Source organism: Chryseobacterium sp. VAUSW3 (genome assembly GCF_002205795.1).
In the GTDB taxonomy this organism is placed as follows: Bacteria; Bacteroidota; Bacteroidia; order Flavobacteriales; family Weeksellaceae; genus Kaistella; species Kaistella yananensis.
Genome location: NZ_NIUY01000002.1, coordinates 346029 through 807401, shown reverse-complemented (window position 1 = coordinate 807401; position 461373 = coordinate 346029). Strand labels below are relative to the sequence as shown.

427 protein-coding genes, 4 tRNA genes, 1 other RNA gene, 3 pseudogenes and 1 riboswitch (2 of these 436 running past the window's edge) are annotated in these 461373 nt (G+C 39.0%); of the genes and pseudogenes, 215 read left to right on the top strand and 220 right to left on the bottom strand.

Annotated elements, in window-relative coordinates:
• Positions 1-863, top strand: the 3' end of a protein-coding gene (locus tag CDW55_RS08995; protein ID WP_088469400.1) for an adenosylcobalamin-dependent ribonucleoside-diphosphate reductase. It extends 1690 nt beyond the left edge of the window; 863 of the gene's 2553 nt are visible here — the last part of the coding sequence; its start codon lies off the left edge, out of view; its stop codon occupies positions 861-863.
• A gap of 144 nt (positions 864-1007) precedes the next feature.
• Positions 1008-2411, top strand: a complete 1404-nt coding sequence (gene lpdA / locus CDW55_RS08990) for a dihydrolipoyl dehydrogenase (protein ID WP_088469399.1) — start codon at positions 1008-1010, stop codon at positions 2409-2411.
• Positions 2412-2561: 150 nt separating this feature from the next.
• On the opposite strand, the gene CDW55_RS12530 is transcribed toward lpdA, so the two are convergent.
• The gene (locus CDW55_RS12530) at positions 2562-2738 is read right to left on the bottom strand and encodes a hypothetical protein (RefSeq protein WP_228399629.1); all 177 of its coding nucleotides are present in this window, start codon (positions 2736-2738) and stop codon (positions 2562-2564) included.
• 42 nt (positions 2739-2780) lie between these two features.
• A complete protein-coding gene (locus CDW55_RS08985) occupies positions 2781-2984 on the bottom strand; it encodes a KTSC domain-containing protein (protein WP_088469398.1) in 204 nt (67 codons plus the stop codon).
• Between the two features lie 71 nt (positions 2985-3055).
• Between CDW55_RS08985 and CDW55_RS08980 the strand changes: the two genes are divergently transcribed.
• Positions 3056-3892, top strand: coding sequence for a S1 RNA-binding domain-containing protein (locus tag CDW55_RS08980; RefSeq protein ID WP_088469397.1), 837 nt, complete (start codon positions 3056-3058; stop codon positions 3890-3892).
• Between the two features lie 115 nt (positions 3893-4007).
• On the opposite strand, the gene CDW55_RS08975 is transcribed toward CDW55_RS08980, so the two are convergent.
• From CDW55_RS08975 to CDW55_RS08965, 3 genes are all read right to left on the bottom strand, one after another.
• Positions 4008-4081, bottom strand: a tRNA-Pro gene (locus CDW55_RS08975).
• A gap of 54 nt (positions 4082-4135) precedes the next feature.
• Complete coding sequence (locus CDW55_RS08970) at positions 4136-8221, bottom strand: T9SS type B sorting domain-containing protein (RefSeq protein WP_179285926.1); 4086 nt, start codon at positions 8219-8221, stop codon at positions 4136-4138.
• Positions 8222-8246: 25 nt separating this feature from the next.
• Positions 8247-8594, bottom strand: a complete 348-nt coding sequence (locus CDW55_RS08965; protein ID WP_088469569.1) for a hypothetical protein — start codon at positions 8592-8594, stop codon at positions 8247-8249.
• 307 nt (positions 8595-8901) lie between these two features.
• Between CDW55_RS08965 and hisG the strand changes: the two genes are divergently transcribed.
• The 8 genes from hisG to hisIE are packed head-to-tail and all read left to right on the top strand — an operon-like array spanning position 8902 to position 15800.
• Complete coding sequence (gene hisG / locus CDW55_RS08960) at positions 8902-9759, top strand: ATP phosphoribosyltransferase (RefSeq protein ID WP_088469395.1); 858 nt, start codon at positions 8902-8904, stop codon at positions 9757-9759.
• A 19-nt stretch (positions 9760-9778) separates the two neighbouring features.
• Positions 9779-11071: a histidinol dehydrogenase gene (gene hisD / locus CDW55_RS08955; RefSeq protein WP_088469394.1), complete on the top strand. Its 1293-nt coding sequence runs from the start codon at positions 9779-9781 to the stop codon at positions 11069-11071.
• A complete protein-coding gene (gene hisC, locus CDW55_RS08950; RefSeq protein WP_088469393.1) occupies positions 11061-12098 on the top strand; it encodes a histidinol-phosphate transaminase in 1038 nt (345 codons plus the stop codon). The genes hisD and hisC overlap by 11 nt, the downstream gene beginning before the upstream one ends.
• Positions 12091-13182: a bifunctional histidinol-phosphatase/imidazoleglycerol-phosphate dehydratase HisB gene (gene hisB / locus CDW55_RS08945; protein ID WP_088469392.1), complete on the top strand. Its 1092-nt coding sequence runs from the start codon at positions 12091-12093 to the stop codon at positions 13180-13182. The genes hisC and hisB overlap by 8 nt, the downstream gene beginning before the upstream one ends.
• On the top strand, positions 13179-13757 hold the full coding sequence (gene hisH / locus CDW55_RS08940) for an imidazole glycerol phosphate synthase subunit HisH (protein ID WP_088469391.1): 579 nt from the start codon (positions 13179-13181) through the stop codon (positions 13755-13757). Before hisB ends, hisH begins: the two co-directional genes overlap by 4 nt.
• A complete protein-coding gene (gene hisA / locus CDW55_RS08935; RefSeq protein ID WP_088469390.1) occupies positions 13754-14467 on the top strand; it encodes a 1-(5-phosphoribosyl)-5-[(5-phosphoribosylamino)methylideneamino]imidazole-4-carboxamide isomerase in 714 nt (237 codons plus the stop codon). The genes hisH and hisA overlap by 4 nt, the downstream gene beginning before the upstream one ends.
• The gene (gene hisF / locus CDW55_RS08930) at positions 14461-15216 is read left to right on the top strand and encodes an imidazole glycerol phosphate synthase subunit HisF (protein WP_088469389.1); all 756 of its coding nucleotides are present in this window, start codon (positions 14461-14463) and stop codon (positions 15214-15216) included. Before hisA ends, hisF begins: the two co-directional genes overlap by 7 nt.
• Positions 15213-15800 (top strand): bifunctional phosphoribosyl-AMP cyclohydrolase/phosphoribosyl-ATP diphosphatase HisIE, encoded by a 588-nt coding sequence (gene hisIE, locus CDW55_RS08925; RefSeq protein ID WP_088469388.1) that lies wholly within the window; start codon positions 15213-15215, stop codon positions 15798-15800. Before hisF ends, hisIE begins: the two co-directional genes overlap by 4 nt.
• A 67-nt stretch (positions 15801-15867) precedes the next feature.
• Here the strand turns inward: hisIE and CDW55_RS08920 are convergent, their stop codons facing one another.
• The 3 genes from CDW55_RS08920 to CDW55_RS08910 all read right to left on the bottom strand — a co-directional run bounded on the left by CDW55_RS08920 (position 15868) and on the right by CDW55_RS08910 (position 20045).
• Positions 15868-16413, bottom strand: coding sequence for a DUF892 family protein (locus CDW55_RS08920; protein ID WP_088469387.1), 546 nt, complete (start codon positions 16411-16413; stop codon positions 15868-15870).
• Between the two features lie 164 nt (positions 16414-16577).
• Entirely contained in the window at positions 16578-18113 is a 1536-nt protein-coding gene (locus tag CDW55_RS08915; RefSeq protein ID WP_088469386.1) for a SulP family inorganic anion transporter, read from the bottom strand.
• 153 nt (positions 18114-18266) lie between these two features.
• Positions 18267-20045, bottom strand: a complete 1779-nt coding sequence (locus tag CDW55_RS08910) for an AMP-dependent synthetase/ligase (RefSeq protein ID WP_088469385.1) — start codon at positions 20043-20045, stop codon at positions 18267-18269.
• A gap of 249 nt (positions 20046-20294) precedes the next feature.
• Between CDW55_RS08910 and CDW55_RS08905 the strand changes: the two genes are divergently transcribed.
• Positions 20295-21434, top strand: coding sequence for an acyl-CoA dehydrogenase (locus CDW55_RS08905; RefSeq protein WP_088469384.1), 1140 nt, complete (start codon positions 20295-20297; stop codon positions 21432-21434).
• A gap of 23 nt (positions 21435-21457) precedes the next feature.
• The gene (locus CDW55_RS08900; protein WP_088469383.1) at positions 21458-21823 is read left to right on the top strand and encodes a hypothetical protein; all 366 of its coding nucleotides are present in this window, start codon (positions 21458-21460) and stop codon (positions 21821-21823) included.
• 142 nt (positions 21824-21965) lie between these two features.
• Here CDW55_RS08900 and CDW55_RS08895 read toward each other — a convergent pair whose 3' ends face one another.
• Both CDW55_RS08895 and CDW55_RS08890 read right to left on the bottom strand, forming a co-directional pair.
• Positions 21966-23117, bottom strand: a complete 1152-nt coding sequence (locus CDW55_RS08895; RefSeq protein ID WP_088469382.1) for a DUF4349 domain-containing protein — start codon at positions 23115-23117, stop codon at positions 21966-21968.
• Positions 23118-23276: 159 nt separating this feature from the next.
• Positions 23277-24875, bottom strand: a complete 1599-nt coding sequence (locus CDW55_RS08890) for a peptide chain release factor 3 (RefSeq protein ID WP_088469381.1) — start codon at positions 24873-24875, stop codon at positions 23277-23279.
• Between the two features lie 116 nt (positions 24876-24991).
• Here CDW55_RS08890 and CDW55_RS08885 point away from each other — a divergent pair, with 116 nt between their 5' ends.
• The 3 genes from CDW55_RS08885 (at position 24992) to pheS (ending at position 27536) form a co-directional block, all read left to right on the top strand.
• A complete protein-coding gene (locus tag CDW55_RS08885) occupies positions 24992-25825 on the top strand; it encodes a CPBP family intramembrane glutamic endopeptidase (RefSeq protein WP_088469380.1) in 834 nt (277 codons plus the stop codon).
• Between the two features lie 19 nt (positions 25826-25844).
• Positions 25845-26420, top strand: coding sequence for an RdgB/HAM1 family non-canonical purine NTP pyrophosphatase (gene rdgB / locus CDW55_RS08880; protein ID WP_088469379.1), 576 nt, complete (start codon positions 25845-25847; stop codon positions 26418-26420).
• A 105-nt stretch (positions 26421-26525) separates the two neighbouring features.
• On the top strand, positions 26526-27536 hold the full coding sequence (pheS, locus tag CDW55_RS08875; protein WP_088469378.1) for a phenylalanine--tRNA ligase subunit alpha: 1011 nt from the start codon (positions 26526-26528) through the stop codon (positions 27534-27536).
• Positions 27537-27589: 53 nt separating this feature from the next.
• On the opposite strand, the gene CDW55_RS08870 is transcribed toward pheS, so the two are convergent.
• Positions 27590-30016, bottom strand: a complete 2427-nt coding sequence (locus tag CDW55_RS08870; protein WP_088469377.1) for a DUF5916 domain-containing protein — start codon at positions 30014-30016, stop codon at positions 27590-27592.
• Positions 30017-30124: 108 nt separating this feature from the next.
• Positions 30125-30892: a DUF3108 domain-containing protein gene (locus CDW55_RS08865; RefSeq protein ID WP_088469376.1), complete on the bottom strand. Its 768-nt coding sequence runs from the start codon at positions 30890-30892 to the stop codon at positions 30125-30127.
• 143 nt (positions 30893-31035) lie between these two features.
• Here CDW55_RS08865 and CDW55_RS08860 point away from each other — a divergent pair, with 143 nt between their 5' ends.
• Both CDW55_RS08860 and CDW55_RS08855 read left to right on the top strand, forming a co-directional pair.
• On the top strand, positions 31036-32088 hold the full coding sequence (locus CDW55_RS08860; protein WP_088469375.1) for an NAD(P)/FAD-dependent oxidoreductase: 1053 nt from the start codon (positions 31036-31038) through the stop codon (positions 32086-32088).
• Positions 32089-32094: 6 nt separating this feature from the next.
• A complete protein-coding gene (locus tag CDW55_RS08855) occupies positions 32095-32427 on the top strand; it encodes a 2Fe-2S iron-sulfur cluster-binding protein (RefSeq protein ID WP_088469374.1) in 333 nt (110 codons plus the stop codon).
• Between the two features lie 167 nt (positions 32428-32594).
• On the opposite strand, the gene CDW55_RS08850 is transcribed toward CDW55_RS08855, so the two are convergent.
• The 4 genes from CDW55_RS08850 to CDW55_RS08835 all read right to left on the bottom strand — a co-directional run bounded on the left by CDW55_RS08850 (position 32595) and on the right by CDW55_RS08835 (position 35896).
• Complete coding sequence (locus tag CDW55_RS08850; RefSeq protein ID WP_088469373.1) at positions 32595-33146, bottom strand: DUF4256 domain-containing protein; 552 nt, start codon at positions 33144-33146, stop codon at positions 32595-32597.
• Positions 33147-33247: 101 nt separating this feature from the next.
• Positions 33248-34690 carry an aminoacyl-histidine dipeptidase gene (locus CDW55_RS08845; RefSeq protein ID WP_088469372.1) on the bottom strand — a complete coding sequence of 481 codons (1443 nt, stop codon included), beginning with the start codon at positions 34688-34690 and terminating at the stop codon, positions 33248-33250.
• 83 nt (positions 34691-34773) lie between these two features.
• A complete protein-coding gene (locus CDW55_RS08840) occupies positions 34774-35274 on the bottom strand; it encodes a hypothetical protein (protein ID WP_088469371.1) in 501 nt (166 codons plus the stop codon).
• A 16-nt stretch (positions 35275-35290) separates the two neighbouring features.
• Positions 35291-35896, bottom strand: coding sequence for a hypothetical protein (locus CDW55_RS08835; protein WP_088469370.1), 606 nt, complete (start codon positions 35894-35896; stop codon positions 35291-35293).
• A gap of 73 nt (positions 35897-35969) precedes the next feature.
• Between CDW55_RS08835 and recR the strand changes: the two genes are divergently transcribed.
• The 5 genes from recR to CDW55_RS08810 are packed head-to-tail and all read left to right on the top strand — an operon-like array spanning position 35970 to position 40146.
• Positions 35970-36581 (top strand): recombination mediator RecR, encoded by a 612-nt coding sequence (gene recR, locus CDW55_RS08830; protein WP_088469369.1) that lies wholly within the window; start codon positions 35970-35972, stop codon positions 36579-36581.
• Positions 36582-36635: 54 nt separating this feature from the next.
• Complete coding sequence (locus CDW55_RS08825) at positions 36636-37433, top strand: glycosyltransferase family 2 protein (RefSeq protein WP_088469368.1); 798 nt, start codon at positions 36636-36638, stop codon at positions 37431-37433.
• Positions 37426-37977 (top strand): DapH/DapD/GlmU-related protein, encoded by a 552-nt coding sequence (locus CDW55_RS08820; protein ID WP_088469367.1) that lies wholly within the window; start codon positions 37426-37428, stop codon positions 37975-37977. Before CDW55_RS08825 ends, CDW55_RS08820 begins: the two co-directional genes overlap by 8 nt.
• Before the next feature lies 1 nt (position 37978).
• Positions 37979-39115: an SDR family NAD(P)-dependent oxidoreductase gene (locus CDW55_RS08815; RefSeq protein ID WP_228399628.1), complete on the top strand. Its 1137-nt coding sequence runs from the start codon at positions 37979-37981 to the stop codon at positions 39113-39115.
• Positions 39112-40146 carry a lipopolysaccharide biosynthesis protein gene (locus tag CDW55_RS08810; protein WP_088469365.1) on the top strand — a complete coding sequence of 345 codons (1035 nt, stop codon included), beginning with the start codon at positions 39112-39114 and terminating at the stop codon, positions 40144-40146. Before CDW55_RS08815 ends, CDW55_RS08810 begins: the two co-directional genes overlap by 4 nt.
• 67 nt (positions 40147-40213) lie before the next feature.
• Here CDW55_RS08810 and secG read toward each other — a convergent pair whose 3' ends face one another.
• Positions 40214-40561, bottom strand: a complete 348-nt coding sequence (gene secG / locus CDW55_RS08805; protein ID WP_088469364.1) for a preprotein translocase subunit SecG — start codon at positions 40559-40561, stop codon at positions 40214-40216.
• 199 nt (positions 40562-40760) lie between these two features.
• Here secG and CDW55_RS08800 point away from each other — a divergent pair, with 199 nt between their 5' ends.
• Both CDW55_RS08800 and CDW55_RS08795 read left to right on the top strand, forming a co-directional pair.
• Positions 40761-42614, top strand: coding sequence for a PAS domain-containing sensor histidine kinase (locus CDW55_RS08800; protein WP_088469363.1), 1854 nt, complete (start codon positions 40761-40763; stop codon positions 42612-42614).
• Between the two features lie 4 nt (positions 42615-42618).
• Positions 42619-42984: a PleD family two-component system response regulator gene (locus CDW55_RS08795; RefSeq protein WP_088469362.1), complete on the top strand. Its 366-nt coding sequence runs from the start codon at positions 42619-42621 to the stop codon at positions 42982-42984.
• Between the two features lie 78 nt (positions 42985-43062).
• On the opposite strand, the gene CDW55_RS08790 is transcribed toward CDW55_RS08795, so the two are convergent.
• The 3 genes from CDW55_RS08790 to CDW55_RS08780 all read right to left on the bottom strand — a co-directional run bounded on the left by CDW55_RS08790 (position 43063) and on the right by CDW55_RS08780 (position 46839).
• Positions 43063-43317 (bottom strand): hypothetical protein, encoded by a 255-nt coding sequence (locus CDW55_RS08790; RefSeq protein WP_088469361.1) that lies wholly within the window; start codon positions 43315-43317, stop codon positions 43063-43065.
• A 159-nt stretch (positions 43318-43476) separates the two neighbouring features.
• A complete protein-coding gene (locus tag CDW55_RS08785) occupies positions 43477-45522 on the bottom strand; it encodes a M16 family metallopeptidase (protein WP_088469360.1) in 2046 nt (681 codons plus the stop codon).
• Between the two features lie 3 nt (positions 45523-45525).
• Entirely contained in the window at positions 45526-46839 is a 1314-nt protein-coding gene (locus CDW55_RS08780; protein ID WP_088469359.1) for a M16 family metallopeptidase, read from the bottom strand.
• 366 nt (positions 46840-47205) lie between these two features.
• Here CDW55_RS08780 and CDW55_RS08775 point away from each other — a divergent pair, with 366 nt between their 5' ends.
• The 3 genes from CDW55_RS08775 to CDW55_RS08765 all read left to right on the top strand — a co-directional run bounded on the left by CDW55_RS08775 (position 47206) and on the right by CDW55_RS08765 (position 50337).
• Positions 47206-47640 (top strand): cold shock domain-containing protein, encoded by a 435-nt coding sequence (locus CDW55_RS08775; protein ID WP_088469358.1) that lies wholly within the window; start codon positions 47206-47208, stop codon positions 47638-47640.
• Between the two features lie 22 nt (positions 47641-47662).
• Positions 47663-47854 carry a cold-shock protein gene (locus CDW55_RS08770; RefSeq protein WP_088469357.1) on the top strand — a complete coding sequence of 64 codons (192 nt, stop codon included), beginning with the start codon at positions 47663-47665 and terminating at the stop codon, positions 47852-47854.
• A 155-nt stretch (positions 47855-48009) separates the two neighbouring features.
• Positions 48010-50337, top strand: a complete 2328-nt coding sequence (locus CDW55_RS08765; RefSeq protein WP_088469356.1) for an ATP-dependent helicase — start codon at positions 48010-48012, stop codon at positions 50335-50337.
• Positions 50338-50584: 247 nt separating this feature from the next.
• Here CDW55_RS08765 and CDW55_RS08760 read toward each other — a convergent pair whose 3' ends face one another.
• From CDW55_RS08760 to CDW55_RS08745, 4 genes are read right to left on the bottom strand one after another with little or no spacing between them, the layout of a single operon-like run.
• Positions 50585-51214 (bottom strand): hypothetical protein, encoded by a 630-nt coding sequence (locus tag CDW55_RS08760; protein ID WP_143332950.1) that lies wholly within the window; start codon positions 51212-51214, stop codon positions 50585-50587.
• A 7-nt stretch (positions 51215-51221) separates the two neighbouring features.
• Positions 51222-51605, bottom strand: a complete 384-nt coding sequence (locus tag CDW55_RS08755; RefSeq protein WP_088469354.1) for a DUF3037 domain-containing protein — start codon at positions 51603-51605, stop codon at positions 51222-51224.
• Positions 51592-52374 carry a HipA family kinase gene (locus CDW55_RS08750; RefSeq protein ID WP_088469353.1) on the bottom strand — a complete coding sequence of 261 codons (783 nt, stop codon included), beginning with the start codon at positions 52372-52374 and terminating at the stop codon, positions 51592-51594. The genes CDW55_RS08755 and CDW55_RS08750 overlap by 14 nt, the downstream gene beginning before the upstream one ends.
• Positions 52375-52434: 60 nt before the next feature.
• Positions 52435-52908, bottom strand: a complete 474-nt coding sequence (locus tag CDW55_RS08745; RefSeq protein ID WP_088469352.1) for a 23S rRNA (pseudouridine(1915)-N(3))-methyltransferase RlmH — start codon at positions 52906-52908, stop codon at positions 52435-52437.
• 30 nt (positions 52909-52938) lie between these two features.
• Between CDW55_RS08745 and CDW55_RS08740 the strand changes: the two genes are divergently transcribed.
• The gene (locus tag CDW55_RS08740; protein ID WP_088469351.1) at positions 52939-53934 is read left to right on the top strand and encodes a YihY/virulence factor BrkB family protein; all 996 of its coding nucleotides are present in this window, start codon (positions 52939-52941) and stop codon (positions 53932-53934) included.
• Between the two features lie 6 nt (positions 53935-53940).
• Here the strand turns inward: CDW55_RS08740 and nhaA are convergent, their stop codons facing one another.
• Both nhaA and CDW55_RS08730 read right to left on the bottom strand, forming a co-directional pair.
• Positions 53941-55113 carry a Na+/H+ antiporter NhaA gene (gene nhaA, locus CDW55_RS08735; protein WP_088469350.1) on the bottom strand — a complete coding sequence of 391 codons (1173 nt, stop codon included), beginning with the start codon at positions 55111-55113 and terminating at the stop codon, positions 53941-53943.
• 15 nt (positions 55114-55128) lie between these two features.
• Positions 55129-57333, bottom strand: a complete 2205-nt coding sequence (locus CDW55_RS08730; RefSeq protein WP_088469349.1) for a RelA/SpoT family protein — start codon at positions 57331-57333, stop codon at positions 55129-55131.
• Between the two features lie 175 nt (positions 57334-57508).
• Between CDW55_RS08730 and dacB the strand changes: the two genes are divergently transcribed.
• The 3 genes from dacB to CDW55_RS08715 all read left to right on the top strand — a co-directional run bounded on the left by dacB (position 57509) and on the right by CDW55_RS08715 (position 61081).
• The gene (gene dacB, locus CDW55_RS08725) at positions 57509-58882 is read left to right on the top strand and encodes a D-alanyl-D-alanine carboxypeptidase/D-alanyl-D-alanine-endopeptidase (RefSeq protein ID WP_088469348.1); all 1374 of its coding nucleotides are present in this window, start codon (positions 57509-57511) and stop codon (positions 58880-58882) included.
• A gap of 14 nt (positions 58883-58896) precedes the next feature.
• Positions 58897-60066, top strand: a complete 1170-nt coding sequence (locus CDW55_RS08720) for a sensor histidine kinase (protein ID WP_088469347.1) — start codon at positions 58897-58899, stop codon at positions 60064-60066.
• Positions 60067-60145: 79 nt separating this feature from the next.
• Entirely contained in the window at positions 60146-61081 is a 936-nt protein-coding gene (locus CDW55_RS08715) for a hypothetical protein (RefSeq protein ID WP_143332949.1), read from the top strand.
• 87 nt (positions 61082-61168) lie between these two features.
• On the opposite strand, the gene CDW55_RS08710 is transcribed toward CDW55_RS08715, so the two are convergent.
• Positions 61169-62782: a M1 family metallopeptidase gene (locus CDW55_RS08710; RefSeq protein WP_088469345.1), complete on the bottom strand. Its 1614-nt coding sequence runs from the start codon at positions 62780-62782 to the stop codon at positions 61169-61171.
• Between the two features lie 153 nt (positions 62783-62935).
• Between CDW55_RS08710 and CDW55_RS08705 the strand changes: the two genes are divergently transcribed.
• From CDW55_RS08705 to CDW55_RS08690, 4 genes are all read left to right on the top strand, one after another.
• Complete coding sequence (locus CDW55_RS08705; RefSeq protein ID WP_088469568.1) at positions 62936-63958, top strand: glutaminyl-peptide cyclotransferase; 1023 nt, start codon at positions 62936-62938, stop codon at positions 63956-63958.
• Positions 63959-64030: 72 nt separating this feature from the next.
• Positions 64031-64795 carry a hypothetical protein gene (locus CDW55_RS08700; RefSeq protein ID WP_088469567.1) on the top strand — a complete coding sequence of 255 codons (765 nt, stop codon included), beginning with the start codon at positions 64031-64033 and terminating at the stop codon, positions 64793-64795.
• A 60-nt stretch (positions 64796-64855) separates the two neighbouring features.
• A complete protein-coding gene (locus CDW55_RS08695; RefSeq protein WP_088469344.1) occupies positions 64856-65470 on the top strand; it encodes a deoxynucleoside kinase in 615 nt (204 codons plus the stop codon).
• 53 nt (positions 65471-65523) lie between these two features.
• Entirely contained in the window at positions 65524-65871 is a 348-nt protein-coding gene (locus tag CDW55_RS08690; protein WP_088469343.1) for an ArsC/Spx/MgsR family protein, read from the top strand.
• Between the two features lie 6 nt (positions 65872-65877).
• Here the strand turns inward: CDW55_RS08690 and CDW55_RS08685 are convergent, their stop codons facing one another.
• From CDW55_RS08685 to CDW55_RS08675, 3 genes are all read right to left on the bottom strand, one after another.
• The gene (locus CDW55_RS08685; protein WP_088469342.1) at positions 65878-66777 is read right to left on the bottom strand and encodes a TIGR01777 family oxidoreductase; all 900 of its coding nucleotides are present in this window, start codon (positions 66775-66777) and stop codon (positions 65878-65880) included.
• Positions 66778-66786: 9 nt separating this feature from the next.
• Positions 66787-67095, bottom strand: coding sequence for a DUF493 domain-containing protein (locus CDW55_RS08680; RefSeq protein WP_179285925.1), 309 nt, complete (start codon positions 67093-67095; stop codon positions 66787-66789).
• A gap of 67 nt (positions 67096-67162) precedes the next feature.
• Positions 67163-67846 (bottom strand): DUF4197 family protein, encoded by a 684-nt coding sequence (locus tag CDW55_RS08675; RefSeq protein WP_088469341.1) that lies wholly within the window; start codon positions 67844-67846, stop codon positions 67163-67165.
• 198 nt (positions 67847-68044) lie between these two features.
• Between CDW55_RS08675 and CDW55_RS08670 the strand changes: the two genes are divergently transcribed.
• The 8 genes from CDW55_RS08670 (at position 68045) to CDW55_RS08635 (ending at position 80661) form a co-directional block, all read left to right on the top strand.
• Positions 68045-70867 carry a SusC/RagA family TonB-linked outer membrane protein gene (locus tag CDW55_RS08670; RefSeq protein ID WP_088469340.1) on the top strand — a complete coding sequence of 941 codons (2823 nt, stop codon included), beginning with the start codon at positions 68045-68047 and terminating at the stop codon, positions 70865-70867.
• Positions 70868-70877: 10 nt separating this feature from the next.
• Positions 70878-72356 carry a RagB/SusD family nutrient uptake outer membrane protein gene (locus tag CDW55_RS08665; protein ID WP_088469565.1) on the top strand — a complete coding sequence of 493 codons (1479 nt, stop codon included), beginning with the start codon at positions 70878-70880 and terminating at the stop codon, positions 72354-72356.
• An 11-nt stretch (positions 72357-72367) separates the two neighbouring features.
• Complete coding sequence (locus CDW55_RS08660) at positions 72368-73210, top strand: LamG domain-containing protein (protein WP_088469339.1); 843 nt, start codon at positions 72368-72370, stop codon at positions 73208-73210.
• A complete protein-coding gene (locus CDW55_RS08655) occupies positions 73211-74602 on the top strand; it encodes a glucoamylase family protein (protein ID WP_088469338.1) in 1392 nt (463 codons plus the stop codon).
• Between the two features lie 15 nt (positions 74603-74617).
• Positions 74618-75988, top strand: coding sequence for a glucoamylase family protein (locus CDW55_RS08650; protein ID WP_088469337.1), 1371 nt, complete (start codon positions 74618-74620; stop codon positions 75986-75988).
• Positions 75988-76704: a prolyl oligopeptidase family serine peptidase gene (locus CDW55_RS08645; protein WP_088469336.1), complete on the top strand. Its 717-nt coding sequence runs from the start codon at positions 75988-75990 to the stop codon at positions 76702-76704. The genes CDW55_RS08650 and CDW55_RS08645 overlap by 1 nt, the downstream gene beginning before the upstream one ends.
• A gap of 6 nt (positions 76705-76710) precedes the next feature.
• Positions 76711-79038 (top strand): beta-glucosidase BglX, encoded by a 2328-nt coding sequence (gene bglX, locus CDW55_RS08640; protein WP_088469335.1) that lies wholly within the window; start codon positions 76711-76713, stop codon positions 79036-79038.
• Between the two features lie 102 nt (positions 79039-79140).
• Entirely contained in the window at positions 79141-80661 is a 1521-nt protein-coding gene (locus CDW55_RS08635; RefSeq protein WP_088469564.1) for an FMN-binding glutamate synthase family protein, read from the top strand.
• 47 nt (positions 80662-80708) lie between these two features.
• Here the strand turns inward: CDW55_RS08635 and CDW55_RS08630 are convergent, their stop codons facing one another.
• The 7 genes from CDW55_RS08630 to CDW55_RS08600 form a co-directional block, all read right to left on the bottom strand.
• On the bottom strand, positions 80709-82064 hold the full coding sequence (locus tag CDW55_RS08630) for a chloride channel protein (protein ID WP_088469334.1): 1356 nt from the start codon (positions 82062-82064) through the stop codon (positions 80709-80711).
• A 106-nt stretch (positions 82065-82170) separates the two neighbouring features.
• The gene (rplI, locus tag CDW55_RS08625) at positions 82171-82692 is read right to left on the bottom strand and encodes a 50S ribosomal protein L9 (RefSeq protein ID WP_088469333.1); all 522 of its coding nucleotides are present in this window, start codon (positions 82690-82692) and stop codon (positions 82171-82173) included.
• Between the two features lie 70 nt (positions 82693-82762).
• Positions 82763-83065: a 30S ribosomal protein S18 gene (rpsR, locus tag CDW55_RS08620; RefSeq protein WP_031503984.1), complete on the bottom strand. Its 303-nt coding sequence runs from the start codon at positions 83063-83065 to the stop codon at positions 82763-82765.
• Positions 83066-83091: 26 nt separating this feature from the next.
• On the bottom strand, positions 83092-83433 hold the full coding sequence (gene rpsF, locus CDW55_RS08615; RefSeq protein ID WP_088469332.1) for a 30S ribosomal protein S6: 342 nt from the start codon (positions 83431-83433) through the stop codon (positions 83092-83094).
• Positions 83434-83569: 136 nt separating this feature from the next.
• The gene (locus CDW55_RS08610; RefSeq protein WP_088469331.1) at positions 83570-85171 is read right to left on the bottom strand and encodes a T9SS-dependent choice-of-anchor J family protein; all 1602 of its coding nucleotides are present in this window, start codon (positions 85169-85171) and stop codon (positions 83570-83572) included.
• A gap of 158 nt (positions 85172-85329) precedes the next feature.
• Positions 85330-86082: a polysaccharide deacetylase gene (locus tag CDW55_RS08605; protein ID WP_088469330.1), complete on the bottom strand. Its 753-nt coding sequence runs from the start codon at positions 86080-86082 to the stop codon at positions 85330-85332.
• Positions 86083-86088: 6 nt separating this feature from the next.
• Positions 86089-87051: an NAD-dependent epimerase/dehydratase family protein gene (locus CDW55_RS08600; protein WP_088469329.1), complete on the bottom strand. Its 963-nt coding sequence runs from the start codon at positions 87049-87051 to the stop codon at positions 86089-86091.
• 223 nt (positions 87052-87274) lie between these two features.
• Here CDW55_RS08600 and ggt point away from each other — a divergent pair, with 223 nt between their 5' ends.
• Positions 87275-88960 carry a gamma-glutamyltransferase gene (ggt, locus tag CDW55_RS08595; protein ID WP_088469328.1) on the top strand — a complete coding sequence of 562 codons (1686 nt, stop codon included), beginning with the start codon at positions 87275-87277 and terminating at the stop codon, positions 88958-88960.
• Position 88961: 1 nt separating this feature from the next.
• On the opposite strand, the gene CDW55_RS08590 is transcribed toward ggt, so the two are convergent.
• Genes CDW55_RS08590 through CDW55_RS08560 form a run of 7 tightly spaced genes read right to left on the bottom strand, consistent with a single transcriptional unit; the run spans position 88962 to position 94868 of the window.
• Entirely contained in the window at positions 88962-90389 is a 1428-nt protein-coding gene (locus CDW55_RS08590) for an SDR family oxidoreductase (RefSeq protein ID WP_088469327.1), read from the bottom strand.
• A complete protein-coding gene (locus CDW55_RS08585; RefSeq protein WP_088469563.1) occupies positions 90389-90871 on the bottom strand; it encodes an SRPBCC family protein in 483 nt (160 codons plus the stop codon). The genes CDW55_RS08590 and CDW55_RS08585 overlap by 1 nt, the downstream gene beginning before the upstream one ends.
• Positions 90861-91586, bottom strand: a complete 726-nt coding sequence (locus CDW55_RS08580) for a lycopene cyclase domain-containing protein (RefSeq protein ID WP_088469326.1) — start codon at positions 91584-91586, stop codon at positions 90861-90863. The genes CDW55_RS08585 and CDW55_RS08580 overlap by 11 nt, the downstream gene beginning before the upstream one ends.
• A gap of 11 nt (positions 91587-91597) precedes the next feature.
• Positions 91598-92065, bottom strand: a complete 468-nt coding sequence (locus CDW55_RS08575; RefSeq protein WP_088469325.1) for a sterol desaturase family protein — start codon at positions 92063-92065, stop codon at positions 91598-91600.
• Positions 92066-92071: 6 nt separating this feature from the next.
• Positions 92072-92530: a hypothetical protein gene (locus tag CDW55_RS08570; protein WP_088469324.1), complete on the bottom strand. Its 459-nt coding sequence runs from the start codon at positions 92528-92530 to the stop codon at positions 92072-92074.
• Between the two features lie 11 nt (positions 92531-92541).
• Positions 92542-93387 carry a phytoene/squalene synthase family protein gene (locus tag CDW55_RS08565; RefSeq protein ID WP_088469323.1) on the bottom strand — a complete coding sequence of 282 codons (846 nt, stop codon included), beginning with the start codon at positions 93385-93387 and terminating at the stop codon, positions 92542-92544.
• Positions 93388-93398: 11 nt separating this feature from the next.
• Positions 93399-94868 carry a phytoene desaturase family protein gene (locus tag CDW55_RS08560; RefSeq protein ID WP_088469322.1) on the bottom strand — a complete coding sequence of 490 codons (1470 nt, stop codon included), beginning with the start codon at positions 94866-94868 and terminating at the stop codon, positions 93399-93401.
• 242 nt (positions 94869-95110) lie between these two features.
• Here CDW55_RS08560 and CDW55_RS08555 point away from each other — a divergent pair, with 242 nt between their 5' ends.
• The gene (locus CDW55_RS08555; protein WP_088469321.1) at positions 95111-96415 is read left to right on the top strand and encodes a cryptochrome/photolyase family protein; all 1305 of its coding nucleotides are present in this window, start codon (positions 95111-95113) and stop codon (positions 96413-96415) included.
• On the opposite strand, the gene CDW55_RS08550 is transcribed toward CDW55_RS08555, so the two are convergent.
• From CDW55_RS08550 to CDW55_RS12495, 5 genes are all read right to left on the bottom strand, one after another.
• Positions 96407-97258, bottom strand: coding sequence for a diacylglycerol/lipid kinase family protein (locus CDW55_RS08550; RefSeq protein ID WP_088469562.1), 852 nt, complete (start codon positions 97256-97258; stop codon positions 96407-96409). The two genes, CDW55_RS08555 and CDW55_RS08550, sit on opposite strands and share 9 nt — an antisense overlap.
• Positions 97259-97286: 28 nt before the next feature.
• Positions 97287-98099, bottom strand: a complete 813-nt coding sequence (locus CDW55_RS08545) for an RsiV family protein (protein ID WP_088469320.1) — start codon at positions 98097-98099, stop codon at positions 97287-97289.
• A gap of 77 nt (positions 98100-98176) precedes the next feature.
• Positions 98177-100111 (bottom strand): DNA topoisomerase (ATP-hydrolyzing) subunit B, encoded by a 1935-nt coding sequence (gene gyrB / locus CDW55_RS08540; RefSeq protein WP_088469319.1) that lies wholly within the window; start codon positions 100109-100111, stop codon positions 98177-98179.
• Between the two features lie 210 nt (positions 100112-100321).
• Positions 100322-102019, bottom strand: a complete 1698-nt coding sequence (gene lysS, locus CDW55_RS08535; RefSeq protein ID WP_088469318.1) for a lysine--tRNA ligase — start codon at positions 102017-102019, stop codon at positions 100322-100324.
• A 101-nt stretch (positions 102020-102120) separates the two neighbouring features.
• On the bottom strand, positions 102121-102291 hold the full coding sequence (locus CDW55_RS12495) for a hypothetical protein (RefSeq protein WP_179285924.1): 171 nt from the start codon (positions 102289-102291) through the stop codon (positions 102121-102123).
• Between the two features lie 234 nt (positions 102292-102525).
• Here CDW55_RS12495 and CDW55_RS08530 point away from each other — a divergent pair, with 234 nt between their 5' ends.
• The 13 genes and pseudogenes from CDW55_RS08530 to lipB all read left to right on the top strand — a co-directional run bounded on the left by CDW55_RS08530 (position 102526) and on the right by lipB (position 117293).
• Positions 102526-102834 carry a hypothetical protein gene (locus CDW55_RS08530; RefSeq protein ID WP_143332948.1) on the top strand — a complete coding sequence of 103 codons (309 nt, stop codon included), beginning with the start codon at positions 102526-102528 and terminating at the stop codon, positions 102832-102834.
• A 92-nt stretch (positions 102835-102926) separates the two neighbouring features.
• Positions 102927-103418: a hypothetical protein gene (locus CDW55_RS08525; RefSeq protein ID WP_088469316.1), complete on the top strand. Its 492-nt coding sequence runs from the start codon at positions 102927-102929 to the stop codon at positions 103416-103418.
• 108 nt (positions 103419-103526) lie between these two features.
• A pseudogene (locus CDW55_RS08520) lies at positions 103527-107898 on the top strand (CusA/CzcA family heavy metal efflux RND transporter).
• 60 nt (positions 107899-107958) lie between these two features.
• Positions 107959-108525, top strand: a complete 567-nt coding sequence (locus tag CDW55_RS08510) for a cytochrome b/b6 domain-containing protein (RefSeq protein WP_088469314.1) — start codon at positions 107959-107961, stop codon at positions 108523-108525.
• Positions 108526-108541: 16 nt separating this feature from the next.
• The gene (locus tag CDW55_RS08505) at positions 108542-109672 is read left to right on the top strand and encodes an efflux RND transporter periplasmic adaptor subunit (RefSeq protein WP_088469313.1); all 1131 of its coding nucleotides are present in this window, start codon (positions 108542-108544) and stop codon (positions 109670-109672) included.
• A gap of 208 nt (positions 109673-109880) precedes the next feature.
• Positions 109881-111302, top strand: coding sequence for an anthranilate synthase component I family protein (locus CDW55_RS08500; protein WP_088469312.1), 1422 nt, complete (start codon positions 109881-109883; stop codon positions 111300-111302).
• A gap of 8 nt (positions 111303-111310) precedes the next feature.
• The gene (locus CDW55_RS08495; protein WP_088469311.1) at positions 111311-111877 is read left to right on the top strand and encodes an anthranilate synthase component II; all 567 of its coding nucleotides are present in this window, start codon (positions 111311-111313) and stop codon (positions 111875-111877) included.
• 10 nt (positions 111878-111887) lie between these two features.
• Entirely contained in the window at positions 111888-112874 is a 987-nt protein-coding gene (trpD, locus tag CDW55_RS08490) for an anthranilate phosphoribosyltransferase (RefSeq protein WP_088469310.1), read from the top strand.
• A gap of 9 nt (positions 112875-112883) precedes the next feature.
• On the top strand, positions 112884-113657 hold the full coding sequence (gene trpC / locus CDW55_RS08485) for an indole-3-glycerol phosphate synthase TrpC (RefSeq protein WP_088469309.1): 774 nt from the start codon (positions 112884-112886) through the stop codon (positions 113655-113657).
• 2 nt (positions 113658-113659) lie between these two features.
• Positions 113660-114286: a phosphoribosylanthranilate isomerase gene (locus CDW55_RS08480; protein WP_088469308.1), complete on the top strand. Its 627-nt coding sequence runs from the start codon at positions 113660-113662 to the stop codon at positions 114284-114286.
• Positions 114273-115454 carry a tryptophan synthase subunit beta gene (trpB, locus tag CDW55_RS08475; RefSeq protein ID WP_088469307.1) on the top strand — a complete coding sequence of 394 codons (1182 nt, stop codon included), beginning with the start codon at positions 114273-114275 and terminating at the stop codon, positions 115452-115454. The genes CDW55_RS08480 and trpB overlap by 14 nt, the downstream gene beginning before the upstream one ends.
• Positions 115455-115587: 133 nt before the next feature.
• Positions 115588-116391, top strand: coding sequence for a tryptophan synthase subunit alpha (trpA, locus tag CDW55_RS08470; RefSeq protein WP_088469306.1), 804 nt, complete (start codon positions 115588-115590; stop codon positions 116389-116391).
• A gap of 179 nt (positions 116392-116570) precedes the next feature.
• Entirely contained in the window at positions 116571-117293 is a 723-nt protein-coding gene (lipB, locus tag CDW55_RS08465) for a lipoyl(octanoyl) transferase LipB (RefSeq protein ID WP_088469305.1), read from the top strand.
• 23 nt (positions 117294-117316) lie between these two features.
• Here lipB and CDW55_RS08460 read toward each other — a convergent pair whose 3' ends face one another.
• Together CDW55_RS08460 and CDW55_RS08455 are read right to left on the bottom strand one after the other, a co-directional pair.
• Positions 117317-117934 (bottom strand): peptide deformylase, encoded by a 618-nt coding sequence (locus CDW55_RS08460; RefSeq protein ID WP_088469304.1) that lies wholly within the window; start codon positions 117932-117934, stop codon positions 117317-117319.
• A gap of 2 nt (positions 117935-117936) precedes the next feature.
• Positions 117937-118230: a putative quinol monooxygenase gene (locus CDW55_RS08455; RefSeq protein ID WP_088469303.1), complete on the bottom strand. Its 294-nt coding sequence runs from the start codon at positions 118228-118230 to the stop codon at positions 117937-117939.
• Between the two features lie 180 nt (positions 118231-118410).
• On the opposite strand from CDW55_RS08455, the gene CDW55_RS08450 reads away from it, so the two are divergent.
• Both CDW55_RS08450 and CDW55_RS08445 read left to right on the top strand, forming a co-directional pair.
• Complete coding sequence (locus CDW55_RS08450; RefSeq protein ID WP_088469302.1) at positions 118411-119748, top strand: dihydrolipoamide acetyltransferase family protein; 1338 nt, start codon at positions 118411-118413, stop codon at positions 119746-119748.
• Positions 119749-119970: 222 nt separating this feature from the next.
• Complete coding sequence (locus CDW55_RS08445; protein WP_088469301.1) at positions 119971-120444, top strand: GNAT family N-acetyltransferase; 474 nt, start codon at positions 119971-119973, stop codon at positions 120442-120444.
• A 72-nt stretch (positions 120445-120516) separates the two neighbouring features.
• On the opposite strand, the gene CDW55_RS08440 is transcribed toward CDW55_RS08445, so the two are convergent.
• The 4 genes from CDW55_RS08440 to CDW55_RS08420 all read right to left on the bottom strand — a co-directional run bounded on the left by CDW55_RS08440 (position 120517) and on the right by CDW55_RS08420 (position 124438).
• Positions 120517-120966 (bottom strand): GAF domain-containing protein, encoded by a 450-nt coding sequence (locus CDW55_RS08440; RefSeq protein WP_088469300.1) that lies wholly within the window; start codon positions 120964-120966, stop codon positions 120517-120519.
• Between the two features lie 14 nt (positions 120967-120980).
• The gene (locus CDW55_RS08435) at positions 120981-122408 is read right to left on the bottom strand and encodes a nicotinate-nucleotide adenylyltransferase (RefSeq protein ID WP_088469560.1); all 1428 of its coding nucleotides are present in this window, start codon (positions 122406-122408) and stop codon (positions 120981-120983) included.
• Between the two features lie 451 nt (positions 122409-122859).
• Positions 122860-123141, bottom strand: coding sequence for a hypothetical protein (locus tag CDW55_RS08425; protein ID WP_088469298.1), 282 nt, complete (start codon positions 123139-123141; stop codon positions 122860-122862).
• A 655-nt stretch (positions 123142-123796) separates the two neighbouring features.
• Positions 123797-124438 (bottom strand): DUF6266 family protein, encoded by a 642-nt coding sequence (locus tag CDW55_RS08420; RefSeq protein WP_088469297.1) that lies wholly within the window; start codon positions 124436-124438, stop codon positions 123797-123799.
• Between the two features lie 467 nt (positions 124439-124905).
• On the opposite strand from CDW55_RS08420, the gene CDW55_RS08410 reads away from it, so the two are divergent.
• The 14 genes from CDW55_RS08410 to CDW55_RS08340 all read left to right on the top strand — a co-directional run bounded on the left by CDW55_RS08410 (position 124906) and on the right by CDW55_RS08340 (position 140344).
• Positions 124906-126471: a type I restriction-modification system subunit M gene (locus tag CDW55_RS08410; RefSeq protein WP_088469295.1), complete on the top strand. Its 1566-nt coding sequence runs from the start codon at positions 124906-124908 to the stop codon at positions 126469-126471.
• The gene (locus tag CDW55_RS08405) at positions 126461-127702 is read left to right on the top strand and encodes a restriction endonuclease subunit S (RefSeq protein WP_088469294.1); all 1242 of its coding nucleotides are present in this window, start codon (positions 126461-126463) and stop codon (positions 127700-127702) included. The genes CDW55_RS08410 and CDW55_RS08405 overlap by 11 nt, the downstream gene beginning before the upstream one ends.
• 37 nt (positions 127703-127739) lie before the next feature.
• Positions 127740-128900, top strand: coding sequence for a toll/interleukin-1 receptor domain-containing protein (locus CDW55_RS08400; protein ID WP_088469293.1), 1161 nt, complete (start codon positions 127740-127742; stop codon positions 128898-128900).
• Between the two features lie 9 nt (positions 128901-128909).
• Positions 128910-129569, top strand: coding sequence for a hypothetical protein (locus CDW55_RS08395; RefSeq protein ID WP_088469292.1), 660 nt, complete (start codon positions 128910-128912; stop codon positions 129567-129569).
• Positions 129570-129574: 5 nt separating this feature from the next.
• Positions 129575-130039: a TIR domain-containing protein gene (locus tag CDW55_RS08390; protein WP_088469291.1), complete on the top strand. Its 465-nt coding sequence runs from the start codon at positions 129575-129577 to the stop codon at positions 130037-130039.
• Positions 130040-130043: 4 nt separating this feature from the next.
• Positions 130044-130652, top strand: a complete 609-nt coding sequence (locus CDW55_RS08385; RefSeq protein WP_088469290.1) for a TIR domain-containing protein — start codon at positions 130044-130046, stop codon at positions 130650-130652.
• A 1-nt stretch (position 130653) separates the two neighbouring features.
• The gene (locus CDW55_RS08380; RefSeq protein ID WP_088469289.1) at positions 130654-131238 is read left to right on the top strand and encodes a toll/interleukin-1 receptor domain-containing protein; all 585 of its coding nucleotides are present in this window, start codon (positions 130654-130656) and stop codon (positions 131236-131238) included.
• A gap of 34 nt (positions 131239-131272) precedes the next feature.
• The gene (locus CDW55_RS08375) at positions 131273-131959 is read left to right on the top strand and encodes a hypothetical protein (protein ID WP_088469288.1); all 687 of its coding nucleotides are present in this window, start codon (positions 131273-131275) and stop codon (positions 131957-131959) included.
• A gap of 15 nt (positions 131960-131974) precedes the next feature.
• Complete coding sequence (locus CDW55_RS08370; protein ID WP_088469287.1) at positions 131975-135118, top strand: type I restriction endonuclease subunit R; 3144 nt, start codon at positions 131975-131977, stop codon at positions 135116-135118.
• Between the two features lie 1397 nt (positions 135119-136515).
• On the top strand, positions 136516-137280 hold the full coding sequence (locus CDW55_RS08360) for an MBL fold metallo-hydrolase (RefSeq protein WP_088469285.1): 765 nt from the start codon (positions 136516-136518) through the stop codon (positions 137278-137280).
• Between the two features lie 112 nt (positions 137281-137392).
• Positions 137393-137474: transfer RNA gene (locus CDW55_RS08355), tRNA-Leu, on the top strand.
• A gap of 402 nt (positions 137475-137876) precedes the next feature.
• Positions 137877-138410: a YceI family protein gene (locus tag CDW55_RS08350; protein ID WP_088469284.1), complete on the top strand. Its 534-nt coding sequence runs from the start codon at positions 137877-137879 to the stop codon at positions 138408-138410.
• A gap of 37 nt (positions 138411-138447) precedes the next feature.
• Positions 138448-139776 carry a hypothetical protein gene (locus tag CDW55_RS08345; RefSeq protein WP_088469283.1) on the top strand — a complete coding sequence of 443 codons (1329 nt, stop codon included), beginning with the start codon at positions 138448-138450 and terminating at the stop codon, positions 139774-139776.
• Positions 139777-139834: 58 nt separating this feature from the next.
• A complete protein-coding gene (locus CDW55_RS08340; protein WP_088469282.1) occupies positions 139835-140344 on the top strand; it encodes a YceI family protein in 510 nt (169 codons plus the stop codon).
• A gap of 83 nt (positions 140345-140427) precedes the next feature.
• On the opposite strand, the gene CDW55_RS08335 is transcribed toward CDW55_RS08340, so the two are convergent.
• Together CDW55_RS08335 and queG are read right to left on the bottom strand one after the other, a co-directional pair.
• Positions 140428-141105, bottom strand: coding sequence for a TIGR02117 family protein (locus CDW55_RS08335; protein WP_088469281.1), 678 nt, complete (start codon positions 141103-141105; stop codon positions 140428-140430).
• A gap of 314 nt (positions 141106-141419) precedes the next feature.
• Complete coding sequence (gene queG / locus CDW55_RS08330; protein ID WP_088469280.1) at positions 141420-142349, bottom strand: tRNA epoxyqueuosine(34) reductase QueG; 930 nt, start codon at positions 142347-142349, stop codon at positions 141420-141422.
• 101 nt (positions 142350-142450) lie between these two features.
• Between queG and CDW55_RS08325 the strand changes: the two genes are divergently transcribed.
• The 5 genes from CDW55_RS08325 (at position 142451) to CDW55_RS08305 (ending at position 146157) form a co-directional block, all read left to right on the top strand.
• Positions 142451-142741 carry a rhodanese-like domain-containing protein gene (locus CDW55_RS08325; protein ID WP_088469279.1) on the top strand — a complete coding sequence of 97 codons (291 nt, stop codon included), beginning with the start codon at positions 142451-142453 and terminating at the stop codon, positions 142739-142741.
• A gap of 249 nt (positions 142742-142990) precedes the next feature.
• Positions 142991-143554 carry a hypothetical protein gene (locus tag CDW55_RS08320; RefSeq protein ID WP_088469278.1) on the top strand — a complete coding sequence of 188 codons (564 nt, stop codon included), beginning with the start codon at positions 142991-142993 and terminating at the stop codon, positions 143552-143554.
• Between the two features lie 110 nt (positions 143555-143664).
• A complete protein-coding gene (locus CDW55_RS08315) occupies positions 143665-144714 on the top strand; it encodes a glucokinase (protein WP_088469277.1) in 1050 nt (349 codons plus the stop codon).
• A gap of 175 nt (positions 144715-144889) precedes the next feature.
• The gene (locus tag CDW55_RS08310) at positions 144890-145456 is read left to right on the top strand and encodes a YceI family protein (protein ID WP_088469276.1); all 567 of its coding nucleotides are present in this window, start codon (positions 144890-144892) and stop codon (positions 145454-145456) included.
• Positions 145457-145515: 59 nt separating this feature from the next.
• A complete protein-coding gene (locus CDW55_RS08305; RefSeq protein WP_088469275.1) occupies positions 145516-146157 on the top strand; it encodes an alpha/beta hydrolase in 642 nt (213 codons plus the stop codon).
• Here the strand turns inward: CDW55_RS08305 and CDW55_RS08300 are convergent, their stop codons facing one another.
• On the bottom strand, positions 146158-147822 hold the full coding sequence (locus tag CDW55_RS08300; RefSeq protein ID WP_088469274.1) for an ABC1 kinase family protein: 1665 nt from the start codon (positions 147820-147822) through the stop codon (positions 146158-146160). It lies immediately after the preceding gene.
• A 302-nt stretch (positions 147823-148124) separates the two neighbouring features.
• Between CDW55_RS08300 and CDW55_RS08295 the strand changes: the two genes are divergently transcribed.
• A complete protein-coding gene (locus CDW55_RS08295; RefSeq protein ID WP_088469273.1) occupies positions 148125-149543 on the top strand; it encodes an L-serine ammonia-lyase in 1419 nt (472 codons plus the stop codon).
• 10 nt (positions 149544-149553) lie between these two features.
• Here the strand turns inward: CDW55_RS08295 and CDW55_RS08290 are convergent, their stop codons facing one another.
• The 5 genes from CDW55_RS08290 to CDW55_RS08270 form a co-directional block, all read right to left on the bottom strand.
• Positions 149554-150399 (bottom strand): prephenate dehydrogenase, encoded by an 846-nt coding sequence (locus CDW55_RS08290; RefSeq protein ID WP_088469272.1) that lies wholly within the window; start codon positions 150397-150399, stop codon positions 149554-149556.
• Positions 150400-150435: 36 nt separating this feature from the next.
• Positions 150436-150807 (bottom strand): hypothetical protein, encoded by a 372-nt coding sequence (locus tag CDW55_RS08285; RefSeq protein ID WP_088469271.1) that lies wholly within the window; start codon positions 150805-150807, stop codon positions 150436-150438.
• Positions 150808-152001: an alanine dehydrogenase gene (locus CDW55_RS08280; protein ID WP_088469270.1), complete on the bottom strand. Its 1194-nt coding sequence runs from the start codon at positions 151999-152001 to the stop codon at positions 150808-150810.
• Positions 152002-152093: 92 nt separating this feature from the next.
• Complete coding sequence (gene tsaE, locus CDW55_RS08275; RefSeq protein ID WP_088469269.1) at positions 152094-152501, bottom strand: tRNA (adenosine(37)-N6)-threonylcarbamoyltransferase complex ATPase subunit type 1 TsaE; 408 nt, start codon at positions 152499-152501, stop codon at positions 152094-152096.
• A gap of 11 nt (positions 152502-152512) precedes the next feature.
• Positions 152513-153514, bottom strand: coding sequence for an isoaspartyl peptidase/L-asparaginase family protein (locus tag CDW55_RS08270; protein ID WP_088469559.1), 1002 nt, complete (start codon positions 153512-153514; stop codon positions 152513-152515).
• Between the two features lie 241 nt (positions 153515-153755).
• On the opposite strand from CDW55_RS08270, the gene dnaG reads away from it, so the two are divergent.
• On the top strand, positions 153756-155732 hold the full coding sequence (gene dnaG, locus CDW55_RS08265; protein WP_088469558.1) for a DNA primase: 1977 nt from the start codon (positions 153756-153758) through the stop codon (positions 155730-155732).
• A 30-nt stretch (positions 155733-155762) separates the two neighbouring features.
• Positions 155763-156446, top strand: coding sequence for an ATP-dependent Clp endopeptidase proteolytic subunit ClpP (clpP, locus tag CDW55_RS08260; RefSeq protein ID WP_088469268.1), 684 nt, complete (start codon positions 155763-155765; stop codon positions 156444-156446).
• A gap of 72 nt (positions 156447-156518) precedes the next feature.
• Here clpP and CDW55_RS08255 read toward each other — a convergent pair whose 3' ends face one another.
• The 6 genes from CDW55_RS08255 to CDW55_RS08230 all read right to left on the bottom strand — a co-directional run bounded on the left by CDW55_RS08255 (position 156519) and on the right by CDW55_RS08230 (position 162232).
• Positions 156519-157184 carry a hypothetical protein gene (locus tag CDW55_RS08255; protein ID WP_143332947.1) on the bottom strand — a complete coding sequence of 222 codons (666 nt, stop codon included), beginning with the start codon at positions 157182-157184 and terminating at the stop codon, positions 156519-156521.
• Between the two features lie 7 nt (positions 157185-157191).
• On the bottom strand, positions 157192-157953 hold the full coding sequence (gene tpiA, locus CDW55_RS08250; protein ID WP_088469557.1) for a triose-phosphate isomerase: 762 nt from the start codon (positions 157951-157953) through the stop codon (positions 157192-157194).
• A 95-nt stretch (positions 157954-158048) separates the two neighbouring features.
• Positions 158049-160175, bottom strand: a complete 2127-nt coding sequence (locus CDW55_RS08245) for a S9 family peptidase (RefSeq protein ID WP_088469266.1) — start codon at positions 160173-160175, stop codon at positions 158049-158051.
• A 30-nt stretch (positions 160176-160205) separates the two neighbouring features.
• Positions 160206-160556, bottom strand: coding sequence for a TerB family tellurite resistance protein (locus tag CDW55_RS08240; protein WP_088469265.1), 351 nt, complete (start codon positions 160554-160556; stop codon positions 160206-160208).
• A gap of 22 nt (positions 160557-160578) precedes the next feature.
• Entirely contained in the window at positions 160579-161664 is a 1086-nt protein-coding gene (locus tag CDW55_RS08235; RefSeq protein ID WP_088469264.1) for a BT_3928 family protein, read from the bottom strand.
• A gap of 1 nt (position 161665) precedes the next feature.
• Positions 161666-162232: a DUF1599 domain-containing protein gene (locus CDW55_RS08230; protein ID WP_088469556.1), complete on the bottom strand. Its 567-nt coding sequence runs from the start codon at positions 162230-162232 to the stop codon at positions 161666-161668.
• Between the two features lie 94 nt (positions 162233-162326).
• Here CDW55_RS08230 and folP point away from each other — a divergent pair, with 94 nt between their 5' ends.
• Entirely contained in the window at positions 162327-163184 is an 858-nt protein-coding gene (gene folP / locus CDW55_RS08225; protein ID WP_228399627.1) for a dihydropteroate synthase, read from the top strand.
• Here the strand turns inward: folP and CDW55_RS08220 are convergent.
• Both CDW55_RS08220 and CDW55_RS08215 read right to left on the bottom strand, forming a co-directional pair.
• Entirely contained in the window at positions 163177-163413 is a 237-nt protein-coding gene (locus CDW55_RS08220; protein ID WP_088469263.1) for a hypothetical protein, read from the bottom strand. The two genes, folP and CDW55_RS08220, sit on opposite strands and share 8 nt — an antisense overlap.
• Before the next feature lie 176 nt (positions 163414-163589).
• On the bottom strand, positions 163590-166031 hold the full coding sequence (locus CDW55_RS08215; RefSeq protein ID WP_088469262.1) for a DUF5686 family protein: 2442 nt from the start codon (positions 166029-166031) through the stop codon (positions 163590-163592).
• Between the two features lie 107 nt (positions 166032-166138).
• Between CDW55_RS08215 and CDW55_RS08210 the strand changes: the two genes are divergently transcribed.
• Positions 166139-166840 (top strand): hypothetical protein, encoded by a 702-nt coding sequence (locus tag CDW55_RS08210; RefSeq protein ID WP_088469261.1) that lies wholly within the window; start codon positions 166139-166141, stop codon positions 166838-166840.
• Positions 166841-166843: 3 nt separating this feature from the next.
• On the opposite strand, the gene recG is transcribed toward CDW55_RS08210, so the two are convergent.
• The 6 genes from recG to CDW55_RS08180 all read right to left on the bottom strand — a co-directional run bounded on the left by recG (position 166844) and on the right by CDW55_RS08180 (position 176657).
• Positions 166844-168934 carry an ATP-dependent DNA helicase RecG gene (recG, locus tag CDW55_RS08205; protein ID WP_088469260.1) on the bottom strand — a complete coding sequence of 697 codons (2091 nt, stop codon included), beginning with the start codon at positions 168932-168934 and terminating at the stop codon, positions 166844-166846.
• Between the two features lie 114 nt (positions 168935-169048).
• The gene (locus CDW55_RS08200) at positions 169049-169582 is read right to left on the bottom strand and encodes a thioredoxin family protein (RefSeq protein ID WP_088469259.1); all 534 of its coding nucleotides are present in this window, start codon (positions 169580-169582) and stop codon (positions 169049-169051) included.
• A gap of 38 nt (positions 169583-169620) precedes the next feature.
• Complete coding sequence (locus CDW55_RS08195; protein ID WP_088469258.1) at positions 169621-171132, bottom strand: peptide MFS transporter; 1512 nt, start codon at positions 171130-171132, stop codon at positions 169621-169623.
• A 76-nt stretch (positions 171133-171208) separates the two neighbouring features.
• Positions 171209-172714: a peptide MFS transporter gene (locus CDW55_RS08190; protein ID WP_088469257.1), complete on the bottom strand. Its 1506-nt coding sequence runs from the start codon at positions 172712-172714 to the stop codon at positions 171209-171211.
• A gap of 134 nt (positions 172715-172848) precedes the next feature.
• Positions 172849-174513 (bottom strand): peptide MFS transporter, encoded by a 1665-nt coding sequence (locus CDW55_RS08185; RefSeq protein WP_088469256.1) that lies wholly within the window; start codon positions 174511-174513, stop codon positions 172849-172851.
• 17 nt (positions 174514-174530) lie between these two features.
• On the bottom strand, positions 174531-176657 hold the full coding sequence (locus CDW55_RS08180; protein ID WP_088469255.1) for a S9 family peptidase: 2127 nt from the start codon (positions 176655-176657) through the stop codon (positions 174531-174533).
• A 119-nt stretch (positions 176658-176776) separates the two neighbouring features.
• On the opposite strand from CDW55_RS08180, the gene CDW55_RS08175 reads away from it, so the two are divergent.
• Positions 176777-177247, top strand: a complete 471-nt coding sequence (locus CDW55_RS08175; protein ID WP_088469554.1) for a hypothetical protein — start codon at positions 176777-176779, stop codon at positions 177245-177247.
• Positions 177248-177291: 44 nt separating this feature from the next.
• Here the strand turns inward: CDW55_RS08175 and CDW55_RS08170 are convergent, their stop codons facing one another.
• The 3 genes from CDW55_RS08170 to CDW55_RS08160 form a co-directional block, all read right to left on the bottom strand.
• On the bottom strand, positions 177292-178647 hold the full coding sequence (locus CDW55_RS08170) for an AAA family ATPase (RefSeq protein ID WP_088469254.1): 1356 nt from the start codon (positions 178645-178647) through the stop codon (positions 177292-177294).
• 93 nt (positions 178648-178740) lie between these two features.
• Positions 178741-179253, bottom strand: coding sequence for a helix-turn-helix transcriptional regulator (locus tag CDW55_RS08165; RefSeq protein ID WP_088469253.1), 513 nt, complete (start codon positions 179251-179253; stop codon positions 178741-178743).
• Positions 179254-179387: 134 nt separating this feature from the next.
• Complete coding sequence (locus CDW55_RS08160; RefSeq protein ID WP_088469553.1) at positions 179388-180479, bottom strand: TerC/Alx family metal homeostasis membrane protein; 1092 nt, start codon at positions 180477-180479, stop codon at positions 179388-179390.
• A 350-nt stretch (positions 180480-180829) separates the two neighbouring features.
• On the opposite strand from CDW55_RS08160, the gene CDW55_RS08155 reads away from it, so the two are divergent.
• The gene (locus tag CDW55_RS08155) at positions 180830-181936 is read left to right on the top strand and encodes a M14 family zinc carboxypeptidase (RefSeq protein ID WP_088469252.1); all 1107 of its coding nucleotides are present in this window, start codon (positions 180830-180832) and stop codon (positions 181934-181936) included.
• A 50-nt stretch (positions 181937-181986) separates the two neighbouring features.
• Here the strand turns inward: CDW55_RS08155 and CDW55_RS08150 are convergent, their stop codons facing one another.
• Positions 181987-182490 (bottom strand): DUF4920 domain-containing protein, encoded by a 504-nt coding sequence (locus CDW55_RS08150; protein WP_088469251.1) that lies wholly within the window; start codon positions 182488-182490, stop codon positions 181987-181989.
• Positions 182491-182694: 204 nt separating this feature from the next.
• Here CDW55_RS08150 and CDW55_RS08145 point away from each other — a divergent pair, with 204 nt between their 5' ends.
• From CDW55_RS08145 to CDW55_RS08125, 5 genes are all read left to right on the top strand, one after another.
• Positions 182695-184104 (top strand): APC family permease, encoded by a 1410-nt coding sequence (locus CDW55_RS08145; RefSeq protein WP_088469250.1) that lies wholly within the window; start codon positions 182695-182697, stop codon positions 184102-184104.
• A gap of 197 nt (positions 184105-184301) precedes the next feature.
• Positions 184302-184526, top strand: coding sequence for a putative signal transducing protein (locus tag CDW55_RS08140; protein ID WP_088469249.1), 225 nt, complete (start codon positions 184302-184304; stop codon positions 184524-184526).
• Between the two features lie 146 nt (positions 184527-184672).
• Positions 184673-185509 carry a 1,4-dihydroxy-2-naphthoyl-CoA synthase gene (locus CDW55_RS08135; protein ID WP_088469248.1) on the top strand — a complete coding sequence of 279 codons (837 nt, stop codon included), beginning with the start codon at positions 184673-184675 and terminating at the stop codon, positions 185507-185509.
• A gap of 80 nt (positions 185510-185589) precedes the next feature.
• A complete protein-coding gene (gene menA / locus CDW55_RS08130; protein ID WP_088469247.1) occupies positions 185590-186522 on the top strand; it encodes a 1,4-dihydroxy-2-naphthoate octaprenyltransferase in 933 nt (310 codons plus the stop codon).
• 12 nt (positions 186523-186534) lie between these two features.
• Positions 186535-187221 carry a metal-dependent hydrolase gene (locus tag CDW55_RS08125; RefSeq protein WP_088469246.1) on the top strand — a complete coding sequence of 229 codons (687 nt, stop codon included), beginning with the start codon at positions 186535-186537 and terminating at the stop codon, positions 187219-187221.
• Between the two features lie 2 nt (positions 187222-187223).
• Here the strand turns inward: CDW55_RS08125 and ffs are convergent.
• Positions 187224-187321, bottom strand: an RNA gene (ffs, locus tag CDW55_RS08120) — signal recognition particle sRNA small type.
• A 72-nt stretch (positions 187322-187393) separates the two neighbouring features.
• Here ffs and CDW55_RS08115 point away from each other — a divergent pair.
• The 8 genes from CDW55_RS08115 to CDW55_RS08080 are packed head-to-tail and all read left to right on the top strand — an operon-like array spanning position 187394 to position 194776.
• The gene (locus CDW55_RS08115; protein ID WP_088469245.1) at positions 187394-187969 is read left to right on the top strand and encodes a DUF4199 family protein; all 576 of its coding nucleotides are present in this window, start codon (positions 187394-187396) and stop codon (positions 187967-187969) included.
• Positions 187970-188018: 49 nt separating this feature from the next.
• Entirely contained in the window at positions 188019-188969 is a 951-nt protein-coding gene (locus CDW55_RS08110; protein WP_088469244.1) for a glycosyltransferase family 2 protein, read from the top strand.
• 4 nt (positions 188970-188973) lie between these two features.
• Positions 188974-189675: a GIN domain-containing protein gene (locus CDW55_RS08105; RefSeq protein ID WP_088469243.1), complete on the top strand. Its 702-nt coding sequence runs from the start codon at positions 188974-188976 to the stop codon at positions 189673-189675.
• Positions 189676-189716: 41 nt separating this feature from the next.
• A complete protein-coding gene (locus CDW55_RS08100) occupies positions 189717-191435 on the top strand; it encodes a phospho-sugar mutase (protein ID WP_088469242.1) in 1719 nt (572 codons plus the stop codon).
• Positions 191436-191471: 36 nt separating this feature from the next.
• The gene (locus CDW55_RS08095) at positions 191472-192725 is read left to right on the top strand and encodes a pyridoxal phosphate-dependent aminotransferase (protein ID WP_088469241.1); all 1254 of its coding nucleotides are present in this window, start codon (positions 191472-191474) and stop codon (positions 192723-192725) included.
• Positions 192726-192728: 3 nt separating this feature from the next.
• On the top strand, positions 192729-193463 hold the full coding sequence (kdsB, locus tag CDW55_RS08090; protein ID WP_088469240.1) for a 3-deoxy-manno-octulosonate cytidylyltransferase: 735 nt from the start codon (positions 192729-192731) through the stop codon (positions 193461-193463).
• Between the two features lie 57 nt (positions 193464-193520).
• Positions 193521-194183, top strand: coding sequence for a histidine kinase (locus tag CDW55_RS08085; protein WP_088469239.1), 663 nt, complete (start codon positions 193521-193523; stop codon positions 194181-194183).
• 23 nt (positions 194184-194206) lie between these two features.
• Positions 194207-194776, top strand: coding sequence for a glutathione peroxidase (locus tag CDW55_RS08080; RefSeq protein WP_088469238.1), 570 nt, complete (start codon positions 194207-194209; stop codon positions 194774-194776).
• Between the two features lie 42 nt (positions 194777-194818).
• On the opposite strand, the gene CDW55_RS08075 is transcribed toward CDW55_RS08080, so the two are convergent.
• The 3 genes from CDW55_RS08075 to CDW55_RS08065 form a co-directional block, all read right to left on the bottom strand.
• Positions 194819-196273 (bottom strand): LptF/LptG family permease, encoded by a 1455-nt coding sequence (locus CDW55_RS08075; protein WP_088469237.1) that lies wholly within the window; start codon positions 196271-196273, stop codon positions 194819-194821.
• A gap of 100 nt (positions 196274-196373) precedes the next feature.
• Positions 196374-197021, bottom strand: a complete 648-nt coding sequence (locus CDW55_RS08070; RefSeq protein WP_088469236.1) for a LolA family protein — start codon at positions 197019-197021, stop codon at positions 196374-196376.
• Positions 197022-197084: 63 nt separating this feature from the next.
• Positions 197085-199583 (bottom strand): FtsK/SpoIIIE family DNA translocase, encoded by a 2499-nt coding sequence (locus CDW55_RS08065; RefSeq protein ID WP_088469235.1) that lies wholly within the window; start codon positions 199581-199583, stop codon positions 197085-197087.
• Between the two features lie 184 nt (positions 199584-199767).
• Between CDW55_RS08065 and CDW55_RS08060 the strand changes: the two genes are divergently transcribed.
• The 5 genes from CDW55_RS08060 (at position 199768) to CDW55_RS08040 (ending at position 206048) form a co-directional block, all read left to right on the top strand.
• Entirely contained in the window at positions 199768-200025 is a 258-nt protein-coding gene (locus tag CDW55_RS08060) for a hypothetical protein (RefSeq protein ID WP_088469234.1), read from the top strand.
• A gap of 37 nt (positions 200026-200062) precedes the next feature.
• Complete coding sequence (locus tag CDW55_RS08055) at positions 200063-200356, top strand: hypothetical protein (protein ID WP_088469233.1); 294 nt, start codon at positions 200063-200065, stop codon at positions 200354-200356.
• A gap of 121 nt (positions 200357-200477) precedes the next feature.
• Positions 200478-202466, top strand: coding sequence for a urocanate hydratase (locus tag CDW55_RS08050; RefSeq protein ID WP_088469232.1), 1989 nt, complete (start codon positions 200478-200480; stop codon positions 202464-202466).
• A 150-nt stretch (positions 202467-202616) separates the two neighbouring features.
• On the top strand, positions 202617-203567 hold the full coding sequence (locus CDW55_RS08045) for a fasciclin domain-containing protein (RefSeq protein WP_179285922.1): 951 nt from the start codon (positions 202617-202619) through the stop codon (positions 203565-203567).
• An 87-nt stretch (positions 203568-203654) separates the two neighbouring features.
• A complete protein-coding gene (locus CDW55_RS08040; RefSeq protein ID WP_088469230.1) occupies positions 203655-206048 on the top strand; it encodes a TonB-dependent receptor in 2394 nt (797 codons plus the stop codon).
• A 12-nt stretch (positions 206049-206060) separates the two neighbouring features.
• Here the strand turns inward: CDW55_RS08040 and CDW55_RS08035 are convergent, their stop codons facing one another.
• Both CDW55_RS08035 and pncA read right to left on the bottom strand, forming a co-directional pair.
• Positions 206061-207602 (bottom strand): S41 family peptidase, encoded by a 1542-nt coding sequence (locus CDW55_RS08035; RefSeq protein ID WP_088469229.1) that lies wholly within the window; start codon positions 207600-207602, stop codon positions 206061-206063.
• Positions 207603-207713: 111 nt separating this feature from the next.
• Positions 207714-208319 (bottom strand): bifunctional nicotinamidase/pyrazinamidase, encoded by a 606-nt coding sequence (pncA, locus tag CDW55_RS08030; protein ID WP_088469228.1) that lies wholly within the window; start codon positions 208317-208319, stop codon positions 207714-207716.
• Positions 208320-208530: 211 nt separating this feature from the next.
• Between pncA and CDW55_RS08025 the strand changes: the two genes are divergently transcribed.
• Genes CDW55_RS08025 through CDW55_RS08015 form a run of 3 tightly spaced genes read left to right on the top strand, consistent with a single transcriptional unit; the run spans position 208531 to position 209965 of the window.
• On the top strand, positions 208531-208989 hold the full coding sequence (locus tag CDW55_RS08025; RefSeq protein ID WP_088469227.1) for a DUF1569 domain-containing protein: 459 nt from the start codon (positions 208531-208533) through the stop codon (positions 208987-208989).
• Positions 208986-209360, top strand: coding sequence for a bacillithiol system redox-active protein YtxJ (gene ytxJ / locus CDW55_RS08020; RefSeq protein WP_088469226.1), 375 nt, complete (start codon positions 208986-208988; stop codon positions 209358-209360). Before CDW55_RS08025 ends, ytxJ begins: the two co-directional genes overlap by 4 nt.
• A gap of 14 nt (positions 209361-209374) precedes the next feature.
• Positions 209375-209965 (top strand): Crp/Fnr family transcriptional regulator, encoded by a 591-nt coding sequence (locus CDW55_RS08015; RefSeq protein ID WP_088469225.1) that lies wholly within the window; start codon positions 209375-209377, stop codon positions 209963-209965.
• A 42-nt stretch (positions 209966-210007) separates the two neighbouring features.
• Here the strand turns inward: CDW55_RS08015 and CDW55_RS08010 are convergent, their stop codons facing one another.
• The 3 genes from CDW55_RS08010 to CDW55_RS08000 all read right to left on the bottom strand — a co-directional run bounded on the left by CDW55_RS08010 (position 210008) and on the right by CDW55_RS08000 (position 212983).
• Complete coding sequence (locus CDW55_RS08010) at positions 210008-210874, bottom strand: RNA polymerase sigma factor RpoD/SigA (RefSeq protein WP_039354162.1); 867 nt, start codon at positions 210872-210874, stop codon at positions 210008-210010.
• A gap of 142 nt (positions 210875-211016) precedes the next feature.
• On the bottom strand, positions 211017-211430 hold the full coding sequence (locus CDW55_RS08005) for a DUF6157 family protein (protein ID WP_088469224.1): 414 nt from the start codon (positions 211428-211430) through the stop codon (positions 211017-211019).
• A gap of 89 nt (positions 211431-211519) precedes the next feature.
• Positions 211520-212983: a T9SS type A sorting domain-containing protein gene (locus tag CDW55_RS08000; protein ID WP_088469223.1), complete on the bottom strand. Its 1464-nt coding sequence runs from the start codon at positions 212981-212983 to the stop codon at positions 211520-211522.
• A 93-nt stretch (positions 212984-213076) separates the two neighbouring features.
• Here CDW55_RS08000 and CDW55_RS07995 point away from each other — a divergent pair, with 93 nt between their 5' ends.
• Together CDW55_RS07995 and CDW55_RS07990 are read left to right on the top strand one after the other, a co-directional pair.
• Positions 213077-213940 (top strand): aldo/keto reductase family oxidoreductase, encoded by an 864-nt coding sequence (locus CDW55_RS07995; RefSeq protein WP_088469222.1) that lies wholly within the window; start codon positions 213077-213079, stop codon positions 213938-213940.
• Positions 213941-214081: 141 nt separating this feature from the next.
• On the top strand, positions 214082-214426 hold the full coding sequence (locus CDW55_RS07990) for an RNA recognition motif domain-containing protein (protein WP_055043157.1): 345 nt from the start codon (positions 214082-214084) through the stop codon (positions 214424-214426).
• A 70-nt stretch (positions 214427-214496) separates the two neighbouring features.
• Here the strand turns inward: CDW55_RS07990 and CDW55_RS07985 are convergent, their stop codons facing one another.
• The 3 genes from CDW55_RS07985 to CDW55_RS07975 are packed head-to-tail and all read right to left on the bottom strand — an operon-like array spanning position 214497 to position 217376.
• Positions 214497-216272, bottom strand: a complete 1776-nt coding sequence (locus CDW55_RS07985; RefSeq protein ID WP_088469221.1) for a DUF4153 domain-containing protein — start codon at positions 216270-216272, stop codon at positions 214497-214499.
• Positions 216273-216295: 23 nt separating this feature from the next.
• Complete coding sequence (locus tag CDW55_RS07980) at positions 216296-216769, bottom strand: BlaI/MecI/CopY family transcriptional regulator (protein WP_088469220.1); 474 nt, start codon at positions 216767-216769, stop codon at positions 216296-216298.
• A 4-nt stretch (positions 216770-216773) separates the two neighbouring features.
• On the bottom strand, positions 216774-217376 hold the full coding sequence (locus tag CDW55_RS07975; protein ID WP_088469219.1) for a phosphatase PAP2 family protein: 603 nt from the start codon (positions 217374-217376) through the stop codon (positions 216774-216776).
• 120 nt (positions 217377-217496) lie between these two features.
• Here CDW55_RS07975 and pdhA point away from each other — a divergent pair, with 120 nt between their 5' ends.
• From pdhA to CDW55_RS07935, 8 genes are all read left to right on the top strand, one after another.
• Entirely contained in the window at positions 217497-218501 is a 1005-nt protein-coding gene (gene pdhA / locus CDW55_RS07970; protein ID WP_088469218.1) for a pyruvate dehydrogenase (acetyl-transferring) E1 component subunit alpha, read from the top strand.
• 77 nt (positions 218502-218578) lie between these two features.
• Positions 218579-220231 carry a pyruvate dehydrogenase complex dihydrolipoamide acetyltransferase gene (locus CDW55_RS07965; RefSeq protein ID WP_088469217.1) on the top strand — a complete coding sequence of 551 codons (1653 nt, stop codon included), beginning with the start codon at positions 218579-218581 and terminating at the stop codon, positions 220229-220231.
• 90 nt (positions 220232-220321) lie between these two features.
• On the top strand, positions 220322-220990 hold the full coding sequence (locus tag CDW55_RS07960; protein WP_088469216.1) for an ABC transporter ATP-binding protein: 669 nt from the start codon (positions 220322-220324) through the stop codon (positions 220988-220990).
• A 72-nt stretch (positions 220991-221062) separates the two neighbouring features.
• The gene (gene radC, locus CDW55_RS07955) at positions 221063-221740 is read left to right on the top strand and encodes a RadC family protein (RefSeq protein ID WP_088469215.1); all 678 of its coding nucleotides are present in this window, start codon (positions 221063-221065) and stop codon (positions 221738-221740) included.
• On the top strand, positions 221737-222630 hold the full coding sequence (locus tag CDW55_RS07950) for a hypothetical protein (RefSeq protein ID WP_088469214.1): 894 nt from the start codon (positions 221737-221739) through the stop codon (positions 222628-222630). Before radC ends, CDW55_RS07950 begins: the two co-directional genes overlap by 4 nt.
• 35 nt (positions 222631-222665) lie before the next feature.
• Positions 222666-223175, top strand: coding sequence for a hypothetical protein (locus CDW55_RS07945; protein WP_088469213.1), 510 nt, complete (start codon positions 222666-222668; stop codon positions 223173-223175).
• Between the two features lie 9 nt (positions 223176-223184).
• Positions 223185-223796, top strand: a complete 612-nt coding sequence (locus CDW55_RS07940; protein WP_088469212.1) for an inorganic pyrophosphatase — start codon at positions 223185-223187, stop codon at positions 223794-223796.
• 146 nt (positions 223797-223942) lie between these two features.
• The gene (locus CDW55_RS07935) at positions 223943-226681 is read left to right on the top strand and encodes a sodium-translocating pyrophosphatase (RefSeq protein ID WP_088469211.1); all 2739 of its coding nucleotides are present in this window, start codon (positions 223943-223945) and stop codon (positions 226679-226681) included.
• Between the two features lie 77 nt (positions 226682-226758).
• Here the strand turns inward: CDW55_RS07935 and CDW55_RS07930 are convergent, their stop codons facing one another.
• Positions 226759-227661 (bottom strand): CorA family divalent cation transporter, encoded by a 903-nt coding sequence (locus CDW55_RS07930; protein ID WP_088469210.1) that lies wholly within the window; start codon positions 227659-227661, stop codon positions 226759-226761.
• A gap of 89 nt (positions 227662-227750) precedes the next feature.
• Here CDW55_RS07930 and CDW55_RS07925 point away from each other — a divergent pair, with 89 nt between their 5' ends.
• Positions 227751-228773, top strand: a complete 1023-nt coding sequence (locus CDW55_RS07925; RefSeq protein ID WP_088469209.1) for a 3-oxoacyl-ACP synthase III family protein — start codon at positions 227751-227753, stop codon at positions 228771-228773.
• A gap of 31 nt (positions 228774-228804) precedes the next feature.
• Here the strand turns inward: CDW55_RS07925 and CDW55_RS07920 are convergent, their stop codons facing one another.
• Positions 228805-228987, bottom strand: a complete 183-nt coding sequence (locus CDW55_RS07920; RefSeq protein WP_088469208.1) for a hypothetical protein — start codon at positions 228985-228987, stop codon at positions 228805-228807.
• 200 nt (positions 228988-229187) lie between these two features.
• On the opposite strand from CDW55_RS07920, the gene ppdK reads away from it, so the two are divergent.
• On the top strand, positions 229188-232028 hold the full coding sequence (ppdK, locus tag CDW55_RS07915; RefSeq protein WP_088469207.1) for a pyruvate, phosphate dikinase: 2841 nt from the start codon (positions 229188-229190) through the stop codon (positions 232026-232028).
• Positions 232029-232091: 63 nt separating this feature from the next.
• Here the strand turns inward: ppdK and CDW55_RS07910 are convergent, their stop codons facing one another.
• Positions 232092-232934, bottom strand: a complete 843-nt coding sequence (locus CDW55_RS07910; protein ID WP_088469206.1) for an isoaspartyl peptidase/L-asparaginase — start codon at positions 232932-232934, stop codon at positions 232092-232094.
• A 74-nt stretch (positions 232935-233008) separates the two neighbouring features.
• Positions 233009-233896, bottom strand: coding sequence for a cyanophycinase (locus tag CDW55_RS07905; protein ID WP_088469205.1), 888 nt, complete (start codon positions 233894-233896; stop codon positions 233009-233011).
• A gap of 188 nt (positions 233897-234084) precedes the next feature.
• Here CDW55_RS07905 and cphA point away from each other — a divergent pair, with 188 nt between their 5' ends.
• On the top strand, positions 234085-236715 hold the full coding sequence (gene cphA, locus CDW55_RS07900; protein ID WP_088469204.1) for a cyanophycin synthetase: 2631 nt from the start codon (positions 234085-234087) through the stop codon (positions 236713-236715).
• Positions 236716-236786: 71 nt separating this feature from the next.
• Here the strand turns inward: cphA and CDW55_RS07895 are convergent, their stop codons facing one another.
• The 5 genes from CDW55_RS07895 to CDW55_RS07870 form a co-directional block, all read right to left on the bottom strand.
• Positions 236787-237425, bottom strand: a complete 639-nt coding sequence (locus CDW55_RS07895) for a hypothetical protein (protein WP_088469203.1) — start codon at positions 237423-237425, stop codon at positions 236787-236789.
• A gap of 22 nt (positions 237426-237447) precedes the next feature.
• Positions 237448-237858: a hypothetical protein gene (locus CDW55_RS07890; protein ID WP_088469202.1), complete on the bottom strand. Its 411-nt coding sequence runs from the start codon at positions 237856-237858 to the stop codon at positions 237448-237450.
• A 944-nt stretch (positions 237859-238802) separates the two neighbouring features.
• Positions 238803-239282 (bottom strand): hypothetical protein, encoded by a 480-nt coding sequence (locus tag CDW55_RS07880; RefSeq protein WP_088469200.1) that lies wholly within the window; start codon positions 239280-239282, stop codon positions 238803-238805.
• A gap of 165 nt (positions 239283-239447) precedes the next feature.
• Positions 239448-240029 carry a peptide deformylase gene (gene def, locus CDW55_RS07875; protein WP_073582486.1) on the bottom strand — a complete coding sequence of 194 codons (582 nt, stop codon included), beginning with the start codon at positions 240027-240029 and terminating at the stop codon, positions 239448-239450.
• Positions 240030-240087: 58 nt separating this feature from the next.
• Entirely contained in the window at positions 240088-240654 is a 567-nt protein-coding gene (locus CDW55_RS07870) for a Crp/Fnr family transcriptional regulator (RefSeq protein ID WP_073583490.1), read from the bottom strand.
• 829 nt (positions 240655-241483) lie between these two features.
• Here CDW55_RS07870 and dnaX point away from each other — a divergent pair.
• From dnaX to CDW55_RS07840, 6 genes are all read left to right on the top strand, one after another.
• Positions 241484-242569, top strand: coding sequence for a DNA polymerase III subunit gamma/tau (gene dnaX, locus CDW55_RS07865; RefSeq protein WP_088469199.1), 1086 nt, complete (start codon positions 241484-241486; stop codon positions 242567-242569).
• A gap of 167 nt (positions 242570-242736) precedes the next feature.
• On the top strand, positions 242737-243162 hold the full coding sequence (locus CDW55_RS07860; RefSeq protein WP_228399626.1) for a hypothetical protein: 426 nt from the start codon (positions 242737-242739) through the stop codon (positions 243160-243162).
• 44 nt (positions 243163-243206) lie between these two features.
• Entirely contained in the window at positions 243207-244274 is a 1068-nt protein-coding gene (locus CDW55_RS07855; protein WP_088469198.1) for a chorismate mutase, read from the top strand.
• A 3-nt stretch (positions 244275-244277) separates the two neighbouring features.
• A complete protein-coding gene (locus CDW55_RS12420; RefSeq protein ID WP_143332945.1) occupies positions 244278-244457 on the top strand; it encodes a hypothetical protein in 180 nt (59 codons plus the stop codon).
• A gap of 162 nt (positions 244458-244619) precedes the next feature.
• Complete coding sequence (gene rsgA, locus CDW55_RS07845) at positions 244620-245546, top strand: ribosome small subunit-dependent GTPase A (RefSeq protein ID WP_088469196.1); 927 nt, start codon at positions 244620-244622, stop codon at positions 245544-245546.
• 175 nt (positions 245547-245721) lie between these two features.
• Complete coding sequence (locus tag CDW55_RS07840; RefSeq protein ID WP_088469195.1) at positions 245722-246141, top strand: nucleoside-diphosphate kinase; 420 nt, start codon at positions 245722-245724, stop codon at positions 246139-246141.
• Positions 246142-246220: 79 nt separating this feature from the next.
• On the opposite strand, the gene rpe is transcribed toward CDW55_RS07840, so the two are convergent.
• Positions 246221-246871 (bottom strand): ribulose-phosphate 3-epimerase, encoded by a 651-nt coding sequence (rpe, locus tag CDW55_RS07835; RefSeq protein WP_088469194.1) that lies wholly within the window; start codon positions 246869-246871, stop codon positions 246221-246223.
• A gap of 74 nt (positions 246872-246945) precedes the next feature.
• Positions 246946-248022, bottom strand: coding sequence for a M42 family metallopeptidase (locus tag CDW55_RS07830; RefSeq protein WP_088469193.1), 1077 nt, complete (start codon positions 248020-248022; stop codon positions 246946-246948).
• A 57-nt stretch (positions 248023-248079) separates the two neighbouring features.
• Between CDW55_RS07830 and CDW55_RS07825 the strand changes: the two genes are divergently transcribed.
• Together CDW55_RS07825 and CDW55_RS07820 are read left to right on the top strand one after the other, a co-directional pair.
• On the top strand, positions 248080-248787 hold the full coding sequence (locus tag CDW55_RS07825; protein ID WP_088469192.1) for a DUF4294 domain-containing protein: 708 nt from the start codon (positions 248080-248082) through the stop codon (positions 248785-248787).
• Between the two features lie 60 nt (positions 248788-248847).
• Entirely contained in the window at positions 248848-249582 is a 735-nt protein-coding gene (locus tag CDW55_RS07820; protein WP_410492777.1) for a S1/P1 nuclease, read from the top strand.
• On the opposite strand, the gene CDW55_RS07815 is transcribed toward CDW55_RS07820, so the two are convergent.
• Both CDW55_RS07815 and mnmD read right to left on the bottom strand, forming a co-directional pair.
• Entirely contained in the window at positions 249577-249993 is a 417-nt protein-coding gene (locus tag CDW55_RS07815) for an NUDIX domain-containing protein (RefSeq protein ID WP_088469190.1), read from the bottom strand. The genes CDW55_RS07820 and CDW55_RS07815 overlap by 6 nt on opposite strands.
• A 44-nt stretch (positions 249994-250037) precedes the next feature.
• Positions 250038-250727: a tRNA (5-methylaminomethyl-2-thiouridine)(34)-methyltransferase MnmD gene (mnmD, locus tag CDW55_RS07810; RefSeq protein WP_088469551.1), complete on the bottom strand. Its 690-nt coding sequence runs from the start codon at positions 250725-250727 to the stop codon at positions 250038-250040.
• An 84-nt stretch (positions 250728-250811) separates the two neighbouring features.
• Between mnmD and CDW55_RS07805 the strand changes: the two genes are divergently transcribed.
• From CDW55_RS07805 to CDW55_RS07790, 4 genes are all read left to right on the top strand, one after another.
• Entirely contained in the window at positions 250812-251885 is a 1074-nt protein-coding gene (locus CDW55_RS07805) for a branched-chain amino acid aminotransferase (protein ID WP_088469189.1), read from the top strand.
• 97 nt (positions 251886-251982) lie between these two features.
• Positions 251983-252492, top strand: coding sequence for an FKBP-type peptidyl-prolyl cis-trans isomerase (locus CDW55_RS07800; RefSeq protein ID WP_088469550.1), 510 nt, complete (start codon positions 251983-251985; stop codon positions 252490-252492).
• An 82-nt stretch (positions 252493-252574) separates the two neighbouring features.
• Entirely contained in the window at positions 252575-253627 is a 1053-nt protein-coding gene (locus CDW55_RS07795; protein ID WP_228399625.1) for a peptidylprolyl isomerase, read from the top strand.
• 327 nt (positions 253628-253954) lie between these two features.
• The gene (locus CDW55_RS07790) at positions 253955-254890 is read left to right on the top strand and encodes a hypothetical protein (RefSeq protein WP_088469187.1); all 936 of its coding nucleotides are present in this window, start codon (positions 253955-253957) and stop codon (positions 254888-254890) included.
• Positions 254891-255003: 113 nt separating this feature from the next.
• Here the strand turns inward: CDW55_RS07790 and CDW55_RS07785 are convergent, their stop codons facing one another.
• A complete protein-coding gene (locus tag CDW55_RS07785; RefSeq protein ID WP_088469186.1) occupies positions 255004-255831 on the bottom strand; it encodes an ion transporter in 828 nt (275 codons plus the stop codon).
• 60 nt (positions 255832-255891) lie between these two features.
• Here CDW55_RS07785 and CDW55_RS07780 point away from each other — a divergent pair, with 60 nt between their 5' ends.
• Positions 255892-256989 carry a Nif3-like dinuclear metal center hexameric protein gene (locus CDW55_RS07780; RefSeq protein WP_088469549.1) on the top strand — a complete coding sequence of 366 codons (1098 nt, stop codon included), beginning with the start codon at positions 255892-255894 and terminating at the stop codon, positions 256987-256989.
• Between the two features lie 4 nt (positions 256990-256993).
• Positions 256994-257773: a zinc ribbon domain-containing protein gene (locus CDW55_RS07775; RefSeq protein WP_088469185.1), complete on the top strand. Its 780-nt coding sequence runs from the start codon at positions 256994-256996 to the stop codon at positions 257771-257773.
• 71 nt (positions 257774-257844) lie between these two features.
• Here the strand turns inward: CDW55_RS07775 and CDW55_RS07770 are convergent, their stop codons facing one another.
• Positions 257845-259044 carry a pyridoxal phosphate-dependent aminotransferase gene (locus CDW55_RS07770; RefSeq protein ID WP_088469548.1) on the bottom strand — a complete coding sequence of 400 codons (1200 nt, stop codon included), beginning with the start codon at positions 259042-259044 and terminating at the stop codon, positions 257845-257847.
• Positions 259045-259127: 83 nt separating this feature from the next.
• Between CDW55_RS07770 and rsmG the strand changes: the two genes are divergently transcribed.
• From rsmG to CDW55_RS07755, 3 genes are all read left to right on the top strand, one after another.
• Positions 259128-259763, top strand: coding sequence for a 16S rRNA (guanine(527)-N(7))-methyltransferase RsmG (gene rsmG, locus CDW55_RS07765; protein ID WP_088469184.1), 636 nt, complete (start codon positions 259128-259130; stop codon positions 259761-259763).
• Between the two features lie 53 nt (positions 259764-259816).
• Positions 259817-260233 carry a hypothetical protein gene (locus tag CDW55_RS07760; RefSeq protein ID WP_088469183.1) on the top strand — a complete coding sequence of 139 codons (417 nt, stop codon included), beginning with the start codon at positions 259817-259819 and terminating at the stop codon, positions 260231-260233.
• Between the two features lie 92 nt (positions 260234-260325).
• Positions 260326-263058, top strand: a complete 2733-nt coding sequence (locus CDW55_RS07755; protein ID WP_088469182.1) for a PD-(D/E)XK nuclease family protein — start codon at positions 260326-260328, stop codon at positions 263056-263058.
• Positions 263059-263110: 52 nt separating this feature from the next.
• Here the strand turns inward: CDW55_RS07755 and CDW55_RS07750 are convergent, their stop codons facing one another.
• The 3 genes from CDW55_RS07750 to CDW55_RS07740 all read right to left on the bottom strand — a co-directional run bounded on the left by CDW55_RS07750 (position 263111) and on the right by CDW55_RS07740 (position 266318).
• On the bottom strand, positions 263111-264292 hold the full coding sequence (locus tag CDW55_RS07750; RefSeq protein ID WP_088469181.1) for an acyl-CoA dehydrogenase family protein: 1182 nt from the start codon (positions 264290-264292) through the stop codon (positions 263111-263113).
• Between the two features lie 77 nt (positions 264293-264369).
• On the bottom strand, positions 264370-265113 hold the full coding sequence (locus tag CDW55_RS07745; RefSeq protein ID WP_088469180.1) for an NUDIX hydrolase: 744 nt from the start codon (positions 265111-265113) through the stop codon (positions 264370-264372).
• A gap of 11 nt (positions 265114-265124) precedes the next feature.
• A complete protein-coding gene (locus CDW55_RS07740) occupies positions 265125-266318 on the bottom strand; it encodes an MFS transporter (RefSeq protein ID WP_088469179.1) in 1194 nt (397 codons plus the stop codon).
• A 202-nt stretch (positions 266319-266520) separates the two neighbouring features.
• Here CDW55_RS07740 and CDW55_RS07735 point away from each other — a divergent pair, with 202 nt between their 5' ends.
• Genes CDW55_RS07735 through CDW55_RS07715 form a run of 5 tightly spaced genes read left to right on the top strand, consistent with a single transcriptional unit; the run spans position 266521 to position 275614 of the window.
• Positions 266521-269283 (top strand): SusC/RagA family TonB-linked outer membrane protein, encoded by a 2763-nt coding sequence (locus CDW55_RS07735; protein WP_088469178.1) that lies wholly within the window; start codon positions 266521-266523, stop codon positions 269281-269283.
• Positions 269284-269300: 17 nt separating this feature from the next.
• Positions 269301-270752: a RagB/SusD family nutrient uptake outer membrane protein gene (locus tag CDW55_RS07730; RefSeq protein ID WP_088469177.1), complete on the top strand. Its 1452-nt coding sequence runs from the start codon at positions 269301-269303 to the stop codon at positions 270750-270752.
• Positions 270752-272197 (top strand): glycoside hydrolase family 30 protein, encoded by a 1446-nt coding sequence (locus tag CDW55_RS07725; protein WP_228399624.1) that lies wholly within the window; start codon positions 270752-270754, stop codon positions 272195-272197. The genes CDW55_RS07730 and CDW55_RS07725 overlap by 1 nt, the downstream gene beginning before the upstream one ends.
• A gap of 12 nt (positions 272198-272209) precedes the next feature.
• Positions 272210-274138 carry a sialate O-acetylesterase gene (locus CDW55_RS07720; RefSeq protein WP_088469176.1) on the top strand — a complete coding sequence of 643 codons (1929 nt, stop codon included), beginning with the start codon at positions 272210-272212 and terminating at the stop codon, positions 274136-274138.
• Between the two features lie 36 nt (positions 274139-274174).
• The gene (locus tag CDW55_RS07715; RefSeq protein WP_088469546.1) at positions 274175-275614 is read left to right on the top strand and encodes a glycoside hydrolase family 30 protein; all 1440 of its coding nucleotides are present in this window, start codon (positions 274175-274177) and stop codon (positions 275612-275614) included.
• A 75-nt stretch (positions 275615-275689) separates the two neighbouring features.
• Here CDW55_RS07715 and CDW55_RS07710 read toward each other — a convergent pair whose 3' ends face one another.
• The 10 genes from CDW55_RS07710 to gpmI form a co-directional block, all read right to left on the bottom strand.
• Positions 275690-276202, bottom strand: a complete 513-nt coding sequence (locus CDW55_RS07710) for a hypothetical protein (RefSeq protein WP_088469175.1) — start codon at positions 276200-276202, stop codon at positions 275690-275692.
• A gap of 66 nt (positions 276203-276268) precedes the next feature.
• Positions 276269-276727 carry a hypothetical protein gene (locus tag CDW55_RS07705; protein WP_143332944.1) on the bottom strand — a complete coding sequence of 153 codons (459 nt, stop codon included), beginning with the start codon at positions 276725-276727 and terminating at the stop codon, positions 276269-276271.
• A gap of 288 nt (positions 276728-277015) precedes the next feature.
• Positions 277016-279418, bottom strand: coding sequence for an alpha/beta hydrolase family protein (locus CDW55_RS07700; protein WP_088469173.1), 2403 nt, complete (start codon positions 279416-279418; stop codon positions 277016-277018).
• 76 nt (positions 279419-279494) lie between these two features.
• Positions 279495-279923 (bottom strand): DoxX family protein, encoded by a 429-nt coding sequence (locus CDW55_RS07695; RefSeq protein WP_088469172.1) that lies wholly within the window; start codon positions 279921-279923, stop codon positions 279495-279497.
• A 61-nt stretch (positions 279924-279984) separates the two neighbouring features.
• Entirely contained in the window at positions 279985-280860 is an 876-nt protein-coding gene (era, locus tag CDW55_RS07690; RefSeq protein ID WP_088469171.1) for a GTPase Era, read from the bottom strand.
• 96 nt (positions 280861-280956) lie between these two features.
• Positions 280957-281721, bottom strand: a complete 765-nt coding sequence (locus CDW55_RS07685) for a class I SAM-dependent methyltransferase (protein ID WP_088469170.1) — start codon at positions 281719-281721, stop codon at positions 280957-280959.
• On the bottom strand, positions 281721-282530 hold the full coding sequence (gene map / locus CDW55_RS07680) for a type I methionyl aminopeptidase (protein WP_088469169.1): 810 nt from the start codon (positions 282528-282530) through the stop codon (positions 281721-281723). The genes CDW55_RS07685 and map overlap by 1 nt, the downstream gene beginning before the upstream one ends.
• A 12-nt stretch (positions 282531-282542) precedes the next feature.
• On the bottom strand, positions 282543-282974 hold the full coding sequence (locus tag CDW55_RS07675; RefSeq protein ID WP_088469168.1) for a BT0820 family HAD-type phosphatase: 432 nt from the start codon (positions 282972-282974) through the stop codon (positions 282543-282545).
• A gap of 87 nt (positions 282975-283061) precedes the next feature.
• Entirely contained in the window at positions 283062-284039 is a 978-nt protein-coding gene (locus tag CDW55_RS07670) for an acyl-ACP desaturase (protein WP_088469167.1), read from the bottom strand.
• A 110-nt stretch (positions 284040-284149) separates the two neighbouring features.
• A complete protein-coding gene (gene gpmI / locus CDW55_RS07665) occupies positions 284150-285679 on the bottom strand; it encodes a 2,3-bisphosphoglycerate-independent phosphoglycerate mutase (protein ID WP_088469166.1) in 1530 nt (509 codons plus the stop codon).
• 121 nt (positions 285680-285800) lie between these two features.
• On the opposite strand from gpmI, the gene CDW55_RS07660 reads away from it, so the two are divergent.
• Positions 285801-286487, top strand: a complete 687-nt coding sequence (locus tag CDW55_RS07660) for an SIR2 family NAD-dependent protein deacylase (RefSeq protein ID WP_088469165.1) — start codon at positions 285801-285803, stop codon at positions 286485-286487.
• A 166-nt stretch (positions 286488-286653) separates the two neighbouring features.
• Here the strand turns inward: CDW55_RS07660 and CDW55_RS07655 are convergent, their stop codons facing one another.
• The 3 genes from CDW55_RS07655 to CDW55_RS07640 form a co-directional block, all read right to left on the bottom strand.
• Entirely contained in the window at positions 286654-287298 is a 645-nt protein-coding gene (locus CDW55_RS07655; protein WP_088469164.1) for a response regulator transcription factor, read from the bottom strand.
• Between the two features lie 5 nt (positions 287299-287303).
• Entirely contained in the window at positions 287304-288029 is a 726-nt protein-coding gene (locus CDW55_RS07650; RefSeq protein ID WP_143332943.1) for a sensor histidine kinase, read from the bottom strand.
• A gap of 728 nt (positions 288030-288757) precedes the next feature.
• Positions 288758-289312 (bottom strand): hypothetical protein, encoded by a 555-nt coding sequence (locus CDW55_RS07640; RefSeq protein ID WP_143332942.1) that lies wholly within the window; start codon positions 289310-289312, stop codon positions 288758-288760.
• 86 nt (positions 289313-289398) lie between these two features.
• Here CDW55_RS07640 and CDW55_RS07635 point away from each other — a divergent pair, with 86 nt between their 5' ends.
• The 3 genes from CDW55_RS07635 to CDW55_RS07625 all read left to right on the top strand — a co-directional run bounded on the left by CDW55_RS07635 (position 289399) and on the right by CDW55_RS07625 (position 292748).
• Positions 289399-290067, top strand: coding sequence for a YggS family pyridoxal phosphate-dependent enzyme (locus CDW55_RS07635; RefSeq protein ID WP_088469160.1), 669 nt, complete (start codon positions 289399-289401; stop codon positions 290065-290067).
• 78 nt (positions 290068-290145) lie between these two features.
• Positions 290146-291330, top strand: a complete 1185-nt coding sequence (locus CDW55_RS07630) for a sigma-54-dependent transcriptional regulator (RefSeq protein ID WP_088469159.1) — start codon at positions 290146-290148, stop codon at positions 291328-291330.
• Positions 291331-291386: 56 nt separating this feature from the next.
• Positions 291387-292748, top strand: a complete 1362-nt coding sequence (locus tag CDW55_RS07625) for an MATE family efflux transporter (protein ID WP_088469158.1) — start codon at positions 291387-291389, stop codon at positions 292746-292748.
• A gap of 70 nt (positions 292749-292818) precedes the next feature.
• On the opposite strand, the gene CDW55_RS07620 is transcribed toward CDW55_RS07625, so the two are convergent.
• The 4 genes from CDW55_RS07620 to CDW55_RS07605 are packed head-to-tail and all read right to left on the bottom strand — an operon-like array spanning position 292819 to position 298993.
• Positions 292819-295974 (bottom strand): efflux RND transporter permease subunit, encoded by a 3156-nt coding sequence (locus tag CDW55_RS07620; protein WP_088469157.1) that lies wholly within the window; start codon positions 295972-295974, stop codon positions 292819-292821.
• 20 nt (positions 295975-295994) lie between these two features.
• Positions 295995-297050: an efflux RND transporter periplasmic adaptor subunit gene (locus CDW55_RS07615; protein ID WP_088469156.1), complete on the bottom strand. Its 1056-nt coding sequence runs from the start codon at positions 297048-297050 to the stop codon at positions 295995-295997.
• Between the two features lie 6 nt (positions 297051-297056).
• Positions 297057-298394 (bottom strand): TolC family protein, encoded by a 1338-nt coding sequence (locus CDW55_RS07610; protein WP_088469155.1) that lies wholly within the window; start codon positions 298392-298394, stop codon positions 297057-297059.
• A complete protein-coding gene (locus CDW55_RS07605) occupies positions 298394-298993 on the bottom strand; it encodes a TetR/AcrR family transcriptional regulator (RefSeq protein WP_088469154.1) in 600 nt (199 codons plus the stop codon). Before CDW55_RS07605 ends, CDW55_RS07610 begins: the two co-directional genes overlap by 1 nt.
• Before the next feature lie 236 nt (positions 298994-299229).
• Between CDW55_RS07605 and CDW55_RS07600 the strand changes: the two genes are divergently transcribed.
• The 6 genes from CDW55_RS07600 to CDW55_RS07575 all read left to right on the top strand — a co-directional run bounded on the left by CDW55_RS07600 (position 299230) and on the right by CDW55_RS07575 (position 304763).
• On the top strand, positions 299230-300114 hold the full coding sequence (locus CDW55_RS07600) for a hypothetical protein (RefSeq protein WP_088469153.1): 885 nt from the start codon (positions 299230-299232) through the stop codon (positions 300112-300114).
• 183 nt (positions 300115-300297) lie between these two features.
• Positions 300298-300711, top strand: coding sequence for a hypothetical protein (locus CDW55_RS07595; RefSeq protein ID WP_088469152.1), 414 nt, complete (start codon positions 300298-300300; stop codon positions 300709-300711).
• Positions 300712-300720: 9 nt separating this feature from the next.
• Positions 300721-301452 carry a curli production assembly/transport protein CsgE gene (locus tag CDW55_RS07590; protein WP_228399623.1) on the top strand — a complete coding sequence of 244 codons (732 nt, stop codon included), beginning with the start codon at positions 300721-300723 and terminating at the stop codon, positions 301450-301452.
• Between the two features lie 11 nt (positions 301453-301463).
• On the top strand, positions 301464-301874 hold the full coding sequence (locus CDW55_RS07585; protein ID WP_088469151.1) for a curli production assembly/transport component CsgF: 411 nt from the start codon (positions 301464-301466) through the stop codon (positions 301872-301874).
• A gap of 9 nt (positions 301875-301883) precedes the next feature.
• A complete protein-coding gene (locus CDW55_RS07580) occupies positions 301884-303257 on the top strand; it encodes a CsgG/HfaB family protein (RefSeq protein WP_088469150.1) in 1374 nt (457 codons plus the stop codon).
• Between the two features lie 12 nt (positions 303258-303269).
• Complete coding sequence (locus CDW55_RS07575; protein WP_088469149.1) at positions 303270-304763, top strand: carboxypeptidase regulatory-like domain-containing protein; 1494 nt, start codon at positions 303270-303272, stop codon at positions 304761-304763.
• A gap of 109 nt (positions 304764-304872) precedes the next feature.
• On the opposite strand, the gene CDW55_RS07570 is transcribed toward CDW55_RS07575, so the two are convergent.
• Complete coding sequence (locus CDW55_RS07570) at positions 304873-305991, bottom strand: ATP-binding protein (RefSeq protein WP_088469148.1); 1119 nt, start codon at positions 305989-305991, stop codon at positions 304873-304875.
• 225 nt (positions 305992-306216) lie between these two features.
• Between CDW55_RS07570 and CDW55_RS07565 the strand changes: the two genes are divergently transcribed.
• The 4 genes from CDW55_RS07565 to CDW55_RS07550 are packed head-to-tail and all read left to right on the top strand — an operon-like array spanning position 306217 to position 310712.
• Positions 306217-307491: a hypothetical protein gene (locus CDW55_RS07565; protein WP_088469147.1), complete on the top strand. Its 1275-nt coding sequence runs from the start codon at positions 306217-306219 to the stop codon at positions 307489-307491.
• Positions 307492-307494: 3 nt separating this feature from the next.
• A complete protein-coding gene (gene lptC / locus CDW55_RS07560; RefSeq protein ID WP_088469146.1) occupies positions 307495-308085 on the top strand; it encodes an LPS export ABC transporter periplasmic protein LptC in 591 nt (196 codons plus the stop codon).
• Positions 308086-308114: 29 nt separating this feature from the next.
• On the top strand, positions 308115-309161 hold the full coding sequence (locus CDW55_RS07555) for an anhydro-N-acetylmuramic acid kinase (RefSeq protein WP_088469145.1): 1047 nt from the start codon (positions 308115-308117) through the stop codon (positions 309159-309161).
• A gap of 33 nt (positions 309162-309194) precedes the next feature.
• Entirely contained in the window at positions 309195-310712 is a 1518-nt protein-coding gene (locus CDW55_RS07550; protein ID WP_088469144.1) for a carbon-nitrogen hydrolase family protein, read from the top strand.
• 56 nt (positions 310713-310768) lie between these two features.
• On the opposite strand, the gene CDW55_RS07545 is transcribed toward CDW55_RS07550, so the two are convergent.
• From CDW55_RS07545 to CDW55_RS07530, 4 genes are all read right to left on the bottom strand, one after another.
• Positions 310769-312946: a TonB-dependent receptor plug domain-containing protein gene (locus CDW55_RS07545; protein WP_088469544.1), complete on the bottom strand. Its 2178-nt coding sequence runs from the start codon at positions 312944-312946 to the stop codon at positions 310769-310771.
• A 285-nt stretch (positions 312947-313231) separates the two neighbouring features.
• The gene (gene kdsA / locus CDW55_RS07540) at positions 313232-314041 is read right to left on the bottom strand and encodes a 3-deoxy-8-phosphooctulonate synthase (protein WP_088469143.1); all 810 of its coding nucleotides are present in this window, start codon (positions 314039-314041) and stop codon (positions 313232-313234) included.
• Positions 314042-314163: 122 nt separating this feature from the next.
• The gene (locus CDW55_RS07535) at positions 314164-314688 is read right to left on the bottom strand and encodes a DUF1697 domain-containing protein (RefSeq protein ID WP_088469142.1); all 525 of its coding nucleotides are present in this window, start codon (positions 314686-314688) and stop codon (positions 314164-314166) included.
• An 8-nt stretch (positions 314689-314696) separates the two neighbouring features.
• Entirely contained in the window at positions 314697-318182 is a 3486-nt protein-coding gene (locus CDW55_RS07530; protein WP_088469141.1) for a DUF2723 domain-containing protein, read from the bottom strand.
• Positions 318183-318384: 202 nt separating this feature from the next.
• Here CDW55_RS07530 and CDW55_RS07525 point away from each other — a divergent pair, with 202 nt between their 5' ends.
• From CDW55_RS07525 to CDW55_RS07510, 4 genes are all read left to right on the top strand, one after another.
• A complete protein-coding gene (locus CDW55_RS07525; RefSeq protein ID WP_088469140.1) occupies positions 318385-319422 on the top strand; it encodes a PLP-dependent cysteine synthase family protein in 1038 nt (345 codons plus the stop codon).
• Positions 319423-319534: 112 nt separating this feature from the next.
• A complete protein-coding gene (locus CDW55_RS07520; RefSeq protein WP_088469139.1) occupies positions 319535-320809 on the top strand; it encodes an aminotransferase class I/II-fold pyridoxal phosphate-dependent enzyme in 1275 nt (424 codons plus the stop codon).
• 143 nt (positions 320810-320952) lie between these two features.
• Positions 320953-321363, top strand: a complete 411-nt coding sequence (gene rnk, locus CDW55_RS07515) for a nucleoside diphosphate kinase regulator (RefSeq protein ID WP_088469138.1) — start codon at positions 320953-320955, stop codon at positions 321361-321363.
• A 107-nt stretch (positions 321364-321470) separates the two neighbouring features.
• A complete protein-coding gene (locus tag CDW55_RS07510; protein WP_088469137.1) occupies positions 321471-323660 on the top strand; it encodes a B12-binding domain-containing radical SAM protein in 2190 nt (729 codons plus the stop codon).
• 71 nt (positions 323661-323731) lie between these two features.
• Here CDW55_RS07510 and CDW55_RS07505 read toward each other — a convergent pair whose 3' ends face one another.
• Both CDW55_RS07505 and atpD read right to left on the bottom strand, forming a co-directional pair.
• The gene (locus CDW55_RS07505; protein WP_088469136.1) at positions 323732-324013 is read right to left on the bottom strand and encodes a FoF1 ATP synthase subunit delta/epsilon; all 282 of its coding nucleotides are present in this window, start codon (positions 324011-324013) and stop codon (positions 323732-323734) included.
• Positions 324014-324068: 55 nt separating this feature from the next.
• Positions 324069-325580 carry a F0F1 ATP synthase subunit beta gene (atpD, locus tag CDW55_RS07500; RefSeq protein ID WP_088469135.1) on the bottom strand — a complete coding sequence of 504 codons (1512 nt, stop codon included), beginning with the start codon at positions 325578-325580 and terminating at the stop codon, positions 324069-324071.
• Positions 325581-325681: 101 nt separating this feature from the next.
• Between atpD and CDW55_RS07495 the strand changes: the two genes are divergently transcribed.
• The gene (locus tag CDW55_RS07495) at positions 325682-326602 is read left to right on the top strand and encodes a bifunctional riboflavin kinase/FAD synthetase (RefSeq protein ID WP_088469134.1); all 921 of its coding nucleotides are present in this window, start codon (positions 325682-325684) and stop codon (positions 326600-326602) included.
• On the opposite strand, the gene CDW55_RS07490 is transcribed toward CDW55_RS07495, so the two are convergent.
• Positions 326599-326952 (bottom strand): MmcQ/YjbR family DNA-binding protein, encoded by a 354-nt coding sequence (locus CDW55_RS07490; protein ID WP_088469133.1) that lies wholly within the window; start codon positions 326950-326952, stop codon positions 326599-326601. The two genes, CDW55_RS07495 and CDW55_RS07490, sit on opposite strands and share 4 nt — an antisense overlap.
• Positions 326953-327041: 89 nt before the next feature.
• Between CDW55_RS07490 and CDW55_RS07485 the strand changes: the two genes are divergently transcribed.
• Together CDW55_RS07485 and CDW55_RS07480 are read left to right on the top strand one after the other, a co-directional pair.
• On the top strand, positions 327042-327695 hold the full coding sequence (locus CDW55_RS07485; protein WP_088469132.1) for an NAD(P)H-binding protein: 654 nt from the start codon (positions 327042-327044) through the stop codon (positions 327693-327695).
• A 65-nt stretch (positions 327696-327760) separates the two neighbouring features.
• On the top strand, positions 327761-328930 hold the full coding sequence (locus tag CDW55_RS07480; protein ID WP_143332941.1) for a T9SS type A sorting domain-containing protein: 1170 nt from the start codon (positions 327761-327763) through the stop codon (positions 328928-328930).
• A 63-nt stretch (positions 328931-328993) separates the two neighbouring features.
• Here the strand turns inward: CDW55_RS07480 and frr are convergent, their stop codons facing one another.
• The gene (frr, locus tag CDW55_RS07475; RefSeq protein ID WP_088469130.1) at positions 328994-329548 is read right to left on the bottom strand and encodes a ribosome recycling factor; all 555 of its coding nucleotides are present in this window, start codon (positions 329546-329548) and stop codon (positions 328994-328996) included.
• Between the two features lie 83 nt (positions 329549-329631).
• Positions 329632-330339, bottom strand: coding sequence for a UMP kinase (gene pyrH / locus CDW55_RS07470; protein WP_088469129.1), 708 nt, complete (start codon positions 330337-330339; stop codon positions 329632-329634).
• Positions 330340-330472: 133 nt separating this feature from the next.
• Between pyrH and porQ the strand changes: the two genes are divergently transcribed.
• From porQ to CDW55_RS07445, 5 genes are all read left to right on the top strand, one after another.
• Entirely contained in the window at positions 330473-331471 is a 999-nt protein-coding gene (gene porQ, locus CDW55_RS07465; RefSeq protein WP_088469128.1) for a type IX secretion system protein PorQ, read from the top strand.
• Positions 331472-331543: 72 nt separating this feature from the next.
• On the top strand, positions 331544-332218 hold the full coding sequence (gene cmk, locus CDW55_RS07460; protein ID WP_088469127.1) for a (d)CMP kinase: 675 nt from the start codon (positions 331544-331546) through the stop codon (positions 332216-332218).
• 107 nt (positions 332219-332325) lie between these two features.
• Positions 332326-332709 carry a YtxH domain-containing protein gene (locus CDW55_RS07455; RefSeq protein WP_088469126.1) on the top strand — a complete coding sequence of 128 codons (384 nt, stop codon included), beginning with the start codon at positions 332326-332328 and terminating at the stop codon, positions 332707-332709.
• A gap of 83 nt (positions 332710-332792) precedes the next feature.
• Positions 332793-333101 carry a phage holin family protein gene (locus CDW55_RS07450; protein ID WP_088469125.1) on the top strand — a complete coding sequence of 103 codons (309 nt, stop codon included), beginning with the start codon at positions 332793-332795 and terminating at the stop codon, positions 333099-333101.
• A gap of 3 nt (positions 333102-333104) precedes the next feature.
• Positions 333105-333602 (top strand): phosphoribosyl-ATP pyrophosphatase, encoded by a 498-nt coding sequence (locus CDW55_RS07445; protein WP_088469124.1) that lies wholly within the window; start codon positions 333105-333107, stop codon positions 333600-333602.
• A 21-nt stretch (positions 333603-333623) separates the two neighbouring features.
• Here CDW55_RS07445 and CDW55_RS07440 read toward each other — a convergent pair whose 3' ends face one another.
• The gene (locus CDW55_RS07440; protein ID WP_088469123.1) at positions 333624-334352 is read right to left on the bottom strand and encodes an RNA methyltransferase; all 729 of its coding nucleotides are present in this window, start codon (positions 334350-334352) and stop codon (positions 333624-333626) included.
• Here CDW55_RS07440 and CDW55_RS07435 point away from each other — a divergent pair.
• The 3 genes from CDW55_RS07435 to CDW55_RS07425 all read left to right on the top strand — a co-directional run bounded on the left by CDW55_RS07435 (position 334338) and on the right by CDW55_RS07425 (position 339997).
• Positions 334338-336899 (top strand): BamA/TamA family outer membrane protein, encoded by a 2562-nt coding sequence (locus CDW55_RS07435; RefSeq protein ID WP_088469122.1) that lies wholly within the window; start codon positions 334338-334340, stop codon positions 336897-336899. The two genes, CDW55_RS07440 and CDW55_RS07435, sit on opposite strands and share 15 nt — an antisense overlap.
• Positions 336900-337274: 375 nt before the next feature.
• Positions 337275-337682: a hypothetical protein gene (locus CDW55_RS07430; RefSeq protein WP_143332940.1), complete on the top strand. Its 408-nt coding sequence runs from the start codon at positions 337275-337277 to the stop codon at positions 337680-337682.
• A gap of 89 nt (positions 337683-337771) precedes the next feature.
• On the top strand, positions 337772-339997 hold the full coding sequence (locus CDW55_RS07425; protein WP_088469120.1) for a M20/M25/M40 family metallo-hydrolase: 2226 nt from the start codon (positions 337772-337774) through the stop codon (positions 339995-339997).
• A 60-nt stretch (positions 339998-340057) separates the two neighbouring features.
• On the opposite strand, the gene CDW55_RS07420 is transcribed toward CDW55_RS07425, so the two are convergent.
• The 6 genes from CDW55_RS07420 to ychF form a co-directional block, all read right to left on the bottom strand.
• The gene (locus CDW55_RS07420; protein ID WP_088469543.1) at positions 340058-342664 is read right to left on the bottom strand and encodes a DNA gyrase/topoisomerase IV subunit A; all 2607 of its coding nucleotides are present in this window, start codon (positions 342662-342664) and stop codon (positions 340058-340060) included.
• A 4-nt stretch (positions 342665-342668) separates the two neighbouring features.
• Positions 342669-343151 carry a hypothetical protein gene (locus CDW55_RS07415; RefSeq protein ID WP_088469119.1) on the bottom strand — a complete coding sequence of 161 codons (483 nt, stop codon included), beginning with the start codon at positions 343149-343151 and terminating at the stop codon, positions 342669-342671.
• An 18-nt stretch (positions 343152-343169) separates the two neighbouring features.
• On the bottom strand, positions 343170-345053 hold the full coding sequence (locus tag CDW55_RS07410; RefSeq protein WP_088469118.1) for a DNA topoisomerase IV subunit B: 1884 nt from the start codon (positions 345051-345053) through the stop codon (positions 343170-343172).
• A gap of 179 nt (positions 345054-345232) precedes the next feature.
• Positions 345233-346327 (bottom strand): AI-2E family transporter, encoded by a 1095-nt coding sequence (locus tag CDW55_RS07405; protein WP_088469117.1) that lies wholly within the window; start codon positions 346325-346327, stop codon positions 345233-345235.
• A 65-nt stretch (positions 346328-346392) separates the two neighbouring features.
• Complete coding sequence (locus CDW55_RS07400) at positions 346393-349044, bottom strand: cation-translocating P-type ATPase (RefSeq protein ID WP_088469542.1); 2652 nt, start codon at positions 349042-349044, stop codon at positions 346393-346395.
• A gap of 166 nt (positions 349045-349210) precedes the next feature.
• Positions 349211-350302, bottom strand: coding sequence for a redox-regulated ATPase YchF (gene ychF, locus CDW55_RS07395; protein WP_088469116.1), 1092 nt, complete (start codon positions 350300-350302; stop codon positions 349211-349213).
• A 233-nt stretch (positions 350303-350535) separates the two neighbouring features.
• Here ychF and CDW55_RS07390 point away from each other — a divergent pair, with 233 nt between their 5' ends.
• The 4 genes from CDW55_RS07390 to typA all read left to right on the top strand — a co-directional run bounded on the left by CDW55_RS07390 (position 350536) and on the right by typA (position 355055).
• Positions 350536-350895, top strand: coding sequence for a BlaI/MecI/CopY family transcriptional regulator (locus CDW55_RS07390; protein WP_088469115.1), 360 nt, complete (start codon positions 350536-350538; stop codon positions 350893-350895).
• A 5-nt stretch (positions 350896-350900) separates the two neighbouring features.
• Complete coding sequence (locus CDW55_RS07385; RefSeq protein WP_088469114.1) at positions 350901-352646, top strand: M56 family metallopeptidase; 1746 nt, start codon at positions 350901-350903, stop codon at positions 352644-352646.
• A 141-nt stretch (positions 352647-352787) separates the two neighbouring features.
• Entirely contained in the window at positions 352788-353024 is a 237-nt protein-coding gene (locus CDW55_RS07380; RefSeq protein ID WP_088469541.1) for a YdcH family protein, read from the top strand.
• 225 nt (positions 353025-353249) lie between these two features.
• On the top strand, positions 353250-355055 hold the full coding sequence (gene typA / locus CDW55_RS07375) for a translational GTPase TypA (protein ID WP_088469113.1): 1806 nt from the start codon (positions 353250-353252) through the stop codon (positions 355053-355055).
• Positions 355056-355361: 306 nt separating this feature from the next.
• On the opposite strand, the gene CDW55_RS07370 is transcribed toward typA, so the two are convergent.
• From CDW55_RS07370 to CDW55_RS07305, 14 genes are all read right to left on the bottom strand, one after another.
• Positions 355362-355829 (bottom strand): cytidylate kinase family protein, encoded by a 468-nt coding sequence (locus tag CDW55_RS07370; RefSeq protein WP_088469112.1) that lies wholly within the window; start codon positions 355827-355829, stop codon positions 355362-355364.
• A 19-nt stretch (positions 355830-355848) separates the two neighbouring features.
• Positions 355849-356727: a viperin family antiviral radical SAM protein gene (locus tag CDW55_RS07365; protein ID WP_088469111.1), complete on the bottom strand. Its 879-nt coding sequence runs from the start codon at positions 356725-356727 to the stop codon at positions 355849-355851.
• A 131-nt stretch (positions 356728-356858) separates the two neighbouring features.
• Positions 356859-357620 carry a LytR/AlgR family response regulator transcription factor gene (locus tag CDW55_RS07360; RefSeq protein ID WP_088469110.1) on the bottom strand — a complete coding sequence of 254 codons (762 nt, stop codon included), beginning with the start codon at positions 357618-357620 and terminating at the stop codon, positions 356859-356861.
• Positions 357621-357719: 99 nt separating this feature from the next.
• A complete protein-coding gene (locus CDW55_RS07355) occupies positions 357720-357995 on the bottom strand; it encodes a hypothetical protein (protein WP_143332939.1) in 276 nt (91 codons plus the stop codon).
• A gap of 105 nt (positions 357996-358100) precedes the next feature.
• Positions 358101-358682 (bottom strand): hypothetical protein, encoded by a 582-nt coding sequence (locus tag CDW55_RS07350; protein ID WP_088469108.1) that lies wholly within the window; start codon positions 358680-358682, stop codon positions 358101-358103.
• 206 nt (positions 358683-358888) lie between these two features.
• Positions 358889-359464 (bottom strand): hypothetical protein, encoded by a 576-nt coding sequence (locus CDW55_RS07345; protein ID WP_088469107.1) that lies wholly within the window; start codon positions 359462-359464, stop codon positions 358889-358891.
• Between the two features lie 242 nt (positions 359465-359706).
• On the bottom strand, positions 359707-360180 hold the full coding sequence (locus CDW55_RS07340) for a hypothetical protein (RefSeq protein WP_088469106.1): 474 nt from the start codon (positions 360178-360180) through the stop codon (positions 359707-359709).
• Between the two features lie 166 nt (positions 360181-360346).
• On the bottom strand, positions 360347-360871 hold the full coding sequence (locus tag CDW55_RS07335) for a hypothetical protein (RefSeq protein WP_088469105.1): 525 nt from the start codon (positions 360869-360871) through the stop codon (positions 360347-360349).
• A 210-nt stretch (positions 360872-361081) separates the two neighbouring features.
• The gene (locus tag CDW55_RS07330) at positions 361082-361807 is read right to left on the bottom strand and encodes a DUF4375 domain-containing protein (protein WP_088469104.1); all 726 of its coding nucleotides are present in this window, start codon (positions 361805-361807) and stop codon (positions 361082-361084) included.
• A 324-nt stretch (positions 361808-362131) separates the two neighbouring features.
• The gene (locus CDW55_RS07325) at positions 362132-362443 is read right to left on the bottom strand and encodes a hypothetical protein (RefSeq protein WP_088469103.1); all 312 of its coding nucleotides are present in this window, start codon (positions 362441-362443) and stop codon (positions 362132-362134) included.
• Between the two features lie 396 nt (positions 362444-362839).
• Positions 362840-363469 carry a hypothetical protein gene (locus tag CDW55_RS07320; RefSeq protein ID WP_228399622.1) on the bottom strand — a complete coding sequence of 210 codons (630 nt, stop codon included), beginning with the start codon at positions 363467-363469 and terminating at the stop codon, positions 362840-362842.
• A gap of 176 nt (positions 363470-363645) precedes the next feature.
• On the bottom strand, positions 363646-364197 hold the full coding sequence (locus CDW55_RS07315; protein ID WP_088469101.1) for a DUF7010 family protein: 552 nt from the start codon (positions 364195-364197) through the stop codon (positions 363646-363648).
• Between the two features lie 164 nt (positions 364198-364361).
• Positions 364362-365156 carry a DUF3667 domain-containing protein gene (locus CDW55_RS07310; RefSeq protein ID WP_088469100.1) on the bottom strand — a complete coding sequence of 265 codons (795 nt, stop codon included), beginning with the start codon at positions 365154-365156 and terminating at the stop codon, positions 364362-364364.
• Positions 365157-365158: 2 nt separating this feature from the next.
• Complete coding sequence (locus CDW55_RS07305) at positions 365159-365419, bottom strand: hypothetical protein (protein WP_088469099.1); 261 nt, start codon at positions 365417-365419, stop codon at positions 365159-365161.
• Between the two features lie 615 nt (positions 365420-366034).
• Here CDW55_RS07305 and CDW55_RS07300 point away from each other — a divergent pair.
• Positions 366035-366583: a transposase gene (locus CDW55_RS07300; protein ID WP_228399621.1), complete on the top strand. Its 549-nt coding sequence runs from the start codon at positions 366035-366037 to the stop codon at positions 366581-366583.
• A 187-nt stretch (positions 366584-366770) separates the two neighbouring features.
• Here the strand turns inward: CDW55_RS07300 and thrC are convergent, their stop codons facing one another.
• The 6 genes from thrC to CDW55_RS07275 form a co-directional block, all read right to left on the bottom strand.
• Positions 366771-368069, bottom strand: coding sequence for a threonine synthase (gene thrC, locus CDW55_RS07295; protein ID WP_088469098.1), 1299 nt, complete (start codon positions 368067-368069; stop codon positions 366771-366773).
• A gap of 165 nt (positions 368070-368234) precedes the next feature.
• Complete coding sequence (locus CDW55_RS07290) at positions 368235-369155, bottom strand: homoserine kinase (protein ID WP_088469097.1); 921 nt, start codon at positions 369153-369155, stop codon at positions 368235-368237.
• A gap of 195 nt (positions 369156-369350) precedes the next feature.
• Complete coding sequence (gene thrA / locus CDW55_RS07285; RefSeq protein WP_088469096.1) at positions 369351-371792, bottom strand: bifunctional aspartate kinase/homoserine dehydrogenase I; 2442 nt, start codon at positions 371790-371792, stop codon at positions 369351-369353.
• 183 nt (positions 371793-371975) lie between these two features.
• A complete protein-coding gene (locus CDW55_RS07280) occupies positions 371976-372569 on the bottom strand; it encodes a nucleosidase (RefSeq protein WP_088469095.1) in 594 nt (197 codons plus the stop codon).
• Positions 372566-372820, bottom strand: coding sequence for a hypothetical protein (locus CDW55_RS12485; RefSeq protein WP_179285921.1), 255 nt, complete (start codon positions 372818-372820; stop codon positions 372566-372568). Before CDW55_RS12485 ends, CDW55_RS07280 begins: the two co-directional genes overlap by 4 nt.
• A gap of 231 nt (positions 372821-373051) precedes the next feature.
• On the bottom strand, positions 373052-373834 hold the full coding sequence (locus tag CDW55_RS07275) for a DUF5694 domain-containing protein (RefSeq protein ID WP_088469094.1): 783 nt from the start codon (positions 373832-373834) through the stop codon (positions 373052-373054).
• 268 nt (positions 373835-374102) lie between these two features.
• On the opposite strand from CDW55_RS07275, the gene CDW55_RS07270 reads away from it, so the two are divergent.
• Positions 374103-374369, top strand: a complete 267-nt coding sequence (locus tag CDW55_RS07270) for a helix-turn-helix domain-containing protein (RefSeq protein WP_088469093.1) — start codon at positions 374103-374105, stop codon at positions 374367-374369.
• 155 nt (positions 374370-374524) lie between these two features.
• Here the strand turns inward: CDW55_RS07270 and CDW55_RS07265 are convergent, their stop codons facing one another.
• From CDW55_RS07265 to CDW55_RS07225, 9 genes are all read right to left on the bottom strand, one after another.
• Complete coding sequence (locus tag CDW55_RS07265; RefSeq protein WP_143332938.1) at positions 374525-376033, bottom strand: hypothetical protein; 1509 nt, start codon at positions 376031-376033, stop codon at positions 374525-374527.
• A gap of 300 nt (positions 376034-376333) precedes the next feature.
• Positions 376334-376960: a chloramphenicol acetyltransferase gene (locus CDW55_RS07260; protein ID WP_088469091.1), complete on the bottom strand. Its 627-nt coding sequence runs from the start codon at positions 376958-376960 to the stop codon at positions 376334-376336.
• A gap of 309 nt (positions 376961-377269) precedes the next feature.
• Positions 377270-378061, bottom strand: a complete 792-nt coding sequence (locus CDW55_RS07255) for a hypothetical protein (RefSeq protein ID WP_088469090.1) — start codon at positions 378059-378061, stop codon at positions 377270-377272.
• A gap of 163 nt (positions 378062-378224) precedes the next feature.
• The gene (locus CDW55_RS07250) at positions 378225-378785 is read right to left on the bottom strand and encodes a hypothetical protein (RefSeq protein ID WP_088469540.1); all 561 of its coding nucleotides are present in this window, start codon (positions 378783-378785) and stop codon (positions 378225-378227) included.
• 195 nt (positions 378786-378980) lie between these two features.
• Positions 378981-379538 carry a hypothetical protein gene (locus CDW55_RS07245; RefSeq protein WP_143332937.1) on the bottom strand — a complete coding sequence of 186 codons (558 nt, stop codon included), beginning with the start codon at positions 379536-379538 and terminating at the stop codon, positions 378981-378983.
• Positions 379539-379560: 22 nt separating this feature from the next.
• Positions 379561-380568 (bottom strand): hypothetical protein, encoded by a 1008-nt coding sequence (locus tag CDW55_RS07240; RefSeq protein ID WP_088469088.1) that lies wholly within the window; start codon positions 380566-380568, stop codon positions 379561-379563.
• A 618-nt stretch (positions 380569-381186) separates the two neighbouring features.
• Complete coding sequence (locus CDW55_RS07235) at positions 381187-381711, bottom strand: hypothetical protein (RefSeq protein ID WP_088469087.1); 525 nt, start codon at positions 381709-381711, stop codon at positions 381187-381189.
• A gap of 245 nt (positions 381712-381956) precedes the next feature.
• Positions 381957-382388 (bottom strand): hypothetical protein, encoded by a 432-nt coding sequence (locus tag CDW55_RS07230; protein WP_088469086.1) that lies wholly within the window; start codon positions 382386-382388, stop codon positions 381957-381959.
• A 274-nt stretch (positions 382389-382662) separates the two neighbouring features.
• Positions 382663-383553: a DMT family transporter gene (locus CDW55_RS07225; protein ID WP_088469085.1), complete on the bottom strand. Its 891-nt coding sequence runs from the start codon at positions 383551-383553 to the stop codon at positions 382663-382665.
• A gap of 57 nt (positions 383554-383610) precedes the next feature.
• On the opposite strand from CDW55_RS07225, the gene CDW55_RS07220 reads away from it, so the two are divergent.
• From CDW55_RS07220 to CDW55_RS07205, 3 genes are all read left to right on the top strand, one after another.
• Positions 383611-384135, top strand: a complete 525-nt coding sequence (locus tag CDW55_RS07220; RefSeq protein ID WP_228399620.1) for an Lrp/AsnC family transcriptional regulator — start codon at positions 383611-383613, stop codon at positions 384133-384135.
• A gap of 814 nt (positions 384136-384949) precedes the next feature.
• Positions 384950-385588 (top strand): DUF6266 family protein, encoded by a 639-nt coding sequence (locus CDW55_RS07215; protein WP_088469083.1) that lies wholly within the window; start codon positions 384950-384952, stop codon positions 385586-385588.
• A gap of 329 nt (positions 385589-385917) precedes the next feature.
• Entirely contained in the window at positions 385918-387504 is a 1587-nt protein-coding gene (locus tag CDW55_RS07205; RefSeq protein ID WP_088469081.1) for a glycoside hydrolase family 10 protein, read from the top strand.
• Here CDW55_RS07205 and CDW55_RS07200 read toward each other — a convergent pair.
• Positions 387501-388328, bottom strand: coding sequence for a class I SAM-dependent methyltransferase (locus tag CDW55_RS07200; protein ID WP_228399619.1), 828 nt, complete (start codon positions 388326-388328; stop codon positions 387501-387503). The genes CDW55_RS07205 and CDW55_RS07200 overlap by 4 nt on opposite strands.
• 122 nt (positions 388329-388450) lie before the next feature.
• On the opposite strand from CDW55_RS07200, the gene CDW55_RS07195 reads away from it, so the two are divergent.
• A complete protein-coding gene (locus CDW55_RS07195; protein ID WP_088469080.1) occupies positions 388451-389830 on the top strand; it encodes a serine hydrolase in 1380 nt (459 codons plus the stop codon).
• A gap of 139 nt (positions 389831-389969) precedes the next feature.
• On the opposite strand, the gene CDW55_RS07190 is transcribed toward CDW55_RS07195, so the two are convergent.
• Positions 389970-390042, bottom strand: a tRNA-Met gene (locus CDW55_RS07190).
• A gap of 89 nt (positions 390043-390131) precedes the next feature.
• Between CDW55_RS07190 and CDW55_RS07185 the strand changes: the two genes are divergently transcribed.
• The 9 genes from CDW55_RS07185 to CDW55_RS07145 all read left to right on the top strand — a co-directional run bounded on the left by CDW55_RS07185 (position 390132) and on the right by CDW55_RS07145 (position 397877).
• Complete coding sequence (locus tag CDW55_RS07185) at positions 390132-390743, top strand: L-threonylcarbamoyladenylate synthase (RefSeq protein WP_088469079.1); 612 nt, start codon at positions 390132-390134, stop codon at positions 390741-390743.
• Between the two features lie 108 nt (positions 390744-390851).
• Entirely contained in the window at positions 390852-391610 is a 759-nt protein-coding gene (gene yaaA / locus CDW55_RS07180) for a peroxide stress protein YaaA (protein ID WP_088469078.1), read from the top strand.
• Between the two features lie 28 nt (positions 391611-391638).
• Positions 391639-392034: an acyl-CoA thioesterase gene (locus tag CDW55_RS07175; RefSeq protein WP_088469077.1), complete on the top strand. Its 396-nt coding sequence runs from the start codon at positions 391639-391641 to the stop codon at positions 392032-392034.
• Positions 392031-392591: a helix-turn-helix domain-containing protein gene (locus CDW55_RS07170; protein WP_088469076.1), complete on the top strand. Its 561-nt coding sequence runs from the start codon at positions 392031-392033 to the stop codon at positions 392589-392591. Before CDW55_RS07175 ends, CDW55_RS07170 begins: the two co-directional genes overlap by 4 nt.
• Positions 392592-392666: 75 nt before the next feature.
• Positions 392667-395312 carry a copper-transporting P-type ATPase gene (locus CDW55_RS07165; protein WP_088469075.1) on the top strand — a complete coding sequence of 882 codons (2646 nt, stop codon included), beginning with the start codon at positions 392667-392669 and terminating at the stop codon, positions 395310-395312.
• Between the two features lie 87 nt (positions 395313-395399).
• The gene (locus tag CDW55_RS07160) at positions 395400-395933 is read left to right on the top strand and encodes a ferritin-like domain-containing protein (RefSeq protein ID WP_088469074.1); all 534 of its coding nucleotides are present in this window, start codon (positions 395400-395402) and stop codon (positions 395931-395933) included.
• 71 nt (positions 395934-396004) lie between these two features.
• Complete coding sequence (locus CDW55_RS07155) at positions 396005-396544, top strand: type 1 glutamine amidotransferase domain-containing protein (RefSeq protein ID WP_088469073.1); 540 nt, start codon at positions 396005-396007, stop codon at positions 396542-396544.
• Between the two features lie 15 nt (positions 396545-396559).
• Positions 396560-397162 (top strand): hypothetical protein, encoded by a 603-nt coding sequence (locus tag CDW55_RS07150; RefSeq protein WP_088469072.1) that lies wholly within the window; start codon positions 396560-396562, stop codon positions 397160-397162.
• On the top strand, positions 397152-397877 hold the full coding sequence (locus tag CDW55_RS07145; protein WP_088469071.1) for a DUF72 domain-containing protein: 726 nt from the start codon (positions 397152-397154) through the stop codon (positions 397875-397877). The genes CDW55_RS07150 and CDW55_RS07145 overlap by 11 nt, the downstream gene beginning before the upstream one ends.
• Positions 397878-397879: 2 nt before the next feature.
• Here the strand turns inward: CDW55_RS07145 and CDW55_RS07140 are convergent, their stop codons facing one another.
• The 8 genes and pseudogenes from CDW55_RS07140 to CDW55_RS07110 all read right to left on the bottom strand — a co-directional run bounded on the left by CDW55_RS07140 (position 397880) and on the right by CDW55_RS07110 (position 405741).
• Positions 397880-398857, bottom strand: coding sequence for a polyprenyl synthetase family protein (locus CDW55_RS07140; RefSeq protein WP_088469070.1), 978 nt, complete (start codon positions 398855-398857; stop codon positions 397880-397882).
• A gap of 121 nt (positions 398858-398978) precedes the next feature.
• Positions 398979-399854, bottom strand: a complete 876-nt coding sequence (locus CDW55_RS07135) for a hypothetical protein (protein WP_088469069.1) — start codon at positions 399852-399854, stop codon at positions 398979-398981.
• A gap of 92 nt (positions 399855-399946) precedes the next feature.
• Positions 399947-401116: a hypothetical protein gene (locus CDW55_RS07130; protein WP_088469068.1), complete on the bottom strand. Its 1170-nt coding sequence runs from the start codon at positions 401114-401116 to the stop codon at positions 399947-399949.
• A gap of 11 nt (positions 401117-401127) precedes the next feature.
• A complete protein-coding gene (locus CDW55_RS07125; RefSeq protein ID WP_410492776.1) occupies positions 401128-402105 on the bottom strand; it encodes a T9SS type A sorting domain-containing protein in 978 nt (325 codons plus the stop codon).
• A 120-nt stretch (positions 402106-402225) separates the two neighbouring features.
• Positions 402226-402420 (bottom strand): annotated as a pseudogene (locus CDW55_RS12655) (hypothetical protein); the annotation flags it as partial.
• An 11-nt stretch (positions 402421-402431) separates the two neighbouring features.
• The gene (locus CDW55_RS07120; RefSeq protein ID WP_088469066.1) at positions 402432-404303 is read right to left on the bottom strand and encodes a TolB family protein; all 1872 of its coding nucleotides are present in this window, start codon (positions 404301-404303) and stop codon (positions 402432-402434) included.
• 13 nt (positions 404304-404316) lie between these two features.
• Positions 404317-405270 (bottom strand): hypothetical protein, encoded by a 954-nt coding sequence (locus CDW55_RS07115; RefSeq protein WP_088469065.1) that lies wholly within the window; start codon positions 405268-405270, stop codon positions 404317-404319.
• Positions 405271-405303: 33 nt separating this feature from the next.
• The gene (locus CDW55_RS07110) at positions 405304-405741 is read right to left on the bottom strand and encodes a hypothetical protein (RefSeq protein ID WP_088469064.1); all 438 of its coding nucleotides are present in this window, start codon (positions 405739-405741) and stop codon (positions 405304-405306) included.
• Between the two features lie 248 nt (positions 405742-405989).
• Here CDW55_RS07110 and CDW55_RS07105 point away from each other — a divergent pair, with 248 nt between their 5' ends.
• On the top strand, positions 405990-407900 hold the full coding sequence (locus CDW55_RS07105; protein ID WP_179285920.1) for a sensor histidine kinase: 1911 nt from the start codon (positions 405990-405992) through the stop codon (positions 407898-407900).
• 88 nt (positions 407901-407988) lie between these two features.
• The gene (locus CDW55_RS07100) at positions 407989-408618 is read left to right on the top strand and encodes a response regulator (RefSeq protein WP_088469062.1); all 630 of its coding nucleotides are present in this window, start codon (positions 407989-407991) and stop codon (positions 408616-408618) included.
• Between the two features lie 12 nt (positions 408619-408630).
• On the opposite strand, the gene rlmN is transcribed toward CDW55_RS07100, so the two are convergent.
• From rlmN to CDW55_RS07080, 4 genes are all read right to left on the bottom strand, one after another.
• A complete protein-coding gene (rlmN, locus tag CDW55_RS07095; RefSeq protein ID WP_088469061.1) occupies positions 408631-409665 on the bottom strand; it encodes a 23S rRNA (adenine(2503)-C(2))-methyltransferase RlmN in 1035 nt (344 codons plus the stop codon).
• 156 nt (positions 409666-409821) lie between these two features.
• The gene (queA, locus tag CDW55_RS07090; RefSeq protein ID WP_088469060.1) at positions 409822-410871 is read right to left on the bottom strand and encodes a tRNA preQ1(34) S-adenosylmethionine ribosyltransferase-isomerase QueA; all 1050 of its coding nucleotides are present in this window, start codon (positions 410869-410871) and stop codon (positions 409822-409824) included.
• A gap of 100 nt (positions 410872-410971) precedes the next feature.
• On the bottom strand, positions 410972-411619 hold the full coding sequence (locus CDW55_RS07085) for a hypothetical protein (RefSeq protein ID WP_143332934.1): 648 nt from the start codon (positions 411617-411619) through the stop codon (positions 410972-410974).
• Entirely contained in the window at positions 411616-412104 is a 489-nt protein-coding gene (locus CDW55_RS07080; RefSeq protein WP_088469538.1) for a DNA-deoxyinosine glycosylase, read from the bottom strand. Before CDW55_RS07080 ends, CDW55_RS07085 begins: the two co-directional genes overlap by 4 nt.
• 73 nt (positions 412105-412177) lie before the next feature.
• On the opposite strand from CDW55_RS07080, the gene CDW55_RS07075 reads away from it, so the two are divergent.
• Positions 412178-412726, top strand: coding sequence for a hypothetical protein (locus tag CDW55_RS07075; RefSeq protein WP_143332933.1), 549 nt, complete (start codon positions 412178-412180; stop codon positions 412724-412726).
• Between the two features lie 62 nt (positions 412727-412788).
• Here CDW55_RS07075 and CDW55_RS07070 read toward each other — a convergent pair whose 3' ends face one another.
• The 3 genes from CDW55_RS07070 to CDW55_RS07060 all read right to left on the bottom strand — a co-directional run bounded on the left by CDW55_RS07070 (position 412789) and on the right by CDW55_RS07060 (position 415731).
• Positions 412789-414783 (bottom strand): S9 family peptidase, encoded by a 1995-nt coding sequence (locus CDW55_RS07070; protein ID WP_088469057.1) that lies wholly within the window; start codon positions 414781-414783, stop codon positions 412789-412791.
• A gap of 110 nt (positions 414784-414893) precedes the next feature.
• The gene (locus CDW55_RS07065; RefSeq protein WP_088469056.1) at positions 414894-415238 is read right to left on the bottom strand and encodes a phage holin family protein; all 345 of its coding nucleotides are present in this window, start codon (positions 415236-415238) and stop codon (positions 414894-414896) included.
• A gap of 25 nt (positions 415239-415263) precedes the next feature.
• Positions 415264-415731: a DUF2147 domain-containing protein gene (locus tag CDW55_RS07060; protein ID WP_088469055.1), complete on the bottom strand. Its 468-nt coding sequence runs from the start codon at positions 415729-415731 to the stop codon at positions 415264-415266.
• A gap of 149 nt (positions 415732-415880) precedes the next feature.
• Between CDW55_RS07060 and CDW55_RS07055 the strand changes: the two genes are divergently transcribed.
• Positions 415881-417431, top strand: coding sequence for a M20/M25/M40 family metallo-hydrolase (locus CDW55_RS07055; protein ID WP_088469054.1), 1551 nt, complete (start codon positions 415881-415883; stop codon positions 417429-417431).
• A 59-nt stretch (positions 417432-417490) separates the two neighbouring features.
• On the opposite strand, the gene xth is transcribed toward CDW55_RS07055, so the two are convergent.
• Positions 417491-418261 carry an exodeoxyribonuclease III gene (gene xth / locus CDW55_RS07050; RefSeq protein ID WP_088469053.1) on the bottom strand — a complete coding sequence of 257 codons (771 nt, stop codon included), beginning with the start codon at positions 418259-418261 and terminating at the stop codon, positions 417491-417493.
• 122 nt (positions 418262-418383) lie between these two features.
• On the opposite strand from xth, the gene CDW55_RS07045 reads away from it, so the two are divergent.
• The 7 genes from CDW55_RS07045 (at position 418384) to CDW55_RS07015 (ending at position 424753) form a co-directional block, all read left to right on the top strand.
• Complete coding sequence (locus tag CDW55_RS07045; protein WP_088469052.1) at positions 418384-419163, top strand: Ku protein; 780 nt, start codon at positions 418384-418386, stop codon at positions 419161-419163.
• A 24-nt stretch (positions 419164-419187) separates the two neighbouring features.
• Entirely contained in the window at positions 419188-421731 is a 2544-nt protein-coding gene (gene ligD / locus CDW55_RS07040) for a DNA ligase D (protein WP_088469051.1), read from the top strand.
• A gap of 78 nt (positions 421732-421809) precedes the next feature.
• Complete coding sequence (locus CDW55_RS07035) at positions 421810-422247, top strand: DUF6526 family protein (protein WP_088469050.1); 438 nt, start codon at positions 421810-421812, stop codon at positions 422245-422247.
• Positions 422248-422296: 49 nt separating this feature from the next.
• Positions 422297-422461 carry a phosphatidate cytidylyltransferase gene (locus tag CDW55_RS07030; RefSeq protein ID WP_088469049.1) on the top strand — a complete coding sequence of 55 codons (165 nt, stop codon included), beginning with the start codon at positions 422297-422299 and terminating at the stop codon, positions 422459-422461.
• A gap of 20 nt (positions 422462-422481) precedes the next feature.
• A complete protein-coding gene (locus CDW55_RS07025) occupies positions 422482-423339 on the top strand; it encodes an SDR family oxidoreductase (protein WP_088469048.1) in 858 nt (285 codons plus the stop codon).
• Between the two features lie 16 nt (positions 423340-423355).
• Positions 423356-424459, top strand: a complete 1104-nt coding sequence (locus CDW55_RS07020) for a DNA topoisomerase IB (protein WP_088469047.1) — start codon at positions 423356-423358, stop codon at positions 424457-424459.
• Positions 424460-424492: 33 nt separating this feature from the next.
• Entirely contained in the window at positions 424493-424753 is a 261-nt protein-coding gene (locus CDW55_RS07015) for a hypothetical protein (protein ID WP_088469046.1), read from the top strand.
• Positions 424754-424781: 28 nt separating this feature from the next.
• Here CDW55_RS07015 and CDW55_RS07010 read toward each other — a convergent pair whose 3' ends face one another.
• Together CDW55_RS07010 and CDW55_RS07005 are read right to left on the bottom strand one after the other, a co-directional pair.
• Positions 424782-425228, bottom strand: coding sequence for a DUF6691 family protein (locus CDW55_RS07010; RefSeq protein WP_410492775.1), 447 nt, complete (start codon positions 425226-425228; stop codon positions 424782-424784).
• Positions 425229-425292: 64 nt separating this feature from the next.
• Positions 425293-425856, bottom strand: coding sequence for a YeeE/YedE family protein (locus CDW55_RS07005; protein WP_088469045.1), 564 nt, complete (start codon positions 425854-425856; stop codon positions 425293-425295).
• 378 nt (positions 425857-426234) lie between these two features.
• Between CDW55_RS07005 and CDW55_RS07000 the strand changes: the two genes are divergently transcribed.
• Together CDW55_RS07000 and CDW55_RS06995 are read left to right on the top strand one after the other, a co-directional pair.
• The gene (locus tag CDW55_RS07000; protein WP_088469536.1) at positions 426235-428352 is read left to right on the top strand and encodes a type IA DNA topoisomerase; all 2118 of its coding nucleotides are present in this window, start codon (positions 426235-426237) and stop codon (positions 428350-428352) included.
• 111 nt (positions 428353-428463) lie between these two features.
• Positions 428464-428964 carry a peptidylprolyl isomerase gene (locus CDW55_RS06995; RefSeq protein WP_088469044.1) on the top strand — a complete coding sequence of 167 codons (501 nt, stop codon included), beginning with the start codon at positions 428464-428466 and terminating at the stop codon, positions 428962-428964.
• Between the two features lie 72 nt (positions 428965-429036).
• Here CDW55_RS06995 and CDW55_RS06990 read toward each other — a convergent pair whose 3' ends face one another.
• Together CDW55_RS06990 and CDW55_RS06980 are read right to left on the bottom strand one after the other, a co-directional pair.
• Positions 429037-429576 carry a hypothetical protein gene (locus CDW55_RS06990; RefSeq protein WP_088469043.1) on the bottom strand — a complete coding sequence of 180 codons (540 nt, stop codon included), beginning with the start codon at positions 429574-429576 and terminating at the stop codon, positions 429037-429039.
• Between the two features lie 308 nt (positions 429577-429884).
• The gene (locus CDW55_RS06980; RefSeq protein ID WP_088469041.1) at positions 429885-430598 is read right to left on the bottom strand and encodes a 3-ketoacyl-ACP reductase; all 714 of its coding nucleotides are present in this window, start codon (positions 430596-430598) and stop codon (positions 429885-429887) included.
• Positions 430599-430796: 198 nt separating this feature from the next.
• On the opposite strand from CDW55_RS06980, the gene CDW55_RS06975 reads away from it, so the two are divergent.
• Positions 430797-430878 (top strand) — tRNA-Leu (locus CDW55_RS06975).
• Positions 430879-430937: 59 nt separating this feature from the next.
• Here the strand turns inward: CDW55_RS06975 and CDW55_RS06970 are convergent.
• Positions 430938-431615 (bottom strand): DedA family protein, encoded by a 678-nt coding sequence (locus CDW55_RS06970; protein ID WP_088469040.1) that lies wholly within the window; start codon positions 431613-431615, stop codon positions 430938-430940.
• A gap of 175 nt (positions 431616-431790) precedes the next feature.
• Between CDW55_RS06970 and CDW55_RS06965 the strand changes: the two genes are divergently transcribed.
• On the top strand, positions 431791-432774 hold the full coding sequence (locus CDW55_RS06965) for a hypothetical protein (protein ID WP_088469039.1): 984 nt from the start codon (positions 431791-431793) through the stop codon (positions 432772-432774).
• Between the two features lie 42 nt (positions 432775-432816).
• Positions 432817-433575 carry an HNH endonuclease gene (locus CDW55_RS06960; protein WP_088469038.1) on the top strand — a complete coding sequence of 253 codons (759 nt, stop codon included), beginning with the start codon at positions 432817-432819 and terminating at the stop codon, positions 433573-433575.
• Positions 433576-433822: 247 nt separating this feature from the next.
• On the opposite strand, the gene CDW55_RS06955 is transcribed toward CDW55_RS06960, so the two are convergent.
• From CDW55_RS06955 to CDW55_RS06945, 3 genes are all read right to left on the bottom strand, one after another.
• Positions 433823-435568 carry an endonuclease gene (locus tag CDW55_RS06955; RefSeq protein WP_088469037.1) on the bottom strand — a complete coding sequence of 582 codons (1746 nt, stop codon included), beginning with the start codon at positions 435566-435568 and terminating at the stop codon, positions 433823-433825.
• Positions 435569-435570: 2 nt separating this feature from the next.
• Positions 435571-436128: a tRNA methyl transferase PRC-barrel domain-containing protein gene (locus CDW55_RS06950; protein ID WP_088469036.1), complete on the bottom strand. Its 558-nt coding sequence runs from the start codon at positions 436126-436128 to the stop codon at positions 435571-435573.
• Positions 436129-436449: 321 nt separating this feature from the next.
• Positions 436450-437652, bottom strand: coding sequence for an aminotransferase class I/II-fold pyridoxal phosphate-dependent enzyme (locus CDW55_RS06945; protein ID WP_088469035.1), 1203 nt, complete (start codon positions 437650-437652; stop codon positions 436450-436452).
• Between the two features lie 156 nt (positions 437653-437808).
• On the opposite strand from CDW55_RS06945, the gene CDW55_RS06940 reads away from it, so the two are divergent.
• Positions 437809-438270, top strand: coding sequence for an Lrp/AsnC family transcriptional regulator (locus CDW55_RS06940; protein ID WP_088469034.1), 462 nt, complete (start codon positions 437809-437811; stop codon positions 438268-438270).
• Positions 438271-438281: 11 nt separating this feature from the next.
• Here CDW55_RS06940 and arsB read toward each other — a convergent pair whose 3' ends face one another.
• Genes arsB through CDW55_RS06920 form a run of 4 tightly spaced genes read right to left on the bottom strand, consistent with a single transcriptional unit; the run spans position 438282 to position 440855 of the window.
• Positions 438282-439346, bottom strand: coding sequence for an ACR3 family arsenite efflux transporter (arsB, locus tag CDW55_RS06935; protein ID WP_088469033.1), 1065 nt, complete (start codon positions 439344-439346; stop codon positions 438282-438284).
• Positions 439346-439975, bottom strand: a complete 630-nt coding sequence (locus tag CDW55_RS06930; RefSeq protein WP_088469032.1) for a low molecular weight phosphatase family protein — start codon at positions 439973-439975, stop codon at positions 439346-439348. The genes arsB and CDW55_RS06930 overlap by 1 nt, the downstream gene beginning before the upstream one ends.
• A 56-nt stretch (positions 439976-440031) precedes the next feature.
• Positions 440032-440496: a DUF6428 family protein gene (locus CDW55_RS06925; protein ID WP_088469031.1), complete on the bottom strand. Its 465-nt coding sequence runs from the start codon at positions 440494-440496 to the stop codon at positions 440032-440034.
• Positions 440497-440522: 26 nt separating this feature from the next.
• Positions 440523-440855, bottom strand: coding sequence for an ArsR/SmtB family transcription factor (locus tag CDW55_RS06920; RefSeq protein ID WP_088469030.1), 333 nt, complete (start codon positions 440853-440855; stop codon positions 440523-440525).
• A gap of 312 nt (positions 440856-441167) precedes the next feature.
• On the opposite strand from CDW55_RS06920, the gene CDW55_RS06915 reads away from it, so the two are divergent.
• Together CDW55_RS06915 and CDW55_RS06910 are read left to right on the top strand one after the other, a co-directional pair.
• Positions 441168-442082 carry a universal stress protein gene (locus CDW55_RS06915; RefSeq protein ID WP_179285919.1) on the top strand — a complete coding sequence of 305 codons (915 nt, stop codon included), beginning with the start codon at positions 441168-441170 and terminating at the stop codon, positions 442080-442082.
• 396 nt (positions 442083-442478) lie between these two features.
• Positions 442479-444683 (top strand): T9SS-dependent choice-of-anchor J family protein, encoded by a 2205-nt coding sequence (locus CDW55_RS06910; protein ID WP_088469028.1) that lies wholly within the window; start codon positions 442479-442481, stop codon positions 444681-444683.
• A gap of 376 nt (positions 444684-445059) precedes the next feature.
• On the opposite strand, the gene CDW55_RS06905 is transcribed toward CDW55_RS06910, so the two are convergent.
• Entirely contained in the window at positions 445060-445449 is a 390-nt protein-coding gene (locus tag CDW55_RS06905; RefSeq protein ID WP_088469027.1) for an acyl-CoA thioesterase, read from the bottom strand.
• A gap of 20 nt (positions 445450-445469) precedes the next feature.
• Positions 445470-445614, bottom strand: a riboswitch (adenosylcobalamin-variant (AdoCbl-variant) riboswitch).
• Positions 445615-445767: 153 nt separating this feature from the next.
• Here CDW55_RS06905 and CDW55_RS06900 point away from each other — a divergent pair.
• Positions 445768-446271 carry a LuxR C-terminal-related transcriptional regulator gene (locus tag CDW55_RS06900; RefSeq protein WP_088469026.1) on the top strand — a complete coding sequence of 168 codons (504 nt, stop codon included), beginning with the start codon at positions 445768-445770 and terminating at the stop codon, positions 446269-446271.
• 56 nt (positions 446272-446327) lie between these two features.
• Here CDW55_RS06900 and CDW55_RS06895 read toward each other — a convergent pair whose 3' ends face one another.
• The 7 genes from CDW55_RS06895 to CDW55_RS06865 form a co-directional block, all read right to left on the bottom strand.
• Positions 446328-447611 carry a TIGR00341 family protein gene (locus CDW55_RS06895; RefSeq protein ID WP_088469025.1) on the bottom strand — a complete coding sequence of 428 codons (1284 nt, stop codon included), beginning with the start codon at positions 447609-447611 and terminating at the stop codon, positions 446328-446330.
• 32 nt (positions 447612-447643) lie between these two features.
• On the bottom strand, positions 447644-448489 hold the full coding sequence (locus CDW55_RS06890) for a mechanosensitive ion channel family protein (protein WP_088469024.1): 846 nt from the start codon (positions 448487-448489) through the stop codon (positions 447644-447646).
• A 202-nt stretch (positions 448490-448691) separates the two neighbouring features.
• Positions 448692-448898 (bottom strand): hypothetical protein, encoded by a 207-nt coding sequence (locus CDW55_RS06885; protein WP_088469023.1) that lies wholly within the window; start codon positions 448896-448898, stop codon positions 448692-448694.
• A gap of 11 nt (positions 448899-448909) precedes the next feature.
• Positions 448910-449794 (bottom strand): helix-turn-helix domain-containing protein, encoded by an 885-nt coding sequence (locus CDW55_RS06880; protein WP_179285918.1) that lies wholly within the window; start codon positions 449792-449794, stop codon positions 448910-448912.
• A gap of 131 nt (positions 449795-449925) precedes the next feature.
• Positions 449926-451026, bottom strand: a complete 1101-nt coding sequence (locus CDW55_RS06875; RefSeq protein WP_088469021.1) for an alanine racemase — start codon at positions 451024-451026, stop codon at positions 449926-449928.
• A gap of 5 nt (positions 451027-451031) precedes the next feature.
• Entirely contained in the window at positions 451032-451466 is a 435-nt protein-coding gene (locus CDW55_RS06870) for a GNAT family N-acetyltransferase (RefSeq protein ID WP_088469020.1), read from the bottom strand.
• Positions 451467-451480: 14 nt separating this feature from the next.
• Positions 451481-452392: a universal stress protein gene (locus CDW55_RS06865; protein ID WP_088469019.1), complete on the bottom strand. Its 912-nt coding sequence runs from the start codon at positions 452390-452392 to the stop codon at positions 451481-451483.
• A gap of 304 nt (positions 452393-452696) precedes the next feature.
• Here CDW55_RS06865 and CDW55_RS06860 point away from each other — a divergent pair, with 304 nt between their 5' ends.
• From CDW55_RS06860 to uraH, 4 genes are all read left to right on the top strand, one after another.
• A complete protein-coding gene (locus tag CDW55_RS06860; protein ID WP_228399618.1) occupies positions 452697-452894 on the top strand; it encodes a hypothetical protein in 198 nt (65 codons plus the stop codon).
• Entirely contained in the window at positions 452894-453544 is a 651-nt protein-coding gene (locus CDW55_RS06855) for a Crp/Fnr family transcriptional regulator (protein WP_228399617.1), read from the top strand. The genes CDW55_RS06860 and CDW55_RS06855 overlap by 1 nt, the downstream gene beginning before the upstream one ends.
• 94 nt (positions 453545-453638) lie before the next feature.
• Complete coding sequence (locus tag CDW55_RS06850; RefSeq protein ID WP_228399616.1) at positions 453639-454130, top strand: heme-binding protein; 492 nt, start codon at positions 453639-453641, stop codon at positions 454128-454130.
• Positions 454131-454147: 17 nt separating this feature from the next.
• Positions 454148-454555, top strand: coding sequence for a hydroxyisourate hydrolase (gene uraH / locus CDW55_RS06845; RefSeq protein WP_088469017.1), 408 nt, complete (start codon positions 454148-454150; stop codon positions 454553-454555).
• Positions 454556-454841: 286 nt separating this feature from the next.
• Here the strand turns inward: uraH and CDW55_RS06840 are convergent.
• The 8 genes and pseudogenes from CDW55_RS06840 to CDW55_RS06810 all read right to left on the bottom strand — a co-directional run.
• Positions 454842-455045 (bottom strand): annotated as a pseudogene (locus CDW55_RS06840) (YetF domain-containing protein); the annotation flags it as partial.
• Between the two features lie 39 nt (positions 455046-455084).
• Positions 455085-455342: a hypothetical protein gene (locus CDW55_RS12410; protein ID WP_143332932.1), complete on the bottom strand. Its 258-nt coding sequence runs from the start codon at positions 455340-455342 to the stop codon at positions 455085-455087.
• A gap of 105 nt (positions 455343-455447) precedes the next feature.
• A complete protein-coding gene (locus tag CDW55_RS06835) occupies positions 455448-456395 on the bottom strand; it encodes an aldo/keto reductase (protein WP_088469015.1) in 948 nt (315 codons plus the stop codon).
• 18 nt (positions 456396-456413) lie between these two features.
• The gene (locus CDW55_RS06830; RefSeq protein WP_088469014.1) at positions 456414-457061 is read right to left on the bottom strand and encodes an NAD(P)-dependent oxidoreductase; all 648 of its coding nucleotides are present in this window, start codon (positions 457059-457061) and stop codon (positions 456414-456416) included.
• A 54-nt stretch (positions 457062-457115) separates the two neighbouring features.
• Positions 457116-457526 (bottom strand): Rrf2 family transcriptional regulator, encoded by a 411-nt coding sequence (locus tag CDW55_RS06825; protein ID WP_088469013.1) that lies wholly within the window; start codon positions 457524-457526, stop codon positions 457116-457118.
• Positions 457527-457653: 127 nt separating this feature from the next.
• A complete protein-coding gene (gene mnmE / locus CDW55_RS06820) occupies positions 457654-459036 on the bottom strand; it encodes a tRNA uridine-5-carboxymethylaminomethyl(34) synthesis GTPase MnmE (RefSeq protein WP_088469012.1) in 1383 nt (460 codons plus the stop codon).
• 256 nt (positions 459037-459292) lie between these two features.
• Positions 459293-461065, bottom strand: coding sequence for an aminopeptidase P family protein (locus CDW55_RS06815; RefSeq protein WP_088469011.1), 1773 nt, complete (start codon positions 461063-461065; stop codon positions 459293-459295).
• Positions 461066-461234: 169 nt separating this feature from the next.
• On the bottom strand, positions 461235-461373 hold the end of the coding sequence (locus CDW55_RS06810) for a tetratricopeptide repeat protein (RefSeq protein WP_088469010.1). The gene runs 1253 nt beyond the window's last position; the window shows 139 of its 1392 coding nt (coding positions 1254-1392); its start codon lies off the right edge, out of view; its stop codon occupies positions 461235-461237.

Here is a 461373-nt window from a genome sequence, read left to right as displayed (position 1 = left end):
CCGATAAAAAATACACTCAGGAAGAAATTAATAAAATCATCGAAGTTTCGCCTTATTACAAAGCCACTTCCAATGATGTGGACTGGCTGAGTAAGGTTGAAATGCAGGGCGCCATCCAGAAATGGGTAGATCATTCGATTTCGGTGACGATTAATGTTCCGAATGATGCTACTGAAGAACTGGTGAATCAGTTGTACATCAAAGCCTGGGAAGTGGGTTGCAAAGGTGTAACCGTTTACCGTGATGGTTCCCGTTCCGGAGTTTTGATTTCGAATGACGAGAAAAAAGAAGAAAAAACTGAAATCCTGCAACCTGCTTTTCCAACAAAAAGACCGCAAGTGCTGGAAGCTGATGTGGTACGTTTCCAGAATAATAAAGACAAATGGATTGCCTTTGTTGGTCTCATAGACAAAAAACCTTACGAAATATTCACCGGTTTGGCCGATGATGAAGAAGGTATTGCCCTTCCGCGCTGGGTAAACGAAGGACTGATTATTAAAAACCGCGATGCAGACGGTAAATCCCGTTACGACTTCCAATTTACTAATCTTCGCGGCTACAAAACAACCATTGAAGGGCTTTCGCATAAATTCAATCCTGAATTCTGGAATTATGCAAAACTTATTTCCGGGACTTTAAGACATGGAATGCCGATTGAAAATGTGGTAGAACTGATTAACCGTCTCGAACTCGATTCTGAATCCATCAACAACTGGAAAGCCGGTGTTGCACGGGCCTTGAAACGCTATATCGCCGACGGAACTGAAGCTTCGGGCAAATGTTCGAACTGCGGATCGGATCAGGTGGTGTATCAGGAAGGCTGCCTGATTTGTAAGAATTGTGGAAGCTCGAAGTGTGGATAATTTAACGATGAATTTGATTAACATTTTTTCGTGTGAAAACTCATTAAATCTGAAGTCGATTTTCAGGATTTCCGTGCCGCGAATGCACAAAAAATCCGTAAATTTGTGCACCTTTAATTTTTAATCAATCAAATAAAAATAAAAATGAGTCAATTCGATGTTACCGTTATCGGTTCCGGTCCTGGTGGTTATGTTGCGGCAATCCGTTGCGCACAGTTAGGTTTGAAAACTGCAATTATAGAGAAATATCCTACCATGGGCGGTACATGTCTGAATGTTGGATGTATCCCTTCAAAAGCTTTGCTCGACAGTTCTGAACATTTCGAAAACGCAAAACATAATTTCGCCAACCACGGCATTATCATCGACGAGCCCAAAGCGGATCTCGCAAGAATGATTGCCAGAAAAAACGAAGTGGTAGACCAAACAACCAAAGGAATCACCTTCCTGATGGATAAAAACAAAATCACTGTTTATGAGGGTGTGGGAAGTTTTGAATCTTCAACTCAGGTAAAAGTAACCAAAAACGACGGTTCATCTGAAATCATCGACTCCAAATATATCATCATCGCGACAGGTTCCAAACCAAGTTCGCTGCCTTTCATTACTTTAGATAAGGAAAGAGTCATTACTTCTACCGAAGCTTTAGAACTTAAAGAAATTCCGAAACATCTTGTCGTAATCGGTGGCGGTGTAATCGGTTTGGAATTAGGTTCTGTTTACAAAAGATTAGGTTCTGAAGTTACCGTTGTTGAATTTATGGATAAAATCATCCCAACAATGGACGGTGCTTTATCGAAAGAACTCAACAAAGTTTTAAGAAAACAGGGCATGAAATTCATGCTTTCTACCGCGGTTCAGGCTGTCGAAAGAAACGGCGACATCGTAAAAGTTACTGCCAAAGACAAAAAAGGCGAAGAAGTAGTGGTAGAAGGCGACTATGTATTGGTTTCTGTAGGGAGAAAGCCTTACACAGACGGACTTGCCATAGAAAAAGCAGGTGTAGATTTAGATGAAAGAGGAAGAGTGAAAACAAACGAACATCTTCAGACCAATGTTTCCAATATCTACGCAATTGGTGATGTAGTTGCCGGAGCTATGTTGGCACACAAAGCTTCTGAAGAAGGAGTTTTGGTTGCGGAACAGCTTGCGGGACAAAAACCACACATCAATTACAATCTAATTCCAGGTGTTGTTTATACTTGGCCGGAAGTTGCTGCAGTGGGTAAAACAGAAGAGCAATTGAAAGCAGAAGGCGTTGCCATAAAAGTAGGAAATTTCCCCATGAGAGCTTTGGGAAGAAGCCGTGCTTCCGGTGATTTAGATGGTTTCATCAAGATCATTGCAGACGAAAAAACTGATGAGGTTTTAGGCGTGCACATGATTGGTGCGAGAGCTGCTGATATGATTGCCGCTGCGGTAACCGCGATGGAATTCCGTGCAAGTGCCGAAGATATCGCAAGAATGTCGCATGCACACCCAACTTTTGCAGAAGCGATTAAAGAAGCAGCTTTGGATGCAACCGGAAAAATTGCACTTCATATGTAAAGAGAAGAATCTAAATTGTAGATATTTTAAAGAGAAGTTTCGGCTTCTCTTTTTTTTGTGATTAATCTTACCATTACGAGGGATTCGTAAATTTTTCGGATAATCATTGATCAGAAAAAAAATCAAGTGTTTGCTTTATTAATTTAATAATTAAAACATAATTTTAATAGTAAATTTTGTAAAATGGTGTGTAATATTTGAATGATCATCCGCAGAAATCGTTCCGCAATGTTGTTTTATCATTTCTGTACGTTGCGGAGCCATTTCTGTAGGTTGCATAACCATTTCTGTACGTTGCGGAGCCTTTTCTGTACGTTGCGGAATCATTTCTGATGCCTGCTGCTCCGTTTTGTGCGGAGATGATTTTGTTTAAATATCACTCACTTTTTTGTACTTAAAGAACGGTTTTATCTTTTTGTTGAGATAAGTTCCCTTAGAAAATGCCGCCCGGAAGTCATCAAAAACTACCTGCGGAACGTCGAGATAGTTGTATACGGCTCCAGTCACATAAACGATAGTCAGGATCTGGAGTTCCGGCTTATAAAAATATTTTCTGATGACTGATGAGGGCATAATTCCATTTCATCAATATCCGTTCCTTTAGTTTTCTTACCTTTGCAGTCAATTATTTATCACGCTAACCTATGGATCTCGGCAAAACTCAGTTACTAAAAATCGCAGAAAAAAATTATTCAGGTTTATTCCTGGAAGATGAAAACGGAGAAAGAGCATTTCTTCCTAAAATTTTCGCTAGCGAAGATGCTGAAATTGGCGATGAAATGGAGGTTTTCGTTTATCAGGATGATGACAGACTGAAGGCAACCACCGAAAAACCAAACGCCGAAGTAGGAGAGTTTGCCGTAATGACCTGCGTACAGAGCTTGCCCAGCGGCGCTTTCATGGATTGGGGAATCATCAAAGATTTGTTCGTTCCCTACAAACAGCAGAAACAGAAAATTGTCGAAGGCAAAAGATATCTGGTGCATGTTTATATTGATGAATTTTTAGGATTAATCACCGGTACAACACGGTTCAAGAGAAATCCGCAATACGAAGATCTGCCTTTCCGAAAGGGCGATAAGGTAAATCTGATTTTGATGGGCGAGGGCGAACTGGGCTGGAATGTGATCGTGAATAAAAAGTATATCGGATTGATTTACGCTTCGGATGTTTACAAAAAACTGTTTCCGCTTTCTGAAGAAATCGGTTACATAAAATCCATCCGCGAAGACGGTAAAATCGATGTTTCCCTTCAGCCGGAAGGCTACGAAAACAACGACGAATTCCAGCAGATTATTCTCGATAAACTGAAGGATAACTACGGTTTGCTCTATCTTTCCGATAAGTCTGAGCCGGAAGAAATCAAGCAGGAACTGCAGATGAGTAAAAAGAATTTTAAGAAAGCCATCGGCGGATTGTACCGGGATAAAAAAATTGAAATTTTAGAAGATAAAATCCGCCTTTTGGAAGAAGGAGAATAATAGGAAAATGAATGGGAGCGGGCTTTAGCCCGCTTTATTTATTAAAAACCAAGACGGCTTTAGCCAAAATATAAAAAAAGAGCAGAATCCAATGTTGGAATTGCTCTTTTTATTGTCGGGATGACTGGATTCGAACCAGCGACCCCTTGCACCCCATGCAAGTACGCTACCGGGCTGCGCTACATCCCGCACGCAGGTGCAAAAATAAGGAATCGCAGGTGATTTTCAAAATGAATTTCATCTCTAATTCCTGTTTTTTATCAATAGCCAACCGTTTAAAATACGCCCGTCAGAAACTTTAATGATATACCAATAACTTCCGGTTGGAAGGGCACGGGAATCAAATTTCCCGTCCCATTCAAAAGTTCCGGCGGTTATTTTTGACAGGACCAGTTTTCCGTTTCTGTCGTAAACTTTAATGTCAGAATTCGGGTAAATTTCCATTCCGTCTATTTTCCATGTATCATTAATGCCGTCAGAATTAGGAGTGAAACTGTTCGGAACATTGAAAATCGTGAAATTCATCTGCCCAATCACGCAGTTTCCGGAGGTTTTTACAAATATCGTATGACTTCCGTTGGACAGATTGCTAAATATATTTGACGTTTGCCAAACAGCATTGTCCAAAGAATAGAGAAAATCCCCAGAATTCGACATAATGACTGTTGCTGTATTATTTACGATCTGAACTCCCGTAATCGTTCCGAAAGATGATTTCGTTACCATAACAGAAGATGTATTTTCGCATCCAAAAATATTTCTAACTTTTACCGTGTATTTTCCGACCTCAGAAACCGAAAGCGTCTGTTTTGTCGAGATTACAGTTGGATTGCTGTCTTTCGTCCATTCGTAAGAAGAAAATCCGCTTCCTGCATCTAAATTCACTGATTGTCCTGAGCAAAATTCCGCGCTCGCAGGGAGATTCAGTGTTGGTTTTGGATGTAAAGTTAAATCCAGTTTTACGTAGACAAAACAGCCAAGTGTGTTAGAAATTTTCACATCAAACACATTTGCTCCGATGTTCAGTTTTTGGTTTGCCGGATTAGTAATTGATTGATTCGCGGAATCAAAGAATTCGAAATTTAAACCTGCTGTATTGGCAATAAGACTTGTTCTGTAATTATTAAGATCTACAATCTTGGTAGTTGCTGTAGTATCATTACAGAAAGCGGTTGCATAATTATTTGCCGGAATTCCGCCATTCGCAACAGCAACTTTTACCGCCAGTTTGGTTGTACTTTCGCAGCCGTTTACAGATTGGGTTGCATAGTAAGTTTTACCATCCGAAAGAGGAGTAGAAGCTGTCAGTATCGTGCCTGTTGAATCATACCAAATTATATTCTGACCTGTTACCGTCAAATTAGAAATAGTAGGGTTCTGGGCGGAACAGAAATCCTGCTGAGTACTTCCTGTCGGTGCCGTGGGATCATTGAGCGTTACCGTAATTTCTGTTTTGGCACTTTCGCAGCCATTCAGCGTCTGGCTTGCATAATATTTTGTACCGTCAGTTAAATTGGTGTTTGAACTTAAAGCATTTCCTGCAGCATCATACCATTTTATGGAGGTTCCCGTAATCTGAAGATTGGAAATCTTTGGAGAGGTAATTTTGCAGAAACTTTGTGCTGCATTCGCAACTGGTAAAGGCTCACTTGTTATCGTTACGTTCTGGTTTTGAGTGGAAATATTTCCGTTTCCGTCATTATATGTCCAGGTAATCACATAATTTCCCGGCAGTGAATATTGCAGCGGATCGGTAGTTGTTCCGATAATATTACCCATACAGACATCTGTTGCTGTTGGAATGGTGGTAATGATTGTTTTACAATTTCCGGTTACTAAAGGAAGATTCACAATATGAGGAACGGGAGCTGTTTTGTCTTCCACTTTAACAGTGACAGAATATGTACCGTCGCAATCTCCGGTACCGGTTATGATGCAGGTATAAGTTCCGGTGTGAATTGCCGTTGCATTAGGAATTGTTGGATTTTGCTGGGCAGAGCTGAATCCGTTAGGACCGCTCCAGGAATAGGAGGTGCCTCCCGAGGCGGAGAGATTGATGTCTGAATAAGGACATATTTGCGAATTTGCAGAGACATGTGGATTAGATGAACAGATTCCGAATTTCGCAACAAATTTTCCGCCAAACGCTGCGGTTGCACCGGTCTGCTGGTAAGAACCCGGTGTTGCATAATAGTACGGATGATCTCCGATACCAGATATAAAAATATTATCCTCATTTACATCTATTTTTCGGATTTCACTTACAGAACGTGAAAAATACGCATTATATAAAAACGCATAATCAATAGTTCCGTCATTTCTAAACTTGGTAATAAATCCTCCAGCCCGGGCGTTGGGAACATCAAGAGGAGGAATCATTGCGATATAATTCCATGTTCTTCCCGTCAAATATATGTCACCATCTTTGTTTATTTTAGCATCATTAATAAAATCGTCATAATCCGTATCCGCACCATAATAAGTACCCCAAATTCGTTGGCCAGATGGGTTCAGTTTTGCTATAAAAATGTCACACCCACTTCCAAGAGTAACTTCCTTGAATGAGCCCGGCGTGGAAATATTATCCATCGCAGTGGTGTTACCTACAATATATACATTAAAATCTGTATCAGTGCCGATTTTTATAAGGTCATTTAGTCTTCCGTAAATTGACCCGTTCTTAAAATTTTTTCCACCGTAAAAAGTTCCCCACTTTTTATTATAATTATGGTCATATTTAATAACGAATGCATTTTCTAATCCTATTAAATTTTCCTGATGAACGCCTGGCGTCGTGAATTTTGGGATATTTATGTTATTTCGGTATTGTCCTCCGATGTATATATTATTTGAAGAGTCATTTTTAATTTGTGCCACTGGAGCGTAAAAATATGTACTGTAAAGTAACTGTCCACTCTGGTTCATTTTTCCCCAGAAGCCCACATAATTATTGACAATTGAAAACGAAGGTATCTCGGCATCAAACGTTGAAATGTTGTTTATACTTTGGGTTTTACCCCCAAAAATTATATTTTGGTTTGTATCAATATCAACACATAGTATTTCATCTGGCAGGCTGCCTCCAAAATAAGTACCCCAAATCCGCTGTCCAGAGGGGTTTAATTTTAAGATAAACCCTTCTCTGTCATTGGCAGAGCCATTCTGCATGAATGTACCGGGAGTTGTTATAGGATTGGACGTTGTCGATTTGTTCCATACTGAACCAGCTACATACAGGTTGTCATTTTCGTCAATCACACCGTCCCAGATCTTACTGCGATTGTTATTGTTATATGTTGTAGGGTAACTGGTGCCAATAAATGTTCCCCATATCTTTATACCATTATCGCCGAACTTGATTACATAGCCATATTCAATTCCTAAAATGGTATTTATAATGAATGCACCGGATGTTGCAAGATTTTTGGCGTTAGTAATTTGTGAAGATTCATATACAAACTCCGAGTTTTTAGTTGATTTTATAAAATTTTCCACACTACCACCTGTGGTATGATTATTAAATGTACTCCAGATTCTTGTCGGAACAGGATCGATAATTACCGTTTTGCTGAAAGTATCCTGAGTGGTTTTAAAACCGTAAGTGGCATCTCCTAAATCCGTATATTCCACCGTAAGGTCTTCTTTCTTGCCGTTCATCTCGGTCCACGAATGGGGAATATTTTCCTGCATTTCGCCGAACCGCAGATCCATTGATATTTTTCCGTCTTTTAAATGGGTTTGTGCTCCTTTAAATTGCAGTTTTATATCGGAAATTTTACCGCCTGGATGAATGATGAAATTGTATTCTACCGGTTTCAGCGTGTCCGTCGGCTTGAAAAAAAACAAATCGATATTGGAGTATAAATTTTTATAGATAACTTTTTCGAATCGGTGAACATTTACCACCCCTGATGGGCGATGAGGAAGATTGTAATAATTATCATAGTCAGCCGATTTGCCTTCAGCAATAATTGTAGGATTTTTATTTGCACCCACAAACGTGATATCAACACGGTGAAACTGCTGTTCGATATCATATTCCGGATTTTTTTTCGTTCTTTTTACCGGCTCTTTTTCAAATTTCATTGAGCCAGTCTTTAAAGTTCTCTTAGCTTCGTAGACATCGTAAGAAAAACCATCGGTTTTGATCTGAACATTTAATCCACCAACATTTAAAAGATATTTTACGTTCGGATTCGCATTACCGTTCTGATCAATAATCTGGCCCTTGTTCTCATAGAAAAAAGCGTCAGAATCTGTTTTGTGTTTTTGACTAAAAAATGTAGCAGAAAGAAAAAAGAAAAAGGCGAGAAGTAGAGGTTTTTTCATTAAAAAAATTATGCTCAAATATAACTTATTCCTTCCGCACCAGCAAAATCCAGTCTTCCTCCAGTAATTTATAACCAATATCATAAACGAAACGATATTCTGCACCATTTCTATAGACTTTAAGGCTGGTGAAATATTCAAAATCGAAGCCTTCTGCAGCGAGTTTGTTGCGGGTTGTTTTCGCCTTACCTTCAATAAATTTCTGTTCACTCAGGATGCGGTGGTTTTTGCGCAGTTTGTTGTTGATGTTGCGCATCAGGTTTGTAGAATCTTTATTGTGTTTGTTGTTGAAGGCATTTCTGCAGCCATCGTTGCAGAATTTCTTGTCGCTTCTTCCGATAATTTTATCGCCACATTCCAGACAGTTTTCCATACTTAAAGTTTTGATAATCAAATATAAAGAATTATCCGTTTGTAACCGGATATATTTTAAATTCAAATATTTTTTATTTTTTTACAGTGTAAATAAAAAATAGTTCCTACATTTGTCCTCACAAAACAAACAGAATGTTCAAGCAGTTACATCATCATCATTTTCATACTTGCACTCTCGCGAGCTGATTATGATATGTTGTAGATCACCAATATTTAATCCCGCCTGAGTAAATCAGTCGGGATTTTCTTTTTTCAAGTTCTTTTTTTTCCCTTCGATTTACTCATGCATTTTTAAAACAAATTATATGAGTAAACTCAAAATTGCCATCCAGAAAAGTGGCCGGCTCAGTGAAAAATCGATTGCGCTTTTAGAAGAATGCGGTCTTAAATTTCCCAACGGAGGCGGAAAACTCATCACCGAATCCAGTAATTTTCCTGTGGAAATTCTGTTTCTACGCGATGATGATATTCCGCAGTACGTGGAGCAGAATGTCGCCCACATCGGCATCATTGGTGAAAATGTGTTTCTCGAAAGCGAAAAAAAAATCACCATCGTTGAAAAACTGAATTTTTCGGCCTGCCGTTTAAGTTTAGCGGTTCCAAAGGAAACTGATTATGAAGGGCTGACATTCTTTAATAATAAAAAAGTAGCCACTTCTTATCCGAATATTCTGGGAAATTATTTCCGAGAAAATGGCATTAGCGCAACGGTAGAAGTAATTTCCGGAAGTGTAGAAATCGCACCGGGAATTGGTTTGGCCGACGGAATCTGCGATATTGTAAGCAGTGGATCTACTTTGCTTTCCAATGGATTGAAAGAAGTGGAAACCGTTCTTAAAAGCCAGGCGGTTTTGGTATCGAATCAAAATCTGGATGAAGAAATACAGTCTGTTTTAAATAAATTACTTTTCCGGATCCGTTCCGTTCAAAAGGCCAGAGAAAACAAATATATTCTTCTCAATACGCCGAATAATCAGCTCGAAAAAATTATCGGGATTCTTCCGGGAATGAACAGTCCCACGATACTTCCATTGGCAAAAGAAGGGTGGAGCAGCCTGCATTCCGTCATCAGTGAAGAGAAGTTCTGGGATATTATCGACGAACTCAAAGAAGCTGGTGCCGAAGGAATTCTGGTAGTCCCAATTGAAAAAATGATTCTTTAAAACACGTAAATTTAATCCAATGAAAACCATTATTAATCCACCATATACCGATTGGGCTGAATACTGTGAACGGCCTTCTTTTCCTGCCGAAGACCTGGAGGAAAAAGTTGCTGCTGTTTTAGAGGAAGTACGTCTGGAAGGCGATAAGGCATTGAAAAAACTGACTTTGGCTTTCGATAAAGTAGAGGTAGAAAATATAAAAGTTTCCGCGATGGAGATTGAAAAAGCAGGGTCCGAAGTTTCTGACGATCTGAAAGAAGCTATTGCGGTAGCGGCCGGCAATATCCGTATTTTTCATTCCGCTCAGCAAGTGAAAGAACCCTCCGTGGAAACCATGACCGGAATAAAATGCTGGAGAAAAAGTGTTGCCATTGAAAAGGTCGGTCTGTACATTCCCGGCGGTTCTGCACCTTTGTTTTCAACGGTTTTAATGTTAGGAATTCCCGCCATGATTGCCGGATGCGGGAAAATTGTATTGTGTACTCCTCCCGACAAAAACGGCAACATTAATCCTGCAGTTTTGTATACCGCTTCTTTTCTTGGCATTAACGAAATTTATAAAGTTGGCGGTGCGCAGGCGGTTGCAGCTTTGGCTTTCGGTACAAAAACAGTTCCTAAAGTTGACAAAATTTTCGGGCCCGGAAATCAGTATGTTACCAAAGCCAAAGAATTGGTTCAGAAAAACGGCATCGCGATTGATCTTCCCGCCGGACCCAGTGAAGTTCTGGTAATTGCAGATTCCACTGCTGATGCTGATTTCGTAGCTTCAGATTTGCTTTCTCAGGCAGAACACGGACCAGACAGTCAGGTTGTTTTGGTTTCAGATTCTGTGGAACTGGTAGAGAAAGTGAAAATTGCTTTGAATGAGCAGCTGAGCGTTTTACCCAGAGCATCTGTTGCTGAAAAAGCACTCGAAAACAGTTTTTCTGTGGTGTTAAATTCCATCACCGAATGTATAGATTTCAGTAATCTATATGCGCCGGAACATTTAATCCTTGCCATTGAAAAGGCTGAAGAATTTGCTGACCAAATTCAGAATGCCGGTTCGGTTTTTCTCGGAAATTATTCCTGCGAAAGTGCAGGCGATTATGCAAGCGGAACCAATCACACCCTTCCTACAAACGGCTATGCTAGAAATTACAGCGGCGTTTCTTTAGACAGTTTCGTGAAAAAAATTACTTTCCAGAATATCAGTAAATCTGGGTTGCAGAAGATTGGCAGATCAATTGAGGTGATGGCAGAAGCAGAACAGCTTTTGGCACACAAAAACGCGGTTTCCATAAGACTAAAAAAAATACAGGATGAAAAATAAAATTCAGGCGCTCGTCAGAAAAAACATTCAGGCTTTGGCTCCGTACTCCAGCGCGAGAGATGAATATTCGGGAAAAGAAGGCATTTTTATGGATGCCAACGAAAACCCGTTCGGGATCTACAACCGTTATCCCGATCCTTATCAGCCGGCTTTAAAAGAAAAATTGGCGGAACTCAAAAACATTTCGACTAAGCAGATTTTTATCGGGAACGGAAGTGATGAGGCAATCGATCTGGCATTCAGGATTTTTTGTGAACCCGGCAAAGATAAAGCGCTGACTTTTGTTCCGACGTATGGAATGTATGAAGTTTCGGCAAATATCAACAATGTGGAACTTATTAAACTTCCTTTGGATGAGGATTTTCAGATGGACAGAAATCTTTTACAGCCTTATTTTTCGGATCCAAACCTAAAACTGATTTTTATCTGTTCGCCGAATAATCCTACCGGAAATTTATTGCGAACCGATGATATTGAGTTTATCCTTAAAAACTTTAACGGAATTGTACTCATCGATGAAGCGTATATTGATTTCTGCGATCAGCCTTCTTTCATTCAGAAAATCAACGAATATCCCAATTTAATCGTGATTCAAACCTTAAGCAAAGCGTGGGGATTAGCCGGAATCCGTCTCGGAATCGGTTACATGAATGAAGAAATTCTTTCCTATTTCAACCGCGTTAAAGCACCTTACAACATCAGCACAGTCAATCAGCATACAGCCCTGGAAATTTTAGGTAAAGAATCGGAATTTAATCAGAAAGTAAAGAATATTTTAATTGAAAAAAAACAGCTCATTCAAAATCTTTCCGGTTTAAAAATCATCAGAAAAATTTATCCTTCCGATGCCAATTTTCTTCTGGTAGAAGTAGAAAATGCTGATGAACTCTATGAAAAGCTTATTGAAAGAAAAATTATCATCAGAAACCGCAATTCTGTCATCAAAAACTGTATGCGTATTTCTGTAGGAACGGCGGAGGAAAATCAAGAATTATTAAATGCATTAAAAGAATTCAGCAATGACTAAGAAAGTTTTATTTATAGACCGCGACGGAACCATCATCCGTGAACCTGAAGATTTTCAGATCGACAGTTTCGAAAAACTCGAATTTCTTCCTAATGTCTTCAGCAGTCTTTCAAAAATTGCCAGAGAACTCAATTATGAATTGGTGATGGTAAGCAATCAGGACGGTTTGGGAACAGATTCTTTTCCGGAAGATACATTTTGGCCGGTGCACAATTTCATCATCAATACTTTAAAAAATGAGGGCGTAAATTTTGCAGAAATCTTTATTGATCGGTCTTTTGAGCACGAAAATAAACCCACCAGAAAACCCGGAACCGCAATGCTCAGCAAATATATTTACGGAAATTACGATCTTGAAAATTCCTTCGTCATTGGCGACCGGAAAACCGATATCAAACTTGCGGAAAATTTAGGCTCAAAATCCATATTCATCGGTGAAGAAGAAAATACGCTGGCAACTTTTGTCACCCAAGACTGGAACGAAATTTATCAGTACTTGAAATCGGTCCCAAGAATCGGAAAAGTGAAAAGGGAAACCCTGGAAACTTCCATCAATATTGAAGTGAATCTCGATGGCAGCGGCGTTTCAGAAATAAATACGGGTTTGCCTTTTTTCGATCATATGTTGCAGCAGATTTCCAGACACGGCAGCCTCGATCTGAAAGTTCAGGTAAAAGGCGACCTCGAAATTGATGAACATCACACGGTTGAAGACACTGCGATCGCTTTGGGCGACGCTTTTCTACAGGCGCTCGGAAACAAGAAAGCGATTTCGCGGTACGGCTTTTTATTGCCGATGGATGACTGCCTGGCTCAGGTTGCCGTGGATTTCGGTGGAAGACCCTGGCTGGTTTGGGAAGCGGAATTTAAAAGAGAGAAAATCGGAGATGTTCCCACCGAACTGTTTTTCCATTTCTTTAAATCGTTCAGCGATCAGGCAAGATGTAACCTCAATATTAAAGCTGAAGGCGACAATGAACACCACAAAATCGAGGCAACCTTCAAAGCTTTTGCAAAAGCAGTGAAAATGGCGGTGAGCAAAACCGAAAACTATAACATCCCTAGCACCAAAGGAATTTTATGATCGCAATATTGAAATACAATGCAGGAAATGCGCTTTCCGTGGAAAATGCGGTGAAGCGGCTCGGCTACGAAACAGTTATTACGGATGACCCGGAAGTACTGAAAAGTGCTGAAAAAGTAATTCTTCCGGGAGTTGGAGAAGCAGCTTCTGCCATGAATTATCTGAAAGAAAAGGGACTCGATAAAGTAATTAAATCCCTGAAACAGCCGGTTCTCGGAATATGTCTCGGGATGCAGCTGCTTTGTGAGTCTTCGGAAGAAGGTGAAACTGAAACTTTAGGAATTTTTAAAACAAAAGTAAAAAAGTTTCCCCCCGAAGATCTTGTGCCTCACACCGGCTGGAATAATTTCACTTCAGTAAAAGGAAAATTGTTCGAAGATGTTGACATCGAAGAAAACTGCTATTTTGTTCACAGTTATTACGCGGAAATCAGTGATGAAACCATGGCGGTAACGGATTATATCCTCTCTTTCAGCGCGGCTCTACAGAAAGATAACTTCTACGCTACCCAGTTTCACCCCGAAAAATCTGCGCCAACAGGAATACAGATTTTAAAAAACTTTTTAAACTTATGAGAATTATACCGGCCATCGACATCATCGGTGGAAAATGTGTGAGATTAACCAAAGGCGATTACTCCACCCAAAAAATATACAGTGAAAACCCGTTGCATATGGCTAAAATATTTGAAGATGCAGGCATCCAATATCTACATGTTGTGGACCTTGATGGTGCAAAAGCCAAACAGATTGTCAATTATAAAATATTGGAAGTTTTGGCTTCCCAAACGAATTTGAATGTGGATTTCGGCGGTGGTATTAAATCCGAAAACGATATTAAAACTGCTTTTGAATGTGGTGCAAAGCAGATTACTGTGGGAAGTATTGCCGCCCAAAATCAGGATTTGATGTTGGAATGGCTCATGAAATACGGGGCTGAGAAAATTATTCTGGGCGCCGACTGTAAAAACAGGAGGATTGCCACCAATGGCTGGCTCGAAAACAGTAATCTTGATGTGATTTCTTTTATTAAAGACTACGAGAACAAAGGTGCAAAATACAGTATCGTGACCGATATCGATAAAGACGGAATGCTTTCGGGACCGGCTTTTGAACTGTATGAAGAGATTTTGACAGACACCACCATCAGTCTCATTGCAAGTGGTGGAATCACCACGATAGAAGATGTTCAGAAGTTGAAAAATATTGGCTGCGAAGGCGCGATTATCGGCAAAGCAATTTATGAAGGCACCATTAACCTCAAAGGATTATCCGAATTATGCTGAAAAAAAGAATCATCCCGTGTTTAGACATTAAAAACGGAAGAACGGTAAAAGGAATCAATTTTCTGGACATCAGAGATGCGGGCGATCCTGTGGAACTGGCCAAAAGATATGCACATGAAGGTGCGGACGAACTCGTTTTTCTCGACATTACCGCAACGCTCGAAAACCGGAAAACACTCACGGAACTTGTAACCCGAATTGCTTCGGAAATCAATATTCCGTTTACGGTCGGCGGAGGCATTAATACTTTAGAAGATGCAAAAAAAATAATCGATTCCGGTGCGGATAAAATCAGTTTGAATTCTGCAGCAATCCTAAGACCAGAACTGATTACCGAGATCGCGCGTGAATTTGGAAACCAGTGCGTCGTTTTGGCGGTCGATACAAAATTTGTGAATGATGAGTGGAAGGTTTTCCGCAGTGGCGGGACAGTTTCTACAGAATTAAAAACCGTTGATTGGGCAAAAAAAGGCGCCGAACTTGGAGCTGGTGAAATCCTCCTAACTTCGATGAATAACGACGGCACAAAGAACGGTTTCGCCATAGACATCAGCAAAGCAGTCTCTGAAGCCGTTACCATTCCGGTGATTGCATCTGGAGGAGCGGGAACGATGGAACATTTTGCGGAGGTTTTCAACAGAACGAATGTCACGGCGGCTTTGGCTGCAAGTGTTTTTCATTTCGGACAAATCCCGATTCCTGAACTTAAAAAGTATTTACAAACTCAAAATATCCCTGTAAGAATATGAAACCCAATTTTAAAAAATCAAATGGCCTGATTCCCGTAATTATTCAGGATGAGGTGAGCCTGCAAGTGCTGATGCAGGGATATATGAACGAAGAAGCGTTCGAAAAAACGATGAAAGAGCAGAAAGTAACTTTCTTCAGCCGAAGCAAAAACCGCCTCTGGACAAAAGGCGAAACTTCCGGAAACTTTCTTTGGGTGAAAGACATCAGGCTCGATTGTGATGACGACACTTTACTCATTCTCGCGCAAGCGGACGGGCCGACCTGTCATAAAGGAACGGTTTCCTGTTTCCGTACAGAAACTGCAAAAGGATTTTTGTATCAGCTGGAGCAAACCATTCATCAAAGAATTGATCAGGATGTGGAAAATTCCTACACCAATCAACTGTACAAAAGAGGAATTAATAAAATCGCCCAGAAAGTAGGCGAGGAGGCCGTGGAACTTGTGATAGAAGCAAAAGACGACAATGCAGAACTTTTTAAAAACGAAGCAGCGGATTTATTGTATCATTATTTAATTCTGTTGAAAGCGAAAGGGTTTTCTTTAGCAGAAATTGAGTCGATTTTAAAAGAACGGGAGAAATAACACCTGCTTTTTTCAATAATTTTTGGAAAAACGGATGCGGATTTGCGGTGAGTTAAACTAATGTTTTTTACGGCCGGTAAGGCTTCAGGAATTCGTAGGTAATATCATTCAAATATCGTTCAATAAATTCCTCTTCTTCCTGAACATCTATTGCAAGAAGCGTGGCAGCAGCATGATCATTCAGATTTATTGCCAGGTGGGCAGCAGATCCATAGGCGGCTATTTTGTAATGTGCGAGTTTACGGGAAGTAAGGATGAGGGCAATTTCCCAGTTTACAATGTCATCTGAAAATATGGTAAAATGTTGCTTTGCCTCATTCAGCAAAGCAATAATGGCTGCACACTCTTTCGATTTAAGAGATTCATTCTGCATTTGAAAAATTTTTTCCAGCCGCTCTTTGTGCTTTAGATGGATTATCAAATGATTCTTTAAGATAAATTTAAGCTTTTCTGATTTGATTTTATGGCTGATTTTTCCGAATTCAGTAAAAATAATATTTTCGGAGAAATACAGTTCTTTTAGGCTTTCAGAAAAAAATCTGCGTAATGTTTTTCTGGAGTTTAACGGTGAACGGTTAAAATTATAGCCGTCGTTTTGAAGTGGATTTTCCATGATTCCAGGATTTTATCAGAATAGAAACGTAAAGTAGCCATTAACGACACAAAATGTTTTTTATGGATAGCATGGCATCCAATTTTGTGCCGATAAATGGCAGACAGTAAAATAATTATGCCGTTTTCCTTTCCAGCTATTTTTCCTGCTTCTATTGACAGCAATTAAGTTTTTTCAGTCACAAGGTACATGGGATCTTCGAGAATATTCACCTCAATAATGGCTTCGGCATTCTTCAGAAGCGTGCGGCAATCCGGACTTAAATGTTGAAGACGGACTGTTTTTCCGGCTTTGTGATAACGGTGGGTGATCGCATTTAATGCTTCAATAGCCGACATATCCACGACACGGCTTTCAGCGAAGTCGATGATGATTTCCTGCGGATCGTTTGCTACATCAAACTTTTCCGCGAAACCGGTAACTGAACCGAAAAACAGAGGGCCGTAAATTTCATAATGCTTCACACCGTTTTCATCGGTATGTTTTCGGGCACGGATCCTTTTGGCATTATCCCAGGCAAAAACCAGTGCAGAAATAATTACTCCGATTAAAACTGCCAATGCCAGATTATGAAGGAATATTGTAATTAAAGTCACCACAATCATCACAAAAATATCGGATTTTGGCATGCGTCTGAAAATCCTCAGACTTGCCCATTCGAACGTACCGATAGCGACCATGATCATGACTCCAGTTAGCGCAGCCATTGGTAGTTTCCCGATTACAGGTGCGCCTACTAAAATAATAAGTAAAATGGTTAAAGCTGCTACAATCCCAGAAAGTCTGGCGCGGGAACCCGCAGAAAGATTTACAAGCGTTTGGGCAATCATAGTGCAGCCGCCCATTCCGTAGAAAAAACCGTTCAGGATATTGGCGCCGCCCTGTGCGATACATTCGCGGTTGCTGTTGCCTTTGGTTCCGGTAATTTCGTCTACCAGATTAAGGGTTAAAAGCCCTTCCGTTAAACCTACTGCGGCCATAATCAATGCGTATGGAAAAATAACTTTTAAAGTTTCCAGATCGAACGGAATATTGGGAATATGAAAAGGCGGTAAACTTCCGCTTACAGAAGCAATGTCTTCCACTTTTTTAGTCTCGATTCCAAAGATCATCACGATGGCGAAAACGATCATAATTGCTGCCAGGGAAGCAGGAATTTTCTTTGTGAATTTTGGCAAAAGAATGACGATGCCGATCGTAAGCGCTACCAGCCCTGCCATGATAAGAAAAGGCGTGCCGCTGAGCCATTCGGTCTGACCGTTGGTGGTTATTTTGAACTGTTCGAGTTGAGACATGAAAATGACAATCGCCAGCCCATTTACAAAACCAAACATCACGGGTTGCGGAACCAGCCGTATAAATTTACCCAGTTTTAAAAGTCCTACAAAAATCTGAATAATACCCGCCAGGGCAATTGCTCCGAAGACATATTCCAAACCGTGAGACTTCATCAGTGCGATCAATACAATTACGGTAGCACCTGCACCGCCGGAAATCAGTCCAGGCCTTCCGCCGAAGATTGCCGTAACAAGTCCCATAATAAATGCGCCGTAAAGCCCAACCAGTGGCGGGAATCCGGCGAGAATCGCGAAAGAAAGCGACTCGGGAATCATGGTCATTGCCACGGTAAGTCCGGCCAGGATTTCGGTGCGGTAGTTTATTTTCTGGGAAAAATTGAACAAGTTCAGAGCAGCTTTCATCGGTAAATTAATGCTGCAAAAATAGTTGTTTGAGAAAGAAACGACAACTCTCGCAGTTTTCCGCTTTGATATACTTTTATAATAGTTGCAATCTTGGTAGGAGAGCTCACGGAAAATAAAAAAGCACGGCCATACAAACCGTGCTTTTAAAGTTTAGGCCTCGTGGCCGTACATTTTATTGTAGAGTTTTATATAACGTTCTTTCACCGCTTTACGCTTCAGTTTAAGCGTTGGTGTGAGGACGCCGGAATCGATGGTCCAAACTTCCGGGGTGAGCTCGAAACGTTTAATTTGTTCCCAGCTGCCTAATTTAGTGTTGAGATAGTCGATTTCCTTACCAATTCTTTCTTTAAGTTCAGGACTGTTGGCCATTTCTTCCGGAGTTGTTCCCACGTTGATCTGCTTACGTTCTGCCCAGTGCTGCACGAAATTGAAATCGGGCTGAATCAATGCGCAAGGCATCTTCTCGCCATCACCCACCACCATGATCTGCTCGATGAATTTCGAAGCCTTTGCCTGATTCTCGATGACCTGAGGCGCAACATATTTTCCGCCTGAAGTTTTGAACATTTCTTTTTTACGGTCGGTGATATGCAGATAACCTTCATCATCGATATGTCCGATGTCGCCGGTTTTAAAATAGCCGTCCTCTGTGAAAACTTCTTTGGTCATTTCTTCATTCTTGAAATATCCTTTAAATACAGAAGGTCCTTTTACGGTAATTTCGCCGTCTTCCTGAATTTTTACATCAAGATTTTCAAGCACATGACCTACGGTTCCGATTTTAATTTTGCCGAAACTGTTTACTGAAATTACCGGGGAGGTTTCAGTTAAACCATATCCTTCTAAAATTGGGATTCCCGCGTTCTGGAACATTTTGTTAAGTCGTGGCTGCAGTGCTGCCGAACCGGAGACTAATGTGATGATGTTTCCACCCAAACCTTCTCTCCATTTAGAGAATACCAGTTTATCCGCAATCATCTCCATTAATCCGGATGGTTTACCAATATTCTGCTTGGCCTTGTTTACTCCAAGAGCCCAAAGGAAGATTTTAGATTTCAGGCCGCCGGCGCTGGTTCCTTTATCGTAAATCTTGTCGTAAACTTTCTCGATCAGTCTTGGTACTACAGACATGATGTGCGGTTTCACCTCTTTAATGTTGTCGCCCATTTTATCAATGCTTTCAGCAAAATACACAGAATAGCCATTATACTGATAAAGATAGAAGAGCATTCTCTCGAAAATATGACAGATCGGGAGGAAACTTAAAATTCTGATCTCGGTATTCTGAAGACCTTTAACCCGTGGAATTCTGGGGTCTGAAGCCAGTACATTCGCCACAATATTGTGGTGGGTAAGCATTACGCCTTTTGGTTTTCCGGTAGTTCCGGACGTATAGATAATCGTTGCCAGATCTTCAGTATTGATGCTGTTGCTGAGATCAGCCACCTCGCTTTGTGTTGCTTCATCGCTGCCCAAATCCAAAATTTCATTCCAGTTGGCTGCACCATCTACCTGATCAAATGTAAAAACACCTTTCAATGAAGACACATTGGGTTTAATTTTATTCACTTTATCCAGCAGTTCGCGGTCTGACACAAAACAGTACTGTACATCTGCATTATTAAAAATAAATTCGTAATCTTCGGGCGAAATCGTAGGATAAACCGGCACCGAGACTGCCCCGATCTGAGAAATTCCGAAATCCATTACTGCCCATTCTGTACGGGTTGCTGTCGTAATGAGGGCGATTTTGTCACTTGGTTTAATTCCCAGTTTCAGTAATCCGCGGGATATTTTATTTCCCTGGTCAACAAATTCTTTTGTTGAAATTTTTTGCCATTCCCCATGGTATTTTGTGATAAACATATCGTCCTGAGGATAGTTTTCCAAAGCATGGCGCGCAAAATCGAAAATCCTTTTTATTGTCATATTTTTTTTGTTTAATGAGTATTTCTGGTAATGTTACAGATAAATAATATTGATTATCGTAAAAATATCATTTTTATTTCAAACAGACAATATTCTGTTAATTGTTACAAGTTTTCTACAAAATAAACATTATTCCCGGCATAGAGAATTGTAATCTCATTTATTCATGAATAATTTAAACCACGGGATTTTAGTTTTTTTAATTTTTAGAAAAATTGTAGATTTACAGGCAAACAATTTATATACTTTATGGACTTTAATTTATCTGAAGAACAGTTAATGATTCAGCAGGCTGCAAGAGATTTTGCCAACACAGAACTTTTGCCCGGCGTAATAGAAAGAGATAATGAACAGAAGTTTCCTCACGAACAGGTGAAGAAAATGGGAGAACTGGGCTTTCTGGGTATGATGGTGGATCCCAAATACGGCGGTGCCGGGATGGACAGTGTGTCTTACGTTTTAGCCATGGAAGAAATTGCTAAAGTTGATGCTTCTGCAGCCGTAGTAATGTCGGTAAACAATTCGCTGGTATGCGCCGGACTGGAGAAATACTGTAACGAGGAGCAGAAAATGAAATACCTGAAACCGCTGGCAAGTGGTGAAGTGATAGGTGCTTTCGCTCTTTCTGAGCCTGAAGCAGGTTCTGATGCGACATCACAAAAAACCACAGCTGTAGATATGGGCGACCATTATTTGCTGAATGGGACTAAAAACTGGATTACCAACGGTGGAAACGCAACATACTATATTGTAATCGCACAGACAGATCCTGAGAAAAAACATAAAGGTATCAACGCGTTTATCGTAGAAAGAGGTTGGGCAGGTTTCGAAATCGGGCCGAAAGAAGACAAACTGGGAATCCGCGGAAGTGATACGCATTCTTTGCTCTTTACCGACGTTAAAGTTCCGAAAGAAAACAGAATCGGTGAAGACGGATTCGGGTTCAATTTCGCAATGGCGGTATTGAATGGCGGTAGAATCGGGATTGCATCCCAGGCTTTAGGAATTGCTTCCGGAGCTTATGAACTGGCCCTTAAATATGCAAAAACCAGAAAAGCTTTCAGAACCGAAATCATCAATCACCAGGCGATTGCATTCAAATTAGCTGATATGGCAACGCAGATTACGGCTGCAAGAATGCTGTGCTACAAAGCTGCTGTTGAAAAAGATGAAGGTAAAGACATTTCCGAAATCGGTGCAATGGCAAAACTTTATGCATCACAAGTTGCAATGGATACTACAGTTGAAGCAGTACAAATCCACGGTGGTTACGGTTATGTGAAAGAATATCATGTAGAAAGAATGATGCGTGATGCGAAGATTACCCAGATTTATGAAGGAACTTCAGAAATCCAGAAGATTGTAATTTCCCGCAGCATTGCCAAATAATTTTTAATCACTAAAATCCAGTCATGAAATATCTGTGGATTACTCTTATTGCGGTGGTTTTACTGCTGAGTGGCGTCGTTTATTACCGGTATTATTTTGTTTTCGGGGAAGGTGTAAAATCCGGAATTCTGAATTACGCGGTTAAAAAGGGGAATATCTTTAAAACCTACGAAGGCAAACTTATACAGCAGGGATTCGGAACCAATGCGCGTACCGGAAGTTTAATGAGTTATGAATTCGAATTTTCAATTGAAGATGAAGAAATATTCAGACAGCTCGAAATCAACAACGGTAAAACGTTTGATCTCCATTATAAAGAATACCACGGGGCGCTGCCATGGCGCGGAAACACTACCTATGTGGTAGATCGTATAGTGAATATGAAATAAAAGAAAGCCTTCCGGATTTGGAAGGCTTTTTTAATTGCTATCTTCAGATTATGGGATTGTTCTCGCAGATTCAGAAATTTTGGCAGATCAAATCTTAAATGAGATGAGCGTTATTAACTCAATCAGCGAGCGTATTTCAACTTTAATTCTTCGGAAGATATTTGGAATAATCTGTGTCCGGAGTTTCTGCAGGTTTATCTTCCTGAACAGGCTCGGTAGAAGTTTGGTTCTGGGTTGGATAAGCCGTTGCGTTCTGCTGATTCAGAATTTGCTGTCTTTCGAATTCTTCCTGCGCTTTTTTCTTTTTATTGCGGCTGATGAAATACCAAACCAATCCGCCAATTAAAAACAGTGGCCAAAAAGGAAGCAAAAAGAGCATCGCATCGCCCAAAACTTTAAAACCTTTCATAAAAGCCCCGCTGAAACTGTCGGGATTTTCTTCTTTTTCATCTTTTGTTAAAGCGGTATCTGCAATGTTTTCGTTCTGGAGCAGCGTGATTTCAATGTCGCACATTTGCGAAGCGATATAATCTTTGCCCTCAGAATCCGTGCTTTTCGATTTCACATCGCCGAGCTGTCCGGAAAGATTAGAAAGCAGCTGATCAAAATTCTGAAGCGGGACTTTAGCGGTAATATATTCTTTTTGGATGCCTTCGTTCTGACTGAAATTTTCAGTTACCAAATCTGCATTGTTTTCCCGGATTTTCTGTTTCAAAAGAGCTTTTGCAGTATTAAGATTATCGACCTGAATTTCAAGTCGGGCAGTTTTTACTATCGGATCTTTTTCTACCACAGGCGGCACAGTCACAGGATTATTCTGTTCCTCGGGAGTTGCACGTTTTTCATTTGCTGAATTTTCTGCGGTTGGATTCTGGTTTTTGGTTTGCTTCAGAATTTTATCAGCGGTTCTTGTGAGGACTTTTATCGTGCTTTCACCATTTTTTAAAGATTCATTGGCAGAGTCTAAAGTCTTTACAACTTCAGTTCCTACCACCACATTTTTCGTGATTTTTTCAATTTGTTTGTTGATCGAATCGATTCGCCAGCCGCCTGATTTTATGGTGCTGTCGATGGATTTTTTTTGTTTTTCAATTTCCGGAATGATTACTTTTTTGGTAATCCCATCAGAATCTGTAATGGTTTTTGAGATGGAATCCAAAGTCTTAATTCCATCGTTGGCTTTGGTAAAAAGACTGTCGGCCCGTTTGATATTATCCGTTGTTTGCTGAATCGTACTTTTGTCGCATGAGATTAAGGCAACAGTGGCAAGTATGATAAAAAATAAGTTCTTCATGAATCGATTTTATTGGTAAACGCCGGAAAAGAATCAAAATGTATTCCTCAAAACACCAGATTTTGATGAGTATTCCGGTAAATATCTGTAAATAAATGAATTGCAAATCAATTTACAAAATATTTACAAAAAAATCTCCGGACGAACCGGAGATTAAATTTACTGTTTATTTCGGAATTCACTGATGAAGTGCAGTTTCACATTCGGAAATTTTTCTTGCGTCATGTGAATGGTAAATGATGAATCTGCTAAAAATACCAATTGTCCGTACTTGTCTCTCGCCATAAATCGCTGCTTCAATCTCGCAAATTCTTTGAACTCTTCGGATTTTTCGTCAGCTTCAATCCAACAAGCTTTGTGGATCGAAAGTGGTTCGTAGGTACATTTCGCGCCATATTCGTGCTCCAGACGGTATTGGATTACTTCATATTGCAGTGCTCCCACTGTTCCGATAATTTTTCGGTTGTTCATTTCCAGGGTGAAAAGTTGCGCCACACCTTCGTCCATTAATTGATCAATTCCTTTTGCGAGTTGTTTTGCCTTTAATGGATCATCATTGTTGATATATCGGAAATGTTCCGGTGAAAAACTTGGGATTCCCTTGAAGTTTATTTTTTCTCCAGCAGTTAAAGTATCGCCAATTCTGAAATTTCCGGTATCGTGAAGTCCCACAATGTCGCCCGGGAAACTTTCGTCAACCACTTCTTTTTTATCAGCAAAGAAGGCGTTAGGCGAAGAAAATTTCATTTTTTTATTGTCTCTTACCAAAAGGTAATTTTCATTTCTTTTGAAGGTTCCGGAAACAATCTTCACAAAAGCCAGTCTGTCTCGGTGTTTCGGGTCCATATTCGCGTGGATTTTAAAGACAAATCCAGTGAAATCTTTTTCTTCAGGTTTTACCAAACGGGTTTCGCTTTCTTTAGGTTGCGGTTTCGGCGCGATATCGATGAAGGCGTCCAATAGTTCACGAACCCCGAAATTATTCAATGCAGAACCAAAGAAAACCGGCTGCAAATCGCCCTTAAGATAATCTTCGCGGCTAAATTCCGGATAAACCGATTGAACCAGTTCCAGCTCTTCCCGTAAAGTTGCTGCAGCTTTTGCACCGATGACTTCATCGATTTTGGTGTCGTTAATATCATCAAATTTAATTGCTTCGCCAACTTTCTGTTTTTTCTCCTCTAAAAATAACTGGATATTATTTTCCCAAATATTATAAATTCCCTGAAAGTCCGTCCCCATACCGATCGGCAAAGAAAGCGGACAAACGGTTAAGCCAAGTTTCTGTTCCACTTCATCCAAAAGATCGAAAGCGTCTTTACCTTCCCGGTCTAACTTATTAATGAAAACAAACATCGGGATATTTCTCATACGGCATACCTGAACAAGTTTTTCGGTCTGTTCCTCAACTCCTTTTGCCACGTCGATCACAACAATAACAGAATCTACAGCGGTTAACGTACGGTAAGTATCTTCCGCGAAATCTTTGTGACCGGGCGTATCGAGAATGTTGATTTTATGATTTCGGTATTCAAAAGCCAAAACCGAAGTCGCTACAGAAATCCCTCTTTGTCTCTCGATTTCCATAAAATCGGAAGTGGCTCCTTTTTTAATTTTGTTCGATTTTACCGCACCGGCTTCCTGAATTGCACCACCGAAAAGCAGGAGCTTTTCTGTAAGCGTAGTTTTTCCGGCATCGGGATGCGAGATAATTCCGAAGGTTTTTCTTCTTTCTATTTCTTTAATGAGTTCAGACATAATGATATTTGAGTTTGCAAAAATCGTGTTTTTTTATGGAAAATGAAAACGGAGTTTTTGTCGTACCGAAATTCGCTTTTTTATGTTTTTGATTTATCTTTGTTGAAACAAAATTTATGGCAGAAAATTCTCCGGAAAAAAAATATATTTTCGACTGGAAGGGCGCTTTTGCGCTTATCGGCGGAATGATTGTCGCTACCAGCCTCGTTTCACTGCTCAATGTGATCTCCCTTTTCATTTTTAATGTCAATCTTCAGTACACGGATTTCTATCTAGTGATCGCAAATGCAGCGGGTTTTCTGGGTGCGATTTTCGCCTTTGATTATTTTATTGCAAGACCGCAGACCGGCAAAAATCTCAACTTTAATTTTTCTCCTACGAATGGCGGAACGTATCTTTTGATTTTTCCCATGATGCTGGGAATGATGTTTATTGCTGAATTTATTACCGGACAAATTCCTATTACCGGACCTTTTTTCGGGAAGTATTATGAATTTTTCTCGCGTCTGATGGAGCAAATGACAAATGATAAAGCTACGATGATTGTTCTGGCTGTTATTATGGCCCCAATTTTTGAGGAGATTGTATTCCGTGGAATTATTCAGAAAGGTTTAATAAACAAAGGGATGAATCCTGCAAACGCGATCATCATCTCATCAGTAGTTTTCGGGTTGGTTCACGGTAATCCGTGGCAGTTTGTGGGTGCGGTTTTGCTCGGATGCGTTTTAGGACTTGTTTATCATAAGACAAAATCAATGCTGCTACCTGTTTTGCTGCATGCCTTTAATAATCTGTGTTCCTCGATTTTAATTTTTTACGGCGATACCGAAAGTTTCGCTGAGGTATTCAATATTTCCGAATGGATTGTTCTTGGAATCGGAATTCTGCTTTTTACAGTGTTCTACTACCTTTTTACACGCAAATACCGCGTACATTACTCTGAAAAATAAATTACTATTACTCAATAATATGGCCAAAGAAATCCTCATCGCGACCCACAATCAGCACAAGAAAGAAGAAATTCAGCAGATTTTGGGCGATGATTTTAAAGTAACTTCCTTAACGGATTACGATATTCACGACGAAATTGTGGAAGACGGAACTTCCTTTCACGAAAACGCACTCATCAAAGCAAAATACTGTTTCGAAAGAACCGGAAAACCAAGTCTGGGCGATGATTCTGGTTTGGTAGTGGAAAGTCTGGGCGGCAGACCCGGTATTTATTCCGCACGGTATGCTGGCAACCACGATTTTGGTAAAAATATGGCCAAAGTTTTAGAGGAAATGCAAAACGAAGAAAACCGCAAAGCCTATTTTGTAACCGTAATGTGTCTTGTGGACCAAACCGGTGAATATTATTTTGAAGGCAGGGTTTACGGGAATTTAATTCACGAAATTCGCGGGGAAAAAGGCTTCGGTTATGATCCTATTTTTGTTCCGGAAAACCATGAAATTACTTTTGCAGAAATGAAAGCCGAGGATAAAAACAAGATCAGTCACCGCAAACAGGCGATCGAAAAGTTCCTGAATTTCCTCAATACCTAAAAACCAAAGCAGAAAAAAACCTGCTGATTTAAAATTTTAAGACTGAAATTACCGCCGAAATTTTCAGTTAAAAATTGTATTTTTGCAGTTCAATAAATATTAAAGATGTTAGAAAAGATTGATGAATTATTGGTTGAGGTAGGCAATTTCAGCTCAGGAAATAAAGATGAGATTGAGCAATTCCGAATCAAATTCAGCGGAAAAAAAGGAATTCTGAACGATATTTTCTCCAAATTCAAGGAAGTTCCGAATGAACAGAAAAAAGAATTCGGACAGAAGATCAATACCCTGAAACAGGCTGTAGAGACCAAACTCGACGAATTAAAAAACGCAACCTTTTCTAACCTTATCCTGGAAAAAGAAGATTTAACCCGTCCGGGATTTTCTTCTGAACTGGGAACCCGCCATCCGATCAATCTGGTAAAAAACAGAATTATTGAAATCTTTAAATCCATTGGTTTTGCAGTTGCTGACGGACCGGAAATTGAAGACGACTGGCATAATTTTACCGCCCTTAATCTCCCTGAATATCATCCGGCGAGGGATATGCAGGATACTTTTTTCATCGAAACCAATCCGGATATTCTTTTAAGGACACACACTTCTTCGGTACAGATAAGGTACATGGAAGAACACCAGCCGCCAATGCGGATTCTGTCTCCAGGAAGAGTTTTTCGTAACGAGGCAATTTCTTCGCGTTCGCACTGTATTTTCCACCAGATCGAAGGACTTTATATTGATGAAAACGTAAGTTTTGCAGATTTGAAACAGACGATTCAGTTTTTTACAACAGAACTTTTCGGAAAATCTAAAATCCGACTCAGACCATCTTATTTCCCGTTCACCGAACCAAGTGCAGAAGTGGATGTGTATTGGGGATTGAATTCTGAAACCGATTACAGAATCACCAAAGGAACCGGCTGGCTCGAAATTATGGGTTGCGGAATGGTGGATCCTGCAGTTTTAAAGAACGTTAACATCGATGCGGATAAATATTCGGGTTATGCGTTCGGGATGGGAATCGAAAGAATCGTGATGCTGCTTTATCAAATGAGCGACATCCGAATGTTCTTCGAAAACGATAAAAGAATGCTCGAACAGTTTAAATCGCTGTAAAAAATCAAGATAAAAAAAGACCATTTCAATATCGAAATGGTCTTTTTTGTTTTTTAGCCTTTATGCTTCAGCCAGTTTTTTGCCTGATTATAGTCGATGTAGTACGTAAGTTTCAGCGAAATATTATCAACCATTGGTTCATTAAACAGTCTGGTGAAATTTTCTTTGATGCCGATTCGGGATTCTTCCAGATAACTTCCAACAGCATTTCTGTATAGCAAAGTGAGTTGACTTCCGGGGGCGAACCACCAGGAATATCTTAAATCTACATTCCATGAATTGAAAGTTCCGTCGCGATTTTCTGTGAAAATGCTGGTGTCTTTTACACTTCCGTCGGCATTTAAAGTTGAAAATCCTTTGTACGTAACTTCTGAGAAATAGTGGCGGAACGAAAGATTTAGCGCCATTTTGTTGTTGAAAGTGTACTGGGATGAAATTCCGTTTTCTACGGTGAAGCGGTTTCGGGTTCCCATAAAAATGTCATTAGCATCTTTACCGACAAATCCGCGGTCGTGATTCTGGTAATTGAAGTTCGCATCATAATAAAGACGCAGTTTATCGGAAAATTTATAGCTCGGATTTAGCTGATAAATCAACTGGTAACGTCCTTTTTCGTCGAAAGCATAGTAGTCGATATAGGTATTGATGCGGAATTTCTTCCGGTTATCGGTGTTTATGAAAATCCATGGGTTAATCATCGCGGGAACATCCAGATGTCTTCCGGCAGTTCTGGGTTCGTAAATGTCGTTTTCACCCAGTGGCCAAATCATAAGTCCGCCACCGAAATTAAAGAAATTTTTCGTCTGCATTTCGATGCTGTTGTGAATTACAAACTGTGTAAATAAATCCTCATCCAGCCTTCGGTTATGTGAAATATTTAGATTGTAATTCAAAACATTCAAACCACCTTTTGGCTGAAGATAGCGGTAGGAATAATTGGTATTGATGCTGTGGAAGTTTGTGCGGTCGTAATAACCCAAATCGCCAATATCGTAATCCCTGGTTCTCATAAAATAATTGGCGCCAAAACGGTGTACGCCGGAAACTTTATTAAATCCTGCAGAAGATTCGTTGCCGTACTTTGTTTCGCCGTTCATTACAAGACTTTCTTTTGTGCTTCCAAAGTAACGGTACGTATTTTTTTTATTTCTCACATCGAAAAGCAAAGCCGTAACATTGGCGTCGCGAAAATTACCATCCCGTGTAACATTGGTGTTCACAAGTGAAACCGAGGAATTTCCCCCAAAACGCTGATCCAGCACCAAAACATTATAATTTGCCCACGGTTCGATGACTTCTTTGCGGATTTCGCCGGTATTGATATTACGGATTTCCGCGTTCATCTTTTCTGTAACAGCATTGAAAAAGCCAATTCCCAGACCTTTATTCGTTCTTCCTGATACTTTCACAGCATTGAATAATTTTACTTTGTCAGGATTCTCCACAAATTCTTCATCGGTATTTAAAGAGGGGCTAAGGGAAGGATGGCCGCCAATTCTTCGGGAGTAAAAGAGGTTTCCTTTGCTGAAAAGCTCTGTACCTTCAGTGAAAAACGGACGCTGCTCCTGAAACTGAACTTCGAAAGGTGAAAGATTTAAAACCGATTTGTCAAATGAAGTCTGCCCAAAATCCGGAATTAAAGTTAAATCCAGCGTAAAGGCATCATTAATCCCGTATTTTAAATCCATCCCGCCGTTGACGTTTGTGTCGGTCGTGCCATTGAAACTGTTCAGGTAGGTTGAAAAGTAGGGGAGAAATGAAAGTCTTGTGGGCGGATTAATGTTTTCAATTCCGTTTAGCACTCCGTCATAGAGCATGTAACTGCCTTTCTTGTTATCAACAAAATTCCAGTCGTAGGTGGTGCTGGTTCTGTTAACCAACCTCACAATATTGATTCCCCATTCCTGTATCTGTTTCTTCGGGAACCTCAGTTCAGAATATGGAATTTTCATCTCAACAACCCAGCCGGTTTCTGTTATTTTTACCGCAGAAAACCAAACGGCATTCCAGCTGAAATCTTCACCGAAATCGTTGGTGAGTTTCGCATCCGCCTGAACTCCCGCTGGGGTAACAAGGAATTCCAGACTTTGCTGGTGGTCATTATAACCGTTTAAAGTGACACCAAAAATATCATCATTTTCTATATTGTCGCGTTCAGTAAGTTCTTTAGCGATTTTTGAAGGTTCGTTGTCGAAAAGTACAGCCCCGAAATAAATTCCGGTGTCATCATAAAGAATTTTTACTTCTGACTTTAAGGATTCAACGGCAGGTTTTCCGTTGTTTGGGCGGCGCTCGATAAAATTCGCTGCTGAAGGTGCGTTTTGCCACACTTCTTCATCCAGAATTCCGTCGATTTTGGGTGAATGGTTGATTTTTACGGCCGTTGCTTTTTTTCTCGAAATACTGTCGGCAGCGGTATTTTGTGAGAGAATCAGTCCGCTAGTAAGTATCAGAAAGGCGCTGAGAAATGGAGTTTTCATGGTGTTTTAGTTGTTTTGTAATAAGACAACGAAAACAGAAATTTTGTTACATCAAAAAGCAAAAAAAAAAAACCGGATTTCTCCGGTTTTATTATGTAGTTATGAAGTCTATTTTGTAAAGTTGAGCGGGTATTTTACATTTCTGAAAGAATCAATACTTGCCTTAAGCGAACCTACGACCAGCTCCGCTTTAATAGCTATTGGAACATAGTTTCGGTCGTTACTTACCCATAGGGTTACCCCCTCTTTGTCTTTAAAAACCCGGCCACTCATTACTTGAGGAACAATTTTCAGCGTGTTGATGGTTCCGAATTTGGTTTTTATGTTTTCTGTGCCCACCACTTTAATCTGGAAAGGGAACATTTCATCATCAATCCAAACATTAAGTTTTTTTACGCTCCCAACTCGCAGATCGGTGGAATCCAGACTTCTCAAATAATAAAAAGCAGACAGCATGTCCTGAACTCCTTTCACAGATTTTAGACTCCGTGAGGTGTTCTTTTCCTTGTCCGTAAGTAAAACGGTGTAATTATTATGATTAAACAGTGCTTCGAGGTGTTGGGTATAACCGCCTTCCTGTACATTTCTTACATAAAAACTTGGGAGTCCTGTATTGTAATTGATATAGCTTTCGTAGCGGTCTTCTACCTTAAAGAATGCACGAACTGCCCCATTGGTGCGTCCATATCCTTTTACATGGAAATGGGGCTGGCCTTTGTATGTAGTTTTTAAAGTGCTTAATGTAGCGGTACCAGCATTGAGTAATCCATAATGTATGCGATAATTTAAGACTTCGCCGGACTGTATGTTATCGAGTTTTTGGGAGAAACCCAATACAAAAAATAAGAGTGAGAATACACTTAAAATCTTTTTCATGCGGATAGTTTTGCAAAAAATTTGCCACAAATATAAAACATTGATTTCAATAGCTTTTAAACTGACATTTCTCACTCTTATGCAACCCGCTGTTCTTTTATTTTTCTTAAATTTGCCAAATTAATTTTTTTAAAAAATCATCAATGATTACAAGCGATATATTGATTATAGGAGCGGGACCTACAGGGCTTTTTGCTGTTTTTGAAGCAGGTTTACTTAAAATGAAATGTCATTTAATCGACGCGTTGCCACAACCGGGCGGTCAGTTAACCGAGCTTTATCCTAAAAAACCTATTTTCGATATTCCGGGATTTCCATCAATTAATGCCGGTGATCTTGTAGATAATCTGATGGAGCAGATCAAGCAGTTTCAGCCGGGATTCACTTTAGGAGAAACTGCGCAGACTTTAACAAAACTGGAAGACGGAACTTTTGAAGTTGTAACCAACAAAGGAACGGTACACCGTGCGAAAGCCGTAGCGATTGCTGGCGGATTGGGAACTTTCGAACCTAGAAAACCTAACATCAACAATATTGGTGATTATGAAGAGAAAGGGGTTGAATATTTTGTAAAGGAACCTGAACATTTCCGAAATAAAAAAGTGGTGATTGCTGGAGGCGGAGATTCTGCGCTGGACTGGAGTATCTTTCTCGCCAATGTTGCAAGCGAAGTTACCTTGATTCATAGAAGAAATGAGTTCCGAGGTGCGCTGGATTCTGTTGAAAAAGTTCAGGCACTAAAAGATCAGGGTAAAATCCGATTGGTAACTCCAGCCGAAGTGACCGGAATTAAAGGTGAAGGCCAGGTTTCTGCGATTACTGTTGAAAAAGAAGGAGAAACTTTTGATATCGAAACCGATTATTTCATTCCACTTTTCGGTCTTACGCCAAAACTTGGAGATTTGGCCAACTGGGGATTAGAAATCGAAAAAAATGCAATCGTGGTGAACAACGCACTAGATTATCAGACGAATATTCCCGGCGTTTACGCGATTGGTGACATCAACACCTATCCCGGAAAACTCAAGCTTATTTTATGTGGTTTCCATGAGGCGACTTTGATGTGCCAAAGTGTTTACAATATGCTGAATCCAGGTAAAAAATACGTATTGAAATATACAACGGTAAGTGGAGTAGACGGTTTTGACGGAAGCCGTAAAGAAGCTGAAAAAGCTGTTGTTAAAAAAATCGATTAAGAAACCATGCAGGATATCAATTTGAAAATTACGGACCGAAACGGCGAAACGCATGAGGTGGTGGCGCCTACGGATATGTCGATGAACCTCATGGAAGTCATCCGGTCTTATGAACTCGCAGAAGAAGGAACCATTGGTGTGTGCGGTGGAATGGCCATGTGCGCATCTTGTCAGGTTTATGTTTTGGAAGGTTCAGAAAAACTGGTGGAAATGGGTGATGAAGAAGATGCAATGCTTTCTGAGGCTTTTCATGTTCAGGACAATTCCAGACTGGGCTGCCAGATTCATATTACAGAAGAAATTGATGGTCTTGAGGTGGCAATTGCGCCTTATCCATAATGTTTTTCAATAACAGATATAAAAAAATCCCGGAAACAGTTTCCGGGATTTTTTTGGCTCGTGGATTATGGATTATTTTATTGCTGCTCTCGCTGATTTCACAGATTTTTTCTCTTTAAAAATCTGCCAATCTGAACAATCAGCGAAAATCCTTAATTAAGAATTTCCTAAACTTTTAGTTTTCCGCGGAATCCTCTCGCTGCATAATAGGATTCTGCGCCGTTGTGGTAAATGAAAACTGTTCCGTAACGGAAATCACCGAAAATCGCTCCGCCAAGTTTGCGTATGTCTTCCGGAGTTTTCAGCCAGCTGGAGGTTTTGGTATCGAAGCTGCCTACAGTCTGTAAATATCTATAATCTTCTTCAGTCAGCATTTCGATTCCCATCTCAGCAGCTTTGTCGAGTGCGTTGTTTTTAGGTTTGTTTTCCTTCCTTTTTTCGAGCGCGTCACGGTCGTAGCAGAAACTTCTTCGTTCTTTAGGACTTTCCGCAGCACAGTCGAAAAATATATATTCGCCAGACTTCTCATCAAAATCTACCACATCCGGTTCGCCCCCGGTTTCTTCCATCTTCTGAAGAACAGCCAACTTTTTAGGATTGCCTTCGAGTTTATGATGAATTTTCTGCCAGTCCAGATCCGTGTGGCGGTGCATATGTTCAAGGAAACGTTTTTGTAAAGTAGAGAGCATTTCTTGGGAAGTAATTTTCAAAGTGGCCATCGGTTTAATTTTGAATTAAAGTTAGCAAAATCTGAATTTAAAATTTTCTATTCTAAAAAAATATCCAAAACACTTTCGCATTTTGGATATTAAGTTCCAGTTTATTTTTTCGGAATTTCTGCAAGGATTTCTTTTAAAAACTTCCAGAATTTTTGTGTTGAAGGAATATTTGCTCTTTCATCCGGGGAATGTGCCCCGCGGATGGTTGGGCCAAAACTTACCATTTCCATTTCTGGGTAATTGGCACCGATAATCCCACACTCCAATCCTGCATGGCAGGCGACCACCTGCGGTTTTGAGCCGAAATCTTTTTCGTAGATTTTTTCCATGAGCTTCACGATTTCTGAACCCGGTTTTGGTTTCCAGCCTGGATAAGAACCGCTGAATTCAACATTCATTCCGGCCAGTTCAAATACAGATTTCAACTGTTCTGCTACAGCGTATTTCGTAGATTCCACTGAAGAACGGGAAAGATTAAGGATTTTAAGCTCGCCTTGTTTTAGCTCTACACGAGCGATATTGTTAGAAGATTCAACCAAATCTTTAACATCCGGACTCATTCGGTATACCCCATTATGTGCGGATTTTAAAGCTAAAATAATTTTCCTGGAATCTTCTTCGGAAAGAGCTTTTTCAGCAGATGAAAACGTTTCGATATTGAGGTGTAAATCTTTTTCTACGCTCGCAAATTCGTCCAGAATTTCTTTTTTCAAAGCGGTAACCTGATCGATAAACTCTACGGAATGACGAACGGATAAAACTGCGCTAGCTTCCCGTGGAATTGCATTTCTCAATCCGCCACCGTCAATGGAAATCAGCTGGATATTTTGGTTATAAAGTCCTGTATACAGAAGTCTGCCCAAAATTACATTTGAATTCCCAAGACCTTTAATAATATCCATTCCTGAATGGCCGCCCTGTAAACCTTTTACCTCAATTTTTACAATTTGTCCTTTTGCTTCCTCCAAACCGTAAGTTTGGGTTGCGGTTACATCAATTCCTCCGGCACAGCCGATATCGATTTCATCATCTTCTTCAGTGTCGAGGTTCAAGAGTATTTCGCCATGAAGCTGTCCCGCTTTCAGTCCCATTGCGCCGGTCATTCCGGTTTCTTCATCAATGGTAAAAAGTGCTTCCAGAGCGGGATGCGGAATATCATTGCTTTCCAGGATGCTCATGATTGCGGCAACGCCCAAGCCGTTGTCAGCACCTAAAGTAGTTCCTTTGGCTTTCACCCAATCACCGTCAACTTCCATATCGATGCCCATCGTCTCGAAATCGAAATTTACATCGTTATTTTTCTGATGAACCATATCGAGGTGAGACTGCAGAACGACAGATTTGCGGTCTTCCATGCCTGGTGTTGCCGGTTTTTTGATGATGACGTTGCCAACTTCGTCTACAGTAGTTTCCAGACCAAGATTTTCGCCAAAATTTTTAATGAATGCTATTACTTTTTCTTCTTTTTTTGAAGGTCTTGGAACCGCATTTAACGCTGAAAAATTTTTCCAGATCAACTGAGGTTCCAGTTGTGAAAGTGTCATATCGTATAATTTTTCTCAAATTTACTAATAAAAAAACGCTCCCAAAATTTTTGTAAGCGTGAATCTCACGTTTTATAGATTTTTTAACAGCCACACTCGCCATAAATTGGGGAAATTGATTTTTCACCGGTTTTTACATTTTCCACCGTCATTGATCCCTGGAACATCATGGTTTCATCCATTTCATTTATTTTTCTGCCGGTAATGGAGACTTTATAATCGGCATTTTCAAAATTTTTGCTGAAATTTTCAGGTTCAAAACCGTCTTCTTTTATGGGGATCTTAATCATTTTTCCACCCAGTTTGAAGTAAGCGTTTTTACCATAATCATCCACATATACATAGTTTTCATTTTCAAACTGTTCTTTGTTTTCGCCAAAGTAACACGAGCAGCCCTCGACTTCAGCCGGCATCGGAAATGACTCGGGTTTTAATCCTGAATCAATCTTTATTGTATCACTGGCAGTTTCGGGAACTGCTACGGTGGCATCTAAAGTGGTGTTTTCACTTAAGTTTACGCTTTCTTTTTTACAGGACTGAAAGATTAAAGTGGAGAGTGCAAAAAATAGAATATGTTTTTTCATTTCATAAAATTATAAGTTAACCGCGGTCTCTTTCCAACAACACCATCATCAGAAAACTGAGAACTACAAGGGATTCGTCTTCATCGTCGATATCGATAATCCGTTCGAGCTGAAATTTCCTGCCAAAAAGTGAAGGCATTTTTTTAAGTTTAAAATATTCTTTCCCGGCATTGTCTTTTACAGTGTACGAAGGGTTCAGGAAGTATCCCGTAAGCATTCCCACCAAAGGAATTTCGCCGATAAGTCCGTCAAAAACTTTAATCCAGCCGTTGTCTTCGTTAATTTGGTATCTTGTTGCGCCGGTTTCGTCGGCAATGTCGTACTGGGATTTCCACAAAGAGCGCATGCCTCTTCTGGCAAGATTTCCGAAATTTTGTCCGGACTGCACATCGGTGATGGCATAAGAAGCGTTAAAATCGATCCATTGGTTTGCTTTTATTCTGAAAAGTTCCTGAGATTTGGTTTCGTTATTGAAAACGATAACATCTTCTTTCAGTTTAAACATTTTTTGACGCACATAGGCGACGTAGTTTCCGTTTCTGTCGGTGATATTGAAATCGCTGGAAAGTGTGGTGATTTTAAAGGTGAAATTGAGAGGATAATTTAAGTTTTTCAGAACCATTAATTTAATTTTCCCAAAGATAATAAAAGGGGCGAAACTTGCATCTTGAGGGATTAAATTTTATTTTTGTGGAATGGACTATCCGAGTAAAGTTTTGGCGAAAGCTGTAGAAGAGATTTCCGGGCTGCCGGGAATTGGTAAAAAATCTGCGTTGAGGCTTGCTTTGCATCTTCTGAAACAGCCGGAAAGTCAGGCGATCGCACTCGGAGATTCACTGAAAAAGTTAGTCACCGACATCAAATACTGCAAAGAATGCCATAATTTTTCAGATTCTGAAATTTGTGAGATTTGCGCCAATCCAAAGCGCAATGAGGAAATTATATGCGTTGTGGAAGATGTACGTGATGTGATGGCGATTGAAAATACCGGCAAATACAGGGGCAAATATTTGGTTTTGGGCGGAAAAATTTCTCCGATGGAAGGAATCGGTCCGAATCATCTTAATATTTCTTCTATTGAAAAAAAGCTGGAGAACGGTGTCACCAAAGAGCTTATTTTCGCGCTCAGCGCAACCATGGAAGGGGATACCACGGCATATTATATTTATAAGAAATTCAAAAATTCTGAAGTAAATTTCTCAACCATCGCCCGCGGGATTTCTGTGGGTGATGAACTGGAGTACGCCGATGAAATTTCGCTAGGCCGGTCGATACAGAACAGGCTGCCGTATAATGAGAAAGAATAATTTTAGTTTGTCATACCTGCATTTAGATCATATTTATCTTTAATAATTTCAAACGTGATTTCCATAATTATCCCCATTTACAATGCCGAAAAAACTATTGGCAAAGCACTGGATTCTGTTAAAAATCAGACTTGGAATGGCGAGTTTGAAATTATTGCTGTAAATGACGGATCTACGGACAGAAGCCAGGAAATTGTAGAAATTTACCGTCAGAAAAATCCAGAAATGAACATCATCCTCATCAATCAGGAAAATGCAGGTGTTTCTAAAGCAAGAAATAGTGCCTTGAGGACTTCAAAAGGAGAATTTATCGCGCTTCTGGATGCTGATGATGAATGGCTGCCGGAAAAAACGACAAGACAGATGAAGATTCTTATGGATGCCCAGTTGAATGCTGACTTTGTGGCGTCGTTATGGAATGATGAAAAAGTTGGTTTTCCTTATGCTGTTAATCCAGAAAACCAATTAGTTGAAATCACTCTTAAAAGATTATTGATAAAAATTACCGGACAAACTTCAACGGCAATTTTTAAAAGAAAGATTCTGGAAAATACTGGATACTTTGATGAAAGCCAAAGATATTCAGAAGATGCCAATTTCTGGATGAGAATTTCAAAGCATAACAGAATGTACTTACTCCCTCAGCGATGTGTTTATGCTGGTGGCGGAAAAAAATCATTTGGATTCTCCGGACTTTCAGCCAATTTAAAGGAGATGGAAAAAGGAATTCAAAAAAATATCAGGGAAATGTACCTAACCAACCGGATAAACTTTCCCGAATATCTTTTTTATTTTGTATTTTCAAAGCTGAAATATTTTATCAGGCCATTTAGAGCTAAATTTAATGGATAAACTAATTTGGGGATTTAGAGCATTATGCTATTCGGCTTTTTTCGGAAAATTTGGGTTGCCATCTTATCTTGGGAAACCCATCTTTCTGAAAGGGATCCGCTATGTTTTTATCGGGAAAAAAGTGAGGATTTTTCCTCACCTCCGAATGGAAACTTTAGCTGGAGGAAGCATTCACATCAAAGATGATGTCGTGATTTCGCAGAATGTACATATTACTTCTGCCGGAACTCTCGAAATAGGGAAAAGCTCCCTTATTTTGGCGAATGTTTTCATTACCAATATCGATCACGATTATACAGAAATTGGCGCACATGTAGTAAAACAGAAAATATTGGTAAAAGAAACCAAAATTGGGGACAATTGTTTTATAGGAATGGGTGCTGCGATTATGGCTGGAACCATTCTGGGGAAACAGTGTATTGTGGGTGCAAATTCTGTGGTAAGGGGAGTTTTTCCCGATTATTGTGTGATTGTTGGATCGCCTGCGGAAATTGTAAAAAGATATAATCCCCAAACTCAGGTTTGGGAAAAAACAGGTAAATAAGTTGAAAAAGATAATGATTACCGGTGGTGCAGGTTTTATCGGAAGCCGGCTGGCGTTACGGTTGTTAAAAGAGGGCTGCTCGGTGACGGTTCTCGATAATCTCTCACCCCAGATTCATGGCGAAAATCCGGAGATCGATTCGCCGCTTTACCAAAGTATTTCGGGAAAAGTGGATTTCATTAAAGGCGACATTACCAACCGAAATGATGTTGAAACAGCTCTTGAAAACGCCGATGCAGTAATTCACTTTGCGGCTGAAACCGGTACGGGCCAATCCATGTATGAGATCGAAAAATACAATCGTGTGAATGTTTCCGGTACTGCTTTGCTGCTTGATGTCCTGGTGAATAAGACCCACAATGTAAAGAAATTTGTCCTTGCATCTTCACGTGCCGTTTATGGTGAAGGGAGATATCGGAATGCTGATAACGAAACGGTGTATCCCGAAAACCGAACTTTAACTTTAATGGAGCAGGGATTTTATGAGATGACAGATGATAAAGGTCGGTCGTTGACGCCTGTTGCTACCGATGAATCATCAACACTACACCCAACTTCTTATTACGGATTAACCAAACTCCAGCAGGAGGAAATGGTAAAACTGGTTTGCTCTTCAGTTGCGCTTCCCTTTGTGATTCTTCGGTATCAGAATGTTTATGGCGTGGGGCAGTCTTTACTTAATCCCTACACCGGAATTTTATCTATATTTTCAACACAGATCTTGAGTGGGAAAGAGATAAATGTTTTCGAAGATGGTCTGCCAAGCCGTGATTTTATCAACATTGAAGACACGGTAGAAGCTACTTTCAGAAGTTTAAAAAATGATCTCGCCAGCAACGAAATTATAAATGTGGGAACCGGAAAGCCAACCTCGGTACTTTCCGTAGCGAAAATGTTGGCGAAAATGTATGGGAAACAAGAGAAAATCAATGTCTCGGGGGATTTCAGAATTGGAGATATACGACATAACTTCGCGGATCTCTCGAAGATGAAAAGAATCCTGAATTTTGAACCGACAGTGAGTTTCGAGGAGGGAATTTCTGATTTTACAGATTGGGTGTTAAAACAGCCGGTTCATGAAAATAATTTTCAAAATTCCCTTATTGAAATGAAGCAAAAAGGATTTCTGAAATCATGAATTTTAGCCAGAAGAAAATATTATTGATCTCGGCCAACTTTTTCGGTTACGAAGCTGCAATCTGCAACCGGTTGCGTGAACTGGGAGCCGAGGTAGATTTCTATAACGAAAGACCCTCAGATTCTGTCTTCACCAAAGGGATGATCAGGGTGAAAAGCAGATTGTTCCAAAAGAAAGTAAACCGGTATTATGAAAAACTTTGGCAACAGATTAAAGGAACGAAATACGATTATTTTCTTTTGATTAAAGGTGAATCTGTACCCCTGTTTTTTTTGAAGAAATTCGCAGACACAAATCCCGAGACAGAAAAGATTTTTTATTCTTACGATGCAGTGACAGAATATCCCAAATTTCTGAAGCTTTTTCCTTTTTTTGATCATAATTTTACCTTCGAACCTGCAGATTCAAAAAAGTATAATGTGCATTTCCGGCCGCTCTTTTTTTTAAATGAATACAAAAAGCAAAACCAAAATCCCAAACCCGAATTTGATCTCGTTTTTATCGGCAGTGCCCATACAGACCGCTATTTAATAGGCGAAAAAATAAGGGAACAATGTACAAATCTAAAGCTGAAAACTTTTTTTTATTACTATGCTCCCGGCAGAGTTGCTTTTATGCTTAAAAAGATTTTCGATAAAAATATGATGAATTTCGATATGGAAAAGCTCAGTTTCAAAAAACTGTCACATACTGAAATTAGCGGAATTTATGATCAAGCTTTTGCGGTACTTGATATTAACAAGCCATTTCAAAATGGGCTTACCATGAGGACTTTCGAGGCTTTGGCAGCCGGTAAAAAATTAATTACAACCAATTGCGATATCAAGAACTATCCTTTTTATAACGAAGAAAACATTCTTATACTTAACCGGAATGCTCTGAATGTCGAAAAACAGTTTTTCAATACTGAATTCAAAAAAATAGATAATGATGTTATCGAGAAGATATCCCTGGATTCATGGATTCACTGCCTTTTTGTTCAGCACCAGGATGAGTTTTGGGGAATTGCGGAGAAGGACTTTAATTCTTAAATATTTTCCACAAAAAAAAATCGGTTAAGAAATTTCTTAACCGATTTTTTATATTGTTATGCTGATGTTATTTTCCTGCCGGAGCCGGAACAGGCAATGTAGTTGTACTGTTAGTACCAGGAGCAGTTTGCGGAGCCGGAGCTTCAGTTCTCGCAGGAACCTGTTGCATTGAAGGGGTAGGCTTCGCTGTTAAAATTACGCTTAACAGAATTAGGAACACAATAGCACCACCAAGAATCCATGTCGCTCTCTCCATAAAATCATTTGTTCTCTGAACACCGAACTGTGCGGAAGATGTACCCCCGAAAGTTCCTGAAAGACCACCTCCCTTCGGATTTTGGGCCATAATGATGATGATTAGTAAAATACTTAAAATCATGATCAGGATCATGAATAAGGTAAATATTGTGCTCATTTTATTTTTAAGTTTAAGAAGTGCAAATATAGTTAATATTTTCAAATAAAAAGTATAAATTTATATAGTTCTTACCCGTATTGATTCAATTTTTTTTTGAGATTTTCTGAGGGAAAAGACGTTTCGGCAGAAATAAAAAAATAACTATTTAGTTTAAAGAATTTTATCCATGAACTAAATTTTTTTTTAAATTGCAGCAATGAAAAATTTTCTCCTTAATAATGTGAGTTTAGACTCTTTAACCACGCTTTTAAGTCAGGCTCCTGTTGCTTTGGCAATGTTGATGGGCGAGGACCAGGTGGTTGAAATTGCCAATAAACAGATTTTAGATTTATGGGGAAAAGATACAAACGTTATCGGGCTTCCGATTCTTGAGGCAATTCCGGAAATCCGTGATCAGGAGTTTCCACGGATATTAAAGAATGTTTATAACACAGGTATTGCCTATAAAGGCAACAGCGTTTTGGCAATGCTGATGAAAGACGGTGTGCTTACCGACAGTTACTTTGATTTTATTTATTCACCGGTTTTTTTTGAAGGTAAAATAACAGGAGTGAGCGTTGTAGCCACCGATGTTACCGATAAAGTACTTTCTGAAAAAAAGCTTCAGGAAAGCGAAATTCGCTTCAAGGAACTGATGGAGATTTCAGATTATTCAACTGCTATTTATCTTGGTGAAGACCTAATCATCGATTTTGCTAATGATCAGATGATAAAAACTTGGGGTAAAGACCGGTCTGTAATTGGCAAAAAACTTGAAGAAGCGTTGCCGGAACTGAAAGGCCAGCCATTTATTGATATTTTAAAAAATATATTCGCAACAGGCATTCCATATACCGCCAAAGAAGATAAAGTAGATCTTGTTGTCGATGGCGTGCTGCAGACTTTTTATTATAACTTTTCTTACAAACCGCTCTACGACGCACAGGGAAAAATTTATGCGATCATGAATGTGGCGGTAGATGTTACCGAATTAGTGAATGCCAAAAACCTTAGCCAGGCAAAAGAAGACGAATACCGAAATCTTGCCGAAGCAATGCCACAAATGGTTTGGAAAACAGATGCAGAAGGTAAGGTGGAGTATTGTAATGAACAGATGCTCAATTTGCTCACTCCGGAAGAAAAGCGAGATCAAGATTTCAGTTTTATGAAGATTATTCATCCCGAAGATGCTTTTAAATTATCTAAAGTATGGAACGAGAGCTGTGTAAACCAAAAAGGTTTCGAAATTGAATACCGTATTTTCGATGCTGGAAAGCAGGAATACCGTTGGTTTTTAACCCGTGCGTTACCGGTACTAAAAAACGGCGAAGTTTTAAAATGGATCGGAACTAGTACCGATATCAACGAATTCAAGAATCTGGTTACTCAGAAAGATACTTTCCTCGGTATTGCTAGCCATGAACTGAAAACTCCTTTAACTTCACTGAAACTCTATGCGCAGGTTTTAGAAAGAATGCTGAAGAAAACAGGGGACGAAAAAAACGCTGAATTTGCCAAAAAAATGGATCTTCAGGTGGTGAAGCTTACTTCTTTAGTCGGCGATTTGCTGGATGTTACTAAAATTAACTCAGGAAAAATACACCTTAATGAGAGCGACTTCGATTTTGAGAAACTCGTGCTGGAGAATGCTGAAGAACTGCAGATGTCGACCCTCCATAAAATAAAACTTAACACTGAAAATGTAGGAGCAGTATTTGCTGACAGGGAACGTATAAGTCAGGTAATCACCAATTTAATTTCAAACGCAATCAAATATTCTCCTGATGCCGTAGAAATTCTGGTAGATATAAAAAATGACGGCAATTTTGCCATTTTTACTGTGCAGGATTTTGGGATCGGGATGCCGGAAGATAAAAAAGCAAGAGTTTTTGAACAGTATTACCGCGTAAGTGGGGATGAACAGAATACTTTCCCCGGACTGGGATTAGGGCTTTACATTGCAGCGCAAATTGTGGAGCGCTCGAACGGAAAAATTTGGGTGGAAAGTACCTTAGGAAAAGGCTCCACATTCTGTTTCTCGCTTCCTCTTGTAGACCGTAAAATTAATTAAGAAAATGAATTCAAAAAAAATAATAATTGTTGATGATGATGTTTCGATTCTGGATTCTTTAGGAATTATGCTCGATTTCGAAGGCTTCGAAGTCAACGCATTCGAACGCGGTTCCGAGATTTTCAGTTATGTAGAATCAATTTCGAAGCCCGATATCATTCTTCTGGATATGTGGCTTTCCGGTGAAGACGGAAGAGATATCTGCAAAAAGTTAAAAGAAAATGAAATCACGAAGAATATTCCCGTAGTCATGATGTCGGCCAGCCGAGGGTTAGAGCATACCGCAATACAGTCTGGTGCCAACGCTTTTATCGCAAAACCATTCGAAATAGATGAAGTGGTGGATAAACTCCATCAGTTGACTGAATAAATTTTTTATTTGAAGCTAGAAATGTAAAAGACAAACCCTGAAGTTTGTCTTTTTTGTGTGTTATATGAAAGTGATAGTTTAAACGCGAACTACATCGAAATTAAAAGAACTTGTAAAATTCATCTGGAAATTAGAATTTAATCTGTACTTCAGTTTTTTCGAAATTTCATTTAAAAGGTTGAAATGATCGGTTTTCGAAAGATCATCATTAAGAAGATCCTGATTGTTAATTTTAATTCCGGCATCATCAAATCTGATAAATTCTAGGCCGTAATGAGAATGAAGTTTTTCCAAAAATTTCAGATCTTCTAAAGAAAGTATATTTTCTGACATGGCTTTTTATTTTTTTTGATTGATGTAAAAATATTTACAATTATTGTGCCTTTTGAAATAACTGTCGTTGATAACGTTCTGATTTCCTTAAAAGATGACGATTTTTAATACAAAAAACGGCAACTCCCGCTGCCGTTTTTATAAATAATTAAATTAAAGTTATTTGAAGTCTGAATCTTTGGACTGGTTGATCTGGTAAGACTTCACGGTGAAATCTACCGGCATTCCGCCCATATTCTGCGACATTTTGTACGGAAGTTTTACACCTGAAACTACTTTGTAATCACCGAAAACAGTAGGCACTGCCATTTCTCCCTGAGGGCCTTTCTGCATTTTGGTTTCGCCAAGTTTCAGACCTGTTTTCACGCTGTAGTAATACGTATTTTTATCTTTTTTTACAACGTAAGCATCTTCATTCTCGAATTTTTCAATTCCTGTAAGCTTGTAATCTGCAGATTTAGCAAAACCAAGCTCCGGGAAAAGCTCTGTAGAAGCGGCAAGTTCCTTCTTAGCTTCTTCCGGCATGGGTGTCTTCTGTCCCTGCATCTCCATGAAACCATCTTTACCATCGAAAACAATTTTCTGGAAGGTGTTGCCCATCATTTTGATTTCCATTTTCATTTTAGCGCCTTTTGCCTGAATCATGTTCATGTCGAGATCCATTCCCTGTACTTTTGCCGAAGCATCAGTGGTAATGGAATTTATTTTCTCAACCGCTGCTGAACCACCGATGGCAGAAATATATTTTTCTGCAACCGTAGATAAAGTCACGCTTGCATCCATCTTCTGCGAGGAAGGTTTTGCGGTTGGATTGGCTTCATTATCATAATATTTAACCGGATAACCCAATTTTTCAAGACCTTCAGAAATATCTGCAGCTTTACCTGCTACGAAAATACGGCTTTGGTTTGGCAAAATTGTGGCTTTCACTGCTGCTGAAACATCTGCTGCAGTTACTTTATCGATTGATTTCAGATAGTTTGTATAGAAATCTGCAGGCAAATTCTGTACTTTTTCATTAAGCGCAAATCTTGCGATGGTTTCCGGTCTTTCCAAAGAACGGATGAAGTCTCCTTTCAGTTTTGCTTTGGCGTTCGCAAGCTCTTCTGGAGTTACTTTAGAAATTGCGTTCAGTTCGTTCATAAATTCTTTTACCGCTTTGTCGGTCACTTCGTTTCTTACACTTGAATTTGCAGAAAAACTTGGCGAATATTTACTTGCAGTAAGCGATGAGTAAGCGCCATACGTAAATCCGTTTTTCTCACGAAGATTCATGAAAAGTCTGGCTTCACCGCCGCCTCCTAAAATGTAATTGGCAATCATCGACGAGAAATAGTTAGGATCACTCATCTTTAGATTATTGATGTTTCCAACAGAAACTACCGACTGAACAGCAGTAGGTACATCAACTACATTAATTTCCGTCGCTGCAACGTTTGCTGCAGGTTCCAATGCGGCGAAAGTGGTGTTCGATTTTTTCCAGCCTGAAAATGCCTTTTCAATCATTTTTTTGGCGTCGTTGTATTTCACATCACCAACTACAACCAAATATGCATTGTTGGGTGTGTAATACTTATTGTACATATTCTGCACATCAGCCAGCTGAATGTTTTTGATGCTTTCCTCTGTTTCAAACTCACCTCTGGCAGTGTTTTTTCCGTACGTAAGCGCGGTGGAAACACGGTTCGCAATTGAACTTGCGTTTTTCTCGTCGGCTTTCAAACCTTCGATCATTCTGTCTTTTGAGTTTTTTACTTCTGTTTCAGAAAATTTAGGGTTTACAATCGCATCCGCCATCAAACCTAAAACCTGAGGGAAATATTTCGAAAGCGTGTTGGCATTTGCACCGGCTGAAGAGAAGTTTAAATTTGCCCCAAGAAAATCAATTTTCTTGTTGAAATCTTCTTTGCTCATCGACGTTGTTCCGCTACCGAGCTGATCTGCCATAATCTGGCTTACCCCAACAATTTTACCTTCGTAAACCGGCGGCCTGTCTATAGAAAGGCTCATGTTTACCCTTGGTAATTTATTGTTTTCAACCACCATTACGGTAAGTCCGTTTTTCAGGGTGAAAGTTTTCGGTTTCGTTATGTTGATTGTAGGAGTAGGGCCTGGTTTAGGCATTTCGTCCTTATTGATTTTTTGTGCAGACAGCATTCCTGAAATTAAAAATGCGGCCGCGATATATTTAAAGTTGTATTTCATGGATTATTTTTTTTCAGGTAAGTAATTGATGATGATTCTTTGGTTTGGGTTAAGGTATTTTTTTGCGGCATTCATAATATCTTGTCTTGATACAGAACGGTAAATGTCCAGTTCTTTATTGATGAGATTGGTGTCGCCCATCAATACGTGGTTGGTCGCCAAAGAACTTGCGATTCCCTGAATTGAAGAGTTTGAGTTTACAAACTGATTTTCGAACTGGTTCTGAAGTTTCTGGTAATCTTCCTCAGAAATCAGGATAGTTTGAAGCTTTTTAATTTCCGCATCAATGTCGCTTTGAAGCGTACTTTTCGTGGTAGAACCCATTGGAATAGCGAAAAACGCAAAAATTCCCGCATCTTCAAGACCTTGGTTGAAAGCCTGAACCTGAAGCGCTTTTTTCTCCTGATCCACTAATTTTTTATAAAGCACCGATGATTTTCCGCTGCTTAAATAAGACGAAAGCATATCGAGAATATAAGCATCTTTTTCTTTGTTTGAAGGTGTTCTGTACGCAAAAACATAGGCCGGAAGCTGGATGTTTTTATCGGTAACCGTTACTTCTTTTTCTTTAGTAATTGGGTCGTCTTTGGGGAAATTTTTCGGGTACACAGTACCTTTTGGGATGTCACCGTAATATTCGAGAATCCATTTTTTGGTCTGCTCAGGCTTGATGTCGCCGGCTACAACTAAAGTCGCATTGTTCGGAACATAGAACTTTTTATAAAAATCCTGAAATTCTGATAGGGTAGCAGCATTCAGATCCTCCATCGAACCAATGGTTGACCAATGATATGGATGTTTGGTGAAAAGATTATTCTGCACTGCGGTGAAAAGATTTCCGTAAGGTTGGTTATCCATTCTCAAACGCTTTTCTTCCTTTACCACTTCTCTCTGGGTATCGACTCCGATTTGGTTTACCGTACCGCTTTTCATTCTTTCACTTTCCATCCACAAACCAAGCTGTTCGTTATTCGACGGGAAAGTTTCGTAATAATAAGTTCTGTCGTTGGTGGTGTTGGCATTGTTGGTTCCGCCGTTAGACGAAACAATTTTGAACCAGTCGCCGCGTTTAATGTTTTTGGTTCCCTCGAAAAGCAAATGCTCAAAAAAGTGCGCCATACCGGTTCTTCCCACCGCTTCATCTTTTGCACCTACGTGATACATTACACCTGTTGTCACTACAGGAGCGGTGTTGTCCTGATGAAGAATTACGTGCAGCCCGTTTGGAAGATCATATTCCTCGAATTTAATTTGCTGTGCGTTGATGATCATTCCAAGGAACGAAACGGCAGCAGCAGAAAGGAGTCGTTTTTTCATATTAAATGTAAATTTTTTTTATAAGTGTTCTAAAGTAAGCATTTGTTACATGTTTTTGTTTAAAAAATTATATTTAAAGGTTTCTTAATTTCAATAATCTTCGGCGTTTTTGTCTCCTCCGATTAATTATTGTATCTTTGTAGGATAATTTATAAGAGGCAACTGCCTTGCTTTATCTAATACCGTTTAGAATCTACATTTTTTCTTATCAGTTTTCGCTATTTCGCAGCTGCTTTTATACTTTATTACCCGAATTTTTGATTTCTTATATCGTGGGAACGCGCTTTCAGATTTCATTATCAGGTTAAATTTAGAGGCTAAAGTGGGCCGAAGTGGTTATCATAAACTTAAATACGATTATAATATATGGCAGATTCTTTCTCAAAAAAAGAAAATTTCAAGAAAAAACTTCAAAAACAAAAAGAGAAATCTTTAAAGCGTGAAGAGCGCAAAAACAACAACAACAAAGGGAAAGCTTTAGACGAGATGTTCCTTTACGTTGATGCAAACGGGCAGTTAACAGAAACGCCTCCGGGAGAACAAAACCGCGAAGGTATTGATCTTAACGACATTCAGCTTGGTGCCGCGCCAATTGAGGCTGAAGAAACTTTAAAAACAGGAATTGTGACTTTTTTAAGTGATAAAGGCTACGGATTTATCGCTGAAAATGGTACACAGGAAAATATTTTCTTCCACGAGAACAACTGTGCACACGCGGTGAAGAAAGGCAACAAGGTTTCTTTCGAAAAAGAAAGATCACCTAAAGGTTTTTCAGCTGTAAACATTCAGCTCGTAAAATAGTAACATAATTAACAACAATACAATGCAAGAAGGCACAGTAAAATTTTTCAACGAAACAAAAGGTTTCGGATTTATCACTCCATCAAACGGTAGCGAAGACATCTTCGTTCATGTTTCCGGATTAACATCTAAAATCCGCGAAAACGATTTGGTGGTTTACGAAGTTCAGCAAGGAAACAAAGGACTTAACGCTGTAAATGTAAAATTAGCGTAAGCGTTCACATTTATAAAAATTGATGTAAAGCTCCGAAAACGGGGCTTTATTTTTGTTTAATGACCGAACTGAACTTTACTTATGCCGAAAGCAAAACCACCTTTTGAGTTCCGTATATATTTCTTTAAATTTGTTCCCCAAAACTTATTGCCCAGATGGATTATTTGAAAGGATTGAATGAAGCACAATATGAAGCCGTAACTACGTTAGAAGGTCCACTCATGGTACTTGCAGGCGCAGGTTCCGGCAAAACCCGTGTGCTTACCATGCGGATTGCCCATTTAATTACCAATCTTGTAGATCCCTTCAATATCCTTGCGCTCACCTTTACCAACAAGGCTGCGAAAGAAATGAAGGAAAGAATTGCAAAAGTAGTAGGGCAGAGCGAAGCCCGTTCACTATGGATGGGGACATTTCACTCTGTTTTTGCAAGAATTCTGCGGAGCGAAGCACATCTTTTGGGTTTCCCATCAAATTTTACCATTTACGATACCCAGGATTCTCTGAACGTGCTGAAAAAAGTACTGAAGGAGCTTAATATCGATGCAGACCTCTATAAACCAAAGAAAGTTCTGGCAAGAATTTCAAATTACAAAAATAATCTTATCACAGTAAAAGCATATTTCAACAATCCCGAACTTATTGAAAATGATGAGCGCGCAAACATGAAGCACATGGGTATGATTTACCAGAAGTATGTTGAAGCGTGTTTCAAAAACGGGGCGATGGATTTTGATGACCTGCTTCTGCGGACCAATGAACTGCTCACAAGATTTCCCGATGTGCTGGCGAAATACCAAGACCGTTTCAGATATATTTTAGTTGATGAGTATCAGGATACCAACCATTCACAGTATTTAATTGTGAAAGCACTGGCTTCAAAATTCGAGAATATATGTGTGGTGGGTGATGATGCGCAGTCGATTTACTCTTTCCGTGGTGCGAATATCTACAACATCCTGAACTTCAAAAAAGATTATCCCGATGCCGTAACCGTTTCTTTGGAACAGAATTACCGCTCGACCCAAAATATCGTAAATGCTGCCAATGTGGTGATTTCCAAAAACGTGCAGCAGTTCAAAAAAAATGTATTCAGCGATAACGAAGAAGGAGACAAAATCAAGGTGTACCGGTCGCTTTCAGATGCTGATGAAGCCAATTTTGTAGCGTCAAATATTTGGGAACTTCATAATTCTCAGCAAAGGAAATTTACCGATTTTGCAATTCTTTATCGTACAAACTCGCAAACCAGGGCGTTTGAAGATGCGCTGCGCCGAAAAAATATTCCGTACAAAGTTTTTGGCGGCCTGTCTTTTTACCAAAGAAAAGAAGTTAAGGATTTGGTGGCTTATCTCCGTCTCCTCATCAACGAAAACGATAGCGAAGCGCTGACGAGAATCATCAATTTTCCGGCACGTGGAATTGGCGAAACGACCCAGAATAAACTCATTGTTTTTGCAGATTCCCAAAATGTGTCCATCAGCAGCGTTTTAGATAATCTGGGTATCTATGCTCCACAGTTGGGTTTAAATAACGGAATTCTTACTAAACTTGCAGATTTTTGGGCGATGATCAAAGCTTTCCAGGTGATGCTGAAAACCGAAAATGCCTACACCGTTGCCATGGAAGTAGCAAAACGTACCGGCCTCATTAAGTTCCTGAAAGACGACCAGACTCCCGAAGGAATTTCGAGGGTAGAAAACGTTCAGGAACTCATGAACTCGATGCAGGGGTTCATCGAAGAACAGCAGCAGATTGAAGATGGCGACCCTTCACTTTCAAATTTTTTAGAGAATATTGCACTTTCTGCAGATACGCAGAATGATAAAAAAGATGATGGCAACCAGGTTTCACTCATGACGATTCACCTCTCAAAAGGTCTTGAATTTCCGGTGGTTCATTTGGTTGGTCTGGAAGAAAATCTTTTCCCGAGTTTCATGAGTTCTTCCACCCGTGAAGAACTCGAAGAAGAACGAAGGTTGTTTTATGTAGCGCTTACGAGGGCCGAAAAACAGGCGTTTTTCTCTTATGCAGTTTCCAGATTTCAGTGGGGGAAAATCACAGATGCCGAACCTTCGCGTTTTTTAAGCGAGATGGATGCTGAGCATCTGGAATTCATCAATCCAGCGATGGAGAGTCGTTTTGTGAACAATTCCGGTCTCAAATCGAATATTTTTGATGATGAACCTGCCGTTCCCAAATTTTTCAAAAAGAAAGAAGAAAAGAAAAGTATTCAGCGAAACGAACCGTTGTCACCACCTCAGAATCTGAAACCTGTGGCGACCGCGAGAATCACCAATCCCAGCGGTGCCTCGTCGGAAAATATTGAAGTCGGCGACAAAGTACGTCACGACAGATTTGGGGTGGGTGAAGTTTTATTTTTAGACGGAACCGATCCCCAAAACATTAAAGCTAAAGTTAAATTCCAGCATGAAGGGGAGAAAAACCTGATCCTGAAATTTGCCAAGCTGACGAAGATTTAGGAGAGGGAAGACGGGAGCTGGAAGATGGGAGCTGAAAGTTTTCTTTGGCTTCTGTAATTACGGCTTGGTTTTGTAAGCGTAAGGTTGAAATGATTCAGGAACAGAAATTTTTTAACCACAGAGAGCACAGAATACAAAGAGTGGGTGCGCCACTTATAGCTCTAGTCATAGAATGACACGGCAATCTGTTGAAAAGATTCTGAATTGATATTGGGATGCGGGATCGGCGCTCCGCTGCATCGATATTTTAGGACACCCATGATCCGAACACGTGGATGATTTTCCATTTCCCACCCGTTTTCGAAAGATATACTTTTGAGCCTCCACCGCACAGATGCCCACAGATTTGGTTGAATTCTACAACTGCTTTAGTTCTTTCACTATTAAAAATAATTCTGGACACCCAGTATTTTCCCAGGAAAGTATCATCCCATTTTGAACTTTCTTTATCTATATTTTGTACGACTTTAATGTTCGGCGGAAACTTCAATTTTTTTAAATCAATCTTTTTTGAAACGGTTAAGTCATCATCAATTTCCTTTAAAAGGAATTCGTCGAAACCGATGTGTTCTTCAAATAGTTTATTTTTAAAATCTTTTTCAAGAGCTGTTAAGGAATCTTTGAAATAAATCGTAAAATTTAATTTGGACTTTTCTATTGAATCTTTTTTAGAAAATTCTTCCATCATTTTCAATCTTTTTTCTTCTGCCAGTTTATCCCAATTTTTAAAGTCGGGAGGTGGAGGTGGAATGGGAGGACTAATTTGCTGAGTGAATAGATTTATTATTTCATATTCATCATATGTTATGTTGTCCTTTTTACAGCTAACTACGGATAGAAATAGCATCAATAAGAGAAAGTGATTTAAATTCTTCATTTTTTTATTACTTCACCAATTCCTCAAACAATCTCTCAAACGTCTTATCCAAATCCATTGTTTTTCCCGGATGCGGCCGCGAAGTCTGGATTACCGAACTTCTTACTGCTGTAAGCCACCGGAAACGTTCAGGAATATCAAAAGCTGCAATTTCTCCGCCTTCTTTTTCACCTATGGCTACATGTTTGAAATTTTCCAGATTCTGAAGGATATCCTCAAAATCAATCGCGCAATGCATCATTTCAAATTTTTTCGGACAAACGTGAAACTCCACCCGAATATATTTCTCACGTTTCGAAAACATCACCAGTCCAATATTGAAAAATTCTTCTCTTTCAACTTTGGGAACCAGCCTTATCACCGCGTATTCGTAAATTTTAACCTCTTGCATTTTTCGCTTCATTTACAAAGTTATGGGAATTCTCCAGTCGCGTTTTCAGGAAATTAAAATACACTTCTTTAATTTCTTCGGGTGAATCATCTGTATCGTTCCAATGCAGCCAATCCAAAGGAATAAGTTCTACAATCTGGCGCAGAATAGTTTCATTTAAAACTGTTTTGGCAAAAGCATCTGCTTCATCAAGCATCGAAGCCTGGCGAAGCAGGACGTGATCTTTTATATACGCAAAAGGACTCAACGCATGTTTTTCAAAATTCATCCACGAATGATGGAAATAGAACGACGCACCGTTATCGATCACCCAAAGTTCCTTGTGCCACATCAGCAGATTGGTGTTTTTGAAGGTACGGTCGATATTGGTAATGTAGGCATCGAGCCACACAATTTTTGAAGCCAGCAAAGGATCGACTTTTACGGAACCATCATACGCAATCGCTCCGGAAATAAAATGCAGCGCAAGATTCAAACCTTCTGAAAATTTCAATAAATCCTGAATTTCTTCGTCGCCTTCGGTTCTGCCGAAATCTACATCCAGGTTTGCAAAAACAAGTTCTGGAATTTTAAGGCCCAAAATTTCTGCGATTTTTCCGCCCAAAAGCTCAGAAATCAACATCTTTACGCCGTGACCGCCGCCACGGAATTTCAGCACATATTTAAAATCGTCATCGGCTTCCGCCAAAGCGGGAAGCGAGCCGCCTTCTCTTAAAGGCAAAATGTAACGCATTACGGTAACCGTGCGTAAGCTTAAATCCTGAGTCATGAAACAAAAATACAAAAAAGGTTGGTGTGGCGATGCAACGATTTCAAGAATCCAAAAGCATCAGTCGTTATGATAAGGTTTTCCCTGAAGAATCTGGTCGGCGCGGTAAATCTGTTCTACAAAAAATAGGCGGATCATCTGGTGCGTGAATGTCATTTTCGATAGCGACATTTTTTCGTTCGCACGCTGGTAAATTTCATCGGCAAATCCATAAGCTCCGCCAATAAAAAAGGAGACTTTTTTAATCGACAAATTCATCCAGTTGTCGATTTTTCCGGCAAATTCTCGGCTGGTGAACTGCTTTCCGTTTTCGTCGAGAAGAATCACCAAATCACTGTTTTCGGTGTGGCTGAGAAAAAGTTTGGCTTCTTCTTTTTTCAGAAGTTCGGGTGAAAGATTCTTTGCATTTTTTACATCGGCAATTTCGGTAATTTCAAAATTCCAGTGTCGCGGAAGCCGGTTTTGGTAGTACTTTACCAGACTGGCGATTTCTTTATCGTCGGTTTTACCAATGCACAGCAAATTGATTCTCATTTCTTATCTTTGTTCTGCAAATATAGATTAATGGGTATTAAAACTCCTAGATTCCTTCTGAAAATCCATCAGTATCTCGATGATATTCATATTCCTGTACTGGGAATTTCGCTCTGGAAAATGTTTGAAATTTACGGGCAGGGTGTTTTTAAAATGCAGATCGGGCGAAGTGCGGCAAGTATTTCGTGGAGTTTTTTCCTGAGTCTATTCCCTTTTATCCTTTTCTTACTGTCTTTGCTTCCTTATCTTCCGCATTACGACAAACTGCAGTTTTACATTTTCGAGGTGCTGATGCATAATGTTTTCCCTGCGCATATTCAGCAGGATGTTTCGAATTATATTCAGACTTTCATCATTCCGAACATGAAAAACATCAGCAATCTCACTATTCTTTTTGCGATGATTTTTGCGGTAAATGGTACACACTCTTTAATTAACGGATTTAATATCAATACCAATCTGCAGCGTGGGGTGGTGAAAGAGTACATCGTGGCTTTTATTATCACCATCGCGTTTATTGTCCTTATCATCGCGTCTCTGCTCGGCGTTTATTATAGTGAGGTAGTTTTGAAGCTTTTTACTCCGGAAAGCAATATTTCGTGGCTTGTAAAAAATATGTCGAAAATTATCGGATTTTTCTCGTTTCCGGTTTTCTATTTTATTTTACTTGCTCTTTTTTACTGGGTAGGATGTCTTAAGATTACCACTTTCAAACAGGCCATTCCCGGCGCGGTTCTTACCACGGTTCTCTTTGTGCTGCTTACTTATATCTTTGCGATTTATGTGCGGGATTTTGCCCGATACAACGTTATTTACGGATCGATTGGTTCAATTATTTTAGTGATGGTGTGGGTAAACCTCAATATTATTTTGATTCTTTTAGGCAATGAACTGAATATCGCCATTAAAAAAGTGCGCGTAGAGAAAATGATTGCCGATGAAATGAAAAATAATGCCCATCAGTTTGATGCAGAACTTCTCCCCGACCTTGAAGAGCCGGATGATACGCACACCATCAAAATCTAAAAAAGGTTAAGCAGAAATCTCTTTGTTCTTCCCGAGATATTTAAGGAGCAGAAATCCGGTGATTGCCGAAATAAATGATGCTACCAGAATAGCAAATTTTGCTTCTTCCTGAATTTCAGTGTGTCCTTTAAATGAAAGCAGTGCAATAAAAATCGACATCGTAAAGCCAATTCCCGCCAGCAGCCCGGTTCCCAACATCTGAGGCCACGAACTTTTATCAGGCAAGCTGCTGATCTTAAGTTTAATGAAAATAAAGGAGAATAAATTGATCCCAATAACCTTCCCAAGCACCAGCCCCAACATTATTCCATAGCCCAAACTGCTGAAAAGCCCATCAACCATGCCTTCTTTAAAGGTAATATTGGTATTTGCAAGTGCAAATATCGGCATTATAAGGAAATTGACAGGCAGATGAAGTTTCTGTTCCAGCTTTTCGAGCGGCGATATTTCTGTGGTTGAAATGTTGGTAGGAATTGTAAACGCCAGCAACACTCCCGCAATAGTCGCATGAATACCCGAATGGTGCATAAAATACCAAAGAAAAATTCCGGGAATGATATAGAAAATATGCTTTTTAAAATTCAGGAAGTTTAAAATCGCTAAAACAGCGACCATCAAAGCACATAAGCCTAAATAATCCCAGTGAATCTGATCAGTATAGAAAATAGCAATTACCATAATTGCTCCCAAATCATCCACAATTGCAAGTGCTGTTAAAAATATCTTCAGAGAAAGCGGAACACTTTTTCCCAGCATCGAAATAATGGCTAAAGAAAATGCAATGTCGGTCGCCATCGGGATGGCCCAGCCATTTTCATAGTCGGTTCCCGAGTTGAAGAAAAAGTAAATCAGCGCCGGCACTACCATTCCGCCTAATGCGGCAACGATGGGTAAAGACGCATTCTTAAAGTTCGAAAGCTCTCCTTCCAGAATTTCACGCTTTATCTCCAGGCCCACCAGCAGGAAAAAAATAGCCATTAAGCCGTCATTAATCCAAATGCTCAGCGGGTAATTCAGCTGAAAAATATGGGTCCCGATTTCTTTGTCCAGCAGATTCTGAAAAGCCGGACCCAGTGATGAGTTGGCAATCATCAGCGAAACGGCGACGCATATAATAAGTAAAACTCCGGAGGACTGAGAGTTGTGAAGAAATTTTTTGAAATAATCGGTAATAAGCATGAATTGTATTAATTTTTAAAGACGTTTAACGCGGGAAACTCCATTGATGTTTTTCAGTTGTTTGAAAGTTTCTTCCAGCTGGTTTTTGTTTCGGACTTCGAGGTTGATGTTGCCGAGGAAAATACCGTTGTTGGATTCTATGGACATACTTTTCATGTCCATGTTCATGGAGTTACTAATCACGGCTGTGATGTCGTTGATCATCCCCATCCTGTCGAGTCCTTCGATCTCAATTTTAATTCTGTTTTTGAAGCTTTCTTCGTTCACCCATTTTGCAGGTAAAACCCGGTAATCGTATTGTGCACGCAGGTTTATGGCATTAGGGCAGCCATCGTTATGAACTTTAATTCCGTCAGAAATCGTAATGAAGCCGAAAATTTTGTCGCCCGGAATCACCGTACAGCATTTCGCAAAAGAATAATTCATCTTTTCTTCATCTTTACCAAAAACAATAAGATCCAGATTAGTGTCGGGTATTTCGGTAAACTCTGTGTTTTTTGTAGGCGATTTTCGGAACCGTTGAATTAAATTGCTGAAAAGACCTTTGCCTTCAGTGTACTTCTTAATATCACCAATATCCAGATTTCCGTTCTGGAAGCTCAGAAACAACTCCTGAGAAGTTTTCAGATTAAAGAATTTCTGCATTTTATTGATTTCCTCATCATTGAAATTCAGTTTTGCGTGGCGCATTTTTCTCTGAAGAATTTCTTTGCCTTCTTCTACCAACTGATTTTTTTCTGAATTTAAAATCGCTTTAATTTTCGATTTCGCTTTAGAAGTAACCACAAAATCGAGCCAGTCGGATTTTGGTTTTTGGTTCTGGGACGAGAGAATATCTACCTGATCGCCGTTTTGAAGTACATAAGAAATGGGAACCAGTTTTCCGTTAACTTTTGCGCCCAGACATTTTGTTCCTAAATCTGAGTGAACCGAAAAGGCAAAATCGAGAGCAGTAGAGCCAATGGGCAGAATTTTAATTTCGCCTTTCGGCGTAAAAACAAAAACTTCTTTCGAATAAAGATTGAGTTTAATATTATCTAGAAGTTCTGTCGTGGTAAGCGATTGTTGATTTTCTAACACCTCACGGATTTCTGTCACCCAGGTGTCGAAGTTTTTTTCGTCGCTGTTTTTACTGAAGCCTTCTTTGTATTTATAATGTGCGGCAACGCCCTTTTCAGCAATATCATCCATTCTTTCGGAACGGATTTGTACTTCGATCCACTTTTTATCGGGTCCCAAAACCGTTAAATGCAGACTTTCATAACCTGTAGAACGCGGCTGCGAAATCCAGTCGCGCATCCGCTGGGGATTGCTGTGATAAAGGTCGGTTACGATAGAATAGATTTTCCAGGCAAGAAATTTCTCATTTTTAGCATCCGATTTATAAATAATCCGGATCGCGTAATTGTCGAAAACTTCATCAAAAGTTACATTCTGCTTCAGCATCTTGCGGTAAATCGAAGAGATTGCTTTTGCACGGCCTTTAATCGAGAAATTCAACCCTTCGTCCAGCAGTTGTTCAGAAACTTCTTTTTTAAATTCCTCAATGTATTTTTCGCGGTTTTCCTTGGCTAATTCCAGGCGTTCTGCAATATCAAAATAAACATCGGGATTATTAAATTTTAAAGATAAATCCTCGAGTTCAGATTTAATATTATAAAAGCCGAGACGGTGCGCCAATGGAGCATAGATGTACACGGTTTCCGAAGCGATTTTTTTCTGTTTATCTGGCGCCATGCTTTCCAGCGTCCGCATATTGTGAAGCCGGTCGGCAATTTTAATGAGAATGACCCGGAAATCTTCCGAAAGGGTAAGTAGCAGTTTACGGTAGTTTTCAGACTGAATAGAAATATTCTGGTGGTTCATCACCGAAATTTTCGTGAGTCCGTTGACGATATCTGCTATTTTTGTTCCAAATATTTTTTTGATGTCCTCATAAGTGTATTCCGAATCTTCGATGACGTCGTGAAGCAACGCACAAGCTATAGAAGTGGCTCCCAAACCGATTTCGTTGGCGACAATTTTTGCCACCTCGATGGGGTGATAAATGTAAGGCTCACCGGTTTTGCGGCGCTGGTCTTTGTGCGCATCCAGAGCAATATCGAACGCTTTCCGGATAACTTTGTTCTGTTCCTCATCCAGAGTGCGGTAAGTGTTGGAAATTAAATCTCTGTAACGCGCGAGAATTTCCTTATTTTCCTGTTCTAAATCGTATACCATGTAACAAAACTGTTTAAGAGCTACGAAAATAAGTAAAAATGCATAATTATTGGGCTGTTTATTGAAAAATAGCCATAGATAAACCTTAAATCGTATAAATTTTAAATACCAAATCTATTACTCTCTGTTCATAATAAAAAGGATTATTTCGTTATATTTGAAAATAAAAAGGAAAATGACCCGACTCATTGCCATACTTCTGCTCAGTTCACAGACTTTTTTGGCGCAGAATATTGCCCAGAAATTAGATGTTGCAACAAAAAATCTGCTTAATTCAACTCCTGCATACGCTGCCAATTTATCGGTATATGTTGCTGATGAAAACGGAAATTTCATTTATGAACATAACGGCAACCGCGGACTTTCATCTGCATCTACTCAAAAGATTTTTACAGCTGCAACTGCTTTGGAAACTTTTGGAAAAAATTATCAGTACACTACCACGGCTTCTTATTCCGGAGATATTTCTGGAGGAAATCTGTCGGGAAATCTGTATATCCATTCCAATGGTGATCCTACGTTAGGAAGCTGGAGATACGAAAATTACAAACCTGAAAACTTCAGACAGAAATTTCTGGAAGCTTTAAAACAAAAAGGAATCTCGAAGATTTCAGGAGATTTAATCATTGATGATTCTTATTTTGATTTTCAGACGGTTCCTGGCGGCTGGCCCTGGAATGATTTGGGGAATTATTACGGAGCGGGAGTTTGGAGCGTGAACTGGCGAGAAAACCAGTTCGACATAAGTATGAACGGGAAGGAATTGAAAGGTTTGAATGTCGATCTTCCGAATGTAAATTGGGTTAACGACCTGAAAACGGGCGGAAATTCTGATCAAAGCCTGATTTTTACCGCACCTTATTCCGATGTAGCGCTTATTAACGGAACACTTCCGCCCAAAGCGATAACGGTTTCCGGTGCAACACCCAATCCGCCTTTAACATTAGGTACAGAAATAAAAAAATGGCTGCAGGATTCAGGCATTACTTTTAGCGGAAAAGTTACTTCAACTTCCATGCAGAGAATTAATGGCGAAAAAATTCTCACCGCGCCAAAAAATACGGTTATTTTCGAGCACAAATCTCCAACTCTTGATAAAATTGTCTACTGGTTTATGCGTAAAAGTGTAAATCTTTACGGCGAAACATTTATTAAAACTTTAGGGAAAGAAAAGAAAAATCAGGGAAGTTTTGATGCGGGAATCAGTTATTTAAAAGAATTCTGGAAGGAGAAGGGAATTAACCCGGCAATGATTAATTTTGCTGATGGAAGCGGTCTTTCGCCTCAGAATTATGTCTCTGCAAGAGCAGAAGTTCAGGCCCTGCTCTGGAGCCGAAAACAGCCTTGGTTTAATGAGTTTTTTGAAGGATTTCCTACCCAGGCCAATGGGATGAAAATGAAAAGCGGCACCATGAAGGACACCAAATCTTTTGCAGGTTATCATACTTCCAAAGACGGCAAGAAGTATGTTTTTGCGATCATTATTAATAATTATCAGAGTTCAAACCTGAGTGATGCACTGTATAAAGTTTTAAATGTTTTAAAGTAACCTAAAAATTTAAAATGAAACGCAGAAGCTTTCTCTCTAAAATCAACAACTGGGTTATTTACATTCTGCTCACCCTTGCGGTGACGGGCGTAGTGGTGGCTTCGGTTATTCTCATCAATTACCTTAGAAAAGAAGAAATTAAAAGAATCGAGCTTTTTGCAACCGCAATAAAATTTCAGCAGCAGGAAGAAATTATTGTAGATCCCAACACACTGGAATTGATTTTTCAGATCAACAATACCAACAATACAATTCCGGTTATTGTAACCGACCGTAATAAAAAACCGCTCGGCCCAGATTTTCAGCGGAATATTCCTGAGAATGTTGCGAAAGATCCCCAAAAAATGCGTTCGCTTCTTCAAAATATGGAGAACTCGTACAAACCGATTGAATTACAGATGCCGGATGGGAATAACCAGTACGTTTTCTACACAAATTCCAAACTTCTTAATAATTTACGGTACACGCCCTATATTCTGGGATTGCTTGTTGTAGCTTATATTTCGTTTTCATTCTGGTTTCTCAGAACCATTAAAAAAACCGACGAAGGTTACGTTTGGGCCGGTTTGGCAAAAGAAACTGCGCACCAGATCGGAACGCCGCTCTCCTCAATGATCGGATGGATTGAAATTCTTCGGATGGAGAATGAAAACAGCCAGGGTGTAAAAGAGATTGAAAACGACATTAACCGGCTGAAAACCATATCCGAAAGATTTTCAAAAATCGGTTCGGTTCCGGAGCTTAATGACCTTAACATCAATGAAACTTTACAGCAAAATTACGATTATCTGAAATCCAGAATTTCGTCTAAAGTTCGTTTTATGCTGGTATTGCCGAAACATCAGCTGCTTATTCCGCACAACAGAATCCTGTTGAGCTGGGTCATCGAAAATATCGTTAAAAATGCCGTGGATTCTATGAAAGGCGAAGGTAATCTGGAGATTGATCTCTACGAAAAAAATAACCATATTGTAATCGATTTTAAAGACACCGGTTCCGGAATGACAAATTACCAGGCCGCGAATGCTTTCAAAGCGGGATATTCCACCAAAAAACGCGGCTGGGGTCTTGGACTTTCGCTGGCGAAAAGGGTGATTAAAGAATATCACCGCGGCGATATAAAAATCGCACACAGTGAAGTAGGGAAGGGAACTACTTTCCGAATTATCATGAAAAACAGTTAACCATAACTTTATAATGTAAAGTTCGGTGATGTATAATTGCCAACTATTTCTTAATTTCGTGGTACAAAAAACCATGGAAATGAAAAAAATTATGCTCACGCTGTTCATTGTTACAGCTACGCTGGGAAACGCCCAGATTTTAAACATGATTAAAGACAAAGTAAAAGACAAAACCATGTCTTTTGCAGGTGACAAAGTAGTAAATGCAATCACGACAGAAGCTATTACAACCAATTTTAAAGATTGTAACACTGTGGATATAAAGCAACCCGAATTTGCATCGGGCAAAAATTTTGTAAGTCTCTGCCGCGAGTCTTTTAATAAGGATACCGGTTATGTTCTTACCCCAGGTTATTATCAGATTCAACTGAAAAGTTTTTGTCTTAAGGCCGGAACTTACGCACCAAGCAAAGGCGACGGGTACATTTTTGCTCCTCTGAAAGGTCCTAAAGAAGAAATCATTAATGCTTTGGTGAAAAATTGGTACAATCATCAGGATATTCCCCAGGAACAGGTTCAGTCTCTGGTGTGGGCGGTAATTGCTAAATCGAGCTTTAAAAACCTGAATACCGAAAGTAAACTGGTTGCCGCCAGACTTTTAAGCAAAGATCAGTTACTGAAATTATCTAAAATGGGCTTGGATTTTATACCGGCAGATATAATGAGTAAGGCTAAAAGTAATCTTCCGCAGCCTGTACAGATCGCACTGGATGCTGAAAATAAAATACGGAATTTCTTCAGTTCATCTTCTTCGAGTTATGCTGACCTTGAAAGGCTTGCCATGATCTCAGGCGTTAACCCTGAAAAATCTGCAATTCAGTACGGAACATGGGGACTGCATCCGGACGGATATTGGGTAGCGTACGAACCTCATGGCTACAGGGAAATGACAGTAAAAATATTTGTTCCAGAGAACTTGACTTCAGTGAGCTTTATACCTTCGGATCAGGTTGCGGTGCCTGCCAATACGTCCAGCCAAAGACTCATGTTGTCGGATATGCTGAATTGTAACTAAAAGTTAGATTTTTCTGAACTAAAATTGTTTCGGAACAATTATAAAAATGTATAAAACAAGTTTCGGCGCCGCAGGCGCCGAAACTTTTTAATTTAACTGTAAATAATTTACATAATAATTCGCGTCAAATTCCACAGGATTGGCATCCTTTAATGTAACTGTTTGCCAGGCGGAAGTCGGATTTAAAAGCTGGTTGCTCTTCAGACGCAATGGCATTGAAAATTTCTCAATTACATTGCTGTAACGGAACTTCAACGCATTTCCTTTTTGAGAATATTCTAAAACCGGAATTCCAGTCGTTCTTAAATACTGATTGAAAACCGGTGAGAAATCAATGCCTGATTTCTGTGAAATATAATTTTCAACCTGTTGTGTAGTTACTGTCTGGTGATAAAAATCTTTGTTTAACCCGCGCAAAATCTGTCTGAATTTTTCGTCATCATTAATAACCTGGCGAATGGTGTGCAGCATATTTGCGCCTTTGTAATACATATCGCCGCTTCCTTCATTTCTTACGCCGTACCGGCCGATGATGGGAATGTCGTTTTTAATATTAAGGCGGATGCCCTGAACGTATTTTTCAGCTGAGTTTTTATCCATATAATTTTCAGTGAAAAGGGTTTCAGAATAGCTCGTGAATCCTTCGTGAACCCACATATCAGCCTGATCTTTTGCGGTGATGTTATTGGCAAACCATTCATGGCCCGTTTCGTGAATAATAATGAAATCCCAGTTCAACCCCACGCCGCTTCCGGATAAATCTCTGCCCAGATAACCGTTTTTGTATTTGTTTCCATAGGCTACATTGCTCTGATGTTCCATCCCCAGATACGGAGTTTCTACCAGTTTGTAAGAATCTTCGTAGAAAGGATAAGGCCCAAACCAATATTCGAATGCTTTCATCATCGGTTTTACCTGCGTAAACTGTTTCTTAGCTTTATCGAGATTGTAATCTAAAACCCAATAATCAAGATCCAGTTTTCCGTTTTCGCCATCGTAAGTTTCTTTAAAATTCACATACTTTCCGATGCTGGGAACAATAGAGTAGGCGTTGATTGGATTTTTAACTTCCCAGGTGAAGGTGTTTTTGTTTTTTTCTGAAGTCTGCGCAATCAGCCGTCCGTTCCCGACACCAACTAAATCTTTTGGCGTTATAATTTTCATTACAATTCCGTTATCGGGTTCATCGCTCCAAATGTCTTTTACCGGAAGCCAAACCGAAGTACCGATGCCTTCCTGAGCAACACTTACGAAGGGATTTCCGTTATCATCCTGCTTGAAAACCCAGCCACCATCCCAGGGAGCATTTTTCGCAATTGTGGGATTACCGTAATACTGAATGGTGAACGAATGAGTATCGCCTTTTTTGTATTCTTTTTTAGTTTCAATAAAGATAAAATCACCGTCGCGTCTTGAGCTGCAGAGTTTTTCATCAGAATCAATAATCTTATACTGCATCGGTTGCTGCAAATCAATCTGGAAAACAGGATTTTTGATGTCTTTTGTGATTTCGAAGGTTATTTTGTTGGTTCCCGAAACCGATTTGTTCTGAATATTCGGTTCTACAGAAATTTCATACTTTTTTACATCCCAAAAGTTTCTGTACATAGTATTGGAGCCTTTTAAAGTATCCTGTTTACTGAAACTTTGAGCAGAAAGCGCTGCAGAAGCCAATATGAGCAACAAAAATGATTTTTTCATGAAAAGTAATTTCTTTATCGAACAAATATAATTATTTTAAATATTGTGAAAGGGCCAATTTACTGTTGGCTCGCTTTGTGTTGTTAAAATTCAGTATTTTTGAAAAATAATTCAATTCAAATCAACAGTTTGAAAAAAAATAAAAATCCACACATGAAGATCAGAACTCTTATCGCAGTTTTTGCTTTTACCATCTTGGTTTCCTGTAATAAAGACAAAGAAATCCTCAATACTTTAAACGACTACAACATTTCCATGGAGAGCAAAGGCTACCATTTTGGTGACGCTTTGGCACTGCCGAAAGATGTGACGGAAAATGCAGAAAGCATCTCGATAAGTTTTGGTGATAAAGAAACCTCAAATCTGGTGATCGATCCTGAATATTTCACTTTGGGAGATAACGCGGTAACTTTCAATATTAAAAAGAAGAACGGCGAAATCATTACGCAGGACGCCACAATCAATGTTTTTGCAAAAACTCCGGAAGCCAAACTTACTTATGAGATCGTGAAGGAATATCCACACGATCCCAAAAGTTTTGTGCAGGGTTTTCTGCTGGAAGGAAATACGGTTTATGAATCCGACGGACAAAACGGTTCGTCCAGAATTCTTAAATATACATTGGGAACCACGACTCCAATTGTAGAGACACCACAGTCTGACGAGATTTTTTCAGAAGGTGCTGCCATTGTTGGCGATAAAATTTATCAGCTGACCTGGCAGAATAAAAAAGGTTTCATTTATAACAAAAGCGACCTAAGCCTGATCAGCGAGTTTGTTTATCCGAACGTAATTGGCGAAGGCTGGGGCTTAACTTACGATAACAAGAATTTAATATTATCCGACGGAACCAAGAATATTTACTTTCTTGATGTGAAAGATCCGTCGAAAATTATACGTTACATTTCTGTTGCCGGAAATACCGAAGCGTACGACCAGCTCAATGAACTGGAATATCACAAAGGTTTTATTTACGCCAATGTGTGGCAGAAGCCCATTATTCTTAAAATAAATCCTGCAAACGGTGAAGTCGTTGGGAAATTCGATTTTACTGAAATTGCAAAACTTCATACCACAAATTCAGATGATGTTTTGAACGGCATTGCTTTCAAAGGTGATAATATGTTGGTTACCGGCAAATACTGGAATAAAATTTACGAAGTTTCCATCAAGTAAACTGAAAACTTAATATCGAAAATGACGTTCGCCGAACGTCATTTATATTTAAATTTGAAAAATCACTTTTTTTTGAAATCACTTCGTTTCATATTTTTCTTTGTTTTCTGCGCGGTTTCTGCCCAGCAAAATCTGGCTTTTGATTCTATAAAACTGAAAGATGCAAAAGATTTGCTGGTTGACGATTACGGCAATATTTATGTTTACAAAAACAAAGATTTCAGTTTTACAAAATATGATTCGCTTGGCCAGCAGAAAGGAAAACTGATGCTTACGCTGCCGTTTAAAATACAGTCTGTACAGAATCCTTTAAGCATTGCGTCTTTCTCCGAAAATGCACAGGAACTTAAATTTTACGATCAGAATCTTAATGAGATACAAACAGTTAATTTCCGGCAGAAATTTGGTTTTATAAAAATGGTTTATGCCGAAGATTTGCTGCAGATGTGGTTGCTCGATGAAAGTACAAAACGCCTCATCCAGTATAATTTCCGCGAAGATAAAATCATCAATTCCTATCCTTTTGATATCGATTTTGAAAACGTAACAGACTTTCTGGTTTTTAACAGTCAGGTTTATTTGCTTACAAAAACGCAATTGGCAGTTTATAATTTCAACGGAAATAAAATGTTTGAATTTCCTCTCACTGAAGGCAAACGCCTAAGACGCGAAAACGGGAATATTTTGGTCATCGGAAAAAACACCATTCATTTTCTGCAGGACCGTATGTTGAGAATAATTTTCAATGCTGAAAATTCGCAGATTGTGGATAAAAACTCTGCCGCTTATTTTGTAATCAGCGCCAACAAACTTTATCTTTACCCGCTCAATAAATAAGGTTCTGAAGGGAGACTTTCAGTCGTTTCGGTTCATTTTTTAATCATTTAATTTTTAACAATGCACATTGCGGTTACAGGAAACATAGGCGCGGGAAAAACAACTTTAACAACCATGCTGTCCAAACATTACGGTTGGGACGCACAGTTCGAAGATGTAGATCATAATCCGTATTTAGAGGATTTTTATGCAGATATGAGCAAGTGGAGTTTTGCCCTGCAGATTTATTTTTTAGGAAGCCGTTTCCGCCAGGTGAAAGAAATCCGCGAAAGTGGTAAAAACATTGTTCAGGACCGTACGATTTACGAAGATGCCCATATTTTCGCCGAAAACCTGTATGATATGAATCTTTTATCGGATCGGGATTTCAATAATTATACGTCAGTATTTAATCTGATGAAAAGTTTCGTTTCGGCACCGGATTTGCTGATTTATCTGAAGTCTGATGTTCCGAATCTGGTAAAGAAAATTTATAAAAGAGGCCGAGATTACGAAGCTACAATTTCTATCGAATACCTTTCTAAGCTTAACCAGAAGTACGAAAAATGGATATCGACCTACAACGAGGGTAAACTTCTCGTGATCGAAGTTGATGATTTAGATTTCGTGGAAAGGCCCGAAGATTTTGGTTATATTCTGGAAAGAATTGAAAACCAGATGCACGGACTTTTCTAGATTTAGGGCATGAGATGAATGTAAAAATATTATAACCTTCAACTCAACCACCAATGATTAAAGTACTTCACAACAATACGTGTTCTAAATCGAGAGCGATTCTGGAACATTTGGATGAGAATAACGTACCTTTTGAAATTATCGATTTCATAGAAACACCCTTAACCGAACTGGAACTTAAAACGCTTCTGAAAAAGCTTAACACCGATGTACAGGGACTTATAAGGAAAAACGACAGGCTTTATCAGGAACGCTATATGGGGAAAGATTTCAGTGAAGACGAATGGATAAAAATCTTGGTTGAAAATCCTTCGCTAATCCAGAGGCCAATTCTTATTAAAGGTTCTGTAGCAATGGTCGGGAGACCTATCGAAAATGTAAGGTTTTTTATTGAAAAATAATTCAGGCTATTTTATTAAATCTTCAAACGCTTGTTCAGGCGTTGAAAACTTAAAATCAAATCCCAGCGATTTGATTTTTTTGTTGGATGCACGGGTGCCTTCCAAAATAATAGAACTCATCTCCCCGAAAGCCATTTTCATAACAAACGAAGGAACATTTACCGGAAGAAAGAGCTTTCCAGAGGTTTTTGCCAGTGATTTCATGAAATCTTCGTTGTTCGGTACTTCATCAGCAACTGCATTGAATTTTCCCTCGATTTCCGGGTTTTCCAGAACGAAAATGTACATATTTACCAAATCATCTTCGTGAATCCAGTTCATCCATTGATTTCCTGAGCCCACTGCGGAACCGATATTAAAATCTACCGTTTTCTTCAGCATCGGAAAAGCACCGCCATTTTTTGCCAGAACCATTGCGGTGCGTAAACAAACAGTTCTGTGGGAAATGGAATATGAAAAATTTTCAGCAGCATTTTCCCATTCGTCGCAAAGTTTAGCAAGGAAATCTTGTTTTAAAATTCCGTCACTTTCTTTTAAAATCTCTTCCGAAGTAAAAGTGCCGTAATAGTTAATTCCCGAAGCAGAGATAAATGAATTGAGCCGAACGTTCTGGCGTAAACAATAGTCTTTAAGCAGATTCGCAGTATCAATTCTGCTGGAGAAAAGTTCTTTTTTATATTCAGCAGTCCATTTCTGGCTGATATTTGCACCAGCAAGATGAATGATCGAATCCAGATTTTCAAACGCCTTGGGATCGATGAATTTTTCATCAGTGTTCCAGTAGAATTCGTCAGGATTATTGGTTTTTTTCCTTGTTAATACTCTTACGTTATGATTGCGCTCCCGTAGTTTTTGAACCAGTTTTTTACCGATTAATCCGGTTCCGCCTGTGATTAAAACATTCATGATATCCAATTAAAGCATCATTACGCCTGAAATTTTACCTACTTCCTTGTAAATACTGATGACCTGGTCTGCATCCAAAACAAATGCGTTCATTGTTAATGAAGTATATTTTCCGTTTTTGCTGTCTTTGGTTGAAAGGGTGTATTTCACGTTGTCGAAAACCCTGTAAATTTCAGTTTGTTTCGATTCTTCGTTGGTGATTATAAATTTGAAAAGATAATCCTGAGGAAAGTCGTGTGTAGCCTCGAGTTTTTCTTTCAGTGAGGTATAGAAATCCTCTGGGTTCAAATTTTCCTGATTGTCAACTATATTAATCATCTCGTTGTAATTTTGAGGTTAAAAAAAATTCCGGACAAACCGGAATTCAAAATTAAGGATTATTTCCTTATTTCGTGCCATTCAGGGAGTTCATAATCGTCGTTGCATTTTGCTGCTCATGGTTTTCGATGATGTTGAACAATCCGTTTACCATCTGCTGCGAGGCAAATCTACTGATTCCTCCGGTGAGTGAATTGGTGGAATTTTGCCCACCAAGAATGTTTCCTAATATATTTGATCCCTGCAATGCTGAATTTAATGAACTCACCAACCCGAATTCATTCAGTTTAGCGTCAACTTTTGGTGCTATGGCGGCCATAAGTTGCGCTGATGTTCTTTCTTTCAGGATTTGAGTTGCGGCGCCACTTCCTCCCTGTACGATTCTGGCCGCATCTTCTGCAGTTAAACTGTTAACCGCATTTACTAAAATCGGTCTCGACACATCTACTGTAAATGCAGCAGCCTGAGCAATATATTGTTTCTCTTTCTGAACAAGGCTGTTCAATCCTAATTTCTGCAAAGTACTATTAAGATCTTTCAATTGTTGAGGCAATGCAGCATCGATGAGTTGGTTAGCCATAAAGCTATCTTTATCGCTAAAAATATTGAGCCCTTTTGTAATTCCTCCCAGAAGTATCTGTTTCAGAACAGCCAACCCTACGCTTGAAGTTGCCAAAGCCAAACAAGACTGGGTGGTTGTTCCTAATGTTGCAACTGCCATAGTTGCCACTAATATTGTATTTCTTCTCATGATATTAAAATTAATGATAATGCAATCATTTTCAAATATTAAGCCAAACAAAATTACTAAGTTAGGTTAACGTTAATTAACAATTTTTGAAAAATATTATGACAAGGATAACAAATTTTAAATATATTTTCTAACTTTGAGATAATAAACTCGCGAGGTGATCTGCTACACACATTTTTACAAAACAAAACCTACTATATGAAACACAGTAATTTAAAATTTCCTTGTTTAATTGCGGTATTTTACTTCGGAATGAATGTAAATGCACAGGAAATTCCACGGGATACCGTGGTTAAGGAACAAAAGATTGAAGAGGTAGTGATGATTGGGTATGGTACGGCGAAAAAGCGTGATCTTACAGGATCCATTACTCGGGTTGTTGGTGAAGAGGTAAATGATAAGCCTGCTTCCAACCCAGTGAATTCGCTACAAGGTAAAGTTGCCGGTCTGTCGGTGGTAAATTCAGGTCAACCTGGATCACAAGCAGATGTTAGAATCAGGGGGACTGTAACCATTAACCAGACACAGCCTGTTTATATTGTTGATGGCGTTTTCGCAAACAACATCGATTTTCTTAATCCGGCTGATATAGAATCGATCGAAGTCCTGAAAGATCCCTCATCTCTAGCTATCTTCGGTAACCGAGGAGCGAATGGAGCTATTATCGTAACAACGAAAAGAGCAAAATCCGGCAGAACTTCGATTAGTTTCAATTCGTCATTAGGTGTGAAATCACTTGATAACCGGCCGGACTTAACCAATGCGGAGCAGTTCAGGATCTTGTTTAATGAAGATTTGATGAGTCAGGGGCTTAGTCCCTACGATTTCAGTCTTTTTAACGCAGACACTAACTGGATCGATGTCATTAAAAAAAATGGTGGCATCATCAACCAGCACAGTGTAACAATGTCGAATGGAGGCGATAAAAACCGCGTAAGTTTTTCGTTCGGCTATCACAGCGAAGAGGGATCGATAAAATATGAAGATTATTCTCGACTTACATTTAAATTCAATGATGACTTAAAAATAAGCAACAGTTTTAGGGTAGGAATGGGGTTAACAGGTTCTTATGCTAAATTGCCACAGCTAAGGAACTTTGGTTCAGCGCTGAACGCTACACCGGTTGTAACCCCCATAAATATGATTCCTGGGGATTATTATGGCCTATATAATTCGCTGCCGCAGCAGATCGGAGCTGCACAGATAGGCAATCCATTGGCTTTAGTTGAAGGACACCGATATACGCAGCTCAACAAAGATTTCCAATTCAACCCAAATGCTTATCTGGAATTCGATTTCTTTGATCATTTTACCTTCAGATCAAACTATTTTGTAACCTACAGAAATGGAAATGGCCGGGGGTACTCACCAATTTTTGATGTTTACATTACCGAGAGTAACACTTCAGCACCTTATTCCGGCAGGTTGTTAACCAGCATTAATCAGTTCGAAAATCGCGATATCAGTTTTCAACAAAACCAGTTACTGACTTATAAAAACCGATTGGGTGAACATGATTTAACGCTTTTAGCTGGTTTTGAAACTACCAGCAGAGAATATACCGAAATGTCTGCCAGCGCAAGAAGTAGTTTATCTAACCCACTAGGACAGATACCAAATAATCCCAGATTTTGGTATATGAATACCGATTTTGTTGACTCTACAACCAAAAGTGTAAACAGTGGCCAGTACAAAACCAGAAACGTTTCCTATTTCGGAAGAATGCTTTATAATTTTTCTAATAAATATTTGCTGAATGCCTCTATCCGTAATGACGGTTCTTCTGCTTTAGCACCAGGAAACCGCTTCGATTGGTTCTGGTCGGTAGGTGCAGCATGGGAAGTAACCCGCGAAAACTTTATGAAGGAAATTGATTTTCTGAATTATTTTAAAGTGAAGGGATCTTATGGTGATTTAGGAAATCAGTATACACCGTATAACTATTTTGGTTACCCGATCTACGTTGAAGGGGGTACCGGAGTATTCAACGGTAATTTGTATCCTGCTTTTGTAAAACAGTGGGAAGAAGCTGATGATCTGGGTTGGGAACATTTAAAATCTTATGAATTCGGATTTGAATCGATGATGCTGAACCGCAGGTTATCATTTGATGCTACTTATTACAATAAAAAGACTGAAGACCTTCTTAACTATGTTCCAGGAAATCCAAATTTTTTCCTGAATGCAGGATCAATAGAATCGAAAGGTTTTGAATTCGCTTTGGGCTGGAAAGATAATTTCAGTGAAAATTTTTCTTATTACATCAATGGTAATCTGTCCACAGCGAAAACCAAAGTACTTAACACGCTGGAATCAGGTTATCAGGTTTTTTATGGACCATCTATTTATAAAGAAGGCTTGCCGATGGGTGCATTTTACGGATATATAGTTGATGGGTTATATCAGTCCTACGCGGATATTTTAGGAAGTCCTGCTTCTACAATTGGAGATGTGGCACCGGGAGATTTCAAATATCGTGATGTAAATGGTGATGGTAAAATAACACCGGACGATAGAACTGTAATTGGTGATCCTACTCCAGATTTTACCTACGGATTCTCAGTAGGCACAGATTATAAAGGTTTTTACCTGAATGCAGATTTCTATGGTGTCTACGGTAACGAAGTTTTTAGAAACTGGGGTAACGGAAGTTCTTTTGCACCTTTTAATTACAGAGAAGAAAGAATCGAACGGTGGATAGGTGCGGGGTCTTCGAATTGGGAGCCGCGCAGTAATTCTTCTTCCGGTTATAATCGAGAAAATTCCACTTACATGATTGAAGACGGAAGTTTCTTTAGGATTAGAAACATACAACTAGGCTATAGTTTCGATAAGGAAATGATTTCCGCATTCAATCTACAGGCACTGAAGCTTTACTTCAATGTACAGAATCTTAAAACATGGGATCATGTAAACGGATTTACACCAGAATTTGGCGGTTCTGCTACACAGTTTGGGGTAAATAACAGCGGATATCCCAATCCAAGAATAACAAGTTTAGGTATCAATGCAACTTTTTAAAAATATAAAAATGAAAATAAATTCAATAAAGATTTTCCTTTTATTAGGAACCCTTACCACCGGAGGTCTTTCTCTTCAGAGTTGTAATGATGACTGGCTCGATTTGAAGCCGGAAGGCAGACCTGTAGGAGACGAAGTGCCATTAGGAGGGTTTGAAGCTCAAGCTTTTGGCTTGTATTCAAGCTTAAGAACGCAGGGTGGTGTAAGTGATTTCACTTATTTATGGACTCACAGTATCCGTGCCGATGACAATGAAAAAGGGAGTGATCCGGGAGATGCTGCAACAGACGGAAATGTATTTAATAATTTCAGTTATGTAGCAACAAATGGACATATCAAAAGTCTTTGGAACGGACATTACAAGATAATTTATGATGCCAACGAACTCATTAATACAGCAATAGCATCTGGTGATACTTCCGCGGGAACTTTGGTAAACATTGCTGAAGCCAAAACCATCCGTGCGTACTGCTATTTTCAGCTGCGAAGAGATTTCGGTGAAGTACCTGTAAATTTGAAAACGATAGATGTTCCTCAAGACGAGGTTGCCCCGAAAAATTCTATTGCTGAAGTAGATGCACAAATTATAAGCGATCTTACATCAGCGAAAGAAGTACTGCCGGTTCAGTGGCCTTCCGCATACCGGGGACGTGCGACCATAGGTGTGGCTAATACAATTCTTGCTAAACTTTATATGATTCAAAAAAATTGGGCTAAAGCCTCAGAACACGCGATGGAGGTCATCAATTCTGGCGTATATATGCTGAATCCTTCTTACGATGCTGAATTCACTAAAGCAGGTAACAATTCAACTGAATCTATATTTGAAGTTCAGAAAACGTTTGATTATCCGACCAAGTATTCTAATAATTATTATGAAAGCCAAGGTGTTAGAGGTTCAGGAACATGGGATTTGGGTTGGGGCTTTAATGTACCATCCACGAATTTAGTTGCGGCTTATGAAGTAGGGGATTTAAGGAAAAAAACTACAATTCTTACATCGGGCGGTCCTGATATTTATAACACTCCCGGACTCGTTTTGCCAGACTCTCCGCCTTTAGCTCAAAAATATTGGAATGGCAAAGCCTACACTTTACCTGCAGAAAGACAACAGTACGCTGAAAACAAAAACCATTGGGAGAATATAAAGTTTTTCAGATATGCTGATATTTTATTGATTGCAGCCGAAGCTGCAAACGAGTTAGGACAGATAAGTACTGCCACAAATTATCTTAATATGGTAAGGAGTAGAGCTGGTCTGCCTGGCACTACAGCATCAAATCAAGGTACAATGCGTGATGCCATTAAACACGAAAGACGTATCGAATTTGCAATGGAAGCCGAAAGATTCTATGATCTGGTACGTTGGGGAGATGCCAATACCGTATTAGCACCATTTGGATATGCAGACCGTAACAAAGTCTTCCCAATTCCGCAGGAAGCTATCGATAAAGCACAGGGTGTACTTGTACAAAATCCTAACTATTAATCTTATTCAATATGAAAAATAAAATTATAAATATTGTTGGCACTCTAACCTTGGCATTTTTTACTTTTTCGTGCCAAAATTTAGACCGCCCGGAGTTGGGAGATTTCCCCAAAGACGCCACTGCGCCGGGAGGACCTCTTAAGTTTTTTGTAGCATTTGATGGTACATCGAATAATGTCTTAATGAATGCCGTGGACAGTGTAAAAGCTAAGTTTCCTTCAGACAATCCTCTGGCTTCCATCGACGGAATTTCCGGTAAAGCAGTTCAGGGAGCACAGTATAAGTACATCAAGTATTCCAGTGCCAATGATTTTGCACAAACCGCAGGAAGTTTTACTGTATCGGTATGGACTAAAAAAAGCCTGATGAAAACAGATCATATTTTCAGCATGCCCGCTGCTTCAGGTTATCACTGGTCGGGCGGTTCCATGTTTTTACTTACTGAAGGTTCTGTGTCGACTCCGATACTAAAATTCTTTGTAAAAGATAAAACAGGTGAAAAATGGTTCGAATGGGTAGGAGGTAACAGCCCACTGGGAATTTTTGACGGACAGTGGCATCACCTTGCATTTGTTTACGATGGCTCTACCTCCACGATGACATTGTATATTGATGGTCAGCCACATGCTTTTAAGTCGGTGTGGAATAACCATGGTAATGTTGTTTTGGAATCTTCGAAAATTACAGGTTTAAAAATTGGTGCAGGTCCGCAGGAATTTACTCCGGAACAAATCGCAAGCGGTGCAGATGACTGGTTGAAAAATTCATGGACCGGAGGTATCGACCAGTTCAGAATGTATTCTACTGCACTTACACCAGCTGAAGTACAGGCATTATTCATTAAGAAAAAATAAATGATATTCTTTAGGAAAATAAGTTTTTCTTTTGCAGCTGCCATACTCCTAAGTTATGGCAGCTGTTCTAATGAGCGTACTCCAATGGTTGTGGATCCACCAGTTAATCCACCAGCACCTACAGCCTACACCGATACGCAAATTGTAGAAATGGTTCAAAAAGATGCCCTGAAATATTTTTGGGATTTCGCAGAATCCAATTCTAAATTAGCCCGCGAAAGATATCATACCGATAATCCGGGATTAGATGCTACTATTGTATCAACGGGCGGTTCAGGATTTGGACTAATGACGCTTCTTGTGGGTATTAAGAATGGATACGTTCCACGTGCAGAAGCAATTGCCCGAATTTCCACGGCACTAAATTTTCTTCAAAATGCTGACCGCTTTCATGGCGCCTGGTCTCACTGGATCAGCGGAACTTCAGGAGATGTAATTCCTTTCAGTACGATGGATAATGGGGGAGATTTGGTGGAAACAGCTTTTCTTGTTCAGGGTTTAATTTGTGTGAGAGAATATTTTAAAAACTCCACCGATACAACTGAGATCGGCCTTTCCCAGAAAGCTGATCAACTCTGGAAAGAAGTTGAATGGAACTGGTACACCCAGGGGCAGAATGTGCTTTACTGGCATTGGTCACCCAATTACAATTTTCAGATGAATCATAAACTTCAGGGTTTTGATGAAACTTTAATTACTTATATTTTAGCAGCAGCTTCACCAACTTTCGCCATCCAAAAATCAGTATATCAGCAGGGTTGGGCGAGAAATGGCGGCATAAAAAATTCATCCTCACAGTATGGAATTCCTGTGGTGGTAAATCATAACGGCGCAAACGGAAATGTTGGCCCTATGTTTTGGTCGCACTATTCGTTTTTGGGATTAGATCCGCGAGGTCTTTCAGATGAATATGTAAATTATGGAGATGTTACTGCAAATCATGCTAAAATTATGTACCAGTACAGCATTGCAAATCCAAAAGGCTGGAATGGTTATTCTGCAAGAAACTGGGGATTAACTGCCAGCTACAGCAGAAATGCAGACGGAACTACAGGTTATGCGGCACATCAGCCTAACAACGATTTGGGAGTAATTTCGCCAACAGCAGCAATCTCTAACTTTCCTTACACACCAACGGAAAGTATGAATTATTTAAGGTTTCTTTATAACGAAAATTATTCAAAATTAATTGGTGTTGCGGGACCTTACGATGCATATTCGCTGCACTACAATTGGGTAACTCCAAGATACCTCGCGATTGATCAGGGCCCAATTAATCCGATGATCGAAAACCAAAAATCCGCATTTCTCTGGAATCTGTTTATGAATGCACCCGACATCAGATCAGGCTTAATAAAATTAGGATTTCATTCAACACAGCATGGATTTTAAAAACAAAAATTAAAAATGAAGAAGATATTCACACTTTCTGTTTTGGCTTTGACACTTTTAAATTCCTGTACCAATTTACAGAAAGTAGCTGCGGAACCGGAAAGCATGCAGAAATTTACTGATGACCCACTTATGGATCGAGTACAGCAGGATGCCCTTAAATATTTCTGGGATTTTGCGGAGCCTAACTCACTAATGGGTAGAGAACGTTATCACGAAGATTTCTATCCGCAGAATGATGCCAAGGTTGTAACAACAGGAGGCTCAGGTTTTGGCTTAATGACGATTCTTGTAGGAATCGAGAGAGGTTTCATCCCAAGAAATGAAGCAGTAAAGCGGTTAGCTCATATCGCGGATTTTTTAGCGAAAGCCGACAGACATCACGGCGCCTGGCCACATTGGCTTGATGGTGAGACCGGAAAAACAGTTTCTTTCGGGAAAAAAGATAACGGTGGCGACATTGTAGAAACCGCGTTTCTTGTTGAAGGAATTATCACCGTTCGCGAATATTTCAAAAATGGTAATGCCGAAGAAAAAGAACTGGCGAAAAAAATGGATGAACTTTGGAAAGGGGTAGAATGGAACTGGTATACCAAAGGCGGCGAAAAAGTTTTGTACTGGCATTGGTCGCCCATAAACGGCTGGGAAATGAATCATAAACTTCAGGGTTACGATGAGACTTTAGTCACTTACATCCTCGCAGCTTCCTCACCAACTTATCCCATTGATGCCGAAACTTTCTACAAAGGCTGGACTAGAAACGGAACTTATACTACCACGGCAGAGAAATATGGTTATCCGCTTTACGTAAAACATAACGGAGCCGAAGAATATGGCGGGCCGATGTTTTGGGCGCATTATTCTTACCTCGGCCTCGATCCTACAGGATTATCCGACAGATTGGTGAAAAATTATTTTGATCTGAACCGCAGCCACGCCATGATTCAGTACAGTTACAGTGTCGAAAATCCTAAGCAATGGAAAGGTTATGGCCCAAATTATTGGGGATTCACCGCGAGTTATACCCGAAATCAGGATGGTACAGTGGGTTACGATGCCCATAATCCAAAGAATGATCGCGGTGTTGTTACGCCAACCGCGGCACTCAGCAGTTTTCCGTACACTCCGAAAGAATCAATGAATGTTTTAAGATTTCTCTACACAGAAAAACCTGAGTTTATAGGTACAGCAGGGCCTTATGATGCTACTTCAATCCACTACGGCAATTGGTTTACACCGAGATATCTGGCCATCGATCAGGGAACCATTGCACCCATGATCGAAAATTACAGAACCGGATTGCTTTGGAAATTATTCATGAACGCTCCGGAAATTAAAAACGGTCTCAGGAAACTCGATTTCAAATCCACAAAATATAATTTTTAATGAAAATATTGTTAACATGTCTGTTTACGGTTTCGTGTTGCTTTGCTCTTAATCTTAAAGGTCAGGAAATTAAAGCTGAGATGATTAAAGAATCAAAAAAGATTCAGAAAATCTCCTATATCTTAGATTATCCGAAAGATACAAAAGGCAAAGTTCCGCTCATGGTTTTTCTTCACGGTTCCGGCGAACGCGGAACTGATCTCGAAAAAGTAAAAGCCAACGGGCCTTTCAACTACAGAAATTTAATCGAAGAACCGGTTGCGATTCTGGCGCCGCAATGTCCCGACGGAGTTTGGTGGGACACGGAAACCCTTTATCATCTTATTAAAGAAATTCAGCAGAAATATAAAATCGATGAATCCAGAATCATGCTTACAGGACTTTCGATGGGAGGTTGGGGTTCATTGAAGCTTGCTATGGAACATCCGGAATTGTTTTCGGCAGTCGCAGCGGTTTGTCCGCCGGTCGACCGTTTGATGAAAGTGCGGGCTACCCAGTACAAAGATTTACCCATGAAAATTTTTCATGGCGCCAATGATGATGTTGTGTCTCCGATGAATGCAATAGAAATCTATCAGGCGATCAAAAAAGTAAATAAAAACATCGAGCTCACCATTTTTCCGGATGATAATCACAACTCGTGGGATTCTGCGTATTCCAATCCAAAATTATATGAATGGATGCTGGCTCAAAAAAATTCAAATAATATAAAGTAGAAGTTTATGAAGAAAATAGTTTTAGTTGCTGCTATGGCACTTTCAACATGCATTTTAGCACAGGAAATGGTGACTAAACCGGTACAGTCTTACCAGACGGCGCAGTACAATGCAAAGAAAAAAGCTTTTGTTGATGCCCTGCTCGCGAAAATGACTCTTGACGAAAAAATTGGTCAGCTCAATCTTCCCAGTGCGGGGGATTTCACCACAGGGCAGGCACAGAATTCCGATATCGGAAAGAAGATAGAAAATGGTTTGGTCGGCGGACTTTTCAATATTAAAGGAGCCGAAAAAATAAGAGCCGTACAGAAAGTTGCCGTAGAAAAAAGCCGTCTGAAAATTCCGTTAATTTTCGGGATGGATGTGATTCATGGTTATGAAACCAATTTTCCGATTCCGTTAGGCCTGGCTGCATCGTGGGATATGAATTTAATTCAGCAGTCTGCAAAAGTGGCCGCGCGGGAAGCTTCTTCAGACGGAATTTCCTGGACATTCTCACCAATGACAGACATTTCCCGCGAACCGAGATGGGGTAGAATTTCTGAAGGATCTGGTGAAGATCCGTATCTGGGCAGCGAAATTGCAAAACATATGGTGTACGGTTATCAGGGGAAAGATTTATCTCTCAGCAATACCATTATGGCCTGTGTGAAACATTTTGCACTCTACGGTGCCGGTGAAGGCGGAATGGATTATAATACCGTAGATATGAGTCGGGTACGCATGTTTAATGAATATTTTCCACCTTATAAAGCGGCCGTAGATGCCGGTGTAGGGACGGTAATGGCTTCCTTTAATGAAGTTGAAGGAATTCCTGCAACTGGAAACAGATGGCTGCAAACCGAAATATTACGTGAAAAATGGGGCTTCAATGGATTTGTAGTGAGTGATTACACCGGAATTAACGAGATGATTGATCACGGAATGGGCGATCTTCAGCAGGTTTCTGCCCTTTCGCTGAAAGCGGGTATCGATATGGATATGGTGGGCGAAGGTTTTCTGAAAACATTGAAAAAATCTTTGGAAGAAGGAAAGGTAACCCAGGCTGAAATAGATCAGGCCGCCAAAAGAGTTCTGGAGGCAAAATATGATTTAGGACTTTTTGAAGATCCTTACCGATATGGAGACGTAAAACTGGCAGCGAAAGAAGTTAGCAGTCTCGAAAACCGAAATATTGCAAGAAACACCGCAGCCCAGTCTATGGTCTTGTTGAAAAATGAAAATAATGTTCTGCCTTTGAAAAAATCCGGAACCGTTGCGGTCATCGGTCCGTTAGTGAATAATTCACTCAATATGGCCGGAACCTGGAGTGTGGGAGCAAAGCATGCCAATGCAATTTCTCTAATGAAAGGTCTGCAGGATAATTTTGGCAAAGAAGTGAAATTCATTTCTGCTAAAGGTGCAAATATTGATTACAGCGAGAAACTTGAAAGTATTTACGCAGCCCACGGAAAACTGACTGACCGAGATAATCGCCCTAAAGAAGTTATTCTGAAAGAAGCATTGGACGTGGCAAACAAAGCCGATGTTATCGTTCTTGCGATTGGCGAATCTGCTGAAATGAGCGGCGAATCATCATCCAGAAGTGAAATCACTATTCCGCAGTCTCAGGTTGATTTACTCAATGAACTCAAAAAAACCGGAAAACCGATCGCTATGGTGCTTTTCACCGGAAGACCTTTAGCGTTAACCAATGTGAAAGATTTACCTGAAGTGATCCTTAATGTGTGGTTTGCCGGAACGGAGGCAGGTAATGCAATTTCAGATGTACTGTTTGGGAAAATAAACCCTTCAGGAAAATTGCCGGTAACATTCCCAAGAAGTTTAGGTCAGGTTCCTATCTATTACAATCACAAAAATACAGGCAGACCCTTAAGTGCAGAAAAAACTGCTAAATGTGAGTACGACAGGTTCCGCGCCAATTATATGGATGAATGCAACACACCGCTTTATCCTTTCGGGTATGGGTTGAGTTATACAAATTTTACCTATTCGGATATGTCAGTTTCAAATACAAATCCAAAAGGAAATCAGTCCATTCAGGCTTCAGTTACTGTAAAGAATTCCGGAAATTATGATGGGGCAGAAGTGGTACAGCTTTACATCCGTGATATGGTAGGAAGTATCACAAGACCTGTAAAAGAGCTGAAAGGCTTCGAGAAAGTTTTCCTTAAAAAAGGAGAAAACAAAAAAATAACGTTCACCATTACTCCGGAAGACCTTAAGTTTTATAACAACGCACTGAAGTATGATTGGGAAGAAGGCGAATTTGATGTGATGATAGGCACCAATTCGGCAGATGTTCAGCATACAAAAATTTACTGGAGCAAGTAGCAAATACGCTCTGCTAAAGCCGTTTTCATATAAATGAAAGCGGTTTTTTTTGTCGGTTTATTATTGTTAAATTTGAGGTCAATTTTTATAAAAAAAATTCTAATGAGAGACAAATTCATTAAGTGGGGAATCATCATCCTCATCTTGATTTGGGTAACTGCTTTGCTGATAAAAGCGCACTACTGGATTCCAATTTTATTAACGGCAATTTATGCTTTGGGAATTTATAACAGTTTTCAGACAAAACATGCCATACTCCGTAACTTCCCTGTATTGGGATATTTCAGATATTTCTTTGAAGGAATTTCACCCGAAATGCAACAGTATTTTATCGAACGGGAAACCGATGGAAAACCTTTCCCCAGAAACCAGCGTTCTGCAGTTTACCGCCGTTCCAAAAACATCAGCGACACCGTACCGTTTGGTACTCAGTTAGAGATTAATCAAAGGAAATACGAGGGAATTAAACATTCAATCTACGCCAAATCACCAAAAGAAGAATTGCCGAGAGTTTGGGTTGGAGGAGAACAATGTACTCAAAAATATCATGCTTCTTTATTCAATATTTCCGCCATGAGTTTTGGCTCTCTTAGTGACAGAGCGCAGATCTCGCTGAACAGAGGAGCAAAAAAAGGTGGTTTTTACCATAATACAGGTGAGGGTGGAATTTCGCCTTATCATCTGGAAGGAGGCGATTTATGCTGGCAAATCGGAACCGGATATTTCGGCTGTCGGGATGAGGAAGGGAAATTTTCTCCTGAAATCTTCACTAAAAATGCCACAATTCCTAACGTTAAAATGATCGAGATCAAAGTTTCACAAGGCGCTAAACCAGGCCACGGTGGTGTATTACCAGGCGCTAAAAACACACCCGAGATTGCTGCAATTCGCCATGTACGTCCGGGAATGACGATTATATCTCCACCTTCCCATTCCGCGTTTTCTGATGCGGCCGGACTGTTGAAATTTATTCAGCAACTTAGAGAACTTTCCGGTGGTAAACCGGTAGGATTTAAACTTTGTATTGGTGATACTAAAGAATTTGAAGATATATGCGTTCAGATGAATGTGCTTAAAATTTATCCGGATTTTATCACTGTTGACGGAGCAGAAGGTGGTACAGGAGCCGCACCTCCGGAATTTTCTGACGGTGTGGGGATGCCGCTGGAACCCGCTTTGATTTTTGTGAACAGAACACTGAAAAATTTCAACCTCCGCGATAAGGTGAGGATAATTGCAAGCGGAAAAGTTCTTACTTCCCTTGATATTTTACGAGCGATCGCAATGGGAGCAGATATGTGCAACAATGCGCGTGGATTTATGTTCGCGCTGGGTTGTATTCAGGCATTACGATGTAATACAAACAATTGCCCTACAGGAGTTGCAACTCAGGACAAGATGCTTATTAAAGGGCTGGATGTCACTGATAAAAGCGAGCGAGTTTATCATTTCCACAAAAATACACTTCATACCTGCAACGAGCTGATTGCAGCTGCCGGAAAAGATTCTTATGATGAGGTGGATGCTACAATGTTTATGAGAGGCGATGAATTTGATCATCTGTCGGATGTTTATTTCCCAGACATTTTGGGTAATGTAAAGCATAAATCTACACCTTATTAACTAAGTGAAATTTAGAAAAATTCCGGTAAATAATTTTACCGGAATTTTTATGATTTCCGTTCAACGCGAAGTTCCTCGAGATAAGATATTTTTAAAGCGTCATAAAGTGATCTCTTGCTTACCATTAAAGAGATGAGTGAAGAAACCATGCCTGCAAGCATCAGATGGAAGATGAGCGAATGCCTGTCGGTCATTTCGAGGACAATAATTGCCGAGGTAAATGGAGCGCGTGTAATTCCTGTAAGAAATGCCACCATTCCTCCCAAAATTACCACGTTGGTTTCGTTGGGTGTTAAATGAATCCAGCCCGATATTACAGATCCTACACTGGCTCCCGCTGAAAGTGCGGGTGCGAAGATTCCGCCTGCGCCACCAGAAGTGAAAGCCAAAGCCGGCCCAATCATTCTGAAAATGGGCATATACCACGCTTCATGTTTATCATCGGTGAAGAGCGTTCTTTCCATAAGTTCTTTTCCTGAACCCAGAATCTCCCTATTTACAAAAAATGCTAAAGAGGCTATAATTAAAGCAGAAATTACAAGAAAGATAATGTTGCTGCGGTCTGTTTTCAATCGTTTCTTCCATGAATTAATGGCGAGCATCAGAACCGAAAGCTGACTGGCTAAAATTCCTGAAATTCCTGCCACCAAAATGACAGGAAACATCACCATAAGACTTACATCGGCAGTTTTGGGATACCCCAGATAAAGATAAGAACCTGCCAGTGTTTGCGCTGTTAATCCTGCAATAATTACCGCCGTAAAAAGTGCAGTTTTGAAATAGTTGATATGTGTTTTAGAAAGTTCTTCCACAGCGAATACAATTCCTCCGAGAGGTGTATTAAATGCCGCCGAAAGACCTGCCGCCGCACCCGTCATAATCATGTTTTTTTTGGATATTTTTGGCCACCAATCTGGCAAATATTCATTGACTTTCCGGAATACAGAACCTGCAATTTGAATCGTTGGACCTTCACGACCCACTGCACCGCCACCGATGACCAACACCACGCTCGATAAAATTTTGAATACAATAATTTTCAGGCTTAAAAGATGACGTATTTTGGTATGTTCTTTTGGGTTAGCGAGTTCTACAGCAGCCATAACCTGCGGAATTCCGCTACCTTTTGAATATGGCGCAAATTCTTTTACAAGCCACCAGGACAACACGAAACCAATAGGAGCGATAATGAAAATCATCCACGCATTCCAATCGATAATAAAATTCATCAGTTTTTCTCCCCAGGTGAAAAGTTTCGCGTACATTACTGCTAAGACTCCGGTAATCAGTGATCCGATCCAAAACGGAACCGCCTGCAACAGATTATGTTTCAGTTTTTCATTTTGGAGGTTATCAAAAGATTTTTTAATACTGCGTCGCAGATAAACAAAGATTGGGTGCATTAAACAAATTTATCATTTTATATTCAATATAAAAATGACTCAATAGCGTTAAAAAAAAAATCCGGTAAAATAAATTACCGGATTCTTAAAAATATGTTTAGAAATCTTATGCTTCTTCAGCAGGAGTTTCTTCAACTTTCTTTGGAGCTGGGGCTGCTTTTGGGGCTGCCGGTGCTGGTGGAGCGTCAGATACGATATCGAATTCGTAAGTGTGCTCTACATTTCTGTGTAAACGGATTTGAGCAGCAAATTTACCTGTTCTCTTAATGGTGTTCCCAGGGATTTTGATGTATTTTTTGTCTACTTCAACACCTGCTTTAGCCAATTCTTCAGAAAGGTTTGCGTTGTTGATAGATCCGAAAAGTTTATCACCTGCGCCTACTTTTGTAGCAATGGTGATGTTTGTTTTCTTCAATTGCTCAACGATAGCGTTTGCGTTTGCGATCAATTTAGCTTCTTCTTCTTTTCTGGCTTCCAAAGTTGCCTCTAGATTAGCTTTGTTTTTTGGAGTAGCCAAAAGAGCTAAACCTTGTGGTAACAAGTAGTTTCTTGCATACCCTGGTTTTACGTTTACCGTATCAAACTCTAATCCTAAGTTTTCTACGTCTTTTTTTAGAATAATTTCCATTGTTGTTGTCCTTTTTTATTTAGAAGTTAGGCGTTTTTGTAAAACAACCAACAACTATTTTGTTTTATAATTATTTTAATAAATCCGCTACGTAAGGCATCAAAGCAAGGTGTCTTGCTCTTTTGATTGCAGCAGAAACTTTTCTTTGGTATTTCAAAGAAGTTCCAGTATATCTTCTTGGTAAAATTTTACCTTGCTCGTTTACGAACTGAAGAAGGAATTTTTCATCTTTATAATCAACATGCTTGATTCCGTATTTTTTGAATCTACAGTATTTTTTTTCAGATTTTGTGTTAATATCTAGTGGAGTAAGAAATTTTACTTCAGATTCACCTCCAGCAGAGGCTTGTTTAGCCATATCATCTATTGCCATTGTTGTAAATTTTTAGAGGGTTAAAATTAAGCTTTTGCAGTTTTTAGTTTGTTTCTTCTAGTTACTGCGTAGTCTACAGCGTGCTTGTCTAATTTAGTAGTCAAGAATCTGATAACTCTTTCATCACGTTTGAAAGCAAGTTCTAAATCTGCAACTACACTTCCTTCGCCTTTAAATTCGATTAAAGTGTAAAAACCATTCTTTTTCAATTGGATTGGATAAGCCAATTTCTTAAGTCCCCAATTTTCTTTGGCAACGATTTCGCAATTGTGTGAAGTCAAAAGATCTTCGAATTTTTTTACTGCTTCCTCCACCTGTGCGTCAGATAGAACGGGAGTTAAAATGAAAACAGTTTCGTAATTGTTCATAATGTTAAATAAATTTGTTAATTATTTCGAGGTGCAAAAGTAATAATTATTTCCTAAAGTAACAATATTTCAGTAAAATAAATAAAAAAGGTCTGCATTGCTGCAGACCTAAATTTAATATTGATGAAGTTTCTTACTATTTCTTGATTACCTTGATCGATTTGGTTTCATTTTCCATTTCGATATTTACCACATAAACTCCAGGTGCAAGTTTAGATAGGTTAATCTGCGACTTAGAAGCATTTAGTGAGTATGTAGAAACAACTTTTCCGGTAGCATCAAATACTGATACAGATTTCACTTTGTTAGGAGATTCTATATTCAACATTTCAACAACAGGGTTCGGATAAATTTTCACTGCATTCTTCATATTGTCGTTTACGCCCAGTGAAGTCACATTTAGGGTATAATCTTCAAGCTGTCCGAATGACGCATTAGCACAAGGATCCAGATAATTAGTAGTTCCGAAAATTTTCTTCACTCTCATTCTGGTGTTACCCAGTACCGCATCGGAAGGAACGGCCAGTGACTGTACTGCCTGTACGTTATCAGTTCCTGTAGAGTTGGTAATGGTTTGCGTAATTTGATATACTTCTCCCGCATCATTTAAAATACCGTTTTGATTCCAGTCAATAAACACTGCGAATCTGTTGACCCAGTTTCCGCCGGTATTTCCTTTCAGGGTGATGTCATAAGAGCTTCCCTGAGTCACGTTTCCAACGATAGTTGTAAAGTTCTCGTGATCCGGAGTTCCATTGAGGGTAGGTGATGTTTCGTTATTGATTCCTGCAAAATTTACTAAAGTAATTGGCTCTGTGTTCGAAGTTATAGAAACAGGGCCACAGTAAGGGGCGAACGGGTTTGCTGCGGTTGTGAATGAGAATTCTGTACATCCTGTAGCATCACCTGCTCCGTTTTTAGAAACAACCCTCCAGTAATAAGTGGTTGAAGGTGCTAAGCCAGTAGCAGAAGTGGTTGTTCCCGGCACATTTCCTAATAAAGTTGTTGGATTAGGAGAAGTCCCTAGATAAACATCGTAACTGGTTGCTGCCGTACCGCTAGTAGCTGCTGTCCAAGTTAAAGTGACAGGCGCGGTATAGTCTATACCTGCAGCTGCATTGGCTGGAGAAACAAGTGTAGGACAATCTGGTGGCGAAGTAGGAGCAAGCTGCACCGAAATATTATCTACCAACAATACAAATTTGTCATTTGAATTATTCACAAAAGCAACACGAACTGTAGTTCCTGAATATGCACTAAGATTTGCAGTTCTGGTAGTCCATGCAGGATTTTCAGCGGCAGTATCGAATAATGTTATGGTAAAATCCGATACCGTATTTCCGCCGTTGGGCGCCAACATTACTTTGTATCCGTCCGGATATGCAGGATCCTGAGCTTTGGAATCCCACTGAAGGAAAGTATTCCCTGCAGGAAGAACGATTTGTGGTGATACCAACCAATCATTAGAGGTTCCGGCAGGATCATACCACGAGGAGCTTGCTGCTGCAAAATCATTGTCTGGTCCACCGTAATTAGGTGTTGGCCCACCTCTGTTCTTTCTAATCCACGCACCAGCGTCAAAATCTGATACAGCTTCAGCATGGCTTTGTCCATCAACATCAATTAATGTCCAGGCACCAAAACCAGGGCCGGCTCCGTCAAAATTTTCCTGAAAAACCTGTGCGGTTCCAGAGAATGGGATTGCCAAGAAGGAGGCAAATAGTAGAATTTTTTTCATAAGAAATTTAATTTGGTTAAACTTACCTTCAAAGTTAAGTATAAAAAAATTAAATCACCAATAAAAATTGATTATTTATTGCAAATTCACATTAAATTTGATTAATGATTACTATTTTAATGCGAGTTTATAATTTGGATCATACCTTGCACGCGCAATCAAAAAATAAAATCCTTCATCCGAGCACAAGCCAATTCGTTGGTATTACACCATTGTAAAAAATGTTCCAGCTTGTCTTCCATCTTTCTGCCTGAGTTGTATTTCCGGTAGAACGGAATCTTGAATTGATATTTTTCGAAGTCGGTAAACTGCCAGGAATTCAGGTAAATAAGAATGAAATCTTCATTCTTCAATGTTTCAGTGACCATGTTCTGATAGAATTTCAGCGGAACCATCTGGAAAACAAAATCATTATATGGGATTTGCGAATAGGGCGAAATGCTTTCCGGTATAATGCTTACGCCATTTTCCTCGATGATTTCAGTGCTTCGCTGCAACCTTTTCAGGGGGAAAAGTATGTTGGCGTTCTCAATATTTGAAATGTAGCTGAATTCTAGTTTTTTCAGTGCATCTACAGAAAGGTTGACTTCTTTCTGTCTTATTCCACGGATAAGTTTTTCGGTGAAAGCCTCAGTTAATTGTTTAGCAGTTTCAATTTCGGTGATGTTGGAATCTGCGTTATATAGAGCAATTTCATGACCTTTGCTGATTATTTTTTTTATCAAAGGCTGTAAAGTAACCACCAACGAAATTTCTATAAAAAAAGTCGCCAGAATGTTATTATTTCCTAAAATCCTCAGAACTGAAGAAACGTTATCGATGGTGATTTCTGTAATCTCCCCATCATTAAGCCGGTAATTGTTTTTAAAATCACGCTTATTATTAATGATGTTGAAGGTTAATAAAATCATTAAAAGTTATTTGCCGAGTTTTACTTTAAGATTTTTCAGCATATCTTTGGTCATCTCGGTAATCCCGAATTCATAAGTTAATCCCCAGTCTTTTTTTGCGATAGAATCGTCAATGGAAGCTGGCCACGAGTCGGCGATAGCCTGGCGGAAATCAGGTTTGTAATCAATTTCAAAATCCGGCATTTCATTTTTAATTTCAGTTGCAAGCTCTTTAGGTGTAAAAGATAATCCACCCAAATTATAGGAAGTACGAACAGTTAAATTTTCTTTTGGAGCTTCCATTAATTTCAAAGTTGCATTAATAGCGTCATCCATGTAAAGCATTGGCATCGCTGTGTTTTCGGAGATAAAACTGATGTATTTTCCCTGTTCTACGGCTTCATAAAAAATTTCTACTGCGTAATCTGTTGTTCCGCCACCTGCGGGAGTTTTCCAGGAAATTAAACCCGGATAACGGATGCTTCGCACATCTACACCAAATTTGTCATGATAGTATTCGCACCATTTTTCACCGGCCATTTTCGAGATTCCATACACGGTCGTAGGATTTAAAACCACATCCTGACCCACATTTTCTTTCGGAATTCCTTTCCCGAAAACTGCGATCGAACTTGGCCAGAACACTTTTTTCAGCAATCCTTCCTTTGCCATCTCGCAGAAGTTTAGAAGCGGTTCTACATTGAGTTTCCAGGCAAAAAGCGGTTGTTTTTCAGAGGTCCCGGAAAGCAAAGACGCCAGGTGATACACGGTTGTAATTTCGTAATCCTTTACCACCTGTCTCACAAGTTGCGTATTCGAAACATCCATTCTTTCATAAAAACCCGCTGTAGTAAGGTTTTTGTCCCAACGGTCGAGTCCCGAAGCAATTACATTTTCAGCGCCATGAATTTCAACTAATCTGTTGGTGAGTTCGGTGCCAATCTGTCCCAGCGCACCGGTGATAAGAATTTTTTCCGTGTAGGATTCCATTTGTAGAATTTAGAAATTGATTTTAGCAAATTTAAAAAATTAAAAGAATTTTCCCGCCAGAATTCGCTAAATATTATTGTGGGCAACATTCTCCGTTTTCTGTTCCTGTTTTTTGCTATACTTCGCTGCATAAAAGGAATACAACTGAAAGGTTCGCAGCTGAGGATATCCAACAGCTTTTCGCAATTGAAAGCATTTTCTTATTTTTGAGGAAATTTCCGACATGAAAAAAACGCTGTTTCTTCTCATCATTTCTTCCCACTTTGCATTTGCTCAGTTCACCGATATTAATATTATTAAGGAAATCCGCACCAAAGACAAGGGTTTGGTCGTTTCGGCACACCCACTGGCAAGTGAAGCCGGCGCAAAAGTAATGAAAATGGGAGGAAATGCTTTTGATGCAGTAATCGCTGTACAATACGCTTTGGCAGTGGTTTATCCACAGGCAGGAAACATCGGTGGCGGTGGATTTTTAGTTGGAGTAAAAAATACCGGTGAGAAATTTACCATCGATTTTCGGGAAACGGCGCCTGCAAAAGCTTCCCAGGATATGTACCTCGATAAAAAAGGTAAAGCAAATACCGATCTGTCCCAAAACGGAAGATTGGCAGTAGGTATTCCCGGCTCCGTAGCAGGATTTTATGCTACCTTAAAACATGCAAATCTTCCTATGGAAAAGCTTATTCAGCCTGCGATTGATCTGGCAGAACAGGGTTTTGCAATTACCGAGAAGGAAGCGAGTTTGCTTAATAATCAAATGCAGTATTTTAACGATCACAATAAAGTACCTACGGTCTTCCAAAGAAATACAGCCTGGAAACAAGGTGATATTCTGATTCAGAAAGATTTGGCTCAAACGCTGAAGCTTATTCAAAAAAACGGTGAGAAAGGCTTTTATGAAGGTAAAACGGCCGAACTAATCGTCGCAGAAATGAAACGCGGAAACGGTATTATTACTTTAAATGACCTTAAAAATTATAAAGTTGCAGAAAGAAAACCCATCGTTTTCAATTATAAAGGCAACGACATCGTTTCCATGCCGTTGCCATCAAGTGGCGGAATTTTACTGGCTCAGATGCTGAAAATGTCGGGCTACGAAAATTTAGAAAAATATCAGCAGAATTCCACCGAAGCCGTGCAGATTATGGTAGAATCGGAAAGACGTGCTTTTGCCGACCGGGCAGAATTTATGGGCGACCCGGGATTTATTACAGACAAAACTTCGATGCTTATCTCCGATGAGTATTTAAAAAACCGTTGGAAGAGTTTCAATATAAATAGAGCTACGCCAAGTTCTGAAGTTGGCAAAATAACACCGCAACCTAAAGAATCCCCTGAAACTACACATATTTCGGTAATTGATAAAGAAGGAAATGCTGTTGCAGTCACGACAACGCTCAACGGTTTGTACGGAAGTAAAGTAGTGGTAGCCGGAGCCGGATTTTTACTGAATAACGAAATGGATGATTTCTCAATAAAGCCGGGCGTTCCTAATATGTTTGGCGCTGTGGGCGGAGAAGCGAATAAAATTGAACCTGGAAAAAGAATGCTTAGTTCCATGACTCCAACGATTGTTATGAAAAATGGCAAGCCCTACATTATTGTGGGGACACCTGGTGGAACTACGATTCCTACATCAGTTTACCAGTCGATTGTAAATATTATTGATTTTAAACTGAGTCCGGGAATGTCTGTAAACGCACCAAAATTCCATCATCAGTGGTTGCCTGAAACGGTAATGGTAGAAAATAATTTTCCTGAAACAACCCTACAAAATCTCGAAAAGAAAAACTATAAAATTGAAAGGGTTCGGCAAATCGGCCGTACAGAAATGATTGTAATCGATGAAAGCGGAAATGCTACTGCCGTAGCCGACGGGCGTGGTGATGATTCTGTAGCAGTAGAATAGATTATTTACCGGCAAGTTTCCTCAGCATTCCGTTGAAGATTAAACCATGAAATGGCAAAACCGAATACCAGTAAAGTCTACCTGATATCCCAAGCGGGCGGAACGTCGCTTCCTGATGAAGAATTCCGTCCTTGATTTTAAATTCGAGCCAAGCCTCCCCGGGGACTTTCATTTCCGCGAACAGCAGCAGGCGTTTTTCTTCTCTATCGGCATATAAAACACGCCAGAAATCCACAGAATCGCCAGCTTCGAGTGAATTAAGGTTTCTGCGTCCGCGCCGTAGCCCAACGCCCCCAAAAAGTTTATCCAAAAATCCCCGGATTTTCCAGAGGAAATCAGCATAATACCAACCGGTTTTTCCTCCGATGCTGAAAACCCTTTCCGCCGATAATTCCTCATCAGCAACTTTCATTTCGCGGATGTCTTTAAAACAGCCTTTAGTAGGAACTTCAAGATATTGCCATACGTTTCTGGCATGAAATGGGCTGCTGAAGGAATCGTACCAACTCGAGAGTACATCATTCTGCTTAATTTTATCAAAAGCCTGGCGAATTGCTTCTTTGTAAGAAAATAATTCGATCCCGAGATCTTGTGCTAACGTGTTTTTTTTGGCGATGACATCTATTTTCATGCTATCGACCAGGTTTTTAGCTAAAGAATAGGTGGTGCTGGTAATAAAATAAAGCCAATACGAAGAAAGTTGCGGCGTCATTACAGGTACCGTGAAAATTGTTCTTTTCAAACCGCGGACTTCCGCATACTGCAGGAGCATTTCTTTATAAGTTAAAATATCTGTTCCCGCGATATCGTAATCTTTATTGTAAGTAAAATCTTTCCCTAAAATACCTACAAGAAACTGAATCACATTTCGGATTGCAATCGGCTGGCATTTTGTTTTCAGCCATTTCGGAGCAATCATCACCGGGAGTTTTTCAACCAAATCACGGATGATTTCAAAAGACGCGCTGCCGGAACCTACGATTATTCCTGCGCGGAGACTCGTTAACGCGTATTTTTCACTTTTCAGTGCTTGTTCTACGTTTTTTCTGGACTGAAGATGTTTTGACAGTTTTTCTTCATTGATGATTCCGGTAAGGAAAATAACCTGCTTTACTGCCGTTTTCTCTAATGCATTTCTGAAATTTTCTGCCGAAATTTTCTCCATTTCTTCAAAATCACCTTGTCCTGAAGACATAGAATGAATCAGGTAATATGCGTAATGTATGTCTTTTGGAATATTTTGTAAAGAAGCAGCATTCAAAAAATCATTTTCAATAATTTCTAACTGATGCAGATGGTTTTGAAAAAGTTTCGTACTGAATCTTTTTTTGTCTCTCACAGAGCAAACTACGGTATGACCTTCTTCCAGTAACTGTATCAGAAGTCTTTTGCCAATATATCCTGTAACGCCTGTGAGTAATATTTTCATTATTTAATGATTTCTTTTAAAATTTTATAGCGGCTTTCAAATATAAATTTCACCTTGTTCTTTACGGCTCTTCCTGCAATTAAATCGCCAAAGAGGCCCAAAGGCATTTTAAAATTCACAATATCTGTCATTTTTACTTTTCCGTCCTGCATTTCGGCGAAATGATGTTCGTGATGCCACATCGCATACGGACCGAACCGCTGTTCGTCTACGAAAAATTTCTCTTTCACCAGATGCGTAATCTCCGTAATCCAGTTGCTTTTTACCAAAGGAAAAATGCCGATTTTGTAGGTGATGATTTGCCCCTGGTAAGTCTCTGAACCCGGATTATTTGTGATATGAAAATTCATTTCATCAGGAGTAATTTTATCCAGATTTGTAGGAACGGTGAAGAATTCCCAGGCTTCTTTCAGCGAAATAGGGAGAATCTGTTCTGAAGTCAGTGTATAAATTCCCGACTGTTTGGTGATTTTAATTTTCATCTGTTCTGCTGGGTGCTGGCGGATAATTCCATTTTCTTTTAAAATATTCAAAAACTAAAACAATACTGTACAAAAGGGTGAAACAGTAGAAACTGTCTTCCAGAGGCATAGTTCCTACGCGGATTCCGAGGTTTTCAGTATCATCGTAAAAAACGACTGGATTTTCGGAATAATTGCCTGTCAACGCATTATTAACAAAATAAAACGGAATGTAAATGACGATAAAACTAAGGTAAAATCGTCGCGCATCCTTCCATTTGTGGATGATTTGAAGCAGCATCAGCAAAGCAAAAAGACCGAAGCTGCATACCGTATAAATTTTGTCGTAATTTAAAACAGCAACAGAAAAACTCATCACAAAAAGGACGTACGTAATCCATTTGGTAATGCCTTCATTCAGAATAACTTTAGGAATAAAATACTCCATAGAGTAATGAATAAAAACACTGGCGTAGGGAATGAGCAGGAAAAAGAGGTATTCTTCCAGCGGCATATTGAAAATTCTGAATTTGATTAAATATTCATCATTAAAGCCCCAGACTTTTTCGTAAGTGAAGTAAATATCCCATGCGATGAAGAATAAACCGACCAAGAGAATGGCCGAAAAAAAAGCTTTCCAGTACTGGATGAAGTGCATTCTTTTCCGCTCGAAACTGAAGAGAAAAGGCACAGAAAAGCTCAGGATATCGAGTAATAAATAGTAATAAGACTGCAAGATTTTAGTTTTTATGAAGTTGATAATTTAGCTTCTCGGAAATATTTCAATGGAACGAAAAGCATTCCGAAGCATTCGCCGTCTTCTTTTCCTAAATGTTTGTGATGAATTTTATGCGCTTTTCTTAAGCCCCGGAAATACCAGTTGTTGGTTTTGTCGAACCATTTGAATCTGCGGTGGATGAGTACATCATGAACCAGAAAATAGCCTATTCCGTAAAACAGGATTCCAAGTCCCACAAAAAACATCCAGTTTAATTCGCCCCGGCTGCCAAAATAAAAAAGCAAAATACTGGGAATGGCAAAAATTACAAAAAAGAAATCATTTTTTTCGAAAAGGTGCGGATATCCGGGTTGGTGATGATCTTCATGAAAATACCAGCCTAAGCCATGCATGATATATTTGTGTGTAAGCCATGTAACGCCTTCCATCGAAACGAAAACCAGCAGTGTGATCATGATATAAAGTAAGGTTTCCATTGTTTTTTAAAGTTTTAGGTGCATTTTAATTCTTTTGATAAGATCTTCGTCTTTCGATTTTTTATATTCTGCTAAGATAAAGGTTTTGTCACTTTTCAGATCTTTGTTATACCCTAAAAATGCCGGCGTCTGCTCCTGCGAAATATATCGCATAAAGCGAATTTCCAGATTATTAGGATCTTTATTTACCGCATTTTCGATTGCCTTTTTACCTTTGTTGAAATACGAATACTTGCTCAGCGGATTCATTGCATGTTTCGCCATAAAGAAATTACCGACTGCATAAAAGGCTTCGTAAATTGGTTTTTTAGTTTTGGTGTAAGCCTCCTGGGAGGTTGCGATTAAGGTTTTTGTCGCAGTTTCAGAATTTTCTCCTTTCTGTAATAGCAATCTGAAATCTGATAAATCCTGGCCGTAACACATCATAGCAAAAAAGAAAACCAAGGTTAAAAAAACTTTTTTCATTATTGAAATTTTCAAACTAATTTTAAGTTTTTATTAAGTACCATTTCTCCGAAAAGATAAATTTTCCGTGCATTGGAAACGCTTATTCTTTTTGTGAGCAACAACTCAGGTTTTGTTTTGCGTATTTTTTTGAAGAGGTTGATGTAATATTTATACGCCATGAAAACTGCGATTCTGCTCGATATCGGAAGCATTTTAATCCCGATGAAAGCATGCGCAAAATCTTTTGCAATGTCGGCTTCAATTTCCTGCTTAGCCTGCGAACTGAATTTGCTGAAATCTACATTCGGGAAATACATCCTGTTCAAATCATTATAATCTGCGCTGATGTCTCTCAAAAAATTTATTTTCTGAAATGCTGCGCCGAGACTTTGTGCGTAAGGCTTCAATCTGTTATATTCTTCTACATCACCATTCACAAAAACCTTCAGGCACATTAAACCTACCACTTCGGCTGAGCCGTAAATGTATTCGTTGTACTTTTCATCATTAAAGTTTTTAATATCGCCCAAATCCATTTTCATGGAATGGAGAAAAGCATCCACCAGATGCTGTGGAATGTTTTTTTCTTTCTGCGTTAAACAGAAAGATTGTAGTATGGGATTGAGAGAAATACCGTTTTCGAGTGCTGAGCGGTAACTTTGCTCAAATTCGTCCATAAGCTTCGCTTTATCATAATCGTGGAAAGTATCTACAATTTCATCAGCAAAACGCACAAAACCATAAATGTTATAGATGTGTTGCCGAATTTCAGGCTGAAAAAGGGTAGAAGCCCTGGAAAATGAGGTGCTGTATTTTTCAGTCACTAACTTAGAGGACTGCCCGCACACTTTGTTGAAAATTTCTAAGTTATTCATCGTTTCTGTTTTTATAAAATTCGGTTTGTGTTCTTAAGGATATAATCTGTAACTACTTTTCCGGAGATTAATGCCGGTGGAACGCCGGGTCCCGGAACCGTGAGCTGACCGGTGTAAAATAGGTTCTTGACTTTCTTATTGGTAATTCTTGGTCTTAAAACTGAAGTTTGCAACAATGTATTGGCAAGTCCGTATGCATTTCCGCGACAAGAATGATACCGTTCTTTAAAATCGTTTACGCCGAAACTTTTTTTGAAAATAACCGAATTGCGGAGGTTTTCTCCTGTGTTTTTTTCAATTCTGTTAATAATCAACTCAAAATACTGATCGTGAATTTCCTTTGAATCCTCAAGATCTACGGCGACGGGAATCAGGAAGAAGCCGACTTCCTTTCCTTCCGGACAGAGGCTGTCATCAGTTTTACTTGAGAAATTGGCGTAGAACAGCGGTTTTTTTGGAAGTGTTTTGGTGTCATAAATCTCTTCGGCATGCTGTTCAAAATCAGTATCAAAAAATAAATTGTGATGCTGAAGCTGGGGAACTTTTTTATCAAAAGCTACGTAATATAAAAAAGAGGATGGTGCAAAGGTTTTTTTCTGCCAGTACTCTTTAGTATAATTCTGTTCTGTTGATTTTAAAAGGGTTTCGGTATGTGCATAATCTGCTCCGGAAATTACAATATCAGCTTTTAAAAAACTGTTTTTAGTGATTACAGCGGTTGCATGGTTATTTTCTGTTCGTATTTCTGTAACCTCCTCATTTACTTTAAATTTTACGCCCAACTCTTCTGCAAGTTGCTGCATACCCTTAGCTACAGCATTGAAACCGCCTTTTGGATACCAGGTTCCCATCCCGAAATCAGCATGGTTCATAAAATTGTAAAAAGCCGGCGTATTATTAGGTTTTGCACCTAAAAATAATACGGGGAATTCCAGAATGCTTCTTAGTTTGGGATCTTTAATATTTTTTCGCACAGTTTCGGAAATGTTTTGCACGAAAAGCGGAAGTCTTTTGGCCGTCTCAACACTTACAAGCTCCAGAATCGATCTGCCGGGATTGTAAACCAAATCCTGCATTGCGATCTCGTAATTCGCTTTGGCTTTTTTCATGAAATCTCTTAAGTGTTTGCCACTTCCCGGTTCGATGTTTTCGAAAGTTTCGATGATTTCCTCCGGCTTGTCTGAAATGTCGATGAAGTTATCTTTGCCGAAATACACTCTGTAGCCCGGCGAAAGTTTCTCCAACTGATAGTAATCTGTCACTTTTCTGCCAAAATCTGCAAAAAACCTTTCGAAAATATCAGGCATCCAGTACCAACTGGGTCCCATATCGAACTTAAAGCCATTAATCTCCAGCAAAGATGCACGCCCGCCAACCTGTTCATTTTTTTCTAAAACAGTAACGGTATAGCCTGCCTTAGCCATATAACATGCGGATGCTATCGACGAGAAACCTGAACCAATAATAATGACTTTTTTCATAAACCTTAAGTAATAGAACAAAAGTATACTTTAATTTTCAAATTAGAAAATAAATATACTAATTTTGTAATTCAAATTATCAATAGTAAATATATTTAAAAATTTGGGTAACCAAGAAATGATGGCTTACAGCTGAATACTGAGGAAAAAATTTTTTGAATTCTCTGAAAAAGACTTTGACCATCATGTTTTTAATAAAGTTAATAAAAAAAATACTGCCGAAACCTAAAAATTAATTTAATATGTCTGAAAAATTTTCTGTTTTCTGGTTCAGAAGAGATTTACGCTTGAGTGATAATCATGGTCTTATGCAGGCTTTGAAATCCCAAAATAAAGTGTTGCCAGTCTTTATTTTTGATACTGATATTCTTTCGAAACTCGAAAATTCAAAGGACAGGCGAGTAGATTTTATTTTTCAGGCATTAAATACCATTAATGAAAATCTAGAAAAGAACGGGAAATGCGTTAAGATTTATCACGGGAAACCCTTAGAAGTCTTCCGGGAAATTATTGAAACTTATATGGTTGAAAAAGTTTTCTGCAATGAGGATTACGAACCCTCTGCCATTCAAAGGGATGCTGAGATCAAGGATTTTTTACATCTCAACAATATTGAATTTCTTTCGTACAAAGATCAGGTTCATTTTCATAAGAATGATATTCTGAAAGCCGACAAATCGCCTTATAACGTTTACACGCCTTATGCAAAACAGTGGCTTTTAAAATACAACACTCAGGAAACCGAAAATTATCCTTCCGAAAAGCTTTTGAACCATTTTATTGATGCTGAAAAACAGAACTTATCATTACAGGATATTGGTTTTCAGCCAAGTGGTTATCGCTATCAAAGTCCATCCTTGAATACTGAAACAGTAAAAAATTATCACGAAACAAGAAATTTTCCGGCGTTGGCAACTTCAGAAATGAGTGTGCATCTGCGTTTCGGAACCATTAGTGTTCGCGCATTGGCCATAATCGCAAAACAGTTGAACGAAACATTTTTGAAAGAACTGATCTGGCGGGAGTTTTTCATGCAAATCCTGTATCATTTCCCTAAAGTTGTGCATCATTCATTCAAAACAAAATATGATGGAATCCAGTGGCTTTCTGACGAAGAAAGTTTAAAAAAATGGCAGGAGGGCAAAACTGGTTTTCCGTTGGTGGATGCAGGAATGCGCGAACTGAACGAAACCGGTTTTATGCACAACAGAGTCCGAATGGTTTGTGCAAGTTTTCTTACCAAGCATCTGTTGACCGACTGGAGAATTGGGGAAGCGTATTTCGCGGAAAAATTACTCGACTATGATTTAGCAGCCAATAACGGAAACTGGCAGTGGAGTGCGGGTTCGGGCTGTGATGCGGCACCTTATTTCAGGGTTTTTAATCCAGAAGAACAGCAGAAAAAATTTGATCCCGACTTTGTGTATGTTAAAAAATGGGTAAAAGAATTTGGAACTTCCTCATATCCGAAACCGATGATTGATCATAAATTCGCCAGAGAAAGAGCGCTGGAAACCTATAAAAAAGGCCTCCAGGATTTACTGTAAAATGTTGAGGCTTTTAGGCTGAACCTTTACGCTTATCGGCGACTCTATTTTATTGAATTCACCGTCCAGATGCCAGTTTTTGGTGTTCACTTCAAATTCGATTTCAGAAACCGGAAGATAGGTGACATACTGATCATCTTTCAGCCTTTTGGTGAACATTCTGAAGGCGAAAAAAGGCGAGTAGGTGAGCGGGAATTTTTTCACCAAAACCAAATCAACAAGACCGTCACTTTTGCTCGCTTTCGGTGCAATGTAGGCGTTGTTGCCGAACTGCCGAGTGTTTGCAATATTCAGCATCAAATATTTCCCGTTATACTGCTGATAATTGTCGGTTAAAAATTTAATCTGAACAGGTTTGTAATTAAAGAAGGTTTTAATGGAAACTTTAATGTAATTCTTGAAGCCTCTTTCTGTTTTTTCGAATTCTTTCACCACTTTTCCGTCAAAACCGGTCCCGGAAACATTGATAGAAAGTCTTCCGTTGACGGTGAACGTATCGATTTGTTTGGTTTTTCTGGTTTTAATTTTGGTTAAAAGATCGTCAATGTTTTTAGAAAATTTAGTCTCATTTGAAAACCCGTTACCTGATCCTGCGGGAAATATTGCAAGAATTTTATCAGTATTAATCAGCTTTTGCGCCACTGTAGAAATGGTGCCGTCGCCGCCAACCGCAACGAAAATATCGGTATCAAAAAAATGCGTGTCAATAAAATGATACGTATCTTCTATAGACTCTGAAATATAGTAAACCGGATCCGAAATCCTTTTTTTCAGGGCGCGCAGAAACGGGTGATAGTTTTTTTTCGCAGAAAAAGGATTGATAATAAAGGCTACGTTTCGCATCATATAAATCAGAAAATAGAAAACGTAGTTAGTTTAAATTCAGTTTTGTTCTGAAATCCTCAGTCAGAAAAGGTTTTATTTCGCTGTACGGAACTTTTATAAGCACCGGACCGGCTGCATACGCTGCAATTTCGTACTGGTTGTAGAGAAAATAAAGATGCTCCTCATCAAAATAAAAATTATCGTTAAGCGGAATTTCCTTTACCAGAAGCATTTGTGCTTGCCCTTTATCCAGATCGTTTTTCAGGAAATGATCCATAAGAATTCTGCTCCATATTTTCGCATCACGCACTTTCAGAATATCTCCCAGGTGTACCTCCCAGTTCGTTTTTACATCAAAAACTCTGTATAGCTCATTATAATAGCCGTGAGCACCGCCCGTGTATCCATCACTTTTATACTGAACCGTCATGAAATCATTCAGCTTTGCAAACTTTTTCATGTAAGAATTCTGTTCCCAGGTTTGTGGGAAATCGGGGCTCCAGTCTTCCAGAGATTTTTTGGTGTCTGCAAAATATTCGTTCTTCTGAGTCTCAATTTCGGCTTCAATATTTCCTTTGGAATATTCTTTCAGTTTAAGATTTAGCGGAGCATAAATACTGTCGAGCAGAGACTTGTTATTCAGATTAGGAAAAACCAAAACCGTTGACCTGAAAATTGCAGTAAGGTTTTCGTTTATTTTTAAAGAATCAACCGTTGTTAAGGAATCGGTTGCTAAAACTTTTACCGGAACTTCTTTTGAAAGGGATTTTTCAGAGGTTTTGGCGTCAGGGTTTTCGGCTTTCTTACAACTGAAAAAAGCTAAGAATGTTAAAAAGAGAACTGCAGAAATATTTTTCATCCTCAAAATTAATTATTTTAAAATAAAAAACTGCTCAATTTTGAGCAGTTTTTTTGTTCAGTTTATCGTATTATGAATTAAACATCGATTTTTGCATACACTGCATTTTTCTCGATAAACTCTCTTCGTGGTGGCACTTCGTCGCCCATCAGCATCGAGAATACATTATCAGCGTCTGCCAGACTGTCGATGGTTACCTGTTTCAGGATTCTGTTCTCAGGATTCAAGGTAGTTTCCCAAAGCTGCTCTGGATTCATTTCCCCAAGACCTTTGTAACGCTGTACTTCAACACCTTTTCCGTCCGGAGCCATTTCTAAAGTAAATTCTTCCCGTTCTTTCTCGTTGTAGGCGTAGATTTTTTTGTTGCCTTTTTTCAGAAGATACAGTGGCGGCTGTGCGATGTAGATATAGCCGTTTTCGATCAGTTCCTTCATATAACGGAAGAAGAAGGTTAAGATTAGGGTCGAAATGTGTGATCCGTCGATATCAGCATCCGTCATAATTACAACTTTATGATAACGGAGTTTACTCATGTTGAGCGCTTTGCTGTCTTCTTCCGTGCCTACGGAAACACCGAGAGCGGTATAAATATTTTTGATTTCTTCGTTGTCGTAAACCTTATGAAGCATCGATTTTTCTACGTTCAGAATTTTACCTCTCAACGGCAGAATGGCTTGGAAATGACGGTCACGGCCCTGTTTTGCAGTTCCACCTGCAGAATCACCCTCCACGAGGAAAATTTCAGAAATTTCAGGATCTTTTGAGGAACAGTCGGAGAGTTTTCCCGGAAGTCCGCTTCCGCCCATCGGCGATTTTCTCTGAACAAGTTCTCTTGCTTTTTTTGCCGCCTGTCTTGCTTTTGCCGCCAAAACAACTTTCTGAACGATGATTTTGGCTTCGTTTGGATTTTCCTCTAAGAAATTCGTCAGCATTTCGCCCACGATTTTATCCACCGCACCCGAAACTTCAGAGTTGCCCAATTTCGTTTTGGTTTGCCCTTCAAACTGAGGCTCCATCACTTTTACAGAAATAACTGCAGTAAGACCTTCGCGGAAGTCGTCCCCGGTTACTTCAACTTTTTCTTTGGCAGGAATGCCCAGTTCATCAGCAAATTTCTTCAAAGTTCGGGTTAAAGCTCTTCTGAAACCTGCTAAGTGCGTACCTCCTTCATGGGTATTGATGTTGTTCACATAAGAGTGAAGATTTTCGTTATAAGAAGTGTTATAACGCATCGCTACTTCTACCGGAATATCGTCTTTATCACCTTCCATGAAGATCACATTACTCATGATCGATTCGCGGTTTCCGTCGATGTATTCTACAAACTCCTTCAGACCGCCTTCTGAGTGAAAAATTTCGGAAACGGCAGTACCGTCTTCGTTTTTCTGTCTTTCATCGGTTAGACTGATCGTGATACCTTTGTTAAGAAAAGAAAGTTCTCTTAATCTTGCTGCCAGGGTATCGTAATTGTAAACCAATTCCTGGAAAATGGTGTGATCGGGCTGAAAAAATACTTCGGTTCCTCTTTCTTCAGTGGTTCCAATTTCTTTAACTTCTGTTAAAGCTTTACCCTCAGAATATTTCTGCTGGTAGACTTTTCCATTTCTGTTTACCGTAGCAACCAGGGAAGTAGAAAGTGCGTTAACACAAGATACCCCAACCCCGTGAAGTCCACCGGAAACTTTGTAGGAATCCTTGTCGAATTTACCACCTGCACCAATTTTGGTCATTACCACTTCAAGTGCAGATTTCTGTTCTTTTTCGTGAAAATCTACCGGAATACCACGCCCGTTGTCTTTCACTGAAATTGCTTCTCCTTCGTGAATGGTTACGGAAATAGTGTCGCAGTGTCCTGCCAATGCCTCATCAATAGAGTTATCTACCACTTCATAAACCAAATGGTGAAGTCCTCTTAATCCGACATCACCGATATACATGGAGGGTCTTAACCTCACATGTTCCATTCCTTCTAACGCCTGTATACTACTCGCTGTATATTCTTTTTGACTCATATCTTCTTTTTTGCCAACAAAATTTGGTGCTGGCTGCAATAAATTTCAATTTAATTTTTCTGAATTTCCGTCTTTCCGGTTATTCAAAAAGACCAACAAATATACTGAATTTAATCGGATTATGAAAGCTGGAAAAGCAATTAAAAATGTAGAAGTTTTCCACAAAAAAATCCCCTTGTAGAAGGGGACTTTTATTATAAAAATAATTTTTTATGTAAGCTTTATTATAACCTGATCTTCGGTTTTTTCAACCTTAATCATATCGAATTTGGTAAGATTTTTAGTCGCCTTGTCCCATTTTTTTCCTGAAAGCTGGCTTCTTGTTTTTACTTCTGCAAGATCCATTGGTTCTTCCTGTGAGTTAAGGATTTCGAGAATCACCTTTTCATCTTCGCCCAGTTCGATTTGAGGAACTGCTTTTTCCGGTTTCATTTGCGGGAAGAATAAAACCTCCTGAATTGATGGGTTGTTGGTTAAAAACATAATCAAACGGTCCATACCGATGCCTAAGCCTGATGTTGGCGGCATTCCGTATTCCAATGCGCGGAGGAAATCGTTGTCGATGAACATTGCCTCGTCATCGCCTCTTTCTGAAAGTGCCATTTGCGATTCGAAACGTTCTCTTTGGTCAATAGGGTCGTTTAATTCCGAATAAGCATTTGCGATTTCTTTACCGCAAACCATTAATTCAAATCTTTCGGTTAAACCTTCTTTGCTGCGGTGCTTTTTGGTTAAAGGCGACATCTCGATCGGATAATCGGTGATGAAGGTCGGCTGGATGAAGTTTCCTTCGCATTTTTCACCGAAAATTTCGTCGATTAATTTTCCTTTACCCATGGTTTCGTTCACTTCAACGCCAATAGATTTAGCAAAATCAAAAAGTTCCTGCTCAGATTTGCCTGTGATATCAAAGCCTGTAAATTTCTGAATGGCTTCTGTCATCGAAATTCTAGGGTAGGGCGCTTTCCAGTTGATGGTGTGCTCGCCAAAAGTAGATTCGGAAGTTCCGTTAACCTGTGTGGCGCAGAATTCCAAAAGTTTTTCGGTGAAATCCATCATCCAGTTGTAATCTTTGTACGCGACATAGATTTCCATTGCAGTAAATTCCGGGTTGTGGGTTCTGTCCATTCCTTCGTTTCTGAAGTTTTTCGAAAATTCATAAACTCCGTCAAAACCACCTACAATAAGTCTCTTCAGATATAATTCGTTCGCAATTCTTAAATATAATGGAATATCTAAAGCATTGTGATGCGTGATGAACGGTTTGGCTGCAGCGCCACCAGGAATTGACTGTAGAATCGGGGTTTCTACCTCAAAATAGCCTGCGTCATTGAAAAATGTACGCATGGCATTGAAGAGTTTTGTTCTTTTTACAAAAACTTCTTTCACGTGAGGATTCACCGTTAAATCTACATAACGCTGGCGGTATCTGAGTTCAGGATCGTTAAATGCATCGTGAACAACTCCGTTTTCATCAGTTCTTGGTTGCGGGAGCGGTCTTAAAGATTTGGTTAGAATTTTAAAATTCTCAACTTTCACGGTCATTTCACCAACCTGGGTATTGAAAAGTTCCCCTTCGATGCCGATGATGTCACCAATATCCAGTAGATGTTTATAAACTTCGTTATACAGGGTTTTATCTTCGCCGGTACAGATTTCATCACGGTTAAAATACACCTGAATGCGACCTTCGGAATCCTGCAGTTCAGCAAAACTTGCTTTCCCCTGGATTCTTCGGCTCATCAGTCTTCCGGCAATCTGTACTTTTTTGCCTTCTGTAAAATTTTCCTTGATGGATTTTGTGGTATCTGTGATTTTATATTCTTCGGCCGGAAAAGCATCGATCCCCATTTTCTGTAAAGTGGCTAACTTTTCTCTCCGGATAATTTCCTGTTCTGATAACTGCATGTTTTCTTGCTTTTTAAGAGCGCAAATTTAGTGATTTTTTGATGAATATAAACAAAAAAAGCAGCCGTTGCCGACTGCCTTTAATCATTTGGATCTCTGGGTTATTTAACTGAAGTAGAATCAGCAGCTACTGGTGTTGCTGCTGGAGCAGTAACGGTAACTTCTGCTTCCGGTTCTTCGAGCATTCTGTTGCTTTCGGTTGAAGTTTCTTTTTTTGAGCATCCAGCCAATACCAAACCGCCGATGAATGCAAATGCGAATAATTTTTTCATTGTAAATTTAATTTGGGCAAAAATAGAAATTTCAAAAGGAACTGCAAGTTTGTATAAATTTTATCATCCAGCCTTCGGAAGGTTATTTTTTTTTGATTATACCGGTTATAAATTGATGCTTCTCTAGCATTTTCTCTGGAATTTGAGTAATTTTGCACTATGAAAAAGTACATTACTTACTTTTTGATATGTACTTACCTCTTTTCTTTTTCAGAGGTTAGGCAGATTTTGAAAATGCCTAATCTTATTGAACATTACATTTCTCATAAAATCATCGATAACGGAACTACGGTTTTTTCGTTTATTAAAATGCACTACCTCGAGGATCACGGCATTGATGGAGATTATCATCAGGATATGAAACTTCCGTTCAAAACACATGATGTTTCGGTTAATGTTTTCAGTTTTGTGTTTCCCCCGAAAAAAATAGAATTCAATTTCGAGCATAAACCTCTGGACATTGATGAACAGCAGAGTTTTGCTTATTCTGAAAATTTCTTTCCCTCAGTTTTCCAAAAAATCTGGCAGCCGCCTAAAATTTAATTTAAGAATTATCAAAGATAAAGTAATGTTTAAACCTCAGGTTTAGGCTTATTTACACTTACTTAAAAGTCTAATTTTTAAATTAAATCAAAATGAATAACGCACATCTGCATTTGGTTGTTAACCATTTGCCAATCATATTTCCTATTGTAGGAGTAATCATTTTACTGATAGCGATTTTTACAAAATCCGACGATTCAAAACGTAACGCTTATATCGTTTTTATTCTTGGTGCAGTTGCATCAGTAGCTGCCATGGCGACAGGCGAAGGCGCAGAGGATGCAATCGAAAATATTCAGGGTGTTTCTGAAAATCTTATGCACAGGCACGAAGAAGCCGCAGAAATTTTCGCAGGAATGTCATATTTTCTTGGAGCTGTTTCTCTTCTAGGCTTTCTTACAAGTTACCGGAATTTTTCACTGGATAAACTGATGCCGGTTACGATATTAATTGTTGCCGGAGTTTCGCTGTATTTCGCTCAGGAAGCTGGAAGAACCGGTGGGGAAATTCGTCACACAGAAATCCGCAGCGGCGCAAACATCCAAAGTGCGGTCGAAAATTCTGGTGAAGACCAAGATGACTGATGTCATTTTTTAGAAAATAGCTCGCGTAATTTCTGCTTGCGGGCTGTTTTCTCCGTAACTTTAATAGTGAAAACTATTGACTTCTAATTATTTAACTCAATTTTAAAAATGCTTAATAAAATCATAAATTTTTCCATAAAAAATAAGCTGATCATCATCCTGATGACACTCGGCTGGATTATTTACGGAATTATCGAACTCCGGAAACTGCCCATTGATGCCGTACCGGATATTACCGATAACCAAGTACAGCTGATTACTTCGTCGCCAAGTTTGGGCGCACCCGATGTGGAGCGGTTTATTACTTTTCCGTTAGAACAGGCGATGAACAATATACAGGGAATCAAACAGATGCGAAGTTTTTCGCGTTTCGGTCTTTCTGTTGTGACCATTGTTTTCGAGGAAGACGTAGATCTTTATCTTGCAAGGCAGCAGGTCTCCGAACGGTTACAAAATGTTTCTAAAGATATTCCTGTTACGCTTGGAGTCCCGGAAATGGCACCAATTTCCACAGGTTTAGGCGAAATTTATCAGTATATAATCCGTCCGAAAACCGGTTACGAGCACCGTTACACAGCTATGGAGCTTCGTACCATTCAGGATTGGATTGTAAGACGACAACTTCTGGGTACAGAAGGTGTTGCTGATGTTGCAAGTTTTGGCGGAAACCTGAAGCAGTATGAAGTTGCAGTAAATCCTGCGCAACTTAAAGCGATGGGAGTGACGATGCAGGAGGTTTTCACCGCGCTGGAAAACAATAACCAAAATACTGGTGGTGCATATATTGAAAAAGGTCCTACAATTCTCTACATCAGAACAGAAGGTTTGATGGGTAAAATCCATGACATCGAAAAAACAGTCGTAAAAAATCTTCCCGATGGAACGCCTGTTTTAATTGAAAATATTGGAAAAGTGCAGTACGGAAAAGCCATCCGCTACGGCGCCATGACTTATAACGGAAAAAGTGAAGTTGCCGGCGCGGTGGTGATGATGATGAAGGGCGCCAATTCCAATAAAGTTATTGAAAATGTAAAAATCCGTATCGACGAAATCCGCAAAACCCTTCCTGAAGGCGTAATCATCGAACCTTTCCTCGACCGGACCAAGATGGTAAACAATGCGATCAGCACAGTCTCTAAAAACCTTCTTGAAGGCGCGTTAATCGTCATATTTGTTCTTGTAGTTTTCCTCGGAAATCTTAGAGCAGGATTTATCGTTTCGTCTGTCATTCCTCTTTCCATGCTTTTTGCGTTTATCATGATGAATATCTTCGGGGTTTCCGGAAATCTCATGAGTTTAGGCGCGCTGGATTTCGGCTTGATTGTGGATGGTGCTGTGATTATTGTGGAAGCCATTCTACACAGGCTTCATGGCCCAACGCTCGCCAACAAAAACTTCCTTACCGCAAAAGAAATGGACGAAACCGTGGAGAGTTCAGCTGGTAAAATGATGAATTCGGCGGTATTTGGACAGATCATTATTCTGATTGTTTACTTGCCAATCCTCACGCTGGAAGGTGTAGAAGGTAAAATGTTCAAACCGATGGCGCAAACGGTTATTTTTGCACTTTTAGGTGCATTTATCCTGTCTTTAACTTATGTCCCGATGATGAGCGCGCTGTTTCTTTCCAAGAAAATTACTCATAAGAAAAATTATGCCGACCGGATGATGGACAAGCTTGAAGCGGTTTATGATAAAATTCTTAAGGTAGTTTTAAAATTTCAGAATCCTTTATTTTTCAGTGTTTTAGGGCTTTTCTTCGTTTCGGTTTTTATCATGACTAAATTAGGTGGAGAATTTATTCCCACACTTCCCGAAGGCGATTTTGCCGTTGATACGAGGGTTTTACCGGGAAGTAACCTTAAAACTTCAACTGACGCAGTTTTAAAAAGCCAACAAATCCTGCTGAAAAAATTCCCTGAAATTGAAAAAATTGTAGGGAAAACCGGAAGCAGCGAAATACCCACCGATCCAATGCCGATTGATGCGAGCGACATGATGATTATCCTAAAACCACGTAAAGAATGGACTTCCGCAAAATCATATGACGAACTCGCCGAAAAAATGTCTGCAGAGCTGAAGAAAAATATCGTGGGCGTTACCTATTCATTCCAATATCCGGTTAACATGAGGTTTAATGAACTGATGACCGGTGCAAGACAGGATGTTGTATGTAAAATTTTCGGTGAAAATCTCGATTCATTAAAGATTTACGCTGAAAAACTGGGCGAAATTTCCAAGAAAATCGATGGAGCAGAAAATATTTATGTGGAACCAATTTCCGGAATGCCCCAGATTTTAATTGAATATAACCGCGCAGCACTTTCCCAATATGGATTAAGCATCGGTGAGGTCAATAAAATGGTAAATACCGCTTTTGCAGGCCAGAGCGCGGGTTCCGTTTTCGAAGAAGAGAAAAAATTTGATTTGGTAGTCCGTCTGGATGGGGAACTCAGGAAAAATCTCGAAGATGTAAAAAATCTTCTGATTCCCACGCCCACTGGTGTCGAAATTCCTTTAAGCTCAGTAGCTCAGGTGGAACTAAAGGAAAGTGTAAACCAGATTCAGCGTGAAGAAGCACACCGCCGAATCGTCGTTGGGTTCAATGTGAAAGGGCGCGACATTGAGTCGACCGTGCAGGATTTACAGCAAATGGTGGATAAGAATTTGAAACTTCCCGTAGGTTATACCATAAAATACGGCGGAACGTTCGAGAATCTTCAACAGGCGCAGCAACGGCTTGGTATTGCAGTTCCTATCAGTTTGGCTTTAATTCTTCTGATGCTTTATTTCGCATTCAGTTCAGTGAAATATGGGTTGATTATTTTCACTACAATCCCGCTTTCGGCTATTGGCGGAATTTTATCGCTTTGGCTGCGCGGAATGAACTTCAGTATTTCTGCAGGTGTAGGTTTTATCGCTCTTTTCGGGGTTGCGGTGCTTAACGGAATTGTATTGATTGCAGAGTTTAACCGACAGAAGAAAATTCATTCAGACTTGAACGAAGTAGTGCGAATCGGAGGTAAAATGCGGCTCCGTCCAGTACTGATGACCGCTTTGGTAGCCTCTCTCGGATTTTTACCGATGGCCATAAGCCAGGGTGAAGGTGCGGAAGTACAAAGACCGCTGGCAACTGTAGTGATCGGAGGTTTGCTTTTGGCCACATTCCTTACCCTTTTCATTTTACCAACCGTATATATTTGGTTTGAAAAACATTTTCCTCAACGTAAAAAAAACATTAATCTAGATGAATAATTTTAAAATAATGAAACCTAAATACTTCAGTCTGTTTTTAATATTGTTTTTTCTGAAAAGCTTTTCTCAAACTCCAATTTCTTTGGAAACTGCCTACGACAAAGCAATTAAGAACAATTTGAATTTAAAGTCGGGCCAGCTGAAAGTTGATCATCAGAACCGCATCCAAAATTCTGCTGTAGCCATAGATCCTTTGAATATCAATGCAGAAATCGGACAAATTAATTCTGCGTATGTGGACAATGCTTTTTCCGTTAACCAAACACTGCGGTTGCCGAAATTCTATAAAACTCAAAAACAGGTTTTAACGGAACAGTGGAAAAACGCAATGCTGGGACTGGAAGTGCAGAAATGGCAGCTGAAAAGGGAAATTGCTTTGGTGTACAATAATCTGAATTATCTGGACGAAAAACAGAAACTCCTGAAAAAAGCCGACAGCATCTATTCAAATTATTACAAACGTTCCGAAATTCGGCTGAAAGCAGGTGAAAGCAACATTCTGGAGAAAACCAACGCTGAAGCTTACCGAAGCCAGGCCGAAATTCAGCTTCAAAATCTAATGAAGGATCGCGAAATTTCACTGCATCAGTTCAATTATCTTATCAGTGACGGTGAAAATTATGAGAATGAAAATGGCAGTTTTTATCTTCTGAATTTAGATTTTGATGAAAATTTTAACGGTAATCCTTTGGTTCTGTCGCAGTTGGAACATCAGAAAAGAATCGAAAATGCAAGACTTGAAGCTGAGAAAGCGAAACTTTTGCCGAGTTTCAATTTCGGAATTAATTCAACCACGATGAAGGGCACCGGATCGGATGATAAATATTACAACGGAACTCATCGTTTCCAAAGCGGTTTGGTAGGGCTGGCGCTTCCGGTTTTTAATGCGGCACAGAAATCATTGATTGAAGGCCAGAAAATTAACCAGCAGATTGCTGAAAATAATTACGAGATCGCGGTTCGGGATTTTAAAAGTAGATATGCAAAAACCTTTGCAGAATATCAGAAACTTAAATCTGAAATCGATTATTACAAAACCAAAGGTCTGAAAAACGCACAAACCATCATGTTTACCGCAGATTTGCTGTCCAGAGAAGGTGAAATAAACTATCTGGAATATACCATTTTGGTGAATCAGTCGCTTGATATTCAGAACAGATACATCGATGCTCAAAATAATTTGAACGAAAAAATTATAGAACTCATTACGCTCAAAAATAAGTAAAGAATTTTTTGCTGCGAAGTTTCAACTAAAACTTCAAAACGAAATTTAAAAATAAAAGCTATGAAAAAATTCACAACACTCCACAGATTTATCCACTGGTTAATCGCCGTTGCAATGCTGGTTCTTTTTACTACCGGATTTTTAAGAATGTACTGGATGTCTAAAAAAACAATTACTGCGGCAATTTCCGCAGAATTGACCAAAAATAATGTTCAACTGCCCCAAGAAAGTGTAGTTGGGATCGCGAAAAGCATCATTAACCCGATGTTCGATTGGCATCTCAATTTCGCGTATGTGCTTGTGTTCGCTTACATTTTAAGAATAATATATCTATTAGCTAAAGGCGTAAGATATCCTAATCCTTTCTCCAAATCATCTACAGGAAAAGAGAAACTTCAGGGAACTGTGTACAGTATTTTCTATATTTTGTTGACGGTGCAAATTATCACAGGTTTTGCGTTGATGTGGGAACTTGCTTCAGAACAGGCGCTGGAAAGGGCAGAACAGATACACAAATTTGCCGTCTACTGGATGCCTGTATTTGTATTACTACATTTTGCTGGAATTACAGTAGCAGAACTCACGAATAAAAAAGGAATTGCCTCCAAAATGATTGGCGGAGAATAATTAAACCATTAAAAAAATGAAAAAATCAATTATAGCAGTGCTTTCCGGGGTTCTTTTATTCTCCTGTGCCAAAAAGGAGGAGGCGGTAGCCCAGGAAACGTACGCCATTTCCGGCGACCAAATCACACTCACCGATTTACAGAAAAAAACCGCCGGAATTGAAACTACAACCCTTAATAACGAAAATATTGCTAACAAAATTCTGCTTACCGGGCAGATCAATGTGCCGCCAACAGGAATGGCAGGCGTATCATCTTCTACCGGAGGAATTATAAAAACTGCGCGTTTTGTCCCCGGAAATTATGTAACCCGTGGGCAAACCTTAGCCGTGGTAGAAAATCCTGAATTGGCGCGGCTTCAGCAGGAATATCTTCAGTCAAAATCGAATTTGGGTTATGCACAAAAAGATTATAACCGTCAGAAATATCTGAATAAATATCAGGCAAGTTCCGACAAGGTTACTCAGAAAGCTGCCAACGAAGCCCAATCACAGGGTGCTGCCGTTCGCGGAATTGAGTCTCAACTGCGTTCGTATGGAATTAATCCCGGAAGTGTGAGTTCCGGAAATATCAGAAAATCTGTGAGCGTTGTTGCACCGATTTCGGGCTACATTTCCCGAGTGAATGCGACTATTGGCCAATATGTTTCTTCCGCCGATGTTTTGTATGAAATCGTAAATAACGGACAAACGCATTTGGCTCTGAAAGTGTTTGAAAAAGATCTTAATAAAATTTCTGTCGGACAGAATGTTTATGCATTCACAAACCAGAATCCTGAAAAAAAGTACGCAGCAGTTGTGAAATTAATCGGAAAAGATTTCGCGCCGGACCGCAGTGTTCTGATTCACTGCGATTTGATAGACAAAAACGAAAGCCTTATTCCGGGAACATTTATGAATGCAGAGATTGAAGTAAATGCAGAGAAAGGTTTTGTGATTCCCGACGATGCCATCGTAACCTGGGAAGGCAAACAGTATATTTTTGAAGAGATAAAACCGAAAACGTACAAAATGTTTCCCGTAACGATAGGAAATGCTGAAAACGGTTTAACCGAACTGCTTAATTTTGACGTTAAAAATGCCAATAAAGCCTTCGTAACCAAAGGAGCATATCATTTGCTAATGGCACTGAAGAATGTTGAAGAATAAATTTTTTAATTTTTTTCTTTTTAAATTAGAAATGATTTATATATTTGCAACAATGAAAACGAATAACAATACAAACTGGTGGTGGCCTCAAAACTTTCAAAGTCTTGAGCACTGCTCTTTTGTGTAAAAATTTATATTTTATCAAAAAATTGAAAAGACTTTGACGTAATGTTAAAGTCTTTTTTTTATTTAAAAATTTCACCAAATAATGAATTTCAATCAGAAAATAAAACTCAAAACCACCGTAAAATCGACGCTGAGCGACCTTTTTACTCCCATCGGAATTTACCTTCGACTTCGGGACCAGTTCCGCGATACCATTCTTCTTGAAAGTGCCGGAAATCAAAATACCGACAATAATTTTTCCTTCATCGCAGTAAATGCAATCGCCGGAATTGAAATTAAAAATTATACTGAAGCCCAGATTAAATTCCCGTTAGAAAGTCCTGAAACCCTAAATATTGAAAATGAAAAACTAACAGATTTACTTCAGAATTTTTCAAAAGTTTTTGAATGTGAACTGGCAAATCATGAAATTGCCAAATCAGCGCAGGGATTTTTTGGCTACACTTCTTACGACGCCATTCCGTTTTTTGAAAATATAAAATTCAAGGAGCTTTCAGAGGAAAACAGAATTCCGCTTTTGCGTTACCGTCTTTACCAGTATGTTATTGCGATCAATCATCATAACGATGAAATGTTTCTGATCGAAAACAAAATTGTGGGTTTAAAATCAGAAATCTCAGTGGTTGAAAATTTAATCCAGCAAAAAAATGCACCGGTTTTTCCGTTTCAAAAAACAGGTTCTGAAGAATCGAATTTAACAGACGAAGAATACAGAAATGGCGTAAAAACTGCTAAAAAACACTGTTTCCGTGGCGATGTTTTCCAGTTGGTTTTAAGCCGAAGATTTCAGCAGAAATTTATCGGCGATGAATTCAATGTTTATCGTGCTTTGCGCAACATCAATCCTTCACCTTATCTGTTTTTCTTCGATTACGGAGATTATAAACTGATGGGTTCCAGTCCGGAGAGTCAGTTGATTATTAAAGACCAGAAAGCCGTTATTCATCCCATCGCAGGAACATTCAAACGCACCGGAAATATCGGGGAAGATTTGAGATCTGCCGAAGAACTCAGAAAAGACCCAAAAGAAAATGCCGAACATACGATGCTTGTTGATTTAGCGCGAAATGATTTAAGCATTATCGGAAAAAATACTACGGTTTCAAAACTCAAGGAAATTCAGTTTTTTTCGCATGTCATCCATATGGTTTCAGAAGTCACTGCTGAGGTTTCCGAGGATCAAAATCCGTATGAAATGATCGCAACAACATTTCCGCAGGGAACTTTAAGCGGCGCTCCGAAATACCGCGCCATGCAGCTGATTGATGAATATGAGAAAACTTCGCGCAGTTTCTATGGAGGTTCTATAGGTTTCGTTGGTTTTGATGGAAGCTGCAATCAGGCGATTATGATCCGCACTTTTTTAAGTAAAAACAATACTTTATTTTATCAGGCCGGAGCCGGAATTGTGGCCAAATCTTCTTCAGAAAACGAACTGCAGGAAGTCAATAATAAATTAGGCGCACTGAAAAAAGCAATTCTTAAAGCAGAAAAATTAGTTTAAAATATCTCATGAAAATATTAGTTTTAGATAATTACGACAGTTTTACCTACAATCTTGTTCAGATGATTGAACAGATTATGGGTGAGAAAGTAGAGGTGTTCCGCAATGACCAGATTTCTTTGGATGACATCAATAAATACAACAAAATCATCCTTTCACCCGGTCCCGGAATTCCCCAGGAAGCCGGAATTCTTCTGGATCTTATTAAAAAATATGCTCCTACAAAATCAATTCTCGGTGTTTGTCTTGGTCAACAGGCGATTGCGGAAGCTTTCGGCGGAAGTTTAATCAATCTCTCAGAGATTTTCCACGGTGTTGCAACCGAAGCAACTCAAATGAGAGACCATAAACTTTTCAAAAATTTACCTGAAAAACTTGAAGTTGGCCGGTACCATTCCTGGGCCGTAAATCCTGAAGATTTTCCAGATGAACTTGAAATTACAAGCGTCGACGAAAGTGGAATGATTATGAGTCTCAAACACAAAACCTACGATGTGCACGCCGTTCAGTATCATCCGGAAAGTATTTTAACACCTCAAGGAAAACAGATTTTAGAAAACTTTCTGACTTCTTAAAATCAAAAAAATGAAACAGATTTTACAATATTTATTCAACCATAATACGCTTTCAAAAGCGGAAGCAAAAGCCATTCTCACAGAAATTGCCCAAAACAAATTCAATGAAAATGAGGTCACTTCTTTTGTAACCGTTTTTCTCATGCGCAGCATTACTTTGGAGGAATTGGAAGGCTTTCGCGAAGCGCTTTTGAATCTTGCAGTTCCTGCGGATTTAGGAACCGACGATTTGGTCGATATCGTGGGAACCGGCGGTGACGGAAAAGACACGTTCAATATTTCCACATTGGCAAGTTTTGTGGTTGCCGGCGCCGGCCAAAAAGTCGCGAAACATGGCAATTACGGTGTTTCAACCGTTTCAGGTTCGTCGAATGTACTGGAAGAACTTGGTTATCAATTCAAAACAAATACTGAAGATTTACAGAAAGATCTGGAAAAAGGAAATATTTGCTTCCTTCATGCGCCACTTTTTCATCCGGCATTGCGATCTGTAGCGCCGTTGAGGCGAGGTTTGGGTTTGCGGACTTTCTTCAATGTTTTAGGTCCGCTGGTTAATCCTGCAAAGCCGAAATATTCCATGATTGGCGTTTACAGTTTGGAAATTGCACGTATTTATCAGTATTTATTACAGAAAAAAAACGAAAACTTTCTGTTGGTGCACGCGCTCGACGGATATGATGAAATTTCGCTTACTGGCGACACCAAAATCTTTGATAAAAGCGGCGAATACATTTTCTCAGCAGAAGAATTAGGATTTAAAAATATTGAGCCCGAAACGATTTTTGGCGGAAATACAAAACAGGATGCGGCTCATATTTTCAAAAATATTCTCGAAGGAAATGGTACATACGAGCAAAATTCTGTGGTTTTGGCAAACGCTGCGATTGCATTGAAGAATACCGGAAAATTCGGCGAATATAAAGATTGTTTGCTTCTGGCAAAGGAAAGCCTGGAAAGTGGGAAAGCCTTGCAGTGCTTGAAAAATATCTTAAATTAAAATTGAGGAATGAATATTTTAGACCAAATCATAGAAAGAAAAAAACAGGAAGTTTCAGCGGCAAAATCAAAAATTACGGTGGAGCAACTGCAGGATTCTGAGTTTTTTCATCGCCAAAAGTTGTCATTAAAAGATTCCCTGAAATCAAAATCCGGGATTATTGCAGAATTCAAAAGAAAATCTCCAAGCAAAGGATTAATTAATGACGAAGCAGATGTTCTGGAAGTAGCAAAATATTACGAAAATTGCGGTGCCAGTGGAATCTCGGTTCTTACCGATACTCATTTTTTCGGCGGAAGCATTCAGGATATTCTCAATATCAGAAACGAAATTCACGTTCCCGTCCTGCGAAAAGATTTCATGGTAGATGAATACCAGTTTTACGAAGCAAAATCAATTGGCGCAGATGTAGTTTTACTGATTGCCGCCTGTCTTTCACCTTTACAGGTAAAAGATTTCACCAGTCTTTCTCACGAGTTGGGAATGGAAGTTTTATTGGAAATTCACACGGAAGCGGAACTGAATCATTTTAATAAAGACATCGATTTGGTCGGAATCAACAACCGGAATCTGAAAGATTTTAAAGTCGATTTGCAGCATTCAGTCAACCTGAAAAATCTTCTTCCAAAAGATACGCTGTCTGTTGCAGAAAGCGGAATTTACAGCGTGGAAGATTTCAGATTTTTAAAAGAAAAAGGGTTCAACGGATTTTTAATGGGCGAATATTTTATGAAAAACCAGAATCCGGGAAAAGCATTTGAAGAATTTGTAAATTACTTATAAACATGAAGCTAAAAGTGTGCGGCTTAACAAAAACAGATCAAATTCATGAATTAATTTCGATGAAGGTTGACTTTTTGGGCTTTATTTTCTACAAAAAATCACCACGATATGTTTTAAACCATTTAAGTTTAAGCGAGATTTCCGGAATTAAACATTCAGGAAAAGTCGGAGTTTTTGTAAACGAGTCAGTTGAAAATATTGTAGCAATTGCTGAAGATACAGCGTTGAATTATATCCAGCTTCATGGCGACGAAGAAGAAAACTTTATTGATGAACTGCGGAATAAACTGAATAAAGAAGTAAAAATTATAAAGGTTTTCCGAGTAGGGAATGAATTCGGAAATTTAAAATTCAAAATTCAAAATTTAAAATCAGATGTCGATTATTTTCTTTTCGATACCGATTCCAAAGCATTTGGCGGAACCGGAAAAACCTTCAACTGGCAGATTTTAAATGAACTCGAAATTCCCAAACCTTATTTTCTGAGCGGCGGAATTTCTCCATTAAATTTTAATGATATTCAAAATATTAGGCAGCAACCTTTTGCGCTCGACATCAATTCTAAATTTGAAACCGAGGCTGGAAACAAAGACCTCGAAAAAATAAAAAACTTTTATGAAAAATTATAAAAACCCCGACGAAAACGGATATTACGGCGAATTTGGCGGTGCCTTCATCCCGGAAATGTTATACCCAAATGTTGCGGAATTAAAGGAAAAATATCTTCAGATTATCGAATCTACTGAATTTCAGGAAGAATTTCAGCATTTGCTGAAAAACTATGTAGGAAGAGCAACACCACTGTATTTCGCTAAAAATTTAAGCCAAAAATATCAGACTCAAATTTATTTAAAAAGAGAAGATTTGAACCATACCGGCGCGCATAAAATAAACAATGCACTCGGACAGGCTTTACTCGCCAAAAAACTTGGCAAACACCGCATTATTGCAGAAACCGGTGCCGGGCAACACGGCGTTGCTACGGCGACAGCCTGCGCACTTTTAGGTTTGGAATGCATCGTTTACATGGGCGAAATCGATATCGCAAGACAAGCTCCGAATGTCGCAAGAATGAAAATGCTGGGCGCCACAGTAATTCCCGCAACTTCAGGCTCTAAAACACTGAAAGACGCAGTGAATGAAGCGTTACGCGACTGGATCAACAATTCCACAACCACGCATTACATCATTGGAAGTGTCGTTGGTCCGCATCCGTTTCCCGATTTGGTGGCGAGATTTCAAAGTGTCATTTCGGAAGAAATAAAATGGCAGCTGAAAGAGAAAACCGGACGTGAAAATCCAGATTTCGTCATCGCCTGTGTAGGAGGTGGAAGCAATGCTGCAGGTACTTTTTACCATTTTGTGAATGAAGAAAATGTAAAATTAATTGCGGCCGAAGCCGGTGGTTTTGGAGTGAATTCAGGGAAATCTGCCGCAACTACTTTTCTCGGAACTTTGGGCGTTCTCCACGGCAGCAAAAGCCTAGTGATGCAGACGGAAGACGGACAGGTCATCGAGCCGCATTCCATTTCTGCGGGTTTGGATTATCCCGGAATAGGGCCGTTTCACGCCAATCTGTTCAAAGAAGAGCGCGCAGAATTTTTCTCCGTCAATGATGATGAAGCGCTGAAATCAGCTTTTGAACTCACCAAACTCGAAGGAATTATTCCGGCCTTGGAAAGTGCGCACGCTTTGGCAGTTTTGAACAGAAAAACCTTTGCAAAGGACGATGTCGTTGTAATCTGCCTTTCCGGGCGCGGGGATAAAGACATGGAAACTTATCTTAAAAATATTTAAAATTGTTTGGGCGCCTTTTTCCGTCCTCCGTTCCCGCTTTTTTGCTCGTCGTTCCTCCTCGCAAAAAGAGCTCCACTCAGGCCGGGGCGCGGGTCCAGGCTTTTTAACAATATGTACTCAAAAAACAAAAATCATGACCGACCAAAATAACATTCAATACCCAACCTCTGGCATCCAGCATCCAGCATCCAACACCCAATACCACAAAAAACTCAATATTTACTTTACTGCAGGAGTTCCGGAGTTGGAAGACACGACAGAAATTCTGAAAATTATTCAAAGTTCCGGCGCAGAAATGGTCGAAATCGGGATGCCCTATTCGGATCCCGTGGCGGATGGACCTGTCATTCAGAAAGCCCACGAACTTGCGCTGAAAAACGGCATGACGATCGCAAAACTTTTCGAACAGCTGAAATCGGTAAAAACTGAAATTAAAATTCCCATCATTTTAATGGGCTACATCAATCCGGTTCTGAGTTTTGGCTTCGAAAATTTTTGCCGGGAATGTGCGGAATCCGGTGTGTCGGGACTGATTATTCCCGATCTTCCTCCGATTGAATTTGAAAAAAATTACAGACCGATTTTAGAAAAACATCACCTGAATTTTTCTTTTTTGGTCACGCCGGAAACTTCCGATGAAAGGATCAGGTATCTTGATTCGCTCAGTTCCGGTTTTCTGTATGCAGTTTCGAGTTCGTCAACAACCGGAAGTTCGGTAAAGGAAATCGACAATGATAAATACCTGAAAAACCTTTCGGATTTGAAACTTAAAAACCCTGTGATGATAGGATTTGGGATTCAGTCGAAAGATGATTTCAGGAAAGTGACAGAATATTCAGATGGCGGAATTATAGGCACAGCGTTCGTGAAAATTCTTTTAGAAAAAGAGAACTGGAAGGAAAATGCTACAAACTTTATTCAAAGCATAGTAAATTAATTTGTATTTTTGTGGTCCTAAAAGCGCTTTGGGTTATACAACTGCTTCCGCAATAGGGATTGAAGTGGAAATCCTTTTTCCGCGGCGGCTTCGTCGCCGCGGAAAAAAGATTGCAACGTAAAGCCCGACCCCGCGGCTGTAGTAGCTTGGCAGGGGATTGCCCAAATAATTGTAATTACATGACAGCAACACAGAACAGGAGTTTGAAATTTCAGGATTTAGGTTTGATGGATTATGAAGAAGCATTCGAGTATCAATCGAAACTGATGCAGGAAATCATCGATCTGAAACTTAAAAACCGCGACAGAACTGACGGTTTACATGAAGAAACACCAAATTATCTGCTTTTTGTAGAGCATCCACACGTTTATACCTTGGGAAAATCCGGCGATGAACACAATATGCTCGCAAATTCCGAAAAACTTAAAGCGATTAACGCAACTTTTGTAAAAACAAACCGTGGCGGCGATATTACGTATCACGGTTTCGGGCAGTTGGTGGGTTACCCGGTTCTGGATCTGGATAATTTTAAATCCGATATTTTTCTGTACATGAGAAATCTGGAAGAAGTAATCATCCGCGTGATTGCAGAATACGGGCTGAAAGGCGAACGAAGCGAGGGCGAAACCGGTGTTTGGCTGGATGTAGGGAAACCTTATGCCCGAAAAATTTGCGCAATGGGCGTGAAAACCTCCAAATGGGTGACGATGCACGGTTTCGGGCTGAATGTGAACACCGATTTAAGATATTTTGAATACATTATTCCGTGCGGAATTAAAGATAAGTCTGTAACGTCCCTAAAAAGAGAACTCGAGCGTGAATTTTCCGCTGATGAAGTAGCAGCGTTAAAAGAAAAAATCAAAAAACATTTTATGGACGTTTTTGAGGCGACCTTGATTTAAAATCGCTTACAATCCAAGTTTTCTTACTTAATTTCCTTATAAACCTGCACTGGCTGATAAGTCCTGAGATTTTGCTCTTTAATTTTGTCGGAAATCAGAATGCCAAAAAGATGATCGATTTCGTGCTGGATGATGACGGCCGTAAAACCTTCCACAATTTCATTGTGTTTTTTTCCTTTTAAATCGAAATATTCCAGCTGAATAACTTGGTTTCTATAAAACTGATCCCGAAAATCACTGATGGAAAGATCACCCTCAGGCCCCAGATTCAGTGTTTCCGAACGCCAGATAATTTTAGGATTCAGAAAATACTGTAAAGGCTTTTCTGGTCGGTCAAATCGTTGTACCCAAATAATGTTTCGGTTAATCCCAACCTGTGGTGCAGCAATCCCAACCCCGCCTTTAGTGGAAACCAGTGCAGATTTCATGCGGCTTACTAAAACTTTTGTGTACTTATTCCTTGGCTTAACATCTTTGGATTTTGCTAATAAAACGGTATTTTGCAACGAGTCGGATGTTTGAAAAATAGGCAATGAGGAATTAACGTCTCCCTTCATGATGCGGGAAATTTCTTCTGGTGTAAATTTCTGGCCGAATGTTAAAAAAGGAAGGCTGAAAAGTAAAATATAGATCAGCTTCATGATCAGAACGTTTTAAATCCTTTATAAACCTGAGTGTATTCTTCCATCATTCCAGAAGACTGAATTCTGAAATGATCCAGATGTTCCGTTGTTGAATGTTTGTAATGATGTTCCTGGGATTCCCAAAGTTCCATAATGAAAAAAACGCCTTTGTTTTCGATGTCTTCTACCAGATCATACTGCAGGCAGCCTTCTTCTTTACGGGTTTCGAAGACTAATTTTTTCAGCAGTTCAATTGCGTCCATCAGATAATTTTCTTTGAAACGGAAGAGTGCAACGATATAAAGGTTTTTCATTTTATGAATTTTAATGAGCAAATTTAATTCTTAAAGTCCAAAAAATGTAAAATACTTTTCCTCAATTTAAAAATGGTTTTATATTTTTCTTGATTGTAAAAAAATCAAAAATGTAGTGTAAAAATTCAGATTTCTTTAATCCGTAAAAAATTTTATCTTTGTAAAAATCCAAATCTAAAAATGGCAGAATATAAATTATTACTTCCTTCAATGGGAGAAGGCGTGATGGAAGCTACAATCATCAGTTGGATGTTCAATGAAGGCGACATGGTAAAGGAAGACGATTCCGTAGTCGAAATCGCAACCGACAAGGTAGATTCTGATGTTCCGACGCCTGTTTCCGGGAAAATTGTAAAAATCCTGAAACAGAAGGATGAAGTGGCAAAAATTGGCGAAGCAATTGCGATTATGGAAGTTGCCGGTGCCGGTGAAACTGTTGCAGAACAGCCGCAGGAACCGAAATCTCATAACGAAGTAAAAACCGAAATTCCTGCACCGACTCAGGAAGATATTAAAGAACTCGAAAAACCTTTGGCAGCCGCTGCAACTCAGGAATTTTCTGGAGATCTGTACCTTTCGCCACTGGTGAAAAACATTGCACAGCAGGAAAATATTTCTGAAACCGAACTGAAATCCATCAAAGGAAGCGGTCTTGAAGGTAGAATTACAAAAGAAGATATTTTATCTTACGTAGCCAACAGAAGTGCTACGCCTCAAGCGGTCGCTGCTCCCGCACCAACTCCGCAGGCAGTAGTTTCAGCTCCTGTTGCACAATCCGCTCCAGTTTCCGCTCCGGTTCAGATAGGCGAGGGCGACGAAATTATCCAGATGGACAGAGTTCGTAAAATTATTGCCGATGCCATGGTGAATTCCAAGAGAACTTCGCCGCACGTGACCTCGTTCATCGAAACCGATGTAACCAACGTCGTAAAATGGAGAACGAAACATAAAGACATTTTCGAAAAAAGAGAAGGCGAAAAACTGACTTATATGCCGATTTTTGTGAAAGCAATCGTGAAGGCTATTCAGGATTTCCCATTGATCAACGTTTCGGTGGACGGCGATAAAATCATCAAAAAGAAAAACATCAACATCGGAATGGCAACTGCACTTCCGGATGGTAACCTGATTGTTCCGGTAATTAAAAATGCTGATCAGCTTTCACTTTCCGGACTTGCCAAAGCAATCAACGATTTGGCTTACCGTGCAAGAAACAAAAAACTCAGACCTGAAGATACGCAGGGCGCGACGTACACCATCTCGAATGTCGGAGGATTCGGAAACCTGATGGGAACACCGATTATTCCCCAGCCACAGGTGGCAATTCTTGCCGTTGGCGCAATCGTTAAGAAACCTGCAGTTCTAGAAACTAAAGACGGCGATGTAATTGCGATCCGCAACCTGATGTTCATGTCACATTCTTACGACCACCGTGTGGTAGATGGTTCGCTGGGCGGTATGTTCCTGAAACATGTTCACGATTATCTGCAGAACTGGGATCTGAATACCGAGATTTAAAATTAAACCTCTTAATGATAAGTAATAACCTTCGGCGTGTTCCGGAGGTTTTTTTGTAGAAGTTATTTCCCGCTTTCACCACTCGTTTTTTCTTTTCTTTCCCAATATTTCCTGAAAAATAAAAAAGAGATTACACACACTGCTAAAGTGGGGCTTTGAGGCAGTAATTCCCTCGAAAATTCCATTAATATTAATTATTTTTGCATTATAAAACAAAATAATATGTTTAAAATCCGTAAAGCAGTTCCCAGCGACGCGCCGGTTATTTTCGATTTAATTAAAAAACTGGCGGTTTATGAAAAACTTGAAAATGATGTCATCACTTCAGTAGAAGAACTTCAGCAAAATATTTTCACGAATAATTTCGCCAAAGTTTTAATGGCAGAAGAAAATGGGAAACCAGTCGGATTTGCTTTGTATTTCTACAATTTCTCCACTTTTGTTGGAAAACCTGGGCTTTACCTGGAAGATTTGTTTGTAGAACCGGAACACCGCGGAAAAGGCTACGGAAAATCGCTGCTTATCGAATTGGCAAAAATAGCAGAAGCCGAAAATTGTGGACGTTTTGAATGGTCAGTCCTCGATTGGAATACGCCTTCCATTGAATTTTACAAAGCATTGGGAGCCAAACCGATGGATGAATGGACGGTTTTCCGTTTAGATAAAAAAGGAATTTCTGATTTGGCTGGAAAATAAGAGATTTTCAATAAAGTAAAAAGTGTGGATCTGTTGAAAATCCACACTTTTTTTATTTTAGAATAATTCTGATTAGATAATTTTCGCAATCTCGTCGCAAAGCCATTCCAGCATTTCGCGGTCTTCGGCAGTGAAAGGATCTAAGGTGTGAGAATCAATATCAATCTGCCCGATATTTTCGCCGTTTTTAATAATAGGAACTACAATTTCCGCTTTCGTATCAATGGAACAGCTCAGGTAATTATCCTGTTCATGAACATCGGGAACTACGAAAGTCTCGTTGGAAACCGCAACCTGTCCACAAATACCTTTTCCGAAAGGAATGACGGTGTGATCGGTTTCTGCACCAACATAAGGGCCGAGAATCAGTTCTTCTTTGTCGCCGTTTTTAAAGTAAAATCCGGTCCAGTTGAAATATGAAATTTCCTGATCCAGAAGTTGACAGATTTTCTGTAGTTTAGCTTCAGTATTGTGAGTTGGGCTTTCCAAGATGGAGGAAAGTCTTTTTTTTATTTCAGACATTTTATTTTGTTTTTTTAAGAGAACTCTTTTAGTTTTAATTCTTCTTTGTAGCCGAACATTCCGCGTTCTTTAATCATTTCTGCAACACCTTCCGGTACCTGATTTTCCCAGCCGGATTCGTGGTTTGCGATTTTGTTTAGGATTTCGCGCGAATAAATTTCGGAGTGATTCGGATTATAATCTTTTATGTCAACAATTCGTTTGTTGAGTTTGAAATATTTGTAAAGTTCCTTCAGATTATCGCTTACCCTTAAATTGTTGGATGTAAGTAATTCGTGGGTTTCGGGATCTTTATACGGATAAAGATAAACCGTCATATCCTGTCTGAAAAATTTGCCGAAAGCCTCCAGAATTCCACCTGAAAGGTTTTTGTAATAATTTTCATCAAATACATCTAGCAAATTATTTACCCCCATGGCAACACCTATTTTACCGCTTGTGTAATTCGCAAAATAATCGATCAGACGGAAATACTCAGAGAAGTTGGAGATAATTACCGTGTAACCCAGTTTTGCCAGAACATCGACCCTGTCCAGGAAATCGCGTTCATCAATATCTCCCGATGCTCGCAAATTAGAAATTGTAATTTCGAAAAGAACAACAGTTTCCTCAAAACTGCAGCACGAATCTTTCATGAACATTTCGAGGCCCCGTTCGAACATGTCAATATTCACGAGGGTTACCGGCCTAAAGCTGCCTCGAACAGCAAAAATATTCTTCTTATAGAGAATGTCTGCCGGAAGCATGTTGTTTCCTTCAGGATTAAAGATTACTGCATCCGTCATTCCGTTTTTCACGAGTTGCAGACTCATTAAACGGTTATCGACATAAGTGAAGGCCGGACCGCTGAAATCGATCATGTCAATCTCCACATTATCGGTAGAAATATCGTCGTAAAGGGATTCTATGAGTTTTCGCGGATTATCCGAGAGATTATAGGCACCATAAATTAAGTTTACACCAAGACTACCCAAAGTTTCCTGCTGTAAGGTCGCGTCGTTTTCATTGAATTTTACGTGGAAAACGATTTCGTTGTAATCTTCTTTTTCATCCAGCTGAAATCTCAGCCCAACCCAGCCGTGACCTTTAAGTGTTTTATCAAAATTAATGGTCGTTACGGTATTTGCATAGGAAAAGAACTTGCGTCCGGGATTGTTTTCACGGTTCAGGCGTTCCTCAATCAATGCCACTTCATAACGAAGCATTTTGCGGAGGCGGTTTTGTGTAACATATCTGTTTTTGGCCTCTTTACCGTAAATCGCATCACTGAAATCCTTATCATAGGCCGACATTGCTTTTGCGATGGTTCTCGATGCGCCTCCTGCTCTGAAAAAATGACGAACTGTTTCCTGACCTGCACCAATTTCGGCAAAAGTTCCGTAAATATTAGTGTCCAGATTTATAGCTAAAGCTTTCTGTTTTGGTGTTAATTTCTGGTTAATCACAAGCAATTCTAATTTTCCGTAAAATTAAGAATTATTCGCGCAATAACATAATTTTTCTTGCAGATGAGTATAAATAGGCGCATTTTTCCCCTATCAGATCTCCATGGAAATGGATACCCGAAATGCGAACTTTATTGGACCGGATTTTTGATCTTCCGGCTTAATATGAATCTATGACCTGTCCTGAAATAATGTTACAGGTTAATAAACAAATCCTCAACTTTGGTTTTAAGTATTAATCTGCGCTGAGGTCGTGAGACTTCGTAGAGCGATTGGAAAAAATAAGCGGTTATTTTGCTGAAAATAATTTTATTTAACAGGTAAAATACAAAATAGATAGATTTAAATCTGCTTATTTTACCCCAATTTGGTGAAATAAGTAAAATAGGTAGATTTTCCGCACTGGCTTCCACAATGCATGAATTGTGCACGACTGGCAAGTGAAGCATCAGGCAAAATGCTGCCGTACTTCTTCTATTTCAAAATCGAAATGCCGGCAGTAAATCTGTATCGGAAGAGGTTTTCTTGGGGGTACCCCGTATCTTTTACGCAGTTCGGCCAGCTTCCGCTGTGCTGTGGTTTGACAAACGCTGTGCAGATCCATATAATCTACAGTGTCAATGTAAAGTTTTGGCTTTTTCATGATCTTATAATTTTGTTGGTTAGAAAATTTATTTGTTTCCTGGTTTCTTAAAACTGGCGGCTTTTTCATCCATTTAATGTTTTTCATATTTCTTGATTTTTGAATTTGTTTTTCATAATTTCTTAATCGTTTTAAGTTTAATCTTCGGTACGGTACAAAGTTGACCCAACCTTATAAAAAAAAGTGTTACGCGGAGTTTGCAAGAATTTGTTTTTCCGGAGGCCTTTGGTTCTCAGTTTCTTCTTTTGTATGGTACAAAGTTGTTTAACCTTGCTAAATAAAGTTGTGACGCATAAGATTTTCGTTTGTACATGGGCATTTTACTGTGCTGTAATAATTTAACTGTTGCCGTCTTTACCTGTTTTCTATATTCGTTGTGACGCATTGATATTTTGATTTCTTATGATCTGTTTTTGGTTTGAAATACTTAGCGACTGCTATCGGCTAACAGCTTTGACAAATCTGTAGATAAGGCCGAAAAAATGAAAGGACAACTGAAAGCAGGTTACCGTGTCTATAGTGGATTGAAAGCTAGTGTTTTATGCTTTTTGACAAAAATTCTGTAGAGATGCATGGAACGCGGGCCGGCTGGTGCCGATTTGTTTGTAATAACTTACAGATAGGGGATACAGAGGATTTACACGTAAAACACATTGCTTAAGACCGGCTATTTCTTGACTTTTTTTTAGAAAAATTAACCGCAGAAGATGAATCCTCTGCGGTTAAAGCCACCCTGGGTTTTTTACAGAATTACTGTTTCGCCCAGGTAAGCCGATGTGCTGGCTGTGCCAGCCATGGCATTGCGGAAATAGCAGTACACATGAACTGATTTGCCCGTCATCGAGTTTGGAACCGCCTGTTCCGCCACCAAATCAGTACGCGTTGCTGCACTGTCGTAGAGGGAGAAAATGCCCAGTTCCTCACAGAAAATTACTGTACAGAAGACATCCTCTGCCGCTGCATTCGCCTGTCCGCTGTTGTCTTCCCAAATGAAATTCAGCATGCCGCCGGCAGCAGGTCCTACTTCGGCATTTTGAGGGCTTGCCAGATCGCCTTTGGTGATGAGCACTTTGTTGTACACCAAAGTGGGTTCTCCGTTCAGCACTTCCACCGCTTCGCGGATGTGATAAGAAACGGCCTGGTTCATCCTGGACTTCACGCCGGAGTTTCCTGCAAAGAACTGCTGCTGAATACTTTGCAGCGGAGTCAGAAAGCCAACGACGAGTCTGAATTTCATCCGCTGGAGCAGCTGGGCTTCTGTCGGCGTTTTGCCTGACGATTTCGGACGGCTGCGGATAATATCCTTGCCTCTCCAGTTACAACCTACTACGGTCCCTACTGTACCGCTGAATCCACCGAGGATTCCCTTGTGTAATTTTCCCATTGTATTTATATTTTTGGGGTTAATATTGAGACAAATGTATAGCGGCGCTTCAGGGAAGTGAATTCTGCGTCTGTTTTTTCATGTTTTTTACTGTTGAAGGAAAATGCTGTTTCCTGTGTAATTGCTCGGGTATTCTTCGGAAGTTCTTCGGAGGCGCTTCGGATTAAACCGCATTTTTCCGAAGGTGCCCCGAACAAAGCCCGACCAAAACACGAACAAAGTCTGTAAATCCTATATATAGCGCTATAGACTGTTTACAAAGGGTTGAGTGCTGGGGCTCTTGCCGGGCACAGTCGCCCGATGGTGGTGACACGCGGTTGTAATTTAAGCCGGGAAATATTAGCTCAGTTGTTTCGTGTTTCGAAGAGGTATTTTGTTTATATTTGGGTTCAAAGGGGAGCATGCGATAAGCAGGAAGCGCTGTTATCAAAAATGAGTTCCCGATTTTTAATTTCCGAAAAGAATACATGGCAACGAAAACAGCTGCAAAAACAAAAAGTACCGAAGAAATCCTGTGGGATTCTGCCAATAAATTAAGAGGTTCTGTAGAGCCTTCCGAATACAAACACGTCGTGTTGAGTCTGATCTTCCTCAAGTTTGCGAATGACAAATTTTTGAGACGAAGACAAGAACTCATCAATGAACACAAAGAAGCATTTCTGGACATTCCCGAATTCTATCAGGCAGAAAATGTCTTTTATCTGCCGGAAGAATCAAGGTGGACTTTCATTATGGAAAACGCCAAGCAGGAGAATATTACATTGATTGTAGACTCTGCCCTGAAAACCATTGAACGTACCAACAAATCTCTGGAAGGTGCTTTGCCAGACAATTATTTTTCCCGTCTTGGACTAGATCAGTCGAAGTTTTCGGCTTTGCTGGATACCATCAACAATATTGATACGCTACGCGACGAAGCCCACGATATTGTAGGGCGTGTGTATGAATATTTCCTGAGCAAATTTGCCATTGCCGAAGGGAAAGGAAAAGGAGAGTTCTACACGCCAAAGTCTATTGTGAACCTCATCGCTGAAATGATAGAGCCATACAAAGGGAAAATCTATGACCCTTCCTGTGGTTCGGGTGGGATGTTTGTACAGTCGCTGAAATTTATCGAAAAGCATAAAGGAAACAAAAAAGACATTTCTATCTACGGTCAGGAGCTTACCAATACCACCTACAAATTGGCGAAGATGAACCTTGCCATCCGTGGGATTTCTTCTAATCTGGGGAACAAAGCCGCAGATACTTTTGGCGACGACCAGCACAAAGATCTGAAAGCCGACTACATAATGGCGAACCCACCTTTTAATTTAAAAGACTGGCGTGCAGACAGCGAACTGACCACCGATCCAAGATGGGCAGGTTATGAAGTACCCCCAAAATCCAATGCCAACTATGCGTGGATTCTGAATATGATCTCCAAGCTTTCTCAGAATGGTGTTGCCGGATTTATTTTGGCGAACGGTGCTTTGAGTGGTGGTGGCGAAGAATATAAAATCCGGAAACAGATTATTGAAAATGATTTGGTGGAAGCCGTTGTGATTTTACCTCAAAGTATGTTTTATTCTACCGATATTTCGGTAACACTCTGGATTCTGAACCGCAATAAAAATGAGCGAACTTTTGAAGTGAACGATGGTGTAAAAAATTACCGTGACCGAAAAGGCGAAGTGCTGTTTATGGATCTGCGACAGAAAGGTGAACCATTTGAAAAGAAATATATTCAGTTTGGCGAAGAAGAGATTACGGCTATTGCTACCCATTATCATAACTGGCAACAGCAAGACTGGAAAGTAACCTATCAGGATATTCCTGAATATTCTTACAGTGCGACTCTGGAAGACATCCGTAAAAAAGATTATTCTTTAGTACCCAGTAAATATATTGAATTCGTCAACCGTGATGAAAGTCTGGATTATAATGAGCAGATGCAAAATTTGCAGGCAGATTTGAAAGATTTATTTGAGCAGGATAACCACTTGAAAAATGAGGTTTCCAATGTATTTAAAACTTTAGGTTATGAGTTATAGAAAGTTGGGCGATCTTGTCAAATTTATCAGTAATAAAAATACTGATGGAAACGCAACAATATTATTTGGGATTAATATTGATAAATTTTTTATGCCATCTGTGGCAAATATTATTGGTGTTGATTTAAAAAAATATAAAGTTGTAAAAAAATATCAATTTGCTTGCAACCGAATGCACGTTGGTCGTGATGAAAGACTGCCTATTTCGATGTCAACTTTTGATTATGATTTTATAGTTTCTCCAGCTTATGATGTTTTTGAAGTAATTTCTTCTAATGTTTTGCCAGAATATCTGATGTTATGGTTTAGACGTAAAGAGTTTGACAGACAGTGTTGGTTCTACACCGATGCGGATGTAAGAGGAGGACTTCATTTAGAGGCTTTGAAGTCTATTGAAATAAAAGTTCCTTCTATAGAAGAACAGCGACAAATTGTAGCGCAATACCAAAGCATAGCCAACAAAATAAAAGTGAACGACCAGATTTGCGAAAAGCTGGAAGCTACTGCGCAAGCTTTGTATAAACATTGGTTTGTGGATTTTGAGTTTCCAAACGAACAGGGGAAACCTTACAAGTCTTCCGGCGGTAAAATGGTTTGGAATGACGAACTTGGGAAGGAGATTCCGGAGGGGTGGCAAGTTGGAGATTTAAAATCTCTCAAATTAGATATATCAGACGGAAATTACAGTTCAAAATATCCAAAATCATCTGATTTTAAAAATAAAGGTGTTCCATTTATAAGAGGTACAGATTTTAAAAATAAAATAATTAATTCTGAAAATTTATATTATATATCTGAAAATCAACATATGGAACTTAAAAAAGGTCATACAAAATTAGGAGATATTTTAATGGCAACAAGAGGAGATATTGGGAAAATAGCTTTTGTGACAAACGAATATATTAATTGTAATATTAACGCACAATTGGTTAGAATCAATGGAGGTAATCTATATTCAACTTTTTACCTAGGCTGTTTATTTCAGAGTACAGATTATAGAAACGAAATACAATCAAGCATTACTGGTAGCGCATTACAGCAATTGCCTAGAACCAATTTAGATGCTACACAAATATTAAAACCCCATATTGAAATAATAAAATTATTTACAAAACAATTTTCTTCACTTCATGAATGTTTTATATATAAAAGCGTTGAAAACCAAAAACTCACTCAACTACAAAGTTTGTTGTTGTCGCGATTGGCGGTTGGGGAGGACGTAAGTGTGTAAAAAATAAAAATTAAACTAATAACTATAAAAATTAAATATGAAATATAAATACCAACTTATTCTCTTGGGGGAAAATGAAGAGTTTTTTAATGAACTTGAAATAGAGTTGAGAAAAGGTTTTGATGAACTCAAAATTATCAGTGGAGCCTTAAATATTATTCAAGAAACAGAAATTGGTCAATATTCTGGTGGTCAACCTGCATTTGTAATTTATTCAGGCCATAAGAATAATCTTACTGGAAGACAAAAAGAGATTTTAGAAAACCAAAAATTAGATGGCAATATCATTTTACCTGTTTTCAACGAAAGTTTTGATGAAGAAATGCCTGAAATTTTGTCTAATCGAAATGGAGTATCTTTTGTGGGCAAAGTAAAAAAAATAAAAAATATTGTACTTGAAGGATTTCAGTTACTAAGAAAAAATCGTAAAATTTTTATTTCTTATAAAAGATCTGAATCTAGTAATATAGCTATTCAACTATATGAGTTTTTAGAAAGTCAAAACTTTGATGTCTTCATTGACACACACTCTATTGATAAAGGTGAAGAATTTCAAGAAGAATTGTGGCACCGTATGACAGATTGTGATTTAATTTTGATGTTAAATACAAAAGAATTTTTAGAAAGTACTTGGTGTAAACAAGAATTGGATAAAGCTCATTTGAAAAGAATTGGAATAGTACATTTGCTTTGGCCTGATTGTGATTTCGCAAGTTTTGCACATATCGCTCACTCAAAGAAATTAAAATATGAAGACTTTGAAAATTCACCTGTTGCTGATGTGACTAAAGGTAAATTAAAGGAAAATCTTCTATCTGACATTATTGATTTAGTTGAGAGTTCACGAGCAAGAAATTTAGCTTCCCGTCAAGATTGGCTAATTACCGATTTCACTCAAGCCGCTAATGATAACGATGTAGAGGTTAACCTTCAATATAGTAGATATATTACTCGGAAATTAGATAACGATAAATTAAAAATATACATTCCTACAGTTGGTGTTCCTCAGTCTATTAATTGTCACAATTCTCAAAGCCTTATTGAACAAATAGAGTCTAAAGAAGTAGAATCTATAACCTTGATTTATGACGAATTGTCAATTCGAAATTATTGGTTGAGACATTTGGATTGGTTAAATGAATATTTAAAAGTGAAGACACTTAAGAAGTTAGATTTCAATAAAGAATTTCAAAAGTAAATATAAAATATGAAAAATATATTTCTATCAGCAAGTATCCCATTACCAGAAAGACACCCAAAATATTATGATTCAGCTGACATTATTGCAATTAGAGATGCTGTAATTGCTTTGGCTAGTTTAGTTATAGGAAAACATAAAATAATTTGGGGAGGACACCCTTCTATTACTCCTTTAATCAATTTTGTAATCGAAAGAACTATTCAGTATAAATTAAATAAGGATATTAATGATTTACCTGTGGAAGATCAGGACAAATTATTATCTAAAGAAGTCAAAAAAGAGATTCAGAATCATGTAAAGATTTATCAATCATTGTTTTTTAAAGACATCTTTCCAGAAGATAATGAAAAGTTTGAAAATATAGTTTTTACTGAAAATGAAGGAGACATACATAGCAGTGTTCAGAATATGAGACAAAAAATGTTATCAGAAAATAAGTTTTCGGCGGCTGTTTTTATTGGTGGAATGGATGGTATTGAAGTCGAATACAACATGTTTAAAGAATTGCACCCTGAAGCATTAATTTTACCTATAGCTAGTACGGGAGCTGCAACAAAAATTATTTTCGATAATTTATCTGACGGAGATGAAGCAAAGCACGAAAGATTCCTTAAGGACTATGGATATATGTCACTTTTTCAAAAATATTTAATTGATAAAATCTAATACTAATGGCAAGAAAAGTTTTTTATAGTTTTCATTTTGACAATGATAATTGGCGTGCTGGGCAAGTTCGTAATATTGGAGCTGTTGAAGGCGATAGACCTGTAAACGGAAACAAGTGGGAAGAAGTCAAAAGCAAGAGTGATGCAACAATAAAAGAATGGATTGATAATAACCTAAGAGATAAATCTTGTCTTGTAGTTTTGATTGGAGAGAAAACAAGTGAAAGGAAATGGGTGAATTACGAAATTAATCGTGCATGGGAACTTGGTAAAGCAGTATGTGGGATTTATGTACACAAACTTGAAAATGTATATGGTAATCAATCATCTAAAGGAAAAAATCCTTTAGCTAATTATATTCCAATTTTTGAATCTGATTATTCGACAAGCAAATACGTTTATGATGATATAAAAAACAATATATCTGACTTAGTGGAAAGAGCAATAAAAGTTAGAAGTCAATACTCATAATCTTATGGCAAAAAAGACTTTTATATCATACAAATACGATGAAGCACAAGAATTAAGAAATAAAATTCTTGTAAAATTAGGACAAGATGCCAAGTATTATCGTGGAGAAACATCTAATAGTCCAGACTTATCAGACAGCACTACTGAAAGAATTAAAGAGTATCTAAAAGATATGATTTTCAGCACTTCCGTAACAATAGTAATCATTTCTCCTCGAATGATATACAGTAAATGGATTGATTGGGAAATTGAATATTCACTACATAATTATAAACGGGGTGATATAACCTCTAGATCAAATGGAGTAGTTGCTGTTATCATGAATATTAATGGTTCAACAGATTGGTTAAAAATTCATTCTATTAACACTCACGGATTGTATAAAGTGCAGTTCAGAAACGAATATTTATTTCCAATTATTTCTCGAAATCATTACAATTCAAATCCACCTTTGAAACATTGTAATGATTGTAATACTTATGATAGTCTTAATGGATCATATATAACAATGGTTGATGAAAACGAATTTTTGAATTATCCTGACTATTATATCAATAACGCCTACGATAAGAGTAAACAACTATCTAATTATATATTAAAGAAAGAAAGATAATATGAGCTATATTTCAGAATACCAACTATCTAACTACCGAAATAGGACAAAAACCTTTTCAGCGGATAATGTTATAAACTTAAGTAAAAGCTCATTCCGCGATACTACTTGTCCTATGATATTTTTATCTCATAAACATGATGAATTTTCTATTATGCAAGATGTTATTGCATTTTTAAAAAATGAAGGAGTTGATGTCTATGTTGATTGGATGGATTCGTCGATGCCTGCTTACACAAATGCAGAAACAGCACATAAGCTAAAGGAAAAAATAAAAGCGTCTGATAAGTTTATTTTGGTTGCAACTCAAAATGCGATTAATTCAAAATGGTGTAATTGGGAGTTGGGATTAGGAGATGCTGAAAAATACATAAATAACATTGCACTTTTTCCTATTAATAAAAGTAATCAATCTTTTTATGGAGCAGAATATTTAAAAATATATCCGTGGATAGAGTATCAAGATGGCTCTACACAGTATATTGGAGGTTCATATATTCCAAAAGGATACTATGTATTTTATCCAGCCGACGAAAACGGAAGTAGTAGACTTTTTCCATTAAAACAATGGTTAAAAATAAAATGAACTTCCATATGTGTAAACTAAGTTAAACTAAACCATGGACGACAAAATACTTAAACATTTAGAATTTGTTCAAAATACAATAAATCGTATGAGCACAAATTCATTCCTTATAAAAGGATGGGCAATAACACTAATAGGAATAATATTTGGCTTAAATAAAATTGAAGGAAACTATTTATTTGAATTTTCTAATTATAATTTCCCTGTTGAAATTACAATTATTATTCTTATCATTCTTTTGTTTTGGTTTACAAATGCATATTTTCTTCAACAGGAGAGAAGATATATTTTTATTTATTCCAAGATTATAGAGCAATTTAATAATCCTAATAATAATCTAATTCTGGATATGAACTATAGAAACTATATAAGTTCTTCCAATCCTCCACTACAAGATAAAACAAAAAAAATAATAATAGCAGCAATAATTTCAGTTTGTTTAATTGGAATAATAATTTGTCTTTTAAGTTTAGAATCTACATTTTTAAAAATATTAATTCCAGTTGTTTTAATTTTAATATCAACTTTTCTAATTACTTATTTTATTTTAAATCATTATTTATGTGAATTTTGGGCGTGCTTTATTGGACGGACAATTATGTCAGTTTATGGATTATTAATAGTACTTGTTCTCTTATTAAACCATTCAATGTTTAATACTGATTTAAAAAAAGAGATTAAAAGAGAAGAATGTGAATGTGTTATTAAAATTATTAAATAGATTATTATATAATCAATGAAATACACCGAATCCCAATTAGAAAAATCATTCATCCATCTACTGAAAGAAGAAGGTTATGCGTATGTGAATGGCAAAGATGTAGTTCGGGCATCGCAACAGGAGGTTTTTATTCGGGAAGACCTGAGTGATTTTCTGCTGTCCCGTTATCCCGATTTGGAAACAATAGAATTGGAAACCCTTATCAATGAACTGGCGTATCAACCTGCTTCCAATCTCTATGACAGCAATAAATACATTGGGAAACTCCTGGCAGACGGTCTGATTTTCAAGCGAAACAATCCTGCAAAAAAAGATTTGCACATTCGTTATATCGATGTTGATTCAGAAAGTATCTCAAAAACCAATCAGTTTAAGATTGTGAACCAACTAGAGATTCAGGGAAAAGAACTCCGCATTCCCGATTTGATTTTGTACATCAACGGGATTCCGGTGGTGGTTTTTGAGTTCAAAACAACTATAGAAGAAGAGATTACCATTTATGATGCTTACAAACAACTGAGCATCCGCTACCGAAGAGATATTCCGGAACTGATGAAATACAATGCGTTCTGCATCATCAGCGACGGCGTGAACAACAAGGCGGGTTCTCTATTTGCGCCTTACGATTTTTTCTACGGTTGGCATAAAATAACAGGCGAAGAAAAAAAAGCACTGACAGGAATTCATACCGCCACTTCCATTGTCCACGGAATGCTGCACAAGGAAAGGCTTTGTGATATTCTTCATCACTTTATCCTGTTTCCAGATACTTCTAAAAAAGAAGAAAAAATTCTTTGCCGTTATCCGCAGTATTATGCTGCCAACAAACTGTTCAGCAATATTCAAAGACACCGCAAACCGGAAGGTGACGGAAAGGGCGGAACCTACTTTGGAGCGACAGGTTGCGGGAAAAGTTATACGATGCTTTATCTGTCGAGACTGCTGATGCGTTCTACGCAATTGGCAAGTCCGACTATCATTATTATCTCCGACCGAACCGATCTGGATGACCAGCTGTCGAGAGATTTTACCAATGCCAAGGATTTTATTGGCGATGAAAATATTATCAACATAGAAAGCAGAGCCGATCTTCGTATAAGATTGCGGGGCAGGGAAAGTGGTGGCGTTTTTCTGACGACCGTTCAGAAATTTGCAGAAGACGATGAGGTGCTGAGTGATCGTACCAATATCATCTGTATTTCCGACGAAGCCCACCGCTCGCAGGTGAATCTGGATTTGAAAGTCCGCATTGATGAAGATGGTGTGAAAAAGTCGTATGGTTTTGCGAAATACCTTCACGACTCACTTCCCAATGCGACGTATGTAGGATTTACGGGAACACCGATTGATAAGACTTTGGATGTGTTTGGTCCTGTGGTAGATTCTTACCCGATGTTTGAGTCGGTGGTGGATGAAATTACGGTTCGTCTGGTGTATGAAGGCCGTGCTGCAAAAGTGAATCTGAACCATTCTAAAGTGGTGGAGATTGAACAGTATTATCAAAATGCTGTAGCAGAAGGTGCTTCGGAATACCACGTGGAAGCCAGCCAAAAGGCGATTGCCAGAATGGAAGTGATTTTGGGCGACCCGGGGAGAATTGAAGCGATTGCACAGGATTTCATTACGCATTACGAAAAACGAATTGAGGAGAAAGCGACTGTTGCCGGAAAGGTAATGTTTGTCTGTGCCTCAAGAGAAATAGCCCATAAATTATTTAAAGAAATCATCAGGCTAAGACCGGAATGGAATGAGAAAACCATAGCAGAACATCTGAGCGAGAAAGAACAGAAAGAAATCAAGCCCATCGAGCGCATTAAAATGGTAATGACCCGAAGCAAAGATGATGAAGAAAACCTTTGGAATTTGCTGGGAAGCAAGGATAACCGCAAGGAACTGGATCGGCAGTTTAAACAGATTCACTCCAACTTCAAGATAGCCATCGTGGTCGATATGTGGCTCACCGGTTTTGACGTTCCGTTTTTGGACACGATTTATATTGATAAGCCGCTGCAAACACATAATCTGATTCAGACAATTTCCCGTGTAAACAGAAAGTTTGAGGGTAAAGACAAAGGTTTGGTGGTTGATTACATCGGCATCAAGAAAAACCTGAACCACGCTTTGGGCTTATTCAATAACACCACTGCAGCCGATGATTTTGAAGACCTTGACAAAGCGGTGATTATTGTAAAAGATCAGTTGGATCTACTGCGGCAGTTTTTCTATCAGTTTGATACTACTGATTATTTTAAGGGCTCTCCCGTTGAGCAGTTGCATTGCCTGAACCGTGCATCGGAACTGGTGCTGTTCACAGAAAAATCCGAGAAATTCTTTGTGGATGTTACCAAAAAACTGAAATCAGCTTACAACCTTAGCTGTGGTTCGGAAATCTTTAATGAAAACGAGACCGATGAGATTCATTTTTACTTTGCCATCAAATCAATTGTCGTAAAACTTACCAAAGGCGAAGCACCAGACACCGCACAGATGAACGCCAAAGTGAGCAAAATGGTGGAAGATGCCATAGTCTCCGAAGGCGTAGAAGAAATCTTTAAACTCGATGATAACAAAGCCAATGCGATCGATCTGTTCAATGATAAGTTTCTCGAGAAAATCAACGCGCTTGAACTGCCGAATACCAAGATCAAAGTCCTTGAGCGGCTGCTGAAGCAGGCTATTACTGATTTTAAGAAAGTAAACAAAGTAAAAGGCATCGAGTTTTCGGAAAGACTGCAAAAAATCATCAACAGCTACAACGAGCGCAGTGAAGCCGACCTTCTGGATTACGACGCCATACAGGCAGATACTTCGGAACAGATTCTCGACTTAATTCTAAAACTGCGTACCGAAATGGCATCTTTTGAAGACCTCGGCATCAATTACGAAGAGAAAGCTTTCTACGATATCCTGGACATGATCTGCCGACAATACGGTTTTGAATTCGACAAAACGAAAATGCTGGAACTGGCTAGGGAAATTAAAAAAATTGTAGACGATACCGCACGCTTCCCCGACTGGAGCGACCGCGACGATATCAAAGCTCAGCTGAAAATGGAAATTATTGTGAAGCTTCATGAGTTCGGCTACCCGCCGATTACTCAGGATGAGGTGTATAAAAATGTGCTGGAGCAGGCTGAGAATTTTAAGAGGAACAGATAGACAGGCTTTGGCAGACTTTAGTTGTGAAAATAAATTAAGATGAATAAAAAATTGTATAGGAAGCATTTAGTAGGTGCGGTAAAAGCGCTTATAGAGGCGGAGCAGATACTATTTACAAGTTCTTTAAATGTAGCCATTTAACCCTGGTCAGGTGACCTTAGCCATCTTGAAGATGGTTATGAAGAACGTGATGAGATGACCTTTGATTTACCTCTACTAAAATCAGTTGAGGATCTGAATGTAAAAAAGATAGTAGATCTGCTGACTCCCATAAGGGAAGCGGCAGAATATTTAGTAACCGTCACCGATTAACAGATAGTGAATTCAGGACAGGCACTAACCGGCATCAGAGATAGTGCATTCTGGGATGCTCCATAGATGCTTCATGGATACTTCATGGATACTTCATGGATAGTTCATGTGGAGTTCATGAAACACCACCGAAAAAATAAATGAAAATAAAAGAAAGTCGGTTACCTGCCAATGCACTTTAAAAAGACGTTATCCCGTAAAGTGTGTAAATAAGAAAGTTGAGGATTGGATTTTATAATTCGCACCTTTCTTTCCTGTGTGTAACGTCTTTGCAATCGTTTTGCAGCAAATAAATAAAGTTCTTTTGCATTCCTCACGTTAACGCAACACCTATGGAAGAGGTAAGCAAACACAAAAATATACCGATCCGCCGTACTGCTTATTTGCGCTTTAATCATATCGCCATCAGAAAAAAGTTGTGTTCCTCTGGTGTTTAAGTGAGACCAGGCCTTTCTTCTTACCAATGTTACCTGGTGCATGGCTGCGTTTTTCACATGGATCAATATGCGGACCTGAAATATTTAATAACAGTTTTTATTTACCGTAATGGAACACGAAAGCCTGCAATTGCTTTCCAAAAAAAATACCTACCTTTAAATTTAACTTTATTCATCTATCATGGGCGAAATAATCAAAGGAATATGCAAATGTGGTTACCAAACCAAAGAACTTAAATTCGGTGCAGGCATGGCAGATTTTGAGCATTCACGAACGGTACCCGCAATCAGTATGATGACCGCGGAAATCGTGGAGCTGGATATTTTATCAAAATCCCCGAATCCCCAACTGGTGCCCTATACCGATCCCAGATTACATGACCAGTATTGTACCTGCACTCGCTTGGAGGCATGGGACACCCTTCTGCCCACCGAACGCAACTATTGCCCGGGATGCCACCAGTTCAGCCTGGGGTTCGAATCCTTGGGCCTTTATGATTAGAGCAGTTCCCGGAAATACCTGGCAATAGCAGTGCAACGATGATTTGAAATAGGCCTGTCCGGTACACCTTCTTAACTTTCAGTAATTTGTTAAAAGAATAAACGCTGGTTTTAGTATTTTTACCAATAAAATACCCTCACCAAAAAATGAAGTTGAAATTTTTAGGAAGCGGAACCTCGCAGGGAGTTCCTGTGATTGGCTGCCATTGCGAAGTTTGCACTTCCCAGGATCCCAAAGACCGGCGGTTTCGCTCTTCGGCTTTGATTACTACAGATGCCGGTAAAAAGATCCTCATCGATTGCGGTCCAGATTTCAGGATGCAGATGCTCGAAAACAACGAAGAGCATGTGGATGCTTTGCTGCTGACCCATGAGCATAACGATCATGTGATTGGTCTTGATGATATGCGGCCGCTGATCTTCCGAAGCCGAAAAGATATCCCCATTTACTGTTCAAAAAGGGTAGGAGACGAAATTAAGCAGCGTTTTCCCTACGCATTTGCAGAGATAAAATATCCCGGCGCGCCGTCTTTTGAACTGCATGAGATTTCCGGGCCCTTTACTTTATTTGATGCGTACGTGACTCCGGTAGAAGTTTTGCACCATAAATTGGCGATTTTTGGATTTAAGTTTAAAAATCTTGTGTATATCACTGATGCGAGTACGATTCCGCATAAAGAGATGGAGAAATTAAAGGACCTGGATTATCTTATACTCAACTGCATCAGGAAAGAAGAACCACATCCTGCCCATTTTATTTTACCTCAGGTTTTGGAACTCTTCAAAATTCTGAAGCCGAAAAAAATGTTCCTCACCCATATTTCCCATCACATGGGAATGCATCAAGATGTTGAGAATGAGTTGCCTGAGAATGTATATCTTGCCTATGATCAGTTAGAAATTGATTTCTGATTGCGAATATGTGGTTAAAAAAAGCTTTTATTCAGGTGCAAACCCTGAAAAAATTCTGATAAATAATTTTTCAGAACTAAAAAAAAATCTATATTTGCACACCCAATTACGAGCCCAGTTGGCGGAATTGGTAGACGCGCTAGACTCAAACTCTAGTACCGCAAGGTGTGCCGGTTCGATTCCGGCACTGGGTACAAACCTCTGAAATCATTGATTTTCAGAGGTTTTTTTTATGTCTGTTTCATAATGCCTTCTCTGGAAATATTACGCTTTCAAATCAATATAACAATATTTTTCTATGTGATTAATTTTATTATCTATGATTTCTATCAGTCATTTTTAAATGGATGTTTAAGTTTGTTTAAATAAAATCTAATTTTTAAAGAGATTTGTTATTTAATAATACGCTAAATAATATTATTGTTGCTTATTTCATTAAAATCATCATTTTTATTTTGTAAATTTTTAATAAAAACTGAAATTAGGATATATATCATGTTAATATTTCTAAATTTATTATTGATTTAATAAATATCGTTTTATCTTTGTAGTACAAAATAAGAGAAGATTTATTAAGAATATTAAAATTAGAAACAATGACAAACTTATCCAATTTCAAAATGTTGCTCTTAGCCTTCGGACTTTTCTCGGGAATGGCAAGCGCCCAGGCGATCAGCAGCAAAACGGTGAAGACTACTGTTTCAGGAACATCTACGATGCACGACTGGACGATGACCTCAACTTCCGGAACTTTTTCAGGTACAGTAGCAGGAAATGCCATCAACAACATCCAATATAATCTTGGAGCCAAGACCCTGAAAAGTGGAAAAGGTGCGATGGACAGCAATGCGTACAAAGCGATGAAAGCGGATAAATTCCCGAACATCACCTTTACAGCAACTTCTGTGAATATTGGTAAAGGTACCATCACAGGAAAATTAAAAGTAACTGATGTTACCAAAACCGTAAGTTTCCCGGTTACCGTAGCAAAATCAGGCAACTCTTATACGATTACCGGTACTGAAACTATTAAAATGACCGATTACGGGGTTACTCCTCCTTCTTTTATGATGAATACTGTGAAAACCGGAAATGAAATTAAAATCACGGTTAATGTAACAGCCAACTAAAAATCAAATAATACTAATATATCTAAATTTTAAAAATATGAAAACTATGTTAATGAGAGCTTCAATGCTTGCAGTACTGTTCTCCGGAGTAATTAGTGCACAAGATACTACCACTTCTATGAGAGATTATTTAGCTCCTGAAAAAGCCAGCAGAAATGTATTTGAAGATCCAAAAGGAGCTTCTCCAGAATTCGATGGTGTGAAAGTTTCCGTTGGTGGCGATTTCGCCTTACAGTTCCAGTCGCTTGATCACTCTACAGAAGCACCTTCTTTAGGTACCGTAGGTACTACAACAACTCCTAACACTTTACAGGTGATGGGTAGTGATTTCAACCTTCCAACAGCGAACTTAGATTTGAATGCTTACCTTGCTAAAGGGGTAAAAATGCACTTAAGAACATATCTTTCTGCACGTCACCACAATGAAGCTTGGGTAAAAGGTGGATACATCCAAATCGACGATCTTGATTTCATTAAAGAAGGTTTCGCAGCGAATATCATGAAACACGCGAGAGTAAAAGTGGGTATGGATGAAATTAACTATGGTGATTACCATTTCAGAAGAAGTGATAACGCTGAAACCATCAACAACCCATTCGTAGGAAACTTTATCATGGACAATTTCTCTACAGAAGCTTTTGGTGAAGGTTATTTATTCTATAACAACTTTATCGGTATGGTGGGTATTTCTAATGGTAAACTTAACCAGACTGCTGTAAAAGGAACCAACTGGAACTCTCCGTCAGTATATGCTAAATTAGGATTCGACAAACAGATCAGCGAAGATCTTAGAGTAAGATTAACAGGATCTTTCATCCAGACTAACGGATTGTCTACAGGTGGTTATCTTTACAATGCAGACCGTGCAGGTGGTAGATATTACTACGTTCTTTTAACTCAAAATGATGCGATGGGAACTTCAAACTATGCAACCGGTAGATTCAACCCAGGATTCAAAAAAATGAAAGCTTTCCAGGTAAACCCATTCGTTAAATATCAAGGTCTTGAATTCTTTGGAGCTTACGAATATGTAACCGGTAACAAAGCGAGTGGTTTAAATGAAAGAGCTACAGATGGCGATTACACACAGCTTGCAGCAGAATTGCTTTACAGATTCGGTAACAAAGAACAGTTCTATTTTGGTGGACGTTATAACTCAATCAGCGGTCAGGACGATGACGTTTCCGCAGAAAGAAAAATCGACAGATTCAATATCGCAGGTGGTTGGTTCATGACCAAAAATATCCTTGCTAAAGTAGAATATGTGAATCAGAAATACAACAACGATCCTGTTTGGGGTGCAACAAGCGCACTGAGAGGTGGTAAATTTAATGGGTTGATGTTTGAAGCAACCATAGGTTTCTAATTTTTAATATTTTTTCTGAAAAGGGATTGTTTTCAATCCCTTTTCTATCTTTAATATCATGAAAAATACAATCGCCATACTGCTCCTCATTATCTCTCCAGTAATGTTTTTCGCTCAACAAAACGGAGTGGAAATTAACGGATGGACGAATGTAAATACATTTAAATGCACCAACATTAATTTTAAAAATTCGCCCACGATTTATTCTTTTTCAGGAAATCAGCTTCCGAATTTACAGTTACAGGTCAACGATTTCGACTGTAAAAACAGAATGATGACTGCGGATTTCCGTAAAACACTGCACTCCGACAAATATCCGGTGCTTACGATAAAATTTATAAATTTCGCCAGAACAAGCGCCAACAGATTTTCAGCAACTGTTGAAGTGAAGATGATGACCGTTACCAGAAAATACAATATCGAATTCAGCGAATACAAAAACAGTTTGGTAGGCAATAAGAGACTCAAATTTTCAGATTTCAATATCGTGCCTCCTAAGAAAATGGGTGGGATGGTGTATGTGAAAGACGAACTCGATTTATTGTTCAGTCTTGCGGTTAAGGACTAAAAAAAATCATATTAAAGACATCAGTGCTTTTTTTCATCATACATGATATTTTAATGATAACTCTCCGGAAACTGGGAGTTTTTTTATTGGTAATGCTGAAAAATGCCCCGGTCACTCGGCGTCCAAAGTGCGGCTTTTTGTCCTGCAGCTTTCAGTCCGTTGTTTGTCCACGTATTGCAGGTATTAAGAAAGCTGTAGCGGCCTCTTGCATCATAAAATGCATCGTTGTTGCCGTAAACAGCGTCTGTTTTTATAAGAATTGGTTTCCCTGTCGGATTCCTGTCGAATTTATCCCGGATGAAACCTATTAAATCTAAATACTGTTTTTGTGTTAAAGTAATTTTTTTGCAGTCTTCGCCTTCCGTCATCGATTCGTAAAAAGTGCAGTGCATGGCAGATTCGCTCATCCAGAAGGCAGCTTTCACAGCGGTAGAAAGTTTTAGCTCAGCCCACGTCGGGGTGTCCAGATAAAAACCTTTATCTCCCCAACCGATCGATAAATATTTGAAGTCGGTTCTTTTAGAGCGGGTATTTTCAAACGGAATTTCTGTGCTCCAGTCAATCTCCGGCGATTTTACAGGAACCACCAAATCGGTATGAACACCGTTGGTGAGAATGTAAATATCAATATACTTAGGTTGTGTTACAGATCTTGCAGGAACTTCAATGTAAGGGATCAAAAATCCGCAGAGCAGATAAACTCCTATAATGCCGATGATGGCCCAAACTGTTTTTAGAATCGTGAGAACAAATTTCTTCATTCTCAAATGTAAAATAAATTTATCATTAAATTATTCCTTAAGTATTTGTCTTTTTGAAAAATATTTCTAAATTTATTTGCATAAATATTAGCATATATGCCCAAGAAATCTAAATCAGCGAAGAAATTAAAAATTCGTGTAAAAGTAGCACCAAAAAGAACACAGAAAAGACACTGATCTTTATGGAAAATTTATTTTCCGGAAGATCATTTTTTTTCTTTGAACTTTTTATCAGAATTCAATTCAATCATGTGAAATCATGGTTGCAGAAGTATCTTCTCAATAATTCGGAGTTTTATTGTTCCGAGAAAGCTTTATTCACTCAAAAAATCAATATTTCTTTTCAAGCCTGCGAACTTCGTTCTTTTAACAGGAGATTTACGGAAAATTTCAGAGAATATTTCCTGTGAAAGTTCTTGCCAGTCCTGTTTTGTGTAGCTTTTGAGATGATGATTGGGTTTGAATTTTTCCTGATGATGCGGTACGGAAAACCGGTTCCAGGGGCAAACATCCTGACAGATATCGCACCCGAACATCCAGTCCTCCATCTTATTTTTAAAACTTTCAGGAATTTCGTTTTTCAGTTCAATAGTCGCGTAAGAAATGCATTTGCTGCCGTCAATAATTTTATCAGAAACGATGGCCTCCGTAGGGCAGGCATCGATGCATTTTCTGCAGGTACCGCAATGATCGGTGGTTGGCATATCTTCAGTAAGATCCAGATCGCAGATAATTTCCGCCAGAAAATAAAACGAACCACTTTGTTTGGTGATAAGGTTTGCATTTTTCCCTACCCAGCCAATTCCGGATTTTCTTGCCCAGCTTCTCTCCAGAACAGGAGCCGAATCGGTAAAAACCCGGCAATGGAAATCACCGATTTCTTCCTTCAGCTCCGCCACCATTTCCTCCAGAATTGCTTTTATAATTTCATGATAATCCTGCCCGTAAGCATATTTTGAGATTTTAAAGGTATCAAAATCTGAAATTTTTTCCTCCGGAAAGTAATTGTAGGAAAGAGAAATTACCGATTTAGAACCTTCCACAAGTAGCGTTGGATCCAGCCTTTTGTCAAAATAATTCTCCATGTACTGCATTTGCCCGTGATAATTATTCTGAAGCCAGTTTTCGAAAGGCTCTGCATCTTCCTCCAGAAATCCCGCTTTTGAAATCCCACAGTTCTGAAAACCAAATTTTTTGGCTTTGGCTTTAATCAGTGCTGAATATTTTTGCGGTAATGTGCTCATTTTTTCTAGTGCAAAACTAACATTATTTCATAAATTTGCTGTGAATCACAGTAAGTAAATCGTAACCAAATCATTTTACATTCACCCTAAAAATTTAATTTATGTCATTAGTAGAAGTATTACAATCAAAAAACTATCATTTAATAGACGTGCGCGAACCTATGGAACTTGAAATGGACGGTCATTTTGAAGAAGCACAGAATATTCCTTTAGGCGAGATTGAGGACCGTAAACAAGAGATTCTTAATCTCAGTGGAACAAAAGTCTTTTTCTGCAGAAGTGGTAACAGAAGCGGAAAAGCAATGGAATATTTCAAATCGCAGGGAATGACTGATGTGTATAACGGAGGTGGATATGCAGAGGTGAAGGCCGCTTTAGAAAGTCTTTCATAATCTTTAAAAAATTATAAATGGGCCGGGTTCTAAGACTTGGCTCATTTTTTTTTGCCAAAATGTACGTGTTTGGTAATAATTGACAGAATTTTTATCGTAAAAATATAAACGAATGTTTAAATTTTTAAGCAATGTAACGATTTGTATTTCAGTTAAATGAGGATTTGGTGATCGTTTGCAAAGCGCAAGGTTATTCAATTTGGCACGATTTTGACAAGTAGAATCCATGTAAAATTAAAATTTGAAATTATGAAATCAATGAAGAAAACAATCCTTGCATTAGGATTAATGACCGCAGGTTTAGTGAGTGCACAAAGTGCTGATATGAGAAACATGCTTAAAGTAGGAGTTAACGGTGGTATTGCTGTTCCTGCTGAAAATGCTGGAGGAACTGTAGGAGTAGATCTTTCTTACCAGAATTTAGTAACTCCTGGTTTCGGTTTAGGTATTGCAACTGGGTACAGCCATTTCTTTGGTAGAGAAAACGGCACCATCGATAATAACGATTTCGGAGTTGTTCCTGTTGCAGCTTTAATTAGAGTGTATCCTAAGCAGACAGGTTTTTATTTAGGAACTGATTTGGGTTACGGTTTCATCGTAGGTGATGATAAAGTTGCTGCAAACAGAACTGAAGATAGACCAGACGGTGGTTTCTATATTAAACCGGAAATCGGATACCACAACAAAGACTGGAATTTCTCCCTTCAGTATCAGAAAACATTCACAGGAGACAAAGGACAGATTGGTGACCAAAAATACAATGCTGGCGCAATCGGTGTAGGAGTTGGTTACAACATTCCTTTAGGAAAATAATGCATTAACGCACAGCAATTGATAAAACCTTCTTAAATTTTTTGTTTTAAGAAGGTTTTTTTTTAAGTTTTCTAAAAACTATTATTATCTTTGGTTGATACATTAAAAAGATGGAATCTAAAAATAACTTCAAATTATACTTACCCGCTCTGAATGCTGATTGTAACGCAGATATTTCGCTTGTTGCAGCTGATATTCGTCAGGACATAACCTATGTTGCGCACTACATAACCCAAAATAAAAAGGTTGCCGTGCAGAAAGAAGCTGCTTATAACACAAAGGATTTTGCGTCTTTTTCGGAAATTGTCAACCGGTTTATAACTGAATATTCTATCACAAGCATTGATAAGATTGCAGTAGCGGTTCCTGGCCCTGTAATTGCCGGTAAAAGCGAACCACAGCGTCTTTCCTGGACTCTTGACGCAGAAAAAATTAAGGCTGAAACCAATGTAAACAAAGTTTATCTGATCAACGATCTGGAGGCTTCGGCTTATGGGTTGGATAATGATGATGAAAGTGGTTTTCTTACAATTCATCGGTCGGATGATTTTGTACCCGGTAACGTGGCAGTGCTTTCTCCCGGAGCCGGTTTAGGAGAGGCTGGTTTGTTCTGGGATGGTGAATGCCTGCGCCCTTTCGCAACCGAAGGCGGACACTGCGAATTTTCGCCCCGTACCAGCGATGAGGTAGAATTTTATCAGTTTCTGCAAAAAATCTACGGAATTGTAACCTGGGAATCTGTACTTTCAACTTCAGGATTGTTTAATATTTACAGATTTTTACGAGATGTAAAACAACAGAAGCAGCCAGACTGGTTAACGAAAGAAATCGAAGCAGGAAACTTTACAGAGGCAATTATAAATGGCGCACTGGAAAAACGTGACAGAATCTGTAATATGACCATCGATACTTTTCTTATTTTCCTCGCCCGCGAAGCAAACAGTTTGGTTCTGAAACTGAAGGCAACCGGTGGTTTATATTTAACCGGCGATATTCCTGTAATGCTTCAGAAATATCTCAGCAACGATAAATTTTACAAAAACTTTATCGTAAGCGATAAAATGGAAGTTGTTCTTAAGGATATCCCGATTTATCTCGTGAAAGACCAAAAGACAATAATCAACGGAGCGGCATTGTACGCAGCTTTTTTTACAGAATAAAAGTTTTTTGAAATAATATAAACTCCGGTACGCTAGACTGCACACCGGAGTTTTTTTTAATGCCATTTAGAAAAACATTCAGCATAGATTTGTCAAAAAATTTATTTTATTATGATCAAGGTTTGTTACACTCAAAAGCAAACCTTAGTTTTACGCAATTATAATATCAAAATAAATGAAGAAATTAGCACTATTAGCCATTTTAGTGAGTGGTTTGGCATTTGGGCAGTCAAAGAAAGTTGTAGCATCCGATGTACATTGGTGGGGTTATAAAATCGCAAAAACCCAGGCTTCATCTCACGACGGAACAGTAAACGTAAAATCCGGAAATATTGTGATGAAAGGCAATCACGTTGTTGGCGGAACTTTCATTCTGGATATGACTTCTGTAAATGCCACCGATTTGGCCGGCGAATCTCAGACCAAACTAAATAACCACCTTAAAAACGGAGATTTCTTCGAAGTCGATAAATATCCTACAGCAATCTACACCGTTACGTCTGTAAAGAAAAATTCTGATAAAATTTACAACTACATCGTCAACGGAAATCTTACCGTAAAAGGAAAAACCAATGCCGTTTCTTTCCCAGCCAAAATTTCTTACAGTAAAGGAGTAGTGAATTTGGTTTCAGATAAATTTTCTTTCGACAGACAGCAGTTCGATGTTGCGTATAAAGCAGCAATGAAAGATGTTCTGGTAAAAGATGATATCGATATGCTGGTGAAGGTTACCGCAAAATAATTCTTAAAAAATTTAAAGTTAAAGAGCAGATTTACCTGCTCTTTTTTTATTTTTACATCATGAAACTTTACGTAATTAGCGGACTTGGTGCCGATTTCAAAGTACTCGAAAAACTGAAATTTCCAAAACAGCTGGAAGTGGTTTTTCTTGATTGGTTAATGCCGGAAAGAGGCGAAAGTTTTCATCATTATGTAGAACGTATGGCCGAAAAAATCGATGATTCGCAGCCTTTTTATCTCCTCGGATATTCTTTTGGCGGAATCATGGTTCAGGAAATTGATAAAATTAAACCTGCTGAAAAAATTGTGATTCTGGGAAGTATAAAATCCGACAGGGAGAAATCACGATTCATTAAAGTTGGCGAAATCACCAAAATACCAAAATATCTTCCTGAAAATATCTTTACCGAAAAATCAGCTCTTGCGTATGCCTTTATCAGGAGGTTTTTCGATCCGAAAAATCCAAAACTAATGGATTATTTTACGGTTCGTGACCCCTATTATCTAAAATGGAGCATTGAAAAAATTGCTGAATGGAAGTTTAAAGAAAACCCAAAAGTCATTCAGATTTGTGCTGATAAAGACATCGTATTTCCAATAAAATATTCGAAACCTAACTATGTGATTGAAAACGGAACGCATCTTTTTCCGGCAACCAAGCACCGCGAAGTTTCCGAACTTTTAAGCAAAATTTTCAGCTGATTATTTTCTTAGATTTAAATCTTCGTCTTTCATCATCATCCGCAGCACCAGCCAAAGCCCAATAACAGCGGCTGTACAGAAAAAAATCATTGCCAATCCCGGATATCCCAAAATGGTAAAGTTTGATGGGATCCGCATCAGCAGGGCAGCACCAATAATCAGCGCAGCGATGATGACGCCAATCGATATTCTGTTCGCTACTTTCTGAAAACCGTCCGTCAGTCGCTGTTCATCAATCGCGTCTATTTTAATTTCAAATTCGTTATTGGCAAGTTTTTCTGTAATAATGTTAAGTCTTTCCGGCAGTTTTTCGCTGAGCTTTTTTGCTTCCAAAGCTTCTGCAAAGAAGTTGTCGGGTTTCAGTTCCTGAAGCATTTTTTTCTGCATCAGTTTTTCCACATTCCGTTCAATGGCACGCTGTAAATCGTAATCAGGAGTAAGCACCGCCACAATCTGATCCATATTCATCAGTATTTTCCCAAGAATATTAAGCTCCACGGGAAGTTTAATGCTTTTTTCCGCGGCAACTTTATTCATCTGAATCAGCAGTCTTCCTGTCTGTAGGTCTTTTGCAGTTTTGTTCTGTGAATCTAAAACGAGGCGGTTAATTTCTTTTCTGAATCCGGCAAGGTCCGCATTTTTATCGTAATCGCTCATTTTAAGCAGCGTATTGGCTGTTTCCTCTCCATTATATTTGCTGATGGCAATAAGTAACTTTAAAATATTTTCGCGCAGATCCGGGCCGAACTTAGCCACCATACCCAAATCCATGAGCGCGATTCTGTTGTCTTTGGTAAGATGAACATTTCCCGGATGTGGGTCAGCATGGGCAAATCCGTCGAAAATGATCTGTTTCAGATAAGCGGCAACCAGTTCATCAACCAAAGGTTTGTAATTGGTTTCTATTCTGGAGATAGGGGAAATTGAGGTTATTTTCTGCCCGTCGATATAATCCATCGTAAGGATTTTCGAGGTAGAGTAGCCTTCAACAGGCTGAGGAATGACGATTTTAGCATACTTCCTGGTATTTTCTCCCAGGGCGATAAGGTTTTCCGCCTCTTTTACATAATCGAGCTCATTAAGCAGAATGAAACGCAATTCATCTAATGTCTCATCAACCGCGTATTTCTTTGCTGTTTTGCTGTGTTTTACCGCAACGTCTGTAAGCTCTTTTAAGGTATCGAGATCTTCGATGAAATTTTTTCTAACGCCCGGTCTTTGAATTTTTACAGCAACTTTCTTTCCGGAACGCAGAACCGCAAGGTGAACCTGGCCGATAGAAGCACTTGCGAGTGGCTGCACCTCGAAACTTTCAAACGCCTTCGAAATGCGCTGCCCAATTTCTTCTTCTACAATTTTCTGAACTTCGCTGTACGGAATTTCTTCTACATAATCCTGTAACGATTCCAGTGCCTTCAGATAAGGTTCGGGAATCAGATCTGGCCGTGTGGAAAGCAACTGACCCAACTTAACGTACGTAGGACCCATATTTTTGAGGTCTTCGGCAAGTTCCTCGGGGTTTTTGTAATCGTGTTCAGAATCATCGAAATTTTCACTGTTTAGTGCATTTTCACTTGCAGCTTTGAAAACATCGCTGTTCCAGTATTTCAAAATGAACGAAATAAATTTGGTATAATTGCTGAATTTTTCGGGGATTGTAGACATAATTTATTTTTTGAAATTACCGTTACAAAAACCGTGCTTATTGGGGTTGATTTGTTTTCTACTTTTCAAGTTTTCTGAAGTATCCTCTGAGAAAAATGTTTTGTTTCACTCACCAATTTCTACAAGAAATGATTTTAGGGGATAATTTATGCGGTCGAAAGCGAACATGCTGCACTACAAAACGATTAGCTCATCGAATTATCGCTATCGAATCTACTCATAATTTGACGAAAATAATGCATTTTCGGTGATGGTTTCTTTTTGTATTTTGGTATCGAATAAAAGGTTATTTTTGCAGCATTATGCAGTCAATAAGTGTTTTTGAAATTATCAAAGTCGGCATCGGTCCATCAAGTTCTCACACCATGGGTCCGTGGAACGCGGCTGAAAGTTTTTTAGACTTAATCCGAAGAAGCCATCATATTTCTGAGGTTAAGGAAGTCTTTGTGGAATTTTTCGGGTCTCTGGCAAAAACCGGAATCGGTCACGGAACCGATATTGCCGGAATGCTTGGCCTGTCAGGTGAAAATTTTAAAATGATTGACACAACACTGATAGATTCGAAGATCGAAGACATTAAATCCTCAAACCAGATTAATCTGGGTGCAGAAAAGGTGATTCCCTTTGTTTACGGACATCATTTAATTCTCAATAAACAGCGTTCACTGGATTTTCATCCGAACGGAATGATTTTTAAAGCAGTTTTCGAAAACGGTGAAGAGATTACTCAGGATTATTATTCGATCGGCGGAGGCTTTATTGCGACTCAGGAAGAAAATTCCTATGAGACCCATTGTGTTAGAACACTTTATCCTTGCCATAATGGTGATGATCTTATGAGGAATATTCAAAAATTAGGTCTTAAAAAAATTTCAGATTTAATTTTCATGAATGAAGAATCCTGGCGCCCCAAAGAAGAAACCGAGCAGGAAGCGCTTTATATCTGGCAACAAATTAAGGAATGCATTTATAAAGGCGTGACGAAAGAAGGTATTTTGCCGGGAGGATTAAATGTTACACGCCGTGCAGCCGGCTTAAATCAGAAACTTCTGGGCGAAAAAAAATACAGCAACATTAACGAATGGTTTACCCATGTTGTTGAAGCTGAAGAAACATTTACAAATATCAACAAATGGGTTTCGTGCTTTGCTTTGGCGGTAAACGAGGAAAATGCCAGTTTCGGCAGAATTATTACTGCGCCAACTAATGGCGCCAGTGGTGTAATTCCGGCGGTTCTTATGTATTCTCAGGCTTTTACGGCGCACCGCACTGAAGAAGATATTATCCGTTTTCTTTTGGTAGCGGGAGAAATCGGGACTTTATTCAAAAAAAATTCAACCATATCCGCAGCAATGGGCGGTTGCCAGGCAGAAGTAGGCGTTTCATCAGCAATGGCCGCAGCGGGACTTACTGAAATCATGGGCGGAAGTCCAGGACAGGTGTTAATGGCAGCAGAAATCGCCATGGAACACCATTTGGGAATGACCTGTGATCCGATTGCCGGACTGGTTCAGATTCCGTGTATTGAAAGAAATTCCATGGGTGCCATCAAGGCGATAACCGCGGCAAATATTGCGATAGAATCGGATCCTACAAAAGCAAAAGTTTCACTCGACCAAGTCATTCAGTCGATGTGGGATACGGCACAAAGTATGAGCGACCGATTTAAGGAAACTTCAGAAGGCGGTTTAGCGATTGCAGTGAATGTGGCTGAATGTTAAGTTCAGAGACTTATTTATCTAAAATTCCGCGGATTTTATTGGCATTTCTGATGAGATCTTCCAGAAGATCGTAATTCTCTTTTTCCAGGGCTGATTTAAATTTTCGGAGCTGGGAGATATGTTCGTTCAGCACATCCAGCACATTTTCTTTATTCTGTTTAAAGATGGGGACCCACATTTCCGGATGCGATTTCGCCAGACGCACGGTACTCGAAAAACCGGTACTCGCCAATTGGAAAATGGTGTCTTCTTCGCGCTCTTTTTCTAAAACCGTATTGGCAAGCGCATAAGAAGTGATGTGCGAAATATGCGAAATATAAGCCGTGTGAATGTCGTGATCTTCCGCAGACATATAAATCAGATGCATGTCGAGATTTTTTGCCGTATTTTCTACTGTTTTCAGCGCATCTTCCGCGGAATGTTCGCGGTCACAGATTACCGCTGCGCGACCTGAAAAACTTTCGGATAATGCATTCTGAGGTCCGGAATTTTCGGTTCCCCACATGGGGTGAAACGCGACGAAACGGTTCCTGTTGACGTGATTTGTTACTGAATTTACAATTCCCGCTTTGGTGGAACCTGCATCCATAACTGTTTGTTGCTGTGTCACAAGATTGAGAACTTTGGGCAACAGTTTTTTTGCAGCATCAACCGGAATCGCAATAATAACTAAATCTGAATTTTTCACCGCTTTTTCAAGTGAAGCAATTTCATCGATCATCCCGAGCTTTTTCGCTGCGTGAAGGTGATTTTTGTTCTGGTCAACTCCATAAATGTGTGAAGCAAAACCTTTTGCTTTTAATTTCAGCGCCATAGAACCGCCGATTAATCCGACACCGATAATCGAAATTTTCATCTTTAAATAAGAATATTATGCGTAAGAATTATAAAACTATCTGAGTTTTTTTAGCGTATTGAATGTGTTCTGCTCCTTACATTTTTCGTAACTGATCTCAAACCTTGGATTCTTCTTTGGATAAACCAGAATGTAAGAAGGGCAGGGCTTCTTTTGTGCCTCACTACGCTCAAAATCTACTTCACCGAACGTAATGATGCTGTCTTTCAGGAACTTTTCGTCAATGTTATTGAGTTTCATCTCTTCGGAAAATGCCGGACTGTAAACCATTTCCTTGGAAAGTGTCTCTGCAATCACCCGGGAATTGGGAAGATAACCGCTGCAACTTGCCCCTTTTTTATTTAGAATGAAAAATACGAGCAGTAATCCCGGAATAAGACCGATAAGAAAGAATTTTAATTTTCTCATTTAAAAAATTAAAAGATTGATGTCATGATAAGTAAGGTCGAATCGGTCGCAGATGAGTTTTTTGGTGTGTCGGCCTTTGTACATATACAGCGACTGCTTCATTTCATTTTTGCGGACCAGCATATTTTCGAAACCACCCTCTTCATCGTAATTCAGAAGATAACTCAAAAAGAAATTAGAAACCGCCTTGGTCGTAGTTCGCGGCATTTTTGAGGTAAGATTTGGTAAGCCACAGTGAATGACGCCGTGTTTAATGATGTAAGGATCTTCCATATCCGTTAACTCGGAGGTTTCAATCACTTTTCCGTTGTCGATGGTTACGTCGATAATAACGCTCCCTTTTTTCATTTTCGAAACCATTTCTTCGGTAACGATAGGGCAGAGGCTGATTTTAGAAAGCGCACCAATTACCACATCGGCTCTTTTCAAACTTTTCGAAAGTTCCTTTGGATCAATGATTGAAGTGGGAACCCTTCCGTCAACCATCATGTGAAGTCTGCGGAGTTTTGAAAGTGAATTATCGAAAACTTTTACACTTGCTCCTAAACCTAAAGCTGCTTTTGTGGCAAACTCCCCAACAATTCCGGCTCCAAGGATCACAACTTCTGTTGGGCGAACACCTGTAATTCCTCCCAGCATTAAACCGTTGGAAAGTGCAAGAAGTTCTGCGGCATAAAGAATTGAAATATTGCCTGCAATTTCACCAATCAAGCGCACGAGAGAAAGCTGCTTGTACTCATCAACAATAAATTCAAATGCGATGGCGTTAACTTTCTTTTCGGCAAGTTTTTTAAAATATTCCTGATCGCGTAAATTGATTTGAAGCGCCGAAATAAGGTAGGTGCATGGCTTTAAAAATTCAATCTCTTCAATGGTTGGAGGATTTATTTTTAGAACCAGATCCTGCTGAAAAGCTTCGCGCGGATCATGGGTGATCTGAGCGCCGGCTTCTGAATATTGCAGATCGGTGAAAAATGATCCCTCGCCGGCTCCTGATTCTACTACAATCTGGTGACCGTGTTCTACTAAAACCTGAACGGCATCAGGCGTTAGGCAAGTTCTGCGTTCATTAAGACAGGTTTCTTTCGGAACTCCGATAGCAAACTGTTTTCCTTTTTTTACCACTTCCAGTTTTTCTTCCTGCGGCATCAGTTCCTGCTCAGAAAACGGGGTGAAAATATTTGTACTGCTCATTAGTTACGATTTGCGTATACAAAGAATAAGTTATTGATAGTCGATAAATAAAGCTACAAAGATACAATGATTTAGCGACTAAAAAATAAAATTTACTTGAAAGTAACGGTCCTTGTTTCTTCCTTGTTGCTTATCGTTATTTCGTGGTGAGGAAAACCTTGCAGTTCTTCTTCGTAAATTTCGGGCCATTCAATAATACAGAGTTGGGCATTATCCAGATATTCATCCATTCCAATATCGTAAACTTCGGTAATATTTTTCATACGGTAAAGATCGAAATGAAAGACTTTTCCTTTCGGAGTATGATACTCGTTCACAATAGCGTATGTCGGGGAAGAAACTTCGTCTTTGCTTCCCAAATTTTTCAGGAGAAATTTGGTGAATGTTGTTTTTCCGGCGCCCAGATTTCCTTTTAAAAGCAAAATGTTATGTTTGAAATGAGGCAAGATTTCATTAACCACATTTTGCCAGTCTTCAATTTTATTGATTTTAAATTCCATTGATTTTGAGTCTATTTATAGATTTCGATTTCAATTTCTCCGTTTTCGGTAACCGCGCCACGATACATTCCTGCTGTGTTGAAGGGCATTGCAATGTTTCCGTCTTTGTCTAAAGCGATTAAACCGCCATCTCCGCCCATTTTTTCGATCTGGTCGATGGTTTCCTGAGCTGCGGTTTTAAGGTCTTTATTTTGATATTCCATTTTTGCGGCAATGGTTCTTGCAGCTGTAGAACGGATGAAAAATTCGCCCCAACCGGTTCCTGAAATCCCAACCTGAGCATTGGCGTAAGTTCCTGCTCCGATAATTGGGGAATCGCCGATCCTGCCAAACTTTTTATTGCTCATTCCACCAGTGGAAGTTCCTGCGGCGATATTTCCGTTCTTATCCAGCGCAACTGCGCCCACGGTACCGAATTTCTGATCGATGAGATAAGAATCTTCAATGCTGTTCTGTGAAATTTTCGGCGTTTTTTCGGTTTCTTTCTTTTTGAGTTTTTGTAGTCCATCCCAACGGTCTTTGGTCCAGAAATATTTTGGATCTACGATTTCGAGTCCGTTTTCTTTTGCGAAAATTTCAGCGCCGTTTCCGGCAAGCATGACATGCGCGGATTTCTGCATCACAGCAATCGCTGCTTTTATGGGATTTTTTATGGTGTGAACTCCCGCAATGGCCCCTGCAGAAAGATCTTTCCCGTACATGATGGAGGCATCGAGTTCATTTTTTCCGTCGGAAGTGAAAACGGCACCTTTTCCTGCATTGAAAAGTGGCGAATCTTCCATAATCACTATTGCGGCTGCTACGGCGTCAACAGAAGAGCTTCCTTTCTTAATTTCAGCGTAACCTGCGGTTAAAGCTTCCGTAAGTTTTGCGCGGTAGGCTTTTTCTTTTTCTGCAGTCATGTTTTCGCGGGTAATGGTTCCTGCGCCGCCATGAATCACCAGAACATATTTTTTCTGGGCGGAACTGAAGATAAATGTGAATAATAACAGTAGAACGGAAAAGTTTTTCATGAGGTTAAAAATTTCATCAAAAATATGAAATTTGATGGTGACAACGATCTGGGTTGGTAAAACTTTATCATGCGCGTAAGGGATAGCAATGAAAAGCCCGGAATGCAGCAATGCGGAATGAGGACTTGTAATGAATAGCCCGACCCGGGCGGCTGTAAAAAATCGTTATTTTGATAAGCGCAGGCGAGGGTTACGCCCAAATAAATTGAAAAAACAAAAACTTATTTCCTATTTTTACCGAATGATTTCTAAAGCGACTATTGATAAAATATTTTCCACGATTCGGGTGGAAGAAATCATTGGCGAATATGTGCAACTGAAAAGAGCAGGCTCTAATTTTAAAGGGCTGAGTCCTTTTCATGAGGAAAAATCGCCGAGCTTTATCGTATCGCCAAGCAAACAGATCTGGAAAGATTTTTCGAGCGGAAAGGGTGGTACCGCCATTTCTTTCCTCATGGAAATTGAAAATTTTACTTATCCCGAAGCCCTTCGTCACGCCGCCAAGAAATACGGAATCGAAATAGAGGAAGACCGGCGGGAACTGAGCGAAGATGAAAAGCAGTCGCAAACAGACAAGGAAATTCTGTATAAAATTCATGAGATAGCCAATGATTTTTTTCAGCAGCAGCTTTTTGAAACTGAAGAAGGCAAGTCTGTCGGATATTCTTATTTTAAAGAGCGGGACCTGCGCGATGATATTATCAGGAAATTTCAGTTGGGTTATTCGCCGGAGCAGAAAGACAGTTTTACGAAGTTTGCTTTGGATAAAGTTTATTCTAAAGAAATTCTGGAAAAATCAGGCCTTTCGATTTTTCCGGAAAATACGCCTACGGGAGTTGACCGATTTCGGGAACGCGTGATGTTCCCGATTCACAGTTTTTCGGGCAGAGTGGTAGGTTTTGGCGGAAGAATCCTCCGGAATAATGTAAAAACCGCGAAATATCTGAATTCTCCTGAAACAGAAATCTACCATAAATCGAATGTTCTTTACGGTTTAAATCAAAGTAAGCAGGCTATTTCGAAAAATAATCTGTGCCTTCTTGTGGAAGGTTATATGGATGTAATCGCCCTTCATCAGGCAGGAATTGAAAATGTAGTTTCCAGTTCGGGCACAGCGCTTACGGTGGAACAGATAAAACTCATCAAGCGTCTTACCGAAAATGTCACTATTCTTTTTGACGGTGACTCTGCCGGAATTAAGGCAAGTTTCCGCAGTATCGATATGTTGCTTTCGGAAGCCATGAACATCCGTGTTTTGCTTTTTCCTGATGGTGACGACCCGGATTCGTTTTCGAGGAAACATCCGCAGGAATATGTGGAAAATTTCATTAAGAATGAGGCGAAAGATTTTATCGATTTCAAAGCTGAAATCTTACTGAAAGATGCCGGCAGCGATCCCATAAAAAAGGCAGAATCGATCCGCGATATCGTGAAATCGGTGGCTTTTGTTCAGAATTCGCTGAAGCAGGAAGTGTATTTAAAGGAAGTTTCAGCAAAATTCGGTATTTCAGAACAGTCACTTTTTAATGAACTCAACGTTCAGAAACAGGTTCAGAAACAACAGATTTCTCCGCAGCAGAGACAGGAAAAATCGGCTTCGGTAAAGCTGGAAAAAGTTCCTGAAGCTATTGAAAGCCTTGATCCTCTTTTAGAACTGGAAGAAAAATTGGTGAGCCATGTTCTTAATTTTGGTGATTATATTTTAAATAAGGTGAATTCGGATAACGAACCTTATCAGATATCGGTTTTGGAAGAAATTTTAAACCATTTGGAGGAAGATGATTACGAAATACAGTCGGCCGTTAATAAAATTATCGTTGATGAATTAAAGAGCGGAATCGCAAACAATAAAATTATTAAGGGAGATTTTTTCTTAACATTAATGGACCAAAATATCGTAATGAAAGTTTCGGACGCTATTTTGGAGCCTTACCAGCTAAGCAACTGGGAAAAAAGCAATATTTTCCCACCGAAATTGGGAGATAAAATCGCGGCCCAGATTGAGGATGATATTCTGATTCATAAAGGTCATTTCATTGAGAAAATAATTTATCAGTACCGGAACCTTTTAAATGAACACCGAAACGATAACGAGGCAGAATATTATGAAACCATAAAAAAAATACAAACTTTAAAATCGCTTTTAGACCAAATCAACCAAACGCTGAACCGATTAGTGACAAAAGGGCATATTTTTTTTAGGGAACAGAAATTGTAATTTAAAAAAGCAGAAAATAAAAATAGTAATATGGACATAAAAAAAGATTTCAGAGATTTCTCTGTAAAGCATTTAGGGAACAGCGGATTGGCAACAGACCAATATATGAGCATGTACGGACCAACGAACCTTACGCCATACATTATGGAAGAAAGACGTTTGAACGTTGCTCAAATGGACGTTTTTTCGCGTTTGATGATGGACCGAATTATTTTTCTGGGAACAGGAATCGACGATCAGGTAGCCAATATCGTAACAGCGCAGCTTTTGTTTCTGGAAAGTTCTGATGCTTCCAAAGATATCCAGATTTACATCAACTCTCCGGGCGGAAGTGTTTATGCAGGATTGGGAATTTATGATACGATGCAGATCATTAAGCCTGATGTTTCTACTATCTGTACCGGCATGGCGGCTTCTATGGGCGCAGTATTATTGGTAGCTGGTGAGAAAGGAAAACGTTCAGCGCTGAAACACTCCAGAGTGATGATTCACCAACCTTCGGGCGGTGCACAGGGTGTTGCCTCTGATATGGAAATTAATCTGAGAGAAATGCTGAAGCTTAAAAAAGAGCTTTACGATATTATCGCAAACCATTCCGGACAAACCTACGAATGGGTTGAAAAAGCGTCAGACCGTGATTACTGGATGACATCATCCGAAGCGAAAGAATACGGAATGGTTGATGAAGTTCTGGAAAGAAAATTGGATAAGTAAATTAAGGAATAAGGAATAAAAAAAGAACGCAATTTGCGTTCTTTTTTGTTTATCCAATTAAAATTAAGGAAATTAAAATTTCATTTTAATCCCTACACCATCACCGTTTGTAACCACAAAATATTCATTGGCAGGTTTTAAAATGAAAGCAGAATTATTTTTAATCTTTTTCATTTGAGAATTTCCTGAAATTTTCATCACTAATCCGGCACCCATTCCGGCCAATCCAATGATTAGCGGAATTGGGCTGCCTTGGGATTCAGCTTTTTGGTTTACTTCATTCACTGTTTGTCCTGAACCTGAAGATAAATTCAGAAGACCGCCAACCAGAAAACAGGCGCCGCCACCTACCAGAAATCCGGTACCTAACTGGCTCAGTTTTTTGGCTTTAATATAATCTGCGTTATTAATGAAATTATTTTTCGCTGAAGAACTTTCCGAAGACTGTTTTAATATAGTATGGGCAACTGCGGATTCAGCTTTTGGAAATGCGGTTTCATTAACTGTTTCTGCATCATAAATCATACTTTTTATAGAACTGTCGTAAAGAAATTCCTCTTTTCCGGTTTCAGAATTAATGAAGGTTACCTTTCCTTTTTCATAAACCAGATGAGTATAATTTATATTTAAGTCTGTGGATGTGGTTATCGTTCCTTTGGATGAGTTTTTGGGGATTTTCACCTGCGAAAACAAAAGTCCTCCAATCAGAACTGAGGTAAGAATAAGTACTTTTTTCATTTGGAAATTAAGCATTAAACCCTTCTATAATTTTCGCAAAATCTTCAATTTTCAAAGCTGCGCCTCCAATTAAACCACCGTCGATATCGGGTTGAGAAAATATTTCTTTCGCGTTGTCAGGTTTCACAGAACCACCGTATAAAATTGAAATTTCGTCGGCAACTTCTTGTCCGTATTTTGCAGCAATTAAATTTCTGATGTGGGCATGAATTTCCTGAGCTTGTTCAGGAGATGCAGTTTCGCCGGTTCCGATGGCCCAAACGGGTTCGTAAGCGATAACTACTTTCTTAATTTCTTCCGCAGAAAGGGTAAACAACGCAACTTCTGTCTGGTTTTTTACGACTTCTAAATGTTGTCCGGATTTTCTTTGTTCCAAAGTTTCCCCGTTGCAATAAATTGGAATTAAACCTTTATCCAAAGCCAATTTCACTTTTCTGTTGCAGTGGGAATCGGTTTCGCCGTGGTATTGTCTTCGTTCTGAGTGACCGATAATTGCGCCGGTCGCGTCAATGGATTCCAGCATATCAGCAGAAATTTCTCCGGTATAAGCTCCGCTTTCGTGTTCACTCATGTCCTGTGCGAAAACGCCGATTTCATCCTGCTCATAAAGATCTTTAGCCATCATCAGATAAAGGGAAGGTGGCGCGATCCAGACTTCACAGTTGGTGGCGTTATTTTTTTTGTACTCGAGTAACTGAAACATGAGTTGTTGTGCCTCAATTACATTTTTGTTCATCTTCCAGTTTCCTGCAACGATATTTTTTCTCATAATTTTTCTTTTAATTTTCACAAAAATCCGAAATATTCGGTGATAAAAAAAATAAAGCGGAATGATTACAATCATTCCGCTTTGGATAATTTAAGTTATTTCGTTATTCCCTCCAGTTTAAGAAGAAACGCATAGTCCCAAGCCACATCTTTCAGGTAATCGAATCTTCCTGAAGCTCCGCCATGACCATAAGCCATTTCTGTTTTCAGTAAAACTGCATTTTTATCAGTTTTCAGATCTCTCAGTTTAGCTGCCCATTTTGCAGGCTCAAAATACTGTACCTGAGAATCGTGTAATCCTGTAGTAATCAAAATATTCGGATAATTCTTCTTCTGGATATTTTCATAAGGAGAGTAAGATTTCATGTATAAATAAGCATCTTTATTGTTTGGATTTCCCCACTCATCGTATTCATTTGTAGTTAATGGAATGCTTTCGTCGAGCATGGTATTCACAACATCCACGAAAGGAACTTGTGCAATAACACCGTTCCAGAGCTCGGGTTTCATGTTTACCACTGCACCCATCAGCAAACCACCCGCGGAACCTCCCTGCGCGTAAAGATGTTCCGGGGAGGTGTATTTTTCTTTCACTAAAAATTCTCCGGCATCAATAAAATCTGTGAAAGTATTGATTTTTTTCATCATTTTTCCGTCTTCATACCATTGTCGGCCCATTTCCTGTCCGCCGCGGATGTGTGCAATCGCAAAAGCAAAACCTCGGTCCAGCAAACTCAGTCTTGTAGAGCTGAAGGTAGCTTCCATCGAGTTTCCGTAGGAACCGTAACCGTAAAGAAGTACTGGGTTTTTGCCGTTTTTCTCGAATCCTTTTTTATAAACCATGGAGATCGGGATTTTGGTCCCGTCTTTTGCGGTGGCAAAAACTCGTTCAGTGGTGTACAGGTTCTTATCGTAGCCGCCAAGAACTTCCAGCTGTTTGAGTAATGTTCTTTTGCCTGTTACCAGATTCTGCTCATATTGAGAACTTGGAGTAATCATCGAAGTATAAGCAAAACGGAAATTATCGGTATTGTATTCCGGATTGTTCATGCTTCGGATCATATAAGCCGGTTCATCAAACTTCAGAAATTCCTTTTTAAGGGTTTTTCTGTCCTGAATGACAAGCTGAGAAAGCCCGTTCTGTCTTTCGGAAAATACAAGAAAATTCTTGAATTCATCAATTCCTTGCATCAAAACATCTTTCCGGTGCGGAATTAAATCTTTCCAGTTTTCAACACCCGTTTTGTTGATGGGCGTTTCCATCACTTTGAAATTTAAAGCATCTTTATTGGTGGTGATCAGGAATTTATCTTCCAGAGGAGTGATGTCATACAGAACATCCTTCATCCTTGGCTGAAAAACCTTAAAATTTCCGTTGGGATCGTTCGAAGGTAGATATCGTATTTCCGAACTCGTGGTAGCAGAGGAGTAAATTAAAATATACTTTTCGTTCTTCGATTTATCAACACCAATATAGTTGGTATTGTCTTTTTCTTCGTAAACCACCGCATCTTTTGATGAAGAGGTTCCTAAAGTGTGTCTTTTAATCTTCTCCGACAGAAGCGTTACATCATTTTTTGCTGTATAATAAATTGTTTTATTATCGGCAGCCCAAACTGCGTTACCTTCAGTATTTTTAATTCCCAGATCAGTGATTTTTCCGGTGTTTAAATCTTTCAGAAACAGACTGTACTGTCGGCGCGAAACATCATCAACCCCGAAAATCATTTTTGAATTGTCTGGCGAAATACTGAAACCAGTGGCTGTGTAATACGCTTTTCCTTCCGCCATTTGGTCTACATCGAGCAGAATTTCTTCCGGAGCGGAAAGGCTTCCTTTTTTGCGGCAATATTTGAAATACTGCTTGCCAGTTTCGGTGCGCGAATAGTAATAATAACCATTTTTGAAAACCGGAACACTTTCGTCTTTTTCCTTGATCCTGGCCTTCATTTCCTGATAAAGGTTGTCGCGCAGCTGTTTGGTATCCGCCATCATCGTTTCGAGGTAGGCATTTTCGGCAGTAAGATAGTTTACAACTTTGGTAGAATCTTTTCCTTTTTTGAAATAATCGATCATCCAGTAATACGGATCGTTCACTTTTTCACCGTGAATTTCTCGGATGTGATTTTGCTTTTCGGCAATGGGAGGCTTGGCATCGGGCCAGATTTGGGCATTCATCATACACGTAATGGTAAGTAATGATGTGGTAAATGTTTTTTTCATGGCTATTTTCTGAGTTTTATGATCCTTAATTTATGACGGAAACCACATGTTTTTCAGCAACCTGTAAAAATGGTGCTCGCGCTCGGTAACTTCGTCGTCAGCTTTTATTAAAGACTTCGAGAAATGCAGAAAATCTTTTCTTTCTTTCTCTGTAGAATCATCAAAAAAGCATCTAGCATGAAATTCGAAATGGTCTTTCCACTGTTCAGGCTGCAAAACCGCAATTGCATCCAGTTCGTTATCAAGGTTCATTTTAAAGGGAAATTCTTCCGCTAAATATTCCTGAATTTTAAGACCTTCAGCGGGTGCAAATTCACCATCAACTGATGATAAGATCATTAAAAGATGGTAACCTGCGATTGATTTATTAGACTTTTGCATTGTTGATATTGTATTTAAATTTTTAATGTTTGATATAATCGTTGGCCGGAATTTTATCCACGATTTTGCCGTTTTGTAAAATTAATACAAAAGGATTGCTTCTCGCGATTGTTTTTATCGCAGTACCGTCCATCACTGCATTTTGTATAGTTTTAAAAGTCGTAGGATTGGTAGATATTCCCAGGATTAGAGCGTCTTTTTGGGCGTTTGCTTTCGCTTCAGCTTTAGTAAGAATATTTTTATCAGCCTCCATAGGTTTGTAAGAAAAAATAAGGATGGCTTTATTTGCCTTTAAAATTTCCGGAGTTAAATCAATACCCTCCACAGATTCAGGTTTGAATTTTGAAATCTCAGATTTGTATCCCTGTTTTACAATTTTAGAAGTCGTTTTTGCTTGTTCAATTTTCCATGGAGAGCCTTCTTCCCAATATTTTTTATCTGCAACATAAAGATCCTGGTTCAGTTCCACACTTTCACCGGTAGTATCATTTTTAAGGCTGTAAAAAGTTTTATATTCTGAGGGATTTTTCTCAATATTGGCTTTTTCAGTATTCAAATCAGTGCCAATTTTATAATCGCGGAAATCGATTAAAGGTTCATGTAGAATGCCATGAAGTGTAATAAGCCCCATTGCAAGTACAAAAACTGAAAGCGCAATATACTTGGTCTGTCTTTTTGCCTGAAGCAGCTGAAACTGATTTCTGTACATGAACCAAAGCATCAGCAACCCAAACAGAAGGATTAAATCCTTCACAAAACTTTCCCACGGAGTAAAGGTAATAGCGTCACCAAAGCACCCGCAATCCGTCACTTTATTGAAATAAGCCGAATAAAAAGTCAAGAATCCGAAGAACACGCAAAGCGCAATAAGTGCGGAAAGCGTAAACTTCAAACGTATTCTTAGTAAGAGCATGAAGCCTAAAATAAGTTCCAAAGCCACAACAAAAATGGCAATAGGCAAGGCCTGGCTCTCAAAAAAAGGCATGTTGAAAACCGACGGCGAAAAATATTCTTCAAGTTTGAAGGAAAAACCCACCACATCTACCGCTTTCACAAAACCGGAAGCAATAAAAATCAATGCGACAGCAATTCGTAAAATATGTTTCATTTTAAATGATTTGTGGTTTAAATTTCTCTTGCTGTTCAGAAAACTTAATCAGACAAAACACTGCATAATTCAGCATGTCGAAATAATTTGCATCAATTCCTTCGGAAACCAGAGTTTCGCCGGCGTTATCCTCGATCTGTTTGGTTCTCAGTACTTTCTGATAAATTAAATCGGTGATCGAAGAAATTCTCATTTCGCGCCACGCTTCCCCGTAATCATGGTTTTTCCGCATCATCAATTCTCTTGCTTCGTTAGCAAATCTGTCGTAAAGTGCCAGAATTTCAGCTTTATCCTGCTTAAAATCATCGGCAAACCCCTTTTCAAGCTGAATTAAACCAATGATGGAATAATTGACGATGGCAATGAAATTTTCTTCCTCGGATTCACCAACTTTCGAGATTCCTGTGGTCTGAAAATTCCTTAAACTTTTTACTTTGATGAAAATCTGGTCGGTGAGTGAAGGAGTTCTCAGCACCCGGAACGAAGCGCCGTAATCGGTGAGTTTTTTACTAAATAAATCGCGGCAAACGCGGATGACTTCGTCGAACTGTTTTGATGTTTTCTGCATAAAATTTCTAAACTTTTCAAAGATAAGAATTTTGGAGGGAAGAGGGAAGCCGAAAGTTTGAAGTTTCATCGACATATTCCTTAAATTTGCGCGTATGAAAACTCAATCTGCTAACCATAAAAATTCTCATTTTTCTATAAACTGCCGTGGAACACTGATCGATTTGTCGGTCCCGAAAGTCATGGGAATCCTCAACCTTACGCCCGATTCTTTTTCTGATGGCGGAAAATTCAATGAAGAAAAAGAAGCTTTGAAACAGGCTGAAAAAATGCTGAAAGAAGGCGCAGAAATTATTGACATCGGTCCGCAGTCTACAAGACCTAATGCACAGTTTTTGTCGGCTCAGGAAGAGATTTCACGGATTGGAAACATGATTTCTCTGATAAAAAAAGAATTTCCTGAAACCTTAATTTCCCTCGATACTTTTTATGCAGAAACCGTAAAATTCGGTTTTAATGAAGGTTTAGATATTATCAACGATATTTCCGGCGGAATGTTTGATGAGAAAATGGTCGAAACTGTTGGAAAAACCGGACTTCCTTACATTCTGATGCACGTAAATCCCACGTACGAATCCATGCATGAAAAAATAATTGAAGACGACATCATCTTAAACATCAATAAATATTTTTCAGGAAAAATATTGGGATTAAAGAAGTTTGGGGTGAAAGATATTATTCTGGATCCGGGCTTCGGATTCGGAAAAACAGTCGAGCAACAGCTTCAGATGATTGATGAGCTTCAGCACATCGGTTTTGGAAAATATCCGTTGCTCGTTGGTATTTCCAGAAAATCTTTTATTTATAAACCATTAGGGAAACAGCCGCTCGAAATTAATGAAGAGACGCAGAAACTTCATTTTCAAATGCTCGAAAAAGGAGCCAAAATACTCCGTGTACACGATGTTGCCCAGGCGAAAAAAACGGTTGATGAATTCCTGAAAATTAATTAAGGCCGGAGAGTTTTTCGGCGTATTCTTTTGCAAACTGTTCGCGGTCTTTGTTGAGCTGTTCGAGGTTTTTAGGCAAAATATAATTGAAAAGTATTTTTTCTTCGTCATCTAAAAAGATAAGTTCTTTTTCTTTGCCATCGATCATCTGTGCAAAGATTTCCCACATTGAAGTGTCTTTCATTTTCAGCAGTTCGAAAAACTGCGATGCTTTGATCTGAATAATTTTCATGAATAATCCTGATTTTTATTGCTGCAAAAATAGTGTTTTACAACGGTTCCCGCGTAAGCGATGGGAGAGGAAATCCTTTTTTGGTTGCGGCGGCGAAGCCGCCGCAACCAAAAAAGATTGTAACGGACGTAGCGACCCGAGTCGTGGGAAAAGTATTGGCGAGGGATACGCCCAAATTAAAATCCTAAGAAATTGAATTTCAGCTGAACTGCAAAATTTTCTTTAAACTGTAAAGTCGAGTAGTGACCAACCCTGTAGAAAAAACCAAGATTGAAAGGCGTGCCGAGAAAATGATTGCTCTCGAGCCCGATTTCCTGATAAAGATGATCGAGTTTCTGGAATTCGAAACCGTGATACTCAGGATTTTTCATGTCGCCAATAATTCCGCGGTACACCACATCGAAACTCGAGGTATTTTTTCCAAAAGTTTTGAAATACCACGGAATCCTGTGCGTAAAGTAGAATCCGGCAAACTTGTCGTTATAATATTTACCGCTCTCCATGGTTGCAAAACCGAGGAAAGACGTGAGATTGAAGTTAAAACTGTCTTTCCCGCTGCCCAAACCATTCATCGCGAAATGATGCCAAATGGGTGCGTCGCCAGTGAGTAATCCGCCGTAAACCCGGATTCCGGTAACGCCTGCTTTTGTCTTAAAATTATGCTGTGCAAGTGCATCCCACCGGCTGTAGTTTAAATCGCCTCCCAGAGTCTGCATTCCCTGTTCGTAATTGATGTAAAACTCCGGAAAGCTTTGCTCGTAAGTAAATTTTCCGGAAGGCGTCATGATGTTTTTAGATTTTGGCGCATATTTCAGGGTGATTTTGGAAGCGAAATTTTCAAATTTCTGTCCGAGATTCCTGAAATTATAATCGAAAGTGGCTTCTTCAATATCTTTTTTAGCCGAAATATTGAATGTTAAAGCATTGCTTAAATCATTTTCAAAGGCGATTTTAAAACCTTGGTAACGGTAAAACCTGTCGTTTTTAAGATCAATTCCGGAGTTCATGATTTTCATTTTGAAATTCCAGAGATTTTCGCTGAAACGTCCTGCAGCCATTACATCATTATAATATTCGGCGCGGAAAAACGAGTTTTTGTTCAGTGTCGTTTTGATATCGATTCCGGCACCGTACTTCCAGCGTTCGTCTTTGAAACCGTAAGCAATATATGCATCCGGAGAAATATATCTGTTGAATCTTTCGTTCAATTTTCCGGCGATTCCGACCCGGATGCCTTCGAATTTATTGTATTTTAAAAGCTGAGCGACATCAAAATCAACCTCACCAACCCTAAGTTTTCCTTTGATTAATCCCGTGAATGCGTTTAATTTCTGGTCGAGTTTGTATTTTTTTCCTACACTGTCGATTTTTTCGTAGGTTATTTTTTCGCGGGCGCTTAACGAATCTGTACGGAATGTGTCCAAAATTTTACCGTCGGAATTTTTCACGCTCATGGTGTAGCCTGCGAAATCTTTTTTGTTTTCACTGATTTGGGTTTTAAAATCGAAATAATCGGCAACCATAAAGACATAATTCCCAAATTTATGAAGGTTTTTGTTTACAGAATCTTTGTCCTTTTTTTCATCGGTTTTTGTATTGCCGAAAACCGTGGAACCCATTTTTATCTTCAAATTTTCTTTGCTGAGAAACCATTTGTTATCAATCGGTTTCCAGATGCTGGTGATGCTTCCTTCACTTTTATTCTTGCTGTTGCTTTCAATTTTTTTTAGCCCAAAAGTTTGGGTGTCAACATACAGGTAACCATTGAATTTTCGTTTATTCACCGGCTGTTTGTAATCAACCTGCCGGAATCGGATAACATAATTCTGTCGTCCTTCAATTTCGATGGTATCTGTTAAAAAGAAGCGGTAAAGTGTGCGGTTTTCTTCGCGTATTTCTCTTGGGATTCGGTTTCTGTTAGAGCGCAGGGTCATCATTTCATAAATCGGCTCTTTCAGCCCTGCAACGCGGTTGTCGAGAATATTAATTTTTTCACCATATTTTTTAGAGAACAGAAATTCGGATGCTCTTTCCCACAGGAAAAGTTTACTCGAACTCATCAGTTTCATCACATTTACACTTTCTGTGGAGTCCTTTTTCTTCTCTGCAGTCTGTATTTTTTCAGGAAGTTTTTTTAAAGAATCAAGTCTTTTTTCGAGAGAGGCATTGTAATGTTTGATGCTGTCTTCATCAATATCTAAAGAAATTTTTTCGTATGATTTAAAAGAGTAGGAGTCCAGGCTTTGAGGGGAATTGTTCTGGTAGTTGTCATTTACTTTCTGAAGAATTTCCAGGGCTAAAGGATCGCTTTTGTCATTAATAACCACGGCTTCAATCGACTGGGTTTGCGGATCTGTTTTTGAAAGCGCGATTTCCATCACCTGATCCACAACAGCTTCATCTTCATAATAACCAGGAGCTTTTACATCCACTTTCTTACATTTTGTGCGGAACTGAAGGACGCCTAGTGCATTGGTTTTTCCTAAAATTTTCTTGTTGCAGGAAACTGTTGCATTAGTAATTGGCGTGCCTTCACCGGCTTTCAGAACGGTAATTTTCGACTGTGCAGCAACGTTCAGAAAAAGAAACGGTAAAAGGAAGGATAGAAGTTTATTCATGAAAACAAAAGTATTTAATTTTTTTAGATAATCGGAAAGTTATATTCGCTGGTAATGTGGAATTTAAAAAGTAATGCTGTCGGTAAAATAATTTGTAATTTAGTTCGATGAAAAATATATTTACATTCGCTGTTTTACTCCTGCCTTTCGCCATTTTTTCGCAGCAGAAAGCGTTAACTGAAGAGGGTAAGGAAGTCGTACTTTTTGATAACGGAACCTGGAAGTTTGTAAATGAAAGCGACGCAAAAGTTCTGGAAACAATCGTTACCAACAATGATGTGTTTGAAAAACCCAAAACCGCAAGTTTCTTGATCAAAAGTAAAAAAATGGATGTAGGCGTATATTTCGATCCTAAAAAATGGAAACTTGCCACACAGAATATCAGTCCGCATGTAGAATATTTCTTTGCTGAAAGAAACAGTAACGATGGATATTTTGGTTTTATGATTACTGAAAAAGTACAGATCGCCACTTTGAAAAACCTGAAGGATCTTATTATCGAAAATGTTAACAGGAATGTAGATTATTTCCGCTTAAAAGAATCGGAATACCGTACTGTAAACGGAATGAAAGTCCTCTACATCCGCTATGCAGCCAATACAAAAGGTATGGATTTCGAGTATGCCGGAAATTATTCTATCAACAGCGACGGTTATGCCGGCGTGGTAGGATTCGCTTCGCAGAAGGTTTTTGAACAGAGTTTCGGTGCTGTTCAGGAACTGATAAACGGAATTTCAGTTACTCCAAAAGAAGATGTGAAAGAGACTGTGGAATATAAATCTCCGCCGCCACCAATGATTTCCAAGTAAACGTTAAGAAATCCTGCTCCACTTGTTTTTTCCTTTATAAAGTTTAAGGTAGTAGTTCTTTAAACCGGCATTTTCCGGATTCTGAAGATGTGGGTCTTTTTTCAGAAGATGGTCTACTGCGGCTTTAGAAGCTTTAATGATTTTTCCGTCAGTGGTTAAATCGAGTTTTTTAAAATCTACAACGCCGCTTTGCTGTGTTCCCAAAATATCACCTGGACCGCGCAATTGCATATCGACTTCAGAAATTTTAAAACCATCGTTGGTTTCTGTCATTGTTTTAATCCGCGTCCGGCTTTCTGTAGAAAGTTTATCCGAAGTCATGAGAATACAGAAGCTTTGTTCAGCACCACGTCCGACTCTCCCACGCAGCTGGTGAAGTTGCGAAAGACCAAATCTTTCAGCGCTTTCAATAATCATTACCGATGCATTCGGGACATTTACGCCGACTTCAATTACCGTTGTCGCCACCATAATTTCGGCTTTTCCTGAAGCGAAATAACTCATTGCAGCTTCTTTTTCAGCGGGTTTCATCCTGCCGTGGAGCATCGTGACATTTTTTCCTTCGAAAAACGCGACAATATGGTCGAAATTTTCCATCAGATTTTTATAATCGAGTGTTTCAGATTCTTCAATTAAAGGATAAACGAAGTAAATCTGTCTTCCTTTTTCAATTTCATCTTTCGCAAAACGGAAAACCGAAAGCCTGTCTTTTTCGCGTCTGTGAGCGGTAATGATGGGTTTTCTGCCCACAGGCATTTCATCGATTACGGAAACATCAAGATCACTGTAAAAACTCATTGCCAAAGTTCTGGGAATCGGTGTTGCAGTCATCACCAGAATATGCGGTGGAATTTTATTTTTTGCCCAAAGTTTTGCCCGCTGCGCAACACCAAACCGGTGCTGTTCATCAATAATAGCAAGACCAAGATTTTTGAACTGAACAATATCTTCAAGTACTGCGTGGGTTCCTACAAGAATTGAAAGTTCACCACTAAGCAGTTCCGCGTGAATGATTTTTCTTTCTGTAGTTTTTGTGGAACCGGTGAGCAGCCGCACATTAATGTCTGTATTTACGAGCAGTTCTCTAATGGAATTGAAGTGTTGCTGCGCAAGAATTTCGGTAGGAGCCATCATGCAGCTCTGGAAACCGTTGTCCATTGCTATCAGCATGGCAAGAAGCGCAACCATTGTTTTTCCCGAACCTACGTCACCCTGCAAAAGACGGTTCATCTGGATTGGTTTTTTCATATCGGTGCGTATTTCCTTCAGTACTCTTTTCTGGGCGTTTGTTAGTTCAAAAGGCAGGTTGTGAATGTAAAATTTATTGAAGTTTTCACCGATTTTAGGGAATGGATTTCCGATGACAGAAGTTTTCTGGTATTGTTTTTTTAATCCGTAACCCAGCTGAAAAAAGAAGGCTTCCTCGAACTTCAGTCTGCGGTTTGCGTGTTCGAAATGATGAAAATCTTTAGGGAAATGAATATGATAAAAAGCGGGAATTCTGCCGATTAATTTTAATGATTTCATTAAAGAATCAGGCATATTTTCCAGCATTAACGATGGTAAATTAAGCGTGATTTCTGAAAGAACCGTTTGGAAAAATTTATTGTTGATTCCTCTTTTTGCCAGTTTTTCACTTCCCGGATAAATCGGCAGGAGCGATCCCGAAAGTGCTTTCTTTTCATCCGTCTCAATCTCCGGATGCGCCATTGAAAAAACGCCATTAAAGAGCGTTACTTTCCCGAAAATAAATAGTTCCCGGTTGATTGGTATCTGTTCTTTCATCCATTTTGAATAACGGAACCAAACGAGTTCTAAAGTGCCGGTTTGATCACGGAATTTGGCTGACATCCGCTTCTTTCCATTGCCGTAACCGATTTCCTGAACCTCAGTTATTTTTCCTTTCAGCTGAATGTCGGCTTCGGGTTCTTCAGCAAGATCGCCAATATTGTAAATTTTACTTTTATCAATGTAGCGCAACGGATAAAAAGTGAGTAAATCCTCCACAGTGGAAATTCCCAAGACATTTTTAATGAATTTGGCTCGTTCGGGACCGATTCCTTTTAAGAATTCTATGGAAGTTTCTAATGTCAGATCTTAATTTTTTTTCTCTTTTGAGGATTGAGATGTTCGTTGGCGAGCGAATTTCGGTAAAATAAAAAAGACTTCCAAAAAATTTCTGAAAGTCTTTAATCTTCAATATCTAAATCAGTTTTTAATGCTCGATCTAAATTTTTTCTGATAATTTTCCCACTGCTCACGCGTTGTAATCTTTTTATAGTCGTCGTTAGCGATAAACTGAATGTAAGGCTCCAGTTCTTTTGCCGTGAGCGCACCCTGCAGAATGGTAATCGGCATGCTTTGCTCATCCAGAAAAACCGTTGTGGGAACAGCAACAACATTCATAAACTTGGTGAATTCGTGCATTGAATTTTTTCTTTTTCCGGTTTCGAATCCTGGATTTGAAAATGTTCTGCCAAAAAGAGTAATATTTTCTTTATTTTCTGCACCAAACTTTACGGCGTAGTAATTCTCCTGAAGAGATTTTGCGATGACGGGGTGATTAAAGGTTTCTTTTTCCATGATTTTACATGGGCCGCACCAGTCTGCATAAAAATCGATCAGAATTTTTTTTGGCGTTGTTTTCTGTGCTTCCACCGCTTCTTCGAGCGTCATCCACTTAACCTGTGCTGAGGCAAAAGAAATGGCTAAAACGAACAATAAAAAGTTTAATTTTTTCATCAGTGGTTTGATTGAAAATATAGAGGTTTGTTAAAGCACTATCTCACTTCCTGCATTAGTTTTTTCACGAGCGGTGAGATAATGATGAGTATAACACCCGCGATTACGGCATAAAGCCCTAACTGTTTGTAACCCTCTGTATAGGCTAAAAGTGCATCCATATTGGTGGAACCTTCTTTGGCGGTTGCCATGTTTGCACCGATAATTCCGGCTACATATTGCCCGTAAGCGGATGCAAGGAACCACATTCCCATCATCATTCCCTGCAGTTTTTCGGTAGAAAGTTTCGTCATGATTGAAAGTCCGATCGGAGACAAACATAATTCGCCAAAAGTTATCACAAGCAATGCGATGGTAAAAATATTTAAAGAAGTAACTCCTTGCAAATCAGCAAAAAATCTGGTAGCAAATAATACGTAATATCCTAAACCGAGGAATATAAAACCGAGTCCGAACTTAATAATCGTGTTTGGTTCCAGTCTCTTTTTACTTAGCCAAATCCAGAACAGTCCGACAAGTGGGGCAAGAAAAATAATGAAAAATGCACCTCCGGAATTGTTTACTCCGTTAGGATCCAAGCCAAGCAAATCTTTATTCAGATTATTTGCTGCGAAAATACTTAAGGAACCTCCCGACTGCTCATAAATTCCCCAAAATATAATAGAAAATATAATGAAAACGAGGGCTGCAAGTAGCTTTTTTCTTTCTGCAACATTCACTTTCGTCATTTCATAAAACAGGTAAATAAGGGTTAACGGACCGACGGTCCACATAAAATAATCGGTGTATTGCGGCACAGAAACCATGGTCATAATCAGCGGAACAAAAACTAAAGTAAGAGCGTAAACTCCGTAAACTTTCCATTTTTCCATAGGGACTACAGTTCCGTCTGCAAGTTTTCGCTCGGGCATAAGACCAATAGGACCTAAACTTCGCTGGGTGAAAACAAAATTGATCAAGCTGATCACCATTACGATTGCCGCTAAACCAAATGCGACATTCCATCTTTTATCTTCAGGAATAAAACCTGAAAGCATTTCGCCTTTTCCAATCGCGATACACAAATATCCGCCGAGCAGCGCACCAAGGTTAATTCCTGCATAAAACAGGGAAAAACCTGCGTCGGTACGGGAATCTCCGGCTTTGTAAAGTTTCCCAACCATGGTTGATATATTAGGTTTAAAGAAACCAGTTCCTACCACGGTGAATGAGATTCCGAGAAAGAAAAAATCATGAGGATTGGTAGCGAGAATCAAACTCCCTACAATCATTAAAATCCCACCCCAGAACAGGGATTTACGGAAACCAAGGATTTTATCCGCAAAAAGACCACCTACAAAAGTGAATGCATACACAAATGCCTGGGTTGCCCCGTATTGAAGATTTGCCTGCTCGTCACCGAATTTCAATTGAGAAATCATGAAAAAAACGAGCATTCCGCGCATTCCGTAGAAGCAGAATCGTTCCCACATTTCCGAGAAAAAAAGTGACCAGATTTGTTTCGGATATTTTCCTTTGAAATCCTGAATTTGTTCTAACGTAAGATTCATTTTAGAATAATTTTTGACGAAAATAGAAAAAACCACCGAATAATCGGTGGTTTAGTATAATTAAATGCGCTTAGTTCTAGTTTACTCCGTGCATTTTTTTCTCTAACCAACGGCTCATTGCAAACAAAATTAAAGCGGCAGCTCCACACATCACAATAAATACAAGGAAGAAATCGAAAAGGTTGGTGATTTCAAATCCTAAGAAATAAGTGACTTTCGCGCCTTGGCCCTCTTCACCACTTCCTGGAATTAGTGCTGATAAAGTTCCTGCAAATTTGTTTGCAGCAGCATTAGCCAGGAACCATGTTCCCATTAACAGAGACGAGAAACGCAGTGGTGAAAGTTTTGACACCATTGAAAGTCCGATTGGTGAAAGACAAAGTTCACCCATTGTGTGAATTACATAAAGTGCGATCAACCAGAACATGGAAACTTTGTCCATCATTCCCAGACCGTAAACAGCAAATGCAATAACGACGTATCCTAAAGAAACCAATGCAAGACCAAGGGCCATTTTCTTTGGCGAAGACGGCTCCATACCGCGGTTTCCGAGACGTAACCACATTGAAGAGAATAATGGTGCAAGTACGATAATGGCCAGCGGGTTTACTGACTGGAAGTAACTAGCAGGCATTTCCCAACCGAAAATTGTTCTGTCGGTCTGTCTGTCAGCAAAAATTGTAAGTGAAGCTCCGGCCTGCTCAAATGCTCCCCAAAAGAAGATGACAAAGAATGCGAGGATAAAAATCACCATTATTCTTTCACGTTCCTCTTTAGTCAAAGATTTATCGGTAAGAACAATTAATGGCATCACAATCATAGCGCCATAAATGAGGTATCCGATAATATCCAAATCGCTTTGGAACATGGTTTTAAAGTTCATTAAGAAGAAAATAATTGCAATTGAGCCTAAAACCATTCCAAGCTGTGCAATACCAAATTTATTGGTTGGCATCCCGATTGGCTTGTTCTCGTTATCTACAAGCAGTTTGTTTTTTTGAAGCATAAAGGTTATCAAACCGATGACCATCCCAATACCTGCCGCCAGGAAGCCCCATTTAAAGTCAATTTTTTCAGCCAGCGTACCAGAAATAAGCGGTGCGAAGAAAGCTCCCAGGTTGATCCCCATGTAGAAAATGGTAAATGCAGAATCCACCCTGCGGTCTCCTTTCGGATAAAGCTGGCCCACCATCGTTGAAATGTTTGGTTTGAAAAAACCGTTCCCAATGATCAACATGGTAAGACCAATCCACATCAGCGTAATTGCTGAACTGCCCGAAGTGGAAGCACTGAAAAACATTACAAACTGCCCAAGTGCCATAAGTACACCACCAATTTCTATACTTCTTCTGTTACCCAGAAAACGGTCTGCAAGATAACCACCGAGAAGCGGCGTAAGATATACCAGCCCGGTATAACTTCCGTAGATTTGTGAAGCTTCTGCATCATCCATTAAAAGCATTTTCGTCATGTATAAAACGAAAATCGCACGCATACCGTAATAAGAGAAACGTTCCCACATTTCTGTCATAAACAAAAGATAGAGTCCTTTCGGGTGCCCTTTTTGCTCTGCTGTGTCCATATTTTTTTATTTGTTAATAATTGTTAAGGAGCAAATATAGTTTTTTTTCTTTTTCAAGGGCTGAAAATTTGAGTTTTTAAAACAGAAAAGTGCCGAATTTCTCCGGCACTTTAAAAATATTGATAAAGAATGGTTTAGTTCACTCCTTTTTCTTTCATGATTTTATTCAATCTTTTCAGAATAGATAAACCAAGAAGGGTAGCGAGAAGCAATAAACCGAAATTTACGATAAAGAAATTAGCCTTGTTCTCATAATCGTACCAGAAACTAGCCAACACTCCCGAAAGTTTGTTACCGATTGAAGTGGAAAGGAAGAATCCTCCCATCATCAGGGCAGTAAGTCTCGGTGGAGATAATTTAGAAACCAACGATAATCCCATTGGTGAAAGACAAAGTTCGCCGACCGTAATTACCCCATAAGCAGCTACAAGCCACAGTGCAGAAACTTTGAATGCGCCGTTGTCTCCGGCATATACGGCTCCAACCATCACTAAACACGAGAGTGCAGAAATGAAGAGACCCAATACAATTTTAGCGGGTGTTGTAGGCTCTTTGCCACGTTTTCTTAAGAACATAAAGAAACCAACAACAACAGGCGTTAACACAATTACCCAGAATGGATTCACAGATTGGAACAATTCGGTATTATAAAGATAAACTTTACCTTCAGGGTTAGCTTCCATAGCTGCTTTCTTCTCAGGCAACTCGTTTCTGAAGTAGATGTCTTTTCCCTGTTCTTTTACCGGATTGCCAGCTTCGTCTTTTTGAGCCTGGTATTGGTCATCGTAAACATTTACCTCTTTTGAGGTATAATCTTTAGTTTCAACCAGATAAATGGCTTCCAGAGGTTTTTCAGCTACTGCAGGCACGCTTCTGTCGGTATAATAATTTGCCCATCTCGTTAGAGCGGTTCCATTTTGTTTGAATACTGCCCAGAACATTAAACTTACCGCAAATATTGCCAGCAATGCACCAATCGGCCTTTTGTCATCTGAATTTGCTTTCACGTAAAGCATCACATAAAAGTAAACTACAGGCAAACATGCGAAGATAAAGGCATCTGTAGAATCACTTCCAAAGATATTTCCAGGAATAACCCAGCCAATAATTCCCGCTACAATTGCAGGTACGAAAACTTTAACCAAAACATCGGAAATCTTGGTATCACCTTCCTGAACGGGTTTCATAACGTTGGCTTTCAATATATGCTTTCTTCCCAAAGAGAATATAAGCAAACCAATGAACATCCCAACTCCGGCGGTGATAAATGCTTCGCCCCAACCGAACTTATTCCTCATAAATGCGGCGATGATGTTACACGCAAAGGCTCCGATGTTGATTCCCATGTAGAAAATGTTATAACCAGCATCTTTATTAAGTTTATACGGTTCTTCTTCGTAAAGATTCCCAAGAAGGGTAGAGATACTTGGTTTGAAAAATCCGTTTCCTAAAATAATTAGCGCCATTGATGTATAAAACATCGGAATTTCCTTAAAAACTCCTAGACCGATATAACCCAGTCCCATCAAGGCTCCACCGATATAAATCGCTTTGATATAGCCCAAAACGCGGTCGGCCAGAAACCCGCCGAGAAATGGGGTAAGATAGGTGAGGGCAATGAAGGTTCCAAAGATATCATCTGCATTTTTATCATTAAAAGCCAGTCCGCCGGTATCTGTAGGATCGATCATATACAGAACGAAAATTCCGAGGATCAAATAATATCCGAACCTTTCCCACATTTCTGTGAAGAAAAGATAGGGTAAGCCTTTAGGGTGTTTGTTTGTGCTTGTCGCCATTTTTAAATATTAAGAGTTTATAAATTTTCTAGGATGAAATCTGTCATTTTCTGATAAAGTTGTGGTCTGGTCTGCCCACCGAAAATGCCGTGATTTTTGTCGGGATACGCCATAAATTCAAACTGTTTTTTGTTCTGAATCAAAGCTTCTGCAAATTCCATTGAATTTTGGAAATGCACGTTGTCATCAGCGGTTCCGTGGATTAGCAAGAATTTTCCTTTCAATAAATTTGCGTATTCTGTTGGTGAATTTTCGTCGTATCCTTTAGGATTTTCCTGTGGAGTTCTCAAGAATCTTTCGGTGTACACGGTGTCGTAATACCTCCAGTTGGTTACAGGTGCTACCGCAATTCCGGCTTTGAAAACGTCTGCACCTTTAGTCAATGCTAAACTTGCCATGTAACCACCATAACTCCAGCCGAAAATTCCGATTCTGGATTTGTCGATATAACTTTGTTTTCCGAACCATTTTGCGGCTGCAATCTGGTCTTCAATTTCGTATTTTCCCAGATTCATATAGGTCGATTTCTTATACTTCGTGCCTTTGTAACCAGTTCCGCGACCGTCTACACAAACAACGATATAGCCTTTCTGTACCAAATGATTAAACCATAATCCATTGCCTGCATCCCAGGAATTCGATACACTCTGCGATCCCGGACCGGAATACTGGAACATAAAGAGCGGATATTTTTTGCTAGGATCAAAATCCTTAGGTTTTAACATCCAGGCATTCATTTGGTCGCCAGCTTCGTTCGGAACCGTGAAGAATTCTTTGGTAACCATGTTATCTGCCTGAAGTTTCTGCAGCAATTCGTTGTTGTTCTGAAGTTCTTTGATGGTTTTCCCGTTTCCGTCTTTTAAAACATAGGTGAAAGGTTTTGCAGCAGTGGAAGAAGTTTCGATAAAATAATTGTAATTTCCACTGAAACTTGCCCTGTTATTTCCTTCGGAATTAGAAATAAGTGTAGATTTTCCGTTCTGGATATTAACCTTGGAAACTACTTTATTAATGCTTCCTTTTTCGGTGGTTTGAATAAGAACTTCCTTGGTTTTTGGGTTATAGCCATAATAATCAGTTACTTCCCAGTTTCCTTTGGTGATTTGTTTTTTCAGTTTTCCGTTTTGGTCGTACCAATAAAGGTGACGGTTTCCGTCTCTTTCAGAACCCCAGATAAATGAGTTGTCATCTAAAAATTCAAGCGTAACATTATCTGTATCCACCCATTTTTCATCGGTTTCTGTAAATAATTTCTGAACGTTTCCTGTCTTTGTATTTACTTTCAGAACATCAGAAGCGTTTTGAGTTCTACCAGAAGTAATCAAAATAATTTCATCTGCTTTCGCGGTTTTGTACACATTTGGAATGTAGTAATTTTTGAATGCCGATAAATTCAGCGGAGTCGTTTTTCCGGAATCCAAACGGAAAAGCTGTGCAGAAACGACAGAGTTTTTTTCGCCCGCTTTCGGATATTTAAAACGCATTTCTGAAGGGTAAAGCTGCTTGCCGTAAATCGGAATGTACATTTCCGGAACTTCGGTTTCATCGGACTTCACAAATACAATGGCGTCGGAGTTTTTCGTCCATTCATAAAGTTTTGCGTGCCCGAATTCTTCTTCATAAACCCAGTCTGCAAGACCGTTCAGGATATGATTTTTCTTTCCGTCACTGGTAATCTGGGTGATTTTACTAGAATTTAAATCCTGATAAAATAGGTTATTTTCTGCAATAAAAGCCACTTTAGTTCCGTCCGGAGAAAAAGTTGGCTCCTGAACGAAGTTGCCATTATTAAGGTTGATTATTTTGCCTGATTTTAAATCTCTAACATCAAATTTTCCAAGAAATGAATGTCGGTAAATGGGTTCGCTTTCTTTGAGCAGTAAAATTTTAGATTCATCATCACTGAAAATGTAAGACTCAAATCTGCCGTCTACCATATTGCCCTCTTTTTGGGATGTTTTGTAAGAATATTTAGCGATTCCAGTTGGTTCGATAACCACATAATTTTCGCCGTTTTTCAGGGAAGCGATTCCTGAGATTCCTTTACCACGGTAATATCCGGAATAAATTTTGTCCAGCGTAATTTCCTGTGAGAAAACCATTACGGATGAAAGGATTGCGAGGGATAAAAAGATTTTTTTCATGAATAAAATTTGATAAGATTTCAAAGATAACAATTTTATTAAAAACGGTGTTAAAAGTTGAATTTTACGCCGTCTTGGCAAAATTACTGGGCTCGGATTATCAATTTAAAACACAGATCATGGAAACATTCAATTCAGAAAAATTAAGCAGTTATCAAATAGATCGACAAAAAGTGGCGACAGGTTTTGCGACCTATACAGATACCGAAAGTTACGCAGCAAAATTTGGCGGAAAGGTAGTGGAAATTGGATTCAGAGACGGTAATTATAATCCTGAAATCACAAGTGATGGTAGACTTATCGAAAAAAAACTGTATTATTTTGTAGATGCAGGACCCGAATACAGATTTATTCACTCTTCAGATGCGGGATTCAGGCATTATGCGGATGAATTACAAAAGATAAAAGCCAAAATCGACCAACTGAGTCCGGAAGAAAAATATATTTCGAACGCGGAAATCGAAATTGCTGAAGACCCTATTATTGTTCTGAAAAACAATCATTTTGAATCCGTAACCTCCCGCGAACGGTCGAAATATCTGAAACACGCAAAAGTGTACGAAATCGGTGTGTTGCTGCCGCAATCTTAAAAAGCTCAAATGAAATTAGTTATAACCCATTGTTATACAGTGGGTTATTTATTTGTTTTTTCATCAGTTTTGGTTTGAAAACCAATAGCTTTACGTGGAGTTTCTACAACCTTATAAGACTCAAGTTCAATTTTTAAAGCAGCGATTCTTTTAGGGAAATCATCATAATTATTCAGTGAAACATCATCAATAAACTGTGCCACCTGATTTAAATATTCTTCTGTAAGTTTTGCTGAGGCGTCGCGCCTGGCTGCGTTCAGCAGTTTACTGTCGATCTTTATATTTTCAGAATTATCTTTTAAATACTGATTTCTGATTCGTTTTTTTAAACTTTGCGTAAAATCTACAATCATTGTACTCGAAAAAACTTTCATTTTCGATGATATATCTTCCCAAAACGGGAGATGATCTGCATTGTTTGCAGTTAATATTTTCATCAGAAGCGCATCTTTCGCAAGATTTTCGGTCATAAAATATAAAATCATTTCCGAACGTTCCCGGGAATTGGGAGGAAATACAGGAATCACCACATCAAATCTGCCCGGAGCAAGAATGTCTTTGTCGATATCAGCAACAGAATTAGCGGAACCTACCATCAGCAAATCCTCTTCTTCGAACCTGCCAATATAATTCAGAACAATTTCTTTAGTTTCTTCGTCGCAGGATAAAACCGTTTTTTTCTCACTTCTTTGACGCATAATATCATCAAAATCTTCCATGAAGAGGAGAATTTTTTCTTCCTTAAGCATCTGAATCAGAAAATCATTAAAGTTTGTTTTGAGGCCGTCAACAAAGGAAGTGCCGAGATAATATTTTTTTATTTCTTTAAACTGGTAACCAATAATTTCAGCGATTTTATTGGCCCAGAAAATTTTTCCGCTTCCCGGCGGGCCGTAAAGAATGATTCCTGCAGGTTTATGTATTCCCCAATCGGTAAGTGGAGTATTGTTGATAAAGGGATCTAATTGTTTTGAAATATGAAAAAAAAGATCCCGATAGCCAATGAAATCCCGCTCTTTTAAGCTTGTTTTTTTTCCGAAGTAATTGTAAACAAACTCATAATTGCCGCCTAACTTATGATCGATTCCGAAACTTGAGACAGATGATTTGTAGATTCCGTTGTCAAAAAGTCTGGGTTTTTCGCTTTTAATAATTTCTGCAACTTTTTCAGGACTTTGATTGATCGTTCCGGCAATATCTTCTACAGATTTGGTTTGCTCAAGATCCTTTTCATATTTTTTTAAAAATGAAATATTTTCTCTTGCAAACTTAGCAAAATCGTCTTTTACATTAAAATTTGTCGTAATACATTCTGAAAGTTCAAGATCAAAATCCTGAATGAATTTTATCATACTTTCAGGAGATATTTTAAGTTCCTTAGCAAGGTCGGCGAGTTTCATTTCAAGTATTTTTTGTGCCCAATCAAATTACAAAAATTATGCTGAAAAGGTGCGCGCTGATTTCAAAGCCGAAAGTGAGTTGCAAAAAACGTTTTAAGGTTCAAAACTTTCGAACTTTCCGTTTTCAAAGAACCAAACAATTCTTTTTATCTTATTTCCTTCATTCACAGGTGTTTGTGTTTCTGTTTTCAATTCCTGTGGAGCTAATCGCTGAGAATCGGCTATTTTTTCCTGAACTGGGACTTGGGATGAAATATTCGATTCTGGCGGAACAGATTTTGTAATCTTATCTTCTTTTTCCGTTATTCCAAAATTCTCATCCGCAATCAAAGAAAACAAGTCGGGAAGAGGTGTGGGTTTTTGCACTTCGGGAGAAGGTTCTTTTTCAGGACTCTTTATCATTTCCCCTTCACCTGTAATAAGCCATTCCCATTGTAGCTCGGGGAAGCGCTCTTTAATTTTAATGAGAAAATCAAGTGATGGTTTATTTCTGCCGGAAGTGATGTGCGAAATGTTCGATCGCTGCACATCAATCTCATCGGCAAATTCAGATGAAGATAACTCCGAATAGGAGATCACTTTTGATATTCTTTCGTTCAAATTCATAATTACAAATGTAAATAAATATTTAATAAGAAGAATAAACAAAAGTAAACATGCACATAATTAATTTATTTACAAAAGTAAAACCAGCACATAAAGTACTGGTTTCATATATTTTAGATAATATTTAATGATGATTACCTATGTAAATTATCTTCATGTTCCGGGTCAAACTTAAGCTTTCTTTCCTTTTTACGTTCAGGGAAAATAAGAGAGAAGAAAATACTTAAACCTAAAATTCCTACAATAATAATCAGGGAATGGCTAGTGGTGAATCCCCAGGCTTCGAGATAACTGTGGGTTAACATCTTCAGACCTATAAATGTCAATAGAACCGATAAGCCAACCTTCAGGAACCTGAATTTGTCGATAATTCCCGCAAGCAAAAAGAACATGGAACGGAGACCGATAATTGCAAAAATATTTGAAAAAAAGACAATATAAGGATCTTTAGTAACCGAAAATATGGCTGGAATACTGTCTACAGCGAAGATTAAATCGGTAGCTTCAATGATAAGAAGTACGAGAAAAAGGGGAGTAACCTTCTTAATCCCATCAATCGTTACGAAAAACTTATTGCCTACAAAATGATCATGCACCTTAAAGAACCTCTTGGCAAACTTTACGACAGGGTGATTTTGGGTATCGATTTTATCGTCGCCATCTTTATCAAAGAACATCTTAATCCCTGTAAACACCAAGAATGCCCCAAATACGTACATGATCCAGCTGAACTTTTCGATAAGCGCTGCGCCTACAAAGATGAAGATAAAACGCATTACAATGGCTCCTAAAATTCCCCAAAACAGCACCCGGTGGTAATTCTTCTGGGCAACTCCAAATGCACCGAATATTAGAACCATTACAAATATATTGTCTACCGAAAGCGCGTACTCTACAACATAACCTGTTAAATATTCAAGACCTAAATTCTGGTTATACAACTGTATGCTGTGTTCCAGATCATTGGGAATTACTTTTACCGGATGATGATGTGCTGCGATAACCGATTGTAATTTCGACATACTGTCGATCCCGTGGAGTAGGTGACCGTAAGTGATAAGGATAAAGTAGAAGCACATGGACAGTGCGACCACAAAAAAACTCATCAGGCCGGCCTGTTTCATAGAGATGGTGTCGGATCTTTTCTTAAGAAGTCCTAAATCGAGAGCCAGGATAAAAAAGATAAATACTAAAAATCCAAGGAGAAAAATTGTTTCGTTATTCATATTTAATTTAAAGGGCAAATATACATAATTTATCATTTTTCATGTAATTTACAATTGTGAAAAGTCTTAAATTTAGAGCGAGCCAAAACTACTGGTGGTGTTTATGTTTTTTCCCTACAAATGGAGTTTTCCACACGACTAAGCAATTAAAGTGATTTTAAAAATAAACTTTATTTGATTTTATTTAAATATTGATTTTTAGATAATTACATATTTTAATTAAAATAAATTCAATCCACAAAATTACCAACAGACAATCTGACATTTTGACTTGTTTAATAAGTTTACAAAAGTTAGTCAAGGGATTTGGTAAAAAAAAATTAAATTTGAAACTTGTAAAAAAATTAAGAATGCCTGAAGAACTGCAGTACCGACAAAATCCTAATTTCCCAAACCGGTATATTTCCCCGAAAAAATTATTTATTTACCTACAGGAGAATTTCAGAGATTATATTTCTGAAGTTGGCAGGTCATATTTACAGAAGCCTATTTATAAAATGAGATTGGGAAATGGTACTGTAAAAGTTTTGGCCTGGTCTCAAATGCATGGAAACGAGTCGAATGCCACCCATTCCATGCTCGATTTACTTGAAATTTTCAAATATCAGCCACAGTTAAAGGAAACCCTGTTTTCTGAAATAGCGCTGGATTTTATTTTCATGCTTAACCCCGACGGTTCTGAAAAGTGGACGCGTAGAAATGCGCTGGATATTGATATGAACCGGGATTTTTTAAAACTCTCCAGTAAAGAATTTCCAATACTTAAGAACATTGCAGAAAACGGAGATTACCAATATGGCCTAAATCTTCACGAGCAGCGAACCATTTTCACAACAGATGGTAAAAATCCTGCAACATTATCTTTTTTGGCGCCTTCAGTAAATCATCAGAGAGAAATCAATGAAACCCGCAAAAAAGCGATGGCGGTGATTTCAAGAATTTATGAGAATCTTAATCCGCTAATTCCGAACCAGATTGCGCGTTATTCAGATGAATTTTATCCGACTTCTGTGGGAGATAATTTTTCAAAAATAGGCTTACCGACGATTCTTTTTGAAGGGGGCCATTTCATTGATGATTATAAAAGAGACGGCACAAGAAAATACTATACTTTGGCTTTGTATGAGGGTTTAAAAGCAATTGCAGAGTTGAAGGGCGCTACAGAAAACTGGGAAAACTATCAGAAAATTCCAGAAAACAGAGAAACTCATTACGACATTATTTACAGAAACGTAAAGCTGAATACAGATTTTGAGTGTATTCTGGATATTGCAGTGCAGTATCGAGAAGAGTTGCGTAATGGTGATGATGAAATATCGTTCGTCCCCATTGTAATGGAAGTGGGTGATATAGGTATTAAAAAAGGCTGGAAAGAGATCGACTGTACCGGAAAAACCTTTGTCTCTGAAAGAAAATTTCCAAAGCTGGATGCTGAAGTTGATTTTAGGATTGAATAAAAAACGGAGTCTGATTTAGACTCCGTTGTATTTTATTTGGGATTTCAAAATTAGTTTACGACTTTAATTCCATTTGCTACAAATCGGATTTCTTCCTGTGGTTTTGTGATCGCGTCAATTTCTGCCTGAGATTTTTTAGCATCTTCTGCATAATGTTTCTGCTCATCAACTGAGATAATCTTTGTTTCTGCAGAGCCTTCCAAAACTACATTTTTTCCTTTAAGAGCGGTAGGGACAAAGAATGCATAATCTTTCATCTTAACAAAAAACTTTTCGTTATCATCGGTTTCCACCGTTAACCAACAACCTTTTTTATCACAAACATCGGTAACCTTACCTTTTACCGCAACATTTTCGAGTTTTTTGCTGGATTTCAGTTTCTTTTCGAGTTTTTTCGAAGAAATAGCAGTTTGTTCTGCTTTGGCAGAAACCTGACTTCCGTAAACATCACCTATGGCAGCGTTACCGGCCGGTGGACCTGATTTTTTCTCTGCTTCCTGAGCAAATGCTGCAGCTGAAAATACAATGGTCAATAAAAGAATGATTTTTTTCATATTATAAATTTTTACAAAAGTAGCAAATAGTTGGACCTGCATAATATTGTTAAGTCAAAAATTAGCACCTAAAGATAATTAAATCTTCTTTAAATAAGCAATCCGTTAAAGAAAATCAATATATTTATTGCCTTGTAAATTTAATAAACTGAAATTTACCGGAAGTCGATAAAACGGTAAAAATTCAATTAACTGAAAACTTTTATGCAAAAAAAACTCAGACTTTGGGATGCCACAATGCTCGTAATGGGTTCGATGATTGGTAGTGGGATATTTATTGTAAGCTCCGATATGATGCGGAACCTTGGCTCAGGTTACTGGCTGATCGCGGTTTGGGTCATTACCGGAATTATGACGGTTGCTGCTGCCATTTCGTATGGCGAACTCTCAGCAATGTTTCCGAAAGCCGGCGGACAATACACTTATATTACCGAAATTTTTGGTAAAATGACCGGATTTCTTTACGGTTGGGGATTGTTTACTGTCATCCAGACCGGAACAATTGCTGCTGTAGCCATGGCTTTTGGGAAATTTACAGCATATTTAATTCCCGCACTTAATAACTCAGATCCTATTTTCCAGAGCGGAACTTTCAAGATTACCTGGGTTCAGATTTTAGCAATTGTTGTGATCCTGCTCCTTACATTTATCAACACCAAAGGTGTTAAAAACGGCAAATTCCTTCAAAACCTATTTACAACTTCCAAAATAGTCTCTTTGTTAGGAATTATTGTTTTCGGATTTCTTTTCGTGAAAGATTCTCAATGGGCTTCGAACATGAGTTTTGGCTGGAACAGTTTTCAAGATTTTGGTAAAGAAGTAGGAAATGATCTTTTGCCAACCGGCTGGAAATCCATCGGAAGCATCACGCTTCTTGGCGGAATCGCTGCTGCCATGGTGGGTTCGGTTTTCAGTTCAGTAGCTTGGGAAAACGTAACTTTCGTTTCCGGAGAAATCGAAAATCCAAAGAAAAATGTCGTAAAATCAATGGTTTTGGGAACTTCTGTGGTGATGGTTTTGTATATGTTGGTGAATTTCGTTTATCTGAATGCTCTCGACCGCGACGCCATTGCATTTGCTGATAAAAACCGTCCCGCAGTTGCAGCTTCTGAAGTGATTTTCGGAAATCTCGGGACAGTAATTATGGCCGTTTTGGTGATGATTTCCACTTTTGGCTGTATCAACGGATTGGTGTTAGCAGGCGCGCGGGTATTTCAAACCATGGCAAAAGACGGATTATTTTTTAAACAGGCCATTGCAAATAACCGGAACGATGTTCCCGAAAAATCGCTCTGGATGCAGGGGATTTGGGCTTCTGTTCTTGCGCTCAGCGGGCAGTACGGCGATTTGCTCGATATGATTTCGTTCGTCATTGTGCTGTTTTATATGATTACGGTTTTCGGCGTGATCTACTTAAGAATCAAAAAACCTGGAATCGAAAGACCTTACAAAACCTGGCTTTATCCCGTTACGCCATTAATTTATCTCATTATTGGTACTGCATTTTGCGTCCTCCTCATCTGGTTCAAACCGCAATATACCTGGCCTGGCTTTATTTTAATTTTGCTCGGTCTGCCGGTTTATTGGTACATTAACAGGAAAAAATCTGCTTAGTTTTTATTCAGCAGCAACTATATTTCGGCTACTTCCGAAATCCCGACCTGCTGTTCATTACAATCTTTTTTCAGGTTGCGGCAGCAAAGCCTCCGAAACCTGAAAAAAGGATTTTCATTGCCATCAGGGCTAGAACTTCATTCGGTTTTTCTTACAGTATTTCCGTTTAATTATGTTATTTTTAACAAAAAATTGAAATGTCAGCATTAGTGCCCGTTTTCCAGTCATCATATCTTTACGAAATCGAATTGGCCAAAACCAAGCTCGCCTCACGGGATATTCCCAGTTATATTAAAAACGAATACGTCAACAATATTGCTGTATTCCCGATTTCCCAAAACTATTTTCTCCTTGTTAATGAAAGAGATTTTGAAGTTGCCGTTGAGATTCTTCAGGAAAATAACGAAGTCGGGGAAGAATAAACCTTATCGGTTTCAACAAATATTTTCTCTAAAAAATCCCGATAAAATTCAGTGAATTTTTTCATGTTTATCCATCCAAAAACCCTGCGTTTTCCTTTTGAGCTGCCTTATAAATTCCTTATCTTTGGCTCAAATTTTACAAGAAAATGATTGACTGGAAAACCGTAAAAGAATACGAAGATATTACCTACAAAAAATGTGGCGCTGTAGCAAGAATCGCTTTTAACAGACCGGAAGTACGAAACGCCTTCCGTCCCAAAACTACCTCCGAATTGTACGATGCTTTTTATCACGTTTCAGAAGATCCTTCTGTGGGGGTGGTTTTGCTCACCGGCGAAGGTCCAAGTCCGAAAGATGGTGGCCATGCATTTTGTAGCGGCGGCGATCAGAAAGCCCGAGGTGAACAGGGATATGTAGGTGATGACGGACGTCATCGTCTGAATATTCTTGAAGTTCAGCGTTTAATCCGTTTTATGCCCAAAGTGGTGATTGCTGTTGTAAACGGTTGGGCTGTAGGTGGCGGACATTCACTTCACGTTGTTTGCGACCTTACTTTAGCCAGTGAAGAACACGCAATCTTTAAACAAACCGACGCGGATGTTACCAGTTTTGATGGCGGTTACGGTTCTGCTTATTTAGCAAAAATGGTGGGTCAGAAAAAAGCCCGCGAAATTTTCTTTTTAGGAAGAAATTATTCTGCCAGAGAAGCCGAAGCAATGGGAATGGTTAACGCTGTAATTCCTCACGCAGAACTTGAAGAAACATCTTATCAGTGGGCGCAGGAGATTTTAGGAAAATCGCCAATGTCGATCCGAATGCTGAAATTTGCAATGAACCTAACCGACGACGGTATGGTAGGACAGCAGGTTTTTGCCGGCGAAGCCACCAGACTTGCCTACATGACGGAAGAAGCCAAAGAAGGCCGAAACGCATTCCTCGAAAAAAGAAAGCCCGATTTCGGTGAAAATAAATGGATTTCTTAAATAGATTTTTAGATTATTGATTAGACAGAAAATTTGTACTGTCTAAAGTTTAAAATTTAAAATTTAAAATCTGAAAATTTATGATGGATTGGATACAAGCCGCACGATTGCGCACTTTGCCGCTTTCAATAAGCGGAATTATAATGGGTTCTTTCATCGCAAGATGGAGAATATTTGAAAACGGCGGAACCTGGGATTGGCAGATTTTTGCAATGGCACTTTTGGTTACGCTGCTTTATCAGATTCTTTCCAACTTCGCTAATGATTACGGCGACGGAATTAAAGGAACCGATAAACTCCGGATCAATGAGGCTGAACAAAGGGCAGTAGCTTCCGGAAAAATCACAGAAAACCAAATGAAGAATGCCGTAATTCTTTTTGCTGCATTGTCTTTAATTGCGACAGTTGCACTTTTGTATCTGGCGTTTTTCAGAGAGAATCTGATGAATGAATTTTACACATTTGTAGGACTCGGCGTAGCGTGTATTTTGGCTGCAATAGGGTATACAGTTGGTAAAAAACCGTATGGATATTTAGGATTGGGAGATATTTTCGTGTTCGTATTCTTTGGTTTGGTTTCTGTTTGTGGAAGTTACTTCCTTTTTACAAAAACTTTTCACTGGGACATGCTTTTACCTGCAACAGCTATCGGAATGATGAGCGCCGCAGTCCTTAATCTCAACAATATGCGCGATATCGAAAGCGACGCACTAAGTGGAAAGAAAACCCTGGCCCTGAGAATGGGTTATAGATATGCAATGGTTTACGAAATCGTTTTATTGCAGCTTCCTTTAATCCTGATGTTGGTTTTTATGATGATGAACGGACTGCATACCCAGGGCAATTATTACGCGTTTATCTTTTTTATTCTCGTATTTCCAATGACGGCACTTAGAAGAAAAATCATGCAGACGAAAGAACCAAAAGAACTCGATCCATATCTTAAACAGGTAGGGATTTTTACGCTCATCATGAGTGTTTTGGTAGCTTTCGGACTTAACTATTTTAATTAAAATCAAAAAAAAATGAAAATTCAGTTCCTCGGACAAAACTGCTTTTTGTTCAATTATAACGGTAAAAATATTCTTAGCGATCCATTTTATAATTTCCAGAAAGAAAAATCTGGATTTGATATTACAGCACAAAAAATTGATTATGTGTTGATTACGCATGCACACGGAGACCATACCGCAGATGTGAAAGAAGTTTTACATCATCATCCGGAAGCACAAATCATCGCCCAGCCAGAAATCTGTGGCTATTTTAACCATCCAAATTCCATCGACATTAATTTTGGCGGTTCAGCTAATTTTGATGATATGAAGATTTCTATGGTTCCGGCTTCGCATACGTCGAGTTTTCCAGACGGAGCTTATGGCGGTGAACCTTGTGGCTATATGTTCAGATTTCCCGGAAAAAACATCTATTTCGCGGGTGATACAGGCGTAATGGCCGATATGGGAATCTTTCCACAGCTTTTCGGAAATATTGATTTGGCTGTTTTACCAATCGGTTCACATTACACCATGTGTGCAAGAAAAGCAAGTTTTGCAGCTGCAGAGCTTTTAAAAACCAAAAAAGTAATCGGTTGTCATTTCGATACATTTCCGCCTATTGCGATAAATCACGACGAAGCTTTGAAAATTTTTGAAGAAAAAGGAGTGGAGTTGGTATTGCCTAAGTTGGGAGAAATCTTTGAAATTAAGGCATAAAAAAATGGCAAGCGATCTACATCACACCGCTACAACCGTTTACCTTTGCTGCGTTCCCACCCTGGAGGATTCACAGGAGCTGGTTGTGTAGGACTTGCCGGTGCAAAGATAAGGCTTTAAATTAAAATTCAAAATTCAAAATAAAAAAAATTCAAAATTTATAAAATCTCTTATGGTTAAAAATGTTTATGGTGTTGGTTTTCTGCTGTTTATTGTAACAATGCTTATTTTCTTTTCGATGTATTTTTTCGGGATGAATGTTGATTATTTCAGCAATTCGATGCTTTTAAATGCATTTTTGCTTCCCGCAGTGTATGTTGTCGGGGCATTTTTATCCGTAAACGCTGCAAAAAAAGAAGGCGTTCCGATGGGTTTTCGGGCAGTTTTTGGGCGTGCTTTCAAACCCATGTTTATCGGTGGTTTGCTCTCTGTTGTCAGCATGTTTCTTTTCCTGAATTTTGTGGATAAAGATGCCAAAAATTTATTGAACTATCAGTACATCGAAAGGCAGAAAACAGAACTCAACAACGAATACGAAAAAGCAAAAAGTGCCCTGGATAAACAAGAAGAGAAGGCTGAACTCGAAAAGAAATACCAAGATCGCCTGAAAAGTTTTTCCCCGGAAATGATTAAGGATAAAGACATGTTTTCGTTCCGGCAGTTTACGTATTATTTCGCGGCAATCATGGTTTTTTACGTAATTTTATCTGTCTTTTTTGCCAGTTTCTTTAGAAGCAGAATTGAATAGAAAACCATTAAAAATTTTTCACTTTGAACCTATAATTTCAACAACTTAAATGAATTTATCCATCATCATACCTCTTCTGAATGAAGAAGATTCCCTTGAAGAATTGTTTTCAAGAATTCACAGCGTCTGCACCACCGCAAATCTTTCCTATGAAATTTGGTTTGTAGACGACGGAAGCACCGATCTTTCGTGGAGCATCATCGAAAATATGAAAGTTCAGTTCCCTCAGATTCACGGGATTAAATTCTCCAGAAATTACGGGAAATCGCAGGCACTTCATGCAGCTTTTGAAAAAGCACAGGGTGAAGTGGTAATTACCATGGATGCTGATCTGCAGGATTTTCCTGAAGAAATTCCGGAGCTGTACAGAATGGTAAAGGAAGAAGATTACGACATTGTTTCGGGCTGGAAAAAGAAACGTTTTGATAATGTAATGACAAAAAATCTTCCGTCAAAGCTCTTTAATGCAGCGGCCAGAAAAGTTTCCGGTGTCGAACTTCACGATTTCAACTGTGGATTAAAGGCCTATAAAAAGCAGGTTGTAAAATCAATTGATGTTTACGGCGATATGCACCGGTATATTCCGGTTCTGGCTGCCAATGCAGGTTTCCGAAGAATTACAGAGAAAGAAGTACAGCATCAGGCACGACCGTACGGAACATCAAAATTCGGAACAGAACGTTTTGTTCGTGGATTTCTGGATTTAATTACCCTTTGGTTCGTAAGCCGTTTTGGCGGCAGACCGATGCACTTTTTTGGCGCCGTAGGAACGCTGATGTTTATCGTAGGATTTTTATCTGCTTTCTGGCTGGGAGTTTCAAAATTAATTGATGTTTCCAGAGGGATTTATGGTCATTTGCTGACCAATAATGCCTGGTTTTTCATTGCTTTAACGATGATGATTCTCGGTACGCTACTCTTCATTGCAGGATTTTTGGGTGAAATGATCATCAGAACCAACCGCGAACACAAAAATTATAATATCGACGAAGTCATTTAATCAAATGAAAAACCTGTTTATTTTACTCCTTGCTTTTTCTGTTATGTCCTGTGGCGAAATCTCTCCGAAAGGAAAAATAGAAAACAAAAATATCCCGCTCGAAGAATTTGTAAATCTTAATCTTGAAGGGAAGTTTCGGCTGTTTTACATCAAAAGCGACAGCAGTTTTGTGAATGTGGAAACCTACCCAAACATTTTGAATAACCTGAAAATTAAAGTAAAAGACAAAACGCTGAACATCGAAGAGAAACGGAAAACTAAAGGCGTTGATTTTTATAATATTACCGTTTATTCCAAATATAATTTAGAAAAGGTTTCGATCGCAGATTCAGTCGAAATGAACATTTCAAGCGAAATTAAAACCGACAACTTCCGGCTGAATTTAAAAAATAATGGTAAATTTATTGGATCCGTAAATTCCCGCCGGGCAGAAGTGGATATGACGGGGAAAAGCCGCGCAAACTTCTTAGGTAATACAAAAGATGCCGTGCTGAAAATTTCGGATACGGCAAGCATTATCGCTCCTTACTGGATTATTGAAAATCTGAAAATTGAGTCTAAAAACGGAAATTATGCGGAAGTAAATGTAAAGGATTCATTAAAAGGAAATATAAAAAACACTGCTAAAATGGTGTATTATAATGATCCGATCCGCGCATTTACCATTGATAAAACAGCCACCGTACAGAACAAAAAAATGGAGTAGCTCCAGATAAAATAATATAAACGCTATCAAATATAAAAAAGATGACAACTTTAGAAAAAGCAAAACTCTGGCTTACAGACACTTTCGACGAAGAAACAAAAAATACCATCCGAACCTGGATCGATACAAATTCTGATGATCTTGAAGATTCTTTTTATCGGGAATTAGAATTCGGAACCGGCGGAATGCGCGGAATTATGGGAGTTGGCACCAACCGACTCAACAAATACACGCTTGGTCAGGCCACTCAGGGTTTGGCAAATTATCTTCATTCTCAGTTTCCTGATCAGGAAATTAAGGTGGCGATCGCTTATGATGTACGTAACAATTCCAAAGAATTCGGGAAAATGTGCGCAGATGTGCTTACAGCCAACGGAATTAATGTTTTACTTTTCAAAGAACACCGTCCGACTCCTGAACTTTCTTTCACCGTTCGCGACAAAAAATGTAATGCAGGAATCGTTCTTACCGCGTCTCACAATCCGCCTGAATACAACGGTTACAAAGTATATTGGAATGACGGAGCGCAGATTGTTCCGCCTGATGACGAAAACATTATTAAAGAAGTCTATGCTACAAAATTTGAGGATATTAAATTCAACGGAAACGATGATTTAATTGAATGGATCGGCGAAGAACAGGATGATGTTTATATCAATGCCTGCATGGAAAATTCGCTTTATCAGAAAGATAAAACCGGATACGACAATTTAAATATTGTTTTCACTTCCATCCACGGAACCACCTATAAAACCGTTCCTCAGGCTTTGAAAAAGGCTGGTTTCACAAAAGTTGACCTTGTTCGCGAACAGATGATTCCAAGCGGGAATTTCCCAACGGTTGAATCTCCGAATCCTGAAGAACCCGCGGCCCTTGAAATGGCAATGGATTTAGCACGAATCACCAACGGCGATATTGTTATCGGAACAGATCCGGATGGCGACCGATTGGGAATTGCCGTAAGAAATCTTGACGGTGAGATCCAGTTGCTTAACGGAAACCAGACCAATACCATTCTAACCTATTATATCTTGGACCAGTGGAAAAAAGCCGGGAAAATTACCGGTAAAGAATTCATTGGATCTACGATTGTAACTTCTGATATTTTCATTGATATCGCTGAAAAATTCGGTGTGGAATGTAAAATCGGGTTAACAGGTTTCAAGTGGATCGGTAAAATGATTCGTGATGCCGAAGGTCAGGAAAAATTCGTTTGTGGAGGGGAAGAAAGTTTCGGTTTTATGACCGGAGATTTCGTGCGCGACAAAGATTCATGCGGCTCAATCCTGCTGGCCTGCGAAATTGCAGCCTGGTGCAAAGCGAACGGAAAAACGATGTACCAGTATATGATCGATATTTACAAAGAAATCGGCATGTACTACGAAGGTTTAATTAACGTGGTAAGAAAAGGAAGAACGGGTGCTGAAGAAATAAAACAGATGATGACCGATTTCCGCGAAAATCCCCCGGCAGAAATTGCAGGTTCCAAAGTAGTTGAAGTTAGGGATTATCAGGATCAGACTTCGCTGAATATTACCGACAGCAAAAAATCTGTAATGGACGGAATTCCCAAATCTAACGTACTTATTTATTACACACAAGACGGAACCAAAGTCTGCGTAAGACCTTCCGGAACAGAACCGAAAATTAAATTTTATGTTTCTGTGAAGGATTCAATCGCTTCTGAGCAGGATTTCCGTGAAAAGCTTGTTGTTTTAGAACAGAAAATTAATCAGGTAAAAGCAGATTTAAATCTTTAAAACTCAAAAATTAAATTAACTAATTGAGCAAATCATATGAAAGTATCAAAACTCGCCCAAAATCTTATCGGTTCAGAAATTATTAAAATTGGTAATCATGTAAATGATCTGAAAACGCAAGGCGCCGAGATCGCCAATCTTACCATCGGTGATTTGGATGCCAATATTTACCCGATTCCCGCAAGACTGAAAGAAGAAATTCAGAAAGCTTACCAAAATAACCTGACCAATTATCCGCCGGCAAACGGCCTTTTGTCTCTGAGAAAAGCTGTTTCCCAAGATTTAAAAAATCGCTGGAATCTTGAATATTCCGCAGATGAAATTTTATTGGCAGGCGGCTCCAGACCTTTAATTTATGCTACTTTCAAAACGATTGTTGATGAAGGTGATAAAGTGGTTTATCCAATTCCTTCGTGGAACAACAACCATTATGCCTATTTGACTCACGCTGAAAAAATTGAAGTTGAAACGTCTCAGTCCAATAACTTTTTGCCGACTGCAGAAGAATTAAAACCTCATTTGGAAGGTGCAGTTCTGCTGGCTTTATGTTCTCCGCTGAATCCGACCGGAACAATGTTTACTAAAGATCAGCTCACCGAAATTTGTGAACTTGTTCTGGAAGAGAATAAAAAACGCGATGAGAATGAAAAACCGCTTTATCTGATGTATGATCAGATTTACGCGATGCTTACTTTTGATGAAGAGCATTTCAATCCGGTTTCTCTTTTTCCGGAAATGAAGAAATACACCGTTTTTATCGACGGAACTTCAAAATCTTTTGCGGCAACGGGAGTCAGAGTAGGCTGGAGTTTTGGTCCTACGGAAATTATTGACAAAATGAAAGCATTACTCGGCCACATCGGGGCCTGGGCGCCAAAACCTGAGCAGCAAGCCGTTTCGGTATTTTTGGGTGAGACGGAACATGTAGACTTTTTTGTGAATGACTTTAAGGGAAAAATCGCTGAAAGTTTAAAGATTCTGCATACAGGAATTCAGGAAATGAAATCGCGTGGCTTGCAGGTCAACAGTATTAAACCGATGGGTGCACTGTATCTCACCATCGAGCTTGATTATTTAGGCAAAACAAAACCCGACGGTTCGCAGATTGCGGATTCATCTGACCTTGTATTTTATCTGATCAACGAAGCTGGTGTGGCGCTTGTGCCATTTTCGGCGTTCGGAAATTCACGAAATATGCCTTGGTTTAGGGCATCAGCGGGTGGTTTATCAGCTGATGAAATAAAAAAAATGTTGCCGAGACTCGAAGGTGCACTTGCAAAACTGTCTTAATTAATGAAAATTATCGCCGTAATTCCCGCGCGCTACGAAGCGAGCCGTTTTCCAGGAAAACTAATGCAGATTTTAGGAGAAAAAACGGTAATTGCTACAACATATCAGAATGTTGTAGAGACCGCTTTGTTTGATGAAGTTTTTGTGGCAACAGATTCGGAAATTATTTTTGATGAAATCATTAAAAATGGCGGAAAGGCCGTAATGACGGGGCAGCATGAAACCGGCAGCGACCGAATTGCGGAAGCAGTACAAAACATCGATTGCGACATTGTGGTAAATGTTCAGGGCGATGAGCCTTTTCTAAAAACGGAACCTTTAAAACAGTTGATTTCAGTTTTTAATGAGGATTCCGAAGAGAAAATTTCTTTGGCTTCCCTAAAAATTAAACTGAAAAATACAGATGAAATAGAAAACCCGAACAACGTAAAAGTTATTACAGATTACGAAGGTTTTGCGCTCTATTTCAGCCGTGCGGTGATTCCCTATCCAAGGGAAATTCATCCAGATGTAGAATATTTCAAGCATATCGGCGTTTATGCTTTCAGGAAAAACGCGCTGCTCAATTTTGCGAAACTTCCTATGAAACCACTGGAGATTTCAGAAAAAATTGAATGCATCCGCTATTTGGAATACGGTATGAAAATCAAGATGATCGAAACTGATTTTGTGGGCGTAGGAATCGATGTTCCTGAGGATTTGGAGAAAGCGAGAGCGATTTTAGGACAGCAGGATTAAGTGCAAAAAACGCTTAAATTCAAAAAGTATATATTTGAAAAACAAACAGACCGATTAATGAGAAAGATATTTTTAGTATTCATCATGTTGATGAGCGGAATTGTCTCCGCACAAACCGCAAAAGAAATCATAGAAAAAAATATAGAACTTTCCGGAGGTTTAACAAACTGGAAATTATTAAATTCAATCACGTTACAGGGAAGACTCACATTGGGGATTAACGATCATTACCCGATAAAAATTTTTCAGGAAAGACCCAACCTTACCAAAACAGTGATTACCATTAATAAAAAAGAAACCGCAATTGAAGGTTACGATGGTAAAAAAGGGTATGCGATGAACTATGCAACCAACAAACTTCAGGAATATCCGAATTATGTTGCAGAAAGTTTTGATACCGATTTTATTGATTGGGAAAGCAAAGGATTTGAAGCCAATTATTTAGGAAAGGAAAAAGTTGGTGAAACCGTATGTCATAAAGTTGAACTGATTAAAAACGTAAACAAAACCCTGTACTTTTTCGATTCGAAATCTTATATGTTGATAAAGGAAGTGAAAAGTGACGAATCCATAATTTACAGCGATTACAGAAAGGTTGGAAGTTTAATGATGCCATTCAGGATTGAATCGTCTTCGCCTAAAAAAGATAGCGATTATGTTATTTTGCTCAACAAGATTGAAACCAATAAAGTTCTTCCTGCAAATACTTTTAAATTTTAAATAAACAATTTAAAAATTTCTTTATGAAAAAAATATTCATCATGCTGTTATCATTTGCGGCTTTTATACAGAGTTGCAGCCAACAGAAAAAAGAAGTTTCACAAGAAAAAAATATCGCCATGAAAAGCATTTACGATTATAAAGTTGAAAGTGGAGACGGCAAAGAAATAAATTTTGCTGATTTCAAAGGAAAGAAAATCCTGATTGTAAACACGGCTTCAGAATGTGGTTTTACTCCGCAATACGCAGATCTGGAAAAAATTTCTAAAGAATATGCAGACCAACTGGTTGTGGTAGGTTTTCCAGCGAATAATTTCGGCGGCCAGGAGCCGGGAACCAATGAAGAGATTGGCGCTTTCTGCCAGAAAAACTATGGAGTTACATTCCCCATTGCCGCAAAAGTTTCAGTAAAGGGAGATGATACCGCACCAATCTTCAAATACTTAACAGATAAGAATTTAAACGGTGTAAAAAATACCACCATCCTCTGGAATTTTACAAAGTTTTTGCTGGATGAAAACGGAAAACTGATCGACAGTTTTGTAAGTACTACAAAACCAACAGACGAAGCAATTACCAAATATTTTAAATAAATAAAAACCGCAACAATAATCAGTTGCGGTTTTTTTATTGTATTAACGGTACCTTTCGTGTTCCTTATTCTTAGAAAATATAGTAATAATCGGCTTGAAGAGGCTTTTGTATTTCTCGATATCAAAGAGTTGAGAATCTGTAAGTGCCTTGTAGGTAAGCCACGCGCCAAAAGGAAACAGCACCATATTCGGTAACCAGGCTGCCAGATAAGGATCCATTTTTCCGGACCACGCCATGTTTTCTACAGAGAGATTTAGCACGTAGAAAATAATAAATACCACTATGGCAATAACTACCGGAAGTCCCAGGCCTCCTTTCCTGATGATAGATCCCAAACTTGCACCGATTAAGAAGAAAATTAAACATGTTACTGAATAAGCAAAAATCCGTTGCTGGTAAATAATGATTCGTGAAAAGTAGGCATGTAAGCCCTGGATTTGTTCAACTTTATTGATGTTCAGCTGCTTTACACTTTCAATTTTATTAAAAGCCGAATAGAGTAGCTCCAGCTTCTTTTTCTGTTGCATCGTGTCGATTTTCGGAGTTGGAAGTACTGCTTTCTTCGGTTTTGTCTTATCGATATAACTTACAAAACTGTTGGTTTGATTAATCAGTTCATTGCTGATATTTCCGAGGACTACATCGTTTTCTTTTTTTGCCGCTTCAATGGTTGAATTCAGTTCTATAAAATTCTGGAACGAGTAATCATCAGTAATTTTTTCAGACTCAATTGCTTTATTGATGATGTCTGAAATATTGAAATGAGAAACCAGGGTATCAAATTTTATGGCCTGATCTGGCTGTTTCAATCGCTGTTCGTAGCTTACATTACCCAGATTATCTTCAAAAATATGACCGTTAAAAAGCACCAATTTTAAGTAATTACGGTTGTCGGCCTGTACAAATTTCCCTTTTTCAGCAACAATCGACTGCTGGTTTTCATAAGAATTAGCCATTTTATGGATAAAAACGCCTTCGAGATTCTCTCCGTTTTCGCCCGTAATTTTATCAAATTTTACGCTGTACCCTGGAATTTGCTGGATAAACTGACCGGGCGTAAAATTCAGAGCAGGTTTTGTTGCCGCAATATTATAGAGCATATTTTTAGCTTTCCGCTGAAAATCGGGGATCACATTGTTTGAAAACAGAAAAAGAAACATCGAAAAAATGACGGAAACAAAAAACAGCGGAAGCATAATCCTTGTTAAAGAGATTCCTGCAGCTTTCATCGCGGCCAGTTCATACCGTTCCCCAAAATCCCCAAAGGTCATGATTGATGATAGAAGTATCGTTAAAGGCAACACAAGCTGCACAACGATGGCGGAAAGATAGGAGAGGAGACGGAGAATTTCCCAGTAACTCAGCCCCTTTCCGGTAAACTGCGACAGCCGGATCCAGATGATGTTTACCACAAAAATGAAAAACAGCACACTGAAAATAAAAATAAACGGACCGAAGAAAGTTTTAATGACGTAGCCGTCGAGCTTTTTTATCATGCGTCAAATTTACCAAAAAAAATCACAGAATTTAGGATTGATGGCTTCAAAAAAAGCCCTCTGTTTTAAAGAGGGCTTTTGAAATTTTTAAAAAAAAAAATTAAAGTTCAGTATAGATATAGTTTTTATAATCATTTTTATCAAAACTGAACATGTTGCTGCTCAAACTCTGGTTCACTTTATAATCGCTGATTGCAATCACCGAAACCGAATTGTCTGTAGAAAACTGTTCGAGTTTCACAATCTGTTTCTTAGCATCATTAATAAAGAGGTTAACTTCTTTAATGCCGTTTTTAGTTGTTGGGATTAATTTAATCTGATCAGCTTTTACGCCGTTTACCGTCTTTTTTCCCAGATATTTTACGGTGTAGCCTTTTTTGTATTCACCAATATAATTCAGAGGTGAAAACATCTGTTCATTTCCTGTTGGCTTTGCAACGGTAATTTCCTGATCTTCTTCTGAAATGTTATAAATCTTATTTCCGTCGAAAATCTGCTCGGTACCCATAATTTTCAGTTTGTATTTGTCTTTGGCAGAGTAGAAGATTCCGGGTTCTGTCTTGGTTACGGTTTTACCTGTTCCGGTGCCGTAAACAAATTTAAAATAAACATTGTTCTTCGATTTATAATTCTGCGCAACGGCATCTAATAAACTTTTAGCTTTTGCATCGATTTTCTGTGCAGAAAAACTTGCCGCTGTAGCGAGTGTAAAAAATCCAAGAGTAATTTTTTTCAATATGCTTTTCATTCTTTTTTTATTTTTTGGATTAAAATTTTAAAATAAAGTTAAACCATTGTTTAAAGTTTCACCCTATTTGCGCAATTCTTCCAAAAACTGTTCCAAAGAATTTAAGTCGCTAATCTGCACTTCTCTCGCCTTGGCTCCGTTGAAACCGCCTACAATACCGCTTGCTTCAAGCTGGTCCATAATTCTTCCGGCTCTGTTATAACCAAGTTTCAGCTGCCGCTGAAGCATAGAAGTGGAACCTTGTTGGGTGGAAACAATAATTCTCGCAGCATCTTCAAAAAGTGCATCTTTTTCGTTCGGGTCAAAAGCACCAACATTTGAAGTAGATTCTTCGCTGGTATATTCCGGTAGCATGAAGGCACTTGCATAACCTTTCTGTTCACCGATAAATTCTGCAATTTTTTCAACTTCCGGAGTATCTACAAACGCGCACTGAAGACGCAGGATTTCATTTCCGTTGAAATACAGCATATCGCCCTTTCCGATGAGCTGATCTGCACCTGGAGAATCTAGAATGGTTCTGGAATCTACACTGGAAATCACCCGGAAAGCCGCTCTCGCAGGGAAGTTTGCTTTAATCATCCCCGTAATAACATTTACAGAAGGTCTTTGGGTCGCCACAATAAGGTGAATTCCTACTGCTCTCGCCAGCTGCGCAAGTCGTGCGATTGGCAGCTCCACTTCTTTCCCCGCAGTCATAATAAGATCTGCAAATTCATCTACTACCAGAACAATATATGGAAGATAACGGTGTCCGTTTTCAGGATTGAGTTTTCTTTCGGTGAATTTCTTATTGTATTCTTTTAAGTTTTTACAGAAGGCATTTTTGAGCAAATCATAACGCTGATCCATTTCAATACAAAGGGAATTGAGCGTGTTTATCACTTTATGAGTGTCGGTGATAATAGCGTCGTCACCATCCGGTAATTTTGCCAGATAATGCCTTTCGATTTTTGAATAGAGAGAAAGTTCTACTTTTTTCGGGTCAACCATAACGAATTTGAGCTCGCTCGGGTGTTTTTTATAAAGCAGGGAAGTAAGAATAGCGTTGATACCTACAGATTTACCCTGACCGGTTGCACCAGCCATAAGTAAATGCGGCATTTTTGCTAAATCTGCCATGAAAATTTCGTTGGAAATCGTTTTCCCGAAAACTACAGGCAAATCCATATCCGTATTCTGAAATTTTTGGCTATTTATCACACTGCGCATTGACACCATTGAAGGATTTTTTCGCGGAACTTCAATCCCAATTGTACCTTTTCCCGGCATTGGCGCAATAATGCGGATTCCCAAAGCTGAAAGATTCAATGCAATGTCATCCTGAAGTTTTTTAATGGAAGCTACGCGGATTCCGGCTTCCGGAACGATTTCGTATAATGTTACGGTAGGCCCTACGGTTGCTTTAATTTCAGCGATTCCCACATTGAAGTTTTTCAGCAAACCGACAATTTTGTTCTTGTTTTCCTCTAATTCGTCCCTGTTGATCGAAATTTCTTCGTTGCCGTAATCTCTCAGCAAATCGATGGTAGGCATCTGGAATTTTGCCAGTTCAAGTTTATGGTCATAAAGCCCGTGCTTGTCCACAAGTTCCTGCGATTTCTTATCAGATTCATCCAGAATATCTATTGTTTTGGCAACTTCAACTTTAAAATCAATCTCATCGGATTTTGTAGGTGCCGGAATTTCTGTTGTTGAAACTGGGCTTAAATTCAAAGAATTCCCAACACTTTCGGTAACAGTAATTTTAGAAGGTTCCCCATCATCAAATGATGTTTTGTTAGGAGTTTTGATGGTTTCAAAATCATTACTGATTTCAACCTCAGGAAAACCTTTAACCGGAATTTCTGCAGGGGTGGAAACTGTTTTTATATTCTGTGTAGCGTGATTTCCTGTATCATCCGCCGCAAGTTCCTCAAGCTCTTCATCCGCCTCAAAATTTTCAGAAGAGTTGGGCATCATGGCTTTTACCCTTCCAACCGTATTTTCGTTTAAATCATTGAGTTTCGCTTTTACATTGGATGGATTTAAATTGAATTCAAGCACAAAATACAGTGCAATACTTACCAAAAGTACCAGCCAAAGTCCGGCAGATCCGATGACTGATAATAGGAAATCCATAATTTGAAATCCGTAAACGCCACTCAAAACACCCTGTCCTTTGGTAATGGCGCCCATGAAAATCGGCAGCCAGCAAATAAAAAACAGGGAATGACCGATGGTTTTCCACGGCTTGAAATAATTTTTCTTGAAAATTAACATTCCCACAACAAAAAACAGAAAAGCTACGGCAAATGCTGCAATCCCAATACTTTCAAAAATAAAAAAGTTGCCCAGCCAGTCACCAATCTTCCCGAAAATATTCGAGGACTGCACAGTTTTATCCAGCATCGTTCCGGCCTGGCTCTGGTCGGCTTTCCAGTTCAGCAGGTAAGAAACGAAAGAAAACGTAAGAACTACAGAAAGGAGAACGAAAAGAACTCCAAAAAATATACGGGGCTTAGAAAGGGTTTTATTTGGTGCAGACGCCTTGGGCGGGGTTGTTTTTGTATTTTTTTCCATAATAAGAATGTGCGCAAATTTAATAATAAATTTAAAAGATTTTTTAGAATTGCCGTAAAATTTCAGTCAAAAAAAGCTTTCCGAAAAGGCTTTTTGAGGAAGTTTAAATTCATTGTTCAATATACTGATTTTGTTTCGGAATAATATTTGAGTGTTTTAAAAACGAACACTAATTTTTGAAATCATGGACCAAAATAAAATAAAAGACCCTGAAGGCTTTAAAAATATCAAAAATACTGTTGACCAAAATCCTGCTATTGAAAATAACGGTCAGGAATCGTTAACCCGGCTTAAAGATATCCGTAATCCTGAAATTACGAAGGAAAATTTGGTAAAGGATGCCGAAAATGCCATTCCGCCAACGGCCTGGGAAAATCAGCAAAAAGCTTATGATGATGCCTGGGAGAATAATAAGAACCAACAGTTAGGAGAAGAAGTTTAAAATAATAACTTCAGTTTTAATCATAAAATACACGATTATGGCGCCAGAAAATAACAAATCGGAACAGGATGCAAAACTCGAACAAATGAATTACAATCCTGAAAATGACATTTTTAATAAGCAGGAGAAAATTCCTTTAGATGGAGACGGAAATCCTGTACTTAATGAAGATAATACACAGAAAAGTTTGGACGACGGACTGGATATTCCCGGAACAACTGCTGATGATGCAATGGAAAACATTGGATCAGAAGATGAAGAAAACAATTATTACAGTCTCAGCGATAATGAAGATAATCACGAGGAGACCAATGACGATGTACTTGGTTAAAGGATTACACACTCATATATATACTACCGCCTCGATGGCGGTTTTTTTTTGAATCGATTTCTTTGGATTGTATTTTCGAAATTGAATATCTTTAAAACTTTCAAACAAAGTAAAAATTACAATGACCTTTCAGCAGCAAATACAACAGGGAATTCCCTCTGAACTTCCACAGCCAAAACCTTTTGAACCTCAAATTAACCACGCACCAAAACGCAAGGAAATTCTTAGTGAAGAAGAAGAAAAACTCGCACTGAGAAATGCTTTGCGCTACTTTGATCCGAAATTCCATGCCGAACTTTTGCCGGAGTTTCGTGATGAACTGAAAAAGTTTGGGCGAATTTATATGTACCGTTTCCGTCCGGATTATGAAATGAAAGCCAGACCGATTTCTGAATATCCCGGCAAATCTGAACAGGCAAAAGCCATTATGCTGATGATTCAGAACAACCTGGATTATGCCGTGGCCCAACATCCGCACGAACTCATAACTTATGGTGGAAACGGTGCCGTGTTCAGCAATTGGGCGCAGTATCTTCTTACGATGCAATACCTTTCGGAAATGACCGATGAGCAGACTTTGGTAATGTATTCCGGTCATCCCATGGGTCTTTTCCCGAGTCATAAAGAAGCGCCGAGAGTCGTGGTGACCAATGGAATGATGATTCCGAATTATTCAAAACCCGACGATTGGGAAAAATTCAATGCGCTTGGCGTAACCCAATACGGACAAATGACGGCCGGAAGTTATATGTATATCGGTCCCCAGGGAATTGTGCATGGTACTACCATTACGGTATTAAATGCTTTCAGAAAAATTAATAAATCACCCAAGGGCGGACTCTTCGTTACCTCAGGTTTGGGCGGAATGTCTGGTGCACAGCCAAAAGCCGGAAATATAGCTGGGTGTATCACGGTTTGTGCCGAAGTGAATCCAAAAATTACTAATATTCGCCATGAACAAAAATGGATCGATGAAATCCATGAAAATCTTGATGAGTTAGTACAGAGGGTTCGTAACGCTCAGCAAAATAAAGAAACAGTTTCTTTAGCTTACCTCGGAAACGTGGTGGAAGTTTGGGAAAAATTTGCAGAAGCAGGCTTGAAAATCGACATCGGATCCGATCAGACTTCGCTGCACAATCCATGGGCCGGAGGTTATTATCCTGTAGGGCAAAGTTTTGAAGAATCCAACAAAATGATGGCAGAAAATCCTGAATTATTTAAACAAAAAGTTCAGGAAAGTTTAAGAAAACATGCGGCAGCCATTAATAAACATACTGAGAAAGGTACCTATTTCTTCGATTACGGTAATGCGTTTTTATTGGAAGCAAGCCGTGCCGGAGCTGATGTAATGGCAGAAAACCCAACCTTGGGAAGAGAATTTAAATATCCGAGCTACGTGCAGGATATTATGGGACCGATGTGTTTTGATTATGGTTTTGGACCGTTCCGTTGGGTGTGTACCAGCGGTAAACCTGAAGATTTACAGAAAACAGACGAAATTGCTTCGAAGATTTTAGAAGAGATTATGCAGAATTCTCCAGAGGAAATTCAGCAACAAATGGCAGATAATATCCAGTGGATTAAAGGTGCACAGGAAAACAGACTGGTAGTAGGTTCACAAGCACGAATTCTCTATGCCGATGCGGAAGGAAGAATGAAAATCGCGGAAGCCTTTAATAAAGCCATTAAAAAAGGAGAAATAGGATCGGTAGTTTTGGGTCGTGACCATCACGATGTTTCCGGAACTGATTCTCCTTACCGCGAAACATCCAACATTTACGACGGTTCTAGATTTACAGCTGATATGGCTATTCATAACGTGATTGGCGACAGTTTCCGTGGGGCGACATGGGTTTCAATTCATAACGGTGGTGGCGTTGGTTGGGGAGAAGTAATCAACGGTGGTTTCGGGATGTTGCTCGACGGAAGCGACGATGCCGACCGAAGATTAAAATCGATGCTTTTCTGGGATGTCAACAACGGAATTTCCCGAAGAAGCTGGGCAAGAAATGAAGGTGCATTGTTCGCCATTAAAAGAGCTATGGAACTGGAGCCTGATCTCAAAGTTACGCTCCCGAACTTGGTTGATGATGAGCTTTTTTCTTAAATATATTTTGAATACACAAACACCTGATTAGTTGGGTGTTTTTTTTTGTAATAATATGATCAATAACTTATATAGTATATTTCTATTCTAAAAATATATTATTTTGTATTTTAATGTACTATATTTACACCAATAAAAAAATATATTATTATGAAAAATTTATTTAAACTTTCAGCCTTTGTGTTTTTATTCAGTTTTTTATTCGTCTCGTGCGATGAGAGCCGAGATGATGTTGAAACACCAAAAACTATTTATGAATTGGCATCGATGGATGCAGACCTTTCTAATTTGAAGGCAGCCATTGATAAAGCAGGATTGGCTTCTACCTTAGGAGCATCCGGAAGTTTCACGGTATTTGCACCTTCTAATGCAGCATTCACGCAATTTCTTGCTGATAATGGTTTTGCGAATCTCAATGATGTTCCGAATGCCGCATTAAAAGAAATTCTCCTAAACCATGTGCTTTCTAATAAAGTGATGGCAGCACAAGTAACTACAGGTTATGTCTCCACATTAGCCAAAGGAAATGCTTCTTCTTCTAAAAATCTCAGTATGTTTATTAACACCGCATCTGGGGTTAAAATCAATGGAATATCAACGGTAACCAAGACCGATATCACAGCAAGTAATGGAGTAATTCACAAAGTTGATAAAGTCATCGGTTTGCCAACGGTAGTAACCCATGCGCTTGCAAATCCTAATTTTTCATCGCTTGTATCCGCACTTACGAGAAACGATATGCCTGATTTTGCAGGAATTCTCAGCGGCACAACCAATTCACCTTTTACCGTTTTTGCTCCTACTAATGCTGCTTTTAGCTCTTTGCTAACTGAGCTGAACCTTCCGAACCTGGCCGCCGTACCTGCAGCAACTTTAGAGAATGTCCTTAAATATCATGTAGTTGCCGGAGCAAATGTTTTATCTACCGATATTACAAATAATATGAATGTTACGACTTTCCAGGGCGGTACTTTTAAAATTACAACCACAGGAGGAGTGAAAATTACAGATGCTAACAACAGAGTTTCAAATGTAATAGCAACAGATGTACAGTGCAGCAATGGTGTAATTCATGCCATCGACAAAGTTCTTTTACCATAGTAGTTTTATTATTTAAATGTTAATGTTTGATAAGCGTCCCTTTCCGCAGGGACGTTTATTTTGTAAATTGCATAAATTCTCAACTCCATGAAATTTAAATTTGTCATTATTTTTCTCATCAGCACCTTGCCGTTTTTTGCACAAACAGGAAGTATCAACATTAATGTTGTTGATGATTTTTCTAAAAAACCTTTAACTTCAACCGTAACCATTATTTCAACCGGCCAGCAGTTTTCTGGTGATGGAAATGTTGTACTGGCAGATTTATCTGCGGGAAATTACAGTTTTCAGATTGGTGCAACAGGCTACCAAAATCAATCGCTTAACGACATTGCTGTAATCCCTAACCAAAACCTTACTTTTTCTGTGGGACTGCAGAAAATGGCGGTACGGGAACAGGAAATTGAAGGTTTGGTTCTGAAGGCCAAGGTCTATAAAACTTCTCCAGAAAGCCCGGTTTCCCTGCGAAATATCACGAGCGAAGAAGTGCAGAAAAATGCGGGTTCCAACCGCGATATTTCCAAAGCGATTCTTTCGCTTCCGGGAGTAGGAACTACTGCTACGTTTAGAAACGATCTTTTTATACGCGGCGGAAGTTCTGCTGAAAATAAATTTTATATCGACGGAATCGAGGTTCCGGTGATCAACCATTTCCAGACCCAAGGCGCGAGCGGTGGCCCGAGAGGCTTAATAACCATTGATTTTATTAAAGATGTAGATTTTTACAGCGGTGCCTTTCCGGCCAAGAGAAACGGAACCTTATCTTCACTTTTTGAATTCAACCTCAAACAGGCGCGTAAAGATAAAATGGGATACAAAGCCATCCTGGGACTCGATGACATGCAGCTGATGATGGACGGTCCGCTGAGCAAAGACCAGTCGTGGAGCGGATTATTCTCTGTCCGTAAATCGAATCTGCAATTGCTTTTCAAAGCGATCGATTTACCGTTTTTGCCGAGTTATTATGATACGACATTAAAAGTCTCAAAGAAATTTAAAAATGGTAACGAACTGTATTTCATAGGTCTGGGAGCCATTGATGAGTTTAAATTCAATGAAAATGCTGAACCCACACTCTATAATTTGACTTTAATTGAAAGACTTCCTGTTTCGCCACAGTGGAATTATACGCTGGGTGCAGGCTATCGTCATTTGGCAGAAAATGGCAACTGGCTGTTTACCTGGAGCCGGAATATGCTCGACAACCAAGCTACAAAATACTACCGCAATATCGAAACTCCTGAGAATTTGCTGATCGACTATCATTCGCAGGAAAGTGAAAATAAAATCCGTGCTGACCGTAATTTCAGGCTTGGCGATTTCCAGATGAGTTCGGGTGCTAATGTTAATTTTGCAACTTATTTTAATGATTCAAATTTAAAGGCGATCACTCAAAGCGGAGCCGTTGCTGACCAATATCTTTCCGAAATGAATTTGGCACAATACGGATTTTATCTTCAGAGTTCACGTAAATTTCTGGAAAGTAAATTGGAGCTTTCCGCTGGTTTCCGAGTTGATGGTAGTGATTATTCGGGAATTACTTCAAATCCACTGGAGCAGTTTTCACCGCGAATTTCAATGAAATACCAATTATCTGATCAGTTTGCCCTCAACCTGAATGGCGGAATTTACTATATGCTGCCATCTTATACGGCTTTAGGATATGCGCAGAACGGAAATTTAATTAATAAAAACAGTTTAAAATACATTAAAAACTCCCAGATTGTGGGTGGCGTGGAATTTAATGGAAACAATAATCTAAGAATTACTGCCGAAACCTATTATAAAAAATACAAAAACTATCCTTTTTCCCTTCGAAACGGAATTTCCCTGGCAAATTTAGGCGGTGATTTCGGAGTAGTCGGGGCAGAACCTCTTGACAGCAGAGGCGTTGGCGAAACGTATGGAATAGAGCTTTTAGCCCAGAAAAGAACCGTGAACGATTTCTATGGAATCGCTTCATACACTTTCGGCCACTCCAAATTCAGTGATCTTAATGGTGATTTGAAACCATCGAGTTGGGACAGCAGACATATCCTGTCATTAACTGGAGGGAAATATTTCAGCAGGAATTGGAACATCGGAGCAAGATTCCGGTTGCAGAGTGGTTTGCCGGAAACGCCTTACGATCTGGAAAAAAGTCAACTGGTTAATGTGTGGAATATTGCCAATGCACCGATTTCAGATTATATTTTGCTGAATTCCCAACGCGGGAATCTGGTACATCAACTCGATATAAGAGCAGAGAAGAAATGGATCTTCAACAAATGGCAGATGACTTTCTACGTAGATGTTGTAAACGTTTACGGATCGAAAAACCCAAGCAGATTACCGGTGATTGCACTGGAACGTGATACAAACGGTAACGGAATTGTTACCAACCCTGATGCACCGCAAAATGAGCAGATTTATCAGCTGAATTACGGGGAGGCAGACCGCTCAACACCGCTGCCGTATTTCGGATTTATTTTTGAATTTTAAAAAACCGGAATGTTATTGGGAAGAATCTTCTTTGATTTTGTCCATAACCCAATCCAGCTGGATGTCTTTTTTTGCAAGAACTTCCTGAAGCGTCGGGATAATTTCATGATCCGGAATCACTCCTTTTTTGGTGTGGGTAAATTCAATACTTGGCTGAATCAGCATTAGACCAATTGGCAGATAGAGTTTAGAAGTTGGCAGTTTTTTGGTAGAGTAGCGGCCTGCAACTGTTCCGTCGTTCGCTCCACCGGTTTCTTCGCCTACCAGAAAAGCACGTTTTTCATGCTTAAGTTTTGAAGGCAGGATGGAGGCGGCAGAAAAACTGCTCCCGTTGATCAGCACGTATATTTTCCCTTTAAAGTTATTTTCTTTTGGTTTTTTGAGCCCGAAAATCCCATTATTCCTCAGGTAAAAACGATCGGATTCTTTCTTTATCGACAGCGCCGTTCCCATCAGATAAAATGGATAACCCGCCACTGCAAATGGTTTTGTAAGCCACGAGAATTCTGAGAAATAATTGGCCTGGTACATTGCCGAAGGCGAGGTAATCTCAATATCATTGATAAACTGAAATTTTTCTGAAACCAAATAAGAATAAAGGTTGTTGATCTCCGCAAGCGAACCACCCAGGTTGTCGCGTATATCCAGGATTAAATATTTTGCAGGTGATTTTTTTAGCGTTTCGAAGCTTTCTCTGTAAAACTTCCGCGAATAGGTTCCCGAGAAAGTTTTGATTTTCATGTAAGCGACAGTGCTGTCTTTAACAGGAAACTGCAGGTCGCGGTTGAAACTTTTGGTAATTACATTATAATCTTTGGTTTTTCCTTTTTCGCTTTTCTTAATTTTTTTGTTGGCGTTTTCTACTTTTTTCTTTTCAGTTTTGGTGATTTTTTCTCTTTTAAGGTAGAATGTTTTAATTTCGTTTCTGTATTGGGCTTCAATTTTCACACTGTCGAGAATTCCGTGGTCTGCGGTGAAATAAGAGGGCCATCTTCTGGCAAGAATATATTTCTGGAAAGTCTGGTTTTCACCATCACTGTTCACGAATGGGCGATAACTTTCCAAGAGATCCTTTACCGGAATGTCTTTTATTTTCAGAATTTCTGTACCCACATTCATATTGGGGATTTTTTCGGCATTGTCTTTTACAAATATTCTGTTGCCATCGAGCACAAAATTATAACGGCTTAGTAACCCTTTTTGCTTTTCCAGATTTTTCATTTCTTTCCGAGTTAACCGTTTTTCAAGCGGAACGAGCCGCAGATGACCTTCCTTGATCTGTGCAATAACCGGCGCCAGTTTGCGGTAAAACTCATTAGGTTTCAAAGGTTGGCGAATACTGTTTTTTAAACTGTCGAATTTGTAATCCAGAGAGTCTTTAGAAATATACCAATACAAATTTGGATGCAGTTTCTGCAATTTCTTATAGCTGAAATCAACATCCTGTTTCAGTTTTTCTGGCGCAATAAGGATTTCATGTTTTGCATTATGCTTTTTTACAGAAACACAGGAGGTGAGCAGCGCCAGTAAAAAAAGCTGTAGGGTAGTCTTCAAATTGAAAAATTTTGATAAAAATATATCTTTTAATTCAAATTTAATAATATTAAAAAAACAAAAAAAACTCCTCAGATAGAATGAGGAGTTAATGTTGAATTTTTAAAATTTTTAACCTAAAACCGTGACAGAATTTTGCAGCAATCCGAAGATTGCATCTTTTCCGTTGTCGGGTTTTACATTCACCGCTCGCGTTCCGTTGAAGTGCAGACAAGTTATATAACCCAGTTGTACAGCATCCAGACAGGTAAATTTCACACAGTAATCCAAAGCTAAACCGACGATTTCAAGCAACTGTATGTCGTGATATTTTAAAAAATCATCCAGTCCGGTTTTTACAAAATGATTATTGTCCTGAAATCCGCTGTAACTGTCGACTTCGGGATTTTTACCTTTCTGAACGATGTGGGTTACTTTATCGCGGTTCAGATCCTTATGGAAGTCAGCACCGAACGTGTCCTGAACGCAATGATCTGGCCACATAAACTGTGGAATTCCGTTGAGAATGATGGTTTCGCCAACTTTCTTTCCGTTATTTGAAGCAAAACTTTTGTGGTTCGCAGGATGCCAGTCCTGGGTAAGGACGATTTGGTCGTATTCATTTTCTTCCATCAGCAGATTGATGTAAGGAATAATTTCGTTTGCTCCTGGCACTGCAAGAGCGCCGCCTTCGCAAAAATCGTTCTGTACATCCACTATAATGAGGGCTTTTTTCATATTTTTCGGATTTGTTTTATAATAACTTTAGAAATTACGGGAAATAAAATTCAGATTTTAAAGCGTAAATTTACGAAACTGTTTTCGCAAAATTTCAGCCAAAACCATTCAGCAGACAAATCGTCTAAATTTAAGTTTTGAAATATAGAAAACCTGCCAAAAAAATATATAAAAATGAATATCCTCCTGCAAACCAGTTCAAAATCAAAGAATGAGAAAATCGCTTAACAGTCGGCAGCATTTAGAAGAAATAAAGTCCCGGATTTTAAGGATTGAGGAACATGCAGAACGGAAATGGGGAAAGATGAATGCGGCACAGATGTTCCGCCACTGCGACCGGATTCTGCAGGTAGGCTTTGGGAAAATAGTGCTGCCGAAGATTAACCCTTTTATAAAATCGATCGGAATTTTAACCAAAATTGAGATGAATATTTTCAATAACGGTATTCCACCGAATATGCCAACTTTTAAAGAAGTTATTATAAAAGAAAATTGTAATTTTGAAAAGTCCCGTGAGGAATTATTAGCTTCTATTGATGAGTTTGCGGAAAAATCAGCAAAAAACAATTTACTTTCGGAGCATGCGCTTTTTGGGAAGATGACAAAAGAAGATTGGGGATTTATGGAATATAAACACCTGAATCACCACTTAAAACAGTTTGGATTATGAGTATTTTTAATAAAATTTTCGGAAGTTCCGATGAAGAAAAATCAGCACCGGAATTCTGGAATTATATAAAGTCTGAAGCAGATTTAGAAAAAGCATTTGAAGAATCGCACGGAAAAAAGGTTGTGATTTTCAAGCATTCTACAAGATGTTTCATCAGTAAAACGGTGTTAAAAAATTTTGAAAAGGAAGTATCGAATTCTGATAAAGATGCGTCTTACTATTTCCTCGATTTACTGGCAAACCGTAGTATTTCCAATAAAATCGCGGATGATTTAGATGTTGAACATCAAAGTCCACAACTCATCGTTCTGCAGGACGGCAAAGCGGTGAAGAACGCTTCGCACCACAGCATTTCGGTGTCTTTAATCTAATTCCGACTATTTCGATGGAAAATTTAGAATCTTATTTGTCCGAAATCTTAGAAATTCCGAGAAATGAAGTTACCCACTGCAGCAGTTTTTATGAAACGAAAAGTGTTGCAAAGAACGAATTTCTCCTGAAGGATGGTGAGGTGTGTAATGCTACTTATTTTGTGGAAAAAGGATTGCTCAGAATGTATTCCATTGATAAAAACGGAAAAGAACACATCATTCAGTTTGCCCCCGAAAAATGGTTGATTTCGGATAGAAGCTCGCTTTACTTCAATGAAAAATCGAACTATTATATAGAAGCCGTTGAGGAATCAGAAATATTGTTATTAAGAAACGATTTCTTTAAAAATATGGGTTTACATTTCCCGAAGACTGCTGAAAAAAACGATTTGCTTCTGCAAAAGCATATCCGGAATTTACAGAATCGGGTGAATTCACTTTTGGCGGAAACTGCCGAAGAACGTTATATGAATTTCATTAAAATGTATCCGGATATTTTGCTGCGTGTTCCGCAATGGATGGTAGCTTCTTATCTTGGCATCACGCCGGAAAGTTTAAGCCGGGTAAGAAAAGAGCTCGCGAGAAAGAATTTTCAGACTTCATAAAAAAAAGGAACTCGTTTGAGTTCCTTTTCAGTTTTATGTAAATTATTTACCGAGATAAGATTTCAGAATCTTGCTTCTGGTATTGTGTTTCAGTCTTTTAATGGCTTTTTCTTTAATCTGACGCACTCTTTCTCTTGTAAGATCGAAAGTTTCGCCAATTTCTTCTAAAGTCATTGGGTGTTTGCCATTCAGTCCGAAATACAAACGAACCAAATCGGCTTCTCTTGGGGTCAAAGTCTGCAGGGCTCTTTCAATTTCAATCTGTAGAGATTCAAGCATCAGATCTTTATCAGGACTTGGTGATTCACCGGAACGTAAAACATCGTATAAATTAGAATCTTCGCCTTCTACAAGCGGCGCATCCATCGACAGGTGTCTTCCGGAGTTTTTCATTGATTCTTTAATGTCGTCTTCGCTCATGTCCAAAACTTCCGCCAATTCTTCCGGAGAAGGTGGTCTTTCGTTTTCTTGCTCCAGGTGTGCGTAAGCTTTGTTGATTTTATTGATCGAACCAATTTTATTTAAAGGCAATCTTACAATTCTGGATTGTTCTGCCAAAGCCTGCAAAATCGATTGGCGAATCCACCAAACGGCATAAGAAATAAATTTAAAACCTCTGGTTTCATCATATCTTTTAGCAGCTTTCATCAAACCAAGATTCCCTTCGTTGATTAAATCGGGTAGGGAAAGTCCCTGGTTTTGGTATTGTTTCGAAACAGAAACCACGAAACGTAAGTTTGCTTTAATCAGTTTTTCAAGGGCAACTCTGTCGCCGGCACGAATTTTCTGTGCCAAATCCACCTCTTCGTCGGCAGTAATCAGATCCACTTTACCAATTTCCTGTAGATACTTGTCAAGCGATGCAGTTTCTCTGTTGGTAACCTGCTTTGTAATTTTTAATTGTCTCATGTATAAAAACCCGTCCACTTTTGGACTGCATTAGATTATACGACACGAGAGCGCAAAAGGTTACAAAATTGTTGAAAAAATAGTTTCTAAGATGTTTTTTTGGTGGTATTTGACGATTTTTAGGTCCCGCAGGATCAGGAAGCTATTTTCTCTTGTTACGCATGGCTTTTACCTTGGTTACAGCATCATCATTCACTAAGTTTTTGTAATCTTCACCTTCCATAGGAAAAATTGCCACTTTTCCTTCACTGTTGTGGTGAATCCCGTAACCGTATCTTTTTGCAAGTGCAGAAGACCGGAAACAAGCCTGACCTTTTGAAAAAAAATCTCTTCGCGCATCGGCTCTGTCTTTTAAGGAAATATCATTTTTCTCCGCGTAACATTCGAACATTACATCATCGGAAGTGAATTTATAAGGATGTTCCGTAATCATTGCAAACTGAATATTTGCTAAAGTTCTGTTGTGCTTTACAGGTGGAATTTCAGCTTTGGAAACCGGAATATCTTCCGATGTTTCGATAAATGTATTTTTATAGTTCGTAGTATGCAGTTTCATATTATTAAATCTTAAGAGGGTTAAATGTATAAAAAAAACTCATTCTGTAGGTAGCAGAATGAGTTCAAATAAATTAATTTGAGCGTCAATTATTTAATAATTAATTTATTAGATTGAATTTTTCCGTCGGAAATATACTGCAGAAGATAGATTCCACTTTTTGCTTTGACAGAAATAGTGTTTTTACCCTTTATTACAATTCCAGAATAAATTGCTCTTCCGGACATATCATTTATTACGATATTTCCTTCCTTAGCCGCATCGAAAGTGAATGTTCCGTTGCTTGGATTAGGATAGATGCTGCTTTTTAGCAGATTTGAATCATTTGTAGACATCGGCTGCGCACATAAATATGGAGTGTAATTTACGGTCCCTTTTGTAGAATCGTCTACACTGTGGAAAATTACACTTTCAACCATGGCATCATCAGATAATTCGTTTTCTCGCCAGCAGTTATTGGTTGCGCTGAGGGGATGTGGAGTATTGTTGTAGAGTGCATAGATCTGGCCACCGTTTCCATTATTATAGAAAACATTTTCGCCGATACTTCCTAAGCTTCCGCCGCCAAAATCAGCCTGAGCGGTCCCAATCACTGTGATTCCCCAAAGACTTCCCCGGATCTGATTTTTTTCTACTTTAATAGCCATTACCTGGCTTCCGCTTCCTGAAAGAGATATTCCGCTTCCTCCGTTTGCCGGAACCGGCTCTGTATTATTGTCTGTTAAAATGTTATTTGAAATTGACCCCGAAGAATTATTTCCTGCGACAGTAATTCCGTAACGGTTGTCTTTAATAGTATTGCCTTCAATCTGCGGATGATTTTCGACACCTAATAGAGTTGAAACAGAAACACCGCCAACTTTGGTTAAAGTTCGGTCGCCGATAATGGTGTTGTTAAGGATTTTGGTAATTCCGCTACCACTGGGACCCATATTAATTTGTGGACGGTTAGAGTTCAGTTTGGTGTTGGCGTATAAATAGTTTCCTGTAAATTCTAAGGCAACAGATTGGTTGGCACCTGAAGCTACTGCAGGAAGATCATTCTCAATGAACTGGGAATTTCTAACAATCGGGTTTCCGGTGGAAAAATTAAGGGATGCTCCCGTAACAAGGCCGGATTTAAAATACCTAACAATAGAGTTTTCCATTAAAAAATTTCCGGTTAAAGCCTGTATTCCGCCGCCATATTCAAAAGTGGTATTTTTAATGGTTACGGCAGCGGTAGATTCTAATCTGATGCCTTTGAAAACAACAGCGGGATCGGTCGCGGTAACTAAAATATTCCCTGCGTTGGTGTTATAAATCCCGGCAATTGTAAGTTGTTTGCCACCATCAATTTTTAGGGTGGTGTCTTCATTCATCAAAAGAGTGTCGCCGTTTGAAATGGTGATATCGGCTGTCATTTGATAAAAAGTACCGTTATTTACAAGAACTGCAGGCGCGGCGGCAGAAAGAGAAGCTAAATTGTACGTAATCCCAGTTCCTGGACTCACAAACTGAGAAAAAGCAAAAGTCGAAGACAGCGTTAAAAATAAAAAGGAGAGTTTTTTCATTATAAATAATTTTTATTCAAATTTAGAAATATTATGCTGAAAATAGTAGAATTTATTTATCAAAAATTTATTTTTGAATAAATATATAGTATTATGACATTTTCACCTATTATTATAGGAACCATGCGTTGGGGAATTTGGGGCGCAAATCATTCAGTTAAAAATGTGCAGCATTTAATTGAAGTTTCGCTTGAAGAAGATCTCTTTACTTTCGACCATGCAGATATTTATGGAAACTATACCACAGAAAAACTTTTTGGTGACGCATTCTCAGCGATGAAAATTAATAGGGAAGAAGTACAGTTCATTTCCAAATGTGGAATCGAAATGCCCTGTGAAAACCGAAATTTCAACATAAAATCATACAACTATTCTAAAAAACATATCGTAGATTCTGTTAATCAAAGTCTTAAAAATTTAAAAACCGATTATCTTGATCTTCTGCTTCTGCACCGTCCTTCACCATTAATGAATCCTGAGGAAATTGCTGAAATTTTCGATGTTTTACGCGAACAGAAGAAAGTTCGCCATTTCGGTGTTTCTAATTTTTCAGTTTCGCAATTTGAGCTTGTTAATGATGCTTTTCCTATCATTACGAACCAGATGGAGATTTCGCTAAATAAAACCGATGCATTTTATAACGGAACGCTGGATCAGATGCTTCTTAAAAAGCTCCGTCCTATGGCCTGGTCGGTAATGGGGAACTATTTTACGCAGCCTTCGGCACAGAATGCGAGGTTAAAGAAAGTTCTTGATGAACTCTGTATAAAATATGGCGCGAAAGAAAGTCAGATTCTGTTAGCTTTTTTACTTCTACATCCTGCCAGAATACTTCCGATAATCGGCACTTCAAAAGCACAGACAATCAAAGATTTAAAGAAATCTCTGGACTTGAAATTGGAACGGGAAGATTGGTTCAGACTTTTGCAGGCTTCTGAGGGGAAAGAGGTTGATTAAAAGATTATTAAAAAAATTGTTTAATTCAATTTAATTTGTAACTTGCACCCGTTTTTATATCCGAAATCAATCTTTGTTCATCAATTGTTGAGTTTCTTTTATAATTTCAACAAAGTATTAATTTTTTTAATTTTTTTTATGATGAACATTTTTGTTTCAAACATCAATTACTCTACAAGAGAAGAGTCATTGCAGGACCTTTTTTCAGAATTTGGCGAAGTATCTTCCGCTAAAATTATTACAGACAGAGAAACCGGTAGATCCAGAGGATTCGGTTTCGTAGAAATGGGCGACGAAGACGGTAAAAACGCTATCGAAGCTTTAAACGGAAAAGAATTGGACGGTAAAGAACTTAACGTTTCTGAGGCTAAGCCAAGAGAAGACAAACCAAGAAGAAGTTTCGACAATAACCGTGGAGGCGGTTACGGTGGAGGAAACCGTGGCGGTGGTTACGGTGGAGGAAATCGTGGCGGTTCAAACTGGTAAGATTTGTATTCAAAATAATAAAGCGGCTTAAAAGCCGCTTTTTTTGTATCGTATATTAGAGGGGAGAAATTTATCTTGTGCGGATTAATATATACGCATCACTGAAATAAATATTTTCTCTCCCAAAATTTTCACGGATGAGATTGTCGAAAATGATTTTGATATGATATTTTCCCAAATCATGCTCCAGTGTTATATCTGGAACAGAAACACGCCCGGTTCTGTTGCTGTATTTTGCCATCAATGCTTTTATTTCCCTACTTGCATCCCAGTTTTCGCTGTTGTTTACGGTAATAACTAAAAGTTTTTCTTTTTGTTGGCTGCGTATCTTAAAAACATCCTGCCCAACAGTTAAACCTTCAGTATCCCGAAAATTGCCAACCCTCGCAAAAAAATCATAATCCTGTACAAACATTAGCTTATTTTCTGCTATAAGTTCGAAATTTTCTCCAAAAGAGTTTTTGGTTTTGTCAACATTCGAAAATGCAGACCGAACCTGACTTTGTATTCCGTATAAATCCCCTTTATTAGTCTTATTGGTTATAATTTTTTGATGTTTTAGATTCATATAGTTCAAAACAAATTCTTTCTCATCACGTTTTACCAAAAACCCAATTTTATTGGAAATTTCATCTGCAACGGTGTCTGAAACTTTTACACTGAAATCAATTTTACCGTTTTTAACTAAGCTATTTTGATTAAGGATATTTTTAAGTTCCGTTTTCTGACTTCTTTTCGCTACAGAAAATGTATTGAGATAGGGGCAAACCAGCGCAAATAATCCAATCGCAAAAAGACTAATCGGGACAAATTTAATCGTCGCTTTTGGTGTAAAAATAAAATAGAAAACAATCAAAGTAAGCCAAATCGCCAGCAACAGTACAAAATATCGTGGTTCGGTATATCCGTATTCTAAAATCCGGGTGAAAATTGCGGTGAAAAGCAAAACAAGAAGCGGAATCAGCGTGAAATAAAATATTTTCGAAAATATTTTTACCCAGGAAGTTGTTGATTCATGTTTTAAAGGATGTACAAGCAATAAAGCCAAAATCCCGACAACCGAATAAGCTAAAATTAAATACGATACCCAACCCCTTGGAAGCTCCCAGTTGATCAGGATTTTAGCCGAATATAAATAAAGAATTACTGCATAAATAAGTAAAAGCGGAATTAAAATGTATTGTGTGAAAAATTTGAGAATTACCGGATATGTTCCGTTTTTTTCCAAAGCGGAAAGTCCTTTTTCATTAAACAGAAGAAAAATAAAACTGCTGCCGAAAATGGAAAGAAAATAAAAAGTTTCCAGATAATAGCGTTCATTGAAATTAAAGCTGAAAAGTTGATCGATAGCCAGAATCGCCAGTTCTACACCACCCGTTAAAACACCGGTAAAAACACCGGTAAGAAATACATTGATGAATAAATTCTTGTTATACTGCCAGAAATTCACCTCCTTTTCTTTTCCGAAAAATGCAATAAAAGATACCAAAAGATGCGAAAGAATAAAAGCAGGTACGATTAAAAAAGCATAACGCTCCGTAAAATATTTTTCCTCTTGTGGAAGCAGAAAATAGAAAAATACTAAGAACAAAACACCGGAAATCTCCAGTAAAGTTTGCTTCCCAATCCTTTGCGAAAGCATTTTTAATGCGAACATGAGTGAAATTCCGAGACAGGAAACCAGCGCAAATTTTATAAAAACAAAAAAATGAGGATTTGAATTAAAATTGACGTGCGCAAAACACATCAGCGATAATGAACCCAAAAAAGACATGAGCAAAACCATCGGATAACGCCGAAGAATATCATCGGTTTTCCCGAAAATTTCATTAATTTTTTTTAACATCGTTTTCTTGGTGTGGTGTACGGTTATTTTTTCTTCTTCTTCTCCTTCTTTTTCTCCTTTTTCTTAGGTTTTTTATCCGAAGTAATTTCTTTCACAAATTCTTTCACAGGATCTTTCTTTTCCGGATCAGCCGTAACTTCAGAAGTAATGTTTCCTATAAAATTTTTTAATTGCGAAGTGGTAATAAGTTGTTGATCATGAAGATATTTCACCAGCTCCTCTCCGGAATTATTGAAATAATTATTAATAAAATTGCCGAGAACGAAATTCCGGTAATTCACATAGGGTATGGCCACTGTATATTTAAAAATCCGACCTTGCTTTTCCGTGGTGAGAAATTCTTTTTCAACCAGAATTTTCATAAAAGTTGAAATGGTATTCTGGTGCGGTTTCGGTTCCGGATAAGCGTCCATTACGTCTTTCATGTATGCAGAATTAAGCTTCCATAAAATGTTCATTAATAGTTCTTCGGAATGGGTAAGCGGGTGTATTTTCATATATTTACTGCTGAAGTTGGATATTGGTATAAAGATAAATAAAAGAAACCAGAATTGCGATGGCGGCACCGGTAACGACCTCCTTGGCGGTGTGTCTTTTAAGAATTACTCTCGTGATGCCCACTAAGATGGCTATTACTGCCCAAATTATTCCTAACATCGCACTTTCAGCAAAAAAAAGTGCAGCCACAAAAACATTAAAAGCGGTATGCATGGAACTTTTTATAAAATAATTGCTGATTTGTAGTATAAGAAGTAAAACCATGAGCAATATCATCAGCAGATCAGGGGTTCCGGTAGTAGTGTAATCATAGATAAGATAAACCCCAATACAGGCTGAAATAAAGAAGTAAAGGCTCTTTCTCTGGTTTCGGTTCGATACATCTAAATTGGTGTAATTTCCCTTTTTTACATTCCACACAATCCAGATCACAATCGGCAGAATCGTTAAGAGTAGTATCGGCATAAAGGTTTTCAGCGCTGCTTTTGGCGCAAAATCTTGCGAGCTGATATAAATAAAAAAAATAATCAAAGAAGTCAGCGGATTAAAGAAATTCGAAATGAATTTTGAAACTCCGATAACAGTCGGCGGGTAGGTTTTTAACATACTTAAAATTATGCTTTCAAAAATAAGTTTTTTTTTAAATGAAGTATGATAAATTTCTCCTCTTATGCTATCAATAAAGACAAAGTTTTTTAGTATTTTTGCGACATATTTCGATTAAACATGAAAGAATTTTCAAAAGAAGTGTATCTTCAATGGTACGAAGAAATGACGATGTGGAGAAGGTTTGAAGACAAATGCCGATCTCTCTACCTTAAACAGAAAATCCGTGGGTTTTTGCATTTGTACAACGGGCAGGAAGCAATTCCCGCTGGTTTTGCCCATGCAATGGATCTTACCAAAGACAGTATGATCACCGCCTACAGATGCCACATTCACCCAATGGCAATGGGAGTTGATCCGAAAAGGATTATGGCAGAACTTTGCGGTAAAGCTACCGGAACTTCAGGCGGAATGGGTGGTTCTATGCACATCTTCAGCAAAGAAAAAAGATTTTATGGCGGCCACGGAATTGTGGGAGGCCAAATCCCTTTGGGAGCTGGAATCGCGTTCGCGGACAAGTATTTTGAAACCGGTGGGGTAAATATCTGTTTCTTCGGAGACGGTGCTGCACGCCAGGGCTCACTGCACGAAACCTTTAATATGGCAATGAACTGGAAACTTCCTGTAGTTTTCGTTGTGGAAAATAACCAGTACGCAATGGGAACTTCAGTGAAAAGAACAGCCAATCACGAAGATATTTATAAACTGGGTCTGGGTTACGAAATGCCATGCCTTCCGGTAGACGCGATGGATCCTGAAAAAGTGGCGGAAGCTGCTTACGAAGCCATCGAAAGAGCAAGAAGAGGCGACGGACCAACATTTATCGAAGCAAGAACTTACCGTTACAGAGGCCACTCAATGTCTGATGCAGAGCCATACAGAACAAAAGAGGAGGTTGCAGAACATAAAAAAGAAGATCCAATAGAAATCGTAAAACAAAGAATCCTGGATAACAACTGGGCTACTGAAGACGAACTGAATGTTTTGGATGAAAAGTCCAGAGAGTTCGTTGAAGAATGCGTTGAATTTATGGAGCAGTCACCGTATCCAACTGCTGACAAAGTTTACGAATATGTTTACGCTCAAGAAGATTATCCATTCCTTGACAAATTAGAAAATAACTGATAATTAAATTTGAAATCCGAAGCTGGAGACTGCAAAATCTCCTGCTTCGGCTTTTTTAATCTCAAATAAGAAAAATTATGGCTGAAGTGATTACAATGCCGCGTCTTTCCGATACAATGACGGACGGGAAAGTAGCCAAATGGCACAAAAAAGTTGGCGATGCTGTGAAAGAGGGCGATATCCTTGCAGAAATTGAAACCGACAAAGCCGTTCAGGATTTTGAATCAGAAGTTAACGGAACTCTTTTATACGTTGGGACAGAAGAAGGAGGATCGTCTCCGGTAGATGCTGTATTGGCAATTATCGGGAAAGAAGGTGAAGATATTTCTGCGCTCAAAGGTGGAAATACTGCCGGAACTACTCCTCAAGAAGCAGCAGGAATTCCCGAAGAAAATAAAACCGAACAGAATATTACCGATGTAGAAACCACAAAACCTGTTGAGAAAGAAGAAGGAACTGCTTCTGCAGAAATCCCTGCCGGTGTTGAAGTGATTACAATGCCGCGTCTTTCTGATACCATGACTGAAGGTAAAGTTGCCAAATGGCATAAGAACGTAGGGGATGATGTAAAAGAAGGAGATATTCTTGCAGAAATTGAAACCGACAAAGCCGTTCAGGATTTTGAATCTGAATTTAAAGGAACTTTACTTTATGCAGCGGTGGAAGAAGGAGGTGCAAGTCCGGTAGATACAGTGCTTGCCATCATTGGTCCGGCAGGAACAGATGTTTCCGGAATTATTTCCGACGGCGCAAAAAAAGCAGAAAATAAACCACAGACTTTTGAAGTAAAAACAGAAACTTCAAATACAGAAACAGCTTCAACTCCTGTTGCAGCTTCTATGGGCGAGCGCGTGGCAATTTCTCCTTTAGCTAAAAAAATGGCTGAAGAAAAAGGAATCGATGTTCATGCTTTGAAAGGAAGTGGTGAAAACGGTAGAATCGTGAAAAAAGATATCGAAAGTTTCACTCCATCAGCTCAGCCTGCGGCCGCAACTCCTGCTGCTAAAGTTGAAGCAAAACCTGCACAGCCTGCAATGAGCTTTGTTCAGGGTGAAGATTCAGAAACACCGAATTCTCAGGTAAGAAATATCATCGCGAAAAGACTTTCTGAAAGTAAATTTACCGCGCCACACTATTATCTGATTGTTGAAATCAACATGGATAAAGCGATTGAAGCACGTAAAGAAATCAATTCATTGCCGGATACCAAAATTTCATTCAATGATATGGTGATTAAAGCAACTGCGATGGCCTTAAGAAAACACCCACAAGTGAATTCAACATGGCATGCCGATAAAATTGTTCACCACGGTAACATCAACGTTGGCGTTGCAGTAGCGATTCCGGACGGGTTAGTAGTTCCTGTACTGAAAAATGCAGACCAGATGAATTACAACCAGATCTCTGCAGCGGTGAAAGATATGGCCGGAAGAGCAAAATCTAAAGGATTGAAAGCCAACGAAATGGAAGGGTCAACATTCTCGGTTTCTAATTTAGGAATGTTTGGTATTGAAACTTTCACATCGATTATCAACCAGCCGAATTCAGCAATTCTTTCGGTAGGAGCGATTGTTGAAAAACCAATTGTGAAAGACGGACAGATTGTCGTAGGAAACACCATGAAACTTTCTCTTGCATGCGACCACCGCGTGGTTGACGGTGCTACCGGAGCACAGTTTTTACAGACTTTAAGAACGTATTTGGAACAGCCGTTAACGTTGCTGCTCTAAATTTAAACTCATAGTATGAAATCCTTCCAAAGAATTTTTTGGAAGGATTTTTATTGACATATTAAAATCATTTTCCCTATTTTTGAAACCATGATAAAAGCAAGCAATATTCATAAGTCATACGGTGATTTGGAAGTTCTTAAAGGCGTTGATGTTCACATTCGGGAAGGCGAAGTAGTATCGATTGTTGGGGAGTCTGGCGCCGGAAAATCTACACTGTTGCAGATTTTGGGAACTTTGGATACACCCACGAATCCTTCAGGTTTCAACACCCAGATCGCCCTGGCCGGAAAATCCTTTATTGAAATGACCGACAGGCAGCTTTCGAAATTCAGAAACGAGAATATTGGTTTTGTTTTTCAGTTTCATCAGCTATTACCCGAATTTACCGCCCTCGAAAATGTGCTGCTTCCCACAAGGATTTCAGGAAAAAACGAAAAAGAATCCCTCGAAAAAGCCTATTCGCTTTTCGAAGATCTGAATGTTGCGCACCGCCTTCATCACAAACCCAACGAAATGTCGGGTGGTGAAGCACAGAGAACAGCCGTAGCCCGAGCGTTAATTAATTCCCCAAAAATTATTTTCGCCGATGAACCAACCGGTAATTTAGATTCCAAAAACGCGGATGATCTGCACCAGCTGTTTTTTGATCTCAGAGATAAATATAACCAGACTTTTGTAATTGTAACTCACAATACCCATCTTGCAGACACTACAGACCGAAAACTCGTAATGAAAGACGGGCAGATTATCTATTAGCCTTTCATTTTATTCTGTAAAATTTGCTAACTTTAAAAACTAGTTACTCATACTTCTTAAAATTAATCGAGTATGTCCATCAAATTTTTGGCTGAAGACGACAGACCCAGAGAAAAGTTTCTGCTGAAAGGCAAAAATTCGCTCTCTGATGCCGAACTTCTGGCGATCATCATGGGCAGCGGAAACCGCGAAGATTCGGCGGTGGAACTGGGTAGAAAAATTCTGCACTCAGTAGGAAACAATTGGCATAACTTATCGCTGCTTTCCCTCTCGGATCTAATGAAATTTAAAGGTGTGGGCGAAGCAAAGGCAATTTCTATTGCAGCAGCCCTGGAAATAGGTCGAAGGCGTGCCGCCCAGGAAGTCCCTGAAAAAATTCAGATCCGCGAAAGTAAAGACATTTATAAAGTCCTGCAGCCTTATCTTTCAGATCTTCAGACGGAAGAATTTTGGGCAATATTTCTAAATCAGAACAACCGGATTGTGGGAAAAGCCAGATTATCTTCTGGAGGAATAAACCAATCTGTTGTAGATGTGCGCATTCTGTTCAAGAACTGCCTGGAACATCTTGCTACGGCAATTGCAATTGCTCATAACCATCCCTCAGGTAATTTGAAACCCAGTCAGGAAGATCTGCGAATCACCAAGCAGATTGCAGATGCCGGAAAAATTCTTAACATCCAGCTTCTGGACCATTTAATTATTTCACAGAACGCTTATTTCAGTTTTGCCGACGAAAATATATTATGATTAGATTGGTAAAGTATAGCGATATCGATTTTGCTAAGTATAATGATTGCCTGATAAATGCTGCACAGTATAAATGTTATGCGGAACGCACCTATCTTGATATTACCGCAAAAAAAAAATGGGATTTACTGGTTTATAATGATTACGATGCCGTAATGCCTTTGCCCTACATAAAAAAAATGGGCATGAAGTTTATCGTAAATCCCAAACTCTGTCAGCAACTCGGTGTTTTTTCAAATTCAGACTCATTAGAAATTAATGATCAGTTTTTGGAATTTTTAGAGAAAAAATTTAGAATCTGGTATTATGCATTTAATGATAAGAATTCTTTCAGCAGATCTTTAGTTCACAGAAAAAATTTTTTAATCCCCAAAGATTTGTATGCCAACATTTACAAAAGATATTCTCCTAAAAGAAAAAGGAAACTGAGATTGGATCAGGAAGTTGCGGAAAACGCTTTGGCGATAGAAGATATCGACTTTTCAGATGCTGCTTCTTTTGTTAAGGAAAATATGTTGGGTGTTGACAAGCAGAAAGATCTTACAGAGTTTTTAAGGATCTTTGAGGAGTTTCACAGGATAGATTCACTTAAATTTTATGGTTTCATGTATCATTCAAAACTTGTGAATTTAATTGCTGTTCACCTGTCCGGTTCCTCAGCCACACTTTTGGGAACATTTAACGATAAAAACTTTGTAAAACTTTCGGGTGCATCGGTTTTAATCGACCAGGCGATTAAAAATTACTCTGAAAACAGGATTTTTGATTTTGAAGGCAGCGAAATTCCCGCAGTTGAAGAGTTTTTCAGAGGTTTCAGGCCAGAATTGCACCCTTATCCAGTCATTCAGAACTCCAGAAAAGATTTAGTGATAAACTTCTTCAGGAAGTAGCAAATAATTAGTAATTTTGCAGCCTAATATTCTCTATGATCGATTCGCCCTATTTTCCTTACGCATTTGCGTTTTTAATGGCATTGCCCTTTCTGGTTTTCATCAGACAGTTCGTGTTCAGCTACATTAAACTCAAGAATCAGGAAATTAAATTATTAACGGTAAAAGGAAATTCGGAGCAGCGCGTGCATGCTTACGAAAGGCTTACTTTGTTTCTGGAACGCCTGAAACCGGCAAATCTGGTGACAAAATTCGACAAAAGTTTAGCGCCGCACGAATATGTGTTCCTTATTGAAAAAACCATTAACGAAGAATTCGATTATAATGCCTCGCAACAGCTATATCTTACCAAAAATACCTGGAAAAATATCGTAAACTGCAAAAATAATGTTCTCCGTTTAATACATACGACCTACGAAAATCTCAGCGAGAATGCGACGCTGGATGAGTTTAAAACCGTTTTTTTGATGAATTATATGAACGAAAAAGATTTCATTGCAGAAAGTATTGAAGAATTAAGAAAAGAAAACCTAATTGTAAATTAAAATAAATAAATGATACCAAATTTTAAAGCACATCCTTGGCACGGGATTTCAGCAGGAGCAGAGGTACCTAATGTTGTAAATGTTTTTGTGGAAATTGTACCGAGTGATACCATTAAATATGAAATCGACAAGCAGAGTGGTTACCTGAAAGTTGACCGTCCGCAGCAGTTCTCCAACATTATTCCTGCACTGTACGGATTTATCCCGAGAACGTATTGTCATGATGAAGTCCTTAAACTGGCGATTGAAAGTGGCGCAGATGATGTAGAAACCGGTGACCTCGACCCGCTGGATATCTGTGTACTGAGTTCACACAACATCCACGCCGGCGGAATGCTGATGGAGGCAATCCCAATCGGTGGATTCAAGATGATCGATAAAGGCGAAGCTGATGATAAAATCGTTGCAGTGATGAAAGGAGATCATGCGTTTGGGCATTTCCGGGATATTACAGAATTACCACAGGCAGAAGTAAAGCGGCTGATGCACTATTTCTTAACGTATAAAAATCTTCCGGATGAAGCTGCAAAATGTAGAATTCAGGAGGTGTACGGTGCAGATCATGCCAGAAATGTAATTAAAGCTTCACAAAAAGATTATGCAAACAAGTTTGGCGGCTAAGACCCTCTAAATTCCAATAAAATAACGAGACAGGTGTGTGTACATCTGTCTTTTTTTATTTTTAACTTTAGTTACGATTTTCAAATAAATTGTGTATTTTCGGTTTATGTTTTATTTAATAAAATGTTAACATCAAAAAATAACCTATGAATTTATTTATTTTAGTACCCATCTTTGGTATTATTGCTTTAATCTACACTTTTATCCAGAGTAACTGGGTAAGTAAACAGAATGCAGGTAACGACAGGATGAAGGAAATTAGTGGGCACATTGCCGATGGCGCAATGGCGTTCCTTAAAGCAGAATACAAAATCATGATGTATTTCGTGGTTATTGTTGCTATTTTGCTCGCTTTGATGGGAGCTGGTAATGCCAATTCGCACTGGAGCATTGGTCTTGCATTTATATTCGGAGCAGTGCTTTCTGCTCTGGCTGGATTTATCGGAATGAAAATCGCCACCAAATCCAACGTAAGAACTGCAGAAGCAGCGAAAACATCACTCTCAAAAGCCCTAAAAGTATCTTTCACCGGAGGCTCTGTAATGGGGATGGGTGTTGCCGGTTTAGCAGTTTTAGGATTGGGCGCCTTATATTTAATCATCAAGCAGATTTTTGCACCAGATGCAGCCGCTAATACCCATGAAATGGAAAAAGCGATCGAAATCCTTACCGGTTTCTCTCTGGGTGCCGAATCCATCGCGCTCTTTGCAAGAGTAGGTGGCGGAATTTATACCAAAGCTGCCGATGTGGGTGCTGATTTAGTAGGTAAAGTAGAAGCCGGAATTCCGGAAGATGATCCAAGAAACCCTGCAACAATCGCAGACAATGTGGGGGATAATGTAGGTGATGTTGCCGGGATGGGAGCCGATTTATTCGGTTCTTATGTAGCAACTGTTTTAGCCACCATGGTTTTGGGTAACGAAACCGTGTCTCCGGATCTTTTCGGAGGATTCGCACCAATCTTATTACCAATGCTGATTGCCGGAATCGGAATTATTTTCTCAATGGTCGGAACTTTATTCGTAAAAATCAGTGAATCGGCAGAATTAGATACCGCTCCCGTACAGAACGCTTTAAACATGGGCAACTGGGGGAGTATTGTATTAACCGCTGTTGCATCTTATTTCCTTGTAAATTATCTTTTACCTGAAACCATGACATTAAGAGGCCACGAGTTCACCAAAATGGGTGTTTTCGGAGCGATTATCGTAGGTCTTGTAGTGGGAACTTTAATGAGTATCATAACTGAGTATTACACCGCGATGGGTAAAAGACCCGTAAAAAGCATCGTAAAACAGTCTTCCACAGGACATGCAACCAACATCATTGGTGGTCTTGCTGTAGGGATGGAATCTACTCTTTTACCTATCCTGGTTTTAGCGGGCGGTATTTACGGATCTTATCTTTGTGCTGGATTATACGGAGTGGCAATTGCCGCCGCCGGAATGATGGCAACAACGGCAATGCAGCTTGCGATTGACGCTTTTGGACCGATTGCCGATAACGCTGGTGGAATTGCAGAAATGAGCGAATTACCGAAAGAAGTTCGTGAAAAAACAGATATTTTAGATGCGGTAGGGAATACCACAGCAGCAACAGGAAAAGGTTTTGCTATCGCTTCAGCGGCTCTAACAGCGCTTGCTTTGTTTGCAGCCTTTGTAGGTATTGCAGGGATTGACGGAATTGATATTTACAGAGCCGATGTCTTGGCAGGTTTATTCGTGGGTGCTATGATTCCGTTTATCTTTTCTTCTTCGGCAATAAAAGCCGTGGGAGAAGCAGCAATGGCGATGGTAGAAGAAGTTCGCCGTCAGTTCCGCGAGATTCCTGGAATTCTCGAAGGTAAAGCAACCCCGGAATACGAAAAATGCGTAGCCATTTCTACAGACGCATCAATCAAAAAAATGTTGTTACCTGGCGCAATCGCTTTGGTTTCTCCGCTTTTGGTAGGATTTATTTTCGGTCCTGAGGTTTTGGGTGGTTTCCTTGCGGGAGCTACCGTTTCAGGTGTATTGATGGGAATGTTCCAGAATAATGCCGGAGGTGCCTGGGATAACGCAAAGAAATCCTTCGAAAAAGGAGTGGATATTAACGGTAAAACCTTCTATAAAGGTTCTGACCCGCACAAAGCTTCCGTAACAGGAGATACTGTTGGTGATCCTTTCAAAGATACTTCAGGGCCTTCAATGAATATCCTGATCAAATTAATGTCGATTGTTTCTTTGGTTATTGCACCAACTTTAGCCATTATGCATAAAGATAAAATTGAAAATAACAGAAAAGAAAAGCTGGAATCGCTCAATAAAATGATGGGAATAACCACCGTCGCGACAGAAACGCCGGGTATGGATGCCGGAACTTCTGCTACACCACAGGAAGTTAGCGGAGGATTAAATGCTGATGGTGATTATGTATATGACACAGGAAATGTTCAGGAAGTGAAATTAACCGATAAATCCATCTTAATGGGTCAGAACAGTCAAATCTATGCGCTGTATAACGGCATTAAGCTTAAAGATCAGGCTTTATTGGATCCGAACACATGGTTCACCATCGAAAATCTTCATTTCCAAAGCGGAAGCAGCGATTTGAAGCCGGGTTCTGAAGCCCAGTTGACCAACCTTGCGGAAATCCTGAATGCTTATCCCAATGTTAGAGTTAAACTTGGAGGTTATACAGATAATACAGGTAATTCAGATACCAACATGAAACTCTCCAGCCTTCGCGCACAGACTGCCAGATTGAAATTACTCGAATTGGGAATTGCTGGCGACAGGGTGGAAGCCGAAGGTTACGGACCGCTGTTCCCGGTTTGCGAGGCTAATGATACCGATGAGTGTAAAGCACAGAACAGAAGAATTGATGTAAGAGTCCTGAGCTTCTAAAAAATCATTTTTAAAAATAAATCCCGACTGTAAAAAGCCGGGATTTTTATTTTATATGTACTTCGATTTCTAAAAACCTACCACCTCTTTCTTCTTACGTAAATAAAAGTGAGCAGCGTAATAAAGGCCATTAATCCCAACGTCATAAAATACCCCAAAGGCTGGTGAAGTTCCGGCATGTTGTCGAAATTCATTCCGTAGATTCCTGCGATAAACGTAATCGGGAAGAAATACATGGAATAAATAGCCAGCACTTTCATAACCTGGTTTGCCTTCTGGTCGCTCATGGCCAGAAACATTGATATAAGGTTCGTAACTTGGGCATTCAGATGCTCAAAATCGGCGATTACATCTTTGTGTTTGTCTTTCAGGTCGCTTATTTCCGTATCACTCAACTTTAGGGTTTTAAATTTATCAATCCAGTCCGCAGAAATATTCAGGATTCTGGCATTCAGACCCGATTTTCTTTTCAGTTTATAAAGTCTGCGGATTTGGTTGGAATGGTTGGTCGTCTTCAGAAATATTTCATTTTCAATATTGTCCATCGTTTCCAAAAGGTTCTGCGATTCTTCATCGAAAGATTTCATCACTTTTAGAGCCAGTTTCAGCGCAATGGTATCGGTACTGATGCTTTCATACTCCGGAAGGAGAATTTCTTTTTTAAATTCATAAACACTTCTGTTTTTCATCCGGTGAACGGTGATAATAATGTGTTGGAACATGAAAATTCCCAGTTTCGTAGAAATATCGCTGATGGTATTAAGGTTCGTGCGCTCCAGTTCAGTGTTTTCGCGCATCAGAAAAAATTTCACGCCATTGTCCTGCTCAAATTTCGGCAGGTGGTTTGGATCAATTGTATCCTCCAGAAGCAGCGTATTGATATTATATCTTTCATGGAGAAAATTAAGATCCTCCAGAGTTGGAGCTTCCACATCAATCCATTCGCAGTGCTCCTTACGGTAAATTATTTCTATAGGCATTCAACAAATTTAATGATTATTTTCAGTTGGTATTAAAGATTCCCGATTCCTTAAATAAAAATTATATTTGTATAAATTTTTTAATCGTCATGACGAAAAGCATTATCAAAGGAATAGGACATTATGTACCTGAAAACATCGTAACAAACGACGACCTCTCGAAACTGATGACCACCAGTGACGAGTGGATTACAGAACGCACAGGCATCAAAGAACGCCACCACCGAAAAAACCGTAACGATGCCGATGAGACTACGGCATTTTTAGCTTTCAAAGCTTCAGAAAAAGCCTTAAAAATGGCCGGACTCACTGCAAAAGACATCGATTATATAGTTTTTGCTACACTGTCACCGGATTATTATTTCCCTGGCTGTGGGGTTTTGCTTCAGGAAATGCTGGGCTGCAACACCGTTGGAGCGTTGGATGTAAGAAACCAGTGTTCGGGGTTTGTATATGCGATGAGCGTGGCCAATGCTTTTATTAAGTCGAAAACTTATAAAAATATACTTGTGGTGGGTGCGGAAGTGCATTCTTTCGGGCTCGATTTTTCTGATGCCGGAAGAGGAGTTTCTGTAATTTTTGGAGACGGGGCAGGTGCCGTAATTCTTTCTGCTTCTGAAGAAAATTCTGCTGGTGATATCTTAGCGGTAAATATGCATTCCGAAGGGAAGTATGCGGATGAACTCTGCACCAAATTTCCGGGATCCAAATACGGCTGGAGCGACCGGATGCGCCTGGAACCCGAAAATGTAACCGATGCTGAAGTTTATCCGGTAATGAACGGAAATTTCGTTTTTAAACACGCAGTAACGAGATTCCCGGAAACCATGATGGAGGCTCTGGAATCTGCCGGTAAAACGGTGGATGATCTGGATATGTTTATTCCGCACCAGGCCAACCTGCGCATCGCACAGTTTGTACAGAATAAAATGGGTCTTCCGGATAATAAGGTGTTCAATAATATTCAGAAATACGGCAATACCACCGCTGCATCAATTCCTATTGCGCTGAGCGAAGCGATAGAGCAGGGTAAAGTAAAAAAAGGAGATTTGGTACTCCTCTCCGCATTTGGTAGCGGATTTACCTGGGGTTCCGTACTCTTTAATTACTAAAGTTATAAAATGCGTCAACTGACGCATTTTTTTATTCTGTTTTGAGGGAATCCTCCTTTTGGGTTTCATTTTCAAATGCTGCGGAATCCACTCCGGCATTTCTTCGTTCCTCTACGCTGTGTGAGTCTTTATATTCTTCCCGTTTTTCTTCTTTCTGGGCACAGCTTGCAAATGATAAAGTTCCCAAAATAGCGACTGCAAATAAAGTTTTCATAATTTTATTTTTAATATTCTGGTTTTCGTGGGTACAAAAATGATGCAATTCTTTTTTCTTTTCATGAATTAAATGAATTTGGTGTGGATATGAAATTTGTCAATATTGATAATTGTCACACTGATATCTGGTTTTTAACTTCAGGTTCTGCGTAAATTTACTTGTATTTTTTAAAGGAAATAATTAAAAATTAACATATTATGACTACCAAAGCCAAAGCAGAACAGCAAGTGTACTCCGTAGACGGAGGAAAAGCAAACGGGAAACAATCAGTGAAAAATCCCATTGCAGAAAACGGTGTCAGCAAAATTAAAGACAAGTATGTTTATTCCTTCGGAGGCGGAAAAGCAGACGGTAACGAATCGATGAAAAACCTTCTCGGAGGTAAAGGTGCGAACCTTGCTGAAATGGCGGGGCACAAAGATCTTAAACTGCCGGTTCCTCCAGGATTCACGGTAACCACCGAAGTGTGTACTTATTTTTATAACCACAACAGAACATATCCTGCCCATCTCGAAAAACAGATAAAAAATGCCCTTGCAGAGGTTGAAAAACTTATGGGCAAAAAATTTGGGGACGTAAAAGATCCTTTACTCATGTCCGTACGTTCCGGAGCCAGAAGATCAATGCCCGGAATGATGGATACCGTCCTTAATATCGGTCTGAATGACGAAACCGTGAAAGGTTTAATTGAAGTGACCGGCGACGAAAGATTTGCTTACGATGCATACAGAAGACTCGTAATGATGTATGCCGATGTAGTGATTGAAAAAGCAGGCGGTATGGAACCTGCTAAAGGCAAAGGAATCCGTAAGATTATGGATGAAAGGTTAGGCGACCTTAAAAAAGAAAGAGGGGTAGAACTCGACACCGAAATCTCTGCGGCAGACCTTAAAAAACTTGTAAAAGAATTCAAAGCCTTAACTAAAAAATACCTTAAAGTTGAATTCCCTGAAGATCCATGGGATCAGTTGATGGGCGGAGTAGGCGCTGTATTTGCTTCCTGGAACGGTAAACGAGCTATCGAATACCGAAAAATTGAGAGAATCCCTGATGATTGGGGAACTGCGGTAAATGTACAGGCGATGGTTTTCGGAAACATGGGCGATAATAGCTGTACCGGTGTAGCCTTTACCAGAAATCCCGGAAACGGCGACAACCATTTCTATGGTGAATATTTAGTGAATGCACAGGGTGAAGACGTGGTTGCGGGAATCCGTACTCCGGCACCAATTAACAACGCTTCTAAAAATGATCATTCAAAAGATCTTAAAACTTTAGAAAAATTAATGCCTGCGCAGTATAAAGAACTCAATGAAATCCAAAAACGTCTGGAAAAACATTACGGAGACATGCAGGATATTGAATTTACCATCGAGAAAGGAACGCTGTATATGCTCCAGTGCCGCGTAGGTAAACGTAACGGGGTAGCAGCAGTGAAAATGGCTGCCGACATGTACAGAGAAAAACTTATTGATGCGGATACTGCGGTAATGCGCGTAGGTCCAAATCAGTTGATCGAATTGCTTTTACCGATGATTGATCCCGAAGAAGAGAAGAAAAACAAACCGATTGCAAAAGGTCTTCCTGCCGGCCCCGGTGGTGCTACAGGACGAGTGGTCTTTTCCTCAGAAGAAGCAGTGGAATGGGGACTTAAAGGCGAAAAAGTAATTCTCGTACGGGAAGAAACCTCTCCTGAAGATGTCGATGGCATGCACAAATCCCAGGCGATTCTTACAACAAAAGGCGGTATGACTTCTCATGCAGCTTTAGTAGCCCGAGGTTGGGGTAAGTGCTGTATCGTAGGTTGTTCAGACATTGAAATTCACGAAAAAGAAAAATATTTTGTAACCAATACGGGAAAAAAAGTTCACGAAGGCGAATGGCTTACCCTGAACGGAACCACCGGTCTGGCTTACGAGGGTGTGCTGCAGCTTTCAAATACCGATCTTAACCAGAACGCATCGTACAAAGTTCTGATGACGCTGGTGGATAAAGCTAAAAAATTAGGCGTTAGAACCAATGCAGATACACCAAAAGATGCACAGCAGGCATCGTATTTCGGTGCTGAAGGAATTGGCCTCTTCCGCACAGAGCATATGTTTTACGGGGAAGGAAGCGAAAAACCTTTATTCCTCCTCAGAAAAATGATTATGAGTACCACAGTGGCAGAAAGAAAAACTGCACTCGATGAACTCTTCAAATTTGTGAAAAAAGACATCAAAGCCACTTTGGAAGTGATGAACGGAAATCCCGTAACCATCCGTCTGTTAGATCCACCTTTACACGAATTCGTTCCTCACGACAAAGAAAAATTACAGGAACTGAGCCGCGAACTTGGCGTACGAATGAGTGTGCTGAACCGCAGAATCCTGGCACTTCACGAAAACAACCCGATGCTGGGCCACCGTGGAGTACGTTTGGGAGTTTCTTATCCGGAAATTACCGAGATGCAGGTTCGCGCGATCCTGGAATCGGCAGCTGAACTTCAGAAAGAAGGTAAAAAAGCCTACCCTGAAATTATGATTCCTGTGGTAATGGGACGTCACGAATTGCGTCACCAGAAAGAAATTGTCGACAGGGTTTATGATGAAGTTTGCAAACACATGGGTGTAAAAGAAATCAATTTCCTTTACGGAACTATGATCGAAACGCCACGTGCCGCACTGAAAGGGGATTCCCTGGCTACAGTAGCAGATTTCTTCAGTTTCGGAACCAATGATCTTACCCAGATGTCTTTCGGATTCTCCAGGGATGATATCGGCGGATTCTTGCCAAAATATCTTGATCTGAAACTGCTTCCTGAAGATCCGTTTGTATCCATCGACCAAAGCGGTGTTGGGGAACTCATTAAAATCGGAGTGGATAAAGCAAGATCCGTGAAACCTAAACTTAAAGTCGGAATCTGTGGCGAACATGGCGGTGACCCCGAATCGGTGAAATTCTGCCATAGACTGGGTCTGGATTATGTGAGCTGCTCACCGTTCCGCGTACCGATTGCAAGATTGGCAGCCGCGCAGGCAGCGATTGAAACAAAATAAGCTTTGCAGTAATAATTTAATACGAAGAGAAACTGTCCCGGAAATGGGACAGTTTTTTTTACTTTAATCGAAGACCTCGAACGTTGATCCGTCGAAACTGGCAAAAACCATGGTTGGATGCGAATCCCGGTGAAAGAAGTTTCCGTTTCGGTCGATGGCGATGGCTCCGGCAAACCCGTCGATTTCTTTTAATTCAGCAAAAGTCTTTTCAAAAGCCTCTTCAAGATTCATTCCGTCAGTGACGCGGGTTACAATCTTCGCGGCAGTGGCATTGCTCACGATATCTTCACCAACTCCGGTACAGCTTACCGCGCAGTATCTGTTGGCATAATTACCGGCTACCGTTGCAGAATCGGAAATTCGGCCAACGATTTCAAAACCTTTGCCTCCCGTGGACGTTGCTGCTGCCAAATGACCATTTCGGTCGAGTGCCACGCAGCCAACAGTGCCCTTCCCGCCGTTTTTCACTTTCGCTTCATATTCTTTTCTGCGTTGTGGAATTTCAGTAGAGTAGTCCTCAAATCCATTGGCAGTAGCGTAAGTTTTTGCTCCGTTTCCACCCAAAACCCGATCGTTTTCTTTCATCAGAACCCTGGCGACCTGAATCGGATTTTTTACATTTTCAATATTGATAACGCCGGAGAACTTCTGGTTTTCACCGTTCATCAACGACGCACTCATCCTGATTTTCCCGTCGCTCTGGATTTGTGATCCGGTTCCGGCGTTATACAGCGTATCATCCTCCAGCAAAGAGACTGCATATACTGCAGTCTCCTCTGCTGTATGGCTCTGCAAATAGTCAAAAGCCTTGGCAGCAATGGCTTTGAGTGAATTTTGTTTGGCCACTTTTACTTCGTGGCTTTGGTCGCTTTCGGAGAAGAAGCCGCCGTGGATGATGATTTTCATGTATTTCTGAATAGGATGTTAATAGCTTGCAAAAGCAGGATAGCGGAGCGAACGTAATTAAAAATTTAAATTCCTTAACGTTCCTGTGGGATTGGGCTGTACTGCGAGTTCACGATGGTGAGTTCTTTCGTCTTCAGATCGAAATAATCATTCTGGGACATCACATGAACCGTTAGATTATCAATGGAAATCGGTTGCCCCAGGTCGATCTTGGTAAGATTAGTATCTTTAATGAATCTGCCGTCCACCAGAATCACAAGCCCGGACCCAATAGCCGTCATCGTATCGCCGTGAATAAAGAGTCCGGTATCTTCTCCCAGACCAATTCCCAGGGTGCGTGGGTTGTTTACCACGGCCTGAAAAAGTCTGCCGATTCTGCCTCTTTGAACAAAATGTGTATCGACAATAACATTTTCGATAAATCCTAAACCCTGGGTAGTTTTAATTTCACCTTTCAGAAGCGCTTCACTGCTCGAACCCTGATAAATCATGTTTTCAGAAGCTGCTGCAGCGCCTGCCGAAGTTCCGGCATAGATAAAATCCTGCTCTTGGTATTTGAGGAGAATAGCGTCATGGAATCTTGTCCCTCCAAGAATCGAAGTCAGCCTCAGCTGGTCGCCTCCGGTAAACATCACCACATCGGCAGCGTTGGCACGTGCCACGATAGCATCGCTGTTAGCCTGTTCCCGGTTCTGGATATCGAGGATATTAACGGTTTTCGAACCTAAAAATTCGAATGCTTTTTTATATTCTGGGCCCACAATCTGTGGAATTTGAGAAGCTGTGGTGATGATCTCGATCACCGAATCCTCTTTCAGCCGTGACTCGTTGATGATTTTCCTGAGGATGCCTCTTTCAAAAAAGTTGAGGTTTTTTTCTACATTCTGGTCGTAATCGGTTTCTGCAAAACTGCCTTTATTTACGGCTCCACCGATAATCATTAATTTTCCAACTGGTCTCATAGGATGCAAATTTAAAAAAAATAATCAGAGGCTTAGGCGCTAAATCAAATAAAAATAATACTGAATCACTGATATTTACGCTGTTTATTTATTAATAATTCAGAGTCTGTGTAAAAAATTATGCCGAATTATACTGTTTTTCAATTATCTTTGGTTTTCATACATCAGTCACCTTACACATTTACGTTATGAAAATTGAAAAAATACAGGTTCTAAAAGGCCCGAATATTTGGAGCATCCGCAGAAAAAAACTCATCCAGATGCGGCTGGATCTGGAAGAAGTAGAGCATTTGCCCACCAATAAAATTGAAGGCTTCCGTACGAGGCTCGAAAAACTGATTCCTTCCTTAATCACACACCGCTGTTCCGAAGGGGTCGAAGGAGGCTTCTTTCAGCGGGTGGAAATGGGCACTTGGATGGGCCATGTCATCGAACACATCGCACTGGAGATTCAGACCCTTGCCGGGATGGATACCGGTTTCGGCCGTACCAGGGAAACCAAAACCCCGGGCATCTATAATGTTGTTTTCAGTTATCTGGAAGAAAATTCCGGAGTTTATGCCGCAGAACAGTCCGTGGAAATCGCACGATGTATCATCGAAGCACGAGATTACGATATTGAAGCCTGCATTCAGCAACTCCGCGAAATCCGGGAGCGCGAAAGACTCGGGCCTTCTACCGGAAGTATTGTTGAAGAAGCCGCTGCCAGAAACATTCCGTGGATCCGCCTTGGCCGCAACTCTTTGGTGCAGCTGGGCTATGGCGTCAACCAGCAGCGATTCCAGGCAACAATTACCGGGAAAACCTCATCCATTGCTGTAGACATTGCCTGTAATAAAGAACTTACTAAAAAAATGCTCGATGAGGCCGCTATTCCTGTGCCTTCCGGCGATCTGGTGACAGAACCTGAAGAACTCGAAAGGGTGATCCGCAAAATTGGATATCCGATTGTACTGAAACCCCTGGATGGTAATCACGGCAAAGGATCATCCATCAATGTCAACGACCTCGAAACGGCCAAAATCGGTCTGCAGCATGCGCAAAAGTACTCCAGCAGGGTAATTGTTGAGAAATACATTACCGGTTATGATTTCCGCGTGCTGGTTATCAACCACAAAATGGTGGCGGCAGCGCGCCGGGTGCCTGCACATATTGTAGGCGATGGAGAACTCAATATCCGCCAGCTCATCGATAAAGAAAATCTTGATCCCAGAAGAGGCTACGGGCATGAAAATGTGCTTACTGAAATTCTCGTCGACAAAGACACGAATGAACTTCTTGAAAAACTGAATTATACCCTCGACACCATCCCGCAGAAAGGTGAGGTGGTATATCTTAAATCTACCGCTAACCTTTCTACAGGCGGTACTTCCATCGATGTTACAGATATGATTCACCCCGAGAACGTTACCATGTGCGAACGCATTTCCAAGATTGTTGGTCTTGATGTATGTGGAATTGATATCATGGCAGAAAACCTTACACAGCCGCTCAAGGAAAGCGGTGGCGCGATTCTGGAAGTGAACGCTGCTCCCGGATTCCGCATGCATTTGGCACCAAGCGAAGGACTGCCAAGGAACGTAGCCGCGCCGGTAGTCGATATGCTTTATCCTCAGGGCAAACCTTTCAGGATTCCTATTATTGCGGTAACCGGAACCAACGGAAAAACCACCACCACAAGACTCATTGCCCATATCGTGAAAAATAACGGCTACAGAGTAGGCTTTACCACCTCTGACGGGATTTACATCCAGAATACCATGCTTACCAAGGGCGATACTACAGGACCAATTTCCGCAGAATTTGTCCTTAAAGATCCTACCGTTGAATTTGCCGTACTGGAAACTGCCCGTGGTGGAATTCTACGCTCGGGTCTGGGATTCAGTTCCTGCGATATTGGCGTACTGACCAACATTAAAGAAGATCATCTGGGTCTCAATGATATTCACAACCTGAAAGATTTAACACGCGTTAAAAGGGTAGTGCTCGACTCCGTAAAGAAAGGCGGCTGGAGTGTCCTGAATGCTGACGATGAATATTCCATGAGGCTGATGCCCGATCTGGATTCTAAGGTCGCCATCTTCAGTCTCGATGAGAATAATCCTCACATTAAGAAATTCGCCAAAGAAGGGAAAGTAACCTGTGTGTACGAAGAAGGCTTCATCACCATTAAAAAAGGCGACTGGAAGATCCGCATCGTAAAGGCAATTAATGTCCCGATCACCATGGAAGGGAAGGCAAGATTCATGATTTCTAATGTCCTGGCGGCAAGTTTGGCGGCTTATCTCCACGGTTTTGGGATCGAGGACATTGCCAATTCACTCCGTACCTTTATTCCAAGTCCTGCGCTTACGCCGGGAAGGCTTAATATCTTTAAATTTAAGAAATTCAAGGTCCTCATCGACTTTGCCCATAATCCTGCAGGTTACGAGGCTATTGAAGATTACCTTAAAAATGTTGATTCGCCAAAGAAGATTGGAATCATTTCCGGAGTCGGAGACCGCCGCGACGGCGATATCCGCGAGTGCGGCAGAATTGCAGGCCGCATGTTCGACCATATCATCATCCGAAACGAAAAGCACCTTCGCGGCAGGACCGAAGAGGAAATCAACGCTTTGGTGATCGACGGGATGCAGAGTTCGGGTAAGGATGTAAGCTACGAAATCATTCCAAAAGAAATCGATGCGCTGAAACACGCCATTAGCCTCGCCGAAGAAAACACCTTTATCACGGCCCTGAGCGACGTCATCTCAAACGCGATCGACCTCGTGCAGGAATACCAGCACAAAGAAATTCTGGAAGAAGGCAATACGCTTTAAGAATTCGTTTTAAAATAGAAATCCCTTCATTTGAAGGGATTTTTTATGGATATATGTGTAATTCCTGATTATTAATTACTCTTTTTCTTTTTGTAAAATAAAATGAAAATAATAAAGGTTAAAAGGTATAAAGCTGAAAGAGAAGCAATATAGATTTTCTGTTTTCGGTGTTGTTCCGAGAGTTGCGCATTTTCAATCATAAGTTGCTTTAATACTTTATCCGGAGCCGTAAGCAGGTCCTCATTAGATAATTCAAAGTTGTTCTGTGTTGAAATTTCTTTAGCTAAGTTGTTCTTCAGTTGCTCCAAAAGTGCAAACTCACTTTCGCTTAATTGAGATATTTCCTGTGTTGCATAGCAAAATGAAGAGTAAAAGAAGGTGGTATCCGGTTCTACATTGGCAAAAATCAGAAACTTACCTTTCTCTTTAAAAATGATATCACAGGAATTGAACTGCTGTCCGAATAATGTAATTTCTTTACTCCTGAAGTCAGGCGCAGACGATTTGTAAACTTTTTCTATTCTTGCTTTCGCCAAAGAGTTTTCAACCTCCCAATATCCCGTTTTGTAGGTTGTATTTACATCATATATATCAACGGTAAATACAAAATCTGCTGATTCAAAAGAGTTCTTGATCGTAGGAGTGTCACACTTACAGGCCGGAATGTTGATGGATGTCAGGAGTGAAAAAAGTAGTAAAAGATATTTCATTGTGTATTTCCTAATGAAACTGTTATAACCCCTCCAATATACCGCCTGCCAAATCTCCGATTCCTTCTAAAATGCCGCAGAATAGATCCCCGAAATCCAGCCAAGAACCATCAATGTCTATATCCGGCAGTACGAACCAGTCGGATTCTGCAGACGACGATAATCCATTAAGCATTTCAGTTTTCATTTCAGTGTAATCACAGATTTCGCCTGTGGCTTCATGATACTCATCAAAATCCTCATGTGAAGAAAATGTGCTCATTGCCCAGCAGGAAAAATCCAAACCGTCATACCACTTGCTTTTCCGGTGAGCTTTTTTCACTTCTTCGGGCTTGTAATACTTTTTCTTTCCGTAATCGGTGATCAGGATCTTGCCGATGTCTTCGATATATTTTTTCTTATCAGCAGGTGCAGGTGCGCAGGATGTTCCCATAATATTTTGGTGAGTGATGTTTTAAATTTTTGAGGGCTTATTTTTCAAAATATTCAGCAAATTAAAAATCTGCCACATTAAGACAATAATTATTTCGGGAACAATTATGGGGAAACTTAGGTCATAAAATATCCTTTTGTATCCAAACTTGAAAAAAAGATAATTTGTCAACGGAAAAAGTAGAGTTAATAGAATCAAGTAAACAGAATATTTTTTTAAATCAGTTTTACTTTTGAATGTCTTATTGTGATTTATGACGCTTAAAATTCCGCCCAACAATGACGCAATAAAAACTGAAATCCAATAAGAAGATTGATGCTCCAAACTCCTTATAAAAAATAGTTTAGTGAAAATTGATATTAATAAAAATCCTAGAACCCATTCAGAAATTAGATACCAAATTTGTTTTTTTTCCAAAAATTTACTCTCGTAAGAATTCACAACTGCAAAATTTAGACACGATAATGATAAAAGAAAGTTGAGAGGAATTCCAAAGATATTTTTAAAAAAAAATAATTTATGAATACAGTAAAATAAGACTAGATTTGAAATAGTCAAGTAAAAAATCTTTAAAAATTTATGGGTATTCAATTTTTCGTGGACTTTCATAAAGGGTTACAGATAACGAAAAAGTATTTGCGAAGAACGGGCAACTAAAAACCAAAAGTAATAAGTGAAGCCGCCTGGAGAAAAATGCTTTTTCGGATTTCTAATTTACTAAAAATTGAAATATGAAAAGCATTTTTGCGGATATTAAAAACTAAATTCTCAAAGTAAAATTTTAACCCCGTTTTTTGCAAATACACTGTTCAAGTGGGGAGGAAAAGCCACCGGAGGTTCCGTTCAACAGGCTTTCATTTCTTGTCTTGCAGACAAAACGAAAGCTTGGTTATTATGCGAAGGCAAATTTTATTTTAGTTTGAAATTTTTACCGTCAATTCCTTTTATTGTATCATTTTTAGGTATTCTTCATTTCTATTTTTTAGAAGAATTTTATCATTTTGCAGTTCTATGTCACCTGCAATAATATTAGTTTCATTGGTATTTATGTCAGTTTTAAAAATGGTAAAGTTATTTTTTTTCTTATCCACAAAAACTGAAAATTTTGACCCCTTATATTTAAAACTTCCACCTGAAAAATTTTCCTGCCTGAAGGTTTTGTGCGCTTTGCTAAAGACAAGGAGAAGAATAATCGGTGCTAAAATGATATTCGCCAAGAAAGCATTTTTAAATTTTGTTTTCTTTGTGAAATAAAGAATTCCGCAGATAATCACGTTGATTATTACTGTAATAATGATAAGATTCTGTGCCGTAATCAAATCAGGATTTGAATATAATTTTGGCAAATAATAATAACGAACCAAAAACCAAAATATAATTATTTCTAAAATTACAATCAGTAAAATCTTTTCTATTGTTTTCATTTTTGCGGAGTCTGAATTGCTTTCGCATAACGGTCAAGTGTATGAGCAGTAGCGGGTTTTGTACGCTTACTGTTCAGTTTAGCACAAAGATAGCTAAAAGGCAAAAACTTTGGTTTTGGCACTTTCCCCGCTATTGCTTATACACATTGTTAGGTGCTGGCATTTTTACACGAATTTTATTGGATATTTCGTCTTTATCTGTCCTTTTGCAATCTTTTTAAGTTTGGATTCCATCAGCCTTCTGGTCAATGGTTTTAGATAGTCAAGATACAAAATTCCTTCTGTGTGGTCGTATTCGTGCTGTATCATTCTTGCGGTCGTTCCGCTAAATGTCTTTGTTTGAAAGTCAAAATCTTTGTTGTAATATTCTATACTAATCGTCCAAGGTCTTTTTACTTTTTGCGATAAATTTGGGATACTTAAACAGCCTTCTTCGTCTTCCCAAAGCTCTGCGGAACGTTCAATGATTTTTGCGTTGATAAAAGTTTCCATTATTCCTTTGTCGTCTTTGTCAAAATAGATTTCCCTGTCCGCTTCGTCAAGATTTTCAAAAGTTGTTTTACTGTCCACTACAAAAAGTCTTATCGGAAGTCCGATTTGTGGCGAAGCCAATCCGCAACCATTGGCGTTTTTCATTGTTTCCCACATATCGGCTATTAGCTTGTCCAACTCGGGATAATTCTTTTCGATGTCGTTGCACTTTTGTTTTAAAATGCTGTGTCCGTATGCTAAAATAGGTCGTTTCATTCCTTTGCTTTTTATCGCAAAGTTCCAAAGAATGAACAAGGTTGGCAATGAACCTATGTTAAGTAATCTGTCTGCGAATACGGCTCAAGCCCTGTGGCGTTATTCCGATGTAGGAAGCCACGTATTTTAGCGGAATGAATTTTAAAATGTCGGGCTGTTCGCTGAACAGTCTTAAATAACGCTCTTTCGCATTGTATTTAAGCAAGGACAGTTCACGTTTGCTTTTAGCCAAAAACAATTTTTCGGAAGCGAAGCGTCCTAAATAATTCCCAACTTTGGTCTGGGCATACACTTTTTGCAAATCGTCAAAGGAAATTTGCCAAACAACGGTTTCCGTCAATGCCTGTAATTCGTATTCGGACGGTGTTTGCGTGAGAAAAGAGTCGTAAGCACAGGTAAATTCTTTGTCGAAACTGAAATTAAAAGTCAGTTCGTTTTCATCATCGGGAATGTAAAACCGAACGATGCCCGTTTCAACGAATGAAAGGTAATTTTCCGTTTCGCCCTGCCGTGTGATGATTTGGTTTTTGGCAAACACCTTTCTGTCAAAATGTGAAGCTATAAATTCCCATTCCGATTCTTGTAGCTTTACGATTCTTTCATAGTATTCTCTTATGTGTCCCATTTTTGACGGTTTTTGTCCTGCTTGCACCTAACTTACTTATATGTATCACTCCGTAATACAAACATCCCAAAATTTGTAGATGTTGGTATCACGTTTATGATATATATGTATTCAAATATAATAAATGTATTGGATAATTACTTTTGTTTCCTCAAACTTTTGCTACTTACATGGTACTGTTGATAATAAATGCGCAGTAAATAAGGCATATAACTACAACTGTACATTTAACTGAGCATCGTTTTAAAATTAAGATGGGCGTTCCGCATCAGTTTTTATCTCAAAACAGTGGTAACTCAAACTTCTCTCTAATATCAATTATAGAATCTACTTCCGCCATACTTTACTTTTCCATCAAATAAAATAAAATCAGCGTATACAGTTGCAGGACTCACCATTTATCATTAAATTTACAACACATTACAAATCAGAACGTTATTGCCCGATTCAAATTACCGATAATCATTTTTTTACCTGATTAATTTCTTTGTAACCCCTTTTCACAAGCAGATACCAAAGGTTGAGCCGTAGTTGCGCCATACTTGCGTCATACCATCGTGCAGGAAAAGTAAGGTATTCTTAACGTCTCCCTGTACATTTCTTCAAGTCTTATCCGAGTCTTGTTCGGATCTCCTTCCCAAAAAGGGGTTGTTTTGGGAATCATTTCCAAAGGAATCTACACCTTGTGCGTTTTTAATGTGATAGGTATTGAGGAGTGAGGGATTCGGTGTATTTCTTTTAAGTTATTGATGCAGAATTAAACCATAAAACCCTCACTAATTTTCTCACAATTATTTTATCATCTCAATAATTTCCTTATTTTTGACCAATGGAAAATTTCGTGGTTTCTGCAAGAAAATACCGCCCTCAGGAGTTCGATACTGTGGTAGGGCAGGCGCATATTACAGATACACTGGAGCATGCTATTCACGAAAACCAGCTCGCACAGGCACTCCTGTTCTGTGGTCCGCGTGGAGTAGGTAAAACGACCTGCGCCAGGATCCTCGCCCGTAAAATCAACGAAAGAGACGGTTCTACCTCCGAAGACGGCTTTGCCTACAACATATTCGAACTGGATGCTGCGTCCAACAACTCCGTTGAAGACATTCGCGAACTCACCGACCAGGTACGCTTTGCACCTCAGGTAGGGAAGTACAAGATTTATATCATTGACGAGGTGCACATGCTCTCCTCAGCGGCGTTTAATGCCTTCCTTAAAACACTGGAAGAACCGCCTGCGCATGCCATCTTTATTCTCGCCACCACCGAGAAACACAAGATTATTCCTACCATCCTTTCACGTTGCCAGATTTACGATTTCAAACGGATTACCATTGAAGACATCCAAAGTCATCTTAGGAATATTGCGGCTAAGGAAGGTATCGCCTTCGAAGACGACGCACTTTACCTCATTGCCCAAAAGGCTGATGGTGCGCTGCGTGATGCACTTTCCATCTTCGACAGACTTTCAACCTTTACCCAGAAGAACATCACTTTGGCCAAAGCCGCCGAAGTCCTCAATATCCTCGATTACGACCAGTACCTGAATATTGTGGAACTGGCGCACGAAAACAGAATTCCCGATGTGCTTTTCGCATTCAATGAGATCGTGAAAAAAGGCTTCGATCCCCACATCTTCATCGCAGGATTGGGCAGCCATTTCCGCGACCTTATGATGGCGCAGAATCCCCATACTCTGAACCTCATCGAAGTTGGCGAGAAGACCAAAGCAAGATTCTCCGAACAGAGCAAAAAATGGAATGCCCAGCAGCTTATCGACGCCATTGAAATCTGCAACCATGCAGACATCAATTATAAGAATTCCAAGAATCCACGGCTTACGGTAGAGATTGCTTTAATGCAGCTTTCGTCCCTCACGGCGAACGGTGCCGAGCCTAAAAAAAAAAGTATCTGATATTAGCGCCGCTTCTTAAAACTGCGTTATCAGTTCCACAAACCCCCAAACCTGAAACCAAAACACCCGTTGCTGCAGAGCTTCCCCAGAAGGAAGAACCTGTAGTTCAAAAGACAGCGGCACCCATTGCGGCGCGCAAGGTTTCTTCTAAATTCAGCATCACTGCCGTGTTACAGCAGACCGAAGAAAAGGAAGAAGCAACAGAAACCACGGCAAAGGAGCATCTGCCAAGCAATCACTTCACCGAAACCGATCTCCGCACCGAGTGGCAGAAGTTCCTCACAGAACTTAAGAAAAGAGATATCATCATCTACAGCGCCATAAGTTCTTTCATCCTGCAGAAAAAGGACGAAAACACCATTGAAATCACCTATCCATCAGATTCTGCAAAAAGTGAGTTCGAGAAGGTACGGGCAGATTTCTTTAACCATTTTATGCACAAAGTAAGTCATTTCAATATCGCAGTTGAGTACAAGAACGATGTTACCCTGAAAAAAGAAATCATGACAAAACGGAAGATTTTTGATAAATTTGCAGAAATCAATCCTGTTTTAAAAGAACTCGACGAAATCTTTAAGTTTGATTTGAGCTAAAATAATCAAAACAATGCCAATGAAATTTGGCTTTTTACCATAACATGAATTTAAAAGAACTGAAGAACAACTGGGTAAAAGATTTTGCCTCTCCCTTAATTATTGCCGGCCCCTGCAGTGCAGAAAGCGAATCGCAGATGCTGGAAACCGCTAAAAGGATAAAAGAATCCACAGACGCCGTCTCTATTTTCCGTGCCGGAATCTGGAAGCCGCGAACAAAACCCAACGGGTTCGAAGGCGTAGGAGTCATCGGTCTCAACTGGCTGAAGAAAGTAAAAGAAGAATACGGCTTCAGAACCGCTACCGAAGTAGCCAATGCCCACCATGTGGCAGCCGCTCTGGAAGCTGACGTCGACACCCTGTGGATTGGCGCGCGTTCTACCGTAAACCCTTTCACCGTACAGGAAATCGCCGAAGCCCTCAAAGGAACCGATAAGCCCGTCTTCGTAAAAAACCCTGTGAACCCTGATCTTGCCTTGTGGATTGGCGCTCTGGAAAGACTTCTGGGCCAGGATGTAAAGAACTTAGGCGTTATTCACCGTGGCTTTTCAACCTACCAGAAAACCAAATACCGCAATATCCCAAACTGGCAGATTGCGCTGGATTTCAAGCAGCAGTTTCCCAACATCCCGATGCTGGTAGACCCTTCGCATATCTGCGGCAACAGAACCGGTTTGGCGGGGATCGCCCAGGAAGCCCTGAACGTTGGCTACGAAGGCATGATCATAGAAACCCACGGCAATCCCGACGATGCCTGGAGTGACGCTTCACAGCAGATTACCCCGGAAGTGCTTGCAGAATTGATCGGGAATTTACAGATTAGAAATTCCGATATCTCTGCATTCGATGATGAAATGGGCCGTCACCGTACCCTTATTTCTGACCTCGATTTCCAGCTGATTGAAATTCTTTCCCACAGGATGAAAATCTCAGAAAAGATCGGTATGCTCAAGAAAGAAAACAATATTGCCATCTTTCAACCGGAGCGTTGGAAAATCATCACCGAATACGCAACCCAGAAAGCTGATGAAACCGGAATGTCGCCCGATTTCATAGAGAAAGTCTTTAAAGCAATTCATGAAGAGTCAATTGAAATCCAGAATAACATCTAACAGATGAGCGACTTTAAATTATTGAGTGATGTATTATTGGAAGCGTTCAGAAATGAACTTAGCGACCAGCTGCTCTATTCAATAAATGAAGCCGGTGATACTGAAATTGAAGTTGGTTATTTTGATTTTTATAATGCAGCAGCGCGGGCTTGTGGAAAAGTGGTTTTTAGTAGCCCATTTTAAAGAAAAAGGATTTGCTCTTCAGACCGAAAAAAGCTATTACCAAAATCTTCAGGACTACTATAACAATCTGAGAAACACAGGATTTGAATATGAGGATACTGATTTCTCAAAAGCCATAAATTTTATGCTAATGTCATCAAATACGATAATCATTAATAACAAATGAAAGGTCTTGTCACCAAATCTACCGGAAGTTGGTACCAGGTTCTGGATCAGGGAACAGGAAGGTTTTTTGAAGCCAGGATACGTGGCAAATTCAAGCTGATTAAAACCCGGCTTACCAATCCGCTGGCGGTAGGAGATAAGGTAGAATTTTCTTTGGAACAGGATGATGTCGCCTGGATCACGAGGATTGAACCCAGAAAGAATTATCTCATCAGAAAATCGGTGAACCTTTCGAAAGAAGCGCACATCATCGCCTCAAACATCGATGTAGCCTGCTTTATCTACACCCTGATACATCCAGAAACTTCACTGGGCTTCCTCGACAGGTTTTTGGCCTGCTGTGAAGCCTACAACATCAAGCCGCTGATCCTCTTCAATAAAATGGATATCCTAAATGATGCTGCCCGCGAGCTGGTGGAAGAAACAGAAGCGCTGTATCAGAATATCGGTTACCAGACTTTGGAGATTTCATCTTACTCAAAACTTAATCTGGACACGCTTCAGGATATCATAAAAGACCAGGTTTCTGTGTTTTTTGGCCATTCTGGAAGCGGGAAATCTACACTTGTCAACGCCCTGCAACCGGATCTTAATCTGAAAACATCAGAAATATCATCATCTCAACTCAAAGGAAAACACACTACTACATTTGCACAGATGCATTTCTGGGAATTTGGGGGCAGTGTAATCGACACGCCTGGTGTAAGAGAATTTGCGATGATTGATGTACAGAAGGAAGAAATTCAGCATTATTTCCCGGAAATATTCCGTGTCGGAAGAGGATGTAAGTTCCACAACTGTATGCATATCAACGAACCCAAATGTGCGGTACTTCAGCAGCTTGAAACCGGAGCAATAGAGGAGACCCGCTACGCAACCTACCTGAAACTCATGGAAGAGGCAGAGGAAATCAATGCCCAATAAAAAACCCAGCCGAGGCTGGGTAAAAACTAATAACCATGAAAACTCAAATTAAACATGAGAATCGGAAATTAATTTACAACTTCCATGCCAAAATAAATTGGCTTCTCATGAAAGGAATTTTCGGTACAAATATATAAAAGTTTTTGTACTTTTGCGCCAGATAAAAACAAGATATATGTCAGGTAAAATTACATTCACCATGATTAAGCCGGATGCAGTAGCAGATGGTCACATTGGTGCTATTTTAGGGAAAATTGCAGAGTCAGGTTTCAAAATCAAAGCAATGAAACTTACACAGTTAACAGTTGCTGATGCTAAGAAATTCTACGAAGTTCACGCTGAAAGACCTTTTTATGGGGAATTGGTAGACTTCATGAGTTCAGGACCAATCGTTGCAGCAGTTCTTGAGAAAGATAATGCTGTAGAAAATTTCAGAACATTAATCGGTGCTACAAACCCTGCAGATGCTGCGGAAGGAACCATCAGAAAAATGTTTGCAAGAAGCGTAGGCGAAAATGCGGTACACGGTTCAGATTCTGACGAGAATGCTTTAATCGAAGCTAGTTTCCATTTTTCAGGAAGAGAGATTTTCTAAACCTGCAAAGTATACAACTGAAAAAGTCCCGGCTCGTGCGGGACTTTTTTATGCAGTGATGGTAAGTAAGGAACTGAACTTAGATCTTCAGAAGCTCAATCGTGCGCTCAGGACTTTCTGACGAGAACACTGCATTACCTGCAACCAAAACATCTGCACCTGCTTCAAATAACTTCGCAGCGTTTTCAAGGTTCACACCGCCGTCAACTTCAATAAGCGCGGTAGAGTTGTTTGATAGGATTAAATCTTTTGTTTCTGCTATCTTTTTGTAGGTGTTCTCAATGAATTTCTGTCCGCCAAATCCCGGGTTTACACTCATCAACAAAACCAGGTCAACATCAGCAATAATATCTTCCAGCATCAGAACGGGAGTAGCAGGATTCAGTACCACACCGGCTTTTGCCCCTTTGTCCTGAATTAAACTGATGGTGCGGTGCAGATGCGTGCAGGCTTCGTAATGCACAGAAACCAAATCGGCGCCCATACTGATGAATTCTTCAACGTACTTTTCCGGCTCCACAATCATCAGGTGCACATCGACAAACTTCCTGGTATGCTGCTGAATGGTTTTCATCACCGGAAACCCGAAAGAAATATTCGGTACAAATCTTCCGTCCATTACATCTACATGAAGCCAGTCGGCCTGCGAGTTATTCAGCATTTCGATATCACGCTGCAGGTTTCCGAAATCTGCTGAGAGTAGTGACGGAGCGATTAATTTTGTTTTCATATTACTTTTTTATTCTTTTACTTTTACCTTTTTACTTTTATTTTTTATCTTTTGCCTTTTCCCCTAACTCTTTCTTAGTGATATTTCAGATTCATGTCCGGTTTTATGTTCAGCAGCGTTTCATAAATCAGCTGAATGACATTGGATACATCTTCTTTAGAAACCATTTCTACGGTAGTGTGCATATATCTTAAAGGAAGTGAAATGAGTGCTGAAGGTACACCGCCGTTGGAATGAGCAAATGCGTCGGTATCTGTCCCTGTCGCCCGGCTTGCAGCTGCCCGCTGAAAAGGAATTTCCTTCTTTTTAGCGGTATCTACAATCAACTCCCTGATGACGTGATGTACACTTGGAGCAAAAAATACCACCGGTCCGTCGCCACATTTCTGGTCACCTTCTTTTTTCTTTTCAATCATCGGAGTGCTGGTATCGTGCGTAACATCGGTGATGATAGCAATGTTCGGTTTAATGGTATCTGCAATCATGTCTGCGCCATATAAACCAACTTCTTCCTGTACTGAATTGGTGATATAAAGTCCGAACGGGAGTTTCTTCTTGTTTTCTTTCAGCATTCTGGCAACTTCAGCAATCATAAATCCGCCAATTCGGTTATCTAATGCGCGGCAGACAAAATATTTGTCGTTCAGCTGGAAAAATTCATCCGGATAAGTAATCATGCACCCAACGAAAATGCCTAAATCTTCAACTTCTTTTTTGGAGGTCGCCCCACAATCAATAAAAATGTTTTCAAGTTTAGGGACGGGTTCATTGGAGTTTACTCCTCTGGTATGAATGGCTGGCCAGCCGAAAACTCCTTTTACAATGCCTTTTTCTCCGTGAATATTTACGACTTTCGATGGGGCGATCATCTGGTCCGAACCCCCGTTTCGGATCACGTAAATTAATCCGTCATCGGTGATATAGTTTACATACCACGAAATCTCGTCAGCATGAGCTTCAATAACCACCTTGAAATCGGCTTCAGGATTGATGATACCGTAACAGGTTCCGTAATGGTCGAACTCAATTTTATCAACATAAGGTTTAATGTAATTCATCCAGATTTTCTGGCCGTTATGTTCATAACCTGTAGGTGAGGCGATGTTTAAATATTCTTCTAAAAATTTTAATGATTTATTTTCAAATTGCATGGATAAAAGGAATGAAATTTGTTACTTTAAAGCTTGATTTTATACGAAGTAAAAATAATGAATTTTAACAAACCTGTCTTATTATTTCTGCTGTTTTTCGGACTTTATGCAAATGCTCAGCAGGATTCGGTTGTTATTGCGAAACCGATCAGCCAGTATCCCCCGGAATTGCTGAAAACAGACGAATACGGAAATAAATATTACTACGATGAGGCCCAAAAGGCCAAGATATACGAAATTGATGGTGAGAATGTGGTGGTGATGGATGAATTAGTCCTTTTCAACAAACCGAGATTCAATAACCAACTGGACCAGAACTACTATTTTTTCCTCAATAAAAAGCTCAACCGTGTTTATCCGCTGTTTTTAACTGCCTTGGAGCAGTACACCGATATTCAGGATGACATGAAAGCGCTGGACCGCAGAGATCAGAAGAAATATGTAAGTGAAAGACAGAATGCTTTGGCTTCCCAGTACGAAGCGCAACTGAGAGATTTAACGACCACGGAGGGAAGGGTTTTCGCAAAATTGATGAACCGTGCTACAGGAAAAACCGTATACGAAATTATTAAGGAACTGCGCGGAGGCTGGAGTGCCTTCTGGTGGAATGTAAAGGGAAATCTCGCGGATATAGAGCTTAAAGAACCATACGACCCTCACCGGAACCGTACCGATGAATTTCTGGAATCACTGCTCCAAAGCAACTGGAATGCCGGATACTTTCTTCCCTATCCCGGTTACCAAAAATTTAAAATTAAGAAATAATTTATGAGAAAAATTCTTTTCAATCTGGTGCTACTTACCGCAGTATCAGCCTCTAACCTTATGTATTCATACGGTGTTACTGGGCACCGAGTTGTTGCAGATATCGCAGAAAACCACCTGACCGGAAAAGCCAAAAGACATCTGAAGAAAATTATAGGAGACCAAAAACTGGCTTACTGGGCCAACTGGCCGGATTTTATAAAATCTGATACTACTGGTGTCTGGAAGCACACCGACCAGTGGCATTATGTAAACATCAATCCTCAGGATAGTTTCAAATCTTTTTCCGACAGTTTGAAGGCTCAGACCGGACCTAATTTATATACCCAGATTAAAACACTTTCGGCTCAGATTAAAGATAAAAAAACATCAGCCAAGGACCGCGAGATGGCGTTAAGATTTTTAATTCACCTGGTGGGCGATTCTTCCCAACCGATGCACGTTGGCAGAGCAGAAGATTTGGGTGGCAACAGAATAAAACTCAAGTTTTTTGGGGAAAATACCAATCTCCATTCTTTGTGGGACTCTAAACTTATAGATTTCCAGAAATACAGTTATTCCGAATACACAACGCTTCTGGATGTGAAATCAAAAGAAGAAGTAAAGAAAATACAGGCAGGAACGCTCGAAGAATGGCTGTATGACAGTCACCAAAGTGCCAATAAAATCTACGCAAATACATTAATGGATGGGTCGTATGCTTACGATTATAACTACAAATATGCAGATTTAATGGAACGACAGCTGCTATATGGAGGATTGAGATTGGCTAAAATCCTGAATGATATTTTATAACAGCCGTTCTTTCAGTTTTTCAAACGCAATCTTATCTACAGGCAAAATAAATGGGTTTCCATCGGTATCGATGGGAATCCATTCTGTTTTTTCAATACAGGGATCCATGATGAGAAACTCGTTTTCATCGATGATTTCAACAAGATAATATACTGTTAAAAGCTGCTCATTGTCCCGGAATCGCGAAACTACAAATTCTTCCTGCGTATAAAGATGTTCGAGGATATTGATTTTTACATTCAGTTCTTCTTCGAATTCGCGGTGCAGGCAATCGAGGACTCCTTCACCAAATTCAAGACCGCCACCGGGAAGTTTCATCAGCTGTTCACCGGCATATTCTTCGTGCAGCACCAGTACCTTTCGATCTTTAACTGCTGTAGCGTACACCCTTATATTTAATTTGTCGATCATGTGTCAGTTTTCTATCAAAACAAAGTTAATAAATTAAGATATAATTAACATTCCTCTGTTTTCAGTTTTATGGCATTGATCATTTCGCGTTTTCCCGGAGGTCCGGCTTTTTTCTCTACTTTAAAGTTCAGTTCTTCTAAAATCCTACGTACACTGCCTTTGGAAGAGTAGGTGGTAAGCAGTCCGCCTGTCTCCATTTTGTCGGCAACCATTTCAAAAAGCGGTTTTTCCCATAAATCAGGTTGTACTCTGGCACCGAAACAGTCGTAGTAAACAAGGTTAATTTTAGGTAATTCCAGCTCTTTAAGATCAAAAAAGTCGCAGTGATATTTTGTGAAAAAGAAGTTGGGCAGCAATTCTGTGGTTTTGTTCCATTCACACTGGTGTAATTTGCGGTTGTATTCCTTCATATTTGGTTCATCAAAAAAGACATCATAACCCAATTCCTTAACTTCACCTTCATTTACGGGGTACTTTTCAATGGTGAAATAGTGAATAACATGATTTTTATCAGTTTTCAAAAATTCATCAATTGTTACTAAAACATTAAGTCCTGTGCCAAAACCGAGTTCTAAAATATTAATTTCATAATTATTTAGGCGTTTTAATCCATGATCAATAAATACATGTCTTGCTTCCTGCAACGCGCCGTGATGCGAATGGTAGTTTTCGTTTAAATTGCTGATATACAATGTTTTGCTTCCGTCAGAAGTGGTTTTAATCGCTCTTTGCATTTCAATTTTTTTCAAAATTAATTTAAAATTTTGATATTTAAAAAATTATGTTAAATTTGTAGAACATCAAAAAAAATTTTTAATATGATAATTCAAAAATCTACCAATCCGAGAATTTCAACTTTTGATCCTGAGAATTTTTCGTTTGGAAATACTTTTATCGACCACATGATTATCTGTGAATATGAAAACGGAAAATGGGGTGATGTAAAACTTGTACCTTACGGTCAGTTGCCTTTTTCACCTGCGATGATGGGCGTAAATTACGGACAGGCTTGTTTCGAGGGTATGAAAGCTTATAAGGATAAAGACGGGCAGGTTTTTCTTTTCCGTCCGGAGAAGAATTTCGCAAGAATCAATAAATCAGCGTCGCGTTTGGCAATGCCGGAGGTGACTGAAGAAATGTTTATTGACGGTTTGAAAGCCTTGGTAGATATCGACAGAGCATGGATTCCACAGGGAGAAGGGATGTCGCTTTACATTCGTCCGTTGATTTTCGCTACGGAAGAAGCATTGAAAGCAAGAGTAGCTAATAAATATATGTTTGCTATTGTGGCAACTCCGGCAAAAAGTTATTACTCAGAGCCCGTTTCTGTGTTGATTTCAGATTTTTATTCGAGAGCGGCAAGTGGAGGTGTAGGTTCTGCAAAAGCAGCCGGAAACTATGCAGCATCTTTTTATCCGACACAGTTGGCTATAGAGCAGGGTTACGAGCAGATTATCTGGACCGATGATGCTACTCACCAATATTTTGAAGAAAGTGGTACGATGAACGTTTTTGTAAGAATTAACGATACGATTTATACGCCGCCAACATCTGAAAAAATTCTTGATGGGGTTACTCGTGACAGTTTTATTCAGCTGGCAAAAAGACGGGGAATTGAAGTGAAAATTGAACCGGTAGCAGTGAAAACTGTAATTGAAGCACAGAAAAACGGAACTTTAAAAGAAGTTTGGGGCGTGGGAACTGCTGTTGTTACCACTGTTTTCAAGGCGTTAGGTTATAACGGAGAAAAACTGCAGCTTCCAAGTCTTTCGCTCGAAGAAAGTTTTGCTTTAACCTTGCAGAAAGATCTTGTAGATATTCAAACCAATAAAGTTGAAGATCCTTTCGGATGGAGAGTTTTGGTAGAAAAAAACATTTTGGAAACTGCCTAAGCTTCCATTAAAAACATATCTGGAAACCGGGAAAAATTTTATCCCGGTTTTTTCGTTTGAGCATATGGGGCGAATTCCTTATTTTCGCAAAGTATTTATGCAGAAATTAATCATCATATCATCCTTACTGCTCATTGGCTGCGCCCAGAATCAACAGGTACATCCGCCCGTTGGTGGAATTCTCAGTGAAAAAGATCTGAACACCTCCAAAAACAGGGCAAAAAACCTAAATCAGATGGAACGGACCCAGATCCAGGATTGGATCAATAATCAGGCGGAAAAATTTTATCCGATGAGTCTGAATTACTGGGTTAATATTGAGAATCTTCAGCAAAATCAAAAAAAGCCAGACGGCGAAACCATATCTTACGAATATGAAATTTACGATTTCGACAAGGTGAAACTTTATGATAAACCAAAGCGGAATGTAAATGTTCAGTTTGGCCGTTTTGAGGAATTAAAAGCAGTAGAGGATGCCCTTCGGTATTTGGATAAAAATCAGGAGGCAACTTTGTTAGTCCCTTCAATATTAGCTTTCGGAACATACGGTGATAATGATAAGATCCCGAATGATATGCCTTTGATTATCAAAATTAAAGTACTTTAAAATAAAATTAATGCTAAAGAAAAATTTTTTAATCGCAATAGCAGCAATTTCGCTGTCGAGTTGCACTCCAATTTATAAAAAAATGAACGTAGACAAAGAAACTTACGAAGGTTTGAAAGATGGCCTTTATGCAAATTTCCAGACTTCCAAAGGAAATATGATTGTGAAATTCGAAGACAAAAAAGCACCGGTAACCGTTGCTAATTTCGTCGGTTTGGCAGAAGGAAAAATTGAAAATAAAGCTAAAGCTAAAGGAGTTCCTTATTATGACGGAACGATTTTTCACAGAGTGATTAAAGATTTCATGATTCAGGGAGGCGATCCGAAAGGAACCGGCATGGGAGATCCCGGATACAAATTTGATGATGAAAAAAATGATCTTCAACACAGTGGAAAAGGAATCCTTTCAATGGCGAACTCCGGACCGAACACCAATGGTTCTCAGTTCTTCATCACTGAAGTGGCGACTCCTTGGTTAGATGGCAGACATACCATTTTCGGAGAAGTTGTTAATGGAAAAGAGGTGATCGATTCTATCGCAAATGTTGAAAAAGGACCCCAGGATAAACCTAAAACCGATATTGTTTTAGAAAAAGTATCAGTATTCACTAAAGGTGACGAATATAAAAACTACGATGCTGCTGCCATCTTCAATGAAGGAAAAGGAAAGATCCAGGAAAACAACAAAGCAGCAACGGCAAAAATTGAAGCTGACAAGAAGAAAAAGGCTGAAGAATTTGCAGCAAACCAGCAAAAATTAGTTGATGATTTAAAAGCCGGAATGCAGGTAACACCTTCAGGACTGTATTATAAAATCACCAAAACTACGGATGGCATTGCTCCACAGCGGGGTGACGAGGTAGCGGTACATTATGCAGGTAAACTTGTTGACGGAACAGAATTCGATTCTTCATTCAAAAGAAATCAGCCGATCGATATCCCAATCGGAGTTGGTCAGGTAATTAAAGGCTGGGATGAAGGAATCATGCTTCTGAAAGAAGGAGAAGCTGCTACTTTATTGATTCCATCTGACCTGGGTTACGGATCCGCAGGTGCAGGCGGAGTTATTCCACCAAACGCATGGTTAATATTCGACGTTGAATTGGTAAACGTTAAAAGTAATTCTACAAGATAAATTTAACTTATTCTTCAAATAAAAAGAACACTCCTTGAATTTGGAGTGTTTTTATTTTATGCGTACAATAGTTTTTATAAATTCTTTTGTTGATAAATTCAACTCTTTTATTTACCCTTTTAATACACAAAAAAAGCTGAGATTTAGCACTATTCCAAGGATGCCTACACACAGTCTTTGTTTGGAAAAGGAATATTTAATAGACGGAATCGATTAGTATATTTTTCACACTTTGTAATATACAATAAAATAATTTATTAAAAAAAGGTGTTTTAACGGTATTTTATTCTATTCATTAGTAGTAATTTTAAATCGTAAAAAACACACATGATGAGAAAAAAATTTATTTTAGGAATGTCGTTAATCCTATTTACGATTTCACACGCGCAGGTGGGAATTAATACCACTGCGCCAACTACGACTTTACAGATTGATGGTAAAGATGTTGCAACTAAAGTTGCAGGTTTGCTTGTCCCCAGGTTTACAGGAGATGAAATATTTAATATGCCGATATCTGTAGCTCAAGGTTATGCAGCGGCATCAACCTCGAATTATTCCAACTTGGTTTATGCCACTTCTGCCGCATCGGTTCCTAACCAAGAAAGCACCGGAAGAGGCGAATTCTTAACAACCTCAGGTTTCTTTTATTGGGATGATCCCGGACAGAAATGGAGAAGGTTATTTGTTGCCTCCTCGTCAGCTGCCGGTAATGATGGGGTAGTAAAAATTATAGGAGGTTCAGGCGGGAGTTTACCATCATTTGTTTTACCGAAAGGAGGTAACGGGTATGGTGCTGAGCAACCATTAATACTAAGTACACCGTTAACATTTGCACCTCCAAGCACAACCAGTTGGCCTGAGATGGTCGGCACGGTTGGATCTGCAGCGGTGATGACCCCACTTATTTATGATGATGCAACAGGAAAATTTCGCGAAAATCAAATTTTAGGACAGGTTCACATGTGGCGTTTAGTTGTAAGGGTTGTTGCTGGTGCAGGTTCCGCGGGATCCGTGATGGCAATTATGAGAAATCCCGTTAGTTTGTTCGAGATTAATTCTATTCAATCGCTTCCTAGTGGTTCAAATTCTCCAGCGGGTAACATCTTAACGTTCTTATTTGTAACTATAGCGGATGAAGCTAGTGTTGGATACGAACCACCAGCAAATACGGTTCCTAAAGGTTATAATTTTTTCTTGAAAGCAGATGCGGCTGCAACCGTGGAATTTCAATCATTAACCCGTGTTTCACTGTTTAAAGATTAAAACACCGTTTCATATAATCACAAATGATGATTTGTAACAAAAGGTAAAAACCTGAGACCTAAAACACAAATTTTGAGAAGAAAAGGAGATGCGCTAAAATGCATCTTCTTTTTTTATACCACTTTTTCGCCGCAGATTTTGCAATAACGCGAATCATCATCAATATCCTCATTCCCGCACCGGTCACAAACTTTCTCCAGATTTTGGCGTTTGTTGCGCATTTCTGCGGTTACAATTCCTGTCGGCACAGCAATGATAGAATAACCGGCAAGCATTAGAAGAACTGAAAGGAATTTACCGAGTGGTGTACCCGGCGAAACATCACCATAACCCACTGTTGTTACAGTCACTACCGCCCAGTAAATACTCTGTGGAATGCTTTCAAATCCTTCCCGGTGACCCTCCACCATAAACATCAGCGAACCCACGATTACACAGAATATTACCAAAAACAGGAGAAATATATATATCTTTCTGGAACTGTGTTTCAGAGCTCTTACGATGAAATAGCCATCATTCATAAAATCCAGAAGGTTAAAAATCCTGAAAACCCTCAGCATCCTGAGCATTCTTAAAATCAAAAAGTACTTTGTAATGGGGAAAAACAGACTCAGGTAAAAAGGAAGGATTGCCAGAAAATCGATGATTCCAAAAAAACTGAAGATATATGCTTTCTTATTTTTAATGGTAAGAACTCGTAACACATATTCAACCGTAAAAAATGCAGTGATGATGATTTCAAGAATTACAAAAACAAGATGGAGCTTAGCATCGAAAATCTTTACACTTTCCATCATGACGATGAAGGTGCTTAATAAGATAAGAACCAAAAGAACAAGGTCGAAGAGCTTACCAAGTTTAGTGTCTGAAAGAAAGATAATACGGTAAACCTGACGTTTCCATTTCGTGCGTTCGGATATAAAGTTATGTTCCTTTTCCATAGGTGTAATTCAAAATTAAATGTAAGAAATAATTCTTACTTTCGCTACAAACTTAAGAAAATGACAGTAAAGGAAGTGGTTTCTGAAATAGAAAAAAAAATCGCTCTAAAACAGGCAGAAGATTTTGATAATGTTGGATTATTGTGCGGTAATCTGCAGCGTAATGTTACCGGAATACTTGTTTGTCATGACGCTTTGGAACAAGTCATCGACGAAGCTGTTTCCAAAAAAGTAAATTTTATTGTCACCTTTCATCCCATTATTTTTTCCGGTTTAAAGTCAATTACAGGAAAAAACTATGTAGAACGGGCAGTTTTAAAAGCGATGGAGAATAAAATTGCAATTTATGCGATTCATACAGCTTTTGACAATGATTATTTTGGAGTTAATTTCAGGATTTGCGAGGAATTAGGTCTTCAGAATCAGAAGATTTTAATGCCAAAACCCCAAAACCTTAGAAAGCTGGAAGTATACGTTCCGAATAATTATACAGAAGCTGTTAAAAACGCCCTCTTTAAAGCTGGCGCAGGAAATATAGGATTTTATGATGAGTGCAGTTTTACGGTTCAGGGTAAAGGAACGTTCAGACCGATTGAAGGTTCAAATCCATTTTCCGGAATCCAAAATATCCGTGAAAATGCTGATGAGCAGATGGTTTCTGTAATTTTTGAACACTATAAACAGCATCAAATGATGGCTGCCTTGAAGAATGCGCATCCTTATGAGGAAGTCGCTTACCAAATCATCACACTCGAAAACGAAAATCAATATTCCGGATTAGGAAGATTTGGTGACCTTGAAACAGAAATGGATGAGACTGATTTCCTTAAGTTTGTAAAAGAAAAATTCAGTTTAAAGATGATTCGTCACTCTCAGCTTAACAACAAAAAAATAAAAAGGGTAGGTGTTTTAGGCGGAAGTGGTGCAAGTGGCATAAAAGCCGCGCTTTCGCAGAACTGTGATGCGTATTTAACGGGAGATGTAAAATATCATGAATTTTTTCAGAATGAAGGCAAAATGCTTATTTGCGACATCGGTCATTTTGAGTCTGAACAATTTGTAACCCAACAATTAATTGAGATTTTATCGGAAATTTTTCCTAAATTTGCAGTCTCAAAATCTGTTGAGAATACAAATCCTGTAAATTATTTTTTATAAAAATATGGCTAAAAAAACTGTAGAAATCTCTGTTGAAGATAAGTTAAGGGCGCTTTATGACCTGCAAATCATCGATTCAAGATTAGATGAAATCCGCAATACAAGAGGTGAATTACCAATTGAAGTTGAGGATCTGGAGATTGAAATCGAAGGTCTGGAGAAAAGAGCTGATAAATTTCAGAACGAAATAAAAGAACAGAATGATGAAATCAATACAAAAAATGAAGTCATCAATCATGCGAAAACCCTGATCGACAAATACAAAGCTCAGCAGGAAACGGTAAGAAACAATAAAGAATTTGAAGCCTTAGGAAAAGAAATAGAATTCCAGGAGCTTGAAATTCAGCTGGCTGAAAAAAGAATTAAGGAATTTGGAGCGAAAATTGCGCATAAAAATGAGACTTTTGAAGAGTTGAACAATAAAATCGAAGAACTTAAAAATCACCTGAAATTCAAAAAAGAAGAACTGGAAAGTCTGGTTGCTGAAACCCAGAAAGAAGAAGATTTCTTAGTTGAAAAATCGCAGGAGTTTGCAAAAAATATCGACGAAAGATTGCTGGCTTCTTATCAAAGAATCCGTACCAATTCACCAACAGGGCTTGCTGTTGTAGGTTTGGAAAGAGGTGCGCCAAAAGGATCCTTCTTTACACTTCCTCCACAAAAGCAGATGGAAATTGCGCAGAGAAAAAAAATTATCATTGATGAACACAGCGGAAAAATCCTGGTTGATGATGATTTGGTAAACGAAGAAAACGAAAAAATGAAAGACATTATTAAATTTTAATAATTTTTCATAATAATAACAAAGGTTCGAAAATTTTCGAACCTTTGTTATTTTGTAGTTGTGTGTTTAATTTATTCAATAATCGCTTCTTCCAGGCAGACTTTTATCCTGTTCATGGCGTCTTTAAGCTCTTTTTCAGAAGCTGCGTAAGAAAAACGGATACAGTTTGCATTTCCGAAAGAAACGCCACCCACCGTTCCTACATAGGCGTTTTCAAGCAAAAACATCGCAAAATCATCGGCGTCTTTTATTTCAGTTCCGTTTAAAGTTTTACCGATATAGAAAGAAATATCCGGAAAGAAATAAAACGCTGCTTCAGGATAATTCACCTTGAATCCGGGAATTTCTTTCATCAGATGATATACGATCTCTCTTCTTTTTTTAAATTCATCAATCATATAACGGTATTCCGAAGGATCTGTTTTCAGCGCAGTTACCGACGCTTTCTGTGCCATCGTATTGGCGCCGCTCGTCATTTGTCCCTGAATTTTTTCGCAGCCTTTCGCGAGCCATGTTGGGCACGCAGAGTAGCCAATTCGCCAGCCTGTCATTGCGAACGCTTTCGACATTCCGTTGATAACGGCGGTTTGCTCATAGACCTGCGGGAATTCAGCAATTGAGGTATGTTTTCCGTCGTAATTTATAAATTCATAAATCTCATCAGAAATAATGGTGATTTGCGGATACCTGGCAATCACATTCGCGATTTTTTCCAGTTCTTCATACGTATAAACACTTCCCGACGGGTTACACGGCGAACTGTAAAGTAATACTTTAGTTTTTGGCGTAATTGCTTTTTCGAGCTGTTCGGCGGTAATTTTAAATTCAGTTTCAATTGATGTTTCCACAAAAACCGAAGTTCCGCCCATCATTTTCACCATTTCATCATAACTCACCCAATAGGGAGCCGGCAGAATCACTTCATCCCCGTCATTAAGGACCGACGCTAAAACATTTAAAATAGACTGCTTTGCACCATTGGATACGCAAATTTGAGAAGGAAGATAATCGAGATTGTTATCGCGCTTCAGTTTGTCACAAATGGCTTGCCTTAAATCAAGAAATCCCGGAACAGGAGAGTAGTGGCTGAAATTGTTATTGATTGCCTCAAAAGCCGCTTCTTTAATGTTTTTCGGAACATCAAAATCGGGTTCTCCAAGTGTTAAACTTATAACATCCAGTCCGTTGGCTTTCATTTCCCGAACTTTGTTACTCATTACAAAAGTCTGCGAAAAGCTCATTCTGTTAAGCCTTTCAGAGTGTTTTTCCATAATCATTCTTAAATCTCTCAAAGATAATTTTTTTCTGCAAAGTTCTGAACTTGTTTTTTTAAATTTGTGGAAATTATATTTAAATGCCTGCTGAACTTATAGAAAAGTATTTCCCGAACCTTACCGAACAACAGAAAGAACAGTTTAGTAAACTGGAAGAACTCTACGGAGAATGGAATGAAAAAATAAATGTGATTTCCCGCAAAGATATGGATTCGCTTTACGAAAAACATATTCTGCATTCTCTCGGAATCGCAAAAGTGATGGAATTTGCTCCGAACACAAAAATTCTTGATATTGGAACTGGCGGTGGTTTCCCGGGAATTCCGCTGGCTATTTTGTTTCCGGATTCGCATTTTACGCTGATCGATTCTATTGGTAAAAAAATCACAGTTGTAAAAGAAGTTTCGCAGGCAATCGGATTAAAAAATGTGACCGCAGTTCATGGCAGAGCAGAAAATTTAAAAGAAAAATTCCATTTTGTTGTAAGCAGAGCGGTAACACAGATGCCGGTTTTTCTACGATGGTTGAAGGGAAAATTCGAAAAAGAACAGTTTAACCCTAAACACAACGGCGTTCTTTATTTAAAAGGTGGCGATTTATCTGAAGAACTCGCCGGAATGAAAGCGGAAATCTTTGAACTGAATAAATTTTTTGATAGTGAGTTTTTCGAAACCAAAAAAGTAGTATATTTATCTAAAGGAAATTTCAATTCATAATTCATCAGATTAAAGCAATTATTGATATTATTTCACTAATAAATTTCAATTTTATGAGAACAATATTCAAATCCATTTTCGTTGCTCTTTTGATTTTCAGTTTGGCAAGTTGCAACGACCGTTTGGAAGGTGATGAGATTTTAAGTACAGAACCATTGAAAATAGACAGTGTAAAAATCGCGCAGGATACGATGGATATTTATACTACGCAAACGATAAAAACCTTCTCGCAGTTCAGTACGCAGTGCGAAGGATTTTATGGTTATGATTATCAGCACGTTGCACCGTTGGAGCGTAAAGTAATATCATATAAATTTAAAACTTCAGCCAGTTGTGGTGAAGTTGCGACAAGAGTTTCACAGATCAATTTCAGGCCACAACAAACCGGAACTTATGTTTTCAGATTCTGGAACGGCAAAGATACAGCCGGTGCAAATATCTGGATCGAAAAGAATATCGTGGTTCAATAATTAAAGTTCAAAATATAGAAAAAACATCAGAATTATTTTATTTCTGATGTTTTTTTATGAAATTATGCTTATTTTTCATCTTTGCATTCTTTATGAAATTTCTCAATAAAATCATCACCGAACTGTTGTCCCAAAATTCGGATCTCTCACAATTCAATATTGTTCTTCCCGGAAAAAGACCTGTTGTTTTCATCAAAAAAATACTGAAAGAAAAGCAATATTCCGGCTTTTTGCCAAACTTTTTCACAGTGGAAGATTTAATACGCGATCTTTCCGGCAAACAGCATCTGCAGGGAATTTCGCTATGGCTTTTCGCATTCGACATCTACCGCGAGATTCAGCCTTCTGAAGATTTTGCTTCTTTTCTTAAATGGTTTCCAACGCTGCTGAAGGATTGGGATGATATTATGAAATTTTCAGAAAGCGATGAGCAGGTTTTGGTCTATATGTTCGATGAAGAACGCATCAAAAACTGGTCTGAAAACCTTGGCGAATCAGAAGACAACCCGAGAAGAAAGTTCCTGAATTTCTGGCAGAAGATGAATGTTTTTCTTCCGATCCTAAAAAAGAAACTTACAGAAAAAAACTGGGCAACTTCAGGCATGATTCATGAAACAGCAAAAAGAAAAATTGCAGATTTTGCCCAGAAAACTGATCAGAAATTCGTGTTCTGTGGTTTTAATGCATTTACGCCGGTCGAGGAACAACTGGTAAAAAGTCTGCTTCAGTGGGATAAAGCGCAGTGTTTTTTCCAGGCTGATGACTACTACATGAATGATGAACGCCAGGAAGCTGGCAAATTTCTTCGCAACCATAAAACCTGGAAAGAATTTAATGAAAGTCGCCCGTTCCAATGGGTTGCAAACGATTTTGCACAGGAAAAACGAATTAAAGTTTATGAGGTTTCCGGAAATATTACACAGGCCAAAGTACTTCCCGAAATTTTTAAAGGAATAACACCTGAAGATCTGTCGAAAACTGCAGTCGTTTTGCTCGACGAAAACTTGCTTCCGGCAACTTTAGACGCGATCAGCTCGGTGGAATATCTTAATATTACCATGGGTTTTCCGCTGAAAAATCTTGCTTTCAGTAATGCGATTAAAAAACTGTTTTATCTTCAGAAACAGCTTGAGCAAAAGGATTCTTCCTATTATTACAATGATGTGCTTGCGGTACTGGAGGAACTTCCGAATGATGAATCCGACAGAGAAATTATAGCTGCTTTCAAAACTACAATTGAAGAGCGAAACATTGTTTATATTTCTAAAAAACAGTTTGGGGAATTGCTTTCAGACCTTTCTTATTTCAAACTTTTTCAGAAGCCCGGTTCTGTAAAAGAATTCCTGGATTTGCTCATCAATTACTGTTACGTATTGAAATTCAGACCGCTGGATGATATTCTTTATGAAAATATTGCGCATTTCGAAAAGAGTTTTAAAATTATTAAAAATCAGCTTTCACCTTACAATTTTCAGATAAACATGGACACCCTGGAGGTGCTGATCAATCAGTTGGTAAATTCCGAAGCGATTGATTTTCAGGGCGAGCCGTTGGCAGGTTTACAGGTGATGGGACTTTTGGAAACAAGGCTCTTGAACTTCGAAAATATTATTTTGCTCTCTGCGAACGAAGGTAAATTGCCGCTCGGAAATTCACAGAATACCTATCTGCCGTTTGATATCAGGAAACATTTCGGTTTGCATACTTTTTTAGAAAACGATGGGATTTATGCCTATCATTTTTACCGCTTAATTCAGGATTCGAAGAATGTTCATCTACTTTTCAACGCCTTGGGTTCAGGGGTGAATACAGGCGAAAAAAGCCGGTTTATTACCCAAATGGAGATTGAAGACAGCCATCACGAGATTGAAAATATCATCATCGAAAATTCTTCAGATCCGATTCGCCAGGAACCAATCCATATTGAAAAAACCCCGAAAGTCCTTGAAAAACTGAATGAGTGGAAAAAGAAAATTTCGGCTTCGCATCTTACCTCTTATATTTATAATCCTGTAGATTTTTATCTCACCAAAATTCTCAATACAAGAGAAACCAGTGAAATTGAAGAAGAACTTTCGCAGCGCAGTTACGGTAATCTCGTGCATTATTCGCTTCAAGATATTTATGAAAAATTTATCGGTAAAGAATTAACTGTAAGTGATTTAGAGATTTCTAATGAAGTGATTATTGATGTAATTAACCGCGCGATAGAAAAGCTGAAACACCAAACTGAATTTTACGAAAAAGGGATGAATTTCATTCATAAATCTATTGCAGAAAGGGTAGTACGCAGTGTAATTGATTACGACAGAAATTTGTTGGAACAGGGCAACTCGCTTGAAATTTTAAGCGTTGAAGGAAACTTTGAAGATGTGCAGTTTTTCCTTGATAGTGAAAAAGGGGATCCCGTTTATTTTTACGGATTTATTGACCGTGTTGACCGCCTTAACGGAAATCTCAGGATTATTGATTTTAAAACGGCGAAAACTAAAAATCTTTCGCTCTCAGTTCCGAAAAAGCCTGAAGACGAAGAAAAACTTGAAAAATTATTTTTCAGATATGATTATAAGCAGGCGATGCAGCTTTGTGTGTACGCTTATTCGGTTTTAAATGAAGAAAAATATCCGGATAATTTTCTGCAATGTGGAATCTGGAGTTTTGCTGAAGTGAACAAAGGTGTGCAGAATCTTCATCTTTTCGGAGAAAAAGAAATCTCGCGAGCGCTTTTAGAAACTCCGATGAGATCAATAAAAAATGTAATTCTCGACATTCTAAATCCGGAACTTGAGTTTGTTGAAGAAGTGAAAGAAACCTGGGGTAACTAACGAAAAAGCCTTCAGATTCCTGAAGGCTTTTTGTATGGTAAAGAAATATTTTCTATCCGAAAGCGTTGATTCCTGTGACATCCATGCCAGTGATCAGCAAATGGATATCGTGCGTACCTTCATAAGTAATAACCGATTCTAAATTCGCGGCATGACGCATCATTGGGAATTCGCCCATGATTCCCATTCCGCCAAGCATTTGTCGGGATTCTCTGGCAATATCAATCGCCATTTTCACATTGTTTCTTTTCGCCATTGAAATTTGTGCCGGGCTTGCTTTATGCGCATTTTTAAGGTTTCCTAACTGAAGGCAAAGTAACTGTGCTTTGGTAATTTCTGTTAAGAATTCAGCAATTTTTTTCTGCTGTAACTGGAATGAAGCAATAGGTTTTCCGAACTGTTTTCTTTCTTTGGTATACTGAAGTGCGGTGCAGTAACAGTCGATTGCAGCGCCGATTACGCCCCACGAAATTCCGTAACGTGCAGAATTTAAACAGGAGAGCGGACCTTTTAATCCCACCACTTTAGGTAATAAATTTTCTTTAGGAACTTTTACATTGTTGAAAACCAGCTCACCGGTTTTTGAAGCCCGAAGGCTCCATTTATTATGAGTTTCGGGAGTTGTAAAGCCTTCGAAGGCACGTTCAACAATCAGTCCCTGAACTTTTCCTTCTTCATTTTTTGCCCAAACTACTGCAATATCGCAAAGCGGCGCGTTGGTAATCCACATTTTTGCGCCGTTCAGCAAATAATGGTCGCCTTTATCTTCAAAATGCGTTTCCATAGAACCTGGATCAGAACCGTGATTAGGTTCGGTAAGACCGAATGCCCCGATCATTTCTCCTGAAGCCAGGTGTGGTAAATATTTATGTTTTTGTTCCTCAGAACCATATTCGTTAATCGGGAACATTACCAGTGAACTTTGTACAGAAGCGGCAGAACGAACTGCAGAATCACCTCTTTCGAGTTCCTGCATGATAATTCCGTAGGAAATCTGATCGAGTCCGGAGCCGCCGTATTCTTCAGGAATATACGGTCCAAGGGCACCGATTTTCCCCAATTCCTTCATTAGATTAGGAATATCGGTATGATTTTGTGCTGCCTCATCTATTTTCGGCATCACAAAACTTTCAACCCAATCTCTCACGGATTGCCGGATTAATTTGTGTTCATCAGTCAAAAGATCATCCATTAAATAATAATCCGGAATGGTTGTAAGCGGGTAGTATGACATAATTTTTAGTTTTGCCTAAATTAGGATTTTTCGCAAAGGTGAGGAAATCTTTCGGCAAAAAATAAGCGGTTTAATATTTATTTTTTGTCGGCAAACTTGTAGAGATACGGTGCTTTATTGGCAGAGCCATCGAAAAATTTCTCGAGTCGTTCCAATGAGTTAAGGGCCAAGATTTTACGCTGAAAATTATTTCTGCGGAATTTTTCATCAAGCACAGTTTCATACACGGTTTGGAGTTCCTTCATGGTAAATTTTTCGGGCAGCAGATTACTGGCGACAATTTGGGTGTCGATATTTTTACGGATATGCTCTAAACCGCAGTTGATAATTCTTTCGTGATCGAAAGCCATTTTCGGAAGTTTATTTACTTCGAACCATGCGCATGTTTCGTTGAAAGCATCGGGAAAAGTATCGACCAATGAAAAATCGATGAGACTGCAGTATCCTACCGTGATAAAACGCTGAAAAATCCAGTGATCTGGCGGAACGTCGATGTTTTTATTCTTCAGTAGAATCTGGTGAACATTATTCTCCGTTCGGTTTTTGCGGCCGAAAGTGTGAAACTGTTCTAAAAAAATATCCGAGAGGTGAGTTCGTTCATAAAGCACACGGCAAGCAGCTTCGCGAAGATCTTCATCATTAAAGACAAATCCGCCCGGCAAAGACCAAAGATCTAAATCGTGATATTTTAGCAGTAAAACTTTCAGAATATCGTGATGAAATCCAAAGATTACACAATCCACCGAAATATGTTCTACAAAGTCTCTGGTATCGATGAGCTCCTGTAAATTCTGCTTATTTTTTGAGTCGTCTACTTTCATATCTAACAAAACTAGTAATTATTTTCTTTTTTTGAGACATAAGACCTGAAATAAATAAAACTTAATAATAATAAAACAATGACAGCCCCCGAAATAAAGAGCGCGTAATATCCACCGTACTCAAACTGAAATACATACGACATAATAACGGACCCGACAGAACTTCCCAATGACGAAAAAATTACAATAAGACTGGTAAAAAGATGTATTTCTGCCTTACGGATGTGGTTAATCGATTGAGAACTGATGACAGGATAAAGTGGTGAAAGAAACAATCCTATCAATGGGAAAATAAAGAGCGTAATCTGCAGATAACCATTTGTAACCAGCGTTTGGAATAAGAAAAGCATCAGAAGAATGGCTATGGTACAGCCAATAAAATATCTTGCCAAAGAAAAATGCTGAATAATTCTTGCAGTTACAATTCTTCCTACGTAAGAAAAAAGTGCCAGAAACGCCGAGGCCTGCAGGGCAAAAAAAGAATTTACATTCAGATGTTTTTTGTAGAAAGAGGGGAGCCAGGAATTAAAATTCTGCTCAATAAAAACAATAGAAAAAATAATAAGAAAGAAGAGAAAATATTTGCGGTTGAAGAATCCTGTAATTTCACTAAAATAAAATATCTGTGAATGTTCAGCATCCGGTAAGACTTCTGTCTTCATCAGCAGAAAAACATTGGCCAAAGCTAATAAAGAAATAATCCAGAATCCGAACTTCCAGTATTCTGAATATGTGCTGGAGATAAGCCAGCCAAAACCCATATTTACTACAAATATTCCGATCATAAACGAGGCTTCCACACTGCTCATGACTTTCGCAAGCGGAATCTCCTGTAAAATATTGTTTCTTAAAATACCGTAAACCGAAATTTTAGCCACCGAAAAGCAGATTCCCATAATTGCGAACCAGAGTTTAAAAAACCAAAAACCTCCTACAAACGGCAGTAAGATACAACAAATGGCTACAATTAAAAGTGAAAAAATTAAAGAAGTTTTGCTGCCGAAACGGTTGATAAAAGTTGCGGCGAACAGTGAGAAGATCGCTATTGGTAAATCCTTAAAAGCCTCGAGAAATCCCAGATTAGTATAAGAAATATTCGTTGCTGAGAGTTGCAGAATAATCACTCCCATACAGTTGAGAACCATCGAGAAGACTAGAAAACTGATTTTAAGAGGAAGTGCAATCCTGGAGTAATTCTGAATCATATTTAAAAAAAACAGATTTTTTATTGCTGAGTTAATATTTCGGGAAGAAAAATTAGCTTCCTGAAACTAATTTTTAACAAAAATTAAGTATTTAAAGCCTCAAAAATAGGAGAAAAATTGAAATAAATTAAAAAAATAATTATTGTATTAAAAAAAAGTATACATTTATTGTCTCAAATTGAGATAACAAAAACTATATAAAATGAATTTAAATTATTCTAAAAGTCTCGGGTTAATCGCCGTTCTTTATTTCACTGTTGGAGTTAACGCCCAGGTTACAGATTCTTTGAAAGAAAAGAAGATTGAAGAAGTAGTGGTGATTGGCTATGGATCTGTGAAAAAGAAAAACGCAACCAGTGCTATTGAGAACATTAAAGCTGATGTTTTTGAGAATCGCCCGATTTACGATGTTGGCCAGGCCTTACAGGGAAATGCTGCCGGTGTAAATGTAATTCAGAACTCCGGTAAACCCGGCCAGTCTTTGAATGTAAAAATTCGTGGTAACAACTCCATTTCCTCTGGTGTAAATCCGCTTTACGTGGTTGATGGAATACAAACCAACGACATTAGTGGTATTAACCCGGATGATATTGTGGATTTAACGATTCTTAAAGATGCTACATCTGCCGCTATTTATGGAATCAACGGTTCTTCCGGAGTTGTTATTATTACTACAAAAAGAGCAAAAAACGACAAGCCTCAACTTAATTTCAACGCGTATTGGGGTGTTTCAAAGGCTGCTAATAACGTAGATGTACTGAATCCGGAACAGTATAGAGCTTTGATGAACGAAATTAATCCTGCGTATGTGGCTACAATAGACAATCCAAGATATGCAGGAATTAATACCGACTGGAGAAGCGAAGTTTTCCGAACAGGTTTTGACCAGAATTATAACGTCAATTATTCATTTGGTGATGAAAATTTGAGAACGTATACCGCTTTAGGCTATCAGGGAATTGATGGGATTGTAGATCCTTCCAGATTCGACAGGGTTTCTGCCAAAATTAATTTAGATTCTAAAATAGCCAGTTGGCTGAAAGTACACGCCAGCTTAAATTACATCAATACAAAACTCAAAAACACAAACGATAACGCTGCAGGAGCAAGAGCTGGGGTTATTTTAAGTACTTTAACTACACCCACCTTTATGCCTGCCTACGCTAATCAGTTGAAAGTAAGAGAAACAGATGCCGACGGAAATTATATCGATGGATACAAGGACGGGCAGTTTGCCATGAATCCGTTTACAGCAGGTTGGGAAAATCCCGTAGCTTTTCAGTACAGAGGGTTGGATAATACAAATACTCACAGGTTTTTATCGAATCTGGGACTTGATGTGAATATTTTAAAGAATCTTGTATGGAAACCCAGCGTTTCTCTTGATGTGATCGACAGTGTAAACGACAGGTTTATTGATCCTTTCAGATCTGTTTACGGCCGCCAGGAAAGAGGTACGGGAAGCCAAACCTTTAATCTTTTCCAAGACTTTAATTTTGAAAACACGTTGAATTACACTATTAAGTCTGATGCTCACGACTTAAATTTATTGGGAGGTTTTCAGTTGCATGAACGAAATGTACAAGGGCAATATTATTGGGGTAACCGCTTCCCACAGGATTTAAGAGAATTTATTTACGAACTTTCCGAAAATCCAAATGAAATCTTCAGAAAAGAAATTTTAAGAGAACTTTCATATTTCGGAAGAGCCTTGTATACGCTGAATGGCAAATATACAGTAATGGGCGTATTCCGCTACAACGGCAGTTCTGCTCTTGCCGATAATAAGAAATGGGGATTCTTCCCTGGAGTTTCTGCTTCCTGGAATGTTGCTAACGAAGATTTCCTTGCAGACAGTAAAGTAATTTCTGAATTAAAAATTAGAGGAGGCTGGGGTAAAACAGGTAACGCCTCAGGAATACCTCCTTATGCGCATTACAACCTTGAAAGACTGAACCAAGCTGGCGAAAATGGTACCTGGTCTACTTACCAGTGGAGTAGTGATATCGGTTGGGAAGTAACGACAGATACCAATTTCGGTCTCGATTTAGGTTTTGTAAATAACCGCATCAGATTAACTGCTGATATTTATAAAAGAACTACAGATGATCTCATTATGCCGATTAAAATGGGACAAATCGGCAATATTCTGAGAAATGTAGGTTCAATGGAAAATAAAGGTCTGGAGCTTACCTTAAATACCATCAACATTAAGCGGGACGATTTTACCTGGAATACGAATTTTAATATTTCATTTAACAAAAGTAATATCAACAGCTTAGCTTATATGCCGAATATCGACAGGATTGGTATTGAGGGAATGGGTGATTTGGTTCGTTTTTCTGCAGGCCAGCCCATAGGCTCTTTCTTTGGCTATCAAATGGAAGGGGTAAATCCTCAAACGGGAGATATTGTATACAAAGATCTTGATGGAAACGGTGAATTTAATACCGCCGACAGAACTTTTATCGGTGATCCGAACCCGGATTTTACTTTCGGTTTTACAAATAATTTCACCTACAAAAACTGGTACATGGACGTGCAGATTACCGGTTCTCAAGGAAACGATATCTACAATGCATCAAGGTTTGAGCTAGAATTAATGAATGATTTCAAAAACCAGTCTACAGTTGTTTTAAACAGATGGACAACGCCAGGGCAGATTACAAATGTTCCAAGAGCAAATTCCTCTTCAGCTATGGTAATTTCAGACCGCTTTATCGAAGACGGATCGTTTATTAAACTGAAAGCGGCCACACTGGGGTACAACTTCAATAATCCTTTTAAAGGTCTTAATAAACTAAATGTATATGTTACCGGACAAAATCTGGTTACATGGACCGATTATTCAGGTTTCGATCCGGAAGTGAATGCATTTGCTACAACAAACGGTGTTCTGGGAATCGATTACGGAACCTATCCGCAAGTAAGAACAGTAATTTTAGGACTTAAAGCTAATTTTTAATTATTAATATTTACACAATGAAACTTAATAACACCATATTTTATCTATTATTAGGAACCTGTCTTGCCTTCGGAACTACTTCCTGCTCAGATTATCTGGATACCGAACCGATAACAGACCGTGCTATAGAATTAAGTGATACGCCTTACAAAACAGCAGCTGAAGCAGAGGATTTAATGAAAACGCTTTATAACGGCTTAGGCAGCGAATACTGGCAGCTGGATTATTTTTTCAATGGTGATGCCCAGTCAGATGTTGCTTATGTAGGTGGAGACAATCCGCAGAATATTCAGCAGGCAGAATACCGTATTATGGCCACGAACAACAATGTAAATCGCGACTGGAATTATCTGTATGGTCTGATCAACGATTGTAACAAGATCCTGAATTATGTAGATAATGTACCAGATCCCGCACTTACTGCCTCCCGAAAAGCACAAATGAAAGCCGAAGCAGCAACGATGAGAGCACTTTATTACTTCCACGCAGTTCAGCTTTGGGGTGATATTCCGTTAGTTACTAAAGCGGTCATAGGCGTTACTTCCGAAACTTTCGATGAAGTTTATGCGCAGGTTTATCCGGCAAGAAAACCGGTGAGCGATGTATATGCGCTTATTCTGTCGGATCTGGAAGGAGCACTGCCAGCTTTGCCAGGTAACGCAGACAAATTTAAAGTGACTAAGGGTGCTGCTCTGGCTTTATTGGCACAGGTACACGCCACAAAACCAGTTCCTGATTACGCAAAAGTCGTCGAGTACACAGATCAACTGATGGGTCAGGGCTACAGCCTTTTACCGAATTATGATCATTTATTCGACGGTAATCATACTGCTAATGCCGAATCTATTTTCGAAATCAACGGAAATGGCGGCAGCATCTGGTGGTGGGGTGTATTTATGTTCACCGGTGACGACTGGAAAAAATTCAACACTCCATCCAATGACCTGGTAAAAGCCTTTAATGATGAGGGAGATACTGTGAGAAAAACTTCTTCGGTAAAGTTTCAGGCAGTAGGCTGGGCCGACAGTTACTGGCCGAGCAGCAATTATCCGTTTGCGTGGAAACAGAGAGATACCACCGGAAACCAGAATATTTACATCCTAAGATATGCGGATCTGTTGTTACTGAGAGCAGAAGCAAAAGTAAGATTGGGTGATTACACCGGAGCTGCAGCATTGGTAAACCAGGTAAGAAACAGAGCTGGACTAGGAAATATCAACATTTCAGGTCTTGAAGACGGCATCAATAAAATCTTACACGAACGTAAACTGGAGCTTGCTTTCGAAGGTCAGCGTTGGTTTGATCTTAAAAGAACCGGCAAAGCTCTGGAAATTCTGAAAAACCGTAAAGACGGGAACGGAAACATCTTAAGTTTCGCAGGAAATTTAACCCAGCAGCGTTTACTCTGGCCAATTCCACAGTCCCAGATTGATAATAATCCTAACCTTACCCAAAATCCAGGATATTAATGATGAAGATTATACAATCAAATCGTTCTTTTCTAAAAAGTGCTGCACTTAGCGGTGTGGCACTTTTTTCATTGCTTTCCTGTGGGAATAGAGTGTTGACAGAAACCGAAAATTCAGGAGCAAAAAATATTGAATATTGGCTTACAAAAGGTGATGGTTCGGTAAAACTTCAGCAGCAGAATTCCCTTCAGTTTTCTACAGATACCAACAATTTTCCAATTATTGAAATTGATGATACACAAAAATTTCAAACCGTTGATGGCTTTGGATACACCCTTACAGGTGGCAGCGTTCAGGTCATTAACACACTTTCAGTCGACAAAAGAAAAGCACTTTTAAATGAAATCTTTGGCAATTCCGGCAATTCGATTTCAGTGAGTTACTTGCGGTTAAGCATCGGTGCCTCAGATTTGGATGCCGAAGTCTTTTCTTATAACGATTTACCGGCTGGGCAAACAGATTTAAATCTGGAGAAATTTTCTCTGGCAAGAGACAAAGATTTAATTGCAATGCTGAAAGAAATTATCGCCATCAATCCCAAGATTAAAATTATTGCAGCGCCCTGGTCGCCGCCAGTTTGGATGAAAGACAACGGAAGCTCAATTGGCGGAAGTTTAAAACCTGAATATTACGGAGTTTACGCTAAATATTTCGTGAAATATATTCAGGGAATGAAAAAAGAGGGAATAACAATTGACGCAATTACACCTCAAAACGAACCTTTGCATCCCGGTAATAATCCAAGTCTTCTAATGACTTCCGAAATGCAGAAAGATTTCATTAAAAATCATTTGGGCCCGGAGTTTAAAAAAGCAGGAGTTACCACGAAAATCGTTGTGTATGATCACAATTGCAATAAGCCAGAATATGCCATCAATATTTTAAATGATTCTGAAGCACGTAAATATATAGACGGATCTGCCTTTCACCTTTACGAAGGCGATATTTCAGCTTTAAGTACGGTTCATAATGCACATCCCGACAAAAATCTTTATTTCACCGAACAGTGGACGGGTTCTAAAGGTAATTTCAAAGATGATTTAAACTGGCACACAAAAAACGTAATCATCGGCTCCATGCGGAACTGGAGTAAAATCGCCTTGGAGTGGAATCTAGCAAACGATGCCGCGTTCCAGCCACACACACCGGGCGGATGTACCGAATGTAAAGGAGCAATTACAGTTAATTCTTCCCAGGATTTCACCAGAAATGTCGCGTATTATATTATCGGACATGCTTCGAAATTTGTACCTCAGAATTCGGTTAGAATTGCTTCAACACAAACGGAGAACATTGCTACAGCAGCATTTGTAACACCTTCGGGTAAAACCGTGCTCATCGTTCAGAATGAGAGCGATAACGCTGAAAACTTTAATCTGAAATATAAAGGAAACTCTGCCGCAGTTACAATTCCGGGAAAATCTGCAGCAACGTATATTTTTTAGAAATCCTGATTTATGAAACAGAAAATCATCATTTTATTACTTTTTTTTGCTGTAAAATTATTTACGGCAACTGTTTCTGTACCTCATTTTTTCTCACACAATCTGGTTTTGCAGCGGGATGCGAAAATTCCGGTGTGGGGATTTGCTGAGCCCAATGAGAAAGTTACGGTTACGTTTAAAAATCAGCTAAAAACGGCTGTTACTGATGCTTCCGGAAACTGGAAAGTAATTTTAAATGAAGAAAAATTTGGTGGCCCGTTTGAAATGAAAATTTCAGGCAGTAACGAAATTGTTTTAAAAAATATATTAATCGGCGATGTTTGGCTCTGCAGCGGCCAAAGCAATATGGAGTGGAATCTTGCCAGAGTTGATGGTTTTCAGGATGAATTAATTCAACAGAATTTTCCTCTCATCAGACATCTGAAAGTTGAAAGAGCCATTAACACATTACCTCAGAAAAATATTGCGCCAACGGAGTGGAAAATTGCCAACGCTTCAACGATAGGAGATTTCTCGGGTGTTGCTTATTTTTTCGCAAAGAATATGTACCGGGAAACTAAAATTCCGATAGGATTGATTAATTCTTCCTGGGGCGGTACTAATGTGGAAACCTGGATTCCGAGAAATGGGTTTGAAAATTCGGTGGATTTTCGGGACATGATTTCAAAAATGCCGAAAATTTCTCTGGATTCTTTAACAAAATTTTCTACAGCTTCGAAAATAGCAGGTCTTCAAAAAAAGCATCAGATAAATACTTTGGATTTCAATGAAACATTTTATCTGAAGAATGATTTTGATGATACCAAACTCCCTGAAATTTACCAGCCAAAAAGATGGGAAGACCAAGGTTTTGAAGGATTAGACGGAATTGTTTGGCTCAGAAAAAAAGTGATTTTAACTCAGGAAGATCTTGCCGGAAATGCGACACTGTTCCTTTCTCAGATCGATGACGAAGACGTTACGTATTTCAATGGAAAACAAATAGGAACCAATAATTCCTACGATGCAGAAAGGGTTTACACTGTTCCACAAAATCTGCTGAAAGTGGGTGAAAATATAATTGTTGCAAAAATTACGGACAACGGTAGCGGCGGCGGAATTTGGGGCGAACCTGAGAAATTAAAACTCGTCACTTCAAAATCCTCAATTTCACTCACCGGAAACTGGAAAATTACAGTCGAAAAAATCTTCAATAAAATCAACGAAAATGAATTTCCGTCGTTGGCTTACAATGCCATGATTGCACCGCTAATTCCCTTTCAGCTCAAAGGAATCCTTTGGTATCAGGGCGAATCCAATGCCGACAGAGCCGCAGAATACAATAAAAGTTTTCCTTTACTCATCAACAGTTGGAGAGAAAAATTCGGAAAACAGCTGCCATTTTATTATGTTCAGCTTGCAACTTTTGAAACGCCTGGTAACAGTAACGAAGGAAGCGCCTGGGCCGAAATGCGCGAAGCCCAGACCAATACTCTGAAATTACAAAATACAGGCATGGTTGTAACTACAGACATCGGAAATCCAAAGGATATTCACCCCGGAAATAAAAAATCAGTAGGTGAAAGACTGGCAAATCTTGCCTTAAATAATGGCCAGGTAAGTCCGGTTTTTAAAGATTTCAAAGTCCAGAAAAATAAAATTTCGGTCGGTTTTAAACCGTCTGTAAACCTTAAAACATCAGATAATTCTGCAGAAGTCAAAGGTTTCGAAATTGCAGGAAACGATAGAATTTTTTATCCGGCTACAGCAAAAATTTTTAAAAATAGAGTAGTGGTAATTAGTGATAAGGTAAAAAATCCAGTAGCAGTAAGGTTTGGGTGGAAGGGTGATGCTTCTGAAAACAATCTTGTTACAGAAAATAATCTTCCGGTTTCACCTTTCAGAACTGATAATTTTCCTTTGTCGACAGAAAAAGTAAGATATCGGGTTAATCTTGATTAACCGAAAAACATTTAGTAAGTATAAAAAATAATGAAAATGAGAAAAACGTTGATTTCATGTTTCCTGTTGGGAACTTTCATAAATGCCTTCAGCCAGAATTACTGGAAAAACAATACCAAAAAAACGGCAAAACTCATCGTTACCAATGCAGCAACCAAAGAAAAACTGCAGGATAAAGGTTATGTAAAATTCGAAAAATTTGCTCAGCCAAAAGAAACCGATGCGTGTATTTTTGTAGATCCCGATTTCAAATATCAGAAATTAATCGGTATCGGTGGCGCCATTACAGATGCTTCTGCAGAAACACTTTACAAAATGCCAAAAGCAAAACAGAAAGAAATTCTGGAAGCGTATTATGGTAAAAATGGTTTGGGATACACCGTGGTACGAACCAACATGAATTCGTGCGACTTTTCTAGTGCATCTTACGATTATGTGAAAGAAGGCGACGTTTCGTTAAAATCTTTTTCTGTGGCACGAGACGAAAAGTATAAAATCCCGATGATTAAAGAGGCTCAGAAACTTATTGGTAACCAGTTTACCTTTTATTTTTCACCCTGGAGTCCGCCAGCCTGGATGAAATCAAACAACAGCATGCTGAAAGGCGGCCGTCTGAAAGATGAATATTACCAGCCTTGGGCCGAATATTACATCAAGTTCATTAAAGAATATGAAAAACGCGGAATGCCGGTTTGGGGATTAAGCATCCAAAACGAACCAATGGCGACCCAGACCTGGGAAAGCTGCATTTACACTGCTGAAGAAGAAGGAGATTTTCTAAGAAAAAATCTTGGACCGACTTTATGGAAGAATGGCTATAAGGACAAACAGGTAATTATATGGGATCACAACCGCGATTTAATCTATCAGCGCGCAACCACCACTTTGCAGGATCCGGAAACTGCAAAATATGCCCACGGAATTGGGTACCACTGGTACGAAACCTGGAACAACAAAACCCAGCTTTTTGATAATTTGGAAGAAACCCAGAAGGCCTTTCCTAATATGTTTCTGGCATTTACCGAAGGCTGTAAAGAACAGTTTAAAATGGATCAGATTTATGATGTTTCGCTGGGTGAACTTTACGGCCGCAATATGCTTAATGATTTCAACAAAGGAACTGCACTTTGGACAGACTGGAATGTCCTTCTCGACGAGACCGGCGGCCCAAACCATGTGGGGAACTTCTGTTTTGCACCCATAATTGCCGATACAAGAACCGGCGAAGTGCATTATACCTACGAATACTATTATATCGGTCATGTTTCGAAATATATTAAGCCGGGATCGCAGAGAATTGGTAATTCATCGAACAGAGCAGCCTTAATTTCGACCGCTTTCATGAACGAGAACGGTGAACTGGTAACCGTTATCATGAATGAGTCTGATCAGGACATCGAAACTTATTTATGGATTGAAGGGCAGGCTGCTAAATTATCAGCGCCAGCACATTCAATTCAGACTATTGTACTATAATCAGTTTTATTTTTTCAAAGAAAAGAGCAACCATTTCCGGTCGCTCTTTTTTGTTTTTCTTAAAATTAAATGGACTTATTTTGATTTAAAATTTTTCTCAAAGTCTGTGCAATCAACAGATTTCAGCGTGTGTCCCTCATATTTTAGTTGGGCGGGATTTGCATAGAAATCTCTGTTTCCTTCGGTTTTATGCTCACCAATTCCTTCAATTAAATTTCCGTCTTTTCTAAGGAAATAGATTTCACGGTCGGAAGTGGTACCTTCTGCCTGAAATGTATAACTTAATTTAAGTGTATCTCCGTTTTGGGTTCCCATCACATCACCGATAGAGCTGTCTTTTTCGAAATTTTTATAACGCATTTTTCCCGTTATCGTACCGAGATTGTCATCTAAAGAGACAAAAAGCGTGTCTTTTCCAGCTACTTCCATATAACAGGTCTGTAGGGTAGAAGATTCAAGAGGTTCGTTGCTTTCAGGAACAACAACAGTAGAATCTGCCGTAGCTTCAGTAATAACTGTTTCATTAGATTTTTTCTCACAACTTACTGCTGAAAGAACGATAAATGCTAATAAAAAGAAGTTTTTCATAAAGTTTATTTTTTTGTGGGGAAATAAATTTAAAATTGAGCCTTATGTATATTATGTTAAGTCGGATCAGAAATTACATTCAGTTTTGCTAAAAACAAAACTCTTGTTAAAATCGATTTTTGTAGGATCTGAAAAAACTGTAGTGGAATCATTGATTTTTTCAACTTCACCAACGCCTTCATAGAGCTTACCGGATTTGTTCAGAAGATAAATTTCGTTGAAACTGATATTTCCGCCGGTTACAGTTCTGGACAATAATTTCAGTGTATCTCCGGATTTGGTTCCTGTGAAAGTTCCTGATGACGAATTGCTGGCCTGCGGATTATTGTACAGTAAACTTCCCGTTATATTTCCGGAAGAATAAATTATAGAAAGTTTTACGGAATCCTGACCGTGTACAGCTTCATAACACGTTTCTATATTTTCTGATGCCAGAGAATCGGCTGCAAGATTTTTTTTATCAGAATTTTGATTACAGCTGAATAAGGAAAAACCAATTGCGGGTATTAAAAGAAAGTATTTCATACTGATGATATTTACGGTTACAGAATTGATCAAATATACGGTTACAGAAAAGTAACAATAACGGTCAAAAACGCAGTAAAGATAGTGATAATTTATTTTTTTATTAAAATAGGTAAGATCATAAAAAATTCCTATAATTTATATTATGTTAAATTATATTATTTTCAGATAAAGGAGTTTTATGTTTTTCTATTAAAATATATGTTTCTATTCACTCTCATAATAATGCGGTAAACTAAACCACAGAGATTAAAAAAAGTCCTCCGAATTACGGAAGACTTTTCATTATTATTTTTTCAGACATTTCTCAAGGAACTGATCCTGCTCCCATAAGACATGCAGAATACTTTCTTTGGCTGCATACCCATGAGATTCTTTTGGCAAAAGTACCATTCTTACCGGTGCACCAAGATTTTTCAGTGCTTGGAAATACCTTTCCGTTTGCAAAGTAAATGTTCCCGGATTATTATCAGCTTCACCGTGAATCAGCAACATTGGCGTTTTCATCTTGTCAGCATTCATAAATGGCGACATGGTGTTGTAAACTTCCGGTACATCCCAATAATTTCTTTGCTCAGACTGGAATCCAAACGGCGTAAGTGTTCTGTTATAAGCCCCGCTTCTCGCGATTCCGCAGGCATAATCTTTCGAATGTGTCAACAGGTTTGCAGTCATAAATGCGCCGTAAGAATGTCCGCCAACTGCAACTTTGGATCTGTCGATATAGCCTAATTTATCTACGGCATCAATGGCTGCCTTACCGTTGGCAACCAACTGAGGTAAAAATGTATCATTAGGTTCTGCTTTTCCTTCGCCGATGATCGGGAAAGCAGCATCATCCAGAACTGCGTAGCCTTTGTTCACCCAATAAATGAACGAGCCGTAACTTGGGAAAGTAAAATCGTTAGGATTTTGGGTGTTTTGTCCTGCCGTATTTTTGTCTTTGTATTCTGTAGGATAAGCCCAAATTAGCAGAGGTAATTTTTCTTTCGGGTTTTTTCTGTCGAAGTTTGCCGGCAGATAAAGCGTTCCGGTAAGTTCTACTCCATCATTTCTTTTGTATTTGATAACTTCTTTGTATACATTTTTAATGCTTTCAAAAGGATTTGCGAAATGAGTTACCGCAGTTCCCTTTCCGTTTTTAATATTTCTGATAGAATAATTCGGATATTGGTTGGATGACTGTTCTACCACAAGAACATTTCCGGATTTCGCATCTAAAATATCGATGATATTTTCTTTGGAATTCTTCAGTTTCGAGGTGTAAATTCTCTTTTTCGATGAAGAACTCATATCTACTTCATCAATAAAAGGAAACTGGCCGTCTTTTGTAAATCCTTCGCCTACAAGATACGCTTTGTTGTTTTTGGTATCAATAACCGTTCTTCCGTATTGGTTTTTTGTCGTATTAAAGTTACCCGGATCACTGTAAACATCCTGATAATTGCGGTCGTCAATGATTTTTGAACTGTTATTCTTTAAATTGATGAGATAAGATTTGGTATTTCTCGTATCATACCAACTGTCGGAAATAATGGCGAAATCTCCATTTGACCAATCGATACCGCTGAAACGCTGTTTGGTTTTAAAAAAAGATTTCGGTGTATTGTTGAAAGGTGCTTCCCAAAGGAAAATCTCGTCGCGGTAATCTACATTTTTAGACTGGTCGCCTCCATCTAATGCCTCTGCATATACTAAAGTTGCAGGCTGATCGTCTCTCCAGCTCATATTTCTTTTTCCGGTTCTTACCGAAGAAAATCCTTTAGGCATAATTTCAGTGAGTGGAATTTCATTTACAGTTTTCACTGAATTTCCGTCTTTGTCGAAAACTGTAGAAGTCATAGGGAAACGGCTCAGCGGAACGATATACGAATAAGGTCGCTGGATGGTCGTGAGCATCAAGTAGCTTCCGTCCGGTGAAAAACTCATCCCTGAATAAATTGCTGCCGGCTTGAAAGGCTGCTGGTTCCCGTTAAGCGAAACTTTTACAAGTTCTGCTTTGGCTAAAGTTTCGAAATTGGCTTCATCCTGTGGGTTTTTAAGCAAATCCTGATAGGTTCTGTTTTGGGATACTTTTCCGTCAGCGTTTGAAACCGTAGGTCCGGCCGGAAGCATTTTTTTATCATCAATCAGCGCACTTCTGCTGGCAGGAATCTGCTTTACCAAAAGTGTTTCCGAATCTTTCATCCAAACATACGGAGTGCCTAAATTGGCATTTAGTTGATCGCCTGTAAGTTTTTTTGCGGTAGCTGTGGCCAGATCAAGTATCCAAAGTTCTACTCCTTTGGCTGTGGTGTTGGTAAATGCAAGTTTCTTTTCGTCTGGTGAAAAGCTGGTGTAAGCAATTTTAGCGTTCGCTGGAAGCCCTTTAACCTGAATTTCGTTTTTGTCTTTTAACTTTCTAATTTTTAAGTTATTAACGTATGTTATCGTACTCGAGATATTGGTCACAGGATTTACCCGTAAACCTGCAAGGCGCATTTCTTCCTGATTAAGATCATCAAGAGATTTGTACGTTGGGCGGTAAGAAAAAATGAGCCATTCCTTTTTACTGTCCATCATTACACTTGGTGCCCGCTGGAAATCTGCAAGCTGAAGAATTTCAGCAGAAGGCTGCTGGTAGGTTATGCTCTCCTGCGCAAAGGTAAATCCTGCGTAGAGAAGGGCAACTAATGTTAGTTTAATTCTCATAAATATTAGATTTGGTTTTATAAAAAAATGCAGAAACTTGCGTTAATGCATTTGTAATTTTCAATGTAAGCTGATGTTACCAATTGTTTTCTTTTCTTCTGCCAATCATGTAATCGACCGAGAATTTCCCCGGACCGAAAGCAAAAAGCATGAGATAAACAGAGAGATATAGCAAACTGGTTTCTTTTTTCTGGAAAGGATCTCCGCCGTGTACAATAAGTCCGGCAACAGCCATTGTAATAATCAGAAAGAATACTGCAAACCTCGTAAAAAGGCCGAGGATGATAAAAATAGAACACACAAATTCAGCAAAAACCGCTAAGGTGAGCGATGTTTTAGCACTAAGACCCATAAAGCTGAAAAACTGAATTTCTTCACCTGACAGCAAGTCCTGCAGCTTAGGAAAACCATGCGACAGCATTGCAAAACCAACAAAAATTCTAATAACAAGAAGAACAATATCTATAATTAAAGGATTGCTTTTCGTTGAAGTAAAATAATTCATGTATCAATTTTTACCAAAAATAAGAAAATCCTTTGTAAAACGCAATGGCTGGGCTTTTTGTTTATCGATATCCGAAATTCTTTAAATCCCTTTCATTTTTCCGCCAGTCTTTTTTCACTTTTACAAAAAGATTCAGATGTATTTTTTTGGCGAAGAATTTTTCCAGATCAAGTCGCGCTTCGGTTCCAACTTTCTTAATGGCTTCACCTTTATGACCGATAATAATTCCTTTTTGGGTGTCTCTTTCAACATAAATAATGGAGTCAATGAAGATAATTCCTTCTTTTTCCTTAAACATTTCGGTAACAACTTCTACAGAATACGGAATTTCTTTCTCGTAATTCAACAGGATTTTTTCACGGATCGCTTCGTTAACGAAGAATCTTTCAGGCTTATCGGTATAAAGATCTTTATCGTAATATGGTGGATTTTCCGGAAGCAAAGATTTCAGTTTTGGTAAGATTACATCGGTATTGAAACCTTTTAAAGCAGAGATAGGAAGAATTTCAGCCTTTGGAATTCTTTCGTGCCACTGCTCCATTGCTTTTTCAAGATCTTCCTGGTTGGATTCGTCAATTTTATTGATCAGAATAAGAACCGGAACCGGAATTTTATTGAGTTTTTCTACCAAAAATTCGAAAGGTTCAGTTTTATCTAAAATATCAACAATAAACAAGAAAACATCGGCATCCTGAAGAGAATCCTTCACAAAATCCATCATTTTTTCCTGTAAACCGTACTTCGGATCCAAAACTCCCGGCGTATCCGAAAATACAATCTGTAAATCTTCTTCGTTGTACATCCCAAAAATCCTGTGTCTTGTGGTTTGTGCTTTCTGGGTAACAATCGCGAGCTTCTCGCCCATCAGTTTATTAAGAAGTGTTGATTTCCCGACATTGGGTTTCCCAACGATATTTACGAATCCTGCCTTGTGCATTTTAATTGAAATTTAAGTGATTTTTCAGAATGGTGATGAATCGGAATTCCCTGTTCTGAAAACTATCTTGCAAAGATAGCGATAATTGAATTGTTATTATTTGAAAACTACCGGAAGGATTTCATTTTCAATAAGACCAAATTTTTTTCGATTTTCATCGGAAAATTTTCTTGAATAAAAATTGATATCGGTTTGAAAACCAACACTTTTTAGTCTTTCAAAGTAATCCATTCCGTACCAGCGAACGTGGTCGTACTGCCCGAAATGTTTCTGTCTTTCTTTAGGATCGTTAATACTGAAATCTTCGTAGGTTTTTTCTAAAGAATTTTTCATCGGAACCTGAAAAATTCCCCATCCGCCTTTTCTCATTATGCGATAAAGCTCGCTCATCGCCTTTCTGTCGTCTTCAATATGCTCCAAAACGTGATTGCAAAAAATGATGTCAAAGCTTTCATCTTCAAACGGAAGATCTAGAATATCTGCTTTTACATCAACAATCGGTGAAAACAAATCGGCTGAAGTATAATCCAGATTTTTCATTTTTTTGAATTTCCTTAGAAATTCCTGTTCCGGCGCAATGTGAAGAACTTTATAATTTTTGGTAAAAAAATCGGTTTCATTTTTCAGATAAAGCCACATTTGGCGGTGTCTTTCGAGACTTAAAGTTCCCGGAGAAAGTGCATTTTCGCGCTGTCTTCCGTATCCGTAAGGTAAAAATTTACGGTAAGATTTGCCGTCAATCGGATCGGTGAATGTATTGCCTTTAAACAACTGATAAATCAACGGCCGAAGAAAAATGCTTAAGTTAATAAGCATTGGTCTTGGGATTTTGTTTAAAAGGAATTTGGTGATTTTTTTCATTAAAAATCCAGCGTAAATGGTTTTTCTTCGTCGCTTACAATTCCCAGCGCTTCATAAATATAGCTGAATGTTGAAAGCAAAACGGGTTTGCCATTAATAATACAAACATCATGTTCGAAATGCGCAGAAGGTGAATTGTCGAGAGAAGTCACCGTCCATCCATCATCGTGAAACTTCACTTTTTCGGTTCCTAAATTTACCATAGGTTCGATGGCGAGTACAATTCCGTCTTTTAGAACTTTTCCGCTGCCTTTTCTGCCGTAATTCGGTACCTGAGGATCTTCGTGCATTTTTCTGCCCAAACCGTGCCCAACCAATTCGCGCACAACACCATAACCGTGTTTTTCACAATGTTCCTGAATGGCATTGGAGATATCTCCTACTCTTTTTCCGCGGACGCACTGTGCAATGCCTTTGTATAAAGATTCTTTGGTAACCTTCAGCATTTTTTTGGTCTCTGGAGCTACTTCGCCCACCTCGAATGAATAGGCATGGTCCCCATAAAAACCATTCATATACACACCACAATCCACTGAAAGGATGTCGCCTTCCACCAAAGGTTTGTCGTTCGGAATGCCGTGTACTACTTCTGCGTTAGGCGAAATACAAAGGTTTTTTGGGAAACCGTACATTCCTAAAAATGCAGGTTCGCCACCGTGATCACGGATGAATTCGCCACCAAGTTTATCCAAATGGTTGGTTGTAGCGCCGGGTTTTATTTCTTTGGCAAGCATTCCTAAAGTTTTGGAAACAAGTTGTGCACTTTCGCGCATCAGCCTCAGCTCGTCGAGTGTCTTTAATATAATCATAGGAAATAACTTTTACCAGAAAAGTCCTTTTTTCTTGTCTTTTTTAATTTTAGAATAGGCTAAAACTTCTGAGCCTTCAACACGGAATTCGATTCTTTCATTGATGATGTTATAGATTTCGCCCCAACCCGGAAATCCGCCAAGGTTTCTGTCATCGATAAATAAATCGGCATCAATTTTTCGCGAAGCTTGTGAATGATCAAAAATTTCACCTTCAAAACTTGAATTAACGGCATAAAATTCAACACCATTTTTTTTGCAGAATTCTACAGCTTCATCTAAAGTTTTCCCGTGTCTGTAAGTCCACAAAATTAATCTGTAACCTTCGGACTGAAGTTTTTTAAGGGTTTCAAATGCAAAAGTTTTGGGTTTGCCAATTCCGGGATATGCGTCTTCAACAATAGTTCCGTCGAAATCAATGGCCAGTTTTTTATTGCTTTTCATTATTCTAAAATTTCAGATGTGCAAAGATAATAAAATAAAAGAGCGGTTGAAAAACAACCACTCCCAGAAATTAATTATTAAGCTGTATTATGATTTTACCCATTTAAACTGGTATTCTAAATCAGGAGTTGCAATTCTGTCGGTAATTCTTTGAAGCCTGGCCGGAAGTTTCATTAAATATTCCTGTGCTTTTTCAGCTTTTTCGGTAAGTCCGGAGATATGTTCAATTTTCCAGTCTGCAAGAAGATCACTGAGAATGTTGATGTAATCCTGACCGGTGTAAACCATAGCTCTTTGTGCCGCATCGGAGAAATGTCCCCAAAGTTCACCTGCTTTCTGGCCAGATTCGCGCATTAAGTGTGCAGGCATCACGATTTTTTTACGCATCATGTCTTCAAAAGCAAGCATCATTTCGGATGGATCCAGTTCAAATATTCTTGTAACGAACTGTTTGTAGGCTTTTGCATGTCGGGCTTCGTCAGCAGCGATCACACCACACATTCTCGATAATTTGGTATTTCCTGTCTGTTTGGCAAGAGAGCCTACTCTACGGTGCGAAATATTAGTTGCCGTTTCCTGAAAACTGGTATATACAAAATTTCTGTAAGGATCCATAGACGTTCCGATATCGAAACCGTCCTGAATTAAATACTGTGTGGTAATTTCTACTTCGCGCATATTTACGCGGCCACATAGATAAAGGTATTTGTTGAGCAAATCGCCATGACGGTTTTCTTCAGCAGTCCAGCTTCTAACCCACTGCGACCAGCCGGATCTGTTTTCCTGTTCTACACCGTCGATTCCCATAATCCAGGATTCATAACTCGGCAATGCCTCTTCGGTGATACAGTCGCCGATTAGGGTAACAAAAAGATCGTATCCCATTTCCTGAGCATAGGTCTGAAGCTCCTCTACATCGTGCTTAAAGCTATCTGCAGAAGGATCCGGAAGGAAATCTGTAGGTTGCCAAATTTTTTCAACAGGCGTTAAATAGGAGGAAATAAAGTCATCAACTTCTTTACCTAAATTCCGCATGACTTCAATTCTCACTAATTTATTATACATTATTTTGCTTTTTAGAAGAGACAAATATATATTAAATTTTAGTATTTCATGCATAGCTTTTTTGAAAAACTAAAAATTAATCGCCTAAAAAGATATTATTTTATGTAAAACTAACTCACAAGAATTTCTCCGGTCATGATTTCCGGAACCGGAACGCCCATTACTGTTAAAATTGAAGGAGCAACATCACCCAATTTACCAGGTTTTAAATTCCATGTTCGGTCTTTATCCATTACGATCAGCGGAACCAGATTTGTTGAATGTTGGGTATTTGGACTTCCGTCCGGATTTTTCATCACATCAGAATTTCCATGATCCGCAAGAATGAAAACGGCATAACCGTGTTCATAACCTGCAGTTGCAACTTTCTGGATGCAGGAATCTACGGTTTCCGCTGCTTTCACGGCTGCAGAAAAAACGCCAGTATGGCCTACCATATCGGTATTTGCAAAATTCAGGCAGATAAAATCTGCTGTCTCATTTTCGATTTCCGGGAGAATTTTTTCTGTAATGTCATAAGCAGACATTTCCGGTTTGAAATCGTAAGTCGGAACATCTTTTGGGCTTGGGCAAAGCAATCTTCTTTCTCCTAAAAATTCGTCTTCTCTTCCGCCGGAAAAGAAAAACGTAACATGCGGATATTTCTCAGTTTCTGCTACCCTAATCTGGGTTTTTCCGTTCCGCTCTAAAATTTCGCCCATGGTTTGCTCCAGAACCTTTTCGTCGAAAACCACTTTAATATTTTTATAATCTTTATCATAGTTCGTCATTGTAACATAATAAAGATTAAGATGGTTCATTCCAAATTCAGGAAAATCGTTCTGTGAAAGGACTTCTGTAATTTCCCGCCCGCGATCTGTCCGGAAGTTGAAACAGAAAACCACATCATCATTTTCAATCTTAGTAACAGGCAAATTACTTTCTTTTAGGCAGATAATCGGACGCAGGAATTCGTCGGTAATTCCGTCTTTATAACAGTTGTCGAATGTAGATAAAATATCATGTGTAGGCTCACCTATTCCTTTTACAAGGGCATCATAAGCTAATTTTACACGCTCCCATCTTTTATCACGATCCATCGCGTAATATCTTCCGGTAACTGAAGCGAGTTTCCCTGTCGTAAGTTTCATGTGATCTAAAATGTCTGCAATAAAACCCTTCCCCGAATGCGGATCACAGTCGCGTCCATCAGTAAATGCGTGCACAAAAACATCGTCATTCAAGCCATACTCATGCGCTGCGGTGAGCAAACCTTTTAAATGATTGATATGGGAATGAACGCCTCCATCGGAAACTAATCCAATAAAATGAACTTTTTTCTTGTTCAAACTGGCATATTCAAATGCCTGGGTAATTACATTTTCTTTTCCTAAAGTTGCATTTTCGACAGCCATGTTAAGTTTTACCAGATTTTGATAAACAACTCTTCCGGCGCCTAAATTCATGTGGCCTACTTCCGAATTCCCCATCTGCCCGAAAGGCAAGCCGACAGCAATTCCGCTGGCTTCCAGCGTTGTATTAGGGAAATTATTATAACAGGAATCTATAAAAGGGGTGTTTGCCTGAGCGATCGCTGAAACTTCCGGGTCAGTTCCTAATCCCCACCCGTCGAGTATGGCTAAAATGGCTTTCTTTGACATTTTGAATATATTTTATTATGCTTACAAATTTAGCGATTTTGTAAACAATTTCCATAAATTTAAGCCGCAGTCTTTTAAAGCAAGTTTTAGCAACATTAATAATTATTTTTAAAGTAGAATCATGAAAAAGAAATTGGTAGTATTTTCCGGTGCAGGGATTTCTGCAGAAAGCGGCGTGAAGACATTCCGGGATTCGAATGGGTTGTGGGAAAATCACCGCATTGAGGATGTTGCGAGTTTTGAAGGCTTTGAGAAAAATCCGCAGATGGTACTGGACTTTTATAACGCTAGAAGAAAACAACTATTGGAAGTAAAACCAAATGCTGCACACTTAATATTAGCGGAACTGGAAGCGTTTTTTGATGTGGAAATTATTACCCAAAATGTAGATGATCTTCATGAAAGAGCGGGCTCAAGTAAGGTTATCCATCTTCATGGTGAACTGTTGAAAGTACGTCCACTTAATTCAGAAACTGAAATTTTCCACTGGGAAAAAGATTTATATGTGGGTGATTGCGATGCCAATGGTGTTCAGCTCCGTCCGCACATTGTTTGGTTTGGTGAAATTGTTCCTGAAATGGAGAAGGCAATTCAGTTAGCTTCAGAAGCAGAGATTTTTTTAATTATCGGAACATCGATGCAGGTTTATCCGGCTGCTGGGCTTATAGATTATGTTCCGGCGAACTGCGAAATTTTTGTAATCGACCCAAATCTTGAAAACAGTTATGCAAAATATGAGAACTTTTTTAAAACTTCCGCGACTGAAGGAGTGAAGATTTTGAGGGAGCTATTGATGCGTAAATATTAAAAATTGTAAACATGCTTTAAGCGATTTAAATACTTACTTTTTTGGTATTTAAAAATAAAAAAGAACCAGCCAAAAACCGGTTCTCTTTTTTTCATTATTTGTGTCATATTTGATACCACAAAAGTAATTAATAATTATCTTAAAAATACCGTGAAAACACCCTTTTTTAACATAAGTTGTGTTTTATTGCAAACAGAACAATACCGACGCGGGTTTTTACATTAAGTTTCAGAAAAATTGAATCTCTGTAACCATCTATGGTACGGGGACTTACGAACATCTGATCTGCAATTTCCCTATAGGTAAGTTCGGAGCAGGCAAGTTTAATAAATTCCAGTTCACGGTCTTTTAAAGTTTCATTCAGGTTTTTCATGAATTTTTCTTCAGTTTTAATTTTCAAAAGACTCTGGGTAACCATATCGGTATAAAAAATGCCTTTTTCATGCACGATATTAATGGCATTAAAAAGAATATCGGGCGACATATCTTTGAGCAGATAGCCTTTAGCGCCGGCTTTCATCATTTTAATAATTGTTCCTTCATTATCCTCCATTGTTAAAGCGATTACTTTGAGATTAGGAAATTTACGTGAAATTTCCGCCGTCGTTTCAATACCGTTTTTAATCGGCATATTAATGTCCATTAAAACAACATCGGGATAAGTTTTTACTTTCTCCAGCTCGTCTATAAAATCCTGTCCGTTGAAACAGTTCATCGTAACCTGAAAGTTAGGATTCAGTGAAATCATATTTTCAAGCGCTTTAGAAACCAGCTTGTGATCATCCACAATTGCAACTTTTACAGCTTCCATGTTTTTTATTTTTTGGGATATATAAGTTTTAGAACTGTACCCACATTTGCTTTACTTGTAATCTGCAAATCTGCATTCATCATCAAAGCTCTTTTCTTCATATTGTTGAGTCCGGAACCGTCTGTCTTCCCTCCTTTAATTCCTACCCCATTATCCTGAATGATTATTTTCAATGTTTTGGGACTGTCTTTAACTTCTATATTTAGGTTTTTCGCTTTTGAATGTTTAAGTGTATTATTCACACTTTCCTGAATGATTCTAAAGATGATAACCCCATCTTTCGGGTTAATTTCAATATCATGTTTATTGCTACGGAGTTCAATGTCAATTAATTTCAGTCTGGCAATTCTGTTCATTTCGATTTCCAGGGTATCAATAAGTCCGAAATGCTCTACTTGATCCGTTATAAAAGTTTTTGACATATTCCTAATGTCCTGAATGGTTTCCCCCAGCAATTCGTTAATCTCCGATAAACTTACTTTAGCCATTTCATCACACTGTGAAATCAATTGATTAATCATAAGTTTGGCTACAGAAAGCTTCTGCCCAATATCGTCGTGCAGTTCCTGACCTATATAGTTTAAAGTAACTTCGCGCATCTCAATCTGTGCAAGGGTAAGTTCCTGCTGAAATTTCATGTCATTCTCTTTTTGGGAAAGCAACAACTCGCCTTTTTTTCTTACGTAGAATACATAGATCAAAACCATCATTAATACTACGGACAGTATCATGATGGTTGAAATTATAATCAATATGTCAACTTCATTGGCTTTCAATGATTATCCATAATTAATATTTCTTTTCTACTAAAAAAAATACCTGCCAGCATAATGGTATATCCCGTAAAGTTAACAGAATAAAGTAATATGAGAAAAATATTTTTAGAAATTGATAACTGAATTGCATTTTTACTCATAATAATCAGTGGTAAAACGCCCAAATAAATTACAATAAGGCTTATGGAAATCCAGAAAGGATAATAGGTTATAATGTTAAATATTTTCTCGGAATTAAATGTTTCAAAGAAAAAAAGCGTAATGGAAAGCAAAAGCAGAAATATTGTGATAAAGTATGTTATATAAGGAAGAAATAAAAAGAAATCATCTATAAATATTACTGACAATATAATATTCAGAAAATTTAAACAGACAATTCCTAACTGTATGTTCTTCGAACGCCGCTTTTCGAGAATTTTATAGTAATAGATGAGAACCGTACTTAAAGAACAAATAATTACTCCTCCGGACATAAATGGTGTGGAATTATATTGTTCTCCATACATTATTTTACCGATGGTCGCGAATAATTCTGATAGGAATACAAAAATCATGGATATAATAAAATACCAGATGTGCGGCCCCAAATGTTTTCTTCTAATGATTAATAAAATAATAATAATAAAATAAATAACCAGTAAAGCACCGGTTAAATACAACCTGTTAATTTCCATAGCATTGGTCTAGTAAGGAGGGTTTGCCGAAGAAAAGTCCATACCTGGAACGCCTTCGATTTCTTCACCTTTCATTGATGAACTTTGTTTTGTAGAAGATTCTTCCTTATCAGCAGAAATTACCGTCGGAATTAAATAAACAGTCTGATATCCATAGAGTTTGGAGTCTAACCGGGAATCAAAATCACCTTTTTCAGGATATTGTCCCATTTTTATTTTTATTCCTGTTACCTTCTGATTTTTGCTTTCGGCTTCTTTTTTTGCAAAAGCGATATAGCCTTCCAGATCTTCTAAAGTATACCAAAATTCACGGGAATCTGGGTTGTTCTTACTACGTTTTTCGTTGATATACCTGTAGTTGTTTGCGGAGTAAGTCGAATCCAGTTTCAACATGAGATCTTTATCAATCATTTTTTTCTGGTAACTGCTGGTAACTTCTGTCTGGGTCACTTCTAGCTTACCTTCGCCGGAATTTTCCTGCTTATTTGCCTGATTACAACCTGCTAAAACAACCGTTGACAGCACACACAGCAACCCACCGAAAGTATAGATTTTTTTTTTCATAATTTTTATTTTAACCAAAAATACTTTATATTTGATTACGAAATACAGTAAAAACACCCTTTTTTACTGATTATGCAAAAAACCTCATGTCTTCTAAAGAAATCAACACCAATTATCAAAGAATTAAAAACAATTTACCAGATGATGTACAGCTAGTTGCGGTATCAAAAACTCATCCTGCAGAAAAAATAATGGAGGTTTATAGTCTTGGCCAGCGTATATTCGGTGAAAATAAAGTACAGGAACTGCGTGAAAAGCAACCGCTGCTTCCAAAGGATATTCAATGGCATCTTATCGGTCATCTCCAAACCAATAAAGTAAAATATATTGCAGATTTTATTGATACAATACAAAGTGTAGATTCAGCTAAACTATTGGAAGAAATCGACCGACAGGCAGCCAAGCATAACAGGAAAATTAAGGTTCTGCTTCAGGTGAAAATAGCAGAAGAAGAATCTAAATTCGGTTTAGAAATTCATGAAGCCAAAGAACTTTTCACAGATTGGTTGAATGGTAATTATCCAAACATAGAAATAGAGGGTTTAATGGGAATGGCGACGTTCACCGATAATAAAGACCAAGTGATGAAAGAATTCACTTTCCTAAAACAAATTTTCGATAAAATGTGTCTGCAAAAACCATTAAAAATTTTATCAATGGGAATGAGCGACGATTACCCACTCGCCATCACTTGTGGAGCAAATTCTGTACGAATAGGGTCTGCCATTTTCGGACAAAGACAATATGACCTCTAATTCGTTTTAGGTACGTTTATTGCTACATATTCTGCAAATTCTAAAACTGAATTTTATTAAATCCATAAATTTTTATTAATGCAAAAAATCTTAATTGTTGAAGATGAAAAAGCCATTTCTGGCGTACTTCAAAGTATCCTTTCCGATGAACTGCCGGATTACGAATTTGTAATTGCCGAAGACGGGCTGGAGGGATTAAAGCATATTGAGAAAGAAGATTTCGCTTTGGTGGTTTCCGATATTAAAATGCCTAAAGTTTCGGGTACTGAACTGTTGAAACAGGCTTTACAGTTAAAACCCGACACTACTTTTGTAATGATTTCCGGACATGCAGACATCGATACTGCGGTAGATTGTCTGAAAGAAGGTGCTTATGATTTTATATCGAAACCAATTGACATTAACCGCCTTATTACGAGTGTAAAAAATGCTTTAGACAAAAGAAACCTCACCAGAACCAACCAGGTTCTTAAAGTAGAAAACACGACTTTAAAAAAGAAAGTCAATAAAAAATACCAGATGATCGGTCAGTCTGCTGCCCTGAAGAAAATTCAGGACATGATTGAAAAAGTAGCCACCTCCGATGCCAGGGTTTTAATTACAGGACCAAACGGAGCCGGAAAAGAACTTGTAGCCCACTCCATCCATGCGCAAAGTGACCGAAGTAAAGGACCAATGATTGAAGTAAATTGCGCCGCAATTCCTTCGGAACTTATCGAGTCTGAACTTTTCGGTCATGTGAAAGGAAGTTTTACGGGAGCAATTAAAGATAAGCAGGGGAAATTTGAACTTGCCAATAACGGAACTATATTTCTTGATGAAATTGGTGACATGAGTCTTGTTGCACAGGCAAAAGTACTTCGTGCACTGCAGGAAAGCAAAGTTTCGCCTGTTGGCAGCGATAAAGAGATTAAGGTTGACGTTAGAGTTTTGGCGGCCACCAATAAAAATATGAAAGCCGAAATTGAAGCCGGAAAGTTCAGAGAAGACCTTTATCACAGGCTTTCGGTTATTGAAATTTATGTTCCACCGCTGGATGAACGAAAAGAAGATATTCGACTGTTGGTTGAACATTTTTCAAAAATTATCTCTGAGGAACACGGAACCGCACAAAAAACTTTTGATGAGAAAGCCATTGCAGCCCTCGAGAATTTCAGTTGGACCGGTAATATCCGGGAGCTCCGTAACGTAGTAGAACGGCTCATTATCTTAGGCTCAAATCCGGTTTCGGCAGAGGATGTTGAGAATTTTGTAAGGAAATAATAACATTAAGTAAATAAACCAGGAAGTTTGCAGTATTTTTGCTGCAAATTTTTTTTATGAAATTTCTCAATAAGCAATACACCAAAGCGTGTCTCACACTGGCGCTTCCGGTAATGATTACACAGGTGGGCCAGGTTTCGGTTAATTTATTCGATAATATTATTGTCGGTAAACTTCTGGGTGCGCAGGCTCTGGCATCGGTTTCCCTGGGAAATGCTGTGTTTTTCTCGATTTTCGTATTTGCGCTGGGATTTTCATTTGCTATTCCGCCATTGGTTTCTGAGGCACATTCGCAGGAAAAGCACAGCGTCATCAATTCTGTATTCCGCCATGGATTTGTCATTAATATCGGCATTGGTTTATTGCTGATGATACTTCTCTATGCTGCCATGCCTCTCCTCTATCACATGGATCAGCCGGAAGAAATTATTCCTGACACGATAGGTTTTCTCAGCATTATGACGATAAGCATCCTACCGTTCATGGTTTTCCAGACACTGCGTGAAGTTTCCGAGGGTTTGTCGTATACAATCGGTGTTACCAAAGCTACCATTATTGCAAACGTTATTAATGTTGGTTTGAATTATGTTTTCATAAAAGGAATGTTCGGATTTCCTCCGATGGGCGTAAAAGGTTCTGCCTTAGCCAGTTTAATTGCAAGAATTTTTATGATGGTATTTCTTTACTATGTATTGCTGAAAGAGGAAAAAACAAGAAGATACATCAAAGCATTTTCTTTAAAAATCGCAGAATTTTCCAAAGAAATGTTCAGAAAAATGCTGAAAATAGGATTTCCTACTGCGTTGCAGATGTTTTTTGAAGTTACAGCATTTGCGGGTGCTGCTTTCATCTGTGGTCTGGTATCGGCAAAAGACATTGCATCACACCAGATTGCACTCTCAATGGCATCATTTACCTTTAATCTCTGTGTCGGATTCAGCGTGGCATCAACCGTTTTGATTGGCCGAAAATTAGGAGAAAGGGACTATGTGGGATTAAAAAATATAGGCATTAATAACCTGAAACTCGTATTTATTTTTATGTTTGTTTGTGGTTTGTTTTTTATCATCGGAAGACACATTCTGCCCACATTCTTTACGAAACCTGAAGATGTAGATGTGGTTCAGCTTGCTGCAAAACTCATGATTATCGCTGCACTGTTCCAACTTTCAGATGGTATTCAGGTGGTGGCTCTGGGAAGTCTCCGGGGAATACAGGACGTGAAAATCCCATCAATCATCACCTTTATCGCCTACTGGCTTATTGCAATTCCGTTGGGCTATGTACTTTGTGTTCCGTTAAAGATGGGCGCTTTCGGCATGTGGATTGCCCTTGGTCTTGGTCTGACTGTATCAGCAGCTTTGCTTGTTTACAGGTTTTTGAGTCTATCTCAAAGAAAAATCAATGCTGCGATATAATTAAATATTTAAATAATAAAAAAATCCCTGAAATAACTTCAGGGATTTTTTTATTTAGAAAAGTTGTTGATTAAAAATCAATTTCCTGTTCTGGATGGATGTGCTCGTAATCAGCCACCATTTCCTCCTCGTAGTTTGTTTTTTCCTTCTTAGAAAAACGGTATTCCAGTTTTACAACAATCAGATATACCACAGGTACAATGATCAGCGTAAGGAAAAGCGATGAAATTAGACCACCAATGATAACGATCGCCAGACCATTATTCATTTCCGCAGCAGCACCGGAAGCCAACGCAATTGGAAGCATACCGAAAACCATCGCAATGGTTGTCATAAGAATCGGTCTTAACCTTGCATGGTTAGCCTGAATCAGCGCGTTCTCAATGGTTTCGCCTTTATCGAGTCTGTGGTTGGCAAAGTCTACGAGTAATATAGCATTCTTCGCTACAAGACCGATAAGCATAATAATACCAAGGATCGTAAAGATATTTAAACTCTGGTTGGTTAATGCCAGTGCCCAAAGTGCTCCGATAAATGATAACGGAATTGAGAACAGTACGATAAACGGTTTCAGAAAGTCATCGTAAAGTACCACCATAATCATGTAAACAAGCATAATCGCAGCCAGTAAAGCTACTCCCAACGTTCCGAAACCTTCGCTTTGGTTCTCCATATTACCGCCCCAAACCCAGTTTACACCGGCAGGTTTTTTAACTTCAGCCATTTTTGCTTCCCATTCGGCAGCTACGGCTCCGGTTGTTTTTCCTACAGTCTGTGCCTGAACGGTAACTGAAGGTGAACGGTCATAACGCTCAAGCAACGCCGGGCCGGAAGTAAAGTTGATGTCTGCAAACTGCGATAACTGAATTCTGAAACCATCTTTATTAACAAAGTTGATATTCCGCACGTCATCAATACTTGTACGGTTGGCTTCATCCAGGATGATATTGATATCATATTCATTATTTCCGGTACGGAATTTATTGTCGGTATTTCCACTGAAAGCGGTTCGCAGCGTTTGTCCTACTGTAGCAACATTCAACCCAAGAGATGTCATTTTATCACGGTCTACCGTAACTGAAATTTCCGGATTTCCTTCTTCTACACTCAGTTTTATTTCAGAGGCACCGTCAATTTTATGCAGTTGCGCTTCGGCAGTTTTTGCATAAGACATTGCGTCTTCCAGGGTGGTTCCGGTTACTGTCATTTGAAGCGGCGCCTCTTCTGCACCCATAAAACCGACGGGTACCGTTGTAACTTTAGCGCCGACCAATACTTTTTCCAGTTCACGTTTCAGCTTGGCAGCATATACTTTGGTATCATCTTCTCTTTCAGATTTAGGCACCAATTCAAGACTGATTTCAGATTTATAGTTGGTAGACTGCATTGCGCCCATACCTCCACTCACCTGACCTACCGAGGTAATCATCTTTACGATTTCAGGTTTTTGCGCAAGATATTTTTCTGCATCCTGCGTGATAAAGTTGGTTTCTTCAAGAGAAGTATCTTTCGGCATTTCAATCTGTACGAGGAATTCTCCTTTATCAGTTCCCGGGAAGAAATCGGAGCCGATGTAACCCATTACTGCCAATGCAATTGCACTAACAAATAAAATAACGGTAATCCCAAAAGTTTTCAGTTTGTTTACTAAACTCCATTTCAGGATTCCTTCAATTCTGTGGGTAAACCAGGTAAGTCCGTCCTCGAATTTTTCAAGTATTTTACCAAAGAAAGATTTATTGTCAATAACTTCCAGCTTTCCATAACGTGAGAAAAGCCAAGGTACAACGGTAAAAGATACTAACAATGAAAGCAATGTTGCGATAATCACCGTAACACAAAATTGGGAAATAATATCTGAAACCAAACCGGAACTCATCGCTATCGGAAGAAATACCACTACAATTACCAAGGTAATGGCAGTAACGGTAAAACCAATTTCTTTTGCTCCGTCATAAGATGCACGCACTTTATTCTTGCCCATCTCCATGTGGCGGTGAATATTCTCGATAACTACAATCGCGTCATCCACAAGAATACCTACCACAAGGGAAAGCCCTAGCAAACTCATAAGGTTCAAACTGTAACCCAGAATATACATCCCAATAAATGTTGCAATAAGCGATGTTGGAATCGCCACCATTACAATAAGCGCGTTTCTGAAACTGTGTAAGAAGAACATCATTACAAACGCCACAAGCCCAATAGCAATCAATAAATCTTTGATTACAGCATTCGCCGCTTCAAGGGTAAATATGGAAGTATCACTGGCTATTGCAATTTTGATGTTACGGTCTTTGTACTGCTCTTGAATCTGGGCGATTTTCATCTGCACCAGTTCACTTACCTCTACCGCATTGGCATCAGTCTGCTTCTGTACCTGGAGCATCATGGTATTTTCCTGATTGATACGGGCAATTTTATCTGCTACCTTCTGCGTGTCCTGAACTTCAGCAATGTCGGAAAGGCGGATGTTCTGACCATTTTTTGAAGAAATGGTAAGATTTCTGAGTTCTTCAACTGATGTAATTTTCCCTGCCAGACGGATGAGTGTGCTGTTTTCACGGGTCTTCAAACTTCCCGTAGGGAAATCGAGGTTTGACATGGTGATCATCTGCTGAACTTCGGGGATGGTAAGTCCGTAACCTTCAAGTTTTTCCTGATTAAGGTTGATGCGGATTTCGCGTTCCTGTCCACCGATGATGTCTACTTTTGATACGCCGGGAATCCTAGAAAATTCAGGCTGAATTCTTTGGTCAATGAGTTCGTAGAGTTCATTCTCAGTCAAATTACCGGTTACCCCCATTCTTACGATCGGCATATCCGAAAGCGAGAACTGGGTAAGCGAAGGTTCATCGATGTCTTCTGGAAGATCGGAACGGATTGCGTTAATCTTTCGCTGGGCTTCATTCAAAGCAAAATCCACATCGGCATCATTATTAAACTGAATAATAACTACCGAAAGACTTTCGTATGATTTGGACTGAATTTTCTTTACGCCTTCCAAAGCCGAAACCGCGTCTTCTATTTTTCTGGAAACTGTATTTTCTACCTCTGCCGGCGATGCACCTGGATATACTGTGGCAACGGTTACTACCTTTACTTCGAATTTTGGAATAAGCTCGTAATTGAGCTGGGTATAGCTGAAGAGTCCACCAATGATCAGTAATGCAAGCATTACGATGACCAAACTGGGTCTCTTAATCGATACTTCTGCTAATTTCATTTATTTATTTTTACCGATTATTACTTAAGTTTACGGATAGGAGTTTTATCTGTCAGGTTAATCTGGCCGCTGGTTACAACTTCGTCACCAGCCTTCAAACCACTGATAACTTCTACACGGTCGCCGTAGTTTACACCTCCTTTAATCTTTGTGAGATAGGCGATATTGTTTCTTACAACAAATACCTGATTATCACTTACACTTCCCACAAAAGCATCACGTGGAATGGTAAGTACGTTGGTTGCACCACTTCTGTTGAATATTGCGGTTCCGTACATTCCTGCTTTCAGTTTATTAAAACTGTTCGGTACTGTAATTTCTACCGGGAATTTTAATGCGCCGGAAGCTGATGGTGCAATAAATGTGATTCTTCCGTCAATCGCTCCTTCAATCACATCAGGCTGAACTTTTACTGTATTTCCTACTGAAAGCTGGCTGACCATAGACTGATCTACATCTACCTTAAGTTTAACCGATGAAATATCTACAACTTCAACAATAGGAGTTCCGGCACCAACAACAGTTCCAACTTCTACAAATTTCTGGTTTACGATTCCGCTTACTTTTGAAACCACATTGGTATCGCCCGACTGAAGGTTTGCAGACTGTAACTGAGTTCTGGCGTTTTTAACCTGAAGTCTTGCCTGATCAAGCTGCAAAGCAGTAACTCCACCGGTTTTATAAGCCTGTTCATAACGGTTTAGGGCCATAATTGCATTATCCAGATTTGCTTTTGCACCTGAAACATTAACATTCAGTTTTTCACCGGCAAGTCTTCCGATACTTTGTCCGGCTCTTACATAACTTCCTTCTTTAACGTAAAGAGCGATAAGCTGCCCGCCCATTTCTGCGGAGATCTGCGCCTGGCGGTTTGGAAGGAAAGTTCCGTTAACAGAAAATTCTCCGCTTACATCTTCGGTTTTTACAATGGCGGTACGAACTGCTACGTCCTTATTTTTCTCTGCTACCACAGCCACTTTCTCTTCGTTGCTTTTTTTGTTGCGCTGAAGGATAAAGAAAAAAGCCACACCAATCCCGAGGATGGCCAATATTGTAATGATGGTATTTTTTTTCATAGTTTATTAATTAATATCGTTTAAAGTTTTTAGTTTACCTTGAGATTTCAGCAGGTCGATTTCTGCAAGTTTGTAATCGAGTTTTGCTTTTGTAAGATTATTTTTTGCTTCGGTGAGATCGCGCTCCGCATCCAAAATATCATTAAGTGTAGCGAGACCGTGCTGGTAATTGCTTCTTGTATTGGAGAGCACGTTTTCGGCCAGCTTTACGTTTTCTTCCTGCATGCCGATCATGGTCATGTTATTCTCCAGATTAGTAATCGCATTTTTATGTTCAAGATCTAATCCAAGTTGTGTTTCTCTTAAATCTGCCTGGGCTTTTTCAATTTCAATTTTGTTCAGTTCAACCCTTGATTTTGTCGCGAAACCGTTGAAAATAGGAACTCGAATATTGAGCGCAATGGATGCCATATCCGACCAATAAACGCCATCATCTTTGCCGTTCCACAAAGGCATTTTTTGTCCTTGCCCAAGGAATCCGTAATTAGCGCTGAGGGCTGCGGTAGGATAAAATTCGGCTTCAGAAGCTTTTTTTTGCCATTCGAGCAGTTCGAGCTGCTTATTCATGAGTTTGATTTCGGTTCTTTCTGATAAATCGGCTGTTCGGTCCGGAAGTAATGCAGGTTCAAAAGTCTGTTCAGGCAACGTAATTTCCTGGGACATGGGCATCCCAATCATAAATTTCAAAGCATTTTCTGTAAGATCCACAGTGTTTTCAAGTTGCTGAACTCCTGAACTCACATTATTTCTTGCAACCACTACCCTGTCGTAATCGATTTTTCTGGCTAAGCCTGCATCGTATAAACCTTTAATGATTTTAATGGTTTGGTTCGTGATTGAGAGGTTGCTTTCGGCATTCTTAAGCATTTGATCTGCCTGATAAACCTGAAAATATGCGTTTGCCACTTTTTCGATAATTTGTTCTTCAGTAAGCTGGGCATTAATAAGGTAAAATTCTTTTGTAGATTTTGCCGCTTTCAATCCCACAAAAACCGATTGGTTAAAAAGGTTTTGGGTAAGCTGTACCATGTTGCTGGAGGTCCATTTCTGTCCGAAAGAAACTTTTACCTGCTGTCCCGGAGCGCCAAACATTTCGCCTGGCAAAACCGTTTCCTGCAATAGCGGATTGTATGCCGTACTGCTGTTGAAACTTATATTCGGATAAGCATTGGCCTTTACTTCGGCAATCTGTGCGTCTCCTTTCCGTATGTTCAGCCTTGCTTTCTCAGCCTCTGCTTTATGCTGCAGTGCGTAGGAAATGGCTTCAGGAAGGGTGAGCACTTTAGTTTCCTGACCAAAGACGAGGCCTCCACACAGGATGAAACTTAAAATTATCTTCTTCATTATTTTAAATTGTTATATTTTTTTAATTGTTCTTTTCCTTTTTCGGTTGTAATTGCGTTCATGTAAAACATAAATGCTTCGTTGTTGTATTCGGTTCTGTCAATTATTGAGGTGTCCAGGAACGGTGAGCTGTCGTAGGACATTGCAAGCTGAAAGAATAATTTCGCATAAATGGTTGCATTGAAATCTTCACGGTAATAGCCCTGTTGGCGGCCTCTTTCAATATTATGAACCATTACTTCCGAAAATTTTTCAGCGAAATCCATCATATGTTTGTTGAAAATGGCAGGATAATATTTGATGAGTTGCCGAATAAGAAGCGAATTATTAGACTGTACCGCCCTTTCAATATGTTCATCACGACAGAACATACGTTCTACCGCATTTTCTACCTGAACATCGAGTTCATTAAGTTTTACGATGACTTCTTCGAGTTTAAATGCGAGAACATCTTCCAAAAGTGCTTCTTTATTTGCATACTTCTGATAAAGTGTTTTTTTCGACATTCCGAACTCTTTTGCAATATCATCCATAGTAAGCGTCTTTGCACCGTTATCGATGAAGAGCTCCACTACTTTTTCCAGAAATTTTTTATCCATTGATGATAATTTTGCTGCAAATATACAACGATGGAAACTAGTAAACCAAAAAAGTTTCCTGGTTTTTTAACTGGTATTATTAATTTGATATATTAAAGATATAAATGTAATAGGTGTAATCACCTCACAAATCATTGTTTATGGTGATATTTTAATTTTCATTTGAATAGGTGATTTTTTTATTTTCTAATCATTCTACATTTGTCTCACAAACTAACCAATAAAATTTTTTAACCATGAAAAAATTATTTGCAAGTGTTATTACACTTATGACTTTCGGATTCGGATATTCTCAAGGGAATATTGATGTATCAACCCAAGTAGGGAATTTAAATGAGGGCTATGTTACCCAAACAGGTTTAGTAAACCTTAATTTACTTACCCAGGACGGAAACCGTAACATTGCTACCATTGATCAGGTGGGAGCAGGTAACATGAATTTTGCGTTGAGTGATGGTAACAGAAACAATATAGATGTTGACCAAGTAGGAATTATGAACATTAATGATGTTGAGCAGCACGGTAACAGAAACTCGGCCTCAACTTCACAGCTAGGTCTATTGAATTATACTGAACAAATGCAAATTGGGAATAGGAATACCGTTTCATCTGATCAATCCGGTGCATTTAATGAAGCTTATCAATACCAGGATGGTAATCGAAATGATGCCAGTACAATACAGTTGGGTATGGGTAACCTTTCAGACCAAGAGCAAATCGGTAACAGAAATATAGCCACGTCGCTTCAGGTAGGTTTTGACAATGTAGTAAGACAAGAACAGTGGGGCAACCGAAATGACGCTGCTGCAACACAATTGGGATCAGACAATTATATTTGGCAAACACAAGATGGTAACGATAACAATGCGACTCATTTACAGCTAGGTGATAATAATTATGCAGATTCATGGCAAGTGGGTAACGACAATACCAACATGGGAATGCAAGTGGGAAATGATAATACGCTGTTCCAATGGCAAAGTGGAAATGACAACACCGCAATGGATTTACAGCTAGGTAATGACAACTATACATTTGTTGGACAATCCGGTAATAATCATTTACATGTAGGAACTCAAATCGGAAACAGTAATACACTGGTTAGTTTACAATCTAACTAATTTGTTTACATTCTTAATTATAGGGGAATCATCAGGTTCCCCTATTTTCTTTCCGTAACTTTTTAACGTTAAAAGTTCCGGGTTAAATAACCCTTAGCACTACCTGAAAACTGTTATAAACAAAACTAACAAATAGCAGGGATATGTAAATCACGGGTAATAACTAATTTTATCTTCCTAACCATGAATACTTTAGCAAAAATATTGTCTGTAAATCTGCTGATGTGCCTTTTAGTTGTAACAGGCCAACAGTTTTCTTTTGAGAATATCAACAGCAAGAATGCTATGGCTATTGTTGCCCAAATACAGGATAACTCTATTTCGACTAAAAACTATGAGGTTACAACTGTGCAATATGGTACTCACAATTTTGCGGAAATATATGCCAACAGCAACACCAATCTCTCAACCTTACAATTAGGAGATTACAATTATCTTAATTTCAATAATGTTTTCGAAAAGACACGTGCAAGCGCTGTTATTACGACACAGGGAAATAATAATATTATTGATGTGGTAGGAAGCAACAGTATTTCTGAGAAAATGCAGTTACATGTAAAGGGAGATAATATGACGATATACATGAGAAACTATTAATTCTTAAAGATGAAAATTCTAACACCTATATTTTTTTTTCTTCTTGTGTGTTCTATTCAACAAATAAAAGCACAACAAGAAAAAAGTGAAATATCATCAAAAATCGAAAGTAATTTTATTGAAGGACAACTAACACTAAAGGCTACAGCAAGTAACCACACAACCGCCTATCGAGAACTTAACTATCTTTTTGTTTCTATTAAAAAAAGTAAATCCGGTAATCTTTCGAACAACAAGCAGTCAGGCAAGTTCACATTAAAACCGGATGAAACCAAAACCCTTAGTCAGATGAGTGTTAACATTCAAAAAAATGATGCATTAAAGGTTTTTTTATTCATAAAAGAAGAGGAAACTGACAAGCCTGTATCTAAAGACAGTTTAGAGATTAACGCTAATATGTTTCAGGATAAAATCACGAATATCAATGAAAATGAAATCTTTGAATTAAAAGGTATTACTATAGATCAAACCAAGACAAAAGCAGGTAAAGATTTCTACGACCTTTTTTACCTTGAATATTCGAAATTGCCGGAGAAAATAAGCAGTGTAATTACCATCGATGAAACGCCAACTATGGGAAGGGGAAGCCAGATTTCTATAGGGTTAGAAGATAGAACCTTATACAGCTTTATTGCAAATCCAAGTGAAGATTATCTTACGGAACAGGCAACTTTAAGTGTAAAAATAATTCTGGATTACAACAGAAAAAAAAGTTTGATTAGAAATGAATTCAGATACTAAAAAAGCCAGCCATGAAAAATTATGTAATCATACTTCTATTTTTTGCTGTTTCAGGCATATCTGCGCAACAAATAGTTTATAAACCCATTAATCCGGCTTTTGGCGGTGATACATTCAATTACCAGTGGTTACTCAGCTCTGCAAATGCCCAAAATCAGTTTGATGACGGTGATAATAAATTTGGCAATTTACTGGATGATTTCAACTCGATGGACAGCTTCACACAAAGCCTGAACCGCCAACTTCTAAGTCAGCTTACAGGAAAACTTATCGATGACAAATTCGGAAACGGAGGCATTGCACCAGGAAAATACATGTTCGGTTCTCTTTTTCTTGATGTTTCGGAGGCATCACAAGGTTTGGTTATCAATATTCTCGATACCCAGACTGGTGAGCAATCTCAAATCATTATTCCAAGATAAAATACCGCTATGAAAATAATTACCCATTCTGTAAGGAACAATATTTTGTTTTTCCTGCTTTTTTTCTCTCTTCAAAGTTGCAGTACAATTTTTAACTTACCTGCAAATGGAGAAAAATCAACGCTGGGAGAAGTTACCAATTTAACTTCCGAGTTAAAGCAGATTCCACCGCCTAAGGAAAAAATCGTAGTCGGAGTTTATAAATTCAGAGACCAAACAGGCCAGTATAAACCTTCGGAGATGGGAAATAACTGGAGTACAGCCGTTCCACAGGGCACTACAACAATTCTTATAAAAGCTTTGGAAGACAGCAAATGGTTTATTCCCATCGAAAGAGAAAATATCGCAAATCTTCTCAATGAAAGACAAATCATACGCTCCACCCGCCAGGAATATTCAAAAGAAAGTGATAAAAACGTACAGACGCTCCCTCCACTGCTTTTTGCCGGCGTTTTGCTTGAAGGCGGAATTATTTCTTACGACAGTAATGTAATGACAGGCGGTATTGGAGCGCGGTACTTCGGAATTGGCGGATCTACACAATACAGACAGGACAGGATTACAGTTTATCTGAGAGCAGTATCAACTTTAAACGGTGAAATTCTTAAAACGGTGTATGTCTCCAAAAATATACTTTCCACAGGAGTTAGCGGTAATTTTTTTAAATATATAGATACGGAACGACTGCTAGAATCCGAAGTGGGATTTACACAAAACGAACCCATACAGCTTGCAGTAACTGAAGCCATTGAAAAAGCGGTAAAAACCCTGATTATTGAAGGGGTACAGAATGATATTTGGGGGAATGCTGTTGATAAAAAAGATCCTGCCGTAAATCATTTGATAAGCACTTACACCGCAGAAAACGAACTCAATAATCAAAGGCTGTTGGGAAATAAGGTGAAAAATTCAATTAGAAAAGCAATATCAGTTTCAGCATCTGTAGAAAGTCAGCAAATTAACGGAGACTATAAAAATGCCGAAAATAAATTGGGCAGTAAAATTGGCATCAGCATGGCCTTAAACGATAATTTCAGTCTTGAAGCCAGCATAAACAATATTAAAATTAAAAATACTGCAGTACTCAATAGAAACTTTGTGGGACCGGAACTCAATTTACAGTATATGTTTTTTCCTCAGTTCAAGTTTACGCCGTTTGTTTATGCGGGTGTAGGAGCTTTATTTTCGGAATATAAACCATTTTATAAAGCTAATCTGGGCGGAGGTATAGATTATATTATCAGTGATAATTTTTCAACAAGACTGTACTATCAGTATGATTATGGATTCCGTGATAAACTGGATGGTTTGGTCAGTGGAAAACAGAACGATAATATTATGAGAATCGGTCTTGGTCTTAATTACTATTTCGGTAATAAATAAAACTAATAAATTATGAAAGCGTTATATACATTTGTACTCATCAGTTTATTGTCACTCACTTTGTTTTCATGCAAAGAAGAAATAGTAGATCAGGTACAGACCGGCACCATTAAAGGTAAAGTAGTTCGAAGAGGAACCAACGATCCTTTAAAAAACGCAAAAATTACTACTTCCCCATCTACAAATACTGTTTTTACGGGAGCAGATGGGAGTTTTGAAATTACAGACGTACCTATCGGTGATTATTCGGTGAAAGCAGAGATTTCGGGATATCTCAACAATTTTCAGTCTGCGAATCTTAAGAACAGCGGTCAGCTTGTAACCCTGGCATTCGAAATGGATGATGATGAATCATTAAATACAGCTCCTTCGGTTCCTGAACTTTTGAGTCCTTCAGATAACGCCCAGGATCAGCCTCTTACCGTTCAGTTATCTTGGAAATCAACAGATCCGGATTCGCTGGATGTTCTGAAGTACAAACTGATCGTAAAGAATAATTTAAATACTAATGTAATTGAAATAAATGATTTGAAGGAAACAACGTACACACTTAAAGATCTGAAATATGGTGTAAGTTATTTTTGGCAGGTCGCCGTGAATGATGGAATCCATAGTGATGTGTATAGTGCTGTATTTAAATTTACAACCAACAAGGTGCCGCAAAACAGATATCATTTTGTAAGGAAAGAGAACGGAAATCTTATCATTATTTCCAGTGACGATAACGGCGCAAACTATAACTTAACCGATGCTGCATTCAATAGTTGGCGGCCTCGAAAAAATAACAATGCGGGCCTTATTTCTTTTTTACGTACTGAAGGTGGAAACACCCATATATTCACGACGAAGCCTGATGGATCGGAAGTTTTTAAAGTAACTACAATTCCGGTAGCTGGATTTAGCAATACTGAACTCGATTATTCCTGGAGGACTAATGGAAAAGAATTTGTGTACCCTAGTTTTTCTAAACTTTACAGAATAAATAAAGATGGCAGCGGGCTGGAACTGGTTTACACCACACCAGACGGAAGTTTTATTACCGAATGTGAATGGAGTTATGACGGAAGTAAAATTGCCTTAAAAACAAATGATCCCAACGGCTATAATGTAAAAATCTTTATAATTGATTTGCTTGGAAATACAATTAAAACAATTCTCGAAAACGTTCCTGGTGCAGCGGGTGGCCTAAACTTTTCAGTAGACGGTAACCTTTTACTTTACACTTACGATGTTTCCGGACATCAGGATGATAATTACAGACAGCTCAATACCCACCTTTTTATTTATAATATGCAGACCGATACAATACTCGATATTTCTGAGCAAAGCGAAAAACCCGATGGCAGCAATGATTTGGATCCACGATTTTCTCCTAACGATGCCGAGGTAATTTTCACAAACACTTCGAATGACGGTATATCTGTGAAAAATGTTTTAAAAATTACTTTACAGGATAATACGAGAACCACTTTATTCACAAATGCAGAAATGCCGGACTGGGAATGATGTTTTTATTTGGATGAGAATTTTATTATTTCTCAATGTGTTTTTTTGATAAAGCAGAGAAATTTACTCTGCTTTATTCATTACATATTTCCGAATTTTAAATGTAGTACTAAGGAGTTTTGTGGATATATCGCGAAAGTTTTATCCCTAAATCCGTCCAGACCAGTTTAGAGTTGGCATTACGTTCCAGATGATAATCTGCCTCAGAAATTTCGGTGAGAATCGCTTCAATATTGGCACCGTGAATAAATCGGGAAAAACTATCCCATTTAAAACCTCCGGAATCTATTTTTTTGTAAACCAAAGTTTCGTTTCCATAATTCTGAAGAAGGGCGAGGCGAAACATTTCGGAACAGTAATCCAGAAAACTTTTCTGCTTTTCGCGGTTCCAGCCTGCAATATTACGTCCCCAAAAAACGATGTTTTTCAAAAACTCAGGTTTCTTTTTCACCTGAAATGCCTCCCTGACCCACATTACGAAAAGCTCTTCGAATTCGGTATCACCATTTTCTGAAAGAAGAATTTTCTGCGCAATGTTCCAGTCTCCCTGAGCCTGAAACACTGTTTCTTTCAACTTTTCCTCTTCAATTTTGTAATTGTTTTTCAGGAAATTCTCGATGTCCGGATCTTCAATTCTGGGAATTTCAACCAACTGGGTTCTCGATAGAATTGTGGGTAAAATAAAATCGATGTTTTCGGCCGTTAAAATAATCAACGTGTCTTTTGGTGGTTCTTCCAGAAACTTCAGGAATTTGTTGGCTGCAGAAACATTCATCTTATCTGCCTGCCAAACGATAAGGATTTTGCTTCCGCCTTCAAAACTTTTCAGCGCGAATTTTTTGTTCAGTTCATCAACTTCATCTGCATAAATAGTCAGTTGCTTGTTCTCGGACTCCAGAATTTTCGTCCAGTCTTCATTGTTTGAGTAAGGATTGGCAAGAATCATTTCCCTGAAACTTTCAAGGAAATTATCGGAAAGTCCGCTGCTTTTTTCTTTAAACACAGGAAAACTGAAATGTAAATCCAAATGATTAAGATGTTCTACCTTGGAGGATGAGTGTTCGTTTTCTTTTCTGAAAATTTCCTTTGCAAAAGCCATTGCAAGTGGCAAAGTTCCGTATCCTTCTTTGCCGATGAAAAGCTGAGCATGACTTACCCTGTTGCTTGCAATGCTGTCTCTCAGGAGTTTTTTAAGGTTTTCCTGGCCTACGATCTGTTCCCAATTCATTTTTCAAAGATAAAAAATTTTGATTCACATCCCGACTGCCGGGCTGTATTAAAACATTGGTCTTGAAGAAATATTTTTACCGTAATGAGGTTCTTCACCAAATATTTCAATGAACTGAATTTCTGTTTCGTTGCCAGTAGTACCCCTTAACAAACTTTAACCAAAGTAAATTTCCTCAATTCAGTATTATTTAAGATATTTGCGCATTATTTTTAAAAATAGAGAATGAAAAGATTTTTTGTATTACCACTCGCAGCAGCAGGATTTTTCCTGAATGCTCAAACGATTGGTAATTCTCCTTACGCTGCCTTCGGAATCGGGGATGTGAAATACGATAACACCACTGATGTGAATGCGATGGGTGGCATTTCTACTGCTTATATCTGGGATTTCAATAATAATTTTAATTTTGCCAATCCTGGTGCAAATAAAAATTTAGAACTTACCACCATAAAAGTTGAGGGAACCAACGAAAATAATTTTTTCAAATCCGATTACGACAATTCGAATGTTACCAAACATTCTTCTTATCTCTCTAATATTGCTATTGCTTTCCCTTTATCGCCAAAAGTAAAATTTGGAATGGGTTACCAGCCTTACAGTTCCAAAAAATATTCTGTCCTCATTCAGGAAGATTTGGAGAATGAGGTAAAAAGGGCAAATATCTTCCGTGGTGAGGGTACATTAAGTACGGTTCAGGCCGCATTATCTTATCAGATTTCTCCCGAACTTGGTTTAGGATTCAGAACAAATTTCTACTTCGGAAACTTATATGATATTAATGAACTCACCTATTCCAACGCGGAGTTGATCAATGGGTACGAAACCAAAAATAAGATTAAAACCTTCAATTTCACACTGGGATCTGCGTATCAGAAAAAATTTGGTACCGACAGAAAACTTACGTTAGGGGCAACTTACACCTTCGGGAACACCGGTGAAATGGAAACCAATTATACCAACAGCACCTATTATTACAGTACAGGAAATCAAAAAGAAAATATTAGCATTATTGACGAGGATTTCAGTACAGATAAAAACCTTATTCCAATGGAATTTTCGTTCGGTGCCGGTTACGGCCGCGATGCGAAATGGTTTGTTGGAACGCAGGTTGACTATAAAAAGGGCGAAACGATTCAGTTTTTAGGACAGCCTTTCACGAACCAAAATTCTTACAGAATTGCAGCCGGAGGTTGGTATCTGCCAAACTTCAATAACTTCAGAAATTATTTCTCGAGAGTAACTTACCGTTACGGAGCTTATTACGAAAAAGGAAATCTATCATTCAACGGAACCAATATCAATCAGTTTGCTATAACAGGAGGTGTTAGTTTGCCTTTCGAAAACCGGAGCGCAGCCAGAATGAGTGGTATCGACCTTGGTTTGGAAATCGGAAAAAGAGGAACGCTGGAAAATAATATGATTCGCCAGAATTTTGTAAACCTGAGAATCGGACTAAATTTCGCCGATAAATGGTTTAATAAACGTCTTTATGATTAAGAAATGAATTTTCTTCTTAAAATATTCTATAAAAATATAGCCGCCCTACTGGGTTGTGCTATATTTTTTGGTTTAATTTCATGTGATGAAGATTTAACGGCGATTAATAAAAACAACAATACCAACTTCCCTTCGCAGATCATCAACAACGCCAATATTGTGCAGCGTGATTCGGGAATGATCAAATTACGTGCTACCGCACCACTTATCGAGAAATTCGAATTTATTGACTCGCCCTATATTGTAGCAAGAAAAGGAATCAATATTCTTTTTTACGACAAGAAAAAACCGAAAGAGCCCGGAAAAATAAAAGCGAATTTTGCCAAATTCAATGAAAAAAAGAAGTTTTACGAGGCCAAAGGAAATGTAAGAATAACTACGAACGAAAATCAGATGTTCGCAATGCAGTCGGTATTTTGGGATCAGAATAAAAGACTGATTTATACTTCGGATACAGTATATGTTACCGATAAAGATGGCTCCACACTTGTAGGCGCAAACGGTATGAAAGCTAAGGACGATTTCTCCGAATATACCTTCTACAACAATTCCGGCAACATTAACGCAAAAAAAATCCCCGAAAAAGGAAGATAATTTTCGTAAATTCGAAAAAATCTTTTCTTATGACCTTTCACACAATCGGGTTAATGTCGGGAACAAGCCTCGATGGACTTGATATTTGTTTTGCCAAATTTCAGCACCTTAATTCCGAATGGAACTACAGTATTCTTCATGCCGAGACACTACCCTATCCTTCTGATTGGGCAGAAAAACTCAACAGTGCAATTCACTTAAAACCTGATGAATTATTAGCCCTGAATGCTGATTATGGCTTCTATCTTGGTCAAAAAGTAAAGGAATTTATCTCCAAAAATTCATTAACGGAAATCGATTTAATTGCATCTCACGGTCACACAGTTTTCCATCAGCCACAACGCAAATTTACTTTACAGATTGGTGATGGAAGGGCAATTAAGATTTTAAATAATATTCCAACTGTGTACGATTTCCGTAGCCAGGATGTGCTTATGGGAGGTAACGGCGCGCCGCTCGTACCGATTGGTGATGAACTGCTTTTTTCTGAATTCGACGCTTGCCTTAATATTGGCGGATTTTCGAATATTTCTACCAAACAAGAAGGAAAAAGAATCGCCTTTGATATTTGCCCGGTAAATATTGTTCTCAACAAATACGCCACCGTTCTCGGGAAAAATTACGATGAAAACGGAAATATTGCAAGAAACGGTCAGGTGAACGAAAAGATTTTAGCTTCATTAAATTCGCTTGAATTTTACTCAGCGAAACATCCCAAATCTTTAGGAATCGAATGGGTAAACAAAAACATCATTCCTTTGCTGGAAAATGAAACGCCGGAGAATATTCTGGCAACATTCACCGAACATGCATCCGGGCAAATTGCTCAGGTTTTTAATCAATATCAGTTTAAAAACGTTTTGTTTACAGGTGGCGGTACCTACAACACTTATTTAATTGAGCGTATTAAAACCAAATCATCAACGGAAATAAAAATCCCTGCACCTGAACTCATCGATTTCAAAGAAGCGCTTATTTTCGCATTCATGGGAGTTTTGAGGATGAATAACGAAATCAATGTACTTTGCTCTGCAACGGGAAGCACTGCCGACCATTCGTCCGGACTAATTGTTTGATCAGAAAATTTTAATTCAAAAAACATAAAATATATGCAGATAGACATCAGAAAACTGGCCATTGAAGATTATGATGAGCTTAAAGAAACCATGCAGAAAGCCTATCCGGCAATGTCGGAAAACATTTGGTCTAAAAAAAGCATCCAAAAGCTGATCCGGATTTTCCGTGACGGACAGATTTGCATTACTGTGGATGGCAAAATTGCGGCGGTTGCACTATCACTCATCGTACAGTACGAGCTGTACGGCGACGATCATACATACAAAGAAATCACAGGAAATTACACCTTTAACACCCATTCGGAAACCGGAAATGTTTTGTACGGAATTGAAGTTTTTGTAGATCCCGAATTTAGAAAACTTCGGCTTGCCAGAAGACTTTATGATGTAAGAAAAGAACTTTGCGAAACCCTCAACTTAAAATCGATAATGGTTGGCGGCAGAATCCCGAATTATCACCTGTACAGTTCGGAACTTTCGCCAAGAGCCTATATCCAGAAAGTAAGAAATAAAGAAATTTATGATCCGGTGTTAAGTTTTCAACTCGCCAATAATTTTCTGCCGGTAAGAATTCTCAAAAACTATTTACCGGAAGATCAGCATTCTGAACAAAACGCGGTGTTACTTCAGTGGAACAACATTTATTACAGCAAAAAGCCCAATACAATGCAGGATTCTGTCATTCGTCTGGGTTTGGTTCAGTGGCAGATGAGGCATTTTAAAAATCTGGATGCGTTTTTTGAGCAGGTAGAGTTTTTCGTGAATGTGATGGCAGATTATAAATCGGATTTCATCATGTTCCCGGAACTTTTCAACACACCTTTACTTGCTCCTTTCAATCATCTGTCGGAACGTGAAAGTATGTTCAAACTCGCTGAATTAACAGAAGAAATCAAACAAAAACTTTCGGAATTTGCCATCGGTTACAACATTAATATCGTTGGCGGAAGTATGCCAATTGTAGAAGATGGTGAACTTTACAACATCAGCTACCTGCTTCACCGTGACGGAAAAATTGATGAACACAGAAAAATTCACATCACACCCAATGAGAAAAAATATTACGGGATGAAAGGCGGCAACGAGATCAAAGTCATCGACACCGATTGTGGAAAAGTGGGATTGGTTATCTGTTATGATGTGGAATTTCCGGAACTGCCAAGGATTTTAGCAGATCAGGGGATGAAAATTTTATTTGTTCCTTATTTAACCGATACCCAAAATGCCTACACCCGCGTTCGTCACTGCGCGGCGGCAAGAGCTATAGAAAATGAATGCTATGTTGCAATCGCCGGGTGTGTCGGGAATTTGCCGGGTGTAAATAATATGGATATCCAGTTTGGCCAGGCGGCGGTTTTTACGCCTTCGGATTTTGCTTTTCCGTCTAATGCTATTAAAGGTGAAGCTACCGCGAATACAGAAACCACACTGATTGTAGATGTAGATCTGAATCTACTGAAAGAACTGCATCATTATGGCGCTGTGCGGACAATGACAGACCGCAGATTGGATTTGTACGCCACGGTGAATTATAACAGTGATACAGAATAAAAATAAAATCCCGAAACTGTTTCAGTCTCGGGATTTTTATGTTTTAAAATTCTTTTTTAAAGCTTAAATTCAAGTTTTACGTTGAAGAATCTGCCTGTCAACCTTACCGGAACCGGATAGTTGTAACCTGTAGAAACATCATTCACCCACTGGTTTGCAACCGTATTGCTGATATTGAATGCATTGAAAATCTGAACACCTAAAACCAGTTCATTGAAATTGCTCCAGAATCCCGAGTTAACTTTATTGTCATTTTGATCAATGAAAACTTTAGATAAACCGATGTCAACTCTTTTATAAGAAGGTAAAGTCCTTTGGTACCTGTAGGGAGCTTCGAAATCAGGCTTTCCGTTTTCATCTAAAGAAATTGGTGTTCCTGAAGGTAGTCCGTTGGCATAAGTTAAAGTTAGATTTACCCGCATTGATGGGAATTTCGGCATATAATCCTGATAAAACATCGAAAACCTGAACCGTGGATCTGTAGGTCTTGGGATATTTCCTTTTCCCTCAATATTTTCGTAAACCCGGGCGTAACTTGCAGAAATCCAGGAATCCACACCCGGAACAAATTCACCAAACAAACGGGTATCGACTCCATAAGCATATCCTTCTGCATTGTTTTCACCGGAATAACGGATTCTCACATTATCCAAATAATATGGGATTAAATTATCCATTTTCTTGTAATAAGCTTCAGTAGTGAGTTTGAAAGGCCTGTCAACCATGCGGAACTCGTAATCATTGGATAAAATCACCTGCATGGAACGCTGGGATTTAATATTGGAATTAAAGTTTCCGTCCAGATCCTTGATTTCTTTATAAAATGACGACTGGTAATAAATCCCTCCGGAAATTTTAAAGAGCATATCCATATCCCAGTTGGGTTTTATGGCAAACTGTGCTCTTGGAGAAATGATGGTTTCATCATTAAAATCCCAGTGAGAAGCACGAACTCCTGCATTCAGGAAAACCCTGTTTTCACCCCAGTAAAACTTCTTTGAAAACTGTGCATATCCTGAAAGTCTTGTAGGCTCAATATGATTTGCACCTGCGATATTATAACGCAAACGAAGCTGCGAAGGATCCAGAACACCAGGATTGGTGTAATCTCTCGGCGTGCTGTAACCCAAAGAATCTACAAGCTGCCATTCATTGGTGAAATCTTTCAGGTTTTCTTTTTCGAATTTTAAACCAACCTCGAAATCGGTGTTTACGTCAGGTGAAAAACGTGTTTTCAGTTGTGAACCGTAGGTTTTTACCAATAAATCGTTTCTTGCGTGATCGATTTGCCCACCAACATCATAAGAGGTTATAGGAGCTCCCGTAATCGGGTCAAAAGTCTGCAGCAAGTAGGCAGAGGCAATGGTATAATATTCTCTTTCACGGTTTTGGTAAGCAAAATTATCGAGCGTGAAAGTCCATTTTTTATTGGGTTTGAAATTGATGGATGCCGTACCCATCATATTTTTATATTGATCGTCTTCTTTTCCGTTATAGAAAACACTCAGTTTTAAAGGGGTCTGCAAACTTCCGAAATCCACTTCCTTTACTTTAGGAACCATTTCGTAATCGTTTTTACTCCAGTAACCGATAAAAGAAAAATCCCACTTATCGTTTAGTTTATAATTGATATACGACTGAAAATCCATGTACTGAGGATTGAAATCGGTATCTTCATTCAAAGTATTCAGAACAAGATTTGTATTTCTGTATCTTCCGGAAATCAGGGCAGAAAGCTTTTTATTCTTGTTTGCAAATCCCGTAGAAAGCCTGCCTCCAATTAAACTTGCCTCTCCCGAAACTTCAAATTTTGTAGGTTGTCTGTAATAAATATTCAGGGCTGAAGACATTTTATCACCATATTTTGCTTCAAAACCTCCGGCAGAAAAATTAATCGCCTGCACCATGTCGGGATTAATGATGCTCATCCCTTCCTGAAGGGAATTCCGGATAAGAAACGGGCGGTAAATTTCAATATCATTGATGTAAATAAGATTTTCATCATAGTTTCCACCGCGAACCATATATTGAGACGAAAGTTCGGTATTCGAGTTTACCGAGGGCAAAGTTTTGATGAGTCCCTCAACCCCACCAGAAAGTGAAGCCACCTGCTGCGCCTCTTTTGCAGAAATTTCTATAGAAGTTAAATCTGTTACTTTAGGTTTTCCTTTTTTCTGAAAAACCACTTCTTGAATCTGTGTTTCTCTCTCAGCATTTACAAACAGAACATTGATGTTTTGAACTTTAGGCGTTGTTTTAACCGTTTTGGAAAAGTTTCTGAAATTTTCTTTCTGAACAGCAAGAACCTGCTCTGTATCTGCAATCGGAATCTTTACAAACCCATTTATATCGGTAAGAAAATTCTGGTTGTTATAAGATACGTTGGCCTGAGAAACCGGAGCGCCGTTTTCATCTAAAACCTTCAGACTGATTTGCGAAAACGCAAAAATAGGCGCAAATGCAAGGAGTAAAAGTGTTTTTTTCAATGCAGGAAATTTAGGTTTTTAAAGATAACAAAATTAAATAATGGCTTGCCGAACTCTTGTTAATTTTTGCAGTAAATCTTCAAGTTTATCAAGTTTAAGCATATTTGCCCCATCTGAAAGTGCGCAACTTGGATCAGGATGCGTTTCAATGAAAAGTCCGTCTGCACCTACAGCGATTCCTGCTTTTGCAATGGTTTCAATTAGTTCCGGGCGGCCGCCTGTAACACCTGAATTTTGGTTGGGCTGCTGCAGCGAATGGGTTACATCCAAAATTACCGGCGCATAATTCTGCATCGTAGGAATTCCTCTGAAATCGACTACCAGATCGGTGTAACCGAAAGAATTACCACGTTCGATGATGGCGGTTTTAGGGTTTCCGGAATCTGTCACTTTTTCTACAGCAAATTTCATGGATTCTGGGGATAGAAACTGCCCTTTTTTCAGCGTAACACATTTATTTGTTTTTGCAGCGGCGACCAACAAATCGGTTTGGCGAACCAAAAAAGCCGGAATCTGCAGAACATCAACATAATGGGCAGCCAAAGCGGCATGTTCGTTTTCGTGAATATCTGTGGTGGTGGGAATATTGAAAGTCTCTCCCACTTTTTTCAGAATTTCCAGAGATTTTTCTTCGCCAATTGTAGTAAATGAATCTACACGGCTTCGGTTAGCTTTTTTAAAACTTCCTTTAAAGATGTAAGGAATTTCATATTTATTGGTAAGTTCTACTACTTTCTCTGCGATTCGCAGCGCCATGTCTTCACCTTCAATGATGCATGGACCGGCAATGAGAAAGAAGTTTTTGGAATCTTTATGCTGAATGTTTTCTAAGTATTGAATCATATTTATTCAAATTTTAATTTAACAAAAATACGGAAATTTTTTGCAGTTTCGGAGCAATGGTTTTGCGGAGCGAAAAAGAAAAAACGGGCAATAACCCGTTTAAAGTTTAAATTACAGCAACCTTATAATTTTTTGAGAATTCTTTCGAAAGTATTGATATTTCGGGAAGTGATTTTGTCTTTCAATTTCTTTTTTCCTAAAACTTTCCCGAAAGTCGAACCTAAAGTATTTCCTTTTTGAATTTGCCAGTAAAATGTATCTGCAACAATTTGGGCATTTTCGTTTTCTGCCTTATCCGATTTCGAAAATTCTTCCATCAAAAGAGTTTCAACATCATCAATTCCTACAAACACATAAATATGAAGATCTTCGGCTTTGTTAAAAGGATTATTATTTACAATTTCTGAAATTTCGTTCTCGTTTTTAAGGAAAAGAAAAGCTTCATAATCGAAATACTCTGACATTGATTTCTCCAAAATGTTCTTCAGCTCCGAAGGTTTTTTATCTGATGAAAAGAGAATATTTCCGGAAGCCAAAACGCTACTTACCTCCTTCATTCCAGCGTCAGTAAACACGTTCATCACTTCCGCCATTTTCATGGAAGTTCCGTTTACGTTGACACCGCGGAGAAAAGCACAGTATTTCATCTGAAAATTTATTGCGTAGCCTTCATCATCGCATTGGTAATGTGGGCTTCTTTTTCTTTCGAATACGTAGAATCATAAGGATTCATCACATCAAATAAATAGGTGTAAAAAGGAGTAATAACCTGCACTTTTTCAGATTCTCTGAACGCCTTTTCTTTACCCATTGTCTGCAGATTTTTCACGAAATCATTGAAGCGTTTATCCACCGTTTCAATGGATTTTAAAAGATACTGATATCCTTTTTCTTTTTGCCCCAATTTATTATATGCATCTGAAACCGCTCCTACCACCAGTGAATATTCCATCGGTTTTGTACGCATCTGTTTCCCTGCAAAACGCTGTTCTTCGGGCGAAAGACTGGTGTAATAATCGTATTCGGTGAAAATTCCCTTTTTAAGTTCATCAGCAAGCTTCAGCCCTTTCTGTTCCTGACCAGATACGATGTATCCGTAAACCATTGAACTTAATGACCGCGGATCATTGTATTTTTCCACAGGAATTTCACGGGAAGCCATATCCAGAACTTCCAGAGCTTTGGATTTCTGTCCGGAAAGCGCCAAAGCTTCAGCAGCTCGGCTTGCGGAACTTCTGTAGCTTACAATATTCTGGGTGCAGGTTTCATCGAAATGAACACTTAAATCTTTGAAATTCCCCCAACGGTAATTTTTTACAATATTATAAAGCGAATTTGCATCTACCCTGCCCATTTCCCCGTCTTCACGTTCCGGAGTGTTGATCGGAACCAGGCGGTAACTGAAACCGTCGAACTGTAGATAATCTCCAAGATAAAAAATGTTTTCAGGATCGTAAATTCCGCCTGAAGAGAAGTTTATCGGTCGGTTCCAATCGAAATTAGCAAGAATGTCCAGCAGAATCAAATTATTTTTGAACATACTGTTGCTCTTGTAATTGATGGTAATGTGGTCAACAGCCAGCGCTGCATCTTTTGCTTCAATTGTACCCGATTTCACTGCATTGGCTTTGTTTACCGGCAAAATAAATTTTGAAACCGGCAGGAAATTGAATTTCTCATATTTAGCTTCACCAAAAAGCATTTTTAGGATTTCATCTTTATCCTCAGACTTTACTTTAATGAAATCTATTGCTTCTTTCATCGTCATAGAATCTTGGGTCATAAACTTCCTGAATCCTGCAAAAGCCGTTTCCGGAGCGCCCTGATCTTTCAGGTTGGCAAAAACGTTCTTCCAGTCCTCCGGGCTCATAAGGTAAATCTGATCGTTGGTTCCATCTCGGTAATCTTCATGATTTAATACTGACGGCACAGGCATCGAATTATACGTTCTTCTCTTCACCTGATCGATATTCCACGGGGTTGAAAGCAAGGTGAAATTCACAACTTTCACATCATCGCGCATGCCCGAAGTTTCCTGCATTCCCCAAATCGGGTACGTGTCATTATCGCCATATACAAAAAGGATATCATTTTTTGGAAGGGATTTCAATGTTGAATATGCATAATCGTAAGCAGCGCTTCTTCCGCTTCTGTCGTGTACATTATAATTCTGGAATCCCATCATGAAAGGTATTCCCATCAGTACAATTCCTGCCACTACATTTACAGCGTTTGATTTTATTTTTTCCTGAATAAACCACAGGATCGCTGCAGCACCGAGGCCAATCCATATGGAAAATGCGAAAAATGACCCCACCATCGCATAATCTCTTTCGCGAACTTCGAAAGGTTTAACGCCGGTGTAGAAAATAATTCCGACACTGGTGATGACAAAAAGCGAAAGTATCGCATAAAATCTACCGAAATCTCGGTTCAGCTGGAAGAAAAAACCAATTAGACCCAATAAAAGCGGTAAAAAGAAAAACGCAACAGTACTTTCATTTTTAAATTTTGCAGGCATCTTGCTTTGGTCACCCCACAAAGCATTGTCAACAAAAGGAATTCCTGAAATCCAGTTTCCGCGGTTGTTTTCCATGTGACCTTCAAGATCATTTTGTCTTCCAACAAAATTCCACATCAGATATCGCACAAAATAATAGCCGTTCTGGAAGGTGAAAAAGTAATCTAAATTCTGTGCTAAAGAAGGCTTCTGAACGTTGATTAAATTATAAGGTTTTACCTTCAGATAATCTTCAACTTTAATGGTTCCTTCTTCATATTTCTGGCGTAATTCCTCGTAAATCTGTTTTGCTTCCGGACTGTCGGCAACGTCTTCGTTGTCATAATTGAAAGAAAAATCCGGTGCGCCGTACATCGAGATATAGTTGGCCATCACTCCCTGATCTTCATTGAACATTCTCGGCATAAAACCAACATGAGCTTTACTGTAAACGTAGTTATAACGGTCTCCTACTTTTCTGTAAGTACCGGTTTGTTCATCTTTTTCATATACATCGCCTGTTTTTTCGGTCTTATAGCTTCCGTCTTCATTTTTCTGAATTCCGTTGGCATCGAGATATGCCGTATAATTCTGTCCGTAAGAAGTTGGCCAATCACCGTATTGCTCACGGTTATAATAATCGAGCATTCCAATCGCGTTATCAGGATTATTAAGGTTCATCGGAGGATTTGCAATAGCGCGAATCGGAATCACCATCCAGCAGGAAAAACCAATCATCATATAAACTACGGATAAAGCGGCAGTTTGATAAATACTTTTTCTTGATTTTTTAGCGTAATTAATGGCAAAATAGCAGAACGCAATCAACAAAATAAATGCGATGATGGTTCCGGAATGGAAAGGAAGGCCAATTCCGTTAACTGCAAAAATTTCCATTTTACCGAAAAGTGTCATGATTAAAGGGAAAATTCCTTTAAATACAATTCCTAAAATAATTAAAGTGAATACGTTTGCCCAAAGAAAACTTTTCCAGGTAAACGTATAATTTCTTGCATAATAAATTAAACATACAGCTGGAATTGCAAGCATACACATCATGTGAACACCTACAGAAAGCCCGGTTACGAAGAAAATTAAGATAATCCACCGTTCGTTGTCGGAGTCATGATACTCGTTTTCCCATTTGGTAATGAGCCAAAGTAAAAGAGCGATAAACATGGTAGCCATCGAGTAAACTTCGCCTTCAACAGCAGAAAACCAGAAGGTGTCGGAAAAAGTAAAACTTAAAGCTCCAATCGCTCCTGCGAATAAAATGGCAATTTCCTGATGTTTTGTAATCTCATTGAAATCTTTATTCAGAAGTCTGCGTACCAGATGCGTGATGATCCAGAAGAGAAAAAGAACCGTAACTGCACTGAAAAGCGCCGACATCGCATTGATCACAATAGAATAATTTTCTCCGTTTCCGAAGGCAAACATAGCCGCGACCGCCCCTACAAGCTGAAAAAGTGCTGCGCCTGGTGCATGTGTAACTTCCAGTTTTGTAGCGGAAGCGATATATTCTCCCGTATCCCAAAAACTGAAATTATGCTCTATCGTTGATAAATAGGTAACAAAAGCGATCGCAAAAATAACCCATCCTAAAATGGTATTCCATTGTTTAAAAGACCAATTTTTCATAAAAAATATTCAATGTTGCGAAAATAAGGTTTTTCTTTAATTATCTTTATAATTTAACAAAGATTAAGTGAATGTGCATCGAGTGTGGTTTATGAAAAATACATTTCTATTGTTCTGCAAATCAGAAAAAACTGTTTAAATTGTTGTATTATTTATTTTTTAGTATTTTTGCAGACGGTTTTATAGAGAAAAATGACGAAAAATGACTAATGTTCACGATAACATTCTTGGCTTAATTGGCAACACCCCATTGGTAAAACTCAATTCGGTTACCAAAGACATACCAGCAACAGTTTATGCTAAACTTGAATCTTATAATCCCGGCCATTCTACCAAAGACAGAATTGCAGTTCACATTATAGAAGCTGCGGAAAGAAAGGGCCTTATAAAACCGGGTTCAACGATCGTTGAAACTACATCCGGCAATACCGGATTTTCCATAGCGATGGTTTGTATCATCAAAGGTTATAAATGTATTCTTGCCGTAAGCAACAAAACAAAAAAAGAGAAAATTGCGTACCTGAAAGCTTTAGGCGCTACAGTTTACATCTGCCCTGCGAATGTTGCGGCTGATGATCCCAGATCTTATTACGAAGTTGCTAAAAGAATCGCTTCAGAAACTCCTGATTCCATTTACATCAACCAATATTTCAATGAACTCAATATTGATGCACATTACCAAACAACCGGACCCGAAATTTGGGAACAGACCGGCGGAAAAATAACGCATCTTATTGCCTGCACAGGGACCGGCGGAACTTTATCAGGTTCAGCAAAATTCTTAAAAGAGAAAAATCCTAACATTAAAGTTATTGGTGTTGATGCTTCCGGTTCAATCTTAAAAGGTTTCCACGAAACAGGAAAAATCAATAAAGATGAAATTCATCCTTACCAAATCGAAGGCATGGGAAAAAATCTTATTCCTGCAGCATTATTATTCGATAAAGTAGATGAATTTGTTAGGGTTAACGACGAAATGTCTGCTTACAGAACACGTGAAATCGCCCTGAAAGAGGCCATTATGGGAGGATACACTACTGGTGCAGTAACGCAGGGACTTTTGCAGTACGCAAGTGCAAACGAATTTTCGAAAGACGATGTAGTGGTGGCAATTTATCCGGATCACGGTTCACGATACATCACTAAGGTTTACAGTGATCAGTGGATGGAAGAACAGGGATTCATCAATAACTGTGTTCATAATTACGACGAAGTTTATAAAACAGAAATTATCTCGTAATTAAACTAAAAATTTACATAACAACCTTTTTGTAGCCTGCAAAAAGGTTTTTTTTGGTCAAATTTTGTTAACTTTGTTCTCTATATAAAAATTACAAAAATCTTATAAAATAATGACAGATATTTTTGATCGGTTACGTCAAAATCCAGGACCGCTCGGGCAGTTTGCAGATTACGCAGAAGGATATTTCGTTTTTCCTAAATTAGAAGGACCTATTGGCCCAAGAATGAGGTTTCAGGGCAGAGAAGTTGTTTTCTGGAGTGCCAATGATTATTTGGGACTTTGCAACCATCCCGAGGTTTTAGAAGCAGACGCGAAAGCTGCAGCAGAATTCGGAATGTTCTATCCGATGGGTGCACGCGCCATGTCTGGCGAAACTGAACAGCACCAGCAGTTAGAAAAAGAGCTTGCGGAATTTGTAGGTAAAGAATCAGCATATCTTTTAAACTTCGGTTATCAGGGAATGGTTTCTACCATCGACGCATTGGTAGGAAGACATGATGTTATTGTTTATGATGCCGACTCACACGCCTGTATCGTTGATGGTGTACGCCTTCACATGGGGAAAAGCTTCACTTATAAACATAATGACATTGCGAGTTTAGAGAAAAATCTCGCTCGTGCAACAAAAGTAGCAGAAGAACAAGGTGGCGGAATTTTAGTTATTACTGAAGGCGTGTTCGGAATGCGCGGAATGCAGGGAAAACTCAAAGAAATCTGCGAGTTAAAATCTAAATTTAACTTCAGACTTTTGGTAGATGATGCCCATGGTTTCGGAACTTTAGGAAAAACCGGCGCAGGTGCTGGTGAAGAGCAAGGTTGCCAGGATCAAATCGATGTTTATTTTTCAACTTTTGCAAAATCAATGGCTGGTTTCGGTGCATTTATCGCCGGTGATGCTGATATTATCAGAATTTTAAAATACAATTTACGTTCTCAGGTTTTTGCAAAATCTTTAACAATGCCAATGGTAATTGGAGGTTTAAAGAGACTGGAACTTCTGCGTTCAAGACCTGAAATCAAAGCTAAACTTTGGGAAAACGTAAATAAACTACAGAACGGATTAATCGCAAGAGGTTTCAATATTGGCGGTACAGATACCTGCGTAACCCCTGTAATGATGGAGGGTTCTACTGTAGAAGCTACCCTTCTGGTAAAAGACCTTAGAGAAAATTATGGAATCTTCACTTCAGTAGTAATTTATCCGGTAATTCCTAAAGGAATGATTCTACTGAGACTTATCCCAACCGCATCGCACACTGATGCTGAGATTAATGAAACCCTGGATGCTTTCGATGCGATCCACGATAAATTAACCTCCGGATTCTACAAAGAGCAAGAGCAAAAATTACTTGAAGAAAAGGGTTTATCCTTTAAATCAACATAGAATTTTTCAGTATTTATATTTTTATATAAGCCGCCTGAAAAATTCAGGCGGTTTTATATTACCCGAATGTCAGTATTTAATGTTAACAATAATGCAAGCATATCGAATTATAAATTAATCACATATATTAAAAAAATAGCAAGATGAAGCAAATTTTAATCACCAAAAACGATTTCACCAGAATTCATAAATCCATCAATGATGCTAAACAAAACAACAGCATTAAAAAAGAGGAAGCAGAAAAGTTATTGAAAGAACTGCATTCAGCTAAAGTAGTTCCTTCAGAAGAAATACCTTCAGATATAGTGACGATGAATTCTATTGTAAAATTTCATTTCGAAAACAATAACAAAGAAATGCAGTTTCAGATTGTATATCCTGCACAGGCAGATTTCAAAAATGGCAAAGTTTCTATTTTTTCTCCTGTTGCTGCCGCTTTAATCGGTTACGGAGTTAATGATGAAATCGACTGGATTGTGCCTTCCGGGATGACTAAAATTATCATCGATGAGATTATTTACCAGCCCGAAGCTGCCGGAGATTTTGATTTGTAAGAACGCAAAATCCATATAACAAGATTCAAAACCGCCGGTTTCCGCTGGCGGTTTCTGTAATAAAGAAATCTTTAATCTGAAAGATTTAAATTTGCAAAAATATTCCTTTGAAAGAACTTCTGCTCATCACACCACCTTTTACGCAGCTCAACACCCCATACCCTGCCACAGCTTATTTAAAAGGCTTTCTTAACACCAAAGAAATCGCAAGTTTCCAGATGGATTTGGGAATTGAAGTTATTTTGAAGGTTTTTTCTCAACACGGTCTTCAGAATGTATTTAGTAAAAAATTGGAAGTACAGAAACTTTCAGAAAATGCCAGGCGAATCTTGGCTTTGAAGGATGAATACATCAAAACCATTGAACAGGTTATTCTGTTTTTGCAGGGTCACAATCCCACTTTAGCGAGACAGGTTTGCAGCATGAATTTTCTGCCCGAAGCGTCGCGTTTCAATACGATTGATGATTTGGATTTTGCTTTCGGAAACATGGGCTTGCAAGACAAAGCCAAACATCTCTGCACGCTTTATTTAGAAGATATTGCAGATTTTATTGTTGAATGTATTGATGAGAATTTCGGATTCAGTCGATATGCAGAACGATTGGGACGCAGCGCGAATTCCTTTGATGAACTCTATGAAAAACTTTCTGATTCCCCTACTTTCATTGATGAAATTACATTAGCAACCCTCAAAGAAAAAATGGAATACATACAACCGAAAATGGTTTGTTTTTCGGTTCCTTTTCCGGGAAATTTATATTCCGCGTTTCGATGTGCAAAATTCATCAAACAAAATTACCCAGAAACAAAGGTTGCCATGGGCGGCGGCTTTCCAAATACCGAACTAAGAGAATTAAAAGACAAAAGAGTTTTTGAATTTTTCGATTATATTACCCTGGATGACGGCGAATTGCCTGTTGAATTATTATACAACAGTCTCTCAGATGAAAAAGAACCTGCCGAAACCAAGAGAACATTTTTGCTCGCGGATAACGAAGTTGTTTACAAGAACAATTCCGCAAGAAATGATTACAGACAACATGAGACAGGAACACCTGATTATACAGATTTACTCCTCGATCAATACATTTCAGTCATTGAAATTGCCAACCCAATGCACAGTTTGTGGAGCGACGGAAGATGGAACAAACTCACCATGGCGCACGGTTGCTATTGGGGAAAATGCACATTCTGTGATATATCTTTAGATTACATTAAAATTTATGAGCCTATTTCAGCAAAAGTTTTAGTTGACAGAATGCAAAACCTCATTGCTGCAACAGGCGAAACCGGTTTTCATTTCGTTGATGAAGCTGCACCGCCGGCGCTGATGCGTGAAGTCGCTTTAGAAATCCTTCGCCGAAATTTAGTCGTAACGTGGTGGACAAACATCAGGTTTGAAAAAAGTTTCAGCAGAGATTTGTGCTTTTTACTGAAGATTTCCGGTTGTGTTGCAGTTTCCGGAGGTTTAGAGGTTGCAAGTGACCGGCTTTTGAAACTTATCGACAAAGGAGTTTCGGTAGAACAGGTCGCAAAAGTCACACGCAATTTCACGGAAGCCGGAATTATGGTTCACTCCTATTTAATGTATGGTTTCCCGACGCAAACGGTTCAGGAAACGGTAGATTCGCTCGAAATGGTACGTCAGCTTTTTGAAATGGGAGTTCTACAGAGCGGGTTCTGGCATCAATTTTCGATGACTGCACACTCGCCTATCGGAAAAAATCCGGAAGAATTTGGAGTTTCGCCCTTGAAAAAAGAAATTTTATTCGCCCATAACGATGTTGATTTTGTGGATAAAACAGGAATTGATCACAGTATATTCGGATATGGACTGAAAAAATCACTCTTTAATTATATGCATGGTATTAATTTCGAAATGCCACTTCAAGAGTGGTTCGATTTCAAAATACCACCAACGACCATTCATCCCGATTACATTCATGACTGTTTGTTGGATGAGGATGATTTTACATTCAAAGGGAATTCAAAAATAATTTTCATCAGTCACAATCCAGTTGCTGAAGATTTTATAAAAACGAAAAAAGGGAATTCCCGATACATCACCCAACTTACTTTTCATCTTAAAACCAATATCGTAAGAATTGAACTGGATCAGAAAAAAGCTTATTGGCTTTTGAAGATGATGCAGGAAAATTCAATAGCAAAACCACAGAAAATTACGCTTCAATACCTCAAAAATAATTTCGAGGAAAATTTTGAAGATTTTGAACTTTTTTGGTTTTCAAAACCTTTGAAACAACTTAAGGAGAACGGAATTATTTTAAGCCTTTAAGCAAAATGTCAACCACATAAAAAATCCCGAACTGTAAAAGAGCGGGATTTTTTATGATGATTAAAGTTTAATTATTCTGCGAGAATAATTCCTTTATTGTTACTGAATTCGATAACACCACTTTTCACCGAGAAAGAAAATACGCTTTCTTTGTCGTTCTCTTTCGTGAAATTTTTCGCGTATTTGTCATCTATTTCGTTAGTAAAAACTCTTACTTTACCACCGATTAATGACGCTACGATTGCGGCGTGATCTTTCATAATATGGAAATCGCCATTTTTTCCGGGAAGTAAAACTGATTTTACATCACCTTCAAAAACTACAAATTCCGGGGTTAGTATCTTTATATTCATTATAAATTGCTTTTGGCTTTTGGCTAATCGCTATTGGCAATAAGCCATAAGCAGTTTATGCGTTTTCCGCTAACATTTTCTCTCCAGCTTCAATCGCTTCTTCGATAGTTCCTTTCAGGTTGAAAGCAGCTTCCGGTAAGTGATCTAATTCGCCGTCGATAATCATGTTGAATCCTTTGATGGTATCTTTAATATCAACCAACGCACCTTTCAGACCTGTAAACTGTTCTGCAACGTGGAAAGGCTGAGAAAGGAAACGCTGTACTTTTCTTGCACGGTAAACTGAAAGTTTATCATCTTCTGAAAGTTCTTCCATACCAAGAATCGCGATGATATCCTGTAATGCTTTGTATTTCTGTAAGATTTCTTTTACTCTCTGTGCACAGTCGTAATGCTCATCTCCTAAAATTTCAGGAGTTAGGATTCTTGAAGTTGAAGCCAATGGATCAACCGCTGGATAAATACCTAATGAAGCAATTTTTCTGTCCAATACGGTAGTTGCATCCAAGTGAGCAAACGTAGTAGCCGGAGCCGGGTCAGTTAAGTCATCCGCAGGTACGTAGATCGCCTGAACTGAAGTAATTGAACCGTTTTTAGTTGAAGTAATTCTTTCCTGCATTGCACCCATTTCAGATGCCAAAGTTGGTTGGTAACCTACAGCAGAAGGCATACGCCCAAGAAGTGCAGATACCTCAGAACCTGCCTGAGTAAAACGGAAAATGTTATCAACGAAGAACAAAACGTCTCTACCTTGTCCTTGTCCGTCACCGTCACGGAAATATTCAGCGATTGTTAAACCTGAAAGTGCAACACGAGCTCTTGCTCCAGGTGGCTCATTCATCTGTCCGAAAACGAAAGTACATTTAGAGTCTTTCATTTCTTCCATATTAACTTTGGATAAATCCCAACCTCCATTTTCCATAGAGTGCATGAATTCATCACCATATTTAATAATGCCTGACTCAAGCATCTCTCTCAAAAGGTCGTTTCCTTCTCTGGTTCTTTCACCTACACCGGCAAAAACCGAAAGACCACCGTGACCTTTTGCAATATTGTTAATCAATTCCTGGATCAATACTGTTTTACCAACACCTGCACCACCGAACAAACCAATTTTACCCCCTTTTGCATAAGGCTCTACAAGGTCGATTACTTTAATTCCTGTAAAAAGAACTTCTGCAGAAGTGGAAAGCTGATCGAATTTTGGTGCTTCTCTGTGAATTGGTAAACCGCCGGTTTCTTTAGAAACTTCCTGAATCCCGTCAATAGCATCACCTACAACATTGAAGAGACGTCCGTAAACACCTTCTCCTGTAGGCATTGTGATTTGTCTACCTTGTGAAACTACCTCCTGGCCTCTCTGAAGCCCGTCGGTTGCATCCATTGCGATACATCTTACAGAATCTTCGCCAATATGCTGTTCTACTTCAAGAATTACCTTGTTACCATCAGTTTTAGTGATTTCCAGTGCGTCATAGATTTTCGGAAGCTCTGCTGCATCTGCGAAAATTACGTCGATTACCGGACCGATAATTTGAGAAATTTTTCCTTTAATTTGGTTTGCCATTGCTAATTTTTTCTTGAGTGCAAATATAATGAAAGTTCCCAAATCTGCAATTGCTTTAAAAGAAGATTTTTATCATATTTGCACCATCAAAAAATCTTCTTTTGAAAATCATCAAAAATCTTCATGATTATTCCCAGAAAACTCCCTTGGCACTTTCCATCGGAATGTTTGACGGGGTTCACCGCGGGCATCAAACGATCATCAAAAATCTCAATATCGCGGCCCAAAACAAAGATCTGGAATCGGCAATTCTTACCTTTTGGCCTCATCCGAGAACGGTGTTCAGCCCGAGCGATGATTTAAAACTTCTCAACACGATCGAAGAAAAAACATACCTGCTTGCGAAAAATAATGTACAGCATCTTTTTCTTAAAGAATTTGATGAAGCGTTCCGGAATTTGACAGGCGAAGAATTTGTGAAACAGATCCTTGTTGAAAAACTGAACGTGAAGCATTTAATTATCGGTCATGATCATACTTTCGGGAAAAACAGATCCGGAGATTTCAATCTGCTTCAAAAAATGTCTTCTCAATTAGGTTTTGATGTAGTGCAGGTTGAAGCTGTAGATTTTCAGGACCGACATATCAGTTCAACGCAGATCAGAAATGCGCTGATGAATGCAGATATTACTGCAGCGAATGAAATGCTGGGGCATCATTATTCTGTGTCTGGAGAAGTAGTTCATGGGAAGAAACTGGGCAGAACAATTGGTTATCCTACAGCGAATATCTCGGTGAATCCGATGAAGTTTTTACCTAAAAAAGGAGCTTATATCGTTGATGTTTTTGTGAAAAACAAACAGTTCAGAGGAATGTTGAGCATCGGAACCAATCCAACGGTAGATGGAAAATCGCTTTCGACAGAGGTTTATATTCTGGATTTTAATGGAGATATTTATGGTGAAGCCATATCGGTAAACTTTCGGAAATTTCTACATGATGAAATAAAATTCGATGGCTTGCAACAGCTTATTGAAAGGCTTGATGAGGATAAAAAGCTGACAGAAGATTTCGAATTTTAACTGTTTTCTACTTCTACTTTCATTTTTTTCGTCAGGGATTCAAAAATCAATTCGTACGAAGAATCGATTAATTTCATAATGAGCTCACGTTTCAAACCTTCACACAGCACCGAATTCCAGTGCGTTTTGTTCATGTGATAAGCTCCGGCTATCTGAGGATATTTTTCGCGGAGTTCTGCGCTCCACTCCGGATCGGTTTTTACAGCAATACTAAGAGGTTGTTTTTCTAAAGACATCAGTAAAAACATCTTCCCTCCCACTTTCATCACCAAAGTTTCTTTATCAAAGGGAAAAGTTTCTGTGACTCCTTTTTTGGCAAGACAGTAATCCAGAATTTCGTTGGCATCCATATTTTTTAGTAAGAATTCAATCAAATTTAGTAATTTTAATAATGTAAAATAATACTCATTTATAGTTACCTATCACTTATACTAAAAATATGAAGGCACTTATTATCGGCGCAACCGGCGCAACGGGGAAAGATTTGGTGAGTCAATTACTTACAGATAAAGGTTACGATGAAGTCAATGTCTTCGTGCGGCGACCTTTAGCTGTTGAAAACCCTAAACTTAAAACGCATATCGTAAACTTCGATAAACCTGAGGAGTGGAAAGATTTAGTAAAAGGAGATGTCGCGTTTTCTTGCCTTGGAACAACACTGAAAGCCGCAGGAAGCAAAGAAGCCCAGCGAAAAGTAGATTACGATTATCAGTACAATTTTGCAAAAGCCGCGAAAGAAAACGAAGTGGAAGATTATATTCTGGTTTCATCCTATGGAGCAAACCCAAAGTCTAAACTTTTCTATTCGCGTATGAAGGGTGAGCTTGAGCAAAGTATTAAAGATTTACATTTTAATAAGTTAACGATTTTCCAGCCAGGAATGCTCGAAAGAAAAGATTCAGAAAGAATCGGGGAAGTTCTGGGTGGAAAGATTATAAAATTTGCCAATAAATTAGGCGTTCTGACCCAACAGAAACCTTTACCGACAGAGGTTCTGGCGAAGGCAATGATTAATTCCTCCAAGATAAAGTCTTACGGTTATTCGAAAATCAAGCTTGGAAGTATTTTCAGTTTTGCAGAGAAAAAATATTAATTAAAACGGGTTTTTATTTGAAAAACAATTACCTTTATATAAGCAAACCCAATAAATATTTAATTATGAAAAAAATTTATCTTTTAGCAGCCATATCTTTATTTGGCTTCACTAATGCACAACAGCGACCTTCAGATGCAGAAATGGCTCCTATTTTTGCAAAAATAGAAAAGATTGAAAATCCTGCAGCGGCTTTTCCTAAAGGATTTTTCACTGCACAAGAAGAAAAAATGATTACGGATTATTACAGACCTGACACTCAGCAAACGACTCCGGCTATGAATTTTTTTGCAAACAATGATGCTCATGTACTTGATTCCAGAAATGTAGCGCGATCTTATGGAAACTTTCCGTATGCAGGTCCTTATAATTTGAATGTAACAGGAAGCATCCCGAATACACGCGCTATATATGCAGATGATTTTGACGAAAACGGAGTGCTTTATGCATTAGACAACACATCCAGGAAACTTGTTACTGTAGATCCCGCCACAGCGGCTGTTACGGAAATTGCTACATTAAATGGTATACCGACTACAGAAACTTTGGGCGGACTTGCGTTTAACTATGTAAACAATCAGTTTTACATCTTGTCGTCTTCTACCGCAGGCATGCAACTTTACACCCTCAATAAAACAACGGGTGCAACTTCGTTAATTGGAGTAACACCGGGAATTAGCGGGATTTGGCTTGTAATTGATAATACCGGAAATGCTTATACTGCTGATATTACCAATGATAATCTTCATCAGGTAAATCTCAGTACAGGCGTCGCTACACTTATCGGTCCTTTAGGCATAAATATTAATTTTGCGCAGGACGCAGATGTAAATACCGCAGACAACAACATATATATGGCCGGTTACCTTGGTGGCGGTGCAGGCGGAATATATACGGTAAATAAAACAACGGGTGCTGCTACGCTAATTGGCTCTACCACCTCCAATAACGCAGAATACACCATGTTCTCCATTGAAAATCCTAATCCACTTGGAGTGAATGATTCAGCTGTTAAAAATGGAATTACCATATATCCCAATCCTGTAGGCGATATACTCAACATTGTTTCTAAAAACAAAGTGGATGGTGCTGAAATTTACAGTGCTGACGGAAAAATGCTGATGAAGCAAAAATCAGAAAATGCTGTAAATGTTTCTGCACTAAAGCCGGGAGTTTATCTTTTGAAAACTACTTCTAACGGCAATTCTCAATCGGTGAAATTCATCAAAAAATAAATACACGATTTTATCTTAAAAAAGCCCTGAAAATTCAGGGCTTTTATATTTTTTCAGGAAGCATTATACTTTCATAATTTCCGCTTCTTTAACTTTTAAATGTTCGTCGCACATTTTAACATATTTATCAGTCACCAACTGAATTTTTTCTTCAGCATCTTTAATAAGATCTTCTGATACGCCATCAAGCTTTTTAAGTTCTTTCATCCCATCCTGTCTTGCATTACGAATAGTAATCTTGGTTGATTCTGTCTCCGCTTTCGCCAATTTTGCAAGTTCCCGTCTTCTTTCTTCTGTTAAAGGAGGCACATTCAGGATGATATTTTCACCATTATTCATGGGTGCAAAACCAAGATTTGAGTTGATAATGGCTTTTTCAATAGCTCCAATAGCTGTTCTGTCCCAAGGTTGAATGGAAATCGTCATCGCATCGGGCACCATTACATTGGCAACCTGATTAATGGGAGTTGGTGCGCCGTAATACTCCACCATCACATCCTGCACCATTGTTGTGGATGCACGGCCTGCTCTGATTTTTTGAAAAGCATGGTCAAGATGTTTCATCGCCGCATCCATTTCCTGCTTCACCATATCAATAATCATTTCTAAATCTTCCATAACGTGTTTGTTTTCAGTTTTTTATTCCAATGTTTCCCTTCATTAATCTGGAAATCGGTCTGGATTATTTTTAAAATTTTGATTTATATATTTACAAGTGTTCCGATATTTTCACCTTCCACAATTTTCAATAGATTTCCTTCTTTGTTCATGTCGAAAACAATAATCGGTAATTTATTTTCGTGGCTTAAGGTAAAGGCAGTCATATCCATTACTTTCAAGTCTTTTTCGAAAACTTCATCAAATGTTAATGAATTAAATTTCACGGCGTTATCATTTTTTTCTGGATCTGAATCGTAAATTCCATCGACTCTTGTTCCCTTCAGAATTACATCAGCACCAATTTCAATGGCTCTGAGCGTTGCCGCAGTATCTGTCGTAAAATATGGATTTCCGGTTCCTGCACCGAAAATAACGACTCTACCCTTTTCAAGGTGTCTCGTTGCTTTTCTCTTGATGAAGGGTTCTGCAACCTTATCCATCTCAATCGCAGATTGAAGACGGGTGTAAATCCCGGCATCCTCCAGTGCTCCCTGCAATGCCATCCCATTAATCACGGTGGCCAGCATCCCCATGTAATCTCCCTGAACTCTGTCCATTCCTTTAGCAGCTCCTGCCAAACCACGAAAAATATTTCCTCCACCAATAACAATGGCAACTTCGCAGCCTTTATCGACTACTTTTTTTATTTCAGCAGCATATTCTTTCAGCCGGTCATTGTCAATTCCGTACTGTCGGTTTCCCATCAAAGCTTCACCACTAAGTTTCAGAAGAATTCGTTTGTATTTCATTTTTTCTATTTTATCTCTTTTTTGCTCTGCAAATATAAGGAAACGCAAATAATCTCGTTAATAGAATTATATTTACAGGAAATATTTTTGATAAATTTTTAAAAAAATTATTTTTGCAAACATAAATACGAATTTGAAAAAAATTATCTCCGTTTCGGTTCTTCTTTTTACCACCATTTTGTTAGCTCAGGAAGGAACAAATGTGTACCCGTTTCTCAACATTCCGGTGTCTGCAAGACAGGCCGCTTTGGGAGGCGATGCTGTTTCGGTACGGGATTACGACGTAAGTTTCGCAGCCGTGAATCCCGGTTTAATGAATCTTGAACAGGATGAAATGATTTCGCTGAACTACGCTTCGTATCTCTCCGATTCTAAATACGGAACCATCAGTTATGTAAAAGATTTGGAAGAAGGTCATTTAGTAAGTCTCAATGCACGATACATGGACTACGGCAAAATGCCGAGAACCGATGAAAGCGCTATGATCGACGGTGAATTCGGGGCAATGGAAGCTTCAATCGGATTAGGTTATGCGTACCAGTTCGATGAAGACTGGACGGTTGCAGGAAGCGCAAGTTTCGTGAGTTCAAGAATCGACAATTACACTTCCATGGCTGTGGTAGGAAATGCTGGAGTAACATATCATAACAGACAGAGTAACGAAACGCTTGCACTCGTCTTCAGGAATTTCGGGTACCAATTCAAAACTTACAATGGGTTGCGTGAAAATGTAGCATTCCGCGTAGATTTGGGTTATACCAAAATTTTAGATGAATTTCCAGTCGCGCTTACAATTACCGCCCACGATTTACAGAAACTGAATATTTCGCAGGATTATAACAACAATGGTCAGGAAATTAGCTGGAGCAGAAAAATCACCGATCACCTTTCTTTTGGTGCAGAATTGTTTCCGCAACAGGCTTTCAACATCCGTTTTGGGTATAATGTAAAGCGCGGAAATGAACTTGCGGTGCTCGACCAGCGAAGCTTTTCAGGCCTTTCTGCGGGTTTCGGGATTAAAATTTCGTCCTTCCGGTTTGATTATGCCCATGTGCGTTATCACAACTCATCTAATGTAAACCTCTTCGGTCTTACTTTAGATTTAATTGAAGTGGGCGGAAACCGACGATAATTTCCCTTTAAAACTTTCTATTCTTCACATCATCGGTTTCGCAAATTCAAAAAAAATGATGAAATTTGCGGCATGAGAAAACCTGTTATTGCCATCGACGGCTATTCGTCCACCGGAAAAAGTTCAATATCAAAAGTTATTGCAGAGCGGTTGGGTCTTGTTCATATGGACACAGGAGCACTGTATAGGGGAATTACTTATTTCGCTCTTCAAAACTGTCTTAATGAATCCGGTGAAATCGATTTGCCTTTGCTTTTCTCTAACTTAAATGAAGTGCATCTTGAGTTTTCGGAACTTGAGAATGAACTTGTTCTGCTTCTCAATGGTAAAGACGTTTCCAAAGAAATCAGGTCAAATGAAGTCACATCACAGGTAAGTTTAATTGCCTGCCAAAAGGAAGTGCGCGATTTTTTAATGGAAACCCAACGATCCATTGCAGCCAAAGGTGGTGTCATCATGGATGGCCGCGACATCGGCACCGTTGTTCTGCCCAATGCCGATTATAAATTTTTTCTCACCGCCAGTATTGAAGAACGGACAAAACGTCGTTTTCTGGAACTGCAGGGCTTGGGCATGCCCAGTGAGGAGCATGAAGTAAGACATAATTTAATCACCCGTGACAAAATCGACAGTGAGAGAAGCGTAGCCCCTTTGAAACAAGCCGACGACGCAATCCTAATTGACAATTCAGATTTAACAAAACAAGAGACCATCGACCTTATTCTTTCCTTCATTAAAGACTTTTAACATAATTTTAAGAATGCGATTTGTTTAATTGGTATATAAATTGTAACTTTATGTGAGATGAAAAAAAGCATCAAACATTAATTATTAACTATTAAAAATTATCTAAAATGTCTAAAAAAGGAAATAATGCAGCAGGAGTTTTGGCAGGTCTACTTGCAGGTGCTGCGGCAGGTTTAGTTCTGGGAATGCTTTACGCTCCGGAAGAAGGTACTGAAACGAGAAAAAAAATCAAGAATAAAGCAAACGAACTGAAAGATCAGGCAGTTGATCAGTACGGTAGAGTTTCTGAAAAAGCGAAAGAGCAGTTTCAGGATGTTTCCGGCAAAGTAAGAGACCAGTATGGTAATATCTCTTCTCAGGTAAAAGAAACTGCCGACAAAGTAGTGTCTTCAGTAAAAGAAGGTTACGATAAATACAAAGACCAGGCAATTGCAAAAACAACTGAAGTGGTAAAAGATGTAGAAAATGAATTAGACGGACTTAAATCTTAATTGCACTTCCGTTTTATTCCATTAAAATAAAAAGGAACTTTAATTCTAAGTTCCTTTTTTTGTAACTTTAAACAAAAATTAGTATGCTAGACCTTGTAAAAGAATATGCTGCAAAGCGACTGGATCTTCTTAAAATGGAAGCTACAGAAAAATCTTCGGTAACCGCAGGAACTTTTACTTTTTTGGCAATTGCTGCAGTAGCGGCCATATTCTTCTTAATATTGCTCAATATCGGGTTAGGTTTGCTCATCGGTTCTTACTTAGGCAATTACGCTTATGGTTTGCTTATTATGGCAGGATTTTATCTTCTTATCATTATTATTGTATTCCTTATAAGAAATTCGATTAAAAATGCAGTAGCCAACAAAATTATTCAATCACTAAACAGTTAAATAATGGGAACCAAATACAGCAGCCTGGAAGAACTCCGCCGAAAAAAAGAATTACTTAAAAAAGAAGTTACCGAGATCGAAGAATTAATTACATTCGATAATACAAAGGAAAGCTTAAGCGCCTTCACCAACGGTTTTACAGATAAATACCTAAAAGAGGAAATTAAACCAGATGGTGCCACCAGCATTTCTTTAAATACCAACGAGATTGTAAAAGAATTTTCCAACAGCGTTAAAGATACGGTACTCAACAGAAACGCCGTTTACGGCTTTGCCAAAAGCGATACCGGAATGAATTTGGTAGAAAATGCCCTGAAAATCGGTGCCGTAACTTTTGTCGGGAATTATGCCAGAAAAAGTCTTTACAATACCAGCTGGAAGAAAAAAGCCATTGGTCTTGCACTGATTTATCTCGCACCCATTGCATTGAAATACGTGCGCGAAAAGCTTGAGCAATATCAGAGAAACAGAACAACCTCGAGCCTGGAGCAGTTGATTTAATAAAAGCCCCAATGCGTTTTTTTATTTTTCCGAAAAAATTTGTCCCAGAATAATGCCCGCTGCCATCGAAACGTTCAGGCTTTCAGTTGCACGGGATTTACCAAAACGGGGAATTGTAATTTTATCGGTTAAAAGGTCTTCGGTTTTAGGGCGTATTCCGTTGCCTTCATTTCCCAAAACCAAACTGAATTTTTCCGGAAATGAATATTGATACAGGTTTTTTCCGTCCATATCGGTTCCGATGATGGCTGAAGAAGAATTCTGAAGATAGGCGTGAATATCTTCATAAACAATATTTACGCGCAGAAAAGAACCCATGCTTGCCTGGATGACTTTGGGATTATAAAAATCTACGGTGTCTTCGCTGCATATAATCTGTTCAATCCCGAACCAATCGGCCAGTCTGATGATCGTTCCCAGATTACCGGGATCCTGAATACCGTCGAGAATGAGCTGTATTGAGAAATGCGGTAAAGTTTTTGCTTCTCTAAGTTCGCAAACCGCTACCGAATCTTTCGGGTTTTGCAGAAAGCTTATTTTTTTTAATTCGGTTGGGGAAACAGGAGTAATATGTACATTTTCAACTGAAAATTCATCTGGATTTACCGTGTAAATTTCGTTGATTTTATAATGTGACGAGGGTATTTCTTTAATCGTTTTATTGCCTTCAACCAAAAACAAATTGTATTTTTGTCTGAACTTCTTTTTGTCTAAAGACTGTAAAATTTTTATTTTATGAGCCGTAAGCATTTATCAAAATATTTTCAAAAGTATTACATATTTTTCGCATCTGCAATTACTCTATTTTTTCTGTACTCCTGCAGCACCACAAAAAAAGTTCCCGAGGGCGAATATCTGTTGACAAAAAACAATTACCGGTACGAGGACGGAAAGATTTTAGATGATGAAGTTCCTAATTATGTAAGCCAGAAACCCAATAAAAAACAGCTTTTTCTTTTCCCTATCGGGCTTTGGATGTATAATGCAACCAACCCGAAATATGATTCGATTCTGAATGAATACATGACATATCCCTCCGAAATGAGAAACCAGAAACTTCGCGATTCTCTTTTCATTAAATACGAACATCCAGAATATGTGGGAAAAAGTTTGTTTTATGAGCGTTTCATGCATAATATCGGGCAGGCACCGGTAATCCTGGATCAGGGAAAAACTGAAACAAGCGCCAATTCTATCCGTAAATTTTTTGTGTACAAAGGTTATTGGGATGCTGATGTAAAATTCAGTCATGAGCTGGATTCTGCAGCAAAAAAAGCGCAGGCAAATTATCTGATTACTCATAAGGATCCTACCTATATCAGCGATTACTACTATAATATTCCCGATCCTAACATCAGAAATATCTACGAAGAGGACTTAACGAAAAGTCTTGTAAAAGGCAAACAAATCCTTGATCAGAGCACGTTGGAAAAGGAGGTGAAAAGGATTAATGACCTGATGACAGACCGTGGATATTACAAATTCAATAATTCCAACGAAGAAATTTATTTTACAGCAGATACGCTTCAAAGCAGGAAAAACGTACCGCTTACCATGGATATCCACAAAGATTCTATGGATTCTCGCTATAAAATAACCACGATAGGTGATATTAAAGTTCATTTGCTAGAAAAACTTGCAGATTCTACCGAAACGGTAAAAGATTCCCTTTTAGGAATCAACTTTTATAAATTGGATGATCAGTTCAAAACAATGGCACTGTGGAGACCGATTATTTTAAAGAAAGGCGACGTTTATCAGCAGCGCAATCTGGATCTTACGAAACGGAATATCTCTTCTATGAACAATTTCAGCATCATTAAATATGATGAAATTTTACGTAAAGGGAATGACAGTATTCTGGATGTAAGCTACTATCTCGCTCCGCTTCCGAAATACGATTTAAAAATTGCTACAGACATTAATTACTCGCAGATTCTCAACTTCGGGGTTTCTCCGTCGGTTGATTTAACGACCAGAAATGTCTTCGGCGGTGCCGAAAACTTAACGACCAGTGTGTCAGGGATTTTTGGTTCTATTGTAAATACCAAGAATACGGATAAGCGGAGTTTGGCCTACGAAATATCCGCACAGGCATCTTTAAATTTTCCAAGGCTGCTAATGCCATTTAAAACTTGGCGGCTGATTCCTAAACGCTACTCTCCTACTTCATCGATTGTGCTGGGAGCTTCGGTTCAGGATAATATTGGTCTTGGTAGAATTGGTTTTAATGCAGGTTTAAATTATTTCGCGAATGTAAATGATATTGTTTCCCACCGGCTTTCTTTATTCAATACCCAGTTGAGTATTACACGCAACAAAGACCGTTATTATGATTTCTTTCCTGCAGATGCGGTGGTAAGAGAAAATATATTCCAGAATTATTCGCCTGCGCTTTATCAGGATTTTGTAAACGGACAAATCTCTTCCGATGATTTTTCTACCATAATCCTGAACGACACCAATTATCAAAATTCTTTAACGGGCGATGATCTGTCACTTTACAATACATTCAGACAATCACTTATCAACAAAGACCGCCAGACTCAGGACGTGCTGATTTCATCAATGATTTACAATGTAATTTACAATGAAATTGGTAAAAAAGACCGGCCAAATCCTTTCTATCTGAACGCCAAAGTCGAACTTGCCGGTAATGCTTTCGCACTGTTCAAAAGTAATCCAAGAGAAGTCGGTGTGATTTCAGGTGAAACCAAAAAGATTTTCGATATTCCGTATTCTCAGTTTGTGAAATTTGATGTTGATGTACGCAAATATTTCACCTTTTTCAATAACAAACACACGCTGGCCTTACGACAGTTTATCGGAGTCGGAATTCCGTACGGAAATTCTTCTACCATGCCTTTTGTGAGATCTTATTTCAATGGCGGTTCCAACGACATTCGGGCCTGGAGGGTTTTTGGAGGTTTAGGTCCTGCAGATTCGCAGCTCGACGAAAAAATCCGTTCCTACATCATGGACAATGTGAAACTCACCACCAATATTGAATACAGAATGCCTTTTACCCCAATGTTTGAAGGCGCAGCTTTCATAGACGCGGGGAATATTTGGAGTTTAAAAGACAGCGGCTTTGGCGACGAATTTAAATTCAACAAATTCCTGTCACAAATGGGCGTTGGAACGGGTGTAGGTTTAAGGGTGAATGTCGCCTACATTACTTTAAGACTCGATGCGGCATATAAAGTTTATGATCCGAATCAACCTGTTGGCGACCGCTGGGTTCTTGGCAACACCTGGAAACCGGTGCTCAACTTTGCTTTTGGATATCCATTTTAGTGATAATTTTCTATTTTGCATATTTTTTATTAATTTAACAAAATAATTAATATTTATTTACGTTAAATAAGAAAAACTATGAAATTAACATTAAAATTGCTACTTAGCATTATTCTTTTAGCAGCGGTATCGTGCAGAACAGACGAATTGCCAACGCCAAACGTTACCGAAGATCCTTTTTTTAACCTTAATGTTGGTAATATATAGGTTTATAAAACGTACAGAAATCCTGATTTCACAAATCCACAAAGTTCCTCCACATTCACAGGAAGAATTGATTCTGTAAGTATTGTCGGCAATGAAAACATTCAGGGATTCACAGTGGCAAAAGAGCGGACTAAGACCCATTTCCCGAATTCAAATTTAAATGGCAATGTGAGTTACAGATATTTGAGGGTAAATACAAAAGGTCACTTGGTCTCCTATCCTGCGTCGGGTAATATCGACATTTCTGAAACAGGTGGACATGTGCTCCATCCAGGTATGGATATTAATTACATATATAATAATCCCATTTTTGACCTTGGTCCCGGCTCTCCGATTATCGGAAATGTGCTTTACCAGTTGCAAAACGAATCCAATATCATTGTAGAAGGAACATCTTATACTGTTTTTCCTTATAAAGGGGTTTTTACCCCCATTAGCACTACAACTGGTCTGTTGCCTAAAACACAGGATATTTCGTACAAAAAAGGCTTAGGCTTAGTTAAAGAAATCTGTCATGCCGTATATGGAAATGATTATCTTGAAACCAGACTCGTTTCTTCAAAAATTATTTATTAGGAAAAAATTCAAAATCATTGATATTCATAAAATTGCCAAATTAATTTTGGCAATTTTTATTTATATTTGATATCAACCAATATCAAACTATGAATTTCTCCACAAGGTCATTTTGCATTGCGCTGCTCGGCGCTACTATGCTGGTTTTTTCGCAGGAAAGAAATCTCAGAAATATTCAGAAACTTACTTTCGGTGGCGATAATGCTGAAGCTTATTTTTCACCCGACGGAAAAAAACTTACGATGCAGGTTACCAATCCCGCGATCGGTGCACACTGTGATCAGATTTATCTTTTAGACTTGAATCAGAAAAATATTTCAACCAAAGATTTAAACCTTATATCTAAAGGAACCGGCAGAACAACATGTTCTTTTTTCATGCCCGATGGTAAACATATCCTGTATGCTTCCACTCACGAAGCAAATAAAGAATGTCCGGCAAAACCAAAACCGCGCACAGACGGCAAATATCTTTGGCCGATATATGCTGAATTCGACATTTATGAAGCTGATTTAAACGGTAAAATCACGAGAAAATTTACCGATTCTCCGGGTTATGATGCGGAAGCGGTGGTTTCCCCAGACGGCAAATACATCGTTTTCACGTCAATCAGAAGCGGCGATCTCGAATTATGGCGGATAGATATTGACGGAAAAAACTTGAAACAATTGACTTTTGGATTGGGTTATGATGGAGGTGCTTTTTTCTCACACGATTCCAAAAAACTGGTCTTCCGTTCATCCAGACCTAGTACCGCGGCGGAAATTAAGGAGTATAAAGACCTTTTGGCAGAAAACCTTGTAGCACCCACCAACATGGAGATTTATACCATGAATATCGACGGTAGCGGCCTCAAACAGATTACAAATCTCGGTAAAGCAAACTGGTCGCCGTATTTTCATCCCTCGGATACGAAAATTTTATTTTCATCGAACCACCATTCCACCAGAGGTTACGATTTCCAGATTTATTCCATTGATTTAGACGGAAGTAATCTTACCCAAATCACCTATGAAAGTGAGTTCAATGCATTTCCGATGTTTTCACACGACGGAAAAAAATTGGTATTCTCGAGTAACCGCCAAGCCGGAAAAGCTCATGAAACGAATGTTTTTATCGCGGATTGGGTAGAAACAGACCGTCATGAAAATGTTTCTGAACAAAACCTTAAGAAAACAGTTTCCTATCTTGCATCTGATGAGTTAAAAGGCCGGTTGGCAGGCAGTGACGGCGAGAAAAAAGCTTCAGAACTTATTTCCAAAGAATTTAAATCCCTAAAATTAAAGCCCCGCAACGGAAAAAGTTATTTTCAAGACTTCACTTACGACCTGAAACTTAATCCGCACGAGGAAAGTTCCGCCGTTAAAATTAACAGCCGTAATGTCATCGGATATATGGACAACAAAGCATCAAAAACCATCATCATCGGAGCTCATTATGATCATCTTGGCCTCAATGAGCACCACAACTCCACCCTGATGAATTCCGACGGGCAAATCCATAACGGGGCAGATGATAACGCTTCCGGAGTTTCTGCCGTACTGGAGTTGGCCAGAATGTTTTCTCAAAATAAAACAAAAGAAAAAGCAAACTATGTTTTCGCACTTTTCTCAGGTGAAGAAGATGGATTAATGGGATCAAAAAAATTCGCTGAAGAAGTAAAAAACCACTATCCGAACGTTATTTCCATGATTAATCTCGATATGATCGGTCGTCTGAACAAAGACAAAGATCTGACGGTTGGCGGTGTAGGAACTTCGCCTGTTTTTGGGGAGATGATTAAAAAATATAAACCTGCAGGATTCAATCTGGCGATTGACAGCGCTGGTGTGGGTCCGTCGGATCATACGAGTTTCTACCTGAAAGACATTCCTGTTTTATTTCTCTTTACGGGAACCCACAGCGATTACCACAAACCGACAGATGACACAGAAAGGGTTAATTTCACAGGATTGCGCAACATTACCCATTACGTTTTCAATTTAGCCAACGGATTGGCCGAGGTTGAAAACATTCCTTTTACTAAAACCAAAATCTCTCAGAGCAAAGCCATCCCGAAATATAAAGTAACGCTGGGAATAATGCCAAGCTACGCGGATTCCAAAGACGGCCTGCAAATCGACGGTGTTACGGAAAAAAGACCTGCAGACCTGGCTGGAATCAGAGCCGGCGACGTTCTCATTCGTATCGGCAAATGCGAAGTGAAAGAAGTGTACAGTTATATGGATTGCCTTTCGAAAATAAATTCAGGCGACGAACTTCCGGTAGCTGTCCTAAGAGATGGAAAAGAAATGACGGTGAATGTGAAGTTTTAAAATAAGTTAAATAAGAAAGGCGCTTTTCGGAGAGCGCCTATCTTATTGATTTTTCAATGTTTACTCTTCATCAAAAAGGTTTCCAATAGTGCCTTCATCCGGAAAATCAGCGTCTTTTACATCTTCATCAATGAAGGAAATGTGACCCTCGGTATTTTCAACGACATCAAAACCCGGATTTATTTCTTCTGTCGGTTCTGGAATAGTGACGTTGATGCTTTTTACTTTACTTTTCGTCAATTGATTACCAATCGCCTTGATCCCTTTCACAGCTATAAACTCATCAACAATGATGGTTTCCGGATCTTTTTCTTTGCCTTTGTCTTTGGCGAAAATAATTTCTGCAGTAGAATTATTGGCCACGATTACTTGCTCAATAAACGATTTCGGGTGTTCTGAAGGCATGAAATTCTGGATATTCGTATTGTTTTCGAGCAGAAATCTCTTGATAAAGTAAATCTGCTTCTCACCATCAAAGTAAATCGCGGTAATAGGCTGTTCCGGATTCCATTTTTCGAGAATCAGATATTCATCATCGAAGCGGTTCATCAGGTCAAATGAAACAAGTTTTGCCTCGCCCTGCGCATTGATGGTGAGTATTTTATCGTCGCCTTTGAAACTTCCGAGCAAAGTTCCGCGTGCATCGGCATTCAGCCTTCTCACAGTATCATCGAACCATATTTTTCTCGGTGCCAGGGTTGAATGACCTTCTTCCTTCATTTCAACTTTTTTAATGGCGTATTTGGTCACCAGATTTCCTTTGGAATCGCGGCCTTTAATTGCCAGCTCCGAGAAATCGATTTCCATTTTATTCTTTCGTATCCTGGCGTTAGGTTTCAATAAAACCGTAACAACTTCGGCTTCGCCATTGGGATTTGCAGAAAAATACAGCATTTCCGAACCTTTCTTTTCGGAGGCCAGTTTGTAATCTGTATTCCGTGTTACCCCGGTTACCGAAAATCTTTTCATGTAATAAGCGCCATCTCTGCCTTCACGGTAAATCATGTTGTAAACGGTACGCTTGTCGTTCTTTTTCCAGACGGCTACATGCACGATGTTTTTGCCGATAAAAGTTTTCGCCTCCACTTTCACCACTTTCATGGTACCGTCTTTCTGAAAGGTGATGATATCATCAATATCTGAACAGTCGAAAAGATACTGGTCTTTCTTTAAAGATGTTCCAATGAATCCTTCTTCGAAATTGGCATAGAACTTTTCGTTCGCTACTGCAACTTTTGTTGCGTCAATAGTGTCGAAAATTCTCAGTTCTGTCCGTCGCTCCTTGCCTTTTCCGTATTTTTTCTGGATGTTGATGAAATAATCGATGGCATAAGTGATCAGGTTATTCAGATGATGTTTTACCTGTTCTATTTTGCCTTCCAGATTCAGTAAATTCTCGATGGCTTTATCCTGGTCATATCTCGAGATCCGCATAAACGGAAGTTCGGTAAGCTTAATGATATCCTCGGTCGTAACAGCCCGCAAAAGGTTTTTGGTAAAAGGTTTCAGGGCTTTGTCAACCGCGTCATACACTTCTTCTTTTGAAGATTTACCTTTAATTTCCTGGTAAATTTCGTTTTCGATAAATATTTTTTCGAGACTGGCAAAATGCCATTTTTCCTGAAGTTCATTCAGCTCAATCTCCAGTTCTTTTTTAAGAAGAGCAACCGTATGATCAGTATTTCTTCTTAATATTTCTGAAACGGTTAAAAACTCCGGTTTATCTCCTACAATCACACAGGCATTGGGAGAAATCGGAATTTCGCAATCGGTAAATGCGTAGAGTGCATCGATGGTTTTATCTGGTGAAACATCATTATTGAGGTGGATGTTGATTTCAACCGTATCCGAAGTGTTATCCTCAATTTTCTTGATTTTAATCTTCCCTTTCTCGTTGGCTTTGATGATGGAATCGATGAGATCGCCGGTATTTTTACCAAAGGGAAGTTCTGTAATGCAGAGCGTATTTTTTTCTTTCTGAATGATTCTGGCTCTTGCCCGTATTTTTCCGCCGCGTTCACCGTCGTTGTAGTTGGAAACATCAAGCATTCCGCCGGTAAGAAAATCCGGGAAAAGTTCAAATTTCTTTCCTTTCAGATGGGCAATAGAAGCGTTGATCAGTTCATTAAAATTATGAGGCATAATTTTGGTGGAAAGTCCCACCCCGATACCTTCAACGCCCGACGCAAGGAGTAACGGAAATTTTACAGGCAGATCAATTGGTTCATTGTTTCTTCCGTCATAGGATTTCGCCCATTGCGTGGTTTTCGGGTTGAAAACAACTTCCAGCGCGAACGGGGTAAGCCTTGCTTCAATATATCTTGCTGCAGCGGCAGAATCTCCGGTAAAAATATTTCCCCAGTTTCCCTGCGTATCGATCAGTAATTCTTTCTGGCCAATCTGCACCATCGCATCGGTAATCGAGGCATCACCATGCGGGTGATATTTCATGGTATTCCCCACAAGGTTTGCTACTTTATTGTAGCGGCCGTCTTCCAGCTCACGCATGGAGTGCATGATGCGGCGCTGTACAGGTTTGAATCCATCAAAAATTGAAGGAATTGCCCTGTCCAGAATTACGTAGGATGCGTAATCTAAAAACCAGTTTCTGTAAAGACCGGAGACTTTTTTCAGGGATTCTTCGTGGTGATTTTCTTGTTCTTCCATCAACTTATAGCTCTCTCTTATTTTCTTTGTTTTCTTTGATGACTTTGCTTAATGAGAATTTCAGGTCTTTCAGTTCCTTTTTACTCAGGTAAGATACATCGTATTTCAGGGTTATAATTTTATTTTTTTTACTTGAAATATTTATGTACAGTTTCCTGAAAATCAATGCATCAATAATTTCATAACTGATGAGTTTGTATTTCGGAAACTCATCACTTATCGCTTTCTCGTAAAATAATACGTTTCGATTTTTAAAATTCAAAGCTTCACCGTCACTGTCGTATTCGAAAATCTGCCGTCCTCTCAGGTAAAATATCAATCCAAAAATGCTTGGAACAATGATGAGCAAGGCAGTAGTGCCTCTTCCCAGAAAGTCAAATTTGAAAAGTTCCATAAAGAACGCTCCACAGCCTAATACGAAAATAAGTAAAATCGTGGTGCTTATAAAATTATAGAAACCTGCTTTGTTGCGGTTATTGAGTCTCATCGATGTGTTACAGATTACTTAAACTTCGGCATCTTCCAGAATTTCTTTTTTATCAATATCCGGATCTTCCACCACCAGATTTTGCAGGATAAACTGCTGCCTGTCGGGCGTATTTTTTCCCATATAGAACTCCAGAAGCTGATCAATCGTGTGGTCTTTTCCTAAAACTACAGGTTCTAAACGGATGTCTTTCCCGATAAAATGTTTAAACTCATCAGGAGAAATCTCGCCAAGACCTTTAAACCTGGTGATTTCGGGGTTTTTGCCGAGTTCATTTAAGGCTTTTATCCTTTCTGCTTCGGTATAGCAGTAGCGGGTTTCTTTCTTGTTTCTTACCCTGAATAAAGGAGTTTGGAGGATATAAAGATGTCCGTTTTTAATTAAATCCGGAAAAAACTGCAGGAAGAAAGTAATCATCAGCAAACGGATGTGCATCCCGTCGACATCGGCATCGGTTGCGATAATCACGTGGTTATAGCGCAGATCTTCCAGTGAATCCTCAATATTCAGCGCTGCCTGCAGCAGGTTGAATTCTTCATTTTCGTACACTACTCTCTTAGTCAAGCCATAACAGTTCAGCGGCTTTCCTTTAAGCGAAAAAACCGCCTGGGTTTCAACATCGCGCGATTTTGTAATAGATCCTGATGCCGAATCACCTTCAGTTATGAAGATCATGGTCTCCCCTTTTCTTACGGCTTTCTGATCATTATAATGTTCGCGGCAGTCGCGCAGTTTTTTGTTGTGAAGCGAAACCTTTTTCGCCCTTTCCCGCGCCAGTTTCTGAATTCCTGAGAGCTCTTTTCTCTCCCTCTCGGAAATAATGATTTTACGGTGAATCGCTTCAGCAATTTCCTGATTTTGGTGCAGGAAATTATCGAGTTTATTCTTTAAGAAATTGGTAATAAAAGTTCTTACGGTTTCCTTTCCGGGCTCCATTTCGTTGGAACCGAGTTTGGTTTTTGTCTGGGACTCGAAAACAGGTTCTATGACTTTAATCGCAACCGCCGCGATAATGGATTTACGGATGTCTGCCGCCTCGAAATTTTTATTGAAATATTCGCGGATGGTCTTTACATAAGCTTCACGAAAGGCATTCAAGTGGGTACCACCCTGCGTGGTATTCTGTCCGTTTACGAAGGAAAAATAGGTCTCCGACTGCGACTTATCCGAATGGGTAATCGCCACTTCAATGTCTTCGTCTTTCAAATGAACGATCGGGTAAAGAATTTCGCCTTCAATTTCTTCCTGCAAAAGGTCTTTCAGACCGTTTTCGGAAAAATAAGTTTCGCCGTTGAAGATTATTTTCAATCCAGGATTCAGGTAACAGTAATTTTTGAGCATCTTCTCGATATACTCTTTCCTGAATTTAAAATGGGTGAAGATTGTGGCGTCGGGAATAAAAGTAATTTCAGTTCCGTTTCTTTCCGAGGTCTCAATTTCGGCATTATCGGTCGTGATAATTCCTTTTGAAAACTCCGCTACTTTCACTTTCCCTTCCCTTACCGATTTTACGCGAAAATATTCTGAAAGTGCGTTCACCGCTTTGGTTCCGACACCGTTAAGACCTACTGATTTTTTAAAAGCTTTGGAGTCATATTTACCGCCGGTATTCATTTTAGAAACTGCGTCAACTACTTTTCCCAAAGGGATTCCACGCCCATAATCGCGGATCGTGGCTTTGCCTTCGTCAATTTTAATTTCAATTCTCTTTCCGGCTTTCATCACGAATTCATCGATGGAATTATCGATGATTTCTTTGAGCAGAATATAAATCCCGTCGTCTGCAGAAGACCCGTCGCCCAGCTTTCCGATGTACATACCGGGACGGATCCTGATATGCTCCTGCCAATCGAGGGTTCTGATGTTATCTTCGGAATAGTTTACAGTGTTGATTTCGCTCATGGTTTTTCGCAGAATGCTTTTAAAAATTCAGTAACTCACAAAAATAGCGAAACTAAGTTTATATTTAAAATTTTGTGGAAAAATAATTTTGACAAAACACTCAATTACAGAAAAGTAAATTCAGATGTTGTGATTCTTTTTTCAAAAAGACTTCAGAAATAAAATAAAGATTGATCTTTTTACGTTTGATCGGGAATTTTAGTAGGCAGCAAGGGCTCCGCAATATCGGGGACATTTTTTTCTTTTTCGTTTTTGCTGAGGCTTCTTTCAATTTTGAAAATTTTAAAGAGAATTCCAGGCAGAGAAAGCATCACCGGACCAAAAACAAGTCCCATCACTCCGAAAATTTTCAATCCCAAAACCACTCCGAAAACAGTAATCAAGGGATGAATATCTGCCATCTGTTTCAGAAGGGTAAAACGCAGGATATTATCGATACCGCCAACTAAAACGAGACAGTAAAGCGTAAGAAACAAACCGCCGCTCACATCACCACTGGCAATCTGGTACACGCATACGGGGATATAGATAAACATCGTTCCCAAAACAGGAACAATAGAGGCTGCACCGGTAAGCAGTCCCCAGAAAATTGCATTTTGGACGCCAAAAATGGAGTACCCGATCATCGCAATCACTCCCTGCGCGAACCCTAAAATAGGAATTCCGTAGGCATTCGATGTAATAAGTGCCGCATTTTCACGCATGAAAAACTTTTTACTTTCCTTAGAAATCGGCAGCAGTTCTTTAAAACGCGCTTCCATCGTTCTTGCGTTGATGAGCATGAAGTATAGAATGAAAAGCGCAGTGAAAATGTTGGCAAAAGTTTGGCCCACCCACTGTACAGTAGAAGGAATGTACGAGATCACCTTGTTTACCAGCTGCAGCACTTTGTCGTCTGAAAATGTAAGATCAAATCTTTGCAGAAATTCATTATTTTCAATCAGCACCCGAATTGAATTAAATTTATCCAGAATGGCTTCGCGATCACTGAGAAATTCATTGATTTTTGGAATCAGAATCTCCAGAATAATCCATAGCGGTATAGCAAAAGTGATGATGATTAAAAATATAATAAGGGTTATTGATAGATTCTTATTCCATTTTTTCTCCTCAACCAGTTTCAGATATAACTTTCGGGTCAGCACATACAGCGTGATGGCACCAAGCAAACCTGACAGGAAGTATTTCAGCTCAACTAAAATAATGAGAACCAACAAAAGTGCAAGGAACAAAATGGCTTTCTGAACATTGATTTTCTCAAAGAGTTTTAGCATACTTCCGGATTTTAGCTCAAATTTAATAAAACATTGTACAATGATGATAACGAAGCTTTAAACCATTATTTTTTCCACATAAACAGGACTTTGTAAAGTTCGTGCGCGGCAAGTGGCAGCAGCCCGAGTACCGCAGCCATCATCCAACCTTTCTGATCAAGCATATGAAGTTTAAATGCATCCCGCAATACGGGTACAAAAAGTACCAGAACCTGAAGCAGAATCCCAAGAACAATAGCCCCAATCAGATACTTATTGCTAAAGAGACCCACTTCGAAGATGCTTTTTTTCATATTTCTCAGGCCCAGAGAATAGAAAAGCTGGGCAAACACCAATACCATGAACGCCAAAGTACGCGCATTATTAACTACTTCTTCCGGAACATTTTTGTCAGAAGGCGAATATCCCATTTCGTAATATCCGTACCAAAAGGCGAAAAAGCAGATTAAACCTATGAAAAGGCCTCCTAAAACAGCCTGCAGACCTGCGCCGTTGGAGAAGAAATTTTCTTTTGGATTGCGGGGTTTTTCATTCATCACATCCGGGTCGCCATTATCCATTCCCAGTGCGATGGCCGGTAGCGAATCGGTGATTAAATTAATCCATAAAAGTTGCGTTGCAATAAGTGGCGATGCCCAACCAATGAGCAGTGCGATAACCATCAGCACCACCTCGCCAAGGTTACAGGTCAGCAAAAAAATAACCGACTTTTTGATGTTGCTGTAGATATTTCTGCCTTGCTCTATAGCTTTTACAATGGTGGAGAAGTTATCATCCGTAAGAATCATATCCGCCGCGCCTTTGGCCACATCGGTGCCAGTAATTCCCATCGCAACCCCAATGTCTGCTGCATTTAAGGATGGCGCATCATTTACACCATCACCGGTCATAGAAACGATATTGCCGTTGGCTTTCAGGGCCCGTACAATTTTTACTTTATGTTCCGGCGACACCCGGGCATACACCAGATACTGATCTACATTTCTCCTTAAATCTTCATCGCTGAATTCATCGAGTTCGGGACCTGTAATGACCTGATTGATATTCTGCGCAATGTCCAGATCTTTAGCGATGGCAAACGCTGTGTTTTTGTGGTCACCCGTAATCATAACCGTCCTGATTCCGGCGTTTTTGGCAAGTGCGATCGAAGGCTTCACTTCGTCTCTGGCCGGATCCATCATCCCTACAAGCCCAAGCAGTACAAGATCCTGCTCCATTTCTTCGGGTTGTGTTTCCTTTGTTGCAGGCTTGTACGCAAGCGCCAATGTTCGTAATGCGTTATCCGACATTTTCCTGGCCGTATTGGTGAACTTTTCAAAATCAATGTCTGAAATATCGCGGATTTCGCCATCAATAAAAATCTTTGTGCAGACTTTTTTCAAACTTCCCAAAGCACCTTTTGTGAAGACTTTATAATCTCCATCCTCTTCCTTTACCAGAACCGACATCATTTTCCGGTCGCTGTCGAAGGCTTTCTCATTAATTCTTCTGGTATTTTTGCTTAAATCTTTCCTGTAGATCTCCATCGTATCACCCAGAATCAGCAGCGCAACTTCTGTAGGATCTCCGGTGGAATCACCGTTTTCCAGCGTCGCGTCGGAGCAAAGAATCATTCCCTTGGCAAGCATTTTTGCGGAGTTGGGAATTTCTACCTTCTGATCATCATCCACATTTATAAGACCGTCGGAAGTAAAAAGTTGGGTAACCGTCATTTTATTCATGGTTAAAGTGCCTGTTTTATCGGAACAGATCACGTTGACAGAACCCAGCGTTTCAACTGCGGGCAGCCGCCGGATAATAGCATTTTTCTTCGACATAGAAGTGACACCAATCGAAAGCACCACTGCCACGATCGCAGCCAAACCTTCCGGAATCGAGGCAACAGCCAGAGACACTGCGGTAAGGAACATCTCCGCCAGGTCCCTGCCCTGAAACCACGAAAGCACAAAAATAAAGACACAGATGCCCACAGCGATTTTGCCCAGCATTTTTCCCAAATCGTTCAGACGTTTCTCCAGCGGTGTCTTGGTAGTTTCTTCGTTATCAATCAGGTGGGCAATTTTACCAAGCTCGGTTTTCATTCCGGTTTCTACAACCACGCCGGCTCCTCGTCCGTAAGTTACCACCGAAGTCATAAAAGCCTGATTTTCTCTATCGCCAATCGGGGTATTGGGATCTTCATAAACATCTTCCGCCTTTTTATGCTCAGGAACCGATTCTCCGGTCAGCGCCGACTCTTCGGTCTGTAGATTAGCCGTTTCAATCAGGCGGAGATCAGCGGGAATAATTCTCCCGGCTTCCAGAATTACGATGTCGCCGGGAACAAGTTCAGAACTGTCGATTTCTTTGGTATGGGAATCCCTTTTCACTAATGCTTTTGGGGAAGAGAGTTCCATCAGGGCTTCAATGGCTTTTCCGGCTTTTAATTCCTGATAGACCCCAATACCTGCATTGATGAGAATTACCAAAACAATAATCGCGGCATCCACATATTCACCCATTAGAAAAGTGATGATTACCGCGGCAAAAAGTACATAAATCAGCCAGTCATTAAGCTGAGAAATAAAGATCTGAAGAACCGTTTTTTTCTTTTTTGCTTCCAGCCGGTTGGGTCCAAACTGTTTCAGCCTTTTGATGGCTTCTTCGGAAGTAAGCCCCGTTTCAGGATTTACGTTAAGCGCTTTTAGTGTGTCTTCGATGGATTTAGTAAACCACATATTTTTACTTTTGGAGAACATTGTAGAATTCTGCTTCTTAGAACGACGCAGTAATATTCTTTGCTGAATAATTCAGTATTACCGATGCTCTAACAATACAATCAAAGATACGCAATAAAAAAAGCAGATTTTATGAAATCTGCTTTTAATATCTAAAAATCTTTAATTATACATTGAATCGGAAATGCATTACATCACCGTCTTTTACAATGTATTCTTTACCTTCTACCCTCATTTTTCCAGCTTCCTTTACTTTAGCTTCGGATCCATAAGTTACAAAATCATCATAACCGATAACTTCTGCACGGATGAATCCTTTTTCGAAGTCGGTATGAATCACGCCTGCGGCCTGAGGCGCCGTCCAGCCCTGACCAATCGTCCAGGCACGTACTTCTTTCACGCCGGCGGTGAAATAGGTTTGTAGCTTAAGTAAATCGTAAGCTTTTCTAACGAGTTTGTTAACACCGGGTTCATCCAAACCAAGTTCTTCCAGGAACATCTGTCTTTCTTCAAAGGTTTCAAGTTCGTTAATGTCGGCTTCAATCTGAGCAGCCAGCACTACAACTTCAGCATTTTCTTTTGCTGCCATTTCTTCGATCTTCGCAATCCATTCGTTGCCGTTTTTAATGGAATTTTCATCCACATTACAAACATAAAGCACAGGTTTGTTGGTCAGCAGCTGAATTTCAGAAATCACAGACTTTGCAAAATCATCCATCGGGAATTCTCTGGCATTCTTACCGTCTTCTACAAATTTCTGAAGATTAACCAGTGTTTCATAGGTCAACACATCTTCTTTCTTTCCGGATTTAATGAATTTCTTCGCTTTTTCTGCAGCTTTAGCGATCGCCTCCATATCTTTCAGCTGAAGTTCGATATCGATGATTTCTTTGTCACGAAGCGGATCTACAGAACCTTCCACGTGAATAATATTGCCGTTTTCGAAACATCTTAATACATGGATAATAGCTTCGCATTCGCGGATATTGGCCAGGAACTGGTTCCCTAAACCTTCACCTTTACTTGCACCTTTCACCAGCCCGGCGATATCTACAATTTCTACCACCGCGGGCAAAACTCTTTCCGGATTCACCAGTTTTTCGAGTTCGAACAAACGGTGATCGGGCACGGAAACCGTTCCCAGGTTAGGTTCAATCGTACAGAAAGGATAGTTGGCAGACTGCGCTTTGGCGTTGCTCAGGCAGTTAAAAAGGGTTGATTTACCTACATTGGGCAAACCTACAATTCCACATTTCATAAATTTTTGCTTTTAGCAAGACACTTTTGGCGTGTTGCAGTTTAAATTAAGGTGTGCAAAGATAAGGTTTTTACACAAATTCTCAATAATATATATTAAAGTGACATCGGCGATAACTTCTAATTTTTATAACTGACAATCAAATACTTACAATAAATTTCATATTATCACTACAAAAATAGTTGTAAGAACGGATTTAATTCCTACATTTGTATCACTAAATAAATAGTGATATGCAGATTGCTCAATTAACAAAAGCTGAAGAACAGGTAATGCAGTACCTCTGGGAGATCGAAAAAGGCTTTCTTAAAGACATCCTTGAGCTTTTTCCCGAACCAAAACCGCACACCAATACCGTTTCTACCATATTAAAAGTGCTGAAGGAAAAAGATTTTGTAGATTATGAAGTTCATGGTCGCCAGCACCAGTATTTCCCTTTAGTTTCAAAAGAGAGATACAGTGGGAAATCAATGAAAAGCCTGGTGAAGAATTATTTCGAGGGTTCCTACAAAAACGCAGTTTCATTTCTGGTCGAAAAGAACGAAATGAGTGTGGAAGATCTTGAAATGCTCCTCAACGAACTCAAAAAATAAAAGGCATGCAACTCTTTTTTCTTTATCTGGCAAAAGTTATTTTAACATCGGGTGTAATGTTTTGCTACTACTGGTTGTTTCTTAAAGACAGGACTTTTCATCATTACAACCGTTTTTATCTGCTTGCTGTTTTGGTCATCAGTTTGCTGCTGCCGCTTCTGAAAGTAGATTATTTTACAGTTGAAGTAAACAGCGGTATTTATATGTTGCTTAATAAATTAAATAATATTAACGAATCAAAAAATTTAAGCCATGATCACTTTTATTATCAGTTTACTGCTTTCGGTTTTGGAGTGGCTGCTCTCTTTTTCCTGACCAGACTTTTCTACGGAATCCTTAAAATAGAACTGCTGAAACGCAAATACACCAGAGAAAAAATCGGGGACATTAATTTTTACCAGACCACTCTGCACGAGGCTCCTTTTTCATTCTTCAGAAATCTGTTCTGGAAGAATTCCATTCCACTGCACTCAGATTTGGGAAAGCAAATCCTAAAGCACGAAATGGTACATATCGAACAGAAACATTCCTTAGATAAAATCTTTATTGAAATTCTTACGTCCATCTTTTGGTTCAACCCGTTTTTTTACCTTATTAAAAAAGAAATAAGTTTAATACACGAATATCTGGCCGATAAAAAGGCTATTAAAAACTCGGACATGAAAGCATTTGCGCAGATGCTTTTGGCAAGTCAGTTTTCCGGAAACCACTTACCTGCCGCGAGTCCGTTCCTAAGTTCTAACCTCAAAAAAAGAATCACAATGCTCACAAAATCAAAAACCAGATTCAGCTATGCGCGGCGTTTATTCGCATTGCCCATTCTCTTCATCCTTGCGTTCGCCTACCTTGTTAACGCAAAAAACAGAGAAATTAAAGAAACCAACCTCGAAATCGAAAAGTACATCACCGCGGTACAGAACGATACCTTAATCACAAAACCTGATGCTCCTGATGCTCCTGTTGCACCACCTAGTCCGCAGGTTCCGCCTGCAGTAGAAAAAGAAATCAAGCTGAAAACTGAAGAACTTAAACCGCTGAATGATGCCCTGATGAAAAACAATGAAGAGGCAAAAAAAATCAGCAAAGAAATGAGCCTTACAGGCAAAAAACTCGAGAAATTGGCTAAGAAAAATGACTTCGACAGTCCTAAATTCAAGAAGCTTGAAAAAGAAATGAGGCAGCTCAGCGGAAAAATGGATCAACTTTTCAATTCTGAAGATTTTAAAATCAACATGAAAAAGCTTGAACTGAAACAGGTAGAAATGGATAAACTCTATGCCCAGCTCGATTTCTATAATTCCGACGACTTTAAATTAAAAATTAAAGAATTTGAAAACCAAGCGAAGGAAGCCGACCGACTCTACAACTCACCCGAATTCAGGAAAAAGATACAGGAAGCCGAGCTCAAAGCATTAGAAATGGAAAAGAAAGTAAATTCTCCTGAGTTCAAAAAGCAAATTGAAGAAGCTGAGAAACGCGCCAGAGAAGTTGAAAAACAGGTTAATTCACCAGAATTCCAGCAACGGTTAAAAGCAGCGGAAATTGCAGCAGAAAAAGCCGCCAAAGCTTCATTATCAGCAAACCTGCTCAGAAATGACGATGCCGATGTGAAAATTTATATCGATGGAAAACCTGTTACGAAAGAAGAAATGAACAGCCTGTCCCCCAACCGCATTGAAAGAATGAATGTTTATAAGAAAGGATACAACGGCAGCAAAGCCAACGAAATTCATATAACAACCAAAAAATAACGCCAACAATTAACAACGCTAAAGCCTCAGAACTTTAGCGTTTATTTTTGTACTGGCTTTAAAGATGTGATAATTTTCATGTACCGTTGGTTTAATATTTTCCTTAACTTTAATCTATCAAAATTCCTAAAATTTAAAGTCATGGAAAACCACAACCTAACCCACGAATTTCCTGAATACACAGACAAAATCAATGTCCTGAAGCTGAATGACGAAATTTTCAGAAAAATGTATGTGAATTACGAGGAGGTAAACGCGCTCATTCAGCATTACGAAGAAGGTGAACAGAATCACACTACCGACGATCACTTAACCGCTTTACGCAAAAAAAGAGTTCATTTAAAAGATGATCTTTATTCATACTTAAGGCAGAACTAGATTTACATATCAATCTGTTCCCAAAGCGGCCGATGTAGCCGCTTTTTGCATGCACTGACGCTGCGGAATTCTGATCTAATCAAAACAGATACTCCGATAACCAAACCCACTTCTGAGAACTCAATTAAACTTTCCTTAATTTTCTGTATTAATTTCTGTTAATTCTATATCACTTTGCAAATTATCCGGCAAAAAAGTTTACTTTTGCACCGTCAAAAAACGATTATGCAAAACATTAGAAATATCGCAATCATTGCGCACGTTGACCACGGAAAGACTACGCTGGTCGACAAAATCATTCACGCCACCAGTGTTTTCCGCGAAAATCAGGAATCCGGTGATCTTATCATGGACAATAATGACCTTGAAAGAGAGCGTGGAATTACCATTTTATCAAAAAACATTTCGGTAACTTATAAAGACACCAAAATTAATGTAATCGACACACCGGGCCACGCCGATTTCGGAGGTGAGGTGGAAAGAGTACTGAAAATGGCTGACGGAGTTCTGCTTTTGGTAGATGCCTTCGAAGGGCCAATGCCGCAGACGCGTTTCGTACTTCAGAAAGCTTTGGAATTAGGTCTAAGACCGGTTGTGGTTATCAATAAAGTTGATAAGCCAAACTGCCGTCCGGATGAAGTTCACGATCAGGTATTCGACCTGTTCTTTAATCTTAATGCCACCGAAGAGCAGTTGGATTTCCCTACATTCTACGGTTCATCAAAACAGGGCTGGTTCAATACTTCCCTAGAGCCTACAGACAATATTTTCCCACTATTAGATGGTATTTTGGAACACGTTCCAGCTCCTGACGCTAAAGAAGGTCCGCTGAGAATGCAGATCACTTCCCTTGATTTCTCTTCTTTCTTAGGAAGAATCGCGATCGGTAAAATCACCCAGGGTTCTGTAAAAGAATCGGAATGGATTGGTCTGGCACAGGAAGACGGCAACATCATCAAAGGAAAAGTAAAAGAATTATATGTTTTCGAGGGTCTTGGCAAAAAGAAAGTTCAGGAAGTAAAAGCAGGTGATATCTGCGCGATCGTAGGTTTTGATAAATTCCAGATTGGGGATTCATTCGTAGATCTTGAGAATCCAGATCCGTTGCCACGTACCGCAATCGATGAGCCTACTTTGAACATGACGTTCTCCATCAACAACTCTCCTTTCTTCGGAAAAGACGGTAAATATGTAACTTCAAATCACCTGAAAGAAAGGTTGATGAAAGAGTTAGAGAAAAACTTAGCATTAAGGGTTGAACCAACTGAAGATGCCAACACGTTCCTGGTATTCGGTAGAGGTATCCTTCACCTTTCGGTTTTAATTGAAACCATGAGAAGAGAAGGCTATGAAATGACCATCGGGCAGCCACAGGTAATCCTTAGAGAAATCGACGGGGTGAAATGCGAGCCTTATGAATCTATGGTAGTTGACGTACCTGAAGAATATGCTTCAAGAGTAATCGATTTGGCGACTCAGCGTAAAGGTGATCTTCACATCATGGAAACCAAAGGAGAAATGCAGCACATGGAATTCGAAATCCCTTCAAGAGGATTAATCGGTCTACGTTCTCAAATGCTTACCGCAACTGCGGGTGAAGCTATTATGGCGCACCGTTTCGTAGATTACAAGCCTTTCAAAGGAGCGATACCGGGAAGATTGGTAGGCGTATTGGTAAGTAAAGGTCAGGGACCGGCTACGGAATATTCCATCGCAAAACTTCAGGACAGAGGTAAATTTTTTGTTGATCCGGGTGAGGAAATCTACGAAGGTATGATCGTGGGCGAACAGAACAAACCTGGAGATTTGGTGGTAAACATCGTTGAGGCAAAACAACTGAATAACATGCGTGCATCAGGGAAGGATAAAGACGGCAGCGTCGCTCCGAAAATCTTATTCTCTCTTGAAGAATGTATGGAATACATCCAAGGCGACGAAGCGATTGAAGTAACACCAAACTTCATCCGTATGCGTAAAAAAGTTCTTTCTGAAAACGAAAGAAAACGCATCGAAAGAGTCGCAAAAGGATAAATTATTCTTAATCATATACAGCGCTGTTAGAGCTTGGAGCTCTAACAGCGCTTTTTAATTAAGCTCCGTCTGTCGGGGCTTTTTCTATAGTATAAAAAAATAACCACCATCAGATTTTGGGTAAAAACACGGTTTGGGCATTAAGGTTTTTACTATTCCCACAACCTGGGACCGAAGATTCCTTACCCTTTACTTTGACATTTCTTTGACATTTCTTTGGTAACACTATTTTTTTGAGTGTAGTTTTGTTTTTTATTGTTTTAAATTAAAATAATTAACAATCGTCTGGGAAATTTCTTCTCACGTTTAATTGATTACATTAATTACCAGATCATAATGACATTCATCTGTATAATCAATCTGATATGCATTTAAAAACTGACTTTTAAAACTTTCATTTCTTTCCCTGACTGTTTCAAAGTTTTCATCAGGGCGATTTGCTGCTTTCAGTCGTTCTAGCGCATCTTCTTCACTTATTTTTAGATATACGTGTAAGGCATTTCGGACAAACCTAAAACCCATTCTGTAATCTACCACAAGTTGGTCTTTCTCATTACAAAAACTCCCGAATTCTGCATCTATCTCTTTATCAATAGAAACGTTTTCTTTGCACCGCTTTTGAAATTCCGTAATGTGAATACCTTCCTGCTGAGCTCTTGCCCTAATTATGGTGCCCAGTGAAACGAAGTCATAGTTCAGTTTCTCCGCAAGCAGTCTCCCTATAGTACTTTTTCCCGAAGCAACTTCTCCTGATAAAGTAATTTTTGTTTTCATTTTCTAAAAATTAATCATTTTATTTCCAGTTATAAACACCTTTTCTGTTGATGAAATTTTGATAGTTGTAGTTCATTTCACGGTAAGTCATTTCAACACCGTTATTGAGAATAGACTGGCTGTATTCCTGCATCCCGTTCTTGTTATTGTAAAATCTTCCGGCAGGATCCACCATCACATAGCTGTCTTTCATTTCACTGTTGTTCTCTCTTATCAGAATGTTTTCTTCCAGAAACTGCCGGTGATTCGAAATAAATGTGCTGAACATTTCATCATTAATGACAAAATCATCGATATGCTTATCGTTCTCTCCTTTAACAGGCAGTACCTGAAATACTTTCCAGCGTTCTGGCTTTGCATATGCTATTACCTCACTCATCGATTCTTTGTAATTCAACTGATGAATGACCGTATTGATTTTTAAGCGATACTTATATTTTCTGATCCTGTCAATCAGCGTGAAATGCTCCTTTCTTGTCAACATTTTTTTGCCTGTAACCGCTCGTCCCGACTTTAGATTGGTTTCATCCGCCAGACTGTCAATGCTGATAATGATCCAGTCGAGACTTTCTTTATTTTGGGCCAGAAAGGCTTCATTAATTCTGCTGCCATTGGTAACGATCATGGTAGTCATTCCATAGTTTTTGGCTTCAGAAATCAGTTCAGAAATCCAGGGACATAAAGTGGGTTCACCACCGGCAAAAGTAATTTTTTCAAATCCAAATGCTGCAAGTTCACGCACAAGCTGCAGCGACTGCTCTTTCGGAAGATGTCCTTTGGGCAGCAGTTTTTTGGCATCATAAAAAGGAGCAAAGCAAAACTTGCATCTCATATTACAAGGTTCCCATAAATGATAATTCACTGAAGGAATGATGATATTCCTTTCTTCTGTTTCCATAACTTTATTAAATGTTTAATTTGTTGTGATGTCTAATCATCAAATCAACATCCATAAAACAAAAAAATGCGTCTCCCAATCATAAGAAGGGAGACGCAGTAACAAGAGCGGTAAATGGGGAAACAAGGCCGTTAGCCAAAATTCTTTTTGATGTCAGTCTGGTAAGTTTCTGACACTGGTAAATGATGACTTTTTGTCTTGCCCCAGTCATCAAAAACACTTATTTCGATGGTGGCTGTTTTTCTGTGGTAGCAGTGGATGTATTTTTTATTCACCCGAAACGATTTATGAACCGTGACAAACTGCGATTTCTGCAGACCTTTTTCTTCCATTTTGGAAAAAGAAAAATCGATGAGATTTTCCGGCTTTCGGTTGATGAAATAAATCTGCTTATTGTTGGATTCTGAACCGGCACGCTTATCGGCACACAGGTACACAATGTCATCAATCAGAATTTTATTTCTTTTTGTTTTGTTGAAATCCAGATACACATAATCCAGATTCGAGAAAAGATAAACTTCTTTCAGGAACCTGATAAAACTTTTTGCAAACTGTTCTTCGGTAAAGGGCTTGGTGATATGATCGACACAGATCTCTGCATCCCTCTTCAGTTCTTCGACATCCTCAATATAATCAGCCGTGTTAATGCTCGCAAAGAACACCGGAAGATTCAGCTCGGTGGCCACTTCTATCCCCGACATGCTGTCGTTACCCAAATCCAGATCTGCCACCAGAATATCTGGAGTCACAGTTTTTAAATGTTCAAAGAAGTCATCAGAGCTGCTGCTCTTCAGTACAAGTTGAGCGTTGGGTATCTTCTCCAGATAACCCGCCAGTTTTTCGAGCTGTTTCTTATTGTCTTCTATAAGGGCGATGCGGTAGATTTTTGTCATTGATTGGTTTATGATAAGTCAGTCTGGCGGAAAAAAATACTAAATGGCTGGATATTCATTTTAAACCCAGGAGACTTAAGCAGCTGGGATTTTTCTAGATCAGCCGGAAAAATATTCAAATTGTATGTGATGATCATCCAGTAACTCGGTAAACAAATCAAAGGCAGTCATTTGATTTTCGAGTCTGAGGAGCAGCGCGGCCGGTAATTCCTCATAGGTTACATTCAAAGATTCACAGAGTTTGCCGACCTCCGAAACAGTCGCACACCTTTCGTACTCGAAATCGGATCCCAGATCCTGCAAGTCCATTCTCACCTCAGCCGGACTGATGGTGAGCCAAATAACGCGTCCAAAATGGTCAGAGTAGATTTGCATGACTTGTATTCTTAGATTTTTATTTTTTTAAGTTTTTGAAGTGTGGAGCGCTTTGTAAATTAACGGTCAAAGTCCGGAGACTTTGCCGAGCAGGATGCTTGGCTTTTAGCGGTAGTCTTTTATCTTTTGAAGGATAATTGAGTTATTACTGTTGCTGTTTTTGTCAAGTACTATATTCAGAATTTGATTATAAAGTTCCCTTTGTTTCGGATTTGGAACATTCATTGGGTTCATCTGAATTAATTTTCCATCTGAATAAAATATGATGATGTTTGTTGACATCCCATCCAAATCTGGCATAATATCTTTATCATTAAAATCTTCTAATCTAAAAGAGTCAGTGATTTTTAAAATTTGCTGAACTTCAGTTTCAGATACATTTGTTTTGAAAGGTACCAATTCAGGTCTTTCATTCAAAAATTCTTTATAATCATCTCGGTCTTTTGAACTTGTGATTCCTTTTTCGGGCGGAGGCGGTGGTGGCGGTGGATTATATGAGGTTGGACTATAAAAAATCAAATAGTTTTCATTAAGGTTAAAAATCGTCTCAGCAGGTTGATGAAAACTGGGATAATATCCAATTTTTATCAGGATAGGTTTTGGTTTTTCAGTTTTAGCTTCTTCAACTTTTTTGTTACAGGAAATTAAAAAAAAAAGACAAAACATTGTTTGTATAATGGCTTTCATAGTATTACAGTTTACGAAAAAGTACTTGCGAAGATCGGGCTGGATTTAACTGAAAGTTCAATTTCGACCGAACGAAGCAAATTGCTTTTTCAGATTACCAAATTACAAAAAAAGTAATATGAAAAGCAAGTTGCGACTAAATGCAACTGGTAGTTCTATTATAAATTCAGCCCCACCTTTTGCAAATACCATGTTGTACTATGTTTTTATTTTTTGAATTTAGCGATTACCTTTCTAATATCTTCTCTAAAAATCTCAAGCATATCATTTTTAGTAACTAAATATTTATCATCATCTTTATTATCGGTAAATTGGAACCAATAGATATCTTCTTTGATTATGAAAATATTATCTGGCATGTCTTTGATTTTTATAAATTGAGAATTTCCATTTAAATCAACAATTTTTTCAGAGTAATCATTTCCAGAATTTCTTTTTAAAAGACTTTTCAATTCTCTATTTTGTTTTTTAGGAAATGCTCCGTGTGTTGGTTCATAAACAAACCCAACTTTACTTTTTTCTGAATAACAAATTGCTAAAATATGTTCGTTTTCATTTACTTTTATTATTCTGAATTCTCTAACCCATTCAAAACCTGCATTTTTCATTTCCTCACTAAGTATTTGAGCTGCGTCAATTTCGTTTAGCCAAGCAGTTGCTAGTCTTTTGCCTTGTAATTTTTCTTTTTTACCATAATTTTCATAATAGTTTTCAGAGTTGAATTTTTGAGAAAATAGTAAACTTGTAAAAGACACAAAAATGATAGAGTAAATTAATTTCATTATTTTATAGGTTTAGTTTTGTTGCAATATCGTACAACGGAAAAAGTATTGGCGAAGAGCGGGCCAAAATGGACTGAAAGTTCAATTTAGACTAAACGTAGCCGATATTTTTCCATGAAGTTAAATTACTAAAAACTAGCGAAATGGAAAAATAGCGGCGGCTCTAAATCACAAATCTTCAAACTTGCATTCAACCCCGCATTTTGCCAATATGTTAGCTGTAGTTGCAATTTGCAAATTTTTTATTTAGTCTGTAAAATTACAATACCGCCTTTTAAATCTAAATGTGGAAATTTATCTTGATAATTTTTTTTACTTAAGATTTTTATATTTTTTATTGAGTTCAAGTCAATTAAGACATTTGTTTTTAAATTCTCTGAACTTACAGGATATCCGTCAATGATAAGTAGCCCAAATTCAGGAATACTCAAATTTTTAATAGTTTTATTTTTTAAGTTTTCAGATTCAATGATATTACTATTTCCTTTCGATTTTATATTAATAGTTTTATTCCTATTATTTTTTGTAATTCTGTTAACTTGTTCTTTACTAGAATAAAAATTTTTAAAATTTATTTTCAGTGTGTCAAAAAAGACAGAATAACCATTTTCTTGAAGTTTAACAATTTTAGTATGATTATATGTAATTGATCTACTTTTACAAGAAAATAAAATCAAAGCAAATATAATAGTGTAAAAAAGTTTTTTGATTTTCATTTAGTCGGTCTGATTTTCTGTAATTACAGCTAACGGTTGCGTATTTCTTTTGGCGGGGACTTTTTATAACAAGTCTTTGTAAATATAACAAAAAGAACAATTAGCGAAAATCTTTATGATGTAAACTTCAACCCCGCTAATAGAAATACTTTGTTGCACGACGTTTTTATAAAATTATACCTCCGTACTTTATCAAAGTCAAGTGTGCATTTTCCATAAAGTTGATAAACGTTGTGTTTTCAGTTGCTTTGGCATTATAAAATTCGAGATAATATTCGTGTGGGTTTACGCTATTTAATAACGGATTTTTGTGTCCAGTATAAAAAATCCAAAATTTAAATCTTTTGGTTTGACTATTTGGATTCAGTAAAGTAAGTTCGTCGATCCATCCAATCTTTAAATGATAACTTCCGTTAATCCAGTAAGGATCAAGTAAACCACTTTTTAAAATTATTTTAGTTTTTTCATTACTCTGGTCGTTAAATTCCAGAGATTTCATTTCTCCTAAGATCACTTTGTTTCCGACAGTTTTAATTTGAGATTTTAAAAATTTAGGGTAGTGCTCTTTTTCGTACTTAGTTTCAAAAATTTCTTTTGCAGGGTAATATTTCCCCGAGTCAATGTTTTCAGCTTGTCCAAAAATGAAAACTGGAATAATTATTAAAATGATTTTTAGAATAACGGTTTTCATAAAATGTCGTACAATGGAAAAAGTATTTGCGAAGGGCAGGCTAAATTTAACTAAAAGTTCAATTTCGACCGAACGAAGCAACTTGCTTTTTCAGATTACTAAATTACCAAAAAAGTAATATGAAAAGCAAGTTGCGACTAAATGGAACAAATCTTTCTACTTGGTTTCAGCCCCGCCTTTTGCAAATACAATGTTATCTGCAGGCGTTTTTTACTTTTCAGTGAATTTGTCAATTTTTTTGTCGATATATTCTACAATGTGTTTATAATATTCTTTTTTAAATTCCTTGTTGTAATAATAATCTTCTAATTTTTCAGCCGACTTTATTTCAGCATATCCACCAGTAAATGCTTTCCATCTTTTTTCCCAAGACTTGTTTTCATCATTAAAAATTTGCTTTCTTTTTCCATAACTGTCAGCATTTCCCATTAATTCATTTAAGCATTTTTCATAATCATTTTTCAGTTTTGGAAGTTTTAATTCATCAAAAGTTTCTAAAACAGCAAATGCAAATTCAGGTTTGTTAAAAAAGAATTGATTAACGCCTCCGTTATCAACGTCTCCATTAAAAACCAACATACAATAAAAAACTTTTTGAGGACGATTTAGTTTATTGAAAAAATTTTGAGTTGGTATTTCTTCTCCCGCAATTTTTGGTAATTTATCAAAATATTCATACATATATTCCCAAAATCTATTATCATATTCATCAAAATTTTCCCAAGAATATTTTTTGTCTAAATTTTCTAGAAATTCTTTATTATATTTTGGTGCATAAATTACTTCGGTTTGATTTCCGTCTTCCAAACTGTAAAAGGGAACATTTTCATTACTTTTCACCTCAATATTTACAAGATTTTTTCGCTGTCTTATAAAAAATAATACTCCGAAAATAATTAATGTTGTAATTCCAATAAAAATTAAGGTTTTATTCATTTTTTGCTATTTAATGAGGGTTTTGATACGCTTGCAGACAACGAAAAAGTATTTGCGAAGAACGGGGCTACTGCAAACCAAAAGAGGAATGAAAAACCGCCTGGAGCAAAATGCTTTTTCAGATTTCTAAATTAGGGAAAATAGAAAGATCAAACGCATTTTTGCGCCTTTTATTAACTAAGCTTCGGAAGAAAACGTCAACCCCGTTTTTTGCAAATACACTGTTAGCCGTCGTTTTTTATCTTTTTTTGAATAATTACTAATCCAAATAACCTAATTCAAATAACTTTTACCACATTCTGAATCTTTGTTTGAGAATGTTTTTTATACGGTTTTTGTCATTGCTATCGTCATCATAATAAATATGTACAAAAATGGAATTGCACTTATAAATATCCATAAAATATTTTTTTTTAAATCAGTTTTGTATTTAGAAATCAACTGTAAAGTATTAATAAAAGACCAAAAAACACCACCATAAAATATAAATAATGATAAAGGAGCTCCGTACTGATATATCAATGTTCCTCTATAATATTCAAGAAATTGTCTTATCAACATTGCAGACAAACAAATTCCAATTATTAGAATTCCATTTTTTTTCGTCCAATCTAAATTTTCTAGAATAATTTTCATTTTAAAGTTCTGTTTTTTTTAAAATGACCGCTAACTCTCAAATATCCGAATATATTTCCAATCTCCCAACATAAATTGCGTGGTAAAACGTGATTATCCCATAACAGAAAGCACAACCCAAATCTACCAACATTTTTCAATGTCGATTTCTTTCATGTAGGTTTTCTATTTAAATGTGGGTTGTAGAATTACCGCCAACGGAAAAAGTATTGGCGAAGTGCGGGCTTAATTTGAACGAAAGTTCAATTTCAGACCAATCGTAGCCAATATTTTTTCAATGGAACTAAGTTAATCAAAAATGTGGAATTGGAAAATATTGGCGGCTAAATATTACAAAAAGTACAATTTAGGCATAAACCCCGCATTTTGCCAATACAATGTTATCTGCAGGCAAAACTATTCTTGCTGAATCCAATTGTATTTTCCATTTTCTAGATAAATTACTCCACCTCCGCAACTTTCTTCTGCATGAATAAATATTCCATCATTTTTTAGTTTTATTTTATCTTCATCTTTTACTTCATCTTCTGTAATAATTTCTCCTTCATCGCTTACATTATTGTAATATATTTCGTTTTTTGGGGCAATTTCAAATATTCCTGCCCAATCAATTTCATCAAAGCCTTGGTTTAAAACATCTTTTCCTAAACCTAAATGATCTATCTTTTTTTTGTTTCCAAAAATTATTCTCAATCCACTTTTTCCATTTTTAGTATTTCTTACAATTTGAATTATTTCATCAAGATTGTCACCATCCAAATCACATTTAATAGTATTTACTTTATGTTCTTTTGAAATTTGAATTGTATCTGTTTTATTTAGATTTTGATTAATTTTAGTTGAGTCAATTTTAGTGGAAGTAATTTTATTACTTTTTTCGAGAATATTATTTTTTTTCTTCTCCTTACAACTAAAAAATGATATTAAAATAAATATAAAAAATAGGTTTCTGTTTTGTGGCATAGCTGTCAAATTTGCTTGCAGATAACTCTCAAATATCCGAATATAATTCCAATCTCCCAACATAAATTGCGTGCTAAAACATGATTATCCCATAACAGAAAGCACAACCCAAATTTACCAATCATTCCCTTTATCCCAATACGGCAAACCGTAAACCATTTCCCGTGAAAACACCCACAAAAAAACCTGAAATTTGAGGTTGTGCAACGGTTACCCTTATTAGCGGTTAGGCTTTTATTCTATGTTTTGATTTTTCTGTTTTTCAAGACTATAATTGATACTATATATACTATGATAATTGCTATTGGAATTACTACAAATCTGTCTGAAGGAAACAAATACCAAAGAATTAAAACTAAAATAGTCCTTACAATTGAATGAAATAGTCCAACCCAATGGTCAATTATCCAAGTCAAAGGAACCCACATTAATCCCGTCAAAATCCCAACGGTTAATGGAAGAGAAGTGTAATCTACTATGAAAAAAGGTATTGCGATTGAATAGACTAAAATAGCTTGAGCCACTGTAAGAAAAAATAAATTATCAAATGTATTTTTAGGCTTACGTTTATCAAGATAGTCTTCACCTGTCAACTTTGAAACTGCCATAGATAAATAAACTATTGAACCGGTTGCTATAAACAAAACCCAAACAGTAATATTGTCAGGAAAAAAAATCCCTGAAATAGCTACTATCAACCACGCAATTAATCCTGCAATCGGAGAAGCTAAAAGCTTTTTGCTTTTAAATTCTTCTTTTTGTTCTTCAAGAGTTCTATGATTTCCTGTCATTTTCTATAGGTTAATTTCGTTCGGCGATTTATTATATGCTGACCGCTAACGGTTCGGGTATTGCCGAAGGCGGGGATTTTAGCACAAAAGTTGAACCGAAGAACTACAGTTGAACTTTGCAGTTTCGCCCCACTATTGCAAAACCGATTTTAGAAGCAGTTTCTTTATTTCATTTTAAAATATTCCAATGCTTCTGGTCCTTTTAGCATCGTCATTCCAAGTCCAATAAGTCCACCAATAACTAAGAAAATTATATATCCTAAAATGGCCAAACCTAAAACTCCGAGAACTTTTATAATAATTGACTTTAAAGGTTTGTCTTTGTAAAATTCTCTGAAAAACCAAACTAATATTATTGGAACAAGAAGTAATGAAAATTGAGTAATATTAAAGAATGTACTCGTTGAATGTCTAAAGAAGAACATAATTGGATAAACTACGATAATACTCACCAAAGTATAAAATGAAAGAATGTATGCATTCATCACAATGTGTTCATAATAGTTATGTCCCCATTTTCTAAAAGCGATTTTCGTTGTTAGAGCAAAAAGTGGAATCAAAAATACCATTAAGAATGAGTTGTAACTTGACAAAAACGACATTAAATCATTCATAAAGTTTGAGTTCATATGTTGCTGTGAAAAATAATCACTCATCATTTCTTTTAAATTTAAAACTTTAAAAGAAACTAAGGTGGCAATTCCACTCAATACAAAAACTAATAAAATCGGTTTATAATGGTTTACTCTGTTTCCGTCAATAAATTCTTTGGCGGTTTTGCCTGGATTTTTAAGTATATTTTTTACAGAAAATAGTAGCCCTTTATTGGTATGAAAAACAGTATATTGAATTTCGTCCCAAATATATTTTTTATCAATTCGTTTATATTTTTTCTGTCCGCAGTTGGAACAGAAATTTTCAATTACAGGATTATTGCAGTTTAGGCAAGTTTCAGACATTTTTATTTAGAATTTCTATTATCCATTTCATTTTTTAGTTCCTTTTCAAATTCGCTATTTTTCTTTCCACTATTCAGCAAAAAAAGCACGAAAAATAAAGGAAAAAAAGTGAAAAATGAAAATCCATTTTTCACGGCACTGTAAGCAAAAACGCCCAAAAGTAAACCAATAAGTGTAGCATTAACTATTTTATTTGTTTTCAATTTCTTTTGTTTTTGAATTAATTCTTGGTCATTTAATTCATTTAGCTTTATTTGTTCCATTTGTCAAATTTATGGTTTTCTTCGGTTTTTTGCCGTGTCGTTTGAAATTTCTGCTAACGGAAAAGGGCTTTGCGAAGGCGGGGCTTTTAGAAACTAAAAGTTCAACTAAAAACTGAACCGAGCAAAATCCATTTTCGTTTTTTCAAACTTACAAAAAAATAAAAAACGAAATGGTTTTTGCGGCTGAAATTGCGAAAATCGTCAACGCAAGGGACATTCACCCCGCTTTTGCAAAACCCATGTTGTACGCAGTCTCTTTAATCACTCCAAGGTATCCTCATTCCAGTACCTTGACAAGCAAAACAAATACCTCCTTGATAGTAATTATATTCAGGAAGAAACCCTGTTCCGCCACATCTTTCACAAGTTTCAGTTAATATTTTCTCTGATAATCATTTGTCAAAATAAATTGGAACCCCTTCTGTTTCATGAACTTTAATATGACAATCTGTACATAATGTTGTTAACGCGTCATCATATTCCCATGGCAACAAGTTCCTTATATAGTCTCTCCTTAAACCACCTATAATTTACTGATTATTAGTATTTTGGGTTTAAAATAGCTTGTTTTTTATTGCAAGAATTTGTATCTTAGAGCTTTAAAACCTTGCAAATATGTTGGGGAAAAATCCAGAAAAGAAGCCAGAATTATTCCGCCCAATGTTGGTGGATTTTATTGACCACGAGCATGAACTTGTTCTACTTTCAGAAAAAATAGATTGGAATTATTTTGAGAAAGAATTTTCGCCCTTGTATTCCAAAGTGGGCAATCCGAGCCATCCGATTCGGTTTATGGTGGGTTGTTTGCTACTGAAACATTTGTATAATTTGGGCGATGAGACGTTGGAAAAAGCCTGGATCATGAATCCTTATATACAGCATTTTTGTGGCAGGGTTTTCTTTGAACACGAATTTCCTTGTGACCCGAGTAATTTTGTTCATTTCCGAAAAAGAATTGGCGAAAAAGGTATCGAAAAAATCTTTGCCTACAGCGTAAGAATGCACGATGCCAAGACGAACACCTCAAATTTTGTTTTGTCCGATACTACCGTTCAGGAGAATAATACCTCTTTTCCTACCGATGCAAAATTGTGCAAAAAAGTGATCGATTATTGCAACAAAATAGCCGGAAATGAAATAAAATCAAAAACAAAATTATACTAGGTAAAAACAATACAATTAGAGGAATAATAAAAACTTTCATGAATTCTAGCTAAAGCTTCTTATTGATAAAAATATTTGCTAACATAAAAAAACCTTCAAGGTTTCCAAAACCTTGAAGGTTTAATCTAGACAATAACCCTATCAAAGATTTCTTTGTTTAACAAAAAATTTGACAAAGTGAATGATATTATTTTCCCAACAAAAACCCTTTCAATTCTTCATACTGAGGATTAATTTCTGTGGTAAATTTCTCTTGCGTCATCAATTCTTCTAATGATTTTGGGATTTCCACTGATTTTCCAGTTGCTTGTTCTACAGAATCTGGAAATTTTACAGGATGTGCCGTTTCTAAGAAAAATCCTTTTCCGTCGTTTTCTGTCAAATATTTTTCTAAAGCTACAAATGCTACTGCGCCGTGAGGATCTAGAACATAACCATAATCTTTTTCTACTCTTTTGATGGTTTTAAGCGTTTCTTCATCATCAATTGTATAACCCGAAAGTTTGTTTTTAACTTGATTTAATTCTTTGTTGAATAATTCTAAAATTCTCACAAAATTGCTTGGATCACCTACATCCATTGCGTTTGAAATGGTAGCAACGGTTTCTTTAGGTTGAAGAATTTCTGTTCTCAAATATTCCGGAACTACATCATTTACATTACACGCCGCAATAAAATGCTCAACAGGCAAACCACGATGATGCGCCAAAATTCCAGCACAAATATTCCCAAAATTTCCACTCGGAACACAGATTACTGGGCTTTCTGAATTGTTTTTCAGCCATTGTTTCAAGGCCAAAACATAATAAATTTGTTGAGGCAACCAACGAGCTATATTAATAGAATTTGCCGAAGTCAAAAGTAATTTTTCATTTAAACTTTCATCAGAAAATGCTTGTTTTACAAGAGCTTGACAATCATCAAAACTTCCATTTACTTCCAAAGCATGAATATTTTTTCCAAGAGCCGTCAATTGCTTTTCCTGAACTGGACTTACACGATTTTTTGGATATAAAATCACGACTTCAATTCCTTCCACACCATAAAATCCGTTCGCTACAGCACCACCAGTATCACCAGAAGTTGCCACTAAAACCGTAACTTTTCGGGTTTCATTTTTTAGAAAATACCCCAAACAACGGCTCATAAATCTTGCACCAACATCTTTAAAAGCCAAAGTCGGCCCGTGAAAAAGTTCTAAAACCGAAATATTTTCGGTAATTTTCTTTAATGGAATTTCAAAAGCGATGGTTTCGGCAACTATTTTTCTAAGTTCAGCTTCTGGAATTTCGTCTCCCGCAAAATCCTTCATCACTTGAAATGCTATTTCTTCGCTTGAAAGATTGGGCAAATTTTGTAAAAATTCATTACTAAATTTTGAAATATCTTCTGGAAAAAACAAACCTTTATCTTTCCCTTGTCCTTTTATCGTCGCTTCTTTGAAATTAAGCTGTTCTTCTTTATGTTTTAAATTGTAAAAATTCATTTTTTTTAAATTAGGATTTCGGTCTTTCAGACCTCATTATTTTTCTTCATTTATTTCCAAGCGCTTTGCACTTGCCTGTTGATTTTCGGTCTTTCAGACCTTACAAATTAGATTTTTATTTCAATCAATTAAGCAAAAATTTCTTCGGACTTCGGACTTCAGTCTTTAGACTATTCTTATTCCTTGGTCATTGATTTTAGAAACGTAAACAAAGTTTTCAATACCGCTTTCGTTGTAGATTTTCTGCATATTTTCTGCAACTTTATCAGCAATTTCTTTGGTTTCGCTCAACATAAAAATCGAAGGTCCAGAACCCGAAATTCCACCGCCTAAAGCTCCTAAAGCTAAACTCTGTTTTTTTACCTCATCAAACTTTGGAATCAAAATACTGCGAACTGGCTCCACCAAAACATCTTCTAAACTCCTAGAAATTAATTGATTATCATTTTTTAAAATCCCAGCCACCAAACCTGCAACATTCCCCCATTGTTTTACCGCATCTTTCATTTGGATATTTTTTTTGAGAATTTGTCTTGCATCAGAAGTTTTCACCTCAACTTGAGGATGCACCGCCGAAACGTACAAATCTGGTGAAGAAAGCGGAATAATATCCATTGGTTCAGAAGATTTTACCAAGGTAATTCCACCGAAAAGACACGGTGCAATGTTGTCTGCGTGTCTAGAACCAGACGCCAATTCTTCGCCAAACATCGCAAAATACACCAACTCTTCTTTAGAAAAAATATTTCCCAAGAGTTCATTTGCTCCGAAAGCTGCTCCTGCTGCACTTGCCGCACTGGAACCTAAACCGCTTCCTGGTTTTATTTTTTTGTTGATGGTGACTTCAAAACCGATGTTCTGATTTTCTAATTTTTCTAAAATTTTGAGCAAAACCACTCCTGCTACATTCTTCTCTGGCTCGGTTGGCAAATGGAACTTATCTTCGTGGTGAATGATGATTTTTCTCTCGTCCAACAGTTTAAATTCCATTTCATCAAACGGTTTATTGAGCGCCATTCCGAGAATATCAAACCCGCAAACCAAATTGGCAACCGTTCCCGGAACTTGTAATTTTATATTTTTCATTTCTTTTAAACGCAAATTGCGCTAAGATTTTTTATTTTTTTTGAAAATAATTTATTTTAACCATAAAAGACACAAAAGAAATGATTGGAAATAAGATTTACAAAAGCACAAAAAAGAAAAGTAAAATTCTTTTTTTTCTTTTGAACAACTTAAAAATATTACAAATCTTTTGTTTCTTTTTCGGTTGAATAAAATTTATACCGAACGCACAATATCTGCAAAAACTCCACTTGCAGTAACTTCTGCTCCTGCGCCAGCTCCTTTTACCACTAATGGTTGCTCAGAATATCTTAATGTTTTGAATATCACAATATTATCTTTTCCGTACAAGTGATACAAATCGCTTTCAGGAGATATTTTTTGCAAGCCCACTTTCGCTTTTCCATCTTTGAAATCAGCAACATACTTCAAAATTTTACCTTCAGATTTTGCTTCTTCTAACAATTTTCTGAAATGCTCTTCGTATTCCGTCATAGATTGATAGAAATCTTCCACACTTCCTTCCATACATTTTGCTGGCAAGAACGCTTCGTTTTCTATTTCATCAAATTGTAACTGATAACCTGCTTCTCTCGCTAAAATCAAAATTTTACGCGCAACGTCTGTTCCTGCTAAATCTAATCTTGGGTCTGGTTCTGTAAAACCTTCTTTTTGAGCTTGTCTTACCACTTCCGAGAATGTTTTGCTTCCGTCATAATTATTGAAAACGAAATTTAAAGTTCCACTCAAAACCGCTTGAATAGAAGTAATTTTATCACCACTTCTCATCAAATCATTAATCGTTCCGATAATTGGCAAACCTGCACCTACATTAGTTTCGAAGAAGAAATTACAGTTATGATTTTTTGCAGAATTTTTTAAATTTTTATAATTTTCGTAGTTTGAAGAAGCAGCAATTTTATTACAAGCAACTACACTTACGCTTTTTTTCAATAAATCTTCATAAATATCCACCACTTTTGCATTAGCAGTAACATCTACAAATATTGAATTTCTTAAATTTCTATTGATAATTTCTTCTGCAAATTTATGCGGAGTAGAAGATTCGCCATTGTGTAAAGCGTCTTTAAAATCCTCTTCTTGAATGCCTTGATCATTGAAAACCATTTTGGTACTGTTCGTTAAACCAGCAACTCTTAGATTCATCAAAAGATTTTCGTTCAAATATTTATTTTGAGAATAAATTTGTTGAATTAATTTAGAACCAACATTCCCAACACCACAAATATAAAGATGAACTTGCTTAATTTCTGATTCGAAAAACTCTTCGTGAAGAACATTTACCGCTTTTTTGACATCTTTATCAGAAATTACCACACTGATGTTTTTCTCTGAAGAACCTTGCGCAATTGCTCTCACATTCACACCGTTATTTCCTAAACCGCCAAAAAGTTTCGCACTTACACCGCTTCTGCTCTTCATATTTTCTCCAACCAAAGCAATAATTGCCAAAGATTTTTCCACTTTTACAGGATCAATTTTGTGTAATTTTAAATCATCTTCGAAGGCGTAATTCAATGCTTTTTCTGCTTTTTCAACATCACTTTCGTTGATTGCAACCGTGATAGAATGTTCTGAAGAACTCTGAGTAATTAAAATAACATTGATTTTTTCTTGGCTTAAACATTGAAATAATTTCGCAGAAACACCTGGAATACCAATCATTCCGCTGCCTTCTAAAGTAAGAAGAGCTACTTTGCTTAGATTTGAAATTCCAACTGCTACGTTGTTGTCATTTTCAGTTTTTGTATGAGAAATTAAAGTCCCAAAGTCATCTTCTGCAAATGTATTTTTAATCCATAAATCTATGTTTTTATCCATCACTGGTTGAATAGTTGGCGGATAAATCACTTTTGCGCCAAAATGCGACAATTCCATCGCTTCTTTGTAAGAAATTTTATGAATAATTTTGGCATTAGAAACCAATCTAGGATCAGCTGTCATCATTCCTGAAACGTCAGTCCAAATTTGTAATTCTTGAGCTTTCATCGCTGCTGCAATAATAGAAGCCGTGAAATCTGAACCACCACGTCCTAAAGTGGTGATATTACCATCAACATCCGAAGCAATAAAGCCTGGAGCAAGCGTAATTTGTTGTTTATTTTCCTTAAAATAAGTTTGAAGTGCTGCATTGGTAGTTTCAAAATTTACCTTTGCATCTGTAAAATTGCTGTTGGTTTTGATGTAATTTCTAGAATCTAACCAAACGCAATCTAAACCATCTGATTTCAACTTAGCAGCGATAATATTTGAAGACAAAAATTCTCCGTAAGCTGTAATTTTATCTTTAATTCTTGGCGTAAATTCGCCTAAAACGTAAATTCCGTTGCAAATATCTTCGATATCATTGAAATTCTTTTTCACGAAGCTCAACCAAGAACTTTGTTCTGTGATTGGCAATAATTTTTTTACAAATTCTAGGTGTTTTTCTTCAAGAGTTTTAATGGTTTCAGAATAATTTTCGTTTTTGGCAGAAGCTGATTCTGCGGCAGAAATTAAACCATCGGTAACGCCAGACAAAGCGGAAACTACCACTACTACTCTATTTTCTGACGATTCTTTTTTAACAATTTTTTCTACTAAAAGTATGTTTTGGGCGTTTGCCACAGAAGTTCCTCCAAATTTTAAGACTTTCATAATTTATTTTTTTAAGGAAATATTAAATAACTGATTTTTTCTCGCTCTTAAAAAAGAGCAACATTGCGAATGTTGATATGTAATAATGAACCCCAAATGATGGAACTACTGAAACAGAAAATTATTTTCTTATTTTATAAGATACAAATTATGCTGTTTTCTAATCCTGTTTTTAAATATAAATTAAATAGTGGGTTTTGTTAAGGAACGACTATCTAATTCTCTTTTTAATGCGATTGAAGCTTTTTTGACTTCTTGTGTCCAATCATCAGCAGCATTTCCGTCTGCTCCATCAGAAATATATTTCAAACATAGAAAATCGATTTTTTCCTGCTCAGCGACTTTCGCCAACGCAAAAGCTTCCATATCGATGACATTATATTCAGGATTGATATGCTCCATTTCGAATTGGTCGCCGGAACCGCAGATCCCGTTCGGGAGATGGCTTGTTTTAATTCCATATTCCAAAAGAATTGGTTCATCAGAAAATGGCGTCTCAAATTTCTTAAAACCCAATGCTCTTACATCCATATCCCGCTGGATAAAACGGTTGCAGTTAACAATAGTTCCTCTGTCAAAAACTGTACTTCCTGCTGTTCCCAAATTGATTATGAGATCTGGCTTAGATTTTTGAATGGCTTTTACAAGATGATAAGTCGCTTTAATTTTTCCTACACCAACAAACAATTTATTAAAACTCTCAAATTCTTTTCCGGCTTCTGATTCCAGAGCAAAAACCAAAAGGATGTTGCTGTAAAGCTTTCCGTTAATTGTCATTTTAGGGCACAGGTTTTTTCAGAAAGAACAAAGTCAATGTCCGTGCGCCCTGTGCACCGTGTACCAAAACGGCGCTGATGTCCGCTGTTGCAGATGGCCCCATCACAAAACAGCCATAATGTGAGTGTGGAAAATCTACTCTTTTGTAGGCGGTATGCATCTCTTTTTATTTTCCATTCTTCTAATTCTAATAAATCTGAATATGTAATTTCATTCTTTGGTTTGGTTTGTAATAATTTCTCATATTTCATTTTTCACGATTTTTAAGCGAGATTGCGTACAACGGAAAAAATATTGGCGAAGGGCGGGCTAAATTTAACTGAAAGTTCAATTTCGACCGAACGAAGAAAATTGCTTATTCAGATTACCAAATTACCGAAAAAAGTAATATGAGAAGCAAGTTTCGACTAAATGCATCGGGTTTTTCTATTATATATTCAACCCCGCCTTTTGCAAATACAATGTTATCTGTAGTGCTTTTTTTATTTTAGATATTTTGAAACGTCCATAAGTTCATATTTCGGACTTCTTTTCATAAAATCATTTATAAATGCAGTATGTGAAGCACCCATTATAATAAAAACACGGTCGTTTTTTGTTAATGGAATTTGATTAATATTAGAAAAAATCCTCAAATTTCTTCTATAAAACTTACTTGCTTCATCCGCTCCCTCAAAATTTCCTTGAGTGCTATTGTAAGTTAGGATATCAGCGTTTGCATTAAAGAAAATGTCAAGACCTTCTCTTGTATTATAGAATTTTAGTTTTTCCAAAGTAGATTTTTTTTCAAGTTCTTTAAATTTTGCTATAACACTCTTTAAATAATATTTTGAAGTCAAACTATCAACTTGATTTTTTAGTTCATTTCCAATATTGTAATTATAAGCAGCGGTTTCTTGCTCATCAATTCCATAGATTTTTTTTACACCAGCAATTTTGCCAATTTCGTATGCAATTAACGCAATTTCTCCACCAAATTTTGTTTTATAATCTTTACTTTTCAAAAAGTTTTGATAATCATTTTGAAGAACTTCATTTTTGTTAGGAACAACTTCAACTAAAATTACTGTTGGTTTAAATTTAGCCAATTTTTTTGCAATTTCATAAGTCTCAACTTTGTTTTTTTTGTCATATTGGTCAAATTCAACTTTGTTTGCATCGGGTGTATATTGCATATGAAAAGTCGCAAAATTTAACACTTCAATTTTTTGTCCAAATATTTGACTACAAATAAATATTCCAAAGATTAAAAATATTTTTCTCATTTATTAACGGTTTTTTTTAGCATTACAGATAACTCTCAAATATCCGAATATATTTCCAATCTCCCAACATAAATTGCGTGCTAAAACGTTATTATCCCATAACAGAAAGCACAACCCAAATTTACCAATCATTTCCTTTATCGCAATACGGTAAACCGTAAACCATTTCCCGTGAAAACACCCACAAAGAAACCGTAAAAACACCTGTACCGCTGCCCCGCTATTTTAATAATTTAGACTTATAAAAACATAATAAAATAGCCAAAACATGTCAAAAAAATCATTACCCCACCTTCACTACAACGATGTGCAGCACTATTACGAACAGGCAATCGCAGAACTCCCTTCCATCTTAAACATCCAGAAATCCGACATCCTTACCGATCAGGATGTTTGCGAATATCTGCAGATCTCGGTCAAAACCCTGCGCAAATTCTGCCGCGAAGACAAAATCCCCTATACCCGCCTCGGAGGCCGCTATTACTACATCCGCCAGGTCTTCGCCCTCAATCTTCTGAAACTCTGCAACGATTAGCCCTACGCACTGTAGTCCACATGGTTTAAGGTATGTGTGATGCTGCTCGATATTTTCTGTTGTGCTTGCTGTGATTACCTAGCCTTATGCTTTGTTCACTTGCTTATGCAAGTTGGGTACACATTAAGATGCCAGGCCTGTATTCGTAAACCGCTTTACTCTCGAATATCCATATCACTGATGGTCCAAAACTCGTATTGCGGATTTCCCGCAGCCTGGTCTGTGGTGCCTGCTACAAACACACGGTCTTCTGCCGAATAGAACATTCTGACTTCCCTTATTTTTGTATTTGAAGGAAGATGGATGTCTACATGCTTCTCTGTTTCAGGATTGAAGGCTTTCAATTGGTTATCGGTGGTAATATAGAACAGGTATTTATTGGTGGTAACCGCTTTTACCGGGTGGAAGTTAGCCGTGATCATGTCCGGAAATTTAGTGAGGGCACTTACCGTAATTTTCTTTGGGGTTTCTGTAGTTTGCTGATATTTGGAAGTGTAGTAAATATCATTACCGCTGGTGTAAAAAAGAAAGTTATTGGTAAAAATTAAGCTGCTGTTATTGATGATTTCCACATTCACCAATGGAACCGCCAGGCGTGTGAAGATTTTTGTAGTGGGATCGAGATAGCCTAAAAACTCTTTGTGAATCAGATAAATTTTTCCACCACTGGTACCCATGCCTATTCGGGTATCCGTTTTGCTGATCCTGACTTTGGTGTCATAAACCATAAAATCATTTTCTTCATTAATGGCCACTTCCAGTAGTAGCTTTCCTGTATTTTCATCGGGGCGATATAGAAATACAGCTGCATTATTCTCAAGATTGTAGACAGAAGAGAAAATTTGTCTTTTTTTGCTTTGCAATTGTTCGAAACTCAAACTTTTGGGAGTGTTATTAATAGCAGCGCCATTGATTTTTATGTTATGCAAAGGAAAACCCAGTGCTGATTTTGTGTTTGTATTCTGGGCGGGTGAATATCTGGATCCTATGGTGAAAAAGTTAGAATTGAATAGGTAGGGTTTATAAGAAAGTAAGAAAGGTTGGTAGGGCCCGTTGTCCTTATTGACATTAGGATAAGCCATGATTTCTTTCCAATAATTATTTTCTAAGTGCAAGGCCGAAAAATCGTACCGTCTTACACCTTCATGAAATACACCTTTTTTCATGCTTAATGCCAGTGCGTCTTTGCTGCCGGGAAAAGTATAGATGATGGTGTTTCTGTGATAGTAGTCACTGCTTTTGTAATTGTCGGAAGGTGGACCGCCGGAGTAGATTTTTCTATCGGCAGGTGAAAAGCTATGGTAACCCTGGTAACCCTGACTGGTAAAAACCAACAGTTCAGTAGTGGCGGATAGGTTGTAGATGCCGTTGTGATTTTGGTACACGGATTTTGCTTTTCCCTCTTTGGGGTCATACTCAAACAATGTACTGATTTGCATCACAAAATCATTCTGCTGTGGATGCACTTTGCCATAAGGATACACAAAATAGAATTTATCATGCAGCTTCACCACTCTGTCTGTTGGTACAATCATTCTGTGCAAACCCATAGGATTGGCATGTGGAAATACAAAAGCTTCCCGGGCAATAGGTAGTAATTGATTTTGCGCCCGGATACCCAATATTGTAATTACAAAAAGAAGCGATAATACTAATTTTCTCATTGTTGTATTCATTAAGATGCTTTTTCGTTTTACTTTTTTAGTTGTCTTATCAATGCTTATACTTTTACTGTCCGAAAGTTATAAGTCCGACTAATAAAATACTTGGGAGTAATAGATAACGCATTTTCGAATTTAAGGTTTGGCTTGCTGCTAACGTTTTGGGTATTGCCGAAGGCGGGGAAATCGAAGCCGAAAGTTTCGATTTTGCACCGAGGCGAGCCAAAACGAATTATTATGAGTTAAATTTAATAATAAAAAACGAATAAAATTCGTTTTTGGCGGAGATAGAAGCAGTTCTTGTTAATGATTAAGTTGCTTTTGAAATTCCTCTAAGTATTTCGCAAAATGAAATCCATCAGCTAATCCATGATGAGCTTCAATTGATACAGGTAAAAACTTTTTACCTTCTCGAATACTAAATTTCCCAAAGGTTATTTTTGGGACAGATTCTGTTCTGTCAAAATTTGTTGGATGCAAAAGTCCTGAAAATGAAGTCCAAGGAATTGTTGAATGACGTATCAAGTCTTTCTTTACATCATCATCATTCAGACGCAATCCAATTGAGTTCTGTACGGCTTTAATTTCTTCTTGTACTTCAGTATTAAAAGTTTCAAAATCCTCAGAAAAATTTGCAAATGCAAAACCGAATGTTCCATCTTGTCTTCCGACTGTAAAGCCAGCGTTTATTTTATCAAATGATAATACCTTATTTTCTACGATTCTTAATTTCAACTCTTCAACCGAATTTACTGCAATCATAGATTTGTGAAGATAATATGAAAAAAACGATTGTCCATTTTCTTGAACTTTATTATAAGCGTTGCTACAATCTAATTCTGTAATAATTCCAAAATATGGGCTTGCCATTTTCGAGAAGAATTCGAAATGTTCTTTTCTATTCCATTTTTCTATATCGATTTCTTTCATGTAGGTTTTCTATTTAAATGTGGGTTGTAGAATTACCGCCAACGGAAAAAGCATTTGCGAAGGGCGGGCTAAATTTAACTGAAAGTTCAATTTCAACCAACCGGAGCAGATGCTTTTTCAGATTGTCTAAATTATAGAAAAAAACAATATGAAAAGCAGCTGCGGCTAAATGCATCGGGTTTTTCTATTATATATTCAACCCTGCCTTTTGCAAAAACTATGTTAGCTGAAGGTTTTTTAATGTTATGAAGTTCATGGATAAGATATGATGCTTTATTTTTTTAAAATTTTTGAAGCAAAGCATTTCTTTTAAAGATTTTGTTCGAAATAACTAAACTCATAGTTATAAGAGTTTCCATATGAATCACTTACTATATATGTTTGTGGAAAATTTTTAGTATTATAAGTGAGCTCAAAAGTTCTGAAATAATTTTCTATTAAAGGTTCTCCGTTCACATTTCCTTCTCTTGAAGATGTTATTTTCGTTATATTATTTGTTTGAGGAAAGAAATCAGAAGAAATATCGAAAGCAATTAAAGAATATCCTTCTATATTTTTAAATGGATTATTTTTTGAATCATTTTTTACTATTTCAACTTTATCAATTGTATAATAATTGGGATAATAAGTATGGTTGGTTGATTTTACTACGTTTCCGTTGCTGAAATAAATATCAGTTTTGTTAATTGCATTTTCAGGCATGTATTTGTCATCCACAAAATAAACGTGATTGTCATCGACCCAAGTATAAAAAATATTATACTCTAAAAATGTAAATTTATAATTCGCTTTAGAAAGTTTGTTATTTGCATATTCATAACTAACTTCATATTCAACTTCTCCAGAAGAATCATATGTGGTAGTTTTTGTAATGAAATTACCTGTGTAGGAAATAATACTTTTTCTGCCATTATCTGAAATAATAGAAGTGAGTTTGTTCCCATCATATTTATATTCTGATACAATATTTCCCAACGATGATATGGTAGTTCGGGTTTTGGGCAAAGTCAAAGAATTTCCATTTTCAATTGAATCTTCATCTCTATTTGAACAACTTACAAGAAAACAAAAAATAAAAAAATAAGAAAAGAAAATTTTCATTTGGGATGATTTTTATAAACTTTCAGCTAACGGTTGGGTATTTCTGTTGGCGGGGATTATTATAACTGGTTTTGTAAATATAACAAAAAGAACAACTACCGAAAATCTTTATGATGTAAACTTCAGCCCCGCTAATAGAAATACTTTGTTATCTGCAGTTGTTTTACCATTCGGATGAATATTCTTTCCAATTTTCTGGTATTTTATTTGATTTTTTATATTCATAACAAATATATTCAGAAGGTTTGAACAAAAATGTTCCTGGAAGTTCTAATAAATAAATTTTGTCATTTTCTATTTTAACCTGATATGTTCCCACAAATAAAGTACCGTCCTGATCGGCATTAGTAAAATCGATTCGAATTGAATTGTTGTTCTTGTAAATAATTCCTCGTGTACCCGCATTTAGAGGATTAGCATCCTCTATCCCAAAACTGAAGAATCTTACTCGTCCATTTTTATAGAACTGAATTTTACGCGGAACATCTTCGCCAACGTCCCTAATTTTGCTGAAGTTAATATCTGCCATGTAGGAATCTACCATTTCATAAAAATAGTTAGTGTCAATATTTTTTAAGGAAGTTTTGTCGAATTTATTTATGTTTTTGAATTTTTTAGAAATAACTTTTGTTCCATTTGTCAGATTTGAAGTTGGCGTGCAAGAAGTAAAAAATAGAAATAATGGAAAAAAATTTAATAATAAGTTAAGTTTAATTTTTTTCATCTCTTTAAATTTTATAAGCATTATTTTGCAATTGCAGATAACGTTTTGGCGCTTGGCGCAGTGGCGGATTTCGGAGCACAAAACTGTCAATACACCACAAAAGTTCATGCGAGGTAGAATGTTCAATTAACCACGTCACCCGCCATTGTGCCAAACGCCTGTTAGTGGCTGCCTTTATTTCTCTATTTGGTTTCATTAAATTCGTCTTGATGCATTCATATGACCGATAATGTGGCTCTTTGTAAATTTATTTGAGTTATAAGTTTTGCCTGCTGTTGTCGTAATTTTAAAACCTATTTTATCAGAATCATTTAAGTTAGATAATATTTGATTGTTTAACGAAACAGTGTCGTAATCTTGCTTGAACTGCTCACCATTTTCCAATTTTCTCGGAAATGCCCCTGATGATTTCGGAACCACAAAGGTGTCATCACCATTGATTTTTTTACTTGTCTTGATAGACGGATTGTTTAGGTAAATGGATGAACCTGTTAAGTTTGTAACCGTTACTGTTAATAATGGTTCAGCAGCTGTTGTTCCTAATACAGAACTAATAATTTGATAACTAATTCCTGCTTCAACTTTTACTTTCGCAAACTTTCTTTTAATTGATTTTACAATAGGGATTAGTATCAATGTAATAATAAAACTCAATGTTGTAATGGTTGCAGCCCAAGCTGCAATTCTTACTTTGTTGTCAGGGTCAGAGAAAAGTCCTGAATACCAATTCCAAAAATCTATTACTGTTTGCATACTATTCGTTGTAGTTAAATATTTATTGGTTGTAAAAACCTTCTTCGCCAATTGGAGTCCAAAAGCTAAATTTTACAAACTTATTACGTCTTTTATTGTCAGGTATTTGTCTTACTTGATATGGCATTCCACCTGTCCTGACATTTTTGCCCGCTAAATAAGCAAATGTCAATTCAATAATGTCAAGCATATTCTTAGTTGTTATTTCTAAAAAATCGCCTAAAGAAGTTCTTTCCAATTTTACTTTTTTGTGGTTTAATTGGATTGTAGGTGAAATAATGTTTCCATCTGTCTGCAACTCAAAATCAAAAACCTTTGTATGTTCAAGTCTATGGTCGAATCCATTTCGTAACTCTCGGATAACTTGCATAAAGTAAACTGTCTTTTTAATGAACTCTACGAAGGGGTCGGTTTCTCCATATTTTTCTTTCAATTTTTCGTAGAAATTTGGAAAATGAGATTGCTTTGTTAAACCAAGATTAGGGTAGAACTTAACTATTATGTCCATAAGAGTCTGTTCTATGTGGTCTGCTTTCTGAAATATAGTTTTACATTTTGATTCAAGGCTAACAACAGATGGAAGTTTATAAGAAACTTTTTGGTTTCTTCTTTCTTCGTATTCGTCAGAAGCGGTTTTTTCGGCAAATTGATATTCTTTTATTTCCTTCTCAAGTATTGAAATTTCAGAAAGTAAATCTATTGTCAAACCTATGATTTTTGAACAGTCAACAGTGTTTGAAATGTATTCTGGTCTGAATAAAGTCATTGCTGTTAAAAGTGTCCTTGAAACAGTTTCTGATTCTGTTCCTTTGTCTATGATAAGTTTATGAATTGTTGTAGGAATATTTATATTGGTTCTTTCAGGGTCAATATCGTCTGCCATAACCATTTCATAGATTGACCTTTCTTTAATAATTAATAGTCGTCCACCTATATTTTTCATTTCGACAATAGCTCCATCTTCTTCTGAACCGATGTCTGCGTGTCCGCCTGATTCTCTTTTTCTGTCAATTGGTCGTTTTTCTTCCATATTGCTGGTCGTCTGTTAAGGTTGCCACTAACGGTTGGGTATTTCTGTTGGCGGGGATTATTATAATTAGTTTTTGTAAATATAACAAAAAGAACAACTCGCGAAAATCTTTATGATGTAAACTTCAATCCCGCTAACAGAAATACCGTGTTGTGCGCAGTATTTTTTAATTTCAAGGGAGTTTTAGTGCTTTTAAAAGTCAGTCAGACAGTTAAAAAGATATTGAATTCATGCAGTTTTGCACGTTTGTTTTTAGCAGAAATAGTTTTCCGAAGTTTAATTCAGAACGCTAAGTGCAAAGTAAGGGAGTCAGATCAGTAGTTTTGGAAAAGTCAGTGCGGTTTTTTAAGCGGCTATCCTCAGTGCGGTTATTTTTCGAAAGGTAGATTTAGATTCAGAATTCAGCCAGCAAAAAGTCAGTTCAGAATTAAAAAAATCTCATAAATTTGATTTGAAAGTCGCGGCGGTAATATTGCGCACAACGGTTTGGGTATTGCCGAAGGCGGGGATTTTTAGCACAAAAGTTCAATCGAAGAACGAATGTTGAACCTTGCACAAATGCTCAAACGAAGCCGTTCAACCCCGCTTTTGGCAATACAATGTTAGCGGCAGTGTTTTCTATTTTTTTCTTAATTCGTTAATTAGCCTCTTTATATTTTTTTTGTCTTTAAAAATTGTAATTGGTTGGGGTTTGAATTTTGTTCCGTTTGGCTTGCTATTTATTAGTATTTTTTTTTCAATTGGAATTAACGTAATCGTTTCACCCCAAGAAAACCAAGAAACATTAGTGATAACTTCATAATAACCGTTCTTGTTATAATTATAGTTTTCAAAACCACAATTTTTCAAAGCGCTCTCAATTTTTTCATTGTTTAATTCGTCAATTTCATATTCTTTAAAAATTTGATTTTCATATAGCCTGATTGAAACAAATAAACTTGCTAAAATTCCTAATATTAATGTTATAAATCCTAAAAATTTCAATTCAATTTTATCATTAGTAAATCCTGATTTTATCTCAGCTAAACCCACAAACACGAAACCTAAAGGAAATATGATAAAGAAATATCTTTCAAAAATGTCCCAATAACTAAAAGACCATCTTTTTCTTATTCTAATATTTTCAATTTCTTTTTTAGTCATTCTTTTGCGGAATTTTTTGGCAACATTGCCGCTAACGGAAAAGGGCTTTGCGAGGTGCGGGCTACTGCAACCGAAATTTCAAGATATAACCATACGCTAGCAAAAACTTTTTCCATTTTTTAAAATTACGAAAAAACTAAAAATGGAAAAGTTTTTTGCGGGTACTTTCAAAAAAAATTTCTGAGATTTCCTTCAACCCCGCATCTTGCAAAACCCATGTTAGCAGAAGGTGTTTTTTTATCTGTTTATTTTTCAAATATTTTTATTTTATAACCACTACCAAAAGAAGGGTAATAAAGTTCTAGTTTTTTATTATTCATTTTAAAATAGAAGATTGGATAGACATCTTTGCATTCTAACCAAAATAATTTGTCTGGATTTTTTGGTTTTTTGAAATGATATACTCCTTTTGAAATTATTGTATCATTCGGAGGATATTGATTACACAAAAGCAAATTTGAAACGAATGTGCTATCTCTATTTAAAGTTATTGTTTTGTTACTCTTTATTTTAGTTTCAGTTAGAGAAGAGCGATTAGCATAAGGATTTTCACTGTTTATTTCAGCAGTTAGTTTCCAAGTTCCATAAATCTCATTTTTTGTTGAGCAACTTGTCACCAAAGAAATCAGCAAAAATAAAATTGAATACTTTAATGCTGTTATTTTAATATTATTCATTTTTTTTGCGGTTTTTTGGATACACTTTCTGCTAACGGTTCGGGGCTTTGCGAAGTGGCGGAAAATCGAAGACGGAAGTTTCGATTTAGACGACACGTAGCAAAAGCCAATTTCTATTTGCTAATTTATGAAAAAAAGCCAATAAAATTGGCTTTTGCGGCTTACGAAGCACAAACTTTCAACTTAGACTTAATCCCGCCATTTTGCAAAACCCTTGTTATAGGCTGTGGTTCTTTATCATTTATTGTGGTTAGAGAGTTGATATTCATTAATCTCATTTTGTTTCTTTCTTTGTCAATAAGAATACTGTTGAAATAATACAAAGACTTCCAATCCACTCAATGACTGAAAAAGGGGTGTTTAGCCAAATGACGGATAAGATAACAGCTACAAGAGGTTCTGCCGATGCAAGCAAACTTGTTTTTTGACCGCCAATTATTTTTACGGCATTCAGGTAAGAATAGAAAGCTATCAATGTTCCGAAAATGATAATAAACGCAACACCCAAAAACGTTTTTAAATCCCAATCGCCCTCTACCTGCCAGGGTGCTTTTACAAAACTAAATACAATTCCACCTATGAGCATTCCCCAACCAACAACCAATGCAGAATTATACTTTGCAAGCAAATCTTTCGGTTGTAATGTATAGATAGCTAATGTAATTGCAGATGCAATCCCAAAAAACAATGCTATGCCCGAAATAGAAAGTGTGTTGAAATTTCCACGGGTTACCAATAAGAAAGTCCCTGCAACAGCTAAAAGTATGGCTAACAGTTCTAATTTCTTTGGGATTTTTTTGTATTTCAAAGCCAGATAAACAGCGATAAAAATGGGTCCTGCAAATTGTAAAACTGTTGCTGTTGCGGCGTTTGAATGTTTAATGGCTGCAAAATAAGTGTATTGAACACCCACCATTCCTATTATACTGAAAATAAAAAGCTGAATGGCGTCTTTCCTATTATTCCAAATCTTTAAAATGTCATTTTTAGTGCTTTTTGCAAGGATTAAAAGCCCAACACCCGAAAGCAACAATCTCAAAGTAATGAGCCATTCAACATTTATCCCTCTTTGCTGAAATAAGAATTGCCCTAACGTTCCTGATATTCCCCAAAATGCAGCGGCGATTATTCCTAACAATATTCCCTTTTTAGTTTTTGTATCCATTTAGAATGTATATTTTTTGCAAAATTGCATCAAAACTGGGTTGTTTTTTCATTAAATTTGATAGCTGTTTTGCAATTTTGTTTCATCAAAAAATATTTTGGTATGCTCGATACATTTGACCATAAAATTTTAAGCATTATTCAGAAGAACAATCTAACTCCCCAAAGAGATATTGGGGAAATGATAGGATTATCTGCCGCTGCGGTTCAGAGGCGGATTAAAAAAATGCGTGAACTTGGCATTATTGAAAAAGATATTGCTGTTATTGACAGGGAGAAAATAGGAAATAATGTTACTATTCTTGTTGAGGTTTTTCTCGATAGCGAGAAGATTGAACAAATTGACATTATAAAGAAAGAATTTGAAAAAGTCCCTGAAATTCAGCAGTGCTATTATGTTACAGGCGAGTCTGATTTTTTTCTCGTGATGGTTGTTCCGTCAATGAGCTATTATGAAAATCTTACCCGAACGATATTTTTCAGTAATGAAAATATCAAAAAATTCCGCACAATTGTAGTAATGGGAATAACGAAAAACAGCTTGGAATTGCCTTTAAGTTTGCTTCTACCAAGTGAGAAATAGAATTGGAAAATTTGGGCAGAAAAATTCTTGTGCATTTTTTTATAGGGAATTTTGGTTTGTTGTTGGTTGTCCTACCATTGCCTATAACTCTCAAATATGCGAAGATTATTCCAGACTGCCAAATTTTTAAACCCTTGTTGTATAGTCATTTATATTTTTATAACTTTGAGATATACAAAATGCGAAATGCTGAAGTTATGCAAAATGCGAACATCATTTTCGATCATGCCGTTTTTTCTTTTTCCACCGGCAACCACCGCGGCAATCATATGGATAAGCTTTCCACATGAACAGCACCTGCTGCGCAAAGTCTCCCGACTTTGAGCCACTTTACAACCTGTCCCTTTTCAAAACTACAAAAACCTCCTCCACCAAAATACGGCGAACCATAATTACCCCTTTTTTCCTTCTGTACCTGCTTTTTCATCCAGCATCCAGCATCCAGCATCCAGCATCCAGCACCCAGCATCCATCATCCATCACCCAGCATTCCAACATCGAACAGTATACGGCTAGTCTATATACACCGCATATAGAATGGATATACAACCCTTAGACAAATCATATACAGGGGATAGTGAAAAGTACTCATCTCTTTTCGGTCATCGCTTCCTGTTTCCCCTTAAACTCACCTCACAACAGGCGTTTAGAGAATAAAGAATACTAAGGATACCAATCCCATTAATGGATAAAACCACCCTTTTAATGACAGGTAAGGAAACGAATGGAAATTTTTGGAAACTTTTTCCACCTTTTCTAAACACGTCTTCAAAATCCTCAACTTTACACCATTAACCAATTAAAAATCAATACCATGGGTAAAATTTATGACTCCCTGTTATCAGGAACCTCGGGCCGCACCGGCCGAATCGTAGTAGCCAACATGTTCGGCAACGAATTCACCAAGATTCGTCCACGCAAAAGAACTTCGGCACCAAGTGCAAAACAGCTGCTCATTTACCAGCGCATGAGATTAAGCGCAGAATTCATGCAATCTTACCGTGCCTATGCCTGTGATCATTTCGGAAGACGCATCGGGATGAAATCATGTTACAACCTCGCAATGACCAACCTGATGACCAATTTCCTGATCGATTTTGCGGCAGGAACCATTACCCCTCAGTATCCTTCCATCTCCTTTTCAAAAGGATCTTTACTGGCTGCCGTACCCCTGACCCTAACCCTGCCCACTCCGGAAACCCTCACCGTAACCTGGCAAGACAATTCTGCCGGTAACCCAGCCCGTGAAACCGACTGGGTGCAGATCCTCATTGCGGCAAAAGACCAGCCCCTCACCTCCTTTGTCGAAAATGCAGCCCAGCGCAACGCCGGAACCTATACCGCCAATGTCCCGCCACAAATGGTAGGTCAGGACCTCTATGTCTGGCTCGCCTTTCGGGACATCCTGGGTGAAGAGGTATCGAACTCCGTCTACGCAGGAACCATCATCTAAAGCCACCAAAACACAGCCCACCACAAGAGACGCAATGCCTTGCGTCTCTTTTCCAGTAATAGTAAAGCATGGCCTCTCAACAGAAATGCACAGCGTCTCTCATCTACAAAAATCACAATTAATCTTTTTTTTATTAATTCAGATGACTGTCTAAAACTTTCTAAAACACAATTCATGACCATGGATCTGTTTAAAAATAAAAAATGCCTCCCATAAGCCCGTTTACAAAATCGGGATAATAACAGTGCAGGATGATATTTTATTACCATCTGCCTCCCCATACGCAATCCCAAATTTTTCAGTTTCAGATATAGTAGTATTTTTGCTTCATGAATATCCGCAACCTAAAATATAGCCTTCTGCTGGCAGCAGCCGTTTTTATCAATTCCTGTACTACCCAGAAACCTCAGGTAAAGAACCGCAGTACAGCTAAGAAGAGTCAGGTGACCAAACCTGTCCCTCCAAAGACACCAGCGAACCCGCTCCCCCCTGCAGGAACCGATGTAATAAAAGTTACGCTCCCGGAAATCAATCGCGAATTCCGCGCAGCGTGGATCGCTACCGTGGCTAATATCAACTGGCCTACAAGAAACAACCTCACGACCCAACAACAGAAAGACGAGGCCATTCAGTTGCTCGACATGCTGAAGGGTGCCAACTTCAACGCGGTGATCTTTCAGGTGCGCCCTTCTGCAGATGCCATGTACAAAAGCGATCTGGAACCCTGGTCTTATTTTCTTACTGGGCAGACCGGCAAAGCTCCTTCCCCATATTACGACCCCTTGGAATTCTGGATTGAAGAAGCACACAAACGCGGCATGGAGCTCCATGTCTGGATGAATCCCTACCGTGCCCATCACACCACCGGCGGCGCTGTAACATCCTCAAGCATGGCCTCGGTCATGTCACAGAGTGTATATAAACTGAGAAACGGAATGTACTGGATGGACCCGTCTGATGAAAGGGTACAGAACCATGTCTCCAGTGTCATTAAAGATCTGGTAAAACGTTACGACATCGATGCGGTACATATTGACGATTATTTCTATCCTTATAAAGAATACCACGGCGGCAGGGACTTTCCTGATGACAAAACCTGGAATATGTACCGAAATTCCGGCGGAACCCTTTCCCGCGCAGATTGGCGCAGGGCGAATGTGAATAAGATCATCAAAAGACTTCACGATGAAATCCATGCCGAGAAAGCTACCGTAAAGTTTGGGATTTCGCCTTTCGGCATCTGGAAACCGGGCTATCCTGCCGGCGTTACAGGCTCCTCACAGTATGATGAACTTTATGCCGATGCGAAACTGTGGCTGAATGAAGGCTGGTGCGATTATTATTCGCCACAGCTCTACTGGAAAGAAGGCGGCGCACAGAGTTTTTCTGCCCTCCTGAAGTGGTGGAAAGACGAAAACATCAAAAACATCCACCTCTGGCCAGGCCTGAATACCGTAGGCGTAAAAGCTGATAACAAACCTAATGAAATTACCGGCCAGATGAACACCATCCGCCGCATGCTGCCAAAGAACGGCGCAGGTGAAATTCATTACAGCACCGATGGTCTTAAGAAAAGCCCGGAAATGCTGAGTGCGGTGAAAAAACTCTATCGTGAGGATGCGCTGGTGCCTGCAACCCCGTGGATTAAAACAAAGAAAATCATGACGCCGACCCTCTCGGGAGCAAAATCAGGTGACGGTTACAGGGTGAACTGGGATTCAAAGGAAAACGGTACAGTCTTCCGTTGGGTACTTTTTGCCAGATATGGCGATACCTGGGAAACTAAAATCCTGGACCGCGATCATACAGGCAAAACACTTCCGCTTACCAGAAACGGCAAAAAACTCAATACAGTAGCCATTAAAGCCATCGACAGGTTAAGCAATGAGAGTGATTACGATGCGGTGAAGCTTTAAGCGTTTTTAGTAAGTACCGCCAGATACTGGTCATTCTCGTCTTCAAAAATCACCTCGGCGTGAAATCCCTCTTCGGCTGCAATCACCATCATGGTTTCAGGGTCCAGATACAGCCACCGGAACCAGTCGGTAAGCTGCTGGTCAAATTCGTATCGGGTATTGATTTCGCCATAGTATTTGTCGTAGGGTTGCAGAACGTCCTCGTACATGTAAGCAATGTCGCAGGAATCGAAAACAATCTTACCGTCATTATTCAGCAGTGTTGAAGCTTTTTTCAGAAACTCCCTGAAACCGTCTAAAGTCGATGAAATGCCGATCCCGTTCATCAGCAGAAGCAAAGTATCGAATTCCTGCCCTTCAAAGGTGAAAAAATCCTCACAGATAACATTGGCGACCCCTCTGTCCTTTATGACCTCACACGCCAGCGGAGAAATTTCCAGTGCGGTAACATCGAGACCTTTTTTAGAAAGATCTAAAGCATGCGAACCCGCGGCAGCACCAATATCCAGCACTTTACCGGAACATTCTTCAATCGCCACCCTTTCCAGTTCAGGCATTTTCCTGAAGTTCCTGAAATAATAGGAAACAGGCATCTCTACTTTGGGCCCAAATTCGTCATGAACAAAAAGCTTCTTTCTACGCTCAGTAAAATGGAAATCATGGATGGCTTTTCCGGGAAGGTCAATCATATGGGCAGGGTTCTTTTCGTAAGACAAAGATATTAAAAACCTCAGGACTCTGTGACCTTTAGCAGGCACAATTCCCGCCCGCGGAACTTGCTCCGGCATACCGGTTATATTATTGGCCGTAAGGACAGTCAACATAAAAGTAAAGAACTGAATTCATTATTGTTGCGGTCTCAGAAAAACACTAACTTTGTAAAGATTTAACACCCTGTACCTAAGGTCGTTAAACAATCAGCTGCACAAAACTAAAACGCTATATCATGAAAACCTTAATTGTTATTTTTACTACCTGTGTTATGAGCAGTCTGGCAGGCCAAATCCGGGATAAAGCTGCAAGAATCGACAGCGTATTCAGTTCGCTGCATCAACAGGATCAGTTTTCGGGCAATGTTCTGATTGCCGAAAACGGCAAAGCAATTTTCCAGAAGAGTTACGGCAAAGCTTTCCGGGAACAGAACCGGGATCTTAACAGTGAATCTGTATTTGAACTGGCTTCTGTAAGCAAACAGTTTACTGCGATGGGCATTATGGTACTGAAAAAGCAGGGGAAACTAAAATATGAGGACAGTCTGCGTAAGTTTTTTCCGGAGTTACCTTATTACGGAATTACGGTACGACAGCTGCTGAATCATACCTCCGGGCTGCCCGATTATATGGAACTTGCAGCAAAACATTGGGATTCCACGAAAATTATGACGAACGATTCCATGATCCGTCTGCTCGCTGAGAAAAAGCCGGAAATCCATTTCAGGCCCGGCGAGCAATGGGAATACAGCAACACGGGTTACGCGCTATTGGGCAGCATTATTGAGAAAGCCTCGGGGCAGCATTTCGCCCAATTTATGGCAAAAAACGTTTACCAACCGGCAGGTATGAAACGGACACAGGTTTACCATAAACGTTTGGAGCAAAGGACCATCGATAATTATGCCTATGGTTATGTGAAAGACGCAAAACGCGGCTATGTAATGGCTGACAGCTCCGCAGTAGAAAAAACAACAGTTTATTCCTTAGACGGCATTTTTGGCGACGGCATTACCAACTCCAGTACAACCGACCTGCTCAAATGGGATCAGGCGCTGTATAAGGAAAAACTGGTTCCAAAGGAAATGATGGCGGAAGCATTTACGCCCGGCCGACTTAACAACGGAAAACAGACCGAATATGGATTTGGGTGGCTGCTGAAACAAACAGAACCTTTCGGCGAGATTCAGTATCACTCCGGCGGCTGGCCGGGTTATGTGACTTATATTGAGCGCCACCCGCGGCAGAACAAAACGATTATCATACTCGCCAATGCAGGAACTGCGAACGGCAAAATTGCCACTGTACGTAATATTCTCTACGACCTTAAAGTTAAACCCAGGATAAAAATCACGCCCCAGGAAAAGATTTTACAGCAGTATGTGGGAAGTTATCAGTTCAGCAAGAACAATATTCTAAAAATAACAGTTGAAGAAGGTAAGCTTATGGGTCAGGTCAACGACCACACCCCACATGAACTGCATGCTGAAGCAGAAGATCTTTTTTTCAGGGCAGACCGGGATTTCAGCATCAGATTCGTTAAAGACACTGCCGGTAAGGTTACCAAACTGCAGATCATTCAGGAAGGACCCACGGTCGAAGCAGAGAAAATGTGATTTGGGGTAGATCATCTTTAGTGTTTTGAAGTTTATTAAATTCCACAGTCTTATAAGAAGATAATCATATTACTTCCCCAAACTTCTTCTTCCGCCACAATAAAAAAAGAGAACCACTGCTGTGATTCTCTTTGCTTAGTAGCGGGGACACGACTCGAACGTGCGACCTCCGGGTTATGAGCCCGACGAGCTACCTACTGCTCTACCCCGCGTTATTGTGGTGCAAATATACAACATTTTTGTAAACATCCAAATTATTTGCAAAAAATTCTTTATTCATCAATTTTTCCTAAATTTGTGTATGGCTAAAATATTAAAAATTTATCCCGATAATCCACAGGAAAACCTTATTGCTGAGGTGGTTAAATCTCTCAACAACGGCGGAATTATTATATATCCCTCTGATACGGTGTATGCGTTGGGTTGTAATATTTTCGACATCCGCGCGATGGAGAAGCTGGCACACATCAAAAAAGTAAAACTCGAGAAAGCCCAGTTCTCTATTATCTGTAACGATTTAAGTCATTTATCAAGCTTTACCCGTGCCATCGACACGCCGGTATTCCGCTTTTTAAAAAGCAAGATCCCGGGACCGTTCACATTCATCCTCGAAGCAAACAAAAGTCTGCCCCTGGCCTACAAAGGCAATAAGACAGTAGGTATCCGCGTTCCCGACCATCCAATCCCCCAGCTGATTGTGGAAAAACTTGGGCACCCTATCGCTTCCACATCCATCAAAGATGATGATGAAGTCATCGAATATTCTACCGACCCCGAGCTGATCGCAGAGAAATATGATCATTTGGTTGATATCGTTATCGATTCCGGATACGGTGACAATGTGGCTTCCACTATCGTAGATTTAACCAGCGGCGAACCCGACATTATCCGCCAGGGGAAAGGAATTGTGTAGCTTTTTGCACTAATTCCGTGCGTCAGTTTTTTTCAAAGACATTCCACTACTAACACAGCTAATTCCTTAAGAATATTATCAGCTTTAAAATTTTCAACCATCATCTCAATGAAAATTATTACCTCTCCTGCAAAACTCATGAACATAGAAAATTCAACAGATTTTCTGAAACCTACTACCCCAGCGTTCATTGAGGAAGCAGCATTTATTCACTCCCATTTAAAAGAAAAAACCCCTAAATATCTCTCGGAACTCATGGAGATTTCGGCAAAACTTGCAGATGAAAATTGGGAAAGAAACCAAAAATGGAAACCCCGACCCGCTTCCAGAGAGTCTGCTCCTGCCATGTTTGCCTTCACCGGCGAAGTGTACCGGGGATTAGATGCGAAAACACTGGATAAAAAAGCAGTCAACTATCTTCAGAAAAACTACCGAATTCTTTCCGGTCTGTATGGCTTGCTGAAACCATCAGACAAAGTAATGCTCTACCGTTTGGAAATGGGCAGGAATTTCGAGTTTGATGATTATAAAAACCTTTACAGTTTTTGGCGGGATAAACTTACAGAAAAACTCAACAGCGAACTGAAAAGCAACGATATCATCCTGAATTTAGCCAGCAGTGAGTATTTTAAAGCTCTCGATAGAAATAAACTGAATGCCCCGGTAATCGATTTCGATTTCTTTGAACTGAAAGACGGAAAACTCAAAACCATCGTGGTGTACACCAAACATGCCCGCGGACTGATGGTGCGCTACTGTGCACAGCAGCAGGCAAAAACCCTGAATGATGTAAAAAGCTTCAACCTGGAAGGCTACCGTATCGATGAAAAGCTTTCGACCAAAACAAAACTTGTTTTTACCCGTTAATTACTGCCAACCATTAAATTTAAAAAAGATGAACTACCATACCAGAAAATGGATCAAACCTGAAGATTTAAATCCTAACCATACCCTTTTCGGAGGCAGACTTCTGCAGTGGATTGATGAGGAAGCCGCGCTTTACGCCATTGTTCAGCTGGAAACTCCAAGATGTGTTACCAAATATATCTCTGAAATCAACTTCATCAGTTCCGCAAAACAGGGCGATATTATTGAAATCGGGATTGAAGCCACCAATTTCGGCCAGACCTCCATCACCCTCACCTGCGAAGTTCGCAATATGATGACCAGGCAAACCATCATTACTATTGATAAAATTATTTTTGTAGGCGTAGATGAAGAAGGAAAACCAACCAAACACGGAAAAACCAAAATCGAATTTGTGTCTGACCGGCTGAAAAATGTAGAATGAAACTCTATATCAAAAATATGGTCTGTAACCGCTGTATCGCTGCGGTAGAAAAAGTGTTGACAGATTTCCGCCTGAAATTCTCCACGGTTGAACTGGGCGAAGTTGAAATAAAAAATAATTTGGAAGCCGAAGACCTGCAGAAACTTGATCAGCGTCTTAAGGAATCAGGTTTTGAGATTCTTGAAGATGCTGCACACCAGCTTATTGCCAAAGTAAAAAAAGAGCTGATCCTGCTGATTGATGGACTGGATATTCCGGAAGACTTCATCCTTTCCAAATTTATTTCGGAAAAACTGCACCGCGATTACAGCGCCGTATCAAAACTGTTTTCCCAGACCGAAAGTGTGACGATCGAACAGTATTTCATCCTTCAGAAGATTGAAAAAGTAAAAGAGCTCTTGTTTTATGATGAATTCTCTCTAACCGAAATATCCGGAAAACTTGGGTACAAAAGTGTTCAGCACCTGTCTTCACAATTCCGGAACACTACAGGTTTTACCCCTTCGGAATTCAAAAAACTGAAAGTAAAAAACCGCATTCCCCTCGATAAAATCTGAAAAGTATAAGATTCTTCCATATATTTATAACAGTGTTTGGTTTCATTTTAAGAAATTTGAACAATAAATAAGCATATGGAAAATCATCACAACCATCCTTCAGAAAGAATTTCGCCAAGTTCCGTGTATTACTGCCCAATGGAATGCGAAGGCGAAAAAGTATATTTCGCATCCGGAAAACGCTGTCCGGTCTGTAACATGTTCCTTGTTCCCATTGAGGAACGAGATGACTATAAGAATAAGCCGGAGACCTTCTCCAAAACAAATTTACCCGAAAATTTTAAAGATAAAATCGGTGACTGGTTCTGCCCCATGTTCTGCGAAGGTGATAAAACCTACGGTTCCGATACCGGCTGCCCCATTTGTCACATGCATCTGGAAGAAATTACACAGGATTTAATTAAAAATGCTGCCCAACACACCCAGCACCACGGCGCTAGACATTCCCATTCGCATCATCCTGAGCCACCTTCTGGCAATGCGGAAAATCATGCCGGAAAATATTACTGCCCGATGTACTGCGAAGGCGACAAAGTTTACGATTCCAACGTAGGCTGCCCGGTTTGCGGAATGGATCTCGTAAAATATCCTGAGAAAACAAAAGCAGCCAAATATACCTGTCCTATGCACCCCGAAATCGTCCGAAACGAGCCTGGCGACTGCCCGATTTGCGGTATGGATCTGGTCCTTATTCCTTCGAAATCCAATGATGACGAAGATGAGACCTTTAATATTCTGAAAAAGAAATTCATTATCGCGTTAATATTCACGCTTCCGGTATTTGTCCTTTCTATGGGCGGGATGCTGTTTACTTTTCCGTTCTCCCATCAGGTACAGGGCATTTTAGAGTTTGTTTTAACGCTTCCCGTCTTATTTTATGCAGGCTGGTTCCTGATGAAACGGGGTTGGGTCTCCTTTAGGACCTGGAATCTCAATATGTTCTCACTGATTGCATTGGGGGTAGCAGCTGCATTTATTTTCAGTATTGCAGGTTTATTCTTTCCGGATATTTTCCCGCATGAAATGGTGCACAACGGCAAAGTCCCACTCTATTTTGAAGCCGTGTGTGTCATCCTTACCCTGGTAATTTTGGGTCAGTTAATGGAAGCCGGCGCACATAAAAGAACCGGAAATGCTATCAAAGAACTGATGAATCTTTCCCCGGACGAAGCAAATCTAATCACCGGCGGAACCGAAAAAAGAGTTCCGCTTTCCCAGGTTAAAATCGGCGACCTGCTGCGCGTAAAACCAGGTGAAAAAATTCCGGTAGACGGAAAAATAACCGAAGGAATTTCCAATATCGACGAAAGTATGATAACCGGAGAACCCATTCCGGTTGAAAAGAAAACCAATGATTATGTAACGTCCGGAACCATCAACGGCAACGGTGTTTTTATCATGAAAGCTGAAAAGATCGGTGATGAAACCTTGCTTTCCCAAATCATCCGAATGGTAAATGAAGCCAGCCGAAGCAAAGCCCCAATCCAGAAACTTGCGGATAAAGTTTCAAAGATTTTCGTTCCGGCAGTTATTGTGGCAGCGGTGCTCACTTTCATACTATGGTATATTTTCGGTGGAGAAAACCGTCTGATTTTGGCCTTTATAAATGCGGTTGCTGTGCTGATCATTGCCTGTCCGTGTGCTTTGGGACTGGCGACACCAATGAGTCTCATGGTCGGAATCGGTAAAGGCGCCAAAAATGGTATTCTTATTAAAAATGCTGAAGCTCTGGAACAGATGCAGAAAGTCAATATTCTGATTACAGATAAAACTGGAACTTTAACCGAAGGAAAACCAAGTCTGAATGAAATCTACGTGACAGAAAACGCCGATAAAAATGAAGTCTTGAAATTGGCGGCAGCACTGAACCAGAATTCAGAGCATCCTCTATCCGGTGCAGTTCTCCATGAATTCAAGAAAGAAAATTCTGTATTTGATAAAGTTGAAAACTTCGAGAATATCTCCGGAAAAGGAATTAAAGGAATCATCAATGGCCAAACTGTTCTCCTGGGAAATGAAGCATTACTTAACCACTTCAACATCAACATTCCTGAAGAACTTAAAAACAAAGTCATCCGCAAGCAGGATGAAGCGAAAACCATCTCTTACTTATCTTCCGGGGACAAAATTCTCGGATTCCTGAGCTTTTCAGATCAAATTAAACAGACTTCGAAACAGGCCATTGAATATCTTCAGAAAAACAATGTAGAAGTAATTATGATGACCGGCGACAACGAACACACTGCAAAAGCGGTTGCCGAATCAGTAGGAATTACAAAATATTTTGCAAGCCAGCTTCCGCAGGATAAACTGGCAGAAATTAAGCGACTTCAGGACGCCGGAAATGTAGTGGCAATGACGGGCGACGGAATAAACGATGCGCCTGCACTGGCCCAGTCTAACGTAGGAATTGCCATGGGAACCGGCACCGATGTTGCCATCGAAAGTTCAGAAATTACGTTGCTTAAAGGCGATATTTTGGGCGTGGCAAAAGCAAAGATTTTAAGCGAACATTTACTGAAAAATATTAAACAGAATCTTTTTTTCGCATTTATTTATAATGTGTTTGGCATTCCGCTTGCAGCAGGAGTACTGTACCCGATCTTCGGAATCCTGCTGAGTCCAATGATTGCAGCGGCAGCGATGAGTTTCAGTTCTGTATCTGTAATTCTGAATTCATTGAGATTAAACAGGGTAAACTTAAATATTCCAAAAAGCTAATTTTTTTCAGAGCCATCAAGTTTTGTAAGGTCCGTATTAAAGATTCAGCTGGAATTTAACCGAAACCAAACATTAAAATATATAATTATGGCAAAGAAAACAACAACAGGCGGCAAAGTCGCTCCTAAAGCTGATGCAGCTGACAAACTGAAAGATTTTATGGTAGATGGGATGAAAGATCTTTACTGGGCAGAAAAAGCACTGGTTAAAAATCTGCCTAAAATGGCGAAAAATGCCACTTCCAAAAAGCTTAAAGACGCGGTAAACGGACATTTAGCAGAAACAAAAACCCAGGTGAAAAGACTGGAAGACGCCTTCAAAGCACTGAAACTGAAACCCCAAGCTGTAAAATGCGATGCCATGGATGGTCTCATTAAAGAAGCTGAAGGAATCCTTGAAGAAACAGAACCGGGCGCAGTGCGGGATGCAGCAATTATCGCCGCAGCACAAAAGGTTGAGCATTACGAAATTGCATCTTATGGTACCATCGCAACTTATGCTAAATTATTGGGTCAGAAAGAAGTACTTTCACTGATGCTTGAAACGCTAAATGAAGAAAAAACAACTGATAAAGATTTAACCAAACTGGCAAAATCTGAAATCAATCTTAAAGCAAAATAATTGCACACAGTTAATAATTATTCATGCAACATTTTTTTGTTGCCTTTTTTCAACCACTGACTAAAAAAAATATGTCGAGTTTAAAAGATAAGAAAATAGCAGTTTTGGCTGCAGACGGTTACGAACAATCGGAACTTGAAAGTCCGGTAGATGCACTCAAAAGCGAAGGTGCAACAGTAGAAATTATTTCCCTGAAATCGGGTGAAATTAAAGCCATGAAAGGCCATGAATGGAGCAATTCCGTAGCTGTAGATAAAACAGTTTCAGAAGCCAAAGAATCCGATTATGATGCATTGCTGCTTCCCGGTGGAGTTTTAAATCCCGATGCGGTGCGCGATGACAAGGATGCGATAAAGTTTGTAAAAGACTTTTTCAGCAAGAATAAGCCTGTTGCTGCCATCTGTCACGGGCCTCAGACGCTCATCAATGCGGAAGTGGTAAATGGGGTGAAGATGACTTCATTTAAAGCCGTTTCCAAAGATTTGCAGAACGCAGGGGCAAACTGGGTAGATGAAGAAGTGGTAACCGACGGAAATCTTACCACCAGCCGAAAGCCCGAAGATTTACCCGCTTTCAACAAAAGAATTGTTGAAGAATTCGGAAAAGCATAATATTAAATCCTTAAAGTGCACGAAAAAATTCCGCCACAGAAAACCGGTGCAAAAAGCGACACCATTTCAGAAATCGAACTGGATTCAGTTGCGCTAGCAAAAGACCATTTCGACAAGGTGAAAAGGCGTTTCCTGGATGTAAATTGCTGGGAACTTTTTGCAGGAACTGAAAAGGCGGAATTTTCACTTCGTGACGGTAAAGGTGAATTATCGCTGGATCATCCGAAAGTCGGAGATTATTTCCGGATAAAAGTGCCGGGACTTCATAATCCTACCGGCGATGGATACGACTGGGTTCAGGTTGAAAAATTTGAAAAAGAACAAGACGAAAATTCAGAATGTCTTTACATCAGAGTGCGGCCAACTTCTGATCCAACCAAACCTGAAGATACCATTGCGCACTTTTTTGATTCAAAAGCAACTTCCAATTTCCTCATTAAGAGAGAGGGAAAGAAAATAATTGCTGAAGTTCACGGAAGAAACGAAATTCCAAACACTGAAAACCTGAATGTGATTGAAAAAATCCGGAACAGCCTCGTAGCCGTTGGCGGAATGATTGCAGGCAGCAAATTTCAGTGGAAATCGCTTACAGAGGGCCTCATTAAGCATGAAGAATAAAATCTACATTGGCTGCTCAGGATTCTCAAACCGCGACTGGAAAGGCTTTTTCTTTCCGGAAGATTTACCCTCGAAAGAACAGCTGAACTTTTATGCAACGCAATTCAATACGGTTGAAATCAATTCTACTTTTTACCGCAGGCCACGTGCACAGACTTTACAGAACTGGTATGAGAGAACAGGTGAAGATTTTAAATTTTTCATTAAAATCCCTAAAACCATTACGCATATCAAACGGCTAAAGGACACTGCAGCAGAAACCGGTGATTTCTGTAATCATATATATAGCGGAATCAAAGAAAAGCTGGCGGGATTTCTTTTCCAGATGCCTCCTACATTTCATTTCAGTAATGAAGATTTAGAAAAAGTGATCGAAACTGTAGCTCCTGAATTCCTGAACGTGGTTGAATTTCGACACAAATCCTGGTGGAATGAAGAAGTTTTAAAAACTTTAAAAGAAAAGAATATTGTTTTCTCCGGAGTGAGTTTTCCGAAAGACATTCCGGACGAATTTATCACCAACAGCAATAAATTTGCGTATTACAGGCTGCATGGTGTCCCCGTTCTTTTCAAATCAGAATATTCTGAAGAAGAGCTGATAAATTTAGCTGATGAAATTAAGAAAGCTAAGGAAACAGTCTTCGTATTTTTCAACAATACTTGGGGAACTGCGGCTTTAAAGAATGCGCTTTTTCTGAAAAAACTTTTGGAATAGCATTAAAATTTTCGTTCAATCACATAATCCAGCATCAGGTTCAGTGAATGTTTGGCTTCCGAATCCGGGAAATCATTCAGAATATTTTTCGCACGCTGCTGGTAATCTTTCATGACTGAAATAGCATAATCGAGTCCGCCTGAACTTTTCACAAAAGCAATCAGTTCTTTCACGCGCTTTGTGTCATTATTATACCGTTTAATCGTGTTGAAATAATGTTTTCTGTCGGTTTCATTGGCTTTTTTTAAAGTATAAATCAAAGGCAAAGTCATTTTCTGCTCTTTAATATCAATCCCGACAGGTTTGCCGATAATGTTTGACGTGAGGTAATCGAAAAGATCGTCTTTAATCTGAAACGCCATACCGGTAAGTGTCCCGAATTCCATCATCTTTTTGGCCATCGTTTCATCCACATTGTTGGATACTACTCCGATTTCGCAACACGCAGCAATTAACGTAGCTGTTTTCTGACGGATGATTTCGTAGTACACTTCTTCCGTAATGTCGAGTTTGCGCGCTTTTTCGAGCTGCAGAAGTTCACCTTCAGCCATTTCACGGATGGTTCGGGAAATCACCGCAAGCAAATCAAAATCTTTATGGTCGGTAGAAAGCAGCACTGCTTTAGAAAGCAGATAATCGCCTACCAAAACCGCAATTTTATTCTTCCACAAGGCATTGATGGAGAAGAAATTCCTGCGCTTGAAACTTTCGTCCACCACATCATCATGCACCAAAGTTGCAGTGTGAATAAGTTCAATCATCGAGGCGCCGCGGAAGGTTTTTTCATTCACCTCGCCCACCAGTTTTGCACACAGAAAAACAAACATTGGCCGCATTTGCTTGCCTTTGGTGGTTACAATAAACCGCGTAACTTTATCTAAAAGCGGCACATTGCTCTGCATGGATTCATAAAACTTCTGTTCGAAAAGTTTCATTTCACCGGAAATGGGTTTCTTGATTTCTTCTATGGTATTCGCCACGTACTATGAATAAAGATGTTGAAAGTTAAAGAATGACAAATATAATTAAATTTACGGCACGTTTCGCAGATTATTAAAGATAAAAAAGATCGATCGATTTTCTGTTTCAGATGAAAAAAACTTACTTTACTTTATCGGCAGGAACAAAATAAAATGTCTGTTTTGCAGTACCCAAAGCCGTGCGGAATTCTTCTCCGGAAATATAAATTCCACTTTCATCTACCGCAATTCCTTCAATCTGGCCGATGACCAATGAAGAACCGAGATAATATTTTCTGGGCTGTTGTTTGAAAAAAACGCCGGGTTCCGTTTCATCAAAGACTGACAGAAAAACTTCGGTATTTTTTGTGTATCCAACTAAATAAAGTTTTTTGTCAAAATAAGAAGCATCGGTAACAACAAAATCAGTTTTAAAAGATTCAATTTTTTCGGCAGGCTGCTGCACAAAAACATTTGGATTTACGGTGTAATGTGTTACCGATTTTGAAATCCATTCTTTGGTAAAAAGGTGAATTTTTCCGTTCAGGAAAATCATCGCTTCTGCGTCGAAATCGTTGTTGATGTTTTTTGGTTCAAAATCTTTCTGTTCAGGATAGAAAAATGGTATCTCCTGTATAGAATCAATTTTCACAGAATCTTTAAAAGGGATTTTATAAATCTTCAAGTCTTTCCTAGTTCCTGCATTGTTCCCGAAGTCACCGACATAGGTATTTGTGGAATCGCTTGTAATGGCTTCCCAATCCTTGTTTTTTAAATCTGTTTTAATGACATCAAGAATTTTTCCCGAAGATTTGTCGATTTCAAAAATTTCGGAGGAATTTCCGCCGTCGTTAATCGTATATAATTTCTCTCTGAAAAAAGTAAGTCCGGAAGTTTCTTTCAAAGAATCTGAAAGCGTGGCGACTTTGTATTTTTTAATTTTCAACCACTTCAGGTCTTGCTGAGCGGAAAGGTTCAGAGCAAATAAGAAAGAAAAAAGAAAAAGGATTTTTTTCATTTTTTATCCTGATAAATTTTTCACGAAATTTAAAACAAAAAAACCACCAAGCAAAAGTTGATGGTTGATTAGTTCAATATTGTTAACCACTATTATTTAAGTTTTTTGAAAAATGGCACATCTCTGAAAAACAAAATCGAATTATCACTTTTTGGATCTACATCTTTTAGTCCTGTTAGAGCTGAAGTCCAAACTTCGCCATCATCATACGTCAAAATTAATGTGAAATCTTTGATTTGATAAGTTCCTTTGCCTTCATCACGATGAATAAACCCAGAACCTGATTTTTTCATCCCAACAAAACCCTTTTTATTTTCGAATCTTCCGTCTGCAAAAAATTGGATCGTTCCATCGCTGTAGTTAGGATTTTTGAACCAATTGGGATCAGCAAAACTTCCTCCGGAACTCCATTCTCCTGCTAATTTCAGTCCATTTATTGCGACAGATTTAAAATAAAAAGTTACTTTATCGTTTGGTGGATAACTCATTTTACTTGCAGATTCAATTCCCAATTTTCGGACATAACCTGGAAAGGTTATGTGGATTTCCTTTCCAAAATTTTCAGCTTTTCCCCAATGTCTGTCCCTTACAGGATCTGTTGCTTTACTAAATCCGAGAATCCCTTCTTCCGGAAGATAATCCAAACAATCTCCGTTGGAATATTTTAAAATAAATGCAGGAACATATCTTTGTCTTGACATATTGTATTTGTAACTCATCCAAACTTCATGTTTTGGTGTTTCCATATTTTGTTGAGCATTTGATGAAGTTGGCTTTACTTTCGAATTTTCCGTTTTCATAAAAGTCACCGAGTCCAAAAAAGTTTCCATTTCTTTTTGAAAATTTTCAGTGTTGGTGAGGATTAGAATATTCATCATTTTGGAGTTTTTAGAACTGGTCATTAAAATGGCAGCACCTTGTAAACCGTCTTTATTGAACGGAGCAGAACCAATTTGCGTTTCCCAACCGTTATCGTTTACAGAAGGTTGCATTGTAGCGTCGGAAGTTTTCAACGTTTCCTGAACCAAAGATTCCCAAGAAATATCGAAGTTTTTTTTAGCGTCATTTCCGGCTTCAATGGATTTGTATAAAGTCATCACACAAAAGTTTCCGTTTGTATCGTCTTTACTGAAGGTTAACGTTTCAGCAGTTGAAGATTTCGCCCAATTTTTCGGCGGTTGAAAGGTGACAATATCAAATTTTTCCTGCGAGCAAAACAGATTTGAAATTATTGAAAGCACAAGTATAATTAAAGTTTTCATAGGATGGTGTTTTATTTTTTAATTCCTTTTATGGTTGTTATTTTCCCTGAACTATTAATTTTAAACAAGTACATTCCTGCATTTAAACCCGCTGTATTCACGGCGTTTTTCTTTTCATTCAATAATTTTTTGGAAACAAGTCTTCCGTTCATATCCAAAATTTCCAGTTCGGCTTTTTCGGAATTTTCAAAACTGATATTTACTTCGTTGGTGAAAGGATTTGGATAAATTTTGAACATTTGTTTTACATCAATTTCAGTTGTACCCAAAGATTGCATCGTAATTTTTCTGATATTGTGGTTATAATTATCAGTGATATAAAAGTTTCCGCTAGAATCTTGTGCAATTCCTTTTGGATACTTAAAAGTCGCCACATTTATACCGCCATTTGTATTTCCTTGCGCTCCAGTTCCTGCAAAAGTGGTTACTTCGCCCGCTGAATTTATTTTCCTGATGACACTATTATTGGTATCAACAACATATAAATTCCCAGCATTATCGGCAACAATTCCGCTTGGATAATTGAAGCTTGAAGCCGTTCCAGTTCCATTTACAAATCCAGCTGTTCCACTTCCTGCAATAGTTGTCACATCTCCGGTTGGAGTAATTTTCCTGATTCTTTGACCGAAATTTTCTACGACGTAAACATTGTCGTTTCCATCAATTGTAATTCCGCTAGGTTGGTAAAATTGTGCTGAAGTACCGTTTCCATCAGTAGATCCAGAGGTTCCGTTTCCGGCAAAAGTAATTGCACTTCCATCTGGAAGCACTTTTCGGACTTTGTGGTTTGCTCTTTCAGTAACGAATAAATTTCCATTGCTGTCAATTGCAATTCCAGTTGGACTTCCAAACTTCGCAACGGTAGCAATTCCGTCAATATTTCCAGTTCCTCCTGCTCCTGAAAAAGTAGAAACTAATCCTGTTGGCGAAATTTTTCTAATTTTATGATTAAATAAATCGGCAACATATAAATTTCCTGCAGCATCCACTGCAATTGCAATGGGGCCATTAAAAGCGGCAGCGGTTCCTTGTCCTTCCCACGAACCGGAAACGCCAACTGTTCCTGCGATTGTAGAAACTGTTCCAGTAGGTGTAATTTTTCGGATAGTGGAATTGGTGGTGTCGGCAACAAAAATATTTCCTACCGCATCAATACAAATTCCTTGAGGAAAATTAAAACTTGCAGCGCTTCCGTTTCCATCAGCATTTCCAACTATTCCACTTCCTGCAAAAGTGCTTACGTTTTGTGCATTTAAATTAAATTGAATGATTAATGCAATAAATAGTGATAAAATTGTTTTCATGATATTGTTTTTTAAGGGTTAATATTGGTGTAAATGGTGAAAATTCCGGAGGAAGAAAATCGAGAATCTAAAGGTTTATTTGCGGGAACAGCCACGAAATTTCCTTTTCTTGAAATTACAGGATTTCCTGTACCAATTCCAGAAGTGTTTGTTATGGTAAAAATTTTCTTGTTTTCAGTATTTTGAACGATGACATTTCCTTTGGAAACGCCCAAGTTGGAAGCATTGGTGTTGTAAGAAATCCATTTTCCATCAAAGGAAATCCCCACTTTTCCGCCTTGTAAAATTGGACTATCTCCGTTGGATTCAGCATTATTTTCAAGTGTTGAAATTCTTTTTAAACTCGAATTCTGAACATCATAAAGGAAAATATCCTGAAAAGTATTGGTGTCATTTTCTACTAAAGTGGAGGAAGTTGTCGCAAGAACCACTTTTTCTCCATCCCCTGAAATCGATGGATATACAATCCGACTCGTACTTTCGTTGCCTTGGTTTCTTTCCATTCCTGAATTGGGAACCGAAATTCTTTTGACATTTCCGTTTTTCCAAAGAAAAATATCCCACAATTTGTTGTTGTCATTTTCCACCAAACGATGATTGTTAGAATAAAATGCAATGGATTTCCCATTTTCAGAAATGGACGGCGCAGAACCTCCCGAAGCTTTTCCGTTTTCAAAATCTTTGGTGATAAAATCTGTAGAACCCGATGAAATTTGATGTACAAAAACATTCGGTGTGTTGAAACCACTTCCCAAATCCGTAATATCACTTGCATAAGATGTGAAAGCAACCGTTTTTCCATCGCCGGAAATTACGGGTTCAAAACTTTCGCCATTGGAAGGAATATTTTGACTGGATTTACTAATTAAACTTACCGTTCCCAAAGATTTTTGCCACAAAAAAATGTCTCGAGTCCGATTGTTGTCATTTTCCGAAAAATTGGTAGCATAAGATTCAAAAACTACAGAATTTCCATCTGCAGAAATTGATGGTGCAAAACTGTCCTTATTGCCTTGTTCACCATTATTGGCTTTACTAATAAGTTTGGTTTCGCCTGTTTTCCGGTCCCTCCAATAAATTTGTCGGAATTTCCCATCGCTGCCGTCAATTCCGTTTCCAAACATCATCAACGCAACAAATCTTCCTTCATCTTCGCCTTTTCCGCCGATACTTGGCGAACTGCTTTCCACAAAAGTATTGGTGATGGTGTTTTCAGAATTTCTAGTAACCAAATCGATTTTCTTTTTCGGAACTGTGGGATTGGCTTCGTTGTTATTCGTTGTTGGATTAGCAGGATTGGAAGGCGTTACGGAAGTTTTTGAACAGTTTGCAAGAACAGTAACAGCATTTGAAGAAACCGTTCCTTCATTCAAACTTAATTTACAGTTTCTTGAGCCTTTTGTTTGTGTGATATTGTATTGTGAACCTTGAGTAAACCCGCCCAAATTTGAAGTGGTTGAGTGATTAACACTGGTTTCACGCCCCAAATTGTCTTTAAATGTGAACCATTCACCAACTTCAATTCCTGTAGTTTTTAGGGAAAGAATTGTACTTGGTGTTGGAGCTTCTTTGGTGCAATTCGCAACAACAATCATTGGAGTTGCTGTAACCGTTCCTTCGTTATAAATGAGTTTACAATTTCTGGTTCCATTTTTTTGAGAAATTTCATATCGAGAACCTTGCGAAAACCCTCCTAAATTAAAGGTTCCGGAATGGTTTGTACTTGTTTCCCGACCGAGATTGTCCTTAAAACTGAACCATTCTCCTGCTTCAATTCCAACAACTTTTAAAGAGAATAAGGTGTTTGCATTTTGCGAAAAAAGAGAATTCGTACCCGCTAAATTTGCTATTACAAAAAGTGAAAAAAAGACGGCATTTTTCATGATTTTAAATTTTTTAAAGTCCTAATTTTCCTTTCATTTTACCGAGAACATTGTTCTTTTTTTCTTTCAGTTTGTCTACTGTAGATTTTTCTCCTGTGGAAGAATTTTCATCTGAATTTTGAGTAGAATTTGAATTAGAATTTTCATTTTTAGAAGAATTTAAACTCACTTTTTGGTCGGAAATGATGTCGCCTTTCAGCCATTCTTTTGCGAAAGCAGTGGCAACGGAATTGGCTTCTTTTCCGGCTCTGTAAATAGCTTTCCATTTCAAGGATTTGTTTTCGTATTCCGGTTTTGCGAATTTTTTATATTTCCCGGAAGTGGTCAATTGTGCGTTGAAATCAACCGTTGAAACTAGATTCAAATATTCGTTCAAGCGGTTTTTAACCATCGTTTCAGGATTTTCAGGATACATTTTCTCCCAATTCGTTTTGTTTGGAGTTGGATCTTTCATGTTTTGGATTTCCTTTTTCTGTAAATCCATGGATTTTTTGGCTTCCGCTTTTTGTTCTGCGGTCATGTAAGCTGCAGCTTGTTTCATCGCTTTTTCGGCTTCAACAATGGCTTGTTCCATTTGTTGGATTTCGCTTGCGGACATTCGGTACGGTTCGCTTGTTGGTTTTGCGCGTTCCCGCAATTTTCGATATTCATCGATAAATTCCTGACTGTTCACATAATTTTTCACGTATTGACAGAGTTCTTGTGTTGCTGTTTTTTTATCAATGGAAGTTAAATTCGACATTTTCGGAAGTTTGAAAGATTTTAACTGAAACCTTACGCTTCCGTCGTCTTTGTAGGAATCTTCGTCAATTGGTTGGTTTTGGAAATCTCCCACCAAATTTTTCAAAATATGTTCTTGAGCAAATTTTTGGGATAATCCGAGTTGTGAAATCACGTCATTGATGACGGTGTAAGACATCAGCGTGAATGCAACTGCACCGATTATAATTGTTTTATAGGTTTTCATTTTTTTAGATTTTTGAGTTAAAATAAAATCTATTTATCGTGTATTTCCGTTCATTCCCATATAAACATTGTCCAACGTAGCAGGTTCCAAAACGATGGTTGCAATTTCGTCGCCCAATTGAACGGACATCACTTTTATCGCCGTCATTTGGATTTTTTGTGAAACGACTTTTCGCTCGGCTTGGATTTGAACAACAGCAATTTCTCCATTTTGCAAAGCAAATTTTGAATTTACAATAGATTGAAAAGCATTCACCGCTGGAGAATTGGGAATTGTAATGGTTACAGAATTTCCGTTGCTCACTGAATAAGAATTCACAATAATTTGTTTTTCAAAACCTCTTTCAAAAGAAGTTCCTTTCACGGGATAACCGTCTTTGTCGGTAAATTTTCCAAATTGGATCGTACGTTGTGCAAATAAATTTGCAGAAACCGTTACTAAAAGCAGCATTAAAATTTTTAAAGTTTTCATGATATTATATTTTTAAATGATTTGATTTTTAGAAAATGTTTTCATGGTTATTATTTTCAACAAGTCAAAATTCCGACGAAAACAAACGGGAAACAATCCAACAGAAAGGGTAAATTTTTCATCAAAAAAATACACCGAACAAGTGATAAAATCCAGCAAGAAAAATCGGATATTTGTGTAAACGAAAACCGACCATGAAGTTCAAATACCTTTTAATATCATTCATTTTTTTATTGAATTCAACGATTTTGAATGCTCAAAAGAGTCAAACAATAGAGCATTTACAGAAAATTGCAAATTCAACAAAAAATGACAGTGCGAAAGCCGCCGCATTAAATCAACTGGGTTTTGAAGGAGATGATTACGGACTTGATGGAAAAAAATTTACAGAAGAAGGATTAAAACTAAGCACAAAACTCAATATTAAATCAGAAAAAGCAATTGCACTTCTCAATCAATCCCAAATATTTAGTAAAAAGGGAAAGTACGATTCTGCTTTAATTGCCATTCAAAAAGCGCAAGAATTATATCCAAAAAAAGACTCAATAAAACATGCTTCATTCTACTCTAAATATTATTTTTCTTTAGGAATGTTGGAGCTTCCGCAAGGAACAGAAAAAGACGGCGCTTTGAAAAACGTTCTAAATGCACTTCGTTTTGCAAAGAAAACAAACGACAATTACCTTACAACTGTTTGTTATGGTGCAGTTGGAACCGCCTATAATCAATTAAGGGCTTTTGATAAAGCAATTGAAAGTAACAAAGAATTTTTGGATTATGCATTAAAATCTAAAGGTAATTTATCTCTCGCAAAAGCCTATAACAACATTTCTGCTTCCTATCTTAATGCCGGAAATAAAGAATTGTATGACCAATATTCGAAAGAATTTGAAAAGCTGGTTCCGCAACTCAAAAACCCTTATTACAATTGGCTTTTGGTTCATAATAACGCATTGAGCTTTGCTGAAAAAGGGATGATTGACAAAGCAGTTTTTGAAGCTAAAAAAGCTATTGAACTTGCAAAAAAAGCACAAGTGCCACCTGCAAAATTGATGGATTCTTATTATTTAACGGCATATTGTTTATCTCTATTGAAAAAAAATGAGGAGAGCAATCAATATTTGAATGAAGTTTCCAAAATAGCGGAGGAAATACAATCTCCAGAATACAAAATGTATGCAGTAAGCGGATTTGCCGAAAATTATGCTGCTTTGGGTGATTATAAAAAAACTGCAGAATACTTATCCGCACAAATATCATTATCAGACAGCATTTCATCGGAAAAAACAAAAATTAATTCCAATTATCTGCACATCAAAAACAAGATCGACCAGAAAGATAGCCAACTCCAACTTCAAGAAGAAAAAATCAACCGGAAAAATTTATTGAACTGGCTTTTGATTGGAGGTTTGGCTGCACTTTTAGCCATTGCGGTTTTAGGATATAGAAACTACAATCATCGCAAAAAAATCCAGGAACAAAAAATAACCAAACTCGAAACCGAAAAACAACTTTTAGCCACACAATCACTTTTGAAAGGACAAGAAGAAGAACGAACCCGCATTTCAAAAGATTTGCACGACGGTTTGGGCGGATTGTTGAGTGGCGTTAAACTACAATTAGGAGCCATGAAAGGAAATCTCATTTTAACCGAAGAAAACGGAAATGCATTCAACCGTGCTTTAAATAAATTGGACGAATCCATTTCCGAAATGCGCCGCGTTGCGCACAACATGATGCCGGAAACTTTGCTGAAATTCGGGCTTCAACAAGCGTTAACCGATTACAGCAACGGACTTTCGCAAGGACAATATTTCACGATCGATTGCGAATTTTTCGGAGTAGAAAACCGTTTAGAAAATTCCGTTGAAATTGTGGTGTATAGAATCGTTCAGGAACTGATTAACAATGCTGTGAAACATTCGGAAGCGACAAAAATTTTGGTTCAAGTCATGCGACATGACAAGGAACATTTGAATATTACAGTTGAAGACAACGGAAAAGGTTTTAATTTAGACGAAATGAAAACCAAAAATTCCGCTGGCTTGCAAAACATCCAATCCAGAGTAAATTACTTGAACGGAAAAATGGACATCCAATCCGTTATAGGAAAGGGAACTTCCGTATACATCGAATGTGATTTGAATCAAAATGGGTAAATTAATGAATAGTGGCGGGCTTTAGCCCGCTTAAGAAATCAGATTTCGTTCGGCTTTAGCCAAAATTTTAAACGCATTTTCAAAAAACATGAATTTGGATAAAATAAAAATCATAGTGGTAGACGATCATCCGATGGTCATTGAAGGCATGAAAGCGATGCTCAAACAAATCCGTTACGTGGAATTGTGCGCAACCGCTTCCAACGCTTACGAAGCCATGGAAAAAGTGAAAGAAAACCAACCCGATTTGGTGATTACGGACATCAATATGCCGGAAATTAGCGGCGTGGAACTGACTTCAAAACTGAAAAAAGAATTTCCAAATCTCAAAATTATCGGTATGAGCACCTTCAACGAAAGAAGTTACATTGCACAGATGATTCAAAATGGAGCCGATGGTTTTTTGGTAAAATCTGCATCGAAAGAAGAAATTGAAACGGCGATTTCATCCGTTTTAGACGGGAAAATGCACTTGAGTTCCGATGCAGGAATGAGTACTTCCGAACAAAAAGAATTGAAAAACCAACCCACTTTAACTAGCCGCGAAAAGGAAATTCTCACTTTAATTTCCGAAGGCTTCACCAATCCTCAAATTGCCGAAAAACTGTTCATCAGTTTATACACCGTAGAAACGCACCGAAAAAATTTGTTATCGAAATTTAATACGAACAATACGGCTTCGCTGATAAAAATTGCAGCGACAAATGGTTTACTATGAAAAAAAAATTGATTATTCGCCAGTTTTATTCGCCAATTGTCCGCAAGCTGCATCAATATCTCCGCCTCTACTTCTTCGAACCATAACGGTAATTCCGGCTTTTGTGAGTTCACGAACATATTTTTCTTCCGCTGCAATGCTTCTATGGTCGAATTTTCCTTCACCAATTGGATTATATTGAATGAGGTTTACTTTGCTTGGAACTTGTCTGCAATACTTGATTAATGCTCTGATGTCTTCATCTTTGTCATTAATTCCGCCCCATACACAGTATTCGAAAGTGACGACATTTCCTGTTTTTTCATACCAATATTTTAGGGAATCCATGATTTCGGTTAGTGGAAATTTCTCTGAAAAAGGCATGATTTCGTTTCGTTTTTCTTCGATTGCGGTGTGAAGAGAAAGCGCCAATTTCACCTTCAAATCTTCATCCGCCAACATTTTAATCATCTTCGGAATTCCCGATGTGGAAACGGTAATTCTTCGAGGTGACATTCCCAAACCTTCCGGTTTTGTTATTTTTCGGATGGCTTCAACCACGTTTTTGTAGTTCATCATTGGTTCTCCCATTCCCATGAACACAATATTTGAAAGAGGTCGATCGAAATATAGTTTGCTTTGTCGGTCAATTAAGGCAACCTGGTCCACAATCTCTGCAACTTCCAGATTTCTCATTCTTTTAAGCTTGGCTGTAGCGCAAAATTCACAGTTTAACGAGCATCCAACTTGGGAAGAAACGCAAGCCGTGGTTCTGGTTTCTGTAGGAATCAACACAGATTCCACCAAAAGGCCGTCATGAAGTTTCACTCCATTTTTTATGGTTCCGTCTTTTGATTTCTGCAGCAAATCCACAGAAACAGGATTGATGGTAAATTCAGCTGAAAGTTTATCGCGTAAATCTTTTGAAAGATTCGTCATTTCATCAATAGAATGGAGGTTTTTACTCCATAACCAATCATAAACCTGTTTCGCACGGAAAGGTTTTTCCCCGATTTCTTTGAAATAATCGGTTAACTGGTCTAAACTTAATGTTCTAATATCTTTCATAAAATTAAACCACAAAAGTCACAAAAGAAGAAAGTGAAATTTATGCTGCTTAAAAGCTAACAAAGTTGAAAATCAAAGATTTTCAAACTTTTGCAACTTCTTACTTTAAAAAATAAAAACACAAAGATCTTTTGTGACTTTTGTGGTTTATAAAACTTACAGAATCAGCATTGCGTCTCCGTAAGAGTAAAATTTATATTCGTTTTTAATGGCTTCTTCATAAGCATGCATCAGGAAATCTTTCCCGGCAAATGCCGCAACCATCATCATGAGTGTAGATTTTGGAGTATGAAAATTGGTAATCATGGAGTTAGCCACTCCGAAATCATGTGGCGGGAAAATAAACTTATTTGTCCACCCATGGTAAGGGCCAATTTTTTTATTTGATGAAACCGAAGTTTCCAAAGCGCGCATGGTAGTGGTTCCCACTGCGCAAACTCTTCTCTGCTCTGCAACAGCTTTGTTGATGATGTCTGCATTCAGCTGATCGATAATGGCTTCTTCCGACTCCATTTTATGCTTGCTTAAATCTTCAACTTCGATGGGATTGAAAGTTCCGAGACCTACATGAAGCGTAACTTCAGCAAAGTCGATTCCTTTGATTTCTAATCTCTTCATTAGGTGTCTGGAAAAGTGTAAACCTGCAGTTGGCGCTGCTACAGCTCCTTCGTGTTTTGCATAAATGGTTTGGTAACGCTCTGCATCTTCAGGTTCTACGGCTCTCTTGATGTATTTAGGAAGTGGCGTTTCGCCCAGTTCTTTCAGTTTAGCACGGAATTCTTCATAAGAACCATCATATAAAAATCTTAATGTTCTCCCTCTTGAAGTGGTGTTATCAATCACTTCGGCAACCAACGATTCGTCCTCCGTAAAGAATAACTTGTTTCCGATTCTTATTTTTCTCGCCGGATCAACCAAAACGTCCCACACACGGGTTTCTTTATCGAGTTCTCTTAAAAGGAAAACTTCAATTTTAGCTCCGGTTTTTTCTTTGTTTCCGTAGAGTCTGGCAGGAAAAACTTTGGTATTATTAAAGATAAAAAGATCGTGCTCGTCGAAATAATCTACTACGTCTTTGAATAATTTATGTTCAATGGTTTCCGTTTTACGGTTGAGCACCATGAGTTTAGCGTCGTCTCGGTGTTCTGCTGGATGTTCTGCCAAAAGTTCTTCCGGCAGATGGAAGTTGAAATCAGATGTCTTCATTTTTTAAATTACGGTTTAAAAATTAGCCCGAAAACCAAATAATTTTCGGACTGCAAATATACGGCTTTGAAAAGGCAAAGTCAAGCGATTAACGATTTATCTAGTAGTTCAGCGTTTTAGGAAGCGTTATTTTAAGTTTTACATCGTTATGATCTTCAAGCACAAATTCACAACTCACTTTTTTTTCGGTGATATCGTCCCTTACTACCATATAATTTCCCGGTAAATCTGCATCACTCGGCAACATATAATTAACGCTTCTGCTTAAAGCAAACATTGGAAACATATTTTTACTGGCCGGTTGCAGGGTAAGAATATGTTTAGCAATAGGTTTTTTTGCTTTTTTTGAACTGAAAATCTGCATTGAAACCTGCTTTGGATAAGATTCTGATATTTCACCAAAAGTAATATACTGCTTTTGATTAATTAAATGTTTCGTGTTGAGTTTGTAGGAATAATCGTATTCAAAAGCGAAAAAAACGTTTCCGTTTGACTTACTTTCTTTTACCGTAAAATGATGTGCCAGATCAGTTTTGGAATCAAAGAGTGTGGCACTAAGATAGTCCGGAACCCTTGTAACCTTTAGGAAATAATTAAAATCATCGGAATTAAAATAATTAACCGATTCTTTAATACCTTTTTTCTTCGCGTTATTAAGTACGTATTTGGTGACGGTATCAAATGAATAAGTCTGTGCAGAGCTCAACACAAACGCAAAAATAAAGGCCAAGAGATAAAATTTTCTCATAAAAATGATTTTAAGATTTCCCATTCCGCCAGTTTTTTATCGAATGAAACCGTATGAAGAGGACTTGTTGAAGGTAGAACAAATATTGGGATTTCTGATTCTTTACCTAAAATTTTCTTTAAGTTCTTGAATGATTTCTGGCCGTTGCAGAACACTGCTTTTATATTAGGGTGGTCTCGAAGAATTTTTAAAATATCATTGTGCTCCTCATTGCGGATTTTTGTATCCAGACTTCCCTCGCGTTCGCAGGAATCGATTACATCCCAAAGTGCGATGTTATTCTTCCTGATAATTTCAGTTCTCTTTTGGTAATCTGCCGTGAAATCTTCTTCCAAAAGTTTAAAAATAATCTTCCAGAACTGGTTTTGCGGATGTGCGTAATATTGCTGCATTTCCAGCGATTTAACACCCGGAACTGAACCTAAAATCAGGATTTTAGAACCTTCTGAAATGATTGGCGGGAAAGATGAAATTCGTTTCTGCATTTTATGACTCAGCATTTACACCTTGAATTTGGAACGATAAATGCAGACTTTAAAAATACTTAAAAAATCAGTTATGAAAAAATTATCGTTAATTATGGGAATGCTTGTGCTGTTTTTTACAACAAGCTGCAGAGATATCGTGAATTCGGTTTTGGATGTGTTGCCGCCTTTTGATGTACCATTTACCACAACATTAGCGGTTCCGTTTGCCAACGTAAGTACCACAACTTACACCAGAACTCCGGAAATACCGATGAATATTGATTTGGATGCGAAAATTAAGCAGAACAACCCCAACTACTCCATCAACAATTTGAAATCGGTTAAGATGAGCACTTTAGACATTGAATATGTGAGTTCGCAGTTCGATACCAAGCTCGATGTGATTAAAAATGCAAGAATTTATATTAAAGCCCCAAACCAGCCTGAAAAGCTGATCGCAACAGTGGCGAATAATACAAATCAAAACAACATCACCTTTTCGGTTCCCGATGAAGAACTTATTAATTATTTCAGGACAAACCAGAATTCATTAATTTTTGAAATCCAGGCCAATGCGGTAAGCGCTGACCAGATTACGATGAAAATGAATTCTGGTTTTAAGGTAAAAGTTCAGTTATAACGTTGTTAATGTCAACAAAAAAAGGCCTCTGATCAAATCAGAAGCCTTTTTTAATTTAGTGATTAAAGTGTTTCTTTCAGCCATTCGAAAAATTCTCTCTGCCAAACCAACCCGTTGTGCGGATTCAGAACCCAATGGTTTTCGTTCGGGAAATAAAGGAATTTCGATTTCAGACCGTGGAGTTTAGCTGCCTGAAAAGCCTGCTGACCTTGCTCATATCCTACCCGGAAATCGAGTCCACCCTGGATGATCATGATGGGCTTGTTCCATTTGTCAACAAAATTAGAAGGATTAAATTCTGTATAGGCTTTCGGCATCGGCGTATCTGTTGGTTTGCCCAGATCCCAGTTGGCAAAGAAGAGTTCTTCAGTAGTTCCGTACCAGGATTTCATATCGAAAAGTCCGTCGTGTGCGATAAAGGTTTTGAAACGGTTGTCGTGAATTCCGGCCAGCATGAAAACGCTGTATCCACCATAACTCGCACCTACAGCACCCATTCTGTCGTTATCCACGTAGGGCAAAGTTTTGGCATAATCTGTCGCTGCCAGATAATCTTTCATTACCTGTCCGCCCCAGTCTTTAGAAATTTCTTCGTTCCATTTTGTTCCCCAACCCGGCATTCCGCGACGGTTTGGCGCTACTACGATATAGCCGTTGGCCGCCATCAGAGCAGGACTCCATCTCGTGCTGAAAAACTGTGTAAGCGCAGATTGTGGACCGCCCTGACAGTATAAAAGTGTAGGATATTTTTTATTGGGATCGAAATCCGGTGGATACACAAACCATACGCCCATTTCCTTCCCGTCGGTAGTTTTCACCATTTTAAGTTCCGTTTTAGAAGGCGTGATTTTAGCGTAATTCTGCTTATTGACTTCAGTGACCTGATTCATCGTACCTTTTTTCAAGTCCACGGAAAACAGATCCGCGTTATGATTCATATCGGTCCTGCTCACCAAAAGTGAATTTTTATTCTGTGCATAAATTGACGTAACATCAAAATCACCTTTTGTGATCTGCTGAATCTTAGCGGTTTTTGGGCTTAAGGAAAACAATTGTTTTGTTCCTCTGAATGCCGTGGTAAAATACAGCGTTTTGGAATCCTGAGTCCAGAAAACATCGCCCACCACGCTTTCATCCCAATCTTTGGTCAGATTGCGCACTTTGTGAGATTTCCAGTCCATGATTTTGATGTCGTTTTTATCAGCTTCGTAGCCGTCTCTTTCCATCGACATCCATAGTAAAGTTTTTCCGTCCGGCGAGAATTTCGGAGCAACATCATATCCTTTGTTGTTTTCAGTAAGATTCTTTGTGGTACCGGAATTAAGATGGTATGCAAAAATATCGGTATTGGTAGACTGCGCATATTCTGCCCCGCTCAAAGGTTTGGTAACATACAGAAGCTGTGTGGAATCCGGGCTCCATACAAAATCTTCTGCTCCACCGAAAGGCCGCTGTGGCGAATCCCACATTTTACCTTCCAGTAAATCTTTGGCATTTTCAACTTTTTCGGAAACATTCACCACAAAAACATGATTGTATTTTCCTTCATTAAAATAATCCCAGTGGCGGTGATTAAGGTCGGTGTAGATATGTGCTGTCGTTTTCGGCACGTCGGTATATTTATCTTTTCCTAAAACTTTTTCAACCAACACCTGTTTACTGAAGGCAATTTTCTTCCCGTCAGGTGAAATTACGATATTGTCAACTTCTCCGATGGTATAAAATTCTGCCCAGGTTTTTCCGGCATCTTTTGAAAGATAAATAATATCTTTTTCCTGTGCATAAAGTCCGTTTTTATCCCATTGTATCAAGGCTTTTTTTCCCAAATCCAGGCTGGTAGCTTCAGCGTTTTTAATGTTGAGGAAATAAGTTTTCTTGTTGTTTTTTTCAGTTTTAAGGTCTGTTTTTCCTACGGTGTAAATGAGGGAAGACTGATCGGGTGATACTGCAGATACGCCGATTTTATTTAAAGTCCAGAGGAGTTCGGGCGTCATCACATTTTGTGCATTCATAAGAAATGGCGCAGCTACTGCGATTAAGGTATGTTTTAGCTTCATAAAAAATTAATTTCAATCCTTACAGCTGCGGACTGCAACTGTAGCTACAAATATAGAAAAAATCACCAGCAAGGAGTTGGTGATTTTTCTTTGAATTATTTAAATCTTATTTAGTCAGAAGATGTGAAAATCCCATTCACCAAAGAAGTGATAAGTGACAGCGCGATACTGAAGATGAATGCCCACCAGAATCCATCGATGGTCATGCCGTCAATAAAATAATCAGCAATGAGGATGACCAAAGCGTTAATTACTAAAGAAAAAAGTCCTAAAGTAAGAATGGTAAGCGGTAATCCCAGTATTTTTAACACTGGTGAAACGATCAGGTTTAAAATTCCCAGAACGATAGCGAAAACAATGGCCGTGGAAAAACCGTCGAAATGAACCCCCGATAAAATCTTGGTAAGAAAAAAAGCGACAACCGCCGTTACAAGAAGTCTGATAATTAAATTCATAGTTTATAGTTTATAGTTTAAAAATTTATAATTTGCTTAGCATTGCGTGATTTGTCCGTTTAAAGGTAAGCGATTTTCCAATCCATTTGAATTTCCAGTAACCTCTTACTTTCAGCAACCCCTGCTCTGTTATATGCGCAGCCGAATCCCAAAACCTGCCGGAACTCGCATCGTAAATTTTTCCATGTTCCCACTCATTCTTTTTCGGATTATAGACCAGTCCTTCCAGCACCTCCATACCCAGAATTTTGCGATTTCTGAGTTTAGGATCGGGATTTTCAAAATCGGTGCGGGTATGCATTGGTTTGCCACTTCCTAAATTTTCATCAAACCAAATCACTTTGGCTCTATACTGGCCACTCTGTTTATAGACTTCCACTGCCACGCTTTGGTCGGTTGCCAGCCATTTTCCAAGCACCGCATCCGATTTGGATTGGGCACCGAGATTAAAAAAACAAAAATAAAGGATTAAAGTGAGATTTTTTATAAGCATGTTAATCCTGATACAAGTATTTTGCCATTCAGACAATCAAATTTGATATTGAATTTTAGGAAAATCCTATTGTGCTGCGTTTTGAGCTCATCAACAAGTTTTTTTACTTTACCAATTTTTATTATCTTCATCACCAAAACTTATATATAATGAAGAACTACGCTAAAGTTTTAATGCTTTCAACCGTGTTTTCGGTGGGGTTAAATGCCCAGACGCAGGACCAGATGACCAAATCTATTATGTATGAAACCTACAACAATTCCCAGCTCGAAAAGCTCGCTTACGAACTCCTCGACGGGATAGGTCCACGTCTTGTAGGAAGTCCCAAAATGCAGCAGTCGCACGACTGGGCAGTAAGCAAATTCAAAAGTTGGGGAATCGATGCCCGCAACGAACAGTGGGGCGAATGGAAATCCTGGGAACGGGGAACCTCTTCTATTGAAATGGTATTTCCTTATGTTAAATCTTTGGAGGGAATGCAGCTTGCCTTCAGCCCTGCGACACCGTCTAAAGGATTAACAGCTGATGTTGTGATGTTGCCAACCTTTAGCAGTAAAGAAGATTTTAATAAATGGCTTTCTTCTGTGAAAGGAAAAATGGTAATGGTTTCTCAATATCAGCCATCCGGAAGACCGGAGTATAACTGGAAAGAATTTGCAACCCCGGAATCTTTCGAAAAAATGCAGAATGAATCCAAAGCAGCTTCTGAAGCGTGGCAGAATTCAATAAAAGCAACCGGAGAAACCAGCAGAACTTTAAATGCAAAGCTTGAAGCAGCCGGTGCAGCCGGAATTATTTCTTCCAACTGGTCTCGCGGATTTGGTGTAAACAAAATATTTTCTGCAGGAACAAAAAAAATACCGGTGATGGACGTTTCTTTGGAAGATTACGGACAACTCTACAGAATGCTGAAAAACGGCACCACTCCAAAACTGAAAATTACAGCCAATTCTAAAGACAAAGGAATGGCACCAACCTTCAATACCGTTGCAGAAATCAAAGGTTCTGAAAAACCCGATGAATACATCATTTTATCCGCACACTTGGATTCATGGGATGGTGGAACCGGTGCAACCGACAACGGAACAGGAACCATTACGATGATGGAAGTTGCCAGAATCCTGAAAAAACTTTATCCTAACCCGAAGAGAACAATCATTGTAGGACTTTGGGGAAGTGAAGAACAGGGACTTAACGGATCACGCGGTTATGTATCTGCGCACAAAGAACAGATGCCGAAAATACAGGCAGTTTTTAATCAGGATAACGGGACGGGCCGTATTGCGAACATCAGCGGACAGGGATTCCTGAATTCTTATGATTACTTGGGAAGATGGCTTGCTGCGGTACCCAGAGAACTCACTAAAGATATAAAAACCACTTTCCCAGGAACACCTGGCGGTGGCGGATCCGACCATGCGTCTTTTGTGGCAGCAGGAGTTCCGGCATTTATGTTGGGCTCACTGAATTGGAGCTACGGAAACTATACCTGGCACACCAACCGCGACACGTATGATAAAATTGTTTTTGATGATGTAAAAAGCAACGTCGCGTTAATCGCCATAATGACTTACATGGCAAGCGAAGATCCTGAGAAAGCTTCTGCGGAAAAAATTAAACTTCCGGTAAACCAAAGAACAGGCGAACGAATGGCCTGGCCAGAAGTAAAGGAACCGACAAGAAAAGGTGGTTTAGATTAAACTTTCTGTCTTATTTTACAGTATTGCCGCCGCGGTTTCACCGCGGCGGCTTTTTATTTTCATTCCAATTCTATCCAAACAGGCGCATGGTCACTGGATTTTTCCCAACCTCGCACCTCTTTATCTACACCCGCTTTCTTGAGTTGGGGAAGAACTTCCGGCGATAGCAGGAAGTGGTCGATTCGCAAACCGGCATTTCTCTGATAAGCATTTCGGAAGTAATCCCAAAAGGTATATATTGTTTCGTCTGGATGCAGATGACGCAGTGCATCAGTCCAGCCTTGTCCAATCAAATCACGGAAGGCATCACGAACTTCGGGTAAGAAGAGCGCATCTTTCGCAAACTTTTCAGGTTTGTATACGTCTTTTTCTGTAGGCATCACGTTAAAATCACCAATCAGCAAAACCTTTTTTCCGGAGGTTATGAGCATTTCGGCATGAGCCTGCAGGCGCTCGAACCACTGCATTTTATAATCGAATTTAGGTCCCGGAACAGGATTTCCGTTCGGGAGGTAAATACAGCAGATAATCAAATCATCGATTTTCACCTCCAAATACCGGCTGGCTTCGTCGCTATCGTCACCCGGAAGTTTTTTTCGTGAGACCACAGGTTCAGTATTTTTCGAAAGCACCGCTACTCCATTCCAACTCTTTTGCCCTAACCATACTGATTTGTAACCGGCTTCGAGGATTTCTGCTTCAGGAAATTTGTCCTGTGGCGCCTTAAGCTCCTGAAGACAAACCACATCGGGTTTTTCTTCCTTAAGCCATTTCAAAAGTACGGGAAGCCGTCCGTTCACGCCATTTACATTATAAGTTGCGATTTTCATGAATTAAATTTTTAAAATTCACTACAAAAACCGGGCAAACGATTTCTGCTTCATGCAATACCTCGATCTTGAAAGGTGCACAGTTTTTGATATCTGATTAAACCCATCACAAAAATCAAATTATGAGAGCAATATGGAACGGCGCCATAGGTTTTGGCCTTGTAAATATCCCGATTAAATTATATTCAGCAACCGAAGAAAGCAATCTGGATTTGGATATGCTGGACAAAGACGACCTTTCAAACATCAATTTCAAAAGAGTAAATGCCAATACCGGCAAAGAAGTGAAATGGGAAAATATTGTAAAAGGTTATAAACTTGAAGACCGTTACGTAGTTCTCACTCAGGAAGATTTCGATGAAGTAAATCCTGAGAAATCAAAAATCCTGAACATCAAACAGTTTGTCGACATCAACGAAATCGACAGTGCTTATTTTGAAACTTCATATTTTCTGGAACCACAAAAAAATGGTGAAGAGGCTTACAAATTATTGCTGAAAGCACTTTTAAAAACCAAAATGGCCGGTATCGGGACTTTTATCCTGAGAGAAAAAGAAATTCTTTGTCTGGTGCGCCCTTATAAAGACAAGATTCTGATGGTTAACAGAATGCGTTATCCGGAGGAACTGAGAAGTTTTGAAGATCTGAAAATCCCAAGTGCCAAAAATCCCAAAGCCGAAGAACTGGAAATGGCAGAATCCCTCATAAAACAGCGTGCGACAAAATTCGATCCTGAAAAATATAAAAATACCTACAATGATGATCTGATGAAAATCATTAAAGCAAAGGCAAAGGGTAAAGTTAAAAAGGTAGAAACCAAAGAAGAAGTCAGCGTGAAAGCTACCGATCTTATGGCTCAGCTGAAAGCCAGTCTGGAAGCCGGAAAAGTAAAAGCCGGTTAAGTTTAAACTTAATTCATCTCTATCATGCCACTTGAGGAATACAATAAAAAAAGAGATTTTACGCAGACTGCCGAACCCGAAGGCAAAGCCGCAGTTGGAAAAGGCAAACTGAAATTTGTGATTCAGCGGCACGCGGCGAGCAGGCTGCATTATGACTTCCGTCTGGAAATGGATGGAGTTCTGAAAAGCTGGGCCATTCCCAAAGGTCCATCACTCAATCCAGAAGACAAGCGCCTTGCGATGATGGTTGAAGACCATCCTTTTGCTTACAGAACGTTTGAGGGCTCTATTCCGGATGGAAATTACGGCGCCGGCGAAGTCGAAATCTGGGATGAAGGCACGTATGAGCCGTTGGGAAAAGTGAAAGGAAAGACCGATGATCTCATCATGCAGCACGAACTCCACACCGGATCGATGAAATTTGTACTCTCCGGAAAAAAACTGAAAGGCGAGTTTGCGCTTGTAAAAATAAAAAACGCCGAAAGTGGCGATCCCTGGCTGCTGATTAAACACAGAGACCAGTTTTCTGTTGATCATTATGATGCCGAAGAAAATACTGATCCGGATTCAAAAGTAAGTGCCTATCTTCAGTCGAAAAAAAAAAGCAGTAAAGTAAGCAAGTCATCTGCTCCTGAGATGAAGTCTTATAGAAACCATGCTCCTGCTCTTTCAGGGGAAAGAACACTCACCAAATTCATTACTCCCATGCTTGCTGGAACTTCGGCAAAACCTTTCAGCTCGCCGGAGTGGGCGTTTGAAATAAAGTGGGACGGCTACAGGGCTATTGCAGATCTCAGAAAAGACATTCAACTCTATTCACGGAACGGACTTTCCTACGCAGAAAAATTCAAAAAAATCAGCAATTCACTCAAATTTCAGGAGCACGAAATGATTCTGGACGGAGAACTTGTTGCTTATGACAACGAAGGAAAACCGAATTTCCAGTGGCTGCAGCGCATTGGCGAAAATCCCAATCTTAATATAATTTACCAGGTTTTCGATCTTCTGTGGCTGAATGGCCACTCGACGGAAAACCTCAGTCTTCTTCAGCGGAAAGAACTTCTGAAAGACGCTTTGGTAGAAACTGAACACATCAAATATCACGATCATATTCTTGAAAAAGGAGAAGCATTTTTCATGCAGATAGAAAAACTTGGACTCGAAGGAATGATCGCCAAAAAAACCGACAGCACTTACAGCCGCGGCACACGAAACGGCGACTGGCTGAAGATTAAAAGGCAACAAACCGAAGAAGTCCTGATTTGTGGATTTACCGCGCCCAAAGGCAGCCGCAAGAAATTCGGGTCGCTTGTTTTGGGGCGGTATAATGGGAATGAACTTATTTTCTGCGGCCATACAGGAACGGGTTTCAGTGACAAAATGCTGGTAGAACTTTACGATAAAATGAAACCTCTTATTGTAGCGGAATCTCCTTTCAAAAAAATTCCGAAAACTAATGATAAAGCTACCTGGCTGAAACCTGAACTCATTGCTGAAATTAAATTTACGGAAATCACCAGTGATCACATCTTCCGTCATCCGGTTTTTCTGCGTTTAAGGGAAGATTTAAATCCAAAAGATCTGAACTTTAAAAAAGATGAAAAAACCAATATCCCGGAACCGAAACCTTTAAAAAAAACAACAATGAAAAGAGATACTGATCAACTGCAGAAATTAGGGAAGCAGGAAGTGAAACTTACCAACCACAATAAAATTTATTTTCCAAAGGACGGAGTAACAAAAGGCGACGTCATTGCATACTACCAAAGCATTTCAAAATATATACTTCCACATCTGAAAGACCGCCCGCAATCGATGAACCGTTTCCCAAATGGCATTGAAGGAATGAGTTTTTACCAAAAAGATGCCTCCGACGAAATCCCGGACTGGATTGAAACCCAAAAAGTTTTTTCAGAATCTACCGACAAATACATTAACTACATTCTCTGTAATGATAAAGCCACGATGGCTTATCTGAACAATTTGGGATGCATTGAACTCAATGTTTGGACCAGCCGGAAAGATACTACCGACAAACCTGATTACCTGGTGCTGGATCTGGATCCCTCAGATAACAATACTTTTGAAGACGTAATTCTTACCGCGCAAACGGTAAAAAAAATTATGGATAAGGCAAAAGTGAAAGGTTACTGCAAAACTTCGGGAAGTTCCGGAATTCATATTTACATTCCGGCGGGAGCAAAGTATTCTTTCGAGCAGGTGAAGGATTTTGCACACGTGATGATGCAGATGGTACAGAAAGAAATTCCCGACATCACCACTCTGGAACGCAACCTTCAGAAACGCGACAAAGGAAAAATTTATCTCGATTACCTCCAAAACCGACGCGGCCAAACCCTTGCAAGCGTGTACAGCCTGAGACCTAAAAACGGAGCGCCAGTTTCAATGCCAATCGAATGGGACGAACTTAAAACTGGGCTAAAACCTACCGATTTCAACATCGAAAACGCACTGCAAAGAATTGAAAAGAAAGGTGATATTTTTAAACCGGTGCTCGGGAAAGGCTTTGATATGCTGAAAGCTTTGGAACTTTTGGAAAAGGAATAATACTTAGTGTTTAACGCTGAAATTCCCTTATCGATACGCTTCCGGCGGCTTTGGTTAAATTTTTGATAGAAAAATTTTATGAAAACTCAAAACTACAGCAATCACAAAAGGTATTACGCACCACATCATTTTATTTTACTGCCGATTCTCGCGGGACTTCAGGTACTCGGCATCTGGAAATATTTCACCGATTACGAAAACACGCTGGTTTGGCTGCTGTTTTCAGTAATCATTTTCCTGATTCTTTATCTCACCGTGATGTTGAGGCAGCATTACGCACTCGGAAATCAGAACCGAATTATCCGCCTCGAATTTCAACAACGGTACTTTGAAATCTTTGGGGAAAGGTCTGATAAGGTGATCGAACAGCTTACTTTCAGTCAAATTGCAGCCCTGCGTTTTGCTTATGATGAAGAATTTAAAACTTTACTTGCAGAAGCGCTAAACAAAGACGTTTCGGGTGATGAGATTAAAAAATCAATCACAAATTGGCGTCCGGATTATCACAGGGTTTAGAACAATCAATTCCATAAACATTAAATATAAATCATTAAAAATCACTGTTATGAAAAAATTTATGTTATTCAGTTTAGCTTTACTGGCAATGTTTACCCTTACGGGATGTGATGCGATAGGAACAATTTTCGAAGCCGGGATGTGGTGGGGAATTTTTCTTGTTGCAGTCGTGATCGGACTTATCTTCTGGCTTTTAGGACGGGGTAGAAAATAACGTTCTTAATTCCACAGATCATGCAGAAGAAATCAAAAACCAAAATCCGGCCTTTGCAGAAACAGAATAAGCCGGGACTCGAGGCTAAGCTCTCGCCACTTCCGGACAGTGAACCCATTCAACAGCATGGTAAGCTAAAAGGCAAAACCGCCATCATCACCGGTGGCGACAGTGGCATTGGGAAAGCGACTGCCCTGCTTTTTGCTGCGGAAGGTGCTGATATTCTGATTTCTTACCTGAGCGAAACTTCCGATGCAAAGGAAACCAAAAAGGAGATTGAGAGGTTGGGTAGAAAATGCATCCTCATCAAAGGCGATCTTGGCAGAGAAAACCACTGTAAAAAAGTAATCACCGAAACGGTTAAAAATTTTGGTAAACTGGATATCCTCGTCAATAATGCCGGCATTCACTGGGAATCCGAGAAAATTGAAGACATCACCACAGAGCAGCTGATGAAAACCTTTCATTCCAATTTTTTTTCAGTTTTCTGGCTTACGAAATATGCCATGAAATACTTGAAGAAAGGCAGCTGCATCATCAACACTACATCTGTTACGGCTTACCGCGGAAGTGATCACCTGATGGATTATGCTTCAACCAAAGGCGCAATCCTGTCTTTTACGAGAAGTCTTGCGGCAAATCTTGCACAAAAAAGAATCCGTGTAAATGCCGTAGCGCCAGGACCAATCTGGACACCACTAATTGCCTCTACCCTCTCTAAAAAAGCAGTTTCCGAATTTGGCAGCGACACGCCAATGAAGCGTGCCGGCGAACCGAATGAAGTAGCGACTTGTTTCCTCTTCCTTGCCAGTGAAGATTCCTCTTACATGACAGGACAGGTATTGCACCCAAATGGTGGGGAAATAGTTAACGGTTAAAAAACTGAATGATCAAATGAAAACTTCCGAGAGCGATGTTGTAATCTCACTGAGTCCTTCAAAGATTGTAAAAATAATGAAGGATCCGGTTAAATCTGCCAAGGCAGTAAGTCTGGTGTATACGAATGACCGTGAATCAGACGGAATTACCCGCAGAAAACGCGGAAAAAAATACGTGTACTATTACGGTGACGAGAGAATAAAGGACCAGGTAGAAATCCAGCGCATCAATAAACTGGCAATTCCGCCTGCCTGGGAGAATGTCTGGATTTGTGGACTGCAGAACGGTCATCTTCAGGCAACCGGCATCGACGCTAAAAAGCGCAAACAATACCGTTATCATCCAATTTGGAACGCACTGCGAAATCATACAAAATTTTACAGAATGCTGCAGTTTGGCTACGCACTTCCTCAAATACGTCTTAACCTCGAAAAAGATCTTTCACTGAAGACTTTAGAAAAACAAAAAGTACTGGCCGTAGTAGTGAGTTTAATGGAAAGAACCAATATTAGGATCGGAAATAATGTCTATGAAAAACTTTATGGTTCCTTTGGTCTTACCACATTAAAGGATAAACACGTTAACGTTAAAGGACAAAAAATAAATTTTTCATTCAAAGGAAAAAAAGGCATTTATCACGACATCGACCTTAAAAATGCAAAACTCGCAAAAGCCGTTCAGAACTGTAAAGACATTCCGGGGAAAGAACTTTTTCAGTATTACGACGAAGATGGCAAAAGACATCCCGTAGATTCCGGAATGGTGAATGATTATATAAAGGAAATAAGCGGCGACGATTTTACCGCAAAAGATTTCCGGACCTGGTCAGGAACTGTAAATGCGCTGATCGCCTTCAAAGAAATCGGCGAAGCAGAAAGCGACACTGCCTACAAATCAAAAGTAAAAGAAGCCTTGGAAATGGTCGCCGCCAATCTTGGAAATACGGCGACCGTGTGCCGGAAATACTATGTACATCCTCTCGTCATCAACCTTTACGAGAACAAATCAATTAAAAAGTATCTGGACGAACTCGATGAGATTGAAATCGATGACGGAAAAGCAGGACTCACAAAAGAGGAAGCCATTGTGATGAAAATCCTTGAAAACGAAAAACTGTAAATCCAATAATCAACAACATTAAGAAAACATATTATGAAAATTGAACTTCAGGAAAACGAAATTACCATCGTGAAATTAGGTCCGTCTCAAGAAGAAAACGGCGTAATGAAACGTGAAGTAACATTTGAAATTAATGGAATCGAATTCCAGCGCAACATTATCCTTGGACACAACGGCACAGGAGCAGATTTTACCGATCCGCAAAAATTTTACATGATGAACAAAGATCAGGTTGATGCCAGCCTCATCGTTTATTTATCCGAAAATCATCTGTATGACAATCTGGAAAAATAATTAATCCTGGAATCACATTACCTCTTTATTAATGGGGTAATTTTTCTCTGAAGTATCCGTAAACCCAGGTTCCGGCAATAGCGCTGAGGAGTGTTACTACAATTACGGTAGCACCAGTACCGATTTGTGCAAACAGCGGACCCGGGCATGCGCCAGTAACCGCCCATCCAAAACCAAAGATCAGCCCGCCATAAATTTGCCCTTTATTGAATTCCTTTTTATGAAAAACGATTTCTTCTCCGTAAATTGTTTTAATGTTGAATTTTTTAATCAACCAGATTGAAATCATCGCGACCAAAATCGCACTTCCAATAATCCCGTACATGTGAAAAGACTGCAGCCTGAACATTTCCTGAATGCGGAACCAACTGATGACTTCGGCCTTTGTAAAAACAATTCCGAAGAAAATTCCAAGAAGCAGATACTTTAAATTATGATACCAGCGGTGTTCCAGCATGCTTTCGTTAACACACATACTGTCCAGAGATCTCCTTTCCAAATCGTCATTTTTATTAATATCGTTTTGCATGTTTTCAATTTTAAAGTGAAAGAATAATTGGAAGTAACACATTGGCCATTAAGAAACCGCCGAGCATAAAACTGATGGTGGCAATTAAACTCGGGAGTTGCAGGTTAGCTATTCCCATAATGGAATGTCCGCTCGTGCAGCCGCCAGCATACCGTGTGCCGAAACCCACAAGAAATCCACCGCCCACCATCATCACAAGACCGCGAAGCGTAAATAGCGATTCCCAATTCATGAGTTGCGCCGGTACAAGATTTCTGAAATCTGTAATTCCGTAAACTTTTAATTCTGCAGCCAGATTTGGATGCACTTCAACCGGATTAGGATTGGTAAAAAAAAGTGCAGTAATTATACCTCCCACGAAAATACCGAACACAAAAAATAAATTCCACACCTCTTTTTTCCAGTTGTACTTAAAAAAAGGAATATTTGCCGGCAGGCACGATGCACAGATATGCCGGAGCGAAGAAGAAATACCGAAGTTTTTGTTACCGAGGATCAGAAGCGCCGGAACTGTAAGTCCGATTAATGGTCCAGCGACATACCAAGGCCAAGGCTGCTGCATAAATTCTATCATAAATTTTAATTTTCAGTTTTAAATAGTACTGCAAAACCGGTTAGATTCTTCAAAACCAAGGGATTTGATTAAATCTGTAAATCAGTTTTTTTTCAAGCTGCAAATTTACCCAAATGTTTTGTTAAAGTAGGCAACTCTATAAATTATTCACGAGCTTCTTAAATGAAAGTTAAATTACATTAAATGAATTCACACCGGTTTTACATCCTTAAATTTGAGTGAAACGAAGAATTAAATTATATGGGACCGTTACAGAACAAAGTCTTCACCGTAAACAGGTATTTAGGTTTAAATTTTAAATAATCGTGACGATCTTTAAAAACCTTTATTCAGAAAAAAAGCGCAAATTTGCATCCGTCCTCAAAATGAAACTGAATGATGAAATTATGTATTGCCGAAAAGCCAAGTGTTGCCAGAGATATTGCCAAAGTATTGGGCGCAGACCTGCCTAAACAAGGATATTTTGAAGGTAATGGATTCTGGGTAACCTGGACTTTCGGACACCTCTGCACCCTCAAAGAACCTCAGGATTACAGCCCGCATTTCAAATCCTGGGATCTTATCTTTCTGCCTGTGATTCCACAGAATTTCGGTATTAAACTCATTCCGAATCCCGGCGTTGAAAAGCAGTTTAAAATCATTGAAAAATTAGTTGAAGATTGCGAAGAAGTCATTAATTGCGGGGATGCCGGTCAGGAAGGAGAACTCATACAGCGTTGGGTTCTACAGAAAGCAAAATGCCGGAAACCCATGAAAAGACTCTGGATTTCCTCACTTACCGAAGACGCTATAAAAGAAGGTTTTGCCAACCTGAAACCTGCCGAGGACTATCAGAATCTTTACCTCGCCGGAAATGCCCGCGCGATTGGCGACTGGTTGCTTGGGATTAATGCAACGCGCCTTTTTACCCGCAAATTTGGCGGCAACAAAGGCGTTCTTTCTATTGGGCGTGTACAGACTCCTACCCTTGCAATGATTGTGCAGCGGCAAAAAGAAATCAACGCTTTTACAACCGAAGAATACTGGGAACTGAAAACAAAGTACCGCGATGTACTTTTCGCAGCGGCAATTGACCGGTTAAAGACCAGGGAAAAGGCAGAAAAAGGTTTAGACTACCTGAAACAGCATGAATTTGAGGTCATCGCTTTTGAAATTAAAGAAGGTAAAGAAAAAAATCCCAGACTTTTTGATTTAACGGCACTGCAGGTTGAAGCCAACCGAAAATACGGCTATTCAGCAGAAAATACGCTGAAATACATCCAAAGTCTTTACGAGAAAAAACATACTACGTATCCGCGAGTTGATACGACTTACCTGTCTGAAAATCTTCATCCGAAAATTGAGGGAATCCTGCGTTCGATGAATTTTTATGCCCAATTTACCGCACCACTGCTCACAAAACCGATTCCAAAATCGAAAGCGGTTTTCGATGATTCAAAGGTAACGGACCACCACGCCATTATCCCGACTGAAATTCCGCCTTCTTCAAGTTTATCGAAAGAGGAAAAACTCATTTATGATCTGGTTGCCAAGCGTTTCATCGCTGTGTTTTATCCGGAATGTAAGATTTCAAATACTTTGGTTGAAGGTCAGGTCGGTACCATTCCATTCAAAGCGTCAGGAAAACAGATTCTGGAACCCGGCTGGCGCGAAGTATATGCTTTCGAGAAAAAAGACGAAACCGAAAAAAAAGACAAAGACGAAGAACAGACGATTCCGGAATTTAAAGTTGGCGAAAAAGGACCGCACAAACCCTTGATTCATCAGGGAAAAACCAGTCCGCCCAAGCCTTACACCGAAGCAACGCTATTGCGTGCGATGGAAACTGCCGGAAAACAGGTTGATGATGAAGAGCTGCGGGAAATGATTAAAAACAACGGTATCGGCCGGCCTTCCACCCGTGCGAATATTATTGAAACCCTCTTCAAACGCAAATATATTGAAAGGAAAAAGAAAAATATCCTCGCCACGACCACGGGTATAGAACTGATCGACACGATTGAAGATGAACTCCTGAAAAGTCCTGAACTTACGGGAGAATGGGAATTTAAGCTTAGAAAAATTGAACGCGGCGAATATGAAGCCAATCAGTTTAAAGACGAATTAATCACCATGGTTACTGAACTTACCAGAAAAGTAATCAGTGAAAAACCTAAGATAATTTCTTTCAATGACGAAGTTCAACCTAAAGAAAAGAAAGAAAAAGCACCCAGAAAAACAATTATAATTTCCTGGGAAGACGAAACCTGCCCGAAATGTAAAACAAACAAACTTATGAAAGGAAAAACGGCGGTAGGCTGCTCCAGTTACAGAGACTGCGGTTTCAAATTGCCGTTTACAGTATTCGGAAAAAAACTTACCGAAAAGCAGATTCATGATGTTATCCTTAAAGGAAAATCTTCAAAACTCAAAGGTTTTACAAACCACCCGGATCATTTGACAGAGGGAGTTATCCGGATTTCTGACCAGGGCGAAGCGGAACTTGCAGCGGAATAATTCATTAAATAATCAGCCATTAGCCAATGCATTCTCTTACAAAACCTTACCTTTGCTACCAGCCTTCAAAAGACTTTAATTAGAGGAAGATTTCCTCACAATTCAATTATAATGACTATAGAAAAACACCACGTAGTAGCTGTTCATTACACGCTAAACGCCCTGGAAGAAAACGGGGAAAAATCTTTTATTGAAAAAACAGATGCCGATAACCCGTTCACTTTCCTTTACGGAGTGGGCATGATGCTTCCGAAATTTGAAGAAGAACTTCACGGAATGGCTGCCGGAGAACAGAAATCTTTTACCATAACTGCAGAAGAAGGTTACGGTGAAAAACAGGAAGACGCTACGGTGCAGTTGCCTGTAGAAATGTTCGAACAGTCTGGAATGCCGCCAGTGGGTGCAATCCTCCCATTACAGGATCCTGAAGGAAACCACGTGAATGCTGTAGTTCTGGAAGTTTCTCCTAAAGCGGTAACAGTAGACCTTAATCACCCAATGGCCGGGAAAACCCTTCACTTTGATATCGAAGTAGTGGCAACCCGCCCGGCAACCGAAGAAGAACTGGCACACGGACATGCACACGGCATCGACGGAAACTCAGGACATTAATCTTCCGTTTTTAAAATAAAAAAGAAGCACACTGCCTTGCAATGTGCTTCTTTATCTATAATCTGCTGTATATTACAATCTCGATTCAGTATCGTCGTTATACCATCTTTCGTAAGTGTAACGTGCGTCTTCTTCATTTTTTGGTTTATAACCCATGTAGATTCCGCCATCTTTAATTTCGTTTTCGTATATCTTCGCTTCATCTTCAGGAACTCCTGTTCCGGTTAAAGCGCCTACTAAACCTCCGGTTGCTGCACCTGCTCCTGCACCAGCCAATCCTGCTGCCAGAGGCCCTGCAATTACCAGTCCCAATCCGGGAAGCAGTACATTAGATCCAATTGCGGCTACAGCGCCTACAACGGCTCCAATTCCGCCTCCGATTAACGAACCTTTTCCGGCGTTTTCGGCCACTTTATCATCCAAATCTGTATGCGTGTCGGAGTTGGTGAAATAACGGTCGCGGGTACTGTCAGACATCATTACGTTTACATCATCTTTAGTGTATCCTCTTCCATGAAGATCTTCGTAAGCCCTGTCGGCTTCTTCTCTTGTTCTAAAAACTCTTGAAACATAATCATTCCTGAATTCTGGTTTGTACTGTGAATTTGCCATAATAATAAATTTAAGTTAATATTTTGTTTAAGGTTTTTGATTAAATTCAATATCAATGCCACCTACAGGCTGTTTAACATTGTTTAACATCCTGTTTAAGATAAAAACTGCGCTTCTTTTACCAACTTTAATACAATTTGAAAAACACGGTAGATAACTGATGTACAGACGAAAAACTATATCAGCTACGGAAGTTTTTATCATGACCTGACGAATATGATCCATAAAAAAAATTAACAACCAAAAAAAAACCGCGCTGGCGTTCTGCTGCAGCACGGTTTAATAATTGTGTTAAAATCATTGTCCCATTAAGGATTGGTAGAGAAGATCGACGCACTGGCAATCATGGCTCTTCTGTTCATTTTCAGAATATCGCGAACCCACTCTGCGAAATCTTCAGGTTGCAACACTTTATCCGGATTTCCGTCGGTCAGCCCACCCTGTATGGACATATCCGAGGCAATCGTACTTGGGGTTAAGGTAATCACACGGATGTTTTCTTTTCTCCACTCTGCCATCATCGACTGAGAAAGGGAAACTACAGCCGCTTTCGATGCAGCATACGCCGACATATTCGGTCCGCCTTTCAGACCTGCGGTGGATGCAACGTTTACAATATCGCCCATTCCACGCTCCTTCAGGAACGGATACACCGCTTTTGCTGCATAATAAACCCCGAAAAGATTGGTTTTGATGACGTGTTCCCAGGTTTCGGAGGGCATGTCAGCAATCGATCCGAAATCACCAATTCCAGCGTTGTTGATAAGGATATCGATTCCGCCAAGTTCATTAGCTAAAGTCGCGATTCCCGCCTGTACTGCTGTTTCATCATCAATACTGAAAACGGAATAAGAAGCCTTCACGCCGAGGGCTTTTAATTCTTCAGCGGTATTTCTAAGCTGTTCTTCATTTCTCCCCGCCAGGCCAATATGTACTCCCTCTTTTGCCAAAGCGACCGCGACCGCTTTACCAAGACCTCTGCCTCCACCGGTTACGATGGCGTTTTTTCCTTTTAAATTCATATTACTATTTTTAATGCGCCACAAATTTAAGGATTTGTGCTTCTGCTTCCAATTAAGCTCATCTATCGTTATTATTTTAAATTGATTCCCGGCATTAATAAAATGAATCGCCGTTCTATTTTACACTGGAGTTCAATTGAAAAAATAACTACAGACTTATAGGATATAAAACCTGAATTTGTATATTTGCACCTCACTGCCCGGATGGTGAAATTGGTAGACACGCTCGTTTCAGGTGCGAGTGCCCACAAGCTTGCAGGTTCGAGTCCTGTTCCGGGCACAGAAAAAGCCTTCTTTTTTCCTGAAGGCTTTTTTATATGGTTTTTTTCTTAAAGATTGCTAAGCTTTTTTCTTCAAAAATTTAGCACTGATGAATTCCCAAACCATGGGCAGAATAGAAATTCCGATGATGCCGAAGATTACCGTTTCGAAGTTCTCCTGAACAATCGGCATATTTCCGAAAAAATATCCCAGAAGGGTTAAACCGAAAACCCAAACCACGGCACCAATGATATTGTACTTAATAAACGTGTTGTAATTCATAGTTCCAATACCTGCCACAAACGGTGCAAAAGTCCTTACAATAGGGACAAATCTTGCGATAATTATGGTTTTGGGACCGTTCTTTTCGTAGAATTCCTGAGTCTGAGCAATGTATTTCGGATTCACAAGCTGTTTTTCGCCGATCTTCCAGTTCAGCATTTTTAAACCGATATTTTTCCCCAGGGTATAATTCAGGGTATCACCCAGAATCGCAGCCACCGTAAGTAGTCCCAATACAAGCCAGAGATTAAGATGGGCCGATTCTCCGGATGCACCGATTACCCCTGCACAGAATGTTCCGGCGGCGAAAAGCAATGAATCACCAGGCAGAAAAGGCATTACGACTAAACCGGTTTCCACAAAAATAATGAGAAAGAGAATCAAATAAATCCACACTCCATAATCGATGATCATGGTGAAAAGGTGCTGATCGAGGTTTAAAAAGAAATCAAGTACCGTTTGTATAAACTCCATAGTTGCTTTAAATATAATGTCCGCAAAAATACACCAAACTATCCTGAAACCGAAATCTGTGAACAATTTTAATGTAAAATATAAAAAGCCGCGAATGAAAACGAATGATAGAAAATGAAATCACCGATAATCTTTATCTTTGCACTGCGTTTACAAATCAAGACGCGTACTTTTTATGGCACTAAAGCTTTTCAATCCTTTTGAAGATTTAATATTCGGAGAGCAGTTTTGCTTTCTTACCGGCGAACTAACCACCGAAAAAATGACGGTTTTCCCTATGTGGCTCATGGAGCATTTTAAATTTGATACCGACAGGATTGAGATGATGGATAAATCTAAAACGTATGTCTATGCCGACCTTCAGCTGCCGTGTGCACCCCGTGTGAAAAAAGCATTTGAGGAACTCGATGTAAAGATTAAGGAAGCTTATGACAAGGGATATGAAGGTATGGTGGCTCTTGATGATCAGTTGCTCTTTCTCTGGACCGGAAGAATTGTTTATGGTCTGCTGTATTACGAAATGCAGTACGAGAGCAACAGAATCCTTAAACAGGGCAGAAATTTTGATCTTTCGCCGATGTTACGCGAGCGGTTTGGGAACTTTCATCTCATGCTCCAGTCGATTATAGAACCTGTTTCTTTTATCGGAAAAAAACCATGGAGCATCATCGTCTTTCCGCTCAAATATTCGGCAGATATCATCAGTTACCGCGACGATGCGATTAACCTGCTGTTCTCCTTCGGGGTCAACGGTTTCGGGTATATCGCATGTCTTCAGGACAACGGCGCGATTGCGGAAAAGGAACAGGAACTTCTGACTAAAATGAAGGGCCACATCCTGCATCCCGTTCAGTTCGAGGAACTTTACGCACGCTTTCATTATTCCGATTATATCTTACAGTACAAACCGGAATACTTGATTGAAAACCACGGAAATCAGATTACCATTGAAGGTTTACCAATGGTAGCCCATGCCCAGCGCCCGCTATTTGGGTTTTGGGATCAGGATATGTTTGCCCAGTTGCTCGCGAATTACTGGCAGGTTTATGCCATACAGAAAGAAGATATCATTAAATTTCAAAAGCCGTTTCTGAGTTTTCTTGAGAATCCTTACACCCAGGAATTTATTGATCCGGAATCAATTTCACTGCCCTGGTAAATATGCGAACCTTTATAATATTCAACCTTTTTGAACAGTAACATGATCAGATCTAAAATTTTAAAAGAAGAATGGAAAACGGTAGAATTTGACTTCGAATTTACCAATAAGACAAGATTTGAGGTTTCAAACCGCGGTAACGTAAGAAGTTTTAATAAAGTTTCTGATGGACGTATACTTAACGGCTCTTTGACTGAAGGATTTAAGGTAATCCGGTTAAAACTTTATAAACCCAGAGCCGAAAAAGAGGAACAGCAATTCGATGTTCTGAAAAAAGAAATTTCTGAACTATATGCGAAGAGAAGAGAAACCATAAAGAAAAACAACGTTTCCGAAACCGAAAAGCTTACGCAACTTATCGAAAAAAAGAAAAGCCAGCTAAGCAAAAAACTGGAGCGCAACCTGAAAAAGCGAACCATTAACCATCATTTTATGATTCACAGACTGGTGGCTGCTTATTTTCTGCCTGCTCCGCAACCCGACCAAACCATTGTCGCCCATATGGATTACGACAAACTCAACAACAACGTTACCAACCTGAAATGGATGAATCAGGAAGAACATTCGCTCCACCAGAGCAAAAATCCTAAAGTGATTGCTGAGAAAAAATGGCTCAAGTACAAACGGAAACCCCGAGCAAAAGGAATGAAACTCACCTCTTCGCAGGTCATTCATATCAAACTGCAGCTGCGCCGGAAAAAACCCGCCAAACAGATTGCCAGGCAGTTTGGAATTTCAGAAATGCAGGTCTGGAGAATCAAAAGCGGCGAAAACTGGTCCAGCGTTAAAATTCCGGATTAATTACCACTAAAGATGTTTAAAATTAATTTATCTGGCTGGTGTGATCGGTATATCGGCCGGTTTCATTGAACGCTGTGCCTTTATAAAACCTTTCACAGCGAACCGTCCGGGATGTAAAAAAGTGGACTAAGTAAGAGCGTGATGTATAACTTTTGTTTAAAATCTCTTACCGAAAGAACTTCAGTCATAAAAAAAACCGGAAGAATGATCCTCCGGTTTTTCCGATTGTATAATCGTCTGCTATAAATTACTCTACGATAATCTTAGCCGACTGGCTTTTTGTGGTAATAAAATATACCCCTTTCGCGAGCGACTGCACATTTACTTTTTCGTTGTTTCCTACGTTTTCGAATGATTTCAGCAACTGCCCGGTAACAGAATAAATCTTTAGCGTTTCTTTTTTATCAATTCCGTTGATAAAGAATTCACCGTTTCTTACAGGATTAGGATATACTGTTAGTTTTTGGTTGATCAGTGCCGTATCGTTTGCCGACATTGGTGCATAACAGGTCCAGGTAAGGTTATCAAAAGAAACGCGGTTGCTGGTGGTTTCATCAATAAGTTCAATGGTGAAATCTCCGCTTACATTAATGTTTTCAATGGTTACAGTTGTTGCCGTTTTAGAGTATGTAATCTGGCCTTTTACCAGTCCATTGATTTTCAAAGTATAATTCCCATTGGAATCACTGAACGGAAGAAACGTTTTCACCGTCAAAGTGCCTATTCCACCTGAAATCAGAGAAGATTTTAATGATCCCTTTCGCATACAGATTGCTCTGCTTGTCCCGTCAATATAGATCTGAGCATCAGTTCTTGCATTGGTTGCGGTCCATACAATTCCTTTATTCGACCAGGTTCTGTCGGCATAAGATGAAGATACCGCAGGAATGTTTTCGAAATCCTCAGTTCCGCAGGAAGTTCCTTCTCCGGTACTGGCGGGCTGTGTAGTTGCTTGTACCGCTGCACTGTTACCTGAAACGTTTCCTGAATTGTCTTTAGCCACAATATGGAAAGTGTAGGCTGTAGAAGGATTGAGTCCTGAAACTGTAGCTGAAGTACCGAATACATTTGCTTTAAACACTCCGTTCACATATACGTCATAGCTGCTCACCGATACGTTATCTGTAGATGCAGACCAGGTGAGTGAAACCGTAGAAGAAGTCGTTGCCGTTACCGCAAGATTCATTGGAATGCTTGGTGCTTCGGTATCTCCAGCTGTTCCGCCACTGAAGGTATCGGGCCAGTTGTTCTGTGCTGCAGGTCCGCCCCAGATTACAGTGGCCAAGTAAGGATTGTCGATGAAAGGGTTTCTGTTTTTCTGGGTTTGAGCAACCACGTTATTTCTCTGGATTTCAAATGCGGATACGGGATCTTCAACATTCCATTTCAGGAGAATATCCGGGAAGTCCTGCGAATACGTATTGGGCGTCATGGTAATATTCAAAGGCAGGCATCTGGTGTTATATCTTACATACATATACATCAGGATTCTGGCAACATCGCCTTTCCATTCTTCTCCGGGATACCAGCCACCACGGCTCGTTTTATAGGCTGTTGCGCCGGTACCGTCATCAAAAAGAAGGCTTCCTCTGGTACTGTTCAATGTATTGTCTGCAGGACGTAGGTGATGTCCGTCGGCTCCCGGACCTGAAGTTCCTAAATTCGGTGTTCCTTTAGATTTGGCGTACACGTGTTCCCGGTTCCAGGTTCCGCCTACAGGCCGGCTTCTCTGGTGGGTTCCTGATGCCTGTGATCCGTAGATTAACAGTAGGTTTCCCGGTTTATCAGGATCTGCGTCACTTGTTTTCATGAGGGTCTGCAGCTCACTGTAAGAAATCACTTTGGTATGCGTCGCTGTGATTAAAGAGGCCAGTTCACTTTTCAGATCATTGCCGGTTTTGTTGAAATTTACCCCTGCATAGTAGCTGGGTGCGCTTTGCGCATAAAGTAAGAAAGAAAAAATACTTACTAAAAAAGATAATTTTAGTTTCATAATCAGTTGATATTTTTGATTTTTAAAATTGCGATGATTTGCTGTTCGTCACGAAGAATTAAGTTTTCGTCCAGCAAAGTGAGCGGAAACTGATTTTCTGCTTCCAGGAAGACTTCAGAGCCGAAAACGTAAAATTTGGCATGGACAGGATTTTCCAAAGAATGCGCTTCTACAGCGACAGGAATCCCGTTTTCCATTTCTCCTTGGGTGAATTTAAATCCATGCATTCCTTCAAGCTGTTCAGGATTAAATGTTAATACTTTCCTCCAAAGTGCCGGATGGTCTTTGCCTTCACCTACAAAAACTCGGTTTTCAGTGTGGTCGATGGCAATGACGTATAATGGCGCCTTCTTTCCGCCGACATTGATGCCTTTTCGCTGGCCCAGTTTATAATGTTCCGTTCCCGAATGATCCCCTACAAGAAAGCCATCGAATAAGGAATAATGAGGCACCTGTGATTCCCAACGGAGTTCCTCTTCCTTGGAAGGGAAAAGTGGTTTTTTTCTGCGATAAAGCGGAGAATGTTCGGGAATTTCTACAAGCTGTCCTTTCGTACTCATTATTTTCTGCACCCTAAATACTGGTGTTCAGTTCCCGATAAAGGGGCAGCTAATCTACTGATTAAAAACGAACTGGCAAGTGATGGAAATCATTATTATATATTTTTTTAATCCGGTAAAAAAAACAATTAAGAGCTTTCAACACAACCTATTTATTTTCAAAGACATACATTAAAAGAGACAGGAATCTTCTTTATTATGAATGATATCACATAAGCCTCATCTCCAGATTTTTGAGCATCAAAACCAACAGATTCCAATACAGCAAATTAACAAAAAAGCCCCCTTACGGAAGCTTTTTAGTATATATTTTAAAAATAGTTAAAGAACACCTGTTCTTACCATGCACTCCCGCATTTTATGGTAGGTTCTTTCAATATCATGATCCAGACCGATAGAAAAACGGATCAGTCCCGGCGAAAGTCCCATCTCCTTCTGTTCATCTTCCGGAATTTCTGAAGAAGTAGAGGTACCGGACGCAGAGAAGAGGGTTTTATAAAAGCCCAGACTCACTGCCAGATAGCCGAGATTTTCATGCTGCATCATCTCCATGAGTTCATTGGCTTTCTCCACGGTTTTCACATCCAGCGCGATAAGGCCGCCATAGCTGTACTCCGGATGCATCATCCCGGTAAAAAGTTCATGCTGAGGGTGGCTTTTCAGGCCCGGATATTTTACATTGAGGCCGTCTTTTTCCCACCGTTCTGCCAAATACTGGGCATTTTCACTGTGTTTTTTCATACGCAGATGCAGCGTTCTGAGGTTTTTCAGAATACTTGCTGCCCGCAAACTGTCCATGGTAGGTCCCAAAAGCATGCATGCCCCATTGTTTACATTCTTGAGGTCATTGATGAATGCTGAACTGGCGCATACCACTCCACCCACGGCATCACTGCTGCCATTGATGAATTTGGTAAGGCTGTGTATGGTGACATCAGCACCCAAAAACTTAGGTGAAACGGTAAGCGGAGAAAAGGTATTATCAACTACCAACTTCAGGTCATGCTTTTTTGCCAGTTCAGAAAGGCCTTTCAGGTCGGCGATTTCAAGAAGCGGATTGCTTACGGTTTCACAGTAAAGCACTTTTGTATGTTCATTAATGGCGGCTTCTACTTTTGCCAGATCGGTGATGTCAACAAAAGAAGTCGCGATCTTTAAGCCCGGCAGAAAGTTCTTCATAAAAGCATAAGTCCCGCCGTAAATTGTTCTGCTCGATACAATATGGTCGCCGGATTTGCAGAGCTGCAACAATACTGATGTAATCGCACCCATGCCGGAGGCGGTAACGTTGGCATTTTCTGTTCCTTCCATCTTTGCAAGAGCTTCGGAAAGGTAAAGGTTACTGGGCGAAGAGTGCCGTGAATAAAGATAACAGCCTTCTGCATTGCCTTCGAAGGTATCGAACATGGTTTTTGCAGAAAGGAAAGTATAGGTAGAACTGTCGGAAATTGAAGGATTTACGCCCCCAAATTCCCCGAAATACTGAAGGTCCTGAATGCTGTTTGCTGCATCGAATTGTTCCATGATAATGATTATTTAAGTTCTTTAAAATTGCAGGTTTTCCAATTATAAAACAAGGATTTAATTATTCAACCGAAAATAAAGTGTACAATTACACATTTCATAGATTTTAATTCTATATTTGAATACAGAATATTACAAGCACCAATTATTTTTCCGATGAACCTCGATAAAAAAGACCGCCAGCTTCTACTTTTACTTCAGGAAGACTCCAAAAGAACCACCAAAAGTCTGGCTGCCGACCTCGAGCTGTCGGTTACGGCTGTTTTCGAGCGCATAAAAAAACTCGAAAAACTGAAAATCATCAAAAAATATGTGGCTTTGGTTGACCGAAAACTTATTCAGAAAGATTTCTTAGTTCTTTGCCATGTAAAACTCAGCCAGCATAAGAAAGAATACATCACCCAGTTCGAAAGAGAAATTACCCAGTTTCCCGAAGTTCAGGAATGCTTTCACGTCAGCGGGGATTACGATTACATCCTGAAAATCACGGTGCGCGACATTCAGGAATACCGGGATTTCATGGTGACGAAACTCACGAATCTTCAGCATATCGCCAGTACCCAAAGTTCCTTTATGATCAAGGAAGTGAAGAGCACTACAGCGGTAAATATCGAATAAGTAAAGTGTTCTTAAGTGTTTGGATACCATCTGCGTTTCAGCCAAAAGGCTACATTCACCAGAGCAATAAGCGCAGGAACTTCCACCAATGGACCGATGACACCCGCAAAAGCCTGTCCGGAATTGATGCCGTATACCCCAATCGCCACCGCGATGGCCAGTTCAAAATTATTGCCTGCCGCGGTAAACGAAATCGCGGCGTTCTTCGAATAGTCCGCTCCAAGTTTTTTGCCCAGAAAGAAACTCACAAGAAACATCAGGACGAAGTAAATAACCAAAGGAAGCGCAATCCTCAGCACATCAAAGGGAATCTGCACAATCATTTCGCCTTTGAGGCTGAACATCAGCACAATGGTGAAAAGCAGCGCAATTAAAGTGATGGGTGAAACTTTCGGGACGAAAACCGTATTGTACCATTCTTCACCTTTTGCTTTCAGCAGAAAATACCGCGTGAAGAATCCCAAAACGAAAGGAATTCCGAGATAAATGGCCACACTTTCGGCAATCTGTACGATCGTGATATCCACCTCAGAGCCGGTGATGCCGAACAGCGGAGGCAAAACCGTAATAAAAAGAAAAGCATAGATGCTGTAGAAAATCAGCTGAAAAATACTGTTGATCGCTACCAGTCCGGCGGCGTACTCGCGGTTACCCTCGGCCAGTTCGTTCCAGACCATCACCATGGCAATGCAGCGTGCCAGACCGATCAGGATCAGGCCGGTCATGTACTCAGGTTTGTCGTGAAGGAAGATGATGGCCAGAGTAAACATAAGAACAGGTCCTATCACCCAGTTCAACAGCAGTGAAGTTCCCAGGATTTTTGTATTCTGAAAAACTTTGGGCAACTCCCCGTACCGCACTTTCGTAAACGGCGGATACATCATTAAAATCAGGCCGATGGCCAGAGGAATATTGGTTGTACCGTAGGAAAAGGTATTGATGATTGTAGAGGAATTGGGATAAAAATAACCAATCGCCACTCCCAAAAACATGGCCAGGAAAATCCAGAGGGTAAGGTTTTTATCGAGGAAGGAGAGTTTCTTTCTCTCGTGCGGTGCGCAGTTGTTTGCAGACATTAGCGGGAATTTTTTAGGGTTTCAGTAACGGATCTCATCACTTCATACATTTCCGCTGCGATTTCCAAACTCCGTTCAAGATAGACACGGTCCATTTCCTGGGTTCCGTCGCTGGATTTGGGATCTTCGAATTTTACTGCCACCCGTTTTTCTGCGCCGGCGATGAATGGACAACCCTCATCAGCATTAGAGCACGTCATCACCGCAGCGAAACCGGAGCCCGGATTAAAGGCATCATCAAACTTTTTGGAGAAGCAGATCACGGGATGCGCATTTTCTGAATATTTTACCGCATACACCGGATTCCCGTTATCGGAAAGTTTCTGAATATGAAAGCCCTGTTTCTGAAGCGTTTCCGCTACTTTGGGAAACATTGCTGTCGCCTCAGTTCCGCCGGAATAGCAATACACATTTCTAATATTAAAATATTCAGCCATCACCTGAGCCCAGATCTGGGAAAGATGACTTCTGCGGGAATTGTGGGTGCATATGAAGTTCAGGTTTATTCTTTCCCCGACCTCAGCTTTTTTCTGAATGAACTCAGCCAGAGGCTGAAGGATTTCTTTTCTTTCAGGTGACACCGGAATGCTTGCAATTAAATCGATAGTTTCTTTTAAATTTCTGAACATGGTTTTATTTTTTATACGGTTCTCATACTTATTATTTTTTAAAGGCAGTTTAAACCTTAGCAGCAGCCTGCTCCGGGATTACAGCCTGCAACCTGAAGTTGAGATAACTGTACTTTCGGTTTGTTCTGCGGAATTCCACAGCCATCCTGAGCAAGACAGGTTGTTGTTTTTGTGGTAAGAATGAATGCTGTTCCATTGAAATCGAGACCGAATTTACCGATGGTAGACTGCTGGTATTCCACTTCAATTTCCACATCTTCCAGGCCCAGTTTTTCTTCGGAAAGGGCAATGATTTTTTTGAGTTTCTCAGCTTCCAGGCGGTGGTCGTTATCGGTGGAAAACCAAAGCTGGAAGTTGATGGCTTTTTCGTCGCGCATCACGCCGCCACAGTCGATGAATCTTTTGTTGATCTGCCCCACTTCTGTTACATGGAAATGGTCTGGAACCTGTTCTCCGTTTTCTAAGACAAAATGCAGTTCCTGAAGGTTGGTAAGAATGTTCTTGATTTCTGAAAGTCTCATAATGAATGGTTTTGAAGGTTATTATTTTAACATCTGTTGTTTTCGAGGGAATCCATTTTATGGAAAATATGGTTGATGAAGGAGTCGAACTTTTGAATCGTTTCCTTATTGATGCAGTAATTAATGGCTTTGCCATCGATGCTTCCCTGAATAATTCCTGCATTTTTCAGTTCCCTGAGGTGCTGCGAAACCGTAGGTTGTGCAAGAGGAAGTACCTCAACAATATCATTGCAGATACACGTGTTGGTGGTAAGCAGATATTCAATAATGGCAATCCTGGCAGGATGAGCCATGGCTTTCAGCAGTACAGCCATCTCGTTCTGTTCATCAGTAAAATGTTCTGTTTTGGTAAGTCCCATAATGGTAGAAATTTTCGATCATGTTTTAATATTGCAATATTACGATAAATATAAATACCATGATATATTTTTTTTAAAAAACTTTAAATACGAATCATCAGTCAATATTTACATTGAAACGAAATCACTGTTCATATCCATCTATAAATCAGTGGATAAATAATTTACATCAGACATGAAATTTCGTAACTTTACTCTATAAATAAAACATGATGAAGACAATCCCGTGTTTTACTGTTCTTTTCTCTCCACGGTTCAAATCCGATGCAAGACACGAGGTTGGAAGTTACTCAATCACTAAAAACACAAGTTATGAGAGCGATTATTGTACCCACCGATTTCTCGAATCCTTCCAAAAACGCTGCACGTTTTGCGCTGAACCTTGCCATTTGGCTGAAAGCTGATCTGCACCTCTGTCATGCGTATAATATTCCTGTTGAAAGCCCGATGATGGGCGAAGTTCCATGGACATTACCGGGACTTCCCGATGTAAAGAAAGACACTGAAAAAGCCCTGAAAAAACTGGCGAAAGCCTTAGAAACGAAAGAAAATATTTTACAGGATGATGACCCTGCCCTTTTCCGGCCTGCCATTACCTGGTCCTGTGCACAGACAGATCTGGTGACACTCATTCATGATACCGCCAATTCAACAAAAGCCATTCTCGTGGTGATGGGTATGACCGGTAGTGGAAAACTGAACAGGCTTCTTTTTGGCAGCAGCAGTGTTAAAATGATTAATGAAAGCAAGTACCCTCTCCTTATCGTTCCTCACGATCACCGGTACAGAAAGATAGAGAAAATTGCGTTCGCTACCGACCTGAGCAAGCGGGATCAAAAAACCGCGCAATCCATCGCGAGGTTTGCAGAATATTTTGATGCCGAATTGATGGTCAGCTATGTTACCGGATTTTCAGATCTGGTTAATGAACTCGTCTATCTCCACAAAAAAGATGAATTCATTAAAAATATTGAAGGCAAAGTCACCTATCTTCCGATTGAGGTGGTTGGGGTCAATACGGGTCTGGGCGTACTGAGATACAAGGATGTGGATCTTGTGGTGATGGGACATGAGCGCAAAAGTTTTTTCGAAAGACTCACCACTGGCAGCCACAGCGCAGCACTGGCCCGCAAAGTTCAGATGCCGCTGATGGTCATTCCTGAAGGGCTCCCCTGCTCTTCTGACACGATTAATGATCAGATTAAATACTGCAGGCCTTTTTTCTGAGGCAGACTTCCGCCTTTGAAGACCTCAACAACAGTGTATTCCTTAAAGCGGCGTGGAGTTTTTAACCCCACAACCTTGGAGCGCAATACTCAGGAAAACATTACACCGCAGCAAGCACGCATTTGTACTTTACCAATTACGGACTTTAACGCAGATAAATCCATTTGATTACAAATGACTGCCTGCTTAAAGTTTATTGTAGCAAGCTGATTTACAAAATATTAATCAGCCCAATCAACTTTGTCCCCCATTTGTCCCCCTGCTTTTTTGTCAGAATGCATGCATTCACTTTATTTTGCCGTCGGTTATTCTGCAAGGTCACCAAAGAATGACCGGTGAGATTAACCTAAAAAAAATCCGTCCTCAAATAATCAGATAACTATTAAACAATTAACAATGAGAAAACTTTATCTTAAATTACTACTCTCTGTTTTTCTGTTCTGTGCACAGCTGAATTTCGCACAGTCATTTTCACAGAATTTCGATGACATCACCACGCTTTCAGCAAGCGGTTGGGTGATGCAGAACAACAGTTCGCCCGTGGGATCGCTCAGCTGGTTTCAGGGCACCTCCACCACCGCGACTCCAACGCCCGGGCCTTTTAACTCATTTAATGGCGCTGCAAACTCCTACATTGCAGTCAACTTCAACAGTACGGGGAGTACAGGGACCATTAGCAACTGGCTCATGACTCCAAACCGAACCTTAAGAAATGGTGATGTATTTACTTTTTATACCCGGAAACCAACTATAGGAGGTGGACAGACCGATTATCCGGACCGTCTGGAAGTGCGTATGAGTACCAATGGCGCAAGCACCAATGTAGGCGCGGGTGCCACGGCTGTTGGTGATTTCACCACCGTGCTTCTCAGCATCAATCCCACATTGGTGGCGAATGTTTACCCTCAGGTCTGGACTAAGTTTACCATTACCATCTCAGGACTCGCTGCACCAACATCCGGACGGATTGCCTTCCGCTATTTTGTAACAGGTGCCGGAAGTTTAGGCACCAATTCAGATTATATCGGGATTGATCAGGTGGATTACACCCCGTATGTATGCCAGGCATTTGCCATGACCCCTTCCGGATCACTGGCCAATGCGCAGGCAGGGGTTGCCTACACTGCACAGCTTACGCAGACCGGTGCACTTGGAGCACCGAATTTTATGGTGACCGCAGGGGCGCTTCCGCCGGGATTATCGCTCTCAGCGGCAGGAACAATCTCCGGAACCCCTACCGCTACAGGAACCTTCAATTTCACTGTGACCGTCAATGATGCGAGCGGATGTTCTGGATCGGCGGGCTATTCTATAACTTCGCTCTGCCGAAGCAACGTCGCCACACTTTCCGATTTCCCGGTGCTTTGTACCAATAGTGCAATTTATACCCTGTCCGAAGGTTTTCCTGCAGGAGGAACATACAGCGGAACCGGCGTAACCGGTGGCCAGTTTGATCCTGCCGCAGGAACCCAGGCCATCACCTACACCTATACAGACCCTTACGGCTGCACGTATAGTGTAAGTAAAACAATCGTTGTAAATCCAGCAATAACCATTACAGCACAGCCTACAGGAAGCACCATATGTTCAGGAGGCAGCATGCAGATTTTCGCTGCAGCCAGCAATGCTACAGGATATCAGTGGCAGGTGGATAGCGGCGCTGGATTTACGGACATCACCAACAGTGGTATCTACTCGGGTGCCTACACTTCTACCCTTACCATCACCGGTGCACCGGTGTCCCTTAATGGCAGCAAATACCGTATGGTAGCCACAGGTCTCTGTGAGCCAGCCATCTCCAACAGCGCAGTACTTACCGTGAAATCCGCGCCGGCTATTACCGCGCAGCCTGGGGCAAAAACAGTCTGTGCAGGTGCGGCTACAACATTCTCTGCTACTGTAGTAAATGCTACAGGCTATCAGTGGCAGGTAGATCAGGGTGCAGGATTTACAAATATCAGCAACGGAGGAATCTATTCCGGAGTGACGTCCGCGAGTCTGAATATTACGGGCGTTACCACTTCAATGAACGGATATGTATACCGGTTAATCGCAACAGGAACATGTACTCCAGCAGCAGCTACCAATACTGCGGTACTCACGGTATCCTCCACTTCGGCACCCACAGGACAGGCGACACAGAGTTTTAATGCCGGTGATGCGCTTAGTGCATTGACGGTTAACGGAAGCAATATCAAATGGTACGCTTCAGCAGTGGATGCGGCACTGCATCAGAATGAACTTCCGGCACAGACCCTTATTGTAAACAACACCACCTACTATGCGACGCAGACGGTAAGCGGATGCGAGTCTACATCCTCATTAGCGGTTCTTGCGTATAATGTATCTTTGGGTACTGAGCAGGCAGCCGGTCACCTTAAAATTCAGATATACCCAAATCCCGCACGCGAAACCGTTGCCTTCACGGGAAATGCGAAAATAAGCCGCGTGGTGATTTTCTCAGCCGATGGAAGAAAAGCAGCTGAAAAAACACTGAACGCCGACCGCAAAATAAATATTCAGGATCTTACCCAGGGAACCTACCTGCTTCAGATCTTTACCGATGAGGGAATCCAAACGGTGAAGCTGATTAAAAAATAGATATTTCAGTTCATTATTAATGAAAAGCCACTGCATTGCTGCAGTGGCTTTTTGTATCGACTAACCCTAATTTTTTACAGATCAGAAAGCGGCTCCGCCACACCCATCATGCGCTGACTCTTCAGCCGCCGCAATTTCAATTTGAAGATTCTACATCACTGCAGTCATGGCTTTGTTAGTTCCATAAGGTGGTTTAAAAGTTTATTAAAAATTGCTACACTGTTTCCACTGTCAGAGCTTTTTCGTTTTCCGTTGTATTGAGGAATGTTAAATCAGAGGAACGGGTCATGGGTTGCAGGTTTGCGGTTTTAAGGAAAAGCATTCGATCGTCTGTTAATCATCAGGTACGCATCAGGGTGTTTCTGTAAACACTTATCTAGGGCGCAAAAATTCTGGTTGCCTTCTTATCCTTATCAATAGCGACCAGCGTGAAGTCTCCGGAAACTGCTTTTTCCCGGCTCTCGTTATACATATCTTCTACAAAGACATCGATACTCACTTTCAAGCTGGTGTTCCCTACATATTTTACTTTACCGATCAGCTCTACCAGGGTGTCGGCAGGAATGGGGTTTTTGAAATCTATGCGGTCGCAACTTACCGTTACAAAGGATTTGCGGGCAAAACGCGTGGCGGTCATGAAGGCCACTTCGTCCATCATTTCCATTACTTTGCCTCCAAACATGGTGTTGTGGTGATTGGTTGTATTGGGGAATACGACTTTAAAAACGTGAGTTTCAGAAGATTTAACCTTTTCTTCGTAATTCATCTCTTTTAAGTTTTAAAATTAAAAAAATGAAATGAATAAAAATCCACAGCGGATTTTTACTTCAAATCGCGAAAGTATTTAGGGGATCCGACTTTCTGCACCTGCAGATTACGGTTGCGCGACAGCTCGTGATTTGCACACGATTCACCCAATGAGTGGCAAATATAGCCTTTTTTATGGGAAAGTCTCTTTAAACAGTGACTTGGGAATTTAATTTCCTTCGGTGGCAATTCACGCATAAGAGGTTTTTGGCGCAGTTTAAAAGGCTGCACCATTTTTAAAGATCTTTGTCAGCTTGCCGGCTTTCTGAAAGAAAAAATGACTGCAGAACTCTGCGATGTCGGAGCGTGGTATTACTATGCAGTGCCGGTGAAATCAAATACACGGACCAACCAACATCCAAACATTTTAAAAATGAATGGTTTAGCAGCGATCCCCGGGCATCTATGCGGCATTACAGAACTCATCAATCCAGATGACCGTACTTTTGTTCATGAAGAAGAACTTATGAAGATTGAAAAGATAAACGGAATAGGATTCCAACATATGATGCAGCTTAAAAACAGCCTACTGTTTATGCTTGCAAATGCAATCACGAGCTTACGAAATATCGGTGAGCGAACTGCATTACATAAAATGCAGTGGATAAAAGCGAAGGCCAACAGGTCGCAAATCCTATCCAAAAAAGAGGTAGAAATAATTGTACTGTTTGCCAAAGGGCTGAAAACAGGAGCCATTTCATCAAAACTGCACTTTTCTGACCACACGGTAAAAATCTTTAGCGGAATCAAAACGTGCAGTTCAGATTTCCGGATAGGGTGAATCAATGCCGTTGCTCTGCAACAACCCTAACCTTAAACCTCAACCATAACCTCAACCTATTTCGCTGCCCTCCTGTAAATTTCAATCGTATCAACTTTCAGCCTGGCTTTCAACCAGTTCTGCAGCGTTTTGGTCTGCTCATCACTAAGCGCATTCCCGCTTTCATACATGGCGACGGGAATCACGGATGCGCTGTCGCTGTCAGAAAGGATTTCATGCTTTGAGGCTGACAGTGTTGTCAGTTCCGGAATGATGGCTTTGGCTTCGCTGTAAAGATTATCTGTCTGGAATACGTATTTATCCATTTTCGCATTGAGTTCTGCTGCCACCTTGGAAACATCGTTTGCCACTTCATTATTCTGAATTTTCGAAGCCTGGGCAAGAAAAGCGCTGTCCTGCCGGATCACGAGGCGGGTATCTGTAATTCCGAATGCAGCCAGTTTTCTTTCTTCGTCCCTGATCTGCTCCGATGTAAATTTACGGGTAAGAAAAGCAAGTTCTATACGCCTGGGACTGGTGTTATAGAAAGTCTTTCGGTACACAATGGTATTTCCCTTATCCTCAAACTCTTTGGTGATGAAATTGGAGACCTGTTCATAAAATCTTTGCTGCTCTAAGAAACGGTAGGCAAAATAAACGCTGGGAATAATCATTAATAGCGTGACAACGGTAATCCAGGTGCGGACCCTGGATTCCTTTTTTTTATCTACAAATTCGGCAGCAGGATATTTTAAATATTTTACAATGATGAAGGTGGCAATACAGATAAAAACACAGTTAATGGCATAAAGAAACATGGCGCCGGCAAAATAAGCCAATTCACCGGTTGCCAGACCATATCCTGCAGTGCAGAGTGGCGGCATCAAAGCGGTCGCAATGGCGACTCCGGGAATCGGATTTCCTTTTTCAACCCTGGTTACGGCGATCACTCCCACCAGACCACCAAAGAAAGCAATGAGCACATCGTAGATATTCGGCGCGGTCCTGGCCAGAATTTCAGACTGGGCTTCTTTGAAAGGGGTCAGCAGAAAATATAGCGAGGACACCAGCAGACCTACCAGCGTAGAAATAAGCAGGTTTTTCAGCGATTTCCTCAGGAGCGCGGAGTCATAGATGCCCAATGCAAAGCCCGCCCCTACAATAGGTCCCATCAGCGGAGAAATCAACATCGCACCAATGACAACAGCGGTGGAATTTACATTAAGCCCAATGGAAGCCACCATGATGGCACACGCGAGAATCCAGAAATTGGAACCCGAAAAAGAAATGCTGTTGCGTACATTTTCCAGGACTTTTTCTTTGCGCTCTTCGCCGTTGTGGAGGTTAAAAAGTTTGTTCATATCAACAGTGAAATATCCGCAAATTTAATTCATTATTCTTTATACCATTTGAGTTCCTGAATATTTGCAGGCATAGAGATGCCAGTGGAGAGCAAATTGATTTTTACCTGATCGATCATTTCGCTGCGGATCATCAGGGCATCCCGGCGGTAATCTTCCGCGTCTACCCAAAAAAACACTTTGATGTTGACTGCATTGGTGGCAAGCTCGTCGGTAAGCACGAAAGGCTCATGGTCGGGGTCCCGCAAAGCCAGACGGTGTTTTTTAATGGTCTCTAAAATAATATTTTTAGCGCTGTCGATATCATTTTCATAGGCAATACCCACCATAAACTCCATACGGAAAAAGCCGTCTTCGGTGAAATTGAATACGGGCTTTCGGATGACATCACTGTTCGGGATATACACCACTTTACCGTCGAAAGTTTTAAGTTTGGTGTATCGGAATTCCATTGCTTTCACCTTACCGAAAATATCACCGATGCTTACCGTATCATCCAGATTAAAAGGCCTGTTAAAGGAAAGGATGATCCCTGATATAAAATTCTCGCCAACATCTTTAAAGGCGAAACCCAGAATTACCGCAGAAGCCCCTGCCGCCGTTAAAAGTCCGGTGGCGATACCGTCCAGTCCTGCAATTCTTAGGGCAAACATAATAACGACCGTTATAAAAACAAGTTTAATGGCTTTCACCAGAAAATTGGTCATCAGTGGGTCTCTGGATTTACCTCTGATCGTGTTACGGGCAAGATCTGATATTTTATTGGCTACGAAAGTTCCAATGGCAATGATGAGTATGGCCATCAGGATTTCGGGCACCCGGTCTATAAAACTGTTCCAGCTTTCCTGAAAGGATTGTAAAAGTTTGTTGGTTTCCATATTTCTTTTTATCGTACCGCAATGCAGGGATTAATCAGTGATACCATGCCCTTGAAGAACTGATGGTTTCTGTCACATGATTACTCCCGCGCCAAACCTACGCAAACTGCCTGCCATACTTCATGGTGAATGCAGGCATCCGGGGGCCACTGGACCTGAAGTCAATTCATCAGCTCCGGCAGCCCCCGGTCCGGTCACTTTTTTATGGACGTACCTTCCCGTTTCTTACATTGTGTTCCTTTGGTTTTTCCGCTTCGATATGGGTTAGGGTAATAAGTCCAAAGGAATCAAAATTTGAATCCACTTTCGTTGAAATCCCCGTATGTCTTAATTTCAGACTTTCGGGCTTTTGTCGGTAAAACAGGTCTGTTCTGCTTTTTGAATGGTGTGTTGAACTGTTATTTTTCATAAATATTGATATTAATTATTAATCGAATTTTTTCTGTACGTATCTGGCGTAAGACCGGTACTTTTCTTAAAATATTTTCCGAAGTGCGAATTGTCTGTAAATCCCAGTTCCAGAGAGATCTGTCGTACCGAGAGATCCGAATGCGACAGGAGTCTTTTTGCTTCTAGTATGACCCGGTTTCGAATGACAGTCCCTGCAGGTTTCCCAAGTGACTCCTTTACAAGGGCATTCAGGTAATTTGCCGTTATCGACAGCTCGTGGGCGTAATCACTTGTTGTTTTAAGTTCCCGGAAATTCACATTCACCAGTTTCTTGAACGCATCAACCAGCATACTTTTGTGGTCGGTCCTGCTGCTTGCCGGGTTGGAATTTTCCGCTATGCGCTCCATTTTTAAAACACAGGTCTTCAGCAAAAGACAGGTCACCTCTTCCGAAAACTTTTCAGATTTTTTAAACTCATGTTCAATATGCCCGCAGACGGAGAGCCAGGAAGAGAAATCTTCTTCCTCTATATCAACGTAGGTAGGCAGGTTTTCCAGCGCCGTGTCACTCCTAATGTCACTGTTACCGGTATAAATAAGGTTATAAAACGACTTTGAAAACAGAATGATTTTCCCGTGGATTGGCCCGTCTAACTTCCAGGAATGAATCTGGTCATAATTGATGAAGAACAGCCGCCTAGGTTTGATTTCGTACTCTTCAAAATCTATAATATGCGAACCCACGCCATCAACAGTGAGCAGAAAGGTATAAAAGTCGTGCCGGTGTGATTTTGTAAGATGTTCCGCATCCTTCAGAAACTGTTCAAAGGAGTAAAAATTGAAATCTACCACATGCTGGGGAGTCTTCTTGATGTTCTTTATGGAGTATTTCCTTGGAGGACTGGTGTTTTTCATCGGTATCATACACTTAGGATGCAAAGATAAAATATACCATAAAATAAATAATGGTATATTTTACCGCTACCGTGTGATGATTTATTTAATATGATGAAAAAATATGAAGATCGGAGATGTTTTTATTGGATTTAGGCAGGATTTAATTGCTCACGACCGGTTTTTACGGTTTTCTTTTCTACATAGTCGGAATTCATCAGACTCAGCAAACCCATATAATTGATATTGAACGTTATAAAATCCCCCACCTTATAATTCCGGTGGGCATCTTCAATATCCAGCACCAGCATATCCGAACTGCCGCCTACAATTTTCAGGGATTCATCTATGGGCTTCAAATCCTTAAGATTCATTTCAAGAAGCCCTACATCAATAATAGCCCGTTTGCTGGTGGAATTTTTCGGCTCAACGCTGAAATCCTTCTTTTCACCGGTAAGGTTATAACCTAACTTACCTTCCGGAATATTGGGTTTTTCTTTAATTTCAATAATTTCAGCATGAAGTTTAAATACATCCTGGCACATTCCTTCAATATCAGAATGATCATAAACATTGGTTCCAAAAAACAACGTTTCGCCCACCCGGAAATGGTTGATATACTCCGGCATTTCCCCGCTCATAATAAGCGGGATAGCCACTGAGGCACCCCCGGAGATATAAGGAATGTCTATCCCGAACATCTGTTCAACCTCGTTCCGGCATTCGTACAGTTCTTTCATTTTTCCGTAATCTGGGAGCACGCCATTCATACACGTTAAATTTGTGCCAATTCCGACAATTTTAATACTCGGAAGATCTTTTACCTTAGCAAAAAAATCCAGCAGACGCTCCCTCACCACACCTTCGCGCAACTCGCCCATCTCGATCATAATCACGGTTTTATGTACGGTATTAATCGAAACCGCTTTCTGCGATATTAGCTTGAGCGTATTGATTTCCGTATTAAAGCTTACGTCAGCATAGCTTAGAATATCCTCAACAAAAGTTAAAGGAACAGGTTTTATATAAACGGTCTGTGAATTTGGAGAAAGCACCTTAATTTTTTCAAGGTTGGATATTCTGGAATCACAGAATTCGTCGATAGGCAGCGACAACACTTCTTTCAGGAAGCTTTCATTCCCGCAAAGCACCTTTGTGACAACACTCCATTCGATATTGTTTTCCGAAAAAAGTTTCTGCAGAAAATTGAAATTTTGTATAAGTTTATCTCTATTTAATGTTACAATCGACATTTATCTTACTTTACAAGTCTCATTTCCAGATATTTTGAAGTGAAGCCCAATTTTTCGTAAAGTTTCCTCGCCGGATTATCCGGTTCACAGTGCAGGGCGATACTTCCTTCGCAAAGGTTTACCACTTCTTCCATCAGCATTTTGCCAATGCCCATTCCCCGGTACTCATGATGGGTAGCAATATAAACCAGAATATTCTCGGGAATATATCCCGACATTGCGGTTTTGTTGACGACCACCGCACCGGTGACCACATCATCGTGCTGTGCCACCAGAAGATACCCGCCTTTGCTCCCTGACGTATCTGAAACATAATCCAGAGCCAGCGAAATATCCTCATAAGAATCGCCGTACTGCTGTAGATGCTCCTCCAGAAACAAAGCGATTTCATTTCTGTAGGACTGTGGGATAAGGGTGTTTGAAAATTTTATAATTTGCATTGTGTATTTTTAAGTTAAACCGGGAACATAGGATAAGGAATCGTAACATATTGTATCAGGGCATCTTCAGGTTTTTTCTTTCGGTAAAATAATACCGGTATATGAGATTTATAGATAACATTTTCGGTAAAATTATTTTGAAAGATCTTTGCCAGTGGTTTTTCGGTTGTAACATTTACCGCAACCAGATCCGCATCGCAGCTTTTACAGGCCTGAAGAATCCGGTCTTCCGCATTTTCATCAATTAATACGTCCCGCAGGGCATATTCTACGTTCTGTCGTGCAAGTTTTACTTTCAGAAATTTTATGGTATTATTAACCGACAGTAAGGAATTGTTTATTTTACCGGTAGCGATGCCTAGAAGACTGATTTTTGATTTATTACGCTTTGCAATAGGTAAAACAGACTGTAATTTAGAAAGTACGCCTTCGGTATCCCTTACAGGATACAGCATGTGCTGGAATTCGTGTTTCGTACAGCTGTACGGAACCGAAATTACAGGAACAAAAGTATTTGTAATAATCTCGTATGCGTTGTAACTGATAAATCCCGGACGTTTCTTTGGATAATCTACTCCAAAAACAATAAGGTCTGCAGACTTTTCAGAGGCATATTCGGTGACACTTTGCGCAACCGAACCCACTGTGGCGTAGGTTTCTACATGTTTACAACCACCATTTTCCAGTTTATTTTTTACCTGAGCCAGTAGATTTTCTGAGTTATCCAGCAGCGCATTTCCATGATAATAAAACTTGCCGCTGCCTGCAGTACCTGTACCCAACAAACCGGACTTTATAACATTGATTAAATAAATATTTGCTGAATGCCTTTTCGCAATAGCCATTGCAGCCTTCAGAAAGTTTACATTATTTTTTGTGAAGTCTATAGGAATCACAATATTCTTAATTTCATTCGTCATCTTCATTATTTTACTTTGCAAAGATAAATGATACCACAGAGAAAGAATGGTAAGAACTGTTTTGGTCGTGGTATATCTTAGGGCAAAGGGCGTCAGGATCCTGTATTATGCCTTTAATCTACTGAAATTTCATCGAGAGAACTGGAATTGAGCATTTTCTGTACTATGTTTTTTGACCATATACATCACGGGCAATTCAGTTTCCAACTGCGCCACTCTCCACTCCCACTATTTTATTACGAATCACCCACAACCCTGATTGTGCCTATGATCAGAACCAGAAAAATCCCTTTCATCCAAAGTTGGGCAAGTGGCGGTTACCGCAGTTACTTCACTGATTATGCTCGTTGCGGTGGTCCTACCCTTCACTCCTGTCGCTCCCATGCTGAAAATGCAGCCGCTGCCCTTTGCGTACTTCCCGTGGCTCATCGGAATTCTTGTGGGTTACTGTCTTTTAACTCAAGTGGTAAAAAACTGGTATATCAGAAGATTTGGAGAATGGCTGTGATGACATATTTGTTTAACTTCGTGCCGACGCAACCACCCACTTCATCTGAAAATAACAATGAAGCCCTAAACTGCAGAATGATGTACGCTAAACTTGAAAAATTCATGAGGACAAAGACAGACATTGGTGCCGATGCCCTTCAGGCCATCCTGTCTTGTTTTAAACCGGTCTATACGCGGAAAAATGAAATTCTCCTGAATCCGGATCAGGTCTGCAGACATTATTATTTTATCAACAAAGGCTGCATTCGCCTCTTCACCGTAAACCGCGATGGAAATGAAAGTTCAAGGTATTTTGCTTTTGAAGAGAACTTCGCAACCGCTTTACCGAGTTTTATTGACCAGCGCCCGGCAGAAGAATACCTGCAGACCATAGAAAAATCTGAACTTCTTGCGATTTCCCGGACAGATTTTTATCACCTTACCCAAACCATTCCCCAGTTTGCAAAAATATATACCGAAATTCTGGAGTTGGGATTCATCACCGCGCAGAAACGCATCTATGGCTTCCAGGGTTTTGATGCCCTGCAGAAAGTAAAATGGATTATGGAACACCAGCCCCACCTCCTTACCCGCATTTCCAATAAAATGGCGGCTTCTTACCTTGGCCTGTCGCCCTCTACCCTAAGCCGCATAAAATCGAAATGGTAAAAACGTTGTCCCAGATCAACGTTTTTATCTTTTTTACCTCCTAATTTTGCAGAAATAAATCGTGATGAAATTGAAAATTTTAAGCTGCATACTGATGTCAGCGCTATATTTTGCACAGCAAAATCCCCTCAGTAAAAAATTACCGGCCGAGCAGATGGTGAAGTATGCACCCACTCTCACCTCAGATGCTGCAGTAGAAGTGGCCAACCGTGTAACCTTAAAAGCGAAATCAATGGATAAAAAAGTTTCCATTGCCGTGCTGGATGCTTCGGGATCTGTGGTTTTACTTTTGCGTGGCGACGGTGTAGGTCCACACAATACGGAAGCTGCACGCAGGAAAGCATTCACCGCTTTATCGACCAAAACTTCCACCCTCGTTCTGTTAAGAAATGCCGCAGGGAATCCCGATACGGAGAATCTGAATACCCTGCCCGAACTGCTTTTGCTGAGCGGCGGCATGCCGATATGGTTTAAAGGTGAAATCATCGGCAGTGTAGGCGTTGCAGGTGGCGGCAGTCCCGAAAATGATGATCTGTTGGGGAGAGCGGCAGAGTTATCGGAACTTGGAATTACGACCAAAAAATAACAATTAAAATATAAAAAATGAAAAAAACAATTTTTGCACTCCTGTTCGTCATGCTGTCTGCACTTACTTTTGCACAGAACAAGACCTATCAGCTCTCCAGTCACATTCTGGATGTCTCCAAAGGAATGCCTGCGGCAGGCGTCACCATTAAACTGGAAAAATACAATGAGGGCACCAAAGTATGGTCCTTTGTGGATGAAAAGGTGACCGACCACAACGGCAGGATAACGGATTTTTTGAGTAATGAAAACCAAAACCGGGGAATCTACAAGCTTACGTATTACACGAGCGACTACTTCAGAAAGAACAATACCGAAAGTTTTTACCCGTTTATCGAAGTGGTTTTCCAGATTAAAGACAGCAGTCATTACCACGTTCCCATTACCCTTTCTGCCTACGGCTACTCCACCTACAGAGGAAACTAAATCTCTCGAATTAATAAAAAATCATAACTCCGGAATCTCTGCTTCCGGAGTTTTTCCGTAGGATCTTCGAAATAAAAATTTAATAATTCCCATACTTACGGGCCCAAGATGCTGATGATTCTAATCCGAAGTTGCGTGACAGAAATGTATGGAAGTAACAGATACCGACCGTTCGAGAATTTGTTATTTCTGCCGGCTCTAAACTTTCTCAGAAACCACAGGTTCAGTAAAAACAAGCAAACGGATAAACGCTCAATATTTCGCGTCAGGGAAAACAGTATTCTATTTATTCTTTATCCTTAAATTTTACAAACGAAATATTGCCTTCACTTTCTACAAAGGCTTTCTTTACGTCGCTGAGGTTTTCTATTCCGTTTTCACGGAGATTTGTCATCAGTTCATCTTTTGTCAGGAGTTCCTTACGCATATTGCGGTAGAGTAATTTTCCGTTTTTGATGATCTGCACAGGCTCATGTTCAAATATTTTCTGAACAACGGAAAATGATAGCTCAGCTGATTGATTCCGTAATTACATCCAATAAAAACCAACAGCATGATGATCCCGTCTCCCACACTCGTAAAATCGTCGAGTGAATGTGAGGCTGCCTCGGTAAGAAGAAGAATAAAAACCAAATCCATCGCCCCGAGTTCGCCAGTAGTTCTGCATGGCAGAATTCTCAATACAAACAGGATGAAGAAATAAAGAAGAAATCCCCGCAGAGCGGTTTCTGAAAACAGGCATTTCCGGCATGAAAATTTTGCCCCAGTCTGAGATGAAAAATTCCATAATAATTTATTTTGAAACAATGGTCTGCAATTTTTATACCCACGGAACGCGATGCAAAAATCCCCGGAATATTTCCCGGGGATTAAGGAATTATAAATTCTGAAATTATTGGCTCACTTTATCGAGCAGTTCGAAATCGGCTGAATCTAAATTCAGGGATGAACTTGAGAGAATTTCAGTTAACTGTTCTTTGGAAGTGGCGCTGGCAATGGGTCCGCCGATATTGGGCTGGGCAGATAACCATGCCAGGGCAACAGCAGCCGGAACACTGTGATGTTTTGCTGCGATTTGGTCTAAAGCTTTTAAAATATTCAGACCCTGTTCGTTGAGATATTTTGCAGCACCCTGTCCACGCGGACTTTTGCTAAAGTCATTCTCTGATCTGTATTTTCCGGTTAAAAATCCTGAGGCTAACGCATAATACGGGAAAACCGTAAGTCCGTGTTCTGCAACAATCGGAGCGAAATCGGTTTCGTAACCCTTTCTTTCCACCAGATTATACAGCGGCTGCAACGCCTGATATTTTGCCAGATTGTTTTTATCAGAAAACTCCAAAGATTCTTTAAGACGTTCCGGTGAAATATTGGAAACCCCAATCTCTTTTACCTTTCCCGATTTTACTAGTTCGTCAAAAGCGCTTAAAGTTTCTTCTACAGGTGTTGTACCATCATCAAAATGTAGATAATAAAGATCGATATAGTCCGTTTGAAGTCTTTTGAGCGATTTTTCCACGGTTTCCAGGATGTGATTTCGGCTGGCGTCGATTCCATGCTCGCCGGTCTCGCCGCCAACTTTCGTAGCAATGATGATTTTGTCGCGGTTACCTCTGGCTTTCATCCATTTGCCGATGATGGTTTCTGATTCTCCACCTCCGCCGCCGTTGATCCAGTAAGAATACATATCGGCGGTGTCGATAAAATTATAGCCGGCTTCTACATAAGCATCAAGTATTTCAAAAGATTTTTCTTCGTCGAGGGTCCATCCGAAAACATTTCCGCCTAAACTGAAAGGTGCTACTCCATGAATGTTTTCGCCAATTCTTATTTTTTTCATTTTTCTTTTCGTTTTTAATTAATATGCTGCGGTAAATCTCTGGTGATGATGTTTCGGATGCTGGGCTTCGTCAATAAGAACTACGGCCACATCTTCTGCTGAAAGTTTTGATACGTTGTTTTCATCAACAACAGGATGATCTTTACCCAAGCGGTATTTCCCGGTTTTTCCGGTGGTAATGCCAGGATGCATTTCGATTGCCGGACTGAAAAATGCCCAGTCGAGCTCTTTTTCTTCTTTCAGAATATTCAGATAATCCCTTGCAGCCAATGCTCCGGGCTTAATCTCGTCCGGAAAGCCTTCTGTATCTACTAACTGCTGGTTTTCTGCGGTATATAGACTTCCTGCTCCGCCAATTACAATCAGCCTTTTTACTCCGGCTCTTTTTGAAGCCTCCTGAATGGCCCTGGAACCTGCAAGAAAATCTTCGTAAATATTAGGATTAGTCCATCCTGCGTTGTATGCGCTGATGACTGTATCGTGACCTATCAGTACTTCCGAAAGTTCATCCACATTGTTTACATCCACTGACACTTTGATTATGTTTCCGGGTTCAGTTTTCTCAGCATTTCTTGCAATGGCAGTTACCTGCAGGCCTCTGTCGGCAGCTTCTTTCACTAATTTGGAACCCACAAATCCGGTGGCTCCGATAATCGCTATTTTCATATGGTACTATTTTTAAAATGTAACATTTTTTGTTACATTACTATGTAAATTTTTTTACTGAAACTGGTCTACAAATTCCTGCAAGGTTTTATTACTGAGGGATTCGGTAACAATTCGGTCGGTTTCTTCGAAGAGTTTTTCCAGTTCTTTATTTATTTCTTTCCCTACAACACATTTGGTGTCGTTACAGGTATTTTTCTTTCCGAGCACATTTGAATTTTTCACAGCATTAAAAATATCTGCCATTGAAATTTTAGTGCTTGAGATGTTAAGCATCGTTCCGCCTTCTTTGCCTTTTTTACTCACAATCCAGCCCATTTGATGCAAAACAGCAAGCTCTTTTCGGACAATCACGGGATTTATGGTAATGCTTTCGGCAATCCACTCAGAGCTCAGCCACTGGCCGGGATATTTCGCCAGCAGGGTAAGAATATGAATCACGGTAGCAAATCTGGTGTTGTTCATGGTGCAAAGATACAGCTCTTTTTAATTGTAACCAAAAATGTTACAGTTAAATTTTCATAAAAACATTGGCAATTAAATATCGAAGGAAAAAGCCTCATTAAATCATTTTAAGAATATTGAAATGCCTTTACTTTCCGATACAAAACTTAGAAAAAATATTCCCCAATACTTCGTCGTTGGTAAATTCTCCGGAAATTTCGCCGAGGTATTCCAGGGCGTTTCGGAGTTCATACGCGAGAAGTTCAGTAGTAATTTTCGCATTTACAGCTTCTTCCACTGCTTTTACAGCATTGAGGGATTTCTGTAAAGCTTCGTAATGGCGCTGGTTGGTGATAACAACATTTTCATCGGTCTTCAGATTGTCAACGAAGTGTGTGAGGAGATTCTTGAGTTCATCCAGATTTAGGTTTTTTTTGGCTGAAACAGTAAGTGTTTTGAGGTTTTCATTCCCCGTAAGAAGCTTGATATCTCCAAAAAGTGAATGTTTTGTATCCAAATGTTCATCTATCTTCGTAAAACAGATGATAGTTTCCAGATCTTCCCGCAAAAGTTCCTTCAGCATTGCCACATCTTCAGAAATATCTTGTGAAGCCACATCGATCAGATAAATAAGGACATCCGCTTTGTCCGATTTTTCTTTCGCTTTCACAACCCCAATTTTTTCGATTTCATCGGTAGTTTCGCGTAAACCTGCGGTATCAATAAGCCGGAAGGCATTCCCTTTGATATGGATCACTTCTTCAATCGTATCGCGCGTGGTTCCGGCAATATCGCTCACAATCGCCCGTTCTTCTTTTAGAAGCGCATTTAGAAGGGTAGATTTGCCCGCGTTCGGTTTCCCGAGGATGGCTACTGCTACTCCATTTTTTACTGCGTTTCCGTACTGAAAACTTTCGATGAGGGCATTCAGTTTGTCTTCAATTTTATGGAGAAGTTGGGTTAAAGCCGTTCTGTCGGCAAACTCCACATCTTCTTCGGCGAAATCGAGTTCCAGTTCAATTAAGGAAACAAAATTCAGCAGATCGGTTCTGAGGACTGATATTTCATTTGTAATTCCTCCTTTCAGTTGATTAAGCGCCACTTTTCTGGAAGCTTCATTTTCTGAAGCGATAAGGTCGGCAATGGATTCGGCCTGCGACAGGTCGATACGTCCGTTCATAAAAGCACGCATCGTAAACTCACCGGCTTTGGCCATTCTTGCGCCGTTTTTAAGCAGAACTTCCAGGATTTTCTTGCCGATATAAGGCGAGCCGTGGAATGAAATTTCCACAGAATTTTCTGTGGTAAAGGTTTTGGGTGCCAGAAATACAGAAACCATTACTTCATCCACCGTTTCATCGCTGTCTTTGATGAAACCGTAATGAACCGTGTGAGATTTGGCTTTTTCGAGGTTCTTCCCTTCAAAAACTTTGTTCACGATGCCCACTGCATCATCACCCGAAAGGCGGATGATGCCGAGCGCACCCATTCCGTTGGCTGTGGCTAAAGCACAAATTGTGTCGTTGTACATGTTGCAAAATTACGGAATAATTCCTGTTTTCAGGAGCAAGAGGTTTCGGGCTTTATTCGGAGACCCGTCCCGCTGTCCGCTTTATCTTTTTATGCAGCAGCAAATCCGGCTCTATAAAAAGGATGCCGCTCCCATCGGGGCTAAGAAAAAGTGTATTTTGTTTATACAGACCCCTATCTATTCTTTCAAATAATTTGTGACTGAAACGCATAAAAAAAGTGCAGAAAACTGCACTTTATCTTATAATTAAGAGGTTTTAAAGCGGTTTTACCTGCTCGAGGAACCATTCTTTCACCTCACCTTCCAGATCATTTTCAAGTTTTACCCTGCACCATTCGTGGTAGCTGTTAAGCCAGTCTTTTTCAGGCTGCGTAAGCAAGGATGTTGCAATCACATTTCTGTCGAACGGACAGATCGTTAAGGTCTCAAATTCATAGAAAGTACCGAATTGAGTGGTCTGACTTTCCTTTACTGCGATAAGATTTTCGTGACGGATTCCGTAATGATTTTCCCAGTAAAAACCAGGCTCATTGGAAAGCACCATTCCCGGAATCAGTTCCTGGAAATTCATGTCTTTGCGGATGTTTTGCGGACCTTCGTGTACGTTCATGAAACTTCCCACACCGTGGCCGGTTCCATGGTTGTAATCTTTGGCTTCGTTCCAGAGTGCAAGTCTTGCAAACGCATCCAGCTGAACGCCGCGCGTGCCTTTCGGAAACTTCACCATAGAAAGCTGAATCATCCCTTTTAACGCCAAAGTACAGTTGTGTTTGAATTCATCAGATACCGCTCCTAAAGCCAAAGTTCTTGTGATATCGGTTGTTCCCTCGAGGTACTGGCCTCCTGAATCTACAAGGATTGAAGAATCATTGGTCACCGTTTTGCTGCCCTCTTTAGGAGCCGAATAGTGCATGATCGCACCATTTTCGATATAACCTACGATGCTGCCGAAACTTTCGCCCACGAAGTTTTTGCCTTCAGCACGGAAGCCTCTCAGTTTTTCACCGATGGAATATTCAGTCATTTCTTCTTTACCCGCCTGATGGGTAAGCCAGTAAAGGAATTTCACCATCGCTACGCCATCGCGCTGCATTACCGTACGGAAACCTTCGAGTTCTGCCGCGTTTTTCACTGCTTTCATCAGATTGCCGGGAACGGGGGCTTTGATAAACTGATTTTCGGCTTTTAAGGCTTCAAAAATCGACTGGTTGCTGTTGGGTGAAATAAGGACTGTTTCATTTTTAATGTTCTGAAGTTCGGTGAAGAATTCTTCGTAAGGCATCATTTTCACCAAAGATTCATCCATCTGTTTTCTGGCTTCTACTTCCAGTTTTTCAAGATCCACGAAGAGTTTAGCTTCATTTTTAGTCAGAATGATATATCCTAAAAACACAGGATTCGACTGTACATCGCTTCCTCTTAAGTTTAAAGTCCACGCAACATCATCAAGACTGGAAATAATATGAACTGAAGCGCCGAGGCCTTCCATTTTCTGGCGGATATCTGCGAGCTTTTCTGCGACCGATTTTCCGGCTCTTTCTACCGGATGAACAAATATTGGGTTTTTCTTAGCGCTGAGATTCCTGTCGGTCCAGATTTCTTTCAGCAATGGCTGGTCTTTTAAAGTAATATTTTTCGCGGAAAGCTTTTCCTGAAGTATTTCCCAATTTGAGTTGGAAGTTGCCAGAGCATTTACTGCAACGCTGCCGTTCTGAGGAATTTCAGCGATAATCCAGTCGATATAGTGTGGCGTTTCTTCTTCACCTTCCTTCATCAGATCAATTCCGGAACCCTGAAGTTCTTTCGGTGCCTGAACAAAATACCTTCCATCAGTCCATAAACCTGCTTTATCCGCAGTAATTACCACAAAACCTGCTGAACCTGTAAATCCTGAAAGCCAGCTGCGTTCCTGCCACTCCTCCGGGAGGTACTCGCTCATGTGTGGATCTGCGGAATAAACGATAAATGCGTCGATTTGATTTTCCTGCATTTTTTGGCGTAATGCCGATATTTTTTCTGATGAGGTCATAATTTTAAAATTTGGTGTGAATTTACGAAGAAATTGAGGATTCAGAAACCCATATTTCTTAAATTTTCTTTTAAATCGAGGGAAATGAATTTAGAAAACTGATATTTCAATATAAAAAATGCACCGAATATTTCGGTGCATCCATCATCAGTTAGAAACTGCTTGAGTATTATTTTTTGCCTGCAGCCTGCATTGCAGCTTCTTTGGCTTTAAATTCCTGGTATTTTGCTTCTTTTTTGTTAGACATATATAATCCTTTCAGCAAAGAAACAGCGTCGATATTCTGCTGGTCACTTTCATACCATTTT

Bases quoted from the DNA above. Each gene is read 5' to 3' on its own strand.
- CDW55_RS08065 (WP_088469235.1), bottom strand. From the start codon at position 199,583: ATGGAAAAAAATACAAAAACAACCCCGCCCAAGGCGTCTGCACCAAAT.
- CDW55_RS08510 (WP_088469314.1), top strand. From the start codon at position 107,959: ATGAAAAAATTCACAACACTCCACAGATTTATCCACTGGTTAATCGCC.
- CDW55_RS07595 (WP_088469152.1), top strand. From the start codon at position 300,298: ATGAATACTTTAGCAAAAATATTGTCTGTAAATCTGCTGATGTGCCTT.
- CDW55_RS07410 (WP_088469118.1), bottom strand. From the start codon at position 345,053: ATGAGCGAAATCAACACTGTAAACTATTCCGAAGATAACATCAGAACC.
- CDW55_RS07740 (WP_088469179.1), bottom strand. From the start codon at position 266,318: ATGATTCAGAATTACTCCAGGATTGCACTTCCTCTTAAAATCAGTTTT.
- CDW55_RS07715 (WP_088469546.1), top strand. From the start codon at position 274,175: ATGAGAAAAACGTTGATTTCATGTTTCCTGTTGGGAACTTTCATAAAT.
- CDW55_RS08690 (WP_088469343.1), top strand. From the start codon at position 65,524: ATGATTAAAGTACTTCACAACAATACGTGTTCTAAATCGAGAGCGATT.
- ligD (WP_088469051.1), top strand. From the start codon at position 419,188: ATGCCACTTGAGGAATACAATAAAAAAAGAGATTTTACGCAGACTGCC.
- CDW55_RS07565 (WP_088469147.1), top strand. From the start codon at position 306,217: ATGAAAAGATTTTTTGTATTACCACTCGCAGCAGCAGGATTTTTCCTG.
- CDW55_RS08340 (WP_088469282.1), top strand. From the start codon at position 139,835: ATGAAAAATACAATCGCCATACTGCTCCTCATTATCTCTCCAGTAATG.
- CDW55_RS07120 (WP_088469066.1), bottom strand. From the start codon at position 404,303: ATGAAAAATGCCGTCTTTTTTTCACTTTTTGTAATAGCAAATTTAGCG.
- rsgA (WP_088469196.1), top strand. From the start codon at position 244,620: ATGAAAGGTCTTGTCACCAAATCTACCGGAAGTTGGTACCAGGTTCTG.
- CDW55_RS07840 (WP_088469195.1), top strand. From the start codon at position 245,722: ATGTCAGGTAAAATTACATTCACCATGATTAAGCCGGATGCAGTAGCA.
- lysS (WP_088469318.1), bottom strand. From the start codon at position 102,019: ATGCAGTTATCAGAACAGGAAATTATCCGGAGAGAAAAGTTAGCCACT.
- CDW55_RS08480 (WP_088469308.1), top strand. From the start codon at position 113,660: ATGAAGCTAAAAGTGTGCGGCTTAACAAAAACAGATCAAATTCATGAA.
- CDW55_RS08040 (WP_088469230.1), top strand. From the start codon at position 203,655: ATGAAATTTAAATTTGTCATTATTTTTCTCATCAGCACCTTGCCGTTT.
- CDW55_RS07870 (WP_073583490.1), bottom strand. From the start codon at position 240,654: ATGGGACACATAAGAGAATACTATGAAAGAATCGTAAAGCTACAAGAA.
- CDW55_RS08375 (WP_088469288.1), top strand. From the start codon at position 131,273: ATGGACGACAAAATACTTAAACATTTAGAATTTGTTCAAAATACAATA.
- CDW55_RS07660 (WP_088469165.1), top strand. From the start codon at position 285,801: ATGAAAAAGAAATTGGTAGTATTTTCCGGTGCAGGGATTTCTGCAGAA.
- CDW55_RS07480 (WP_143332941.1), top strand. From the start codon at position 327,761: ATGAAAAAAATTTATCTTTTAGCAGCCATATCTTTATTTGGCTTCACT.
- hisB (WP_088469392.1), top strand. From the start codon at position 12,091: ATGACTAAGAAAGTTTTATTTATAGACCGCGACGGAACCATCATCCGT.
- CDW55_RS08790 (WP_088469361.1), bottom strand. From the start codon at position 43,317: ATGTCAGAAAATATACTTTCTTTAGAAGATCTGAAATTTTTGGAAAAA.
- CDW55_RS06865 (WP_088469019.1), bottom strand. From the start codon at position 452,392: ATGAAGATGACGAATGAAATTAAGAATATTGTGATTCCTATAGACTTC.
- CDW55_RS07405 (WP_088469117.1), bottom strand. From the start codon at position 346,327: ATGCTAAAACTCTTTGAGAAAATCAATGTTCAGAAAGCCATTTTGTTC.
- CDW55_RS07185 (WP_088469079.1), top strand. From the start codon at position 390,132: ATGGCTAAAATATTAAAAATTTATCCCGATAATCCACAGGAAAACCTT.
- CDW55_RS07370 (WP_088469112.1), bottom strand. From the start codon at position 355,829: ATGAAAACAAAAATTACTTTATCAGGAGAAGTTGCTTCGGGAAAAAGT.
- CDW55_RS07385 (WP_088469114.1), top strand. From the start codon at position 350,901: ATGCAACTCTTTTTTCTTTATCTGGCAAAAGTTATTTTAACATCGGGT.
- CDW55_RS08010 (WP_039354162.1), bottom strand. From the start codon at position 210,874: ATGAGACAATTAAAAATTACAAAGCAGGTTACCAACAGAGAAACTGCA.
- CDW55_RS08740 (WP_088469351.1), top strand. From the start codon at position 52,939: ATGGGTATTAAAACTCCTAGATTCCTTCTGAAAATCCATCAGTATCTC.
- pncA (WP_088469228.1), bottom strand. From the start codon at position 208,319: ATGAAAAAAGCCCTCATTATAGTGGATGTACAGAACGATTTTTGCGAA.
- CDW55_RS07275 (WP_088469094.1), bottom strand. From the start codon at position 373,834: ATGAGAAAAATATTTTTAATCTTTGGAATATTTATTTGTAGTCAAATA.
- CDW55_RS07015 (WP_088469046.1), top strand. From the start codon at position 424,493: ATGAAAATTGAACTTCAGGAAAACGAAATTACCATCGTGAAATTAGGT.
- CDW55_RS07820 (WP_410492777.1), top strand. From the start codon at position 248,848: ATGTATTCATACGGTGTTACTGGGCACCGAGTTGTTGCAGATATCGCA.
- CDW55_RS12495 (WP_179285924.1), bottom strand. From the start codon at position 102,291: ATGAAAAAATTATTCGCATTTGCATTCATCGGCGGTTTGGTATTGGCT.
- CDW55_RS08530 (WP_143332948.1), top strand. From the start codon at position 102,526: ATGCCTAATCTTATTGAACATTACATTTCTCATAAAATCATCGATAAC.
- CDW55_RS07170 (WP_088469076.1), top strand. From the start codon at position 392,031: ATGAAACTCTATATCAAAAATATGGTCTGTAACCGCTGTATCGCTGCG.
- CDW55_RS08685 (WP_088469342.1), bottom strand. From the start codon at position 66,777: ATGAATGTTTTAATCACAGGCGGAACCGGATTAATCGGTAAAAAACTG.
- CDW55_RS07000 (WP_088469536.1), top strand. From the start codon at position 426,235: ATGAAATTATGTATTGCCGAAAAGCCAAGTGTTGCCAGAGATATTGCC.
- CDW55_RS12410 (WP_143332932.1), bottom strand. From the start codon at position 455,342: ATGGAATTTTTCATCTCAGACTGGGGCAAAATTTTCATGCCGGAAATG.
- CDW55_RS07320 (WP_228399622.1), bottom strand. From the start codon at position 363,469: ATGTTGGGAGATTGGAATTATATTCGGATATTTGAGAGTTATCTGCAA.
- CDW55_RS08495 (WP_088469311.1), top strand. From the start codon at position 111,311: ATGAAAATATTAGTTTTAGATAATTACGACAGTTTTACCTACAATCTT.
- CDW55_RS08820 (WP_088469367.1), top strand. From the start codon at position 37,426: ATGGATAAACTAATTTGGGGATTTAGAGCATTATGCTATTCGGCTTTT.
- CDW55_RS07640 (WP_143332942.1), bottom strand. From the start codon at position 289,312: ATGAAAAAAAAAATCTATACTTTCGGTGGGTTGCTGTGTGTGCTGTCA.
- CDW55_RS08920 (WP_088469387.1), bottom strand. From the start codon at position 16,413: ATGGAAAATCCACTTCAAAACGACGGCTATAATTTTAACCGTTCACCG.
- CDW55_RS07605 (WP_088469154.1), bottom strand. From the start codon at position 298,993: ATGGATAAAAAATTTCTGGAAAAAGTAGTGGAGCTCTTCATCGATAAC.
- queG (WP_088469280.1), bottom strand. From the start codon at position 142,349: ATGAGCACATTACCGCAAAAATATTCAGCACTGATTAAAGCCAAAGCC.
- CDW55_RS07995 (WP_088469222.1), top strand. From the start codon at position 213,077: ATGACATTTTCACCTATTATTATAGGAACCATGCGTTGGGGAATTTGG.
- trpD (WP_088469310.1), top strand. From the start codon at position 111,888: ATGAAACAGATTTTACAATATTTATTCAACCATAATACGCTTTCAAAA.
- CDW55_RS08500 (WP_088469312.1), top strand. From the start codon at position 109,881: ATGAATTTCAATCAGAAAATAAAACTCAAAACCACCGTAAAATCGACG.
- CDW55_RS08970 (WP_179285926.1), bottom strand. From the start codon at position 8,221: ATGAAAAAACCTCTACTTCTCGCCTTTTTCTTTTTTCTTTCTGCTACA.
- CDW55_RS07685 (WP_088469170.1), bottom strand. From the start codon at position 281,721: ATGAAAAAAATCACCAAATTCCTTTTAAACAAAATCCCAAGACCAATG.
- CDW55_RS08410 (WP_088469295.1), top strand. From the start codon at position 124,906: ATGGCAACGAAAACAGCTGCAAAAACAAAAAGTACCGAAGAAATCCTG.
- CDW55_RS08380 (WP_088469289.1), top strand. From the start codon at position 130,654: ATGAGCTATATTTCAGAATACCAACTATCTAACTACCGAAATAGGACA.
- CDW55_RS08405 (WP_088469294.1), top strand. From the start codon at position 126,461: ATGAGTTATAGAAAGTTGGGCGATCTTGTCAAATTTATCAGTAATAAA.
- CDW55_RS08190 (WP_088469257.1), bottom strand. From the start codon at position 172,714: ATGGACACAGCAGAGCAAAAAGGGCACCCGAAAGGACTCTATCTTTTG.
- CDW55_RS07235 (WP_088469087.1), bottom strand. From the start codon at position 381,711: ATGACTAAAAAAGAAATTGAAAATATTAGAATAAGAAAAAGATGGTCT.
- CDW55_RS08910 (WP_088469385.1), bottom strand. From the start codon at position 20,045: ATGACAATAAAAAGGATTTTCGATTTTGCGCGCCATGCTTTGGAAAAC.
- CDW55_RS08755 (WP_088469354.1), bottom strand. From the start codon at position 51,605: ATGCAAGAGGTTAAAATTTACGAATACGCGGTGATAAGGCTGGTTCCC.
- CDW55_RS08610 (WP_088469331.1), bottom strand. From the start codon at position 85,171: ATGAAAAAAATTCTACTATTTGCCTCCTTCTTGGCAATCCCATTCTCT.
- CDW55_RS08135 (WP_088469248.1), top strand. From the start codon at position 184,673: ATGATTGACTGGAAAACCGTAAAAGAATACGAAGATATTACCTACAAA.
- rpsF (WP_088469332.1), bottom strand. From the start codon at position 83,433: ATGAACAATTACGAAACTGTTTTCATTTTAACTCCCGTTCTATCTGAC.
- CDW55_RS08270 (WP_088469559.1), bottom strand. From the start codon at position 153,514: ATGAAAAACTTTTCCGTTCTACTGTTATTATTCACATTTATCTTCAGT.
- CDW55_RS08850 (WP_088469373.1), bottom strand. From the start codon at position 33,146: ATGGCCACTTTGAAAATTACTTCCCAAGAAATGCTCTCTACTTTACAA.
- CDW55_RS08385 (WP_088469290.1), top strand. From the start codon at position 130,044: ATGGCAAAAAAGACTTTTATATCATACAAATACGATGAAGCACAAGAA.
- gyrB (WP_088469319.1), bottom strand. From the start codon at position 100,111: ATGAGTCAAAAAGAATATACAGCGAGTAGTATACAGGCGTTAGAAGGA.
- CDW55_RS08795 (WP_088469362.1), top strand. From the start codon at position 42,619: ATGAATTCAAAAAAAATAATAATTGTTGATGATGATGTTTCGATTCTG.
- CDW55_RS07245 (WP_143332937.1), bottom strand. From the start codon at position 379,538: ATGCAAACAGTAATAGATTTTTGGAATTGGTATTCAGGACTTTTCTCT.
- CDW55_RS08215 (WP_088469262.1), bottom strand. From the start codon at position 166,031: ATGAATAAACTTCTATCCTTCCTTTTACCGTTTCTTTTTCTGAACGTT.
- CDW55_RS07775 (WP_088469185.1), top strand. From the start codon at position 256,994: ATGGCTAAAAAAACTGTAGAAATCTCTGTTGAAGATAAGTTAAGGGCG.
- CDW55_RS07305 (WP_088469099.1), bottom strand. From the start codon at position 365,419: ATGGAACAAATAAAGCTAAATGAATTAAATGACCAAGAATTAATTCAA.
- CDW55_RS07520 (WP_088469139.1), top strand. From the start codon at position 319,535: ATGACAGATATTTTTGATCGGTTACGTCAAAATCCAGGACCGCTCGGG.
- CDW55_RS08170 (WP_088469254.1), bottom strand. From the start codon at position 178,647: ATGAAACTCGCCGACCTTGCTAAGGAACTTAAAATATCTCCTGAAAGT.
- CDW55_RS06815 (WP_088469011.1), bottom strand. From the start codon at position 461,065: ATGACCTCATCAGAAAAAATATCGGCATTACGCCAAAAAATGCAGGAA.
- CDW55_RS07905 (WP_088469205.1), bottom strand. From the start codon at position 233,896: ATGAGACCAGTTGGAAAATTAATGATTATCGGTGGAGCCGTAAATAAA.
- CDW55_RS07335 (WP_088469105.1), bottom strand. From the start codon at position 360,871: ATGAAAACCGTTATTCTAAAAATCATTTTAATAATTATTCCAGTTTTC.
- CDW55_RS07780 (WP_088469549.1), top strand. From the start codon at position 255,892: ATGACAGTAAAGGAAGTGGTTTCTGAAATAGAAAAAAAAATCGCTCTA.
- CDW55_RS06925 (WP_088469031.1), bottom strand. From the start codon at position 440,496: ATGAGACTTTCAGAAATCAAGAACATTCTTACCAACCTTCAGGAACTG.
- CDW55_RS06830 (WP_088469014.1), bottom strand. From the start codon at position 457,061: ATGAAAATAGCGATTATCGGAGCCACCGGATTTGTGGGTTCCAAATTA.
- CDW55_RS08080 (WP_088469238.1), top strand. From the start codon at position 194,207: ATGAAAAAAATATTCATCATGCTGTTATCATTTGCGGCTTTTATACAG.
- CDW55_RS06835 (WP_088469015.1), bottom strand. From the start codon at position 456,395: ATGAAAAAAATAAGAATTGGCGAAAACATTCATGGAGTAGCACCTTTC.
- CDW55_RS07600 (WP_088469153.1), top strand. From the start codon at position 299,230: ATGAAAAAATTATTTGCAAGTGTTATTACACTTATGACTTTCGGATTC.
- CDW55_RS08360 (WP_088469285.1), top strand. From the start codon at position 136,516: ATGAAGTTGAAATTTTTAGGAAGCGGAACCTCGCAGGGAGTTCCTGTG.
- rlmN (WP_088469061.1), bottom strand. From the start codon at position 409,665: ATGAAAGATATTAGAACATTAAGTTTAGACCAGTTAACCGATTATTTC.
- CDW55_RS07980 (WP_088469220.1), bottom strand. From the start codon at position 216,769: ATGAAAATACACCCGCTTACCCATTCCGAAGAACTATTAATGAACATT.
- hisIE (WP_088469388.1), top strand. From the start codon at position 15,213: ATGAAACCCAATTTTAAAAAATCAAATGGCCTGATTCCCGTAATTATT.
- CDW55_RS07805 (WP_088469189.1), top strand. From the start codon at position 250,812: ATGATAATTCAAAAATCTACCAATCCGAGAATTTCAACTTTTGATCCT.
- CDW55_RS07145 (WP_088469071.1), top strand. From the start codon at position 397,152: ATGAAGAATAAAATCTACATTGGCTGCTCAGGATTCTCAAACCGCGAC.
- ppdK (WP_088469207.1), top strand. From the start codon at position 229,188: ATGACTACCAAAGCCAAAGCAGAACAGCAAGTGTACTCCGTAGACGGA.
- CDW55_RS06915 (WP_179285919.1), top strand. From the start codon at position 441,168: ATGAGAGCGATTATTGTACCCACCGATTTCTCGAATCCTTCCAAAAAC.
- CDW55_RS08370 (WP_088469287.1), top strand. From the start codon at position 131,975: ATGAAATACACCGAATCCCAATTAGAAAAATCATTCATCCATCTACTG.
- CDW55_RS07310 (WP_088469100.1), bottom strand. From the start codon at position 365,156: ATGTCTGAAACTTGCCTAAACTGCAATAATCCTGTAATTGAAAATTTC.
- CDW55_RS07755 (WP_088469182.1), top strand. From the start codon at position 260,326: ATGAAATTTCTCAATAAAATCATCACCGAACTGTTGTCCCAAAATTCG.
- folP (WP_228399627.1), top strand. From the start codon at position 162,327: ATGAAAACTCAATCTGCTAACCATAAAAATTCTCATTTTTCTATAAAC.
- dnaX (WP_088469199.1), top strand. From the start codon at position 241,484: ATGGAAAATTTCGTGGTTTCTGCAAGAAAATACCGCCCTCAGGAGTTC.
- CDW55_RS08575 (WP_088469325.1), bottom strand. From the start codon at position 92,065: ATGGAAACCTTACTTTATATCATGATCACACTGCTGGTTTTCGTTTCG.
- CDW55_RS08810 (WP_088469365.1), top strand. From the start codon at position 39,112: ATGAATTTTAGCCAGAAGAAAATATTATTGATCTCGGCCAACTTTTTC.
- CDW55_RS06880 (WP_179285918.1), bottom strand. From the start codon at position 449,794: ATGAAAAACACCAGTCCTCCAAGGAAATACTCCATAAAGAACATCAAG.
- CDW55_RS07770 (WP_088469548.1), bottom strand. From the start codon at position 259,044: ATGGAAAAACACTCTGAAAGGCTTAACAGAATGAGCTTTTCGCAGACT.
- CDW55_RS08715 (WP_143332949.1), top strand. From the start codon at position 60,146: ATGAAAAAAATTATGCTCACGCTGTTCATTGTTACAGCTACGCTGGGA.
- CDW55_RS08775 (WP_088469358.1), top strand. From the start codon at position 47,206: ATGGCAGATTCTTTCTCAAAAAAAGAAAATTTCAAGAAAAAACTTCAA.
- tpiA (WP_088469557.1), bottom strand. From the start codon at position 157,953: ATGAGAAAAAATATCGTTGCAGGAAACTGGAAGATGAACAAAAATGTA.
- dnaG (WP_088469558.1), top strand. From the start codon at position 153,756: ATGATTTCTAAAGCGACTATTGATAAAATATTTTCCACGATTCGGGTG.
- CDW55_RS08985 (WP_088469398.1), bottom strand. From the start codon at position 2,984: ATGCCCTCATCAGTCATCAGAAAATATTTTTATAAGCCGGAACTCCAG.
- CDW55_RS07760 (WP_088469183.1), top strand. From the start codon at position 259,817: ATGAGAACAATATTCAAATCCATTTTCGTTGCTCTTTTGATTTTCAGT.
- CDW55_RS06950 (WP_088469036.1), bottom strand. From the start codon at position 436,128: ATGAGTACGAAAGGACAGCTTGTAGAAATTCCCGAACATTCTCCGCTT.
- CDW55_RS07710 (WP_088469175.1), bottom strand. From the start codon at position 276,202: ATGAAAAACTTCTTTTTATTAGCATTTATCGTTCTTTCAGCAGTAAGT.
- CDW55_RS08440 (WP_088469300.1), bottom strand. From the start codon at position 120,966: ATGTCTGAAATAAAAAAAAGACTTTCCTCCATCTTGGAAAGCCCAACT.
- CDW55_RS06945 (WP_088469035.1), bottom strand. From the start codon at position 437,652: ATGGAACAATTCGATGCAGCAAACAGCATTCAGGACCTTCAGTATTTC.
- CDW55_RS07060 (WP_088469055.1), bottom strand. From the start codon at position 415,731: ATGCTTATAAAAAATCTCACTTTAATCCTTTATTTTTGTTTTTTTAAT.
- CDW55_RS08675 (WP_088469341.1), bottom strand. From the start codon at position 67,846: ATGAGAAGAAATACAATATTAGTGGCAACTATGGCAGTTGCAACATTA.
- CDW55_RS08650 (WP_088469337.1), top strand. From the start codon at position 74,618: ATGAAGAAGATATTCACACTTTCTGTTTTGGCTTTGACACTTTTAAAT.
- CDW55_RS07590 (WP_228399623.1), top strand. From the start codon at position 300,721: ATGAAAATTCTAACACCTATATTTTTTTTTCTTCTTGTGTGTTCTATT.
- CDW55_RS08450 (WP_088469302.1), top strand. From the start codon at position 118,411: ATGGCAGAATATAAATTATTACTTCCTTCAATGGGAGAAGGCGTGATG.
- frr (WP_088469130.1), bottom strand. From the start codon at position 329,548: ATGGAAGATTTAGAAATGATTATTGATATGGTGAAGCAGGAAATGGAT.
- CDW55_RS07075 (WP_143332933.1), top strand. From the start codon at position 412,178: ATGAAAAAATTATCGTTAATTATGGGAATGCTTGTGCTGTTTTTTACA.
- CDW55_RS08665 (WP_088469565.1), top strand. From the start codon at position 70,878: ATGAAAATAAATTCAATAAAGATTTTCCTTTTATTAGGAACCCTTACC.
- CDW55_RS06895 (WP_088469025.1), bottom strand. From the start codon at position 447,611: ATGAACAAACTTTTTAACCTCCACAACGGCGAAGAGCGCAAAGAAAAA.
- rpe (WP_088469194.1), bottom strand. From the start codon at position 246,871: ATGAAAACAAAATTAATCGCTCCGTCACTACTCTCAGCAGATTTCGGA.
- CDW55_RS06995 (WP_088469044.1), top strand. From the start codon at position 428,464: ATGACTATAGAAAAACACCACGTAGTAGCTGTTCATTACACGCTAAAC.
- CDW55_RS07745 (WP_088469180.1), bottom strand. From the start codon at position 265,113: ATGAAAGTAGACGACTCAAAAAATAAGCAGAATTTACAGGAGCTCATC.
- trpA (WP_088469306.1), top strand. From the start codon at position 115,588: ATGACCGACCAAAATAACATTCAATACCCAACCTCTGGCATCCAGCAT.
- CDW55_RS07360 (WP_088469110.1), bottom strand. From the start codon at position 357,620: ATGACAAAAATCTACCGCATCGCCCTTATAGAAGACAATAAGAAACAG.
- CDW55_RS07155 (WP_088469073.1), top strand. From the start codon at position 396,005: ATGTCGAGTTTAAAAGATAAGAAAATAGCAGTTTTGGCTGCAGACGGT.
- CDW55_RS08560 (WP_088469322.1), bottom strand. From the start codon at position 94,868: ATGAAAAAAGTCATTATTATTGGTTCAGGTTTCTCGTCGATAGCATCC.
- CDW55_RS08840 (WP_088469371.1), bottom strand. From the start codon at position 35,274: ATGAAAAAACATATTCTATTTTTTGCACTCTCCACTTTAATCTTTCAG.
- CDW55_RS06910 (WP_088469028.1), top strand. From the start codon at position 442,479: ATGAGAAAACTTTATCTTAAATTACTACTCTCTGTTTTTCTGTTCTGT.
- mnmE (WP_088469012.1), bottom strand. From the start codon at position 459,036: ATGTACAACGACACAATTTGTGCTTTAGCCACAGCCAACGGAATGGGT.
- CDW55_RS08655 (WP_088469338.1), top strand. From the start codon at position 73,211: ATGATATTCTTTAGGAAAATAAGTTTTTCTTTTGCAGCTGCCATACTC.
- rpsR (WP_031503984.1), bottom strand. From the start codon at position 83,065: ATGGCAATAGATGATATGGCTAAACAAGCCTCTGCTGGAGGTGAATCT.
- CDW55_RS07950 (WP_088469214.1), top strand. From the start codon at position 221,737: ATGATTAGATTGGTAAAGTATAGCGATATCGATTTTGCTAAGTATAAT.
- CDW55_RS06920 (WP_088469030.1), bottom strand. From the start codon at position 440,855: ATGGGACTTACCAAAACAGAACATTTTACTGATGAACAGAACGAGATG.
- CDW55_RS07230 (WP_088469086.1), bottom strand. From the start codon at position 382,388: ATGAATAATATTAAAATAACAGCATTAAAGTATTCAATTTTATTTTTG.
- CDW55_RS07570 (WP_088469148.1), bottom strand. From the start codon at position 305,991: ATGAATTGGGAACAGATCGTAGGCCAGGAAAACCTTAAAAAACTCCTG.
- CDW55_RS07830 (WP_088469193.1), bottom strand. From the start codon at position 248,022: ATGCAATTTGAAAATAAATCATTAAAATTTTTAGAAGAATATTTAAAC.
- CDW55_RS07215 (WP_088469083.1), top strand. From the start codon at position 384,950: ATGGGTAAAATTTATGACTCCCTGTTATCAGGAACCTCGGGCCGCACC.
- CDW55_RS07065 (WP_088469056.1), bottom strand. From the start codon at position 415,238: ATGAATTTAATTATCAGACTTCTTGTAACGGCGGTTGTCGCTTTTTTT.
- CDW55_RS08325 (WP_088469279.1), top strand. From the start codon at position 142,451: ATGTCATTAGTAGAAGTATTACAATCAAAAAACTATCATTTAATAGAC.
- CDW55_RS08545 (WP_088469320.1), bottom strand. From the start codon at position 98,099: ATGAAAAATATTTCTGCAGTTCTCTTTTTAACATTCTTAGCTTTTTTC.
- CDW55_RS08845 (WP_088469372.1), bottom strand. From the start codon at position 34,690: ATGACACTTTCACAACTGGAACCTCAGTTGATCTGGAAAAATTTTTCA.
- CDW55_RS08055 (WP_088469233.1), top strand. From the start codon at position 200,063: ATGGCGCCAGAAAATAACAAATCGGAACAGGATGCAAAACTCGAACAA.
- CDW55_RS07490 (WP_088469133.1), bottom strand. From the start codon at position 326,952: ATGGATGCCAACGAAATTCTGGATTACTGTCTTGCCAAAAAAGGAGTC.
- CDW55_RS07700 (WP_088469173.1), bottom strand. From the start codon at position 279,418: ATGAGAATTAAACTAACATTAGTTGCCCTTCTCTACGCAGGATTTACC.
- CDW55_RS08295 (WP_088469273.1), top strand. From the start codon at position 148,125: ATGCAGTCAATAAGTGTTTTTGAAATTATCAAAGTCGGCATCGGTCCA.
- CDW55_RS07345 (WP_088469107.1), bottom strand. From the start codon at position 359,464: ATGAAATTAATTTACTCTATCATTTTTGTGTCTTTTACAAGTTTACTA.
- dacB (WP_088469348.1), top strand. From the start codon at position 57,509: ATGACCCGACTCATTGCCATACTTCTGCTCAGTTCACAGACTTTTTTG.
- CDW55_RS08660 (WP_088469339.1), top strand. From the start codon at position 72,368: ATGAAAAATAAAATTATAAATATTGTTGGCACTCTAACCTTGGCATTT.
- CDW55_RS08505 (WP_088469313.1), top strand. From the start codon at position 108,542: ATGAAAAAATCAATTATAGCAGTGCTTTCCGGGGTTCTTTTATTCTCC.
- CDW55_RS08155 (WP_088469252.1), top strand. From the start codon at position 180,830: ATGCCTGAAGAACTGCAGTACCGACAAAATCCTAATTTCCCAAACCGG.
- def (WP_073582486.1), bottom strand. From the start codon at position 240,029: ATGAAACGACCTATTTTAGCATACGGACACAGCATTTTAAAACAAAAG.
- CDW55_RS12485 (WP_179285921.1), bottom strand. From the start codon at position 372,820: ATGAAATATGAGAAATTATTACAAACCAAACCAAAGAATGAAATTACA.
- CDW55_RS07975 (WP_088469219.1), bottom strand. From the start codon at position 217,376: ATGTTAAAAACCTACCCGCCGACTGTTATCGGAGTTTCAAAATTCATT.
- CDW55_RS07720 (WP_088469176.1), top strand. From the start codon at position 272,210: ATGAAACAGAAAATCATCATTTTATTACTTTTTTTTGCTGTAAAATTA.
- CDW55_RS07635 (WP_088469160.1), top strand. From the start codon at position 289,399: ATGTCTTCTAAAGAAATCAACACCAATTATCAAAGAATTAAAAACAAT.
- yaaA (WP_088469078.1), top strand. From the start codon at position 390,852: ATGAAAATTATTACCTCTCCTGCAAAACTCATGAACATAGAAAATTCA.
- CDW55_RS08115 (WP_088469245.1), top strand. From the start codon at position 187,394: ATGGTTAAAAATGTTTATGGTGTTGGTTTTCTGCTGTTTATTGTAACA.
- CDW55_RS08445 (WP_088469301.1), top strand. From the start codon at position 119,971: ATGTTTAAAATCCGTAAAGCAGTTCCCAGCGACGCGCCGGTTATTTTC.
- CDW55_RS08310 (WP_088469276.1), top strand. From the start codon at position 144,890: ATGAAGAAATTAGCACTATTAGCCATTTTAGTGAGTGGTTTGGCATTT.
- CDW55_RS08765 (WP_088469356.1), top strand. From the start codon at position 48,010: ATGGATTATTTGAAAGGATTGAATGAAGCACAATATGAAGCCGTAACT.
- CDW55_RS08350 (WP_088469284.1), top strand. From the start codon at position 137,877: ATGACAAACTTATCCAATTTCAAAATGTTGCTCTTAGCCTTCGGACTT.
- CDW55_RS08095 (WP_088469241.1), top strand. From the start codon at position 191,472: ATGAAAGTATCAAAACTCGCCCAAAATCTTATCGGTTCAGAAATTATT.
- CDW55_RS07440 (WP_088469123.1), bottom strand. From the start codon at position 334,352: ATGCTTACGGCTCATAAAATAAAAATTTTACAGTCTTTAGACAAAAAG.
- hisA (WP_088469390.1), top strand. From the start codon at position 13,754: ATGAGAATTATACCGGCCATCGACATCATCGGTGGAAAATGTGTGAGA.
- cmk (WP_088469127.1), top strand. From the start codon at position 331,544: ATGAGAAAACCTGTTATTGCCATCGACGGCTATTCGTCCACCGGAAAA.
- arsB (WP_088469033.1), bottom strand. From the start codon at position 439,346: ATGTCTGCAAACAACTGCGCACCGCACGAGAGAAAGAAACTCTCCTTC.
- CDW55_RS08160 (WP_088469553.1), bottom strand. From the start codon at position 180,479: ATGAATAACGAAACAATTTTTCTCCTTGGATTTTTAGTATTTATCTTT.
- CDW55_RS07750 (WP_088469181.1), bottom strand. From the start codon at position 264,292: ATGTCATACTACCCGCTTACAACCATTCCGGATTATTATTTAATGGAT.
- CDW55_RS07935 (WP_088469211.1), top strand. From the start codon at position 223,943: ATGAATTTATTTATTTTAGTACCCATCTTTGGTATTATTGCTTTAATC.
- CDW55_RS07485 (WP_088469132.1), top strand. From the start codon at position 327,042: ATGAAGGCACTTATTATCGGCGCAACCGGCGCAACGGGGAAAGATTTG.
- queA (WP_088469060.1), bottom strand. From the start codon at position 410,871: ATGAAGACATCTGATTTCAACTTCCATCTGCCGGAAGAACTTTTGGCA.
- rnk (WP_088469138.1), top strand. From the start codon at position 320,953: ATGAAGCAAATTTTAATCACCAAAAACGATTTCACCAGAATTCATAAA.
- CDW55_RS08630 (WP_088469334.1), bottom strand. From the start codon at position 82,064: ATGCACCCAATCTTTGTTTATCTGCGACGCAGTATTAAAAAATCTTTT.
- CDW55_RS07895 (WP_088469203.1), bottom strand. From the start codon at position 237,425: ATGAAATATCTTTTACTACTTTTTTCACTCCTGACATCCATCAACATT.
- tsaE (WP_088469269.1), bottom strand. From the start codon at position 152,501: ATGGAATTTAAAATCAATAAAATTGAAGACTGGCAAAATGTGGTTAAT.
- CDW55_RS07625 (WP_088469158.1), top strand. From the start codon at position 291,387: ATGAAATTTCTCAATAAGCAATACACCAAAGCGTGTCTCACACTGGCG.
- CDW55_RS07135 (WP_088469069.1), bottom strand. From the start codon at position 399,854: ATGAAAAAAATCCTTTTTCTTTTTTCTTTCTTATTTGCTCTGAACCTT.
- CDW55_RS07930 (WP_088469210.1), bottom strand. From the start codon at position 227,661: ATGCCTATAGAAATAATTTACCGTAAGGAGCACTGCGAATGGATTGAT.
- CDW55_RS08695 (WP_088469344.1), top strand. From the start codon at position 64,856: ATGCACATTGCGGTTACAGGAAACATAGGCGCGGGAAAAACAACTTTA.
- CDW55_RS08185 (WP_088469256.1), bottom strand. From the start codon at position 174,513: ATGGCGACAAGCACAAACAAACACCCTAAAGGCTTACCCTATCTTTTC.
- CDW55_RS07790 (WP_088469187.1), top strand. From the start codon at position 253,955: ATGATGAGAAAAAAATTTATTTTAGGAATGTCGTTAATCCTATTTACG.
- hisG (WP_088469395.1), top strand. From the start codon at position 8,902: ATGAGTAAACTCAAAATTGCCATCCAGAAAAGTGGCCGGCTCAGTGAA.
- CDW55_RS08895 (WP_088469382.1), bottom strand. From the start codon at position 23,117: ATGAAGAACTTATTTTTTATCATACTTGCCACTGTTGCCTTAATCTCA.
- CDW55_RS07735 (WP_088469178.1), top strand. From the start codon at position 266,521: ATGAATTTAAATTATTCTAAAAGTCTCGGGTTAATCGCCGTTCTTTAT.
- CDW55_RS08315 (WP_088469277.1), top strand. From the start codon at position 143,665: ATGGAATCTAAAAATAACTTCAAATTATACTTACCCGCTCTGAATGCT.
- rdgB (WP_088469379.1), top strand. From the start codon at position 25,845: ATGGCCAAAGAAATCCTCATCGCGACCCACAATCAGCACAAGAAAGAA.
- CDW55_RS07110 (WP_088469064.1), bottom strand. From the start codon at position 405,741: ATGAAAACTTTAAAAATTTTAATGCTGCTTTTAGTAACGGTTTCTGCA.
- CDW55_RS08180 (WP_088469255.1), bottom strand. From the start codon at position 176,657: ATGAAAAAAATCTTTTTATCCCTCGCAATCCTTTCATCCGTAATGGTT.
- CDW55_RS08195 (WP_088469258.1), bottom strand. From the start codon at position 171,132: ATGAATCTTACGTTAGAACAAATTCAGGATTTCAAAGGAAAATATCCG.
- CDW55_RS06900 (WP_088469026.1), top strand. From the start codon at position 445,768: ATGACTGCAGAACTCTGCGATGTCGGAGCGTGGTATTACTATGCAGTG.
- lipB (WP_088469305.1), top strand. From the start codon at position 116,571: ATGACAGCAACACAGAACAGGAGTTTGAAATTTCAGGATTTAGGTTTG.
- CDW55_RS08235 (WP_088469264.1), bottom strand. From the start codon at position 161,664: ATGAAACATATTTTACGAATTGCTGTCGCATTGATTTTTATTGCTTCC.
- CDW55_RS06965 (WP_088469039.1), top strand. From the start codon at position 431,791: ATGGCACTAAAGCTTTTCAATCCTTTTGAAGATTTAATATTCGGAGAG.
- CDW55_RS07225 (WP_088469085.1), bottom strand. From the start codon at position 383,553: ATGGATACAAAAACTAAAAAGGGAATATTGTTAGGAATAATCGCCGCT.
- CDW55_RS07045 (WP_088469052.1), top strand. From the start codon at position 418,384: ATGAGAGCAATATGGAACGGCGCCATAGGTTTTGGCCTTGTAAATATC.
- xth (WP_088469053.1), bottom strand. From the start codon at position 418,261: ATGAAAATCGCAACTTATAATGTAAATGGCGTGAACGGACGGCTTCCC.
- CDW55_RS08145 (WP_088469250.1), top strand. From the start codon at position 182,695: ATGCAAAAAAAACTCAGACTTTGGGATGCCACAATGCTCGTAATGGGT.
- trpC (WP_088469309.1), top strand. From the start codon at position 112,884: ATGAATATTTTAGACCAAATCATAGAAAGAAAAAAACAGGAAGTTTCA.
- CDW55_RS07505 (WP_088469136.1), bottom strand. From the start codon at position 324,013: ATGAATATAAAGATACTAACCCCGGAATTTGTAGTTTTTGAAGGTGAT.
- CDW55_RS12530 (WP_228399629.1), bottom strand. From the start codon at position 2,738: ATGATTCCGCAACGTACAGAAAAGGCTCCGCAACGTACAGAAATGGTT.
- CDW55_RS07825 (WP_088469192.1), top strand. From the start codon at position 248,080: ATGAATTTTAACAAACCTGTCTTATTATTTCTGCTGTTTTTCGGACTT.
- CDW55_RS07175 (WP_088469077.1), top strand. From the start codon at position 391,639: ATGAACTACCATACCAGAAAATGGATCAAACCTGAAGATTTAAATCCT.
- CDW55_RS07530 (WP_088469141.1), bottom strand. From the start codon at position 318,182: ATGAAAAATTGGTCTTTTAAACAATGGAATACCATTTTAGGATGGGTT.
- CDW55_RS08285 (WP_088469271.1), bottom strand. From the start codon at position 150,807: ATGAGAAAATTAAAATTCTTTCTTATCGGTCTTATTCCGGGATTACTG.
- CDW55_RS08585 (WP_088469563.1), bottom strand. From the start codon at position 90,871: ATGAAAATTAAAATCACCAAACAGTCGGGAATTTATACACTGACTTCA.
- CDW55_RS07655 (WP_088469164.1), bottom strand. From the start codon at position 287,298: ATGGAAGCTGTAAAAGTTGCAATTGTGGATGATCACAAGCTGGTTTCT.
- CDW55_RS08550 (WP_088469562.1), bottom strand. From the start codon at position 97,258: ATGCGAAACGTAGCCTTTATTATCAATCCTTTTTCTGCGAAAAAAAAC.
- ychF (WP_088469116.1), bottom strand. From the start codon at position 350,302: ATGAAATGTGGAATTGTAGGTTTGCCCAATGTAGGTAAATCAACCCTT.
- nhaA (WP_088469350.1), bottom strand. From the start codon at position 55,113: ATGCTTATTACCGATTATTTCAAAAAATTTCTTCACAACTCTCAGTCC.
- CDW55_RS08395 (WP_088469292.1), top strand. From the start codon at position 128,910: ATGAAAAATATATTTCTATCAGCAAGTATCCCATTACCAGAAAGACAC.
- CDW55_RS08230 (WP_088469556.1), bottom strand. From the start codon at position 162,232: ATGCAGAAAACATCAAAACAGTTCGACGAAGTCATCCGCGTTTGCCGC.
- CDW55_RS07650 (WP_143332943.1), bottom strand. From the start codon at position 288,029: ATGATACTGTCCGTAGTATTAATGATGGTTTTGATCTATGTATTCTAC.
- bglX (WP_088469335.1), top strand. From the start codon at position 76,711: ATGAAGAAAATAGTTTTAGTTGCTGCTATGGCACTTTCAACATGCATT.
- CDW55_RS07630 (WP_088469159.1), top strand. From the start codon at position 290,146: ATGCAAAAAATCTTAATTGTTGAAGATGAAAAAGCCATTTCTGGCGTA.
- CDW55_RS07250 (WP_088469540.1), bottom strand. From the start codon at position 378,785: ATGAAAAAAATTAAACTTAACTTATTATTAAATTTTTTTCCATTATTT.
- CDW55_RS08305 (WP_088469275.1), top strand. From the start codon at position 145,516: ATGAAACTTTACGTAATTAGCGGACTTGGTGCCGATTTCAAAGTACTC.
- CDW55_RS08100 (WP_088469242.1), top strand. From the start codon at position 189,717: ATGACAACTTTAGAAAAAGCAAAACTCTGGCTTACAGACACTTTCGAC.
- CDW55_RS08555 (WP_088469321.1), top strand. From the start codon at position 95,111: ATGTCTGAAAAATTTTCTGTTTTCTGGTTCAGAAGAGATTTACGCTTG.
- CDW55_RS07330 (WP_088469104.1), bottom strand. From the start codon at position 361,807: ATGAATAAAACCTTAATTTTTATTGGAATTACAACATTAATTATTTTC.
- CDW55_RS08525 (WP_088469316.1), top strand. From the start codon at position 102,927: ATGAATAACGCACATCTGCATTTGGTTGTTAACCATTTGCCAATCATA.
- CDW55_RS08965 (WP_088469569.1), bottom strand. From the start codon at position 8,594: ATGGAAAACTGTCTGGAATGTGGCGATAAAATTATCGGAAGAAGCGAC.
- CDW55_RS07165 (WP_088469075.1), top strand. From the start codon at position 392,667: ATGGAAAATCATCACAACCATCCTTCAGAAAGAATTTCGCCAAGTTCC.
- CDW55_RS07415 (WP_088469119.1), bottom strand. From the start codon at position 343,151: ATGAGACTCAATAACCGCAACAAAGCAGGTTTCTATAATTTTATAAGC.
- CDW55_RS06855 (WP_228399617.1), top strand. From the start codon at position 452,894: ATGACATATTTGTTTAACTTCGTGCCGACGCAACCACCCACTTCATCT.
- CDW55_RS08705 (WP_088469568.1), top strand. From the start codon at position 62,936: ATGAAGATCAGAACTCTTATCGCAGTTTTTGCTTTTACCATCTTGGTT.
- hisH (WP_088469391.1), top strand. From the start codon at position 13,179: ATGATCGCAATATTGAAATACAATGCAGGAAATGCGCTTTCCGTGGAA.
- recR (WP_088469369.1), top strand. From the start codon at position 35,970: ATGGACTATCCGAGTAAAGTTTTGGCGAAAGCTGTAGAAGAGATTTCC.
- thrC (WP_088469098.1), bottom strand. From the start codon at position 368,069: ATGAATTTTTACAATTTAAAACATAAAGAAGAACAGCTTAATTTCAAA.
- CDW55_RS06940 (WP_088469034.1), top strand. From the start codon at position 437,809: ATGAACCTCGATAAAAAAGACCGCCAGCTTCTACTTTTACTTCAGGAA.
- CDW55_RS08915 (WP_088469386.1), bottom strand. From the start codon at position 18,113: ATGAAAGCTGCTCTGAACTTGTTCAATTTTTCCCAGAAAATAAACTAC.
- CDW55_RS08390 (WP_088469291.1), top strand. From the start codon at position 129,575: ATGGCAAGAAAAGTTTTTTATAGTTTTCATTTTGACAATGATAATTGG.
- CDW55_RS07265 (WP_143332938.1), bottom strand. From the start codon at position 376,033: ATGAGAAAATTAGTATTATCGCTTCTTTTTGTAATTACAATATTGGGT.
- CDW55_RS07670 (WP_088469167.1), bottom strand. From the start codon at position 284,039: ATGTATAATAAATTAGTGAGAATTGAAGTCATGCGGAATTTAGGTAAA.
- CDW55_RS08345 (WP_088469283.1), top strand. From the start codon at position 138,448: ATGAAAACTATGTTAATGAGAGCTTCAATGCTTGCAGTACTGTTCTCC.
- CDW55_RS08280 (WP_088469270.1), bottom strand. From the start codon at position 152,001: ATGAGCAGTACAAATATTTTCACCCCGTTTTCTGAGCAGGAACTGATG.
- CDW55_RS08865 (WP_088469376.1), bottom strand. From the start codon at position 30,892: ATGAAAAAGATTTTAAGTGTATTCTCACTCTTATTTTTTGTATTGGGT.
- CDW55_RS06890 (WP_088469024.1), bottom strand. From the start codon at position 448,489: ATGGAAACCAACAAACTTTTACAATCCTTTCAGGAAAGCTGGAACAGT.
- CDW55_RS07420 (WP_088469543.1), bottom strand. From the start codon at position 342,664: ATGGAAGAACAAGAAAATCACCACGAAGAATCCCTGAAAAAAGTCTCC.
- CDW55_RS07990 (WP_055043157.1), top strand. From the start codon at position 214,082: ATGAACATTTTTGTTTCAAACATCAATTACTCTACAAGAGAAGAGTCA.
- gpmI (WP_088469166.1), bottom strand. From the start codon at position 285,679: ATGTCAAAGAAAGCCATTTTAGCCATACTCGACGGGTGGGGATTAGGA.
- CDW55_RS08245 (WP_088469266.1), bottom strand. From the start codon at position 160,175: ATGAAAAAAACATTTACCACATCATTACTTACCATTACGTGTATGATG.
- CDW55_RS07965 (WP_088469217.1), top strand. From the start codon at position 218,579: ATGGCTGAAGTGATTACAATGCCGCGTCTTTCCGATACAATGACGGAC.
- CDW55_RS07725 (WP_228399624.1), top strand. From the start codon at position 270,752: ATGATGAAGATTATACAATCAAATCGTTCTTTTCTAAAAAGTGCTGCA.
- CDW55_RS08400 (WP_088469293.1), top strand. From the start codon at position 127,740: ATGAAATATAAATACCAACTTATTCTCTTGGGGGAAAATGAAGAGTTT.
- CDW55_RS07195 (WP_088469080.1), top strand. From the start codon at position 388,451: ATGAAAACCTTAATTGTTATTTTTACTACCTGTGTTATGAGCAGTCTG.
- CDW55_RS07010 (WP_410492775.1), bottom strand. From the start codon at position 425,228: ATGTGTGTTAACGAAAGCATGCTGGAACACCGCTGGTATCATAATTTA.
- CDW55_RS07200 (WP_228399619.1), bottom strand. From the start codon at position 388,328: ATGTTGACTGTCCTTACGGCCAATAATATAACCGGTATGCCGGAGCAA.
- CDW55_RS07070 (WP_088469057.1), bottom strand. From the start codon at position 414,783: ATGAAGCTAAAACATACCTTAATCGCAGTAGCTGCGCCATTTCTTATG.
- CDW55_RS07555 (WP_088469145.1), top strand. From the start codon at position 308,115: ATGACCTTTCACACAATCGGGTTAATGTCGGGAACAAGCCTCGATGGA.
- CDW55_RS07435 (WP_088469122.1), top strand. From the start codon at position 334,338: ATGAGCCGTAAGCATTTATCAAAATATTTTCAAAAGTATTACATATTT.
- CDW55_RS08835 (WP_088469370.1), bottom strand. From the start codon at position 35,896: ATGGTTCTGAAAAACTTAAATTATCCTCTCAATTTCACCTTTAAAATC.
- CDW55_RS08885 (WP_088469380.1), top strand. From the start codon at position 24,992: ATGGCAGAAAATTCTCCGGAAAAAAAATATATTTTCGACTGGAAGGGC.
- mnmD (WP_088469551.1), bottom strand. From the start codon at position 250,727: ATGCAAAGAGCGATTAAAACCACTTCTGACGGAAGCAAAACATTGTAT.
- CDW55_RS07300 (WP_228399621.1), top strand. From the start codon at position 366,035: ATGTTGGGGAAAAATCCAGAAAAGAAGCCAGAATTATTCCGCCCAATG.
- CDW55_RS08210 (WP_088469261.1), top strand. From the start codon at position 166,139: ATGAAAAATATATTTACATTCGCTGTTTTACTCCTGCCTTTCGCCATT.
- CDW55_RS06870 (WP_088469020.1), bottom strand. From the start codon at position 451,466: ATGCAAATTATAAAATTTTCAAACACCCTTATCCCACAGTCCTACAGA.
- CDW55_RS07815 (WP_088469190.1), bottom strand. From the start codon at position 249,993: ATGATCGACAAATTAAATATAAGGGTGTACGCTACAGCAGTTAAAGAT.
- CDW55_RS06825 (WP_088469013.1), bottom strand. From the start codon at position 457,526: ATGAACAACACCAGATTTGCTACCGTGATTCATATTCTTACCCTGCTG.
- CDW55_RS08890 (WP_088469381.1), bottom strand. From the start codon at position 24,875: ATGTCTGAACTCATTAAAGAAATAGAAAGAAGAAAAACCTTCGGAATT.
- CDW55_RS07945 (WP_088469213.1), top strand. From the start codon at position 222,666: ATGATCGATTCGCCCTATTTTCCTTACGCATTTGCGTTTTTAATGGCA.
- CDW55_RS06905 (WP_088469027.1), bottom strand. From the start codon at position 445,449: ATGAATTACGAAGAAAAGGTTAAATCTTCTGAAACTCACGTTTTTAAA.
- rplI (WP_088469333.1), bottom strand. From the start codon at position 82,692: ATGGAAATTATTCTAAAAAAAGACGTAGAAAACTTAGGATTAGAGTTT.
- kdsB (WP_088469240.1), top strand. From the start codon at position 192,729: ATGAAAATTATCGCCGTAATTCCCGCGCGCTACGAAGCGAGCCGTTTT.
- uraH (WP_088469017.1), top strand. From the start codon at position 454,148: ATGAAAAAAACAATTTTTGCACTCCTGTTCGTCATGCTGTCTGCACTT.
- CDW55_RS08290 (WP_088469272.1), bottom strand. From the start codon at position 150,399: ATGAAAATTTCGATTATCGGTGTCGGATTAATCGGCGGTTCTATGGCG.
- cphA (WP_088469204.1), top strand. From the start codon at position 234,085: ATGAAAATTGAAAAAATACAGGTTCTAAAAGGCCCGAATATTTGGAGC.
- CDW55_RS07325 (WP_088469103.1), bottom strand. From the start codon at position 362,443: ATGAAAATTATTCTAGAAAATTTAGATTGGACGAAAAAAAATGGAATT.
- CDW55_RS07575 (WP_088469149.1), top strand. From the start codon at position 303,270: ATGAAAGCGTTATATACATTTGTACTCATCAGTTTATTGTCACTCACT.
- CDW55_RS07705 (WP_143332944.1), bottom strand. From the start codon at position 276,727: ATGAAATACTTTCTTTTAATACCCGCAATTGGTTTTTCCTTATTCAGC.
- CDW55_RS07450 (WP_088469125.1), top strand. From the start codon at position 332,793: ATGCTAGACCTTGTAAAAGAATATGCTGCAAAGCGACTGGATCTTCTT.
- CDW55_RS06955 (WP_088469037.1), bottom strand. From the start codon at position 435,568: ATGAAACTAAAATTATCTTTTTTAGTAAGTATTTTTTCTTTCTTACTT.
- CDW55_RS08860 (WP_088469375.1), top strand. From the start codon at position 31,036: ATGATTACAAGCGATATATTGATTATAGGAGCGGGACCTACAGGGCTT.
- CDW55_RS08025 (WP_088469227.1), top strand. From the start codon at position 208,531: ATGAGAAAATCGCTTAACAGTCGGCAGCATTTAGAAGAAATAAAGTCC.
- CDW55_RS06970 (WP_088469040.1), bottom strand. From the start codon at position 431,615: ATGGAGTTTATACAAACGGTACTTGATTTCTTTTTAAACCTCGATCAG.
- CDW55_RS07205 (WP_088469081.1), top strand. From the start codon at position 385,918: ATGAATATCCGCAACCTAAAATATAGCCTTCTGCTGGCAGCAGCCGTT.
- CDW55_RS06980 (WP_088469041.1), bottom strand. From the start codon at position 430,598: ATGAATTTAAAAGGAAAAAACGCCATCGTAACCGGTGGAGGCAGAGGT.
- CDW55_RS08335 (WP_088469281.1), bottom strand. From the start codon at position 141,105: ATGAAGAAATTTGTTCTCACGATTCTAAAAACAGTTTGGGCCATCATC.
- CDW55_RS08570 (WP_088469324.1), bottom strand. From the start codon at position 92,530: ATGAAAAAAGTTTTTTTAACCTTGGTTTTCTTTTTTGCTATGATGTGT.
- CDW55_RS06850 (WP_228399616.1), top strand. From the start codon at position 453,639: ATGTCAGCGCTATATTTTGCACAGCAAAATCCCCTCAGTAAAAAATTA.
- CDW55_RS08420 (WP_088469297.1), bottom strand. From the start codon at position 124,438: ATGGGAAAATTACACAAGGGAATCCTCGGTGGATTCAGCGGTACAGTA.
- CDW55_RS08870 (WP_088469377.1), bottom strand. From the start codon at position 30,016: ATGAAAACTCCATTTCTCAGCGCCTTTCTGATACTTACTAGCGGACTG.
- CDW55_RS07355 (WP_143332939.1), bottom strand. From the start codon at position 357,995: ATGCAAATCTACTCTGACCATTTTGGACGCGTTATTTGGCTCACCATC.
- CDW55_RS07880 (WP_088469200.1), bottom strand. From the start codon at position 239,282: ATGAAAACAATAGAAAAGATTTTACTGATTGTAATTTTAGAAATAATT.
- CDW55_RS08720 (WP_088469347.1), top strand. From the start codon at position 58,897: ATGAAACGCAGAAGCTTTCTCTCTAAAATCAACAACTGGGTTATTTAC.
- CDW55_RS08670 (WP_088469340.1), top strand. From the start codon at position 68,045: ATGAAACACAGTAATTTAAAATTTCCTTGTTTAATTGCGGTATTTTAC.
- CDW55_RS08900 (WP_088469383.1), top strand. From the start codon at position 21,458: ATGAAATATCTGTGGATTACTCTTATTGCGGTGGTTTTACTGCTGAGT.
- CDW55_RS08125 (WP_088469246.1), top strand. From the start codon at position 186,535: ATGAAAATTCAGTTCCTCGGACAAAACTGCTTTTTGTTCAATTATAAC.
- atpD (WP_088469135.1), bottom strand. From the start codon at position 325,580: ATGGCAAACCAAATTAAAGGAAAAATTTCTCAAATTATCGGTCCGGTA.
- CDW55_RS07005 (WP_088469045.1), bottom strand. From the start codon at position 425,856: ATGATAGAATTTATGCAGCAGCCTTGGCCTTGGTATGTCGCTGGACCA.
- CDW55_RS08005 (WP_088469224.1), bottom strand. From the start codon at position 211,430: ATGAAACTGCATACTACGAACTATAAAAATACATTTATCGAAACATCG.
- CDW55_RS07255 (WP_088469090.1), bottom strand. From the start codon at position 378,061: ATGAAAATTTTCTTTTCTTATTTTTTTATTTTTTGTTTTCTTGTAAGT.
- CDW55_RS07535 (WP_088469142.1), bottom strand. From the start codon at position 314,688: ATGAAATACTGTGCTTTTCTCCGCGGTGTCAACGTAAACGGAACTTCC.
- CDW55_RS07270 (WP_088469093.1), top strand. From the start codon at position 374,103: ATGTCAAAAAAATCATTACCCCACCTTCACTACAACGATGTGCAGCAC.
- CDW55_RS08255 (WP_143332947.1), bottom strand. From the start codon at position 157,184: ATGAAAAAAGTACTTATTCTTACCTCAGTTCTGATTGGAGGACTTTTG.
- CDW55_RS08425 (WP_088469298.1), bottom strand. From the start codon at position 123,141: ATGAAAAACATTAAATGGATGAAAAAGCCGCCAGTTTTAAGAAACCAG.
- era (WP_088469171.1), bottom strand. From the start codon at position 280,860: ATGCACAAGGCAGGATTCGTAAATATCGTTGGGAAACCCAATGTCGGG.
- CDW55_RS08600 (WP_088469329.1), bottom strand. From the start codon at position 87,051: ATGGAATCCTACACGGAAAAAATTCTTATCACCGGTGCGCTGGGACAG.
- CDW55_RS07365 (WP_088469111.1), bottom strand. From the start codon at position 356,727: ATGGAAACAGAAGAAAGGAATATCATCATTCCTTCAGTGAATTATCAT.
- CDW55_RS07260 (WP_088469091.1), bottom strand. From the start codon at position 376,960: ATGAAAGAAATCGATATAGAAAAATGGAATAGAAAAGAACATTTCGAA.
- CDW55_RS07920 (WP_088469208.1), bottom strand. From the start codon at position 228,987: ATGAAAACTTTATTTGCAGTCGCTATTTTGGGAACTTTATCATTTGCA.
- thrA (WP_088469096.1), bottom strand. From the start codon at position 371,792: ATGAAAGTCTTAAAATTTGGAGGAACTTCTGTGGCAAACGCCCAAAAC.
- CDW55_RS07085 (WP_143332934.1), bottom strand. From the start codon at position 411,619: ATGAGAAAATTTTATCTCTTGGCCTTTATTTTTGCGTTTGTGTTGAGC.
- CDW55_RS07525 (WP_088469140.1), top strand. From the start codon at position 318,385: ATGACTAATGTTCACGATAACATTCTTGGCTTAATTGGCAACACCCCA.
- map (WP_088469169.1), bottom strand. From the start codon at position 282,530: ATGATTATATTAAAGACACTCGACGAGCTGAGGCTGATGCGCGAAAGT.
- CDW55_RS07675 (WP_088469168.1), bottom strand. From the start codon at position 282,974: ATGAAAAGCAATAAAAAACTGGCCATTGATTTCGACGGAACTATTGTT.
- CDW55_RS08780 (WP_088469359.1), bottom strand. From the start codon at position 46,839: ATGAAAAAACGACTCCTTTCTGCTGCTGCCGTTTCGTTCCTTGGAATG.
- menA (WP_088469247.1), top strand. From the start codon at position 185,590: ATGATGGATTGGATACAAGCCGCACGATTGCGCACTTTGCCGCTTTCA.
- CDW55_RS08140 (WP_088469249.1), top strand. From the start codon at position 184,302: ATGTCAGCATTAGTGCCCGTTTTCCAGTCATCATATCTTTACGAAATC.
- CDW55_RS08015 (WP_088469225.1), top strand. From the start codon at position 209,375: ATGGAAAATTTAGAATCTTATTTGTCCGAAATCTTAGAAATTCCGAGA.
- CDW55_RS07615 (WP_088469156.1), bottom strand. From the start codon at position 297,050: ATGAAAAAAAATACCATCATTACAATATTGGCCATCCTCGGGATTGGT.
- CDW55_RS07800 (WP_088469550.1), top strand. From the start codon at position 251,983: ATGCAGAAATTAATCATCATATCATCCTTACTGCTCATTGGCTGCGCC.
- CDW55_RS08710 (WP_088469345.1), bottom strand. From the start codon at position 62,782: ATGAAAAAATCATTTTTGTTGCTCATATTGGCTTCTGCAGCGCTTTCT.
- CDW55_RS08455 (WP_088469303.1), bottom strand. From the start codon at position 118,230: ATGAAAAACCTTTATATCGTTGCACTCTTCCGTTTCAAAGAAAATTAT.
- CDW55_RS07280 (WP_088469095.1), bottom strand. From the start codon at position 372,569: ATGACAATTAACGGAAAGCTTTACAGCAACATCCTTTTGGTTTTTGCT.
- CDW55_RS08220 (WP_088469263.1), bottom strand. From the start codon at position 163,413: ATGAAAATTATTCAGATCAAAGCATCGCAGTTTTTCGAACTGCTGAAA.
- CDW55_RS08165 (WP_088469253.1), bottom strand. From the start codon at position 179,253: ATGAATTTGAACGAAAGAATATCAAAAGTGATCTCCTATTCGGAGTTA.
- CDW55_RS07350 (WP_088469108.1), bottom strand. From the start codon at position 358,682: ATGAAAGCCATTATACAAACAATGTTTTGTCTTTTTTTTTTAATTTCC.
- CDW55_RS07445 (WP_088469124.1), top strand. From the start codon at position 333,105: ATGGGAACCAAATACAGCAGCCTGGAAGAACTCCGCCGAAAAAAAGAA.
- lpdA (WP_088469399.1), top strand. From the start codon at position 1,008: ATGAGTCAATTCGATGTTACCGTTATCGGTTCCGGTCCTGGTGGTTAT.
- CDW55_RS08240 (WP_088469265.1), bottom strand. From the start codon at position 160,556: ATGCAAAAGTCTAATAAATCAATCGCAGGTTACCATCTTTTAATGATC.
- CDW55_RS08680 (WP_179285925.1), bottom strand. From the start codon at position 67,095: ATGATTAATATAGTTGACAATCAGGAAAATTTGAACCCAGAGGATTTC.
- hisD (WP_088469394.1), top strand. From the start codon at position 9,779: ATGAAAACCATTATTAATCCACCATATACCGATTGGGCTGAATACTGT.
- CDW55_RS08730 (WP_088469349.1), bottom strand. From the start codon at position 57,333: ATGGTATACGATTTAGAACAGGAAAATAAGGAAATTCTCGCGCGTTAC.
- CDW55_RS08800 (WP_088469363.1), top strand. From the start codon at position 40,761: ATGAAAAATTTTCTCCTTAATAATGTGAGTTTAGACTCTTTAACCACG.
- CDW55_RS06960 (WP_088469038.1), top strand. From the start codon at position 432,817: ATGATCAGATCTAAAATTTTAAAAGAAGAATGGAAAACGGTAGAATTT.
- CDW55_RS07585 (WP_088469151.1), top strand. From the start codon at position 301,464: ATGAAAAATTATGTAATCATACTTCTATTTTTTGCTGTTTCAGGCATA.
- CDW55_RS07785 (WP_088469186.1), bottom strand. From the start codon at position 255,831: ATGGAAAAGGAACATAACTTTATATCCGAACGCACGAAATGGAAACGT.
- ggt (WP_088469328.1), top strand. From the start codon at position 87,275: ATGAAAAAAACGCTGTTTCTTCTCATCATTTCTTCCCACTTTGCATTT.
- CDW55_RS07080 (WP_088469538.1), bottom strand. From the start codon at position 412,104: ATGCAGAAACGAATTTCATCTTTCCCGCCAATCATTTCAGAAGGTTCT.
- CDW55_RS08750 (WP_088469353.1), bottom strand. From the start codon at position 52,374: ATGACTCAGGATTTAAGCTTACGCACGGTTACCGTAATGCGTTACATT.
- CDW55_RS08175 (WP_088469554.1), top strand. From the start codon at position 176,777: ATGGAAACATTCAATTCAGAAAAATTAAGCAGTTATCAAATAGATCGA.
- CDW55_RS07020 (WP_088469047.1), top strand. From the start codon at position 423,356: ATGAAAACTTCCGAGAGCGATGTTGTAATCTCACTGAGTCCTTCAAAG.
- pdhA (WP_088469218.1), top strand. From the start codon at position 217,497: ATGAAAGAATTTTCAAAAGAAGTGTATCTTCAATGGTACGAAGAAATG.
- CDW55_RS08855 (WP_088469374.1), top strand. From the start codon at position 32,095: ATGCAGGATATCAATTTGAAAATTACGGACCGAAACGGCGAAACGCAT.
- radC (WP_088469215.1), top strand. From the start codon at position 221,063: ATGTCCATCAAATTTTTGGCTGAAGACGACAGACCCAGAGAAAAGTTT.
- ytxJ (WP_088469226.1), top strand. From the start codon at position 208,986: ATGAGTATTTTTAATAAAATTTTCGGAAGTTCCGATGAAGAAAAATCA.
- kdsA (WP_088469143.1), bottom strand. From the start codon at position 314,041: ATGATTCAATACTTAGAAAACATTCAGCATAAAGATTCCAAAAACTTC.
- CDW55_RS08105 (WP_088469243.1), top strand. From the start codon at position 188,974: ATGAAAAACCTGTTTATTTTACTCCTTGCTTTTTCTGTTATGTCCTGT.
- CDW55_RS08045 (WP_179285922.1), top strand. From the start codon at position 202,617: ATGAAAAATTTATTTAAACTTTCAGCCTTTGTGTTTTTATTCAGTTTT.
- CDW55_RS08070 (WP_088469236.1), bottom strand. From the start codon at position 197,021: ATGAAAAGCATATTGAAAAAAATTACTCTTGGATTTTTTACACTCGCT.
- clpP (WP_088469268.1), top strand. From the start codon at position 155,763: ATGGACATAAAAAAAGATTTCAGAGATTTCTCTGTAAAGCATTTAGGG.
- CDW55_RS08745 (WP_088469352.1), bottom strand. From the start codon at position 52,908: ATGAGAATCAATTTGCTGTGCATTGGTAAAACCGACGATAAAGAAATC.
- CDW55_RS07340 (WP_088469106.1), bottom strand. From the start codon at position 360,180: ATGAAAATCAAAAAACTTTTTTACACTATTATATTTGCTTTGATTTTA.
- CDW55_RS06875 (WP_088469021.1), bottom strand. From the start codon at position 451,026: ATGTCGATTGTAACATTAAATAGAGATAAACTTATACAAAATTTCAAT.
- CDW55_RS07030 (WP_088469049.1), top strand. From the start codon at position 422,297: ATGAAAAAATTTATGTTATTCAGTTTAGCTTTACTGGCAATGTTTACC.
- CDW55_RS08110 (WP_088469244.1), top strand. From the start codon at position 188,019: ATGAATTTATCCATCATCATACCTCTTCTGAATGAAGAAGATTCCCTT.
- CDW55_RS08320 (WP_088469278.1), top strand. From the start codon at position 142,991: ATGAAATCAATGAAGAAAACAATCCTTGCATTAGGATTAATGACCGCA.
- CDW55_RS07985 (WP_088469221.1), bottom strand. From the start codon at position 216,272: ATGTTAAAAAAAATTAATGAAATTTTCGGGAAAACCGATGATATTCTT.
- CDW55_RS07610 (WP_088469155.1), bottom strand. From the start codon at position 298,394: ATGAAGAAGATAATTTTAAGTTTCATCCTGTGTGGAGGCCTCGTCTTT.
- secG (WP_088469364.1), bottom strand. From the start codon at position 40,561: ATGAGCACAATATTTACCTTATTCATGATCCTGATCATGATTTTAAGT.
- CDW55_RS07620 (WP_088469157.1), bottom strand. From the start codon at position 295,974: ATGAAATTAGCAGAAGTATCGATTAAGAGACCCAGTTTGGTCATCGTA.
- CDW55_RS08980 (WP_088469397.1), top strand. From the start codon at position 3,056: ATGGATCTCGGCAAAACTCAGTTACTAAAAATCGCAGAAAAAAATTAT.
- CDW55_RS07100 (WP_088469062.1), top strand. From the start codon at position 407,989: ATGAATTTGGATAAAATAAAAATCATAGTGGTAGACGATCATCCGATG.
- CDW55_RS08150 (WP_088469251.1), bottom strand. From the start codon at position 182,490: ATGAAAAAAATCATTCTTTTATTGACCATTGTATTTTCAGCTGCAGCA.
- CDW55_RS07130 (WP_088469068.1), bottom strand. From the start codon at position 401,116: ATGAAAACTTTAATTATACTTGTGCTTTCAATAATTTCAAATCTGTTT.
- CDW55_RS08200 (WP_088469259.1), bottom strand. From the start codon at position 169,582: ATGAAAAAATTAAACTTTTTATTGTTCGTTTTAGCCATTTCTTTTGCC.
- CDW55_RS08590 (WP_088469327.1), bottom strand. From the start codon at position 90,389: ATGAAAATATTACTCACAGGCGTTACAGGATATATTGGCAAAAGACTT.
- CDW55_RS08085 (WP_088469239.1), top strand. From the start codon at position 193,521: ATGAGAAAGATATTTTTAGTATTCATCATGTTGATGAGCGGAATTGTC.
- CDW55_RS08905 (WP_088469384.1), top strand. From the start codon at position 20,295: ATGGACTTTAATTTATCTGAAGAACAGTTAATGATTCAGCAGGCTGCA.
- CDW55_RS07160 (WP_088469074.1), top strand. From the start codon at position 395,400: ATGGCAAAGAAAACAACAACAGGCGGCAAAGTCGCTCCTAAAGCTGAT.
- CDW55_RS07855 (WP_088469198.1), top strand. From the start codon at position 243,207: ATGAATTTAAAAGAACTGAAGAACAACTGGGTAAAAGATTTTGCCTCT.
- lptC (WP_088469146.1), top strand. From the start codon at position 307,495: ATGAATTTTCTTCTTAAAATATTCTATAAAAATATAGCCGCCCTACTG.
- rsmG (WP_088469184.1), top strand. From the start codon at position 259,128: ATGCCTGCTGAACTTATAGAAAAGTATTTCCCGAACCTTACCGAACAA.
- CDW55_RS07400 (WP_088469542.1), bottom strand. From the start codon at position 349,044: ATGTGGTTTACTAAATCCATCGAAGACACACTAAAAGCGCTTAACGTA.
- CDW55_RS07890 (WP_088469202.1), bottom strand. From the start codon at position 237,858: ATGGGAACATCCTGCGCACCTGCACCTGCTGATAAGAAAAAATATATC.
- CDW55_RS08000 (WP_088469223.1), bottom strand. From the start codon at position 212,983: ATGAAAAAACTCTCCTTTTTATTTTTAACGCTGTCTTCGACTTTTGCT.
- CDW55_RS07115 (WP_088469065.1), bottom strand. From the start codon at position 405,270: ATGAAAACCTATAAAACAATTATAATCGGTGCAGTTGCATTCACGCTG.
- CDW55_RS08605 (WP_088469330.1), bottom strand. From the start codon at position 86,082: ATGATTTTATTAACCTTCAACATCATTAATAATAAGCGTGATTTTAAA.
- CDW55_RS07390 (WP_088469115.1), top strand. From the start codon at position 350,536: ATGCAGATTGCTCAATTAACAAAAGCTGAAGAACAGGTAATGCAGTAC.
- CDW55_RS08050 (WP_088469232.1), top strand. From the start codon at position 200,478: ATGACCTTTCAGCAGCAAATACAACAGGGAATTCCCTCTGAACTTCCA.
- CDW55_RS06990 (WP_088469043.1), bottom strand. From the start codon at position 429,576: ATGGCAAATTCACAGTACAAACCAGAATTCAGGAATGATTATGTTTCA.
- CDW55_RS07730 (WP_088469177.1), top strand. From the start codon at position 269,301: ATGAAACTTAATAACACCATATTTTATCTATTATTAGGAACCTGTCTT.
- CDW55_RS08075 (WP_088469237.1), bottom strand. From the start codon at position 196,273: ATGATAAAAAAGCTCGACGGCTACGTCATTAAAACTTTCTTCGGTCCG.
- typA (WP_088469113.1), top strand. From the start codon at position 353,250: ATGCAAAACATTAGAAATATCGCAATCATTGCGCACGTTGACCACGGA.
- CDW55_RS08635 (WP_088469564.1), top strand. From the start codon at position 79,141: ATGAGAGACAAATTCATTAAGTGGGGAATCATCATCCTCATCTTGATT.
- CDW55_RS08770 (WP_088469357.1), top strand. From the start codon at position 47,663: ATGCAAGAAGGCACAGTAAAATTTTTCAACGAAACAAAAGGTTTCGGA.
- CDW55_RS06885 (WP_088469023.1), bottom strand. From the start codon at position 448,898: ATGAAAAATAACAGTTCAACACACCATTCAAAAAGCAGAACAGACCTG.
- CDW55_RS08060 (WP_088469234.1), top strand. From the start codon at position 199,768: ATGGACCAAAATAAAATAAAAGACCCTGAAGGCTTTAAAAATATCAAA.
- CDW55_RS08460 (WP_088469304.1), bottom strand. From the start codon at position 117,934: ATGAAGCTGATCTATATTTTACTTTTCAGCCTTCCTTTTTTAACATTC.
- CDW55_RS12420 (WP_143332945.1), top strand. From the start codon at position 244,278: ATGAGCGACTTTAAATTATTGAGTGATGTATTATTGGAAGCGTTCAGA.
- CDW55_RS07240 (WP_088469088.1), bottom strand. From the start codon at position 380,568: ATGGAAGAAAAACGACCAATTGACAGAAAAAGAGAATCAGGCGGACAC.
- pheS (WP_088469378.1), top strand. From the start codon at position 26,526: ATGTTAGAAAAGATTGATGAATTATTGGTTGAGGTAGGCAATTTCAGC.
- CDW55_RS07380 (WP_088469541.1), top strand. From the start codon at position 352,788: ATGGAAAACCACAACCTAACCCACGAATTTCCTGAATACACAGACAAA.
- CDW55_RS07550 (WP_088469144.1), top strand. From the start codon at position 309,195: ATGCAGATAGACATCAGAAAACTGGCCATTGAAGATTATGATGAGCTT.
- CDW55_RS07910 (WP_088469206.1), bottom strand. From the start codon at position 232,934: ATGAAAATCATCATCCACGGCGGCTTCTTCTCCGAAAGCGACCAAAGC.
- CDW55_RS07940 (WP_088469212.1), top strand. From the start codon at position 223,185: ATGATACCAAATTTTAAAGCACATCCTTGGCACGGGATTTCAGCAGGA.
- CDW55_RS06930 (WP_088469032.1), bottom strand. From the start codon at position 439,975: ATGTTCAGAAATTTAAAAGAAACTATCGATTTAATTGCAAGCATTCCG.
- CDW55_RS07960 (WP_088469216.1), top strand. From the start codon at position 220,322: ATGATAAAAGCAAGCAATATTCATAAGTCATACGGTGATTTGGAAGTT.
- CDW55_RS08760 (WP_143332950.1), bottom strand. From the start codon at position 51,214: ATGAAGAATTTAAATCACTTTCTCTTATTGATGCTATTTCTATCCGTA.
- CDW55_RS08565 (WP_088469323.1), bottom strand. From the start codon at position 93,387: ATGAATAACTTAGAAATTTTCAACAAAGTGTGCGGGCAGTCCTCTAAG.
- CDW55_RS07055 (WP_088469054.1), top strand. From the start codon at position 415,881: ATGAAGAACTACGCTAAAGTTTTAATGCTTTCAACCGTGTTTTCGGTG.
- CDW55_RS08785 (WP_088469360.1), bottom strand. From the start codon at position 45,522: ATGAAATACAACTTTAAATATATCGCGGCCGCATTTTTAATTTCAGGA.
- CDW55_RS07425 (WP_088469120.1), top strand. From the start codon at position 337,772: ATGAATTTCTCCACAAGGTCATTTTGCATTGCGCTGCTCGGCGCTACT.
- trpB (WP_088469307.1), top strand. From the start codon at position 114,273: ATGAAAAATTATAAAAACCCCGACGAAAACGGATATTACGGCGAATTT.
- CDW55_RS07035 (WP_088469050.1), top strand. From the start codon at position 421,810: ATGAAAACTCAAAACTACAGCAATCACAAAAGGTATTACGCACCACAT.
- CDW55_RS07925 (WP_088469209.1), top strand. From the start codon at position 227,751: ATGACGAAAAGCATTATCAAAGGAATAGGACATTATGTACCTGAAAAC.
- CDW55_RS07025 (WP_088469048.1), top strand. From the start codon at position 422,482: ATGCAGAAGAAATCAAAAACCAAAATCCGGCCTTTGCAGAAACAGAAT.
- CDW55_RS08300 (WP_088469274.1), bottom strand. From the start codon at position 147,822: ATGTCTACAATCCCCGAAAAATTCAGCAATTATACCAAATTTATTTCG.
- CDW55_RS08645 (WP_088469336.1), top strand. From the start codon at position 75,988: ATGAAAATATTGTTAACATGTCTGTTTACGGTTTCGTGTTGCTTTGCT.
- pyrH (WP_088469129.1), bottom strand. From the start codon at position 330,339: ATGAAATACAAACGAATTCTTCTGAAACTTAGTGGTGAAGCTTTGATG.
- CDW55_RS07315 (WP_088469101.1), bottom strand. From the start codon at position 364,197: ATGACAGGAAATCATAGAACTCTTGAAGAACAAAAAGAAGAATTTAAA.
- hisF (WP_088469389.1), top strand. From the start codon at position 14,461: ATGCTGAAAAAAAGAATCATCCCGTGTTTAGACATTAAAAACGGAAGA.
- CDW55_RS07290 (WP_088469097.1), bottom strand. From the start codon at position 369,155: ATGAAAAATATAAAATTACAAGTTCCGGGAACGGTTGCCAATTTGGTT.
- hisC (WP_088469393.1), top strand. From the start codon at position 11,061: ATGAAAAATAAAATTCAGGCGCTCGTCAGAAAAAACATTCAGGCTTTG.
- CDW55_RS07795 (WP_228399625.1), top strand. From the start codon at position 252,575: ATGAACGTAGACAAAGAAACTTACGAAGGTTTGAAAGATGGCCTTTAT.
- CDW55_RS07695 (WP_088469172.1), bottom strand. From the start codon at position 279,923: ATGAATTATTTTACTTCAACGAAAAGCAATCCTTTAATTATAGATATT.
- CDW55_RS07580 (WP_088469150.1), top strand. From the start codon at position 301,884: ATGAAAATAATTACCCATTCTGTAAGGAACAATATTTTGTTTTTCCTG.
- CDW55_RS07455 (WP_088469126.1), top strand. From the start codon at position 332,326: ATGTCTAAAAAAGGAAATAATGCAGCAGGAGTTTTGGCAGGTCTACTT.